This is a genomic window from Fibrobacter sp. UWB2, from assembly GCF_002210425.1.
Lineage (GTDB): Bacteria > Fibrobacterota > Fibrobacteria > Fibrobacterales > Fibrobacteraceae > Fibrobacter > Fibrobacter elongatus.
In genome coordinates, this window is the sequence record NZ_MWQK01000001.1 from 285,951 (window position 1) to 747,323 (window position 461,373).

The following is a 461,373-nucleotide window of genomic DNA, read 5'->3' on the forward strand; positions in this document are numbered from 1 at the left end:
GCGGAGGTGGAGCGTGAGGGCGCGAGTATCAACGCCTGCAATGCCTGCCTTCTTCTGGGCGAGCATGTAATCATGAAGCGATTCTTCGTTCAGTTCCTTGGAAACCCAGTCGAGGGAGTTCACGACAATGCCGTTCAAGAAAACCTGGCGGGATTCGGACTTTTCGAAGTTCGTGGCGTAAGCGCCGACTTCGGCCGTGGTGAAAACGACGAACTGGCCAGCGTAAGACGGGTCGGTCAAAATCTGCTTGTAGCCCGCCATACCGGTGTTGAACACGGCTTCGCCTACAGTGTCTTTCTTTTCGCCAAAGGCGTAACCGTGGAACACGGCTCCGTCAGCCAAGGCGATGAACGCCTTGCGCTCGCGCTTTGCTTTCCATTGGAATTTTTCGTTCATGATTTACCTTACGTCACAATTGTTGGGGTAAAAAGAAAGGCAAAAGCTAAATGCCTTTGCCTTAAAATTAAAACTCTTAAAAAAATGAATAGTCTTGTCAAAAACTGAAACCCAACCGACCTTTTTGTGGGTCGAGGCTGCTTGCTTGAAGGCGAGCTCGAAGTCAACAAGTTCCATTCTTTTCATCGGGGGCAATTATAGTAAAAAGATGGGTTAATGACAATCCATATTTCAGAAAAATTTTTACGCTGTTTTAGACATTTTGTTTAGAAAATCAAGTGTTTTCACTAATTGTAAAAACAGACACGAAAAGGCTAGCAAAACTAAAATCAACAACCATTTTTTTCAAAATTTTAGAAATAGTTTGCTTTTTTGTGCAGTAAATGTTATATTTAGTGAACAAAAAGGCAAGTAAACAAGTGTGTCGTTAAAAATGATGGGCAAAAATGGATTTACGCGATAAACTGAACATTCTAGGCGATGCCGCCAAGTACGATGTTTCGTGCTCGTCGAGCGGTTCCAAGCGCAATTCGCCAAAAGGCGGGATGGGGTGCGGGCATAGCTCAGGCATTTGCCATACGTGGAGCGCCGATGGACGCTGCATTTCGCTTTTAAAAGTGCTGTTCAGTAACGCCTGCAAGTACGATTGCGCCTATTGCGTGAACCGACGCAGTAACGACATCCCGAGAGCAACTTTCACGCCCAAAGAACTCATCAACCTTACGTTGGAATTTTACCGCCGTAATTACATTGAAGGGCTTTTCTTGAGTTCGGCTGTGATTGGTACGCCTGATTACACAATGGAACTGTTAATTAAGGTGGCTAAGGAATTGCGATTGGTACACCATTTTGGCGGTTACATCCATTTAAAGGCGATTCCTGGCGCAAGTTCTAGGCTTTTGTTCGAGGCCGGGCTTTATGCCGACCGCAGCAGCGTGAATATCGAAATCCCTTCGGACAAGCAATTGCAATACCTTGCTCCCGAAAAGAATTTTGCATCCATTTACCGTCCGATGAATTTCTTGGCGGAACGCAAGCTTGAATACAAAACGGACAAGTCCAAGTACTCTCCGAAGTTCTTGCCGGCAGGGCAGAGCACACAGATGATTGTCGGAGCATCGGGGGAGACCGACTTCCAAATTTTGACGCTTTCGGCGGGCTTTTATAAGCAACAGCAAATGAAGCGTGTTTATTTCTCGGGGTATGTACCCATAAACGCGGACAAGCGCTTGCCTGTAATCACCACAAAACCGCCGCTTTTACGCGAACACCGGCTTTATCAGGCCGACTGGCTCATGCGCTTTTACAAGTTCGAGTACAACGAGATTCTCGACGAGAAGAATCCATTCCTAGACCCGGATTTAGATCCGAAAGTGATGTGGGCGCTTCGCCATCCGGAATGCTTCCCGGTCGATTTGCAAACTGCTGATTATGAGATGATTTTGCGCGTGCCAGGCATTGGCGTGAGGTCAGCACAGCTCATTGTCAGTGGAAGGCGTTATTCTAAAATCAGGCTCGAGCATTTAAAGAAGATGGGGGTGGTGCTTAAGCGCGCGAAATACTTCATCTACGATAGCGACGTACCGCGAGAACTCCACAAGCTTTATCCCGAGATGATCCGTCCCTTGCTCATTGCAGGCAAGCCCAAGAACGATCAACTAGATCTGTTCGACACCATGCCCGCCGCACTGCCACAGCCCAAAGCCGCACCATACACTAACGCTTTGTCAATCGCAAACAACTAATAACTAATGACCATTGACTAACTACAAAACAATGTCCCTCGCGATTCATTACGATTCTACTTTCGACGGCTTCTTGAGTGCCGTTTTCGAGATTTACCGCCAACATCTCGATGTTTCTTGCTTTGTTGCCGAACGCACATACGAAGCTGAACACGAAGCAGCGACAGACCTTTTCGCACTGCCCTTCCATGTCGAAACGTCCGAAGACTCCGCCAACCGCCTCAAGCGAGCCATTACCAATGCGGCAAGTAAAGACGTCTTGAATTTGCTCGAAACGTGTTTCCGTTCCGAAGACGCGAACATTGAGATGAACATTCTTGCGTACTTGCGCAAGCTTTTTGCGGGGCTAGACCCGAATTACGGTCGCAATCCGTCAAGTCTCGAAATGATTCCGCTCATTACCATTGCGCGTTCCGTGCGTCGCGAGATGGACAACATGTATGGAATGGTGCGTTTCAACAAAGCTCCCGATGGTATGTACATCGCCGAAATCGAGCCGAAGTATGACATTCTCGAAATGATTGTCGGGCATTTCCGATGCCGTTACCCCAACGGCTCATGGGCGATTATCGATGTCAAGCGAGGCTTTGGCGTCTATTACGAGAATTACCGAACACATTTTGTAACGGTTCCCGACCCGAGTTACATTTCAGCGCACGCCCCTCCAGATGAATTCACGCGCATGTGGAAGTCTTACTACGACACGATGGCTATCAAGGAGCGGCTCAACCCGCGCCTCCTTCGACGTTGCCTGCCGGTACGCTATTGGAAACACCTTCCAGAACGCTCGTTGTCTAATTACACGGCAAAATGCACCGGAAACATAGCGCCGTCACAACTCCCATCTGAAGTCGCGAAGTCAAACGCATCCGCATCCATAAGGCTCAAATAGCCGAGCTTACGCCTTGTGGCACATATTTTGCTTGAAAAATCCATGATTGAGCGCTGAATTTTTTATATATGCGAAAAATTTTTGGCTCTAAAAAACATTTAGTTGTATATTTATAATGGATTAATTGACCTTATGGAGAAAATTAAAGACATGAACGGCTCATCTGTGAAACCGGGCTTTTTCGTTCAAGATTCTTTTCTGTATAGCAAGGACAACGAAAAGGTTGTTCTTCGTGGTGTAAACCACATGTTTATTTGGACGGATCGTGAAGGCAAGACCATTCCCGAAATTGCAAAGACTGGCGCAAATTGTGTAAGAATTGTTTGGAATACTCGTGGCCGCATCAGCGACCTCGACAATATCATTTCGCTTTGTATTGCCAACGGCATGATTCCTATCCCGGAAATTCATGACACGACCGGTAACTGGGACCGCCTGAGCGACGCCCTTGAATTTTGGCTTCGCGAAGAAACACTCCAGATGATTTACAATCATCAGGAATACTTGATTTTGAACATCGGTAACGAACCGGGCGACAAAGCCCAAAGTGCCGATGAATTTTTCAATGCATACAACATCATCGTCACAAAGCTCCGCGCCTCTGGCGTGCGTGTGCCGATCATGATCGACGCCGATGAATGGGGCCAGAACGAAAAGAATTTGTTGAACGTGGGCCCGAAGCTTTTGCAGGCCGACCCTGAACACAACTTGATTTTCTCGATTCACATGTGGTGGCCGACCGAACGCCACAATCCAGTGGCTACAGGTTACGAAACTGTCAAGGACCGCATCAAGGGGACGCTCGAAGAATCCCTCAAGCGTAAGATTCCGCTGATTGTTGGCGAATTTGCTCCGGTGGCTGCTGGCGGCGTCCGTGAAATCCCGTACAAGTTTATCATGTCGGAATGCGAACGCTTGAACATCGGCTGGCTCGCATGGAGCTGGGGCCCGGGTAACTTCGACAGTCCAGAAATGGATATGACGGTTCACGGCTCCTACAACACGCTTATTGGCTGGGGCAAGGAAGTCGCTGTCGATAGCCCTCTTGGCATCCAGAACACAAGCGTGATTCCGAACTTTATCCAGAACAAGGATTTCACGACCGGTTCTCAGGGAACTGGCGCGAACATCATTGAAAACGGTGAATTCAACGCCGAAGATCCGCTTTCTGGCTGGACGACCGACTTCTGGGGTGGAAAGGGCGATGTCACCGTCAAGGATGGCGTCGTGCATTTCGACATCAAGAAGGGCGGCAAGGATTCCTGGAATCTCCAGTTCAAACAGCACTTTGCGCTCCACAAGGGCGTGACGTACATCTTCAGCATGCGCGCCAAGGCTGATAAGCCGCGTACGCTCAACGTGAACATCAAGAAGGACTGCGAAAGCTATACGCCGTATGCAAACGGCCGTATTCTTGACTTGAGCACGAGCTGGCAGAACTTCAGCTGGAAATTCACGATGAAGGAAGAGACCGACGTCGACGCCGTGCTCATCTTCGACATGGGCGGTGTTCCGATTTCCTGGAATCTCGCAGATGTTTCGCTTGTTCACGCCCGCAGCGTTGCCGACCGCTTGAACAGAACGTTCCAGCGCAACGTGCAAAAGAACTCCGGTTATTTCAATGCTCCGAACGGCCCGTGGGAATTGCATCTGTACTCCACAGATGGCAAGCTCCTCGAAATTCTCGACAAGGGCAAGGGCGGGGAAGGCATGCGTCAATACCCGAAGATCGAACGCAGCGGCATCATGGTCATCAAAGACCTCGGCTAAAACGTTACCTTCCGCGGTCCTTTTTGACTTTTCATCCTTAGAATTGTCATTCTCGACCCTGTCATCCTCGGAGCGTAGCGTAGGGGAACCATCATTTCTCGTATCTACGTTTGGGAGGGAATCCATTATTTCTTGAAACAAACGCAATCCTTCAAGGACTGCGTTTGTTTATTTGTAGAGTTTTTACTTAAGCTTTCGCGGACTTGGCGTTCAACTTTTGCATGAGCGGGATGAGCCCGCCGCCAATGGAATTGCCAATCGTAATCGCGACAAGCGCCTTGAGCATCGTCATTGAGAAATCGCCTGCAAGCGAAAAATAGAACATGTCGGCAATGCAGTGCTCGAAACCGCTCAAGATAAAGACCATCACCGGGAGGAACACGATAAGCACTTTCCCGACCTGGTGTTCCGCCGAGCGCAATGCACAAACCGGAGTAAATAGACTTGATAAAATTAATCATGGCGCCAAATTTAGTAAAAAAGCGCCGTTTATTACAGGTCCTCCATGTATATTCCTGTTTCCTCAATTTGGTCGCATATGGTCACTAAAGTTGCGGTAAAGACGGGGAGGGCATTCATATCCGTTCCTACTGTTACAGTTTCTGTAACAGCGTTGTCGGTGCAGGTGATAATTGCTCCTGTAGGGTCCTCTTCTTCTTCCTTTTTGGCTTCTTCACAAAGCTCTGTAATTACAGATTTTGGAACACTTTCGTCAAATTGCATAAATTCGGCAATATTTAAAATATCATTATGATGGCTTGCCGAAATATGGAGGATTATGGAGTCCGGCTTTACTATGGTAATGGCAAAGTCATTTTCTGTATCGACTTCGATTTTGCACGTCGCATCGTTTGGCTTTTGCTTGGTGCTTACAGGAATTTCAAATGATGAACTCGATAGGGGAGAGTAGGAACTAGAAGAGAACCCCATTGAACTCGATGAAGTCTTGTACAAGTCCATCACCATACAGAGTTTGTTTGCAGACTCAATAACGTCTTCAATAGTTTGGCCATTTGCAGAATCCTTGTACTTCACGGAAATGGAGCGACCTTCGCAAACGACACTTGCATTCAAAGTCATTGCGCCTTCCTTGCTTTCTGCACACAACTGGGCCACTTCGGCCTTCGGCACAGAAATATCAAAAGTAGTCAACAAATCCATTTCGACTTCATCGCCGACAAGAGTCATTTTCATCGTCGTTTTTTCAGAGTTTGCGACGGTAAAATCCATAACGACAACGTTGTCCGACAGCTTTTTTACGGAACATTCGTTCTGCGTAAACGACTGAAGCGAACCATTGTCCGAGCTAGACAAAACTACATCTGCAGATGAGGAGCTGATAACAGCAGATGATGAACTGAATCCCTGAGACGTTACCGAATTGGGGCTAGCTGGCGCAACCGGAGATGTTTCATCTGAAAAGCAGGCTGTAAGGGCGAGGGCGGCAACCGCTGAAATCGGCAATAATTTTTTTATCATAAAATTCCTTCTTGCGTTGTCTGGACAGACAAATGTTATTATAAAAATACAAATTTTTGTATATCCATCAATAAAATAAGTTTTTACGAAGGCCTTTATGCGTAAATTTGTATGGATTCTGTTGTTTTTTGTTGCAATATTATATATTTTGTTATAAACAAGAAGGTCAAAATTGAAAAAGTTTATTGCTATTCCTGTATCTCTCGCAGCGATTCTCTCTGCTTGTGACCCAGCAACAACAACTCCGGTTCTTGACAATGAATCATACGTTCATGGAACGCGACAGTATGAACGACATTTGGAGAAGAAAGTTGGTACCGCTAGATGTGAAGTCTATGCGACGGACCATAGCGTTTCCGTTGATTTGAAGGTGACTGTTTTGACGGACGATTCCTATATGAATCAGCAAATAGAAGCCGATTTCAACAACCCAACATCTTACAGAGGCAAAGTCGAGTTTTCCGGATTGTTTAAGGCACAGTCTGAACAACTCTGTGCTGAAATGAAGGAATCCGCGACTGGAATGGAAAATGGGCAATATTCTTGTTCAGGAGATGGCGCTCAAGTTTCGGCATCTTTCGGAGATCTCGACCCCTCGCGTAAATCGACCATAGTATCCCAAATGACCCTAAAAATGGATCAGTACTGTGACGAAGCCTATGATTATTTTTCGGAAACCTTGAATCGACTTGCCGAAGAAACTGGAATTGAGGATTCCAAGGTTCCTGGCCAATATGAAAAAGCGCAAGTTTGCGAATCCTTTAAAGTCGGGACTAGCGTTCAGACGCGAGTCGTCTACGCCGACAAGAATATGACCGAAACTATATCTTACCAAAATGGTAGCTACACTCTCTTTGAAGTGTACGAAGGCTTTGACGACGCGACTTTGGCAAGAGCATGTGATGGCTATAGAGCGCAGGATAAAGTGACTAATTTGGCTTGCGTTGGCAATACAATTCAATATGAGACGAACGTGTTGAACGGCGTTGATTTGGACAGCTATGTAAATGTCGTCAACGAAACAGTTTGCCCGATGCTGCGAGATGGCTCGATTGGATTCGAAGATCTCTGGTTCAAGAATTAAAAGAACAGGCCGAGCAAAAACTCGGCTTTCCTTTCAAATATTTTAGTTTACATAATCCGCATTATCGGTAATACAAATTTAGAAAGGGGAGTCTTGTTTGTTTCACATTAAAACAATTTTTGACGCTTTTTGTTGGCATGGTATTTGCTATCTTTGTGTCGAAATTGTAAAACAGATGTCCGCACAGACAATTTTTAAAGGAATATTGATATATCATGGCTGAAGAAAAGAATCCGGAACAGAATGTTGAACCGAACGATGCCGAACGTGCTCAATTTGAACAGGATGTGCTGAAAGCCACCCAGGACGCAATGAATCTCGAAGCTGAAGCCAATGCTTCGGCAGGCTCAGCAACCGACAATGCCAACGCCGAAAAGCCCGCTGACGTAGAAGGTCAAAATGCAGAAGCACCAAAGGCCGAAGAAAAAGCCGCCGAACAGCCCGCAGCACCTTCCGCCGAAGAAGTTTTGAAACAGCAGCTTGCCGATGCTAACGACCGTTTTGTGCGTCTGATGGCCGAATTCGAAAACTTCCGCCGCCGTAATGCCAAGGAACAGCTTGAACTCATCGAAACTGCGAACGGCAAGCTTCTCGAAAAGCTCTCTGAAGTCCAGGACAATTTCGAACGTGCTTTCGCCAGCGAAAACAAAGCCAAGGATCTCGAAGCCTTCGAAAAAGGCATGCAGATGATTTACAACCAGTTCGCCAAGGTTCTCACGGACGCAGGACTTGAACAGATTGACCCGACCGGCAAGGAATTCGACCCGAACCTCCACGAAGCTCTGATGCAGCAGCCCTCCGAAACTATCCCGGAAGGTCATGTTGTCACCGTATTCCAGAAGGGTTACAAGCTCAAGAACAAAATCTTGAAGACCGCAAAAGTCATCGTATCCTCCGGGAAATAACCCCCATATCCCCCGCCTTTATGCCCGCCACTCCCCCGTGAGCGGGCTTTTCTTATCTCCCCCCTTTTGATAAAATGACAATAGAGATTTGCGTGAGCGCTTATCCGCAAACATTTTCAGATATATCTTTATTATTGGGTGTAGGAATTAACAAGGAATGGAGATCAAGATGTTTGGTAAAAACCTAATTGTTTCTTCCGTATTGGCCTTGGCTTGTACGGGTTTCGCTCAGAAAATTGTAATCACGACGAACTATACGGCGGACCCGGCGCCCTATGTCCATGGGGATACGGTTTACCTGTACACGACCCACGACGAAGACAATGCCGACGGGTTCATGATGTACGACTGGCTGTTGCACACATCCACGGATATGGTCAACTGGACCAGTCACGGTGCCGTGGCGAGCCTGGGCGACATCAAGTGGACCTCTAAAACCAACGGGGCCTGGGCAGAACAGGTCATCGAGCGCGACGGCAAGTGGTTCATGTACGTCCCCATTCACGGCAACGGCATTTCCGTCTTGGTGGCGGACAACCCTTACGGCCCTTTCAAGGAACCTTTGAACAAGGCGCTGGTCTGGCAGCGCGAGCACTGGAACGATATCGACCCTACCGTCTGGATTGACGACGACGGACAGGCCTACATGTACTGGGGCAACCCCGAATTGTACATGATCAAGTTGAACAAGGACATGATTAGTACTCAGGGATCCATCGTCACCTACCCCAAGATCAAGGATTACCAGGAAGGCCCCTGGGTTTACAAGCACGGCAACAATTACTACATGACTTTCGCATCGACCTGCTGTGCGGAAGGTATCGGGTATGCCATGAGCGACAAGATTACGGGCCCCTGGACCTACAAGGGCGACATTATGCCGCATTCTTCGCGCAGTAACGGAAACCACCCGGGTATCATCGATTTCAAGGGAAAATCCTACGTTTTCGGCCTAAATTACGAACTTTGGCGTTACAAGTCCGAGAAGATGGGCCAGAAATTCCAACACAAGGAGCGCCGTTCTGTCGGCCTTTCCGAAATGAAGTACAACGCCGACGGCACTATTCAAAAGATTGACTTTTGGCCGGACAATGGCGTGGCCCAGCTGGAAGATTTTGACCCGTACAAGCGCGTGGAAGCGGAAACCATGTCCTGGGGCGAAGACGTGAGGGTTCGCAAGAGCGGCGCTGCCGGCAATACGGTCATCACCAACCTTTCCGAAGGAAAATACACCAAAATTAGCGGCGTGGAATTCGGCGATGCAGGCGCAGAAAGCTTCTCGGCGTCCGTTCTGAACGTCAAGAAGGCGTCGAGCATCACCGTCCGTCTGGACAAGGTGAACGGCGAAATTGTTGGCAAGGCGGAATTTAGCGCAGACGGCCTCGTGACGGTGCCGCTGACCGGTGCGGTCGGCAAGCACGACGTGTTCTTCGTGTTCGCGGGCGATTTCGAGGCGGACTACTGGGAATTCGAGGATAGCAAGACCGCTATTCCGCAAAGCCCGTTCTGCAAGGAAAAACTCAAAGATGCAGAAGCCAAGTGTGATGTACCAGCCGTAGGTGCAAGCGTTGAAGGCCCCGCAAACTTCATCGACTTTGAAAACTACGACGTGGGCGGTGCCGGCAAGGCCTACTACGACATGGACACCGAAAACCAAGGCAAGGAATATCGCGAAGACCGCGTGGACATCGTGAAGAACGGCGACGGATTTGCCGTGGGCTACACGCAGAAGGGTGAATGGCTGGAATACACCGTGAACGTCGAAACTAGCGGAACCCTCCCCTTCGAACTTTCTTACGCAACAGGCATGGAAAGCGCAAGCGTACGATTCTTCATGGACAATGAACCCATCACCGATACACTCTCGCTTTCTGGAACCGATGACTTCGATACATACGCTACGTACAAAGGCAAAACAACCAAGGAACTCACCAAAGGCGAACACGTGCTCAAAGTCCTAATAACAAGCGACTACGTAAACCTCGACTGGATTGCCTTCGGTAAAGTTGAAGGCGATATTATGGACAAGCGCAATGGCACCACGGGCATCAAATTTGCGAAAAAATCCGCTGGTGCGTTCGTCAAAACCGCCGGCGAATACAAAGTCTTTGACTTGATGGGCAATATGCTCGGCAAAATCCGCCTTAACGCAGGAGCTTCGCTGACAGATATCAAGACTGGTCTCAAAACTGCCGGCTTCGGGAGCGGAGTCTACGTGGTCCGCAACCCCGCCGGAAAGACCCTGAAACTGCAAGTCGGGGAATAAGCCCAACCTCCCCCACATTTAAAGTCCCCGACCTCACTCACGAGGCCGGGGATTTTTAGTGTCAAAGTTTAATGCAATTTCTGTGGCGAATTAACTACATGCACAGAATGTCCAACATCTGTCGCGGCGTGATGACAATCGGATTTGCAGGAAAATGCTTGACGTTCCCCGTTACAAGATGCGTTTCGGCGGTTTTGCCATGAGAAAGCGCAATGGAATAAAAGACAATGTCCTTGGGATCGGGCATGGCTTCTGCAACAGTTTCCAAAGCATTTTCCATAACACCCAAGGATTCTATCTGGGATATGGTTTCTGAAATCAACTCTGAAGAAAAACCGAATTTCGGCCTATTCAAAACATTGCGATACTCATTCAGAATTTCATCATTGTATACAGGAACAACAAATCCATTGAAAACTGCCTGCAATACGACTCTAGGAACAGAGTTCCATTTCAGCAAAGCGGAAACAATGACATTCGTGTCAATGACCGCATAAAACTTCATCGGCCGCTCCTGGCAGCATCAATTTCGGCATTGATTTCGTCTAGAGTCATATCGGCGGCCCCAGCTCTTTCTGCCTCGGCAGAAAGCTGGCGCATTACCATCGACATACGGCTCGCAACTGGACTTGCATTGTAGAAAACGCGCCTGTCGGCGGCATAGGCGGGAGCCTTTGTGGATGAAACCTCGAAGGGAATCCTCTTCTCGCGCACAACGGCACGAGCGAAGACATTTATCGCCGTGGTCATCGACATGCCAAACTCTTCACAAAGCTTGTCAAAGTCTTTTTTCAGGTTGTCATCCATTCTGATGCTAAAGGTGGTTTGCGACATAAAAGTAACCTCTTTTATCTAAATATATATAAAAATACACCGAAATGCAACCTGAATAATAAGCTCAAAGGATCCTCCCTCGTGGAGGATTTTTAATCAATTTATCTTAATTTTTTACTTGTAATTTTACTTAAAATTATATATTATTAAAATGGAGGTTGTTTATGCCCTGCATTTTACCAGTGTCTGATTTACGAAATTACAATGAAGTTCTTCAGAACGTGTCCGAAGAATCTCCCGTGTTCCTGACCAAGAATGGTCGGGGTTGCTATGTTGTCATAGACATCAAAGAATACGAACGGATGATAGCGGCTTTGAAGCTCCAGAAGGCTCTTACCGAGGGAGAACGATCTGCCGAACAGGGTGGCTGGCTTTCCGCTGCGGATGTGCGAAAGAAATACGAGGTGTAGATGCCCGTCATCATTTTTTCGCCAAAGGCCTCCGAGGATTTGGATTCAATCAAAGCGTATATAGAATCTGAATTGGGCAGTCCTCAAGCGGCATATTTGCCATTTTTCCTGAAATAGGTCCATCCTTAAAAGGCAATGTAGATTCGTTGAGTCGATATCGATGTTTATCAGTATCGAACTATATTGTTTTTTATCGAATTGAACTTGACAAGGTGCTTATTGTCCGCATTTTGAATAGTCGAATGAACTACTTGAACATTTTGGAATTGTAGCATCCTCCCCCGCGGAGGATTTTTTATACTTTCATCAGTTCACGACCGATTCGATGAAATTCTTCATCAATCTTTTTACGACGGGCTGCAGAAGGTTTCTTTGTTCCGTTCACATAGGCTGCAAATAGAGGTTGCGGAATTCCAAGTCTGCGGGCAAATGCAGCCGCATTTAGTTCAGGAAAGAGCCAGAAAACGCGACCAACGGGGTTCATTTTCTTTGGAGCGAAGAATCCGGAGAGAGCCAAACCCTCGTCTAGATCGTCAAACCAAACTCCATCGAGGTCTACAGCACATCTCTTGCAAATGAGATGGTACGAACACCTTTTTTTATACATTTATTCACAATGATTATGTTTCGGTTTTTGAATGAATAATTTCAGATTACCTCTACTAGCTATGGTATTTTCCCTTTTGTCGGGATGTAGCATAATCGCAAGGCCTCCATCTGCAGCGGCGTTTATGGGGTCATTCCGAGACAACTTTTCAACCAATACTCTTTAAAAAGTAGCCACCTCCTATCTATTTAATATATCACTGGCTCCTTCCTCCCAGCGGTCGTCAGGATGACGTCGTGGGGCGTTCTTTTTTGAAACAACCCTGTTTTCGCCCGATTTCCGCCTAAAAAACGTTTCAGAACGAAACGAAAAGGGCGCTTTTCGGGGTTGGCACGCCTTTTGCTAATGTATCGGCGTAAAAAACTCCCCACTCAAACAAAAACACTGGGGATCAAGAATTTAAAATAGGAGATAAAATCATGGGTAAGATTATTGGTATTGACTTGGGTACGACAAACAGCTGCGTTGCCGTGATGGAAGGTGGCAAGCCGGTCGTCATCGCCAATGCAGAAGGTTTCCGCACAACGCCGTCTATTGTCGCTTTCGGCAAGAACGGTGAACGTCTCGTGGGTCACGTTGCAAAGCGCCAGGCAATCACGAACCCGGAAAAGACGATTTATTCTATCAAGCGTTTCATGGGCCGTACGGCTGGCGAATGCTCCGCTGCCGAAAAGAACATGCCGTACAAGCTCGTCGGCTCGGGTTCTGATCCGGTCCGCGTGCAGATCGACGACAAGCAGTTTGCTCCTCCTGAGATTTCCGCTGCTGTTCTTCAGACCATGAAGAAGATTGCCGAAGATTACCTCGGTCAGTCCGTTTCTCAGGCTGTGATTACGGTCCCGGCTTACTTTAACGACTCTCAGCGTCAGGCAACAAAGGACGCTGGTAAGATTGCAGGCCTTGAAGTTCTCCGTATCGTGAACGAACCGACGGCTGCTGCTCTTGCTTACGGTCTTGACTCCAAGAAGAGTGAAAAGGTCGCTGTGTATGACCTCGGTGGTGGTACGTTCGATATCTCCATCCTCGAAATCGACGATGGTATGTTCAGCGTGAAGGCCACCAACGGCGATACGATGCTCGGCGGTGACAACTTCGACGAAGTCATCATTGACTGGATTAACGACGAATTCAAGAAGGACAATCCGGGCATCGACCTGAAGAAGGACAAGATGGCCCTGCAGCGTTTGAAGGACGCCGCTGAAAAGGCGAAGATCGACCTTTCTGCCACGACTTCGACCAACATCAACCTCCCGTTCATCACTGCCGACGCTACTGGCCCGAAACACTTGGACCTCACGCTCAGCCGTGCAAAGTTTGACCAGCTGACCGCCCACCTGGTGGAACGCTCCATGGAACCGTGCCGCAAGGCTATCAAGGACTCCGGTCTTTCTTTGAGCGAAATCGACGAGGTGATCCTGGTCGGTGGTTCTACCCGTATCCCGGCCGTGCAGGAAGCTGTGCGCAAGTTCTTCGGCAAGGAACCGAACAAGACTGTGAACCCGGACGAAGTGGTGGCTATCGGTGCCGCCATCCAGGGTGCCGTGCTTAGCGGCGACTCCTCCGTGAAGGACGTGTTGCTCCTCGACGTGACCCCGCTTTCTCTGGGTATCGAAACCCTCGGTGGCGTGATGACCAAGCTCATCGACCGTAACACCACGATTCCGACCAAGAAGAGCCAGGTGTTCTCTACCGCCGAAGACAACCAGCCGGCCGTGACGATTCACGTGCTGCAGGGCGAACGCGAATTTGCCCGCGACAACCGTACGCTCGGCAAGTTCGACCTGACCGACCTCCCGAAGAAGCCGCGTGGCGTGCCGCAGATCGAAGTGACCTTCGATATCGACGCGAACGGCATTGTGCACGTGTCCGCCAAGGACAAGGAAACCGGTAAGGAACAGTCCATCAAGATTACTTCTTCTAGCGGCTTGTCTGAAGACGAAATCAACAAGATGGTGAAGGATGCCGAAGCTAACGCTGCCAAGGACAAGGAACAGCGCGAACTTGTGGACATCAGGAACCAGGCCGAACAGATGGCTTACCAGGCTGAAGGTCAGCTCAAGGAATTTGGCGACAAGCTCCCGGCCGACACCAAGAGCCAGCTGCAAGCAGCCATCGACGACATCAAGGCCAAGAAGGACAACGGCACCAAGGAAGAGATCAAGGCCGCTATGGACAAGCTCCAGGGCATGATCAGCTCCATGGCCCAGGCCGCCGGTGCAAACCAGGCTCAGCCGGGTCCGCAGCCGGGCGCTTCTGAACAGCCGAAGAACGACAAGAAGGGCGACGGTCCGGAAGTCGTCGATGCTGAAGTGGTTGACTAATTTCAACCTTCAAAAAACAAATAGGATTCGCCTCTCAAAAGGGGGCAATCCTTTTGTTGTAAAATAACGATTTTTGATTTGTTATATGATGAGTTTGCCCGGAGGGCAAAATGGCTGAAAAACGAGATTATTACGAAGTTTTGGGCGTCGGCAAGGACGCGAGTGCTGACGAGATCAAGCACGCGTACAAGAAGCTTGCCATCAAGTACCACCCGGACAAGAATCCGGGCGACAAGGAAGCCGAAGAGAAGTTCAAGGAGGCTGCCGAGGCCTACGACGTGCTCAGCAACCCCGAAAAGCGTAAACAGTACGACCAGTTCGGCTTTAACGCCCCCGGTGGCGGTTTTGGTGGCGGCGGATTCGGCGGTCAGGGATTCAGTTTCGAGGATATTTTCTCGAACTTTGGCGATATTTTCGGTGGCGGATTCGGTGGTTTTGGCGGCAGCCGTCGTGGCGGTCGCAAGGCCGGGCCTCCGCGCGGAAACGATTTGCAGATCAAGGTGGCGCTCAGCTACAAGGAAATCTTCGAGGGCTGCACCAAGAAGGTTCGCCTGAAACGCTACACGCCGTGCACGGAATGTAACGGCAATGGCGGCCAGGACATCAAGGAATGCAGCACCTGCCATGGAACGGGTCGTGTGCGCCGCTCTACGGGCGGATTTTTCCAGATGATTACCGAGAGCGCCTGCCCCACCTGTAACGGCATGGGTGAAGTTATCGCGAAACCGTGTAGCAACTGCCATGGCGAAGGCCGTGTGCAGGAAACGGAAGAGATTTCCATCAAGATTCCGGCGGGCGTTGCCGAGGGCCAGTACCTGAACCTGCGCGGCGAAGGCAACTGCGGCCCCCGTGGCGGTGCCTGCGGCGACTTGCTGGTGGTGATTGCCGAAAAGCCCGATGACTTCTTCAGCCGCGAAGGCGACGACTTGCACTGCGAAGTCAAGGTGCCTATCCACAAACTGGTCCTTGGCGGGACTCAGCGCATTCCGACGCTTGACGGTAAAGAGGTGCAGATCAAGATTGCCGCTGGCACTCAGGCTGGCAGCGTTCTCCGTCTGCGCGATCAGGGCTTGTGGCCTCTCAAGAAACAGGGCGATCGCGGAAGCCTCTACGTGCAAATTGGCGTGGACATTCCGAAGGACATCTCCCGCGAAGAGAAAGAGCTTTACCAGAAGCTCGCTGAACTCCGCAAGGACAAGGAAACCGCCCAAGAAGAATCCTTCCTTGAAAAGATGAAGAATCTGTTCAAGTAAGGGCTTGTCATCCTGAGCGAAGTCGAAGGATCCAGTAATCTCCCGAACGTTCAAAAAAGCGTTCGGGATTTTTTATAGTAACACATTTCCGCTCCTTAGGTGTTTAATAAGTAAAAGCTTAGAAAGCACATGCAAAATATGTCATTGCGAACGTCGCAGAAGCGCGGCAATCTCGAATAGCTTTTATGAATTTATTAAGGAGTCCGAAATTGAAGTACGTTATTTTGAATGCAAGCCCTCGCCCGAATAGCAATATCAGCCAAATGCTTGGAATTGTTCGCAATGAACTGTTGGCCTGCGGCGACAGAGTCCTTTACATCGATGTTTGCAAATTGCAATTCCGCGCGTGCATCGGCTGTATGAAATGCCGTAGCACACATGACTGTGTTATGCCTAATGATGATGCCAAGCAAGTGCTACGACTCGTACAAGATTGCGATGCGCTAATTGTAGGTTCTCCGTGCTATTGGGGCAACATGACGGGGCAACTCAAAATGCTTTTTGACCGCTGGGTTTATGGCATGATGGACCATAGCGAAAGCGGCTATCCAATTCCGCTTCTCAAAGGCAAAAAGGCTGTCATTATCACCACCTGCTCTACCCCATGGCCGTTCAACATTTTATTCAAGCAATCTGCAGGTACTGTTCGTGCACTCAAGGAAGTTCTTTGCTGGAGCGGATTCAAGATTGCTGGCGTTCTGCAAAAAGGCGGCACACTCAAGAACAAAGAACTCACCTCACGTGAAATCGCCAAATGCCGTAGCTTTGCAAACAAGCTTCATCATAAGGAATCGTAAAGTTTAATGCAAAAAACAAATCCCCGCATTCGCGAGGATTTTTAAGTTAATTGAATTTTTTCTGATAAACGGTCTTCCCAGCGCTCTTGATTCGCACAATTAACGGCGTTTTCGCCAAGTGCGCGACAGGCACAACTGCAGAACCATCAATGGAGCGACGCATCAGGAGTACACCTTGCAAGTCGTGTATTGTGAGCTGTAGCGGCGCATTCACAGACAGCGAGGACATCCCAGACTTCCCGACATTCCACGCTGCATTCCCAGCGTTCACTAGCAGGTCTCCCCCGCTTCTCGTGACCGAAACTTTCGCAGCACTTTGCGCGACTCTCGAAGCAATTCGCGTTGTGCCAGGATTCGACTTTTCCGGTTCTACATACGGATGCTCCGGATCATCGACGATGACCTTGATGTCGACCGTACTTTCGCAGCCATACGGATTCACGTACGTTCCCGTGTAAATACCGCTACTTTGCCATTGCATATTCTTGAAGCGCACTTCACGACCCAAGTAATAGAAGTCATTCGGACCTTTCCACGTCCAGCGGCCGCCATCGTACGGATGCGGGCCAATCACAAGCGAATCGCCGGGATTCACCTTGACTTCGGTTGTCTCATTCCATCCGCCATCGTGAATCTTTGCATACGGAATAATTGAGCTAGCTTCGCATGCGCCGCCAGTTGCATTTTCAATGACCATAGTAACAATGGATTGCGCACCTGCAGTGACCGTAATTGCATTGTTCGTAACGTCAATATCAGAATCGGCTTTGAGCGCAGCCGGTAGCGTAAAGCGATGAACTTTAGCCTTCTTACCAATCGTCGTAAAATTGCTCAAGTCAAACGTGTATTTTGCATCGCTAGAGCCCGTATTCAGCACCACTAGCACAAGCGAGCTATCTTCGCGAATGGCGGCAAGTGTGTTGCTGTTGTCACTATCGATAAAGCGAGAACCCGGTCGAATTGCACGGCTAAACGCGGCGTGCATATAGAATCGCGGCGCATAAGAGAATGTCTGCTTCTTATGGTCAACAGCAATGGTGCGCCAGTTCTCGGCAGGGTCTGAAAGTTGCCAATCGACCCAAGCGCTCGCATGCATATCGCGGAGGTCATGCAATATCACATCCGCCATCCAAAGCGTAATATCGAGACTTCCACTGCGGTGGAGCGGTCCCGATTCGGATTGCCAAACGCGCTTGTCTGCGGCAAACGCTGCATTGTAAAGCTTTGCGCGGGAATCGTAACCGGAATAGCTATGCGTATTCACCTGGAACATGTAAGAACGTGCTTCGGCACTATAGCTATTGAAACGCGCCAAAGCGTCGCCAATGTTCGATTCGTCGGCCGCACTCACGGAAGTTGCAGGGAACAGACCTTTCGCTTTGAGAGCCTTGCCAAGCTCCACAATCATTTCAGATTGCTTGTTCTTGAAGCCGCAGCCTTCCTGATCGCCGTTAGCTTTCCACCAGCCTGCACTTGGCTCGTTGAACGGCTCAATCGTGCGGAATGTGATGCCCCATTCATCCTTGAAGTGCTTAGCGACTTCGGAGAGGTAATCGGCGAAATCGTCAAAGTAATCGGACTTGAGATTGTCGGCGCCATTGACACCGCCCGAAACACAACCGCTATTTGTCATCCACCACGGAGGGGAATTCGAGAACGCTTCGAAAATCGGGTCTTTCGCCATTTTTGCAAGAGCAAATGCGATGTTGCGCTGGTTCGGATCTGCCGTCCAGTCGTAATCGCCTTTTTCCGTTGGCTTGTAGCCGGGAACCGCGGCTCCCCCATCGCCCTTGGTCAAATGGTTATGACCGGGCTGATCGCCTCCACCGATGTTGTAGCGGAAAATATTGTAGCCAAGACCCGTGTCCGGATCGGCCACGGCACCCAAAAGTTTTGTGTAGTTCGCCTTGTCCCAACCACCGGCGAGTTCTGCCCACCAACAAAGACTTGTCCCCCAGCCTTCAAAAAGCTGGTATTTTTTGCCCGGATCCACAACGACCTTCGTCTGGGCCTGGGCGGCACCGCAAGCGAGTGCAGCAGCTGTTGCAACAAAAATCAATTTACTCTTCAATTTCTCAACCCCATGTCTCGGCGCATTTCAAAGTGCGTAGTTCATTACTCTCTAAAAATCCATTATTTTATGGAAAAACGGATACCCCAATACAAAAAATTATTGACTAATTGTCATTTTCCAGTCCACACGAAAAAAGAACCCGCTTCGCAAGGAGGCGGGCTCTCGATACACCATCTACAATTTTCACTAAAGAGATTATTCTTCTGCATCCTTGTCGATGACTTCGGCCGCAGAATCCCCGCGAAGGGCCACCAGGCGAATGCCGTCAAGCGTCAGGTAAGGATCGTAAGTATCGATAATCTTGGTATGGCTTGCAATCGTGCGACCCCAACCACCCGTTGCAAAAACAGGGATGTTCTTTTTGCCCATTTCCTGTTTAATTTTGGCAACTAGAGTTTCAAGTTCTGCCATGAAGCCGAACAAAAGACCTGCTCGGATAGCGTCATCGGTGTTATTGGCGATGAGGTGCTTTGGCCATTCAATGCTCACCGGTAAGAGTCTTGCCGCTTTTTGCGTAAGGACATCAAGGCTTGCGCTAATGCCCGGAATAATGATGCCGCCCGCAAAACCGCCATCTTTCATTACGTCAAACGTCGTTGCTGTACCCATGTCAATCACAATGGCATCTGTGTATCCGCGTTCCTTGAGGGCAATGACATTGCAAAGACGGTCGGCACCAAGCGTGCTCGGGTTCGGGTATGCAATCGGGCAATTGAGGCAGTTCGAAGAACTCACCACCTGCACCGGGCGCTTCAAAAGCGTCTGCAGGGCTTTGACCCACGGACGTTCAAGCGATGGCACCACAGTCGAAAGCCCAACGTGCGTTACGGATTCAAGCTTGATTTTCGAAAGATGAATGAGGCCTCCCACACGGTTCATCACTTCGTCAGAAGTCGTTTCTTTGCGGGTGGTAAGTCTCCAGTGATCGACAACTTTGTCGCCCTTGTAAATGCCGAGGACGGTGTGCGAGTTGCCTACATCGACTACAAACGACAAGGAGTGCTTTAAATTCTTTTTCATCGGGAATAAAAATAGCTATTTATTCAAATTCAAAAATGCGTCTTTCAGTTCACGCGTTGCTTTTTCTGGATCAGGCGCTTTCATAATGGCAGATACTGCGCAAATGCCCGAGATCCCAGAGTCCTTGAGAACATCGATATTATCCTTGTTGAGCCCGCCAATGGCGTTTACGTTGATTGGCACGGCCTTTACAATGGCCTTGAGCGTATCGACACTGGTGAGGATTGTTACCACCTTTGTCGTTGTCGGGTAAATTGCACCGACTCCCAAATAATCGGCGCCCTGTTCGTATGCTTCCAATGCCTGCGGAACAGTCTTTGTCGTCGCTCCAATTATCTTGTCTGCACCCATCAACTTACGTGCGATTTTTACCGGCATATCCGTCTGCCCGACATGCACTCCTTCTGCATCAATGGAGAGCGCCACATCGACACGGTCATCGATGATAAGCGGAATGTTGTAACGCTTTGTTACTTCGTGTGTAGCTTGCGCTAGTTCCATGTATTCGCGTGTGGAACGATTCTTTTCACGAAGCTGGATCAGCGTTGCTCCACCTTTGCAAGCCGCCTCTACAGTAGGCAAAAAACGTTCTGTGGGCACGCTAGTGCTATCCGTAATGAAATAGAGCGTAGTATCAAGATTTTTCATGTTTTTAAAGGTAGAAAAAAATGCTCTAGTTTGGAATAGAACACCTTAAAGCTTGAAATCTGTGCGATTTCTCACGTTTATTACATTTTTATCACAGAAATATGTCGCAGGTCGTTTTAGTTATCTATTTTTATAAAAAACCGGGACGAAAAGTCCTACAGACATATGGAGCGATACTATGAAACCGATGAATTCAAAGAGGGGTATTACCCTCATGGAGCTTATGGTGGTTATCGCAATTATGGGCATCCTCTCCACCGTAGCAGTACCTAAGCTCTTCGGGGCAGGCGAAAAGGCTCGCGAAAAAATTGACCTGATGAAGCTTTATGACCTCAGAAACGCTATCAACTTAGCGCTTATTGAGGATATTGGAGCTATGGAAACTTACGATCCTGTTTATGGCGTCGATAGAGCCAGTTTGTCAAACCGCCTTAATACGGCGCTTGCTTCTGATGCGGGTGCAACTTTATTTGTGATGGAATTGCACCAAAATTATTCAATGAACGTACAAGGAAGTCATGGTGAGGCTAATGACAAATACACATACAAAGATTCAAAAGGAAAAAGCTATACAATCAATCTTAACGTGTGCCAAATGATTGGTGATGCCGGTACATTCTATTCTGCACTTAAGCAGGCGAACTTTGATGGTGTTGCCGAAATTATTGCAGCAAGACTATCAAATAACGTTAATAACTACAAGAATGGAGGCGATACGTACACGGCTTATCAGTATAAAAGCTCTAGAGGTACTTTTTACCGCACGACGCCCAAAAAACAGCTATTCCAAAGTAAAGCTCTTAACATAGGACCGATTGACGACAACACTCGTTATACGTTGAATATTCGTTGGACGAGTCCTGATGATCCTTATTCTGTTGAAGTCTTTCTTAGTCCAAATAAAGGTACATGGGAAACGGCTTATATGTCAGACAACGGAACGTGTTTCTCGACCTATGGCAGCAGAGGATGTTCGAAGAAGAATTAATTAAGAAATGCCTCGGATAATTCCGAGGCATTTTTCTTTTTAATAGTTCGTTAAGAAAAGCGCCGACGATGCTTTACACGTACAAGTAATCGTTCAGCACGGGTTGCATACCTTCGCTGCTCATGTCGGCGTACATCTTGTCGATGCTGCGGCCGTCATTGATTTCGAACTGTTCGTCGCCGCCTTTCCCATCATCGTGACCACTGTATTTGCTTTCGTGGTCGCCGATGCCGGTAGAGACGCCTGCGGAAATCTTCGTGGCGGCAATTTTCACGATGCCATTGCGGAATTCCTTGCTTTCGCGGCTAGATACTGTGATGCCCACGAACGGGAGGAAGATGCGGTAGGCGCAAAGCACCTGGCAGAGTTCCTTTTCGTGAACGTCAAGCGGGCTGATTTTTTCGTTGTTCACAATCGGACGGAGACGCGGACAGCTGAGGCTCATTTCGGCATGCGGATACTTCTTTTGTAAGTAGTAAACGTGCAGGGCACTGGCGAGAGCGTCACGGCGGAAGTCCGAAAGTCCAAGAAGTGCCGAAAATCCGCAGCCGCGCATGCCACCCATGAGGGCGCGTTCCTGAGAATCAAAGCGGTACGGGAACACGCGCTTGTGACCAAGCAAGTGAAGTTGTTCGTAACGCTTGCGGTCATACGTTTCCTGGAATACCGTCACGTAATCGACACCGCATTCATGCAGATACTTGTATTCGTCGACATTTACCGGGTAAACTTCAACGCCTACGAGTTTGAAGTACTTGCGGGCAAGCTTGCAAGCTTCACCGATGTATTCGACACTGCTTTTGGCGCGGCTTTCGCCTGTGAGCAACAAGACTTCTTCCATGCCACTGTCGGCGATGACCTTCATCTCGTGCTCAATCTGTTCCATGTTCAACTGCATACGCTTGATGTGATTGTAGCAGTTGAAACCGCAATAGACGCAGTAGTTTTCGCAATAGTTCGCGATGTAGAGCGGCGTAAAGAGATAAACGTTGTTGCCGAAATGGCGGCCTGTCTCAATCTTAGCCTTGGCAGCCATCTGTTCGAGGAACGGAGCTGCAGCAGGAGAAAGCAAAGCCTTGAAATCTTCAATAGAGCAAGTGTCGTGCTGCAAGGCGAATTGCACATCGCGTGCGGTGTACTTGGAAGCATCATAGCTTTCAAATGCATCAAGAACCTTGTCGCGAATGTCGGAGTGAATCACTTCCATTCCCGGCAAGTATTCCATGATGTCCGTACGGACAGACGGATCCGTTTCAATTCTGTGCTTGCGTTCTAGAGCCGCCGGCGAGAGATTTCCAGAATCAAAAAAGTAATTGTTGTCTTTGCGTTCAGCCATCTTAATCCCTCAAGAATCCTGTAAGCGGATCGGATGCCGATGCACCACGGGAAAGCACTCGGCCAAGCCCGGCGAGGTAAGCCTTGCGGCCCGCTTCAATGGCGAGCTTGAATGCAGATGCCATCTGCGTAATGTCGCCCGCTGTTGCAAGAGCGGTATTTGCCATAATGGCGGCTGCGCCCATTTCCATGGCAGCACAAGCTTCGGACGGTTTACCGATGCCAGCATCCACGATAATCGGGAGTTCAATTTCGTCAATCAAAATTTGGATAAATTCTTTTGTGCAAAGTCCCTTGTTCGAACCAATCGGCGATGCAAGCGGCATCACGGCGGCAGCACCGGCATTCACGAGGTCGCGAGCCACGTTCAAATCCGGGTACATGTAAGGCATCACCACAAAGCCTTCCTTTGCAAGCGTTTCGGTGGCCTTGATCGTTTCGGCATTGTCCGGGAGCAAGTACTTGGTATCGCGCATGATTTCGATTTTCACGAAGTCGCCGCAACCGAGTTCACGGGAGAGTCTTGCGATGCGGACTGCTTCTTCGGCATTGCGGGCGCCCGATGTGTTCGGCAAAAGCGTGACGTTTTTCGGAATGTAGTCGAGGATGTTTTCGTGTTCCTTCGTGTTTGCACGGCGAACGGCAAGCGTTACAATTTGAGCGCCCGCATCCTTGACCGCAGCTTCAATGAGCTTGAGGGAATACTTTCCAGAACCGAGAATAAAACGAGAATCAAATTCATGACCGCCAATAACAAGTTTGTCAGAATTCATTTGCATGTCCTTTATGTTAAACTTCTAGACCGGCAATAATCCGGATAATCGTGAGCGCCTCATGCGCTGCGCAAATCTGCACGCGAGGAGCGAGGAGTGCAAGTCCTTGAGTCACGTCGCTCTTGCCATCGCCACAGAGGTAAAAATGTTTTGAAATCTTACGCGTCTTGATAGAATTCGCATCATCCGTGCCAGCCATTCCAGAGGCGGCAACGAGATACTTTTGCGGATACTTCTCAAGCACAGCGTTTACAAGCATCGACTTTGTTTCGGGATTGTCGAACGCTTCGCATACAACATCGGCATTTGCCACGAACTTGTCGATGTTTTCTTCCGTGATTTTTTCATCGTACGCTTCAAGCTTTGTGTAAGGTGCTATTTCTTTCAAATTTTCGACGAGTGCAAACGCTTTAGGCTCTCCGACTTGAGATGCCTTGTACTGCTGGCGTTGCAAGTTCGTCACGTCAACACGGTCAAAATCCACGAGAATGAGCTTCTTGATGCCTGCGCGAGCGAGATTGATGGCGACGTTTGAGCCGAGTCCACCTACACCACAGATGGCAACTGTGGCCTGTTCCAATTTTTGAACAATTTCTTCGCCTTGCTTTTGTACGAGTGCGCGTCGGAACTCTTCCCTGCTCGGGATTCGAACGCTTTCCATCACCCGCCTCCAACAAAGTTCACAACTTCGACGACATCCCCCGCTTCGAGGACGACCTCAGCATACTTTGATTTGGGGACGATTTCCAAATTGCGCTCAACGGCGATGCGCTTTGTATCGTAATTTGCGGACGCCAAATATTCGGCAATGGTCATGCCTGCCGCTGCGACGTTTTCACCGTTGATTTTGACTGGATTTGAGTTCAATGGAACCTCCCTACGTTGGCATTATCCAAATCAGGTTCGGTCGAAGTTTTCAACTTCCTCTCAGCCCGTTTTACGAGCTCCCGTAAGCGTCATAAAATTAACTATTGGAGATGTATTTGGCAACTAACTTGGGGCTTTGCCACGCTTTTTCTAAAAGCAAAAATGCTCCGCAAGCGCGGAGCATTTTCAAAAGATTTTGAGAAGTAAGATTACTTGTCCTTAGCAAATTTCTTAGAGGCGGCCTTGACCTTCGGATCGTTCTGAGCGTCCTTGATCTTCTGCTTGATACCATCTTCGATGGACTTCTTGAGCTTTGCAGCAAGGTTGGGGAAACGATCTTCCAGGGAATCACTAAAGACAGCCGGCTTCTTTGCAGCAGCAGGAGCACCACCCTTGCGCTTGCCGTTGAACGGGCGCTTTTTCTTGGACGGAGCCTTCTTTACTTGAGATTTTTCTTGGGATTTTGTTTCCTGAGGCTTAACTTCTTCTGTGGATTTGACTTCTGCTTCTTCTGCCATATATATACCTCTTGGAAAATTGTTTAAGTTGACGGGCGCAAAGATAGTAAAAAATCGGGAAAAAGCAAGTGAGGGCTAGTGATTCTCCAGCCAATGCGCGAGGACGGTGATGTCGGCGGGGCGCACTCCGGGCACGCGGCTAGCTTGCCCAAGCGTTAGCGGCTTGTGGGCGTTGAGGCGCTGGCGGCTTTCAATGCTGATAGCCGTAATGGACATGTAATCGAAGTCCGGCGAGAGCTTGACCTTTTCCATCTTCTTCTGGTCGTCAATTTCGCGTTCCTGGCGGTCAAAGAAACCGGCATAGAGCTCTTCGGCATACATGTACCACTGGTCACGGCGCGTGATTTTAGCATCCGGTGCAGCCACCTTGAAGAAGGTTTCGGGGTCGATTCCCGGACGGCGGAGCACGTTAATCCAGCGGGTGCGTTCGGAGGCAAGAGCCTGACCGCCCGCTTCAAGAATCGTATTCGCTTCTTCCGGCGTTGCAGATGTTTCCGTAAATTGCGTCTTGAGGCTTGCCATAAGGTCGCGGCGGCGAGTCCAGTCTTCCCAATCGCGGTCGCTGATCATGCCAATCTTGCGGGCCTTTTCCTTGAGGCGCATTTCGGCATTGTCACTGCGGAGGAACAGACGGTATTCGGCACGGCTAGTGAACATGCGGTACGGTTCATCGAGCAGAATATTCACGAGATCATCGACCATCACGCCGAGATAGCTTTCGGAGCGCCCGAGAATGAACGGTTCCTCGCCCTTGACCTTAAGCGCTGCGTTGATGCCGGCCATAAGGCCCTGCCCCGCAGCTTCTTCGTAACCGCTTGTGCCGCAGACCTGACCTGCAAAATAGAGTCCCGGAACATTTTTGCATTCGAACGTCGGGTAAAGTTGTGTGGCATCGACGGAATCGTATTCCACAGCGTAACCGATCTGGAGCACTTTCGCGCGGGTAAGGCCTGGAATCGTGTGGATGGCCGCAAGCTGGATGTCTGCCGGCAAGCTAGAGCTGAAACCGTTGATGTACACACGCCCGATGTCAGCCTGTTCCGGTTCGAGGAACAGCTGGTGCCCGTCGCGGTCGCCAAAACGGTTGATTTTATCTTCGATACTCGGGCAGTAGCGCGGGCCCTTGCCGTGGATACGGCCGCTGAACATCGGGCTATCCTTGAAGCCACTGCGCAGAATATCGTGCGTCTTGATGTTCGTGCGCGTAATCCAGCAGACGCAATCATTGCGGATAAACTTGTTAATCTGGTCACCCCAGAACTTATCAGGCGTTGCTCCGTCAAAATGGCGGTCGCTCATCGGCCACGGATGCTCGTCGCCGTGCTGCACGTCGCATTCGTTAAAGTCAATAGAATCTGGATCCAAGCGGCTCGGCGTGCCTGTTTTTAGGCGGCGCAGACGGATGCCGTTCTTGGCCAAACATTCCGAGAGTTTGTCTGCACTCGGCTCGCCCACTCGCCCACCAATGCTCGTTTCAAGCCCGGTGAACATCTTGGAGGCAAGGAACGTTCCGCTCGTCACCACAATCGCACGAGTGATATAGCGGTCGCCATTCAAAAGTATCAGTTCCAGGCGACCGTCGTTCATACGTTCAAACGATGCAAGTTCGCCTTGAATCAGCGTGAGTCCCGGCAAACTTTCCATCGTCTCGCGGGCAACTTCGCTGTAATACTTCATATCGCACTGTGCTCGCGGTCCCCAAACTGCAGGGCCCTTGCTCATGTTGAGCATGCGGAACTGGATGCCCGCCTTGTCGGTCAAAAGCCCCATGAGGCCGCCGAGAGCATCGATATCGCGAACAATTTGGCCTTTAGCAACGCCACCGACTGCCGGGTTGCACGACATTCTGCCAATTGCGTTCAAATCCATCGTAAGCATGGCGGTTTTGACACCAATCTTCCATGCTGCATGCGTGGCTTCAATACCGGCGTGACCGCCACCGACAACGACAACATCAAATTCTGCGATAATCATGCGCCAAATTTAAAAAATAACGGGCAATACGGCTATAGAAAAACGTACTATAAAAAGGAACACATCCCGCAATGCGAGATGTGTTCAAAGGCGATGCCGAAACAATGTCTGGCACAAGAAAATTTGGCTTACTTCTTGGCCTTAGCGGACTTGGCGTCCTTCTTGGCTTCCTGCTTTGCTTCAGTAGCCTTGACGGAATCAGCTGCCGGCTTCTTGACTTCGATCTTCCATTCAACGTTCTTGCCGTTGAGGAGTTCAGCGATTTCCTTCTTCAAGTCTTCCTTTTCCTTTTCGAAGGCGGCATACTGCTTGTAAGTGCCGTTCGGGTTCACGAGGTAGACCTTCGGAACGTAGCCATCGCTGTAGAGTTCACCGAACTGACGGGATTCGTCCCAAACAACGCTAATCGTTTCGTCGAACTTGGCGTCGTCGATAAAGCGACGGATACCCGGCTTGTTGTTGCCACCGCTAGCGATAGAAACAGTCGTGAGGCCCTTCTGTGCAAATTCCTTTGCAATTTCGAGAATCTGCGGAGCAGCGTGAGCGCAGTGACCGCAAGTTGCAGAGAAGTAGAACATGAGGAGCGGCTTACCAGCAAAATCGCTCAAGTCTTCGCTCTTCACCGTAATACCGGAAGCCTTTACCTTGAAGTTCATCTTGGCCGGCATACCGTTTGCAAGCGTATCGCCACGGAGAGAAGCGACCTCGGCCTTGAGCTTTTCTTCTTCGGCCTGCTGCTTCTTGGTCATTTCTTCACGAATCGTCTTCAATTTTTCGTTAAAGCGGTCACCAACGGCCTTGAGGGTATCTTCCGGGAGCGTCAAAGCAGACGTTGTATCGCGAAGCTTCTTACCGGCATCGCGAATGCCGAGCACAAAGTATTCGCCATCGAAATCGGTCTGGAACTGGCGACCAATGCTATAGAACTGGTTACCAAACTGGACACCGACGAGGTAGGAGAACTTCTGCTGTTCAGAAGCGTTGGCCTGGAGCGTGACCTTTTCATTTTTGACAGCCGGAGCTGCATTGATCGGCAAAGCCTTGCGGAGGGAATCAATAAGAGCGCGGCGCTGTTCGTCACTTAAATCCTTGGCGGTAGAATCCGGCTGCGTCTTGAAGTAACGTTCACGCATATTGCCCTGGATACGTCTGCTAACAGCGGCGAGAGTATCCTGCGGAAGCTGGAGCTTGGCGGTTGTGTCGTTCAAGTTAGCAAGAGCATCGCGGAAACCCTGGACTGTAGCATCTTCATCAATGCCTTCACCAGTTTGCCAAGGGAGATTCGAAAAGTTCTGGAGGCCGAACTGGGCACCAAGCATGTATGCAAATTTCTGGTCGTCTGCAGAATCCGGTGTGATAGCGGCAGATTTTGCAATCGGTTTCTGGGCTTCACCGCAAGCAACTAGGGCTAGGGCTGCAGCACCAAGAGCAATCTTTTTCAGTTTCATCTTTTTAGACTCCTAAGTCAAAAAAATCTTTAGGAATGCACCCATTCCTATTTTGCGTCTTAATATACATATTTTTAGCGTAGGGAATCACGGACAAAACCATTTTTAGGCATTCCTTCGAGCACTTTAAACGAAGTCGAGCCGATAACAGCCCCATCCTTATATGCTGTTTCTACGCGATAATCCCCCGTCGGTATATTTTTCTTTTTGGAATAGCTGCGATACCCAGCATCTCGCCCACCGCGAATGACCATCCTGCTTGACGAAATCTTGTCCGTCAATTTAAACTTTCCGGTGGAAGGTTCTTTGTAGTACCATCGGAATTCAACAGGAGCTTTGAGTTCTGCCGGTCCGTAAACAGAGGACATAAAGTAAATTTCATCCCCATCGTCTTTATGGATTGTAGCTTTGGAAAAACCATTTCGCTGCCAAAAACTGAGCCTATCCGCATCACACGAGTATGTTTCGTTGTCAAAATTTTTACACACAACCTGTTGTTTTACAATTAGGGGCACTGGAGGAATCCAGTTGGCGATATACGCAACGGATAAGATGACGCTTATGGATATAGGCGCAACTAGAGTCCTTTTATGGCGCTCTGATTTAAACCAAAGTAAATAACATATTCCTGCAGAAATGATTGTACTTAAAAAGAACCAGAACGCCCCCATCTCGTGAGCCAAGTGCGGAATTAAAAAGTTGAAGAACATTGTTCCGAGCAAACAAAAGAACGCAAGGCTGACTCCAAATTTTTCGTATTTCTGTTTCAGGAATTCATTGCCCACAAGGAGCGCAACTAGGAATAAGACGATGGTAAATGACGCTATGGAACCAGAACTTTTGAAATAGCAAATGACTAGCGCACTGTAAAGGTTCCCAAAGCAAAATTGCACGGCCCAGGTCAATCGGTCTATCCAAGACGAAGGCCATTCGCGATTTAAGACTCTGCTGAAAAAAGATGATTCGACTTCGGTTTTATCTTCTTCATGGACTACGCTTTTTGTCGCAATGAAAAATATCGAGACTAGAGCAACCAAATAATAAAATGACAATAGGATTAAGTCCCTTCCGTAAACTTTGTGTCCTATGGTCATCGAATCCCAGCTGAACCCGCCCAAAAAAGCAATCGCCGGGATGAACTTTTCGATTTTTTGCACTGCGGCTTTTTCCCGCAAATGGTTTAAAAATTCCATGACCGAAAAATACAAAAAATACGAGATTTAGCTAAATTTAAGCCGTAAAATTTTAAAAGGCAAAAACAATGAAACTCTCCAAGTACTTTTACGTCACGCTCCGCGAAACGCCGAGCGATGCCACCATGCCCTCCCACATCTTCCTTATGCGCGGCGGCTATATCAAGCCTGTTTCTACCGGTATCTATTCCATGATGCCGATTGGTTACCGCGTCATCCAGAAGATCGTAAATATCATCCGCGAAGAAATGAACAAGATTGGCGGTATCGAAGTGGACTTGCCGGTGGTGCAGACCGCTGAACTTTGGAGCGAATCTGGCCGTTACCAGGCTATTGGCGAAGAACTCCTCCGCTTCAAGGACCGCAACAACCACAACATGGTGCTCGCCATGACGCACGAAGAAGCCATGACCGACCTCGTGCGCTACGTGCTCAACAGCTACAAGCAGCTCCCGGTGATGCTCTACCAGTTCAAGACCAAGTACCGTGACGAAGCCCGTGCCCGTGGCGGTCTTATCCGCGTCCGCGAATTCTTGATGAAGGATGCCTACAGTTTCCACACCAGCCAGGAAGACCTCGACCGTCACTACCAGGAAGAATACGATGCCTACCTCCGCATCTACCGTCGCGTGGGCATTGAACCGGTGGTGGTGCAGAGCGATACGGGTATCATGGGCGGTAAGGTCGCTCACGAATTCATGCTCGATACTCCAAACGGCGAAGACTACTTGATTCTCTGCAAGAAGTGCGGCTACCAGGCCAACCGCGAAATCGCAAAGTTTCAGCGCGTGCCGTTCAAGGGCGACGAAAATGCCGCTCTCGAAAAGGTCGCTACTCCGAACAGCGAAAGCATCGAAGAAATCACCAAGTTCCTGAACGTTCCGGCAGAATCTACAGCCAAGTGCGTGTTCTTCGATTTCGAAGGCAAGCTCATCACGGTCGTGGTTCCGGGCAACCTCGACGTTTCCGAAATCAAGCTCCACAACCTCTTGAAGGCCAAGGAACTCTATCCGGCAGAAGACAGCCTCATCAAATCTTGCGGCATGGTTCCGGGCTTTGCATCTCCGATCAATTCTCACGACACCCGCATCATCGTGGACGAAGCCATCGCAGATTCCTTCGATCTCGTCACGGGCGCAAACGAAGAAGGCTTCCACTTCAAGCATTGCAACCCGAAGCGCGACTTCCCGAAATTCGAAGTGGCCGACATCGCCGAAGCTTCCGAAGTCTGCAAGTGCCCCTGCTGCGGTGAACTCCTCACCGAAACTCGCGGCATCGAAATGGGTAACATCTTCAAGCTCGGTACCAAGTTCTCTGAATCCATGGGCGCCAAGTTCCTCACCGCCGAAAAGACGACTGCTCCGGCGATCATGGGCTGCTACGGCATCGGCGTGGGCCGCTTGATGGCATCCGTCGTGGAAAACAGCCACGATGACTTCGGACCGATTTGGCCCAAGTCCATCGCTCCGTTCCAGGTGGAAATCGTACCGATCGGCAAGGAAGCAGAACTCATGGAACTTGCAGAAAAGTTCGAAAAGGAACTCGAAGCTGCCGGCATCGACGTGCTCGTCGACGATCGCGACGAACGTCCGGGCGTGAAGTTCAAGGACGCTGACCTCTGGGGTTCTCCGGTGCGTATCGCCATCGGCAAGAAGGGCCTCGCTAACGGCGAAGTTGAATGGAAGTTCCGCAACGAAAAGCAGTTCACCATGGTCAAGGTCGAAGACGTCATCGCCAAGGCCAAGGCATACTTCGCTGAGTAAACGTGTCATTCCCGCCTTGAGCGGGAATCTCCTTTTTTAAAAATTGCAAGCCTGCTTTACAAGCAGGCTTTTTTCTTTGCTCTATTGCCCCATCCCTGTAAAATTGATTATCTTATAAATATATGATGAACTCTATTGACTGGTCTGTGGGCTGGTGCTATGTCTGCACCGTGCTCTTGCTTTTTTTGATTGTCACCATTTTGCTGTTGCTCGACTACTGGAAAAGGCAAAAGCTTTATACGCTTTTCGCGGGCAACCTCGGTGAGTTCATCGTTGTGCTCTCGGACAAGTTTGAATTTATCAGTTCGCTTCCGCAGTTCATGTCGGACCCGCTCTTTGACAATTTGAGCAAGGACCGCTTGTTCCGAGATATTCTTCCGCCGAAGGACTGGGCTCGTCTCAAGCTTTACTTTGACGATATCGACAAGCACCCCGAAATGCCGTTCATGTTCTCGTACAAGCGTGATGACGGCACCATGCTCTGGTTCGAAATGCGCTGCCAGCACCAACGCCTTTCGATGGACGAGTCTCGTTACATCTGCTTGATTAAGAACATTTCTAACACGGTCGAAAACCAGCATCGTTTGGATGAAGCCGAAACAAAGCTCAAATCGCTCTTGCGCAACACGGGTGACTTCCTGTGGAAATTCGATTTCGAAAGCCGTCAGCTCTTTTTGCTCACGCCGATGATGGATGATGACTATCGCGACGTCCCGCGCTCTGGAGGTGTGATTGACATTGAATCGCTCATGCCAGAAGACGACTTCAAGTTGCTCGAACGCGTGATGAACGAATGCATGATGAAAGCCGGTGGCGAAGCCGCCTATGACGACAAAGGCCACTTGCTCGACGAACAGAGCCAGCTCAATCGCCTCGCCAATGAAAACGCACGTTTTGGAACGCTCAAGATTCGTTGCTGGAACAGCGAAAAGAACCTCGTGTGGTACGACTTCCGTGGACACCTCGCCCCCGATGACGAAGACCGCATCGTGATGATGGGTTCTGCACGCCGCGTTGAAACATCTCCTGAAATTCCGTTCCTCATGAAGAGCGGCGTCGAAGAATCTCTAATAAATTCATTTTTCAATTTTCCGAATATTGGTATTTTCTGGGTCGATCGCAACTTCACTATTCTCGGATGCAACAACGCTTTTGCAACAGACAGCGGTTTTGCAAGCACCGACGAAGTCGTCAATCAATCTTTGAAAGATGTCATCTCCGTCAAGTACCTCCCCTATTACGATTCCATGATCAAGGACGTATTTGACAACGGCTCCCCCAAAAGTTGGAAAGGCAAGTTTGACGATAGCGATTTGATTTGCACCATCAATGTCGTGCCGATGCTCAAGTCGCTCCTCAAGTCCGGCTATACCGTGAGCCGCGTACTGTGCATCTACATGCGAATCTCGGGATAAGACGTTATCTTATTTATACTCTGAAACATTTTTAAAGAATGTTATCGGGAATGTGACGACTTCGATTGATTTCAACTTCGGGAAATACCATCTGCATAAAGCTCTCTTGATCTCGTCATCAAAATCTTTATTGCCGGTGTTCGAGGATTGAATTTCAATTTTTTGAACAGAGCCATCTAAACCAATATTCAGCTGAAAAACTATAGTTCCGCTAAAATCAGGATCGACATCGTCTTGATTATTCTTTTGGCATGATATTGCGCGATTTCTGTTTAAATGTTTGTTATAAATGTGATGCAATCCAGGGGTCCGTATGCGAAAGACTTTTAAAATCGGAGCTTTATCATATATAACCCCATTAGATATTTTTAATTCGTCACCCGTCGGGGCGTTTACTGCACTATTCACTTTTGTTTTAAGCATTACTGGAGAGCCGTCAAGAATCCCAGCAAGTCTATCATGATAAAAGTCAAATGACAGCGAAACAATGTTTTTACCAACATCTTTAAAACGAGTCTGCATCAGATGTTCCGCAATTTTCTTTTTAAATGTTTTGCTGGCTTTATTATCAACCTTATCAAATTCTACCTTATCAACAAAACCGTTCTTATTTATGAAAATGTCTACAGTTAAAAAAAGATGATTCCATTGCTCGTGAACATCCTTCTTGTAAAATGAATCATAAGTTTCAAACAAAGCGTTTGATTTTTCACGAAGGATATCGGCAATTTTCTCTACATCATCGTTATAGACGCTGTCGTCAATTAGAACAGCTCTTGATACTTTTATTTCAACACCATTTGCACTAAATTGAGTTTGATCAAACCTGTAAATTGGATTTGAAACATTGTTGCTATTTGGAGTTTCGTTCTGCAGTTCTTTTACATTATCAATAACTTTTTGTTCTTCATACGAAGAAACACTAGGCTTGTCATCAACTATTGAGGATTTATCCGCATTCTTATCGGCGTCGCTGCAACTTGCCCACAACACCGATGTTGCTAGAATCGCAAACTTACGCAAATAATTTCTAAAAGACTTCGCCATAATTTATATATACAAAATCTATGGATCAAAAAAACACCAGCCTCGTAAGAGACTGGCGCTTTTGAAATGTTCAAGATTCTCCGAGAAGGAGGTGCCCGCTCGATGGCGGGCATGACACCGGGTAAATTAACCCAATGTCACTTCGACCTTGTGGATTCCCTTCGTAAAGATCGGAGCGACGTTGGAATCGATTTCCTGACCGTCGACAACCATCTTTGCGACGCCCTTGCAGACGTGATCCGGGTTCTTCACCGTGATCTGGTAAGTAGCACCGCGGAACTTACGGGTAGCTTCGAAGCCATTCCATGCGCTCGGAATGCAAGGATCGACAACGAGACCGTTGAAACTTGCGCGGATACCGAGGATGAACTGCGTTGCAGCCTGGTAAGTCCAAGTAGAAGTACCGGAGAGCCATGCGTTACGGCCCATACCGAACTGCTTGTGTTCGTCACCGAGGATGTTCTGCGGATAGCAGTACGGTTCAGATTCGAACACGTCGAGGATGCCGTTCTTGGAAGCCGGGTTGATCTGGTTGTAGTACTGGAATGCGTTGTCGCCACGGCCGAGGATCGTTTCGGCGATCATCACCCACGGGTTCGTGTGGAGGAAGATACCGCCGTTTTCCTTTGCTCCAGGAGGATAGGTGGAGATGCCTCCGACAGCCGGTTCAAAGCCACGGTAACCCGGAGTAGAGCTCTTCACACCGTACTTGGTGTTGAGAAGCTTGTTCAAGCTGTCCATGCCCTGCACTGCGCGGTCGCCGAAAGCGATGCCAGCGATGACCGGCCAGGACTGGCCGTTGCAGTAAATCTTGCCGTACTTGGCAGAAGAAACGCCGTAGCCGTTGCCGTCCTTGTCAAACCAACGAGTCCACCACTTGCCATCCCAAGCGCTGTCGTTGAATGCCTTCTTGACATCTTCGTACCAGCCCTTGTACATTTCAACGGCTTCCTTGTCGCCGAGAGCTTCTTCAATGCCCATCATTTCGAGCAAAGCCTTTGCGTACAAAGCTGTGTTGAACGTAGATTCTGCACCGAGCGGGAGGTTCATGCAGTCGTTCCAGTCGGCAAAGCCGAGGAGCGGGAGGTTGTGCTGACCGAGGTGTTCGCGAGTGAACTTGAGAGCGCGCTTCAAGTGTTCGAGGACAGTGCCCTTCGGACGTTCAGCATGCTTCTTGCCTGCAACGTAGAACGGAATTTCTTCGTTGAGGAGGTCCATCTTGCCGGTTTCCTTGAGGTAGGTAGCGACAGTGAGGACGATCCAGAGGTGGTCATCGCCGTACCAGTCAGCGTATGCCGGATTGCCGTTAGCGTCGAGAACGCCAGCCTTTTCGCGGGAGTCACCGGCGTTAGCTTCGTTACCCGTGTCTTCAGCAAGGGCGAGCGGAGCGTACTGGTGCATAGCGTTACCTTCCGGACGCTGCACGGAGATGAGGTTCTTGGTGAGAACGAGAGCTTCTTCAGGCATGTGGCTCATGACGCCCATGAGGTCCTGAGTAGAGTCACGGTAACCGATACCGCGGCTGGTGCCGTAGCCCAACTGATAGAGGGACAGGTAGCGGCTCCAGTTCTTGGTGGTGTGGCACTGACGCGGGTTGTGCACGTTCACCATCGTGTTGAAAGATGCATCCGGGGTCTTGACCTGGATCGTGGAGAGGTAGTTTTCCCAGAACTTTGCGAGTTCGTCGAAAGCCTTGTCGACGTTCTTCAAGTCACGGTACTTCTTGATAGCCTTGGCTGCAACCTTGAGGCTCTGTTCCTGACCGAGCTGGGTGCAGGTACGGAAAGTCTTCTTGGCAGCGATCTTGCCAGCGTGGATCATGAGAGCAGCGATGTTGTCGCCACGGTCGCATTCGCTATTAGCAAGTTCCTTGTTCTGGAGGCTGAGCGGATTTGCCCAGGAACCCATTTCGTTCTGGCCGAGGAATACGCGGCGGTCGCCATCGAAGGAACCAACCTTGCAGTCAGCAGTAACGTAGTTCACGGCGTAGTCGCGCTTCATGTAAGCGTACTGTTCCAAAACGACGTGGCCGTCCTTTTCCCAGTGGCCCTTGAGGGTCATGGTCTGCGGAACCCAGTCGGCGTTCGTGAGCTGCTTTTCAGCTTCGAAGTGGCTGAATTCATAAACCGGGATGATGTCCACTTCCTTAGCGCCACCGGCAATGTTCGTTACCTGGATGTCCTGGAGGAGAGTGTTGGAGCCCGTCGGGACGAAAATCGTGACCTGCACGCGGAGGCCGTAAACTTCGGCAATCCAGCGCATGTAGGAAAGACCCACGTGGCATTCCCACTTGTCGAGTTTGACGAGAGTCGGAACGTAGAACGGGGAGAAAATCTTGTAGTTCTTGCCATCCTTGATACGGATGTAAATAGTGCTGGCCTTGAAGTCAGAGCACGGCATCTGTGCAATGTACTTGGTGATACGGTTGAGTGCCGGGTCGCCTTTGCAAACGAGAGTGCCGCCGGTCGTATCGACGATACCGCCGAAGTTAAGAGTACCGACGTAGTTGCACCACTTGATCGGGGTAGCCGGGGTGGTGAGCACGTATTCTTTTGCAGCGTCATCAAAGTAGCCATATTTCGGGGCAGCGGCCTTTGCGGGCTTCTTTGCCGGGGCCTTCTTTGCAGCGCTCTTCTTCACTGTTTTTGTAGCCATTTTATCTCCGTTAGAGAGGGGGTGTTATAAAAAGTGATTAGTGGCTGGTGATTCACGGTTAGTAACCGTCATCAGAAACCGTTAAAACTTTTGCGGGGTAAATTTAGAAATTAGTTAGTAATAGCAAGTAGGAGATAGGAAGTGAAAAGACGAAAAACGTCTACTTCCTACCGTCTAGAGTTTACTAAAAAATTACTCATCAAACTTTTCGAAATCACGGTTACCGAAATTGATATAGAAGTATCCGCCGAGTTTCTTGCTGCGGACCGGGTCGCGCAAAATGCCGATAGCGGCACGCACGTACTTGAGTTCCACCAAGATGTGGTCACGGCTCATGCAGTTGAGGAACGGGCCTTCGGGGTAAAGCGTCGGGCGCGGTTCTTCGGCAATCATTTTTTCAAGATTTTCGATTTCCTGAACCAGTCTACGTTCATGTACTTCGAGCGTGCGGATAACTTCCTTGTTTTCGGCACCGTAAAGGAAAGCAAAACCAAGCGTACGAGGATCGTCGTTGAATCCGGTCAAATGCTTCAGGACTTCTTTGCGAAGGACTTCCCTACCCTTGTCCGTGATGTTAAACACCATGCGTTCCGGGCGGTTTCCGTCGCGTTCGGAATGACCGACAATGCATTCGTTCTTTTCAAGCGTTATCAGTCTGTTATAAACGGTCGAAGTGCTAATCTTCGCCCAGCGGTCAAGTTCTCTGTCACGAATTTCCGTGATGATATCGTACCCACTGCGTTCGTGCTCCAGAATGAGGCCGAGCAATACAAGATCGTAACGGTTCATTTATATTCCTTGATTTTGCTAGTATTCCAAATTGGAATAATTGACTTAACAGAAAACTACATTTTTTTCGCAAAAAAAATAGCCCGTTTTAAAAAAATCAGAAAAAAATTGATTTACATCCCAAAAAAGACATTTTTAGTCGCTATTTTCGTATGAGATTCGTCACTCAGAAGGGTGGATTGCCATTTTTTGCGCATTTACGTTCTCTATTTATTGTATTTGTTTATATTATTATTGATAAAAGTACGATTGGGGAGCAATGTGCAGAGTATCCAAAAAGTAAATAAGAAGAGCAATCGCCTTAAATATTCAATTATAAGGTTTGCGCCCCTTATCCTCGTTGTCTATTTGGTCATCGAGGCTTTTACTGCATTTCAGGAAGAAGATAAAAGAGCGGTCACGGCACGTAATAGGGATTACATCAAGGATATTACCCTAGCCATGGCCAACAAGCTAGACGACATTTTCACGAACTCGCTCAAGTCCATCGAAGCCCTCACAAAAATCAGTTCTGACAATATCAAAAATGACGAAATAGATGTCGTTTATCTTGCCGAACTCGAAAAGATGGGACAGTTCGACCACCTGCGGTTCACGAATACGCAAGGCATAACGCAAAACTCATCTGGCGAGAAGATTTATTCTGGCGACAAGTGGTACTTTACCGAGGGCATGAAGGGCACAAGCGGCATATTTGTCTTAATGCCGACGAACTCTTCCATGGCGTTTATCGTCTTCTATGCGCCCGTATTCCAGAACGGCAAAATTGTCGGCATCCTCTCCTCGTCGTATGACGAAAACACCATCAAGAGATTTCTGGACTACAAGGTCTACGGCGCACACGCCTCTGCTGGCATCGTGAACACCGACGGCGTCAGCCTTATCGCCTTGGAGTCCATGAAAATCCAGCTAACTTCGATCCAAGGTCTCCCCCGTTACAATTTCAAAAGCTTCCTCTACACTTCGCAGTTTGATGAAGTAAACCGCAATAGAATCATCCGCGCCTACACGATGCGAATGCCGTCGGACTACGAATTTCAAGGAGAAACAGATGACATTCAAGGCTACATCGCTCCGCTCCACACGATTCCTTTGAGCGTCTATTCGAACTTTCCGACCGAAGCGGCCAATAGCCTTTATTCCATGGGATTAAAGGCCGGTCGAATGTTGCAGTTTCTGCTCGTTATCATATTTGCGGGCTACATTATCTACTTGTTGATTGTCCAACTCATCATCAGACGTCACGAAGCGCGCCTAAACCGTTTGGCCAATTACATCGCTAAAGCAGAAAACGCCATCGCAAGGGCGATGATTTTTGTCGATGCCGAAAAAGGAACTTTTGAAGACCTCTCTTCTATGCCGATGCCGTTCCCGAAAAAAGGAATCTTGGACAATCTCGTTGAAGGATTTATCCAGTTCAACGACGACATGCAGAACGGCGATGACTTTAGAATGTTTTTCAACGTCACCATAAAGGAACGTAAGGTTTTGAACTACATTCCCAGTGTTGTTTTCTGTAGCACAAAACCTGATGGGAAGAAAGAATACATAGCAATGGTCTACATTCCTGTTGACGTTAAGAAAAATGTTGTCTACAAAGGAATTATTTTATTCAGAAACATCACGACTGAAAAATCGAAGGAGCTCGAGGCAAACCGCAAGCTTTCGCAAGCCTTGGCCACCGCCCGCGAAGCAAGCAACGCGAAGACGACATTCCTGTTCAACATGTCCCACGACATTCGCACTCCGATGAATGCGGTCACAGGCTTTACGGCTATGGCCAAAAAGCACATCGATGAACCAGAAATGGTCAAGGAATATCTTGAAAAAATTGACATCGCCGGAAAGCAGCTTTTGTCGCTTGTGAACCAGGTGCTCGAAATGTCGCGCATTGAATCTGGCAAGATTGTCCTGAAGGAACAGAAAAGCGATATCGGAAACGTGATTACGGCATTGATGACGACTTATGGCACTCATGCTGAATCCAAAGGAATCAAGTTTACCGCAACAATTGCAAATGTGGAGCACAGGTTTGTTTCTGTCGACAGCGACCGCATTAACCAGATTATGGCAAACATCATCGGGAACGCCATCAAGTACACGCTTGAAGGCGGAAGCATCGACTGCGTCGTGAACGAGCATATATGCGACCGGAAAGGCTATGGACTTTATACCATGGTCGTTGAAGATACGGGTATCGGCATGGCTCCCGAATTTTTGGAACACATTTACGATGAATTTGCTCGCGAAAGTTCTACCACGGTCAGCCATATTCAGGGGACCGGCCTCGGTATGACCATCGTCAAGAAGTTGACGGACCTGATGGGCGGTACGGTCAAGATCGAATCTGAAAAGGGCAAGGGCACTAAGATCACAGTTTCTATCCCCATGAAATGGTGCGAGGACATTGTTCCTGATGCAATCGACCAAAAAAACGTGGAGACCCATTCTCTCAAGGGCATGAAAGTACTTCTCGTCGAGGATAACGAGATGAATCGAGAAATTGCAGAAGAACTCCTGACTGAACAAGGGATAATTGTCGACATGGCCGAAGATGGCGACATCGCCGTTGATAAACTAAACAAGGCTGCCCCCGGTGATTATGACCTCATTTTGATGGATGTCCAGATGCCCCGCATGAACGGTTACGAGGCGACAAAGGCCATCCGCAAACTGGATAATCCGCAAAAAGCAAGCATTCCCATTATCGCCATGACGGCAAATGCTTTTGAAGAAGACAAGAAAAACGCTTTCGATGCAGGTATGAACGGGCACTTGGCAAAGCCGATTGACGCACAAAAGTTAATCCAAACGCTCACGAATTTCAGATTGAACTGACAAAGTATCAAAAAAATTATTATAATAAAGAAAAAAACAAGGAGATAAATATGAAAACCAAATTCTCACGCTTCGCAATATCGCTCGCTGTTGCGGGTGCATTCGCACTTGTAGCAACGACATTCACCGGCTGCTCGATCATCAAGAAGCTTCAGGCTGCTAAAGTCCTCATCCAGACCAAAATGGAGTATAAGGACCTCACCTTTGATAACGTCGATGTTTATGACGACGTTATGGAACTCGTGAATAACGGAATGGATGGATTCTTGCCGAACCCGAAGGCCGTTATGCTGGTCAAGGACTTGTCCCAGAACATCATCAACAAGAGCCTCGGTAATGCAAACTTTGACGTTTACCTGAACGCCAATAACACAACTAAGGACACCTTGTGGATCAACAAGCTCCAGATCGAAATCAAGTTCGATACGCTTGTTACGGTTCCGCTCACGCTCAAGGACACCATCAGACTTGCTCCGGGCGACAACGACTTGCACTTCAACGCCGCATTCCCGCTTGATGCAAACGTCTTTAAGATTAACCAAATCACGTACTACGGCATTGCTGGCTTTATCGACGTATCCCTCACCGAAGGCGGAGAACCGGTTTCTCAGGACTTCGAAATCAAGAGAGACGTGAAGCCCGAAGATGTCGAAAAGCTCCAGAACCTCGTCCGCGACAGATTGTTCGATCTTCTCGTGAACAAGTGGCTCGGAAAAATTATTAAATAATAACACATGAAAAAACGCAACTTTGTTCCGGATAATTTAAATCCGGATGACGAAAAAGAAATCTCTAGACTATATCGCGCTCTTTTGCAGCGCGATATTCCTGTAAACGTCGAAAAGCTCCGTCAATGGATTCTAGACTGGAGCGAACTGGAATCGGTTCTAGGCGAAGTGAGCTGTAGGCGCTATGTCGCCATGACTTGCGATACCCGCGACGAAAAGGCCGCCAAGGCTTATTCGGATTTTGTCGAAAACATTCAGCCAATCATGATTGAATACGACGACAAGCTGAATAGAAAGCTGATGGCCCACCCGTCCAAGGACGCCCTCAAAGGCGAATTTGGCGAATGGCTCAAGGGCGTTCAAGTTTCTCTAGACTTGTTCTCCCCCGATAACATTCCGCTTGAAACCGAAGAAAACAAGGCAATTCAGGCCTACCAGAAAATCACCGGTGGCATGAGCGTCGAGTTCGACGGCGAAGTCAAGACCATGCAACAGCTCGCTGCCTACATGGAAAAGACCGACCGTGACCTCCGCGAACGCGCCTGGCGAGCCATGTGGGAACGCCGCCTCCAGGACAAAGATGCGTTAGATCAGTCTTACTATAAGTTGTTTGAAATTCGCAAGCAGATTGCCAAGAATGCAAACTGCAAGGATTTCATCGACTACATCTTCCTCGCGAAGCATCGTTTTGACTACACTCCTGCCGATTGCGAAGCTTTCCACGAAAGCATCGAGAAGCTGGTGCTCCCGTTGCAGAAGGAAATGTACAAGCGTCGCGCCAAGAAGATGGGACTTGAACGTTTGCGCCCGTGGGACTTGGATGTCGACCCGCTGAGCAGGCCGCCTCTCAAGCCGTACCAGAGTGGTGACGAACTCATTGAAAAAGTCGATTCCATTTTCGAAAGCATCCATTCGCAAGCCGGCAAGTGGGCTCGTGAAATGCAGGCGAAAAAGCTTATCGATCCGGATTCCAGACTGGGCAAGGCTCCGGGCGGATACCAGATCGGTTTTGACGAAAGCCGTCTCCCCTTCATTTTCATGAACTCCGCGAATACGGACCGCGACATTTACACGCTGTTGCACGAATCCGGCCATTCGTTCCATCAGTTTGCTCTCGCAAACCAGCCGATTTTTGCCTACCGCGATGTTCCTGCTGAATTTGCCGAAGTCGCAAGCATGAGCATGGAACTCATCGGCATGTCGAATCTGAAGCCGTTCTACGGCGACAATCACGAAGCGATAGTCCGCAGCACTGAAGGCGAACTCGCCGATGTGATTTGGCTGTTCCCGTGGGTCGCAAGCATCGACAGTTTCCAGCATCGTCTGTACAACTTCCCGACTCATACCGCCGAAGATCGCAGCGATATCTGGAGCGAAATTATGGACCGCTACGATGCCGGTGTGGATTACAGTGGACTTGAAGCCGTTCGCCGCAACTTGTGGCAAAAGCAACTTCATTTGTTCGAATGCCCGTTCTATTATATCGAATATGGCATCGCACAGATTGGCGCTTTGCAGGTCTGGGCAAACTTCAAGAAGGATCCGCAGAAGGCAATCGACGATTTGTTCAAGGCCGAAAGTCTGGGTAGCAGCCGTCCGATTCCAGAGCTCTTCGCAACAGCAAACATCAAGTTCGATTTCACGCCGAAAACGCTGGAACCCTTGATGCAAGTTGTATGGGATGAGCTGAGCAAGTTGTAGGGCGTAAACTCAGCTTCTTCGCCTACTGTCATGCCCGCCATAGTGCGGGCATCTCCTTTTTTAGCTCTTAATTACAATTTTTTTTGATAAATTTCAAAAAAAATGAAAAAAATGCGCCGTAAGACTTGACAAACGAAAAAATAAAAGTTATTATTGGCGCACCTCCTCAATGGAGGTCATCCTAACGGAGGGATGGCCGAGTGGTTGAAGGCGCACGCTTGGAAAGCGTGTTTACCTTACGGTAACGAGGGTTCGAATCCCTCTCCCTCTTCTAAAAATTTTTCGAGGTACCTAATGGCTGAATCTCAAAGAGTTTATCTTGATGATATCTATGCTAGTGAAGAATGTCAGGGTTCGGTTTTCCGTGCTGTTGTCATGATGGCTCACGAAGCCCGCTTCATTAACAATCAGGCCAAACAGGGTTACATTCAGCTCACTCAAAAGCCGACAACGATTGCTATGAACCGTTTCAAGGAACATAAGCTTACGATGATCGAAAAAGGCGTTAATGACGTGACTGAAGAAGCAGTAAAGGCTTCCGCCGCAGAAGTTGCTCCGACTGCCGAAGCTGTTGCTGAAGCAAGCGATGCAGCTGCAGATGCATTCTAATCTTCGAAAAATAAGAATTCAAAAAAGACCGCTTTCGAGCGGTCTTTTTTTTGCTTCATCGTCATACTGAGTGGCGAACAGCCGCGAAGTATCCAAAGCTGAACAATGTCATGCCCGGCACGGACCGGGCATCTCCCATTTATTAACGAGAAGGAGATTCCCGCTTTCGCGGGAATGACAAAAAAACGACTCCGGAGAGTAGGGATTTTTAGATTACAGGCATCACCCTTTCAATTAATTGCTTTTCAAAAGTTTCGACGTTACACCGCGACGAATCTTGCTAGCGGCACGCCCGAGAGCGTCAAACAATCGTTCTGGCATAGATTCTTCCAAATTCTTGTTTGGAATTCGGCGCTTTGAAATGGATACAGGCTTATCCGCAGTATCGGCTCGCTGTTCTTCAATCTTCCAGATGAAATCATCGGAGCGCGATGGCATGGGGTTCTGCACGACATTTTTACCGACCGCCTGCAAATAAAGCCCACTCTTGTAATTCTTGAGAAGGAAAGCATTTGGAGTGTTCACTCCGGCATCTTCGAGCTGGTATTTTTGGTGCGCACCGCCATTGTAGCCGTATGTCGAAGCGGTTACACCCGCAGCGGTAGACTCATTTGGGATATCGACCACTCGGTTGCCAAGCTGGAAACGGTAAGTAACGGGCTTGTCGCCCATCGAATAAATCTTCACAAATGTCGCCGTATCGGCGCAATCCATAAGTTCAAGCGTATTCGAGGATGTTATCCCCATGCATTTCTTCTCGGATAGGGACTTGATCCTCCCCTGCTTGAAGAACGCTTCCTTAAAGATGTCTTGGTACATGGCGTTCACGATTTTCACGTGATTGATCAAGTCCTGTTCGGAATGGACTTCGCTCTTGTAATTGATGCCATATGGCCAAAAATGCTGGCTATCGCCCTTGAGCACGGCATCTGGACCATCAATTTCCTTGATGAGCGCCTGGGCTTTTTCGCCTTGAAACACGCCGTCCTTAAACATGGCCTTGTATTCCGAAGTCGTGCCCATGCCCATGGTATGGGCCATTTCGTGCATGGCGGTGCCCACGTACATATAATTGCGGTCCTTGCCAAAGCGTAGGTCGCCATTGCTGCTTGCCTCAGCCGTCGGGACTCCCGTACTGTAGTAAACTTCGATATGCTTCGAAAGGTCGGAATACTTGTTGTATAGGAAAACCGCCGAATCCATCGCCGCCGTAATGAGCTCATAAGCGTCAAGTTCATCTTGGGTCGGATTGGCAGTTTTATTCAAATGGTATTCAACGTTGCCAGCAAAAGCGCTTGACAACGGAAGCAGGAAGGAGAAAATTCCTATAAAACTTGATTTTTTTAGAAAATGATTCATAAAAAACCTTCCTATACACAATTTTAATTTACACTATTCCATATATATAAGCAAGTAAAAAAGTTTTTTTGAGGATGCAAGAACTTTTTAATAAACCAAAATGTAATTTTACCGCGGAATATCAATCATAGGAGAAGCCCCAATGAAGGCTAAAATATTCGCATGTTGTTCTGCCATCGCTCTTGCTGCCCTGACAGGCTGTTCGGGAAGCCAGAGCGGAATCAACCGTTCCCTTGGACAAGCCGATGCAACGCGCTCGCTCGTCAACGAAAACAAGCTCGATGCAAGCATGACGTCGGATTCATACGCTAAGCTTGTTGCCGCCAAAGCCTTGAAAGAAGATGGTAAAATCGAAGAAGCCCAGGCTCTTGCAGAACAGAGCGAACTCGAAATGCGACTCGCCATAGCCAAGTCTGAAAATGAAAAGGTCAAGAACGAAGACAAGAAACTCGAAGAATCTCTCCGTGCTGATGAAGAACGCAAGGTCTTGTACCAGAGCATTCTCGAAAAGGAAACCAAGAAGTAAGGAGCCGCAAAGATGAAGACGATTAAGATTTTGACTCTCGGCGCGCTCGCCGTTTCCATGAGCTTTGCAGCAGAAGCATCCTCCGTCACCCCTGTTGACCAGTGCAGACTCGCTCTCGACAACGCCAAAACAAATTTGCCATCCAATGCTTACGCCGCAAAGCTTACGCTTGCCGAAGGCTATGGCACTCTCAATGCTCTTGAAACAATTTATGCTGACGACGACGATTCCAAGTTGATTCCGACATTCTTGGGAAACTGCAAAAAATACGCAGAAATCGCCAAACTCCAGAGCGAAACTCAGGCAATCCAGAACCACATTGCTGAAAACTGGGAAAAGCGAGCCGCCACAAACCGCACCATCGAAGCCATCCAGGAACAGATTGGCGAAGCCCGTAGCGGTAAGGTCTCTGACCTCGAAGCCGAAAAGCAGGCTATCAAGGCCCAGAAGGACAAGCTCGAAGCCAGCAAGAACGAAGCTATGGACAAGTTAAACGCCCTCCAGTCCCAGATGATTCAGGTGACGAAGGACGCTCGCGGTATCATCCTCTCGATGTCCGACATTTTGTTCGACGTGGGCCGTGCCACCTTGAAGACCGACCTCATGACAAGCCTTGCCAAGATTGCCGGTATCCTCTCCGTTTACCAGCAGTTTGACGTGTCCATCGAAGGTAACACCGACAATACCGGTTCCGAAGAATTCAACATGACGCTTTCTCAGCAGCGTGCTGAAAACGTGATGAAATTCCTCGTGGAACAGGGTATCGCAGAAACCCGCCTCACCGCTAAGGGCCTTGGCATGACTATGCCGATTGCGGACAACTCCACCAAGGAAGGTCGCCAGAAGAACCGTCGCGTGGACCTCGTTATCACGGACCGTACGCAGAAGGTGAAGTAGTTCAAGATTAAGAACTATTTTTGTTGTCATCCCCGCCTTGTGCGGGGATCTCCTTTTATATACGAGAAGGAGGAGCCCGATTAAATCGGGCATGACAAATGATCTAAAATTCATCAACTTTTTGATAGAAAAGCCTTTTAATCGAGCCTATTTTTTCTAGATTTAGGCATGTAACTTTTAAACCGGCGGCGCAAGTCGCCAATCAAAACAAGAGGTAAAACAAATGGCAGTTTCTTACAAGGAACTCGGCTTGGTTAACACCAAGGAAATGTTTGCTAAGGCAGTTAAGGGTGGCTATGCTATCCCGGCTTTCAACTTCAACACCATGGAACAGATGCAGGCTATCGTGCAGGCCGCCGTTGAAACCAAGTCTCCGGTGATCATGCAGGTCTCTAAGGGTGCTCGTAACTACGCTAACGGCACCATCCTCCGCTACATGGCTCAGGGTGCTGTTGAATACGCCAAGGAACTCGGCTGCGCAAATCCGCAGATCGTGCTCCACCTCGACCACGGTGACTCTTTCGAACTCTGCAAGGACTGCATCGACAACGGTTTCTCTTCCGTGATGATCGACGGTTCTGCTCTTCCGTACGAAGAAAACATCGCCCTCACCAAGAAGGTTGTTGAATACGCTCACGCTCACGACGTGACCGTCGAAGCTGAACTCGGCGTGCTCGCCGGTGTGGAAGACGAAGTCCAGGCTGAAGAATCCCACTACACCAAGCCGGAAGAAGTGATCGACTTCGCTACCCGTACGGGCTGCGACTCCCTCGCTATCTCCATCGGTACCAGCCACGGTGCATACAAGTTCAAGCCGGAACAGTGCACTCGCGACCCGAAGACTGGCAAGCTCGTTCCGCCTCCCCTGGCATTCGACGTGCTCCACGCCATCGAAAAGAAGCTCCCGGGCTTCCCGATCGTTCTCCACGGTTCTTCTTCTGTGCCGCAGGACGAAGTTGACACGATCAACGCTCATGGTGGTAAGCTCCCGGATGCAGTCGGTATTCCGGAAGAACAGCTCCGCGAAGCTTCTCGCTCTGCTGTCTGCAAGATCAACATCGACTCTGACAGCCGTCTCGCTATGACTGCCGCTATCCGTAAGTATTTCGACGAACATCCGGAACACTTCGACCCGCGCCAGTACCTCAAGCCGGCTCGTGAAAACATGAAGAAGATGTACATGCACAAGATCGTGGATGTGCTCGGCTCCAACGACAAGCTCTAATGAGACCGCTCGGCTCTATCGCAGATTAAAAATGTGATATCGCCTCGCTCTCGCAACCGCCCTCGGTTAATACCGAGGGCTTTGTTGCTCACAGGAGACCGTTCGCGCCTAGAATCCATAGAAATATGTGATAGCGTACACTCTCGCAAAAAGCTTTAAATTGTTCCAAGGCGAGTGCAGCGCTCAAGCTTGCTTGAGCATTGCCGAGCCACAGAACAAAGCAACGAAGTTGCAAAACCGCTGGGCAATCGCCTAGCGGTTTTATTTTATATATTAAAACTATGATTTGTCCTCATTGCGGCGCCGAATTGAAACAAGGCGCGACCTTCTGCCCCCACTGCGGGAGCGACAAGAATACCGGCTGGAAAGAAGGCGCTGAATACAGCGACCTCGACCTCCCCGACTACGATGAAATTGTCGAAAATGAATTCGGCGAAAAGAAGAAAAAGTCCAGCCCGCTCACGATTATCGCGGTAGTGATTGTCGCGCTTGCGTTTATGGCTGCGATGGTTCTTTAATCGTCTCTTCTAGACTCTTGAGGCTCGTTTCCGCTTCCGTGAAGTCGTAATCATCAATCTGGTTACGCAGTTTCTGCAAAAGCGTTTCCTGTTCCTGCGAGAACATGATTTCGTCAAGCGTATCGAGAATGCGCTTGCAGGCTGTAAGCGAGCAAGATTCCACAGCGGGCTTGAGTTCTTCAATCGCTTGAGTAAGCTTGCTTATCGCTTCAGGGTCCACGTGCTTGATGACAACGGCTGCATTCGACTGCTCGGATGCGATATTCTGTAACACTATCTTCAGGTCATCAATTAAATCTTCAAGAGCATCTATAAACGCATTGTATTCGCTGTAATTATGTTCTTTCTTGAGGAGCGAATTTTCAAGCATCACGCCTAGGGCCTGCACGTGATACGAACCAATGGTCCCGCAAAGTCCTTTAATCGTGTGTACAATTCGAGAGGATTCTTCGAAGTCTGCAGATTCAAATGCTTTCTTGAGCTTTAGCGTTTCTCCGCTATGATCACGGACAAATCCCTGGATAATCTTGAAGTAAAGATTCTTGTTTTCATTTGCATGATATAGCCCGGCAGCGGCATCGAAATTGCGCACCTTCTGGAACAAGGCGACAACACTATCATCCGCACTTACAGGTGCTGATTCCGTTTCACCAGCGCTTGATGCCATCGGCATTTTATCGGCAACTTGCAAATACTTGGCCAATTCAGCATAAAGCATCATCGGATCAATCGGCTTTGCGATGTACGAGTTCATGCCCGCCTTGAGGCAATCATCCTTGTCTTTTTGGAAGGCCTTTGCACTCATGGCAATAATCGGTACATTTCTAAAATACTCATCGGAGCGGTTGCGGATTGCACGCGTTGCATCCAGACCATTCATCACAGGCATCTGGATATCCATCAGCACTAGGTCAAATGCATTTTTCTTGAGCAGGTCAAGAGCAATCTTACCATCGGCGGCAACCATTGTCGTAAGGCCCACGCTATTCAATAGCGATACGGCGAGTTCCTGGTTCATCTCGTTGTCTTCGACAAGCAGGATCTTTGCTTCCTTGAAGTAAATCTTGTTCTTTTCGGTTTTGATAGCCTTCTGATACGTGAGTTTCTCGTTAAACGCTTCTTGCATCGCGCTAAGCAAAGAGCTTATCTGCAACGGCTTTGCCACACAGCTATCATAGCCAATTTCTTCGGCGAGGTGATAATTGCGTTCATCAAAGTGAATGGGGTGCATCAAGACTTTCGGGATTTTCTTCATGTTGACCGGGAGCCCCTGCACAAAGTCAAAACCGGTCATCAGCGGCATCTGGTAATCGACAATAAAGAGATCGTACGGCGTCTCCCCCGCTTCTTCGTGCGCCTGAATCAGGTCCAAAGCCTCATCGACTGATGCAGCCTCTTCTACAACGCAGCGCAGTTTTGTCAAATAATGCCTTAGCACATCGCGAAGTTTTTCGCAGTCATCCAAAAGCAAAACATTCTTATTTCTGAACGTCGAGACAGATTTCCATTTCGGCACGGTCGTCTGTGGCGCCATCGCAAGCGTAATCGTAAAGAAGAACCTAGAGCCCTTCCCGTATTCACTTTCGACCTGAAGCTCTCCACCCATAAGTTCCACAAGCGACTTAGAAATCACAAGTCCAAGCCCCGTGCCACCATACTTGCGCGTAATGGAACCGTCTGCCTGTGTGAACGCATTGAACAGGTGCTGCAGCTGTTCGCCCGTCATTCCAATACCGGTATCAATGACGCTGAACGAAAGCTTTACGTTATTTCCTATAACTTGTTCTTGCTTTATCTGGAGCGTTATGCTGCCGCTTTCTGTGAATTTGGTCGCATTGTTGATGAGGTTCGTAAAGATTTGCGAGAGGCGTAACGGGTCGCCCATCAGGACTTCTGGAATTTCCGGGTCGACATCGACAATGAGTTCAATCGGCCTACCAGCAATACGAACTTCGGCTAAAGCGGCCACCTCTCCAATGATATCTTGCAGTACAAGTTGCGTGATTTCCAAATCCTGCTTGTTGGCTTCAATCTTCGAGAAATCAAGAATGTTATTGATGATGCCCAAAAGCGATGTAGCCGCATGGCTAATGCGTTCGATAAAGCCTTGCTGGCGTTCGTCAAGTTGCGTTTCTTGCAGCAAGTGCGCCATACCGATAATAGCGTTCATCGGCGTGCGGATTTCGTGACTCATGTTTGCAAGGAATTCGCTCTTTGCCTGTGTAGCGTGTTCTGCAATTTCACGGGCGGCAACAACTTCAGAAATATCAATCATCGAGAGCATATAGCCGACGACCGATTCCTGGACTTTGAGTGTACAAGCTTCGCCACGGAACCACGTGTCGGTATGCGTATTAAGCGTCTGGAGCATGAACGTATCTTTCCACACGCCTTGCTCGTCAAAAGTTTTCTTGAGCGCTTCGACAACGTCTTCGGGCATTCCGCATTTGGGCAGGTTATCCAAAGACTGTCCAATGACATCTTTCCAGTCGGCGACAAGGTAATCCGCAAGCAGCTTGGACATGTACATGACTTTACGGTTCTTGTCAAAAATCACAAGGATGGAATTCCCTGCCGAGAGCATAATTGTATCGAGAATCGTATCTTTCTGGATGCCGCTCGTTTCATCGGAAATCAGGAACAGATAGCGGATCGAGCCATCGTCTTCGACAAGGAACTGGAAAATAACCTTCCACCAAGCGTCTTCACCAGTACAGCTACGAACAGGGATGATAATCTGGCGTTCGCTGGCGTGCATTTCGCCGCCTTTCGACACCTTATAGACAAATTTTTTAAACTGCTCCGAACGGAAGAACTTCCAGAGAATCTCACCGCGGATGTCATTACCTTTGTTGAAAAATTCTGCAATGTAGGCGCTCGCATGGAGGATGTCAAACGTATCGTTCGTGAGGACAATTCTAAAGTTGTCGCTTCCCAAAAGCGTTTCGAACATCGTACTCGAGCTGACGCTTTCATTCAGGTCTTTCTGGATGAAGAACTTGAAAAGGAATCGGACAATCAACCAGGTCAGGAATATCAGCGCCAAGACGATAAGCGCAACGACAAAGATGATGGCGTTCAGATTTTCTTGGACTTTGGCAACGACTTTGTTCTTCTGGACGACATGGACTACATAGAACGGCACGTCCTTTAACGGCATGACCATGAAAATCAATTTGCGATTTTCGACATCGGTCTTTTCGAATCGTGTCACGTTTTCGTGATCAAGATTTTCGAAGTTGATGTCGTCCTGCACCAAGTGCAAAAGTCCTGCAACCGTATCTACAACAATTTTATGGAGGCTCGTTTCATACGGGAAATACGTGAAAAGGCTATCGTTCTCGGAACCGACAAGCATCGTAATGCCGCCTTCGGTTTTTGCAAACTCGCCCATTAGCTGGCGAACTTTCTGCAAGTCGATATCTGTAGCAACGGCCCCTATGAACGAGTGATTTTTGTCCCACAGCGGATACGAATACGTAAGGACACGCTTTTTTGCCATCTCGTTGATTTCCGGACCTGTAATGGCAAGCCCCTTGTGTCGGGACGCTTCCAAATACCAAGTCCTGATGCGGAATTCCTTCTTGCCTTCGTCCAGCTTGAAATCCCTAGCCGAGATATACTTGCCGTTTCGGTTGCCATAATAGGCATCGACGATAAACGGCGAAGACTGCAAATGCTTCTTGAGCGTTTTCTTGATGTCGGATTCTTTTGTATGCTGGAGAATTTGAGGAAGAGGCTTAAACTGTTTTTCAAATTTGGAGAAAAAGAGCTCAAGGTCTTGAATCGTCTTGTCCTGAAATTTGGATTCGGACGAACTGTATGAAGACGTAATTAAAGTAGATTTTAAAAAATTGGAAAATACGACCACCAACACGATGGTGAAGACAAGCATCGGAATCGTATAAACGAGCGAAATGCGCCAACCGAGGTGGCGCTTTTTTTCATTTATTGGACTTGGTGTCAATCCCTACATTCCTCAGAAGAAGAAGTGTCCTTGAACCGTTCGTAAATTTCGGGAAGTTGGTCGGCTATGGCGAGGAACGCATCGACAACATCGGGGTCAAACTGCGTGCCGCGGCCCTTGATGATTTCGCTTACGGCAACCTGATGCGGATACGGTTCCTTGTACGGGCGTTTCGAGACAAGAGCGTCATAAACGTCGGCAACGGCCATGATACGTGCGCCGATTGGAATATCGTCGTGTTTCTTGTGGTTGGGGTATCCTTCCCCGTTCCAGTGCTCGTGGTGGCCAAGTGCCATCTCGGCTGCAATACGCACCATCGGGCTATCGTGCAGTTCCTTGGTCGCCTCTTGCAAGACATCGTAGCCCATTTGCGGGTGCTGCATCATAATCTTGCGTTCGTCTTGTGTGAGCGATCCTGGCTTTCGCAATATGCGGTCATGGATGCCGACTTTACCAATGTCATGGAGTGGCGCGGCTGTAGCGAGATTTTCGATATATTCCGGTGAAATCGTATCGGTATACTTCGGATTCTTACGGAGTTCCTCGGCAATGCGCTGGACAATAATCTGGGTGCGCTTGATATGTTCGCCCGTCTCCGGGTCGCGGTATTCTGCAAGCGAACCGAGGCTCATTAGCATGACCTTTAAGGTCTTTCGTAAATCCGCAGTCTTTTCATCGACAAGTTCGTGCAAATGGTCGCGCTGTTGCTTGAGCTGGAGCTGGTTCTTGATACGGAGCGTCACAAGTGCCGGGTTGAAAGGCTTTGTGATGTAATCGACTGCACCCAAATCAAGCCCAATCTGTTCGCTCTTGCTATCGGCCTTGGCGGTCAAGAAAATCACCGGAATACCCTGAAGGATATTCTTCTCGCGCATGATTCTCAATGTTTCGTAGCCGTCCATTTCAGGCATCATCACATCGAGCAAAATCAAGTCTGGGCGAATCTTTTCGGTGAGCTCAATAGCTTTTTTCCCGTTAAGTGCAACACAAACGTCATAGTCATTCGACAGAATACCTTCCAACACGTCAATATTCGTCTTGGTATCATCAACAACTAAAATTTTTAAACGCGACCGTTCCATATTCATACAATTATAATATACGTTTAAAATACCAAATATTACAACTCATTTTATTACACCATAGAACATAAAATAGACTTATTTTCGCTGTGGATTATTTTTCAAGAGTTCCAATACCCGGTTTTGTGACTTTTATCACGGGTGAAAGTATATTTAAAATGGTCATTAGTCAATAGTTTTTAGTCAATGGTCGTTATTCCTTGCTAAGGAGACTTTATGAAGAAATTTGTTTCGCTAGTAGCCCTGTTAGCTCTAGGAGCACAAGCGCAGGAGATTGTCGAAGTAACCCCATTCTATGCCGCATACGACAGCATTAAGCTAGGCAACCAAATAAACGACCTTTACGAAGACCTCAAGCTCCCTTCCTATGTAACAACGGACAAAAAATATCCGATTACCTGGACCAGTAGCGATACCCTTTTTTTAGGGCACGACGGGCATATCAATGGACGTTTTGTCGGAGAAAATAAGGTAGTGGACCTTACAGCAAGTATTACGGATGATTTGCATAACCGGACAGAGAAAAAACTGTTCAAAGTTTCCATCCACGGCTTTGAACCTTACTCCAACTACCTCTTTGCGTATTTCCCGGCAAACGACAACGAAAATATCTATTACGCCTTGAGCAATGACGGCTACAACTTTACACCCATGAATAACGGGAAACGCGTCGTGGCTGCCGATACGGTGAGTTACAAGAAAGGCCTCCGTGACCCGCATGTGCTGCGTGCACCTGATGGTTGGTTCTACATGGTGAATACCGACATGAAGAGTGCCGAAGGCTGGGCTAGCAACCGCGGTATGGTGCTGATGAAGTCCCGAGACCTTATCAACTGGAAGCACAGCACAGTACATTTCCCGGACAAGTACAAAGGCAAGAACTTTGCAAACGTCACGCGCGTGTGGGCGCCCGAAACCATCTGGGACGCAAATTATGTGAACAAGGACGGGAGCAAGGGCAGGCCACTTGTTTATTACTCGCTGTTGACCAATGACGGGACCATTCCTTACGACAAGGTGTTTTTCAATTACGCCAACGAAGACTTTACTGACCTTGAAGGCGACCCGATTCATTTCTTTGACCGTGGCAAATCGACCATTGACATGGATATTGTCTACAATCCTGTAGATAAGCTTTATCACGCGTTTTACAAAAACGAAGGGGACGGCGGCATCTGCAAGGTGCAGGCGCAGACATTAACCTCGGAAAACGGCACTAAAGCCCCGACCTGGTACAAGCGCAGTGGAGCATTGCAACAGACGACCGAAGCTGTCGAAGGTGCTGGCGTGTTCAAGCTCATCAACCAGAATTCCTGGGTGCTCATGTACGATTGCTATATGAATGGGCATTACCAGTTCACGAGCAGTACCGACCTCGAGAATTTCAAGTTCGTGCAAGATACAAAGACGAGCGGCGCGTTCACGCCACGCCACGGCACAATTCTCCCGATTACCGCTCAAGAAACGGCTGCACTCATGAAGGTCTTCCCCACGCCGGATTTCGAGCCAAAAGTGATTGAAATTCCAGATTCGATTGGCGTCTGCGATGGCAAAAAAGTTGTGGGTCCCTGCAGCCCGACAAAGATTATCCCGTACGTGAAAGTTGGCGATGAAGGTTGGAAAGAATCGACTGATTTGAAAGTCGCTAAAGGCGCTACAGTGCAACTTGGCCCGCACCCGTGGGATGGCAAAATTTGGAGCTGGGAAGGTCCGGACGGATTCAAGTCCACAACTCGTGAAAACACTCTTAAGAATTTGGATGGCACCAAGAGCGGCTACTACTCTGTGACGTACACAAACGAAACAGGCTGCAAGAGTGTTGCTAAAATCAAAATTGTCGTAGACGATCCAGACCATCCGTACGAAGAACAGCCTCCGGTAAGCATTGGTAATCGCGGAATGCGCGAAAGCCGCAAGGATTTACGTTTGAACCGCAACCCCGTTTATTTCGATTTGCTCGGCAACAGACTTTCTGGCAAGCCGCGTAACGGAATGTTCGTAGTAAAATAGTCGTTAGTCACTGGTTATTAGTCATTAGTTAAAGAATCACGGCAGAGTCGCCTAACAGAAACCAATGACCATTGACTAAATGCTATTGACCAATCTATTAAGCTTTATAAACGCATTCACGGGGTCTGCGTAATTCCAGACGCCACCAAGCGAAGCGACTCCGGCAGGCGATAACTTCTTAAAATCGTCAATCGTATCCGTATCGACGCCTCCCCATAAAATGAGGGAGGCTTTTGCGTTTATGCTTAAAGAAGTTCCAAGCGTTTCAGCAGGTTCAATCGCCGAAAGCGGTTGCATCATCGGGCCAACGAGAGCGCCCGTCACCCATTCCGGGAGCTTTTCGGCTTCTTCCGCATTTTTGCAAAGGGCTACACAGTTGATGCGTTTCCAGCTTTCAGGGACCTCGCCCATGAAACTTTGTGCATCGCAGACGCAACCGCGAACATCAAGCTCTTCGGCCATGTCTGGCGTTCCACGCACCCAAATGCGGTCGCGCAATTCCATCGGGAGACCTAGCAGCCAACGATCGTAATCGTTGAATGTCGCACGAGCATTCCCTCCTCGCCCACGCTTGTCGAGAATCAAACGGGTTAAACCACGGCGAAACATTTCTTCGATATCGTCATGTTCTGCAGCAAAATCATCAGGACAAGTAAAAAGCCAAAGTCGCATTTTTATTTCCTCACACATCTGACGGAGAGGGCAAATTCTTCGTAGGTTTCATCGTACGATACGCTGGAACGGCCTTTTTCGAGCATCACGGTGCGGGCATAATTTGCACGGACCTCATCGGTTGTCCAAAAGTAGGCGTATTCGTCAAAATAATTATAGTATTCCAAGAAATGGTAACCGCCACCGATTTCTGAAACAAAGTCCAATGACATCAATGAATCTGCGGCAAAATCAAAACCGCCTACAGTTTCAATCAAGTTGTCAAAATCTGCTTTTGATGGGATTTTCCAACCTTGCGGGCAAGCAACCATCGCTACATTCCAGGCGTAAAGTCTCCCCTGCTTCTCACAATATTCTGCGCTGTCGTTATAGCAAGACGTTCTTTTGTAAAGCGAGTCCGAAGCATCAAAATAATTCAAGTTTTGAGCCATCCAGACTAGGCCACCAATTTCAATGGTCTTGTAGCTTTGTAAGTCGCGAGCGTCAACGAAAATGCCTGTGCGGGAATCCTCGTCCGCAGAGCCCACCGAAGAATCCGAACACGCCCAAAACGCGATTGCAAAAAAGACAGAAACGAAAGCCCCTAAAAAATCTCTCATATTATCAAATATAATAAACGATTTTTTCGCACTACAAGATGGCGATTCCGGCTCGTCCCCGTCAAGCGAGGACAGGTAGGCCGGAATGACATGTCAAACCAAGATAATATTTCTATATTTGCGTGCGGATTGACGATTTGATGATCAAACCGCCACGGTTAATAACGAGGCACTCGATGGATTTGAAAATACTCCCTCAGCCAGACGATGTTACGTGCGGACCGACTAGCCTACACGCTGTTTACTCTTATCTTGGCTATAACATTCCCCTTAAAAAGCTCATTTCCGAAATTGAATTTTTGGAAGAAGGCGGCACGCTAGGTGTTTTCCTTGGTATTGACGCCCTCAAGCGCGGATTCAAGGCTACCATTTATTCTTACAATTTAAAGATTTTTGACCCGACGTGGAGCAAGCTCAAGATGCCCGAGCTCCGCGAAAAACTGGTCGCTTTGCATAAAACAAAACACGCCCCCAAACTCAAAAAGGCAATTGACGCCTATATCCGATTCATTGACCTTGGCGGAACCGTCGCTACGGCAGACCTTCGCGCAAGCATGTTCGAAAGTTATTTCAAGCGCAATATTCCGGTGCTTTGCGGCCTCAGCGCCACCTATCTTTATCGTTCCCCTCGCGAATACACAAACGAAAAAGACCAGTCCGTCTTTGATGATATCCACGGCGAGCCGATGGGGCATTTCGTAGTGCTTTACGGACTCGACGAAAAGAAGCAGTTCATGGTTGCAGATCCGGATTGTACAAACCCGATGGCAAACGGCCCTTATTACAAAGTAGACAAGTTCCGTCTAATCCACAGCATTTTGCTGGGTGTCATGACGTACGACGGAAATATTCTTGTTGTGGAGAAAAAGTAATGAAAGCTCCGGCACTGATGATTACCTGCGAACATGCGAGCAACGCTGTGCCGGCTTTCGTCCTGCGCGCATTCCGCGATTCCAAAATTCCCGATGACGTTCTCGCCTCCCATCGAGCTTACGACATTGGTGCATATAAAGTATTTTCAAATCTTGTAAAACGATTAAAGCCCGACTTCCATTGCTCTAGTCGGTTCTCGAGACTCGTGGTCGACATGAACCGCAGTGCGACCAACAAGACGTTCTTTTCGGAATTTACTGTTGGATTACCAAATACCGTAAAATCGCACATGATGAGTCTTTGGGAAAAGTATCGTGAGAAGATTGAAAACTTTGTTGCAGGCATAATTCCGCCAAACGCCCGCAAAAACGAGAAAAATGCACCGAAGGAAGCTCCGCTCAAGGTCATCCACCTCGGAATCCACAGCTTTACGCCTATATTAAATGGTGTCGAGCGCGACGCCGATGTCGGGATTCTTTATGACCCGAGCCGCCCTGCCGAAGTGAAAATTGCGCAAACGCTCATCCAGAACATCCACGAACGCGCCCCGAGGCTTAAAATCCGCAAGAATTACCCGTATTTGGGCAAGTCCGATGGCCTTACGACCACGCTTCGCCAAAAGTTCGGCCCAAGTTACGCGGGACTTGAAATCGAGATTAACCAAAAGCTACTTGATTTTTAAACTTTTTTCAAAAATTGGTTGTCCGTTTTGGATAATCTTATTTAATTTTAAGCTTGGATTTTTGCCCTTCTTGCGTGTATCGCACGCCGAAGGTGTATATGATCAGAATTTTTACGAAAAAACCTAAAAACGGAGATATCCATGGCAAAAAAGATGATTGCGTGTGACGGTAACGAAGCCACCGCTAGCGTTGCATTTGCGGTTAGCGAAGTCGCTGCAATTTACCCGATTACACCGTCTAGTCCTATGGCTGAGCACGCCGACAACTGGAGTGCTGCAGGCAAGAAGAATATTTGGGGACAGGTTCCCCGCGTGTTTGAAATGCAGTCCGAAGGTGGCGCTGCCGGTACCGTTCACGGTGCTTTGCAGGCCGGTGCTTTGACCACGACCTTCACCGCATCTCAGGGTCTTCTCTTGATGATCCCGAACATGTACAAGATTGCGGGCGAACTGACCCCCACGGTCTTCCACGTCACTGCACGTGCTCTTGCTATGCAGGGCCTTTCCATTTTCGGTGACCACTCCGACGTTATGGCTTGCCGCCAGACGGGTTTTGCAATGCTCGCCTCCAGCTGCGTACAGGAATGCCAGGACCTCGCTCTCGTGGCCCACGCTTCTACACTCGAAAGCCGCGTTCCGTTTATGCACTTCTTTGACGGCTTCCGCACTTCTCACGAAGTGATGAAGATTGAAGCTCTCGAAGACGGCGTTATCCGTAATGTCATCGACGAAAAGTATGTGAAGGCATGCCGTGAGCGCTGCCTCACACCGGACCGTCCGACCATGCGCGGTACCGCCCAGAACCCGGACGTTTACTTCCAGGGCCGCGAAACGGTGAACCCGTTCTACGCCAAGGTTCCGGAAATTGTCCAAAAGTACATGGACAAGGTTGCAAGCTACACTGGCCGTCAGTACCACATCGTGGACTACGTCGGTGCACCCGACGCCGAACGCGTGATCATTTCCATGGGTTCTTCGACCTGCACCATCGGTGACACCGTCAAGTACCTCAACGGGAAGGGCGAAAAGGTCGGTCTCGTCAACATCCGCCTTTACCGTCCGTTCCCGATGGAAGCTGTCGTTGCCGCTCTCCCGAAGACTGTCAAGAAGATTGCCGTCCTCGACCGCTGCAAGGAACCGGGTTCCGCAGGCGAACCGCTCTTCCAGGATGCCCTGACCGCTATTTCCGAAGCCGTGATGGCAGGCAAGATGGCTATGCCGAAGATGATCGGCGGCCGCTACGGTCTTTCCTCCAAGGAATTCACGCCGGCCATGGTCAAGGCCATCTACGACGAACTCGCCAAGGCCGACCCGAAGGCACGCTTCACCGTCGGTATCAACGATGACGTGTGCCACACGAGCCTCACCATCGACCCGAACTTCAAGCTCGAAAGCGACTTCTTCCAGGCTATGTTCTTCGGTCTCGGCTCTGACGGTACTGTCGGTGCAAACAAGAACTCCATCAAGATTATCGGTAACGAAACCGACAACTACGCTCAGGGCTACTTCGTTTACGACTCCAAGAAGTCTGGCTCCATGACCACCTCTCACCTCCGCTTTGGTAAGAGCATCATCGACGCCCCGTACCTCATTGGCGAAAACGAAGCTGACTTTGTCGCATGCCACCATACTCCGCACCTCGAATCTGTCGACATGCTCAAGTATGCCAAGGACGGCGCAACGTTCCTCGTGAACACCCCGCACTCCGCTGACACCGTTTGGGATACCTTCCCGCGTCCGGTTCAGGAAGCCATTATCAAGAAGCACCTCAAGGTGTTCGTCATCGACGCTTATGCTGTTGCTGCAAAGACCGGCATGGGCCGTCGCATCAACACTGTGATGCAGACCTGCTTCTTCTCTAAGCTCGGTAACGTTCTCGATGCAGAAACCGCTATCAAGTACATCAAGAAGTACGCCGAAAAGACCTACGCCAAGAAGGGTATGGAAGTCGTCCAGAAGAACTGGGACGCTATCGATGCTTCTCTTGCTAACCTCTTCGAAGTCAAGGTTCCGTCCGCTGTCACCAGCACGAAGGAATTCCGCGCTCCGATCCACGGCAACGCTCCGAAGTTCGTGAACGAAGTCACCGCAGAAATCATCAAGGGCAACGGCGAACAGCTCCCGGTCTCCAAGATGCCTTGCGACGGTGTGTTCCCGACCGGTACCACCAAGTACGAAAAGCGCGACCTCGCCCTCAACATCCCGTCCTGGAATCCGGACGCTTGCGTGCAGTGCGGCAAGTGCGCCATGGTCTGCCCGCATGCAGCCATCCGTATGAAGGTTGTGGACGAATCCGCCGTGAAGAACGCTCCGGAAGGCTTCAAGTACACCCCGGCCAAGGGCTTCAAGCTCGAAGGTTCCGAAAAGCCGGTATTTGCAATTTCCGTGTCCAGCTACGACTGTACGGGTTGCGGCGTTTGTACGCAGGCCTGTATCGGTAAGGACAAGACCGACGCTACCAAGAAGGCCATCAACATGGTGCCGCAGGAACCCATCAAGGTTCAGCAAGGCAAGTGCTGGGACTTCTTCGTCGACCTCCCGGAATTCGACCGTACCAAGGTCAACAAGAATCTCGTCAAGCAGGCAATGCTCCTCGAACCGTTGTTCGAATTCTCCGGCTCCTGCGCAGGCTGCGGCGAAACCGCTTACGTGCGTCTCGTTTCTCAGCTCTTCGGTGACCGCATGGTTGTCGCTAACGCTACGGGTTGCTCCTCCATTTACGGTGGTAACCTGCCGACCACACCGTGGGCAAAGAACAAGGAAGGCCGCGGTCCGGCTTGGGCAAACAGCTTGTTCGAAGACAACGCTGAATTCGGTCTCGGTATGCGCCTCGCTATCACGAAGCATGCCAAGCAGGCTTTGAGCCTCCTCGAAGCCGTGAACGTTCCTGCCGAACTCAAGGAAAAGCTCACGACCCAGAAGCAGGACGACGAAGCCGGCATCAAGGCCCAGCGTGAAAACGTTGCCGCCCTTAAGGCCGCTCTCGCCGGTGCAACCGACGAAGCTTCTGTCAGCCTCCGCGACGAATTCGCCGACTACCTCGTGAAGAAGTCCGTGTGGATCTTCGGTGGTGACGGTTGGGCATACGACATCGGTTACGGTGGTCTCGACCACGTGATGGCAACTGGTGAAAACGTGAACATCTGCGTCCTCGATACCGAAGTGTACTCCAACACCGGTGGACAGGCTTCCAAGGCCACGAACCGTGGCGCAGTCGCCCTCTTCGCCGCCGCTGGTAAGCGCGCTGGCAAGAAGGACCTCGGCCTTATCGCCATGAGCTACAAGAATGTGTACGTGGGCCGTATCGCCCTCGGTGCAAACGACGCTCAGGCCCTGAAGGTTCTTCAGGAAGCAGAAGCTCACAATGGTCCGTCGCTGATCATCTGCTACTGCCCCTGCATCAACCACGGTTTCGATCTCAACAGCCAGCTTCAGCACCAGAAGATGGCCGTGGATTCCGGTTACTGGACGCTCCTCCGTTACAACCCGGCCCTCGCTGCAGAAGGAAAGGCTCCGCTTATCCTCGACTCCAAGAAGCCGACAATCCCGGTTGCGGAATACATCTACACCGAAAACCGCTTCAAGGCCCTCACCCGCACCAATCCGGAAGTCGCCAAGGTACTCGCCGACGATCTCCAGAAGGAAGTGGACGCCCGCTACGCATTCTACGATGCAATGAGCAAGGATACGGAAGGGCTGATTAGCCTCTAATCGGAACATGTCATGCCCGACTTGATCGGGCATCTCCCTTTACAAAAACACCCCGTCACGATGAGTGGCGGGGTGTTTTGTTTTAAAAGCGGGCGTCCACCGCCAAGCGAAGGAGGCTACTATTAAGTAGCCTTCGTAGCGCGGAGCATTCAACGTCACAAGTTCTTGTATGCGATAGTTGAATGCGGAGTCTCATACGCGACAAGAGAAATCTTGCCGCTCGTTTTTTATTTCATCATGAAACACGTTACAAGGCCTTATCGTATCATAGCCGTATCATAGAAAATTAATTTATAAAAAAACATAATTTATTGCAAAAATTGCATTCAAAAGATGTATATTAACGTATACAGACCAAAACAAAGGAGGAAAAATGCGTAAGCATGTGGTTTTGGGAATGGTTGCATTGGGTACAGCTATAGCCACATCGGCATCAGAATCAACACCTTACGATTTAATTCGACCTGTCTATCCGCTCAAATGGGATAATGACGCGTTTGACAAGTTCGAACTAGCAAATACAGAAAACACGGGCTTATTGCCCAAGGAAAAAAAGCCTGAATCTTACAAGGCGAACGCCTTTATTCCAGATTCGCTAGACCAGGCTTATTACGATGCGCTAAACACGCATATTTCGCCTATCCGAGTCAATCAGGCGGGGTACCTGACATCGGACACGGAGCGGCAATTCTACTATATCGGCGAAGCCACTAAATTCGAAATTGTCGATGCAGATGGCAATTCGCTCTCCCCTGCTGTCTCAGGTGACTTAACGTCAAAGACAACAGAAGTCTCATCAGACTGGACAATTAAAGCTCAAACGAATGCTCTTACTTTAAGCCGCGATCGCTATACGGTTTCTTTTGCGGGGTCCACAGGCGTTCTCAAAGCGGGAAAAATACCACAAAGCGTCCCAACTGACAAACGCCTTCGCATTAAAATCGGCGATGAAATCTCGAGTACATTCATCGTAAGCGACAAAGTCTATTCCATGGTGCGTGACGCAAGCCTAAAATTCTTTGGCATCCAGCGTAGCGGGGAATCCGAATCCTGGTTCCACGACAAGAGCCACACCAAAGATGGCAGCGGTAAATTCACGTACGACGACGAGGAAGTTTCCGAGTTCACTCCGCAGGAAGGCGCTCTGCAAGGCGGCTGGTACGATTGCGGAGACCATCTCAAGGAATCGATGACCATGTCGTATGCGTTCATGAGTCTTGCCGTCATGGCCGCAACAAACGAATCCAAGGACAAAGACCATTACGCCTACAATCAAAGTGAAACCGTAAATACAGACGGCATTCCGGATATTCTACGCGAAGCAAAGCATGGTGCGGACTTCTTTATCCGATCCTACAACTTCGCCAACGGCATCATCGACAACATGGTCGTATCCGTCGGTAACTTCGGCGCTGATCATGGCTATTGGGGCAAGCCCGAAGAACAGGATACATTGTCCGCAATTCGTCGAGGAAATGCAAGCGAGCGCGATTTGCGCTTGGGAGAACTTGGTTCCAACATCTCTGGCATGATTGCAGCAGGCCTTGCCATTATGGGTAAGCAATACGCCGTTTACGACAAAGCTTACGCCGAAACCTGCTTAAAAATCGCCGAAGAAATGTACGACTTCGCAAAGTCCCTCGCCCAAGGAAAATCCTCTTACGGCGATGGCAAACTCTTCAAATACAATAAGCGCGCAGCAAGTTGGGCTACGCCTGCCTACAATGGCAACAATGAATTCTATGACGACTTAGCTCTCGCCTCTGTCGCGCTCCTGTACGCTACAGGCAAGACGGTCTATGCCGATGACGCACTCCGTTCCAAGGACTTGGTCAATGGGCAGACGTTCGGAGACGGCGCAGGCTTTTTTGAAGGAGGCTGGTTTGCTACAAATGACAAGGGATTCTTCAAAAATGCTAAAAATACAAGCTGGGCCAATTCCTACGCTTTTGCAACGTACGCCTTGTATAAACTGATTCTTGCCGATAAGACCAAAGCGACAACGGAATACGGACTTAGCGAAACGGAATGGCTCAACGCTATCGAAGACTGCATTACGGACATGATTGCAAATCTTGGCGATATATCGCAAGACGACGGAACCGCTTCTATCAGCCTGCTTTCCGACGCTATCGCCTGGAAACAGGGTATCGTTAAATACGATGCCAACTGGTTCAATATGCAAACGGATCTAGCCTGGCAGTATAACGCTTACCAAGCTGGCAATATTTTTGAAGTCCTTGCTTATGCCGATGTCGCCGCTGACCTCGAAAAGAAAAACTTAACACTCCCCAATTTGGGTGCTGTTTCGTGGAAATCGAGTGAAATGTGGCAGCTCGGAATTAACCAGTTGAACTACATGCTGGGAGTCAATCCCTGGGATATCTCGTTTGTCTACGGCGTAGGAGACAAGAACGACGCTCACCCGTTCCACCGAGCCTCGAACCCGGAAGGCCGAAACATGGAAAACACCAAGGATTACAAATACCGAGTCCCGGTCGGAGCGTTGTATGGCGGAACGGCCCCCCAAGCCAAGAGTGCTATCATACCGCAAAATACAAGTGTCGAAGACTACTACATTTCCGAAGCATGCCTTGCGGGTTCTGCAACACTAATGGCCGCAACAACCATAGTATCAAGCCCTGCTGAAGAAGGTTCCGGACCGACCGTTGGAATCAAGAAAACGACTAAGCCGCTCAAAAGCGCGACAATCGACCAGAATACCGTATCCCTCATGATCCATGCCCCAGGCAATGGCCAAAAGAGGGTCCAGGTATTCGACTTACTCGGCAATACAGTCTATAAAGCAAACTTCAATAGTGAAAACATAAATGTTCCGTTTAGCGCCATGCGCCACAAGGGAGCATTACAGGTTAGGGTCTTTAACGGGGGGAAAGTAGCGGCAGCAAAGACAATAATCCTAAAATAAAATCAATCCAACATACTCCTATGGGGCATACTCCGCCAAACACCTCGGCGGGGTATGTTTTTTTTAACAAAAAATCAAAAATTTAAGGTTTTTTGCAAAAAAAAAAGTATTTTATGGACGGCTATTACATAATTGAATTTACAGAGGAATTTCATGAGCTGGTCTTACTCAAGAGAGCATCAAAAGAATATTCTTTGCATGATCATGGCTGGTGGACAAGGGAGCCGTCTACAGCCCCTCACCCGCGACCGTGCAAAACCCGCCGTCCACTTTGGCGGAACTTACCGCATTATCGACTTCGTTCTCAACAATTTCATCAATTCCGGCATTTTCAAGATCAAGGTTTTGACGCAGTTCAAGAGCGATTCGTTGAACAAGCACATTTCTGCCGCCTGGAGCCTGAATGCAAGTTTGGACCAGTATGTGGACCTCGTGCCCGCCCAGATGCGTACGGGTGACGAATGGTACCGCGGTACTGCCGACGCCATTTTCCAGAACATCAACTTGATTACCGATGAACGCCCGGACCTCGTGGCAATTTTCGGTGGCGACCACATTTACAAGATGGACATCAACCAGATGATTGATTTCCACTTAAGCCGAGCAGCCCTCCTCACGATTGCTGCTATTCCGGTGCCGGTCGAAGAGGCTCGCGAATTCGGTATTATCGAAATTGACGCGGACAACCGCATGATTGGTTTCGAAGAAAAGCCGAAGGAACCGAAGCAGATGCCGAACCGTCCGGGTTGGTGCCTCGCCAGCATGGGTAACTACCTCTTCACGAGCAAGTTCCTCGTGCGCGAACTCTTGAAGGGCGCAAACGATGGTGCAACGGACTTTGGCAAACACATCATTCCGCGCTTGTACAAGGAATACCCGGTGTACGTTTACGACTTCAACACGAACATCGTGCGTGGCGAAAAGGCTTCTACAAAGGGCTACTGGCGCGACGTGGGTACGCTTGACGCCTTCTTCGAAGCAAACATGGACCTTTGCTCCGAAAATCCGCCGTTCGACCTTTATAACAACTACTGGCCGATCCGTACTTACAACTGGAACCAGCCGCCTGCACGTTTCTTTGCGGGCGACAATGAAAGCCATCAGGGCGCAGCCGTCGATTCCATCGTTTCTGCTGGCTGCATTATCGGTGGTGGTACGGTTGTGAAGAGCATTCTCTCGCCGGGAGTCACCATCCAGAAGGACGCTCTCGTCGAAGAATCCATCCTCTTCCCGAACGTGACGATTGGCCCGGGTGCCAAGGTGCGCCGCGCTATCGTTGAAAAGGGCTTGCATATTCCGGCCGGTTTCCAGATTGGTTACGACTTGGAACGCGACAAGCAGCTCTTCCACGTGACCGAATCCGGTATTGTCGTCCTCGCCAAGGATACGATTATCAAAGCCTAACAAGGCGAGCATACATAAAGTCTCGGAAGTGCCCGCCATAGCGCGGGCATTTCCTTTTTATGTTGAAAACCCTATATTTACGCTAGGTTTTGTAAAACCCTCCCCAAAAGCGCCATAAATTTCTAAATTAGCGCGCATGAACGAAGAACAAAGCGCTAAATTCTCTCAGAAGTTACAAGATATTGCAAAGGCTCCCAAGTACCGTGGGGCTATTTTCCAGATTGAAGCCGATGAAAAAGGCCTCGCCCTCGTTGATGTGAAGGAAGCAAGCCTCAAAGTCTACTTGATGATTGACCCGGAATGCGACAAGATTTTGGAAACGCGATTCTTTACGTACGGCGGGCCGCTCTTTACCGCCCTTGCCGATTCGTTCTGCCGCAAGATTCAGATGGCTACGGTTGATGACGCTTGCAAGATTACCGCCGAAAGCCTCGAAGAAGAACTGCGCGACACGCCGGACGTGCGTGCCATCCCGGAAGATGCTGTAGAAATCAAGCAGATGAATACGCTCATCTCAAAGATTTTGCTCGTCTACCCCGAAAAGAAGGCAACCGCAATTATCGTTCGCGAGAAGATGGAACGCATCAAGTACCGCACGCAGACCGCAGAAGGTCGTGCCGAAGCTGATGCCGAATGGAATGCGCTTACCAAAGTCCAGAAGATTGAAAAGATTGAAGCATGGCTGCACCAGACCGTCCGTGGAACGCTCCAGGGCGACGGTGGCGATGTGCAGATTCTCGACTTGACGGACGACAATCGCTTGCAAATCCGCTACCAGGGCGCTTGCGCCGGATGCGGCAGCGCTATGGGCGGCACGCTCTTCTACATCGAAGACGAACTCAAGAACAACGTCTATTACAACTTGATTGTTGAACCGGAAGACCCGCTTGCAAACCTCCCCCAGAATCCAGATTTGCCGGGCTTGGATGACAACAATCCGCCTGCAAGCTTATTCTAGTTATACAAAAGACCTCCTTCATCCGAAGGAGGCCTTTGTTTTTAGGCTCTAAAAATTAGTCTACGACGCAGCGAACGCTACCATAGATAGCGTCGTCAACACTTTTTACTCTATACAAGCCAGAGTTATCCCAATCCTTGAGGGCATATACGCCATTAGAGGCAATCAAGTGCGTTTGCAAGTTCACGTACTTCCAAGATTCCTCGGTACCGCATTGGGATTTAACGCAGTAGCCCGGATAAATAATGCTGAAGCCAACCGAATTCTCTGCGATATGGATTGAGCCCTTGTAATCATCTTCAGTGTATTCTGATACGAGGTCGTATTTCTTGTCGGCGTCAATAAGCTTGGCATATTCATTGTAAGTTGCCACGTGCGTTCCTTCGGGGCAAATGCCTTGAACTTTGTCACTAGGCACTTCTTCGGCTCCGGCCAAAGCCTGTTTATGTGTATAAAGCCTGCCGTAAAAGTCGCAGTGCATCGAGTTGAATTCGTGACAAATGGATCCTTCAGTTTCGTACTTAAGGTTTTCGGCAAACCAGGTTACACCATCGATTTGAATCGTCTTGTAATACTGGTTATCTCGTTTGTCCAAATACAGGCCATATTCCATATCGTCGTTAAGCGCAATCCATGCATACTTGTAATAGGAATTCGTAGCGCGGTCGTAGAGATTATTGTCCTTGCAGACATATTTTGTAGCGTCGTATTTGCGACCACGGCAGAGGTCATAAGCGGAACCGTCTTGACAGAACTGTTCCTTGTAGTTGATAGCCTTACCGCCACAATTGAGCAAGTCGCTCAGGCAGCGAACCGAAAGTCGTGTTTTGGGTTCGCCACTGACAAAGCATGTTCTGCTTGAGGAAGCGTCGTTTCGACCTTCGCAGAATGGGTAATAGAATCTTGCGTCCGTGTCGGGTTGCGGCAAATTGTCAAAGACTGTAGAGGTCGGGAACGGGTCAAACTTAAAGAAGTTTTCCGTTTCGTAATTGGTGTAGTTTCTATCGCGGCTCCAGAAGTTTTCGTCGGTGCCTGAACCGTTACCCAATGTAACCGGTTTTGCATTAAATCCATAATCGTCGGTACCATTCCAATCACCCAAAACTTCGTCATTGGGCCAACCTGTGGTACTTCTCAACTTTTTACCGGCAACATCAGAGCCACCCACGTATTCCACGAGCGTTTTAAATTCTTCGATGCTCGGCAAATGGAAGTCTTCGGGGCATGCCTTCAAGGCATCTTCGTAAACGTAGAGGCTGCTATCGCCAAGACTCATGTTTTCGGCCGTCCAAACTTGAGTTCCGATAGAAACGACCTTGTAGACCTTTCCATCACGGGAATCCGTAATAGAACCTGTTGGCACAGAAAGGCCTACGCTAGACGAAGATTCCGGTTCCTGAGAAGAGGAAGAGGCTAATTGCGAGCTAGAAGAGGACTGATTTGCAGATGAAGAAGAGGCATTCGAGGCTTCGGATTTTGCAGACGATGACGAAGCACTTTCGCCTGCGGCAGACATATCAGAGCTAGACGAAGAGGATTCTTCACCAATAACAGGGGCGCTCATTGTCGGGTTGGAATCGCCGCACCCCACAAATGTCAGTGGCAAAGCGGCGCTAATAGTCAATAGACTCGCAATTTTTTGGAAATTCATTTATTATTCTCCTTTTTCAGAACAAAATATACAAAAAAAACTTTGCAAAAAGAAGTGGGATACTCCGCAAAAAAGACGCATCGAAATTGATTTGCTTTAGGTGAGACGACTGCGCCATTAGCTCTAAAATGCTATATTTTTAACGGAAAAATCCACAAAGGAAATGATATGTCCGAAGAACTCGTTTTGAAATTCGTTGACCCGCAGCCGATGCGCTACGGTGAAAACTCCCACCAGTCCGCTGTATTCTACCGCGACCCGACCTGCACCGAAGCAAACCTCGCTTCTGCAAAGCAGCTTTGGGGCAAGGAACTTTCTTACAACAACATCGTCGATGCTGACGCCGCCCTCGAAATGGCTCGCGAATTCAGCGACGGCAATGCTGTCGTGATCGTAAAGCACATGAATCCGTGCGGTCTTGCTACGGGCGAAACGCTCCGCGAAGCTTTGGAAGCCGCTTGGGCAGGTGACCCGGTGTCCGCTTTCGGTTCTGTGATTGCAGTGACCCGCAAGGTCGATTTGAAGACTGCCGAATTCCTCAAGGGCAAGTTCGTTGAAATCTTGCTCGCTCCGGCTTTCGATGACGACGCTCTCGAATTCCTCAAGAACAAGTCCAAGGACATTCGCCTCCTCGAAGTGGGCGAAATCAAGAAGGCTACCGCTTGCAAGGTTTACAAGCACGTGATTGGCGGTATGCTCGTCCAGGACCGCGACATCGGTACTTGGGAAAAGTTTGAATGCGTGACGAAGGCTCAGTTCCCGAAGAACAAAGAAGACCTCGCCCGCTTCACTTGGCTCGTTACCAAGCATACAAAGTCTAACGCTATCGTGATGTGCTACGAATACAAGCCGGGTTACTTCCAGGTGATGGGTCTTGGCCCGGGTCAGCCGAACCGCATTGACTCGAACCTCCGCCTCTGCCAGCCGCGCGTCCGCGACAACGTCGCACGCCTTCCGGAAGCAAAGGAATTCTTCGACGAAAACGGCAAGCTCATCAATGAAGCTGGTCTCAAGGCTCTCGAAAAGAAGGTCTTCGGTGAAGTCGTTATGGGTTCTGACGCATTCTTCCCGTTCCCGGACAACGTCGAAGCCGCACACGATGCCGGCGTCCGTTACATTGTTCAGCCGGGTGGCTCCAAGAAGGATGACCTCTCCATCGAATCTGCAGACAAGTTCGGCATTGCGATGGTGTTTACCGGAATGCGCCATTTCCGCCACTAATTCATTATAAGGTAAGAATGATTCCAGTATCTCAAAAAGAATCAAACCAAAGGGAGAAGGACCTGTATTACGCAGTCCTCTCCTTCTTGAAGACTGTCCGCAAGGCCGGCAAAACGACCGCCAAGGAATGGAATGATTACCGTTCCAAGTTGAGCGGTATTGCGCCCTCGCCCGAAATGAGCAAGGCTACCGACATGTGGACTATGGATAACCTGGATCAGTTCCAGCCGGATAAGACGCAGCTCCCGCCGTTGAATGACATGGAGTCTGTCGCTAAGGTTTCGCCCGAGTTCTTGTCTCAATTGCTTGAGGCTTTGTACTACGGCATGCTGAACTTGACTCAGGCGAATCTTATTTCGGACGAAATTCAGGATGCGGACCCGGAATGCGTAAGTACGGCATCCCTCGAAGAATTGTTGGTCAAGCTCTGGATCGGTAACGCCAAGAGCTATAGAAAAATTGTTGTGAATTAAAATGAACGAACGAGTACGTGTTATTGGTGGCGGTCTTGCAGGCTGCGAAGCGGCTTTACAATTGGCAAGCCGTGGTTTTCAGGTAGATTTGTACGAAATGCGCCCCAACAGGCAGACGCCCGCCCACAGGGATGGACACCTCGCCCAACTCGTCTGTTCTAACAGTTTCAAGGCTTTAGGCATTACAAGCGCCCATGGCCTTTTAAAAGCGGAACTCACTCTGCTCGGAAGTTTCCTCCTGGATTGCGCGCGCGAAGCGGCAGTGCCTGCAGGCGATTCCTTGACGGTGAACCGCGACATTTTTAGTGAACTTGTCGAAAAGAAGATTGCAGAATTTCCGAACATCACGCTGCACCGCGAAGAAGTGACAAGCCTTGAAGGCGATTGCCCGACACTTGTTGCCGCAGGTCCTTTGGCAAGTGATGCTCTCGCCGACGATATTTTTAAACGCCTCGGCAGTAACCGTCTGCACTTTTTTGATGCGATTGCACCTGTCGTCGAGACAGACAGCATCGACTTTGACCATGCGTTCTACATGAACCGCTGGGAAAAGGGCGAAACGGCAGACTTTATCAACTGCCCGCTCGACAAAGAAACTTATACAGAATTTGTGAACAAGCTCTGCGAAGCAGAAGCGACTGAACCGCGTCCGTTCGAAAAACGCGAACTTTTTGAAGGCTGCCTGCCGGTCGAAGAAATGGCGCGTCGTGGCTACGAAACTCTCCGCCACGGGCCCATGCGCCCCATCGGGCTTGGGCTTGGAAACAACGGACATCTGTGGTATGCCGTAATCCAGCTCCGTGCCGAGAACAAGCAGAAGACTTTGTTCAATATGGTCGGTTTCCAGACGCGCCTCAAGTGGGGCACGCAAAAGGAAATCTTTACCATGGTGCCTGCCCTCCGTAATGCAAAATTTGCACGCCTCGGCTGCATGCATCGCAACACGTTTATCGAATCGCCGAAGTTCCTAGATAAGACGCTCCGCTTGCGTCCGGAACTCGATTGCGCCAAGGATATTCCGCCTACGTGGTTTGCAGGCCAGATTACGGGTTCTGAAGGCTACACCGAAGCGGTTGCAACTGGTTGGTACGCCGCTTGGAATATGGCGCAGACGATTTTGCACGGGCATTCTGACCCGCTCCCTGAAGAGAGCTGTATCGGCTCCTTGATGAACCGCCTTGTCGAAGAGAACGAGGATTTCCAGCCGATGAACTTCAACTTCGGCCTCCTCCCCCATCACGAGGGACTCAAGAAAAAGAACAAGAAAGAGATTCTTGCCGAACGTGCTGAACGCGCCGTTCGCGAATGGATTGCGGCCCGCAATATGGCATAAATTATGCGTGACGAGATCAAACAAGCGATTTTGCAGCAAGAGCTGAAAGACGGGGAAATGCTCCCGTCTGTACGCAAGCTGATGAAAACGTTTGGAGTTTCGTCGGGAACTATCCAGGGCGTACTCAAGCAGCTCTCCGAAGAAGGTCTCATTTACAGCATCCGCGGCAAGGGATTCTTCTGGGGCAAGGCTCCAGATGCCAATGATCTTGCGCAAATGCTCTCGAAGACAGTCCATCGCGAAACCGTGCTCGAACGCCTTGAACGAGAATTTTCAACGGACTGGGAAAAGGGATTCCTCGACCCAAATAGGAATTTGCCGCTTGCGAAGGAACTTTCCGACCGCTATAACGTGTCGCAGACGATTCTCCGCAAGTTCCTGATCCACAAAGTGAATCAGGGAATTCTCGTGCGACGCGGGCGCTTGTATGCATTCGCCTCCCCGCTCAAGACAAAGACGGTCAAGAATTTCAGCGAGATTTTGTTCGTTACGCGATGCAATTCGTGGGGCGGCTTTACCGCCGAAAGTGAACGCGAACTCGATTTTTTGCGCCTCGTTTACCAGACCGCCGGTGAACAACATTTCAAGCTCATTCTGCTCGGCATCAATGAAGAAAGCGGCAAGCTCATCGACCGCAGTGGAAAAGTCTGCCGCCTGACGGATTATCCGAATGCCATCGGTGCAGTGCTTTCGACACTCTTGGTGCAGAATCCGCACGCGCTTTTGCAGCTCTTTTACGGTGTGAAATACCCCGTCTCCGTGTGGTGGGAACACCCGTTGCAAAACATCCCGCCGAGATTCTTGAGCAAGAACAACTGGGCATTTTTTAACTCCACATTCGGAGAAATCCCGGGCCAGCAGCTCGGCAAATACCTTTTGCAGAAAGGCTTTAAGAAGGTCTGTTATTTCTCTCCGTACCATAACAGTTCCTGGTCCAAAGACCGCTTGACAGGCCTCATGAATTCGGGGCTAGAAGTCATTGCATTTACCGATGACGAATATGCAAGCCCGTGGGACTACAAGGAAATTGCAAGACAGAGAGTTTCGAGATTTTCCGTCGAATCGTACGCCCGCAACCTCGTGAAGAAAAAGCTTTTGCAGTTCGCCAAGAATGTTCCTGAGGATTGCAATTGCTGGGTCTGCGTAAACGACGAAGTTGCAGGTATCTTCTACGAAATGAGCGATGACGGCGATTGCACATTGCCGGGCGATAAGACCGACCCGAACGTGCTCGGATTCGACAACTCCGCCGAAAGCTACTTGTTGCGCATTGCGTCGTATGACTTCAACACGAGCGCACTCATCAAGCAGATTTTCTACTACATCGAAAATCCCGATGGCTTCGGGAATAAAAAACGCCTGCACCAGATTCTGGGGCAGGTCGTCGAAAAGTAGGTTGTGCGCCCAAAGGGCGCAGTCAACTAAACATTCTTATTCACGATAATGGTCTTAGCTTCGAAGGTTTCGCGGTCAATCCACTTGACCATCAAGGAAACCTTGTTGTCAGCGTTGAGAGCGTCCCAGTAAGCCTTGAGCGTTTCTTCAGCAGTGGCGAAAATCGGCATGAGCTTCGGGAAACCGTTGAAAGACGGAATCGGCTTGCCATCCGTTTCGTACGTGCTGATGAAGTGGCCAAGACCGTTCAAAGCCTTTTCGAATTCAAACGTCATGCGTTCGCAGCCAGCGTCTTCGCTATTGTTGCGGCTCTTGAGGATGGAGAGCTTGTAGATAGCCGGTTCAGCATTCTTGTAATGAATACCGGAAATACGCGGCGTGAAGTTCGGAGCATCGTCTTCGTACTGGCGAGTGCGGAGAGCGCTTTCGAACGTGCCACCGAGCTTGATAGCGTTGTAAATCGTGTCCGTCTGGTCACCGTTCGTGATAATCTGGACGTCCTTCGTGTGGCGAGCCGGATAGTAAATGATGAGGTGCGGGTCCGTGAGCTTGGATTCATCAAAAGCCTTGGTCTTCATAAAACCAGTGTCGGCTTCGATTTCAAACACGCGGTTGCGGCTGTTCACGCTACGGCCCATGATCCAGTAAACCTGCACGTAGGACTTGCCATCGGCGCTTGTGCCAAGCACAATGCCACGGCCCGGATACGGGTTCTTGGAGAGGTCGTTGAAATTCTGTTTTGCTTCTTCTGTGTAGTTCATATTGATTTCGGCGTGCCAGCGGCACTTTGTTGTAGGTTTAAACTTATCTCTTCGGGTTGTAATTGTTCATCAGGACCATTGCTAAGGCAACGCAGAACATCACTACGCTACCGACAACCACTTGCTGTTTGTGGTCGTACTCGCGCTTGACGTAAGTCGGATTTTCTTCGTTGAGTTCCTGGAGCGTCGGGCCTTTGGCGAGAGTCGAGGAATCTACGCCAAAAACCTTTTCCTTTTGTTCCTCGGTCATGTTCAACGTGCTGACGTAAGAGCTGTCCGAGCGATCCATCTTTGCAATGGCAGAGGACGGGAAAGAAAGAAAGAGTGCAAACAAAACCACGAGCAACAAACTGCCCTGGATTGCCATGCCCCTACGGGGCTCGTAATGACGATTTTTCGATTTCGAAAAAAACACTCTTTCGTCTCTCGTCTTATTACCCTTCCTTAGCGAGCTTGTCGAGAATCTGGTTCACGAGACCCGGGTTAGCTTTGCCACCGGACTTGCGCATCGTCATACCCACGAGGAAGCCCTTGAGAGCAACCTTACCAGCCTTGAATTCAGCGAACTGAGCGGCGTTAGCGGCGCAAACTTCGCGAACCACAGCTTCGATAGCGGCGGTGTCTGTCACCTGCACGAGGCCCTTTTCCTTAACGATTGCTTCAGGATCCTTGCCCGTTTCGAACATTTCGGCAAACACGGTCTTTGCAATCTTACCATTGATGGTGTTGTCTGCAATGAGGTTCACGAGTGTGCAAAGCTGTTCCGGCTTAATCTTGAGAGCGGAGAGACCGCCTTCCACGTCCTTGAGCTTGGCTAAGAGTTCCGTGATGACCCAGTTGGCGAGCACCTTGCCGTTCTTGCAGTTCTTGGCGGCGGCATCGTACCATTCGCTCACATCGCGGTCTTCGGTCAGCACCTGGGCGTCGTATTCAGAAACGCCGAAAGCGTTCATGAAGCGTTCGCGGCGTGCATCCGGCAGTTCCGGAAGGGTGCGGCGGATTTCTTCGACAAATGCAGGGTCGGTTACGAGGCGGACCATATCCGGTTCCGGGAAGTACTTGTAGTCGTGAGCGTCTTCCTTAGAGCGGATCACAATCGTCTTGTCCGCGTTGGGATCATAACGCTTGGTGCACTGTTCGACTTCCTTGCCTGCATCGAGCGTCGATGCCTGGAGGTTCATTTCGCAGTAGAGAGCCTTTTCGAGGTTCGTGAAGCTGTTCAAGTTCTTGATTTCGGCGCGGATACCGAACGGAGCGTCTTCGCTTGCGCGGAGGGAAATGTTACCATCGCAGCGCATGTTGCCGTTTTCCATGTTGGCGTTAGAAACGCGCGTGTATTCGAGCGTCTGCTTGATTTTCTTTAAGACAAGCACGGCTTCTTCCGGGCTACGGATGTCCGGTTCGGTCACGATTTCGCAAAGCGGAGTGCCGCAGCGGTTAGCGTCAAAATGGCTTTGGGACGGGCTCATGTCATGGATGAGCTTACCGGCGTCTTCTTCCATGTGAATACGGGTAATGCCCACGCGCTTTTTAGTGCCGTCAGCCTTCACAATTTCGAGCCAGCCGTTCTTGCAAATCGGATGGTCATACACCGGAAGTCCACCCGTCTGCGTGATCTGGTAACCCTTCGGAAGGTCCGGGTAGAAGTAGTTCTTACGAGTCCACATGGCGTTCAAATCAATTTCGCAGTTGAGAGCGAGACCCAAGCGAATAGCGTATTCCACAGCCTTCTTGTTCGGCACCGGCATTGCACCCGGCATACCGAGGCAAACAGGGCAAACGTGCTTGTTCGGGCTTGTGTTCACTTCAATTTCGCAGCCACAGAACATCTTTGTCTTAGTGGCGAGCTGGCAATGGATTTCGAGACCAATAACAGGACAGTAATTAGACATGTTAAACTCCAATAAATTTTACGCGGAAAAGATAGTATTTTAGAACTTAAAACTTAGAGCTTAGAACTTAGATATGCTTGTAAAACGCTCTAACCTCAAAGCGAAGCGTGCTCAAAGCACCAAAGGGGCGAGCCCATCCCCCAATAGCCTAAAGTTCGTCGAGCGTTACCACGAGCGCATCGGTATCATCGCGGAAGTTCGTGCATTCCGTGAGGATGCAGTCGGCACCGTTCACAAACGCAGTCGCCAAACGCAACGATTCTGCTTCGGTCAGCTTGTGATTCGTGCGGGCTGCAGCCGCGAAAAGTTCTGCCGCCTTGAGCGACACATCGGCATTGACTTCGCAAAGGCGCACATTCGAGGACTTCTCAAAGAATTCGCGGTACTGCCTAGCAAGCACGCCATCGTTTGCGCCATACGCCTTCTTGCAAATTTCGAACAAAGTTACAGAAGAAACCAAGACCTGCACGTTATTCTCGTACACGCCATCGAGCACACCCGATACAATCGGGTAATAATCCGGGTGCATTTGCAAAAGCCTTACAAGCGGCCCCGAATCCAAAAACAATATACGACTCTGTTCAATCGACTTAATCATCTTCTTTGACCGGTTCGTAGATTTCCATGTAAGCGGCATCATGGCGCTGTCCAGAGCGCATCATCTTGAAGCGCCCAGCACGCGGATAGAAATACCAGTTCATCCATTCGCCACTCATGTCCGTGCGCTTGGTCTTGATGGCAATCGGCTTTTCACCATTGTAGAAATCTCGTTTGTGCGGAATCACGCGTTCCATCGCACGGTAGGTATGCACCGTACTGCCCGCCTTGCGTTCAATCGTCCCGTGACCATCCTTACTCCAAGTGATGTGCACAATTCCATGTTCATCTTTTAGCGGCTCGCAAGTGTCAAAGCCGCTAGCGCACCACAGGTATTTCGGATAAGAGAAGCTATAAGAATCTAAATTAAACGTTTCTACAATGCGGTTATTGCCCTTGAATGTCGGGTAGTTACCGGCAAGCGTGTATCCGCCAACATTGTAGTCTTCGCAACCGCGCTGGGCTACGCGAACAACTCGGTTAAACACGTCCACGCCTACAGCGCAGCCATCTTCTTTGTAGACAAAGCGAGCATGACCATTGACATTTTTCTTTTCGAGATTGCCCATTTCGATTTCGGCAACGTTATCGTCCTTGCCATTCTGCACGATAATGTTAAAACGGTTGGCATTGCTCGGCGAGCTCTTGAGCACCACGCGCCCCGTTTCAGAGACGTATTCCCCACTCAAGTCTGCGTATTCCTGCATAAAGCGGTCCAACTCCGAGCGCTTGACCCATACGTCGCCAAACTTGCAATTCACCGGAACATAGCGCGGCGGAGCCTTCGGTTCCACTTCTTCGTACGTCACGACCCTTTGCTTTTTGGTGACCGTCTGGTATTTTCCATTCTTCCCACGAACCTTTTCCTGGACATCCACAAAACTTTCGTGTTCAATCCTGTCCTTGGGGATCGGGAGTTCCTTGATGGCATCCGAAGACATCAAATATCCAAGCGGGCGCCTTTCGTCTATCTCACCATTAATCTTCTTATAGACATCCAGTTTCATCTGGGCGAACGAACTTGCCGCAAAAACAGCCAACACAACCAACAAAATTTTTTTCAAAACAATCACCTCTTTTGGATATTTAAATTAGATTAATGGGGGCTTTATATGTAGTAAAAAAAAGATTAATATTTTTTTTCTAACATTTAAACGAGTATTTAAACATGGAATTACCCCAAGGAGACTAAAATGAAAAAAATGTTTCTTGCATCCTGCTTGTTGGCCGCATCCGTTTTTGCAGCTCCCGCAGCAGAAGATGTTAAGGCAGCCACCGAAAAGCCGGCAGTAGAAGCAAAAGCCGCCGTCACCAAGGCCAAGGCCGTAACAGCAAAGAAGGCCACAAAGGCCAAAGCCAAGGCTGAAACTGCAGTGAAGGACGCCAAGGCTACCGCAGCTGCTACCGACGCAAAGGCTCAGGAAGCCGCCAAGACAGCAACAGCAGATGCAAAAGCCGCTGTAACAGAAAAGGCCCCGGCAGCCGTCGAAGCTAAGGCAAAGGAAGAAGCAAAAGCTGTAGAAGCCAAGGCAGAAGCAGTCAAGGCTGATGCCGCTGCAGCCGTCGAAACTAAGGCTCCGGCAGAACCGATTATTCCGGCACTCGCTCCGACCCCGGAAGCCCCGAAGGCTGAACCTGCACCGGTTGCCGAAGTCAAGGCCCCGGCAGCTCCGGTCGCAGAAGCACCGGCACCTGTTGCAGCCCCCGCTCCGGCTGTTGAAGTCCCGGCTGCTGTAGAAGCACCGGCAGAAGTTGCCGCCGCAGAACCGGCCTCTACTGCAAGCCGCAAGAAAAAGAAGATGATCGAAAATGCAGTCTTCACCGTCAACGAAATTGACTTCGACATCAACGCTGACTTCGAACTCGAAGCAGGCAAGGTTTTCTGGACTTCTGAAGAAGACAGAAACTCTGACAACCTCGAAAAGTGGAGCGGTCAGGCTAACTTTGCTATCCTCGCCGAAACAAACAACTTCAAGGGTAAGATTGCTCTCGCCTTCTACCCCGGCGACTTGAAGACCGATAACATCAATGGTGAAACCGGCAGCGCCGAAGACTACTTCACTCTCGATGAAGCATGGGCATACCAGAGCAAGGGTAGCTTCAGCTTCAGAGTCGGTCGTTGGGACAACACCGACAAGAACGGCGACTACTTCGGTGGCTACATCGATGGTTACATGAACGGTTTTCTCTCCGAACAGGATCCGGAAAACCAGTTTGAATTCGGCTTCGCTCCGAACGAAAACATCGACCTCGCCTTCTCCTTCATCAGCAAGGCAACCCACCTCAACAAGGGTGATCTCCGCTTGGTGTTCAACTTCCACGAACTCCCGAGCCTCGAACTCTTCGACATCCAGCTCGGCTACCGCAGCAACATTTTCGACAAGGTTTACGATAGCGACGCCAAGGTTTCTCACAACGTTTCTTTGAAGGTTCGCGCACCGATTATCCCGGACTTCCTCACGCTCTTTGGCGAAGTTGCACTCATGGACCTCTCGGATGACCTCGTTGCCCCGCTCACCGGTGGTATCGAAATGAACTTCAAGACAGTTGACCGCGTGATTCTCGAAGCTGAATTCGTCAATGACCGTAAGAAGAACGGTTACTACGAAGGCAACCCGAAGCACGTGAAGGACGTCCTTGGCGCCCTCTACCTCGAAAAGGCTCTTACGGACCGCTTCTCGCTCTCCGCAGGCTTCCACAGCTTTGGTGCTACGAGAGACTTCATGCTCTCCGGCAACTTGGTGGGTAGAATAAATTAATATGACCGCTCGGTCCTTTTGCTAATCAAGATTCCGTCAGGACCTCGCTCTCGCCACCATGCCTCGTTTATACGAGGCACTTGTGGCTCACGGAAGACCGCTCGGTTTTACAAAAGCACCCTGCTTGGCAGGGTGTTTTTGTATAAACGAAAAATCCTGCGATGACCTCGCAGGATTTTTTGCAATTATAACCTAATGTTTACTGCCGACAGATAATGCGGCAAGTCCGCTAGAAGCCCTTGCGTTCCAGGTCGAGCAAAAGCGCTTGGAGGGATTCTTCGACCGAAGCGCGGAAGCTGTTCGATCCAAGACTGCAACTTGCAACGACTTCGTTACCAGAAGAAATTCGAATGACATCAAAGCCATTTTCGGATGTAAAGCAGACAGTCAAACCTTTATTCAGAGCTTTTTCGAGTAAATCGCGCATAGCGACTCCTTTAATGAGGTGATAAAAAACTTGGGTTGGCGCACCAACAAACTTAAACTAGGCTTTTTTACCCCAAAAAACAAGCAAATAATTTTGTTTTTCCATAAATTCTTTGTATTTTAAAGATATAGGGGGCTATTATGTTCGATTTTCACATTCATTTAGCACGATTACCCCAAAAAAAGCAGCTCACGCAGTTGCTTTTAGACCGCAATTATGACTTTATTGCGGTTTCTTGCGAACCCTGGGAATGGGAAGAAGTCTCGCAACTGAAAAAAGAGTTTTCAACCGAAATCAAGCCTTTTAGAGTGACCTACGGGATCCACCCGATGATAGCAACGCAGGCCACTCGCGAAACTTTGGACCAACTACGCACCCATCTAGAAGAGGATCCGCTTGCCATGGTCGGCGAAGCGGGTGTCGACAAACGCTATCCGGGTTACGACGACGGCTCCCAGGACCAGATTTTTTTGGCACAGGCAGGGCTTGCTTTAGAACTCAAGCGGGATTTGCAAATCCACTGCGTTGGGGACTATATGCACGTGCTGAAACTTCTGGAAGAGGCGGGGTTTGAGTCCGTGGCTCAAACCGATAGAGCCACAAGCGCGCCGTCTCGAGAAGCGCCGCGCCCGATTTTCCACCGCTTTGGCGGGGATGCGAATTTCGTGAAAAAAGCCCTCCCCTTTGGAGCGCTCTTTTCACTGCACGAGGATAGCTTCCGCAAGAAGTCGACCGCAGCAGCCATCAAACTCATTCCCGAAAGCAACGTGTTCTTCGAGACCGACGCCGATGAATCTTTCTTAGAGCCTGCGGAGCTTCTTGAAGAACTTGAAAGCCGCTTGGAATCAGTTCGGCTCGCCTACGCCAAGAGCCTTGAGTAAAGGATCCGCCGACCTGATGGTTGCCGCCTGAACTTGGATATTTGCAAACGCTCGGAACACTTCGAGCGTCTTTTTTGCCATTTCCACGGGAGTCCCGCGCCCGACCTCGAACACAGCCTGTAACGGCGACATTCCCAAATAACGCATACTGCATGTGCAGAGGCTGCTGATTTCGCCAAGCACGCGCGGGTCCGGCGACGGAGTTTCTGCAAATGTCGCAACAATGACACCCTTGCGAAGCGCTAGTCCTTGGATGCGCAAACGACCTGCCAAAAGCCCAAGTTCGGTCACAAGCAAAAGCATCTTCGCCGGTGTCGGCACAGGGCCAAAGCGGTCCTGCAATTCGCTTTCGATGTTCTGCACATCCGCCTGCGTCGTGATTCGAGCAATGCGCTGGTACAGCGAAATTCTCGTGAGACCGTCTTCCACGTAATCTTCGGGAAGGTATGCATCCACACCGATTTCCACACGCGGCTGTATTGGCTTTTCGAGAGCACCACCGCGCAGCATTTCAACCGCTTCACGCACCAAGCGCACATAAGTTTCAAAGCCGACTTCAGCAATAAAGCCGTGCTGTTCCTGACCGAGCAAGTTGCCCGCCCCGCGAATTTCGAGGTCGCGCATAGCGAGCTGGTAGCCGCTACCGAGGTCAGTAAACTGTTCCAACGCTTTGAGGCGGCGCATGGATTCTTGCGAGATTTCGCCACGCTGTGGAATGACGAGGAAAGCCTTTGCCAAGACGCTACTACGGCCCACGCGGCCTCGCATCTGGTAAAGTTGGCTAATGCCAAAGTGGTGCGCGTTCATGATGATAATCGTGTTCGCGTTTGGCACATCCAAGCCAGATTCAATAATGCTCGTGCTCACGAGAATATCGAATTTGCGCGAAAGGAATGCATCCATCACGCGTTCAAGCTCGTGGTCTTCCATTTGTCCATGAGCCACAGCGACTTTCGCTTCGGGCGCCATCGCTTCGATATCTTCGGTGAGCTTGTAAATTGTCTGCACGCGGTCATTCACCACGAACACCTGGCCGCCACGAGCGAGTTCATCGAGAATTGCATTCTTCAAGACTTCATCATCGCGCTGCATCAGCTTCGTTTCGACCGGCAAGCGGTTAATCGGCGGTGTATTGATAAGCGAAATATCGCGAACGCCCGTCATGCTCAAGTGCAACGAACGCGGAATCGGAGTTGCACTCATGCTGAGCGTATCAACAGCAAGGCGAAGCTGGCGCAATTTTTCCTTTTGCTTCACGCCAAACTTTTGCTCTTCGTCAATAATCAAAAGTCCGAGGTCTTTGAACTCGCTTTTGTTTGACAACAGCGCGTGCGTTCCGATGACGATGTTCACCGTACCAGCCGCGATTTCCTTGAAGATTTCCTTCTTTTCCTTGGCGCTCTTGTAGCGGTTCATGAGCGCAATCTTGACCGGGTAAGCGGCAAAGCGCTCGCAGAAGTTTTCGTAATGCTGAGCCGCAAGAATCGTGGTCGGCACGAGAATGGCGACCTGCTTATTCGACGCGACGCACTTGAACGCCGCTCGCATGGCAACTTCGGTCTTTCCAAAACCTACGTCACCGCAAATCAAGCGGTCCATCGGGCGACGGCTTTCCATATCGCGCTTGATGTCGGCCGTGGCACGGAGTTGGTCTGGCGTCGGATCGTATTCGAACGAATCCTCGAATTCCTTTTGCATGTTGCCATCAGGCGGGAAACCGAAACCTTCAACAAGTTCGCGCTTGGCATAAAGCTCCACGAGGTCACGCGCAATCTGGATAACCTTTTGCTTGACGCGCTTCTTGATGTTTTCCCAAGTTTTGCTGCCGAGACGGTCGAGCTTTGTTTCTACATTTTCCGAGCGGTCGAGGCGTTCAATCTTTTGCAGGTCCGACACGGGGAACTTTAGGCGATCTCCGCCATCGTATTCCAGCAACGCGCAGTCGACCATACCGCCATTGACTTCCACGCGGACAAGTCCCAAGTAACGACCAATGCCGTGGTCTTCGTGCGCCACGAGGTCACCGCGATTGAGCGATTCCACCATCAACGCATTCGTCACCGAGCCCGCAATCTTGTGCTTGCGAGCTTTATTCGCATGGCGGTTTAAAATTCTCGATTCCGTGAGGAACGCAACATTATCGTCTTCGAGCCAAAAGCCTTCGCTCAGATTTCCGATAAAATAATCTTCAACAGGTAGGCCGTCAAAAACTTCACGCAAGCGGTTCACACCGCCTATCGTCTGGGCCATCACGTAAACGCGACCGCCCTTGTCATAGAATTCTTCGATTTCTTTGGCGACTGCATCCGTACCGTTCGACGTAAAGTCTTGCGCGCGCATGTGCATCTCATGCCAGTTGCCGTCATCCACCTTGACACGAGTCATATCCAGCGACGCGCGGCCTACGAACAAACGCGAAAGTTCGCCAATTTTGAACCAAATATCCGCAGGAGCAGCTACCCCCGCATCAGCCACGCGAGCTTCATCATAAGCGCCACGGAACGCAGCATACATCTTGGATGCATTCTCAGAAAGCAACGAAAGCTCTTCAAAGACAAGCGACGCACGCGGCATGTAATCTAAGAGGCTTGCGACCAAGCGCTGGTGATTCGGACGGTGCCACCAAAGCGCTTCCGTAGAACATTCCTCGCCCGCCATCACCGATTCCGGCACCGTGAATTCCCCCATCGGGAAGAACTCGATATGCGTCATCTGCTCCAGCGAACGCTGCGTAAAAATGTCAAACGCACGAATGGATTCAATCTCGTCGCCATAAAATTCAATACGGATGGGGTGCGGATAAAGCAAGCAGTTCACATCGACGATGCATCCGCGAATGGAAAACTCGCCCACGCCGCTCACCATCGGCTGTTCCGTAAAGCCGTGATCAAGGAACCACGGACGTAAAGACGAAGGCTCCAGCTGGTCGCCAACGCGGAGCGTACGCACCTGACGCATAATTTCGCCAGGTTCTGGGAGTTTCATCAAAAACGCATCCAGCGGACAAACAACAACAAACGGCTTTTCGGTATGCGAAACATCTCGGAAGAACTTCAAGCGTTCTTCAAGCACGCCCTCAAACGGCACCTTGATTTCGTAAGGTTTCAAGCCGAGCGACGGGAAAAAGCGAACAAACTCCTCGCCCACCATGCTTTCGAGATTCTCGACCCAAACTTCGGCACTGCGGTAATCCTTTGCAATCACCAGAATGTTCTGCGGGCTTTTCAAGAAGCGGTTCGCCACCATCATCGATGCAAGCGGAACCGACGCGCCATTGACATGAATGGCCTCGTTATCAACATTTTCAAAAAGCGAAATCGCAGGGAACGAATTTTCTTGAAGGAATTCCGAAATGGTAAGCATAGAGGGAAATGTAGAAAAAATCTCCCTTTTCCTCGCCTTACTTTACATTTCTTGAAATATTGAGCTATCTTTATAGCGTCAAAAAGCAAAGAGGTTTTTGGCACGCTCGACGCAACTTCGCCATGAAGACGCCACACGTGCAAACATTATGAAAAAAATAATTGTCGTGAACACTCCAAAGAATTGGAAGTTCCACATTCCCGAAGCCGAAATTGTCTCGGCAAAAGACTACCTTACTAATCCAGAATTTACAACTCAGAAAAACGTTCGCGTTTTCAACTTGTGCAAAGACTACAGCTACCAGAGCAAGGGCTATTATGTAAGCCTGCTTGCCGAAGCGCGCGGTCACAAGGTCATCCCGAACGTCAAGAACATCCGCGACTTCAAAGCCCCGGCAGTCGTGAAAATCATCAGCGATGAAATCGATGAACTGATCCAGAAGAGCCTGCACAAGCTGACCGGCACAGAGTTTGTGCTCTCGATTTACTTTGGGCAAAACGTCAGTGCGCAATACCTAGAACTTTCGCAGGCACTTTACCGCGTTTTCCAGGCTCCGCTCCTGCGTGCAAAATTTGTCTTCAAGCAAAAATGGTTCATCCAGTCCATCCGCCCGATTAGCGTTGACGAAATTCCCGAAACGCATAAGGAAATGGTTGATCAGTTCGCCATTGAATACTTCCAGAAAGACCGCTACGTCTCCCCCAAGACGGAAGATTACGTGTACGACCTCGGCATTTTAACGAACCCCGATGAAGTGGAACCGCCGAGCAACAAGGAAGCCATCCAGCTCTTTATCGAAGCCGCACAAGATACGGGTTTCCGCGTGGAAATGATTACCAAGACGGACTACCACCGCGTCGGTGAATTTGATGCCATCTTCATTCGCGAAACGACAAACGTCAACCATCACACATACGCATTTGCACGCCGTGCCCAGAGCGAAGGCATCGCCGTCATTGATGATCCCGACAGTATTTTACGTTGTTCCAACAAAGTTTATTTGCAAGAACTGATGACGGTCGGCAAGATTCCCTCCCCGAAGACGATAATCGCCCACAGCGAAAACCGCCACACACTCGCGAAAGAAATCGGATTCCCGATGGTCATCAAGACGCCTGATTCCAGCTTCAGCATGGGCGTCAAAAAGGCAAACAACAAGGAAGAACTCGAAAAAATTCTCGACACGATGTTCGAGCACAGCGACTTGCTTATCGCTCAAGAATTCACGCCCACAGAATTTGACTGGAGAATCGGTATTCTCGACGGAAAGCCACTCTTTGCTTGCAAATATTACATGGCAAAGGACCATTGGCAAATTTACAACTGGGATAGCAAGGACAAAAACGCTGTTTGTGGCAAATGGGATTGCCTCCCGATTGAAAGCGTCCCGCACGGCATCGTGAAAACGGCCCTCCGCGTAGCAAGCCTTATCGGCAACGGCCTTTACGGCGTGGACCTCAAGGAAATCAACGGTCACCCGGTCGTGATTGAAGTGAACGACAACCCGAGTATTGACCACGGTATCGAAGACCAAGTTGGCAAAAAGAAGATTTATCTCGCCATCATGAGGAGTCTGCGCCACCGCATCGAAGACCGCCAAAACGCAGCACAGCAGAAAGTACTCCAACACGAAAGGGATATGTTTTTATAGGGGTCAATCATGAGCAATTACAAACTTTGGGAACGCTTCGGCGTTGAAATGGAATTCATGATTGTCGATCGCGACACGCTGAACGTGCTGCCGCGTGCCGATGTTCCCCTCGGAAAAGACAAAGACGGCAATCAACTCTCCGATGTAGAATACGACGACATCGGACTTTCGAACGAACTTGTAAGCCATGTGTTGGAATTCAAATGCGCTCATCCCAAGTCCACATTTGACGGACTTGGCAAGCGATTCTTCCACGAGATTCGCCGTGCAAACAAGAAGCTAGAAAAGATCAACGCGATGCTTTTGCCGAGCGCCTGCCACCCGTTCATGGACCCGGCAGAGATGCAACTCTGGCCGTACGATTGCCTCGACATTTACCAAACTTACGACCGCATTTTCAACTGCAAAGGCCACGGCTGGGCCAACTTGCAAAGCACGCACCTGAACCTTTCTTTTGACGGCGATGAAGAATTTGGCGAGCTTCACGCAGCAATTCGCTTGCTGCTCCCGCTAATTCCAGCCATTGCCGCCAGCAGCCCGTATCTCGACGGCAAATACACCGGCTATCGCGACGCCCGCATCGAAGTTTATCGCCACAATCAGGACAAAGTCCCTGAAATCACAGGCCAAGTCATCCCGGAACAGGCGTATAGCTACGATGAATACAACAAGATGATTTTTGACAAAGTTAAGAAGGCTATCGCCCCATACGATACCGAACACTTGCTCAATCATTTCTTCTTGAACAGCCGTGGTGCCATCGCTCGTTTTGATCGTGGAGCCATTGAAATACGCCTTGTCGATATTCAAGAATGCCCGAATGCCGACATCGCCATTGTAGAGCTTGAAATAGCAACACTCAAGGCGATTGTGAATGGCAAATTCGCGGCATCTCGCGAAAACGCATCCGCAGCAAATTCCGTGCCGCACACGCTCAAGGAATACCGCGACTTCTTGCGCAACTTCGACACAACTCGCCTTGCCGAACTCCTCGCCAAGACCACGAAGGACGCCGAAAACACCCAAATCGATTGGCAAGAATACCTCTCCGTATTTGGCATGAATCTCGCAGACGCTACCAAAAACGCCGCCGCAGTTACCGCCGGCGATATTTGGAAGCACATCTACAGCATCGTAAAAAACGACCTCACCGAAGTCTCGCAGAGCTTCATGGAAAAAATGCTCGAACGCGGAACGCTCTCCAGCGCCCTCTACAAAGCACTCGGCGACGCCCCCACCCACGAAGCATTTGTCACCGAATACAAAAAATTAGCCGATTGCCTTGCACACAACCGGCTCTATGGAATTAGCGAATAAAACCGCTTACAATCCCAAGTCTTTTCGAGCTACCTGGAAATTCATTTCCAGGTATTTTAAATTTGCATCTTCGGCCATCAAATGCTCAAAGTCGAGAATCGGGAACAGCACGTACGGTTTGACGCGAGCATCCACCGCCGCCAATTTCTCCGGAGTATCTGCACCAAAATAATACTTTGCAAAAACGTCCCAGCACTTGCGCATCATCGCCGCATTCATGTAATGAGTCGCCAGCAGAAAATCATCCGGCAAATAATGGCAGAAATAGAAATAACAACCTAAATCGAAAAGCGGGTTACCGCAGGCAAACTCGCCCAAATCGATAAAGTACGCGCCATTATCATTGACAATCAAGTTGCCCGTCTGCATATCGCCATGGACGCAACGAGAAACCTTTGGCGTTTCTTTAATGAGATTTCGAGCAAATTCCTTGACATTCTCAGGGAACATCTTCGATTCCTCAATCAAACGCGAATACTTTTCCTCCGCATCTTGGAACGTGCCAGGAATGCACGACGTAGAATGCAGCTTTTTGCAATGCTCTGCAAAAACCTTGATGTATTCCTCAAGATGTTCGGGATTTTCGCCCACACATTTCGAAATCGAGCGTTTCCCAACAATGCGTTCATAAATCAGACCCAAACGACCGTCCTGTTCGACAATATCGCCCACATGCGGCGTCGGGATTCCAAGTGAAACCACTTTCCGGCAAATATCCTGCTCGCGAAGCAATTCCTCCTTCGTCGAGCAAAAACCCGGAAAACCCAATTTCAGCATCCATTTGCCATCCGGACTATTGTAGTTCTCGGAATTGTGACGATTGCTGAACATCGTCCATTGTGATAAGTCAATTTTCTCCATAATGGTAAAATACACCATTTTATTGGAGAAATCACAAAAAAATTCACTTTTTTCAAAAGTGAACAAAATCACACCGTGATGGAATTCACATTAAAAAACACGCAAAACTAAATATATTTTCGACATCCAAAAAGGAAAGGAGGGTGTATATGGAACCGCATAATCGCAGTAACGAAGGCGATGATTATATTCCGCCATTCAAACCGTAACATCATTTAGTTACAATGCAAAAAACGAGCCCGCAAGGACTCGTTTTTTTTGCATAAATGAAGCCGTATCGCGACGGCAATAAGGCAAATTAAACCTTCAATTCACCAGCATCAATGGAATCCCATGCTGGGATTGCTTCGATAGCCGGGCGGACTTCTTCGGTCACGAACTTCACGACCTGACCAGGAGCGCGACCCACGAACTTGCGGAGGTCGAGGATTTCCTTGAGCTTTTCTTCGGTGATACCGAGCTTCTGGAACTTTTCGTTCTTCAGAACGCGTTCGAGCAAGTCATTGTCCTTACCCTGTTCCTTCACGACCTTGCCAGCTTCCATGGACATCACGCGGATTTCTTCGTGGAGTTCCTGACGGTCGCCGCCGTTCTTGACGCCTTCCATGATGATGTTTTCGGTAGCCATGAACGGGAGTTCAGCCATGATGCGCTTTTCGATGACCTTCGGATAAACGACGAGGCCGTTGGTGACGTTTTCAGCGATGATGAGCATGGCGTCCATAGCGAGGAATGCTTCAGGAATTGCCAAGCGCTTGTTCGCACTGTCATCAAGCGTACGTTCGAACCACTGCGTCGCCTGCGTAAAGGCGGTGCTGTTCACCAGGGCCATCACGAAACGAGCGAGAGAGCAAATGCGTTCGCTACGCATCGGGTTACGCTTGTAAGCCATTGCGCTGGAGCCGATCTGTGTCTTTTCGAACGGTTCTTCCACTTCCTTCACGCCCTGCATGAGGCGCATGTCAGTAGCGAACTTGTGCAAACTCTGAGCGATGGAGCTGAGCACCTGATTCACGCGGTTGTCCCACTTACGAGTGTAAGTCTGACCGGTGATGGTAAGCACGCGCTTGAAGCCCGCCTTGGCGGTCACGCGGCGGTCGAGTTCCATAATCTTTTCTTCGTCGCCGTTGAACAAGTCCATGAAGCTAGCCTGCGTACCGGTCGTGCCCTTCACGCCACGGAACGGGAGAACTTCGATGAGGAAGTTGAGTTCTTCGAGGTCGATGAGCATGTCCTGGAGCCAGAGGCAAGCGCGTTTGCCGACAGTCGTGAGCTGGGCAGCCTGGAAGTGCGTGGCGCCGAGCTGGGCCATGTCCTTGTATTCCATCGCAAACTTGGAAAGTTTGTCCATCACGCGGCAAAGACGCTTGCGCACGAGGATCATAGCCTGCTGCATCTGGATAAGGTCGGTGTTGTCTCCCACGAAAGCAGACGTTGCACCGAGGTGGATAATGCCCTTAGCCTTCGGGCACTGCACGCCGTAAGCGTAAACGTGGCTCATCACGTCGTGACGGCGGCGCTTTTCTTCTTCTTCGGCGACTTCGAAGTTGATGTCCTTCTCGTGGGCCTTCAGTTCGTCCACCTGTTCCTGCGTAATCGGAAGGCCGAGTTCCATTTCGGATTCGGCGAGGTAAATCCAGAGCCTCCGCCAAGTCTGAAACTTGTACTGCGGGCTGAAGATGAAACTCATTTCCTTGCTAGCATAACGCTTGATAAGCGGGCTTTCGAATTGATCACGCATGATTCTATCCTTTTTTAAGTTTTACAAAGGCAAAGATAAAAATTTGCAGAACACATTAAAAGGGGCATTTTTCTTACCGAACGTATTTCACCGCAATCCGCCCCTGTGGTTTTCGGTAAACTTCGGGGATTTCGTCGCCCAAGCTTTTCAAGAACTTCACCATCGCTTCATCATCGGTCATCACCTTATCCATAATGATTTCACTTTCGCGGAAGGCTGTAATTTCACCGCCTTCGTATGCCACATAAGATGACAATCCGACCGTATATAAAGCCTCCTCGTCAATAGCGACAAAGCCGTTTTCAGTCTCTACCTGCACATTTTCAATGCGTACTTGCGCAGCTCCGCCACCATTTTTCGTATCAACGACAGCCGTATAGCGGAGTCCCGAGACTTGCAAAAATCCGCCGGATTCTTCCAGCAATTTCGAAGCTCCTTGAGCAAGCGCCTCCTTGATCTGACGCCCGGTCGCGCGAATCAAGCACATTCCGTTCGCAAAAGGCATCACGTTCAGAACATCTTGATATTTCACATCGCCCGCAGGAATCGTCACGCGGACACTCCCGCCATTTTCAATTCCAATTTGCGCCCCTACTGAAAAGCGCATGGCATCCGCCGCCAAATCGCCCAAGTTCGTTTCGCCTTTGCGAACCAAGCGTTTCCCATCAGCGCCATTAATCGTCAATTCAAATTTCGTGTTCGAGACGACTTTTTGCAAATCTACTACGGCCAAAGCTCGCAAGCTATCGTGAACGGCAGCAACTTTACGGTTCACCACAACAACGCTATCCATCGGAATCAAGCGAGAGTGGAATTTCCCATTGCGAGTAATATCTAGCACCCCGACATTCTGGAATTTCGTTCCCGTCTGCGAAATAAGAACGCTATCGCCTTTAGAATTTAAAACAAATTCTTCATTAACAACGCTATGCGAATGTCCGTCCAGCACGGCGTCAATCCCCGTCGTTTTCTGAACAACCTCAACGGAACTCACCGGCGGCACAAGCCCCAAGTGCGAAAGCAAAATCACGTAATCTGCGCCTGCTTTACGCGCATCATCAACCGCCGACTGCACGAGATTGAAAATATCCTTTGCAGGAATGTCGTACAAAGTCTTTAGCGATTCATCCGTAAATGCGTAAGACTCCCCCACTAGAGTTTGCGGAGTCAGCACTCCGACAAAAGCAATTTTTTTGGAGCCAACCTGCCTTAAAATGTAAGGCTTGAACAGCGGCATCGATGTCCCTTTCTGCACAAGGTTTGCGCAGACAATTGCTGCGTTCAAGGAATCAGAAAGTTCCATCAAGCGCGGAATTTTATAATCAAATTCATGGTTACCAAGCGTCACGACATCGTAACCGACTGCATTCATGAGCGCTACAACATAGCCGCCACGAGAAATGCTCCCCATCGCACCGCCTTGCAAAAAATCGCCGGACGAGACCGTCAAGACATCCGCCGTATCCGCAATCGCATCGCGAATGCCTGCAAATTTTGCATAGCCATCCATTTGGCAATGAACATCGTTTTCGTAAACAACTACGATGCTCCGAGGCGAAGCCAAAGCATTCGAACGCCCTTCAACTTGAGGCTGTTTCCCCGAACAAGAAAACACGCCAAAAACAACCAAAGGCAACAAGTACTTTAGCTTATTCATAACCCCTCTATAATTGCAAATTTTTGCCCGTATTAAAGCTTTTCAGCAAATTCATTCATCGGCTTGCGCACGTCATGACGAGGTGACGGCACTCCGTTCTGCGGGTCGGCATAGCCAATGTCCAAAAGGCAAGCAAGCTTGATGTTTTCCGGGAAGCCGAATTCATGTTCAATGTGAGCAGCATTGAAACCGCGAGCCCAGAGCGTTGCAAGCCCAAGATCGGTTGCCTGCATCATCATCGAAGTCGCGACAATGCTAGAATCCATAATGCCGCTTTTGAAATTGTCCATGTAGGTCGTCGGAGTGTAGACCTTGTTGTCGTCGTAGCAGACCATCAGCACCACGGGAGCGTTGTACGCCATACGCGTGATGCCACGAATCTTCTTGAGCGCTTCGGGAGACTGGAGAACCTTGATAAACACCGGTTGACCGTTTACCGCCGTCGGAGCGATACGGCCCGCTTCGAGCACCTGCATCAGTTTTTCGGGTTCAACTTCCTGTTCGCTAAAAGCACGGCAACTGAAACGATTTCTAGCCAAATCAATAAATGACATATGTACCTCTTTTTTATGAAATATAAGCAATTTTACTATATTTGTAGTCATGAAAAAATTTTACGTCACCACTCCGATTTATTACGTCAATGATGCCCCGCATATCGGGCATTCCTACACGACCGTTCTCGCAGATATCCTTACCCGCTTCCACAAGATCATCGGCTACCAGACATTCTTCTTGACCGGTACCGACGAACACGGCCAAAAGGTGCAGCGCGCCGCCGCCAAGCGCAACGTGACTCCGCAGGAACACGTGGACGAATACTACCACCGCTTCGAAGACCTCTGGAAGAAGATGAACATCCAGAACGACTTCTTCATCCGCACGACGATGCCGGAACACAAGGCTTACGTGCAGGAATGCTTGCAGAAGCTCTGGGACAAGGGTGAAATTTACTCGAAGGAATACGAAGGTTGGTACTCTGTTGGCGAAGAACGCTTCTTCAGCGAAGACGAACTCGACGAAAACAAGTGCGATCCGATCAGCCACCGCCCGGTGGAATGGCTCAAGGAAAAGAACTACTTCTTCAAGATGGGTTCTTACCAGCAGAAGTTGATTGACTTCTTGGAAAGCCACAAGGACTGGATTGTGCCGGACTACCGCTGGAACGAAATCCGCGGATTCCTCCGCCAGCCGCTGAACGACCTCTGCATCAGCCGTCCGAAGATCCGCCTCAGCTGGGGCATTCCGCTGCCGTTCGACCCGGACTACGTGACTTACGTCTGGTTTGACGCCCTCCTCAACTACGTGAGCGCCTCCACCGCCTTCCACAAGACTTATGCAGACGGCACGCCGATTTGGCCTGCCTCTTACCACCTCATCGGTAAGGACATTTTGACAACTCATAGCGTCTATTGGCCGACCATGCTCATGGCTCTCGACATTCCGCTCCCGCAGCACATCCTCGCCCACGGCTGGTGGCTCGTAAATGGTGGCGAAAAGATGAGCAAGTCCGCAGGTAACGTTGTGAACCCGATGGACTACATGGAAAAGTACGGCATCGACGCTTTCCGCTACTTCCTCGCTCGTGAAATGGTCGTCGGTCAGGACGCGAACTTCACGCATGAAGGCTTTGTCCGCCGCATCAACAGCGACCTCGCCAACGACCTCGGTAACGTCTTGAACCGCGTCCACCGCTTGGTGCTTACGAACTTCGGAGGCGTACTCCCGGCTCCGAACGCTCTCGACGATGCAGCCAACGAAGTGATTACGATTGCCAACCGCGTCCGCACAAACGTGATGGAATGGGTTCCGCAGGTCAAGCTCTCCCAGGTCGTCGAAGAAATCATGACGCTCGTTCGCAGCATCAACCGCTACCTTGAAATCAAGGCTCCGTGGAAGCTCGCCAAGGACGAATCCAAGAAGGACGAACTCGCAACCGTGCTTTACATTTCTGCTGAAGCCGTGCGTCTCTCACTCAGCATGCTGTGGCCGGTCATCCCGGGCAAGAGTGAAGAAGGTCTTGCCATGATCGGTAGCAAGTTCACCGACCAGAACGACCTCGTGTGGGGCATCCTCAAGGGTGGTGAAAAGTTCGGCGAAGGCAAGCCGCTCTTCCCGCGCATTGAAGAAGAAGTCAAGAAGGCTGAACCGCAGCAGGCCAAGCCGAAGCAGAACAAGCCGCTTATGGCAGCAGACGTTCCGGCCGCTATGGACCTCCGTGTTGCACAAATTAAGGAAGTCGCCGACCACCCGGATGCAAGTAGCTTGTACGTACTCAAGGTCGATGCAGGCGAAGGTGAACTCCGCACAATTTGCAGCGGCCTTAAGAGCAGCTACCTGGCAAACGAACTTCAGGACCGCAAGATTCTCTTGTTCGCAAACTTGAAACCGAGCGCCCTCCGTGGCATCATGAGCCAGGGCATGCTCTTTGCAGGCGACCTCGAACCGGAAACGCACAAGTGCAGACTCGTGAGCGTCCCGGAAGACGCCAAGCCGGGTGACCGCGCTTTGTTCAAGGGTGTTGCTCCGAGCGAACCCCGCGAGCTCAAGGTCAAGGACTTCGAAAAGATAGCTCTCACCGCAAAGGGTGGCGCCGTGTTCTGTGATGCGCTCGCTCTCGAAGTGAACGGCAAGCCTGTGACCTGCGACGTCGCTGACGGTGCTGGAATTCACTAGTTAATAGAAAGAACGAAAGAGAGCCCGCCAAACGGTGGGTTCTTTTTTTGTATATTGAACTACATGAAAGAAAAAATTCAGAAGATTTATCAAGACGCTCTCGTCTACCTCAAATCCTTAAATTGGATTGTCCTACTCGGCATTGCCGCATTCAGCATCGCACTCGCCATCATCAACAACATCCGCGTCGATGACGCCAAATCCGTCGATTGGATTGGCACCCAAGATGTCCTCGAAAAGCCGGCAGACATTCTTTAAGGAGTTCCCATGATTGCATGTTTTGAAAAAGAAAATCTCAAGAAGACCATTATCGCGGGCGTTCTCCTTCTCGTGGCGACTTTCTTCGTGACTGTCGGCGTTGCCGAAATCAGCTTCCCCGAAACGATTTTCACATTCACTGACCAAGAATGGCTCCTCGACATTTGGCCGAAGGCATACCGCTACAACATCCACGTTGGCGTTGGCGCCATCGTTCTCGCTTGCGCACTCATCTTCCCGGCCATCAAGATTCAAAAGGACTTTGCCATCCGCGCTCTTGAAACGCTTTGCCGCATCGGCATTGGTGGCATGTTCATTTTCGCCTCCATTTTCAAGATCCAGGACCCGCACCAGTTCGCAACACTCGTTGCGCAGTACCAGTTTTTCTCGGCATTGCACCTCGACTTCGTGAACAACTTCTTTGCGCTCGTGTACCCGCAATTTGAATTCTGGTTCGGGCTTGCGATGATTGTATCGCCGTTCGTCCGCGAATCGGCATTTGCGATTTTCTGGATGTTTGTAAGCTTCATCATCGCACTCGCCTGGGCGCTGTGGAATGACCTCGGCATCACCTGCGGTTGCTTTGAACTCGAAGGCGCACAGGATAAGGCAGAAGCCTGGACTAGCCTCATCCGCGACCTCATCCTCATTTGGCCGACCCTCTGGCTCGCCTTCCGCAAGAACAAGAGCATCATCGGCGTCTGGAAAAAAGACAAGGAAGTGAAGTAATGCAATCGTGGCACAAGACCTCGTCTATCCTTAGCATTATCTTTGGAACCGCACTCGCCTGCTCGGCGCATCCGGTCGACATGCCACACCACATTTCCTTTGCCGATTCGGCGCATACCAAAGAGTTGAACATAAACGTCCAACTTCTGGATTCTCTCGCCATCACGAATCTCAGCAAAGCGAAAACGCATTACGACAATTCCATGTCCGTGCGTCTTTTCGCAAGCGGAAAATTCACCGACGCGTTCCTGTTTGATACCCGTGTCAAAGTCAACACGGACTACACAAACCGCTACATCAATTTCAATTACTACAATCCCGACGAAGGGCTCCCCTACAACAAGCAAAGCGAACACAAGCGCACTTGGGACCTCTTCGCCGCAAACGTGAGCTACAATCTTGAGCCGGTCAAGTTGCTCGCCGGATTTGACTTTCTGGAATGGGGCCCCGCCCGCCGTAACCACGTGATTTTACGCGGGGAACGCAATTTTTATCGTCCGTGGCAAGATAGCACCAGCCGCATTTCCGATGCAGCCCCGACTCCTTATTTTGGCTACCAGTTCACGCTTGGCCCTATTGAATACACGCAATACGCCGCCAAACTCTACGAAAAGAAGAACTTTGGCAAGTATTTCCATGCGCACCGCCTGAAGTTGAACCTCCCAAAAGAAATCACACTTGGAATTTCTGAAACATCGCTTTACGGCACCACCACCGAAGCGGCTGGTACAAATCCGAACCCCGATAGCGATAGCACGGGCCGCGAATTTGAATGGGCATACGTCCTCCCGTTCATCCCTTACGTTTTCCAAGAACACCTGCAAGGCGATCAGGACAACATCTCGCTTGCATTTGACTTGAGCGTGAAAACACTCCCGAATTGGGAATTTTACGCCGAACTTTTGTGGGACGATATGAAGTCCCCGACAAGCATGTTTGACGATAGTTGGTGGGGCAACAAGTGGGCTACAACGCTCGGCGTCGCCCGCGACAATATTGAAGTCGGCCCCGTGAATCTCGACTGGATGTTCGAATACACGCGCATCGAACCTTGGGTTTACACGCACCACAAAGGGAACGCCTACACGTACGCGAGCTACGCCCAAAGCCTCGGTAGCGACCTCGGCCCCAACAGCCAAGAAGTCCATACCGAAGTGACCGCCACATACAACTTCATCAAGGCTACGCTCTTCTTTGGCGCAGTCGCCAAAGACACCGCCTTCGGCGGGAACATCAAGGACCTGCACACGCCCGAAAGCGCCATGGACAAAAAGTTCCTGAACGAAGAAACGACGCTTCGCTACAAGGAACTTGGATTTACATTGAGCGTAACTCCGTGGGAATGGTTCAGCTTTAGAACAAGCTACACAAGATTCTTCGGAGACTTTAAAGGCTACCGCGCTTATGCCGTCGGTAGCGTACAATGGTGATGTTTTTGTCATGCCCGCCTTGAGCGGGCATCTCCATCTTAAAACATTTTTTTTAGCATTTCCTCGTCGGTGGCGGCGAGGACTTTTTCTTTCCATTCGGGGTCGAGCAAGCGCTTTGCCACATTCGCAATCGTAACCGTATGCGCCATTGCGGATTCCGCCGGAGAGAGAAGCACGCACATAAATTGCGCCTTCTCGTCATTACGAGTTTTAATCCCCGTAATGCCTTCACGAGCGACGACAAAAGCCATCAACGGTTCCTGCAAGCCAGAAACGCGCGTATGCGGGAGCAAGAGGCCTTGCCCCATATAAATGCCCTGAGCAACACGCTCAGAAAGCCCTTTCCATGTTGACATAGCGTCGAACGGATAAGGACCTTTCACAAGCGCGTCATAAGCGTAACCCAAAGCACGATTGAACTCCACAGGCTGCGCGTAAATACGCGTATAGATGAGAGCCATTACTGCAGCGCCCAATCCATAAACTTGAACACTTCAGGGTCTGTAGCCTTGGCAATCTGCTTGAATTCGCCAAACAGCACACGGAGCTGAGCCTTGCCCGGTTCAATGTACTGTTCGAACTTTTCAATCTTTTTCACCTTGGAGAGGAAGCAGTAAGCGCCGAGAGCCTGCATCAAGCGCTGCAAGCTAGCGTGCACAAAGCCTTCCCAGGCATCGTCCTTCGTATAAATTCTTGTACCGCGGTACTGGCTGCGCCAATATTCAAAGAAGTCCTTGATCATCGGAAGCGGGAGACTCACGTACGGGTCCCACAAGAGCGATGCGATATCATAGAACATGGAACCGCGACGAGCACCCTGGAAATCGACAAATGCGACTTCGGAATTCGGACGGATCATGATGTTCTGGCTCTGGAAATCGCGATGCATCAAGACCTTCGTCTGTGCTTCGACGGAGACAGCCACGAGCGAATAGAAATTGCGGACCGATTCCGGAATTTCCGTAATGCCCTTGTGGAGCTTGAGGTAATTCTCGGTAAAGTAATCGGATTCCCACTTGAGGGCGGCAAAGTCAAAGCGGCGGAGCCAGATTTCAGTGTGATGGCTGAACAGCTGATGGCTTGCATTCTGCCACTGGATAAGAGCATCAATCACTTCCGGGTACAGAATACGAGCGCTGCCAGAGAGCACCTTCGAATCATTCGGGAAAGCTTCGTCCAAGAGGCTGCGTTTGCCCAAGTCTTCTTGCAACACCTGGCAGGCATTCTCGTCAACGCAATAAACGCGCGGAACCGGCAAGCCGTATTCCCTGAACGTCTTGGAATACTCGACAAAGTGCTTGAAATCTTCATTCACTTCGGCACTCACCTGCAAGACGCTTTTACGTTCATCGCTAGCGATACGGAAATAACGCCTTCCAGAGCCTGCACCGGCAATGGGAGTCACAGTAAAGTTTTCAGTATAACCATGAGTCAAAAGAAACTCATGAATACTCGGAGAAATGTTAATAATATCGTTTTGCATACTTTTAATATACTTAAAGAAATATGAAAATGACAAATAAAATTAGCGATTTTGCGCTCCAATTCACAACAAAAAAAGACTGCCGCTAAGCAGTCTTCTTTTGTAATCAAAGATCCTTCGACTACGAGGCTCGTAGCTCCACTACGACACAAGCATCATCGAGAACACCATGACAAACAGTGCGACCGTTTCGCCGACACCGAGCACCATGAGGTAATTCACGAGGCCCTTGCCAGTTTCGCCAAGAGCGTTGCAAGCGTCAGCAGCGGACTTACCCACGTACCAGGCGCTAGCCATCATACCAATGCCACCGAAGATGCCTACGCCAAGGTAAGCAGCCCAGTTGCCCGGAGCAGCCTGCGACTTGTTCAAGATGTACATCATCAGGAGCATGCCGTAAATCGTCTGCGCAATCGGCGCACCCACGAAGATGAGCAGCGTAAAGAGCGCGTTCTTACCCTTGAGATACGCCTTTTTCCAGGCACCGATGGCCGCCATGCCGGCAGTCCCGCAGCCCAGCGCAGAACCCACTGCAGCAAGGCCAAGAGCCGCCACCGCACCGAGCTTTGCGAGCGTTAAAAGTTGTGATTGATCCATAAGTGCAACCTCTTTCGATTAAAGCACCATCATGGAGAACACGAGCACGAACAAAGCGACGGTTTCGACGATACCGAGAACCATCAAGTAGTTCACCATGCCCTTGCCGGTTTCACCGAGAGCATCGCAAGCCACTGCAGCAGACTTGCCCTGGTACCAAGCAGAAGCCATCATGCCGAGGCCACCGAAGATACCAGCACCGAGGCAGCCGCCCCAGTTCGTAAAGCCCTGTTCAGCAGCCTTGCTCAAGATGAAGTTCATGAGCAACATGCCGTAAATCGTCTGGGAAATCGGAGCACCGACGAACACGAGAAGCGTGAAGAGAGCAGACTTACCCTGAGCGTAAGCCTTCTTCCACATCGTGATAGCAGACATACCGGCCGTTCCGCAACCAAGGGCAGAGCCCATAGCCGCAATGCCAAGCGCAGCTGCAGCACCCATTTTAGCGAGAGTCACCATTGTATTCGGTTCCATTATATTATCCTCATTAAGTAGCGGGATTTAACCCTTGGTTTAATTTTTTTGCTTGGCGAAGGGGCTGAATGCAAATCCGCTCCATTCAAGACCAAGTCCATTTGAAAATTCGAGTGTGTTAAGACGTACGGCATGCACTGCAACGCCCATCACGGCAAGTGCAATGTTCAGGCCATGAACGCCCAAAAGAACTAGAGCTGCACCGGCAACACCCACGGCAGAGCCAAACAGCGGCGAGAGCATTCCATTGAACGCTTCGGCGATTGCGGCACCAGACATACCCACAGCAAAGAGACGGATATAGCTGATAACGTCGGTGAAGCTGTTCACGATGTCGAGCACGAGCATCGGGATGCTGATGAAGTCCTGCTTGAGGCGGCTAGGCGGCACCGTAAAGAGCACGAGAAGCACGACTTCCACGATAAACATCGGGATGACGAACTTCGGCATGTCGATTCCAAGCACCATGTTGCATGCGAGGAAGAACATGACCCAAGCGCCCATGAGCCAGCCCACCTGCGCCATGAACGTCGAAGACTTGCGCTTGAGGCGCACAACGACATTCCACGCATGAGCAATGCTCAGATGCACAACGGCAATGCAGAAGCAGAACAGCTGGATATGCTGCATCTGGGATGCCCCTGCGGCCTTCGGCACAAAGCTAGCGGGCAAGAACGTAAACGTCTCGCAGAACTGCTTGTATGCTTCGAAGCGCGTCGGATCCGTCGGAGCAGAGCTGCGAATCCAGTAGAGCACGTTGCGCACGCCTTCCGGGATAAAGTTGTAGTTAGCGATATCAAGGTAGTAGCTCCACCCTGCAAGTTCCGGCGTAAGGCCAAGGAAGTTTGCATTGATGGCGCCCCAGATGATAGTCGCCCAGCTCATCAAATACACAAAGCGGAATCCGGCACTGTTTGCCTTCGGCATTTTCGAGCGAGCAAAAATAGCAATACCGAGGAACAACAGGCCATAAGCCATATCGCCCACAATCATCGCAAAGAAAAGGCTAAAGAAGCAGAGGAACACGGAGCTCACGTCAACTTCGTTGTAGCCCGGCGAAATGCCAATGATGTCATAGAGGCACTGCATCGGGCGTGAAAGCTTGTTGTAGCCGAGAAGCGTCGGGATGCTATCTTCGTCCGTCGGATCTTCAACGCGGATGCCCCAGCCGTTTGCCTTGGCGGCCGCACTGATTTCTGCAACGCGCGGTTCCGGGCAGAATCCCTGAAGTGCAGCAAGTCCCTTGTTCTGGAGCATGCTTGCAGAAGCTTCCACGAGATTGTAACGGTCCGTCACTTCCAAAAGGCGGTCTTCGAGATCGTCCTTCACGGAAGCAAGCTGGGCAAAGCGTTCGTCCACAGCAGAAATCGTCGTGTTCGATTCCTCTTCAATCATTCGATATTCTTCGAGCGACTTGAGAGGCATGGCGAGTTCCGTAAACGCACCCTTCACAGATGCAGGAGCATCGCCCTTTGTGAACACGGCAATGTACGTGCCATTTTCATCCTTGCCAAAAACATGCTTGTAAGCGTTATCGCCTTCGACTTCAAAAGGATCCTTGGAAAGGTCGACGAGATAAAGGCGAACAAAGATGCCCTTTGCGGCAAGTTCCTTGACCGTACGCGGATCGAGATTTCCAAAAGCGTGGAGCTTTTCAAGTTCTTCCTTGGCTTGCTCCAGCTGGATTTCGGCATTTTTCTTGTCCGAAATGAGCGTCTGGATTTCTTCGACGAGCGTTACACCGCTTGCACCTTTTGCAGCAGGCGTCACACCCTTGCGAAGCTTATCCGGAACGACTTCCATAGCCTTCTGCACGCGGGCCACAGCACCCTTTGCACCGTTCACAGAAGCACCAACGGCATTCTGGAGCGGAGTCAAATGGATAATTTCCATTTCGCGCAGAGCCTTAAGGGTTTCTTCCTTATGGCTTGCAAGCGTAAGAATGGTCACCTTCTTCATAGGAGTAATCATGCGGCAACCTCCTTACTCTGGGCGTCAAGTGCAAGCGCCTTAGCCGTAGCCTTGCCCTTGGCAAGCTTACTACGGGCCACACCGCTTGTCTGCTGGTCACCCAAGAAGATATTGATTTTGCGGATGTTATCCTTAGACTCGGGAATTTTCACCTTTTCGAACAGGTTCACACGCTGGCTCGTGGTACGCAGTTCCTTCGAAAGGAGTTCGTACTGCTTTTCGAGCACGCGGCGTTCCAGGCGCAAGGAAATCAAACCTTGCAAACTGCGGATACCATCGTCGAGCCACACCGGAGTCGTAAAGAAGTCCGGAATGTTCACGTTGAATTCCACGCCGCTAAACGTCGGAATCTTCACGCCGGCAATGTTACCCTCGCCCTGTTCGACACTCTTCACCGAGAGATATTTTTTCCACTCAATGGGTTCGGCAAAAAGCGAAATCCACGAAGCCATACTCTTGCGGAGCTTATCCTCTTCTTCGCGTTTCGCCATCACCTTCTCCTGGAGCGTACGCATTTCCATCTGCAGCTGCTGCTTTTTCAGAAGCAACGTCGGCAGATAGCGCTGGAAGCGCTTCAGTGCGTCACGTTCCGCCTTGAGGGCGTTTTTAGTTAACTTGACCTTAGCCATATTACCACTTCTTCGGCCAGTACTGATTGATCATCTTGGTGGGGATACCGGTTTCTTCAGGAGTGAAGCAATCGGCGAGGATTTCCCATCCGAGATCCAAAGCCTTTTCAAGAGGGATGTTCACAGAAAGGTCCATCATTTCCTTTTCGAAGCGTACACCGTACTTCAACAGCTTCTGGTCCCAGTTGCTCATGTTGAAGCCCATGGATTGCTTTTCCAAGGTTTCCTTGTAGCTTGCGTACAGCTGAATCATGGTGTTCATGATGGTACGGTGGTCGCTACGGGTCTTGCCGTTCACCTGCTGCTTAAGGCGGCTCAAAGAACCGAACGGTTCGATACGGCCCTTGCGCAAGTAGAACTGACCTTCGGTAATGTAACCCGTGTTGTCCGGAACCGGGTGCGTCACGTCGTCGCCCGGCATGGTGGTCACAGCCAAAATCGTGATAGAACCAGCATCGCTAAAGTCCACAGCCTTTTCGTAACGGCTTGCGAGCTGAGAGTAAAGGTCGCCAGGATAACCACGGTTCGACGGAATCTGTTCCATCGTAATAGCAATTTCCTTCATGGCGTCGGCAAAGTTCGTCATGTCCGTGAGGAGCACGAGCACGTTCTTACCTTCGGTTGCAAACTTTTCAGCCACAGCCAAAGATGCATCCGGAACAAGCAAGCATTCCACAATCGGGTCAGATGCGGTATGCATGAACATCACCGTACGGGAAAGAGCACCGTTCTTTTCGAGGTAATCCTTGAGATAGAGGTAGTCATCGTGCTTGAGGCCCATGCCACCGAGAATAATCACGTCGACTTCAGCCTGCAAGGCGATACGTGCCAAAAGTTCGTTGTAGGGTTCACCTGCAATCGAGAAAATCGGGAGCTTCTGCGAAACGACGAGCGTGTTGAACACGTCAATCATCGGGATACCCGTACGCACCATCGTCTTCGGGATGATACGCTTAGCAGGGTTCACAGAAGGGCCGCCAATCGTGATGCGTTCGCCATCGACTTCCGGGCCGTTGTCACGCGGCTTGCCGGCACCGTTAAACACGCGGCCAAGCAAAGCTTCGCTGTACGGGACCTTCATCGGTTCACCAAGGAATCGCACTTCGGAATCCGTAGAAATACCACGAGCACCCGCAAAAACCTGCAAGTCCACGAGGTCACCGTCAATGCGGATCACACGGGCAAGAGAAGTACCGAAAGAGCTCGTTACCTGAGCCAGTTCCTGGTTTGCAACGCCTTCGGCTCTCAAAGTAATCACAGAACCGGCAATGCGTTCAATACGATGGTAAGCAACATTATGCATTAGCAGAAACCTCCTTTACGGAAGCAAAAATACTGGATTCGAGATCCTTGAATTCCTGAGAGTCAAACGCCACGCGGTTCCAGTCCTTGGTGGCCTGCGTGAGCTTGAGGAAGAACGTACGGGCGACATCCTTTTCGGTAAACGTCATCGGCGTCATGAGGATGGTGTAAATCTTGTCGAACACGTACTTCTGGCGTTCTGCAGAGCAAGCGGCGTCAATTTCGTTATAGGCGTCCTGCTGCAGATAAACGGCATCAAGATATTCAGATTTCAGATAAACAATGAAGTCTTCGATCGAAGTACCTTCTTCGCCCACAACCTTCATCATGTTGTTCACATCCACACCGTTAGCGAGGATAGAACGGGCCTGAGCGACCTTCTTGGAATCGATAATGCCTTTGTACTTAGACCAGGAATCGAGCGGATGGATTGCCGGGAAGCGGCGCTGGTCAGAACGTTCACGGGAAAGGCCAAGGAATGCACCCACCACCTTCAAGGTAGCCTGGGTCACCGGTTCTTCGAAGTTACCACCTGCCGGAGACACGGAACCGCAAATCGTCACGGAGCCGGTCGAACCGTCCTTGAGGCGGACAACGCCACCGCGTTCGTAGAAGGATGCAATCACCGATTCGAGGTAAGCCGGGAATGCTTCTTCGCCCGGAATTTCTTCCAAACGGCCACTCATTTCACGGAGAGCCTGAGCCCAACGAGAAGTAGAGTCTGCGAGGAGGAGCACGTTGAGGCCCATCTGACGGTAGTATTCAGCGAGCGTCACGCCGGTATAAACGGAAGCTTCACGAGCAGCCACCGGCATCGAAGACGTGTTACAAATGATAAGCGTACGTTCCATCAAGGACTTACCCGTACGCGGGTCAATCAATTCCGGGAATTCGCGAAGGGTTTCCACCACTTCACCAGCACGTTCACCGCAAGCGGCCAAAATCACGATGTCCACATCGGCATAACGGCTCATGAGCTGCTGGAGCACGGTCTTGCCGGCACCGAACGGGCCCGGCGTACAGAACGTACCGCCCTGCATCACAGGGAAGAACGTATCGATAATGCGCTGCTGCATAGTGAGCGGCTTGGACGGGCGGAGGCGTTCTTCAAATGCCTTGATCGGCATCTTGACCGGCCAGGTCTGCACCATCGTCACGTCAACAGATTCGCCCTTATCGTTCTTGAGCTTTGCGACAACATCTTCGACAACGCGGTCACCGGCAGTCGTAATGTAATCTACAGTCCACTTGCCGAGGAGCTTGAACGGCACCATGATGCGGTGCGAGAAAACACCTTCCGGAACCGTACCGAGCGTATCACCAGCGACAACAACATCGCCAGCCTTAGCGACCGGAGTAAAAGCCCACTTCTTGTCGCGCGGGAGAGCCTTCAAGTACTTACCGCGCTGGAGGAAGAAGCCGCATTCGTCAGCGAGCTTCGGCAGCGGGTTCTGAAGACCATCAAAAACTTGAGTAAGGAGACCCGGACCAAGTTCAACAGAAAGAAGTTCACCCGTAAATTCGACTTCGTCGCCAGCCTTGAGGCCAGTCGTATCTTCGAACACCTGGAGTTCAGCGTAATCACCACGGATACGAATCACTTCGCTCTTAAGGGGGATGATTTCTGTCTTACCTGCTTCGTTCTTCGAAATGAGCTTTGCATAAGCCACTTCGTTCTGGGAAACGGCGCTTTCAAACTTGACACGAATCAGGTTTCCGTTCACGCCGGTTATTTTTCCGATACTAGCCATTGAAAATGGACCTCCACTCATTCCTGCCTGTATGCAGGATCGTTTTCATTAATAATATTGATGACGGCCTTGTCGCCTGCGATATCGTTCAAACGAGCCCAACGCTCGCAGATTCTAAGCTTAATCGCATAGGCGTAGACGTGCTTGATGGTCCCCTCGCCTACACCGGCAAGGCTATCCACAAGCCAAAAACGGGCGCGGTCGATATCCTGTTCCTTTTCAAGCGGATTTGACTTCATGAACGCGTCCTGGATCATCTTCGCAAAGGTGACGTCATAACCAGAGAATGAACGTTCCGCAAAACGCACTTCAGGGCCCCACGCCTGGGCGCGGAGCCTTCCTGAAACATTTCTCATCTGGGTTTCGCGGGACTGGTATTCCCGAACAAATTCATCATCGCTCTCTTCGCCCGCTAAGAGGGCGTCGAGCGCTTCGAGTTCTGGGGCATCCAGCACACCTTCGCAACGGCCACGGAACTCGGCCATGCTAAGGGGCGGAACGTCGCCCAGTTCTAGCATCGGAAGCGATGCCATCAAATATGCTGGACTGCTCATTGGACCGCCTTATTTGCCCTGGGCGGCCTTGTTTACAATCTTTGCAAGTTGCGGTCTGAGCAAGGCAGAAAGAGATTCCGCCATTGCCTGTTCTGTAAATTCGTGGCTGACCTTGCCGCCATCAAGCTTAACGCGGAAACCAAACTTGACGCCCTTGTCGCTTTCGACCTTGACGCCAGCCTTGAGCTGCTTGGCAAACTCGCCCATCACAAAGCTCGTGAGGGCCTTGGCATCGGCTTCGGAGAAGTTGATTTCGATGTCGGAGGTGTAGCTCTTTGCAACCGTAAGGAGCATGTTCTTCACGGTCGATTCATCAAGTGACTTGTCAATCTGGAGGCTGAGAAGATCAAGAATCATCTTTTCGAGGTTCTTGCCCACCGAGAGGAGCAAATCGCGAGCGGACTGTTCCAAAGTGCGTTCGCTGCGTTCTGTAAATGCTTGTGCTTCCTTATCGGCGTTTTCGAGTTTTGCTTTGGCTTCGTCTTCGGCAGCCCTGACAATTTCGGCCGCCTTGTCCTTTGCCTTAGAAATAATATCTGCTGCTGCGAGTTCTGCCTTTTCGACAGCATCCTTCTGGATGCGTTCCATAAGGGCTTGCAAATCTTCTGCCATTTAAATCTCCAAATTGAACCAAAACACCCCTTTCAAGGGCATTTTTATTAAACACAGAAAAGAATATACTAGGAAAATTTGGAAAAAGACAAGAAAATCGACAAAAAATTGCGAAAATATTGTTTACTTACACAAATGGAGGATAAAAAGACCAAAAGGAGCGACAAAAGGCGTAAAACATCGACAGAAAATGGAAAGCGCTTTACAAAATTGGAAAGAAACGATAAATCTATTCAAAAAGACTTTTTCAAAAACAAGCAATTAACAACTAGGAAGTTTTTCTATATTTCACCGCGAAAAATTATCTTCAAGGATACAACCATGAAACGTACACATAACTGCGGCCAGCTTCGCAAGGAAGATGTTGGCCAGACCGTAACACTCGCCGGTTGGGTGGATCGCCGCCGTGACCATGGTGGTGTGATTTTCGTTGACCTCCGCGACAAGTATGGCAAGACCCAGATCGTTTTCAATCCGGATTACAATGCCGATGTTTTGAAGACTGCCGAACAGCTCCGTAACGAATACGTTATTTACGTGACTGGTAAGGTCTACGCCCGCGAAGAAGGCAACACGAACGAAAAGCTCGCTACGGGTGAAATCGAAGTCAAGGCCGACAAGCTCGAAATCTTGAACGCCGCCCTCACTTCTCCGCTCGCCATTAACGACCCGAACGAAGAATGCAAGGAAAACGACGACCTTCGCTTGCAGTACCGCTATTTGGACCTCCGCCGTCCGTGGATCCAGAAGAAGCTCCTCCTCAAGAGCCGCTTCCTCAAGGCCGTGTACGACTTCTTCTATTCTAACGGTTTTGAAAACATTGAAACTCCGTGCCTTTGCAAGTCCACTCCGGAAGGCGCACGTGACTACCTCGTGCCGTCCCGCGTGAACCCGGGCAAGTTCTACGCCCTTCCGCAGTCTCCGCAGCAGTACAAGCAGCTCTTGATGATTGCAGGCATGGACCGCTACTTCCAGATCGCCAAGTGCTTCCGCGACGAAGACCTCCGCGCTGACCGTCAGCCGGAATTCACACAGATCGACGTTGAAATGTCCTTCGTCAACCAGGACGAAGTCATGGAAATGTTCGACAAGTTCGTGACTGAAGTTTTGGGCAAGGTTTGGAACTTCGAGCCGCCGCGCCACATCCGCCGTATGAAGTGGGCAGAAGCTATGCTCAAGTACGGTTCCGACAAGCCGGACCTCCGCTTCGACCTCGAAATCCACGATGTGTCTGAAATCGGTGCAAAGTCCAACTTTGGCGTGTTCAAGAACTGCGTTGCCGCTGGTGGCAAGATCCGCGGTATCGCTGCTAAGGGTTGCGTTGACTTTACTCGTAAGCAGATTGACGAACTCACCGCTTACGTTGCCAAGTACGGTTCCAAGGGCCTCGTGTGGATGCGCGTCAAGGAAAATGACGAAGTTGAAACTCAGGTCGGCAAGTTCTTTACGACCGAACAACTTAACGAACTCCGCGACGCTGTTGGCGCCAAGTGCGGCGACATGATGTTCTTCATCGCCGGTCCGGAAAAGATTGCAGCTACGGCTATGGGTCAGCTCCGCTTGGAAGTTGCCCGTATCAAGGGTCTCCGCGATCCGAAGAAGCGTGAATTTGTGTGGATCACCGAATTCCCGATGTTCGAATACAGCGACACCGAAGGCCGCTACATGGCTATGCACCACCCGTTCACGAACCCGCTTCCGGAACATTTGGACATGATGCTCGGTGGCAACCTCAAGGATTGCAACGCTGAAGCTTATGACCTTGTTCTTAACGGTGTGGAAATCGGCGGTGGTTCTATCCGTATTCACAACCCGGAAGTTCAGGAAAAGGTGTTCCGCTTGCTCGGTCTCTCCGAAGAACAGGTGAAGACCAAGTTCGGCTTCTTCGTCGATGCATTCAAGTACGGCGCTCCTCCGCACGGTGGTCTCGCCTTCGGTCTCGACCGCGTTGTCGCTACCATGGAAGGTGAAGAATCTATCCGTGACTACATCGCGTTCCCGAAGAACACGAGCGCTTCTAGCCCGATGGACCAGTGCCCGAGTGAAGTGGACCTCCAGCAGTTGCAGGACATCCACATCTCCGTGCAGATGCCTAAGGGTGTAGATAAGAAGTAAAAGGTGATTCCCGGTCAAGCCGGGAATGACACGTTCGCGACTTTAAAAAGGACGGGTTGAAGCCCGTCCTTTTTTTATATACTGATTCCGGCACGGAGGCCGGAATGACAATGGCACAATGGCACTATGGCGGGAATGACATTTTACTTAGACTTTAAGACTGTCTTGTTGAAGGCTTCGGGGGTGGTGAATGTCGGCACGATTTTGTGCAATGCGGCAATGGCCTTCTGGTCGTCATTGGCCTGCGCGGCATTCTTGAGGTCCCACAGCTGGTTGATGAAAGAGCTCAAGTCAATCTGGATTTGCTTGCCGATGTAGATGAGCTTGTTCTTAGTCTTTTGCAAGCCTTCCTCGCCCATCAAAAGTTCCTCGAGCAGCTTTTCACCCGGGCGGAGCCCCGTAAACTTGATTTCGACATCCTTATACGGCACCTTGCCGTACATGCGGATGAGGTTTTCGGCCAAAGTAACAATCTTGACCGGCTGGCCCATGTCAAGCACAAAGATTTCACCGCCATGGGCAAAGCTTGCTGCCTCAAGCACAAGGTTCACCGCTTCCGGAATCGTCATGAAGTAGCGGATAATGTCCGGGTGCGTCACGGTCACGGGCTTGCCCTGTTCGATTTGGCGTTTGAACAGCGGAATCACGGAGCCATTTGAACCGAGGACATTACCAAAGCGCGTCGTTACAAATTCAGTCTTGCAATCCTTCTGTTGTGCAAAGAACTGCACAATCATTTCGCAGCAACGCTTTGATGCGCCCATGACGTTTGTCGGGTTCACAGCCTTGTCGGTACTGATCATCACGAACTTGTTCACTCCGTTAATAAGCGAAAGCGTTGCCATGTTGAACGTTCCGATGACGTTGTTCTTGATGGCTTCCATCGGGTTGCTTTCCATCAAGGGGACGTGCTTGTGCGCGGCAGCATGGAACACAACATTCGGCTTGTACTTCTTGAAAATCTGGTTCATGCGGAAGTAGTCACGAACGCTTGCAATAATCGTCACCAGATTCAGGTCCTTGCCGTACTCCATCACAAGTTCTTGCTGGATATCGTAGGCGTTGTTTTCGTAAATATCGACAATGATGACCTGGGCGGGCTTGTATTTTGCAATCTGGCGGACAAGTTCACTACCGATAGAGCCGCCACCACCCGAAACCAAGCAGACCTTATTTTCGATAAACTCACGAATTTCGGTGTTATCAAACTTGATCGGGTCACGGCCCAAAAGGTCTTCGACCTTAATGTCACGGATTTGCGAAATGTAGTTCGACTTCTGCGTTTCAGAGACATCTTGCAGGCTACCCACAAACGGCAAAACCTTCACCGGGAGCCGAGTCTTTCCGCACAGGTCAAGAATCGTCGCACGGTCTTTGGGCGGGCAACTCGGGATGGCAAAAATAATCTGCTCGATGCGTTCGAGGCGCGCAATTTTTTCGATATCGCTTGTACCGCCAGCGACAAGCACATCATGGAAATACTTGCCAATCTTGTAGCGGTCATCATCGATCAAGCAAACCGGGTAAATATTGAACGTTTCGGCAGCGCCAACGGCACCATGTTCTTTGGGGGACTGCAGGCGCTTAATTTCTTCGAGCAAAACGCGTGTAGCCTCGCCTGCGCCAATAATCATGGTACGGACCATTTTACCTTCACGGAGACCCGTATTCACAAGGGAGATAAACGTCCCCTTGAACAGGTAGCGGAACATGCACACGCCAATTACGGCCACCACAGCGGTCACAATGGTAAAGCCTATGTACAGGCTACCCTGGATGATGTAAAAGAGCCATGCCGCGATGATAAATCCACCAAGGACGCCCTTGATGCAGCACAGATAATCACGCACGTTAAAATAGCGCCACAGCTTATTGTACGCGCCAAAAAAGAGGAGGCTTGCAAAGCACGAAAAAGTGCTGAGTATCAAGAACGAAATCAGGACTCCCCTATCGATACGGTCTGCAAACACGGGCAACGGGACATTGACGATGAGCCCCGCCACAAAGACGATGAACGCGTCTACCAAAGCAAGCAAGCGCTTGCGGAGTCTAAAGTTGACAAACAGCTGTTTGTAGTTAACCATAATTCCACCCCTACATAACAAATGAAATCCGGACATTCGCATACGGATTGTCAAAGAACCCGTATTCACCCATGAATGCTACCCGTGAACCTCTATAACTGATTAGCAACGCCAAGGAGTACTGGAGAGGCGCTCCGTGAACGAATTTTTTGCGCACCGTCTTGTACGGATCATCGATGTCGCTACCTTTATCGATACCTTTCCAAAGCCACTTGTTGTGAATGCCCAGGAATATGTTGGACACCCCGCCCATATCGAGCTCGCCGTAAACCGTCCAGTCAATCGCTAGACTGTTCGGGCCGTTCGGATTGCCGAGAGGCTTGCCCAGGTGCGCCATCTGCGCCTGAGCGGTATCGTAATGGCAATAGGTATAAGGTTCCACGCGTGCAATTTCTGCGATGGAGCCCAGTTGCAACAGGCGCTTGCCGACGTACATATCGTAAGCGAACTGGGTACCAAACATGGCTGCCCAGCGGTTGTTGCTGTACTCGTTTTCGTAAACGGCCATTGGCGATTCCATATCGTCCAAGAAGAATTCGCCGTAAAAGCGCACCTTGCTAAACAGGCGGTAATTGAGGTCCAGCGCAAGAGCCCCGTTGTTGACGCGTTCGGAATAATTCCCCTTTTCAATAAACAGAGGCACAATAGGCGTAAAAAGCCAGGGTTTGTTCTCGTTATAAAGAATCTGGATTTCGCTCATGCCGATGGTCAAGTTCCCAAGAGCGAGCTCGTAGCGGTGAGCGTAAAGGTTTCTGTCGTTCAGGTTTTCCTTGCTGTAGCTCCAGCTGTTCACGCGCAAGTCCGCATAAGCGCTAAACACGCGGAACGGGCCAAAAGAGAACTCCAGATTGAGCATGTTGTAGGGCAAGGCAAACTGGTTTAGCGATAAGTTGTTGTAATAGCCCGGGCCCCAATGCAAAACATCACGGGCAAGAGAAAGACGCATCCAGGAATAATTAAAGCCGATATGCGCACGGTAACGGGCATAGCTGACGTAATCAGCACCGGCGTTGCCGCTTTCGGTCTGCACGTCAAAGACTTCACCGTCAAAGCTTTTGGGCTTCTTGGCCGAATGGCGTTCGGCGTAAATCCTAGCATCCAAATCAAAATCGACGGAATCGGCGTAACCGCGCAAATAAAGGCCACCATCAACGCCCGGCCAGATTGTATCGCCAAGAGCGCGACCTCCGCGGTAATCTAACCCAAGAACAATCGATGTCGCCAGAGCAAAACGATGGGCGTCTTTGCCCGAGCCAATAGAATCGGCGTAGTAAATAAGCGCATTACCTTCTTTATCCGCAAAATCACGAACAAAGTTGTAATTGCGGTGCGGGTAGGTAAAGAACTGACGATTTTCGCCAACCGTCTGACGGTGGTATTCCATCAACATCGGGGCGTAGTCCAGCTGGCGTAAGTTGCGGTTGCGTTCGGCGCCTACGACAGATTGAGCAAGCGCGGACTGCGCTACAACCAAAACCGCAAGCAAAGCCAAATACAAATACCGAACCATAAAACCAACTCACCCTTATTTGCTGTAGTAGCCCTTGCCGTAATAGCCACCACCATAGTATCCATAACCATAGTAATGACCCGGTTCATATTCGCAATGGTTCATTACAAATGCGCAAGGCTTATCGGCATAGCGGCGCAAGTTTGCGAGGCTTTCCTTGACCTGGGCGAGCGAGTCCGTACCGTAGTGGACCACCATCAAGGTAAAGTCGACCAGCGGGAATATCAGCTCGGCATCGGTCACCATGCTCACCGGAGGCGTATCCACCAGAATCATGTCGAATTCAGACTTCATCTCCTCGAGCAGGTTCTTGAAGGTGTCGCGGCGCAAAAGTTCACTCGGCGACATCAGGCGCTTGCCCCCGCCCATCACAAAAAGGTTCTGGCAGCGGTTGTCGGACACGGCTTCGTGCCAATCGACCTTCCCGGAAAGCACTTCCGTCAGCCCCACGTGCTTGGAACTGTGGATCACGCCCTTGCGCATGTCGGCGTCAATCAAGAGCACGCGCTTACCATTCATGGCATAAACGGCGGCAAGGTTCTTGGAAACAAAAGACTTGCCCACACCCGGCACAAGGCCGCAAATCATGATAACCTTCTGACCTTCGGAAAGCGAGAAGTCAATAGCCGTCTGCAACGTACGGAAGGCTTCGCTCGCGGGTTCGTTCGGGGACGATTCCACCAAGGTCATGGCGTTGTGCTTGTTACGCACCACCTTGTTCTTGGATACCGGGATTTTTGCAAAGACACTCACGTCGGTCGCGTGTTCGAGTTCCTGCGAGCTGCGGACACCGTTTTTCATCATGCGGAGCAAGAAGACGAGGAGCACGCCAAGCATAAAGGATGCCGCCATCGAGCAGATGAGGATGTTGAGCTTTTTCGGCTTGCTCTGGATAGGTTCGATCTGCGCAAAGTCGACAATGCGCACATTGCCCACCTCGCCCGCACGCACCACGCGCAACTGCTGGATGTTGTTGAGCATGCTTGTGTACTGCGCATTGTTCACGGCCACATCTTCTTGCAGGCGCAAGACCTCTTGCTGCGTAATCGGCATCGATTCCGCATTCTTCTTAAGGCGGGAAAGTTCCCTACGCAACTTGGCCTCTTGCTTTACAATCGTAACAACCGCCGGGTGCTCTTCTTTAAACAGGCGCGTTGCCTCCTGGCGCTGCTGTTCCAACTGGAGCAACTGGCGCTGCAAATCCATCTCTTTGCTCAAGTGGGCCTGCGTCTCCCCCGTCATGTCCACCGAACCAATTTGGTGGCGGTAATCGGCAAGGACCTTTTCGGCACTGTCGAGCTTGGACTTGACGCCCGGCAACTGCGATTCCAAAAACTCGAGAGTCTTTTCGGCCTCGGCGCTACGCATTTCTACATTCTGGCGCACGTAAGTATTGGCAATGGTGTTGAGGATGGAGGCTGCGCGATCTGCATAGCGGTGGGAATAGGACACACCTATAATGCCGGTCTGCTTGCCTTTTTCGGCCACCTTGAGCGCACTTGCTAGACCACGCACGGCAAGGAGCGTATTCGATTGACCAATTGCAAAGCGTTCGCCAACGGTAGCACGCATCAGGTTCACGCGGATGCACAAGGTATCACCCGCATAAGGGGCCTTGAGCAAGTCACCCACCTTACCACCGACAAGCTTGGTCTCTTCGGGAGTATAGACATCATAGGTATCCGCCCCCGTCACCACGGCAATCCAGCGTTCGGCACGGGCAAGTTCCGGGATTTCGAGGTAATCGATATCCATACGTCCTTCTTTGTGCAGAAGGCGGTTCATCGCGCTCAGCGGGGCTGCAGAATAGTCCAAGTGTTCCTGGGACACCACGTAACTCAGCACCATACGGCTCTTGATGAGTTCAATTTCGGCATCGGCTGGGCTTGCGACTTCCAAAAGGGCACCCATCTCGCCCATAGCCTTGCCTGCCTTGTTACCCTTGACATCGATCTGCAGCAAAGCATCGCTTGTAAACTGCGGACGGATCCACATACCAATCAAAACACCAACGATTGCACCAAAGGCAAGGAAAAGAAGCAGTAAAAAGCGCCTTTTCCACAGAATAAACAGAGCTTCTAGCAGCGTAATAGTATTTTCCGCCTGCATCTGCTGTGCCCCGACCACAATTGTCTGCTGTTCGCTTTCGGCCATGAATGTCTCCAAAAATTTGCAAAACCAATTTGTAAAAAAATATAGTAAAAATTATTTAAAACTTACGGAGAATGTAAGAAATGAGGATAATTGGGATAGTGTGGAGAAAAAAATGTCCTGCGGGTAGCAGGACATTTCACTTTCATTTTTCGCTTTTCAGAAACGATTCTAGAACTTTCGCCAGACCATCTTGTTGACGATGCCGGTGTAGCTCTCGCGGCACGAAGTTTTCACTTCTTTTCTTCAACCGCTTTCGCTTCATTCAGGAACTTGTCAAAATCGCTCTTGAACAGTTTGTCCTGGACAACGCGGTATTTTTCGAATTCACTTTCGGCAAAAGCCTTTGCAATTTCAGCCGACACCCGACCCTTGTCTGTCAGAATCTCCACCTCGTTGAAATCCAGGAACTTGTTGAGGCGAAGCGCCCAATCTTCCATCGTCATGGGAATCTGCCGTTTCGCCTGAAATTCCGCATAGTCAAGGTACATTGTCACGAATCGTTCCAGTTGATGCAATTCATCCTTTGAAAGGTTGTTCTTCGCAATGCTGACATCCGACTTCTCGATTTTCCCGTCAGGCGCCTTGCGCCAGGTCGTCAAGCCCATGTGCGTTTTTTTCGCATCGGCGCGTTCCATAATGAGTTCGGCAGCCGTATGCCGGTGGATAGCCCAGTGCAACTTGTTCTGCACATTTGCGAAAAAATCCCTTGTCGTGACGGCATCCCGGCTGTAATCGACACTCGTCGCGTAGATATCGGTAATCTTCTGGTAGAATTTCCGCTCCGACATCCGGATTTCCCGGATTTCTTCGAGCAGGTTTTCAAAGTATTCTTCGTCAAAAATCTGGCCGTTTTCCAGGCGTTGTTTGTCGAGAACATAACCCTTTATCGCGAAATTGCGCAAAACGTTGGTCGCCCATTGCCTGAATTGCGTTGCGCGGATAGAATTCACGCGGTATCCCACCGAAATTATCGCATCGAGATTGTAGAATTTGGTATTGTAAGTCTTGCCGTCGGCGGCAGTATGTGCAAATTTTGCACATACTGAAATTTCTTCCAACTCGTTGGTCTCAAAAACGTTCTTTAAGTGCTTGGTGACTACGGACCTATCGACATCGAACAGCCTTGAAATTCCGTCCTGCGTGAGCCACACATTTTCGTCCTGGACGCGCACTTCTATCGAATCCTGAGAATTCTGCTTGGTAAACACCAAGAAATCGATGGTACTATTGCGAATCTGCAACATTTTGCTCATTTCTACCTCAGAATTCAACACAACAGGCTCTTTTTTGTTCATTTTCAACTCCTTCCTTGCGGACAAGCAAAAACCGCAAGGCACAAAGATACACATTTGTTCACTATTAAATATACACAAACACGAGACAGTTGTCAATAGGTCCGCCCCGTTTTTTGCTGGAATTTTCTGTACCGCAGCGGTCATTACCACCGCAAGCTTCTGACTTCCGCCGGAGAGGTCGACCTGTCCGTACCCAAGCTGCGCCTGGCCCCGTTCGAGACCGCCATCATCGAGCGCTACCGACGCAGGGAATCGTCCGTGGAGGAGTCTCTCATCGAGATGTACCTGGCGGGGGTATCCGTGCGTCGCGTGGAGGACGTCACCGAGCTCCTGTGGGGCTCTCGCGTGAGTGCTTCGACGGTGAGCAACCTGAACCAGAAGGTATACGGCAAGATCGAGGAATGGCGAAACAGGGCCATAGGCGGGGAATACCCCTACGTGTTCGTTGACGGCATCTACCTGAAGCGCAGCTGGGGCGGCGAAATGACCAGCGTCTCGGTACTTGTCGCGATAGGGGTGTCCGAAGACGGCTACCGGGAAATACTCGGCGCAAGCGAGGGTGCAAGCGAAAGTAAGGAATGCTGGCGGAACTTCCTCGTAAGTCTCAGGGAACGCGGTCTGAAGGGCGTGAGGCTGTTCACTTCGGACAAGCACCTGGGCTTCCTGGAATCGGCCTCGGAAGTGTTCCCTGATGCGAAATGGCAACGCTGCACGGTTCATTTTTTCAGGAACCTGATGACAAAGATCCCACGCAACAAGCTTGCTTCGGCCATACCCCTGCTAAAGGCAACATACGCCCAGGAAGACAAGGAGGCAACGCTGAAAAAGGCAGCAGATGTAGAACAGAAACTGCGTGATATGGGGCTGAAGTCTGCCGCCGAGCTTTACCACAAGGGTGTGACGGAAACGCTGACTTATCTCGACTTCCCACATGAACACTGGCGTAGCATAAGGACGAACAACATCCTTGAACGCCTGAACCGGGAGATACGCAGAAGGACGAGGGTTGTGGGCTGTTTTCCTGATGGCGAATCGGCACTGATGCTTGTATGCGCTAGATTGAGATATGTAGCGACGAAGGAATGGGGTACCAAGAGGTACCTGAACATGAAGCACCTTTACGAGATGGAAAAGGAGAACGAGCTGAAACGGGAACAGGAAAAGGACGGAAATGTAGCCTAAATCTGGTGTTGGAACAAACTATTTTTGCGAAAAACCCTTGACACTACCACATCGAGTACATCGACAAGTCGGTTGACAAGTCCATGAGGGAAGTGTATGGGTTGAACCCTTCGGAAGCCCAGTAGGGCAAAAAACAGGTGGCTCCGTCAGGCCGGACTTGTGGCTCTCACTTCTCCGGACTGGCGGCTCCGCCGCTCCGGAATAATCAAAGGAAATAAAATTGTAAATGCAGGCTTATGCGTGGATGAAGTTGTAACTTAAATAAATATGGCTATGAAACTTTTTTTAATTTCTTAACGCAGCCAATTTTCTTTACATAAGGTGTTAAATACACAAACAAGCATCCTAGATAAATACAAAAGCCTATTTGTGGCTCAAAAAAGTTCGCACTTACTAAAAAAGCAACCACAAGAATAAATTCCTTTATAAAGAAACATGTCAACCTTTTATTTATCAATCTACCGACAATTACCTCAGAAACGATAGATCTCGTCGCGACAAAAAAAACGGCCAATAATAAGGTAAGTTTAAGATTGTTCAAAATAAAAGTTGATATTCCCACACAAATCATTGATAAAACAAGCATTGTTACATTGATAACTAGCAAATATTTTTCTTTTCTATAGGCTTTCAAATAGTTATTGGTTAGCAAAGTAACCTTCGAAGTATAAACGATTATAGGTAAAATTAGTGCCAAATATATGAGACTCGGCTCATATTTAGGAATCCATTTTTTTAATATAAAAAAGATTGGATAATAAAAAACTAAAGCAGAGAATAACACTGGCGAGAGATAATTCCGTATTTTTAAATACATATTCGGAAGTTCCGTAACAGCCATTCTTTTCAAAGATGGAAATAATACAATACTAACAGCTGTAACAAAACTTAAAAACAACGAAGTTAAACTAAACGCAAAAGAGATCTTTCCAAAGAGTATTTCATCCCAATTCTTTTGAATGAACATTTTTGTACTACCAAGCAGAAGCATAGAAGACCACGTCGCAATGAGTAAAATAAAGCCACAGGAAATATTCTCTTTAAATTCAGAGATGAAAACCTTAAAAGGAATAAATTTTCCAAAATATAAGCCTTTATTGTATTTACAAAAAACAAAACAGGAAAAGATGCCACAGAAAATGTCTATTAAGCACAAAAAAATATAATTGTTTACAGAAAGAAGTAGGAATAAAGCGGTCAACAACATACATATCAAATTACTTACAATTATAAAGGCCGCATATTTTTTTATTCGATTTGTTATTTGAAATATGTAAAAATTATACGTAAACAAATGTTTTGAGATAATAGAAATAGCAACTAATAATGCAATATATTTATACTCTCCCGAGAAACGGAGATAAGAAAAAACTGCAATAATAAAAGCAAAAAGTAAGTCTGCAAAGAACAATGCCTGATATTGTGATCTTACTAAAGGCTTGTCTAGTTGATCATAATCGAGCCCTGCATAACGAAGTCCGATTCCATCCAAAATACCAAAATGCAGTATTCCAACAAAACTTGAATATAGTATATATACTTGCCAATATGCATATTGAGTTTCATCAATAAACTTAGGTACAACTATATTCAAAAGAAAAGCTACACAAATGGTTATCACCTGAGCAACTATTGAATACGATATATTTCTTTTTATAGAATTAGACACTATACATTTAATCTTTTGTAGGTGTGATTAACAAAAATATTTTTGCAACAGTTAACATTATTATCAAAGTCCACAATTCACGACTGATATCACCTACGCGAACGATATCATAAATAAATGTTGCTAAAATCGTAAAAAATGTAACACTAGCAACATTTTTTGCTACAGAAAAAAAACTTTCCAAATACCTTAACATAAAGCCAAAGAAAATACTTCCGATTATTAAACCGATATATGAAAAATTCAAATAAAAACTACCAAACAAAGTCACTGGTATTCCGCCATGAAAAGCCTCATTAAAAACCAAACGAGTTAATTCGTGATCAAATGTGGGGATTGCTAAGCCTGGGATTGGCATTGTGAAAAAGGAAAGATAATTAAAGCCATAAAAATAATCCATCCCAAATTCTGAAAAAAACTTCAAAGAAACAACGAGCATATCAAACATACAAAACTCATTGAGTAATTCAAAAACAAATGAAAAAGAAGGGGTTCCACCAAGTAATGTAAGTCGAATTATGCCATATAACCAAACTACAATAAAAAGAACAGCAACCATCACCCCAATCTTCTTCATATTTTTTTTTCGATTAAACTCAACACTATATAGTGGGATTATGTAACAAATTAGCAAATTAGTTATATACTGTCTTTTACCAACGAAAGAAAAAAGATAAACACTTAATATAATTAAAAAATAAACAAACAAATTTGGTGTTTTTTTTTCATAAATAATATAAATAATAATGACGGAAAAAAGATACACCCATACAACATCAAACATATGAATTGGAAGGCCCCTCATTATCTGAGACGCATACGAAAAAATCGATAATAAAGACAAAAGAAAAACAAAAGTCAATATATATATTTGATTCTTTGTAAGACTCCTTGGGAAATAATCCTTGGAAATTTTTTTAAAAAAAAACGTATTGCGTATAGGAGAAAAAAGAAACGATAAGTTAAGAACACCTATTCCCAAAAGACCAATAAAAGAAGCCTTCGCAACAGGCATTTCTGAAAAGAAATACGATTGCGTGTATGTATTGTATAACCAAAACACATAAAAACTATTTTCTTGATTTTGTGTAAAAAAAATTTGAATTGGCCTTATAAAAAAAACAAAAAACAAAAAAAAGTCTGCAATATTTATCAAGGAAAAGAAATTTCTTTTATTTATATTATTTACAATCACACATGAAAGAATAACACCATTAAAAAGAACAAGCGCCCAGCTTAAAGATAAAGATGATTCGTCATTGAACGCTATATACAAAACAGCTCCAACAAGAAGTGATAAAATCACAACAATTTTACAAACATTATCATCAACAAGTACTTGTTTCATAAAAATCTATTTAAAATCTATTGAAAAGAATCATTATTATTAAACCAAAGTTTTCAACAAGCCCATACTGATAAATTTTTTTACTAAAAAGAAGTTTAATTTTAAACTTCAGCGATTTATCATAATTTGAGCAAAGCCATAAAAAAGAAAATTTTTCGGTAGCAATTGAATTCGAATATAATTCTAACAAATAGCAACAGCACCTACTTTTAGCTTTTGTTTTATTAAAAATATATCTTTTTATTCTATTTTTCATCAACTGTATTCTGCTACCTCCCGCCCCAACAACGTTTTTTGAATGCTGACGATAATATATCAGAGGTTTTTCAAAGAAAAAAACTTCACCATCTAAAGCATACGTCATACGGAGAACCCAACTATCATGCATTGGGAAAAATTTATACACAGATATCATCGACCAAATTTTCGCAGCCTGTTCTAGCACAACATAATTAAAAACCTGAGTACAACCTAATGAGTGTGGTGAGATAATATTTGCATACATGTTATTAACTACACGAATTGGGGATTTATCTTCTATTGGATTTAAATTTGAATCAACTATTTTAGCAGCAGAAAAAAACAACTGTGGCTTTTTCGATTCCGGTTTAAAAAACGAAATCGATTGTTCAAGTTTATTCTCATACCATACATCATCTTGATCACAAAAAGCATAAAAATCATACTTTGACATTTCGGATACAGCATAATCCATTAGTCGATAAAAACTTTTTGCTGCACCAATGTTTTTTTCTGTTAATATAGTCATGCCACCATATTGATTTTTATACTTGTTCAAAATAGATACAGTTTCGTCAGAAGAACCATCATCACGAGCAAGTATATGTACATTAACATTTTTTTGAGCAAACAAACTATCTAATTGTTGCGCTAAAAAAAGTTCGCCATTATAAGTGGAAAGCATAACTAATACGGAAGCCATAATAAAACCCTTAAGATTTCAACATATTTTAAACTAGAATCAAAAACGACATTTTACGTAGCCCCGTTACAACAATCTTTGTAAATTTGCTTCATCATACCACAGATTTTTTTTACATCGAAATTTTTTATTGTATTTTGATTTATCTTTCGCATTTCCGAGGAACTTTTTAACACAACATCCATTATTCCTCTGGCAAATCCATCAACATCCTGGCAGCCATATAAGAAGCCTCCTTTACCATGTTCAATCAAGTCAACATTACCTCTAATTTTACTGCAAACAATAGGTAGTCCTACAGCCATAGCTTCCATCAATGCAACAGGAAGTCCTTCATGCAGAGACGGAAGAACCGATATATCGGCCGATTTATTCAACGCAATGACATCGGTTCGAAAACCAAGTAAATGGAAATTAGATTCAATTCTTAATGACTTCGCTAGATACCTTAAATCATTTTCTAATTTTCCTGAACCGGCAACAGCATAATGGATTTTAGGATTATCTAATTTCGCTAAAGCACGCATTACAACTTGATGATTTTTTCTTACACTTAATTCCCCTACAGAGAGAAGCAAAATGCAATCTTCGGGAACCCCCATCGACAGTCGGACAACATTTCTGTCGCATTGTATATTCTGAATTTTAGAAAGGTCTATTCCGACTCCTGGCACATAGCAAATCTTCTTTGCAGGCATTTTATTCTGAGCCAAGGTAAAGTCTTCTTTATTGATGGTTATAAGGACATCTGTAAAATGGGCGCAAAACTTTTCGATTGGGTAATAAATAAACCAATTTTTAAGCGGGGCTCCCCTAAAAAAATGAAATCCGTGAGCTGTATAAATTACACGAGTTCCCTGTTTACGGACTCTACGGCATGCCAATCGCACAATCATAGATGCATTGGGTGTATGTGTATGCACAATGTCGTAATGCTCTGATTCGACAAGTTGTTTAAGCATTTTGTAAGCTATAAGATTATTCTTGCTGAATGGCGAACGAGAAAAAGGAATATCGTGAACTTTACAGCCGAGTGTGTTGTAAATCTCTGGCACAGGCTTTTCGCAATTTGTCGCAATTTCTACAGAATGACCTTCGCTCAAGAGCATTTTTACATGCTCTGGAAAAAAGCCCATCGTTGCAGAAATTGTTGTGACGTACAATACTTTCATATAAAATCACAATTAAAAATTTAAAAGATTCATTAGAGAACTTACCTTACTGTATAGCCACCATCAACAACTAAGTTCTGTCCAGTTACCCAGCGGCTTGCATCTGATAGCAAATAAATACACGCATTAGAGATATCCGAACATTGCCCAAGTCCAAGCAAAAAGCCATCAACACGTTTTTCGTATTGTTCTGGGGTAAGCTCACTTAAAAAGTTTTGCATCATAGGAGTAAGAATCGTTCCTGGAGAAACACAATTAATGCATATATTTCTTTTGGATAGCTCCATTGCCATGGGTCTAATTGCACTAACGACAGCCCCCTTAGAGGCTGAATATGCAGAAACCCCAATTCTGCCAATTATTGCTGTAATCGAAGCTATCAGGACAAAGTGCGCAGCATCATTTGAAATCTTTTTGCTACTCAGCTGACGAATAAATTCAAATCCACTCAAAGCATTTGTTTTCATTACTGATTCGTAATCGTCTGTAGAAATCAATTTCAAAGGTGCTGTTTTTTCGATTCCCGCCGAATGAACGAACCCATCGATCTTTCCATTTTCTTCTACAATTTTCTTCACCAAATCTGCAATGCCATCTGTATTCTGCAGGTCAAATACATAGTTTTTTTGCGATTCAGCTTTGTCACACAATTGAATTGTTTCATTCAAACGATCTTCATTACGAGCAATGGCAATAACTGTTGCACCCATTTTAGTGCAGTCAATCGCTATTTGACGACCTATTCCGCTAGAGGCTCCTGTTACGACAATAGTTTTATTTTCTAATGAAAAAGGATTAAAAGACATCAAGCCTCCAAAAAATCATTTGGGGAATTAATTATACCCTCTTCAAAAACATCATCACTTTCGATGACTGGGTAAATGTCGGATACATTGATACTTGCCGAGCAAACACCCCAAGAAAGCCCGACTCCAAATCCACACATCAAAAAATGAACAAGCCGCGATCCAGACTCTGAACCGTACTTGTCACATATTGTTAGAGGAATTGCAGGTGCGGAAGTGTTTCCGAATCTATCAAGGCATATCGGGAATTTTCCCATATCGACTTTCAATTTTTTTGCAAGCATTCCTGTAATAAACTTATTTGCCTGATGGAATGCAAAACATTCATAGTCATCAACGGTCGTTTCTGTTTTGGTCAAAAACTCCTTAATTGTCCGAGGCACCGCAGAAATTGTGAACGAGAAAACATTATCGCCTCGCATTACCGTATTATAAAGGTTACGAGTGTTTCCATCTTTCCAAACAAAATCTTCATGGGTGGCGTTCATATTACGATATCCACCCGCTGGAGCAATAATATCTTGATAACCGTTTCCATCTGTTTTTAAAACGCCCTGTATGCAAGAATTATCAGTAGATTTTTCAAGCAATACTGCAGAGCCTCCATCACCAAAAATCATAGAAACCGAAGAATCTTTCGGATTTGTCATTTTGGTCAGCGTTTCTCCAACAAGCAATAGAGCTTTATCAATGTCAGAATTCTGCATTAAAGAGCAAATTATTTGAAGTCCATACACAAAAGCAGAGCAACCTAAATTCACATCAAAAGAAACACAGTCTTTATTTAGCCCCAATCGTTTATGTAATACACACGCTGTTGCTGGACGACGATAATCTGTAGAATGAGCTACAAATATCAGAGCTTTTACTTCCGACCTATCAACATTTTTTTCAGTTAGTATTTTCTCTGCAGATGCAAAACATAAATCTGAAGCAGTCTGATGATCTCTTGTCTTTCTGTACTGTTTAACACCAGTAGACTCTTTAAACTTTTCAACATATTCTTTCCCAAATGATTCGGCAAAGGAATCTACATTTACGACTGTTTTGGGAACGCATGCTGCAACAGCAGATATTTTAATATTATTGAATTTAAAAAAAGCCATATACTGTATTTCCAAAAGATTTATGTAAGAGAGATTCCACCATCAACAACTAGAGAAGTCCCTGTAGTCCAAGACGATGCATCGGACAACAAATAAACGATTGCGTTTGCAATTTCTTCAGGTTCGCCAAAGCGTTTCAAAGGGTATTTGGCAGCATCTGCAGCTAGTTGTTCAGCCGTTAGTATATCAGGTGAATTAAATGGCGTTTTGACCATTCCCGGATTAACGCTGTTAACACGAATTTTCTTCGGAGCAAGTTCCAGCGCACAAAACTTCATCCAAGAATTTAGCGCAGCTTTAGAAGTTCCGTAGATACAATTCCCTTCTGTAATATCAAATACGCCACCAACAGAGGAAACGATAACGACAGAGCCCATTTTTTTTACTTTTTTCTTTTTAACAAGTTGCCTCAAAAATTCAACTGTTGCAAAGAAATTCAAGTTAAACACCCTGTCAAAATCCTCGCGAGAGCAAAAAAGCAGCGGTTTCATCGCCCCAATGCCTGCAGAAAAAACGACACCATCAAAATCAGGAAATTCTAATATCGCATCTTCTACACTTTTTTTATCAGTTATATCAAGTGATAAAAAGGAATGTGTATCGCCAAGCATTTCTTCTTGTGTGGCCTTGAGATGCTCTGCTCTCCGTCCAACAACATAACATGTTGCCTCCATTTGGGAACATAGACGAGAAGTCGCGCGTCCAATGCCAGAACTACCGCCAACAATGAGAATTCTTTTTCCCTGAAGTGAGAATGGATTCATCATTTAAGGATTACCCCACCATCAACAACTAGAGTGTGACCCGTAACCCAAGACGACGCATCAGATAACAAATAAATAATCGCATGAGCGATGTCTTCCGGCTTACCGAGCCTTCCCAATGGATACTTAGACACATTTTCTTTGAGTTGATCGTCAGAAATGGTTCCTGCAGCCAATATATTCGTGGACACAAGCCCCGGATTGACGCTATTCCCTCTTATCCCACTTTTTGCCATTTCAAGAGCGAACCCCTTCATAAAAGCGTTAAGGCCACCCTTAGAGATTCCATACATCGTATTACCGATTGTAGAAATCATCACTCCACCAATAGATGAAGTAAACACAACCGAACTTCCCTTTGAAAGTTTTTTCTTTTTCAAAAGTCGCTGAGTTAACAAAACCGGCCCGATCATATTTACATTTAAGACTTCCGATAAATCATCATTATTGATAAATTTCACAGGAAGAGTCTTTACAATGCCAGCATTAAGGGAAACGCCTTCCAGTGCGGGCAAAGCATCTACTAAAGCGGCAATACCATTCTCATTGGACAATTCAGCAAGGATCATCTGATGATCCTGAGCAAAAGAACGATCAAGAGAATCAAAAGTCTCTTTCAATCGAGCTTCATTACGAGCAGTAATATAAACAGTAGCACCCATTTTTGAGCACTCAATAGCCGTAGTACGCCCAATCCCAGACGACGCACCAGTAACAAGAATCTTCTTGCCCTCTAGTGAAAATGGATTATACGACATGTACCTTATCCACCTCCTCATCTGACACTTCTACAAGGTCTGATATTACAAGATTTTCAGTTTCAAAATAAGTTGTTCCCCAAGAAAGACCTACACCAAATCCGCAACAAAGGAATTTTGCCGGTTTATTTTCAGCTTTATTTTTAAGTTCTGCAACGATAGTCATTGGAATACTTGCGCCATTCGTATTGCCAAACTTATACATGCTAGAAGGAACTTTCTCCATTGGCAATTTCAACTTCTTTGCAATCATGTTATTCATCTTGGTATTTGCCTGATGGAATACAAACCAATCAGCTTGCAAATAATCAAAATTATAGTGAGCAGCAAGAGATTTAACAGACTTTGGAGCAGCGGTTATGCCAAAAGAGAATACATCCATCCCTTTCATACGAGATTGAAGCCTGTATGTTTCCTTTCCTTCAATAATTTCAGTATCAAAACTAGATGTAGTAACAGGGTTACGCGCACCGCCTTCTGGCGTAATAATAGCATCAAAGCCACTACCATCAGTCCCAAAATGGAACATGATTTCAGAATGACCTTCACAGAATTCCACTGCAGTAACAGTACCGCAGCAGCCAAATAAAGGATTTCTACGACGACGAGGCCCTCTAAACCTTGCTTTTGCTTCACCGCACATTACTAAAGCTTTTTTAATAGTCCCTCTGCCAAGAATCGATGCAGCGGAGCTTAAGCCATATACCCATCCAGAGCAGCCTAAAGAGATGTCTTCTGCAAAACATTCTTTAGATAAGCCCAAACGATCTTGTAAAATGCAAGCGGTAGCAGGCAAAATATAGTCCGGAGACTGAGAAACAAAGAATATCGCACCGACATCCTCTTTATTCCAGTTTAAATCGGCTATGAGTTTTTCTGCCGCCGCATAGCACAAATCTGACGTTGTTAAGGTGTAACTAACCCGACGTTCCTTTACACCCGTTGTTTTGACAAAGTCCTCGGGAGAATACTCCGTTGAGACTGCGTCATCTTCTGTGGGGTGCAGATTGTCGGCAATATTTTGGGGAACTCCGGCTGATATGCCGGCAATTCGAACATTCGGGAAAGATAAAAACGCCATTACTTTTTGCTCTTTACAGTGTTAAACAAATCTTCAATAGTTGCAGAGTTTTCAATATCAGCGCCCTTGAGCGTAATATCGTATTCTTCATCGACCATTGCAATGATGTTGAGAGCCATTAAAGAAGACCATTCGTCCAAGTCATGGAACTTGGTATCAGCCTTAAATTCGGCAGCATCAGTTTCTTCGAACTGCTCGGCAAAATGTTCAATGAATTCGTTGATATCCATGTTTATCTCCTATGTTTAGGGGTTTATTGTTAAATTTTTTCACGCTTGGCAGGGACGCCAATGTAAAGGCTATTTTCCTTTGGTTTTGTCATTAAAACACTGCCAGCAGCAAGTCTTACGCCATTCTTTATTTTCAACAATTGAAGTACAATGGAGTTGACTCCGAAAAAGTTGCAATCTCCCATTGTTACTTCACCAGATATACGAACAGCGGGCATAAAGGAATTGTAATCACCAATTTTAACATCGTGTCCAAGAACGACAGATCCGTTAAAAACATTGAAATTACCAATGGTCACATCACAAGAAAAAGCACAACCACCCTGAATTATGTTTCCCTTGCCTATAGTAAACGACTCCTTATCGGAGTAATAGGTATTAGGGTAAATCAGGTTCGGGAATTCAACATTCGCATTAGTAATCTTTTCGACTACTTTTTTGACTGTATTAGGGTTCCCAATGGCCACAATCACATTGATTTTACCTTGCCAAGCGTTCAATTCTTGCATGCCACCAAGGATAGGGCCAAAATGTGAGACCATCTTGCCTTTTTCCACGCCATCGTCAAAAAAACCGAGCAGATTCCATGTTGGTTCTTTTTCGTTAATCTTGTTGATGGAACATGCTACTTCGCGACCAAAGCCGCCTGCACCGTAAATTGCAATATTCTTAAGTTCAGCCATTTGCAACCTTCTGTTCTGGTTCCGGAGTTCCCATAAATGCGGTCATGGTAGCTTCACCATTGGCTCCGCTGATTCCTTCACGTTTTACAGCCTTTTTGAGCGTGGTGAGGATAATCTTTACATCGCCGAAGAAGGTCACGTTGTTCACGTATTCTACATCGTACTTAAATTTCTGTTCCCAGGTAATGGCGTTGCGACCGTTTACCTGCGCAAGGCCGCTGAGCCCCGGGCGCACATCATGGCGATGTTTTTGCTCGGAATTGTAACGCGGCAGGTATTCCACCAAAAGCGGTCTCGGCCCGATTACAGCCATGTCACCCTTGAGGATGTTGAATAGCTCCGGAAGTTCGTCGAGGCTTGTGCTGCGTAGGAACTTGCCGTAGGCATTCAGGCGAACATCGTCTGGGAGTAGGTTGCCGTTGGCGTCCTTTTCGTTCGTCATGGTGCGGAACTTGATGAGCTTGAAGATTTTTTCGTTAAGGCCCGGGCGCGGCTGCGTAAAGAACGGGTTGCCCTTCATCTTGATGGCGCCGAGAATCGTGAGTACGACGAGGACCGGGCTCAGGCAGATGATGGCAGCCAAAGCACAGAAGAAGTCGAGAGGGCGCTTGAAAAACCGGGCGTACATTACTCGAAGCATTCCTTGATGGTCTGGATGATGGCGTCCTGCTGTTCGGGGGTCATCTTGTTGTCGCTCGGGAGGCAGAGTCCGCGGGCAAAGATGTCGGCACCCACGTCTCGGGTTTCGCCGGCAATGTAGGCGTTCGTGCGGGCGCGTCCGTTGCCGTTCGCGGTGATGAAGGCGCGGCTCATGTACATGGGCTGCATGTGCATCGGTTTCCAGATGGGGCGGCCTTCGGCGTTCATGGCGGCGATGCGCTCGAGGATTTCCGTCGGGCAGCTCTTGCCTTTTTCGTGGATGTAAAGGGCCTCGGTTTCGCCGCGCACCTGCTTACACATGGCACTCTTGTCGATAATCAGGCAGCTGAGCCAAAAATTCGGTTCGCTGTTCTCTGCGTCGTAGGGGTTCATCTGCACCGGGAGTCCCTTCAGGCCTTCCTTGTAGCGCATGTAGATGGCCTTTTTCTGGGCGATGTGCTCTTCGAGATAGGGCATCTGGCCGCGCACCACGCCGGCGATCACATTGCTCATGCGGTAGTTGTAGCCGATTTCTTCGTGCTGGTACCACGGGGCAGCCTCGCGGCTCTGGGTGCTCCACTTGCGCACCTTCTCGGCGTCTTCCTTGCTGTCGGTAAGGAACATGCCGCCGCTAGAGCCGGTGATAATCTTGTTTCCGTTGAAGCTGATGGCGCTGTAGTCGCCGAAGTTGCCGGTCTGCTTGCCCTTGTAGCTTGCACCGAAGCTTTCGGCGGCGTCTTCGATGAGGAGGGCGTTGTGTTTTTGGCAGATGGCACGGATTTCGTCAACCCTGGCCGGGGTTCCGTAGAGGTGTACGAGTACCACCAGGCGCACGTCCGGGTAAATTTCAAAAGCCTTTTCGAGGGCGACCGGGTCCATGTTCCACGTCTTGTATTCGGTGTCGATGAACACTGCCTCGCCGTTCTCGTAGGCGATGGGGTTCACGGTGGCGTCGAACGTCATGTCGCTGCAGAACACCTTGTGGTTTTGGAGCGCCCCGGTGCCGGCCTTGGGCATGCCGTAAAGCGCTTCGCCAGCGAGCTTTGTGCAGAGGTGGAGTGCGGCCGTGCCTGCGGAGAGCGCGACGGCGTACTTGCAGCCGACCTTCTCGGCGGCGAGCCTTTCGAGCTCGTTGATGTTCGCGCCGACGGTGCTCATCCAGTTGGTTTCGTAAGCCTCGGTGACGTACTTGATTTCGTCGCCGTGCATCGTTGGGCTAGAGAGCCAGACCTTCTTCTCGAAACGCATCATGGATTACCGCAACCTCGGGGTTACTCCGGCGCATATAAGGTAAGGCGACCTCCGCCCCGACCTGCATTGCCGGATGTTAAACAATTCTTACCAAATATAAGTAATTAATCTTATTATTTGTAAGTTTTCTGCCCTTATAATGACAGAAAACTTACTTTTTTGAGTTGAGGATGGGCAAAAGAATCTTTTTGAGCTGCAGAAGTACTACTTCATAGCTAGCATAGCCGCAATCACACTATCCGGCACATTCTGCGAACGCAGAAAATCTGCACGTTTTGATGTCAGAACATCATTTTTCTTGCGCTCACTATCCCTGCCTCTAGCCTGGCCCTTAAGGAAGGCTTCTGCTTCAATTGCTTCATATTCATGATGGTCAAACATGTTAGCCTCCAATGCTTTCAAAAGTTCTGGTTTCATGCGGCTTATGCGCAAACGTTCACGAGCATTCACAAAAATCGGGTCTTCCGTTTCGGGAACCTGGAGCGGGCCTCGAGAAATAAGCCGGAGCCAAAAATCCTCGCGGGTTTTAACGCCCTTACGCAACCGCAAGAAGTTGGGCAAGTCAACTACAATATACCTATTTTTCCGCGAAATAGGGAGCGCATTCCCCGACTTGACCTCATATTCGCTATAAGTAGTCCAAACGTCCTTATAGATATCCTTTGATTGAAGAATCGAACTATTGCAGAGCCAAATAGACACCGTTTCCGGGAGCTCATAATAGCGATACTTTCGGTCCTGTTCCGACAGACCCTGAAAATATGGCGAACGATTGTATTCATACTTGCCACGCAGCGTGAGGTACGAATTATAAAGGTGCATGCGATCAAAGAAGAATGAGTGGACCTTGTTTTGCATTTCCACATTCAAATATCGGTTGTCCTTGGTTCGCACCCATACATCGAGACGCGCAGGGTCGTTTTCCGGCATAAAAATGTCGATGGGCTTTTCGAATTCGTATTCGAGGTCTACTATTCCGTGGTCGGGATCCAGTTGAAGCAAGCTATTGAGGACGTCGCGAATGGTGTCCTTGTCGTCCATCAGTATGCGAAAAATCGCCGCGTATTTGGGCAGCAAGAATTCCTCGCCTTGTTCATCCCTGACAATGTACGTTTTTGTTGATTGATTATCGTTACTAGACATATATTCCGGGCTTACGCTTGCGTAATTTTGGACCATACATGCTAATAATCGCCGCAAAAAAGCGCACATCTATAGCAGCCGTCCTCAGTGAACTCACCCAAAATAAAGAATCCTAATCCAGGAGGCATCAATGAGCAACGATTCCCTGATGCTTTATCATGGAACGTAAACTAGAAAAGAGCCGTCGGTATTGCTACCGGCGGTTCTTTGATTGTTGGATGGAGGAGGAGTCTTTTTTATAAGCTTTTATATTTTCAAGTTCTTCAGGTATTGCGAAAGTTCCATGTTCGCGGAGTAGTCCACCGGGCACTCGATGATGCTCGGCACGTCTTGGCGGAAAGCTTCGCGCAAGGTGCTCGGCAAGTCTTCGGTGCGTTCAATGCGGTAGCCCTTCAGATGCAAGGATTCGGCGTACTTGACGTAATCCGGATTCGTGAATTCGACCGCATAGCTGTCGCCATAGCGTTCTTCCTGTTTCCACTTGATGAGGCCGTAGCCGCCATCGGTAAAAATCAGCGTCACGAACGGGATGTGTTCGCGGTAAGCCGTCTCGAGTTCCTGGCTGTTCATCATAAAGCCGCCATCACCTGTGACCGCCAAGACCTTTTTCTTGGGGTTCAAAAGCTTTGCCGCAATCGCGCCAGGCACCGCAATACCCATGGTCGCAAAACCGTTAGAAATAATGCAGGTGTTCGGGTGGTCGCAATTGTACTGGCGGGCAATCCACATCTTGTGCGCACCCACGTCCGAAATCAGGATGTCTTCTTCATCCAGAACGAGGCGGATGTCGTGCAGCACCTTCTGCGGTGTCGGCGGGAAGCTCGTGTCGTGATCGTAACGCGAATGCTCGGCCACCATCATCGCACGGATTTGCATAGCCCATTCCGGTTCCCAGGAGTTTGGACAAACGCTGCAGAGCGCGTCGAGAGATGCGGAGATGTCGCCAATGATTTCTTCGTCGGGCTGATAGAATTTGTTCACATGGTTCGGCGTTTCGTCGATGTGAATAATCATCTTGTCGCCATTCGGGTTCCACTTGGCAGGCGCATATTCCACGACATCATAGCCCACGGCAATCACGAGGTCCGCCTGTTCCATGACAATGTTCGGATAATCCCTTTGCGGTAGTCCGATGCAGCCCATGAAATACTTTTCGCAAGTCGGGATCACACCCTTTGCCATCATGGTGCAGACCACGGGAATCTTGGACGAGGACACAAACGCACGCAATGCCTCGGAAGCGTGGTTACGCACTGCGGAATGGCCCACAAGAACCACCGGGCGCTTTGCATTCGCAAATACCCCTCCCGCCGCAAGAATCGCATCGGTGCTTGCGTACACGGTATTTTCGCGATGGTGCTTCAGCGGAGTTTGAGCGACCTCGCCTTCCACTTCCATAGCGGCAATGTTGCACGGCAAGTCGATGTGGCATGCACCGGGCTTTTCCATTTCGGCATACTTGAACGCAATACGGACAATCTCGTTCACCGTGTCCGGACGAACAACCTGCTTACTGCGCTTGGTAATCGGCGTAAACATGTTCACCAAGTCCAAATATTGATGGCTCGTCAAGTGCATACGCTCTGTACCCACCTGCCCCGTAATGGCAATCAGCGGAGCGCCATCGGAGTTTGCGTCGGCAACGCCCGTAACAAGGTTTGTAGCGCCAGGGCCAAGGGTCGAAAGGCAGACGCCCGCCTTCCCTGTCAAACGGCCGTAGACATCGGCCATAAAAGCGGCACCCTGTTCGTGACGCACCGTAATGAACTTGATGGACGACTTCTTAATCGCTTCCATCAGTTCGAGAGTTTCTTCACCAGGGATTCCAAAAATGTACTTGACGCCTTCACTTTCTAAGGACTTAATCAAAACTTCAGCAGTGTTCATAATTCTAAAGGTCTTTTAAATGTCTCCGCGGAGTGTTTTGCAAAAATCGTGCCAAAATGCGAAATTGCGGTAAAAAACGGGGAAATGCGCCGGTTTTAGGGGGAATTCGGTGAAATGCGGTGAAATGTGTTGAAATGCGGTGAAATGCGCCGCTCCTTTACACAACAAAATCTGTAAAAAATTCAATAAATGTAAAATACGGATTATAAAAATACGCGATTTTAAGCCATATAAGCCTTGGCACATTTTTTGCGACAAAACGAGCATGGAATGTGTAGAGACAGAAGATACTTTTATCCGGTCCATTTCGGCATTGTCGAAAGTGGAATTCGAGCACCGCTGCAGGCGTTTGCATAACGTTCTTGACGAGAACGATCTTTCGTCGAGTATGGGAGGCAACCACAAGGGCACAGACCCCATCCCTCTCGTGATTACGGCCGAAGAATGGAAAACGCTAGAAGCGGGCGTTGCGCAAAGGGCTAGGCTTTTTAACGCGCTCGCGAAAGACGTTTATGGCGAACAAAGTCTTTGGAAAAAAGGCAAGTTGCCCGCCGCGCTGTTGTTTGCGAACCCGGATTTTTTGCAGGTTGTATGGAAAGTGCACCCGGTTGGCGATGTTTTTGTGAACTTGACATCCACCGATGTGGCAAGACTCAAAGACGGAACTTTCGTGGCGGTATCGGACCATTTGCAAGTACCCGATGGATTGGGGCGTGCACTGGAGAACCGCATTGGCGTGAGCCGTGCATTCCCGGAACTTTTCCGCAGCATGCAAACGGAACGATTGGCAGGATTTTTCAAGAAGCTGATGAATGGCCTAGACGCCATGCACAAGAACATAGGAGGTGAAGGTGAAACCAGCAAGGTGGTACTTTTGGCATCGAGTCCGGACAATCCGCGGCGAGCAGAAGACGCCGTAATTGCCCGTTACCTCGGGATCCCACTTGTCGAAAACGATGACCTCGCGATTCGCAATATGCAAGTGTACATGAAGACGCTTATGGGGCTCAAGAAGATTGGGACCATATTCCGCCGAGTGGAAGACGGCATGTGCGACCCGCTGGAATTGCGAATTGACAGCGGCGAAGGAGCTGTTGGCTTAATCAGTTCCGTCCGTGCAGGGAATGTCGCAATAGCAAACTTTCTCGGGACTGGCGTTCTGGAGACGCCCGTATTCAAGCCGTTTTTGCCTGAGATTTGCCGCGAGCTTTTGAGCGAAGAACTGCTGTTGCGCGATGTGGAAACGCTTTGGCTCGGGAATGCAGATGATACGGAACGCGTTTTGGCAGAGCCCGAAAAATGGATTTTCAAGAAAGCTTTCCGCGACGAAGGAAGCTTCAAGGAGGCAGAACCCAAGACTTATGCGACCATGACAACAACGGCACAGCTTGCGTTGTTGCAAGCGGTCGAAAATGCACCCGAGCAATGGGTGGCCGAAAGATCGATGGAGATTTCGACGGTTTACGCTTACCGAGGAGAATTCACGCTGACGGTTTCGCTGATGCGATTCTTTGCGGTGAATACCGCGAACGGAACTTCGGTAATGCCGGGCGGCCTCGGGATTTTGGACAATGGACTTGGAGAAAAAGACATTTGGGTGCTTTCGGAAAATCCTGTGGCGAACTTTTCTTTGCTCGCTCCAGCAAGTCAGGCAATTACGCCGTCGAGAGCTGGAGGCGACCTGCCTAGCCGTGCGGCCGAGAACTTGTTCCGGCTGGGGCGAGCATTGTCGGCTTCGAACATGATGGCCCGTATTGCAAGAGGAATCGCGGTGAGGCTCTCGGACGAATCCTGGATGGACATGCCGGAACTGCCGTGGATACTGAAGGCAGGGCTTACAGACGAATCGCAGTCGAGGCTCGCGCAAGATCCCGAAAACGCACTCCGTTACTTTATTTTGCGCAAAGACAACAAGAACGGCATGCAATGCGTGCTGACGGAAATTCGAGAACTCGGCATGCAGTTGCGAGACCGCATTTCGGAGGATTTATGGCTTTACTTGAACGGATTTGGCATTGCAGAAGTGCCGGCAGGCACAGGTGCGGCAGCGCTGTTGCCATACCTAAAGGAGGTCCTGTCGGACAGCGCTGCAGTGGCCGGGCTAGCGGCAGATTCCATGACACGCGGCCACGAATGGCGCTTTTTGGAACTCGGTCGTGAAATCGAGTGCGCCATCCGCACCTTGCAACTTGTCAAAAGTCTGTTGTACACCGCCCCCACTGACGAGATGACGAACTTGCGCTTGTTGCAAGCGGTTCTTGAAATCGGCGACGGACTCATGACTTACCACCGCCGCTACGGAGGCCGTTTGCAAGTTGTCCCCGTCATCGACTTGCTATTGTCGGACGAATCCAACCCGCGAAGTGTCGCCTACCAGGTGGCAAAACTGCGGAAAGCGGCAAAGCACTTGCCCGGGAATGACCAGAGCGAAGCAACATTCTCGCCACTGGACCGCGAACTGATGCGCGTGCTCGCCGAGCTCCGCCTCGCAAACATTGAACAACTTGCAGAAACAGTTGATAACAAAAGGGAGAACCTCATAAAACTCGTAGAAACACAGATAAATTCTATTGAACGGATTGCCGAAATCGTAAACAGGCTCTACTTAAGCCACGCACCGCGCGCCGATGTTTTCCATGCGACAACTACTGACGTATCGGAGGTTTAAGATGCCCATTTATCAAGTTGATCACGAGACCGTCTACGACTACCGACTCCCCGTTCTTTACAGTAACCACCTCGCCCACATGCTCCCGCGAGAAGTCCGCCGACAAAACTGGATTAGCCACAGCATCGAAGTGGAACCAAACCCGACAATTCGGCAGGAACGCATCGACATTTTCGGGAACAAAGTGTTGGCATTCAGCATCGAGCAGGAACACACGCACTTTAGATTCAAGACAACCGGCATCGTAGATGTTCAGGGAGAAGAACCGCCAAAACAAGGTGAAACAATGAAATGGGAAGATGCCACAAAGCTTTTGGAACGCCCGACAAGCGACGAGACGTTAGACGCCGCGATGTACGCCTACGCCTCCCCTTTCGCCAAGTTTGACGAATCCGTCCGCAATTACGCGCTCGAAAGCTTTGAGCCAGGCCGCCCCATTTTTGATGCCGCCTACGAGCTCATGAAGCGAATCTACACGGATTGCAAGTACACGCCGGGAGCCACAAGAATCGGGGCGCAGCCGCAAGAAATCTTGCGCGGGCGAAAAGGCGTCTGCCAAGACTTTGCGCACTTGATGATAGGCTGCTTGCGTTCACTGCATTTGCCCTGCCGTTACGTGAGCGGCTACCTCCGCACGCACCCCTGCGAAGGGCAACCTAAACTTGTCGGAGCCGACGCGACCCACGCCTGGGTCAGCACCTACATTCCCGGCCACGGCTGGGTAGAACTGGACCCCACCAACAATGTGCTTGGAGGTAACGAGCACATTATACTCGCCTGGGGCAGAGACTTCGGAGATGTGAGCCCGTTAAAGGGAGTCATCACCGGAGGTGGCGAGCATACCTTGAAAGTGTCCGTGAACGTGGACATGAAGGAATAAGTGAGACTACAAGAAACAATGGATCCTATCGTCAAATGCTATTCAAGAAATAATGGTTTCTATCGGCACTCCGTGCCTCCAGAATGACAGGTTCCAGGATGACTGTAAAGGAACATTTAACATAAAAGCATAAGGAAACAAAACATGCGATTTGGAAATTACGATACCGAAGGCTTTTACGATGAGCTTTGCTTACCGGATGGGACTCCCCGCCCGGCCGCAGAGCCGTTGTTTACGAAAATCAACGAGCTTCCCGAAGGAGAACTGCAACGCCGCCAAACCATTGCAGAATCCGCATTTTACGATAACGGAATTACATTCGCGGTTTACGGCAACAAGGACGGCAAGGACAAAATCATCCCCTTTGACGTCATCCCGCGTATTGTAAGCGCAGCCGACTGGAAGCACCTCGAAGCGGGCCTCAAACAGCGTACAGAAGCGCTGAACTGCTTTTTGACGGACATCTACAACGACCGCAAGATTTTGCGTGACAAGGTCGTCCCCGAAAGCCTCATCAACACCTGCACCGCTTACAGAGCGCAGATGGAAGGCTTTGTGCCGCCCAAGGGAATCTGGGCGCACATTACAGGCACGGACCTTGTGCGCGATACCGACGGTACATTCTATGTACTTGAAGACAACATGCGTTGCCCGAGTGGAGTCTCGTACGTGTTGCAGAACCGCCAGATTCTCAAGAGGACCTTCCCGCAGGTATTCTCCAACTGTTCCATTCGCCCCGTAGACGAATACTGCACCCGTCTGCGCCACGCCCTGGAATACTTGGCAGATTCTACAGCATCGCCTAAGGTCGTGGTGTTGACTCCCGGCATCTACAATTCGGCGTACTACGAACATTCCTATTTGGCACAGCAGATGGGCGTGGACCTCGTGACTGGCGATGACCTCGTTGTGCAAGACAAGAAAGTCTACGCACGCACAACGCGCGGCCTCAAGCAGGTTCATGTGATTTACCGCCGTGTCGATGACGAATTCTTGGATCCGAAGGTTTTCCGCCCGGATTCTTGTCTCGGCGTGCCTGGACTGATTGAAGCCTACAAGGCGGGGAACGTAGCGCTTGCGAATGCGCCCGGTTGCGGTGTTGCCGACGACAAGGCGATTTACACCTACGTACCGCAGATTATCAAGTACTACCTCGGCGAAGAGGCGATCATCCCGAACGTGCCGACATTTGTCTGCGAGAACCCGAAGCACATGCAGCATGTGTTGGACCACATCGAAAATATGGTCGTTAAGGCCGCCAGCGAATCCGGAGGCTACGGCATGCTCGTGGGTCCAAAATCTACCAAGGAGGAATGCGAAGCGTTTAAGAGCAAGATCATCGCAAACCCGCGTAACTACATTGCGCAGCCCATGATTTCGCTCAGCCGCGTGCCATGCATTGTCGACGGCGGTTTCGAAGGTCGCCATGTGGATTTGCGCCCCTACATTGTGCAAGGGCGAGAGACTTACATCCTCCCCGGCGGCCTCACTCGTGTGGCGCTCCGCAAGGGTTCCATCGTGGTGAACAGTTCGCAGGGCGGCGGATGCAAGGACACTTGGGTCATCGCCGAAAACGAGAAAGCCCCCGAACTTGGCCAAGCTAAACTTTGGATGGAACAGCAGCAACAACAATAGGAATTTAGAAGTAGGTAGTGTATTATGTTAAGTAGAGTCGCAAATTCCATTTATTGGCTCGCCCGCTATATTGAACGCGCCGAGAACGTCGCGCGAAGCATCGACGTGAACCTCCAACTTCAATTGGACTTGCCTGGCGAAGAACGCCCTTGGGAACCGGTGATTCAAATTGCCGGCAATGCCGATGACTTCTTCAAAAAATACGCGCACGTTTCCATTGAAAACGCGCTCATGTTCCTGACGTTCGATAAGGAAAATCCGAACAGCATCATTTCGTGCGTCGGGGCCGCCCGTGAAAACGCCCGCTGCGTCCGCGAAAGAATTTCTTCGGAACTGTGGATTGCCATCAACCAGTTTTACTTGAAACTAAACGACCCCGAAATGCCGAAGGAAGCGTTGGCAGGTCCACACGCCTTTTACAACAGCGTCAAGGAATTCAGCCAGCTCACCGCAGGCATCATCCAGGGCACGATGAACCACGATGTCGCTTGGAACTTCACGCATCTCGGCACATTGCTCGAACGCGCCGACCAGACTTCGCGTATTTTGGATGTCAAGTACTACATCTTGCTTCCGGATGTGAGCATGGTGGGCATGGCGCTCGATACCGTGCAGTGGAACGCCGTTCTCAAGAGCGTCGGTGCATACGAAATGTTCCATCGTCGCAATTCGAATGTGACACCGCACAACGTCGCGGAATTTCTTCTGCTTTCCGAAGACTTTCCGCGTTCCTTGCGCTACTGCTTGGAAAAAGCGGAGCAGTGCCTTAAGAACATCGCCTACCCTGTCAAGAGCAAGGCGGAATCCATCCGCCTCTTGGGAAAGCTGCGTTCCGACATCGCGTTCACGACCATCGAAGAAATCATCGACGAAGGGCTTCACGAACAAATTGAAAAAGTCCAGATTCGCCTAAACGAACTCGGCAATCAAATCTGGAAAGATTTCTTCTGCTAAAAGCACCTTCACGCCATTTCTTTTGTATATTAAGATTGCATTTACAAAGCGAGCCACCGAGCTCGCTTTTGGAGCTTTTATGAAAACTTGCAGAATTTGTGGCGAAACATCCGAAGCGAAATCATACTTTGCAAAGGAAATGATGTACTTAAACGCAGGGCATTTTGAATACTTTGAATGCCCGCACTGCAAGTGTTTGCAAATCGATAGCGTTCCCGAAAACTTGAGCGAATACTACGGCCCCAATTACTACAGTTACAACAAGCCCGCCGACACCGTCACCCGCGCAAAGACGCAGTACAACAAACGCGTACTCGACGTGGGTTGTGGCGCAGGCGCATTGCTCTGTAGCATGGCGGCAACATCAGGCATCGAGAGCCTTACCGGTTGCGACCCGTTCATCGAGAAAGATATCTCGTACGAAAACGGCGTTCAAATTTTCAAGAAGACAGTCCACGAAATGACGGGCGAATTCGACGTCATCATGCTCAACGATTCGTTCGAACACATGACCGACCCGCACGAGACCATGGACAGCCTCAAGCGCCTTTTGGCAAATGGCGGAACCATCAAGATGACACTCCCCATCTACCCGAACATTGCGTTTGAAAAATACAAAGAGAACTGGTACCAGCTCGACGCCCCGCGCCATATCATTTTGCACTCCATCAACAGCCTAAAACTACTCGCCAACCAGCACGGCTTCAAGATTGTGCAGATGATTTTCGACTCCAACAACTCTGCCATTTTGAGGAGCTACCTGTACACCAAGGGCATCACGTTCTGGAAGCAGGACCCGAAGGAAATTTTCAAGTATTTCACTAAAAGCGAAATCATCGACATCGATAAAAAAATGGCTGAAGCAAATAAGAAAGGTTACGGCGACCACGCCACAGTCTTCTTCATGCATAAGTAATTGACAGAAAAATAACAGCACAAATTAGTCACAAATTCCTTTTTTTTGTGCCATTTCACCCCATTCCCCTAAAAAACTTCTCAACGTTTACAACAGTAAATAAAAAAAACAAATAAAAGCGGTCTATTATATAGAAAACCGCTATATATTCCATTATAGAACGTGTGGGTTTAGTTTTTTCAAGGGATGAGATAATAATGAAAAAACTGTTGGTTTGGTCACTCGCTATTGCGGGTACATGTTTTTATGGGTGTGCAGACGACAATTCGGCTGCATTTGATTCTATTGCGCCTGAAATCGGCGAAGAAGAGTCTTCTACGGAAGAGTCTTCTTCATCTGTCGAGTCTGAAGAATCTTCTTCATCTGCAAAACAAGAAGCGCCCGCTTCGGGCAGCGCGGATTCCAATGCGAATTCTAGCGCGGACAAAGCCGCAAATTCGAGTGCCGACACGAGCGCAGACTCCAACACAGGCGATTCCGAAAGTTCCTCCTCGCCCGCTCCGCTTTCGAGCTCTGCGGTAGCACCGGCAAGCAGTTCGACACCTGCCCAAATTCCGACACTTTCATCGAGCGCTATCGCTATTTCGAGCTCCACCATCTCGACAAGTTTTTCTTCGTCTAGCGGGCTTGCTGAATACGATGACAACCACAAGGCAAAAGCCACATTCCTCCCGAAAGCGGGCTTCTACAGAAGTTTAACGATTGAACCGCTCACACCGCAAAAAGGTGGTGAAATCCGTTGCACATTTGACGGATCTTTCCCGACGGCAACATCCGAACAAATCACAGTGGCAAAGCAAATCACCGAGAACTCGGTTGTACGTTGTTCTGAATTTGTAAACGGAGTCGCCGCAGATACGACAACGCAAACGTATTTCATCAATGAAAGTGTTTCGATGCCGGTGGTAGCCCTCACGGTAAATCACCACGATATGTTCGATTCTACCGATGGTCTCTACGCTACCGGAAACCTCACTGGCGGTGGCATGGGTGGCGGCATGTGGGACTTTGGCGGCGGCGCAAACGTTACCGACAACAACAACCCGAAATGCACCGAGCCTTGCAAGCAGGCGAATTTTTGGAAAGATACAGAGCTCCCCGTCCATGTGGAATACTTCGAAAAAGGAAGTTCCACCACAGAAAAGACTTGGGAAATCGATGCAGGCATTTCGATTATCGGTAATTACAGCCGTTACAAGCCCAAGAAGAGCGTTGCCATCAAGATGGACAACGACAATTACGGCGACAAGACTCTCAAATATTCTTTGTTCAAAACGCGCCCCGAAGCCAAGAAATTCAAGAGCTTCAACTTGCGCAACAACGGAAACCGTTTCTGGACGGACTATGTTGGCGATGCCATGATGACAGCACTCATGGAAGGCACAGAAGTCGATTACCAGCGCAGCCGCCAGGTCGTCGTGTTCTACAACGGCGAATACTTCGGCATCCACGATATGCGCGAACGCTTGAACAGGAGCTATGTCGAAACGAATTACGGCATTGATTCCAAGTCCATCAACATGATTAAAATCACCGGTTCCAGCTACGAAGCTAGCGGTACAAACGGCGCATCGACGGAAGATTACAAACAACTTGTAAATAGCATTTCTAGCGCCAATTTTGCAGGCGAAAACAACGCACAGTACGAACAGATTAAGAGCAAAATCAACGTCAACAGTTTTGCGCAATACATGTTCGCCGAAATGTACTACCACAATGGCGACTGGCCGAACAACAACGTGCGCGCCTGGGGCGGTAACGGCCATCCGTTCAAGTTTGTCGCATTCGATACCGACCACGGCTTTGGATTCACGCCGGGCATCAGCGGCTTTGACGAAGAAAATGAAAACATGTTCACCTGGGTGCTTGGCGCAAAGCAGACGAGCAATCAGGGCGGAAACAATGGTGGCATGTGGGGCGGCTTCGGCGGAGGCTTTGGAGGCGGTTTTGGCGGAACTTCTGTTGACAGCAGGGCTCCGGGCGGAATGCTCAAGAAACTCCTCGAAAATCCGGACTTCAAGCGACTCTTCATCAACAACGCTTGCATTCTCCTCAACAGCTACTTGACCTACGAAAAGGTACAGAGCACGGTCCAGTCTATGATGGCAACGATTCCGTCTTCGGAACAGCAGCGCGACGAACAGCGTTGGCCGCGCAACCAGAGTAACTTTAAATGGGATCCGACCGGTAACACGCTTATCGCTTTCGCCAAGAATCGCGGCGAAAAGCTCAAACAAGAAATGGTCGAACGCTTTGACCTCGAAAACGAAGTCTCTGTGACCATCGGCGCAAGCGGAAACGGTTCTGTTCAGGTTGACGGCATGAAGCTCCCAAGCAACAACTACCAGTGCAAATTCTTCACGAACAACGAATTGCAATTGACGGCAGTCGCTAGCGCAGGCGCGGTATTCACGGGATGGTCCGACGGTTCGACCGAAAACCCGCACAAGGTTACGCCGACAGCGGGTATGACCATCACGGCGCAGTTCAGATAAACACTTTTTATTCTAGTCTCCTTTCCCCGCGGATAACGCGGGGATTTTTTATATTGGGACTATGTCCAGAGCAGCCAAAAGACGCAGAAAACTCATGATGATGGAGAGCCAAATGATGGAGAATCAACCTCTCCCACCCTCCAATGTCAAGCTGACAAGTTCTACTAAAAAGCTGTCACCAAGAAATAAGATTCTAATTATTTTATTCGTACTAGAAGTATGTTTCACTGCAATATTTTTCCTTCTAAGAGCAAAAACACATTCGTTTGATCTCGGCTATATCATCGACGATACTTTTTTGAACAAACTCGCCGAACGTGAGCTATACAGAACATTGCTTAGAATTTCATTAGCGTTCTTTATAAGCTTTGGTTTGGGCATTATTTTACATATCTTTAAAGTCTTGCCTCCAAGAAAAGACAACAAAGAACCATCTACAAAAAATTTTATTACTGAATTCATCCTTCTGCTAATACTCGCCATTGGCGTTTCAATTTCAGAAGTTATCGAGCTTCCTGCAAGGTTCACAAAAAAGCCAATACTCAAAAAAGAAATCCTTATTAATAAAGATACCTGGACAACGAAATCAGGGATGCATTACGACCTTATATTCAGTAGCAAATCGAGCATAACGGTTAGCAAGCGCACTTATTTAGCAATGGATATCGGAACTGAATATTATACAGTTTATCAAGGGTCGTTTCTTATTGATTTTTTCCCGATGGATAAATATTTTTTGAGAAAGTAATAAAGAAACGAGACAAATACAATCAATACAGTTATATCATTTGGTGAAGTAAAAAGTAATATTATAAAGGGGTTGAATAGTTATATTAGGGACATCCCCCAAACAACAAAATCTACGTAGCTATTGGCTGCGTAGATTTTTTTTATGCTGAAATGCGCGGGATGCTAGGGTAGCCAGATGGGCTGCGCTCTGTCATTTCAGCCTCATCACTGTCATTCCCGCCTCCGAGCGGGAATCTCCCTTGAAATCGGGGCAGCCAGATTGCTCTCGCCCCTATTCGGCTACGCCGATGCTTACGCATCGCGGGGTAGCCAGATTGGCTGCGCTGGCTTCCCGATTGAGCATCGGGGTAGCCAGATTGCCAAAACACTCATTTCATTTCGTGTTTTGCCCTCCGGGCTTGCTTGAGCTACGCTCAAGTCAAGGCTTAAAACCGGCTGTGTTCGCTACGCTCTCGCCGGTTTTAATCGAACTGACTTCGTCAGTTCTCACTTGGCTCCGTTGATATATGCAAAACGACCCCACAAGGGGGTCGTTTTGCATATCGGGGTAGCCAGATTCGAACTGACGACATTCTGCTCCCAAAGCAGACGCTCTACCAGGCTGAGCTACACCCCGAAGTGCTCCAAATATAGCAAAGATTAGTGCGGAATTTGCTTGAAAACGCTAAAAATTTTCATCTATAACAAATTTTTTCATAAAAAAAGCACTTTTGTGCACTGAAAATATTGACAATTGCCCAGTTGTGCATTATATTTATATTGTATAAATTCCAGCACCCTTTATGACGAGAGGCATACCATGGAAATCAATAACGAAAAACGCAAAGAAATGACGGCAAGGCAAGAAGAAATCTACGAATACATCAAGAAGTATTCCAAGGAAAACCACATGCCGCCAACCGTTCGCGAAATCGGTAACCACTTCGACATTTCTTCTACGAACGGCGTGCGTTCTATCCTCGCCGCCCTCATCAAGAAAGGCTACATCAACCGCTCTCCGCGCCTCAGCCGCGGCATCGAAATCTTGAGCGACGACAAAGAATCCAACAAGGAAGTTGCAAGCAACACCATAGAAATTCCTATTGTCGGCCGCGTTGCCGCTGGTACACCGATTCTCGCCGTGCAGAACCTCGAAGGCACCGTCACCATCGACAGAGACTTCCTCGCCTGCCGTAGCGATGTGTTTGCTCTCCGCGTCAAGGGCGATTCCATGATCAACGCAGGCATTTTCGATGGCGACTTGATTTTCGCTCGTCAGCAAAAGACGGCCGACCTCGGCGAAATCGTCGTTGCACAAATCGACAACGAAGCAACGGTCAAGTACTACCACCCGAGCGCAGACCATGTGGAACTCCGCCCGGCAAACCCGAAGTACAAGCCGATTATTGTGAACAACAGAAAAGACTTCTCGATTGCAGGCCGCGTCATCGGCGTCATGAGAAAAGTCAATTAATTTATTTTCAAGACAAAACAAAAAACCGAGGTTCAACGCCTCGGCTTTTTTTCAATTTAATGGATCCTATCGCTTCGCTCCAGGATGACATTATTAGTCGCTCCAGGATGACATTATTCGTCGGTCGAGGATGACAATTTCATCGACAAATTAATCGTCGAAATCGGCGAGTTCTTCTTCAGCTTCCTTGAGGTCTGCTGCGTCCGGTCCTTCGATATCATCGTCCTCCACTTCGTCCAGAGAGTCACCCCCCATGGCGCCCAGCTGGTATTCCACCTTGCGGGCTTCCTTGGACTGACCCAAGTGCAAAATAGCGGCACATTCTTCGCAGTAACCGAGGTGCTTGTCGACCCAGAATTCCGGAGAAACAAGATTCTTGTTGCAGCGCGTGCAAATCTGCGTTGCGGCTTCACGCGTGAAGGCGGCGTTCTGTTCTTCGAGTTCCTTCAAAATGCGTTCCGTCAATTCTTCCTGTGTTTCTTCAGCAAGAGAAATCTTGTGGCGTATTGCAGAAGTCGGCTTCTTTTCGAGGTTCTTCATTTCAGAAGTCACCTTCTTCTTGTTGGCGCGTTCTTCCTGCTCGTCAATTTCGACAAACATAATGAACTTGCAAGGCTTCTTGCCGCCTTCAAGCAAAACAGCATACGGATAATCAGACTTCACGGTAGACTTTTTCGATTCAGATTTTTCAACGACTTCGACTTTTTCGGCAGGCTTTTCAGCGGCCTTTTCAACAACCTTTTCAGGAGCCTTGGCGGCAACTTCCTTGGCCGGTTCCTTTACAGCCTTCTTTTCGACTTCCTTTTCAACTTCTTTTTCGGAAGCCTTTTTTGCAGGAGCCTTGGCCACGACTGCCGGTTCAACCTTCTTAGCCGGAGTGGGCTTCTTGGCCTGTACCGGAGCGGCCTTTACGGACTTGGCTGGTTCCTTCTTTGCTGGTTCTTCTTTTTTGGCGACAGGCTTCTTAGCCGGAGCGGGCTTTGCAGCTGCCTTAGCAGGAGCGACCTTCTTTGCAGGTGCCGGAGCAACCTTTGCAGCAGGCTTCTTGGCCGGAGCGGGCTTTGCTGCAGCCTTGGCAGGAGCGGCCTTCTTTGCAGGTGCCGGAGCAGCCTTTGCGGCGGGCTTTTTGGCCGGTGCCGGTTTTGCAGATTTCTTTTCAGAAGTACTAGCCTTTGCAGGCGCCTTAGATGTCGTTTTTTTGGAACTCATATTTACTTCTTTTCCACAATTTTAATGTTCAAAATCGGATCGTTCGGGTCGATGCGGCACACGACGTCGTGTCCTTCGATGACCTTGCCAAACACCGTATGCTTGCCATCCAAGTGCGGTTGCGGAAGGTGCGTAATGAAGAACTGCGAGCCACCCGTATTCGGGCCTCTGTTCGCCATAGAAATCACGCCCGTCTCATGCTTGAGGTCGTTCGGCTCGTCATCGATGGTGTAACCGGGACCACCTGTTCCATCGCCATTCGGGTCGCCACCCTGGATCATGAAGCCGGGGATAACGCGATGAAAGAGAAGTCCATTGTAGAACCCAGAATTTGCGAGCTCGACAAAGTTCGCAACCGTATTCGGGGCAGCCTTGAAGTTCAAGTCCACAACGATTTTCCCCTCGTGGGTGTTTATCTCGGCAAGAATCTGGGTCGTTCCCGTGTAATCCTTGTTAAAAACTTTTCCTGCGGCAAAGACGTTTGCGGCAAGGCAGAAGGCACTGCAAAAAATAAGCTTTTTAAACAAATCGTAACTTCCGTAGTTATATCGTTCTCAAAGAATATATCGTTCCTAAAGAACAAATTGTTCACCTAGAATATAGTTTTTTTTTAAAGGGTTCACAGCGAATACCAATAAACAGGCACAAGATTTCTATATTTACGCAAAAACTCTTCAACATCTTAATATGCCGCAAAACAACAATATCCGCAATTTCAGCATTATCGCCCACATCGATCACGGCAAATCCACCTTGGCCGACAGAATGATTGAACTGACCAAGACCGTTTCCAAGAACGAAATGATGAACCAGCTCCTGGACGACATGGACCTGGAACGCGAACGCGGCATTACGATCAAGGCTCACGCCATCCGCATGGTCTACGAAAAAGACGGTGAAGAATACATTTTGAACATGATCGACACCCCGGGGCACGTGGACTTCACTTACGAAGTCAGCCGTTCCCTCGCCGCTTGCGAAGGAGCCATCCTCGTCGTGGATGCAAGCCAGGGCATCGAAGCCCAGACGCTTTCGAACCTCTACCTTGCGATTGAAAACGACCTGACCATCATCCCGGTTTTGAACAAAGTAGACCTTCCGGGTGCACAGCCCGATCACGTGGCACAGCTCGTCGGTGACTTGCTCGGTTACGATCCGGACAAGATTCCTCGCATTTCGGCCAAGACCGGCCTCAACGTGGAACAGGTGCTCGACAAGATTGTCGACGAAATCCCGGCCCCGAAGGGTGATGCAGGCAAGCCGCTCAAGGCCCTCATTTTTGACTCCGTTTACGATTCTTACCGCGGCGTGATCAACTACATCCGCATTGTCGAAGGCACGCTCAAGGCGGGCATGAAAATCCGCATGATGAAGACGGGCGGTGAATACGTGGTGACCGAAGTCGGTACGTTCAGCATGCGCCGCGACCCGCGCCCGGAACTCACCGAAGGCATGGTCGGTTACGTGCTCGCGAACGTCAAGACGATTAGCGATGTGAAAATCGGTGACACGCTTACCGATGCCGCCAATCCGGCAGAAGAACCGCTCCCGGGCTACAAGGACGTGCTCCCGATGATTTACTCGGGTATCTACCCCATCGATCCGGAAGACTACAAGGATTTGCGCGAAGCCCTCGAAAAGCTCCGCCTCAACGACTCCGCCCTTTGCTGGGAACCGGAAACTTCCGAAGCGCTCGGCTTTGGTTTCCGCACGGGCTTCCTCGGACTTTTGCACATGGAAATCGTGCAGGAACGCCTGGACCGCGAATTCAACGTGGACATCATCACGACCGTGCCGAACGTGGAATACCACGTTTACATGAGCGACGGCTCCATGGTGAAAATCGAAAGCCCGTCCAAGCTCCCCGACGCTAGCCGCTACGACTACATCGAAGAGCCGTACGTGAAGGCACAGATTTTTACGCCTAAGGAATACGTGGGCGCCATGATGACGCTTTGCGAAGAAAAGCGCGGCACGTTCGAAACGATGGAATACATCGACGAGACGAAGGTCATTCTCAAGTACGACCTTCCGCTTGCCGAAATCATGTTCGACTTCTACGACCGTCTCAAATCCCTGAGCCGCGGTTATGCCGGCCTCGACTACACACCGAGCGAATACAAGCGCAACAACCTCGTCAAACTCGACATTCTCTTGAATGGCGACCCGGTCGACGCCTTCTCCGTGATTATCCACCGCGACAAGGCCAACACCTACGCTAACGCCATCTGCGTCAAACTCAAGGACCTCATTCCGCGCCAGCAGTTCGACGTCGCCATCCAGGGCGCTATCGGCGGAAAGATTATCAGCCGCTCTACCGTGAAGGCCGTGCGTAAGGACGTGCTTGCCAAATGCTACGGCGGTGACATCACCCGTAAGCGTAAGCTCCTCGAAAAGCAGAAGGAAGGTAAGAAGCGCATGAAGAGCATCGGCTCTGTGGAAGTGCCGCAGAAGGCATTCCTTGCGGTGCTCTCGCTCAGCGACGATTCTACCGGCGGCAACGATTAATTGTAGTTTATAGGCAATGTCAGCACTCGATCGTAAAGTCAGGTCATTACAACGGCGCCATTCCAGGACGCATGTGTTTTTCCTCGTCTTTATATTGGGTGTTGTGCTAGCCATCATGATTGGCGTCCGCTATTACGTGCTCGAACCGGTGCGCATGCAGGACAACTCGCTCCACCCCAGATTCAAGAAGAACAGCATCCTTTGGATGTGCAAGCTCCCCCGCTGCACCGAAAGCATTGTAGATGGGGACTTTGTCTGGGGCATCATGCGCAACCAGGACAACATGGTTCGCAGGGTTCTCGGCGTCCCGGGCGATTCCATCACGATTACAAACAACGGAAAGGTCTACACGCAGCACCGCAATTTCAAGTGGAACGGCGAAGACGCCTTTATCGAGACCCGCAGCTTTTATGTACCGCGCAAGGGCGACACGCTCCATTTCGACAAGCTTAACGATGTGGAACAGGACTACCTGATTTCGCTCATGCACGAACAGAACGAAAAGTTCTACGTCAAGTCGAGCCTCTGGCAAGGCAAGCGCGAAATGCCTCTGGAACGCATCGGCTCTACAAAGCTCGGGAACCGCCTTGTGAGCTTGCAAGAAATCGACTACATGCCCTGGCAGGACAGATTCCTGGTCGAGCTCCAGATTTTCCTTGCAGAGCCGGGCAACACGCCTATCCACATCAAGCGTGAACTTTACAGCGCGAAGGATTCCTCTAAAATTTCTTATTACGTTGTTCCGGAAGACTGCTACTACCTGATTTGCGAAAAGTCAAATCACTGCGCCGACTCTAGAGAAATCGGTTACTTTACCAAGAATCGACTCCTCGGGCGCGCCAACAAGGCTGCAAACAAGATTCAAAAGCAAATTGACGACCGCATTTCCCGCGCCCAGAACGCCATAAAAAAGCTTTTGAAAGGGACACTGCAAAAAGCAGACAAAAAGCCATCCAAGAAGCCCCAACGGGGCAGATCCAAAAAAGAAACTACCAAAACTTAAAGTTTCGGAGTTTCCATAAAGCAGCCAAACGCAATAGACACAATAATTTTATCCATTTTACCCGTCGTTTTTGCTCCATTTACCACACATCCATAACAAAAACACACCAACGTGGCATAATTTAAAAATCTAGTTCTTGAAAAACGGACGGGAGCTTGATTTGGCAAACTACCGTTTGCAAAATCACAAAAAAGAAAGGTTTGCGAAAGAAACCAGCCTACAGACAAAAAAAGCCCCCGGCTTTTGACCGGAGACTTTTTTAATGTTTTTCGCAATTAGCATTTAGCCATTGGAAAAGGAGGGTCTTAGGGAGGGCGAAGCCTTCCCTAGTCTAAAAGCGAGGACTTACGTTAAGTAAGCCCGAGCAATTAAACCGCACCCTGCCACTTCATGGCATCGGCAACCTTGAGGAAGCCGGCGATGTTTGCACCCATCACGAGGTTGCCCTTCTGGCCGTACTTGACAGCAGCAGAGGAAGCAGCGGCGTAGATGCTCTTCATGATGCCTTCGAGCTTCTTGTCCACTTCTTCGAAGGTCCAGGAGAGACGTTCGGAGTTCTGAGACATTTCGAGGCCGGAGGTAGCAACGCCACCAGCGTTAGCAGCCTTAGCCGGTCCAAAGAGAACGCCAGCCTTCTGGAAAGCTTCGATAGCTTCCGGAGTAGACGGCATGTTAGCACCTTCAGCAACAGCCTTCACGCCGTTAGCGATAAGAGCCTTTGCACCTTCGAGGTCGAGTTCGTTCTGAGTTGCGCACGGAAGAGCGATGTCGCACTTGACCGTCCAAACACCCTTAGAACCTTCGTGGTATTCAGAACCCGGAACGAGCTTGGCGTATTCGCTAATGCGGGCACGCTTCACGTTCTTGAGTTCGAGAACGACGTCGAGGTTGATGCCGTTCGGGTCGTAGATGTAGCCGTTGGAGTCGGACATGGTCACAACCTTAGCGCCGAGCTGCGTTGCCTTCTGGCAAGCGAACTGAGCAACGTTACCAGAACCAGAAATCACGACGGTCTTGCCCTGGAAGGAGTCGTTAGCGAGGTCCTTGAGCATTTCGCGAGTGAAGTAGCAGAGGCCGTAACCGGTAGCTTCGGTACGAGCGAGAGAACCACCGTAGGAGAGGCCCTTACCCGTGAGAACGCCCACAAATTCGTTGCGGATGCGCTTGTACTGACCGAACATGTAACCGATTTCGCGAGCGCCAGTACCCTGGTCACCAGCCGGAACGTCCGTGTCAGCACCAACGTGCTTGCAGAGTTCAGTCATGAAAGACTGGCAGAAACGCATGACTTCGTTGTCGCTCTTGCCCTTAGGATCGAAGTCGGAACCGCCCTTGCCACCACCCATCGGGAGCGTGGTCAAGCTGTTCTTGAAGATCTGTTCGAAGCCGAGGAACTTGAGCATGGAAAGCGTCACTTCGTTACGGAGACGGATACCGCCCTTGTACGGGCCGATAGCAGAGTTGAACTGAACACGGTAGCCACGGTTGACCTGAACGTTACCCTTGTCATCGAGCCAAGGTACGCGGAAGGTAATCACGCGTTCCGGTTCGACGAGGCGGTCGATCACGCCGTTAGTTTCCCAAGACTTGTCCTGTTCGAGGACCGGGTCGAGGGATTCGAGGAATTCACGGACAGCCTGGTGGAAGAGGGCCTGATCCGGATCGCGTGCGACGACCTTTTCATAAACCTTCTGAAGGTAAGCATTCTTAATTGCCATTTTTTGTATCTCCGTTGAGAATTAGATTGTTAGTGTTTTAACGGTTGTAAAGATAGTAAAGGGTGTTAGGAAAAAGTGAAAAAGGAGTAAAAATCTTCAATTTCTTACATTTTTGTAAGTTAGTTTTTCAGCAGTTTTACCGATTGCTTTTTTTCGCTAAAAATCGAGGGTCAAGAGAGCAAACACTTACATTTTTGTAAGTTGCAACATCTCCTAAAAGTTTGTAAGGAAAATTTTACATTCAATGCAATGTTTTTTCTTTTTACGAGAAGGCGGTGCCCGCTCGGAGGCGGGCATGACATAGCAAAAAAGTCCGCGCGGAGGCGGACATGACAAGGTAAAAAATAATGGATCCTATCGCTGCGCTCCAGGATGACAGCAAAAAAATTGCCCGGCACGGTGGCCGGGGTGACAATGTGAAACTAGATTTCCATGAAGGCTTTGAGGTCGCCCATGCGGCGCTTGGCGTATTCAAGCCCCATGTTGTAGGATTCGTCGAGCTCGTTACGATCCGTTGCAAAGAGGTCGCAGACTTCTTTTTCCGGGCGGAAAATCAAGAGCTTGCCTGATTTTTCGAGCTTTTCCATCTCAGCAAACATCTTCTCGTAACGCTTGTAACGCAACATGAGCGCACGGAAGAAATCCGGATACTTGCGCTTGAACATCGGATTCAAAATCACGCGATACTTGCGGAAGTCCGTCACGATTTCGCCAGGGTAATGCGTCGAAACTACAACGACCTTGTCGCAGCCCTTCTCGAATGCACGCTGGTACGGAATCGGAGAGGTCACGCAGCCGTCTGCATAATGCTTGCCGTCAATCTGCGCAATCGGGAATAACATCGGGAGGGCACTGCTCGCGTTCACGATATCGAGCAAACGCTTTTCGCTCATGTATTCCTGGAAGAATTCCGAGCGACCCGTTTCGAGGCACGTCAGGCCAAATTCGCATTCCACGCCCGAACCAAAGAACAGGTGGAAATCGAACGGCATATCGCCATACGCAGCATTGTAATGGAGCGCATAGCATTCCTTCTGGATTCCATCAAAAATGCGGTGAGCCTTATCCCTACCCTGCTGGATTTTGGTCGGCTGGATAATGTAGCGGAAACGGCCGCGCTGGCGCGTGACAAAGTTCATGGCCGCATGGCAACCGGCGCTTACGCCCGAAATATACGGGAAATAAACACCTTCATCGAGCCAAGCGTCCAATACGCCTGCCGAGAAAATCGTCTGACGCGAACCGCCTTCTAGAGCCAAGCCAATCTTCATTACTTGCTCTCCTCAGGCAAAACTTCAGCAGGAGTTTCGGCGGCAACAGGGAGAATAGCCCCCGTCTGGCCCAAAGCGCGCTGCTTGAGTTCCCAGACCTTCTGGCGGAAATATTCGCTGCGTTCTGCAAGATGCTTGGAAGACGGAATTCCCTTGACGCGTTCAATCTTTTCGGGTTCGTCCACCACAATCTGCGTGCGGTGACCCATCTTGTAAATGCCGTCAATGCCGACAGAAAGGACCGGATAACCCGTACTGCGAGCGAGGAATGCAAAACCCGTCTTGAACTCGTTCAAGAGGCCATCGTAACGGCACTTGCCTTCCGGGAAAATAATGACGGAATTGCCCTTTTCAAGTTCCTTCTTGGCAAGGAGCGCCCATTCGGTATCGAGGTTAAAGCGGTCGCAAGGAATCACGTTCTTGAAACGCTTCAAGGCCCAGCTGAAATGCGGGTCTTCGACCTGGTCCTTAGCCACAACGATACTGCGCTTATGGAAGAACAGAGACTGCACCATCAAGGGATCGAGCATGCTCGTGTGGTTAGCAATAATAATCATCGGTTCCTTAAGGTCAGTCGACTTGACAGACCCTAAGAACGTCATCTTGGGACGATAAACGACTAACAAGTAAGTGCGCACCCCGTAAACAACGAGGAAGAGCACAAACTTCCAGAACAAACCAGCAATTATATTTTTCGCTTTCTCAATCATCCGCAAACGTATTTTTCTATTTGGAGATTCCGTCCCGGAACAAGTCCGGGATGACAGGCCGGAATGACAGATCGTCATAGTTCAGCACACTAGGCCGGAATGACACAAAGGACAATTAATTTATTTGCCCAAGGATTCCTTGGGGATGCTCGTAAACGTCAACGAGCCCTTGGCGTGGACATTGCCGTTCACCTTGACAACGCAGTCAAAGCCGACGATGACTCCACCACCCTTCGTCTTGTTGACGGAGATTTCGAGCTGGTCGCCCGGAATCACAGGCTTCACGAACTTGAAACCGTCAATCTTCAAAAGAACGTACAAGTTCTTTTCGAGGTCTTCGGCCGGCTTCTCGATAACGAGCGAGCAGAGCTGGGCGCAGGCTTCGCAAATGAGGACGCCCGGCATAATCGGGGTGCCCGGGAAGTGGCCCATGAAGTACGGTTCGTTTACAGAGACATTCTTGATGCCCGTTGCAGATTCGTTCGGAACGAGTTCCGTGACCTTTTCGATCATCTGGAACGGCGGACGCTGGGCAATCTTTTCGCTGATCTGGTAAATGTTCATCACAGGGAAAGGCCTCCATCCAAAACGATGACCTGACCCGTCACATAGGCGAACTGGTCAGAAGCGAGAGCAGAAACGACGTTTGCGACTTCGTCAGCAGAGGCAAAGCGCTTGAGCGGCACCTTTTCGAGGTAGCCCTTGCGGGTTTCTTCCGGGATGGCTTCGATCATTTCTGTAGCGACAAAGCCCGGAGCGACTGCGTTCACGCGGATGCCGTAACCGCCAAGTTCCTTGGCGAGCGTCTGCGTAAAGGAGTTCACGGCGCCCTTCGTAGCGCTGTAAACAGCCTGGCCTGCGAGAGCGAACTTGGAAGAAACAGAAGACATGTTGATGATAACGCCAGACTTCTGCTTGTACATCTTGACAGCGACCTGCTGTGCGCAGTAGAAGTAGCCCTTCACGTTCAAGTCAAAGCACTTGTCGAGCGTATCCGGGTTCATCATCAAAAGATATTCGTCACGGACGATACCGGCGTTGTTCACGAGCACGTCGATACGGCCATAAGCCTTGAACACATCGCGCACCATCTGCTTGACTTCGGCAAGAACAGCGACGTTAGCCTTGTAGACCATGCCATCGCCACCTTCAGCCTTAATTTGTTCAAGCGTCTGGAGTGCAGCTTCATCAGAGCTGGAGTAGTTTACGACGACTGTGTAGCCGTCACGAGCGAGGCGGAGGGCACAAGCCTTGCCAATCCCCTTAGAAGAACCAGTAACGATTGCAACTTTCATTATAAATTCTCCTTCAAAAAATTATTTACCGAGCACGACGGCGCTGTAAGAACCGCCCGTAGCAAAGGACGTGACCAAGATTTTCTTGAAGCCCGCAGTTGCGACCTTCTTCTTAGAAACTTCGCCATTTGCGATAAAGTAGGCGTTTTCTTCAGCAAGTTCACCACCGAGCATGAGAGCGGCTTCGGCAGCGGCGAGTGTCGCAGAAGCGGCACGGCCTTCGCCCACGCGTTCCTTCACCTGGAAGAGCGGGAGGCTTGCAAGCTTGTCGCCAAACACGCGTGCGTATGCACCCTTTTCGATATCGTCAATCTTCTTGAAGCCGTTTGCAAAACCGCAGACAGCGTCAATTTCGTCAATGCTCACGCCTGCATCGTTGAGAGCATCCTTGATAGCAAGGTCAAGAGCTTCGTCAGAACCGGAGATGTGGCCGAACTTCACGTTCTTGCGGCCGTTGCCGTAACCGAGGGCGTAGCAGTAAACCTTTGCACCACGGGACTTGGCGTAGTCTTCGGTTTCCATGATGATAGAAACAGAGCCATCGCCCACCACAAAGCCATTGGAGTTGGAATACGGTTCCACCACCTTGTCGGCGGCGACGTTCATCTTCTGGCAGAGTTCGGTGATGATCGGGAGGTTTTCGTCCGTACCCGTAGCCATCATAGCCTCTTCCTGACCGTCGTGGATGACGTTCATGGAGTAGCCGATGCTATCGAGACCGGAGAGCGGACCCGTCGTGATGGTGACGCCGTAGCCCTTAATTCCAGAGAGAATCGAGAGGTAACCACCGGCGGCATTATAAACTGTGTGAGGGAACTTGAAGGCGCTACCGCCAGCATTACCAGCTTCGGCAATGAGTTCCTCGAAATCGTAAGTGGCACCGAGGCCGCCTTCGCTAGTACCCACGATGATACCAATCTGCTTGGCGTTGTCTTCAGTGACCGTAAAGTTTGCATCCTTGAGGGCGCGCATGCCGGACACGGTCTGGAGCTGGCCCAGATTGTCGAGCTTGCGGTAGAAGGCCATCTTGATGCCGAGTTCCTTGTAGTCGTCGTTCGTAACGGTCGAGCAAATGGAAGCGGATTCCGGGAGCTTACCGTTCTTGACGGCGTCAAGGTAAATTTCCTTGCTGTTACCGATCGGGCTTACAATGCCAATACCTGTCACAGCAATCTTCTTATCCTTAGCGACCTGGCTCTGCACATCGCCCGGCTTCTTGCTGAACACGATACTTGCGTTCGTGCCGCCGAAAGCGACGTTGTTGCTCATGACGCATTCGAGTTCCTTGGCACGCGGGGTGTTCTGCACGTAGTCCATCGAGCCGACCTTAGCCTTGAGGGCTTCGGAATCTTCGGCAGTGTAATGGAGTGTCGGGAGCACAGTGTTCGTCGTGAGAGCCTTGATGCTGAACACGGCTTCGATTGCACCGGCGGCGCCGAGGCAGTGGCCCGTCATTACCTTGGTCGAACTGACACTCAAGGTCGGATTTTCTTCGTCGAAGAACTTGTGGAATGCATTGATTTCTGCATTGTCGTTCTTGCCCGTACCCGTACCATGAGCGTTCAGATAACCGATGTCAGACTTCTTGATGCCAGAATTCTTGACAGCGCGGTCCATCGCTTCGAGGAGGCAGACGCCATCTTCGCGAGGAGCCGTAATGTGGTGAGCGTCGCTTGTGACACCTGCGCCGAGAACTTCGCAATAACGTTTGGCGTTACGCTTTTCGGCATGTTCCAGAGATTCGACAATCACGATGCCAGCGCCTTCACCGAGGGTGATGCCGTTGCAGTGGTTGAACGGAGAGCAACCGTTTTCGTCCAAGGCATGGAGAGATAGGAAGCCAGAGTACGGAACAGAAGCAAAGGAGTCGGAGCCACCGGCGATCACGACATCAGCCTTGCCTGCGCGGATAAGGTCGCAAGCAAGAGCAATGGAAATCGTACCGGCAGCGCAAGCGTTGCCCACGTTTGTGACAATGCCGCCCGCATGGCAAGCTTCGGCCACCTGGGAGGCGATTGCGGCAATGGGCATCTTCGGAATTTCGTTGACGTTCTTACCGTGGCGGTGGTACTGTTCAATGCTGAGGACTCCACCCACGCAGCTACCGATGATGACGCTTACGCGGCTGCTATCGGCAAAGTCACCGAGACCAGCATCATTCAGGGCTTCTTTCATAGCCTTGATGCAGAGCTTGGAGGCGCGGTCCTTTTCGTCCGGGCATTCGATATCGTCCAGCGTATCACAGTTCACTTCGGCAGCGAGGTCTGCATAGCAGTTCTTGGTATCGAGCGAAGTAGTCTTGTGAATACCGGAGACGGAATTCAGGGCGTTTTTCCAGGTTTCTTCAACATTGTTGCCTACGGCGCAGATAACGCCAAGGCCAGAAACAACACAGCGACGATTATTAGAAGTCATAGAAATTCCAAACAATACTCAAATAAAAAGGCTTGATTAAGCCTTGTTCTTTTCGATGAAAGCGGCGATGGTGTCGATGCTCTGGAAGTTTTCCTTAGCAACGCCAGTCATAGAAACGCCGAAGTTGTCATCGACGAAGGAGATGATTTCAAGGGAGTCCACGGAGTCAAGACCGATTTCTTCGCCGAAAAGCGGAGTATCGTAATTCAGGACATCGCCATCTACGCCGAGATCGGACATAAAGAATGCCTTGAGTTTGCTCTTGATTTCTTCGTTTGCCATATTTTTGTATCCTCTTTTGATAAAATTTTAGTGCAAAGATAGAAAAATATTCTTTCGTAAATTGCAGTTTTCACAAAAAACGTACAAAATGCAGTTTTCGAGGATAAATGGTAAATACGCATCACACCTATATTAGTTAGTGTGTTTAGGGCAAAATGCGTATTGTAAACTTTTTTAAAAAGTATGTTTTCTGTAATATATAAATACCATTTACAGTAATATTATTTACTAAATTTGAGCCATGATTTCATACGTATTTCCCGGTCAGGGTTCTCAGTTCCCAGGAATGGGCAAAGATTTATTCGAATCGAACGCCGACGTAAAGTCGATGTTCCTCAAGGCAAACGAAATTCTCGGCTTCAACATCACTGACGTGATGTTCAATGGCACCGCAGAAGACCTCAAGCAGACGAAAGTCACGCAGCCGGCAGTGTTCCTGCTCTCTGTTGCTATGGCAAAGGTCCAGGGTGGTAAGCCGGATATGGCCGCAGGTCACTCGCTCGGCGAATTCTCTGCACTCACGGCCACGGGCGCCATCACTTTTGAAGCAGGCCTCAAGCTCGTTGCAAAGCGTGCCGAAGCCATGCAGAAGGCTTGCGAACTCCGCCCGGGCACGATGGCCGCTGTTCTCGGCGGTTCTGATGAACTCGTCGAAGAAGCTTGCGCACAGGTCAAAGACGCAGCCGTTGTTCCGGCAAACTTCAACAGCCCGGGACAGGTCGTGATTTCTGGCGAAAAGGCCGGCATCGACGCTGTTGCAGCATACCTCACCGGCAAGGTGAAGCGCGTCGTTCCGCTGCAGGTCGGTGGTGCATTCCACTCCCCGCTCATGGAAAGCGCCCGTGCAGAACTTGCAAAGGCTATCGAAGAAACTGAATTTTCGACTCCGGTCTGCCCAGTCTACCAGAACGTAGACGCCAAGCCGCACACAGACCCGAACGAAATTAAGGCAAACCTTCTCACTCAGCTCACCTCCCCCGTCCGTTGGACACAGACGGTCAAGAACATGATTGCAGACGGTGCCACGGAATTTAAGGAACTTGGCCCCGGCGAAGTCCTTACCAACCTTATCAAGCGCATTCAGAAGTAAGCGCAAACACACAGGAATACTATGTGGGATAAATCGTATTTAGAAAAGTTGAGCGAACGCAACGCCAAGGCACAGGCCGGTGGTGGCGCCGCTCGTGTAGAAAAGCAGCATTCCCAGGGCAAGCTCACCGCTCGCGAACGCCTTGAGATCCTTTTTGACAAGGGAACATTCAAGGAAATCGGTGCCATGCGCCTTTCCCAGAGCATCGAGCTCCCGGAATCCAAGCGCATTTACGGTGACGGTGTCGTGACGGGTTACGGCAAGATCAATGGCCGCCCGGTTTACGCCTGCTCCCAGGACTTCACGGTGAGCGGCGGTTCTCTCGGTTCCGCACACGCGAAGAAGATTTGCCACGTGATGGACCTCGCCCTTGATTCCATGGTGCCGTTTATCAGCATCAACGATGGCGGTGGTGCCCGTATCGAAGAAGGCGTTAGCTCCCTCGACGGTTACAGTGGCATTTTTGCCCGTAACACTTGGGCAAGCGGCGTGATTCCGCAGATTTCCGTGATTCTCGGACCGTGCGCAGGTGGTGCTTGCTACTCCCCGGCTATTACAGACTTTATCTTCATGACCGAAAAGACGAGCCAGATGTTCATCACGGGCCCGGCCGTCGTGAAGGCTGTGACTGCTGAAGTCGTGACCCCGGACCAGCTCGGTGGCGCAGGCGTTCATTCTTCCAAGTCCGGCGTTGCACACTTCGTGTACAAGGACGACAAGGAATGCCTCGAAGGCGTGCGTAACTTGCTCAAGTACCTCCCGCAGAGCAACACAGACAAGTCTGTCGCTCAGGCCGGTACGATCGTGGACAAGTCCGCCGACATCGAAGAAATCATTCCGGACAACTTCAAGCGCGCTTACGATGTCCGTGACGTGCTCAACTGCTTTGCCGATAAGGATTCCTTCCTCGAAATCCAGCCGGAATTTGCAAAAAACGTTGTCATCGGCTTTATCCGCCTCGACGGTAACGTGATTGGCGTTGTCGCTAACCAGCCGAAGTACCTCGCCGGTTCTTTGGACGTGGACGCTAGCGATAAGGCTGCACGCTTTGTCCGCTTCTGCGATAGCTTCAACATTCCTATCCTTACGCTCGAAGACGTTCCGGGTTACATGCCGGGTACGAAGCAGGAACACAACGGCATTATCCGCCACGGTGCAAAGCTCCTCTTTGCATACGCCGAAGCAACAGTGCCGCGCGTGACGCTCATCCTCCGCAAGGCTTACGGTGGCGCATACATCGCCATGAACAGCAAGAACCTCGGTGCAGACTGCGTGTTCGCTCTCCCGATCGCTCAGATCGCCGTTATGGGTGCTGAAGGCGCTGTCGACATTCTCCGCAGAAAGGAAATCGCCGCTTCTGCTGAACCGGCCAAGCTCCGCGAACAGTACATCAACGAATACGAAGAAAAGTACTTGAACCCGTACATTGCCGCTGGCAACGGATTCATTGACGAAGTCATTGAACCGAAGAGCGTTCGTGACCGCCTTGTTTCTGCGTTCGAAAACTTGAAGAACAAGAAGAAGGCTGTGCTTTGGAAGAAGCACGGAAATATTCCGCTGTAATTCAGTTTATTGCGAAATTAAAAGTCCCGATTCGAAAGAATCGGGATTTTTTTGTTATACGAGAAATTATGGGTCCTATCGGCACTTCGTGCCTCCAGGATGACAACGCGTTTTAAGCGAGGGTTTTCACGAGGGTGTCGTGCAAGAGGCCGTTGGTAAAGATGACTTGTTCGGCGTCGACGAACTGCATGGGAGAGCCATCGATGTGTGTGGACTTGCCACCCGCTTCTTCGACGAGGAGCGCAATTGCCGCGATGTCCCACGGATAGCTCATGGTCATCACAAAGCAATCAATGCGGCCGCAGGCCGTGAAGCAGCCTTCAATCACTGCAGAGCCCAGGCACTTCACGCGTTCGAACGTTTCGGCTTCACGGGCAAAATTGTGCGAATTCTGCGCATTGATTTTTGCGGCATCGCCCACGTTAAAGTCTCCGTTCGAAACAATTGCATGAGTCGGATTCGATTCGCGGCTCACGTGAATTTGTTTGCCATTCATGAATGCGCCCATGCCTTTTGCGGCTGTGTAGAGTTCACCGAGTTTGGGCAAATTAACAACCGCCACCAGCGGTTTGCCTTCGAAATGGAGCGCAATAGAAATTCCCCACAGCGGAATACCACGGCTAAAGTTCACCGTGCCATCGACCGGGTCGATAATCCAGCGGTAGCGCGGGTCGGAGCCTTCGATAATGCCCGCTTCTTCGGTGCGGATGGAGTGCGTCGGGAAAGCAGCACGAAGCCCTTCGACAATAAGCTTTTCACTAGAGACATCGGCAATGGTCACAACGTCTTTGGCAGTCTTGTAGCGGACATTGCCAAGGTTATTTTGGAGTTCAAGGCAAAGGTCGCCTGCTTTAAGAGCTAGTTCCTTTGCGACATTCAAAAAGTCTTCTGTATTCATTTCTTTTTATTTCTTGTACGCGCAGCAGCGGAAGCCGATCGTCGAGGACTTGTAGAACGAGGCGGCAGCACGGTAATAAAGCTTTTCACCTGTGAGGAATACAGCTTCCTTGGTTGTCGGCTTGTATGTGAGCCCGTTTGCAAGAGAATCAAGCCAGGCATCGCCACCCTTCTTGTACTCGGAATAAAGCGAGAAGTCCTTCCCTATCACCTTTCCATTGGCATCTACAACATCATAGAACTGGAGCGTGTCCTTGAAGTCCTTTGTTGTCAATTTTTGGTACAAAGTTCTAGTCGTATCGGCAGCATAGACCGTATCGACCTTTGTGCCTTCGCGGTAGAGATAAACAGTATCTTGCGTATAGCCCGGACGCGTGTAATACGGGAAAGCGCGGTTGGTGCAATAGGCAATCGATTCACGGTCAAGGCCTTCATAAATCATATAGCTAGAACCCTTCACCACGGCGACAGAATCTTCAGAACGGCCCATCACCCATTCCTGGAACTGGCCGGGCAAGTCCCTCACGCCCATCGGATTCATGCACTGGGGGTCGCGCTTCGCGATATCTTCTGCAATTGCGGCATTCCCTGTGCTCACATTGCAATACCTGAAGAGATAATCCGAAGACTTGTCATCTTCTTCAATCACGCCGTACGGGAGCGAACCGCCCGAGAGACAAGTCAGTTCCCAGTCGCGTTCCTTGCAAAGAGAAACTTCAAAACCGCTTGCAGAAATTGCTTCGCAAGCTGCAACCGCTTCGGAATGCAGAACATTCGTCATGAACTTTCCATCGGCACTGCGGTGTTCATACCGCTCCATGCAGAACGATGTCGTATCAGACGTCGAGACGGCGACAAAGCCTTCCGGGCATTTCAATTCATCACCGAGCTTACCCGGCGAAACAAAAACCGTATCCTGCAAGACACCGGACTTGTAGCCCGAGCTGTCGACAGAATTGAGGCGCAAGATTATCGTATCACCAGGAGCGACTCTACGGATCGTATAAGAGATAAAGCTTGCGGTATCCAAGGCGTCATACTCGAAACCGCCCTTTCCGTCTCTGCGGTAGCGGGAATAGATACCATCCTTATCCGCATCTGCATACAGGTTCCAGGACTTGTCTAGTTTGTTGTAATATCTAACTGTATACTTCGAGACATCTTCATAGCATTCCTGGATATTGCACCCTCTCGGAATCACGAGTTCGGAATCCACAGAAATCCCATGCTTAAACTTGAGCGGGTCCACGCTGCGGTTCCAATAGATACGGACATGGTTATTGCTATCCAGCTTGGCAAATCCTGGGAAGAGAGAATCTTCTTCGAAGAAAACCTTTTTCGGCATCAACGGAGCGATGGAGTCCGTCGTCATGAATCCGCGCCAGTCCTTAGGATCGACCTGAGGGTCGCCCTGGGAACCGCTTCGATTGCCGACTTCGTCCCAAGCCGAGAATCCAATCTTGTATTCATAGTCTTCGGTATTGGAGCGCGTGCGAAGCCCTTCGATAATAAGCCTGAAATTGTTCTTTGCGGGGTCTTGCGTATTGTAGCCTTCCCCATCAAAAATGACGAGGCGAAGGTAGTTTTTCACCTTGTCGCTGCGTTCCACATTCTGGACATAGAAGGAATCAACCGAGCGTACAATCTGGGCATCGCGCTTGAAATACTTATCCCCTGTGTAATCCGTCCCCTTCGGCGTCTGAACGGAGACCTTGAGATCGCGGATATCTTCGTCCGGGCGGTCGATGGCGTAAATGACGACGTTATAGCCAAAAATTTTTCCGTCATTCACCCCTTGCTTATGGAAGCTCGTCTGGTCCGTCGGACGGTCCCAAGAAATCAGCACACCCTTAGACCAAACGGAATCCTCGGGCACGACATTTGAAGGAGCGATATTATCCTTAAAACGAAGGACGGTACGCTGCACGGCCCCCGGATCCCTGCCATCGGAATATTCGCAGAAGAGGGCGACCTGAAGCGAGTCATAACCGTCATCGATAAACTGGGCGACCCTGTCCGTCAAATCGAGCGTATCGTAGTAACGTCCATTCGTCTTGTATTCAAAGAAAAAGGCTTCTTTATTCGACGAATCATGCGCCTGCGCAATCTGCTTATTGTTCACAGCCTTCGACGTATCGTCGACAATGAACCTATCGAGCCAAACGCACAAACCGGAATAATCATCGAGGTGGTAAGGGTATCGATAGCGAATTTTATAGCAAGGGCGACCGTCGGCAGTGTCCGCACCGCAATCTTCAAGGACTGAAATTTCAGAAATTTCCCTATCAAAAGAGAACTCCGGACCTTCATCATCGTCGGAGCAGGCCAAGAGGAACAGAGCAAAAACAGATAAGAGATAAAGTTTTAAAAAGCGCATAGAATTCACGCTATTAATTTAGAAAAAATGCTGAATAAAAACAAAAACCGGGCGCTTTCGCGTCCGGCTTTTAAAAGCTAACCAAAGTTATTAGGCTTCTTCAGGATAGACAGAGACCTTCTGGCGCTTTGCATCGAGGCGTTCGAACTTCACAGTGCCATCAACGAGGGAGAACAAGGTAAAGTCCTTGCCCATACCGACATTGTTGCCCTTGTGGAAGTGAGAACCGCGCTGACGAACGATGATGTTGCCAGCCTTGACGGTTTCGCCCGCATACTTCTTAACACCAAGGTACTTGGCGTTACTGTCGCGGCCGTTACGTACTGAACCTTGACCTTTCTTATGTGCCATGGATTAAGCCTCCTTAGCCTTACGCAAAGAGTTCTTCTTGACCTTAGCCGGCTTCGGAAGTCCCTGAGCGATCTTTTCCTTGCGAGTGAGCGGCTTGTTCTGAGCCTTCTGCTTAGCAAGGGCAGCCACGCGAGCGCGGTTGCGGGTAATAACTTGAGGGTCTACGACTGCAGATTCAGCGCCAGAGCGGAGTTCCGTGACGAGCACCTCGGTATAGCCCTGACGATGACCGTTACGACGTTCGTAACGAGTACGACGCTTCTTCTTGAACACGATGATCGTGTCTTCCTTGCCATGGGCGAGAATTTCGACCTTGACAGAAGCATCATTCAGGACAGGGGTGCCGACTTGCACTTCTTTTCCGGAGAAAAGAAGGACGGACTTGAGCTCCAGTTCAGAACCAACAGCGGCGTCGATCAACGGGAGCTTGTAGGCCTTGCCGAGCTCGACTTTATACTGGAAACCACCTGCTTCAACAATAGAATACATTTTGTAATCCTTTTTAGTTTGCTATTGGGACCACAAATTTAGTAATAGTGCACAGAAAATCAAAGGGGCACAGGAGTGAAAAATGATAAAAAAATGAATTTTCGAGAAATAAGCAGCTCGTTTAAGCCTATTCTCTCGTCTCTCATCACTCGTCTCACATCTCTTTTTGCTAAATTGTCTTCGGAATTTTATAAAGGATCCCCTAATGAGCAAAATTATCAGCCTTGATGGCGATTGGCAGATGATCTGGGACACGGAAGACACCGGCATCTCCAATCGTTGGTATGCAACGTATCCTGAAAAAACACAGACTGTTAGCGTTCCCCACATCTGGGAAAGAGCTTTTGACAAGCTTTTGATGGCCCAGGACTGCGCATTCTATTTCAAGAGATTCACGATTGACGACGAAAAGCAAGTCACAAAGCGCATTTTCCTCCGCTTTGAAAAGATCGCAACACACGCCACCATCTGGCTTAACGGTAAGCTTTTGGGCGACCACTTTGGCGCCTACACGTCCTTTGTCATTGAAACGCAGAAGGCTATCAAGCTCGGCGAAGAAAACATCCTTTGCATCCGCGTTGCAAACATGGGTGCAACAAATAGCCGCATCGACTTCGGTCGCGAAAGCAAGGAAGGCGCAAATGACCGCTATGCCCACCCGGGCGAAATGCCGGTTGGCCTCCCCTGGTCGCAGTATCCGTATGGCGGTATCTGCGGTCACGTGGACTTGATTCTCGGCAACGCCGCATTCATTTCTGACATTCACGTCGAACCGGACATGGACCAGGAACGCGTTTCTGTCGAAGCATTCTTCAACAACCCGCGCGGTTACCAGTCCCGCCTCCGCATCCTCATGAAGAACCCGAACGGCGACGTTTACGAATTCTTCAAGGACATCAAGCTCGAAAAGGAAAACGCCACGCAGAAGTTCTTGCTTGGCATCAAGGACTGGAAGAAGGACAAGTGCGTCTGGAGTCCGGAACGTCCGAACCTGTTTGCCATCGAAATGCAGCTCGAAATCAAGGGCGCCAAGGGCAAGGCTCCGGAATACACCTTCCCTGTCGTGAAGACGTTCGGTTTCCGCAAGTTCGACTGCCTCAAGGGTGACTACTACATCAACGACTCCATCGTGAAGCTCATGGGCGTGAGCTACAACCAGCAGTGGAGCGAAGGCGGCCTCTGGACCGACCAGAACCCGGCTCTCGAAAAAGACTTGAACGCCGTGAAGGCAGCAGGCTTCAACGTCATCCGTTCTTGCGGCGCTCCGCTCAGCAGCACGGCTCTCGACATCTGCGACAAGATTGGTTTGTTCGTGTTCCAGGAATTCCCAATCCACACGATGCGTTCTACCGCACAGGGCCTCGAAATCACGAAGAAGCTCATCAACGACATGGTGCGCGACCAACACAACCATCCGTGTATCGCAGCCTGGATTCTTGGTTCCGAAAACGGAACATTCATGCTCCAGAACGGTAACAAGCTTTTGAACGCTATTAGCCCGATCGACACCTGCCGCCCGGCGATTAGCAACTTCAACAGTATCTACCTCGACAACGAAGCAAACTTCCACAAGGATACGGGTAAGATTATCCCGGTCTCCATCGACCGCATTTCGCAGTACGCTACGATGCGCGTGAACCCGCGTTTAAACCCGAGTGCCGCTTACACGCACTACCTCGCCCACATGCTGGACAAGGAAGACGAAGAGCTCATGGTGCCGGATACGGGTCTTGGCGACAGCCACTTCCAGGATGAAGAAGAACCGATTTTGAACGACATCGAGAACAAGGTCTTGGTGACGCTCAAGAACAATACGCTCTTCCCGAAACGCGCGACCACCATTGCCGGTCCTCGCAGCGTCAAGAGCCAGAAGGCTATCAAGAACGAATTCAAGTCTGTGGAAACGTTCGTCGACGATAGCAAGCTCTCCATTTGGCCGAACTTCGAATCGTTCAACGCCGATGTTTACCGCATTGCGCTCAAGAGCAAGTACGACCAGATTACGGCTTTCCAGAGCAACCCGCAGATTTCCGGATTCTTCCTCGACCAGTGGGCCGACAACGGCACCGACTTCAGCGGTCTTAACGACGAAAACAGAAAGTCCAAGGGCGTCCAGAATTTCGCTCGCGAAATCACAACTCCGAGCCGCGTGCTCATCAGCGAACTTGAACACGTCGCCACACCGCAGAGCGAAGTCAGCTTCCAGCTCACGCTTTTGAACAACAGCCGTTTGGAAGATGTGGAAATCGAAGTTTCGCTCCTCGACGCTAAGGACAAAGTCCTCAACACGCAAAAGGTCATGCCGGAAGAACCTGCAGAAAAGAAGACTCTTACGCAGCTTGGCATTTGCACGTTGATGGCTCCGCGCGCAACCGGCATGTACAAGATTAAGCTCACGCTCAAGGATTGCGGCAAGGAAATCCATTCCAGCTACGAAGACTTGATCGTGATTGAACAGGCCGACGTGAAGGACGCCATGAGCAAGGTCTGCTTCTTGGATAACTATGACGAATCGAGCGATGTGCTCGCCGCTCTCGACGGTTCCGAACAAATTATCTTCACTGCAAACTTGAGTTCTTGGCCAGATGAAATCTTGGAAAAGATTATCGATGTCACGAAGAACGGCGGCAAGACTTTGTTGCTCTCCGATATGACGACTGAAGATATCGACCTCTTGAACCAGAGCCACAACTTTGAAAACAAGATTGAAGCACACTGGACAACGGGTGCAAACGAATTCAGCTTGCACTACTTGCCGAAGGATTCTCCGCTCCTCGCTGTGTTCGGTGGCAACGGCGTTCTCGACCACAACTCTGCATCGGCCATGCCGGGCATTTCGTTGAACGAGCTCGCTGGCGCTAAGGTTTACGCACGTTCCGTGACACTCAAGGATGGCGAAATCAAGACGGGTGTGGACTTGCAGCTCGTGCCGTTTGGCAAGGGTCAGATCATGTTCAACCAGTTCAGCGTGATTGAAGGCTTGGAAACGAACGCCCTTTCGGATGCTCTGTTCACGGCAATCGTGAACTTGCTGTAATCCAGAATCGGCATAGTTCAAACGCAATTACAAGAGTCCCGCCCTGGTGCGGGACTTTTTCGTTAAAAAGGAGGTGCCCGCTCGGAGCGGAGGCGGGCATGACAAAGCACGCAAACCGTCATCCTGAGGGCGACAGCCCGAAGGATCCAGTGCAGAACTTATTAAATTTCTATATTACTCAATATGACACAGAATAACATTAATTTGGAAAAATACTCTGACGAGCTCGCCAACAAAGCAAAGAACGCGAGCAAGAAAATTCGTACATTGAGCGCCGAAAAGCGCGCAGCCGTGCTCGCACGTGTTGCAGAAATCCTCCGTGCAAAGAAGCCGGAAATTCTCGCCGCCAACAAGCTTGACCTCGAAGCTGCCGCCGGCAAGCTCGACGATTCCAAGATGGATCGCCTGACGTTGAACGATGCCCGCATCGAATCCATGGCCAAGGGCGCCGAAGAAATCGCCGCATTTACCGACCCGCTCGGTCGTGTTCTTGAATCTCGTGAACTCAAGAACGGCATCAAGATTAGCCGTGTCGCGGTGCCGATAGGTTCTGTGTTCTTTATTTTTGAAAGCCGCCCGAACGTGACGATTGACGGCGCTTGCCTTTGCTTTAAGGCGGGCAATGCCGTGATTCTCCGTGGCGGTAAGGAATCGCTAAACTCTGCTAAGTGCCTCGCCGGAATTTTCCACCAGGCTCTTGAAGAAAACGGCGTCGACAAGGATGCCGTGCAGCTCGTGACCGAAACGAGCCATGACCTCGTGGGCATGCTCTTGCAGCGCAACGATTGCCTCGACCTCGTAATTCCTCGCGGTGGCGAACGCTTGATCCGCGCCGTCGTGGAACAGAGCAAGATTCCTGTCATCAAGCACTTCAACGGCATCTGCCATGTGTACGTGGACAAGTCCGCCGACATGGAAAAGGCAGTGAACATTCTCATCAACGCGAAGACTCAGCGCACGGGCGTGTGCAACGCCATGGAATGCGTGATTATCGACCGCCATATCGACGATGCCAACGTGAAAAAGCTCATTGATTGCCTCGCCGACCGTGGCGTGGAACTCTTTGGCAACAAAGATGCTCAAAGTCACGACAGCCGCATCAAGGACATCGGTGACGACAGCAACTACCATCACGAATACCTCGCCCTCAAGGCTAGCGTCAAGTTCGTCGATAACGTCGAAGAAGCCTGCGACCACATCGAAAAGAACAGCAGCCGCCACACGGAAGCTGTCGTTGCAGAAGACGCAAGCGTTCAAGATTACTTCGTCGCAAACGTCGATAGCAGCAGCGTGATGGTGAACGCCAGCACACGCTTTGCAGACGGTGGCGAATACGGTCTCGGTGCCGAAGTGGGAATTTCTACGGACAAGCTCCATGCACGCGGCCCAATGGGCGTCGAAAGCCTCTGCAGCTACAAGTGGATTTTGCGCGGTAACGGACAGGTTAGAGGTTAATCATGAAGTTTGAAGACTTAATCAAAGAAGTAAAGTTCGAAGTGGAATTCGGTGGCGTGAAGCTCGCACCGGCAATCGTTCAGGACGCCGACAAGGGCGATGTGCTGATGATGGCATGGATGAACGAAGAAGCACTCCGCCGCACGCACGAATGTGGCGAAATGGTTTTCTGGAGCCGTAGCCGCAAAGAATACTGGCACAAGGGCGACACAAGCGGAAACGTGATGACGGTAGTCGAATGGGCCGCTGACTGCGACTCCGATGCGCTGCTTTTCAAAGTGCGAATGCAAGGGCCGCAAGTCGCTTGCCACACAGGCGCTCGCAGCTGTTTCTTCAAAACTTGCGATAAGTAAAAATTTAGCTCGGCCAAATGCCGAGCTTTTTTTAATTACCAAAGATTCACGCCGAGCGAAACTCCAAACATGTGATAGACTGCGCCAAAGGATTTTGGATAATCGCTATTCCTAGAACCCTCAGGTTCTGCAGTACCAAACATCACTTTATACTTAATTCTTAATAGAAAAGCAACTGATAACGAGCCAACGCGTTCAGGCTTGGTCGCAAAAAAGCGGACATCCACATTCGTGCCGAGCACCCAATGCGGAACAATATAATAGTCTTCGAGCGCCCCCATATGCGTTTGCGCAATACCTACAAAAGGTTCAACACGCAATGCATGCGAGTCATAGGCATTGAAGCCAAGCGTCAAGCCCTCCGTTCCATCACGATTCGAACTTTCATTACCAGGCTCATCCCATTTCGGCTGATTATTCAAGCCAAATTCCATAAAAAATGACAGCGCAAAACGCTTGTATCGCAATTGGGCTTCTAGCTGGAACGCCCCTGCCATTTTATCTTTGACATAGTCTGTAATCTCGCCACTGACAAAGCCACTCCATGTACCGATGTAAAGGTCTAGACCTCCAGTATAGAATTTATGCGCAATCGGGTCTTTCTGGAACAAGCGCTGTTGAGCCATATACTTTTCAACAAAAGGAATGATCTGTTCCTTCAAGTATCGCGCGTGTTCATCGTGAGAATATTCTTCTACATATTGCTTTGCATTCTTCAGGAAGTCTTCTGCCGCAGTCGTATCTGCAATCTCTTTAAAAAAGTATCCGCCTTCGCCACCAAAGGAATAGCCCCTTAAAATAATAACGATATCCGCATAGACAAGAGCCTTAAAAAGCGCCTTATTTTGTTGTTTGGCATCAGAACTATCCACCAATGCAATCAGGGAATCGGCCTTCGGCTTTGTAAACGAAGTAAAATTGCGGAAAAGGTAAAAACGCAAAATATCATCCCCCGCATCGACAAGCCTATCGTTTCGAGGGGAATACGTAGAATCGAGCACAAGTCGGCGCGTATCGGCGTAAATGGGAATAGCCTCATCGTACTCCCCCATTTCCATCAAGGCCAAATACTCTTCAAAATACGACAATGGAGCACCCTCGGCAAGATTTTGCTTCAGGTAATCAATAGCGAGCCTAGAGCGAGCAAAGTCCTTTGATTCAAGCGATGTTTTCAAAGCGTCGCGGGCACGCGAAAACAGTTCCTTTTTCGAAGGAGTGGCAAAAGACACCACAACAGAAATCAGCAGGACAAGAACAAATAAAGTTTTCCTCATTTGCTTTACCAAAAATACAAGCCCAAGCCAAGAGCAAAGAACACATCATGACCATTCCCGCGCGTGACAGGGAATCCCTTTTTCATATCCAGTTGAGATACCCCGAATTTACTCACAACCGCAACAGACCAAACTCCATAACTATCTATGCTCCTAAAAGATGTGGCAAATTTTAAGTCGACATTCACGCCCAGTGTTAAGGCGGATCCAAAAAACTCCGTATCTTCACTGCCCCAATCATCAAAACTATAATATGAATAATCTTTACCATTGTGGACGGAATCAAAATAAGGTTTCACAGGATCGGCGTTAAATAGGCACTTGCTAAAGCCCACATACGGGCGAATTTTCCAATAACGGCTATCATACGCCACAAATCCAAAGGACATACCCAAATTTATAACACCTTTATGCCCCGCATTTATCAGTTCTCCCGAAACAGAAAGGCGGCTTAATTGCAAATAAACTTCACCATTTACAGGATAGCTTGATGGTTTTGCAAGATCCTTACGGTAATGGCCACTGTAACCAAAGCCACCACCCAAAAAATAAACATTAAAGCCAATTCCGCCCGTATAGAACCGACTGGCAATAATTTCTTCTGAGCGGGCATTGCGGTCTTTGAGGAACTCCACTCTAAAAGAAGCTCGTTCCAAGGGTTCCAAAACACATGTCCGCACCCACTCCGCATCAGGATGGTCGCTATAATTTTCAACAAAGTATGACGCAAGCGTTCTGACTTTTTCAATGTTATCACGACTGTCATACGCCATTGGCAAATACAGCATCAGCCTCAGTTCGTGAATTTCGGCTTCCGTCAAGTCTGATTCGGTATCGAGATAACGTTCAATGCCTTCATAGAGGCTTTTCGAAGCAAATTTGTTAATATAGTCCTCTGCATAAGCCATCAAGCCATCATTTCCGACATAAGCTTCGTTTTGCAAGCTGGTAGAATCGTACGCATTCTGAAGACGTTGCACAAGCATCTTAAGCATGGCTCGATACATTTTCAAGTCGTTGTACGCCGCAAACTTTTCACCCGCATGAATCGTTTTTACAGGGTACGACTGCATATTTTCCAGTTCTTCAATTTTTTGAGAAACAGCGGCAGTATCCTTGTTACGAATGGCATCAAGCAGCTCTTCACGGGCTTTGTAGACGGGCTCTAACTCAGAGCCTTCCTGATTCAAAAGAGACTGTTCAAATTCATTTTGCGACGTTTGAACATCCATCAATGAACGTTCAAAATCACTCAGTGCCGATGAATCTGCAGCGTACAAAGTCTTTAGGAATACGCAAACGAAAATAGCAAGTACACTCCGTTTCATTTTGCACCTCCAAAATCGACGCGATAAAAATCAGCCGTCGCAATTATACAGGGAGGTACGAAAAAACGGCTCATCGTGGGGATTTCATTTGGAATCGTAAATCCTTTTATGAAAACAAAATTTGCACCGACAGAACGAGCAGCGTCAATCAGCACTTTTTCGGGATGACCTTCTGGGCAGTTTCCGGAACCATCCGTTTCAGCAATTCCCAAATACGTGCTATTTTGCGGTATCACAGGGATATCGGAGGCGTAAACCACACGCACTGTAGCATTTGAATCCAGCGGAGATTCTTGATTTCGAGATTTCACAAGAGAATACGGCGCTGAAGTGCACGAAGCGAGCACATATAGGCAAGTAGCAATAACAAAATAAAATACAGGTTTCATGGTCAGCCTATTGTTGACTTCTTAAATACACCCAAGCATGGTCAGCACATACATATATATCGTTTTTAAATCCACCATGGGAGCGACGATCGTACAAAGCCACCTGACCTTCTCTTTGAGAATTGCATTCAGGCCATTTTTTAAATTCCTCAACAGTACGATTTATAAATTGCTTATCTTGATACTGTTCTGAAGGGTTGACGCCATTGTCCGCATAGCAGCCAACCAAAACAAGCCCGACAATCGAAAAAAGGATACTTTTTACCATAAATAAACACCTAAACCTAAAGCCATGAAGACATCCAAGCCCTTGCCTCTCGTCACTGGATAATCTTCTTCCAAATTCATGTACGACATGCCAAATTTACCCACGATTGAAAAAGAAGAAAGATATCTGTTTGAAGAAAAGAGGTACAACGTGGCAAACTTATAATCAATGTTTACACCCAAAGTATAAGCGGTACCCCATTCAGGGCTTTCGTATCTATAGCCTTGAGGGACTCCCTCAAAAATCATGTGGTCATAATCATCACGTCCGGTGCTAAAACTTTTGACTTTTGTATTTCCGCCAAAGATGCAACCACTAATTTCTATATACGGGCGAATTTTAAGATAACGGCTATCATGCACGACGTAGCCCAGCGCAGCCCCTAAATCAAGCACGCCCTTATGACCAGAATTAACAAATTCTCCTGAAATAGAGAACCGCTTTATTTGCAGATAAATTTCTCCCGTTACAGGATAGTTATCCGGTTTAATCCAATCTTTGCGGTAGTAATTCTTGAAGCCGCCACCAGTACTCAGAAGATAGATGTTTACGCCAAGACCTCCTGTATACAAGCTATTTTGGATAACATGTTCCTTGCGGTTTGCACGGTCCTTATAGAACATTTCGATAAAGTCCATGCGATCTAGCGGAGCCATGATACTTTTACGTACCCATTCAGCATCGGGATGGTCACCATCATTCGAGAGAAAAACCTGAGCCCGTCTTTTCACCTTTTCGAGATACTCATTATCGTAATAAGTCAGCGGCAAATACAGCATCAAGCGCATTTCACGTATTTCGGTCTCATCCAAATCAGAGTCGGCCAATTCGCGCTCAATTTCTTCATGAATCTTTTTTGAACGAGACATCTCAAAATACATTTGAGTAAATGTCGTAAGGCCGTCGTTTCCGGCATATCTCGTATTTTTGGCCTTCTTAACATACGCATTTTTGTGGTATTGCACTAAGAACTTGAGCATTGCACGGTACATTTTCAATTCATTGTAAATGCCAAATTTTTCGGCATCATGAATCGTTATGAGAGAATCAGTCTGCATCGCTTCAAGTTCAGCTAATTTTTGAGAAACCGTCGCTGTATCCCTATCACGGGCGGCATCAAGCAATTCACCACGGACTCTGTAAACGGGGCCCAATTCAGGGTCACTCAGATCAAATGTCGTAAATACATCAGCGGCAAATAGCGTTGCTGAGAAAAGGCACATCACAAACATCAAAATTTTGATTTTCATTCTGCGCCTCCAAAATCAACATACAGCAAATCCGCCGTTACAATGTCACAACGAGTAGGAGAAAAAATGCCGTCAGAATAGCGGCTATCGCGTTCAGAGAACTTTTTAATGTAAATAAGATTCGCACCTACAGATTGAGCAACATCCAACAGCACTTGTGCAGAATTTTCAAGAGAGCAAGCGCCATCATTCGTCTGAACCGTTCCCAAATACGTATTGTTTTCAGGAATCACGGGGATTTCAGCGGCATCGACAACACGTACGACAGCGCCTGGCTGAAGCGGAGTCGGATTTTTAGGAGCGTTTACAAGAACATACGGAATCTGACTGCACGATGTTAGCGCCATTAAGCAAAAGCAAGCCAATAGAATTAAAATTTTCACCTTCATAAGCTATACGTTATAATAATTTTTATAAACAATATAGCATTATTATTTCAAACAAAAAAAGAACCCGCAAGCGGATTCTTTTTTAAGCTTATTTTGGAGGCTGATTAGCAACCGAGCTTTTCGAAGAGGTAAGCTTCGAGCTTGTCGATTGCGACGAGTTCCTGCTTCATGGAGTCGCGTTCGCGAACAGTCACGTAGCCAAGCTTTGCCGGATCGGATTCACCCTCGCCAACGGTGTCGAAGTCGACAGTCACGCAGAACGGCGTGCCGAGTTCGTCCTGACGGCGGTAGCGCTTACCGATGGACTGCGTTTCGTCGTATTCAACGTTCCAGCGGTTGAGGAGCTTCTGGTAAAGTTCTTCGGCCTTTTCCTTGACCTTGCCCTTCTTCACGAGCGGGAGCACGGCAACCTTGACCGGAGCGACCTTCGGATCGAAGTGGAGCACGGTACGTTCGTCGTTTTCGAGCTTTTCGACTTCGTAAGCGTTGCAGAGAAGCACGAGGAGCAAACGTTCCACACCGAGAGACGGTTCGACAACGTACGGGATGTAGCGCTTGTTCTGGACCGGGTCAATGTATTCCTGCTTGACCTTGGATTCGTTCTGGTGCTGCGTGAGGTCGTAGTTCGTACGAGAAGCGATACCCCAGAGTTCGCCCCAACCGAACGGGAATTCGTATTCGACGTCGGTGGTGCCGTTACTGTAGTGAGAAAGTTCTTCCTTGGCATGTTCGCGGAGGCGGAGCTTTTCACGCTTCACACCGAGATCGTTCACGAGCCATTCGAAGCAGTACTTACGCCAGAAGTTGTACCAATCGAGTTCAGTACCCGGTTCGCAGAAGAACTCAAGTTCCATCTGTTCGAATTCGCGAGTACGGAAGATGAAGTTACCCGGAGTAATTTCGTTACGGAAAGACTTACCGATCTGACCGACACCGAACGGGATGCGCGGACGGACGTTGTCAACGATGTTGCGGAAGTCCACGAAGATACCCTGAGCGGTTTCCGGACGGAGATAAACCTTGTTGCCTTCGCCTTCAATCACGCCGATTTCAGTCTGGAACATGAGGTTGAAAGCACGCGGCTTTGTCCAATCGGTCTTGCCGCAAGTCGGGCATTCGATCTTGTTGTCCACCATCATCTGGTGAACTTCGTCAAAATTCTTACCAGCGCAGCAGCCTTCACCGAGCTTTTCTTCGAGGAGCTGGTCAGCGCGGAAACGTTCGTGGCAAGCGAGGCAGTCCACGAGCGGGTCAGAGAAGTTGCCCACGTGGCCAGAAGCCTTCCAAACGCGGGGGTTCAAAAGAATAGAGCTATCGAGACCAAGCACATCGTGGCGGGAAGTCACGAACTTCTTCCACCAGAGATTCTTGATGTTGCGCTTGAGTTCCACGCCATACGGACCGTAGTCCCAAGTATTGGCGAGGCCATCGTAAATTTCGGAGCCGGGGAAAATGAAGCCGCGGCGTTTGCAGAGGGAGATGATGTCCTTGAGGGCATCCTGAACTTTCTTTGCCATTATATATCCTTTATCGGCCGTGCCCAAGGGGCGTGTTTTGGCCGGACTAGGAACCTACCTGGATGATAGGCCCTGACGGGAGCAAATATAGAAATTAGACGAGAGACGTGGAAAATTTTAACGCAAAAAAGACCCCACTTGCGCAGGGTCTAGTTTACTCAGGGAGTCTTAAATCTCTATTTTCTTATCGGACGTTTACAATTCTCTGTTGAGCCCCAATGCGAAGCACGTAGGACCCGCTACGAGGAGCATTCATCGAGAAGTTCGCATCATTCGCGCGACCGTTGTAAATCACACGACCCTGCATATCGAGCAAATTAACATTAGCACCGATTTTAGCGCCTGAAATCTGGAGACTGCGGCCGTTTAAAGTTGCAGAGAATTTTGCGACAGTTCTAAGATTTGCAATTTTCATACCAGGGTTAAACTTTGTCCAAACTCTAGACTTGCAAACGAATACCGTCTTGAGTTCTGTAACATAGAACGTCATATTTTCACGTTTTACAGTACAGCTCGGCATATCTTCTTCAGTACCGACAGCTTCGACAACGATATCCTGGATGGCGCTAGAGCTAGAAGATTCAACCTTAACGCTGGAGCTAGAAGCAGGTTCTACGCTACTTGAAGATGCAGGGGCTTCACTGCTAGAAGAAACAAATTCCTCGCTGCTAGAACTTACATCTTCTCCGAGAGAACTCGAAGATTCTACGCTCTCGCTAGAACTTGAAGCGACATCGGCACTGGAGCTAGACTGCACTTCGCTAGAGCTAGAAGCGACATCGGCACTGCTTGAAGATGCAAGAATCTCGCTGCTAGAGCTTACCTCGTCATTGCGAGAACTCGAAGAGTTCGATGCAATCTCCGCACTGCTCGAAGATTCAAGCAATACGCTGCTAGAACTGACGTTTCCATCGCTGGAAGACTCGAGAATCACACTCGAGCTAGACAAAATATTTTCTGAGCTCGACGAAGACAAATCCACAGAAGTCGAAACAAAGACCGCGCTTACTTCAACATCGAAATTCGGCATATCAAAGGCACAGCTACCTTCGGCGGCAGAGCCACCCATCCCCCACATGCCAGGCGTCGACGAACCAGTTTCTGCCTTTGTGCAAGGCACGACTGTATTAGCATCAAGGGCCCGGACAACGCTAACAGAGGCCACTTTGTAGCCGTTTGACGCATTCGGATTCACGGTCACCTTTACACCCGGCTTTGTGCGGTCTCGATAGCGGTCATTAAACGAAAGCGAAATTCTTCCGTTATCCGTATTTTTTACAGTAAGGTAATAACGTAAGGATTCAAAAGATGCCGTTACAAAGACGTCATGGTCCGGCATCACGAACTGCGAATCATTCTTTTCTGTAGTCGAAACCTTACGCTGTTCGCGAGAATCGCCGTATTCATCATAAACAGTAAAGCCTTTAAAGACCTTACCTTCAGGCGTATTCGGAGTCACGCTAAGCCATGATCCCGCCACAGTTTCTTCGACAAGATTTTGTTCAAACAAGACGTTAAACGATTTTTCTTCATCGTTTCCGACTTTGTTAATTTTGTAGTTTTGTGCATAAGCACTTACGGCGAACGCAAGCGTCGCCCTCAATCCAAGGCAGATATTTTTCCTCATACAAATCCCTAACTTTTGTATTCTAAAATTTAGTATAAGTTTTTTCATCTGCAATGCATGACAACAAACAAAATATTACAAATAAGAAATTTATATGCAAATAAAAATTGTTAAAACGTTTAAAATAACGCATCACATCCACATTGAGAATACCGCAACGGATTTGCACTATTAGCAATCTTTTTACTGATTTCAAAGGAACAAAAAAGCCCGTCCTTTACAATCGCGATTAAAAGACTTTTTATTTTTTTGATATATTTCAATCGTTATTTAAGCAAGTAGAGAATATGGAAGAACCAAAGAAAAAAGGCGTAAAACCGGTCGAGCACAAGAAAGAACAGGAACGATGCATTCTCGTAGGCATCGCAACCCCTAAAGTTCGTCCGTGGCTTGCAGGCGAACAACTCGCAGAACTCGGCCGCCTCGCCGAAACCGCGGGTGCATTCGTCACACGCAGCTTTTTGCAGCGCGTGCAAAACTTCAGCCCGGCAACGCTCATTGGCGAAGGCAAGGTTGGCGAAGTCAAGCGTGCTCTCGAAGAAGACAACGCCAAGATGGTCGTTTTTGACGATGACCTCTCGGGTTCACAAGTGCGTAATCTCGAAGAACGCATGCCCGGCATCAAGGTTCTCGACCGCACAGGACTTATTCTCGATATTTTCGCAAAGCACGCCGTCACGGCAGAAAGCCGCCTGATGGTCGAAGTGGCGCAATTGCAGTACATGATGCCGCGTCTCACCGGTGCGTGGACGCACCTTTGCCGCCAACACAATGGCGGCATCGGCACCAAGGGGCCGGGTGAGACGCAGCTCGAAACGGACCGCCGTATGATCCGCAAGCGCATCCAGGAACTCAAGAAAAAGCTTGAGAAAATCGAGGATGCGCGCGAGCAGCAAGCAGATAAACGAAATGATATTTTCCAGGTTGGCATCGTCGGTTACACAAACGCGGGCAAGTCCACGCTCACAAACCGCTTGACCGGCGCCGACGTTTACGTTGAAGACAAACTCTTTGCAACGCTCGACAGCACCACGCGAAAGCTATTCCTCGATGGCGAAAATATCATCTTGAGCGACACGGTCGGGTTCATTCGCAAGCTCCCCCACAACTTGATTGAAACGTTCAAGAGCACGCTCGGCGTGGCCGCACATGCGGACTGCATCTTGGAAGTCGTTGACGGGAGCGCCCCGGACTACCGCGACCACTTGGAAGTCACGCACAAGACACTCGAAAGCATTATCGACAAAGGTACTCCGAGACTCCGCGTTTTCAACAAAGTCGAAGTCGCAAGCGAAGCGCGCCGCACGGAACTTTTGCAAAACTACCCGGACGCCATCCAAATCAGCGCCAAGGAAAACATCGGCATGGAACGATTGCGTGCCGCCTTCAAGGAACAGCTCGAACGCTGGCACGAGAAGCGCGCCGCCGCAGAAGCCAAAGAAAAAGAAATTGCAGAAGCCCCATGGCCGCCGGAAGACAATTCGTAATCGAAAAAAAATTGTCATGCCCAATTTAATCGGGCATCTCCCTTCTCAAAAAAATCGAAAGGAGATTCCCGCTCGGTGGCGGGAATGACAAATAAACAAAAAAAAACTTAACTGGATGCTTCGTTTCACTCAGCATGACGTTAAAAAAGGAATGAGTTTTGAATGAACAAACAAGAACTTAAAGAAAAGTATGGCAAGAAGCGCGTTCCGCATGAATGGCGCAAGACAGACAAGATTTCTACGCTGATTACGACGTTTTTCGGCTCGGGAATGAGCCCGAAGGCGCCCGGTACTATGGGAAGTCTCGCCGCGGCAATCGTTGCCTACCCCTTGGCCATGTTAAGTTACGCCTACCCCATCGTCATCAACGACAACGCATTCAACACAAAAGATGCAAATGCACTTGAATCATTAGCCGCCATTTTCCTCGCGGTTCCCAAAAACTTTATGATTGCAGCGCTGCTCGTTTTTTTTGCAGCCATCCCGTTTGTGAAAAAAGCGATGAGGGATACCGGCACAGAAGACCCCGGCTGGATTGTGATTGACGAAGTCTGCGGGATTTTCATGACATTCGCCTTCATCCGCCCCGAATGGATTCTGAACGCCCCCTGGATCCTAATCATCGGCTTTGCGCTATTCCGCTTTTTCGATATTCTCAAACCGCTCGGCATCCATAAAATGGAAAAACTCCCCGGAGCTTGGGGAGTTATGGCCGATGACTTGCTCGGCGGAATCTATGCCGGGTTAGTACTCACCATTGGCCTTGTTTTACCCGCCGTATTTTTGATGTAAGGCTATTTATCACAGCGGGTTAAACGTCACGCCAGCCTTGATAGCGACCGAAGACCAATCGGCCAAACCATCAGCAAAGTGATCGTTGAACTTGTGATAGAACTTGGCATCCAAAAGCAGGTCTAAATAGATTCGTTCATTGACGCGGAAACCCACGCCCAAAAGCACACTAAATTCCATAGACGAGTCCAGTTCCCTATCGCGTGCACCATCTAACTCCAAATTATCGAAAAGCGGTATGGAAATCTGAGGGCCAAATTCGAACGATACAAAGCTAGACCGCGGCTTGACTGCAAAAAGAATCGGGAACGCAATCCGCCCCTGCGACAGGCCTCCTCCAGTAACACGCTTGTCTTCCCCATTACCATCTTCAATGTATAGAGGTTCCGACAAAAACAACGGAGCATATTCAAACAGCACGCCAAGCCTTACCGCCAAATGGTATTGCAGCAAAGGCCATTGAACAGACGCTCCCGCCTGAAAAAAAGTGCCCTCAAAAAAGACAATCCGTTCAATCTTTTCGTAATGGTTCAACTGCGTCTCGTTATTTATAACTTTAAAACCCATATTAATCGTCATTCCGACTAAGAAATCGAACGGGACCGAATTTTTCTGAATCCGTTCCGCATTCCTGACGCTATCGCGGTGTGCCTTCGCTTGCATCCAACGGTCATAATCACTAACGCTTTCGTCTTGGGCGAAAGTAAAAGCAGCAAGCAACAGAACAAGTCCAAAAACGCGAAACATACCACAGCCCTCGATAAATGCAATTCAACAACGAACCGTCTTTAATCTATACAAAACTTTGTATAAAAAGTGATGTTCTTATAAACATCCCGACCAAAAGCAATAAGGCCGTACAGGCGGTAAAAAGGTGATGCCCGCTCGGAGGCGGGCATGACAAACTATCGGCTAAAAAATTATTCAAATATCTTGTTGTACAAGCTCGGAGCGAACTTCTGCATGTACCCGAGCACGAAAATCACGGAAATGATAATCGGCAAGCCCCACTTGAAGTAGAGATGCAAAATCTTTAACTTCGGGAACTTCATGCCAACGCCCAAATTCGCTTCAGAGATAAACTTGAACTGTCCCCAGCCATAGCGGGAGTTGCAGAACAGCACAAAGATAAGCGAACCCAGCGGCAAAAGCGTATTCGAGACCAAGAAGTCTTCCAAGTCCAGAACGCAACTTCCCGGACCAAACGGTTCAAAGCTCGAAAGCACGTTAAAGCCGAGCGCGCACGGGAGCGACAAAATCGTAATTGCGACAAAGTTCCACTTCACCGCCTTCTTGCGTTCTACATTGCGCACGTCCATCCAATAAGCAACAATGTTTTCGAACACGGCCACAAGCGTCGAGAGCGCCGCAAAAGACATAAAGAGGAAGAACGCGGCACCGCAAATACGGCCTGCTGGCATCTGCGCAAACACGTTCGGGAGCGTTGCAAAAATAAGCCCCGGACCAGCATCCGGCTTGAGTCCAAACGCAAAGCACGCCGGAATAATGATAAGACCAGCAATCAAGGCAACGCCCGTATCGAGCACACAAATGTGAGCCGCTTCGGTCAAAAGCGAATGCTGTTTCTTGATGTAGCTACCGAAAATGCTCATGGAGCCAATGCCAATGCTAAGCGTAAAGAACGACTGGCCAAGAGCCGCAAACACGACCTCGCCAATACCTGCTTCCTTGAGCTTTGCAAAGTCCGGCAACAAGTAGAACTTAAGACCTTCGCCTGCACCCGGGAGCGTGAGCACGCGGACCATCAAGATGAGCATAATGATAAGGAGCGCAGACATCATCGTCTTCGTGATGCGTTCCACACCGCGCTGGAGCCCAAGTGCCACAATCGAAAGGCCCGCGAAAGTTGCGACCACCATCCAGAACGAGAGCAAGGGGCCATTGCCGAGCATATTCGTAAATTCAGCACCGACTTCAGCAGGAGACAAATGCATGAGGTCGCCCATCGTCACCATGCGGTAGAAGTAATAGAGCATCCACCCCGTCACTGTCGTATAGAACATCATGAGAAGGTAGTTACCCGCAATCATCGGAACACCTGCATAATGCCACTTTTGCCCCGGCTTTTCAAGGATGGCAAACGAACGGCCCACGCCACGCTTGGACGAGCGGCCAACAGCAAATTCCATCACGAGAATCGGGAAACCGAAAATCAACAAGAAGAAGAGGTAAATCAGCACAAAGGCGGCACCGCCATACTGCCCCGTGATAAACGGGAAACGCCAAACGTTGCCAAGCCCAATGGCGCAACCAGCAGCAATCAAGATAAAACCAAGACGGGATTTAAAGTTTTCTCTTTCTGTCATCATTTACCTCATGCACAAATCTAGAACTTGATCGGGTACAGCAAGTACCAATGGAACTCCGGATACACCTGAATCGTAGGTGCCGGGAGCTTAAAGTAGTTCAACGCCTTGACAATCGTGCGCGCCAAACGGCTCTGCGGACGGAACGCCTCCAAATCATAATCGAGAGCGATATAGACTTCACGATGCGGATGCGGTTCCTTGGTAAATACCCTGTCGTCAATACTCAGGCCAACGGCAATGGCAAGCCAACTCGGATAATACTTGCGGGCCGCTTCCGGCAACATCCTATAGGGCTTCAGCGAAAGCCAGAAAGTCTGGTTCACATAGTCATCCGTGAAAACCCCGCCAGAAGCATCATGCTCCTGATCATAATAGGCATTGGAATTGATCCAGTAGCTCCACTTGAGGTCAATATACTTGAATACGGGAACATAGCGTTCCGCCATCGGCAAGAATCCGCCAAGGCCGCCCGAAAGCACATCAAAAATGCTAAAGCCCCACTTAGGAGCAAAGCCATCCTTGATATCAATCGCAATATGGGTCGCCAAGGCCGTAAAGCCTGCAAACAAATAAGACTGGAACTCGCTTGCGCCCGCCCAGCGGTAGCCTTCGTAAAAGGCCTCGCCAATGACGACGCCCGCCGCAAAATGCCCAAACTTGTCCAGGTTCAAGGCGTAATCAAAATCGTTCTCGAAATGAAAACCACGGCCACCGTTATCGTCCCACCAGCCTTTTTCAAAGACAAAGCCATAGGCCGCGCCATAGGCAATCAAGGTGAGGGATGCCACGCCAAAAAGCTTAGCGGGTTCAATTTCGGGTTTAACATCCGTTGGATCTTCACTTCGATAATCCCAGGTCGAATCGCGCCACGTGAGCGAATCCCCTGGAGACGACAAAGCTGCCGCCGGGAACACCAGCGACAGCATAAGCACAAACGCGAGTAAGCCAATAGCAGAACTGTTGGCCTTACGCATTAATTCCTCGCGAAAATGATAACTCCATTTTGGCCTCCGAAGCCAAAGCCGTTGCTCATAGCGTAGTCAATCTTCTGGTTGACAGCACCATTTGCGCAGACATCGAGATGAATTTCCGGATCCTGTTCGAACACGTTGAGTGTACCATGAATCTTCTGGTTCATCACAGACATGATGGTCACGACGGATTCGAGAGCACCTGCAGCACCCAGGCAGTGGCCGATCATAGACTTGGACGAATTGACCTTAAGGTTTTCGAGAGCCGATGCAGAGGACTGCTTGAAGAGCGTTTCGATGGCAGAGCATTCTGCAATGTCACCGAGCGGTGTGGATGTACCGTGAGTGTTAATATAGCTAATATCCTTAGCTTCGATGCCAGCTTCCTTCATGGCGTTGGCCATTGCGAGCATCACACCCTTGCCATCCGGACGCGGAGCGGAGATGTGGTGAGCGTCAGAGCTTGCACCGACACCAGCGATACGGGCGAGAATATTTGCACCACGAGCCTTAGCGTGAGATTCGCTTTCGAGCACGAGGACTGCAGCGCCTTCACCGATCACGAAGCCATCGCGATCCTTATCGAACGGGCGGGAAGCCTGTTCCGGAGCGTCATTGCGCTTGCTGACGGCCTTCATGCTGGTAAAGCCAGCAAGGCTGAGCGGGTTCACCGTTTCGTCGGCACCACCAGCGAGCATCACATCGCAGCGGCCGAGACGAATCATGTCATAGGCATTGGCGATGGAGTGGTTGGAAGTTGCGCAAGCGGAAGTGACCGTGTAGGACGGGCCCATCCAGCCAGTCTTGTTGCAAACTTCACCTGCCGGCATATTCACGATGGCCATCGGAATATAGAACGGGGAAACGCGGGACGGACCACGATTGCTGAGAGCCACAGCGGCATCATAGCAATACTGCAAACCACCGATACTGCTACCAATGATAGCGCCGCAACGTTCCGGATTTTCGTTTTCCGGAGAGATGCCAGCCATCTTCAAGGCCTGGAATGCCGAGTAAACGGCATACTGGATGCAGCGGGAGAACCTAGACTGGTCTCTGGTGCTGTAGATTTCCGAAGCGTCGAACTCACGGATTTCGCTAGCCATGCGAGATGTGTAAGCCGAAGCGTCGAAACGCTGAATGGGAGCAATGCCAGACTTGCCCTGGAGCAAGTTCTGCCACAATAATTCGGGGGAGTTTCCGAGAGAGGAAACGCAGCCCATACCTGTAATAACAACATTTTCCATAATGCGCCAAATATAATAAAAAAAACGGTAACATTTTCGTAAGCGACGCAAGAAAAAGACAATTTGTAACAAAAAATTACAATTTCGAAAATATTTTTATAATTTCGAGAGAATTTGTCCATATATATAGGTTTATCTTTTATTTTCATTACGCAATACTTACAGCAATTCTGTGTGCAGTTAAATGTTTGGAGTTTTCAAAGTCATCCTGGATGGAGCGCAAGCGACTGACGGGATCCATCAAATTATTATGCAAGAAAAGGAGATTCCCGCTCAGTGGCGGGAATGACAAGTCAAGAAGCGGGAATGACAGAAACGAGGCGGGAACGACGAATCAAAAAAAATGCTATTATTCGCGCGTATGCCAAAGAGTTCTCGAAATTTAGTGTGGATGGACCTGGAAATGTCCGGTCTCTATCCTGAAAAAGATGTCATTCTCGAAATTGCGACCATTGTTACCGACGCCAATTTGAACATTCTCGCCGAAGGCCCCGTCATTGCTATTCACCAGCCCGAAAACGTTTTCGAAAGCATGGACGAATGGAACACTCGGCACCACAACCAGAGCGGACTCGTAGACCGTTGTCGCCGTTCACAGTATTCCCTCAAGGATGCCGAACTCGAAACACTCCGATTCATCAAGCCGTTTACCGAAAAAGGCAAGAACCTCCTCTGCGGAAATTCCATCACGCAGGACAGGCGCTTTTTGTACAAGTACATGCCCGAAATTTCGGAATGGCTCTGCTACCGCAATGTCGACGTGAGCTCCATCAAGGAACTCAGTTACCGCTGGTACCCGAACCTCGAAGATTTCCAGAAAGAAAAACGCCACGAAGCTTTAAACGACATCCGCGAAAGCATCGCCGAACTCGCCTACTACCGAAAGACCATCTTCAAGTAATTTTATGGAAAGACTCCCCTACGCCCAGAGAATGCGCAACCGCTGCATTGCGATTACCATCCTCGTTACGATTATTGTTGCCATTGTTCACTGTTCCACCAAAGACGATCCTGAAGAATCCGCTAAACAGCTAAGCGAGCAGCAAACCGCAATAACAGCAGACACGCTCGCCCAAGCCATCGCTCCAAGCGACACCAACCCCTTCGACGAACCGATTACCGCTGACACCTCAGCAAAAGAAAACCCGAATGGTCTCGCCGCCCTGAAAGGCATCGAAGATGAAGACTTCGAAAACTCGGGCAACACCGCCGCCGGAAATGCAGCAAGCGCCACAAACGCAACAGTCGAAAGCACAGACAACGTCCGCGACACCGTTCACATCAAGTCACAAAAGGATCCAATTCTCGCCGATAAAATCGACATTCTCCTCCGCCGCTACCGCCCGGATTTGGGAGTCATCCTTGTCGTGAATACCAGGACAAACGAAATCATCGCCTGGGGCGAACGCCGAGATGGCAAGGTGCAGAACAAGCCAGACTGGATTGGACGCCCCACCTTCCCCGCCGCCTCGCTAGCCAAGCTCGTGACGATTGCCGCCGCCATGGAAAGCAACCGTTACTCGCTCAACACGCCCATCCCGATGATCGGCCGCCACCACACGCTTTACCTGAACCAGCTCCGCGTCCCCGAAAAATACAACGGCCCCACGATGGATCTTTCCGAAGCGTTCGCCCGCTCTGCAAACCCGCCGATGGCTATCGTCGGGAAAACCATCGGTGCAAAGCGCCTCAACGCAGCCGCCGCAAAGCTCGGCTACAACAAGCGATTCCCCGGGAATGCCCCAAACGCGTCAAGTTACACAGCCCCGGACACGGGTTACGGCCTTGCCGAAGTTGCCTGCGGTTTTACAACCTCGACAACCCTTACGCCGCTTCTCGCCGCGGCGCAAGTCCGCGCCATTCTCACCAAGAAGCCTCTTGAAATTCCATGGGCTCGTGACATGGCTCCGTTCGCCCCGCAAAAGCCCCTCGCCCTCGACGTCGGAAAGTTCAGCGAAAACACGTACTACGGCCTTCGCGAATCCATGCTCCGCTCCGTGACGCAGGGAACCGCCCACAAGCACATGTCCACAAAGAACATGGCCCGCAAGAATTTTGAAGCGCTCCGCCTCGGCGGAAAGACCGGCTCTCTCGACGGTACAGACCCCGCCGGCCGTTACGACTGGTTCATGGGATTTGCCGAAGCGAAAAACGACCCGAGCAAGTCCATCGTCGTCATCGTGATGCAGATGCACAAGGAAATTCGTTCGCAACCGGCAACGCAAGTGGCCGCCACCGTCATCAATTACTGGGCGCACCAAAACTTGGATTTGAAAAAATAATTTAGATTTAAGCACAAAAGAAGAAGGATTATCATGGAATTATCTTGGTGGAACTTAATACCGACTTATTTTGATGGAACCGCATTCCAGCTCGGAAGTTTTCCGGTGCGCTGGTACGGTATCATGTACATTTTTGCGTTCGTGACCGCCTACATCACCATGTGGAAAATCAGCCAGAAAGAAAAGCTCGGCTACACCAAGGACCAGCTCGACAACTTCTTCACCTGGATTATCGCAGGCATCCTGCTCGGCGCACGCCTCGGTTACGTGTTCTTCTACAAGGCAAGCTATTACCTTGCGAATCCGACCGAAATTATTTTCCCGATGATTCATGACGATCTCGGTTACCACTTTGTCGGAATTTCCGGAATGTCGTACCATGGCGGTCTCATCGTCGGATTCATCTTCATGTACATCGGAGCCAAGCGCAACAAGCTCGACGTTTGGAAAACCATCAACCTCGCCTTTTTGGTCACGCCACTCGCCTACACCTGGGGACGCTGGGGCAACTTCATCAACGGTGAACTTTTTGGAGAAGCTACGACAAGCGCTATCGGCATGTGGTTCCCGCTTGCCCACGACAGCACGCTTGCAAACCCGATTCTCCACCACCCGAGCCAGCTTTACGAAATGGTCTTTGAAGGCATCGTGCTTTTCGTTCTTTTGTACAACCTTCGCAAGATTCCGAAACTCCACGATAAAATGCCTTGCCTCTATTTGATGGGTTACGGCCTGTTCCGCTTCTTCATCGAATTTTTCCGCAAGCCGGATGCACACCTCGGACGCGTCGACCTCTTTGGCATGAGCCGTGGACAGACGCTTTGCTCGGCAATGATTATTGCCGGTCTCGTGTGGATGATTTATTTATTCTATCGCGAAAAGAAAAAAGCTAATAACCCTTAAACAGGTTTTCCCAGAGGCTTCGTTCTTCTTCGAACTTCTGGGCAAATAGCTTGCTCACCTTCTTATAAACAGCCTTGATGTGCGTAGCCAATTCATCGGTCACGTACTTTTCGGTCTTGCCGTCATCAGTACCCGCCTCGTTCATGAGCTTGAGCCACTGGCTTTCCTGATTTTTGCTGCCAAGCGTCGAAGACAGCGACGTATCTTCGAAACACTTGTTCTTCATGTAATCTTTCCAGACCGACTGCGGAATCTTTTCCAGGAACTTCTTAATGAACGGTTCCGCATTTGTCGAGTAGCCGTAAGAGTTACCAATCAGGCAAATAAGCGGCACGTTGATGACACGCCCCACATTGACGCGGCTCCACAATTCGTCCGTCATTTCAATCGTGGCGTTATACAAATCTTCAGCGGGCTTGGGTTCATTATAGAAATTGTCGATTCCCAAGTGGGCATCGCGCAAGCGATTGAGGTAGTCTGTCAAAGGCAAGTTATCATCCGCAGACGCCGTTTCTGTAACGCTAGCGTTGACAGCAGATGCAAGCGATGCAGCCTTGCCGTCTACAAATTCCATGGGCTTAATTTTGACGTTTTCAGATTCGCTGGCGGCATCGCACTGGTCCATCACGGTCGAATCAAACGATGGAGAAACTCGGAACTTGTAATAGAAACGGACGTTGCCTTCTTGTGACTGGAAGTACAAAGCCTTGTAGCATTCGTTGTCTTTAAACAAATTAGCAAGAGCCCTGTAAGCGCGGTGTCTTGCGCCACCTGACGTAAACTTACCACGGTGGATAGAGACAAAGCAATGGAACGCGCGTACGCAGCCATTCGTGTCAATCACCGTAATGCCGTCGTAGTTCAGCATCGAAATGAACATCTTGCGGATAAAATTCTGTTCGTACAGGTCACGGAACGTCTGCGTTTCAAGCATGGAATCCGGCTTGATTTGCATTTCCTTGTAGTCGTCAAAGACGATTTTACCACTGTCAAAGTTTTCGTCTTCGTTACCGTTCCAGGACGGATCGACAAAGAGGCAAATGGTACCGTGAACCTCTCTCTTGATTTGCGAAAAAAGTCCCGCCCAGAATCCACTCGGGTAAGAATCCAAATCCTTGTCTTCGAGATTATCGGAAAATTCGTTTTCGTCGAGGTCAAAGCGGATTAGCAAGGGATCACTCACGCCCGACGATGTATGCGAGTTGATGCAAATCTTGGAACGGTTGACGCATTCAATCAGTAAAAAGCCTTTTTCGAGAAGGGCGCGTTCTGTTTCGCCGGCATTTCCAAGGTCCGACTGGAACACCCCCACCTCAATCGATGATTCCGATTTTTCACGACCCGAGAGTTGCTGGATAATCAAGTCGCAGCCGCTCTTGCAAAAGTGGATAACGTCCTTCAAGCAAGCCTTGACGCGTTCCTTGAACAAGTTTTCAAGAGCATCGCCCGAAAATTCATAGATGCGGCGATTCCAGCCCATCGGCGGGTTGCCGTTTCCCATGATAATTCTAAAAGTAAAGTGGTCGTTCTCTTCTTGATAATGAGGAACGCTCGGCAACATTTCGATAATAGCATCAATAACAGCTTCCTTCATTTCTGGAAGCTTACGCAAAAAGAAATCCTTGATTTTCTTGCGGTCGAGCCCAATGACGCTCGAAGGATTTTCGTTTTCTCCACTCATATACGCCCAATAGGTTTCTTATTATTAATATACATTGCTATAGAGGTATTTGGGGAAACACCCCCTATTTTTTTGGTCCAAATTGCGGTATTTTTGCAAAGAAACACAAAAAAGACTATCTTTTGCTTGGATTTTAGCAGGAGTTTTAAAATGGCAGGAATTACTTACGAAGTTGACGACAAGAATATTGTTGAACAGATCAAGTCTGATGCCATAAACGTCGCGGCAGAGCTTGTCGAAGTGGCGAAACTCAAAAAAGGCGACATCGTCGTTGTCGGTTGCAGCACCAGCGAGACTTTGGGAAACCAGGTCGGGAGCCACTCCGTCCCAGAAGTCGGCAAGGCCATTTACGACGGTCTCCAGAGAGTCTTTGGCGCAAAGGGCATCTACATTGCGGCCCAGTGCTGCGAGCACCTGAACCGCGCCATCATCATCGAGCACGAAGCCGTCCCGAATGCTGAAATCGTAAATGTCGTGCCACAGCCGAAAGCAGGCGGCTCCTTCGCTACCGCTTGCTACGCAAGCTTCAAGGCTCCCGTAGCGCTCGAGCATATCAAGGCAAACGCAGGGATAGATATTGGCGGGACCCTTATCGGTATGCACCTCCGCGAAGTCGCCGTCCCCGTCCGCTTAAAGCAGAACCACATCGGCAAGGCTATCATCATTGCCGCCCGCACCCGCCCCAAGTTCATCGGCGGCGAACGAGCCCACTACAATGATGCACTCAAGGACGGATACCCCGAGTTTTAGCAACTTTTCTGTTGCATTTTGATTTTTTTTTCTTACATTTAGCGTATATGAGAAAACGAGTTGCTTTACTTTTCGTTGTTTTCGGTGTATTCTTAGCGATCTGCACCGGTTGTAATGGATTTTCCGAAGAGCCCCCCGCACAAGCCTCTAAAGCCAATTCGTCCAAATACAAAATCGGCGTCGAAGAAAAATCAAGTATATCAGAAGGGGTTGCAAGCCAGCTCCCTAAAGCACAAATCAAGCATTATCCCGACTTAATAACCGCCTATTTTGCCCTTCAGGTTGGCGATATCGATATTTTGGCTTATGACGAGAACGTCCTCACGCATACATTCAACGACAGCATGAGCGGTCTCACATACATCGAAAACGATATCGACGTTCCAAACGAATTCGTTATCGCCATGAACAAGCACAGTTCCATTCCTGACTTAAAAGGAATCATCAACCGCCTCATCGATAGCTTGAACGCTGCAGGCACACTCACCGAGCTCAACGAGCACTGGAACAAGAACTTAAAGACTAATCCACTGATTAGCACCAAGGAAAGTGACTCTGAACAAATCTTGAGGATCGCCACTTCAGCAGATGTTCCTCCGTTCTCTTTCATGAGCGGGAACCAGATCGTAGGCCTTGACGTAGACATTGCAAAGCTCCTCGAAGAAAAGCTGAACATCAAGACTTCTATTATCAAGATGGACCGCAATAAACTTGTCACGGCCCTCAAGAACAACGATGCAGACCTTATCATTTCGGCATTTACCATCTGCGAATGCCTACGACACGAAATCGATTATTCAAAGCCCTACTTCATCGGAAAAACGACATTCGCCATCCGCAACGACTTTGATAAAGAAGCGACACTCAGCAAAGTTCCCAAGATGACATACCTCGAACCGAAGAAGCCCGACGAAATCTACAAGTTAGCAGACCTTTCCGGGAAATCTATCGGAGTCCAGAGTGGCACAACACTTGACGAACAAGTGCAACAGCTTATCAAGCTCCCACGCATCCAGTATTTCGCAAACATCCCCGAAATGACGTCAGCCCTGGAACAAAGAGACCTGGACGGCATCGCCGTGGACTACTCGGTTGCAGAATCCATCCTCATGCACCACTCAGATTTTTCAATCTTGAAAGAACGCCTGAACAAGGATGAATTTGGCATTGCCATGGGCAAGAACAGCCCGCTCAAGTCAAGCATCGATTCCTGCATCAGCATTCTGCAAAAGAAAGGCGAAATCCAGAAAATCAAGGATAAGTGGTCCAAGAACAAGTCTGCCGTCAGAGCCATGAAGCAAGACTGGGTCGGTACAGACACACTCGTCGTTGGCACCGAAGCACTTTACGCTCCATACGAATTCTACCAGTGGGGCGAACTTTCGGGCATCGACATCGATATCATGTACACCATCGGCAAGATGCTGAACAAGAACATCAAGTTTGCGGATATGAACTTTGACGTGCTCATCCCGTCTCTTGTGAACGAGAAGACGGACCTTTGCATTGCCGCCATGAGCATCACCGAAGAGCGCAGCAACTTCATTGACTTTTCGATTCCTTACGACAAGAACGAGTCCGTGATTGTCGTACACACGCCGCAACACGCGCTCGAAAAAATCGGTGACTCGACCGGCGTCTTAAGCCATATTTTCCAGAAAATACAAGACTTGTTTGATTAAGTTGGCAGAACTTAGTCGGCAGAACTTAGAGATCTGAGCATTGTTCTAAGCTCTAAGTTCTAAGAGCGAAGCGAGCTAAGTTCTAAATAGCCTTGTGATGCCGCATAGCGCGGATGTTGCGCGGCAAGACTTCCTTGTGCCACTTAATCCATTCATCGTAATAGATGTAGCGTTTTTCGCGCTGGCGGAACTCGCGTCCATGCACAATGCGGCGTCCTTCACGTTCTTCGACAGGAATCACGATATGCAGGCACTCGTGATAGACGACACCTGCAATTGCATACAAAGGACAATTAGCAGCATCGTAGCCTCGGCTGATGCTAATCAAGTGGAAGCTTTCGCCCGTCACAGGATCCTTGCGCACAGAATGGAAACTCAAGCCGCCCACGCGGTTGCTCCACGTGATTCTACAAGTGAGCGTACCGTCAAAATACGTGTCGTTAATTGCGGCTAGCACATCTGTCAAGTTGTGGTGTACACCCTGCGGACGGATTGGCGGCAAGCGCCCCTTGCTCGCTAGCGGAGCTTCACCTTTGTCTGTAAAAATCTGATCGACCGTCTGCCAAAAACGGTTTACCAAGTCCTTGATAATTGCCTTGTTCTTTTGCGTTTTACGGCGTACCGCATGTTCAGCCCATTCCGCCGCTAGTTCACGGGCGTCGGCAAATTCGGGAGCCTTCATGTACGCAGGCAACAGAACTTCCGGGTGACCAAAGAGGAACCCGCCCTTGCAGCGGATGCTCTTTTTCATGAGCGGATTGTACTTGAAGTGCACAAGGCCATTCGCCGAGCAGTCCGGCGACGGGACCTTGACTTCGGGCTCCTTCGGGGGCGCTACAAAGCCGAACAAGTCTAACTGTCCGTCGTTCACGCGCCAAGAACTCCTTCATAGCCATTCAGCGCCAACAGTCCACCAAAAAAGCTTTCTGGCAAATCGAGCGCTGCGTAATGTTCCGAGATTCCGTACACGGCATCTTCGACAACATCTGGCATATAAACTATATAGCTATCGTTCTTTTCGGTCTGAAGCATATCAGGCGTGCAATACTTCGGGTCCGTCTCGCTAAAGTACATACGGCAAGAGACGGTTCGCAGCGGGTAGACGGTGCAGTCCCCCACCCCGTTCGAGAACGGGCACGAGCGCCACCAGGCAAAGTAATCGTGCAAAGCCTTATCTTCGGCATCGTCTTCGGAAAGCCCCTCATCCTTGCGCGACTCGAACAACGTTTCAAACTTGTCCGAACGCATCTGGCAGGCTTCCATCAACGAGAGGAGGTCGTCCCTCTTGCGCAGTTCGCTGTACATGAAAATCAGTTCGAAAGGTTCCACCGACATCGGGTAGTGGTGGCAGCAGTTTCCGCAGGCGGGCCTGCACTGTATGGGTCTCGGCTGTTGTACGAGCACTGCCTTCAGGTACTGGTCGTAAGCGGCATGATAAGCTTCAGTAAACTTGAGTATTTCGGGCAACTGCTCCCGCAGATTGTCGGGACCAATGGCCGATTCGCGACCTAAGGACGTAGCAATTGCATCTAGGCGATCTCTCTCGACCCGGAGCAGGGTTGAAAGTCGCATCTCGGCAATACGGTAGGCCTTCGTCGGAAAATACTCTTTATAAGCATTCATTGAGCGCAAATATATTTTTTTACGGGAATACCGTAAAAACGGGCATTAAAAAAAAGCAAATTATTCATTTTTGTAAGAATGAAGTTATTTTATTGTACGGAGTAATGGAATAAAATTTTCAGGACTGGCTTTATGAGAAAAAAACTGCAAGGCAAATGGATGTGGTCTCTCACAATCGCGTTGTCGCTTGGCTTCGCCGGTTGCAACCTGTTCCACCCAACGGGTAGTCGCGACGCCGACAATGACGATGCAGCCGCACTGACTCATGACGGTTACCTAGAGTATCAAAAGGCAAACTACGACGCCGCCCGTAATTTTTTCAGCAAGGCCATCCGAGCCGATTCCGGCTATTCCGAAGCATGGATTGGCCTCACCAAGACAGTCCTTAAAGCGCAAGAAGGTATCGATGCATTTGAGCTCGCCTCTTACGCCCAAAGCTATGAAGACGCTAACGGCAAGAAGACCAACGGGTTCCTCGTCATGAGCGACGAAAAAGCGGACTCCATCTCGCGGGGTATCGATTCTGTCATGTTCTACCTGAACCAGTTTGTCGCCCGCGACACAACCGACAGGACAGACAAGAAAGTTCGATTCAGCAACATCGCCGATAGCTACACTATACTCCAGCTCACCAAGGCGGCTCTCCGCGTCAGGGCCGTAAACACGCAGCTTTCAAACGTTGTCTCCGCCAACAGCTCCGGCATGATGATGGACCTCAACGTGCTGAACGATTTAGGCGATAGTCTCAAGCCGTTCCTCAATGACATGGCCGCAGCAGCCGAAGCCATCAAGGTTGCACCAGAAGCCGCTGCCGAAATCATCAAGGCCTACCTGCCCGACTCCACCCGCCAGGATTTTGAAGATGACGATTACGCCGAAATCTCGGTCGGACTTGCCAATACGGTCATCCAGATGAACGACAGAGCACAAACCGTTCCTGAGGATCGTGAAGACGTATTCTTCAACTTTGGAAACGGTCGCGACGACGATGGCGACGGATGCGTTGACGAAGAAGCGCTTGACAATTACGACAACGATGGTGACGGCGAAATCGATGAAGACGTCCGTGATAGCCGTTCGATTGTCCTCGTCAAGAAGAGACCGACAAACTACCAAGAGCTCAAGGATCTTGGCCAAGATCCGACAACATACGATTTGACGAAGGCCCAGCTCGACTCCCTCAGCGTCCTCGAAAAGTACAACATCATCGATATCGACATGGACGGAAAGACGACCAAGGATGACTTGGACGAATGGGAATTCATTTACCGCGACCCCAACGAGCGCGATGAAAAGAAGAACCACAGGCTCAAGTTCACGACGACGATCAACTTCATGTACGCCGATGGTGGTATGTTCCCAGAAGACCAGGACGACAAAATTACTGAAAAGGTCAATTCCCTCATTGAAAAGAAGGAACTTATCCGTAAGGATAAAGACATCAACAACATCAAGTACGACTGGAGAAAGCGTGCAGAGATGGTCGGCGGATGCTGGACAAATTACGATGACGAAAAGTTCCTCAAGTGGTTTGAAGGGAGAATCGTAAAATGAATAAACTAACAATACTTGCCATTCTCGCCTGCGCTTTTGGAATTGTCTCTGCTAAGTCACCAACGCATTTTTCGCTCCGTGCAGAATCTATGGGTGGCGCCCACGTCGCCGTTGTCGACGACAAGGAAGCTTTGCATTACAACTATGCAGGTTTGAGCCAGATTAACAGACTCGGCAACTTTGAAAAACGCCCAGAACAGGGTTACTACCCGCGTAACTGGATTGGCGACATGCGGCTCACCTTCGGCGGTGCAGGCGACATTTTCAAGTTCCTCACGACTTACAGCGATGTGAAGGATGTTCAGGATTTGTTCCGTGCGGCACAGAACGATGCTGACCGCATAACCGCAGATCATCCGATGCCATCTAGCAGAACTGGCGCTATTCTCGATTCCCTTATTGCAAATCCCAAATACGTCAAGACGATTAACTCTTACGACCACAAGACGATGGAAGCAAGAGTCAAGTTCGATGCGGAATTAGCGTTCCACAACTTCGGTGCCGCCTTCTGGATGAACGGAAGCGTTGCACCTTACGTTGATGCAGGTATCATCCTCCCCTACGTCGTTGTAGATACATTCATCATTGATGCTGTTGCGCAGATGGGTGGCGCCTACGAAATCATCCCGAATCAACTTTCTGTCGGTTTGGGCGGTAAAATCGTCAAGCGCCACAAGACCAACATGGTGACCGTTGGTCTTGCCAATTACAGTTCAATTGTAGACACCCTTAAAGATCAAGCGGGCGATGCGACTGACAACTTCTTTGATTCCAAGACATTCTCGTTTGGCATCGACTTGGGCGTACTTTACCAGTTCAACCGCGAAATTCGCTTTGGTGCATCGCTCAGAGACATTTACTTCAAGCAGCTCGCCGGCGAAACGCTGATTCCGAATTTCACCATCGGTGCAAATTACAGCCCGAAATTCATGAACAGCAATACAGGCTTTGGCCGCAAATTTAACGTGGCCGTAGACTTTGCCGACATGTTCAATGCCGATAGGAATTACAAGTTCTTTACGCACTTGAACTTCGGTTTTGAACTGGAACAGACACTCGCCGCAATTCCAGGCCTCAATAATGAAATTCGCTTTATCACCCTCAGGCTTGCAGGCGGTTTCAGAGGCGGTTACCCCTCTGCAGGTGTCGGGCTAGAAATACTACGCTTCTTCACGGTCGAAGCGGCCACCTGGGGCGAAGAACGCGGCTACTACACTGGCCAGGACGAGAACCGAATCTACATGGTCCAGGCAAGCATCGGATTCTAAGTTAGACAAAGGTCGCGCATTGAAAAGCGCGACTTTTTTTATGACGAGAAAAGGCGGAGTTCAGCTCCGCCTTTGATGTATGAGGTTAGGGATGACTTATTTCTTAACTTTCACGACTCTTGCCTGCGGGTTCTGCTTGCCGAGCAAGTCGTAAGTGCGGGAGGTGCGCAAGCTGCGGGACTGCACCGGACGATTACGCTTGAAAATGGAAATCGTTCCATCGTCGGTCTTGAAGTTTTCCACATGCGTAATGCCGTTGTTCACGTAATCCGCAAGGCCATAAGCGTGACGCATGATGTTCAGGATATCCATATCAAATACGGAGCCATCCGGATCTGTTTGGCGGCGGATAATGGTCATATTGTTTTCGCCTTCGTGACCGGTATCCCAAGCAATCGGCACGACCTTGTTTTGTTTTGCAAGTTTCATCACGGCTTCGTAATAAGCGAGGCGGCCCTTGCGGTGTTTCGCATAATTGTCACCCGTCAACACGCCCACGCGGTCATTCGCACCGAACTCGCCGATAATCACAGGCACGCCCTTATCGACAAAGTTCTTTTTCATCTTGCCAAACTGGTCCTGAATTTGTGCGCTGGTGCACTTGTCGCCCATAGCTCCCGCCCAGGCGTTGTAGCCACAGTTATGCACGATATCCGCACCTGTCGCGAGGTCATCGCCCCAGTAGTACTGCGGGTAAACCTGCGCGCCCCAATCAACAACGTCATTCAATAGCGTGTAGGTATAAGGGTCATAGAAATGCACTTCGACCATCAGGCGGTTTGCAATCACATCCTTCGGGAGCTTGCTCACAGGCATCACTTCGCAACTGCGGTCCACACTCGTCGAAGGTCCCTGAATCACGAGCGTACGGCTAGCGTTATTGCCACCCGTTGCACGCACGGCGTCCACAAACGACTGGTGGTACGTCATCAGGATTTCGGTTTCATGCTTGTAATTGTCGTCCGTTGTCGCAGGCTCGTTTGCACTGGCGAAAAGCAAGTTTTCGTTGTAATTCTTGAAGCGGTTTGCAATCTGCGTCCAGAAATCCTTCTGGCGGGCATTCACCTTGTCCTTTTCCTGATCGTTCAGATTGCCTTCGAGCCAGCCGTTATCCCAATGGATGTTCAAAATCGTCACAAGGCCTGCGCGCATGCAGTAATCCACTACAGTCTGCACCGAATCCATCCAGCTAGACGCAATTTCGTTCGGGCCAGCGCCCGGAACAATGTCCGCCCTGCTAGAATCGCGAGACAAGGCGTTCGAATGGCTGTACCACGCGCACGGAATGCGAATCGTGCTGAAGCCCGCCGCCTTGACCGAATCAATGTACGCCTCAGTCGGGAACTTGTTACCCCACCATGTCGGATTCTGAGGAACTTCCATCGTGTTCCCGATATTTATGCCAAAGCCCATCTTGGCAAACATTTCGTTTGCCGTCGGCAAATCTGCCGCGAAGGAATTTGACGCCAATGCAAAAGAGAACGCGCTGCAAAGAGCAGCAACGCGAATGTGCTGTTTCAACATAGTTAATCCTTTGGTTCTATGCCATTCGCGTTTTATCCCCAAACAACGAAAGATCATACACCAAACCTAAATATACATCTATGCTCAGCAAAAGCCCAAGATTTGCCGTTAAAAGCATTGACGATTTGTCAAATGAGGTGTTAGCTAAGGCTCAAAGCAGGCCGGAATTTTGAGGGTTACGACTTGATTTAAAGAAAGGTCTTCTTTGGCGTACATCGCATGGTACCTATCAAAAAGGGTCGAAGCTTTCGCAGGTTTAACCGGCTTTTTGGGGAACAGCGGATCTCTTTTAGCCTTCCCTTGTATGCATCGTAAATAATTTATCCCACCTGTAGCGAGGTCTTTGGAAAATCGAATTTCATCACAGTGTTCTTTGATGACGTCAGAATAGCCGACAATCTCAATGGAATCTTTTTCACTTTCCTCGCCATTACATTCTTGGAAATATTCTCTAGAAAACGAAAGATGGACCTTTTCTGACTTGACAATTTCTTGTGCTGCGATCTTGCCAAAAATACGCCGAGAACGCAATTCAGGAGGAAGGTATTCGGTAAATATAGGACACGTTTGACGAACAACAAGCTGCGTTCGCACTTCTGGCGGCATCCATGCATAATATAGAATGGATTTGACTTCTTCCAAGAAATCTTTATACTCAGGATGATCAGTATCCATTGAAACATTCGTAACACGGCCACTATCGCCAAATGTAATCGTAGCATCAACAGAAAGATTAAAGCCCTCTTTATAATATCGTTTGAAAGTTCTGTCAAGAAGCCAACGACAAGGCCTTTTCACACTATTAACAAGTCCCGTTTCAAATTCGCGTGGTGGCATCGTATCACTAAGAAATTTTCCTTCTTTTAATTCAAATGTATCAACATATATATTCACTTTCAATGCTGGTAGATTCGGTCGTGTTTTGAATTCTGCCGTTTTGCCCTCTGTAGAAACATTTCGATCTTTGAAAAAAGTATAAATAGGGGCCAGTTTTTTCATTCTGCCGTAGCCTTGCAGCGAATACACAATTCCTTCAAACAGGGTATCCCAAGAATAAGAATTTTCATAGTAGAACAAATAATCAATCAGTTTCCCTTTTTGAAATAAGCTAACAGACAAATTCGCTTCATCCAGATAAACGTCTTTAAGATTTCTTTCAAATTCAACATATTCTTCATCAAGCACTGCAGCCTTGGCAAATTTTTTTATTTCCTTCAAACTATTCGTTGTGTAGGCCAAGCCCTGCGCGTTATAAACAACCATAGAATCCGCAAGCGCTAAAGATTCTTGCAAAAGTCGCGGTTTTCCAGGAATAAAATCCACAGAAACTTCATCGCGTTTCTGTTCGCAGGAGAGCAGAACGCATGCAGCGAGGACGAGGAAAAAGAATTTGTAAAAGCGATGCATAATTTATTTTTCTTCCACAAAGCAAGGCGGAATTTTGAGTTTTATAACCTGCGACAACGGAAAATTGCGAAAATTCACTGCGTAAGACAGATCAAAACTATAATTAGTAAAAACAGGAATGATTTTATTTTTTAATCGTCGAAATCCCTTATTAAACTCATTACATCTATAATAATTTACACCACCTGTGGCAAGATCTTTTGTAAAGATAATCTCACTGCAAAGGTTCTTTTGTGCATTTGAATAACCCACAAACTCAACAGAATCTTTTGCGGGTTGTCCATTCTGCTTACAGGCCATGCGGTATTTTCTTGAAAAGGATAAATGCAATTTCATTGATTTTATAATAAAATCGCCAACTCCGTCATTATCTATTTTGGGACTATCCCATACGTAATAAAGAGCGTCCTTAACATCTTCTAAAAAAGCTTTGTACTTAGGACGCTTTGTATTCATAATAACATTTACAACTTGCCCATTTTCGCCATACACAAGTTTTGCATCAACCGATAAATTAAAATCTTTTTTATAGTGCTTATAAAAGGCCTTTTTCAACAACCAAACGAAAGTCCCATCGAAATCCGGTCTTTTAAACTTGTAATAAAATTCTCCACCAATAACGTCACCATCTTTATGTTCAAAAGAATCAACAAAGACCTCTACATCTAATTTGGGAATACTCTTATCATTTGTAAATTCATTAAACTCATCCCCCAAGGAAACAAGGCGTTCCTTAAGAAAAGTTTCCAAAGACAGAGAATCATTCAGAACCCCGATATTCTGTAAAAGAACAACATATTTTTTATTCAGCTGCTTATACAGGCTCAAATGTTCTATAATTTTTCCACTTTTATATAAGTTAATTACACAAATCGGTTCGGAGTCAGCAATTTTTTCTCTAATTTCATAAGTATCGTATGATTCATCCGTTTCTTTTTTGAACGATGATGCAACGGCAAAGTTTTCAATTTCCTTCGGATTGTTTGTCGCATAAGCCAATCCCTGCGCATTATAGACATCAATAGAATCCGAGATTGCCAAAGACTCGTGTAATCGCAGCGGTTTTCCAGGAATATATTTGATATTCTTTGCAATAGATTTCATATCGCACCAACCGCAATAAGACATGAGTGCGTATCCACGAGAAGCTTTCAGCATATTTCTTGTTGTGTCGACCTGAATCCCGACGAAACCCGTATAAATTTTCAAAGGAATTTTCTTACCATAATAAATCCAATTAACGTCAACATCCGTCAACCCCATCGGGACATCATAATAATCAACGCCTTCATTCCAATCCGTACGACGTTCTAGGTTATCACGGCCTATATAAGGATAAAATTTGGTAATCCAACCATTAACCGGATCTGTTCCGCAATCATCAGATTCAACATACTTATAGATATTTTTCCAATGGCTTAAATTGATTTTTCCATCAAAAATATTGATAAACTCATCCAGAACAGGATTCAACTCTTTCGCCCACCATTCCAAATCCAATCGTGAAGCAAGTTTGTTAAAAGAATCCTTAAGCAAGCTCCAATCCAATTTCGTACCATTCACCTTAATTTTCGGAATTCCACAAGATTCAATCAAGGTATAAGTGTAATATTCCGACGCTACCGCCATCACCATAGAACGAGATACGTTGTAATCAATTGGATTCGTCGTCGAGAATTTAATATTCAGCGGTTCTCCAGTTTCTACAGGCATTTTCATTTGCAGAGAATCAAACAAATCCGCAATAACGCCATGCCATTTTTCATACGTAGTATCCCACGAAAGGGAGTTATTCACGATTGCAATGGCAGTATCTGTCCCCGGTGACACAAAGCGTTCTTTCAACGAATCACGGTTGCTTTTTACATGGAGTCGAATGCCATCCAAAATTGTAAGCCATATATCGTCAGGATTTATTTCTATGGAATTATGATCAGCATACGCACGTTCCACCACATTTATAAAGGCCATTTCCATAGAAGACGACTCCCTAATAAAAGGACTTGTGGAATCCGAATACGCATAAAACATCTTTTTCGCATTCGTTCCTTCTTGCGAATAGCCTTTAAAATATTCAGTAAAACCACCTTGATTTACTGGAATCAATTCGCCATTGATGGCACTGTCGTGAACGGCTGTATCTACAACCATCACGTACGCACTCGTATCACGGACAAAGCTCGCATTTTCTTTTACGAGTCTCGACGAATTTTCGGGAACATTATCACGTTTCTGTTCGCAGGAGAACAGAACGCATGCGGCAAGGACGAGGAGAAGGTATTTAGAAACGGAAATCTTCATTGTATTTTTTTTCTTCATTGAGTTTTTCTTCTACAAAGCATGGCGGAATTTTAAGTTTTACGACTTGCGATATCGAAAGGCGACCATCATACACAGCGTCATACTTGTTAAAGCGGACGTTTGTATGTCTCGGTTCGATTTCTTCAGAGCGTTCCCCGTACTTCACTTTTTTATTGTATTCTATACATTCATAGCGGACAACACCGCCAGTCGCAAGGTCTTTCGAGAACGTAATCTCGTTACAAAGATCTTTCTTTACATCTGGTCCGACAATATCGACAGAATCTTTAGCATTTCGCCCATTCTCCTTACAAACCATGCGGTAATCCCTTGTAAAAGTAAGATGAATTAAGACATAGTCGATAATATCTTGAGCGATTTCTTCATTGCCTATATCCGTATGAACTTTCGGCGGCATCCATCCGTAATACAAAATGTCACGAAGCTCTTTATCAAAAGCCTTATTTTTCCATCCGTAATACAAAATATCACGAAGTTCTTTATCAAAAGCCTTATTTTTACTCGTACTCGCGGACGGTAAAAATACAGAACCATCATCCTTATACGACAATGAGGCAAGACCAGATAAATTAAAATCTTCCTTATAATAGCGATACAACAACCTTTTGAGTCGCCAACCCATAGAATTATTCATCGCTCGGACAATTCCTGTTTTAAAAGCACGCATTTCTAGACCATCTCTAAGAGATTTTCCACTCTTAAGGAAAACTGAATCCACAAAAATTTCGACATTCAATTTCGGGAGAGATTTTTCATTTTCAAATTCATTGACAGTCCCGCTTATAGGAATATCGCGTTCCTTAAAAAAATTCTTGATTGCAGCAGGCTTTTTCCATCGCCCAACGCCCTGCAACGAAAGCATAGCGCCATCATAATCCGAAGTCAAAAAATCGAGTACGCGCTCCTTGAATGTTTCCTTTCGAGGTTTCGCATAATAAAGCAAATGATCCACTAGCTTGCCATCTCGGTACAAATTGATAGATAGATTGGGTTCACCAACCCCGACCATTTCCCTACGCCACGATTCGGTTTCAGGATATTCTTCATCAAAGGAAGAAAATTCAGCAAATTCCTCTATTTCGTCAGCGTTATTAGTTGCATAAACCAAGCCTTTTTCCCCATAAATATTCATGGAATCCGAAAGGGCCAAAGATTCCACCAAACGATATGCTTTTCCAGGAATATACTTTGTATTCCGAGCAACATTTTTTAACTTTTGCATTCCATAAGAGACAAGAGCATAACCTCTAGAAGCCTTCAACATATTATTTGTGGTATCCACCTGCATACCGATAAAACCGGTATAAAGTTTCAATGGAATTATCTCCTGAAAGTATTCCCATCGGATATCTATAAAAGTAATTCCCCTAGGAACTTGTTTAAAATCTAATTTTTTATTCCAATCATTGCGTTTGATATATTTTTCCGTATCAGAATACAAATCTTTTGTATAAGGAAACAATCTTGAAATCCAGCCACTAAAATCAGGAGCACCACAACCTTCGGGTTCGTAATACTTATAAATATTTTTCCAATGTTTTAGATTTATTTTGCCATCATAAATATTGATAAACTCATCTAAAATAGGATTAAGTCCATCCGCCCACCATTTCATATCCAACTGTGAAGCTAGTCTGTTAAAGGAATCCTTGAGTAAAGTCCAGTCCTCTTTTGTACCATTCACTTTTATTTTCGGAATTCCACAAAGCGTTGTAACCCTATACGAATAATATTCCGATGCCACAGCCATCGTCATCGTACGAGAAATATTTGCATCCACAGGGCTTGTCGTCGAAAATTTCGTTCGCAACGGAGCGCCCGTTTCTAGAGGCAACTTCGCCTGCAATGAATCAAACAGTTCCGAGAGCGTATAGAACCATTCCTTGTGCGTAGATTCTAGAGTCAACGAATTATCCATAACCGAGACAACAGTATCAGTACCCGGAGCTACAAAGCGGTCCTTGAGGGCTTTGCGATTATTCTTGACATGTAGACGGAAGCCGTCCAAAATCATAAGCCAGATATCATCTGGATTTATTTCCATAGCATAATGCTTGGCGTATGCAAGGGCGACAAGATTAATGAAAGAAGGTTCTTCAGAATAACCTTTAACAAACGGATTCACGGAATCGGAATACGTATAGAAAATTTTTTGCCCGTTCGTTCCTAAATTCTCCGCTTCGTTTGCAAAATACTCTACGAAGCCGCCTCTTTTTACATGGACGATTTTTCCATTGAATACGCTATCACGAACGGTCGTATCGATGACCATTGCATAAGCACTTGTGTCGCGAACAAAGCCTTCAAAACTCTCGGTCGGTTTCGAAGAAATCTCAATCACCGGCTCATCACGTTTCTGTTCGCAAGAAGAGAGAACACATGCGGCAAGGAAGAGGAAAAGGAATTTGTAAAGGCTATGCATAATCTATCATTCTTCCACGAAACAAGCTGGAATTTTAAGCTTTACGACTTGCGATATCGGGAGGTTATAACGAGTATCATATACGTCGTTACGCTTGTTAAAATACGCATTTGTATAAGTGGAACGAATTCTTTCACGAGGTTCCCCATACAAAGCGTTGAACCTAGCCATAAGAGAGTCTGCAAGTGTAGAATCTTTAGAGTTCAACATCTTTTCTCGTTTCTTAGGCACTATTATTTTATTGTATTCTATACATTCATAGCGGACAACGCCGCCTGTTGCAAGGTCTTTAGAGAACTTAATTTCACTGCAAAGGCTCTTTTTTGCAGACGGAGCTCCAATGATATCGACAGAATCTTTGGCATCTTGCCCATTCTGCTTGCAAACCATGCGGTATTCCCTTGTAAACGCAAGATGGATTTTAACGAAATCAACAATTTCTTGTGCGATTTCATTATTGCCAACATCCGTATGAACTTTCAGAGGCATATAACCGTAATGTAACACATCCCTCAATTCCTCTTTGAATTCTTTATTGGAATCAGGCTCCAAGGATAAGGATACATGCTCATCTACACGACCATTTTCTTTATACTTCATTGACGCTACTGCGGATAAATTAAAATCATCATTATAATAGCGATACAACAATCTCTTGAGGCGCCAGCCCATTGAGTTTTTGAAGGCTTGGATTATCCCTGTTTTAAATGCACTCATTTCTAGATTTTCTCTAAGAGATTTACCTTCTCTAAGGGCCACCGAATCCACAAAGATTTCAACGTCTAATTTCGGGAGGGATTGTTCATTTTCAAAATCCTTAACCACGCCATCAATAGCGATATTTCGCTCCTTAAAGAAGGATTCAATACGTTCCTTGTCATTTATTGCAACCACGCCCTGAAGGGTAAGAATCCCGCCAGCATTCTCTTCAGGCACAACGAAATATTGCAAGTGATCTAAGAGTTTTCCATCTTTGAACAGGTTGACCGACAAAATCGATTTATACTTTTTTTCTATTCTGGACCGTATAGATGGTTCCATATATTCGTCTTTGTAGTTCGAAGCCTTTATAAAATTCTCAATTTCTTTGCGGTCGTGTGTCGCAAAAGAGAGGCCGTTCTTATCATAGATATTCATTGAATCCGAGATGGCCAACATCTCTAGCATACGATGCGGTTTCCCAGGAATGTAAGTCAATGTATCCGCAACATTCTTTATATTGCACCAGCCACATTGCGAGCGCAAAGCGTACCCTCTAGCAGCCTTCAGCATTTTCGAAGCCGTATCCACCTGAACTCCGACAAATCCTGTATAAAGTTTCAAAGGAACTTCTTGACCCAAATAGTTCCATTTAACATCAACAGACGTAAGAGCATTCGGCAGGGTTTCGAAATCGACATCATGTTCCCAATCTGTACGTTTTACAAACTCCATTTTATCAGAATATCCCATCAAGTACGGATAGAACTTGGAGAACCAGCCATTGAATTTAGGATTTCCACATCCTTTGGGTTCGTATAGCTTATATATATTTTTCCAAAAAGCGATAGAACTATTTCCATCGAAAGCTTTAACAAATTCATCAAGAATCGGATTTAACTGTTGTGACCACCATTCCATATCAAGGCGAGTTGCAAGCTTATTAAAAGAATCCTTCAACAAGCTCCAATCCTCTTTTGTGCCATTAATCCTTATTTGGGGAATACCGCAAAAAGTATAGGCAAAATATGTATAATATTCAGACGCTATGGCCATAACCATGGAACGTGAAATATTGTAATCGACCGGGCTTGTGGTCGAAAATTTCGTCCGCAACGGAGCACCCGTTTCTGGCGGCAACTTTTCTTGAAGATTATCGAAAAAATCTGCAATGACGCCAAACCATTCTTCGTGCGTAGATTCCATAGTCAGATGATTCGCAAAGACCTTAATGTCCGTATCGACATCCGGGCCAACAAAAAGGTCTTTCAAAGAATCACTATTGCTCTTTACATGTAATCGAAATCCATCTAAAATCAACAGCCAAATATCATCTGGACTTATTTCCATGGCATAGTGTCTAGCATAGGCCAAAGCGACCAAATCTATAAAAGCCGATTTTTGGGAACGTCCCTTTACAAATGGACTTATAGAATCCGAATAGGCATAGAAGATTTTAGTTTCAGGGGAACCCTTTTGGTGAAAACTTGAAAAATACTCCGCAAAGCCCCCTTTCTCTACAGGGACAGTTTCTTCGCGGAAAGCGCTATCGTGAACGGACGTATCGACGACCATCGCGTAAGCACTCGTATCACGGACAAAGCCGTAAATCTTGTGTGAAGAATCCGGCGAAACATCAATAGGCTTATTCACTTGCTTGCGTTCGCAAGAGAGCAGAACGCTTGTAGCAAGGAGGAGGTAAAAGAATTTGTAAAAGCTATGCATACTAACAATATAAAAACATAGCTTTGCAGAAATTTTATAATAAAAAGTAAAATAATGTAGATACAAGAAATAATGGATCCTATCGCCTTCGGCTCCAGGATGACATGGTCGAAAAGGGATTACTTACCGCTCATAATGGCGGCGAGGTCGGCTCCACTCAAATTCGTTTTTTCGCTTAAGGCGGCGACGATTGCGGTGAGCGACTTTTGGCAAGCCATCATGAGATTGTAAACTTGTTCGACAACGTTTGTTTCGGCAAGCTGGTAGTAATAGCAAGCAGCCTGGAAACTCTGGTAATCAGGGTCACTCCTGTAAAGCTCCATCGGGAGTTCTTTCATAACAGTGTCGAAATCGCAAGCAAAATTTTTACGGATTAAAAAGTCCGACATGTGGCCTGCAATAGCGATGTGAGCGGCACCATCGAGCGAGTTTCCAGGCATACGCGTAGCACTTGGCTTTTCCTTGGAATTATTGATTCTGACGTAATCAATCTGGCGTTTGAACAGGAATGCGATTAGAGCGTGGCCCGCCTCGTGGCGGCAGAGTTTTTCATATTCTTGTTCACCGAAAAATTCAATTAAGTTTTCGCGAGTTAATGTTTGTTCTGACATTTTTCAATCCACCTGTCTAAAAAATCCATCTGTTCGTCGGTATGGAACCAATGTTCACCGCCTTGCATAATCGTGAGCGACGCATCCACCTTTTGAGCAAATTCGCGCATCGTTTCAAGATCGGTCAAATTGTCATTGGAGCCGTACAAAATATGCGTCGGGACATTCCATTTGATGGGATTCTCTCGCACGTAGCAAAGGTATTTCCAGGAAAGCGTCTCGCCGAATGCAGTCGCGATTTCGCCTTTTTCGCGGAGTTCATCTTCGGAGACGTTCGCCCAAAGCATCATATTGCAAATGAGCTTTTCCAAGTTCACCATCGGCGAAATGAAGAGCGCTTGTTTGATGCATTTTTCGCCCAAAGCATTCATCGAGAAGAACGCGCCAATGCTATTCGCGATAAGCACGACTTCGTCGTAGTTTGCAGCAACCGAGTCAAAATACGCCGAAAATTCCTGCTTGGCATCCCACGGAGTTTCAGCCTTGTAATCAAAGCCGACGACATCAAAATCCGGGAAAAGGGGCTTGTAATGATTTGCTTCGTCGGCATTGCCGCCTTTCCCATGAACGTAAATAACGAGCTTTTTCATTTCTTTTTCGCTTTTTTAAATAAAGAATCTGCAAGTGCGTTGATTTTGCGAGCATTCTTTAACTTGAAAACCATGTCTAAACTACTGGTAAACTGATTGCAAATTTCGGGCATACCTTTATTTCCGTAGAATTTTTCTATGGGATTTTTTTTGTCATAGAAAGAAAAAAACAATTGATCTTCACCGAAACAATCGCAAAGGCATGCTCCAAAAGGGGCCAAATAAACACTATCTACATCTTGAAGAATCGAATCAAGCACAGAACGAGACATCATTAATTCAACCTTTTCATCATCATTCGAATCAATGACATACAGGACTTTGACACTATCTGTTTCAAGAGGAACAGATTTTGCAGCAAAGGTAAATACGCTCGATAAAGCAACCAATGTACAAACTAAGCCAAACTTGATTAAATTAAACATATTCTGAAAACAGCCCCATTTACTACAGCATTAAATATACAATTTCATAGATGCAAAAATCCGCCCCTGCGGTAAAGCAAGAAGCGGATTTTTCAAGCGTGTAAGGCGCGGTTATTACCCTACGAAGATACGGCCGTTGCGGAAGAGCTGCATCCACGGGCCATCTTCACCCCATTCTGCCGGGTGCCAAGAGTATTGGCAGGTGCGGAACACGCGTTCCGGGTGCGGCATCATCACGAGGGCGCGGCCATCTTCAGAGCAGAGGCCGTTGATGCCAAACGGAGAACCGTTCGGGTTGAGCGGGTAGCGTTCGGTGTATTCGTGCTTGCCGTCGACATAGCGGAGAGCCACGAGACCCGTCTTGAGGCAAGCTTCGGCAGCTTCGCGGCTTGCGAATTCAGCACGGCCTTCACCGTGAGCAACAGCGATTGGGAGGACAGAACCAGCCATACCCTTGAGGAGCACAGCCGGCGTATCTTCGACCTTCAAAGAGCAGTAACGAGCTTCGAAGCGTTCGGAGATGTTCTGCACAAAGCGCGGCCAGTGTTTGGCACCCGGAATCAAATCCTTGAGGTTCGAGACCATCTGGCAGCCGTTGCAAACGCCGAGCGTGAAGGTATCCTTGCGGTTGAAGTAAGCTTCGAATTCAGCGCGAGCCTTCGGGTTGAACAAGATGCTCTTGGCCCAGCCTTCGCCTGCACCGAGAACGTCACCGTAGCTAAAGCCACCGCAAGCAACGAGACCGTTGAAGTCCTTGAGGCTTACGCGACCAGAGAGGATGTCCGTCATGTGAACGTCGATGGATTCGAAGCCAGCCTTTGCAAATGCAGCAGCCATTTCGAGTTCGCCGTTGACGCCCTGTTCACGGAGAATAGCCATCTTCGGGCGGCTTGCGTAATCCTTGATGACCTTGGCGCTAGCAGCGAGATCGAACGTGACCTTCGGCGTGATACCCGGATCGTCCTGTTCGAGCTTAAGCTTGTATTCGCTTTCGGCACATTCCGGATTGTCGCGGAGGGCGGCAATGCGGCGAGTCGTATCGCTCCAGATGGCACGAAGGTCAGAGAGGCCTTCGGCGTAGTCGCCAATCACAATGTTATACGTATCGTTGAGCTTACCGATTTCAGAAACGGTATCGCCGAGACCGACAGCTTCGAAAGCTGCCTTCACAGCAGCGAGGTCTGCGTTTGCGACCTGGAGGACTGCACCGAGTTCTTCGTTAAACAAAGCGTCAATCACATTGCCCTTGAGAGCAGTAGCGTCGAGCGTCACACCCACGTGACCGGCAAATGCCATTTCGACAACCGTCGTGAAGAGGCCGCCATCGCTCTTGTCGTGGTAAGCCATAATCTTGCCATCGGCATTGAGCTTCTGGATCGTTTCGAAGAAGGCGCGGAGTTCCTTAGCGGAATCGACATCCGGAGCCTTGTCACCGAGGAGGTTGTAAACCTGAGCGGCAATGGATGCGCCCATGCGGTTCTTGCCACGAGCGAGGTCCACGAGCACAAGCGTCGTGTCCTTCTTCTGCAAGAGCTGCGGCGTGAGCGTCTTGCGAACGTCAGCGCACGGAGCAAAGGCACTAATCACAAGAGAAATCGGAGCAGTCACGCGGTGGCTACCCTTTTCGTCCTGCCACACGGTGCTCATGCTCATGGAGTCCTTACCGACCGGAATCGTAATGCCAAGTTCCGGGCAGAGTTCCATACCGATGGACTTCACAGCTTCGTAAAGGTCTGCGCCATCGCCTTCGTAGTTCGGCGTAGCCATCCAGTTTGCGGACAAGTTTACGCGACCCATATCCGGGACGCAAGCGGCAGCCATGTTCGTGAGAGATTCTGCAACCGTCATGCGAGCTGCAGCGGCCGGAGAAATGAGAGCAATCGGAGCGCGTTCGCCCATACTCATGACTTCGCCTTCGTACGTGTCGAGCGTTGCACTCGTCACGGCGCAGTCAGCAACCGGCACCTGCCACGGACCAACCATCTGGTCACGGCAAATCATACCCGTCACGGAACGGTCACCAATGGAAATCAAGAACGTCTTATCTGCAACAGTCGGGTTAGCAAGCACGCGATGTGCAAGGTCCTTCACCGTCACGCCAGCCGGCACCACCTGAGAAGAGAGCGGGCGCTTCTGGGACTTTTCATTGCGGATCATGCGAGGCGGCTTGCCGAGGAGAACGCCAAGCGGCATGTCGATCGGAGTCGTACCGAAGTGCTTGTCCGTAAGGGTCAAGTGCTTTTCTGGGATAGCCTCGCCCACCACTGCGTACGGGCAGCGTTCACGCTTACAGATAGCGTCGAACACATCGAGCTTGTCACCAGCAATTGCGATAACATAACGTTCCTGGGATTCGTTACTCCAGATTTCGAACGGGCTCATGCCCGGTTCGTCGTTCGGCACGTTGCGGAGTTCAAACTTACCACCGAGGCCGCCATCGTTCACGAGTTCCGGGAAGGCGTTCGAAAGTCCACCTGCACCCACGTCATGAATAAATGTAATCGGGTTTTCTTCGTTCATCGCCCAGCAGCGGTCGATGACTTCCTGGCAGCGGCGTTCCATTTCCGGGTTTTCACGCTGCACAGAAGCAAAGTCGAGAGATTCATTACCGGCACCGTTAGCAACAGAGCTCGCAGCACCGCCACCAAGACCGATCAACATGGCCGGACCACCAAGAACGATCAAGTGGTCACCCGGGTCGATGTGGCCCTTTTCAATGTGCTGGTGCTTGATGTTACCGAGACCGCCAGCAAGCATAATCGGCTTGTGGTAACCACGAACTTCGGTACCCTTTTCAGAAGAAACTTCCTGTTCGAACGTACGGAAGTAACCGAGGATGTTCGGACGACCGTATTCGTTGTTGAATGCGGCACCACCGAGCGGACCGTCAATCATAATGTCGAGAGCGGATGCAATGCGGGACGGGCTACCAAAGTCTTTTTCCCACGGCTGAACTGCACCCGGAAGCTTGAGGTTCGAAACGCTGAAGCCCGTAAGGCCGGCCTTCGGCTTGGAACCTTTACCCGTAGCACCTTCGTCACGGATTTCACCACCACTACCCGTAGCGGCACCCGGGAACGGAGAAATAGCCGTCGGATGGTTGTGGGTTTCGACCTTCATGAGGATGTCGACTTCTTCGTTGTGGAAGTCGTACTTGTTGTTACGCGGGTCAGCGTAGAAGCGGCCAGCCGTAGCCCCCTTCATCACAGCAGCGTTATCCTTGTAAGCGCTGAAGATGTTGGAATTGTGGAGCTGGTAGGTATTCTTGATCATCTGGAACAAGGACTTGTCCTGCTTCACGCCGTCAATGGTCCATTCGGCACCGAACACCTTGTGGCGGCAGTGTTCCGAGTTGGCCTGAGCGAACATGTAAAGTTCAACGTCGGTCGGGTTGCGCTTGAGTTCGGTGAAGTTCTTGACGAGATAATCGATTTCGTCGGCGGAAAGGGCAAGGCCCATTTCCTTGTCAGCCTTCACGAGAGCGTTGCGGCCTTCGGTAAGGACCGGAATCACATTGAGCGGACGCGGTTCTTCCTTGCTGAAGAGAACTTCGAGAGCGGCAGTATCAGCAAACACGGCCTGCGTCATGCGGTCGTGAATCTTGGCCGTAATCTTTTCGCGGGCACCGGCGGGAGCGGCACCTTCAAACTTCACGTAGTAAGCAACGGCGCGTTCGATGCGCTTGATTGATGGGAGGCCGCAAATGTGAGCGATATCGGTTGCCTTCGAGCTCCACGGGCTAATCGTACCCGGACGCGGGCAGACCACAAAGAGTTCACCTTCGAGCGCCTTGACTTCGCGCATCGGGCCGTAATGAAGGACCTTTTCGAGCGTTTCCTTTTCGGAAGCGGTCAGGTCGGCGGACAGATCCACCACATGGAGGAATTCGGCATACACAGATGCAACCGGAATCCCAGCGGCCTTAAAATCAGATGAAAGCTTTTGCAGACGGAAATCCGACAGAGCCGGAGTACCACGAAGAATGAGCATTTTGACCTCTTTTAGCCTAAATATTTACCGCCCCAAATATAGCAATTTGAGGATATTTTCAAACGGGAAAAGCTCCGCAAAATGCGGAGCCGTTTCATAAAATGAAAATAGAACTGTGTAAGGCGATTCCGTCATACTTCGACTGCGCTCAGCACAAGCTCCGGCCGGAATGACAATTCACAATTACAGTCTCTTGAGGACTGCGGCGGCGTGGTGGATGAAGCCTTCTTCATTAGCCACGACAGCGATTGCCTTCGCATTCTTCTTGATAGCCTTTTCGCTATACTTGATGATGCTCATACGCTTGAGGAAGTCGTAGACGCCCAGCGGGCTGAAAAAGCGACCTGTGCCGTTCGTGGGGAGAACGTGGTTCGGGCCTGCAAAGTAGTCACCCACCGGTTCAGAAGACCACGGACCGATAAACACGGCGCCCGCATTTTCGATTTGGGCTGCCATCGATTCAGCTTCGTCCGTCATAATTTCCATGTGTTCCGGAGCAATGGCGTTCGCAATCGCTACACCGTCGAACCAGTCCTTCACAACGAGGATGCGACCGAAGTTGTCGAGCACCTTCGTCAAGAGTTCCTTCTTCGGGGAATTTTCGACCTGGATGTCCACACATTCGCTAATCATCTGTGCGGTTTCCATGTTGTCCGTAATGCAGATGGCGGCTTCGAAACCGGAACCGTGTTCTGCCTGGCTCAAAAGGTCGGCAGCGACAAAGTCCGGATCGCAGGTATTGTCTGCAAGCACGAGCACTTCGGACGGGCCTGCCACCATGTCGATATCGACAATGCCAAAGACTTCCTTCTTCGCGACAGCGGCAAAGACGTTACCTGGGCCCACAATTTTATCGACGCGTTCCACGACAACCTTGCCCTTGCCATCCTTGGCACCATAAGCGAGCATGCCGATAGCCTGAGCGCCACCAATGTGGTAAACTTCGGTAATGCCGAGTTCGCAAAGCACAAAAGCTACAGCGCGGTTGATTTCGCCCTTGATCGGAGTCACAACGACGATGTCCTTGACGCCAGCGACAATGGCCGGAACCGCATTCATAATGACCGTGCTCGGATAAATTCCAGCACCGCCCGGAACGTAAAGGCCCACGCGCTTCATGGGGCGGATACGCTGGCCGAGAACCACGCCGTCCTTCCCTTCCATGAGCCAGGAATCTTCCATCTGGTTCACGTGGAAATCGCGAACATTCTTGATAGCCTGCTTGAGCGCACGCTGCATTTCGGGCGGGCACTTGGCGGCAGACTTCTTGATTTCGGCTTCGGACACGCGGAGGTTCTTACCCTTGAGGCCATCGAACTTCTGAGCGTATTCAACAGCCTTGGCATAACCGCCGTTCTTGATGTCGGCGAGAATGTCCATGACCTTGTCGTGAATTTCCTTGCTCGGAGCAACTTCACGACCACAAATTCTGTCAATCTCTTGAGACTTCGGAGTGACTTTTACGATTTTCATTTTAACAGACCTTCTATTTTTTAAACTCTTAAAACCGGCGCGGTTTGGCAAATTGTCGCGGTTCAGCGAATTTACACGGACGCCACATCCAAATGCTTGTATGCATTCGGGATAACGTTGTCTTCAAGCAAAATCTTGTACGTAAGGCCATCGACAAAAGCAGTCCAGCAGGCCTCAATGATGTTGCTCGAAACGCCGACCATGTTCCAGTAGCCGTGTTCATCGCCAAACGTCGTCCACACGCGAACCGTTGCATCGGATGCCACATTGGAACCGAGCACGCGAACCTTAAAGTCGTCCAGGCGCACACTTTCCATGCACGGGAAGAACGGCAATAGAGCCTTACGGAGTGCGGCATCGAGTGCGTTCACCGGACCATCGCCCTCGCTCACCTGGTGGCTAATCTTATCGCCCACCTGGAGCTTGACCGTAGCCTGCGACACAGAAACACCCTGCGGAGTCTTGTCTTCAATCACGCGGTAGTTGAGCACCTTGAACGGTTCCTTGACCATTCCCAAGTGGCGATAGACCAAGAGCTTGAAGCTTGCTTCGGCAGAGTCGAAATGCCAGCCCGCATTTTCACGTTCCTTGATTTCCTTGAGGAGGCTTGCCACCACCGGATCCTTCTTGTCGATGCCCGGCTTAATCGCCTTGAGCTTTTCGACAACGAGAGAACCACCGGCCTGGTCGCTTGTCACGAACACGCGGTCATTACCCACCGTATGCGGGTCGATATGTTCAAAGCTGCGAGAAACCTTCATGACGCCATCGATATGAGCACCGCCCTTATGGGCAAATGCGGCATCGCCCACGTACGGGGCATGCACGTCGCTCGGCAAGTTCACAATCTGGTCGATATTGCTGCTCAACTGGCGTAGGTGAGAGAGCTTCTTTGCAGCTGTAAAATCGCAGTCCATCTTGAACTTCAAATCGGCAGCAATCGTCGTGAGGTTTGCGTTACCGCAGCGTTCGCCGTAGCCATTCACCACGCCCTGCACCATCACGCAGCCCGCCTTCACAGCGTAAATCGAGTTTGCCACGGCAAGTCCACTGTCATTATGCACGTGGATGCCAAGCGGCGTAGAAATCTTTTCCTGAACCTTCTTTACGATTTCTTCGATTTCCCACGGCATCGTTCCGCCGTTCGTATCACAAAGCACGATGCAATCGGCATGGCCAAGTTCGGCCGCCTTGAGAGTTTCAAGCGCGTATTCCGGATTCGCCTTGTAGCCATCAAAGAAATGTTCCGCATCATAAATCACCTCTTCGGAATGTTCCTTGAGGTAAGCGACAGAAGACTCGATCATGTCGAGATTTTCTTCGAGAGTCGTGCGGATAACGTCCGTCACATGCAAATCCCAGCTCTTGCCGAAAATCGTCTTGACCGGAGCTTCGGACTTGATGAGCGCCTGCAAAAGCGGGTCGTTCTCGGGCAAAATACCCGGACGGCGCGTAGAGCCAAATGCGGCAATCTTTGCATGCTTGAGCTTTACGTCCTTGATGAGCTTGAAAAATTCCTCATCGGTCGGATTGCTGGGGTTCGGCCAACCGCCTTCAATATAGTCAAATCCAAAGTGGTCCAAAATTCGAGCGATCTGGACTTTATCAGCTAAGGAGAGACTTATTTTACGGTCTTGGTTACCGTCACGGAGCGTTGTATCGTATAAAAGGACTTTCATGTGGGTAAAAATAGAAATTTATAAAAATGGCGATGCCGGAATAAATCCGGCATGACAGCATAATGAGCTATGTCAGAACAGATCCGGCGTGACAGCTTAATACGCGAAAAGCGACAAGTAGTCGTTATTCGCGATCGTCGAGGGGTTCGGCGTCTTCGGGTTCTTCAACAGTCCATTCGCGGATGTGCTTTGCAAGTTCAGTTGCTCCAGCGCGTTCCACCTCATCCGAAATCGCATTCAGCTCAGACGCCTCAAGGCCCGGCAAATCGCGTTCGTAATGATTGACGTAGCTTTCGAGCAATTCAAACTTCTTGAGATTTGCAAGGAGCATCATCAAGCTCGTATCGCACTTGCCGCTATCGCGGTACTTGATGTGATCGAACAAAAGCTTGTCGACGCCAGCATCGTCCTTGAGCATGCAGAGTCTCGAAAGGTTCATGACCTTCGGATAGCATTCGTACAAACGCGTGGCGTACTTGAGGCAATCCGTCTTGCGGCCTTCGCGGTCAGCAATGGCGGCCTGCAAATCGAGGAACGCTTCTTCGTCTTCGGCACCCGGATCTTTCACATCACCGAGCCACTGCTTTGCCATGGAAATGTTGCCAGCAACAAAGTAAGAGTTTGCAATATCGATGAGCGTTGCATTGCTCTTGTCCGGGTCCTTGTAAAGCGAAGCCTTCGCAAAGTTTTCGGTATCCTTGATAGCATCGGCCATATCGCAAATGGCATCGAGAACGTCTTCGCGATTTTCAAGTTCCGTCGCATCAATCACGCCCAGAAGCTCTTCAATCAAGGCCTTGGCGCGCTGCACCGGCATCACGTCTTCAATCGAGAGGAACACGACTTCGCGGCCTTCCCCACCCACGTGGCGCACAGCCAAATCGTGAATCAGGTCCGCAATGTAATCCTTGTCGTCATAAGTCTTGGCAACTTCAATAAAGAACGTTCCGGCATCGTAGAACAAATCATTCCACGTATCCATTTCTTCGTCATCAGCCTTGAACGCCAAGAAATCGCAACGAAGCGTCCAAGCCAAAAGTTCAAGCTGGAGCTTCACATCCTTGATTTTTTCAATATCGTCAAGACCGTTCGCAATAGCCTCGTACAGTTCGTCCGGGCGGTGCAACAAACGGCTTTGTCCGTTCACAATTTCGCAAAGAGTCTTGCGAAGACGGTCTTCTTTACCACGAAAAGCCGCCTCTGCAGAAGGCGACTTCCAAAATTTTTTCTTTTTAGCCATGTTCTAAATGTAGAAATTACTCAGTCCAAGTAAAAGCCGGATAGCCACCAAACGTAGCCGAACCCGCCTTCCAAGCGCTGCCGGTTCCGTTCAAAGTGGCGATGAACGTTGCCGCCTTCATTTCATCAGTCGTAAAGCCTGTCGGGAGTTCCATGTTCATCTGGCTTGCTACAACGAGGCACGTTCCACCGACAGTCTTGTCATAATAGACATTCGACACGGTTACCGTCGAAGAAGCCTTACCTGCAACAGTACCCGAGACGTTGTTGTCCGGAACCTCGCCGGCATTGTAGCTTGATTGGAGCGTTGTTTCACCATCGATAAAGCCTACAAGTCCACCCATATTGTTGGCAATGCCCGAGACTTTACCAAGGTTGAACATATTCGTACCGGTTACAGACTTCATGCTACCGATGACACCGCCAGCAATCATGACTCTCCTTACCGAGACCGTAGCGGTATTAAAGACTTCGTTGATAACGGACTTGCTCGAAGCAACGGCAATGACGCCACCGACATTGCTCATTTGGCTTGAATCCGCAACCACGGCCCCGCTATTACCGGAACGTTCCAACTTGGTTGCAGAAAGCATTGCCACAACGCCAGCTACATCCTTCGTGCCCTTCACGGTGCCATAGTTCATAGCGGCACTAATCACGCCTTCGCTTGCCACACTGGCAAATGAACCGACAACACCAGCAACAGTCGTAGTACCTGTGACATTAGCCCTGTTCGTCACATTTTCAAGAGAACCATCCTGCATACGGCCAACGACACCGCCCACAGAATTGACGCCCTCGACAGAACCCGTCACAGAGATATTCTTCGCCTGGACATGGGTCGCTTCGCCCACCAAGCCACCGACGCGGTCGGCACCCTTGATTTCGACATCTTCAAACGAGCAATTTTCGATGGTAGTCGAATCCATCTTACCCGCAAGGACACCGGCATAAGAACCAACATCCAACTTTGCGCCCTTAATAACAACGTTACTGACCTGTGCGCCGCGGACAAGTCCAAACAGACCGGTATAGCTAGCCGTATCGGTAATGCTCAAACCAGTAATCGTCTTGAGACCACCGTCATAGATACCGCTAAAAGGTCTATTCCCATAGCCATAAACGTTCTTGCCAAAAACGCCGATCGGGCTCCAAGTCCCAGAAAGTGCGATATCGGCAGTCTGCTTGAAATACGCACCTCTAAAAGTCATCGAGGAGTCGTTTACATAGAAAGCAAGCGAGGCAAGGTCCTGTTCGCTCGCAATCTGGTACGGATTTTCAGCAGTACCCTCGCCCTGCCAAACTAGCGAATAGTCTCTGGTGATGGGCTTAAATTCTTCATCGGGAATATTAGGAGGAGGTTCAACCTTCGACGTATCCTGCGGAGTTTCTCCTTCAGGATTATTGATTTTAAGCGAAGAATTGTCATCGCTACAAGCGACCATGAATATCGGCAATGCAGCTACAGATAGAACTTTTGCAAAACGCATATCCAACCTCTTTGGAAAATATTCCACACTCCTCCGTTCTAAATTAAATAAAAAAAGACCGGAACGTACAACCGGTTCCAGTCTTTTTTCAAATTTTTTGAGCGTTATCCGAGGACTTGACTCAAAGATTACTTTCCATGGTGTTTGTCATGGTTGGGGCAGCCGCAACCGCCGTTACCATCGCAATTTTCCTTGTGGCCGTGATGACCTTCGCCATGACCGCCACATTCGCATTCGTGGCCTTCTTCACCGCACTTGCATTCATGGTCCTCTCCGTCATGGCCACCGCAGCAGCAGTGGTGTTCAAACGGCTTGAGGTCTTCTTCGGTAGCTTCGCGAACGGAGACAACTTCAATGGCGAAGTTGAGGTTCTTGCCAGCGAGTTCGTGGTTGGCATCGATGATCGCGGTCTTTTCGTCAACGGACTTGATGCGGATCGGCATCGGGCCATTCGGAGTCTGGGCATAGAACATCATGCCTGCTTCGACGTGATCAACACCCTGGAATACGTTCAGCGGAACTTCCTGGGTCATACGTTCGTCGTATTCGCCGTAGCCTTCAGCCGGGATAACGACAACGTCAAACTTGTCGCCAACATCGTGACCGACCATAGCCTTTTCGAGGCCCGGGACGATCATGTGCATGCCCTGGATGTACTGGAGCGGTTCGCGACCTGCGGAAGAATCGACGACGGCACCTTCATCAGAGGTCAGGGTGTAGTGCATCTGGACGACTGTTTTTTCTGCAATTTTCATAAATATCCTTTAGAATCGCGAGCGAACCCGCGGTTGAATCTTGAAGCACAAATGTAGAAAATAGTTACTAGTTCTAAGTTACTAGTTACTAGCAACTCACCTGGCTTTCGCGGTATTCACCGCCAAAGGCGTGCCCACTTACAGAGAGTATCGGCGGGAACTGGATGCGCTTAGCCAAGGCAAGTCCCTTGAACCTACGGTACCAGAAGCGCATATCCTCAAGAACAGCCTCAGTCGTCGGCAAATGAGCCTTAAAGTAGGCGGCATCCACACCGAGCGTTTCGCAGAGAGTCCCTTCCATCGCAAGCCTTTCGGTATGCGCAAGGCTCACGCCCTTCTCGACCCACATGGCAAAGAGTTTGTCGTGGTATGGGTAAAGGATCGGATCGCCCTTGCCTTCATCGACGTTCATCGCTTCGGAGAGTTCCGCACTCGCCGGGATGTCAATCGACGCCTTCGGGATAATCTCTTTATCGCGGTTGATGTAACGGGCAAGCGCATAGACCTGAGTTTTCCACAAGTCTCCAAGAGCGCACATCACGCCGCAAGTGTCGCCGTACAACGTGCAGTAACCGACCATCGCTTCGCTCTTGTTGCCGTTGCAAGTCACACCAGCGCCAACAACAGAAGCCACCGTCGAAAGAATCGAAGCCGAGCGCGTCCTCGCCTGCAAGTTCTCGTGATTGATACCAGCAACCTTCATCACCGTATCGTTACGCACAAAAGAGCAACGTTCCAGCGTATGGCAAACAGATTCGATAATATCCGAAATCGGGGCGACCATGTACGGCGTTCCAAGGTTCTCGGCCAAGTCACGAGCCGCATTCTTTGTCGTATCCGAATTGAAGCGCGTCGGCATGTTCACGAGATACACGTTCTGCGGTCCAATCGCTTCGGCATAAAGAGCGGCAGAAACGGCGCTATCGATACCGCCACTTGCCCCAATGACCATGCGCGAGATATGGAACATCTTCAAGTTCTCGCGAATCATGAACACGAGCGCATCGTGAATCTCGGCAATTTCACTTGTGTAAGGCTTTGAGGATTCCGCATAGACCTGCACCTGGCCATCGACAAATTCAATAACGGCCTCCGCTTCGCTAAATAGCGGCATTTCAAAAACAATTTTTCCATCGCAGTCAAACACGCGGCTACCGCCCGAAAGCGCATAGATGTTCTTTCCGGTATTGTCAGTCCCGACGCCATTGAGGCAAACGACCGGCATGGCACAATCCTGTGCCAAGTGCGAAAGTTCCTTGTTTTCGACTTCGCGGCGACCGGCCACATAAAAATCACTGCCATGAGTCACATGCGCCACATTCAAAAGCGGCGTGTCATCGAGCACGTCCCCGCACAAGAAGAACGGCATGTTGCCCGCATACTTGCGGATTTCGGCCCAGTCTACAGGGAGAGCCTTATTCGAAGGGCCCGTCAAAGCATTTCGTGGAAACACAACGCAATCTACATCGGCAGCCTTAGCGCGATCAAAAGCGGCCTTCATCGTTTGCATATTTGCCGAGACATTGCCCGGCAAAATTTTCATCTGTACCACATAAAGTTTCATTTTATAATCCTCTGCGCTAGAAAATAAAAAAATGCACCGCCCACGAGCGATGCATTTTCTTAAAGACGTGTCCTAAACCCTATTCGTACTGCGGAGCATCGAAAGAGGTCGGGATCTTCGGCGTATCCGGGTCACTATGGATGAAAGAGAAACCGCTAATCTTGTTGGTTGCTTTATCAATCGGTCCCGTCTGGAGCTGTCCATGGATGCTCGACGTACACTTGTCCGGATGCAAGCATCCCTTATTGTGCATCATCAATTGATAACCATAGATTTCCCAGGAGCCACTCTTGCGCTCAACATTAGATCCGACATTATTATTGCCTTCGAAAGCGAGAAGTTCATAAGTACCATCAGCCTTGAGCGTAAATTTCCACTCAACGCCATCTTTCTGAGCTTGCCATTCACCGACGAAATCGCTAGCCTTTTCGTATTCATATTCGCTAGCTTCGACCTTGCAGTTCATCGTCGTTGTCGTTTCGCCATTAGAAGACGAAATAGTATTGTCCGAACCGACAGAATAGGCGTACATCGAATAAACAGGCTTGTTATAGTATGCCGGGCGCATCAACAACGTGCTACGCTGGATGTCATAATGCCCGCCGATCCAGTAAGCCACCTTTCCGCCAGCTGCATTTTCAACGATATACGAATTGTCAAAGAACGTAAATGTTCTCGTCGTATCGCCATCGGTGCATTCGAAAATTTTGTTCTGAATGTCGGCAGCCTTGGAAATTTTGCCCTTTGTCACAGCGACGCTAGCCTTCACCGCTTCGCTATATTCCTTCGAGCCATTGACTGCGTACTTGACGACGTTATCCTTATCGACAATGAACGAAAGCGTGAAACCATCCTTGGCCTTGAGCTGTTCCAGAATCTTTTTAACACCATCCGTTTCTGCATACTGCTTGCCAACATTGCCATCGACGAATTTCACTTCGCCATTTGCAAAATCCGTATAGGTCACAAGCCACAATTCATCCTGGATGCGGAGTGCCACAAGACCCTGCTTGCTGCCGGTAGAAAGGTAAACCGTCTGGTCAAAAATCTTGAGTTCATAGTTCTTTTCGAGGTCTGCAAGCTTTGCAGCATGAGCACCCGCAGGAACGTCAACAGAAGAAGAAGACTTCGGAGCGTCTGCACTCGAAGAGGACTTTGCCTCATCCTTAGTGGAAGAAGAGGAGTTCGATTCAGATTTAGAATCGGAAGACTTATTATCCTTGGAGTCCGAAGACTTCTTGTCGTCATCTTTTGAATCCGACGACTTCTTATCTTCTGTTTTGGAAGATGAAGACTTCACTTCGCATTCATCGGAATCGCAATCGTCTTCTTCGGAAGAAGACGAAATTTCAGTTTCGTTATTGTTTGGAGAAATCGGATCATCCTCATTGCATCCCACAAAAAGGAACGCCGAGGACACTAAAAAGGCTAGCAATTTTTTCTTATTCATAATCATTAATATAATTTATTTAATCCAATTTAGACCAATATATATTTACTATTTACACGGGTAAAATGCCCAAAAGCGCCAAATTTTCGAGAAAATGTATTATATAGAGAACGGGCAACCCGGATGGTAGTCGAGGTCTCGTTCGGCATCTTCGATGGACGGGGCGGCATCGTACAGAAAACCCGCCAAAGCCTGCTCGGCAGACACGCGCTTGCCACCAATCCAGTTTTTCAGGACGGCAAGGCGTTTCGAGATCCACCACGGGAGCGGAACCATCAAGTGGTGCATCCCCGCGTCGGTCAGCACATGCTTAGCCATTTCCGCCATCGTCATGACCGTCGAACCCGCAAGGGCGTAGGTCTTCCCCACCGCACTCGTCATAAGCCCCGCCACAGCAATTCCCTTGACCAAGTCCACACTGCGGACCGGGCGTTTGAGGCATTTGCCAGCCCTCGGCATAAAATAGACCGGGAATCGCTTCACGTAATCGCGGAACATGTTGAACTCGACACCGCCCCCACCGCCAATCACAAGCGTCGGGCGCACAATCGTCCAGTCAAGTTCGGAGGCTTGTACAAGAGCCTCGCCCTTCTTTTTGCTTTCGCCATACGGCGTGAGTATCGGGTACGTCACCGAAATGCTTGAAACGTAGAGGAAACGGCGAACGCCTGCAAGCTTACTTGCTTCGAGCACATTTCGCGTGCCGTCCGTATTCACGTGCTCAAAAGCACCGCGTTTTGTAGATAAAAGAATTGCCGCCAAGTGATAGACGACATCGACGTTTTCAAACGCCCCTCGGATAGAATCAAAATCGGTGACATCGCCGTAACGGACATCCACCTCGCTCGGTAAGGACTTCGCCAAAGAATCGCCCGGAAGCGTCAAGACGCGGACACACACTCCCCGTGCTATTAGTTCCCGGCACAACGCCTTCCCTACGACGCCGGCGCCACCCGTTAAAAGAGCAATCATGCTAGGCTTCCAGCATATAACGGATATCTTGAACGCGCCTTGCGAGGGACGCATCCGTTTCCATCTGCTTTTTCAGGGAATTAATGGCGGCGATTACAGTGGCATAGTCCCTGCAGAACATCGCGCCGATATTCTGGAGAGAATCGGTCGTGAGTTCGCGACAAAGGAACATCGCCACCTTGCGGGGCATAGAAATCGCGGCTGCCTGGCGCTTGGACGAGAGTTCACAAACCTCGACACGGTAATCCATAGCGACCGCTTCAATAATGTTCTTGGCAGTGAGTTCCACATGGCCGCCATGTTCCGACGGTGCCACAAGGCGCTTCACGCCATTCAAGTTCAAATCGGCCTTGCAGAACATGTTCATCGCACCGAGGAAGTTCAAGAGACCTTCAATCAGGCGCACGTTCTTGCGCGGCGGCATCGAAAGGTAACGGCAAATTTCTTCGCGGTCAGCCTTTGCAAACGGCAAATCTTCGGACTTCTTGCTAATCAAGTTCATACGGGTCGCAAGGTCCGGTTCATCAATGCCCACAGCCACACAGGAGGCGAGCGGAGCAAGGAGCTTCTTGGAAATGCTCGGGATCGAAGACCTCGAAGAACCACGGGATTCATTATCCGTATCGACAACCTTAAACAGGTTCGGATGGCGGTCGCAAGAAATCACGACCTGCTTGCCTTCGGCGCGCAAATGCTTAATCAAAATAGCAAGGCGGTCCTGCGTCCAGAGGCCTTTTTCCAAGAGCTGCACATCGTCGAGCAAAAGCACATCGCAAAGTTCATAGCGTTCGCGGAACTTCTGCGCAAGCTCGCGCACATTGCCCGTCTTGTTGTGGAGTGCAGACGCCATAGCCGTTGCATCACGCAAAAAGTCATAAGCGTGGCAATAGACAATGGATGCTTCCGGACGGCTCTTCTGGATTTTAGCAGCAATGGACTGCAACAAGTGCGTCTTGCCAAGGCCGCTTTCGCCATAGACAAAAAGCGGATTCAAAGCCGGGTCACCCGGATTCTCGGCCACCGCCTGGCAAGCGCGGAAAGCCGTAGAATTGCACTCCCCTTCGACAAAGTTTTCAAAAGTATAGCGGGCATAAAGAGCCAAAGGCTGCTTCGGGCGCTTAACCTCGGCCTTCTTTTTCTCGGGACGCGGAATAACAGGCATCGTGAGCTTGATTTCGGGAATCGGGTCCGAAGGAGCAATCTGACGGATGCGATAATCAACAAATTCACTACCAAATACAGCCGTAAAGGACTTGCGCAACAAATCGCCATAATGGGAATTCACCCAGTTCTCGCGAAGCTCGTCAGGAACAGTAAGCAAGGCATAGCCATTGCACATTCCCTCATAACCAAGAGCGTCGAGAATCACGGCACCAAAAAAGTCCTTGCATTCCGAACGCACGCGGTCGAGCACCTGTTGCCAGGGCGACTCTGCAATATCCAACAAAGAAACAGTATTTTCCACGATCTAAAAAACCAATCCAAAGTATAAAAGAGCAAGCAAAAAATAAGAAAGGAAATCCGAACCACAAGCACCCCAACTATTTTTTTTTCGAAATCCCTATTTTTCGCTCAAAAATGGCAAAAAATTTTTAGAAACATTTTTTATCACGCTTTTTCCAGTTTACACCACCCTTACGAACGTATGTGTAACAAAATTATCACTTACTATTAGCACAAGTTATCAACAGGTATTTTTTCAAACATCCCTTGACAAGATTTTTCTTATTTTAAGCATACAAAATATTATACAAATGGCGAAATTCGCTCAAAAACGCCACTTTTTTGTATTATAAAAAATGTAACTTGGTGAAAATCAACAAGTTACATACATCATTCGTTTGTGAAATTTTAGGGATTTTGAGGCGGTGGCGGTTGGTTATTTTGTCCGCCATTTTCACCGAGCTTTTCTTGCAGGTGGTCAATCCTATTTTCGAGCAGCTTTTCGATTTCAGGGAGCAAGCGGTCCTTCACGCGATCAAGATACAAGCACTGCAGCTGGATCATACGATTGCGATGGCGACCGGCAAATTCCTGAATCCAGTGGCTCACGGCCTGCTGGCGGTCCTGAATCTTGTCATGCAAGGAACGCTGGATGAAAGTTCTCTGAACTTCCATATAGCGCTGCATATTGAACGGCATGCGGTAAGTACGAATAAACTGCTTTAGCAACACCAGCAAGCAAAGATGATCTTTGCATTGATGATCGTGAATGAACTGCCGTAACTCTTCCAGATGTTTCTGGAAGAACGGAACAATAGCTTTATCATCAATCTGATAAAGTTCAAGTTCATCCTGTTCTTTTGTCGCTTTATCGACAGCCATATTCCAAATCTATTTTTTTACCGTATCTTAAACTTTTGCTCGTTTCACAAGGAAGCCGAATTTGGCATTTTTTTCGCTATTTAAGGTACTTTTTCCTAGGAAGACGCGTCCTTCCGTTCCCGGATTCAACCGATCTGCGGCAGCGCCGCGGAAATCTAGCATTTCCTCGACTTCGCACTTCTGCATGCCATCGGGCGTCATCAGTTCCAGCGTATCGTCCATGGAGAACGGGTTCTTCACGTTCACAAGGCAGGCACCCGTAGCATCGTCGTAGTCCTTAATCTGGGCGGCAACGCAGCCACCAGCGGCATCCACATGCGTCGCTTCGTAGTTCTGCGGTAACGGTCCGCGCAGGAATCCCGGCATAAAGCCTCGCCCATCGACAAAGGTAATCGCGCGACGGCTTTCTTCGGGCACGGGATTACCTTCAGCCACTGCGTCAATCGCCATGCGGTAAGCGCGCACGACCTGACTCAAGTAGTACACAGAGCGAGTGCGGCCTTCAATCTTGAAGGAATCAAGCCCACCCGCCACGAGTTCCGGAATCACGTCCAAGGCGCAAAGATCGCGGCTACTCATAAAGTAAGTGCCCCACGTATCTTCATCGAGCGCAATCGGGTCAAGTTCCGGGCGGTCGGTACGCTGGAGCGCAAACGAGCCCTCATGTTCGCGATAGTCCTCGACCTGCGGACCGGAGTTCGCGTACAAGCGATACGGCATGCGGCAGCTGTTGTCGCAGGCGCCCTGGTTTGCATCGCGGTGCGTCACCCAGTTCGAAAGCATGCAACGGCCAGACATGGCCATACAAACGGCGCCATGAACGAACACTTCAAGTTCAAGGTCTGGAACTTGTTTCTTTATCTCTAAAATTTCGGACAGGCGAAGTTCACGGCTCAAGATAATGCGGCGGACGCCCAAGTTCTTCCAGAACGAGGCTGCAAGATAGTTTGTCGTATTCGCCTGCACGGACAAGTGAACTTCCGTTTCGGGATGTTCCTTCAAAAGCCAGCCCACAAAGCCCGGATCCGCGACAATCAAGGCATCCGGCTTAAGTTCAAGTGCAGCATTCAAAGCCTTCTGGAACGATTCCACCTTCACATTACGCGGAATCACGTTACTCGTGAGGTAGAACTTCTTGCCATGCTCATGCGCATACGCAATGCCTTCGGCAAGGTCATCGAGATTCTTGAAACCGTTTTCGCGAGCGCGCAACGAGAACGCCGGCTGTCCGGCATAAACGGCATCTGCCCCATAGGCAAATGCATACTTCATTCGTACAAGGTCACCCGCAGGTGCTAAAAGTTCAGGCTTTTTCATACATTCTACCACTTGAATCCCGCGCGGATATACGCTTTTTTATCATCAATTAACGTCAGTTCGCCCAAGAACGAGAAACGCTGGCCTTCGTAACTAATCGCAGGCGTAAGCATGTACTGAAGCTTAGCACCTTTCAAATAATGCTTAGGGAGTTTCATATGGTTCGATCCCGGAGTCGTATCGTTCACGGCACTACCGTAATCCGTCCCTTTCCAGAACCACGTCTGGCGAACAGAAGCAAAGATATGACCATCCAAGCGAGCAAAGACATTCCAGTCAATCGTACGGCTGTTCGGACCGCCCTGATTGCCCAACGGGAAACCAAGATGCGCTATCTGCGCCGTATTCTTTTCAAAGTGGGAATAAACGTACGGTTCTACACGGGCGTATTCAAAAATCGTACCCGCCTCAATCTTGTGACCCTTGTAATAAAAATCATGACCTGCCTGAAAACCCGCCATCCAAGCCCACTTGGCTTCGATATTGTCATTCTTGATTAGGCTAATCGGGGATTCCATATCGTCCAGGAAAAATTCCGTATAAAGACGAACCGTATTGAACAAGCGATAGTTAAAGTCAAAGGACAACGAACCGTTGTTACTGCTTTCGGAGTAATTCCCTTTTTCCATGAACAAAGGCGCCGTCGGCACAAAGAGCCAAGGTTTCATGTTCTTATAAAGAATCTGGAGTTCACTAATACCGAACGTTGCGTTCCCCACAGCCAGTTCATAACGGTGGCCAAAGAGGTTACGCGTTTCGTCCCTGTTCTTCATGTCAAAGCTACCATAGATGCGCAAGTCCCCATAAAAGCTCATCACGCGGAGGGGGCCAATCATCATGTCGAGGCTCAACATGTTGTATGGAACCGCAAATTGGTTCAAGGACAAGTTATTGTAGTAGCCCGGGCCCCAGTGCATCACATCGCGACCAAAGTCTAAACGCAACCAGTCGTAGTTGAATGCAAAGTGTGTGCGATAACGGGCATAGCTTGTATATTCTACGCCAGAATTATTTTCTTCACGCTGGACTTCGAGGAATTCCCCATCATAAGATCTCGGATTCTTGGCAGAATGCCCCTCATCGTAAATGCGGGCGTCCAAGACAAAGTCCACAGAATCGATAAAGCCGCGCAAGTAAATACCGCCATCTATCCCCGGCCAAATGGTATCAGCAATCGACTTTTTCTCGTAACGATAATCGCGCCCTGTCCAAACCTGGTCCCCAACAGATTCACCACCGCGATAGTCAATGCCACCGATAATGCTAGCGGCAATACCAAAACGCGGATTTACAGAATCAGGAGAGCCAAGTCCATTCCCCAAAACGCCAGCGCCACGAACGTTATCGTAGTAAAGGAGGGCGTCACCTTCCGTTTTTGCAAAGTTCTTGCGGAAAGTCGTGTCCCTGCGCGGGTAAGTAAAGTACTGGCGTTCATTGCCCGTCGTCTGGCGATGGTATTCAAACAGCATCGGAGCCGTTTCCAAAGTACGCAAATTGCGAGTCCGTTCAGGTTCAATAACCGGCGATGCGGCCAAAGATTCGCTTACGCCTGCAACCAGTAAAAAGGAAGACAAAAAGGGGAATATTTTCTTCAAAAGCATTTTCCAAATTTAGCATTTTCGTTCGCTGCATTCGCGAAAAATGGAAAATTTGAGCCCTTTCGTTCCGTACGGAACTTTTTGTTCCGCTTAAAATTTCAATGTCCGTAAAAAAGAACAATTCAACCATTTCAAACATATTTGAAGAAATATACGTTTTAAGAAAATTGTTGAATGGGAGATATAATCATGAAAATAAAGCTTCTGACAATGAGTTGCATTTCTGGCCTTTCTTTGGCCATGCTCGCTGGCTGTTCGGATTCGAACCCGGCCATGAGTGATTTTTACAACGCAGGCGAAGGAATCGCAAGCAGCGATAGCGAAAACCTAGCTATTCCGACATCAAATACATCGGGTTCTAGCGACTCGGGCTCCGTCGACTCGGGCTCCAGCATTTCTTCAAATTCGAATGTCGCCAATTCTAGCGATTCAGGCCTCAACGCATCCTCGAATTCCAACGTCTCCGTTTCGAGCAGCTCCGCCAACACTCCGGCAAGCAGCGCAGGCTATGGTACAAGCAGTGCAAGCAATGGCACGAGCAGCGCCGTTACCGCATCTTCAAGCAGCGTTGCCCCAATCGTCAATTCGAGCAGCTCGACGATACCGACCGTACAGAGTTCCTCCAGCGTTCCGGCCACACAGAGTTCTTCGAGCACTCCTACTCAGCAAGTGATCAGCAACGGCGAAACTCCGGTCATCACCTACGCTGCAAGCGGTGCAACTGTCGCAAACACCAACAACTGCGTCACCGTTACAGGCGGTACAGTTACCATTACTTGCGGTGGCGAATACGACTTTAACGGTTCTTACAGCGGTAGCGACGCCCAGATTCTCGTGAATACCGCCAAGACGGACACTTCCGTTTACCTGAACATGAAGGGTCTCACGCTTACGAACACCGCTGACGCCCCGATTTACGTGCAGAAGGCAAGCAAGGCATTCGTCGTTGCTAAAAACGGCACGACAAACACGTTCACGGACGGCGCATCGAGAACAAAGAAATACACTTACACAAACGACTCCGGCGAAGCCAAGACCGATACGACGGGCGCTTGCATTTACGCCAAGGACGACCTCACCATCAAGGGTGAAGGTACCCTCATCGTCAAGGCCAATTACAACAACGGTATCCATACCAGCAACGACTTGAAGGTGAAAAACGGCCTCATCACCGTGAATGCCAAGAATAACGGTCTCAAGGGTAAAGGCTCCGTTGAAATCAGCGGCGGTACCATCAATATCACCACGACCGAAGGCGACGGCATCAAGAGCGATACCGAGGACGCAACTGATTTGGCAAACGGCAAGGGTTCTATCGAAATCACGGGCGGTACAATCACCGTAACGTCTGCATTTGACGGCATCACGGCAGCAAACGCAGTTGTCGTTGCCAATGGCGAATCCAAGAGCCCGACCATCAAGATTACAACAGGCGGCGGACAATCCTGCCTCAGCTTAAACACCAGTAGCAGCGGCGGATTCGGCGGTGGCGGATTCCCAGGCGGCATGGGTGGCGGAAGCTCCTGCTCCCCGAGCGAAAGCATGAAGGGCATCAAGGGCGATTCAAGCATAACCATCAGCGGTGGCGTTATCGACATCAACAGCCGTGATGATGGTCTCCACAGCAGTGGCACGATTACTCTCAGCGACGGCACAATGACTATCGCAACAGACGATGACGGCGTCCACGCCGACAAGGCCCTCTACGTCAAGGAAAACGCCAACGTGAGCGTGACCATCGCCTACGAAGGTATGGAATCTCCGGACATGAACTTTGAAGGCGGCATCACAAGCGTCATCACTACAGACGATGGCTGGAATGCAGCTGGCGGCACAAGCACGACCTCCACAGGCAACACAGGTCGCGGCGGCTGGGGCGGAGCAGGCGGAGGCATGGGCGGTAGCACCGGGAATCTCAAGGTCTCTGGCGGTTACCACTACGTTTACGTGGGCACAGGCGACACAGACGGCATTGACAGCAATGGCGGCATCAGCATCACCGGAGGCGTCATCATCGTGGAATGCCGCATGAACGGCGGTATGGGCGGCATGGTCGATTCCGACGGAACAACCTCCATCTCCGGCAACGCAAAGCTCCTCGGATTCGGCACGAACAATTCCGAAGAAGGCACGCAGTACAGCGTAAGCTTCGACACCAACAGCTATTACGGCACATCGGATATCGCATTCAAGCCGAGCTTCTCGGGTAGCAAGATGGTCTCTAGCGTAGGTAAGCCGGGCGTCGTGAGCAGCGTGAGCGGCATGACCAAGACTTGCTTCGGGAACAGCACCGACCGCTGCGTTTATACGAAGTAGTGCGGCAAGCCGCAGTTACTAGTTAATAGTCTTTAGTTACTAGAAAGGCGAGCATTTTTGCTCGCCTCTTTCTTATTCTTAATTTCGAATTAATTACATCCAGCCACGATCAGATGTACCAGAAATACCACGAATCTTAAGGTCAAAGTCATCGCGGTTCGTAGCAGCATTCATTGCCGTTTCAAGCGAAATCTGCTCATTCTGATAAAGTTCCAGAAGCGCCTGGTCGAACGTTTGGCTATGGTATTGGATGTGGCCTTCGGCAACAGCCTGTTCCACCATGTCAATCTTGTTCTTGTCCTGGATGTATTCCTTGATGGCACCCGTATTCACGAGAATTTCGGCAGCAGGGACTCGACCCTTGCCATCCTTCGTCGGCAAAAGACGGAGCGAAATGATACCCACCAAGACTTCGGCAAGCAACAGACGAATTTCGTCATGCTGGTGCGGCGGATACATCGAAAGGATACGGTGGATCGTTTCTACGGCGTTCGTCGTATGGATAGTCGCAAAGACCATATGACCCGTATCGGCAGCGGTAAGCGCAATCTGCATCGTTTCAAGGTCACGAATTTCGCCCACGAGGAGCACGTCCGGGTCCTGACGGAGAGCGGCACGAAGCGCATTTGCATAAGAAAGCGTATCCACACCGATTTCACGCTGCGAGATAATTGCCACGTTATCGCGATAAAGGTATTCAATCGGGTCTTCGACTGTAATGACGTTCACAGATTCTTTCTGATTGATGTAGTCAATCATCGAAGCAAGCGTTGTCGACTTCCCCGAACCCGTCGTACCCGTCACAAGCACAAGACCGCGCCTGGTCAAAGCCAAATCACGAATGATTTCGGGCAAATGCAGTTCTTCGAACGGCGGAATCACAGCCTTGATATGACGAATCACGACGGCGATTGTACCACGCTGGCGAAACACGTTCACACGGAAACGGCCCATATCGCGGGCGCCCACAGCAAAGTCGCATTCCTTGTTTGCCTCAAAGCGCTGTTTCTGGTCGCGATTCATAATGTCATCCAAGAAGGAATCCATCATGGCGCTATCGATGCGCACGTCAAAAAGTCTTTGTAAGACGCCATTGATACGGTAAACCGGTGGAACGCCAACTCGTAAATGCAAGTCAGACGCCTTGCGGTTCACCATCTCACGCAAGAGCTGTTCGATGCGAAGTTCAGCCATATTAGACTTCTCCAAACTTTTCGCGGTAGAGTTTCTTTACTTCTTCCAGACGGGATTTGATTTTTTCATTATCCGGATTCTTCTTTGCAAGATCCGTATAAATATCAAGAGCCTTGTCGTAAACACCCTGTTCCATATAAATGTCCGCAAGCGTACGCGTATTCAGGCTATCGTCCAAATCCGTAGCGCCACGGGAAAGCGGAGCATCTGCATTTTCAACGAGACTTGCAGCCACTTCGTCATCGGAATCGCCGGACATTAGGTAATCCACGCCGTTGTTGTTCGGTTCATCCGATTCCGGAAGGGAATCGTCTTCGTCAAAGAGGCCCTTGAATGCGTTAGAAACTTCGGAGTCGATGGAATCGAGTTCTGCAGACGGAGCTTCTTCAGCGACCGGTTCAGCTGTTTCGGCAACAGGTTCTTCGAGCTGTTCTGTGGCGGGCTCTTCAAGAGTTACATCAGACGGTTCTTCAAGAGAATCAATCGGAGCAGAGAAAACGCTTGTCGGTTCTTCGGCAGGAGCTTCTTCGATCTTTTCAGCAGGAGCTTCGGCAACTTCGGATTTTTCTTCCGGAAGGTCGTCGGCATCTGCACCGAAGATGCTATCAAAGGATTCATCGACGCTCTTTTCAACGTCTTCTTTGACCGCTTCTTCTTCAAATTCTGCGCTTGTCGCTTCCTGGCTCAAAGGCTCTTCAACGCTTTCGGTAGTTTCGCTTGCCGGAGCGTCAACAGGAGCGGATTCAGTCGGCATGGAATCATCTTCGCCGAACATGGAGGCAAACGCACCGCCCATTTCCTTCGCCAGGTCTTCATCCTTCGGAGATTCTTCGACAGGCTGTTCTTCAACATTCGATTCAGCAACAGGCTGTTCAATAGCGGGCTGTTCTTCTACAGGAGTTTCAGCAGTAGCCTCTGCCGGAGCTTCATCATCGTCACCGAAGAGGGCGTCAAAGGCGCCATCGACTTCTTCAGCAGCAGATTCATCGTCAGCAGTTGCCACATTTTCTAAAGACTCCGCAGGAGCTTCGACAACTTCTTCGGCAACGTTTTCCGCAATTTCTTCAGCCGGCTTTTCAATGTCGGCAGGCTGTTCTTCCAAAGTTTCTTCAGCCGGTTCTTCAAGCGATTCCGAAACCTGCGTTTCGGCAGCATTTTCTGCAACCGGAGTTTCAGATTCCGTCGGAAGTTCTTCATCCAGGTTCAGAACAAAATCATCGTCTGCCTTTGGAATGTCTTCATCGTCCGAGAAATCCATATGGGATGTCGGAACAAGACCTTCTGCCGGTGCGACATTTTCAGCAGATTCATTCGGAACAAATTCTGGAGCCTTTTCAAGAGCATCTACAGCAGGAGCATCGTTGTCCAAGCTAAAGTCGGCATCGGCAGACTTTTCGAACAAGCTACTAAAGGAATCTTCAGCGGATTCTTCTTCGGGCTTTTCAACAGATTCTTCGAGAGGCTTTTCTGCGGTTTCTTCAGCGGCAGGAGCTTCGCTATCCAGGCTAAAATCAGCATCCGCAGACTTTTCGAACAAGCTACCGAAGGAATCTTCTACGGATTCCTCGAGAGGCTTTTCAACGTCAGCCTGTTCTTCAGACTGTGTTTCAAGAGCGGGTTCTGCGACTTCCTCAGCAGATTCAGCAGCATTAACCGGTTCTTCGGACGGCGTTGAATCTTTTTCTTCCGGAAGTTCGTCATCTCCAAGGAGCGACGAGAAAGCATCATCGACATTCGTTTCAGCCTCTTCGGCTTTGCTTTCCGCCTTGGCCGGTTCGTCTAGGTCAAAGACATCATCTGCAACGCCAACGTCTTCATCGTCAGAGAAGTCCATGTGCATTGCAGGAACGTTATTCATTCCGGCAAGATTTTCCGCATCAGTCGGTTCTTCTTCAGGAGCACCGAGATTTTCAGCAACAGGTTCAGTAGCCTGTTCTGCGGGCTGTTCTTCTGCGGATTGTTCCACAGGCTGTTCTGCAGACGGAGCTTCTTCCGGGAGTTCATCATCGCCAAGGAGCGAAGAGAATGCGTCATCGACGTTGGTAGACTTTTCATCCGCATCTAGCGGTTCGTCCAAACTGTCGAGGCTAAATTCAGCGTCATCAGACTTTTCTTCCGTGACTTCTTCGGACTTCGGTTCTTCGATAGCATCAATCTTTTCTTCTTCATCCGAGAAGTGCGAGAAGAGCGAAGACGTTGCAGGTTCCTCTGCAGCAGGTTCATTCTTTTCCGAAGAATCCACCACTTCAAGATCGTCATCGCCACCCAAAATGTCAGAAATTGCAGACGACACTTCGGAAGAATTCAAGGCATGACCTTCGAAGCTTGCATCCTGGGCCGCATCGCCATTCTGGGCAATTTCATCCGATGCAAAGTTCAAGGAATTGCGCAAAGCCTCCATCGAGGTATTGTCTTCTTCGTCTGTATTCGGGAGTGATGCAGCCAAATTTGCAAAGATATTGTCTTCGCCGGCTTCTGCATTTTCAGTATCGTCAGAAACATCCATGGTGAACGAGCTGTCGTCCATCACCGGAGGTACAAGAGTCTCTTCTTCTGGCAGAACATCGTATTCATCCTTCCAGAACGGGTCCAACGGGTCCATATCGTGGACACGGCGGAAACAGGCATTGCGCTCGGCTTCCTTGCCAAGCTTATCGTAAGATTCCCCCATCCGCTTATGGGCAGAAAGGCAGAACGGGTCTTTGGCGAGCACCTTCTTGTATTCCGTAATGCTACCGGCAAAATCCTGCTGGCCAGCCAAAATCTTTGCACGGACCAACATCGCCGGAACATCGGACGGAGATGCGGCAAGAGCGGCATCCACTGTTTTCAAGGCGGCTTCGTAATCACCCGCAGCACGTTCCATATCGGCAAGCCAGGCCAAAGCCTGAGAACGCCCCTTATTCTTTTTTACAGCCTTTCTGAGAGAATCCAACGATACAGCCATCATTACTCCAATGGAAGAAGAACAGCTTCATCCGCCAAAAGTACAGGTATACCGTCGCGAATCGGATAGACGCGAGAACCATCAGGTGTCGTAAGCGCTTCGGTCAGGGGTTCAGTAATAGCTTCGCCAGCAACATTCTTGAGCGTACCAGCCTTAATCGCATTGTTCAAAAGAGCGATGCAATCCTCGCCTGCCTGCGAAAGAGGTTGACGAGTTTCCGGGCAGCAAAGAATACTTAACAATTTAGAATCGAGCATAAGACCTTTTATATGTGTTATTTCATCAAAAAAATAACACAATTTTTACAAAAAAGGGCGATTTTAACGAAGATATTTGAGGTTTACGAGGGCAAAATTGCCGTTTTTGCCATTTCCAATGAGCAAATACACGCACATGCCCAGTTTATCGAGCCAATTCATATTGAATTCTTCGCGGTAGCCCGAGAAATTTGAGACCACCAGGAGCTCGCGGCAGCCCGTGCGGTTGCGAATGGACTCCATATCCGAAAGCGGTCCAAGGAGATGCTTGCGGTTTTCTTCGCTCAACATTTCGGGTTCAGAGCTCACGCAACCGAGAATTTCAATGCCCGGAATCACGTTGTAGCTATCAAACCAGTTGTTGAGGGAATCTTCGCGGCCACCCAGCAAGATGGAGCGGTGGCGCTTTTTCGCAAAGATGCGGTAGAAATAGTTTATCCAAAATGCAATACGACGCCAAGCGAGGAGCGCAAGCGGAATAAAGAGGCTAGAAGCGACCGCCAGCGTAATCCAATGGGAATCGTATGGCAAATAGGTCGTTGCATCATTGATGACTGGAGTCTGGGTGAAGTAGCGGAATGCAGAATACCCACCGACAATAAGCAAGTTCAGCGGAATCAAATAACGCAAGAACTTCTCGCCCTTGAGACTTGAAACCGTATATTCCCCACGGAACATGAGGAACACGATGTTCAAAACAATGGCTAAAATCGCAAGGATCCAGTCTTCTGAACCAGAATGGATGATGACATCGCCTTTTCCGGCACAATCAAAGCATGTCGAGAACACGCCTGTTTCATAGCAAAGAATGAAAAATGCCCAGATAGCAACTACGCCCAAATCGAGGAACATCTTCCAGAACTTCGGAATCAGGCGCGAGAACATACCCACGAATGCGGCAAACAAGATACCGAAGGACACGAGGAAGTTCGGGACAAAGTAGAGATCCTTGTGCTTTTTCACAAAGATAAGCATCGCCTTGTAGAAGTCTACATACGAGCCCCAACGGCGTGTACGGCAGCTCTGCCCCTTAAAGTGCAGAATGTTCGTGACCGGCGTGTAATAGTTGTGGAGCCCCATTTTCTTGGTACGGAAACAGAGGTCCAGGTCTTCACCATACATGAAGAAGTCTTCGTCAAAGCCGTTCAGCTTTTCATAGACATCGCGACGGATGCAGAAGAACGAACCACTAATGGCATCGACTTCAATCATCTCGTCTGGGTCCGCATACGACATGTTGTAGCTTGCAAGCGTCTTATTCTTCGGGAAGAGAGCCGCAAGGCCAATCGTCTTGGAAACAGCAGAAACAATCGTCGGGAAAGAACGGCGGCAAGCCCACTGGAGCGTTCCATCTTCGTTCAGAATGCGGCAACCGACCGTGCCCGCTTCCGGGTGCTCTTCCATGAACTTGAGCATTTCGCGGAAGGCGTTCTTCGAGATAATCGTATCCGGGTTGATAAAAAACAGATACGGCTTGGTCGCATGCTTTTCGGCGAGGTTACAGCCCTTGCCAAAGCCCAGGTTTTCCTTGGAGTCAATCCATTCCACTTCCGGGAAGAAGTTCTTGATTTCGGGAATGATCGGTTCGGTGGAACCGTTATCCAAAACGATAATCTGCGAATCGATTCCTTCACAAGCATCGCGCACAGACTTGAGGCATGCCGGAATGAAGTCGCAAGAGTTATAAGCAATGATAATGACAGAACAAGAAAGCATAGGCTAGTTGGTAAAACTTAGTAGGAAGAGTGCGTTAAGCCAAGCCCAAACGAAGCTTGAGCACGAGGAAGAACGCTTCGGAGATGATTCCGCCGCTCATCTTGGAGGTGCCACGGGTGCGGTCCGTAAAGATGATGGGGATTTCCTTCACGCGGAGGCCCTTCTTCCAAATTTTGAAAGTCGTTTCGATCTGGAAGCAGTAACCGTCACTCTTCATCTTGTCGAGGTTCAAAGCCTGCAGCGCTTCGCGGCGGAAGCACTTGAAGCCGCCCGTTGCATCGCTAATCGGGAGGCCCGTCACAATGCGGGTATAGACATTTGCACCATAGCTCAAAATCAAGCGGCGCAAGTCCCAGTTCACCACGCTGATGCGGTGGTCCTGATAGCGGCTACCTAGCACGAGGTCGGCATCTTCGGCAGTTTCCAGGAAGCGGTTCAAGTCCGTCGGAGAATGGCTAAAGTCGGCATCCATTTCGAACACGCGTTCGTAATCGCGTTCAAGCGCCCACTTGAATCCAGTCACATAAGCGGAGCCAAGGCCCATTTTGCCCTTACGGCGAATCAAATGAATTCGAGAATTCTTGTCCGCTTCGGCCTGAACGAGATCGCCCGTACCGTCCGGAGAGCCATCGTCCACCACCAAAATTTCAAGACATTCATTCTGTTCCAAAATTGCCGACATGATGAGGAGAATATTCTCCTTCTCATTGTAAGTCGGAATGATTACCAAACTCTTAGGAAACGCCATTAAATACCTCTCTAAACACAAATCTATACAAAATTAAAGTTGGCCAATGACATCGGAAACCGGATAAGTGCGTTTTTTATTGCCATTCATCATTTCGCCAAGGAGCCCAAGCGAGAAGAACTGGACGCTCATCACGAGTGAGAAGGCGCCAGCCAACAAGAGCGGGCGCACATGCATAGCCCCCGTCTGTATCCATTCATAGCCAAAATAACCGCAAATGCCAAGGCCAAAAACGAGCAACAACAGCCCGAAGAGACCAAAGAAATGAAGCGGCTTCGAAGAGAAACTACGCATGAACATGAGGGAGACCAGGTCAAGGAACCCGCTCACCAGGCGAGAAACGCCGTACTTCGAGACACCATGAACACGGGCACGGTGAGCCACCGGCATTTCGGTAATGCGGAAGCCCTGCCACTTGGCCATCACCGGAATAAAGCGGTGGTAGTCGCCATAAAGCTGGATAAAGCGCACCACGGAGCTGCGGTATGCCTTGATGCCGCAGTTGAAATCGTGAAGGCGCTTGCCGCAGACAATCGACACGGTCAAGTTGAAAAGCTTGGAAGGCATCGTCTTGTGCCACGGATCGAGGCGGCGAATCTTCCAGCCGGAGACGAGGTCGTAACCGGATTCGAGAATCTTGATCATCTTCGGGATTTCGAGCGGGTCATCCTGCAAGTCGCCATCGAGCGTTGCGACGTACTTGCCGCGAGCCTTGGAAAAACCAAGGGCGAGCGCCGCGGCCTTGCCGCAGTTGAACTGGAAACGGAATGCGCTTACCGAAGAACCCGGCATAGCGTTGTATTCCTTGGCCAAACCCTCCACCACTTCCCAGGTATTGTCTCGGCTACCGTCATCGATAACGATAACCTCGAATTCCATACCCGTCGGTTGAATGGCGGCCCAAATTTCCTTAAACAACTCAGGAAGGTTTTCACTTTCTTCCTTAACAGGGATAACCAAGCTCAAATCCATGACAATACCTCGAAACTATTTTGCAGAGTCTGCAGCCGGCGTTACTGCCGGTACATCATCGACCTTAAGCGATTCATCGGAAAGCGCCTGCATCTGCTGGAGGCTTATAGCAAGGCGGCTCTGACCCGGAGCATCGTACGAAGGAATGTTCTTGAGACCGCGTTCGATAACTTCAATAGCCTTAGACTTCATGCCTGCAGAGGCATAAACATAAGAAGCAGCCCAGTAATTACGCCATTCTCTCGGGAACTGGTAGATGCCGAGTTCGAGGTACTTGGTCGCGCTATTGGCGATGTTTTCCACTTCGATCTTGTCAGCGAGAGTAAACGGCTTCTTGGTGATGAGGGCAGCAATCTTTTCGCGAGCGTCAAACGAAATCTGCAAGTAGAGCGAGACATAGCTGCTGAGCAAGCGTTCCGTTTCGGAATTGATGTATGCAGAACCGTCACCGAGACCGCGGAACTTGTAAACGGTGTCGATCATGGCGGCCGTAGCCTTGGCATCAAATGCGTTTTGCTTCGGCGTGAGGTCGCCCTTCACAAAGTTGTAGACCATGCCTTCCTGGACCATGTACTTTTCGAGGCCCATGAAGTTAGACGTTCCGACCGTCGTCGAGATTTCAATCGGGCGGTCCATATTCTGGAGTGCAAGGTCGATTACGAGCTTATGCTGCGTGAGCATCATGCTGGAGCGGTTTCTCTTGGCCCAATCCAAGAATGCATCCCAGACCTGGTAGTTCACCTTGAACTGGAGAAGCTTAGCGGAATCAGCGTCAGAAAGGTAACCCTTGGCTTCCAACTGTTCAATACGTTCCTTGAGCTTCGGCTTGAGCGTTTCGGCACGGCGAACCCAAGTAGACACCTGGTGGTTCGGGTTGTTGGCGCTGTTATTGTCAAGGACCATGTCGCTATCGATCGTTTCCTTGTTGTAAGAGAGCTTGAGAATCGGTTCGTTGACAAGCATCTGCTTGATGTACCAGTCGGTGTTACCCAAGGAAAGGTTCACCACGCGAACATCCTTACGGACACCGGCAACTTCCTGAGCAAACCACAGCGGGAACGTATCGTTATCGCCATTCGTGAAAAGAATAGCGTTCGGACGGCAGCTGTTGAGGAGGTTGTAGGCGTAATCCCAAGGAACCCAGAGGCCGGAACGGTCATGTTCCTTGTAGTTAGAGAAGCACGGAACGAGGAGCGAAACAAGCACGAGAGCGGCGGCAATCGGCGTAGCGAAGGCGGCCGTTGTTGTCGTTGTTGCGGCAAGGAGCACCAGGATACCCGCACCGATACCGTAAATCATGCTCATGAAGATGAATGCCGGCGTATAGAAGTAGTCACGTTCGCGGACTTCCATGTGGACCGCTTCCGGGAACGGAGCGCGCTGGCCAAAGCGGGCAAAGCTTTCTTCGATTTTCTGCCAATTTCTCCAGGCAGACGTATTTTCGGCATCGCTAATCTTCTTTTCGTATTCGGCAATTCGAGATGCCGGAGCGTTATTCAAGCGGAGGCGTTCAATCGCATACCTGGAATGTTCGATAGTCTGGCGAAGGTCGATGAGTTCGTTCGGGTCCGGGAGGGACGAGATGCCTGCACCGGCATTGTTCAAGTCGGCCACATTGCGGGTCATGGCGCTCACCCAGTAATCACGGTCGCGCTGTTCCATGCGGCTGCCATCGGCAAAGTTGATGTAGAACAGAAGGCCGAGAGAGCAAAGGGCATAAAGCGTCGAAACAAAGATACCCACATGCTTATTGCGCTTGTAGACATACACGCACACCGCAATGAGCAACCCGTTAAAGATCAAGAAGTAGAAGAGCTGCCAGCCGATATTGTCGCCCATGAACGACATCTGGGTCGGGAACTTGAAGCCCAGTCGTTCGACCGGTTCATTTTCGGCAGCGTCAAAGACATAGACGCCATTGGAGTAATTCACCCCACCCACCTTGAACGGCAGGTACTGGGCCATCTGGTAGCCACCATAGCTCATGCTCGGGAAGGAGAGCACCTGGTGAGCCAAGCGGGAACGGCGGTAGAAAGCACGGGTAATCATGCTTTCGGAACCATACTGCTTACGTTCAATGAACGCATTGAAGGCGTCCCAGTTCTTGGATTCGAAAAGGTTACCGAGCTGGAGGTTGCCCTGTTCGTCACGGATATTGAGTTCCGGGTCGTTTTCGTCAATCGTCGGGTTGAGTTCCGAACGGATCGGGATGTAAAGGTGCGTGCTGTAGCCGACCAATGCAAAGAACGCAAAAGCAAGAGAAAGAATGAAGCTACGCTTAAAGCCAGCTTCCCTAGTTCTGAAAACTTGCAAAGCAATTGCGGCATAGCTTAAACCGCCCGCAATCAACGTACCAGCAATCGTAATAAACCAGCTATCCGTAATCATGGACAAGGCGACTGCGACCAAGAGAGTCAAGCCAGCCAAGGCCGTATGCAGGAACGGGAACTTTTTGCTGAGCAAAAGGACACCGCCCAAGACGAGAAGGCAAATCAGGGAAATTTCAATGAAAGCGGACACCATGTAAATCACGGAGCAAAGGAGCGTACCCGTAATCCAGATAGGGATGCGTTCAACAATCTTTTTCGGCTGAGCCACGAGAAGCAAGGCAAACACAGCCGGGACAGTGAGCATCGTATAAAGGTGAGCGCCAACGCCAAGGAATGCGATATAGCAAATGAAGATGAGGATGCGGTCGCTACCCGATTCTTCGCGCTTGTTGTACCACACGAGACCGAGGTAAGAGACGAGCATCAAGATGAACATGGCAACGCCATAGACTTCGGCTTCGACCGCGTTGAACCAGAACGTATCGGAGAACGTGAGGAGGAAACCAGCGACGAGAGCGGCAGTGCCGAGCACAAATGTGCGCATTTTTGCAGAAATCTTTTCAGCAAGGGAGTCCGTCTTGAGGACCGTTGCCAAAAGTTCCCAGGCAAAGAGGGCTGTCACATAGACCGTTGCGGCAGAACTCACCACAGAGATGTAGTTCACGCGCTTTGCGATTTCACCCACGAACGGCAAAAGGAGAATAACCGCACGGGCAAAGAACACGAAGAACGGCGTTCCAGGAGGATGCGGAATGCCAAGTGTGTTAGCGCAAGCGACGAATTCACCGCAGTCCCAGAAAGAGACCGTCGGGGCCATCGTCATCATGTAAACGATCAAAGCAATAAAGCCAGCGATACCGGCAAAAATGTGCTTATGCCACTTCTCGTTAATCTTCATAAAAATTAAGCATCCTTCTTAGTATTGTTTGCAACCATGCCACGCTTCTGCAAGAATCCAGCGAGGAGTCCGTTCACGAACGTGCCCGAAGAATCCGTGCTGAACTTGGCAGCTACCTGAACGGCTTCAGAGATGACCACCTTCATCGGGATTTCAGGAACATACAAAAGTTCGACCATCGCGATGCGCAGCACAATCCTGTCGAGAGTCGCCATGCGCTCAATTCCCCAATGAGCGGAGCAGGCTTCGATTTCGGAATCGAGTTCGGCCTTGTGAGCAAGGACCAAGTCGACAAGCTTCATGCCGTACTTTTTCATGTTGTCCTGGAGCGGCTGGGCTTCCAAAACGCCCGGGAGAGCATCTGCAACCGTACCGCCAGAAATTTCCATTGCGTAAAGCAACTGCATCGCAAAGACGCGAGCAGGTCTAAAACTTACTTGTGCCATAATTATTTTCCAATCTGCTTGTAAAGATTTACCATTTCAACGGCAGTTCTTGCCCAGTTGCAACCGAGGTTGCCGGCCTTGAGGCCTGCGCGGTTCATCGCCTGGTCGACCGTGTCGGTCGTCAAGATTCCGAGAATCACCGGAACCTTGCCTTCGGCAGCGAGCGATGCGATACCGCCCGTAGAATTGTTCACAACCACGTCGTAATGCCCTGTTTCGCCACGGATAACGGCACCGAGAGCAATCACGGCATCGTACTTGCCAGAATCCACAAATCTGCGGCAGAGGCCCGGCAGTTCAAAAGCACCCGGCACATGAGCCACAGCGATATTATCGCTATCGACGCCGAGCGTTTCGAGTTCGCGTACAGCGCCTTCGAGGAGGCGGTCAGTCACCACTTCATTGAAGCGGGCTACGGCAATCGCGACCTTCAAACCAGAACCATTGAGGGAATTTTTGAATTCTTTCATCTTATTTTCCTTCATCTAAAACTTCGGCTGCGCCATGATCTGCATTGTCGAGATGGAGCTCGTGGCCCATCTTTTCTTTCTTGGTGCGCAGGTAAAAACGGTTGATGTTGTTGGGCTTGATTTCGATAGGCACGCGTTCCACGATCTTGAGACCGTAGGCGGAAATACCAGAAATCTTGCTCGGATTGTTCGTGAGGAGTCGCATTTCCTTCACGCCGAGGTCTGCCAAAATCTGGGCGCCCGTACCGTACTGACGCAAGTCGGACTTGAACCCAAGGTGGAGGTTCGCCTCGACCGTGTCCATCCCCTTTTCTTGCAATTCGTATGCACGGAGCTTATTGCAAAGACCAATGCCACGGCCTTCCTGACCGCGCATGTAGAGGAACACGCCGCCATGTTCGCCAATGAACTTCATAGCTGCGGCAAGCTGGTCGCCGCAATCGCAACGGAGGCTACCAAAGATATCGCCCGTGAGGCATTCGCTGTGGACGCGCACATAAACCGGCTTACTGAAGTCCGGATTACCGGCAACCCAGGCCACATGTTCGACGCCATCGGTCTTGCTGCGGTAGGCATAAGCCGTGAAATCGCCGTACTTGGTCGAAACGTGCGGAGCGGCCACGCGCTGCACAAGCTTTTCCGTTTTCAGGCGGTAGTCAATCAAGTCGCGGATCGAGATAATCTTGAGGTCGAACTTCTTGGCGACTTCCTGAAGCTGCGGCATACGGGCCATCGTGCCGTCTTCGTTCATGATTTCGATGAGGGCGGCAGCCGGGCGGAGACCGGCGAGCTTGGCGAGGTCCACAGCGGCTTCGGTGTGGCCTGCACGGCGCAAAACGCCTTCTTCCTGGGCGTAAAGCGGAGAAATGTGACCCGGACGGCCAAAGTCCGAAGGCTTGGAATTCGGGTCGGCTAATGCCTGAATCGTCGCTGCACGGTCGTGGGCGGAAACACCCGTGGTGCAGCCCTCAAGCTTATCGACCATAACGGTGAACGGAGTGCCAAGCATGGAAGTGTTTTCGGCAGTCTGACGCGTGAGATTCAATTCGCGGCAGCGAGAAATCGGAAGCGGGCAGCAAAGCACGCCACGCCCCTCGTGGAGCATGAAGTTCACCTTTTCCGGTGTAATCTTTTCGGCGGCGATAATGAAATCGCCCTCATTTTCACGGTCTTCGTCATCAACCACGACCAAGAACTTGCCGTTCTTGAAATCTTCAATGGCCTCTTCAATCGTATTAAGCAAGGTCACGTTCCTTTAGATAGTTTTCAATATATTTGCCGAGCATATCGACTTCTACATTCACCACGGTGCCAGGCACCCAGTTTCTGAGATTCGTGCGGGCTAAGGTCTCGGGGATAATGCAGACGCGGATGTAATCCTCCCCTTTTTCGGCCACCGTAAGGCTAATACCGTTCAAGGTGATGGATCCACGACGGATGACATAGCGACGCAAGTCAGCTGGCAGAGCCAAATCGACTTCCACGCCCGTTTCGCGCGGAGTGACGCGCAAGACTTCGGTGGTACAGTCCACATGCCCCATCACAAAGTGACCGCCCATAAAGCTATCGGCGCGGCAAGGATACTCGAGATTCACGAGATCCCCGACTTTTGCCTGCTGGAAGGACGTATTCACGACAGTCTGGTGCATGAGACAGAACGTTGCTTCGTCATCGGTACAGTTTTCAACGGAGAGACACACGCCGTTATTGGCAATGCTGTCGCCCAGTTTGCTGTTTTTGAAGAATCCCGGCGACTTCATGCGCATGGTAAGCGCGTCTCCCCTGTTTTCGAGGGAAATGATTTCGCCGGTTGCTTGAATTATACCCGTAAACATACGAGCATAAATGTAGAAAAAATGGAGTTAGTTATTAGTTATTAGTTACTAGTTACTAGGGGGAAAAGGCGGATTAGTTTTCGCCTATCCCGGATAATACACCGTCAGGACATCGGGGCCGATGACAGCAGATTCTTTGGCGACGATGTTGGCAGGCAATTCGGGGTATTCGAGGCCCGCCTTGACGGCGCCAGACTCGATGAGATTTTCAAGGGATATATCGATAGAAGAATCGGTGGAACGCCAAAGATCGAGGCGGTTCCATAAAGGCTGCGCATTTTGCGTTTGCGAGAGATTGCGAGATTCGCCGTTGAACAGTTCGCGAGCAAGACGAGCACCGGGTTCCACCATCAAGCGGTGCATTCCGCGAGCAGACAAATCATCAACCATCGCACGCCAGTTTTCGGCAAAAGAATCGTTTAAGAGTATAACGCACTCCGCAACGTTCAGCAATTTCGGTTGCGCCACGCACGAAAACACGATTGGCTTTGCATCGCTCGCACTGAAAATTTTCAAACGTGAAATTTCATCAGCGCTAAATTCGTGATGCCCCGCCCAAACAATTTTCACAGGATTGTTGCCTGCGGCATAACGCACGTCTAGGCTCGGGTTATCGGCAAGGAGCGTCCCTGCACCAACGAGAATAGCATCGCTCATCGCACGGAGTTCATGATTCCAGCAATTAGCGCCTTGCTTTGTAATCGCAAGCGGCAAATGTTTGCCAGAAGCATCAACGCAACCCATAAATCCGTCTTGTGAAATGGCAGACTTAATTTCTATAAAAGTACGCTTACTGCGCACAAAATAATCATACGCTTCAAAATAGCGTTCGACTTCGGCAAAGACCGCTCGACCTTCAGCTTCACGAGAAGCTTTATCCAACGGCAACGAGCTCGTAAATTCAAAGACGCGGCATTCCGTACAAGATTCACCGTTCGAGCAATCCTCGACGCAAGCAAGAGTGCAAGCTTCCTCGCCCTCATGGACTTCAATACCCGCTTCTTCGAGAATCTTACGAGATTTTCCATGCACCACAGGATTCGGGTCGGAATGTGCAAAATAGACTTTCTGGATTCCGGCTTCAATAATTGCCTTGGTGCAAGGCGGCGTGCGCCCGTAATGGCAGCACGGCTCGAGCGTCACAAAAATAGAGGCTCCGCGAGCGAGTTCACCCGCATCGCGTAATGCCATGACTTCAGCATGAGCACTCCCGGGGCGCTGCGTACGCCCCTTCCCCACGACAATCCCGTCCTTCACAACCACGGCACCAACCGCCGGATTTGGGCGGCTTTCGCCTATCGCAAAAAACGCCTGCTCTAAGGCAAACTGCATGAAGTTTGTGATTTCTTGGGGCATTCCTAAATTAGTTCTGCGGCGGGAAAGCGAGGATACCACCTTCAACGTTGAACACGCGGGTGAAACCCTTTTCAACGAGGAACTTCGAAGCGGCCATACTGCGCTTGCCACTGCGGCAGTAAATCAGCAAGTCCTTATCCTTCGGGAATTCACCCAAACGCTGCGGCATTTCCTGAAGCGGAATGTTGATGGCGGCAGCAGATGCCATGCCCTTAGCCACTTCAGCCGGGGTACGCACGTCAATAAGAACGGCACCAGCCTTGTTCATTTCAAAAGCCTTGTTCCAGTCAACCGTCGTAATCGTAGCCACATTCTGTTCAACAACAGCTGCGGCCGGCTGAACTGCCTCGACCTTTTTAGCAACAGCCTGCGGCTTCGGTTCTTCAGAAGAATTGCAAGCCGTCGCAAGCAACATTGCACAGAAAGAAATAGCCAATAACTTATTCATTTAAAAACTCCTTGAAAATACAAAGTAAAAGATAACTTATTTCACGTGGGAATCGATAAAGCTAAACGTTTCTTGATATGCCTTGTCGCGAACATCCTTGCGAGAAAGGAACAAATCGTGCAGGCCATCGGGGATTGTACGCGTTGTCACCTTTTCGCCCAAATTCGGTGCCCATTCCTGAATGTGATCCACATTTAACACACCATCGCAATGCGTGTAATCTTCGGACCATTCCTCGCCATCTGCAGAGCAATCGCCATGCATCACAAGCACCGGAGACTTAATATCAAGCTTGGAATGGACTCTCTTTTGACCATTCATAATCGCACGGAGCCAGCCCAAAAATTGTTCCGGGCGAGATTCACTTTTTAAATTTTCGTTGTATTCCCATTCGCCCTTTTCATGTTTCAAAAGGGAATAGGCATAATTCGGGTCGCCCGTCGAGCCCACCGAGAAGTCCGGCATGAATATCGACAAATCGGCAAGAATCGGAAGTCCAATCTTACGCAGGAACCAGTTGAAATTCATGTCCAGGAACGGGCTATTGAGCACTAGCGCTGCAAAATGTTCATCACTGCGGTCGTTCACGTAAAGCGACGAAATCAAGCCGCCCTGGGAATGAGCCACAATCACAAACGGAACACGTTCCGCTTCCTCATAATCGTCCACAGCAATTTTCTTGCTGAGTTCTACAGCGACATCAAGTTCGGCGTAAAACTCCTTGATATTACGCATGTCACCACGCGGGTCGCCATCCACATACGAGCGTCCGCAATAATGCAAATCAATCGCAAAGAATGCAAAGCCCGCAGAATCCGCCTTTTCGGCCAGTTCCTTCTGGAAGAAGTAATCGTTGTATCCATGCACATACAAGATGATACCGCGCAAGCTCACGTTGTTCTGCGAATCCGCACGCGGAGAACTCCCAAATGGATACTCAATCAACGTCGAGCGGAAAACTTCCTCGCTATCGGGGCTCGTCTCTATCGGGTAGACCTTGAAAGGCTCGCCGAGTTCCATGTCCACCTGCACTTTAGACAGGGACTTTTCAATAATATCGGGATCCACGTCAATCTTGGACGTGCTATCCAGCATCACATCGTGCAACGCTTCGGCATTCGCAAAATACACGTAAACCGCCGATGCAATAAAGAAAAGCACCAGCGGAATAATCATGACGATTATTTTAGCTTTTTTCATGAGCTACATAATACTAAAATTAGCGACGCTCGGTCATTACGATAGGAGTTGCATCACGTCTTTTGCGACCTGCGACGGATTCAAGTGATTTTTCTCACAGAGATCCGCAAAGCTCACCTTGTCGTAGAACTCCTTGGAAAGTCCGCGCACGAGCACCTTCGCACTTGTATCGCCAAGAGAGGTCGCCACCTTCTGGCCAAAACCACCCTCGATCACGCCATTTTCGAGCGTGACAAACACATCGTGAGTCTTTGCAAGTTCCAAAAGCAAGTCCTTATCGACCCCGCTTGCATATCGCGGGTTCACAAGCGTTGCATCAATGCCTTCGCGACGCAGTTCAAGCGCCACAGCCGCAGCACGCTGGTAGAAATCGCCAAGACCAATAAGCGCCACGCGTTCGCCACGATGCACAACCTTAAACTTGTTGAGATTGGAGTAATCCTTCTCGAAAATATCACTTCGATGATGCACTGCATTCGGAATGCGAATCGCCACCGGATGTTCCGTCTGGTCAATCGCCCAGTCCGCCATCGTCTTGAATTCCTCAACGCAGGTCGGGCAAAGATAAACCAAGTTCGGAATATTCGAAAGCATCGGGATATCGAAAATGCAAAGGTGCGTCGTATCGTTCATGCCATCGGCACCTGACATCGTCACCAAAATTGTCGCCGGATTGTTGTTTGCGCACAAGTCCTGAGATAGCTGATCGTAAGTGCGCTGGAGGAATGTTCCGTGCGTACTGTAAATCGGCTTCGCGCCACCCTTTGCAAGTCCGGATGCAAGAGCTACCGCATGCTCTTCGGCAATGCCTACGTCAATATACTGCTTACCCGCCTCTTTACGACGAGCTTCATAGAAGCCTATTCCCGCCGGAACGGCAGAATGGATCACGACAACCTTCGGATCGCTCTTGATTTTTGCCATCAAGTAGAGGCCGAGAATTTCACCGTAATTTTCGCCACTGCCCCAGTTGATTTCGCCCGTTTCGATGTTGAACGGAGCCGCCCAATGCCAGCCTTCGCGGTTCTGTTCGGCATAGGAATAGCCACGGCCTTTTTGCGTATGCAGATGCACCACGACCGGGCGCGTCGAATTTTTCACGGACTTGAAAATTTCAATGAGCGAAGCGATATCATTACCTTGTTCAAGATACTTGTAATCAAAGCCAAGCGACTTAAAGTAATTGTTTTCAGACTTGCCCGCAGTCGCGCGAAGTTCTGCCAGGGACTTGTAAAGCCCGCCGTGGTTTTCGGCAATGGACATTTCGTTATCGTTCACCACAACAATAAAATTCGTAGCGTATTCGCCAGCATTATCAAGACCTTCAAACGCTTCGCCACCGCTCAAGGAACCGTCACCAATTACAGCAATCACATTGCCCGATTCACGCAGCACATCGCGAGCGGTCGCAAGGCCAAGCGCAAGGCTCACCGACGTAGAGGTATGCCCCACCATAAAGAAATCGTGTTCGCTTTCGGTCGGTTCGCTATAGCCCGTCACATCGCCGTAATGCGATTCGTCCAAGAACGCCTGGGCGCGGCCCGTGAGCATCTTGTGGCTGTAGCTCTGGTGGCTCACGTCATAGACAATCTTGTCCCTCGGAGAATCAAAAACGTAGTGGAGCGCAATCGTCCCTTCTACAAATCCGAGGTTAGGCGCCACGTGACCGCCACGCTTAGAAAGCTTTTTAAGGAGTGCTGTGCGCATTTCGGCGGCAAGCTGTTCGAGACTCTTGATGTCCAACGCTTTCACGTCGGCAGGGGACTTGATTTTTTCTAGGAACATGAAACCTCATGATGCCCGTCAAGCGGGGATAATACATTGCGGTAGAAAAACTTTTAAAATAATATATACAAAAAACGCCCGCAAAAATTGAGATTTCCGCGGGATTTTGTTACATAAGTATACTGGAGCTACAGCACGTAAAGCGCAAGAACAACAACGAGTGCAATAAACGGGAGCGCAAAAAGCGAGAGGAATCGCAAGCAATAGAGCGCAACTTTCACATTCCAGAAGAAAAGCCGCCACCTTCCCTGCTTAGTCTTGCGGATTTCGGCCTGACAATCGGGGCAAATACTGCCGATTTTATTGCGATAACGGATGGCAAGGTTACTTTCCATCGGGGACATCCCCACCTTGTCATTAAATTCCTTTTTGCAAATTGAACATGTACTTAGCATGTTGCTAATATAACAATCTAAATTCCCTTAAAGAGCGTAGTTATTTCCAGGGAGCCACTATTTCCTTTAAAAGAATGTCCATTATAATAACTGTATTTCAATTTCCATGTAATCAAAGTGTCCTTTTCCAAAGGCGATTCAAGATTATTCCAAAGATAGAATGGCTTTTTGTTGTATAACGTGGGATAAGTCGTAAGCATTGATATTGGACGAAGTTCGATTTCTTTATAAATGCAAACACGTTTAGAATCTTCCGTCGTTGTGCACTTGGTAGTATTCGAAGCCCAGTCCGGCAATCCTTCCACAGAAACAGAATATCCTGTGAACAACGTATCCATTCCAAAAATTTCTTTTTGCGTATCAAGCGTATCCAGCGCATTGCGGAACGCAGCCGTATCAAATGCGGGCGCATTGATGGCAGGAACATAATCCGTCCAAGCATTTACACCATAATTCAGGAACGTTGTGTCAAGAGCAATGGTTCGATATGTCGTATGGAAAGCATCATGGAAAACAGTATCACGCACACAGCGGAACCCCGGTTCAGAGCACACAGACTTACTCACTACTATTACAGTTGAGTCATAATACATATCCGGCAAACTAACAACAACAGTCTTAGCAGAACTTGCATCAAGATCATACATATAACAAACGCTAGCTTGTGTGCAACTAAAGGTCTTTTGCGTATCCGAGGAATCTAGATTACAATAAATAGGCACGCTACCGCACGGACCTGAATCGCCACTTTTTTCAGCTGTAGGTTGGGTAAGCGTATCATTTTTTTCTGTATACCGGTCAAAGTAAATAAAACTGGTGTACTTTTTATTGACTGTAATTACGGTATCATCGTAAACTGTGTCCTTATAAATATTCACGACACTACGGACAAAAATAGTATCGCAAAAAGCACGCAACGAGTCCAACTGTTCTTGCGTTTTAGTGTCCGACCATCCAATCGTACATTTGCCATCCGGAGTGTAACTTATCGGTTCCCGAAATGATTCCGGACCAGATGTTGAGCTATTGCACGATGCGAACAACGCCGCCACCGAAGAAAACAAAAGAGTTTGGACTAAATTTTTCATGTAAATAAAACTATAAATCTGTTTACAGAAAAACGAGAGCAAAAATGCAGGAAAAACGGGAGTGGATGCGAGAAACCACGCAAAAAAAAAGTCAGAATGTATTATATAGAATATTCAGCTACTTCTTCACAGCTATGAGCACAACAGAGCCGAGGATCAAGATGATCCCTGCGATGAGGCGGGTGGTGATCGTTTCGCCGAATACAGTCACGCCAATGGTCACGGCGGTCACGGGTTCAAGCGCCCCGAGAATTGCCGTAGGCGTAGAGCCAATAATTTTCACGGCCTTGACCATAAAAATAAGTGAAAGCACCGTCGGCACAAAGCCAAGCATAAAGCCCCAACCCCACGAACTTGCCTGCGTAAAGAGCGGCGGGAGGCCAGCGCCAAGTGTCACTGAATAAAGCAGCAAAAAACATAGGCAAAAACAGATGGCGTAAAAAGTCATTTTCACGGAGCCCATCTGTAGGTTGATGCGGTTTGCCATCACCATGTAAATCGCATAGCTTATGGATGACAAGAACACCAGCAGGCACCCCACTGAGCTTAGCGTCGAGCCATCGCCGCCGCGATACAAGAGCGCCACGCCCACCATCGAGACCGCGATAGAAGCGATTGTCCAAGCCTTTATACGTTCCTTGAAGAAAATGGCCATGAGCACCGAGACTTCGAGCGGATAAAGGAACAATAGCGTGGATGCAAGCCCTGCGTCCATGTACTTGAAGGATGCGTAATACGTAAGCGAACTTACCGCAAAGAGGAATCCGAACGCGACAAGCGCAAGGAACTCGCGAAACGAGATTTTAAAATGCGAGCCTTTCGCGAGAATTACCGCAAAAAGGAGAATTGCCGCCGTAAAAAAGCGGTAAAACAGAACCGTTTCAGGCGAGTAATTCTGAGCGTACAAATGCAACGCACCCAGCGGATTCGTGCCGTAGCAAATGGCGGACGCAGCCGCGAGAGCGAAACCTAAACCTGTTTTTTTCACGCACGAAAATATAGGAAATCTTATTTAATCGTAGCCGGACTTTCAGTAAAACCGAATTTTTGGCGAGCCCAAGTTTCCATATAGGGCAGAATTTCCTTGTAAGGTACCACAATCATCACACTACCGTGGGTATGCCAGCCGATGTCGAAAGACAAACCGTCAAAACCGATACCGTCCTTCAAAAAAGAAGGCTCTAGCTGGAAATCCATGCCGATGGCTTCGGCCCTGGCGTCGTATTTTTCCGCATATTTGCGAAGAAGCAATACAATCGCTTTCTTTTCATTTGGGTTGAAAATAGTGGAATCAACCAACGACCCGTCTTTCTTCGAGAAGGTCCGATGATACTCGTAATTGTATCCTCCGGCAGCACCGGCATCGTACCCGGCGTTCGAAATATAATAAGTCGTCCACAGCTGTGAATTGAACGCGACATCTATACTGTCCTGGCGTTCGTATTTGAGAGTGGCGGCGACTTCCGTCCGGGTGCTGTCATAGTACCAGTCATCGGGATAATTCCTGAGTTCGGATTCAATGGACCGCTTGTATGCTTCCACCTGACGGTAAAGGGCTCTTTTATGAATTTTTTCTAAATGTCTGGCGTCAAGGACCGTGTCGGCATCGGTCAAGTCATCGCCCAGCAGCCCCTTGATGATTTTCCGGTAGACCCATTTAGGATAAACCTGGAATCTCGGCAACTCCCAGTGCAAGGAAACCCTGTAAAACCTGTTGCTGTCGCTCATCGTCCCATAATTGGAGAATTCCATACAGCCCTTCTCTTTTGTGGGGTCGCATTCAATCAATTCGTCGTCATGTATGGCGATCTCCGCCTTGACCCGTTCCAGATCGCTTTTTCCAATCAGGCTGTATTCCGTTTTCATGTCGGTAAGCATGGAATAGACTTTATCCACCTTCTCTTCCAGAACGGACAAGTCCTTGTCATCCCGAGCCTGCAATGCAACTGTCGGTTCCTTTTTGAGGGCATCTTCCGGTTCTTTGGAACCGCTTTGGAAAAAAGTAAGCGAGCAGATAACTACCGCGACAAGGTATGCTACCGATAAAATCGAGCTTACGATTTTTTTTGCTTTGGAAACCGTTGGGCTCGGCCTGTTCATAATGGCGAGCACGAACGCCACTACAGCAAGCGGAAGCAAGAAAAGGTACATTCCTCCCCGCGACGTAAGACCCACGAGAATCCCGGTCAAGATAAAAAGCGTTTCAAAAACTGCCATATTCTACTCCATAGTAGTGAAAAGAATTACACAAAAAATTAGATAAAAATTTTCACACCTCATTTCAGTCTTATAACTCGTTCCGAGGGTGTTCGCGAGCCTGGGAGCAATTTAGGGCGGAGCCTTAGCCGTTATTTTTCAAGCAGAACTTTCAACCAGGCACTATTTTGACACCGTCTTCTAGAACGCCATCGGTAAAATAAGCTAAGGATTCCGGAGACAATGAACATAACTCTTGTGATCCTTTTGGGAGTCCCAGAACGAACTGAAGCCCATATCATCCAAGAACATGTTGTAGGCTCTGTTGCCATCATTCTCTGTGGCAGTCCAGTAATCACAATCCACAGGAAGAACAGAAAAACCGTATCGGTCTTTGTCCCTAGCTAGGAAGTATCCCCCCCATCTTAGATCCAATTCATATTTTTCTTCTAGGTCCCTATATATTTTTTCTATTGTTTCTTTTTCTTGTTTTTCTACGTAGCCTAATAGGGTTTCATATTCTTCTTTGGCGGGAAGATGCCAACCAACTGGGCATGCATTCAATGCAGATTCCCAAATGTAAAGCCGTCCGTACTTAGCGCATTTTTCTGGATCATCCTTATAGCAATAGCTGCCGTTTGTTTCATAATTCAGGTTTTCGGCCATCCACACTTGGTTGCCTAATTTCACGGTTTTGTAGGTTTTTCCATCGCGAGAATCCATGATGTAATTATGATTTCCCTGTGCGGATTGGTTGGGTTTGTACTCACCCTCGTTTGTTTTCTGATAGGGTTCTTCTTGCGTTTCGCGGGTTGGCGTGTTTGTTTCGCTTGTGTTAAAATGAGTGCGCTTATTTTCGGGGAGAGATCGTTTGTATTCTGTAGTTACGGGAATATCATTACTAGGGGCATAGGATGAGTCTCTCGCAGATTTTTGGTTAATGATAAGTGCCAAAATGGCTACCACTATGAAGCACATGATTAGAAACAGCGATAAAGGACTCTTGATAGTGTCGATAATGGTGCGGGCAGTGAACATGGTGAATCGGACACCAATATTGACAAACAATATTACGCCAACGACAATCAGTAAAATTACGAGAAAGATGATTAATACAGTGATCATAAAGTATCCTTTTTCTATAGTACCCTGTCAAAATCCGTTAATTTAAATAGAACCTCAAATAATGATTTTCCCATCAAAAATGTAGCAAAAGCCACAACAAAGGTGTCCTTAAAGTTCGCATAATTAAAAAATTTTCCATATTGGGCAAAATTTCCTTGTAAGGCGCCACAAGACATTTTTCGGTATAATTTAATTAAAATCCCTTGGCAACTTTTATTATTTGATACGCTTCCTGAATTTTAGCGAAACGCTCTTTTGCTGATTTTTTGTCCCATTTAGGAGAATCAGATTCCTTAATTATTTTTCCATAAGCAGACTGTATTTCTTTTTCAGAAGCATTAGGCGTGCAACCGAAAATAGCGTAATATTCGTCCATTAAACTTTCATCATCAAAACTGGATTCAAAGTTGTTATCTTCAGATTGTTGCTGCGAATCTGATATTGTCCCAGAATCCGTGATACGATATAATTCATTCTTCTTTTTATTTTTTACGCCCTCGTTGACCTTTCTCAAAAAATCTTCCGAATGCGCAGCAACATTCATATCTAACTTAATTAATTTTTGAGCAAAGGGTTCCACGATGCAATAGTATTCATCTTTTGTCAAGTCGAACATCCCGGCAACTTTGGACAGAATCTTTTCAATACCTGTATAGTCGTTTTGGTTTTTTATCGGTCGATGAATAGGTTCTATAAGTCGAAAAAGCGATGTTACAAAATTTATCGCATCTGCCTTGTCGTAACGCACAAGAGCTTCTTTCAAATACGACGAGGCTTGAACAATTGACACTCCATCGTCGATAGCGTCGTTACACCTATCAATCATCAAACCCTGCTTAAAGCCTTGACGCTCATAAAAAAGGCGGGATGACAATCCCGCCTACAGTCTACTTTCTACTGCCTAAATGTTTAATTAAATCGCGAACTTAGTTGCGTCGGCGAGCTGTACGCTAGCGATGCGGGAAATACCCTTGATTTCCTGCGTCACACCGTAGAGCATATCGGCTTCGGCCATGGTACGCTTGTTATGCGTCACGACGATGAACAAGGTCTGCTTACTGAATTCACGGAGGAGCGCCATAAAGCGACCGACGTTAGCGTCATCAAGCGGACCATCAACTTCGTCCAGCACGCAGTACGGAGACGGCTTTTCCATGTAAATAGCGAACAAAAGCGCCGTTGCCGTAAGCGCGTGTTCACCACCGGAAAGCGCCTTGATACCGCGCATTTTCTTACCGGTCGGGCGGACGTTGATTTCGATGTCGGCATCGAGAATGTCCATCGGCTTGCCCATTTCGTCCACGCGTTCCACGAGGTTCATCTTCGTTTCGCCATTGAGGAACAGCTTACTGAACACGAACTGGAAGTTCTTCTGGATGCGTGCAAACGTATCCAGGTAGCGCTGGCGGGCAATGTCGTCAAGCTTTGTGATGGTGCGGTCGAGCGATGCACGGGCGCGATCGAGGTCGTCGAACTGTTTTTCGACTTCTTCGAGGCGCTTCTTTTCGTCTTCGTAATCTTCCATCACGTTGATGTTAATCGGGCCAAGCTCTTTGATCTTGCCGCGGAGTTCACGAATCTCGCGGTCGGCTTCGGGCTGCGTGTATTCCACACGTTCAACGTTCTCGGGATTGTCCAAATCGACAGTCCATTCGTTCGTGATGCGTTCGCGGAGGCGGTCGAGATTGTTCTGAAGGGATTCCTGACGACGGCCGACGTCATTCAGTTCCTTCATCTTTTCAATCATGTCATCGCGGAGGCGGTTGACTTCATCACGCCATCCTTCAAGATCGCCGCTCACGAGGTCGTAGCGTTCACGTGCAAGGTCGCGGTTGCGTTCCAGTTCACGGAGCGCATTATCCTTCACTTGCGCTTCGTCAGCGAGCTTGTTGCAATCCGTCTCGAACTTTTCAATCGAAACCGTGTTCTTTTCGATTTCTTCACGGCGGTTGCGAATCGTATTGTCCAAAAATTCCATCTGGTCAGCAATGGCGACCACACGGTTCTGGTTCTGCTTGAGGCGAGAAGTCTTGTCTTGCGCACTGCGTTCGAGTTCGCGGACATCTTCTTCTTTTTCGCGGAGCATCGTCTCGTTTTCACCGAGTTGATCCGAAATCGTCTGGTAACGTTCTTCGACCTTTTCGACTTCAGCTTCGGCTTCGGCAAGTTCAGCATCGCTGTTCTTGGACTGCGTCGCCGCATCAATTCTGTTCTGCGCGTTCGTCACTTCGCCATTCAACTGGTTCAAGCGACGGGTGCAGTTTTCAACCGTATTTCGGTGAATGCGGATAGAAGCATCGCCACCACGCAGAGAATCGCGCTTTTCACGGATTTCATCAACCAAAGACGAAAGCATCTGAGCATCTTCTTCAGTCAGTTCACGCAATCGGTCCACATTTTCTTCACCGGCAGAAATATCGCCAAGGACCTTTTCCAAAAGCGCTTCGGCATCTGCAATTTCGTTCTTGCGGGAGAGCGCTCCCGACGTCGAAACGCCAAACGACACAAGGCCACTTGTACGCACAATTGTATCGGCGGTGACAAAATTCAAGTTTTCGCCACGGTATTCCTTCGCCAAATTCAGTGCGGTCTGCAAAGAATCTACAACAAAATAGCGAGAGAGAATTCCCGAGAGCCACGGAGAAACTTCGTCATCCGTCTTGACAAAATCCTTGAGCGAACCTATGACACCCGGATTGTTCACCGGCTTGTCGTAAGCGGGAGCGGCACTCGAAACAAGCGACATGAGCACCTTGCCCACGTTTTCGCTCTTGAGCGCATCCACAATTTCGTTCACGGCACTATCGCCATTCACGACTACAGAATCAAGAATTTCACCGAGAGCGGCTTCGACGCTCGATGCGTATTCCGGCGTAGCCTCGATGCGTTCCGAAACAAGACCTCCAATGAGGTTCGCCTTGTTTTCCTTGAGGTAACGGTTGGCATCAGAGCCTTCGTTCATCACGCTTTGGAGCACATCAATTCTAGACTGCAAACGGGCTTCTTCATTCTTCAATCCCTGCAATTTCTGTTGCGCTTCGGTGAGTTCGGCACGTTCGGATTCCAAGCGTTCTTCACGCGTGGCACGCTGTTCTTCGAGATTTTCGATTTCGCGATTCGTGTCTTCGATACCCGCCTGGATTTCGGCGATGTTTGCTTCAGCATCGGACTTCTGCTTGTCGAGACCTTCAATTTCGGTCTGCCACTTCGCGATGTTCGACTGGAGCATGTTGACTTCGGCATCCATGCGTTCGAAGCGGCCGCGAAGGGAGTTCACGCGGTTCGTCGCCTGCAAGCGTTCGTTCGAAAGTTCACGGGACTGCGTACGCAAGTCATCGACCTTGTCGCGCATGACCTGGAGCGTTTCACGTTCGCGTTCCAAAAGCGCATTCAGCTCGTCCATGTCGTTTTCGCTACCGAGAACGGCAATTTCTTCTTCGAGGCGAGCCTTTTCTTCGGAGAGTTCCTGCGACTTCTGTTCGCTGCGTTCAATTTCGCCCTGAGCCTTTTCGTTCGAAGATTCAAGAGCGGCCATGGAATCGCGCAAACGCATGATGTTGTTGTTCAGGTCGTTTAAGGCAATCGTTGCCGCCTGGACATTGCGTTCCAAATCGCGGTAAGTATTTTCGTCCTCGCTAATTGCAAGCTTCTTTTCTTCAATCTTAGCCTGCAATTCCGTCGCCTGCGTCTTAGAAGATTCCACTTCGTGGTTCATGCGCTTGGTCGTTGAATCTAGCGTGGCCAAACCTTCTTTATAATCTTCAAACTTATCGAGACTTACAGACAAATCGAGTTCGCGGAGGCGTGTATTTAATTTCTTGTAAGCATTGACCTTTTCGGCCTGAGTTTCATAGAGACGGACAGAACGGCGCACACTGCGCAAGTTGTCTTCGACACGTTCCATGTCCATCTGCACACGTTCGAGCTGGCGGCGCGTTTCCTTGCGCTGCTGTTTGTACTTGCTCACGCCTGCGGCTTCTTCAAAGAGCACTCGGCGGTCATCTGCCTTATCCGAAAGAACCGCCTTGATCATGTCGGCGTTCATCTGCGAATACGTGCTGGAACCAAGACCCGAGTCAAAGAGCAAGGCGTGAACGTCACGCAGACGGCATTCTTGGTTATTGATGAGGTATTCGCCCGAACCATCGCGGTGCACACGGCGCGTCACAATGACTTCGGAATAATCAGAAGCAAGCGTACCATCGCTATTATCAATGACGATAGAAACTTCGGCAAGACTCATGGCGGCACGTTCTTCGGTACCGCTAAAGATAACGTCTTGCATTTTACCCATACGCAAAGCGGCGGCTTTCTGTTCGCCAAGCACCCAGCGGATGGCGTCCGTAATATTGGACTTGCCACAGCCGTTCGGCCCAACAACAGCCGTAAGACCCTTCGTCGGGAAGTTAATTTCCGTTCTCTGCGCGAAGGATTTAAAACCAAAAATCTTTAACTTAGTTATCTGCACTGTAGCAAAATGTAGTAAAAAAGTAGGAAGTAGTCGGTAGGCCCTACTTCAACTTAAATGCCACGTTTCCGTCTTCGTCTTGCGAGACAATGAGGTGCAGGCTGCCGCCTTCAAAGTCAAGGGTTGTTTCAGAATATACCATATGAACATGCCCTTCCTGACTGCAACCATTATCATCTATTTCAAATACGTTCGGTTCGCCTTGTTTGGCTAAAGCATACACTCTAACGGGAGTGCTATAAGTTGCACAAAACTTACCTACACTTGCAAGCAACTTAGCATTCCACTTGTCAAAGCGAACTCTAACCTTAAACGTTCCGACCCAGTCTTCTTCGACGACGCGGCTCTTTTCGCCCGGTTCAACCGCATCGCGAATCCATGTATACACAGACTTTCCATCTTCAGAAATAATATCGACTCCAAGAATCGTAACATCGGTCTTGTTTTCGACCTGGAGCCTCGTCGTCGTATCCGTAAACACATGGCTCATGCAAGCCGTCAGAGAGATTGCAACCAGACAAAGGAATAAACGTAAATACTTCATTAGTTGCCTCCCTGAGTTGCAGAACCATCGACCTTTTCGTAGCGAATACCCTTCGCCTCAATCACCTTATTGCCCTGAGCATCAATCGACGTGCTACCCAAATTTTGCTGTTCAGCACGAGCCTTCAAGATTTTTTTCAAATCAGGCTTGTGTTCAGTTGTTACCATCGGAGCAGGTTGAGAGGCTCCGCGCCCAAAATGGTCTCTACCGATTTTACCCATGCTCACCTTGATTTCTGCAATTAACGTGCCCTTGGCATGGAACATGTTCTCGTAGTCAAACACGGTATTGTAGCCCAAGCGGAGGAAGAACAAATCTATAGCGCCACCCCAGAGCAAATCCTTGGCGCCAGAACGTTCTTGACGGCGCAAGCAAGAAGCCTCAATACCTAACAAACGAGATGGAACCGGATAAAATTTCAATGCTGCAGAACGGAAACCATCATCCGGAAAATCGAACGACACATCCGCATACAAAACTTGTTCATAAAGATTTTGTTCCCAATTCAAACGTACAAAGTTATCGTCATCGCCATTCGTCTTGCGTCTGTAAATTGTGGCGCTCAAATTCGGCAAGAAAGTCTTGTAACCGCTAGAAACACCGCCATAAAGCGAGCGAGATTCCAAGTCAAGCGAGAGGCGGATCGTCTGGAACGTATTGCGATAGAAGCTCGCCTGCAAGCTCACGTTTTTGTAACGCGCATGAGCCCAGTAGAACAGCAAGGAATCCGACTCGTTCGGATAAACTTTATGGCTCGCCAGTTCAAGATTCTGGTGCTGCAAGCCGAGCGCTGCCGTAACATCATATTTCGTATTCGTGTACGAAAAGCCCCACGTAAATGATGATGAAATATGCGCGAAATCGCCATAATGCGGGAAGAAGAAAAAGTCCTGCGCATCCCAACCCACGCGGTCAAACCAAGTGAGGAATCCCAAATGAGATACAGAATCCAGCGCCCAGCTCCCGAAAATGCCATAATGATGCCTAAACGCAAAACCATCATGAACACCATACTTGCTCTTTAACTGCAACTGTTCGGACGAAGGCGTGTAGGTGTAGCCGATATCGACAAAGCCACCTCGCCCACCACGCATCACAAGACCGATATCACGAAGTTGACGGTCACGCATCACAAGTCCACTCTGAGTCAGCGCCTCTGTCGGAATCGGATCTGCAAAGGCAACACCCGCCACCATAGCGAGCAAGAGAAGTATTTTACCGATTTTCATAACTAGAACTGGAAATAAAGGAACGGATTGTAGCTCTGGGTAAAGAGCGCAAGCGTTGCAAGGATGAAAAGCCCAAGCACGACAAGCGATTTTTTGAACGAGACGTCAACGCACCAATCGTAGCTGCGGAACTTCCAGAACGAGAAGAGCCCTGCAAGCAGCATGAAAGTGACGCATGTCGGCGTGAAAATTTCAGTAGACAAAATCACGTCGGAAGCAGCCGTTGCGCCAAGCCCAAGCATATTCTTCCACATGCGGACGGCATCGCCAATAGAATCCGCACGGAAAAGCACCCAGCCAAAGAGCACAATCACCTGAGTCAAAAGGATTTGCACCACGCGAGGAGCCTTGTAGTACCAAGCGTTCTTGTTGTTCGCACGTTCGACAATCATGAAGAAGGCGTGATAAAGGCCCCAGCACACAAACGTCCAGTTTGCACCATGCCAAACGCCACTCACGAACATCACGAGGAAAAGGTTGAAGTACATGCGACCCGTCGGCACGCGGTTACCGCCCAGCGGAATGTACAGGTAATCGCGGAACCAGCTCGTGAGGGAAATGTGCCAGCGTTTCCAGAAGTCCGTAATGCTAATCGAGCGGTACGGGCCGTTGAAGTTGCGCGGGAAATGGAACCCGAGCATAAGGCCAAGACCAATCGCCATATTAGAATAGGCCGAGAAGTCAAAGTAAATCTGGAACATGTAGGCAAGCGAGCCCCACCAGCTATTGATGACGCCTGGAGCATCGGCCGCAAAAACGCGGTCAGCGATAATGCCCACTTGGTTTGCAAGGAAGATTTTTTCGGCAAAACCAAAGCAGAAGAACAAAATACCGCGCACAAAGTTTTCGAGCGTATGCGTGCGGGTTTCAAGTTCTTCGGCAACCGTATTGTAACGCACAATCGGGCCCGCCACAAGCTGCGGGAAAAGCGCCACGTAGCATGCGAATGTCGCAAAGTTCTTGACCGGAGGTGCCGTACCGCGCCACACGTCAATCGCGTAACTCATGGACTGGAACGAGTAGAACGAAATACCCACCGGCAAAAGGACCGTCATAATAGAGAACGGTTCACAGCCGAGCATGGTCGCAAAATCGTTCACGATTCCCATGCCGAACATGTAATACTTGAAGAATCCAAGTGCACCGAGATTTACCGCAATCGCCGTACCGAGCGCAAAATTCCGCTGGAACTTGCTTGCGTCAGGCGCCGAGATGAACCGCCCCGCCACGTACACCACGAGCGTACAGCCGAACATGAGGAACACGAGCCACGGTTCGAGCCAACCATAAAAGATATAGCTGAAGATGGTGATGAACAAATTCAAGAACGAGTGTTTGGCCCCGAGCTTGAAGAGAACAAAGTAGCCGACCAAGAACGTCGGCAAGAAATAGAAAAGGAAAATCTGGGAAGAGAAGACCATTAATTACTCATTCACTTCAATTGCGAGGTAGCGCGGAGATTCGTCGTCAAAGTATTCATCTTCAACAGCGCCGTCCCAGTTGCCTTCGAGCGGAATGAGCTTGAGCGTGTATTTGGACTTGGCCTTGAATTCGCCAACGTTGCCCTTGGACTTGTCGGCCATCTTGTCCTTGACCTTGCCACGGGCGATGAGCGGGTTATAAACGCCCACGAGAACTTCCTTGGCGTCGAGCTTGCCCGAAACGACCTTTTGGACCTTGTACTTAAATACGTAGACATAGCTGTACAGGTCATTGCTCGGCATTTTGCCCGGAATTTCGGTCAAACGCCCTTCAATGGTGATCGGGTCGGCGGCGAACACGAAGGCGGCCGCGAGGAACAGAGAAAGTATGATTTTCTTAAGCATAAGATTAAAATAGTAAAAAAAACGCGGGATGCCCACAAAACGAGAGGGAGATTCCCGCTTTCGCGGGAATGACAAAGCCAGCAAGTGCAATTAGGCAAATTACAAATATTTTCACAGCAACGTCTTACAAAAACCAATTTTACACCAAATTTTATTAGTTTTTACTTTATTCAAAGTGTAATTTTTCAAAATTTAACGAAAAATTTTCAATTTTCACACCAAAACAGGTCGTTTCAAAATAAAATTTCACTAAAAATTTCAAAAATTTTAGTAAAAGTCGGGTTTTACCTCTTGCCACCCTCAAAAATTACTCCTATATTTCAGCCCATCTAAATTTTCATCTACTCTTTAAAAGACAGGATAAATTATGGCAAATAAGACCTTAAGTGGTGCCGAAGTGATTATCGAATGCCTCAAGCGTGAAGGCGTTGATACAATTTTCGGCTATCCCGGTGGATCGGCCATTCCGATGTTCGATGCCATCCTCGACTCCAGCATCAAAGTTGTGCTCAGCCGTCATGAACAGGGCGCAACCCACATGGCTGACGGTTATGCCCGCCAGACCGGTAAGGTCGGTGTAGCTCTTGTCACTAGCGGTCCGGGTGCAACGAACACGTTTACAGGTATTTATACAGCTCTCATGGATTCTAGCCCGATCGTCGTGCTCACGGCACAGACGACGACTCCGAACTTGGGCAAGGACGCTTTCCAGGAATGCGATACTAGCGGTATGACTTTTGCAACCGTGAAGCATTCTTACTTGGTGAAGGACACGAACGACCTCCCGCGCGTGATGAAGGAAGCTTTCCACATTGCACGTTCTGGCCGTCCGGGCCCGGTGCTTATCGACCTCCCGAAGGACGTGACTGCAGGCCCCTGCACCGCTCCGTTCACGGACCAGATGGACCTTCCGGGTTACAAGATCCCGACCTACGCTTCTACTGAAAGCGTCGAAAAGGCCGCGGAATACCTCAAGAATTCTAAGAAGCCGCTTTTGCTCGTGGGCCATGGTGCCATGATTTCTGGCGCACACCGCCAGGTGAAGGAACTCGCCGAAAAGCTCGGCGCTCCGGTTTGCTGCACAATGCTTGGCCTCGGTGCATTCCCGACCGACCACGAACTTTCTCTCGGCATGCTCGGCATGCACGGTACAATTTACGCCAACAAGGCTGTCCTCGAATGCGACTTGATCCTTTCGATCGGTAGCCGTTGGGACGACCGCATTACCGGTAAGCTCAGCGAATTCTGCAAGAACGCCGTGAAGATGCACATCGACATCGACCCTGCCGAAGAAGGCAAGGTGTTGCAGCCGGATGTGTTCATGTGCGGTGACGCGAAGCTCGTCCTGGAACAGCTCCTCCCGATGGTGAACAAGCTTGATACCGCTGACTGGATCAAGACTTGCCAGACTTGGAAGAAGCGCTACCCGCTTACCTACGCCAAGCAGGGCGGCCTCCGTATGCAGCACATCGTTGCTACCGTGAGCGAACTTACGCAGGGCAAGGCTATTGTTACTACAGACGTGGGCCAGCACCAGATGTGGGTTGCTCAGTTCTTCCACATCAACTATCCGCGTCAGCTCCACTCCAGCGGTGGCGCAGGCACGATGGGCTTTGGCTTCCCGGCTGCTATCGGTGCCGCATTCGGCAACGAAACCGGCTGGCCGGTTTGCAGCTTCAGCGGTGACGGTGGTTTCCAGATGACCGAAGCAGAACTTGCAACGGCAGCCATCCACAAGCTCCCCATCAAGATTTTCGTGATGGACAACAAGTACCTCGGCATGGTGCGCCAGTGGCAGGAACTCTTCTATGACCACCGCTACTCCAGCGTTGACATGAGAGGCAACCCGGACTTCGTGAAGCTCGCTGAAGCTTACGGCATCCCGGGTCTGCGTATCAAGCGCCCGGCCGATGCTGAGCGCGTGATCCAGAAGGCTTTGGACTACAACGACGGCCCGATTCTCATCCACTGCGAATGCGAAAAGGAAGACAACGTGTTCCCGATGATTCCGGCAGGCGCTCCGATCACAAGCATGATCACCGAACAGCCGAAGACGCAGCTCGAAAAACCCACCGGATCGACGTAATAGGAGAATTTGAAAATGAAAGATATTGCACATTCTATTAGCTTGTTAGTAGCAAACCGCCCGGGCGTGCTCGTGCGTATTGCACTCGTGTTCTCCCGCCGTGGCTACAACATCGATTCTCTCGTCGTCTCCCCCACGCTCGACCCGAACTTCAGCCGCATGAACATCATCGCTCACGGCAATCCCGAAATCTTGATGCAAATCATCAAGCAGCTCGAAAAGCTCGTGGACGTGGTTCAGGCAAAGGACCATACCGGTACGGACGCTGTGGAAAAGGAACTCGCCCTCATCAAGGTTCGTTGCACTGCAGAACAGCGCACCGAAATCTTGCAGCTTTGCGACCATTTCCATGCCAACACGGTAGATATGACGATGACTTCCATGATTATCCAGATTACGGGCAACAGCCAGAAGGTCGATACCCTCAAGAGCTTGTTGCAGAAGTTCGAAATCGTGGAATACATCCGCACGGGCAAGGTCATCATGCTCCGCGGTGAAGACAAGACCTAAGCGACCGCTCGGCTCTAAACGCAGAAATAAACCTCCGTCAGAGCCTCGCTCTCGCAAAAGCGTGCAAAACGAGTGTCGCAAAATTATGCTTGCATAATTTTATGACCGAGTAAAGCCGCGGACGCCAAAGGCGTCAACCGCCCTCGGTTAATACCGAGGGCTTTGTTGCTCACGGACGAAAGCATTACATTCGCAGAAGTTAGTAGTTTAGCTTAAAGACGCTCGGGAAACCGGGCGTTTTTTCGTTTGCCCCCTCTATATGCAACGGATGCAACAAAAACGTTCAGTGCCGATCACAAAAAAGGCCCCAAATTACACTTTATATTCCAAAACAAACTATATTAAGATGGTGTAAGGATGTAAGGAGGAAAATTTTTATGAAAATCGAGAAAAAGAAAGTTACCGGTAATTCACGTTTATCGAGCGCCACCAAAGCTGGGGTCGCCTCGTTGCTTGGCATGTCCGCCGTTTTGATGAGCGGTTGTTTAGGCGACGCCGAAAGCGGTCAAGTCATCGGCCCAGTTGAACCAGATAACAATAATCCGAACAGCAGCGACGCTTCCGAGACCCCGGAAATACAGTCTAGTTCTTCTATAGTCGATATTCCGCTGAGCCACGAACGCCTCAGCAGCGAAGCCGTCGAAACACTTTCGTCTTCATCTGTACAATCGCCGAGCAGTTCTTCTGTTGCGCCAATTCAAAGCAGTTCCTCAGAAAAGACGGTCAGCAGCTCGTCCGAAAGCTCCAGCAGCACATTTGTGGAAAAGCCCCGCAGTTCATCGAGTGTTAAGGAAGAATCCAGCAGCTCCACAGAAGTCGTCCCACCATGGGTCGGTCCAGGACGCAATTGCAATTATATTGACTCCATGGGCGTCAACGTCATTATGTGCCATGACGACGATGATTTCCCGCTAGTGAGCATGGTTTCGACTTACGAGATGTTCGACAACGCATAAAATTTGCAAGCGCTAGGTGTAACCATGAAAATTGAGAAGAAGAAAGTCGTCAAGAACTCAAAATTGAGCCGTTTCACCAAAAGCGCGGTCGCGGCCGCACTCGGAATTGCGGCATCCTTCGGGACCATAGCCTGCGATGACAGCGTTTCTGCAACGGGCGGAGACCACCCCAAGCAGCCGCCAGAAACCGAACCGACATGCGGACAGGCTGCATGCGGAGAACAATACAGCAGTTCAAGCTACACCGACATTTCTTCTAGCGGGGAGCGCCTCAGCAGCGAAGCCATCGAAGCACTTTCATCCGCAAAACAGCCGTTGAGCAGTAGTTCCATGGTGTTTCCACCACCGGAATCGGGCTCCCCGATGGCGGATTCGGAATCCTCGATGTCTTCCGAACGTCTCAGCAGTTCGTCTTACGAGCCACCTCCAGAAGCAGGCATTCTTCCGCCATACGAAGAATCCTCGTCAAGCGTAGCGCCATCAAGCAGCTCCATGGAAATACTCGAACCTCTCGCTGGCGATCCGATTGTCACAGAAAGCAGCTCGAGCGAAAGTACGCCTGGAATACAGTCCAGTAGTAGCGATATCAAAGTCCCTGTCCCACAGATTACACCTGTCATAGACACTCTCACCCCCCGTATCCACCTGTGCGAAGACCCAAACAATCCAGGTTGCCTTATAGAAAGCATGGTAACAACGTTTGAGCAGGACGACATTCAAGCATGAACTTAGTCCTTTGCCTTACAGAGCAATGTAATTTACGTTGTACCTACTGCTATTACAAGGAATCGCAAGCAGACCGCAAAACGGTCATGGACGATGCAACCCTCGAGCAGGCCATCAAAATTGCACTTGACCGCACGATTTTCTTTAGGCAGTCGTACTTGAACATCACGTTCTTTGGAGGGGAGCCGCTTTTGCGAAGAGATGCCATTTATAAAGGTGTCGAATTCGCAAAGGCGATTGTCGATGACGCGATGGACAAAGGCAAAATTTCAAAAAATTTTAAGTTGCAATTTGCGGTCAACACAAACGGCACGCTTTTTGACGATGAATTCTTTGATTTTTGCGAAAAGGAACATTTCCGCATTTATCTTTCCCTTGACGGGCCGGAACACCACCACGACATCGCCCGACGCACCGTCAACAACACGGGAAGCTTCAAGGCCATCGAAAAGCATATTCCGCGATTCGTGAAACTCGGCGCAGTCGCGTTAAGCACAGTCACACGAGCGCACGTCAGCACGCTTTTCGAAAGCGTCAAGTGGCTGCACGAACAGGGATTTCAAAGCCTCACCACAAGCGTCGATTTTGATGGCAAATGGAGCGGCGAAGACTTTGACAAGCTCGCCTTGCAATATCAGAAAATGGCAGATTACTGGAGAGAATGCCGCGAAAAAGGCGACAAGTTCTTCCTCGGCACAATCCACGACAAAGTAAAAATAAGACTTATTAATTCGCGATACAGACTTTATTCGTGCCATGTGTACAATGGAGCAATCGGTGTTGCGACAAACGGGAATATGTTCCCTTGCACACGGTTTATTACTTCTAACCCAGACACCCACTATGTGCAGGGGAACGTCTTTACCGGCTTTGATGAAGCGGCATGCGACAAGATTCGTGAATTTTTGGACAACGACAAAAAAGAATGCGAGGGGTGCGACATCCGCTACCGTTGCTGCGCACACGAGTGCGCCTGCACGAGCTATTACACGACGGGGACAATAGAAGGAGTGTCACCCGAAGTGTGCACACACGAAAGAATGCTCGCAGAAATCTGCGATACATTGCTTGAGAAAATGGCGTAATATAGAAGGGAGATTCCCTCCCGGAACGGGGTCCGGGATGACAAAGGTGGCGGGAATGACAAGGCTAAAATCCGAGGACAGCTTCGGAGATTTCGTTCGCTTCGTCGGAACCGTCATCGGCGCGGTCGGCATTGAACTCGCCCCAACCTTCGCTGGTACCGCAGCCTACCCCAACATCCATCGTAGACCACTTGAACACGGCATACACGCGCTCAAAGCGTTCTAGGATTTCGGTCAGGACATCCTCGGGAGGTTCGCCTTCGACTAGGAAAGTTCCATCGATTGCATACAGCTCGGACTCCGGCAATTCCTCGAAGCGACATTCGTATTCATCAGTCATATAATCTTCGACGGAATACCATTCTCCGGAATCGATGCTCGGCAGTTCAGCCTCCGGGAAATGTTCCATAAATGCGCTCCACAACGCATCAAGATCCTCTTGGACTCCAATGAAACGGACTAAGATTCTGCAATCCATACAACCTCCTTTTGAATTTAATTTAGAAAGATTTTTTGAAATTTACTTCTGTGAGCGATAAGCGACCCGTATTAACGGGTCGTGTTCGCGAAAGCGAGGCGAAGATGGATTTTTCCAATTGCACAAGAGCCGAGCGGTTCTTATAAAACAGAAAAGAAAAGGGCTCTCCATGAGAGCCCTTTTCTTTTCTGGAGGTGAGGGGAGTCGAACCCCTGTCCAAAATCACGTCCATGTACGTTCCTACAAGTGTTCCCTTCGTATTTAAGATCTCGTCTTATCCACGCCCAAGAAGGTCGGCGCGGAGTTTGACCAGCCTAGTAAATCTCGGGAGATGCCCCCAGGCATGACACTACCCTATCCCATATTGCGTCCGGACGTACACCCCGATGGGAGCGGAATGAGGCCCGGCGTTGCCGTTAATTAGGCAGCGAGTGCGTAGTTTTCGTCAGCACTTATTTTTTTTCAGACTTTTTAACGAGTTGCCCTCGTCTGAGACCTCGACTTGCAACTAACACTTCGGTAACCCTGTCGAAACCAAAGCACCCCCGGTGAGTGTCGCGACGGCAAGCTTGCTTGCCGGCATGACCGAGCCGGAGTGATTCTGCTCGAAGAGCAGAAAGCACCCCCGGTTAACTGAGGTATGTGCAAATATATAAAGTTCAAAGGAATTTGTAAAGTAACCCGCGAACTTACACATCCCCACAGCAATCAAAAACGAACCGTTCTTTTAGGATTCTAATCAAAAGGTCCTGAAGCCAAAGGCCTCAGAACCCATTTGAGGTGTATAGGATAGCCTTTTTCGGCTCATTGAGCCAAACAAATCCATTCGCTTTTTTAAGCATTACACGAGTCAAGAATATAGTTAATATTCTACAAATTAAGTATGAAAAAATCTATTTTATAGTAATTTTTATGATTAACACACGCACTAGCATCCGAACAAAATTACTTTTTTCTCACAAGTTTTCGATTAACTTGACAACACTTTAAAGCAATTTTATATTTAATGAAATTGATATAGACAAATTAACAAAATTTATTTTTTAAGTAATTCTAAAACTTGACTTTATAGATTTGCGGCCAGAGTTTCCCGGTAATCCAGAAGTTTTTGCCATCGTAGGCGATACCGTTCAAGACATCGACACCGGGGAATTTTTCGCGAATCTCCCCCGCTTTTTTCGCAAAGTCAATATAGCGGAGCACCTTACCGCTTGGGAGTTCAATTTCGGCAATCAAGTCGGTCTGCCAGATATTTGCGTATAAAATATTCCCGACAACTTCAAGTTCGTTCAAAAGCTTTATGGAATAGCGACCATCAGTTACTTTAATGATTCCCGATATACCAAAGCCGCCCGGCGCAATTTGCAGAAGTTCATCGGAGCCGTTGCTCATCAAAAGCTGGTCGCGCCAAAGCGTAAGGCCCCAGCCTTCCGTCGGAATACGGAACTCATCCTTCTTTTTAAACGGCTTGCGCGAGTAGATAAAGGCCTTGTGCGATTTCCAAGTGAGGTAATAAACTTCATCGCCAAGCACTACGGAACCTTCGCCAAAATAGCGCTCCTCGATGCGGGCAGAATCCAAAATTTTTCCGTCGAGCGTTCGGCGGTACAGTCCAGATTTTCCGTACAGCCCTGTCGTTTCAATCATGTCCTTGCCGTCAAACGAGAGTCCCTGCGTAAAATGCGACTGTTCATGCGGAACAGAATCGAGAATCGTAGGCTCAACGCGAGGAGCTTCGGCGTAAGCAGACGAGAGAACAAAGACGAGAAAAGCACAAAAAGATAAACTTCTAAACATATCGTAAAATTACTAAATTTGCGTCCTTCGGACGCATTTAGTACGGCTCGGCCATGTCAAAACATAAATGTTTTGCCGCGTCACTCGCCTTTTACTAAATTTGCGCGCATGGGTGAAATCAGAACTCCTGCCAAAGTGAAAATCATCGTCGGCATTCTTGCCAAAGATGCCAAGTCCGTAGAGGCGGTCCGCGGAGTGCTCAAGTCGCGTTTCGGCGAAGAAGACCTGAACCTGGAACCGTTCCCGTTCACGTTCACCAACTACTACAAAGAAGAAATTGGCGAAACACCGGTACGCGCGTTCTTTAGCTACGAGAATCTCGTGGACCGCGAAACGATTGTCGACATCAAGCTTTGGACAAACGATATTGAACTCGAAATTGCAAAGGAAAACGGGACTCCGGGGCTGCGCCCTGTAAATCTCGATCCGGGCTACATGACGCTTGGGCAGTTCTTTTTGGCAACGACCAAGGACCAGCGCCAGCGCGTTTATATGCAGCGCGGGATTTTCGTGGAGCCAACGTTATACTTCCAGGATGGGCATTTCCACGCTTTTGACTGGACGTATCGCGACTACCAGAGTGAAAATTACATCAAGTATCTCGAAGGGGTGCGCAAGCGCCTCGCCTACCAAATGACGACGGGAAAACCGTATAGTCAAAGAAACAAGAAATAAATTATGAAAGCTGGTATTTTTACAATTCTTCTTCTCTGCTGTTCCAATATCTTTATGACGTTCGCTTGGTACGGCAACCTCAAGCTCAAAGAAATGCACATCAGCACCGACTGGCCGCTGATTCTCGTGATTCTCGCCTCGTGGGGCATTGCGCTCCTAGAGTACAGTTTCATGATTCCCGCGAACAACATCGGGAGCCGCATCAACGGCGGGCCATTCAGCCTGATGCAGTTGAAAATCATCCAGGAAGCGATTTCCTTGACGGTGTTCACGACGATTGCAGTGACCGTATTCCACACGGAAACGCTCCAGTGGAATCACATTGTCGCGTTCTTGCTCATTATCGCGGCTGTATTTTTTGCGTTTCTGAAATAAAAAAAGGAGATGCCCTCCCGGAACGGGTCCGGGATGACAGCTTAGCATGTATGATAAGAAAAAAGTCCGCGCATCTCGAAGATGGCGGACTTTTTTGTGTTCTTTGTAGAGTTCTTTATTCAGCGGAGCTGGAAGAAGATTCGTCCTTGTAGACGTACGGGCAGAGACCTTCCTGATCAGTCAAGCCAGAGCTATACGCCGTTCGCGTACCCTTACGCACAGACCAATCCGTTTCATCAGAGCTTCCGTAGTTGTCCGTCCAAATAACCTTCACACGGCCATAAGAGTTGCAGAGAGCTTCGACACTCTTAAACTTCATCACCACGGAAGATTCCTGATAAGCGTCAATGATAGTGTCCTTGACATCACCCGTGCCATAGGCAAGCTGGAATGCAAAATCCACCGCCTTGGTGTCACCCGAATTCAACACGTTTTTATTCGGAGTATCCGTAGTCACAGTAAGCTGCATTTCATAACCATCAGGTGCTGAATAGACACGTGCAGAAATTTCCGGCTTTGTGAAATTATATACAGACTCGTACGAAATATGCGAGCTCACCTTGATTTGGTCCGTCCAATCCGATTTCTTATCGCCGTTGAGAGCGGCAACACGGTAGAACTTTTCACGGAACTTATCGCCCTTCAACTTATAGTTAACCACGTCTTCAGCCGTTTTTGCGACATCCTTCCATGTAGGATTATCGGCATCAATATCAAGCGACTGCACGATAAACCCTGTTTCAGCACAGTTACTAGCTTCCTTGTACGTCCATCCAAGCTGCCATACACTAGGCGCGATTCGAGTCACAGTAATTGCCGTCGGAGCGGCAGGCTTGCAACTGCTCTTGGAGGCTGTCGAAGTTGTACCCGTAGAAGTCGACTTCACGACGGCATCCGGCATCTTGATTTTATCGGAATACGTAGAGACCTTACCTTCGTAAACGGCGGCCACGCGAATGTACTTGCCCGCAGCGGCAGTATCAATAACCGTTTCGAGAGCGGTTCTATCGTCGATGGTCAAGAACTTTTCCCAAGCGTTCTTGGATTCGATAAAGCGCTGCAACACATAGCTGTCCTTATCGCCAGAATAGGTCCAAGAGACAAGCCAGAGGTTTTCGCCAAGCGTATCGGTGATGGCGAAGTTGGTCGGAACGCCGAGATCTGCATCAGTAGCCGTAGACACGGACGTCGAACCGTTCTCGTTAATCTGCAAACGGTTGCTGCCGTCAGACTTGCCACAGTCGTCAATTGCGACCACGCGATAATACTTACCGACCTTGCTCTTGCCCTGGAGCTTGTACAAAGTCACTTCGGCATTTGTAGTACCTTCGCTCTTCCAGTCCGTATTCGTTGCATCAAGATCCAAGTATTCAATCCTAAAGCCCGTTTCAGGACGATCAGAATTTCGGGTATATTCCCACGAGAAAGTCCAAGACGAATCGCTATCGTTAGCGACGTTAAACTTTGTCGGGGTTGCAAGCGATTCCTTCACCGTTTTGCAAGCACTGACATCCACGGACGAAGACGAACTATCCCCTTTCGATGAACTCGTGAATTCAAAAAAATCATCTTCCGGCGAGGAAGAATTGGTGCAAGCGCCCATAGTTGCGGCAAGCGCCATCGATGCTGTCAATTTGAAAAGTCTCACATTTTTCATAAGACACTCCATCTGGAAAATTTCTTTTTACATATAAATATATTTAATTTCTGTCGAAAAGCATACGAAAACCGCATTTTTATGTAAAATGCGGCATGAAATGTGCGAAAAAACACGCAAAAAAAGGGGATTTTTAGAGGTGTCGGCTCTAAGCCGCGCCCCTTAGAACATCACGCGATACGGAATCTGCTTGTTGAAACGGCGACCCTTAAGGTCGTGATAGCCCTTTTGGGGCATTTCACCACTGCGAAGAATGCGATTTGCGCCGGAATTCGGCCGAAGGACACCGGGAATCGACACCTTCGTCGTGTCCGCAACCTCGCCAAATTTGATGTTCCCGATAAGCGTTTCGCCACCGAGGCCTTCTGCCGTGAGGTAAAAGTCCTGAACGCCCTTCAGTTTCGGCAAGTTCGAACATTGCACGTCAGTCCACTTGGAATCGCCTGCAGTGGGCAATTCGCATTTAGAAATCACATCGCCTTTTTTGCTTTCGGTGCGGAGCGATAGAGTACCACCGGCGCTGTTTTTCACCTGAACGGTTACGCCTACGCCAACAATGGAGTCGGTAATCACATTCTCGAAAATCGCATAGCCACCGTCCTTGATGACAAATTCATCGTTATCCGTGAGGCGCACGCGGATGCCGTTATCAAAGCCATTTGCCGGAATCGTATCGCGGATGATGCGCAAGAAATCGAGACGGTCGAGTTCTGCGTAATGTTTGCCCTTCGTGATTTCAATGAAGTTTGAGCCGCGCTTGAGCTTTGTCGGGATGTACACCACCGACTTTTCAGGGAATTCACTCCAGGCACCAGTCAACGGCAACTGCACTTCTTGCGTTTTGCCGTTGATGTCCACAAAATGCGAGCTGCCGTTTGCGCCGTTATCGGTCCAATTATTGTCGTAACGATAACGGATAAGGTAATCACCCGCCTGCGGGATAATCATCGGCAAGCGAATCTTGCTGTCATCGTAGTTGATGTAAGCGACAAATTCACCGTTCGAAGCCTTGGAACTGCTCGAGATATCCACATGCGTGAGGATGCCGTGTTCCGCCTCGGCACTCAGATAACGTCCCATAAACGGTTGACCAAGTTCGGGCCAGTTATCTTCGGTCCACACGATATCACGCACTTGTATGTAAGAATTACCGCCATCATTTTTATCGTAATAGTGATTCACAAAGCGTTGACGGTTCACGTCTTCGAATGCTTCACCGCCCGCGGGCCCGTAGTAGCGTCCGTAACGGCTGAGGAGAATCGTACCACCGCCATTCAAGAGAGCCTTGCCGCTGCGGTCTACATAGCCGCCATCAATGCGGTTAGAACGCCCGACCGTCGTCTTGTAAGAGTTGTTTTCGAGATCAGCGCCTTTTTTGCAGCAGTTGTCCCAAGCGGTAAAGAGGAAGTACTTTCCGTTGTGTTCAATGAGGCTTGCGCCTTCGACGCCAGCGCCACCGCGGTTCGCGATGTTCTGCATTTTTGCGCCGTCTTTCACCTTGCCCGTTTTTTCGTCCAGTTCGAGAATGTGGATGCCCGTCCCCCACGAACCAAACGCCATCCAGACTTTTCCGTCAAGATCTTTGAGCACCGCCGCGTCAATCGCGTTGTACGAATCACTCTTGACCGTGTGAATCACTTCGCCTTGGTCCGTCCAACCGTAGCCTGGCTTTGTCGGGTCGATTTCCTTACTCGACATGAAGCCCATGCCCGATGAGCGGATACCCATCTCGGAACCGCAATAGTACATGCGGTATTCCCCGCCGATATAGTGAATGTCGGGCGCCCAAATGTCAATCATGTTCGGGGCGTATTTATAAAGCCACTTCGAAAATTCAGGCATGGCGGGCTCGCCATTTTTCCAGTTCAGCGCGTCCTCGGAAAACTGCATGAGCATGTGGTTGTCCGTTGTCGCAAGCGCATAGCCATCCTCGTAGCGGATAATGTCGGGATCATGGCCCGCCCAACGGTGTTCTTTGGCGTACCAATCGGCAGCAAAAGCAGTCTCAATCGAGAGGCCAACGAGAACAAATGCAATGGTGGAAATTTTAGAACAACGAATCATACGACTCCTTTAACCACACACCAGCATACACTATTTAATTTAAATTCCGAAAGGATTTTTCGGTACAATTTATTTGCAAAAAATCACTTCACTTTTACAACGTATCGGCCTTTGGGAAGGTTATTAAATTCGATATCGGTACCGTAAGTTTTTTTATGGGAGACAATTTGTCCCATCGGATTCAAGAGGTAAGCTTGATGAACGCCAGCATTATCGAAGTGTACGCGGTAACCGTTAGGAATTTGTGTCACCGAGTAGTTCAATGTCGGACGGACAGCCGGGAGCGCCACGGAGGATTCGCTCGAACTGCTCACGACAATTTCGCTGGAGCTCGATTCCGCAACAGCACTGCTAGAACTTGATTCCGGCAAGGGGGCACTCTTGAAGAGAATGTTTCCGACAATCGCTTCGCCAGAGACGCCCGAAGCAGTCAAATAAAAGTCCTTGATGCCCGTTTTGCTTTTGAGAGTTCCGCAGTTTGCCTCAGACCAGCCGTTTGCAGCAGCCTTAGCCGTTGAAAGGTCGCACTCAGCAAGGACGGTTCCGTTCTTTGCACCATCACGAATGGCGAGCTTGCCTGCGGTTGCATTTTTCACTTGGATAGAAACTTCGTCACTCTTGATGGAATCGGCAACAACGTTTTCGAAGATCGCGTAGCCGCCATCCTTGATAGCAAATTCATCCTTGTCCGTGAGGCGCACGCGGATACCATTATCAAAGCCGTTTGCCGGAATCGTATCGCGAATCACACGCAAAAAATCGATGCGGTCGAGTTCCGAGAAGAATCCGTTCGGTTGCGGTTCAATTTCGATGAAGTTGCCACCGCGTTTGAGCGTTGCCGGAATCATCACGATAGACTTCTCCGGGAACGTGCCCCAAGAACCTGTCGGCGGGAGCGTCACGGTTTGCGACTTGCCATTGACGGTGACTTTGTGTGTAGCATCGCCTTCGCCGCCGTTTGCATAGCGGTAACGCAACAGATATTCGCCCGCTTGCATGATGTTCATTGGCAAACGAATCTTGGAGCCGGCCGTGTTGATGTAAGCAAGGTATTCACCGTTCGAAGCGGTATTGCTACGAGTAATCGCAAGGTCGCCCGACACCGCGCGCGTCAAGACACCGTGTTCAACTTCGGCACTCAAATAACGTCCGAGGAAGGGCTGTCCCATCTCAGCCCAGTTATCCTCGGTAAACACAACATCGCGAATATGAATATGATTGAACTTGTCGCCGTTAAGATCGTAATAGTGATGCACAAAACGCACGCGGTTCAAGTCTTGGAAAGCTTCGCCGCCGCCCGGGCCGACGTATCGACCATAGCGTTCCATAAGGATTGTGCCACCGCCATTCGCCATATCGTAGCCTGCACGATCTTTGTACGGACCGGTTACTTTATCAGCACGACCATAAGCAGTTTTGTAAGTTGTCTTTTCAATATCGTTGCCCTGCTGGCAGCAGATATCCCATGCGGTAAACAAGAAATACTGACCGCCATGTTCAATCAAGCTCGGACCTTCTTCGGCACCGTTACTTGCCTTACTCGTGCGGCGAGCAATGTTATAGACAGTCTTGTCGTCACTGGCCTGATAGCCCGTCTTTGCATCCAACTTAATCAACTGGATTCCAAGACCGAACGAACCAAACGCCATCCAATAATTGCCTTCGGTATCACGAACGACATCGGCATCAATCGCATTGTACTTGTCCGATGCCACCGTATGGAAAACGTGGCCATGATCCGTCCAGCCGTAGCCCGTTGTGCCAGGCATAATCGACTTTGTGGACTGATAGCCAATCGCAGATGTGCGCTTGCCAAAAACAGAGACGCAGTAATACACGCGATATTCGCCGTTCATGTAATAAATGTCAGGCGCCCAGATACCTTCGGTTGTAGGCGCATACGTGTAAGCCCACTGCGGGATTTTGCTCACCGTTGACTTGTGGTTTTGCCATGTGTAAGCATCTTCGGATGTCCACAGTTGCAAATTATTGTTCGTGCTCATGAGGGCGTAACCGTCTTCAAAGCGCACCATGCTCGGGTCATGACCCGGCTGCAAGTTGTCCTTGGCGTACCAACCGGCAGCCGACACAGCGGAGACGCCAAAAGCGCCAATCGTTGCGAGAGTCGCGCTGTTCACAAGATTCGCAAAATTCAAAACCTTCATTTCCATACTCCTTAAAATTATTTCACCAAAACCTTTGCTGTAGTACGGACTGCGCGAACAAAGTACATTCCCGAACGAACGAAACGCACTTGGATTTCACGACCATAGCCACGACGCACAACAACACCATTCACATCAAGCAAAGCCCAAGACGCTTCTATGCCCAAACGAATCACGCGAGCACTCGCATCGTAGTGAACCTGTTGCAAAGTAGGCGCATTCAAAGTACCGCGTGCAATCCCCGTCGTCCCACCATTGCCGGAGTCCGTCGGCGGTTCAACTTTCGGCAATTCAGCTTTTGCAAATTGCACTTTTTGATTATCCGTTCCTGTGCGAACCCATGTGATGACCGGCATCCCGACTTCCTTCGAAATGTTCAGCACATCGCCGAGGTAATCGCTATCGTAATCCGCAAACAAGAAGTAACCCTTCTTTGCAGATGCATTTTCAATGCGGATTTCACAAGATGTTTCAGAAGTTTTCACCGTATCCAACAACGTCTTGGGCGGGCAATAGTAGCGGCCCGTTGCAAAATTCTTGAGCGTGTAATAACGCGCCGAATCGCCATGCGCAAGCACCCAAAGTTGCGCTTCGTTCTTTTCATCCGCAGCTTGCTGCACCACAATGCCATCGCTATCTTCAAGAGCCAAATTGCTATGCGAAACCGTCAAGCGGTAACCGCCCTCTTCGATAAGCGCATTGTTGACTGGATCCACGCCATCCGTATGCTTGATTTTCTGGATTAAGCCATCGCGGTCGTAATAGAGGTAATCGATATTCACGGAACGGCGGTACGTCCAACCACCCGGAGAATTCGCTCCGTGGTACATGAAATACCAATGTCCGAGATACTTGAAAATCGCCTGATGGTTCGTCTCGGAATTGTCCATTTTATCGTTGATGACGCCTTTTTGCGTCCACGGTCCGTTCAGGCTCGGTGCCATGGAATAATTCGTCGTCGAGGGGTACCCCGAAGCATAGCTGAAGTAGTAATTGCCACGGAAATAGTGCATCCACGAGGCTTCGAAAAAGTCCTTGATCTTGATATCTTCGGGCGTGCTTGCAAGTTCAATCATGTTTTCTTTGAGCTTCACGCGGCGGCCCGCATTCCACGAGCCCCAATACATCCAGATATCGTCACCATCGTAGAAAATCGCAGGGTCGATGTTCAATTTTACATCATTTGGCGTATTGTCCGTGATGAGCGCCTGCCCAATCGCGTCTTTCCACGGTCCGGACGGATGGTCCGCAACGGCAACGCCAATCGCAAATCCTTCACTTCCATTTTCCTTGATGGTCCCGTGATGGACGGCCACATACCAGTAAAACTTGCCATTTCTGTATTCGCAATGGCCCGCAAAAGCGCTTGCATTCGCCCATTTGAACGTCTTGACGCTCAAAACCGCCCCGTAATCGTGATAATGTTCCATATCGTCGGTCACGAGCACGTGCCAGTCGTTCATGATGAAAGCTTTATTGTTATTGCCCTGCGGCCCCTGTTCGTCGTGACCCGCAAAGATAAAGAGCGAGTCGTTATGCACGAGGGCTGCGGCATCCGCAGAATAAAAGTCCATCGTCAACGGATTTGCGGCAAAAGCCGATTGCGCCCCCAAAACGCCAAATAGGCAAAAGAGGCCAAAAAAGGCCCATTCCAACGTCGTAAAAAATCCAGAACCCCTAGTCCTCATAAACATCTCCGTATCCACACCAACAACTTTCTTAAATATATATCAAAAATTATAAAAAGTCCACATATTTATTTATGACATCGCGTATTTTTAGAGTAAAAACAGAAAATAATCTACATTTCTATAAATTAAAAGTCAACAGTTTAAGCAATCAGCAACAGCCATATAATACAAAGCGTATCATTTAGGTTTTACGCAGTTTATTCTCGTGAAATTATTCATTTATTTGAAACATTTTTCTAATATAAAACGCACCCAAATTAATTATATTTTATGTTGGGTAAGTTTGATTAGGAGAGTGGATTATGAAAAGATCTTTGTTGGTCGCACTTTGCGCAACGTCAGTCGTTTACGCAGGTTCATTCAAAACCTGGGATGTAGCCAAAATTTTTGAAGAATTCTATCTAGACTTTCAAATCCATACAGGTCTTGGCAATGGACTCGAAACAGAAGGCTACTGGTATTCTTACAACGATAACAACAACTTGGGAACATCTAAAATCGCTTGGCCTGTATCGACAGATTTGTTTTACTCAAATCAATCTTTAGAGCCCGTCATCGAGGAATGCAAAGGCCTTGCTGGCACAGCGTTTCTAGACAAAGGATCTTATGAACACGATCCGTATGTCGGTGTGGGCTTCAATGTTGTCGGCGAAACCTCAGAAACAAACCCAGCGCCAGATATTGGTGATGCATCAGCCTGGGGCGGGCTCTGCGTGACCTACATGTCAGACACAGATATAGCCTTGGAACTCGGTCTTGGTGAAACCGTCGATTCAACAATCAATTACGCAAATCCAACAGTAACACTTCCCGCGGCAAAAGCTCCAAACATTCTATCGCCCAACGGAAAATACGGAAACAAAGTCGTCGTCAACTGGTCCGACTTTAAACAGCCTTCATGGTACGATGGAGCCGTTAAAATCGACGGCGAGACGGCAGCAAAACAGCTTGCCGCCGTACACTTTAAAATTCAGGCGGAACCAGGCGAATACAATTTCAACATCTGTGCCATCGGCCCGAAAGACGGGACATGCCCAGAACAATGCGGAACACCAAGTGCAGGGATTCAAATTGCTCGCGGGACATCCGCAGTCAAAGCAATTTTGAACGGGCGCACGCTTGGATTCACGGGAATCAAGTCCACAGCCACCGTCGAGGTTTTGAATTCTCTTGGACAAGTCGTGATGAAAGGCGCCATTAACAACGCCACGAATAACGCGGCAACGCTTAACCTCGCCGCGCTCAATGCGGGAATTTATATGGTGCGTGTGAGCGGGAAAAACGTGAATTTTGCAAAGAAAATAGTACTGAGGTAACGCAAAATATGAAAAAAATTACGTTAGCTGCACTTTGTGCTGCAACATCAACTTTTGCAGGGCCGTTTATCACATGGAACGGAGCCGATGAATATGCTAACGACCAAGTTCAAACAGGACTTGGCAACGAAACAGAAACGAGCGGATTCTGGTTCTCCTACGGAGACGATGGTGATGGAGGCGCGTCAGCAGTCCGTTGGGACGTCTATACAGATCCTCTACCACCACATGTACTCGAACCCATCGTCTTGGAGTGCAAAGGGCTGTGCGGAACAGCTATGCTCAGCAAAGGCACATTAACCTACACACCTTTCATAGGTTTAGGCTTCAGTGTTGTCGGACAAATTTCATATGAAGATTTTTCCTATGCCACAGGCGACGCCTCTTCTTGGGGCGGACTCTGCGTAACTTACACTTCCGACGCAGACATACAACTTGAACTCGGCCTTGGTAAAGCAACCGATTCCACAATCAATTACGCAAATCCGGCTGTCAATCTCCCCGCCTCCAAGGCTAGCAACAGAATGGTTTTCAGTTGGTCCGATTTTAAGCAACCTTCGTCATACGACGGGGCCGTCAAAATCGAAGGTGAAGCCGCAGCAAAGCAACTCGCCATGGTCAAATTCAAGATACAGGCAGAGGACGGCGATTACCATTTTAACATTTGCGCGGTCGGCCCCAAAGACGGCACATGCCCAGAAAAATGCGGAACGCCAAGTGCAGGGATTCAAATTGCTCGTGGGACATCCGCAGTCAAAGCAATTTTGAACGGGCGCACGCTTGGATTCACGGGAATCAAGTCCACAGCCACCGTCGAGGTTTTGAATTCTCTTGGACAAGTCGTGATGAAAGGCGCCATTAACAACGCCACGAATAACGCGGCAACGCTTAACCTCGCCGCGCTCAATGCGGGAATTTATATGGTGCGTGTGAGCGGGAAAAACGTGAATTTTGCAAAGAAAATAGTACTGAGGTAAAGCTATACGAGATGGAGATTCCCGGTCATCCCCGTCAAGCGAGGACAGGCGCCGGGAATGACATGCAAGGGTATCAAGCGAGAGGTCACTTGTGAACTCGCATTTGATACCCGCAGCAGTCAAGCCACGAAGTGGAATGACATGAAAGGTTAGACAGTCCGGGGTGACTTAGGAGTCGATGATGAAAAAGTTTTTATTGACAGCACTTTGCGCAGCAACATCAACTTTTGCAGGGTCGTTTATCACATGGAACGGTGCAGACGAAAACGCTTACAATATCTGCCGAGTTGAAACCGGGCTTCTCAACGAAACAGAAATGAGCGGATTCTGGTTCACCTATGAAGATGACGGTGAGGGAGGCGCGTCCAAAGTCTATTGGGATCTCGATCCATGCCGAGATTGTTCAATATACTGGCTTGAACCCATCATCGATGATTGCAAAGGGATGTGCGGGACAGCTATTCTCAACAAATGGAATTCACCCCATACAGCATTTACGGGTATAGGTTTCAATGTCGTCGGACAACTTTCAGAAAAAGATTGGACACTAGTCACAGGCGATGCCTCTTCTTGGGGCGGACTCTGCGTGACTTACACTTCCGACGCAGACATACAACTTGAACTCGGCCTTGGCGAAGTTACCGATTCCATAATCAATTACGCAAATCCGGCAGTCAATCTCCCCGCCTCCAAGACTAGCAATAGAATGGTTTTCAGTTGGTCCGATTTTAAGCAACCTTCGTCGTACAACGGAGATGTCAAAATTGACGGTGAAACCGCAGCAAAGCAACTCGCTACGGTCAGGTTCAAGATACAAGCAGAAGACGGCGATTACCGTTTTAACATTTGCGCAGTCGGCCCCAAAGACGGCACATGCCCAGAACAATGCGGAATGCCAAGTGCAGGGATTCAAATTGCTCGCGGGACTTCCGCTGTCAATGCAATTTTGAACGGGCGCACGCTCGGATTCACGGGAATCAAGTCCACTGCAACAGCTGAAGTGATGAATTCTCTTGGGCAAGTCGTGATGAAGGGCGCCATTAACAACGCCACGAATAACGCGGCAACGCTTAACCTCGCCGCGCTCAATGCGGGAATTTATATGGTGCGCGTGAGCGGGAAAAACGTGAATTTCGCCAAGAAAATAGTACTGAGGTAACGCAAATACGAGAAGGTGATTCCCGGTCATCCCCGTCAAGCGAGGACAGGCGCCGGGAATGACAGAGGAGCCGAGCGATGCAGAAACATGTTTGCATGTTTCTATATCCGAGGCGAACAAGTCAAGCATCGAAGAGGAATGACATGCAAGGGTATCAAGCGAGAGGTCACTTGTGAACTCGCATTTGATACCCGCAGCAGTCAAGCCACGAAGTGGAATGACATGAAAGGTTAGACAGTCCGGGGTGACTTAGGAGGCTACGATGAAAAAGATTACGTTAGCAGCACTTTGCGCTGCGTCAGCCATTTACGCAGGCACATTCGAAACATGGAACGGAGCCGACGGAGTCCCCGCTGTAGAAACCGGACTAGGCAACGAAACCAATACTTACGGAATATGGTACGATTTTAATGATTCCTTCAATGGCGGTGAATCAAAAATCGTTTATCCAGTTCAACCATGTCACGAATATTATTCATGCGAACCTCACTATATGGATGCGGTTATTGAGCATTGTGAAGGAGTATGCGGGACAGCCACTCTCTATAGCGGCACATCGACTCAAAAACCGTTCTCCGGCATGGGATTCAACATCGTCGGAGAAGCATCCTCCACCGACAAAACATTAGTCGCAGGTGACGCCTCTGCTTGGGAAGGTCTCTGCGTGACCTACACATCGGATACAGACATATCCTTAGAACTCGGTCTTGGCGATACCATCGATTCAACGATGAATTATGCAAACCCAGCAGTAAACCTTCCGGCATCAAAAACCGACAAGAAAATTGAAGTGTCGTGGTCCGACTTTAAGCAACCTTCATGGTACGACGGATCAGTCAAATTTGACGGAGAAACAGCAGCAAAGCAACTTGTCGGAATTCATTTTAAGATTCAGGCAGAACCAGGTGATTACGAATTCAGAATTTGCGCCGTCGGGCCTAAAGATGGAACATGCCCGGAAAGATGCGGAATCCCCACACCACCGGACGATATCAAGGTCGCTCGCAGGGTTTCCGCAGTCAATGCAATTCTGAACGGGCGCACGCTCGGATTCACGGGAATCAAGTCCACTGCAACTGCCGAGGTTTTGAATTCCCTTGGGCAAGTCGTGATGAAGGGCGCCATTAACAACGCAACAAATAACGCCGCAAAGCTTAACCTAGCCACGCTTAACGCAGGAATTTATATGGTGCGCGTGAGCGGGAAAAACGTGAATTTCGCAAAGAAGATTGTGCTGAAGTAACGCAACACGGGATATAATGGATCCCGTCGCTTCGCTCCAGGATGACAGAAACCGAGAGTGGCGGGCATGACAAATGCGCTATATAGCACACAACGTATCATAAACAGACTTTGTTATACATATGATACGTATCATAAGAATACAATTCGTAATAAATTCATACTTTTTCATTTTATCTGATATTTCCTCAGAACATTTATACAAAACGAGTATATCTTATTTATAGTTCCACTATTGGACTAGGGAGGAAAATCATGAAACACGCAATCACGCTGGCAACAGCCATTTTTGCTGTATCCGCAGCATACGCCGGAACATTTCAACCATGGGACGGCGAAGAAGGAATATCTCAGGTCAATACCGGACTTGACAACGGTTCCGAAACTTCAGGTTATTGGTTCAGTTATGCCGATGACGGAGACGGAGGTGAATCGAAAGTCAATTGGCCTGCAGATACAAGAACCGAAACCGGGACATCACTAGACTCAGTCATTACACACTGCAAAGGAGTCTGTGGCGTCGCATCGCTATCTAAGGGCACATTAAAATACAACCCCTTTGTTGGCATCGGTTTTAACATTGTCGGAGAAGGTCTTGACGGAGACCCCGAAGCCGGAGATGCTACGGATTGGGGCGGGCTCTGCATCACATACACGTCAGACATAGCGCCAGACCTCGAGCTTGGTCTCGGAGCATTCGACGCCACTATCGAATATGCAAACCCGGTATTCAAACTTCCTAAAGCAACCTCAACCCCTGTAACCAAAGCCATACCTTGGTCTAAATTCACGCAACCTAGTTGGTATACAGGCGCCACAAAGATTTCCGGTCCAGAAGCAGCTAAGCAATTGGTTGCAGTCAAATTCAAGATTCAAGCCGTCAATGGCGACTACAACTTCAACATCAAAAAAATCGCACCATTTACAGCCTGCGATCCAGAAGGAAGCAATGCCATCAAGAGTATTCGCAATGCGTCATCTGTCAAGGCAACCCTTGCGGGCCGCACTCTAAACTTTATGGGAATCAAATCCAAAGCGGCAGTCGATATCATTAACACTCAAGGTCAAACTGTCGTCAGGGGAACAATCGATATCACAACAGCTTCGCTCGACCTAGCTTCACTCGACGCAGGGGTCTACATGATTCACGTCAACGGGAAAAACGTCAATTTCGCAAAGAAGATTATATTGAAGTAAAACAATACATGATAGCAGCCCCATAATAGCGTCTGGGGTAAAAGAAAACGCCCACGGGTTTACTACCCGTGGGCTGTTTTGCTAAGAAGGAGATTCCCGCTCGGAGGCGGGAATGACATACAAGGTTAGACAGCACGAACGCTTGCGTTCGTATTGGATAACCGCAGAGTCAAGCCTCGAAGAGGAATGACATTTCTTAAATTACGTGTGAGCATCCACCCATTCAGCGTTCTTCTTGCAAGCTTCGACAGACTTGTCGAAAGCAGCCTTTTCTTCGGCGCTCATCTTGACTTCGAGAATCTTTTCAACACCGTTTGCACCAACGACAACCGGCACGCCGCAGTAGAGGCCGTTCACGCCGTATTCGCCATTGAGCTTGGCAGCGCAGGAGAACACGCTCTTCTTGTCGAGGAGGTAAGCTTCAGCCATGTGGATTGCAGAGGTAGCCGGGCTGTAGAAAGCAGAACCGCGACCGAGGAGGTTCACGATTTCGCCACCTGCACCAGCGGTACGCTTTGCAAGTTCAGCAAACTTTTCCTTGCTCATGAGCTGAGAAACCGGGATACCGCCGACAGAGACGCATTCCATGATGGAGACCATCGTGTCGCCGTGGCCACCCATAACGAGAGCCTTGACGTCTTCGACGGAAACGCCGAGTTCGTCAGCAACGAAGCAAGCGAGACGAGCGGAGTCGAGCACGCCAGCCATACCGATGACCTTGTTGGCCGGGAGACCAGACTGCTTCTGCATGTTGTAGACCATGGCGTCGAGCGGGTTCGTAATAACGATTACGAATGCATCCGGAGCATTTTCCTTGATGGCTTCAGCAACAGTCTTGATAACGCCGCAGTTCTTGTCGAGGAGGTCGTCACGGCTCATGCCCGGCATACGCGGGAAACCAGCGGTAACGATAACAACGTCAGCACCCTTAATAGCGGAGTAATCAGTAGAACCCTGAAGATCAACGGACGAATTGATGACGGAGCGGCCTTCCATAATGTCGAGAGCCTTACCCTTCGGCATGCCCTGAGTCATCGGGATGTCGATAAGTACGACGTCGCCGAGGTTCTTCTGTGCAAGCACGAGAGCCATTGTACCACCAATTTGACCAGCACCAACGAGTGCAATCTTCTTTCTAGCCATGATTAACCTTCCTTTTAAGGTATTTAAAATTTTACGTGTCAAATATAGCAAAACAAATGTAAAACCGGCAACGTTACAATGTTATTTCTTTATCATCGAAGATGGAGACAACCACATCGTAACCCGTCATTTTTATAGTAACTAGTAACTACTAACTAGTAACTTTTCTATCTTTGCTCGCACTATGAGTATTGCAATTCCTCAACTGCCCAAGGGCACACGTGATTTTTACCCGGAAGCCGAACGCATCCAGAACTATATTTTTGACACTTGGCGCAAGGTCGCCGAAAGCTTCGCCTACGAAGAATACGAAGGTCCGATGTTTGAACATCTGGAACTTTACACCGGCAAGTCCGGCGAAGAAATCGTAAGCCAGCTTTATAACTTCAAGGACAAGGGCGACCGCGAAATTGCTCTCCGCCCCGAAATGACGCCGACACTCGCCCGCCTCGTGATCCAGAAGGCCCGCGAACTCAAGAAGCCGTTCAAGTGGTTCTCCATGCCGCGCCTGTTCCGTTACGAAAAGGCTCAGAAGGGCCGTCTCCGCGAATTCTTCCAGCTGAACATGGACATCATCGGCACTGAAAGCATCTACGCCGAAGCTGATTTGCTCGCTTCTATCGCTACAATGCTCCGCAAATTCGGCCTCAAGGACGCGGACTTTGCCATTGGCGTTTCGAGCCGCAAGCTCCTTGCCACCTACCTCGAAGAAATTGGCGCCCCGAACCCGGCTCTCGTTTACCCGGTTCTTGACCGTCGCTTGAAAATCGGTCCGGAAGCTTTCGCCAAGGCTCTTACCGAAGCTGGACTTTCCGAAGCACAGATTAAGCAGCTCGACGATTTCATGAGCTGCAAGTCTATCGAAGAAGTGCGCGCCGCCGTGAAGAGCGAAAACGCAACCGCAGCCCTCAAGGAAATCGAAGACCTCTTTGCTACGCTTGCGGCCGCAGGCTTTAGCGAATGCGTGAACCTCGACCTTTCCATTGTGCGTGGCCTCGCCTACTACACCGGCATCGTGTTCGAAGTCTTTGACAAGGGTAAATCCATGCGCGCTATCGCAGGCGGTGGACGTTATGACAGCCTCACCGAAAAGCTCGGTGGCGACCGCATCCCGGGCGTTGGCTTTGGCATGGGCGACGTCGTGCTCGCCGACCTCCTCCGCGAACGTGGACTTTTGCCGAGCCCGAAGCAGCATGTGGACTTCTACATCGCAAGCTTCACGAACGACATGAAGAAGATTTTCGAAACGGCCCAGGTGTTCCGCGCAAACGGCAACTCTGTTTCTCACCCGCTCGCCACCATGAAGATGGGCAAGCAGCTGGAACAGGCCAACTACCAGGGCGCAAGCATCGTCGTTTATGTCGATGGTGACAAGGCCCAAGCCGGTCAGTTCGAATTCAAGGACCTCCGTGACGGCACCATGCACGTGGGCGACACTGCCGCAATCATCGAACGCAGCAAACAGAACATCGAATCGAAAAAATCATAAAGGAGATCCCCGGTCAAGCCGGGGATGACATCTCTGCATGACTCCAGTAAAAGTATTACTCAGCATCATTTCTCTGTTCCTCGTCCTCGGGGTGATGGCGCTTGCCTACCCTGAAGACGGAATCCATGTTGGCGATACGACGCTCCGCTACCCGAAGCTCTCCCAGGTTTTCGAGAAGGCCGAAACAACGACGGACTCCGCCGGAAACAAGGTGAAAGTCGAACAGGTCGACCCGGAAGACGCCATCCGCCAGATGATGGAAGAGACCAAGGCAAAGCAATTTGCGGCGTTCTCGGACTCGCTCAAGTACTACGAAGACTTCTTTAGAGAAGGCCGTACGCGCTTTGACCTGCCGAACAACGACCTCACGTGGTTTGACCGCTTCTTCACGAGCCTCCAGAATGCGCAGAAGGATTCGAGCGTTGTCCACGTCATCCATTACGGTGACTCGCAGCTCGAAGAAGACCGCATCTCGTCGACAATCCGCGAAGACTTGCAGACCGAATTTGGCGGTAACGGACCGGGTATGCTCCCCGCCGTGATGCACATTCCGTCGCAGTCGACCTCGCAGTGGAACAACGGCGACTTGCAGCGCTACATCATCTTTGGACCCAAGGAAGAACACGCCACGCACAACCGCTATGGACCATTGGCCCAGGTGGGTGAACTCAACGGTTCTGCCGTTATCGGCGTCAAGAAGCGCGAAGGCCGCAAGGATATGTTCCCGCACGTTGGTGGCTACTCCACCATCAAGGTTCTCTCAAGCAACAAGGGAAGCTTAAAGCTCCGCCTCACCTACGAACATGAGGTCATGGAACAGGTTGGAACAAACGCTGACGGTTCTCCGAAGATCAAGACAAAGAACAAGAAAGAAACTGCAGCCGCTCCAGTTGTTGAAAAGTTCACGAAGCTGAACGTTTATACGTGGAAACTCCCGGACACGACTTCGAATATCAAGCTCTACCTGAGCGGTCGTACAGAAATCTATGCTATTTCTGTGGACGGTTCTTACGGTGTCGCTGTGGATAACGTTGCCATGCGCGGAAGCTCGGGTACGGTATTCCACAAAATCGATAGCCAGCTCCTCGCCGAATCTTACAAGGCCATGAACGCCAAACTCATCATCATGGAATACGGCGGAAACATGGTTCCGAGCATGACTCCCAAGAATCTTGACTGGAGCAAGAAGCTCATTACCAGACAAATTCAATCCGTCAAGAAAGCCAATCCGGATGCAGACATTTTGTTCATCGGTCCAGCCGACATGGCAAAACAAATTAACGGAAGATGGCAAACATACCCGGGACTTGGCATCACCATCAAGATGCTTCGTGAAGTGGCTCTTGAAAACGGCCTTGCCTACTGGGATATGCACCGCGTGATGGGTGGCGAAAACGCCATGATCAAGTGGGTCAAGAAGTCCCCGCCGCTTGGCTTTACGGACCACGTGCACTTTACGCGCAAAGGCGCCTCTTACATGGGCGACCTCTTCTGCTCTTCACTCCATATGTACTACGATTACTTCCAGTTCCGCGACAGGCACCACCTGAACGATTCGAAACTTAAGGACATCCGCAAGTTCTCGGACAACAAGCAGGCAAATGCCGACACGACCAAAGTAATCGACTTGAACAAAGAAAAGCTAAATCCTTAAATACCGGAGGGGGTGTTAAGTGAAGAAAAAGCTTGCCGTCATTGCTGCCATACTTGGCATTGTTAGCATGGGCTCCATGGTTTCTGCAAAGGACATGGAAATCACCCCGGGCTACTATGACGTTGACTTTACGAAATACGATTTTATCGATACGTCTTTGAATACCATCCAGTTCCCGCAAGGGAGCGCTAGTTTCGAGCCGTTCTTCAAGAAGCTCGACACGCTCGTTTTCGAGAACAGGGGCAAGGTGCGCATCCTCCACATTGGCGGTTCGCACTTGCAGGCAGACGTCATCTCGGGCCGCATCCGCGAACACCTGGTAAAGGAATATCCGGGTGCATCGGCAGGCCGCGGTTTCGTATTCCCGTATTCGGCAGCTAGGACAAACACCCCTGCAAGTTACGCTAGCTATTATAAAGGCATCTGGGACAAGAACAAGAACGTCCAGCACGAAATCACTAAACCGCTCGGACTCCTTGGCATTGCCATCAGCACTCGCGACCCGCGTGCCGAAATTACGCTCCTTTTGGACAAGTACAATACCGAACCGATTTGGGGCGAAACGAGCTTTAGAGTTTTCGGCTATAGCGACAGCAACGACGTCGAACCGGTGCTCCGCATCGATTCCATGGACGTCTTTGGAACGTTCGATGCCTCTAGCCAGAGCTACGTTTTCACGAGCCCGCGCCCGATTGACACCATCCAGATTGCGTTCCGCTGGGCAGATACGACCAAGCAGGCCGAAGTCGCCGCATTCATCACGGACTCGCTCTACAAGGATTCCGTCGCCCGCGCAGACTCGCTCGCCCGCGTCGCCGATTCACTCCGCATGGATTCGCTCGGCATTACGCCTCCAGCCGCACAGCAAATGGCACAGGCCGTTGCCGCAGACTCGATGTTCCAGGGCGACTGCGAAGACGTTCTCGACACGAACTGCCTGAACCGCGACGAAGACATGCAAGCCGCACTAGATTCCGTTGCCGCAGATACGGTTCCGCCTCGCCCGCACTTTACGCTCACGGGCATCTTGGCAGAGAACAATGCGCCCGGCATCACGTACACAAACGTCGGCATCAACGGCGCCAAGGTTTCGAACTACTTTGAAGAAACATGCCCGCTCTTTGAAAAGGAAATGTCCTATTACAAACCGGACCTCGTGATTTTCGCCATCGGCATCAACGATGCGAACGTCGAAGTCTTTAATGACAAGGTGTTCCGCGAAGATTACGACATGCTCATCAAGCGCATCCGCAAGGTAAGCCCCAAAACGGCATTCATTTTCGAGACAAACAACGATTCCTACCGCAAGGTCCGCAAGAAAAAATACGTGCAGCACCCGAACGGTGAAGTCGCACGCAAGGCATTCTTTATGCTCGCGGACAAGCACAAGGCAGGTGTCTGGGACAAGTTCTCCATCATGGGTGGCTTAGGTTCCATGGCCAAGTGGGAAAAGGCAGACCTAGCCAAGAAAGACAAGGTCCACTTCAAAACCGCTGGCTACCAGCTGCTCGGCGATATGTTCTACAAGGCTTTGATGCAGGCCTACTTCGATCACATTGCAAGCCTCCCCGCCGAAGCTCCGGTCGTTGCACAGGCTAAACCCGCAGCAGCCCCGGCTCCCGCTCCGGCACCAAAGACAATTCCGGCTGCATCGAGTGTAGCCCCGAAGGCGCAAGCCCCAACGGTAAAGACGGCTTCGAGTACAGCCACAACGGCTACCGCTACAGCACAAGCTCCGAGAGTTCCGGCAAATGCAAAGACCGCAGCCACGATTCAAGCGAAAGTCGCCGCCCCCGCACCCGCAAATGCTCCTGCGACAACGCCAGCCAAAACGGTTGTCCCTCCGCAAATGCCAAAGATTGCCGCCGCAGCCCATAAAGATGTCCCCATGCCTGAAGTCGTAAAACAGACAGCGCAACCCGCACAGCCTCAAATTCAAGTTCCGCTGAAACCCGAAGCCCAGGACAAGAAATAAATTTTCTAATTTACAAGCCCAAAAATCATGCTTGACTATATCATCCCCTACCTGACCCGCACATTCGCGTTTGACCCGAACTCCCCACTACTCTTCACCCAGTTCTATTTCTGGGGTTTCTTCGCGGTCGTCTTCGCCATCTTCTCGCTAGTCCACAGCAAGCTTTTGCTCCGCAACGCGTTCCTGTTTGCGACGAGCTTGTTCTTCTACTACAAGACGAGTGGCAGCTACGTGTGCATCCTCATCTTCTGCGTGATAGCAAACTTCTTCATCGGCAAGTGGATTGAGAAAGCTGAAGAAAAGTGGAAAAAGAAACTTTTGATGATTATAGTCGTGATTATCGACTTGTTGGTGCTCTGCTATTATAAATACTCTTACTTCTTCCTGGACGCACTTTACGACTTTACCGGCATTGAGCTCCACGTTTACAACTTCTTTGCCGCCGCAAGCAACGCGATGTTCAACACGCACTCGCTCGTCGATACGATTATCCTCCCGGTCGGTATTTCGTTCTTCACGTTCCAGGCGATGAGCTACTGCATCGACATTTACCGCGGTAAAATCAAGGCTGTAGACAACATTTTGAACTTCGGCTTTTACCTTTCGTTCTTCCCGCAGCTCGTGGCAGGCCCGATTGTGCGAGCAGACAAGTTTGTGCCGCAGCTTTACAAGCCGTATTTCCTCCCCCGTCGCGCCTTCGGCATGGCAGTGTTCTGGATTTTGAACGGTCTTGCCAAAAAGATCATCTTGAGCGACTACCTCGCCACAAACTTTGTGGACCGCGTTTTCGACACGCCGCTCCTCTTTACCGGCCTTGAAAACCTGATTGCCCTTTTCGCTTATTCGTTACAGGTTTACGCCGACTTCTCGGGTTACACGGATATCGCGATCGGCGTTGCCCTCCTCATGGGCTTCCGCCTGCCGCAAAACTTCAACAGCCCGTACAAGGCCAAGAGCCCGACCGAATTCTGGCGTCGTTGGCACATCTCGCTTTCTAGCTGGTGGCGCGATTACTTGTACATCCCCCTTGGCGGTAACAGGAACGCAACCGTCGGCACGTTCTTCTGGATGGGATTCTTGAGCCTTGTGGCCATTCTCCTTTCTGGCAGCATGTGGGTCGGCATCGCTCTTGGCGTGTTCTTCCTCTACATTGCGATTTTCGCCTACTTCAAGCCGGAATCCCGCAAGACGATTACCACGAACATGAACGCTATGGCAACGCAGATTGTCGGCGGTTGGTGGCATGGCGCTAGCTGGAACTTCATCATCTGGGGCGGTTTGAACGGCTTTGGCCAGGTGTTCAACAAGCTCTGGGTCAAGCGCAGCGCAACCGTCCGCGCCTCGATTGCTCTTGGATTCTTTGCTCTGAGCGCGATTCTCTACAAGCACTACACAATTCCTATATGCGCCATTACGGCCGTGTGGTTCGGCGTGCTTTTCGTGGGCATCTACTCGACCATCATTTATCATTTGTTCTGCCAAAAACAATTGCCGTGGCTCACGACCGCATGGAATGTGACGCTCACGTTTGTGTTCATCACGTTCACGCGTCTCTTCTTCCGCGCAGGCTCGAACCTCGACCCGGCAGAAGCAAACGAAGTCGCATGGAACACGGCAAAGAACATGGTGCACCAGATGGGTACCGCCTGGCGCTGGGACACGATTCTCCCGATTGCATGGGAACACATCAATATCATCCTCGTGTTCATCGCTGGTATGCTTATCCACTGGATTCCGAAGCGCGTGAAGTCTCGTTACCGCATCACGTTTGCATCGCTCCCGATTCCGGGAATGGTGGCGGCGACGGCGTTCATCATCTTTGTGATTTATCAGTTCATGAGCGCAGACAGTTGTCCGTTCATTTACTTCCAGTTCTAAATCAGACAGAAAGGGCGTGCCAAGCACGCCTTTTTTTACAGACAAGCCTCATCAATTAGATTGTTCTATATAATACATTTATCCAAATAAACACAGAACAACGCTCAAAAAACTGTGCTTTTGAGGTCAATTCTTACATATCTTTACATCCCATTAATTTATTTTGTATAGTAAATAATTAGGAGGAAATTTGATGCTCAAAAAAATTCATAACATTCTGGGGAAATTGTTCCTTTCAGGAGCATCGTTCTTTTGGGCTAGCTGCGATTCGGCTACGTCAGCCGACAAGCCTTCTGCATTTATAGACATTGACCAAGAGCTTGCCAAATTAACAACAACGGATACCACCGGACTCAGAGGAAAATGTGTCCCCTCGTATCGATATTGCGATGTTATTAATGGCGACAACAACTATTATGACGCACAAGCTCACGCGGCATCAATTGCCATCAAAAAGCTCGAGGAACAGCACAAGGATGTTCCAGACTATTGGTACGGCTATAACGGTTGTTACAGGGATCTCTTAGGGCATCTAGGAAACGCCCCTGTATATGGTGTTCCCGAATGCCCCACTGATTTGACTCCTTGCGAAACAGACGGATCGACCTACAGCGTTTATAACCAAGTCCGCATCGACGACGCCTACATTGAGGCCCTCCTACACAACGAAAAGTCTTATCAAGAAACCTTCAAAAACACTCTCGAAGAAATCAACGAAGGCATGGAAAAATGCGAAGCGCAATAGCGACTTTTTGACCATTTTTATCGAATTTTGCACATCCAAGGGTTTTCATAAGTTTACAAGAATACTACACAAAGTTTTCTTGTTAATATCCCGTGAAAAAATATCCTAAACATAGTGACAAAACCCTAAAATTTGAGTATTTTTGAGCCCATATATATAGATTGCGTATTTTATATGAAGATTAAAACTATACTCATTGCAGGAGTCCTGCCAATCGCCCTTTTTGCAAAAGATGACGACATGGCCGGAAAAATTGTTCCTCGCTTGGTTGACTCCAGAAACACGGAATTGAACCAGACTATCGACGGCATTAACGACTTTGCGCCAGAAGCTGAAGCCCCGACCGTCGGAAAATTTTTCATCAACGAAAGCAATTTTACCCAGAAAAAATCTAAGGCCCGCAAGGCTAAGGCTGCAGCAAAGCCGAAGGTCGAAACTGTAGCCAAGTTTGATGCGCCCCAAGATTCTATCACAAGCGATCTCGGAACCGAAGAAGGCATCAACAGCGATAGCCTCGATACCGAAGAAGCCGCACGCGAATACGCCGAAGCCGATGCCGATATCAAGGCAACGACGGACTCCGCCTCCACAGGAGCTCCGGCCAAGCTCTTTGTCCTCGACATGACGACATCCATCATCCCGACGGAAAGCCGCCGCATCGCAGGCCACTACGGCCCGCGCAAGCACCGCATGCACCGCGGTGTTGACCTCGGTCTCTGCCACGGTGAAGACCGTACGATTGTCGCCGCATTCGCAGGCAAGGTCGTCAAGGTCCGCAACCAGGGCCGCCGCAAGGGTTATGGTCGCTACGTGATTTTGGACCACGGCAATGGCCTCACCACGCTTTACGCCCACCTCGAACGCTGGAAGGTCAAGGTCGGCGATGAACTCCAGGCCGGCGATACGATTGGCGTTGGAGGCAACTCGGGCCGCTCGTTCGGTGCCCACCTGCACTTTGAAATGCGCTACAACGGCGTGTACATCAACCCGGAAACAGTCTATGACTTTGCAGAAGGCACGTTCAGGGACATCTCCGTCACGCTCGATACAGACAAGTTGCAAGAAGCCGAAGCCGCCTACCAGAAGGAAATCGGCAAGAGCAAGTTCTACAAGGTCCGCCCCGGCGACTGCCTCGGAAAGATTGCCCACAAGTACGGCACGTCTGTCGAACGCATCAAGCGTTTGAACAACCTCAAGTCCGAAAAGATCCGCCCGGGTCAAATACTCCGCTGCTCATAAAGCCGTAGAAAGCAAACGGCAGGATGAGAAATGCCTGCCTAGAAATTTGTCATGCCCGCCTCCGAGCGGGCATCTCCTTTTTATAACAAAATTGCAACTCTAGTAACAAACAACAAGAAACCCGCCGGGCGGGCAACGATGTCGAGAGCACTACTCTTTAGCGATTTTATCGTATGCCTGGATGAGTTCGCGGTCCATATCACGGCGATGCGCCGGAGACGCAAACTTGTTGAGCACCTGACTCTTATAAATCGTCCAGTTGCGCGAGAAAGCCATGTGCATCACGGCCGCAATCAAGAGGCCCGGCAAAAGGCTATAGCCGCCAGTCATTTCGCAGACCATCACGACACCCGCAATCGGAGCCTTCGCAGCGCCAGCAAAGAACGCGGCCATTCCGACGAGAATGAACATCTCGGGCATGCGGATAAATCCCGGGAACGCAAGTTCGCATATTCCAGCAAACATGGCGCCAATAACCCCACCAATAAATAGCGATGGTCCAAAGACACCCCCAGAACCGCCCGAACCGACCGTAAGCGCTGTCGCCACAATCTTAGCAAGCACGATGCCGAGCAAGAGGAGCACGCCCCACACGGTATGCGGCACAAGCCCCGTCATCAGGTTATCGATAAATTCAAAGCCGCCGCCCGAGACCTCCGGGAAGGCAAGCACCAAGAACGAAATGAACGCACCACCCATCGCAGGCTTGAGCCACACGGGAATCGCCCACTTGCTAAAGCGCCGTTCCGAAGCGTAATAGCAACGCACATACATGTACGAGAACGGGAAGCACAAAATTCCGAGCAGCGCGCACGCCAAAAGCTCGACGCCGTTCGTAAACGGGAAATCCATCGTGCAGCCAATCACTGGTGCGGAACCAACAAATGCAATATAAACCGTAAACGCCACCACCGACGAGATAATCGAAGTCGCAAAGGCGTTCGACTCAAAGTCCTCGCGATAAAGCATCTCGACCGATGTGAGCGCCCCCGCAAGCGGAGCCTTGAAAATGGCGCCAAGCCCTGCCGCCGTGCCCGCCAGCATAAACTGCCCGCGCATCATTCGCGGCATCTTGAAAAACTTACAAATCGTCGATGCAATACCTGAGCCAATCTGCGAAATCGGCCCCTCGTAACCTGCCGAGCCGCCCGTCGCAAGCGTCATGATGCTCGCCACAAACTTCACCGGCGCCACGCGCGCCCGCACATTCCCGCCCTGGTGATGGAACGAATAAATCATCTTGTCGGTGCCCTGCCCCGCCGTCTCCGGCGCACGCGCCACTTTGTGGATGAAAAGCCCGACAACAAGCCCGCCAATCGCAGGCACCGCGGCAAAAGCGTACCACGGCAAAAGCCCAAGCGTCCACGGCTTACGCACCCATTCAATCGCCGTGCCAAGCCCAAAATGGAAAGCAACCGCGACAAGCCCCGTCACGCAACCGATTACCGCAGCAAGCCCAAGCTTCGGCAAGTAACCATTCACTACGAGAAGTTTCGCAATCGTCCGATGAATACGCTTCACAGGCCGCAAGATAGAAATTTTGGGGTTCCCTTCACACTCATTTTTTATATATTTCCAATCCAAAAAGCGAAATAGCAAAAAATTATGCGACTCGAAGTACATCCAGATAATCCGCAGCCTCGCATCGTGAAGCAGGCCGCCGAAATCCTCGAAGACGACGGACTCGTCCTCTACCCCACCGAATCTGGCTACGCCATCGGCTGCAACGCCGAATCCTCCAAGGCCATCCACAAGCTTTACGCCCTCAAGAAACCCATGAAAAAATTCTTCATGGCGCTCATCGTCCCAGACATCCGCTTTGCCACCGGCTACGCCCACGTGAGCAATTTTGCGTTCAACATCATCAAGCAGCGAGTGCCCGGCCCGTACACATTCATTTTGCCCGCCGACCCGCACATTGCACGCAAGCTCGACGTGAAACGCCCGGAAATCGGCATCCGCATCCCGACGCACCCGTTTTTCAAGGAACTCTTCCAGCACTTTGACAAGCCCATCCTCAGCACGGCAGCCAAGCTCAGCGAAGAGGACATGTACGAGACAGACGACATCTGGAAAACGTTCCAGCATTCCGTAGACATGATGGTCGACTGCGGCAACATCGAAATCAACCCGACGAACATCGTGAGCCTCATCGGAGACAGCGTAGAAGTCATCCGCGGGGAACTGGTGTAAGAAACTTTCACGTAAGAGAAAAGGGCCGCTGAAAAGCGACCCTTTTGCTATACCCGGTTCGCGAGTCGAACGCGAGTTTAATCCTTAGGAGGGACTCGTTCTATCCATCTGAACTAACCAGGCGAGTAAGCGCAGACGAATATAGTAAATAATCCGGAAGTTATCAACCAAAAGCGTCCACCTTTAATGCCTGATGCACCCAAGATGTCAAAAAAGAACGCCCGTCACCGTTTTCACGATGGCGGACGCATTATCAACAACTAACAAAAAATCGAAAGAAAAAATTACTTTTTCTTTGCAACCTTATTTGCGTTTCCTACGAACGGAATACCAAAGATGAGCTTCGGATCGTCCAAGAACTTGACCATCTTAGCCACGCTAGCTCTCAATTCCTTGAGGTTTGCCTTATACTTAGTTCTAACAGGGATACCCTTGATAAGAACCGGGTCAAAGACCTTAAACTTTTCATCAACCTGTTTTGCAAGCTTCAGCAAGGCGGAAGCTTCCTTAGTCGCCTTAACGGTCACCTTCGGGTCGAGTTCTTCAACAGCGGTGGTTTTGGATGTAGTTTTTTTCGTGGTTTTGGTAGCCATTTTATCCTCTTTGTTTAGGTTTGTGGTTAGTTATAACAAGCTTTCCATCTTGTCATTCCTATACAACTTCATTGCATATTCATCACAGATGGCACATAAGATTCTTTCATGCGTACAAACTTCGGCAGAAACACCTTCCAGGCTGCCGGTTGTATAAAAAGATGTGCAGCCGCATTCATGCGCAAGACAGCGATAACGGATAGCACATTCTTTGCATTGCTTTTTATCATTATTGATAAAGCGTTCTACAGCCTTTGGCAAAATATTCTTATAAATACCGCTTTGTTCATCAAGAACATTACCTAAAGAATAAGGAGCTTTAGGCTGACTTGATATAAAGCGCGAACAAGGGAACACATTGCCATTCGTCGCAACAACAAAGGCTTCTGAAGATATAAAGCAAGTATATTCTTTTTGGCGTTTGCCCAGCAGCTCCATCGAAACTTTATCTTGAATAGTGCTTAAATAAAAATCTTTTTTCTGTCTTTTACTTTTATACCAAAATCTTGCCAGCTTTTCGTATTCAACAATCAAAGCATCAAAATCTTCACTCGTCCATTTTCCATTGAAATCAGGAGATGTTCCCACATTGGTAAAGCCTTGTTTGAAAACCCACTTTACCGCATCAGAAAAACCGTGAACATGTTTTGGAGTAATTACCATCAAAACAACAGCGTTCAAATCGACCAAAGCAGGGATATAAGGAGCTATATATTTAAAGCTTCCTCGCCCATCAACAGTTTTCCTAGACAAATTCTGCTTATTTTTCGGGCCATCCAATGAAAGCGCTACAGAAAAGCCTTCTTTTTTAAGATAGCCGATAACATCGTCATTCAGCAAAGTTCCATTTGTGTTGACCGTAAAAAGCAACTTAAATTTCTTAGGCAACTCGCTCCTACGAGACTTCACCAATTTTCTGGCAAACGTAACCGTTTTACGAATAATATCCATTCGCAAAAGAGGTTCACCGCCAAAAAAAGTAATATTCAAAAAATTATGATTCAGTTCAGCAGCTTTTCGAAGCGCAAGAGAGACAGCCTTTTCCATAACCTCGTCGGACATTACAGCCTTACGGGCCGCATGGCTATCCCTATAATAGCAGTAATCACACCGAAGATTACACTGTTCTGTTATACTTAATTCTAAATTCACTTACCCTTCCCAATTATCAACAATATAACACCAAAATATCTATAAAGTATTAAAATGTTAATTTGCAAACATTTTTATACAATTAAAATAAAAACGGAGGCTCCGCATTAAGCAGAACCCCTGTTTTTTTTATTCGCTAACAAAACTTAGATTTTGCGGTAATGCTTGAAATAGAAGTCGTCATCACCCCTACCAGCATTATCAAGCATAATAGCATGGAGCTGGCCCTTAATATTCGGAGATTTGCCATTATCCAAATCCCAATAGGTTATACCTTCCGGCTCCTCGCCATAGGTATTAAATTGGAATCTAAAGTGATGGCTTTGATTGGAACGAGCCCTAATTCTTGCGTAATTAACCTTATTGGGATTATACGAAAGTTCAGGAATTTCATATACGGTAATTCCGCCCTTTCTATTACTATGTTCATTTTTGTAATACCCATTACAGAGATGCAAATTATTGCTCTTATCAAAGCACCCACCCTGCATGCATTCTCTCTCCACAAATTCATCACCTTCTTCATCAAGAAGATTGACCTGTGTATAAATTTTCAAGAAATCACCCCTACCGGCACGAATTGCATTAAAGTCAATCGAATAAACATATATCGGATTATTTTTTAGGATATAACCATTCGATGTAAACAGCAAACCATTATTCGGATTAATCGCAAGCCAGCCAATATCGTCGAAATAGCATCCATTAGGAAGCTTCATTTCATTTACCGCAAGCGGTTTATGGATATTATCCGTGTCAAAAGCAACAATATACGGCCGACCGTTTTTCGTAACAGGCACAAACAAAATTTTATTATAGCAGTCGATATCACCAAGATGATAGCCATAATGATACTTGTAGATCTTACGCGACGGATCCTCACCACCGCAAGACAACTTCAAGTCATGATCTACCGGGAATTTCCAAATATTGCCATTTTGAGTAAAATACCAGTTCGAATCATCATGGCAAACGCCATTCATTTCTTCGCTCCAGCCATTTTCACGATTTTCAGGATACTGTCCAAGATAGCTATAGTGAGGCATATCCTTTCCCGCATAAACAGTTTTTTCAAGCTGAGCACCAACTTTATCCTTGGCGAGCCAACTATACACAGGGAAGCTCCAGACCTTACCCGTTCTGAGATTTTGGATTTTCACGCCATCCACAAACCATGCGGCGTCTTTCTTAGCATTATTATGACCAATGGTAATCCTTCCAATATCGCCAATGTCTAATCCACAAGTATAGGTTACAGAATTCACTTCACCAGCTTCGCAATCGTCACTATCATTCGGATCGTTAAAATCACTCAAGTAAAAACTACCATTCGTGCCAAATGCACGAAGATAAACTGTAGCGTCAGTACCAGCCCCGTTCGCTGCCTCACCGGTGAAAATGGTAATTCGATAATCAGTTACCTGCGTTACGCTACTCGGAGTAAAGGTCGCATAAAGCTTGCGATCAGCTTCATCCTTGGCAAGCCAACGATTGGTAAGGAACGTCCACATCTTGCCAGTTGCAACATTGGTGATCGAGACAGAACTCACGAACCAACCGGCATGACCATTTTTGTTATCATGACCAATGGTAATTCTCTTGATATCCCCAAGATCATAATTAGCAGACACATCAATGGTGTTTACATCACCCTTTTCAAAATCATCTTTATCATTTTTATCGTCAAGATTATTCCACGTACACGACCCATTCGTACCTTCAGCGGTAAGAAACACGTGAGCGTCTGTGCCAGCGTCCTTCATGGAGCCCGTAACGATTCTAATTCTATAAGGTGTAGCCATATTTTATTCCTTTTATTTTTGTTGTTAACACACAAGCAATACCATTTTCTTTCAATAGTATTACCAAAGCATTACGAATATACGTCAAAGAAGATGTTGATAGATTTTTTCGCACGTAAACTTTCAAACTCCAATTCCAGGCACCACAAGCAAAAATCAAAACACGAAATCAATTCAAAGCAACAATTAATTTATTTAAATAAACAAAATAATATAAAATTTATTAACAGCCACAAATCTTTTTCAAAAGCGTATAAGATCAAGGATTCTACAAAAATTTCATAGATTCTATTCACATTTTAAAATCAAGAAAAAGAAGATCGAATATATTTCCAGTCTTTAAAAAGCGAAAAATGAAAAAAGTAATTTACTGCTCACATTTTACAATTTCATATTTTTTTCTTTTTTGCGTACTCAAATAGCGAATAAAATAGTCAAGTCATTTTCTTTAAAATTTCAGCAAATAATTTAATTTTTATTACTCAATCAAAGATTCAATTACAAAATTTATCAACGTAAACAAGCAAGCAAATTAAAAATCGACTTTTCACCCGAAACATTTTACAATAGAAACAAAGTAATTCCAAGAAAACAAAAATCAAAAATAATCAGCAAATTCTTTTATTTTAGATTCATTTTCACAAAGAATTCCATTGAAAAAAGTATTTTACACGTATTTTCATTACTAACAGCAATTTCAAACATTTTTTGTTCTCAATTTTTATTCAAAGCAAACAAACGAAATCAGTATATACAAGCAAATACAAACAATATTTGTTCTCAAAAAATTTATATAAAACAACTTATCCGTAAACAGATTAAGGTATCACCAGTACATTTTGTAAAGAAAAAGTTATTCTAAAGATGTATCATACTTGTATCATATCGATTTATATTGCATACAAAACTGTTTTTCGTAACAAGAAAAACAGAATCCCGATACACCCAAAAACTTTTAAAGAAGGACAAAATAATGGCTGAAGATCAAAAGCTCTCTCAGAACCAAGACCAATTTGCAGCGACTTTTTATGACGAAGTCAACAAAGTCATCGGCGGAACAAACCCCAACGAAAAGCTCTGCTTGCTTTTGCCCGGCATCACGCTTTTAAAAAGTGATTTTTCGTACGATTACCAAAACAACGCCCCAAAGGGCCCCGTAATTGAAGCAAACGAATCACGTTTGGCAAACAAGCTTTATGATCCGTTTGACATGGTTCTTTCTGACAACGGTAAAACTTTAGAGCACCAATACAAATCAGCTCTTGACGCACTCACCCCAAGATTGAACCCAATCATTGCCAAAGCAAAGAATCAGCTTAGAGATCTTTTGCTCAAGAATTATCCTTACAAGTTCGAAGGCGATGAACCCGGAAAAAAATACACATTCCAGGAAGTGTTCTTCCGCCTTTACGACAAGTATGTTGAAAAGCTCAGCGCATGGTCTCGCGACTGTCAAAATGAACGTGACAACATAACCAATAGGATTAAAAACGAAGCCGGGCTTTCGCTCGCCGAAAAGAACCAGAAAATCGAAAACGAATACCTCATTTGGTACGAGAACAATGCAAACGCTAGACTCACAGAAATCAACGAAAAGATGTCTGCAGTTTTGTCCGTATTCTCCGCAAACGATATGAAAATCATCGAAGGCATTCTTGATAGCGGATCTGGTGCAGAACTTCAAGAAGCCCGCCAAACGATGAACAACTTCCGTAAGCTCAGTCCCAACGGCGGCTACATTTACCCGGTAAAGTTTAATCCTACAAATTGGTTCGATTATCTCGACACATCCTTTACACCCGTAGATCTTTTAAGTTCTCCGGCAACATTGCTCGACGAATTGGAACTGTACTACACAAGAAGAAGTTCCTTGCAAGCAAAAATTGAAGCTTTAGGCAAATCCATTCCGACAAAGGATGCGTTAACAGAACAACAAAACAAAGTCAATAGCACAAAAGAAGCTTTTGACACAGCCGACAAGAATTTACAGGATTCCATGGACAACGGATTCTCGGACTTTGCCAAATTCGTTGCCAAGGCCGTTTGCGCAGCCTGCGTTCCGACAGATGCCGCAACAGGAACCGTCGACACCAGCAACGACGAAAACGCAAAGAAAGTCCTTGGAAAAGCACTCAACGACACAGCCAATAAAGAAGACGAAAATGGAGATAGCTCCAAAAAATCTGCACCTGGAGTCAACATTGGTGAACTTGTAGAGCAAGGCATTGACACAATTTTCAGCGCAGGTACAAAGGTCAACGCAGCTCAATCGGCCTACTTGAATGCGATGGAATCTTACATGTCCGCATTGGGCACATTCATCAAGTCCAAGAACCTCACACAGCAACAGGCTTTGCTCGACGCTCTGCAAAATCAATACAATGAAATCAATAGAAAAATAGACCTTTTAAACACAAAGTTGAACCTCGCAGGATCCATCGAAGGTTCTGAGACTTCTTCTACAACTCCTCCAACGGTTCCTGACGGATTTACACAGCTCACGATTATCCACAACGTATCAAAGAGCTCCACATCAACACATCAGGAAACCCAAGTCAAGACAAAGACTACAACAAAGGGCTTCTGGATTTTCAAGAAAAAGCAAAAGAAGACTACAGCAACTTCATCTTTTGAAGAAGTTTGCGAATCCTCGGGTACCGAAATCCGAATCGGCATGAATATCGCCAAAGTCACCATTGAACGCGAATGGTTCAATCCAGGCGTATTCGCATTGACTGGCGAAATGTACAATGTCGCAACAAAGAACACAGGAACAGGAACTCTTTGCATCGCTCACGGCCCTGACAGCGCCCCAGAAGAGATGAACGAAGATATCTTCCCGTGCTACCCGACAGCATTTGTTATCGCACGTGACGTGACCATCAAGATTACGACAACTTCTTCGACCACGTCTACCAAGATGTCATCAGCATCAAGCGAAGCTTCTAAATCAAAGGGATTCTTCGTATTCAACGCGGGCAACGGAAACAGCTCTTCTTCATCCGACAGCTCCACGTCGACCATGTCTGACGACAAGTCCATTACGATGCGATTCGCAAATCCGCAAATCATCGGTATTTGCCAGCACTACCTGCCGAAGGACGAAAGTACAGCATATCCTGCTACCGAAAGCGGCGACGATACGATTATCGCTTTCGTTAACGCCTACAAGGAACTAATCGACCAGAAGCTCAAAGAAGAAGCCTAATCATCGTAAGCGCAAAAATAAAACACAAGGAGAAACGGGGAAATCCCGTTTTTCCTTGTGTCCATTTAAATTATGAGATTTGACATGGCTGCTAAGACTAAGAAAAAGCAAAAAAAGAAAACTCAGAAAATAAAAATAACAAAACAAGTAACGCCACTAGTTAAGGCCGAGGAACCCGTACAAACCAACGGTAACGACAATTCCTTTGCCACGATGATATACAACGAAATATCATCAGCCATCGGCGGGCACAACGAAAATCAATTTTTGTGTTTACAAATTCCAGGTACAACCATTGTTGCAAACGATTACAAATACAACTACGATAACGGCGAACCCAAGCCACCAATGGTCGAAGCAAACGAATCACGTCTTGCAAACAAGATGTTCGATCCTTGCAGAATAACGGGAACCGACAACGGGTTCTCGCTGCCATATCAATACAAATCGGCACTAGACATGCTAACGCCAAAGCTCAACAAGAGCATTGCCGATTACAAGAACAAATTACGAGAACTTTTGCTTAGCGAATACCCTTACGATTTCGGGAAAGGCATCGAAAAGGGGTACACTCTACAAGAAGTTTATTTCAAGCTTTTTGAGGACTATATTGCAGAACTCGAAGCTTGGGCTAATTTAAAGAATCAAAAGAAAATAGAATTTAAGGGCCGCTTGTCAGAGAAAGACCGTGGCAAGAGCGCCTATTTGGAATGGTACGAAAACGAAGCCGAAAAGCATTTAAACATCATCAACGAAAAGAAAGCCAAGATATTGTCGGTTTTATCTCCAAACGACATGAAAATTTTGGAAGGCGTTCTAGATAGTGGAACAGGAGCTGAATTACAAGAAGCCCGTCAAGCCTTAAACGGGGTCAGAAAAATCACTCCAAATGGTTCTTACGTTTATCCCGTACGTTTAAATCCGCCAAATTGGTTTGAAATGCTCGGGACATCATTTACACCATCAGACATGGCAAGGAGCACAGAGGCAATAGCATCTGAAATACAGACTTACTCTATTCGCAGGATGCAATTGTACTCCTATATCGAGGATATTGCAGCTCTGATTTCTAGCGACCAAATCAAGCCGTATCTAAAAAAAGTCGATACGGTAAAGAAGCAAATGGAACGTTCTTTAACCCAGGCATCTACTGTGTATGGTGATCAGGTACGTGATTTCGCCGTAAAGTCACCATTTGCCGATATCAAGCCGTACTTAAAGCGAAGCGTTTCTATGCAGCTAGTGCAGAGACTTTCGCAAAACGCAAGATTACAAGAACAAAGTAAATTAAGCGATGCCCAGCTCGCTGTAAAGATCAACAGAGATATAACAACAAACATCAACCAAAGAAACAGATACGTTGCCGCCATTAAAGAACTGGAAAAAAGCATCAGAACCGAAATTAAAGAAAAGAAATTAGACCATATTCAAAATCATCTAGATCCTATTACAGATCAAATTAAGATTTTCGACGAGAAAATCACTGAGCTACAAAAGCAGTTGTCGCTTTCATCAAGCATTGAATCCAATACCAGGAATTTGCCACTATCCACCTCGGTTGTCCCCAAAGGATTCACAAACATCGTCATAGATTCTAGTATGGAATCCCTAGAACAGCAAACATCATACACCGTATCAAACAGCACGTACAAGCAGGGCTCCCAATATCTATTCAACAACATTTCCTCGACAAGCAGTTCTAGCGCTTTCAGCAGCGAACTTTTCAAGAAATGCAAAATCCATATTGGAATGAACATCGCGAAAATCGGCATTGAGCGAGAATGGTTCAACCCAGGCGTATTCGCATTGACAAAGGATATGCTCAAGTTGGGATCTGCAATGATTTCCCCAAAATCCGACAACTACGACGGCATCACGGAAGAGCGCTTAAAAGATATGAGAAATTGCATTTTCCCGTGCTATCCAGTTGCCATGGTGATTGCCCGCGATATTACAATCACATTTGAATTCACAGGCAAAGAAAAGAAGGACATCATGGATGAATATCGCGCCATCGAAAAGCAAGCCTCTTCGGGACGCGGGTTCCTGATTTTCCAAAACGCATCAGAGAATTCTTTCTCGCAGCAAACAAACACAAGCACCTGGATTCACGAAAATACGGTCACAGTAAGAATTGATTCCACGCAATTGATTGGCTACTTCCTTGAAGCAACACGTGCCGACCAGAGCGAGCCTTTTGAATCCATGTCCGAAGAAACACGCAATGCTCAGCAGGTATCTTCCATTTCTGAATTTGTAGAGGCATACAAGGCAATCCTTAAAGAAAAGGCAAAATACTTAGAAAATGTAGAACGCCCTTACGAAAGCGAGCCCACTCCCACCGAAGATGTTTCTCAAACAGAAGAAATTACACAAGAAGATGTTTCTACAGAAACAGAAGAAAATACCACCGAACCATTAGTTTAATTCTCTCCTTTCCATTAACACGCAAAACAAACATCCAAAACATAAGCCTAGTCCCGCAAGGGGCTAGGCTTTCTAGATTCCGAGATGGAGAAGCCCTCCCGGAACAGAGTCCGGGATGACAAAGTGGCGGGCATGACAATCTATACAGGTTTCGCGGCACCCGGCGCGGCATTTTCCGTTGCTTTTTCTGCAGCCACGGCACCCATCGCATTTTCAGCAGTCTCGCCCGCTTCCAGCGTGACTCTTGTGCGGGCGTCGTACAAAGCTTTGGAAATGTGCGTGAAGGCTTCGACGACGACTGGGTCAAAGTGTTTGCCCGCCCCTTCGGTGATAATCGACATCGCCTTTTCGTACGGGAATCCCTTTTTGTACACGCGTTCGGCGATGAGGGCGTCAAAGACGTCGGCAACGGCCATGATTCGCGCAGAGAGCGGGATTTCTTCGCCCTTGAGGTGTTCGGGGTAGCCCGAGCCATCCCATTTTTCGTGGTGGTAGCTAGCCATTTCAATAGATTCGTTGAGGTAGCCCGCATCGAACGTGTCACCAGCATCGTGCACGATTTTCTTGAGGATTCGGCCACCTTCTGTCGTGTGGCTCTTCATGATGGCAAATTCTTCGTCGGTAAGCTTGCCGTTCTTGTTCAAAATCAAGTCCGAAACCGCAATTTTACCGATGTCATGAAGCGGAGCTGCCTGCTTGAGTTTACTGATGTAGCCATCATTCAACACACCCTTGAACTTGCCTTCGGCACGCAATTCTTTCGCAATCGCTTCGACGTATTCTGCAGTCTTTTTGATGTGGTCGCCAGTGTTCTTGTCGCGCGCTTCAACGAGTTCCGCGAATTCCGTAATCATCACGTTCTGCATTTTCTGAATTCTAAGAACCTGGTCGCGCACCTGTTCAATAAAGCTCTGGGTGTCCTCGGTCATCGAATTGAAATGGTCGTACAATTGGCCGATTTCATCACTTGTATTAATCTTGAGGTCCTTCACATAAGCAACTGCATTTTGAATCAGCGAAAGATCGAGCTTGCCCATTTCAAACGCCATCGCCGTACGCATCGTAGCCCCGGAAATTTTCATGGCGGCATGAGACATCTTATTCACAGGCACCACAAAGCCGTGCTTCATCACCTCAATAATCACCATCATAATAATCAGCGAGAGACCAAAGAAGAGCGACAACAGCTTGATAAAGAACATGGCCTCGTCGCGCACAATGGATTCCATCGAGATATCAGCTGCCACGTAGGCAACGGTGTTCCCCGCTGCATTTTTTATCGGCCTGTAAACGGTGAGGAGCCAGCCAAACTGGTCATCAGAAATAATCGGCTCGATTTCCTCGCCCGCCAAAAGCTTCGGCAAATAGGGTTCAAACGAGGGGTCAAATTCCACCAAGGAGCCCGGAGCGCCACCCGGTATGCCATCCGTATCGAGGTCAAATACCACGTGACAACCATCCGGCAAAATCTTGTACACATACACGTACTTTGTCTGCGGGAAGCTTTCACGAATACCTCCAAGCACATCACGGGTATGAGCATAGCCTTCGACCTCATAACCCTGCGCTATGTAATTGTCCACCTTTTCGGCATCAATTGCAATAGACGCCGCTTCGGTCACACCCCTTGCGATACTGACAAAATTATTGATGCAGTTGTCACGATACAAGAAGAACCCGATCATGCTCGCAAGCCCGCCCAAAAGGACTTCGGCGACAATCACCATGATCACGACCTTGTTCAGCAAGGAATGGCGAATTGTTTTTTTATCCGAAGAAAAACCCTTGTCGGCATTCTTATGATGGAACAGCTGGACATCTTTAAGTTCGTCCTTGACATGACGCGGGATAAAGCGAAAAATAAGAGCAGACAAAAGAACAATGGCACTCTTGTCAAAAACGTCAATTACGATATCAGCAAAGAGTTGCGAATAAAAACGGTTCCAGTGCAAAACGTCGTGGAACGCAATCGCGAACGGCGCCGAGATGCCCTCGCCAAAATTGAACCCGTACAAAGCATATGTAAAGACGGAACCGATACCACCGCCAATCAACGCAAAGAGCAATATGACTATGAGCAGTTTCCAGATATGATGGAAGAATCCTCGACGAAAAAGGAATGTCGCAAGCGTCGCAATTAAAATGCTCAGGACGCCATAGTAAGTCGCGACCGGCTCCGAAATTCCGTTGATGGCGTTCACGCTAAAGCCGACGATAACCGCAGGCAGGTAACCGCCGAGCATGGCCGTAAGCACGGTGCCCAAGCAGTCCAAGAAGAGAGGTATTCCAAAGAAAATAGCAAGCTTGGCGGGGATGACGTTCAGGAGCAGGCCCACGAGCATCAGCAAGAGGATGTTCCTCGACCGCGAGAAAAAGCCCTCGACGGATGCCCATATCGCTTTCAGTTTTAATTTAAATTTCAAAACATACTTTCTCATACCCAAATTCTTCCTTTTAGCTTACATAAAATAAATAAAAAAATGGGAGCCTTACACGAACTTGCCGTAAAAAACATCATATAAAAGGAGATGCCCGCTCGGAAGCGGGCATGACAAGATAAGCTCGTGATTCTTTTTAATTAGCGGTATTCGAACTTGGCCTTGAACAAGTGCTTGCAATTGTTGGAGTCGTTACCCCAGTGGTCGTTCGAGCCCGCAAAAACGTGGATACCGAAGTCGGCAGCACCTGCAACCAGGCGGCACATGCCCGCGATTCGCCAGATGCCACGAAGAATGTCGTCGCATTCCTCGCGAGTGAGGTCTGCACCATCGACAACGCCCTTGCACATATAAAGTCCATCGTGAATGAACGGGGCCGAGTTGTAGACATCGTTACCCTTCTTGATATCCGGAACGATGAACTGCGCAAAAGTCGGAGTCGACGCGCCATCGGACATGAAGCCCTTCTTGAAAAGGCAAGTCAGCAAAAAGTCGCGAGTCTTACCATCGGCCTTGGTGTAGCGCGTACCCTTGACGTACACGTAACGGTCGAGCTTGAAGAAATACATCTTGCCGTTGCCATCGAACATAAGCGGGAAATCGATCGTGACATCGTCCACGGTAATGGAATTGCGTTCTTTTTCGAGGTAGGTTCTGCTCTTTACCTTGTCGATATACATTTTTAAGTTAGCCATAAACTCCTTCACGGTGCAACGCTATTGTGCACACGAAGTAAAAGATATAAAATTTATTGGGATTGTCATCCAAACAAACTGTCTTTTACCTTTCAGAAACAAATAAACCATGAATTTGAGAATTATCTTTATCAAAGCAATCCTTAATAATAGAATAATAAGAGTCGTCGCCATGTTCAAAATATCGATATAGCGAAAAAGCCACCAAATCAGCAATTTGAATAGACCGCGATATCGAAGAATCAAGAAACAAAGGTACTTCTGCAAAATTATTTAACTTTTCGTTCCATCGGTTTCCTAGAGTTTGATAAATCCGAGACCAATTCTGATATTGATTTTCCATCTTGGATTTGTCAAAAATGCAAAGACCTCTAGCGGAATCCCCATGTTTTATAAATTTTCTTTTTAAAAACTTATCAAACCGGCTTGTCAATTGAGAAAATAATTCTTCAGATACGCTTTCATTTTTATTGCTCACAACAGAGCCAAATAAAATAAACTGACGGGGATAATTCATCTTAATACAAGCAAGACAATCTTTCAACAAGCAATCTCTCGTTTGCTTAGGAACGCTCCGCCAATAACCTTTACCACTCCTTATCGGACTCGCATGCAATTCAACATCTGTTCTCCCAAGATATTTTTCCATAACAGCGTCAACAGCCTTTTGAATCCAATATGTTTGGTTTTCAAAAGTTGCGAAACCAGCTAACACGCTGTATTTAGCATTAGGATCAGAGGCGACTCCAGAGTCATCTGCATACAACAGATACATCACCCCTCCAAAATAAAAAAGAGAGCCAAGCAGGATAACCTGACGCACCGCATAAAGGCAGCACTCTTGACTCTAATATCTTTAAAATAACAAATAGCTTCATCATCGTCAACAATTGCAAAATTCATGCCAATGCAAAAACCGATGAATTTAAGTCAAAAAAGGAATATTTATCCAAAAAAGAAAAGTGATTAATCGATTAAATCACTGATTAATCACTTTTTTTAGTACTTTATAACACATGAAATTCGCAAAAAAAAATATTCCTACAGATATCGCCACAATCTCGCAATGGGATGAAGCCAAAGGACACGGTGTTGCCTCAATCGACGGTCTCAACTATTTCGTGAAGCAATCGGCCTTGCGCAATTTGTACAACACGCCCAAAGTCGGTGACAAGATAATCGTCTACAAATACAACAAAACAGAAAACGGCGGACGCATCGCAGACGGAAAACTCGAATGCGTCACCGTTGTCTCAGGCGGAGCAAGCCTCCGCGCCTCGAAAACCGTCGGCTGCAAAGTGAACGTTTCCCCTCGAGTCATCCTCCTGGTGTTGGGGGTGATTATTGCTGAGGTTGCGGGGATTGGGGTTGCGATGGCGAGGGGGTGAGAGAATGAAAGATAATACTTTTAGCTCTTATGCAGCACCATGGTTTAGGATAGGAGATTAACTCAAATATAATTTACACATTGAAAGGAGGTTCAATAAGAAAATGTACATCTTCACCACCGATATTAGTATATTCTTTTTCTAGACAATAAAAAGAACCATTTGCATATTGAAAAATTTTCAATGATACCGCATGACAATGAGCTGGATTTTCTTTTATTATAATACCATCAGTCGTCTTTTTTATCACTGATACATTATTATGTCCCTCATGATATACATATCCTTTAGCCTCCACTTCAATGCCTATACAACTTTGTTTCGGAGGCTTCTTCTTTGGGAGAGCCCAATACAATTTCATTGTACCATTTTCTAAATTAAATTCATGTGAATGCAATTTATCAACATTTTTAACACCGGCTCGACCTAGAGCGTTTTGTTTTGCAAATTCTACACCTTTGCACAATTCATTATTTCCGCATAAAAGATTCGAATACACACATCCAATCTCTGGTATTTCTTCTTTTCTAGACTCAACAGATTTTCCTGTAGGTAAAAACTTTGTAGGCCAATTTTTAGGAAAATCACCTGTTCTAAGATTATATTTTTGACATTGAACTACATTTTCAAATACGTTTTTAGAAAACATTAAAGAACTATTTTTCTTACATTGTACTGCATTCTCCCCCATGACATCAGCTTCGTGCTCTAGCGCAGCATTATCATTAACCGGCATGCCGTTGATGTTTGTTGTAGGTGAAACGCGGCCGGCCATTTGCTGAGCGACATGCCATGCTTCGTGCGGGAGGCATTTTTCTTGACCGGGAGCAACATGAATATCCGTACCCTGCGTGTACGCAAGCGCCTGCACAGTCGCAGGTTTGGAACTGTTGTAATGCACACGCACATTGTCCATCGAGAATCCTGAAAGGCTCTCGATTCCCGCCTTCAAATTATCCGGCATTCCCGTATTATTCGGTCGCGGAGCCTCCGCATGCTGAGTAGCGTTATTTGCCATATCAGCTTTGCGCTGGAGGGATTCGTTTTGTGCTGACGAATCTAGGACTGCGGCGGCGTTTGAAGAAGTCTTCTTTTGATTAAATGTTATTTTTTTTGCGTACACAACAGACAAATTCATACTTTAATTATTTTTCTAAAAATGATATATCATCAACTATTCATTTCTATCTTAAACCATGGATTTTTTAAAGTATCCTTCTCTCCTTCACCCGTTTTATCAAGCACCTCATATTTTTTGCCCGTAACTTTCCAAAAAGAATAATGAGTCAGTGTTAAATACATATATCCATGAACATAATCCAAAACAATTTTACAATTATCTCTATCGTCACCCATTCCCGTTCCCGTATATTCAGCATACCCCACAGGTCTAGATATAGATTTACCCTTAGGGCCTCCTCCTTCACCATCATATGGATTTTGTGAGGTTTGATCATAGTGATTATGTAATTGACTATCGAACGTTTCCGGCATGGTCAAACCAGGCAAAGAGCCATTTCCATTTGCATGCCAACTTCTTAAGGCCCCTGGTGTATTACAATTTTTTTCTTTTCTAGCTTGTTCATCTTGCGTTCGTTCATCCATAACTCGTCCATAATACCATTCGATATAGATATCCCGCATCAATCTCACCAAAGATGTAGGGAATTCACATTTTGCAACAGACCATGGAATTACAGGAATGTTAGCCATATCATGCCCTTGGGGGGGGACAAATTCAGATTTCGGAATTCCATTCACAGCAGCAAGAGCGCTTTCACATGTTGACCAATCAGGATTTTCCACTTTTCGAACACCATCTTGAAAACCAAAGATATATCTACTATTAAGGCTCTTTTTAAGAGCCGGATTTTCATCAAATAATTTTTTCAAACCTTCATTTAAATTTTCAACAAACTTATCCACGTTTTTCTTAAAGTCACCATCAACAGGAGCATTTTTCTTTTTTAGTTCTTCTTTTATTTGTTTCACTTTTTCATTCATTTTTTCATTAACTTTTTTATAGCTACAATAAGATTCGAAATATTCAACCATCAAATCTATTTCTTGTTCATTCCAATAATCATTCAAATGCCCCAAAGTAATAGATTCAACAACAGCTTTTCGAATGAGATATTCAGAAAAAGATTCTTTTATAAACACCCCTTGAACAACTCCTTTCAAAGAGGCTCTCTTTGTTTGAAAAGATACATTTGGAGATAAACTTACGTTTCTACAAACTGAATCAGAACAAAATCTGTTATCAAAACAGTACTGCACGGCTTGCGCCCCCATCACATCGGCTTCATGCTCTAGCGCAGCATTATCATTCACAGGCATGCCGTTGATATTCGTAGTGGGAGAAACGCGGCCGGCCATTTGCTGAGCTACATGCCACGCTTCGTGCGGGAGGCATTTTTCTTGACCGGGGGCAACATGAATATCGGTCCCTTGCGTGTAGGCAAGAGCCTGCACAGTCGCAGGTTTGGGACTATTATAATGCACACGCACATCGTCCATCGAGAATCCTGAGAGGCTCTCGATTCCGGCCTTCAAATTGTCAGGCATACCCGTGTTATTCGGTCGAGGGACTTCTGCACGCTGGGCTGCGTTATTCGCCATATCTGCTTTGCGCTGGAGGGATTCGCCTTGCGCAGACGAATCAAAAATAGAGGAACCGCCAATATTTGTATTTTTTTGCCCAATTTTTTCTTTCTTTGTACTACAATAAAACATAGTTCTCCCCTAAAACTCAATAAGGCTTTACCAAATAGTGTTTTGTAGTACCTAATTGATCATAAGTAGCACTTTTTTTTTCAAATTCACCAGAATTTCTAATCAACTCCCGTTTTATAGCATGATAATGACGAACTATTGCAGGAGCAAGATTTCCTCGACACATCATATTAGTAGAATCCATCGAATGATACGCAAATCCATATCCAACATACTTATAATCAGGTTGACCCCTTTCATTTAGATATTTATACATCGTAACCTCTAACGTTTCAGGCCCTGATACAGGATTATTATCTTTATCTTCTAGTTTGATATTCCATTTTATTCTATCAACTTCATCAATATCAGCTTTTTCAAGTGGTTCATTTCGAGATGCTTCTTTTGCCACCATTTTAGCAGCATTCTTTGCTTCGACATCCGTATTATATAGTTTATTATTACCATCACTAGCAAGAGTAGAATAATAAACATTATTATCAACCTCATCTCCTTCTACAGTGGGCGCTCCAACGCAAGCATTTGAATTCTGAAAACAACTTTTATAAATATTTGTATCTAGAGCAACCCTCTGCACAACTCGCTGGGCAGCGTTAGCCATATCAGCCTTGCGCTGAAGAGATTCGCCTTGTGCGGACGAATCAAGGACAGAGGCGGCTTTGGTGTCAGCGGCCTTTTGGACGGTAGAGGACTTTTGTGCGTATGTAGAGTTCATAGGGATGTCCTTTTATACGAGAAGGAGGTTCCCGCTCGGAGGCGGGAATGACAATGCGGAGTGAGTTCTTCCAATTCGAGGATTGCTTCGCGCTAGATGAACTAGCCCTGAGCTGGGCATTCTTCCTCTTCGAGGGACGCGCGTTGGATGAACTTGCCTTGGACGGGTTCTTCCTCTTCTTCGAGGGATGCGCATTGGATTGCGCCACCCATCATATCGGCTTTGCGCTGGAGGCTTGCGCCCTGTGCAGAGGAGTCAATGACGCTTGCGGCGTTGTGGGAGGCCATGCGCTGGAGGGCATCGGATTTTTGAGTGTATGTAGAGGTCATATTTTTTCCTTTTTTGTTTAAAACGAGAGGGTGATTCCCGCTCGGAGGCGGGAATGACAATTCAATTGCAGTTGGTTTTATTTTTTGCGGCGTTTGGGGAGATCGTTTTTCCTGTAGACTTGCAGCAAGATGATGGCAATCACCGTCACAAGCAAGAGGAGTATGGGGATAAGCCCGAAGGTACCGCGGTAGGCCGCAACGGAGGGGTCAAAGCGAGAGATTATCGTCATCATCACGGCGGAGGGAGCAACAACAATTCCGAGCAATAGCGCCAAGTTGCTGTTGAAGAAATCCGAGACGTGGAACGAGGTAAAGTAAGCCACGAGAACCCCAATCGCGATGAGGAATGTGATGATGTTCAAGAAGCGGAACACCCAGCGGTGCGTGCAGAAGAAAGACGCGACAGCGCCCTGGCGCAAGCCATCCCCATCTTCGTTCTCGAAATGCTTGAGCATGCAGGCACCCAAATTGCCTGAAGTGGCACAGGTTTCTTCGGCATTGAGATCAGTTGCATACGGCCCAACACCCAAATTGTAATACGTGTCGTTATAATACAGGGCATCCTTGCCAAACTGGCTCCACCCGATATTATCAAACCAAACAACAGGGACCAAGGAATGCAACATATTGCGACGATCAAGGCTATCAATCTGCAAATTCAAATCGTTCAAAAGAATCTGCTTATTACGAGATGCCGGTTCGTCCAGCACAACGAACAAGTAATTTTTCACTTCTTCACGAATCTGCTTACGGCTAATCTTTCTTTCGTTTTTATCGGACTGGAGCAGGCTCAAGAAATTGCTATAACTATAGATTCCACTATGAGATTCCTGTTTCACAGTATCGGCAAATAACTGGTGCTTATCGATTGCCAAATCAGAGCGTTCCATCATCAAATTCACATGCACATACTCATTTTTATCGGCAAGCGTTCCTTTCAATCCCTTAAAGAAATCATTGAACCGTGACGTACTTTTATTATCCTTTGGATAATTCTTAAAGAACAAAGTCACGCCATCTCCGCGATTTTCATATTCATCGGTATAGAACGTGAAGGTATTCACAAAGCGCTGGAAATAAGAATTAACCTTCGTGTTCAAAAGAGAATCAATTTCAACAGTCAAATTTTTAAAGAATTTCTCTAAATCAACATTTTTCCAATCGTCTCTGACAACAACCCAATCTAGCTTTACATTATGGCGATGAGCTTCATTGACAAATTCATAATTTTCTTTTTTACAAAAATACGTCAAAGCAGATGCACCCGACGCCGTATGGAGATTGCCATCATTATCGATTTTCAGGCCATAATAGGCAAGTCGAGTAATGCCTTCAAAGTCAACCCATTTTGTCGTATCACCAGCATACCAATACGGATAAAATCCAACAACACCGCCATTCAGCTCTTCTTTATGGCTGCATCCGCACGTTTTACCTTTTAAATTTATCGGGACTTCTTCATAATCATTGATTTTAACAAGCGAAGAATCTACAACTTCCTTAAAGTAAAGGGAATAAAGAGAATCAAGCCTATCAAAAGACTTTTTCCAAAGGTCATCTGAGCAGATTCGGCCACTATATCTATCGATAAATTTCTTTTCACGTTGAATATCAGATATTAATTTTTTCCCAACATTGCTATATATCTGACGCATATTACATTTTCTTTCCATACATGCGCCATATTTTTCCCTTTTCCTAAGCTCCTGATTCTTACATATTTCACTATAGGCTTCTCTTGTAGAATCCACAAGATTCTTTCTCTTCTTAGCAAAAAAAGATTCAAGAGCAGCATCAATATACTCACTCTGATTATGCACATGCCCGCTACAAAGTTTAAAACTCGAAGCCAGAAGATTTTTTGCGTAACGATCGAGCTGTATAGAATCCAAAAAATCTACGTTTCGCATTTTCAAAACAAAATCATACGCTTGTTGAGAAAACACCATCTGTTGTTTTGCATCATCAATAATATACCATTTTAATGAATCAATAGCATAATCATCCAAATAGGTCGGCGTATTGAGCATTCCCATCGCGTCTGTAGCAGTATCCTCTCGAACAGTCCACGATGTCTGAATGAAATTATTAACAATTTTTTGATGCTGAGGATACTCCTTAAACAGCTCCTTAAATTTTTCATTCATCTGCGAACGGCTTTCATACTTAAAGGCCTTCTGTTCTTCAAGAATTTTAAACACCTTAGCGGAGTCTTTTAGCAAATCCTGTTTTGCATACGCTTCCACTTTTTCAGGCGAAATCGTATAGTAGCTCAGCGAATTATCATCCGCAAACGAAAGGATGGCAGATAAAGCCACAATGAGTGATATAAGGAGGTATTTTATCTTCATAGAATTTTTCCTTCTTTGTGTAATTCCTTGGCCAAGGACCTAACGATGTCTTCATTACAAATTTTCTTGCGATTCTGTTGAGCAGCGCAAAGCGCTGCATAACGCGCTACGTTTGTTAGCGCTCCCCCTGCGAGTTCATACTTTTCGGCAAATTTGTTCAAATCGACATCGTCTTCAAGTATAGCTTTTTTCGAGAAGATGTTAGACCAAAGTCTCATACGTTCTTCGGGTTCCGGGAGCGGGAAGTAAATGGCGTTCTGGAAACGGCGCGAAAAAGCCTCGTCAATGTTCGATTTTAAGTTACTTGCAAGGATAACGATACCCGGGAAATCTTCGACACGTTGTAAGAGATACGAGATTTCCTGGTTCGCGGCACGGTCATTCGAGCTATTCGTCTGTGTGCGGGCTCCAAATAGCGAGTCCGCCTCGTCAAAAAAGAGAATCCAATTGCGGTGTTCCGCCTGATCAAAGATGTTCGAGAGGTTTTTCTCGGTTTCGCCGATGTACTTCGAAATCACCTGCGACAAGTCTACACGATAAACATCCATACCGACTTTTGAGCCAATGAGCGTTGCGGTGAGTGTCTTGCCGGTGCCCGGAGGGCCGTAAAACAGCGCACGGTAACCGCGTTTGAGGTTCTTGCGGAGCCCAAAATCGTCGAGCACGACTTCGCTTTTTTCAATCCATGCCAAAAGTTGGTTGATGTCATCAAGCGTCTCTTCGCTAAGCACAAGGTCTTCCCACTGCAAATTCGTCGTGATCAGTTTTGCCGGGAAATGCATGCTAAAATCGGGCTTGTTTTTAACGCCGGTCGTAAAGTACTGCAAGTATTCCGAAGACACACGGAGCGCCGCCGAATTCGCGGGTTCACCGGGTTCGCCGTATTCGAGTTGCAAAATGCGTTCCGCAAAAAGCATAGAAGAAGTATCGAACAGCGCCATCATCTGCAAGCGCTTTTCGATATCGTTCCCAGCAAGCAAAAACATAGCCGTTTCGCACGTGGGCAAGAATCCCGAATGGCTCTTGCTACGCCAGCCGCCAAATTCCGTGTACGGGCGGCCAAGCGTACGGTTGTTCAACAAGAACGAATCGAGCGCCTGCGGGCAAAGGTGCGGGAGCAGAGCAAGCGCAATAATCAAGCGTTCGTAAAAGCCAAATTCAAAATCGAAGACAACTTGCCCATATGGGGAATTTTCATCGAGTTCGGGCGGCGGGAGCATTTCAATCTGGAGCTTTTTATCTTCGGAATCGTCTGCTGAAAAATACTGCGAAAAACGCAGGTCAATCACCGACTTGCACCATTCAATTTCATTTGTCAAATCAAGACTCATCAGAACTCCAATCACACATTACAATCTGTCATGCCCGCCTCCGAGCGGGCACCACCCTTTTCACAATGGTTAAGGAGATTCCCGGTCAAGCCGGGAATGACATTTTTATTACCGCCACTTAACATTTAAAACCTTTTTCATCCACGAGTGCTTTATCATGGAATAGCCCCACGGGAGCTTATCGAGCAAGATGTCGAATGTTTTCGTTTCGACTGTCAGCATATCCGAGGCCCCCGCCGTTTCAAGAGTTCCGTTTCGCACAAAGTACGTACCGCGCAACCCATCGGGAGACATATGGCCCACGGCTTTCCAGTTTGCAATCACCGCATTGAGGAGCGAATCGATAAGCTCCTTTTCGCTATCCGAGACTTTCGGGAGCTCATCAGCATAGAGCACGGGCGACACGGGCATATTGCAAATGAGGTTCATCAAGGCCGCATCTTTAGGCGGTTCCGCATAGTTGCCATAAGCGGCGTACTTGAGCACCGCAAGGGCCTTGCGCTGAGATTCTTCGTTTGCAAAAACGCCTTTTTCGATGCACCCCGTGCGTTCGAAAAGCGCGGGCAAATACGGAGCAAGCAGCACCAGGCCAGAATCCATAATCTCGTAAGCTGTTTTTGCCAAGTCCTGTTCGGAATTGCGCGAATTTTTATCGGGAGTGCGCACAGTTTTTGCGTTTTTCATCTGCAAAATACGCTGGTAAACCACATACGCAATCTGCTGTATATCCATTTGCGGGTTTTCGGCCTGCATTTTCTTGATTACAGATTCCGAGAACGCCAGCGGATTGAACTTTTGGCCCTGATGTTCCGCTTCCCAGCTTTCGGCAAGCGCATCAAAGCGGTGTTCGAGAACGCTCGATTTATCAATCGGCATATGCTGGCGATAAACATCAGCAAGCATCGTCGTCACGGGCTTGCTCTGCGCCTTGAATACGGCCGAGCCGAGTTTCGATTTCAGCGCATCACGCAACGCATCTGCAATTTGGCGGAATACGTCACCTTGGGCATCGACGTTCAAATCAATCGTCAAAGAATCAAGCGTTACATCACCGTCCACATTCACTTCGGCAAGAGACTTGTCAAGCGTTTCAATCAACGCTCCATGCGCAAAGCTGTACAGTTCACGCTCTGTAGCAACCGGCAAAGAGGAATCTTCGACGGAAATGTTCAAGTTCAAATTTTCAACGATGTTCAGCGATTCACTCATAGCCAAACCTTCTTTGAAATGAACTGTTTATGAGCCAGGAGCCAATCCACCATGCGCGGCGACATCGTAAGTTTCATCGGACCATCGAATTTCCAGTCCTTATAGAGTTCTGCAAAGGCGTGACTTTCGCGCTTGGGCACCCAGTAAATCAGAGGGAGCAAATGGGCAGGGATTTCATTGCAAATAAATTGTTCAACATCGTCAAGCGTTTCGCGAGTTAAATCATCATCTGCAAACATCACGATATGAACGCGCCCGACCTTTTCGTCTACGAGCAATCCATCGACATTGAAAATCTCAATTTTATCTAAGCGGTCACGGAGAATTCCGAGCATCAGCTCCACGCGTCGACGCCATGCGTAGCCAACGCGGTGCAACAAGAGTTCCGGGAGATTCCGCAAGAACGCGACCTTGCAACTCACGAGGCGCGGTAACGCAAGAAAACTAAACTTCGGGAAATGTACGCCGTACATGGCTAGCATCTGGTCGAGCGCACGATTGTAACGTTCCAAATTTTCAATAACCTTCGCCGAGCGTTCCCCGCGAATCGAGAAAAGTTCCGGGAAATGGTCCAAAACATCCAAGAACTTTTTAAATACAAACTCAATCGGGGCAAGATAATTCTTTAGCGGTTCCGCCCCCTCCCCTTCCCTATAAATCGTCGGGAAAAGTTCGATTATCGGCGCAAAATCGGTCACATCGTGATGCGTTCCGGTCGGCAGAATTTCACCAAGTTCATCATCTTCGTCGTCAACTGAGCGAACGTTTGCACGGACACCATAGTCCACAAATTCAGGCTCTCCGCCCATCCACTTGATACGCAAATCCGAGACGTAATCGCCCATGCAGCGCCACTTGCGCCAGAGCCTCCAAAAGCGCTCAAAGATTTCACCGCTCACCCAGTCATTGGCGCTCCCCGCCATATAGATTTCAACTCGATAGCACCCGTTTTCGTCCGTTGCAAAACGAATTTTTTGCGGATAACAGCGCAATTTGGTGATACGCCTTTCGCAATAAATACGCGACTTGAAGAATGATGCATATTCATCCAGAGTGACCGGAAATTCCTGCATCACAAGCGTAGGCGCATAAAGAGCCTGCGATTCATAATCGATATTCCCGTCAAACGAAGCGAGATAATCTTCGACATCGAAACCCGTCTTGTAGCCAAGTTCCGTAAGCGCAAAGACCATCTGTTCCAAAATTGTAACGCCCGGATCGTGGACGTTATAGTCGGTCCAGATTTTTCCGCTCAATTTCTGTGCAAGCCCTATGGCCTCTTGCCGCAGGGTCGCATAATCGAACGTTCGAACCTCTTGACGAGATATCGTTATGGAGTTGAATTCACTCATTTAGTAATCGATCCAATCATTTGCGTATCGTACCAGAGCTTGGTAATGCGGTAACGCACCTTGATTTTCCCTTCGTCATCGTACTTGTGGTGCACACGCATCTGGAGCGTGAAATCAAACTTGTTCGTAGCAGTTTTCCAGCGGAAATCGATTTTGGAGCCTCGCCCACCACTATACGACTGCGTCAAATTGATAGACGGATTTTTATTGAACGTATTGACAGCAATCGCATGCGCAAGCGCAAACTTGCCATCGCCTTCATTGCCGCCCACACCCGCAACAACTTCAAAGCACTGGCAACCAGTCAAGACTTCGGTCACATCGTGCCATTCGCCATCGGCAACGACTTCGAGATTTTCATTTTCATAACCGAGACGGCCCTTCGATGCAATCGCACCATCAACGTCAAGTTCACATTGCGGCGCGACACAGCCAACGCCCATGCGAACTTCAGAACCGCCATCAGGATTTTCGGCCGAGCGTTTACCCAAGAGAGTCACGGCCGTCTCATTTTCTTTCATTTCGGGCGTCTTGATATTTAAACTCGTCTCGCCTTGTTCACTGTTCTTGCGGACACTTGCAAACCACTCCGGCTTGCGTTCTGCCAAATTCGCAAAAAAGCTCGCCAAGCGGCTGTTATCTCTTCTCTGCTTAATTTCAAGGCCGTTTTCTTCAGAGACTCTAAAGCCATCGTCCACAGCGTTCACCATGGAATCGATTAGACTCATAAAGTCTTCTTCTGTCGGCATGCGCCCGGCCGTAAAGCGATATTTCAACTCGTTTCGGTTAAGCCCGATGTATTCCATTACTTTCTCCTTATGATAAATGTTTGACCGATTTCAAGGCCACCATATCCGTTGTTGACACGGCGTGAACCCAAATTATTCGCAGAATCAATATCGTTAATGAAGTGCTTGCGCATTGGAACCGCAATACTCCATGGGAATGAGCCATGCAACAAGCGCTCTTCAGACTGCTCAAATAAATTCACCAAGAATCTTTGTTCGTCCGTAGAAGCAATTTTCATGATGGTGAAATCATCCATCACCTGATCCACGTAATCAAGGCTTTCGATATAGGACTTGAGTTCCATTTTATCGAGTTTCCAGCCAAAATGCTTGGTAATTCCGCCCACCTGCGGGAACCACGGCGATAAATAGCGATTAATTTTTTCGTTCAAGTCCAAAAGAATTTCGCCTTCGTTTTCGCGATGCTTAAGCTTGACATTGCAACGGACTTGCAACTTATCGAAAAACGGATTGACCACCCGCACATTCGCAATTCGTGAAACTTTACTTTTCAAATAATCTCGGATTTTCAAAAGCACCGAGCCGTTCACGCACGGGTCCCACTGGAATGTTCCATCGCAGAACATCGGCGAAACCGGCACGACAAGCAAGTGGCCCGGGCAAGCGCAATCATAACGGCCCGTAGATTCATCAATGCGCACATGCGGGAAGCACTTGACTTTAAGCACTTCAGGGAAATGTTCAAGAATTAATCGCTCGTAATCTTCCGTGCAAACGCCACGATTCCTGTGGTACAGATACTCTGCCACGCGCATACGCATCTTGTTATCGGTTTCGCGCACCTTGCCGCCAAACGATTCTTCGAACTGGTAAACGCTCGAAATACCGGCAACGCTCTTCGTGAGTTCCTTAATGCTTTTCGGTTTGCAATGATCCTGAATAAGGCCATCTTCAAAACCACAAACGCGCTTGACTTCGAGCGATTGCGTAAAGGCCGTCAAAAATCTTGAACATTCACGCCAGAAATCCCCCTTCGGGCTTATGCGAATCCAATAATAGCCACTCGGCATCAATTCACTTTCGCTCGAAATATCACTCGGCAAATCAAGCGTTACAAGGCCTGACGATGTAAAATGCGATGTCGTATCGGCAAGTCGATTTTCATCAGGCAAATTTTTCCAGCCAAGCGGCCCCATGTAAGACCAACTGCACTTTCCTTTTTCAAGGCTACGCGCTGCAGAGTCGCGATTGAGTACAAAATAGAGGTTTACTTTTTTCGGCTTACCCGCAAATTGGAGCCCTAAGAAAAGCTCACCATTACGCACAAAATACGGTTCTTTTTCGCTAAAGCCAAACGGGTGCACAAACACAATGTTTTCTGACTTATGCGAATCATTCGTCGAAAGCGTCACTTCGGCAAACGACGTGTAATTGACGTACAAGTCTTCAATGCTCGGCGTGTACGGCTGATTCGGCATTTCTTCGGCGGTCTTTTTCTTGAGAACCTGCGTCAAGAACGAATTGCAGACCGCACGCGACATTTCCTGGTGCATAAACGCCTTGGAGGGCGCGATGAGTTTTATTTTGAAGAACCCATCCTTCATCATCGGTGAATACATGAAGTTCTCGTCATCAGGAATCAATTCGCTTATACGCGAACAGACAATATTGCTGAACGACATTTTAAATTCATCGTCCATTGCATTAAACAGCGGGCTTGTCACGCGATTTTCATCGGACGGGAGCCAAGTTCCGCCATACAGGCCGCTCAACGAGACTGTAAAATCAGACGTTTTAGGAGGATTGTCGTATTGCGAATACCATTCCGAAAAATCCTTACAGTTCGGGAGGCCGCACCATTTGCCATGAACATCAAAAGAGTCCAGTTTTTTGCCGCAAATTTCCTTACAGCCCACAATGAACGAACTTCCGACACTCGGGACGGCGCCAAAAGGCTGCACCGGGAGCATTGTCGATGCTGGGCCATATTCATTCGAGACCGCAATATCGCGACACTTCGAGACATCGACCGCAATGCGCACGCTCTGTAAATGCATCCTCATCAAAGCAAACCAGAGCGCACGCGACTTGCGGGGAGAGACTAAAAGCCGAAGCATCGGATTTTTCGAACGATAGCGTTCACCGTGAATTTCAGGATTGTAATTGACAATCGCTGGGTCCGTATCCTTCAGCGTAAATTCTAAAGAAAGTTCATTCTCAGGGCATTCCGAATTCAGAATGCTACAACCGATTTTGTAATCATCAACATCAAGCCAGCCATTTTCCGTAGTGAGCGAAAGCTTGAACGCATTCAAGAACGCCGCCGAAAATTCGCTCGCCGAACCATGGTTGATATCAGCCACCGTGCGGCGCAAAGAATCACGTGTAAAAACAAAATTCAGTTTGACGTTTCGCACGCCACTCGACATGTAAAAAATGCGATTCGAAACGCAAAGTCCCACCTGCGAGAAAGCCGTCCCTTCGGGCACTTCATTTGAACGAGTCAGTCCAAATAAAGGATACGGTTGCATTTTCTGTTCACTAACGTCCTTGGGCGTGTAAACAGGAATTTCAGCCTGCGCAATCGGGTAACCCTTCACGCACGAAACCGTCAATATTTTGGCAACCTTTACATTGTTAATCGGCGAATCACAAACAGATTCAAACTCGATATTTTCACCCTTGCTATTTTCGCCAGCGCTAAAGCGGGTCCCCTTCGGGAGCATATACGAGACATCGTCATTATCGACATCTACGGTGACAAATGCGCGGTCGCCTTCGGCTTCGCGATTTTGTTGCTTGAGAATTTTGCGATAATAAAAATCAATGCGCCTGTCAGGGAATGTGTTGAGCGATTGTTGCACGTGCCCCATGAGTTTTGCGCAAACCGCATACAGAGCGGCAGCCGGGTCCGTTTTTCCGTCGGCTTCGCCCTCCATCATCGCCACAACTTTCGATAAATTTATATCATCGAAGAAATGCGGATTGCCATGTTCTTTGGCATACTCTTTCATCAAATACAAAATGGATTCTGTAGACGTAGAATCTACAGCAAAAAAGCCCGTCGCAAGCTCCGGGAACTCGCGAGCGCGCTGGCTCAATCCATCTTGTATTTGAAACCTATCCGCCATAAAACCAGTCAATCATCTATACGCTAGCATCCGTCGCTTCGTTCAAGTAGAACGGGAAAACAATGTTCCTACGGCTATTCGTCGAGCGTACAACATAAACGACGTTGATTCTCAGGACGCCCACTTTTTCGGTCTGTTCAACGACAATCGCCTCAACATCTACACGTGGCTCATTCAGCAAAATAGACTTGCGAATTTCGGCCTTGATAAGTGTTTCCGTCCTTAACGAAAACGATTCAAAGCAATAGTCCCTCAAGCGCGTTCCAAATTCCGGTTGCATCGTACGCTCGCCAGGGTACGTATTCAAGAGAATGCGCAAGCTTTCTTCGATGTCATCTTCGTGTTCCGACATTTTAGCATGTCCAGATTTCGAAAACGAGACCGGGAAAGACCACCCGCGACCTAAAAAAGAAGTATCCAGCAAATTATCCCCCTATCATCACTGTTGGACATCCCAAAACAATCGAGCCGCCATGAGCTGTAGAATCGCCCATGCGCGCCGCCGGTTTTCCGCAAATCATGACCGTCGCAGAGCCTTTGATTATGGAATCTGGCGGTCCGACGCATACGCAAGAATCCCCCATCACAGCAGCAGGCAGCCCGCCAATCAAAACCGTCGGCGCGCCCGGCCCCACAACGGGGCCGCCCACATGTGGGATGGGCGATGGCCATGCAGGAGTCTGCATGGGGCATGTATGCATATCAGTAAGTCTTGCGGCACACGGCATAAAAACTCCTAGTTGATCATCACCATAGCGCCCTTAATGACCGTCTGCCCAGAAGCAGAAACTTCGGCCTTCGCGCTACCTTTACCGGTGAATCCCACCTTACCATTAAATTCCACATTCAGCCCTTCGCCCTTGAGGTCTCCCTTTGAGGTCAAGGCAATTCCACCCACAGACGAGACATTAAACTTGCCCTTGGTATCGAAAGTAATGTCCTTTTTCGATTCCACCTTGATACCGCTATCGGACATTTCGAGCTTGTTGCCCGACGAGTCTTCGACCGTAATCTTTTTGCCATCATCATCCAAGACAAACTTGCGCTTGCCCGGAGTCATTACCGTGATGGACTTCTTTTCTTCATTGAATTCGACGCTCAGTTTTTCGCGCGTCAGAATCTGCTTGATGTTATTCTTTTGTTCAAGCGCCTGCGGGGTTGCGTGCTTGCCGCTATAAAGGCTTCCGAGAATCACGGGGCTCGACGGGTCTCCGCCAAAGAATCCGAGAATCACCTCGTCGCCCACTTCCGGGAAAAACATACAACCAAATTTATTCGAAGCGTAAACGCCACCGAGACGCGCCCAGACATCTTCTTTTTCGTTCTGCATCAGCGGAATTTTCACCTTAACGCGATTCAGCTTTTCCGGGTCTTCGTGAATTTGCATCACGACACCCGTCATGAGCCCGTGTACACCGCAGTTGATTCCCGACGCAATCGGCGAAGAGACTTCAAACTTTTCCGAGAACCATTCCTTGGACATGCCAAACGTGAATTCCGTTGTCCACAGCCCATCGCTAATATGATGGTGGATTCCAGAAACAAGCGCCCCGCCCTTAAATCGGTCGCCAACATTCTTTAGGCCCACAAGTCCGCCGAGTTTCGCCTTTGTTGTGCCAAGGCAAACGACAGAACCGCAAATTCTCGAAAGTTCATTTTTCAACTGTTCCGCTTCGGCCCAAGATGTAAGCATTCCCTTAGAAACTTGAGAATTGCTCTGCAACGTGTTCGAAGAAACTTTCAAAACGCCCTGAAGCTTACTATTGCCAAGATTCGTTTGGCCGCCAAGCGATTTCATTCCAGATTTTCCTGAAATCACCTGCTGCTTTGTGATGTCCCAAGATTTGGCTTCGACATTCTTGACTTGGAAAAGCGCATTTGCCTCAGCCTTGAATTCGATAATGTCCGTGCCCCAAGTGAGCTCCACCTCGGCACTGCCTTTAGCAGCAATTTTTTCGATAGACATTCCCTTGTCATCGGCAATGAGCCAGCAGCCATTCGCCTCGGCACGAGTCATGATAAAGTCCCAATCGGTGCAATAATACTGCAAAATTTCCTTATGCGCTTCGCCGCCCATGCTAGACTTTATCGAGACTCCGTAATCGCCCGCCAACTTCTTGACGATGGCATCATCCGTCTTTTCCAGATAATTCGCATTCTTGCGAGCACAAGTCATCGCAATTGCCTTGTCGCGGCACTCGATTTTAACGCAACTACGCCCACGCTTAGAAATCGAAACGCCATGGCGAACCACCACGCCCTTGAAAATCGGTGAAGAATTTGCGGCATAACCCGCCTTGATTGTCACTTCAGAACCGGGCTCCAATTCCGAGCCATCACTCAGCGGGAACTTGCCTTTGTTCATTTCGCCATCTTCAATCACGACCACCGCTTTCGGGATCGTGTTGATGCCGTAATAAACGTCGACAGAAACAATCGGGAGAACAGACGAGAGCGCTTTTCCGTTCCCCTGAATAACGCATTCTAACGGGCCTTCATCTTTGAATATGGGCGACTTATCTGACATTCAAGCCTCAATCGACAAGTGGCGGGAACACAAGACGCGTCCCCGGCTTTAAGCGACAAAAACTGGAGAGACCGTTAATTCGGGCCACCTGCATGTAATACGACGGATCGTTATAAACTTTGTTGCAAAGGTTCGGGAGTGTATCGCCGGATTTGACTTCGATAATGTGCGTGAGGTCCGGAGAGTGCTTATTTGCCTTTGCCTCAATTTCTTTGAGTGTCAAGAACTCGGAAAACTCAAGTTCAATTTCAGCTCGGAGTGGTGCACCATGAACATCGAATAAAGTATATTTCGAGTTCATCTTATTCAGGCGTACATCGCCCACATAAGAACCCCAACTTAACGTTACAATTGGAGGTTCATGCTTATTACCATCAAATGTGTAAACAACCTTTCTTAGCTGTTCCACCATATTCTCTATGGTCCCATCCATTGGCCATAGATCTTTAGGGATAGCCCCCGTCGTATCCAAGATAATCTTTGGAAGACTGATTACTTTTCTTTCATATTGATTAAATTTTAGGTTTTTCTTACTGCGAGTTAAAGAATAATTAATACCATCCGTTTGAGAAAACGATTCTGGATTCAGCATGACAGCAAATTCGCCACCACTCGATTTCAATTTAAGCTTTTCTAATCCCATTTACCGTTCTCTCATTTTTTCAACAGATTCACTAATCATCTCTCGACATTCATCCAATATTTCAGAACGAAGAGCCTCCAAGTCTTCTTTTTTTCCCTCTTTAGAAGATCCTGTCACGTGGATATTTACAACAAAATTTTTTATTTCCAGCGACATTCTACCCCTGCTGAATAAAGAAAGAATTGTATTTTATATGAACTGTTTCTACGACAACTTCATTTTTCATGGCACCAAAATCACTCAAGCTCCACTTTACAGGATACGCTTGTTTAAAAATCCAAGTTTTTATCGGTTGACCATTTTCATCTAGTAATGCAACAAGTAGATTTTTCAACTTTATGTAATCCTTTTTGGGCGGACTACTAAGTGTTTCATTACACCATTTAAAAAATTCATCACCCGTTTTTAGGATTCCACGAGATAAAACTAAATCGTTATATTTTTTCCCTTTCGGAAGATAATACTTTGCAAAACTGTCGCCTCCTGAACTTACAGGATCCGTTTCCAGCTCAAAATCAATCCCTTTAACTTCGCTAAAGGAAACCGATTTTTTTTCAATCGTTACAGAAAAGTGAAACGCAACAGGAATAGACCATTCTACCGGATCAGGAGGCGCCATGATTCTACCTACTAGCCGTTCGTGATTTCGAGACCTTCGTGAACAACAACGATTGTCTCAATAGCGACTTCATTACCTTCAGACTTGAGATCTGTTGCGGTAACCTTGGAAGGCCAAGCATTCTTGAGCGTCCAAGTCATCGTCGGATTGTCCGTTTCATCAAGAAGGCTAATCGTAACGGTAATACGTTCGATAGTATTCATCTTGATTTTCTTGAACCAGTCCCAGAACTTGTTGTCGCCCTTGAACACACCCTTCTTCATCGTCACATCACCGTACTTGACAATGCCAGGCATTTTCACAGAAGAGAAGATGCTGCTATCACCAGAGCGGTACGAAATAGGGTCCGTAGAAGCTTCCATACCAGAAACTTCCTGGAAGGACATCTGAACATCGCCCCACTTCACGAGGAAGTGGAATTTCGGCATGGGCCAAATGCTTGCACTTTGTGCTGCGCCATTTTCATCAGCCATATTGTTTTACCTCCTATTACGACTTCTGCTGTTGCTGCTGGAATGTGAGTTCGATAAATTCTGCCGGGCGAATCAAAGCCACCTTCACGGTCACTCTCAAAATGCCTTCAAGAATATCTTCCGGAGTCATGGTATCGCCAAGGCCCACATGCACTTCGTAAGCATCTTCCGGAGTCGTGCCTGCAAGGCCACCGCGCTTCCAGACGCTATTGAGGAAGTTGCCAATCATGTTCTTCATCGTAAGCCAAGTCGTAGACGTGTTAGCGTCGAACACATAAGCCTTAGATGCCTGCTTGATAGATTCTTCGAGCATGATCATCGTGCGGCGAACGTTCACATAGCGCCAATCGAGGCTGTTACCGTCGAGCGTACGAGCGCCCCAGACCTTGATGCCATCGCCAACAAAGTAGCGGATTGCGTTCACAGCCTTACCGTTCAGCGGAACGTTCAAGTCTTCCTGTTCGTCATTCGTGAGGTTCACAGCCGGGGAGACAACGCCATTCACGCCCACGTTAGCCGGAGCCTTCCACACGCCTTCGTTATTATCGACGCGAGTGTAAATGCCGGCCATAGCTGCAGAAGGCGGCATCAAGTTGAGCTTTTCGCTCATGGTGTTCATCAAAGCAGCATACTTCGGGCAGACAACCGTAAGCGTGTTGTGCAAAGCGGTTGCATCGTCCTTCTTGGCGTCAAAATCACGCAAGCTCTTGAAGAAGCTGACGAGTTCCAATTCGCGCTTGGAATGCGTTTCAGGATCAACGTTGTCGAGGTCTTCGACATCCGGCACCACAGACTTTGCAAGGTCAAGTGCGAGAGTCTTGTAACCACCTTCGGCTTCCGGCTCGATATTCGTAAACGAGACTTCACTCGAAGCGACAACGCTCGTATTGATCCACGGATAGTAAGCGGCACCATACTTGAGGAAATCCGTCACCTTTTCGCGGAAGGTGTTGATGCATTCCAGCGGTTCCTTGTAGCCATCGAAAACATCAAGGATGGCGAAACGGTTCTGCATCTTGTTGCAATGTGCAAGCAATTCATTCTGGATATCGGCACATTCCTGAGCATTGCCAAGCGAAACAGCATCCGGAACGAGCATAATCGTCGGTTCCTGTTCCTTCACGAACGGAGCAATGCCATTGAACAACGGGGCCTTTTCAATCTTCTTGTCGTAACCGCCCACAGAGCAGATATAGCAAGCGGCACCGCCATTCTGGAAGAAGATGCGCATAGAATCGTAGAGACGGAACATCGGCTTCGTCTGGAGAACAGCCTTCTGTTCACCGTTCTTTGCGTCAGCGGATTCTTCTGCATTTTCGGAATCTTCCGAGGCAGCCGGAGCCTCAGCAGATGCAGCACCGTATGTAAAGCGCACGGTCGGAGCACCGCCGAAAATGTTCAGATACTCAGCAAAGGAAGTGATGCGGAAAGGCTTATTCGTCAAGTCCTTTCCATTGTATTCTGCCTTTTCGGTGTAACCGATAAATGCAGGAATAGCAGTTGCAACTTCCACCACCGAGCCCGGGAAAGCGTCTTTCTCAACGAGATAGACGCCTGGGGTTTTGTATGATGTAGGCATTTATGATTCTCCTATTTTTATGGATTAACAAAACATTCTGCGACGATGGTTCTCGTCCCATCATCTAAACTCGCCTTGGCTATAGACCTAGCGTTTGCATTCGGAAGGCTTTTCACAAGTACCTTCGAAGTCGCACTATCCATCAGCTGAAAACGTGGAGGCGCACCGCTTACAATCGGGAGTTCGGTCCTCGAAATGTAAAGCGATACACGTTGTGATTTTTCCACGCAGTCAAACTGGACCGGATCATCAGTCCTCAGCGAATCATTTATTTGCAAATCACGTTCAGCATAAATGCCCGAAACGCAATAGCACCACCTCAATTTTTTTGTCGGGACTTTTACCGTACAAACAAGCGGTATCTTCGGCGTAATATGGAGTTCAAGCGCGAACACCACCCCGAACATACGTTGCAATTCCGGCATGGAATCCTTTTTACGACCCTCAAAACAAATCTTATTTTCGCCAGACACCACAGCAACAGGGAACTCGTCATGTGCGATACCATCAAAGTTCGTGACGTTCCAAATTTCTGCAATAGAGGCCTTGACGTAAAAGAAAAGCGTCGTTTCTTCGGCAAACGAGCCCGCAGGCGACATCAGTCGCACTTTTCCATCGTAAATACGGCAAAGCGCATCCTCTCTCTTCAGAATATCAGCCGTTTCTGGCGAGGGTACAACCTTAAAGCCACAAGAACTCCCATTGTAGTACTCATGGCAAAGCGATACATCTACAATTCTTGCGTATTCCATCAAATTAACCCCAGTTCAGAGTTTTCAGGAAGCCGAATTACGTACGGCTGATAATACGAGTAGTTACCGCCAAGAGCCACAGTCTTCAACCGGTAAACTACCGACGGGACGTATTTTGCCCCGATCGTCCCCCACAAATTGTTCAGTTCTTGCATGTTCATATTTTCCATATCAACAGCAATTTTTTCTAGCCCCTCGGGCATATCAGGCGAATTCGACCGGTCAAAAAAGGAGTGGTCCATAAAAAAGGCGACAGCCTTGGACAAGTACCGCAAGGAATCCACGTAATTTCCGCCTTTAAAATTCGCCGCAATAACAAAGTAAAGATTTAGGTAGACCATTTTTTGCGGAACCACAGCACGGTCACCACGATACTCCGGAGTCGCATAGTTTTGCACCATACTATCGCGTTCCATATTCACAAGGAATATGTTCAATTTATTTGTAGCCCCTTCATACTCTTTTCCGTCATTTTCCAGCATTCTAGATACAACAACAAGATCTTCACGTACCGACATCGTGCGTCGCAAGTGAAGATTCAGCTGCATCGCCAAGAATTGCAACGAGGCTCCAATCATATTCTATACAACATCCATTTATATTCGTTTACTTACGTTTATTTGTCTGTATTTTTTAGTTAGTGTATACAACATTCATCGCGGCAATATAATTATTGCTTCAGCATTTTGTAAATTGTAAAATTAATTTTTCTAAACTTCAGTTGTTTTCAAAGATAAAAGATTGTAATAGAGCATACAAAATAGACATATATTTTGTTTATAACTTTACACATCAAGAACAAACTTTCACAAATAAAGCAAATTTTTGTAAATAAAGATTATCAGGCAAGTAAATTTGGGCACAAATTCATCACATTTTCGCAAGAATTTACACAAAAAAGCACTATACGTATCATATTATGATACACCTTTATAATACACATCATGTAAAAAAAGGCTCCAAAGCGACCAAAAAACGTAATTTTTCAGCGAAAATCGCAATAAAAAACATAATTTTCACCAAAATAACCGATAAAATCAAGCGAAAAACCCATAAGAGCACTTGTTATTTATTAAATTGTTGCCATGTTTGAGAGAAATAGTCAGCCTGAGTTAACCTCACGCCAAAAAGAAATATTGTCCTTACTGCGTAAGGGCCTTACGAATAATGAGATATGCAAGACGCTGAAAATTTCAGCGAATACCGTCAAAGCACATCTCGCAAAGATCTATAAAATTCTTGAAGTCACCAACAGAACCGAAGCCGTCACCACAAAAATTGACGAAGAGCCCAATATAGGCGACCTCAAAAAAGACCTCAACATCATTTTTCTCAAGCAAAGAGACCTTTCTGCTCACCCGAAAGTGAATAGCCTGTACTATTCACTTGTAGAAGCCATTCACCAGTACCGCATTTTCCGCATCACGGATACAGTCGAAGACTCTGTCGAGCCCGCATTTTCAATCGACGTTTCAGCATCAACAGACAATGACGAAGCTTTGTTCTTATCAATAAGACTCGGCTCATCGCACGAGATGCTTTGGGCAACATCAATCAAGATCGATTCTGACAACATTTCGGAGATTGCCCAGAAAGCGGCAATGCTTTTGTTCCGAAACATCGTTCTTGCGACAGACAAGATAAACTATACACCTGAAAGTCCAATTCCGTACTGGTGGTACATCACCGCCCACTGCAACCTAAAATTCGAGAGCCGTAGCAAAGACGCGTTCAACTACTGCAAGGACTTGCTCTCTCCGCTAGCTACCGGAGAGGTCTATAGCGAACACGCCGTTTACACGCTCTCCCTCGTCTACTATATCGCCATCCTCGACAACTGGGGCGATACGGAAGAATACACCAAGCAGCTTGCGGAGTTTGCACGCAAGACCATGTTCAATGCGCCCTATTCCATTTACTCCCAAATGATTATGGCGTTCTACAACATCATCATAGGCAACAAAAGCGAAGCTATCTCGTACTTCAAGCAAGTCATCGAAGCAAACCCGCAAACGATTACCGCTCGTACAATCCTCGCCCAGATTTACATGTTGACCGGCCTCAACGACAAGGCGCTCGAGCTCATCGAGGAATGCGAACGGCTGATTCCAGAGAATGCTATGCAGACATCCATTAAGCACGGTAAGGCGTTCTTGCTCTTATTGCAAGGCAAGTACGAAGAATGCATCAAGCTCTGTAGCCAAATTTTGCTCTACACCCCCAAGGCGACCATCCACCACCTGTTCATCATCTACTGCAACAACCAGCTTGGCCGCAAAGCCGAAAGCGAGGCGCAAATCAAGGAGCTCTACAAACAGCACCCGGACTTCGGCAGGCCATACGTTGAACAAATAATGAAGGGCGTCTGCCCTGAAATGCAAAAGAAATTCATGGACCACCTCCAGAATCTCTTCGTCTAAAAAATAACCCTAAGAACTACCCAAATGGGCTATTGCAAATAGCCCATGTTCAATGTATTTTTGGGCTGAGAAAAAGAGAGTTTACACCTCAAACATAGTGCTGCAAGAACCAGAAAAAGGATCCACCTCCCCAATTCAGGGCTCTTGCAGCATTTTTTTGCGCTAACGCCATTCACGCTAGCGCAAGAAATTACGACTTGATTTTTTCGCACTTGAACGAGAGCTTGCCGTCTTCGACGCCCACGTAAATCGTGGAGAAGTCCGTCATAGTCCCGAGCAAAAGGCCTTCGGCGATTTCGTCTTCCACCAAATTCTGGATGGAGCGGCGGATCGGACGAGCACCCAGCGAAGCATCGTAATTGTGATTTACGACAAATTCCTTTGCTTCCTGGCTCATTTCCAAGAGGATACCGCGATCGGAAAGGTTCTTCTGCAAGAATCCCATCTGGATGTCCACGACAGAAACGAGGTCCTTCTTCGAGAGGGCTCGGAACACAATCTGTTCGTCCACGCGGTTCAGAAATTCCGGAGAGAACACGCGCTTGACTTCTTCGCGAATGGCGGTTTCCATACGTTCGTAATCGTCCGTTTCGCCCATCTTGGTAAAGCCCATGCCACTGCTATGGCGGACTTCACGGGCACCGGCGTTACTCGTCATGATGATAATCGTATTCTTGAAGTTGATCTTGCGTCCATAGCTATCGGTCAAGATGCCATCGTCCAAAATCTGGAGAAGCAAGTTGTAAATGTCCGGGTGCGCCTTTTCGATTTCGTCGAGCAGCACCACAGAATACGGATGCTTGCGCACCTTTTCGCTCAGCTGGCCACCGCCATCTTCAAAGCCCACATATCCCGGAGGAGCGCCAATCAAGCGGCTCACGCTATGCTTTTCCATATATTCGCTCATGTCAATACGCACAAGCGAATCTTCACTACCGAAAAGTTCCTTGCAAAGCACCTTCGCGAGTTCCGTCTTACCGACACCCGTCGGACCAAGGAACAAGAAGCTACCCATCGGGCGCTTGTTGTTGCGAATGCCTGCACGGCTACGGCGGATAGACTTCACAATCGCATCGACAGCCTGGTCTTGGCCAATCACGCGCTGCTTGATTTCATCGCCGAGGTGGATGAGCTTCTGAGCTTCTTCGCCACCGAGCCTACGCACCGGGATTCCCGTCATCTTGCTGATGACGTCACGGATAACGTTTTCATCGACAATCGGCGTTTCGGATTCTTCGCTCTGCAACTGCTTTTTGCGTTCGGCAATGCTATTCTGCAATTCTTCTTCGCGAGCGCGGAGCGCTGCAGCCGAAGTGTAATCCTGGTTAGCGACAGCCTCTTCCTTTTTCTGGAGGCATTCGCCAAGCTCGTCTTCCATGTTCTGCAAGTCCTGCGGAATCTTGATGGAATTCAAGCGCACGCGAGCGCCCGCTTCATCGAGCACGTCAATGGCCTTATCCGGCAAGAAGCGTTCGCTGATATAGCGTTCACCAAGTTCAACGGCCGCACGCACGGCATCCGGCGTGTAATGGACATTGTGATGTTGTTCGTACTTCGGGCGGAGTCCTTCGAGAATCTGGATAGAATCTTCGACCGTCGGCGGATTCACAATAATCGTCTGGAAGCGGCGTTCAAGAGCCGGGTCCTTTTCGATGTACTTGCGGTATTCATCAAAAGTCGTAGCACCAATGCACTGGAGTTCGCCACGTGCAAGGGCGGGCTTAAAGATGTTCGATGCATCGAGGCTGCCTTCGGAGCCGCCTGCACCCACAATTGTGTGGAGTTCATCGATAAAGAGAATCACGGAATTGCCCACGCGCTGGAGTTCCATGATGAGGCCCTTCACGCGTTCTTCGAACTGGCCACGATACTTTGTACCGGCCACCATGGCAGCAACGTCAAGCGTCACAACGCGCTTGTTCGCAAGCAAATCCGGAATCTTGCGCTGTACAATCTTGAGAGCCAAGCCTTCGATAATCGCAGTCTTGCCCACGCCCGGTTCGCCAATGAGCGCCGGATTGTTCTTTTTGCGACGGCAAAGAATCTGGATCAAACGTTCAATTTCAGCTTCACGGCCGATAATCGGGTCAAGCTTGCCTGCACGAGCCATCGCCGTGAGGTCACGACCGAAGTGTTCGAGAATCGGAGTCTTGGAACGGGACTGCGGAGCCGCCTGGCGCGTTTGCGTATAACGTTCACGCGGTTCATCATCAGGTTGCTGACCGTCATCCATCGGCTGTCCGTCAGCCTCGCGCTTGATTTGCATCAGCATTTCCTGATAGTTTTCAAACGTCACGTTGTACGTCGAGAGCGTTGCCGCCGCCGGAGAATCGGTCTGCTGCAAAATGGCAAGCATCAAGTGTTCGGGGCCAATAAACTGGACGCCCTCTTCCTTAGCAATCTTCGCGGCATTGTAAAGCACCGCCTTGCACTGCCCCGTAAATGTCAAAAGACCGCCATGAGAATCGCCACCGACCGTCATGAGGCCACCGTTCGTACTCAGCGCACGCTGGATGGTTTCACTGAGTTCCGTCAGGTTGACTTTCAAAGCCTTGAGCGTTTCCGAGGCAACACCAGAATCCTCGCGAACAAGACCAAACAAAAGGTGTTCAACCGTTACGCAGTCGCTCCCTAAATTGCGGGCTGCAATACGTGCCGCCTGCAGCGCTGCTTTTGCCTTAGCTGAAAAAATACCGTTAATATCTGCCATAAATTTCCTTCCACCTACTCCGCATTCTGAATAACACCATTATGCATAATCACACGGCGCTTTGCAAACTGCGCAAGTTTTTCATCGTGCGTCACAATCAAGAACGCCTGATGGAACTTTTCATTGAGTTCGCCAAAGAGCTCGTTCAATTTCGCCGAATTCGCTTCGTCCAGGTTACCGCTCGGTTCATCTGCAAAAACAAGAGACGGATTGTTCATGAGCGCACGCGCAATTGCAATTCGCTGGCGTTCACCGCCCGAAAGTTCTCGCGGCAAATGCTTGAGGCGTTCCTTGAGGCCAACCGTTTCCAAAAGCATTTCAGCACGTTCACGGCATTCCTTTTCGGGAGTCCCGAGAATGCGACCCGGCACGCAAACATTTTCGAGTGCCGTAAATTCCGTGAGCAAATGATGGAACTGGAACACAAACCCCACATGCGAACGGTGGTACATATCGCGTTCTTCGCTATTGAACTTGCTAAGCGGCTTGCCCTTGAACAAAATCTCGCCCGAAGTCGGCGTGTCGAGCATTCCAACCAAATTCAAAAACGTCGATTTACCGGAACCCGACGAACCCGTGAGCGCCACAAGTTCGCCAGCATCCATCGAAAAATTCACGCCTTTGAGGATTTCAAGTTTTTCACCAGTCTCGGAGAAAACTCTGCGAAGGTCGACTGTTTGCAATAAACTACTCATGTCTAATCGCCCCCACAGGATCCAAACGGCTAGCCTTCCATGCCGGCAAAAGCGTCGCGGACACGCACAAAACAATACCAATCACAAAAATCAAAACAACATCAATCAAGTGCACCGAAATCGGGAAATACGGAATCACGTACACATCGCCCGGGAGCTTAATGAAGTGGTAAGCCTCTTGCAACTTGCAGAGCACAAGTCCAACAGTTCCACCCACAACGGTACCGCCCACGCCAATGAAACTTCCCATCAGCATGAACACGCGCATCACGCCCGCCTTGCTAAAGCCCATGCTACGCAAGATGCCAATTTCCTTTGTCTTGTCAATCACGACCATGATAAGCGAGCTGATGATGTTAAACGCAGCGACCAAAATAATCAAACAAATCACCGCCGCCACAATGAACTTTTCGTAGTTCATCCACTTGAGGAGCGTGATGTTCTTGGACTTCCAATCCATCCCGTAGTACGGATATGAGAGCCAAGTCGCCATGCTATCGACCGCCTCGCCCGCTTTCCAGTGATCCTTGATGCGGAACTGGATACCGGTCACGGTGTTTCCCATGCCAAGCAACTTCTGCAAATCCGAAATGCCGACATACGCAAGGTTTCCATCGTATTCGTAAGTACCCGTTTCAAAGATGCCGCTCACCACGCACATCATCATCTTCGGGCCACCAGTGCTCATCGCCTCGTCTGGACTCTGGAACGTCTGCAACACGAGCTTGTCTCCAACGACAACGCGCAAGCGCGCCGCAAGCCCAGTCCCGAGAATAATTCCCGGACGGAGTTTGCCACCCATGTCCTGCAAACTATCGACAGAGTATTCTCCCCACTTGATGAACTTGTGGATGTCCGTCACTCCCTTGGCTGTAGCTGGGTCAATGCCGTAAATGACAATGCCATCGTTCACCTTCTTGGAGCTGATGCCCACCTTGTAAACGATAAACGGCGACGAAGCGACTACGTCAGGCACGCGCTTTTGCACTTCCTGCGTGAGGCTATCGTACGGCCCAATCGGATTGCCATTATACGCCATCAGTTCAAAGTGAGCGTCCTTCCCAATCATCTGGGCCGTGACCTCTTCTTCGAAACCATTGACCGCCGCAAGCGCCACCACTAGCGCAAACACGCCAATGGAAACGCCGAGCATACTGAAAATACCAATAAGCGAAACAAAGAGACTCTTGCGTTGAGCCCCCAAGTAACGCCAAGCAATGAGGAGTTCGAGTTTGTTCATCTTAGGCGAGAAATAAACGAGATGCTACACTTCCGGCTTCATGAGCGGGAAGAGCTGCACGTCGCGGATGGTCTGCTGGTTCGTGAGGAGCATGACCATGCGGTCGATGCCAAAGCCCACGCCGCCCGTCGGCGGAAGACCGCTTTCCACAGCATGCATGAAGTTTTCGTCCATCGGATGGGTTTCACCTTCACCACCACGGCCACGACGCACCTGGTCTTCCAAGAGTTCGCGCTGACGGATCGGGTCGTTAAGTTCGGTATAAGCGTTACCGAGTTCCCAGCCGTTGGCATACGGTTCGAACTGTTCGATGAGGCCAGCGATCGTGCGGTGCTTCTTGCAGAGCGGCGTGCTTTCGGTCGGCATATCCTTGATGATCGTCGGCTGGATGAGCTTGCCTTCCACCGTGAGGTCGAAGAGTTCCAAGATGCCACGGCCACGAGTAAATTCACCATCGAGGTGACCACCGAGTTCTTCCATCTTGGCCTTGATTTCGTCGTCGCTCATGTCGCCCACCTTGATGCCACCGAACTTTTCAATGGCTTCAATCATGCTGTAGCGCGGCCACGGAGCCTTGAAGTCGATTTCCTTGCCCTGGTAGTTGATCTTGGTCGTACCGTTAGCGGCAATGCAAGCGCGTTCGTAAATGTTTTCGAAGTGCACCATCATGTCGTTGTAGTCGGCGTAGGCTTCGTAGAATTCGAGGCCGGTGAATTCCGGGCTATGCGTACGGTCCATGCCTTCGTTGCGGAAGTTCTTGCAGAACTCGAAAACCTTTTCCATACCGCCGATGATGCAGCGTTTGAGGTAAAGTTCCGGAGCCACGCGCAAGTAAAGCGTCATGTCGCAAGCATTGTGGTGCGTCGTAAACGGACGGGCGTTTGCACCACCATAAATCGGCTGGAGCGTCGGGGTTTCGACTTCGATGAATCCCTTTTCAATGAGGTATTCGCGGATAGCCTGCATGATCTTGGAACGCTTGATGAAGACTTCCTTCACGTCGTCGTTCAAAGCCATGTCGATATAACGCTGGCGGTAGCGGGTATCCACATCGGCAAATTCGTTGAACACGACCTTGTTGCCGTTTTCGTCGACCTTTTCCTTGGCGACCGGGAGCGGACGCACAGCCTTCGAAAGCATCGTGACCTTTTCGGCACGCACAGAGTATTCACCGCTCTGCGTTTCGAACATCGTACCGTTCACACCGATGAAGTCACCGAGGTCCGTCATCTTCACGATTTCGTAGTTTTCTTCGCCCACTTCGTCACGGGCAACCACAACCTGCAAGCGACCGTAGCGGTCCTTGAGGTGCATAAAGCACATTTTACCCTTGCGATTGAAACGCACAACGCGGCCGGCAAATGCAACCGGTTCCTTGGTCACCATCAAGGCTTCCTTGTTTTCCTTCAAAACCTTGGAATCATGGGTCCTGTTAAACTTGTGCGGATAAGCATCCACACCCATTTCCTTGAACTTGTCGAGCTTAGCCAAGCGAGCCATCACCTGGTCATTCATGTCTTGCATTGCCATATTATTTTACCTCGTGAATATATCACGTCTTAAATTTGAACGGGATAAAATTTAGAAAAATAGATGGCTGCTATTTATGCTTCTTCATAAAATACCACGCAATCAAACCCGATATACTCAAAGTATGCGGGACACTAAGCCAAAGTTCGTTCAATGGCACAGGACGCGTCGGAATTTTCACCCCCAAATGCAGCGATAAAAGTAAGCCTATGGTAAAAACAATCGTAAAAGCAAGCCACTCGATAAAATACGCAGTCGGCTTTTTAGACATATAAAGTAACAAAGAAGCAAAAGCAACTAAAAAAGACGATTCCAAACCCTGCCTTACATTCCAAATAAAGCTAGTTATAATAAAAAATAGAATACAAATTAACAGCGTCCAAAAGAACCACTTCATATTTTTCAATATACAAAAAACGACAACTTAACTAAAAGTTGCCGTTAAAAGAAATCACTGGATTCTATCGGCCCGTCGGACCTCCAGAATGACAAGAATAAACTACCCTTGCGAGGTTTCAGCGAAGCTCAAGCGTTCGTAGTTTTTGAGCGCAAGGTTCAGGCGGTACTCATTCGGGAAGAGGCACACGAGATTGCGTTCCTTATCCATCATGCAATCGCCGGCGTATTCTTCAGCGAACTTGCCAACATCGGCTTCAGGGCCTTTCACCCAGCGGATGCAATGGGCGGGCACGCGGTCGAGCTGCACGTCGGCACCGTATTCGCTCTGCAAACGGAACTTGAGCACGTCGAACTGGAGTTCACCCACAACGCCCACGACAGGCACAGCGGACTTGAGCGGTTCATAAAGCTGCGTTGCACCTTCTTCCGAAAGTTCGGCAAGGCCCTTCGCCATCTGCTTGGACTTGAGCGGGTTCAAGAGCGTCACGCGGGCAAAGTGTTCCGGAGCAAAGTCCGGGATGCCCGTGAAGTTCATCTTTTCGCCGTCCGTGAGCGTATCGCCAATGCGGAAAAGTCCCGGGTCGTTAATACCCACAATATCGCCCGCCCAGGCGTGGTCAATGACTTCCTTGTCCTTCGCGAGGAATGCGGTCGGAGCTGCCAAGCGGATGTCACGACCCGTACGCACGTGGAAAACCTTTTCGCCACGGGTAAAGCTGCCCGAGCAAATGCGGAGGAATGCCGTGCGGTCGCGGTGTTTCGGGTCCATGTTGGCCTGAATCTTGAAGACAAATGCGCTGAAAGCGTCTTCGTCCGGCTTGACCGGGCGCTTGTCGGTGTCGCGGATCATCGGCGGCGGAGCGAGTTTTGCAAAAGCGTTCAAAAGCTGACGCACACCGAAGTTGTTCACTGCAGAACCGAAGAACACCGGGCACATTTCGCCCTTCAGGAACTTTTCGTGGTCGAACGGATCCATACCGCCCGTGACCATTTCGTATTCTTCCTTAAACTGGTTCACCCAGTTTTCACCACAAAGTTCAACGAGACGCGGATCGTCCGGGCCTTCCATCTGGATAATCTCTTGCTTGCCATCGTCCGGGTTGAACGTGTGGAACGTATTTTCGGCGATGGAATAGACGCCCTTAAAAAGCTTACCGACGCCAATCGGGAGCGTAAACGGAGCGGTCTTAATCTGCAAAACGCTTTCAATCTGGTCGAGCAAGTCAAGCACATGACGGCCATCCAAGTCCATCTTGTTGATGAACGTGATAATCGGCGTATGGCGCATGCGGCAGACATTCATCAAGCGAATCGTCTGCTTTTCAACACCATTCACGCTATCGATAAGCACGAGAGCAGCATCGACAGCGGTAAGCGCACGGTACGTGTCTTCGCAGAAGTCCTGATGCCCCGGGGTATCGACGAGGTTGAACATGCAACCTTCAAACGGGAAGTTCAGCACGGAACTCGAAACAGAAATACCACGCTGCTGTTCAATCTTCATCCAGTCACTAACAGTGTAGCTCTTGTTGGCCTTCGCGCGCACGTGACCAGCCTCGCGAATCACATTCCCGTACCACAGGAATTTTTCGGTGATGGTGGTTTTACCGGCGTCAGGGTGGCTGACAATAGCGAAAGTGCGGCGTTTTTCAATTTCTGGATTCATGGCGCCAAATATAGTAACTTTAGGGGTTAAGTTCAATGATGGGGTCATCCTGAGCGAGAGCCTCGAAATATCTTTTTATTTTTAAGGATATGGCAACAAAGAAGTCGCAAACTAAAACCGCAAAGAATACGAGGACTCGGGTAACGCATGAGTTCCCTGCGCTATTTGACGCAAATTCGGAGGTTCTTTTGCTCGGTTCCATCCCCTCGCCCAAATCGCGCGAACAGGGCTTCTATTACGGGCATCCGCAAAACCGTTTCTGGAAAGTTCTCGCAAGCGTCTTGAACGAGCCTCTCCCCGCAACCATCGATGAGAAAAAATCGATGCTTTTAAAGCACCACATCGCCCTTTGGGACGTTCTCGACAGTTGCACCATCATCGGGGCAAGTGACACGAGCATCGAAGATGTCGTGCCCAACGACATCACCTCGCTCCTCGCCCAAACGAAAATCAAACGCATCTTTTGCACAGGCGCCACCGCCCACAAGCTCTACGAAAAGTACTGCGAAAAATCGACCGGAATCAAGGCTGTAAAGCTACCTTCCACCTCCCCCGCCAACTGCGCCGTCAAATTCGAGAAGCTCGTGGAAGCGTACCGAGTAATAACTAACAACTAAAGGAGATTCCCGCTCGGTGGCGGGAATGACAAATGCAAAAACGCCCCGCGGCTTTAACCACGAGGCGCTCTTTATTTTACAAGGAAATCCTTATTTCTTTTTCTTGTTAGCGTTATTTCCGCGGACATCCTTCGGCTTGAACTGGACGCTGATTTCCACGTTCGTCACCTTGGAACCGAGTCCAGACGGGTCGTACACCTTGTACGTAAATTCATCAATTCCAGAGAAGCCCTTATTCGGGGTGTATTCGAAGGAACCGTTCTTTTCGTTCAAGACGATTCGACCATTGCGCGGCTTCATCACCGTCTTCACGGATTCGAGCTTGTCGCCATCCGGATCCTTAGCGGCAGACATGAGGCCTGTTGCAGCCGGAACCTTGAGCGTTTCGCCTTCGCGAGTCTGGTAAGAGAGCGGCTTCGTTTCCGGAGCGTTGTTCACAGCAATCACCGTGAATGTAGCGGTCTTGTGAGCCGTTGCACCTTCCGGGTCAGTGACCGTGAACGTGATGCGTTCCGGCTTGCCCTTCCAGTGAGAGTACGGCTGAGCCACAATCACAGTTTTCTTGGACTTGTCGTAAGTCACCTGCAACTGCTTCTGACCCGTGAATTTCCACTTGAGGTCGTCGAAGTTGTGGTCCTTATCGCGAGCATACTGGTCAAGCTTAATCGTTGCAATCACGCCTTCATTCTGATTTTCCCTGATGGTGTAATCAGGAATGTCACGCATCACCGGAGCGGCATTCACATGCTTCACGATGAACTTCACGACAGACTTGTCAGAAGCGCCAGCCGGGTCCGTTGCGGTAAAGATAATCGTTTCGTCACCGAACCAGTTATCCCTTCTCGGCTTGATTTCAGCAACGTGGTTAGCATTGATTCTCACGTCGATATTCTTAGCACCAGAAACACTCCATCTGATTTCGTTCTTCTTGTGGTCCGGGTCGCTAACATATTCATCCAGGTTGATGGACTTGAAAGCCTTGCCTTCAAGCGTCGTCTGGCCTGGGATTTCCTTCACGACCGGAGCGTCGTTCACGGACTTCACCGTAAAGCGCACGTCGATAGAAGCCTTTTCCTTGCTCGGGTCGAACACGTTGATAGTCACCGTTTCGGTACCGTTCCAGTACTTGTTCGGGATTTCAACAGTGAGGATACCCTTTTCGCTGATGTTGTACTTCAGCTCATGCTTAGCAAACGTCGGAGCCGGAGCTTCTTCCTGCTTCTTGGCCTTCTTTTTCTTCTTGTCCTTCTTGTTGTGCTTAGCCTTTGCAGGTGCAGCCACAGCAAACGGATTTTCACCATCGATAGACCACTTGAGTTCATCGACGCTGTTATCCGGGTCCGTCACGAACTTCGTCAAGTCAATTGCCGGGAAGGTCTTCTTTTCGTCAATGACCTGCGGCGGAATCGTCTTGAACTTCGGAGGATCGTTCACCGGAATCACTTCGAAAGTAGCCTTGGCAGACTGCTTATCGCCAGCCGGGTCCATCACCGTGAACGTGAGAGTTTCCTTGCCAAACCAGTTCGGGTTCGGAGTCGTCACTGTTGCACGGCCGTTCTTGATATCCACAACAAGCTGGTTGTTGCCAGAAACAGACCACTTGAGTTCATTCGGCTTGTTATCCGGGTCGTGAACGATTCTTGCGAGGTCCACCGGAGTAAACCTTTCCTTTTCCTTGATCTTCTGGTTGCCAATTTCCTTGGTAATCACAGGCGGGTCGTTCACCGGAGTCACGTCAAAGTCAATCTGCTGAGAAGCTCTTGCACCTTCCGGGTCCGTCACATCGAGGCGGATCTTTTCAGAACCGTTCCAGTACTTGTCCGGAGTCGTCACAACCAACTGCTTCTTGGCATTGATTGTAGCCTTGAGAGCGCGGGTCGGAGCCACTTCGATCTTGAGAGAACTCGTCGGATGATCCGGGTCAGAGATGAACTTGGTCAAATCAATCGGTTCAAAATGTTCCTTTTCCTTGATGGTCTGGGCGAGAATCGGTCTGATGACCGGAGCATCGTTCACGGATTCCACGACAAAGTTTACAGTCTTGGAATCAGTTGCACCATCCGGGTCCTTCACGGTGAACACGACATTGCGTTCGCCATGCCAGTACTGGTCTGCAATATTGATGTGAGCGAGGCCGCCCTTATAAATCACGACACTGAACGGATCCTTGACGACTTCTTCTTCCTCGTCATCATCATCCTTCTTGCCCTTCTTACCCTTCTTGCTCTTCTTAGGCTGTTCGGATTCTGGCTTCTTAACCTTGACCGACCAAGAGAGCTGTTCCATGGTGTTATCCGGGTCGCGGACAAACTTGCTCAAGTCGATATCCTTGAACGTACCCTTTTCACGAATCTTCTGCGGCGGAATATCCCTCAAGACCGGAGGATCGTTCACAGAGACAATTTCGAACGTAATCGTCTGAGAAGTCTTTGCACCATCCGGGTCGCTCACTTCGAGCATCATGAGTTCAGGAGCGCACCAGAAATCCTTGTTCGGAGCCGTCACCGTAAGCACACGGCTCGGAGAGATTTCGGCCTTGAGCTGCTTAGCACCCGTGATTCTCCAGCGGAGTTCGTTCGGCTTGTTATCCGGGTCCTTCACGAATTCGTCAAGCTTGATCTGCTTGAAGGTTTCCTTTTCCTTGATCTTCTGGTCCGGAATTCTCTTCACGAACGTCGGAGGATCGTTCACGCGGGTCACTTCAAAGACCATCTTGTGGCGAGCATAAGCACCTTCCGGGTCGGTCACGGAGAACGTGAGGTTTTCCTTGCCGCTCCACTGCTTATCAGGAACAGAAACGATCACGGTGTTGTCCTTGCGGATATCCACCTTGAGGTCGCGGTTGCCAGTAACTTCCCACTTCAAGGAAGATGCCGGATGGTCCGGGTCTTCGGCGAGAGTCGAGAGGTCGATAGTCTTGAAACGGCCACCTTCGAGAATCGTTTCACCCGTCGGAGCGCTTGCAGAAATCACCGGAGCATCGTTCACGGAGCGAACTTCAAAGCGAGCAGTCTTGCTTGCAGAAGCGCCTTCCGGGTCCGTTGCGGTAAACGTGATGTTTGCTGCACCGTGCCAGTACTTGTTCGGGATAACAATGTTAGCCACCTGGTCTGCACCCACCTGGACGCGGAGCGTTTCACCAGCAGGTTCATCACCGCCCTTCTTCTTGGAAGAAGAACCCTGGTTAATCGGGTTAACCTTGAAGGTCCACTTAAGTTCGCTAATCTTGTGGTCCGGATCCTTGACAAAATCAGCAAGCTTGATCGGCTGGAACTGCTTCTTTTCGTCAATCGTCTGGTCACGAAGGTCACGGACAAATTCCGGAGCATCGTTCACGGACTGAACCGTAAATGTAACTTCCTTGCTGTCGCTTGCGCCATCCGGGTCGGTCACGGTAAAGCGAATCTTTTCGGAACCGTTCCAGTTCGGATTCGGCGGAGTCACCGTCACCTTATGCGTCGGGTCCATAGCCACGCGGAGTTCCTTCTGGCCTTCGATCTTCCACTTGAGGCGGTTCTTCGGATGGTCAAGGTCTTCAACAAAGTTGTCAAGTTCAATCGGCTTGAACGATTCCTTTTCCTTGACAGTCTGGCTTGCAATTTCCTTCATGACCGGCGGGTCATTCACAGAAACAACCGTAAACGTTGCCGTCGTACGGGCCTTGGCACCAGACGGGTCGGTCACAGTGAAGGTCACCTTTTCAGAACCGTTCCACATCTTGTTCGGGGTCTTCACAGTCACAATGCCCGCCTTGGACATATCGACCTTGAGGTCCTTATTGCCAGTGAAGTCAATCTTCAAGCTTTCAAAACGGTCATCCGGGTCAGACACGAGTTCAGATACGTTGAATGGAGTGAATTCGCCCTTTTCCTGAATGGTCTGGTCGGCCACCTGCTTGATTTCCGGGAGGTCGTTCACAGATTCCACCGTAAAGAGTGCAGAAGAAGAAGCCTTTGCGCCTTCCGGGTCTGTTACGGTAAACGTGATTTCTTCGGCACCGTTCCAGTACTTGTTCGGAATGACAATCGTTGCAACCTTATTGGCATCAATATTGACCTTGAGTTCAGAATCCTTCTTCTTAGAGCCGGCTGCCGGCTTGCTAGAGACAGAGAACGAGAGGTCAGAGAGCTTGTTATCCAAGTCCTTCACCATGTCAGCAAGCTTGATCGGCTGGAACTGGCCCTTTTCGCGAATCGTCTGCGGCATAATCTGCTTCACGAACATCGGAACGTCGTTCACGGATTCCACCGTGAAGTTCGCCGTGCGTTCGTCGCAAGCGTTATCCGGGTCGCAAACCTTGAACGTCAGAGCTTCGGCACCATGCCACTGCGGAGACGGCGGAGTGATACGCACGACATGAGCACCATCCATGGCAACCTTGAGTTCCTTGTTGCCCGTAATCGTCCACTTGAGGCGATTCTTGGCGTGGTCAAGGTCTTCGACAAAGTTGTCGAGTTCGATCGGCTGGAATTCACCCTTTTCCTTGATGGTCTGTTCGCGGATATCCTTCATGACCGGCGGGTCGTTGATAGCCTTGACCGTGAACTTAGCAGAAGTCGATGCACGAGCGCCTTCCGGGTCCGTTGCAGTAAACATGAGAGTTTCCGTACCGTTCCACTGGTCGTGCGGAATCTTCACGAAGACTTCATGAGACCTGTTATCGATATTGACCTTGAGGTCCTTATTGCCAGTGATTTCAATCTTGAGCTTCGAGAAATCGTGGTCGGCATCGCTCAAGTAGTCATCCATGATAAACGAAGTAAATTCGTTCTTTTCGTCAATAGCCTGGTCCGGAATTTTCTTGAATACCGGCGGGTCGTTCACAGAACGCACGTTAAGAGCGACATCCTGCTTAGCAGAACCGCCTTCCGGGTCCGTCACGGTGAATGTAGCAATCGTGTTACCAAACCAGCTCGGGTCCGGAATTTCAACAGTTGCGACATGTTGGTCGTCAATATTCACGTTGAGCGTACCGAGTTCCGGCATCTGGCCCTGGTGCTTGACTTCGACATCCCAGGAGAGTTCGGAATTCTTGTGGTCTTCGTCCTTGACGAAGTCATCAAGCTTGATCTTGGTGAACTGCTGCTTTTCGTTGATGTTCTGGTTCGGAATCGGGCGAATGAACTTCGGCAAGTCGTTCACGGAGTTGACCGTAAACACAGCTTCGCAATCAGCAGAAGCGCCTTCCGGGTCCGTAGCCTTGAACTTGATGGATTCAGAGCCGTTCCACATCTTGTTCGGGATGCGGATTGTAGCCACACCGCCAGAAACAGAGACCTTCAAATCCTTGGCGCCCGAAACAGCCCACTTGAGCATTTCGATGCGGTGGTCCGGATCCTTCACGTATTGGCCAAGCTGGATCGGAGCGAATTCCTGCTTTTCATCAATCGTCTGGTCCGGAATGTTTTGAACAAATTCAGGAGCATCGTTCTGAGAATTGACCTTGAACAAAACGTCCTGCTTTGCAGAAGCGCCAGCGGCGTCCGTCACGGTAAATGTCACGCGTTCCTGGCCATTCCAGAATTCATTCGGGATGGTTGCAATTGCAGAACCGTACTTGTCGATTTCAATCTTCAAGTCCTTGTTGCCCGAAACGGTCCACTTGAGTTTCATGACATCGTCATCAGGATCTTCGACATAATCGGCAAGCGGAATCATGTCAAACTGATTCTTTTCATCGATAATCTGATCCGGAATCTTCTTCGTGATTTTCGGGGGGTCGTTCACCGGCGTCACCGTGAATGCAGCGGTCTTGTTGTCGCTACCGTAATCCGGGTCATTTGCGATGAACTTGATTCTTGCGGCACCAAACCAGTGCTTGTCGGGAACCACAATCGTTGCGACGCGGTTACCGTCAATCGTTACAGACAAATCACCATCGGCCTGAGCACCGCCAGCCGGGACTACTTCGGTATCCCATGTAATCTGGTCTTTCTTGTGGTCCGGGTCGTTCACAAAGTCATCCAAGCGGATCTTTGTAAACTGCTGGCCTTCCGTGATGACCTGGCTTGGAATCTGGGTCACCGCCGGCGGATTGTTCACAGACTCGACAGCGAAGTTCACCGTTTCAGACGCACTGGCACCCTTGGAGTCCGTTGCCGTGAAAGTAATGTCTTCGGAGCCGTTCCAAAGCGGGCCCGGCGTTGCAATTTCAACCGTGTGGTCCGGAGCGATCGTCACCTTCAAGTTCTTGTTGCCGCTCACCTTCCAGCGGATCTGCGAGGGCTGGTCCGTGTCGTCAGTGACAAAATTATCGAGCTTAATTTTCGAGAAAGTCCCGCCTTCCAAAATAGATTCGCCAGGAATTCCACCCACCTGTGGCGGTTCGTTCGCCGGAGCAGGTTCAGGGGCAGGTTCATTCACAGGGGCGGCAGCCGGTGCGGGGGCCGCCTGTGGAGCCTGGTCCGCAGGCGCAGGATTTTGCGCAAACGATGATGTTGCAATAACACTAGCAGAAGCTATCAAGGTCGCCATGGACCTCTTCAGTTTATTCATTGTCGATCTCCGATACCATACACGCAATCAAAATTTCATTGTGAAATTTCTCACACGTCCTTAAAAAACGTTTCTAAATATAATGCTTTTCCCTCAAAACTTTTCACCCTGCAGGAATCTTTTTCCTTAACAAAAATTGCCTTTTTTGTCTAATCCGCTTTTCAATTTTACGTAAGTATTTGAGTATCAACGAGTTACAGAAAAAGCTCCCCCAAATGGCAAAAAATCAGGAAAAATGCGTTTTCAAGCCCATTTCGACGCGAAGCTGCCGGTTATAGGCACTTTCTATTGTAAATTTTTTGTAAAACTAGGGGGATTTTGGGTATCAAGCCCCGACAAGGCCCCTCAAAAAATGACAAAATCGGCCAAAAATAGCTATTTTATGAAAATAAACCATTAAATCTAACCAGGAAAAACAATGAAATTCGTATTTCTCTGCGACGCCAACTACCTCAAGGGCGACATGGTCAACTTCCAGAACAACTTCCCGACCAATCACGAACTCGTGACGATGACCTCTGAAGACCTTCTCCAGAGCAAGTCCATCATCGAAGGGACCTTCGCTATCTTGGCAGAACGCACCACTTGGCAGAAGAACTTCAGCCTTTTCCGCTACTTCGGCTTGCTCCCGCTTCTCGAAGTGCTCCCGCTCGGCATCGTGAGCCGTGGCCGCCGCAACGAACCCATCAAGGGCCGCAGCCAGAACAGAAACCAGGAAATCTTCTTCAATCCGGCCGCATCCGCTGAAGAACTCTACCTCCAGGTCGACAAGTTCGTCGCCGCTCCTCCTTCTGGCTACTCCTATCCGCGCGGTGCCGCCAAGTAAGGCATGCAGAGAAAGGTCCTAGAAAGCCTTTACAACCATGGCGGGCTTACGCTTTTCGCCATTTCTGACGAAGAAGCGTTGCCCACAGAAGCCTTGCACAAGTTCGCACTGGCACTTAACGCCGGTGCGCGTTTTGTTGTAATTGACTTTACCGGAAAGCGCCCTTTTGAAGGGAAAGCGCCGTTCCAGACTTCGGACCTTTCACAAAAACTCCTTTCCACCGAGGATATCGAACAGATTACAGCCTCCGCCGCAGATGACGGATGCATCTCGTTCACGGGCGTCAAGCCCCTCCCCACCTCGGACACCGAATTCCGCACGCTCTACCACAATATCAGAAGCCTCGAAACGATTGCCCCGCAAGTTATCGGCATCATTTCGACAGAGCAGGTAGAAAACGTCGGGAACCTGGTCTCCATGGCCCGCCTCCTGATAATGCACGTGACCCCGCTTTCCATGAAATCGGCAGCATCGTTTATCGAAGATGTCAAGGAGGCTCAAAAAATCGAAATTTTGTGGCTTTCCAAGGAACGCCCCACAGGGCGCGCCTACCCCAAGGCTCGCAAGGCCATCCGCAAAAACGCCTGCGCCACCAAGGAAGCGTTCACCCTGGATTTCAAGAAAAATCCGGAAGAGCTCGCGAAAGTCATCAAGAAGCTTCACAAGATTTCCATTCTCACTAAGAACCCGCTTGACGGATTCCCGAGACTTGTCCGCAACCTGTTCCCGCTGCTCCTCCTTGCGGTAATCATTGCGCCGTTCCTCTTTGTCACCGACATCGACAGGAGCGATTCCAACCTCCGCGACCGCATCCAGGAACGAAACCAGCTCTCCGTAGCGCCTTCGTTCGAATACACCTTCGACGGAAGCGAAAGCATGCAACGCATCGCGCGCTACGCCATTGGCAGATTCGACGCCATCATCACCAACGAAAAGATGATCAAGAACTATGTAGCGAAAACGCTCGAAGATAACGGCTTTAGCGTCGTCGCATGGGAAAAGAACAACTTGAACATTCCGCCCAAGGGCACGGTCATGCGATTCTCGCGACCAGACGAAATTAAGCGCCCCGCCTCTGCAGATACCATTGGCGCCGCCTGGAAATTCTGGACATCCGTCATTTCGGACAGCATCGCCTACCTCACGGAATTTTATCATGAAACAGCGACCGCCACGCAGAGAAAGCACAACGGCATCGACGTCGCAAGCCGCCAGGGAGCCCGCATCCTAGCGCCGTTTGGAGCCAAGGCCTGGACTAGCCGAGACGAACGCGGAGGCGTCATTATCGCACTTGTCCGTAAAGAAGATGTTATCTTGTTTATGCACTGCGACAAGCTCCTTTATCTGAACGGTCAAGAAGTCATGCCGGGCGACCCAATCGCCACCGTTGGCACTACCGGGCACACAACTGGACCCCACGCCCACATCGTTACAGGCCTCGTCAGCAAGAAGGGAAAAAAGAGAATCGGGAACGTTCGTTACGATGTTATTGACCCCATAAAGTGGTTTTACAGGTTCAAGCCGACCTCCAAATAAAAAAATTGGTGTTTTACGTCACACGTAACGTAAAAATACGTGAAAAACGGGCTTTCGTAACAGTAAATTTACACCCATACTATCGCAAATTAATCCACAATTAAGTAACTTTGGTACACGGGATTGATGTAGTTAAAAAACAATGTCAAAACAAAAGGATTAGGACATGAAACATTCAATCATTTGGGCTTCTCTCGCACTCGCTGCAGCACTCGTTTCCGGTTGCTCTGGAGTCGTAACCCCAAAGGCCGAACTTGCCACCCATAACGACGCAGTTCACGATATTCCTGCCATTGACAGCCTCATCGTCAGCATGAAGCAAGACTACATCAAGCAGTGCTATATGCCGGTTGCAAGCCACTTGCCGCCTGAAAATTCCTGCCAGTCCGACTTGTTCCAGATGGTCGAACGCCGCTACCACATGGAATACAACCAGAACCACGTTGCCGCCGCTAGCAACGAACTCTTCTTCAAGGACGTCGTTCCGGAAATCAACAAGAAGGTCAAGAGAGAACCGGCCCTCCGCGATCCGCTGCGCCGCGCATTCTCCAACAGCAACGAAATGCTCGCCTACTACAAGGACAAGTATAAGTTCAATACCCAGATTGAACAGTTCTAATTCTAAAGCATGATTTTTGACGAGAGCGCGGCCGCGAGCTGCGCTTTTTTCTATATTTGACCCGCAATAAAACAAACCTAAAAGAGACAAATCTATGGGAAAATCACTCTATCAGAAAATTTTCGAAAGCCACACGGTAGCTAAGCTCCCGAGCGGCCAGTGCCAGCTCTTTATCGGGCTTCACCTCTGCCACGAAGTGACGAGTCCGCAGGCCTTCGCCCAGCTCCGCGAAGAAGGCCAGAAGGTGCTGTTCCCGGAACGCACTTTTGCCACGGTCGACCACATTATCCCGACCACTTTCCCGGAACGCAACCGCCCGCTCCAGGACGGCATTTCCGAAGAGATGTTCTCCCATATCGAAAACAACACCAAGAATAACGGCATCAAGTTCTTTGGCCCCAGCACCTGCGAACAGGGCGTTATCCACATCGTGGGCCCGGAAGAAGGCGTGACGCAGCCGGGTATGACCGTTGCTTGCGGTGACTCTCACACGGCAACGCACGGTGCATTCGGTGCTATCGCATTCGGTATCGGCACAAGCCAGGTGGCAGACGTTCTCGCCACCCAGACGCTCGCCATGAGCCCCCTCAAGACTCGCCGCATCAAGTTCACCGGCAAGCTCAAGCCGGGTGTGACCGCCAAGGACGTTGCCCTTGCTTACATCGCTAAGCTCGGCGTGAACGGTGGCGTTGGCTACGCTTACGAATTTGCCGGTCCGGTCATCGAAGAAATGGGCATGGAAGGCCGTATGACGGTCTGCAACATGGCTATCGAAGGTGGCGCCCGCGTCGGTTACTGCAACCCCGACGAAAAGACTTTTGAATACCTCAAGGGCCGTCCGTACGCCCCGAAGGCAGACAAGTGGGACGAAGCCGTTGCTTACTGGAAGTCTGTGGCTACCGACGCCGACGCCCAGTTTGACGACGAAGTCGAAATCAACTGCGACAACCTCGAACCGATGGTTACCTGGGGTATCACTCCGGCTCAAGCCATCCCGCTCAACGGCAACATGCCGAAGATCGACGAATTCGAAGGCAGCGAAAAGAAGGTCATTTCCGAAGCTTATGAATACATGGGCTGGGAAGAAGGTTCCAAGATGATTGGCCGCCCGATCGACATCGCATTCGTGGGTAGCTGCACTAACGGCCGCCTCTCCGACTTGCAGGCCGCCGCCGAAATCATCAAGGGCCACAAGGTTGCCCCGACCGTCAAGATGTGGGTCGTTCCGGGCTCCATGAAGATCAAGGTGGAAGCCGAACAGCTCGGTCTCGACAAGATCTTTAAGGAAGCCGGTGCCGAATGGCGCGAAGCAGGCTGCTCGCTCTGCCTCGCCATGAACCCGGATAAGCTCAAGGGTCGCCAGGTCAGCGCAAGCTCCAGCAACCGTAACTTCAAGGGCCGCCAGGGCAGCCCGACGGGCCGCACCATCCTCATGAGCCCCGCCATGGTGGCTGCCGCCGCCATCGAAGGCAAGATCACCGACGTCCGCAAGTACATCAAGTAACGCAAGGAGATTTAAAAAATGAATTCTATCGACATTGTTAAAGGTTCCGGCGTTCCTGTACGCGGCAACGACATCGACACAGACCGTATCATCCCGGCACGTTTCCTCAAGTGCGTGACTTTCGAAGGCCTCGGCGCAAACGCCTTTGCCGACGATATCGCTGGCCTCGCCGCTCAGGGCAAGGTCCACCCGTTCCGCGATCCGGCCTACAAGAACGGTTCCATCCTCGTTTCGAACCAGAACTTCGGTTGCGGTTCCAGCCGTGAACACGCTCCGCAGGCACTCAAGCGCTGGGGCATCCGCGCCATCATCGCCGAAAGCTACTCCGAAATCTTCTTCGGTAACTGTGTGGCCATTGGCGTGCCTTGCTACAAGGTAAGCCACGAAGTTGCAGACAAGATCCTCTCCTGGATTGAAGCACACCCGAGCGAAGAACTCGTCACCAGCACCGAAAGCCGTACGCTCAAGATGGGTGACGAAACCATCGAGCTCACGCTTGCCGACGGCCCCCGCGGCCAGTTCCTCGACGGCTCCTGGCACGCACGTTCCGCCCTCATGGCCAACGCCGACAAGGTGCAGGAACTTGCAAGCAAGCTGCCGTATATGCAGTTCCTTAAGTAATTGCAAGATGTCATGCCCGCCTCTGAGCGGGCACCCCCCTTTCAAAAACGTCCAGGTTAAAAGCCTGGGCGTTTTTTTCAAGCAAAAACCAAACATAAAAAAGATATATTTAAATAAGAAAATTAAAAAAGGAACATGTTATGCAATATTTTCTTGAATACATGAAAGAGATCTTTATCGGCAACACGCCTCTAATTTTACTCTGTTTTCTTCCATTATTACCTTATTTGGGAACATTCGCTATACTTTATATGATTGCGACGATGACTGCTACAGGAACTCGCTTTGCGAACTGGTTGATTCAAAAACTAGGACCATTCCAAAAAGTTGGTTTCGCTTTGCTTATCACATTCGTTTATTTTATTTTCAAAAATTTTCTATACTCACATATAGATAATTACACTGATGAAATAAAAATTTTTGATGATGAAAGCGATTTTTTTGCAACATGCTTTGGGTGCACCCTTCTATTTATAAATTCGCTATTGTTACTTTACGCCAAAAACATTTTCACAATACTCCAATGGAAAAAATGGATATTCATCCCTCTTTTTATTGTTGCTCAACTAATAACACTCTTCTTTGCCTCAGCATCTCTCAATTGGACAACCGATTTTAAATATGGAGACATCCAGACGACGCTTCTTGACGATAGATTAAGATCAATGGAAAAATACTATGACTACGAAATTATCATCAACAAAGAAGACATCCTTATTGCATTGAAAGGACCATCATTTATAAAACAGACATCTATAAACCTGCGTGTATACGGAGACTCAATTTGTCTTGTAGGACAAGAAATTCTACAAGATCTTTATTCAAGCAAGGAAACAACACCGTCAATACTAAACTCTAAGACCTGCAGATGGATTGTCGATGAAGCCCAAAACGAGGAAAGTGCAAAGAATTTGGCCCAAAGTATTCGATCTTACCATCAAGAATATTTCATCGGGTGGGAACCGACATCTGGCACATCTACTGAAATAATTCTTCTCGATTACAAGAAATTTAGGCAAAAAAAGTTATTCTTCACTTTTGCAGACGAGCGCATTCCCAAAGCCACGAAAATTTTAAATGCAGTTAATTTCTATCTCGATTATTGGGAAAAGTTTAAGCCACAAAATGTTGACAGCGAACAAACTGACAAGTAGAACCCTCAAAACATTAAAAAACGTCCAAGTTAAAAGCCTGGGCGTCTTTTTGCAAGACGAATAAAAAGGACAAAATAATAGTCATTTATTCAACATTTCCATTTTTCCAAGTCCAAGGCCCCGCAATTTCGCATAAATAAAGGTATATTTAGGCTGTTTTATAGGAATTCATTGAGAGACAAAACAAACAAAAAAAATATGGCATAAATACATATGTTATGGATAATTTTAATCTGCTTAATCATTGTCGGTGTTATTACCAATAATTATACACCATTAAAAGTTTTTGGTAAAATCGTGGCTTGGTTCTTTGGAATTGTATTGGCTTTATGCTTAATTTTATTATTGATAGCTGCTATTGCTACAAGAATTGAAGAAGCCGACAAAAAGAAAGAACAAGAAGCTTATTGGGAAAAGGTTAAGCAAACGCCGTTAATTCAATGGGCATGTGATTCTGATGGCTACCAATTATATTTAGCGGAACGTCCTGAATACGTTTATCAATGCACAACCGGAAAATTAATCGCCACTTTGTATTCAAACGGTTATACATGCAGACCATCATATAAGACAGTAAACCATTGGAAGTATTGTGAGCATACAAATCAAGCAAAGAACTCAAAATACAACCATTTATTGAAAAAATAGGTTTGGCCGAAGTTCTCATTTTATCGAGGCGCTTTACGAGCAAAGGGTTTTAGGGCGTCGCCCTAGGCGAACCCCATTCAAAAACGTTCAGGTTAAAAGCTTGAGCATTTTTTATAACTCATTTAACATTTTGTATATTACAAAATATTTAACGCACAACATTTCAAAAGCTTCTGATGAAAATATCACGAACACCTCTCCTACTTTTACTAACATTTCTTTTGTTCTCTTGCTCTTCAGAAAAGGAATCTCCTAAAGTCATGATTACCTCGCCCATTGACAACATTCTCGTAGAAAAGGCTAACCACAAAATGTATTTGCTCAAGGGCGATGTCGTTGTGAAGTCATACAGAATTTCATTGGGCAAGAATCCAGTTGGAGCGAAGGTCAAGTCCGGCGACAACAAGACTCCCGAAGGCAACTACACCATCGAAAGGCACAACCCCAAAAGCATTTTTCATTTATCGCTGAAGGTTTCGTACCCGAACGCAGAGCAAATCAAGGCCGCGAAAGATGGTAACTACGAGCCAGGCGGAGACATCATGATCCACGGCTATCCGAACAAGATTCCCGCATTTCTCTTTAAATTCTGGCATAAATGGAAAGATTGGACAGCCGGCTGCATCGCGGTCACAAACGACGAAATCGAAGAAATCTATGACGCCGTCAAAGACGGAACTCCGATAACAATTCTGCCTTAATATAAACTATATTGTTTTTTATGAAAAAGATTTTAATTACCCTATTCACAATTTGCATTGCACAAACTTTCGCCGCTAAAGCCACGCCCGAGCAATGGATCGCAAAAGCCAACGGAGTACTGAAAGAACAGCCTCGCATTTCTTCTAAGTATATTTACCCAGGCCTTGAACCGAGTAGCGTATTTGAGGCATCGGCAATACTGGACTCCGCAACCAAGGAATACCCTTACCGAATCGATATGTGGCTTGGGCAAGTTCAGTTATTCGGCGAAATAAACGAATGTGGTATGCAGTCTAAATTTTTTGACAAAATTAACACTTTGTTGAAAAAGAAAAAAGATAAATGCGAACTTGCCGGCGGGAAAAAAATCGACGACGCCGAAAAGTTGCTTGAAAAAGAATTTACCCTTGTCATACGGAAATACTTTGAACTAGAGTACGACTCCTGTTTCGAGATCATGTCCCGCCAGATGTACAAGTACCTCCCCAATAGCGTCGAAGCATTGAATTTCTTGAGCATCCACTATATGCTTCAGAAAAACGACAGCGCGCTAGCACTTCTTGAACGAGCCCACAAAATCGCCCCTACCGATTGCATTGTACTATCAAACCTTGCGCTATATTACAAACGAAAAGGCGATACGAAAAAAGAAGACGAATACAAGAAGAAACAAGATCTATTCTGCAAAGAAAAATAATTTCCATGAGTTTCATAAAAATTTCCTTAATTTTACTGGTGGCCGCAACAGCATTTTCCTGTAGCGACAAACAAGAATCAAGCAGCAACAACGTAGACACCAAAGCCATAGAAAAAATCCAAACTTTCTATACCAATTACATTTTCGGAGACGAGTTCGCGAACGATTCCGTCATTGCGAAGTATTGCACAAAGAATCTCGCCCAGGAGCTTTCAAAAGCTTACGACGCCGAGTTCAGCGATGGTGGTGGCTACGCGGTCTGGAAATTCCGCAGCGACGCGCAAGATGGCGAAGACATTCACGAAATCGAAAAAATCGAACCTCTCGGCAATGGCAAATACATCGTCCATTACAACGACATGGGCAACAAAGGAACACACTCCATCACCATCATCCAGCAAGACGGCGATATTTTCTTCGACAAACTTGATTAAAAGGCAACCCAATGGATATTAAAGTTCTCCGTGCAACAGAAGAATGGCAGCGCGCAGGCGCGTACAGCGTGCGCATCCAGGCAATGAATCGGGCGTACCACATTTCACTTCGAGATGAGTTTGACGAGCACGATTGCGACGGTACGAAGTTCATCGTTTTACTTGACGATGAATATCCTGTTGCGACGTGCAGATTCTACGAAATTGATGCAGAAACAGCAACAATCGGACGCGTGGTCGTGATGCCGGAATATCGCGGTCAAAAGCTTGGCGCCATGGCGGTCCGTGAAGCCGAAAAATGGATTGCCGAATGCGGTTACAAACAGATAATCATCGACAGCCGTTTGGAAGCCACGGGCTTTTACGAGAAGCTTGGGTACAAGCTCATCGGAGATCAGCCACACCGCTGTGGCATCTTTGACTGCACCCGCATGAAAAAAATTCTCTAGAACTTGATTGTCACATCGACTCGCGTGGCATCAGGATCTCGTGCTATACGAATTATGCCCCAAGTAGTGAAACCAACAAATCCAGCAAGTGACGCCCAGCCCACATGTTTCCAGTTATAGCCGCCCATAAAGAATGACACTGGTATTTCTGCAACCATCGATATAAGAGCCACATTTATCGCGCCATAAAGCCCCGTAAAAAAGCCCCAACCTACACCAATTTCGGTATCTTGATACATGTGAACTGATTTCACGTCATCAAGTTTATAGTTTAAATCTCTCTGTATTTGCAATTTTTTCAGAGGAGTCCAATAATCAAGATTTTGCTGATTCTTCTTCGATTTATCGCAAATATCTTCTGGAGCATTATTTTTCTTTTCGGATTTTTGCGTATACTCCCATAACGACACTTGTCTAGTTTTAGAAAATTGATTACGCTCAAGCGAAGTACAATATTCCTTCTTGAGATTTTCAACAACTTGTAATAACTCCCCTTCTCTGCAATTATCGGTCTGATTTCCAAAACAAGTTTTTTCATGATGCGTATTGATTTCGCTAGTCATGATGGGTTCGCCCCTTTCATCTAAAAATTCGATTTTGCAACGAGGAGAATCATCACGGTTAGACCAACACCAGTAAAAATTTAGGATTGTCTCTATAGGCGCATTTTCGGCTTGTTCTGCATCTAACAAAAAAGCACTCGTTCTAACAGAACGATTGAAATCAAGAAACGCATCCTGCGAAGATTGAAATTCGTACTGTTTAACCTCACGTTTTTCGTCATCACTAGCAAAAGAAAATGAAGCCGTTAAAAACAACAAGCAACAAATTAAATACCGCAAATTCACTTACCCATTCCTTAATTATTGATTTTTATTACCCACGATACTTTGTATTGTACCCGTGATTTTCACGAGGACGCAAGTCATTCGGATACATCACATCGGCATACACATCCTGCTGGAGCTTTTTCACGATGTTGTAGACTTCGATGTAATTGGAAATACTATCGATAGAAATACCCGCATTCGTAGAAGTCGTCCTTCCGTTCCGTGTTACAGGATTTGCCTGGGCTGACGTCGTAATAACATCCCCTACGCCAAACCATTGGTCAAAAATGCCGCGGTGCAAATCCACGTGCGAAAGTTCCGCAAACGGTTTTGAATTGTAGCGTTTGCTGAAAACTCCTCCAGACGCATATATAGCTTTGTCCGTAATGATATAGTTCGTATTCTGGTAACGCCTAAACGACAGGAGCGCACCGCCGAGGTAAATCCAGACCGGCATCAGGTGGAGCAACATAAACGGGACCAAGAAAAAGCCAATGTGTTCATCTTTGGACGAGAACGAAGCGCCAATAAATCCAAAGTCAATGATACCCCAAATCAGCGCAAACGGGAGCAGTGGATTAAAGATGCTTTCGAAGATGAAGCACTTTTTGTTGGGCTTCCCCGCATAAATGATTTTTTCGTCTTTACCAATTAACAGTTTAAGTTCGTTGTCCATAAAAATTGCTCCAAAATGACGAACCCTAATAAATTACAATTTTTTATTGGAATTTTGACAAATTACGTTTGTTTTTGTTTACAATTTTATCAAAAATTATGATATATTATAGAAACGGCTCCTTAAGGAGATGCATTCCCCATTCGCGGATCATGCTCACATAAGTGCTAAAGCACTAAGTGAGCAAAGAGATCACGTCGGGCATGACAACCAAAACGGAGAAAATCAATTTTTAGGGTATGGAGAATAAAATGGAAGAACAGAACATCCCTTCGGCAGAAGTACAAAAGCAAATGAGAAAGGTGGGGCTGAAAATTGCGTTTATCATGGCGCTTTTGATGAGCTTCGGACTTTCGCTCACCGGCCAGCTGATGGCAGAACACCCGCCTGAGATGCCGACAATCGCAATTGTCATCGGTTTCTTGAAATGTTTCGCCTTGAGCTTTGTCATTAGCTTTGCAATTGGCTTTTTCGTACCGATTCCCAAAGTGAACGCCGCCCTCGCCCGCAAGTTCCACCTGCAGCCACGCACGCCAAAGGCTCATTTCGTGGAATCGCTTGCTTCGAACTTGATTTACACGCCACTAATCACGACGGCCATGGTCTGCTTCGTGTACTTCACAATGATGCCCGAAGGCCACAAGCCGCCGTTCCTTGCGATGTTCATCTTTTCGCAGGTCGTTTGCCTTGTCGTAGCACAAGTGCTGATTATGGTGTTCGTGCCGATTATCATGAAGCTCGTGCTGCCGAAAATGCCACCGCGACCATAGCAAAAACGCACGGGATGACCCGTGCGATTTTTGTTGTTGAGAAATGGTTTTAGCCGAGGCGTTCGTTCACGACATCCCAGTTGACGATGCTCCACAACGACTTCAGGTAATCCGGACGGCGGTTACGGTAGTCTATGTAGTAGGCATGTTCCCACACATCGAACGTGAGGAGCGGCTTGAGATCCTTGGTAATCGGGTTCTGCGCATTACCTTCCTGCGTGATGACCAAACGGCCCTTATCAGTCACAGAAAGCCACACCCAGCCAGAACCAAAAAGTCCAGCCCCTTTCGCCTGAAATTCTTCTTGGAATTTTTCAAAAGATCCAAATTCGCTAGTAATCAACGTTGCGATTTCACCCGTCGGGACATTGCTCATCGTCGGAGCCTTGAACTGCAAAAAGTACATAGCATGGTTCAAAATCTGCCCTGCGTTATTGAACACGCCACCTTCGGACGTCTTTACGATTTCTTCAAGGGACTTGCCTTCGAAAGCGCTCCCCGGAAGTGCGGCATTGAGATTATTCACATAAGTCTGCAAGTGCTTGCCAAAATGGAACAGCATCGTTTCTTGGCTTAATGCAGGAGCCAAATCAGCCATCCCGTACGGAAGCACTGGCATTTCAAATTTTCCATTGACTGGTTCAAACATGAAGAACCCTCCTTTTTTGGATAGTTTTTATCATTGCTCTAAATAAATATATACTAACCTAGCGCACTATCGTATCAAAAAAGTAAGAAATGATTATTCCATATTATAGGAGAATGCTCTATTAAACAGGAGATGCCCGCTTACTTCGACTGCGCTCAGCACAGGCTCCGGCGGGCATGACAATATTAGCACTGGGGCCGGGATGACTGCATAAAAGGAAATGCCCGCCGATGGCGGGCATAACTCGAGGATGACTAAAGACGATTATTCTTCGTCGCCCTCGTCGGAACCTTCATCGCTAGCAGCTGCTGCGGCGGCATAGTTGCCGAGCAAGATGCTCACGTCCACGGACTGGAGGTCTGCAAGGCTCTTCACGCCCGTCTTCTTGTCTTCTTCGACCTTGCCGAAGTTAGCGACAATGACGTTTGCAGAACTGGCTTCAAAGCGGCGAGTCTTATTGGCGAGGCTCATGTTGCCCTTTGTTGCCGGGAAGAACTTGGCTTCGAGTCTAGCCATGTCCTGGGAGGTTCTAACAGTCTGGAGAGCTCCGCAAGCAATGGCCCAAGTGGACTTGTTCATTTCGATGCCGTTGTTCACCAAATCAAGCACCATGGAGTTACCCTTGAAGGACTTGTTTGTCGTGGCTTCGTAATGTTCCCTAGCCTGGTTGACATAGTTACCCTTCTGCATGAAGAGCATGGCGATAACGCCAAAAACGAGAACGGTAAGAGCAATGGAAATATTCTTTAAATTCATGACGTTCTCCCTTATTCAAAATGGTATTCAGCCGGCTTTTCAATCTTGAGGCTGTTTGCAAGGTTATACTGGACCAATGCGCTGTAATCAACGTTCTTGAGCTTGCCCTTGGCATAGCTGAACTTCACAACGCAATTCTTACCGCAAGCGACTTCCTTAGAACCCTTTTCGTTCTTGAGGAGAATCGTGCCTTCGGCAAGGCCAGCCTTCTGGAAAATGCCGTTCTGCACAGCGTCGTTAATACCTGCGCCCGTGTAAAGGTGAGAAATCTGCTTGAAGCGAGCTTCCTTGTCGGATTCGATAGCAGTAAGAGCGCTCTTGAATGCGGCTTCGCTCTTAGCACCGGAAAGCACCGTGTAAACAAGCTTCCAAGCCATGCTGTACTGGTCCACAGAACGCCACTGTTCCACGAGAACCTGAGTATTCTTTTCCAAATAAGCCGATTCCTGTTCGTTTGCAGTACGCTTTGCCTGTTCCTCATAGCCGCCCTTGAGCGTCATCAGGATAATGATGAGAGCGACGAGGATGACAACGTCAGCCACGACGAGGATCTTCATTTTCTTTTTATCCATAGTATTCCTTTAGAAAAAGTCGTTTCAGAAACAATCTAAACTTTAATTTAAAAAAATCAAGCAAATTTAAAGTAAAAATAGAGAACTTACGCGCCTATTTTTTATATTCTTCTCGTATGAGCGAAGATATTTCCCAATTACCCTCCCAGATTATCTACAATAACCTCAAGGAAATGATGCGTGCCAAGAATACCGCGCACGAATCCATTTTCAAGTTCCACTGGAAAAAGATGTGGCCGTTCAGCCTTATTTGGCCGCAGGTGGATTTTGTCCGTATTGTAAGGCTCATGGACGAACTGCGCAAGAACGTCGTTTCACAAAAAGCGCTCGTCAAGGAAGCTAAGAAAAAAGCCAAGCCGTACGAAGAAACGTTCCTCGGAACCATTCCGCCTTATCTAGAATGTCTTGACGTTTCTTGCAAGTGCCTCGCCGATGTCGCCCAGTGGAAGCAGGACATGCTCGAAAAGAAGCTTCACCACGATGTGAAGATGATACGCGACGTTTCGGAATACAACAACATTCTCAAGGCATACGAGAAGGCGCAAAACGACCTCGTCAAGGCAGGCGAATTTGTCAGACTGGGCTGGGTGGAAATGCTTAAGGGTTACGTAAACGAAGTCGAAGGCAAATAATGCCAGCTATAAGCGTCATCATCCCAATGTACAACACCGAGGCATACATCAATGACTGCCTCGACAGTCTCGTTGCACAGACTTTTACGGATTTTGAAGCTATCATTATCGACGACGGTTCGACCGACGAAAGCGCTCGAATTGCCGCCGGCTACGCCTCATCCGACGCCCGTTTCAGGCTTATTGGACAACCGAACAAAGGACCGTCTGAAGCCCGCAATACAGGACTCAAGATTATGCGAGGGGAATACGTTACGTTTATCGATAGCGATGACTGCGTAGCCCCGAACTTTCTGGAAACGTTATTTTTCATAGCGCAGTTGCATAAGGCCGATGTCGCCTGCTGTTCCATCAAGAATATCGATGAAGCGTACAAGTGCGACGGCACAACGCCCAACACATCTATTTCGGCAAGCCTAACGCCAGAAGAAGCGGCCAGAATTTCGCTTTACCAGGACTCATTGCCGGATTACTCCGCCTGGAATAAGCTATACAAGGCCGACTTGTGGAAAGGGAAGTTTTTCCCGGCAAATACGATTTACGAAGATCTCGCCGTCGTTCCAGAAATTTTGCTTGGAGCAAACAAAGTAGTAACGACAAAGTCACACCTCTACTTTTACCGCAAGCGCGCCGGAAGCGAACTCGCCACGCAGACCGGCAGCACAAAAATCATCCTTTTGCTAGACATTGCCGAAGACGTTTTCGAAAAGATGAAGCATATTTCGAAGCCGCTTTACAAAGCTGCCCGCAGTATGCTCGTGAGCGCAAGCTTCAGCATATTGATGCGCACTAGTGACGATGAAAAATTTGCAGAAAGCCGCAAAAGAGCGATTGCGCACATCCGTAAATATCGTTTTGGCACGTTCTTTGATTTGAGAATTCGCATGCGCAACCGCATGGCCATTTTGCTTTCGTACCTCCCCCGTTCAATCTTTTTGAAGATTCTTAAGAAAGGTCTTTCGTGATTCCCTTAACGTTCAAAGAAGTCGTTATCCGCATGGCGCGGCGCATCCTTGGAGAGGAGCGCGTACACGACCGTTTGATTGAACGAGGGATTAAGTTAAGGCATTTACAGGACGGGTACTCAAGAAATGGCGAGATTCTCGAAAGTTGCGACGGAGGCGAGAGTCGCCAGACGCTCATATTCATGGCTGACGGCAAGTGGATGCACGGCGGGCTCACGGACCGCTTGCGCGGAATGGCAAGTGCGTACAAGTTTGCTACCGAGCGCAATCTTGACTTCAAGATTTTCCACACTTCGCCGTTTTTGCTTCAAGAAATTTTGCAGCCGAATAAAGTCGACTGGATTATTGACGAACACGAAATAAGCCACAATTGCGAAATTGCCAAGCCCGTATTGCTTTACCGCGAGGATTTCAACAATGATTCTGCGCTAGAAAGGCAGCTGGATTCTAGGCACAAGCAGTTCCATCTTTATTCGTGCGTAGACACTGTCGGCGAAGAGTTCCCTAAATACTTTAACGAGCTTTTCAAGCCTTCCCCGCTGTTAGAAAATGAACTTACGCATTACAGCGAACTGCTAGGCGAAAGCTACACTGCTATTTCGTTCCGATTCCAGAACAAGCTCGGGGATTTTAAGGAATTCACGTTCAAGGAATTGTCAGAGAAGGGCAAGCGGAAACTGTTGAGTGCGGCGATAAATGTTTTGAAGAAGGAGATGCCCCATCAAGTGGGGCATGACAATTCAGATACAGCATTGTCATGCCCGCCAGTGAGCGGGCATCACCATCTCGTCAATGAAACAAGTAAAATACTTGTAACAGCGGATAGTCCGACGTTCCTTGCAGAAGCGGAGAAATTGCCAAACGTTGTTACGGTCAAGGGCAAAAGCCTCCACATCGACTTCAACAGTTCCAAGAACGCTACAGATTATCTGAAAGCGTTCACAGAATTTTTCTTGATTTCAAAGGCTTCCAAAGCAATCCTTTACCGCAATCGCAAATACAAGACGTATCCGTCAAACTTCCCAAAGTACGCGGCGATGCTTGGGCATGTGCCATACAAGATTGCGGAAGAATAACCAAGTCTCAAAAAATGATAGCCGGAGTTTATTCCGGCTTCACGAAACTAATACTTCAAAAGCTTTCGTGGAATAAAAAGTTTTGGAAGTCTAAGCCAAAACCGGGGCGAAAGCGAAATCACCTTCGGAATCAGGCGGAGCGCCTTGAGCTTGCTCTGGGCTGCAACGGCAGAAAACCAGTTCGCCTTCCAGCAACGGACCGCCTTTTTATACAACGGGTGCTTGCTGTAGTTTTCGGCTAAGATACGCAAAATTTCGCTAAAAATGCGGTCATTGTCCACATGCAGATTATCGCCATGTTCCCGGTAATAGCAACACACGAAATCCTTCGAGACCGGTTGCGGGCCATAGTGGTAAAGAATGCTCAGATAAAGCGGATAGTCTTCAAAATAATACCGCTTATCGTAGCCACCGATTGCGAGAATTTTTTCGCGCACAAACATTTCGGCACAGCCGTGCAAGGCTTTCTGCCCTAGGAAGGACTCTTCAAAAGAAATCCGAGGGACACTCCGCAAGTAGCGAACGTCCATTTCGGAGCCAATCTTATCACCTTCGTATAGCGGGACGATTTGCCCAAAACAGGATGCGGCTTCTGGGTGTGCATCCAAAAAATCGCTCTGTTTTTTAAGGCGATCCGGCGGCATGATGTCATCGGACGAAAACGAACAGACATAGCGCCCACGAGCTAGAGAAAGTGCTTCTATAAGCGTCGGTACAACGCCCTTGTTCGGCCGATGGATGTACGTGAATTTCAGTTCATCAGCCAAGCGCTTTAGAATTTCAGGGGTACGGTCCTTGCTTCCGTCGTCGATGACAATCAGTTCAAAATCGACACCGGACTGCAACATTACAGAACGCACAGCCGCTTCGACATACTGCTCATGGTTATAACTTGGCAAGATTACAGAAACTTTTGGAGTCATTTTTCACCCCACTTTAAGCGGCAGACGAGAACAAATGAAGCAACAAGCGTAAGGAAATTTTCTAGCGCATACGCCATCATCGGGCCATTGAACTCATAAAGTTTTACAAAGGCATAAGTCGATAGCGCCAAGACAAGTTCCGAACAAATTTCAAGCGTCAGGAATTTCTTTGTTTCACGGCGCACTATTAACACAAGCCCAAGCGCCCAGCCGCCCACGCGGAAAAAGTCACCAAGCAACTGAACCGGGAGATAATCGGCGGCCCCCGCATACGATGAAGAAAGCATCACTGCAACAAGGAGCGAACGGCCAAAGTAAAGAATCAATACAGCCACTAGCGCAAGCAACATCGTCTTAAGGAATATCGGGCGGAACATTCCCCAGAATTCCGATTTCGTCATTTTCGCAGAGACTCGAGGCAAGATGATAACGCCGAGGATGGCTGAGAAAAACGCCGTCAAGAAATCCGATATTTTCCAGATTCCCTGCCAAATGCCGGCGGCATCCCACCCTAGATTATCGCCAACAGTCTGTCGCATAAACGTGAGCACCACAGGCGACAAGAGCATAGGGACAATTCCCATCAACGCATACGAGAGCCACGGCGCACGGATGTCAAGCGCGCTCTTGCGGATTTCACGCAGGCTAAAGCCAGCACGTGACGCTATTTGCGCCGCAAAAATCCCTGCAACTACAGACTGCGTTGCCACAATCGAAAGTACGCTCAGGCGCCCCGAATAAAGGAAAAACGCGACCCACAACATTTGCCATAGCGAGGACACCATGTTGATGAGCGCCCAACGGCGGTAATGCCCAAGCCCGTTCATCACAGATGCAGTAATCGTAATGATGTTTGTCGCAAAGACGCCCGGCAAGGCAAAGATAATCGCCGCCTGCACAAGACGCGGGTGGATGCCCGGGAAAAACGATTCGAGCGGGACCGTAAAGCAGAGAACGAGTGCTACAGCAAACGTGAAAATACTAGCAAACGTGGTCAAGCGAAAACCGCCTCGCCACACGCCTTTCAGTTGTTCCAAATCATTTTTATTCTGAGCGCTAAGGCTGACCCAGCCATTCTGGAGCGCCAACGAAGACGTTGCCTGCCCCATCGTCATAAAGTTCATGAACTGGCCAACACATGCAAAAGCACTCGGCGGCAAGAACACCGCCAAAAGCTTGTTCACTACAAAAACGCGCAAGGCGTTGAGGAACGTCACCATTCCAGAACCCATAAACGCCTTCCAAAAATTCACAGGCTGAGGATTTGTCTTATTTTCCCTAGAACTCATTAATGGCTCCAATCACTTCGGAGACTTCATCATCGGTCATCACGGGACTCATGGGAATGCTGAGAATCATTTTCGCCATCGCTTCTGCAACCGGATACTCGCCGCTAAACTCGTGGACATAAGCCTCTTGCAAATGCGGCGGAATCGGGTAATGGATGAGCGTTTCAATTCCGCGGGCAGCCAAGAATTTTTGCATTTCGTTGCGAGATTCTTCATTCTTTAAGCGGATCACGAACACATGGTAAACATGTTCCGAAGGCGTTGCAGGAATCTCGGGCAAAAGGACTTTCGGATTCTTGATTTCGGCGCAATAACGAGAAGCGATTTCACGACGGCGTTCATTGGAAGCGTCCAAATGCGGAAGCTTCGCGAGCAAAAGCGCCGCTTGCATTTCGTCTAGGCGAGAGTTTACCCCCTTATACTTGTTCACGTACTTGCGCTCGGAGCCGTAATTGCCAAGAGCACGCACCATGTTCGCGACATCGGCATCGTTCGTAAGAACCATTCCCGCATCGCCAAGCGCCCCCAGATTCTTTGTCGGGTAAAAACTGAAAGCCGCTGCAGAACCAAACGTTCCCGCACCACGGCCATCACTCATTCGCGCGCCATGAGCTTGAGCACAGTCTTCAAAAAGCAACAAGTCATGTTCATTGGCAAACGCACAAATTTCATCCATGGCGCAGAGGCGCCCGTACAAATGAACGACCAAAATAGCACGAGTCCGAGCCCCGTAGGCATCCTTCAAGCGTTTAGGATTCATGTCATAGCTATTTTCGGCAGGTTCCACAAGTACCGGCTTGAGTCCAACAGCGCTAACGGCAAGGACAGTCGCGATATACGTATTCGCCGGCACCAAGATTTCATCGCCCTCGTGCAAGCGACCCAGTTCCATTGAGGCCCGCAGCATAAGCGAAAGGGCATCCAGGCCATTCCCGACACCTACGGCATACTTGACTCCGCAGTATTCCGCAAAAGCATTTTCAAAGCGTTCGCAATAATGCCCCCGAATATACCAGCCAGATTCCACGACGGAACACGCAGCATTTTTGAGATCATCCATGAAGGGAGCATTTAAGCTTTTGAGATCAAGAAAGGGAACTTTTGTCATAAACTCCAATATAAAAAAAATCGGCTCCGATAAACGGAACCGATTACTGAGCTACGAAGGGCTCGAACCTTCGACCCACGCCTTAAAAGGGCGTTGCTCTACCAACTGAGCTAGTAGCCCGAGCACGAGCAAATATATAAAAACATTTTTGTATTGTAAAGGTGTCGAAAACCCCAATAAACAAAAAAAATCACGCTTATGGGACGTTTAGTGCAAAATATTTGTTCGACTTTTTATAAATTTACATCATGGATTTCTTGAAAAAACTCTCAGCAATAGCGGTTATCGCAGTCGCATGTCCGGCATCAGATTTAGGCTACTTTTCAAAGCACGATGCAGGCCAAGAAGTTTTTTCGTTCCTTTCTACTTTTGATAGCCCGCGCAATGCGGCTCTCGAAAAATCCGCATCGGCACTCAACTCCACGGACCCGACCATTGTGCAGTTGAACCCAGGCGCCATCCTCATGACCGAAGGAAAAAAGCGCGTCGCCGAAGCCCATTGGCAGACAGGCGAATTCGCCGCAAACCAGGGAACTCTCTCATACACAACGCAGTATGAAAAGTTTATCTTCCAGGCCTCGTACAACTGGATTTCTTACGGGACCATTGTCGGTTACGATGAATACGGCGAGAAAAACGGAAGCGAATACAAGCCGTTCAGCCAGCTTGCTACAGCGACCGTAGCCTACCCGATGAAGCACATCCACGTTGGTGCAACTCTCAAGTTTGCCTCCGACAAGCTCACCGGCGATGCCACAGACCAGACTGCAATGGCGGTCGCTTTTGACTGGGGCCTGACCTGGCAATCTTCAAGCAACAACTACGGTTTTTCGTTTGTTGCAAGAGATTTTGGCGCCATGATCCGTGGCTATGTCAAGGAAGACGCAGACGACTCCTACCCCTTGTCGCAGACGTTTGCCATTGGCGGATTTTTCAGGCCTAGCCGTGTACCACGCTTAACCTTGTTTGCCGAAACAGACTTTCCGCGCTATGCAGAACCGGACCTGAACCTCGGTGCAGAATACGCTCTCGGCGAATTTTTCCGCATCCGCGCAGGCTTCACGCGCACCTGGCTCGACATCTCCCGCGATATCAAGGAACTGGCATCTTCGTCTAGCAGACCGGACGAGACAAACGAAGCACGAGTGCTCAGCCTTGGCCTTGGATACTCATCCGATTTGTTCGCCTTTGACTACGCCATCTCTTACCTTGCAGAAGACTTGGGCTTTGAGCACAGACTCGGCCTCCGCGTTGAATTTTAAAAGTTTTTGAGACAAACGATGCGACAGTTTGACGTTTTTGTTTTTGACGAAAACTACGACGAAGCACAAGGCAAGCTCCCCCAACCGCCATTCACGGACCCTGAACTTGGCTGGTTTTACACCAACGACTGGAACAGGCATCTCGACGAAATTGAAGGCGAATGGGTTGTTTTTGCGCACCCGAGCATCAAGATCGATCGCAACTTTTTGAACAACGTTGCCGAAGTCACAGACGGATTCCCGATGGTCGATGCCTTTGCCCCACGCATCCGTACAGACAAAGGAAATTTTTTAGGTGGATATTTGCTAAAACCCGCATCTAAGGGTTCTGGCTTTGTCGAAATTGACGAGAACGCACCGCTGCGCTATGTAGCCGCACCGCACCCTTATTTGGGAATTTTCTCGAGGCGCATCATCCAACGTACCGGCGGGTTCGACACGACACTCCCGGAGAGCGCAAGGCTTGCAGACTTTACGCTCCGCATGATGCACGCCGGCGGCAAGATGTTCTCCGTGCCGTATCTCGTGGCTCAAGCAACAGGCGACGAAGCTGAGGCAGTCACAGGAAACGATTGCAAAGAAAATGCGCACAATCTCGCAGGAATGCGCGCGGGAATGCGCGACCTCAAGTCAATCGCTATTATCTTGTCTAAAGCATTCGGTGCTGAAGCATCCGTGCCATTTGCACTCCACCATCCAAGCGTCATTCCGACGCTACTCCGCAATCACAAACAGCGCAAAGAAAAGCGCAAAGCGGCAACACTCCTTTCCAAGCTCAAAGCAGACTTTCTAAAAGAAGTGATTAGCCATTAACGAGAGGGCGATGTCCGATCGGAGTCGGGCATGACAAACAAAAACAATCGTATACTGCGCCTCCGGCGCATAAAAAAAGAACCCCGCCGAGTGGCGAGGTCCAAAAGCTTTTTTAGCGGAGGTGTGGGAATCAATTTGCTTAGAGCGTTACGCCCACACCACTAACACTAGTTAAACTTTAATTAGCCCTTGTAGTTGGTGATAACGCGAGCCATTTCGCAAACCTTGTTGCTGTAGCCCCATTCGTTATCGTACCAAGAGCAAACCTTCACGAAGGTCGGGTCGAGCTGGATGCCGGCCTTAGCGTCGAAGATAGAAGTGCAGGAGTTGTTGCGGAAGTCGGTAGAAACAACAGCGTCTTCGGTGTAACCGAGGATGCCCTTGAGTTCGCCTTCAGAAGCTTCCTTCATAGCAGCGCAGATTGCTGCGTATGCTGCGTCCTTGTCAGCAGCCGGAGCGTTCTTGAGTTCAGCAGTGAGGTCAACGAAGGAAACGTCGGAAGTCGGCACGCGGAGAGACATACCAGTGAGCTTGCCGTTGAGTTCCGGAAGAACCTTACCCACAGCCTTAGCAGCACCCGTAGAAGACGGGATGATGTTTTCGAGGATGCCACGGCCACCGCGCCAGTCCTTCTTGGACGGGCCGTCAACGGTCTTCTGAGTAGCAGTTGCAGCGTGAACGGTGGTCATGAGGCCACGGACGATGCCGAACTTTTCGTTGAGGACCTTGGAGATCGGAGCGAGGCAGTTGGTGGTGCAGGAAGCGTTGGAGATGATCTTCTGACCAGCATAGGTCTTGTCGTTCACGCCGTACACGAACATCGGAGTGGAGTCCTTAGACGGAGCAGACATGATGACCTTCTTAGCACCAGCCTTGAGGTGGGCTTCAGCAAGTTCTGCAGTGAGGAAGAAACCAGTGGATTCAACAACGACGTCTACATCGAGAGCGCCCCAAGTGATGTTGGTCGGATCCTTTTCAGCGAAGATCTGGATCTTGTTGCCGTCGACAATGAGGAAGTTGCCTTCGACCTTGATGTCGTGGTTGAACTGACCGTGGACGGAGTCATACTTGAGCATGTATGCGAGGTAGTCAGCGTCGAGAAGGTCGTTGATACCGACAACAGTGATGTCCTTGGAGAAGTTTTCCACAGCAGCGCGGAAGACCATACGGCCGATACGACCGAAACCATTAATACCGAGTTTGAGAGCCATTATTGGATCCTTTTTTTATTGTTGAAATTGCTACCCACCTACACGGTGGAGCTTTGCTGGCTGGAAAGATACAAAAAATCGAGATGTTTGTGTAGTAATAATCTCAAAAAAAGAGAGTAAAACGACCAAAGACCGCCAAGTGAGGTCTTACCGCATCTACCACCACTATTTTTCCAGGACTTCGAGGACGAGCTTTTCGAGCATTTCGAAACTCGGGGCCCCGCTCCAGACGCGCTTGATGTAGCCATTCGAGTCTAGGAGCATGAGCGTCGGGACCGCATGAATCCCGTAACGGCGCCAGAGTCCCTGGTCGGCATCGCGGTAAAGCGGATACGGAGACGCATGTTGCTTCTTGTAGAAAGCGAGGAGCGGCTTGGTCTGTTCAGAGGAGATTCCAATGACCTCTAGCCCCTGGCTAGAATACTTGTTGTAGATTTTTTCGAGCACGGGGAGCGTCTGGCGGCAAGGTCCGCACCAGGTCGCCCAGAAGTCGAGAAGTGTAGCCTTCGGAGCATCCTTTCTCTTTTCGCCGTTCTTGTAGAAGTTCTTGCCGAATTCAGCCATCTTGCTTCCAATGGCAGAACCAGTGAGGCTAGAAATATCGTCCGGGCGTTCCGTCAGCGTCACCGTCAGCGGGATGCGCTTGCCATCGCGGAAAATATCGATGGAAACCTTAGAGCCCACCTTTGCCGATTTCAGGACATTCTGGATTTGAGCCACATTGACCAAGTCCTTGCCATCAAAGCCCACAACCAGGTCTCCCGAGACTATCCCCGCCGAGAGGCACCCCGATTCCGGATGCACCCCAGAGACACGGAGCGCTAAGTGATTTTGATAGAGATTCTTCTTATAAATAAGTCCAAGCCACGGCCCTGCAAACGCCGAAACCGAGAAAAGGGCAAGAACGCAAATGGCACGAACAATTCTAGACATTTAATCCATCCTATATATAATTGCTATTTAAAACAGGTAAAAACCGATATTCAAAGCGGCCGAAAAATGAGCTTCGCGACTGAACAAGTCATCGCTCTTGTCCAAGAGCGCCTTGCCCATGATGTAGCTTGCATCCAGTTCTATACGGCATAAAAAGCTCGTGTTCTTGAAGAACGTGATATCGCGGCCGTAACCAAGTGTTGCTCGTGGCTGGAAATAGTTTTTGCCGTAGCGGTCGAAGGAAATCATCGAAAAGCCGAGGCGAACAAAGTCATCTTCACGCGTGCCACGGAAAAAGAACCGCCAATCCGAGCCAACTTCAAAGTAGTCGTTCGAAAAGAGGAGCGCCATAAAAAGGTCTGCCGAATGGTGGTTATGGAAGCGGTATTCGCTGCTCAGCAAAATTCCCGGATGCACAGAGCTCAAATAATAGACAAGTTGCAGCTCGCCACCAAACGAGAACGCCGAAAGCGAATCTGACGCCGGAGCGTCTTCGTAGGGTTGCTCGATAAAGTATCCAGCGAAAGACTGGACACAACTGAGCAAAAGCGCCACGAGGAATATTTTAACGCACCGGGCCATCAGCTTTCTTTAGCCCTTCGGATTCTTGGCGTCGTAATCGGCGAGAGTCTTGAAGCCGTCTTTCGAAAGAGCCTCTTCAAGTTCCTTGCGCATCGCATGGGCAGCCATCCAGCGGAAAGCCACTACAGAATAGCACTGCACAGCATCGACACCGAGCTTGATGAGGTCGTAAATCTTGTAACCGTGGTCAATGCCACCGCAGGCGATCACGCTCATCTGCGGGTAATGTTCACGAATAAACTTGACATTGCGCACCGTATTTTCGTAAAGAGGGCGGCCAGACATGCCACCGCGATCGCCATCGGCACGGAGCGGAGTCAAATCGTCGTACTTCACATGAACCGGGAGGTCCGTAACTTTCTTTGTCGGGTACGTGTTGCCCATGACAACGCCGTTCACGCCCACCTTCACCAACATATCCATGATGGTCGCCGTGTGATTTTCGGGCATATCCGGGCTGAGTTTTGCATAAATGGCCTTGCGGACCGGCTGTTTATTGCGATAATCCGTGATAGCGGTAAAGATTTTGTTGACAAGCGTCATGTCCAAATCGAGGCGATTCTCCCCCGTATTCGGGCAGCTCAGGTTGATTTCGACGTAGTCCGCCACGCGGTAAGCGATGGAGAAACTTTCAACGATGTCCTGAAGCTTTTCGTTTTCGTCCGAGAGACCCGGCGTTTCGGCAACAGAGATGCCCACGCACATTTGAACCCTGTGAGCTGCGGTAATTTGGGTATCCACGCGACGGGTCACTGCGTCGACGCCATCGTTGTTGAGACCCATGCTATTATGAATTGCACGGTCATTCTCGATAAAACCGATACGCGGTCTGTGCGTATTTCCTTCACGGACATGACGGGTTGCAGTCCCGACAGAGATGCCACCAAAGCCCATGTTGGCAAAATCGCAAATGCGTTTTGCCGTCTTGTTTGCACCAGCCGCGAGCATAATCGGGCAACCGAAATGGAGCGGATTCGAGCCATCCGCAAATGTCACCACGCGATTCAAAGTCTTGCTCAAGTCCGGGCGACCACCCATAAACGGGATAACCGGGGCAAAGCGGGCCACATGCTTCAGGGAATCATGGCGAAATTCCGGATTATTGTGGAAAATACGGCGAATAAGTGCCAAAATGCGGTCACTCACGCGCATATAGTATTCGTGGTTGATGCAATTATTGTTCATGAGTAGTAAAATAGAAAAATCTGATACCAAAGACAGCCTAGCTAGACTTATAGAACCAACAAACCACCTATTGCCATGATACGAAAAATTTTATAATTCTTACTAGACAAGAGAGTAAATTATGCAAAATCAAATCAAGAAAGATATTCACGAAAACATGCCGCGCTATATCGACATGCTTTCGAGCCTGGTAGCCATTCCGTCCATCAGTTTTGACAATTTCGATCAAAAGTACGTTTTGGATAGCGCGAACGCCGTCAAGGCGATGTTTGAAAAAGCGGGACTCACGAACATCCAGTTTTTGATGCCGCCAAGCGGGCGTCCGAGCGTTTATGCCGAAAGCCTCACCAGCCCAGACAAGCCGACCATCCTTTTGTACGCTCATCACGACGTGCAGCCACCGATGCGAGAAGCTTTGTGGGACACGCCGCCGTTTACCGCTACACAGAAAGGCGACCGTCTCTTTGGACGCGGCACCGCTGACGACAAGGCCGGCATCATCACGCATCTCGCAGCCCTTGAACAGGTTCGCCGCGAGCTCAAGGGCAACGGTCCGAACCTCAAGTTTATCATTGAAGGTGAAGAAGAATCCGGAAGCGCAGGCTTCGAGAAGATTCTCACAGAACATGCGGAACTATTGAAGAGCGACGCCGTCATTATCGCAGACCTCGGAAACTTCGCGAAGGGAACGCCCTCCATCACAACGACGCTCCGCGGCATGAGCGCCATCAACGTGACGCTCCGCGCGACAAAGGCTCCGCTCCATTCCGGCTCTTGGTCCGGCCCGATTCCCGACCCCGCCCAGGCTCTTTGCCGCATGATTGCAAGCCTCACCGACAAGGACGGCAAGATTCTCATCCCGCATTACGAAGACGACATTATCCCGCCGACAAAGGAAGAGCTCGAATCATACAAGTCGCTCGGCATGACCGAAGAAATTTTCCGCAACGACGGCGGTGTTCTTGAACAAGTAAAGTTGAACGTGCCCGAAGACGAAATTCTGCTTTCACTGTGGCGCCGCCCGAGCATCATCGTGAGCACGATTGAATCCGGCTCCCGCGTGAACGCCGGTAACGTATTGCAAGACAGCGCCTATGCCCGAATCGGCATCCGCCTTGCACCCGGCATGGACGCCGTGAAATGCACCGACATGCTCGCCGACTTCCTCAAGGCACAAGTTCCGAACCACATGGAAATCACCATCGACAAGGAAGACGGTGCCAATCCGTTCACGACCGACACGAATCACCCGTTCTTCAAAAAGATGAGTGAAGCCATGGCGGACGCTTACGCCTCCCCCACCAAGTTCATTGGCTGCGGAGCAAGCATCCCGGGCGCAGAACTTTTCCGCAACACGCTCGGAAACATCCCGATTTTGCTCACGGGCCTCGAAGACCCGGAATGCAACGCCCATGGCGAAAACGAAAGCCTTTACCTGCCCGATTTCGAAAGCGGAATCGTTGCAGAAGCGCTTTTCTTTGCATCCATTTCGTAAGGAGGATCTATGAAACGTAAAAGACTCGTCGTACTGACAGGCGCTGGAATCAGCGCGGAATCTGGCCTCCGCACATTCCGCGGAAACGACGGTATGTGGGAACACGAAAACATCGAAGACGTCTGCACACCAGACGCCCTCCGTCGTGACCCGAAGCGCGTCAAAGACTTTTACAACTTCTTGCGAAAGGGGCTCCCCGAGCATGAGCCGAATGTGGCGCACATCGCGCTTGCGAAGCTCGAAGAGCGCCTCGGCGACGAATTCTTGCTCGTGACGCAGAACGTCGACGACCTCCACGAACGTGGAGGAAGCAAGCGCGTTTTGCACATGCACGGCGACTTGATGAAACTCCGTTGCACTAAAAACGAGCACGAATTTGAATTCACGGGTGAAGAAACTTTGGACACAAAATGCCCGATTTGCGGAAGCCCCGTGCGCCCGGACATTGTGTTCTTTGGCGAAACGCCTTTATATATGGACGAGATTCAAGAAGCACTCATGAACTGCGACGAATTCGCCTACATTGGCACAAGCAGTGTCGTGTATCCAGCAGCAGGGTTCAAGAGTTTCGCGAAATCTTACGGCGCAAAAGTCACTTGCTTAAATCTAGAAGCACCCTATGGCGACCCGTACACAGACGTCGTCATTCAAGGCAAGGCGACCGAAGTCGTACCCAAGTGGTGCGAAGAATTCAAGTGAGTTACTAGTTATTAGTTACTAGAATGGAAGTAGACAGTAGGCTGTGGTTAGTAAAAAGCGCGGGGTTCAATCTGAACTGCCCGCGCATTTTTTTACTTCTTTTCCGGTATTTTGGTTTCCGCCGTATCGTCCTTAATCAAGCGCACATACGATTGCGAATGTGTACTGAAAGTCACGCGGCCGGGGAAAATTTCAAAGCAGAACTTGTCTTCGGAGGTCCAGAAATGACTAAAGAAGTTATTGCTGATACCGGTGCTACATTTGACCGGAGTCGCTTCAAATCCCAAGTTATCGGTCGGGGTCACATTACACTTTTCCCAGCCCTTGCGAGACATGAGTACGCTCGACGGGTCACCAAGCCCTAAACCAGCAGCAGTCTTGATCAATGTTTCAAAGTCCTTTTTGCTCGGAACGCGCCAGCCCCTTACGGCACAATACTTGTTCACCGAGCTCCATTCGTACAAGCCCTCGCCCGTATAACCCACGCACTTGTACTTTAAGGGTTCCTTCATCCACACTTGTTCGCCAATCCTTACGGTCTTGTAAACCTGACCATCGCGAGGGTCGACAAACTGCGATTCAAAAAGATTCGGGGAAAGCGAAAACCTTTTTTGCCAAATGTATTCCTGCAAGATATCGAGCATTTGCGCGCACGGTTCAAAAGAGAGTCCCAAATCCACGCAAAGTCGTCTTTGGCAAGCCTCCAAAACTTCTTGCTGTTCGCCATCCGAAAAACTTCTGACCTCATACATGCTTGACGGAATTTGCTTTAAGACAAGCAGGAACAAACGGTCCTTGGCATCTGCAAATTCGGGAGCATTCAAATCACGCAGTTCTTTTTCCAAAGTCGATTCGTTTGCGAAAATGGAATCACCAACTTTTTGTACAAGAGCTTCACACAATGCATTGACATCTTTTTGCGCCACCTTGACCGCTGGGCGCACCAATTTGGCGCCGCAGAACGGGCAATTTTCCATTTTATCGATTAAAGCATCAAAATCTTTTAGATTTTTATGACACTCTTTACAGAACATAGCGTTTTCCCCGAAAAGATTCTCGTATTTTCAATCTTAATATTAAAAAACAAGAATGAAAGGGATGTAAAACTTATGCAAAAAACGATTGCAAGGATTAATTACTTGGCACAAAAGCAATAGGCAAAATGATCCGCTTCGGCAATTTTCGTCGGGAGTTCGGCGGAAAGACATTTTTCACGAACTTCGGCAGAAGCCTGTGCGCATTTACAGCAGCGATCGGCAAAGCGGCAACCCTTGGCAAAATCCTTTGGATGCGGCACAGACCCCGGAATGGACGCAAGCGTGTGCAAGTCGCTATGGCTTTCAGGAATCGCAGCCAAGAGTCCTTGCGTGTACGGGTGCATCGGATGGTTGATGACTTCGCGGACAGGACCTTCTTCGACAATGCGGCCAGCGTACATCACGGCCACGCGATGGGCGTACTGCGAAACAATACCCATATTGTGCGTAATGAGGAGAACGGCAGTTCCCGTTTTCTCGGCCATTTCTTTAAGCACAGCAAGAACTTGAGCCTGAACAGTCACATCCAAAGCAGTCGTCGGTTCATCAGCAATGATCAATTTGGGCTTTGGCAAAAGCGCCATCACGATGCAAACACGCTGGAGCATGCCGCCCGAAAGTTCGTGCGGATAGGAATTCAAAACGCGGTCTGGATCGGTGAAACCGGCCAAGCGGAGCTGTTCGCGGACAAGGTCTAAAGGAGATTCCCGATCAAGTCGGGAATGACAATCCTTTTGGGACTGCGAGGAATCTTGTTTGGACTGCGCACTTTTCGAGACTGCGCCGAACTTGAAAACTTCGAGAAGTTGCTTTTTGATAGTGACGACAGGGTTCAGCGCCTGCATTGGTTCCTGGAAAATGCACGCAATTTCAGAACCGCGAACAGATTGCAAATCCTTGAGCGGGAGTGTCGCCAGGTCGCAAGCATTACCATCGTCAGCATTACGCGAATCTTGAGCCATCGCATCGAACAAAATCTCGCCGTTCACAATCTTTGCACTTGGCCACGGCAACAAGCGCAAAATACTCATCGCAGTCACGCTCTTTCCGCAACCGGACTCGCCCACCAACGCAAAAAATTCGCCCGGGAAAATGTCAAACGAGACTCGGTCCGTCACTTGCAACGGTTTCCTGCCGTCACGCGAGTTATCGTTCTTGTCGAACCCGAACGCCACAGAAACTTCTTTAACGCTTAAAACTGGAGAACGATTAGACATACCTATCCCCCCGATTTCGGGTCGGTTGACGACTCCGCAATCGACTTAAAAACGCTATCAGAACATCTGAAGTCAATTGCTCCGCGCTCCCACGGCTCGTCAATACGAGCCGTTCCCGCTTGGCATGGACCACTCAGTCGTATTGCATTAAACATAGCGATCTCCCGACTTCGGGTCCATGGCATCCCTCACGCCTTCGCCAACAAATGTCGTGAGCAAAAGCGTTACGAAGAGCGCAGCAACAGTGCTCACGGAAATCCACGGAGCATAGAGGTTGTTAAGTCCTTGGCTCATGAGTTCGCCCCAACTCGGCGTCGGCGGCTGGAGTCCAAAGCCCAAGAAGTCAAGCGACGTAAGGCTTCCGATTCCACCGATAAGCGTGAACGGGAAAAGCGTCACCACGGGAGTCATTGCATTCGGCAAGATTTCCTTGAAAAAGATATGGCGATGGCCAAGCCCAAGGACCTTTGCGGACATAACGTAAGTCATGCTGCGGAGCTTCAAGAATTCCGCACGCATGTAATAGCTGAGCGAAAGCCAGTTAAACGCCGCCATAATCAAAATCAAAAGCCAGAAACTGCGGCCGTAAATACTACCGATGAGAATCACCACGTAAAGCATCGGGAGCGACGACCAAATTTCGATCATACGCTGCATGCCCGTATCCCAGAACTTCCCGAGATAGCCCTGGATACCACCAATGACAATGCCGAGGAACGTTCCAAGCACGGTCAAGAGCAAACTAAAGCTGATGCAAATGCGGAACCCGTGAATGAGGCGGCTCAAAACATCGCGCCCATTGCTATCGGTCCCGAGCCAGTGCTTTGCGCTCGGCGCAAACGGAGGGGTTCCCTCCTCACTCAGATCCGCCTTCAGCGGATCGTGCGGCACTGGCGGCATGAGCGTCCACATCTCGGGGCAGCCTCCAGCACGTGGGAATCCGTCTTCTTCATCCTGCTTACATTCTTCGACATCCGCAAAAAGCTTTGCGTAATCCTGTTCCGTCTTGTATTCGCCACCAAAGTCAGCTTCGCTGTAACGCGCAAACGCTGGGAAATAGCTTTTGCCGTTGTAACGCAAATAGAACGGCTCGTCATTCACCGTCCACGGGCTCGTGAGCGAAAGCAAGTACGCCACAACCAGAATCACAAGCGACCAAAAGGCGCGCTTGTTCTTGCGGAAGCGCTTCAGGCGGTTCAAAGTTTCTGTCGAAAGTCTAAGTTTCATAGATTAAACAAGGTTCGGCACATTTTTTGCGGCAGTCCCTACAAGCATTAAATACTCGACTCGATAAATTCCTTGCGGAACGTCCCGTTGCCAAGCAAAATATCAATCGGCAGCTTGTGGAATTCATACTCGTACGGAGGCTGCTTCCACGCAAAGTCCTTCGGGTATTCGTTGAAAATGTACTGCAACAACTTCACCGCCATTTCAAAACTGCGGAACTTGTTACGGTCCGTCACGTGAATCTGCGCACCGCCACAAATCTGCCCTGCACCCTTGTGGAATGTCGGCTGGAAGTAGTTTTCGCGGAAATACACGCCCGGAAGCTTAAGCCCGTTCATGTACTTGCAAAGCTTGACCGCATCGATAAACGGAGCGCCAAAGATTTCAAACGGACGCGTCGTGCCACGGCCTTCGCTCACGTTGGTCGCCTCAAACAAACACATACCCGGATACACAATTGCAGTATCAAGCGTCGGCATGTTCGGGCTCGGCAAAATCCACGGGAGTCCCGTTTCATCGAACCACATGCGCTTATCGTAGCCGTCCATGTGCATCACATAAAGTTCGCACTTCGGGAATCGTTCGGCCTTGAACTGTTCGGCAAGTTCGCCAATCGTCTTGGCATGGCGCGTACGAATGCTATGAAGCCCAACAAAGCTCGTGTAATTGAGGTCGAGCACCGGACCTTCCTCGTCCACGCAGTTAATCGGATTCGGGCGATCCACCACGACCACCGGGATTCCCGCCTTTTCACAGGCCTTCATGCAGAGGAAGAGCGTCCAGATGAACGTGTAGTAACGCGCACCCACATCCTGCAAATCGACAAGCATAGCATCCACGTGCGAAAGCATTTCTGCGGTCGGTTCGCGATGTTCACCGTAAAGGCTGTAAACCGGAATATGCAATTCCGGGTCTTCGTAGCCTTCCCATTCAATCATGTTGTCTTGCGTATGCCCCTTGATGCCGTGCTGCGGGCCAAACAAAGCCGAAAGCTTAAAGAGCTTGCCATCCAAATCCTTGAGCAAGTCAAGCGTATAACTCAAATCGGCACAGACCGAAGCCGGATGGAGAACCGCACCCAGGCGCTTACCACGAAGCGCTGCCGGAAAACTTTTTTCAAAATGAGAAAGAGCTAACGTAACCATGTTTTTAAAGGTAGTAAAACCACCTTTAAACGCCAGCCGCTTCAAGCCGTTTCACATGGCAATATGCAAGTTCTTTTGTCCGCTCGTCACGCAAATGCAGGCTGGAGCCCTCGCAATAGCGCCAATACTTGCAAGTTTTACAGTCACCAATTTTCGCCCAGCTGCGGTCACGCATCACCTGATAGCGGTTCTGCCATACATCCCACAAGTCATCCTTGTAGATATTCCCTTGAATGTAATCCCCACGCAAGCTCGGGCATGCCGAAATACTTCCGTCACACAACACCGACGCAATATTGACGCCCGCCCAGCAAAAGAACGGATTATCGCGAACGGCCTTTTCGTAACTGCCGAGAAATCCTTCGCAATCGTAGTTCACATTCATGAGATTTTGCTTCTTGGCTTCACGAATAAATTCAAATACTTGACGAAATTCTTGATTCGTAAGTTGGAACAGCGGATTGTCTTTTGCACGGCCTTTCGCAAAGACATTCGAAACACGCCAACGCTTGACGCCCAAATTTAAAAGCAAGTTATAAATCTTGGGCAATTCCTTAAGGTTCTTACGATTCACGCAAGTCATCACGTCAAACGTAATGCCGTCCGTATGTGAGGCCATGTTGATGGCACGCACCGCACGTTCGAAGCTGTGCACATTGCCGCGGAAATGGTTATGATTATCTTCAAGGCCATCAAGGCTAATCGTCAACGCACGCAACCCTGCATTCATGAGTTTCGTATAACGTTCTGGATTTAAAGCCATTCCATTCGTCACCATGCCCCAAGGGTATCCACGCGACTTGATTTCTTTGCCGATTTCTTCGAGATCGGCGCGCATCAACGGTTCACCGCCAGTAATCACCACGATAAAATTGTTAGGATCGACATGGGGCGAAACGCCATCCAAGACCCGCATAAAATCTTCGCGAGGCATGTCCGGAATCGCATCGGCAACACAGTCGCTCCCGCAATGCAGGCAATGCAAATTGCAACGCAACGTACATTCCCAAAAGAGGTACGTCAGCGGATGCGCCTTAATCTGGCTATGACGATAAAGGCGATGCGCTTCGAGCGCAAGAAACTTTTTAAAACCGAGATGCATACGGAGTCAATTCCGAATTATTTATCTTCTCCGCAAGAGCCGTCAAACGCGCAAGGAGGGCCGTAAAGAACAACGGTCTCATCAATGATAATGGTATTATAATTCGCCCGGAATTCAGCTTCGTTGTAGACCTTGCCATCGCTGCATGTATAAACTTTATCCTTCACATAAACAACGCCATACTTGGCCGTAACTTCGGGCTTGTAAACAACACCATATTTTGCGGTCACTTCTGTCGGATCACGCGTTACAGGAGCCTGCTCTTCATCAGCCGTAGATTCAACGCAAGTCACCCCATCGGTACATTCATAAACATTGTCACCTTGATGAGTCGTGCAAGTTTCCTTATCCATATAAACACCGTACAAGGGTACGACTTCTATTCCGCCACTAGAGCTTTCTGCAATCGGAGAAGAACTTGAGGATTCTACGGAACTAGACGATTCTGCAGACGAACTCGACTGAACATCCGAAGAACTTGAAGACTGAGTTTCGACAGTCGAACTGGAACTTGAATTTTCTACGGACGAACTCGAATTTTGTCCATTCGTTGTACTTGAACTGGAATCCGGAAAGACAGGAGCCGTAGGTGAAGCTCCATTATCGCAGGCATTCCATAAGAATGTCGTCAGTGCAAGAAGAAATTTTTTCCAGTGTTTATACATTTTACAGACTCCTTCAAAACCCATTCAACCACATCCTTAATATAACCAAACGATTGGGCATTTTCAATTGCAGAAAGCCCCCTTCACAACGCTTTTTTATCAAAAAACGCCCCCAAAAAAGCCAAATCTTTCTGCTAATGTATTATATAAAGTTTTTTCTACTTGAATTCCGGAGCAATCGTCAATACAAGGCTCAAGCCATGCCAACTATGGAAAGCAAACTGCACGCGGAACAGATACATATCCGGCTTGCGGACGCGAACGCCGAATCCCCACGAATTGTAGAGACGGTCCTTTGACCAGCCGGTAATCTTGTCACTAATCATCGCGTATTCGTTAAATACGACGCCATCAACAAGGCGGTCCACCGGCCAGCGGTATTCCGCCGAAAGACCGAGCAAGAACGGAGCCACCCAAGCATCCGTGTAGCCACGCAACGGGAATCTCGCATTCAAAGCCGGGAAAGCTGAATTCGGGGCGCCGCCCTTTTCCATTTCCCAAATTCCTTGGAATCGCAACTGGAATGCCAGCACGCGATGTTCAAAAAGCGTTTCTACAAGATTTTCAGGACGCCACACACGCAACGCTTCATTCAAAGAGAAGTCCGTATAGAATTTTCTCGTCTTGCGGCCTTCTTTTGCCGACAATACATATTGATCCGCACGACCGATAAAGAAATAAATCTGGTAAAAAGCATCGACACTCACATAATCATGATTCTTTCCGCCATCGCGCAAATCGTCAGGACGGCTCAAGCCCGCTAATTCAAGGTCTTTGTGCGTGATTCCACCATATTTACCCGTCAACACATACGAAGCCTTCAGGCTCAGGCGCTGGCCTCTCGATGGAGCGAACGGGAAATCCAAATTATCAAACACCAGGTTTGCATAAATCGGAATTTCATAGTGTTTTTGGTAAAGGCCACGGTCTTCAATCGGATATTTCGGGTCATCCAGCACGGTATCCTTCGTGTCCGTGAAATCAGCCTTATGATAAACTAATTCCGTACCGACGCTAAAGTTCAAATTTCGCGATTCTGTAATCGGAAATCCCAGCTGGGCGCCCAAATTAATCGTCGTATCGGCCTGTTCAAACGATTCCTTTGTCCCTGGCAAAATAAATCCGTTATCGCGGTCCATGTAAAGGTTCGCGTTTACCGCGCCATACAGTTTTTTTCCAAAAAGCGACTGCTTAGAATAACGCAATTTTACATCGATATCGCTATTGGCATAGTAATGACCTTCAAAAACAGCATAGTCGCCCTCCTTTATCAAGTTTCGGTGACGGTAACATAAACCAATCATCGTGGAACTCCCCGGCTTCAAGTTGAACACCGGGTAAATGAGGACGTTACGTTTTTCACCGAACGTAATGAGGTCTACAGCCTTGTCGGCAACACCATTTTCAATCGCATAATGTAGCGGAGCCGCGATCGGGTAGACTAGCGAGCTAAAAACCGGCTGAATAATGTGGAGGAACGGCCACGCAATGACTTCGGTAAACGACATTGAACCCGAAGAAGTATCTTGCACAGCTTCGCCAGACTTCTTCGCATGTGCAGGCAAACTCAACACGCCCACAAGCACCAGTAATGTCACCAAACGCATCATTTTCCTTTTAATATATAGTTATATTGAGTATGATGTTTTCTCTTTTTGCAAAAATTATCAAAAAATTAGCGACTTATCCGAAGATTATCCTTACGGTTTTCCTCGCGATAGGCATTCTCAGCATTTACCCCATCATGCACTTGCGATGGGATTTGCAGCTGCAAGATACCATTACAAGCGCTCGCGAGCCAAGCAACGTCCAAAAGATTGAAGACGAATTCGGGGGGCTCGGAAGCCTTATTGTCATCTTGCAATCGGAAGATTCAAGCGCAAACTATCGCATTGCAAAAGACCTCGCACAAAAGATGCAGCAGAGTCCGGCCGTCCATTTTGCAGACTTCGAGACAGACATCGATTACTACAAGAAAAACAAATTCTTGTACGCCAGTGAAAACGACATCGACATCATGGTGCATCGCATTGAGAAGCTCAAGCACGACTACATCATGAAGAACAATCCGCTGTTCATCGACCTCAAAAGCGCGATCGATTCCATCACGCAGACGACCTCGGAACAGCGCGAGCAGCTATTGAGCGACCTCGAGCAGAAGTATTTTGACAAGCTCGCCGTGAGCCATTCCAACAAAACCGGAACGATTCGAATCGTCGAAATCTATCCGACGCATTCCATCTCGGATTTGCAGGCAAACAGGAACCTTTTCTACGAAGTTTCGACGCAATTGAAACTTGAAGAAACTCCTAGCGATTTTCGGGTGCATTTTGCAGGAAAGGTCTACGAATCCATCCAGACCGGCAAGCGCCTTTTGCCCGAAGCAAAGATGGTGGGCTGCGTTACGGCAGGGCTGATTATTCTGCTCTTGATTCTCAACTTCTTTAGGCAACCGCAATTGATTTTTATTTCGGCACTGCCGATTGCAACGCCGATTATCACAACGATGGCATGTTCGTACATGTTTTACGGACGCATCAACCTGTTTACGCTTTTGCTTGCGATTGTGCTCCCGGGGCAGGCGTTGCAGATTATCAACCACGTTCTGAACAGATACTTCTTGGAACGCGAACAAAACCTGAGCCCGCAACTTTGCATAGAAAGCGCGCTGCTCGGCATTGGCCCCTCCACAGCCGTTTCGAGTTTCGCATTTGCCACGCTATTTGCAAGCCTCATCTTTATTCCGCTGCCGGGCCTCCAGGAACTTGGCGTGCTAGGTTCGACGGGTTGCATTTTGAACTGGGCCATCACGCTCCTTTTCTCGACCGCCCTTTTGCAGGTGGCACAGCGCAAGAAGCCGTTTTCCATCAGGCATTCGCAAATCCACCCAGAGTGCAAGATTTCGATGCTTTCGAACCGTTTAAACTGGACAATTTTCTCGATTATCATCGCAGCAAGCCTTGTCGGGCTTTACATCGGCGGAACGCGTCTTCACATCCGCAACGATTTTTCGGCTACAGAAATCAACTACAAGGACGCAACGATTGATTCCCTGATTGCCGAGACGGGATTCATGAACAAGACGCCCGTGGTCGTCATGCTCCCGGAAAGTGCCGAAAGCGAAAACCTGCTGGAACGATTCACCGAGCTCAAGAACAACGGCGAACTTTCGACCGTCAATTCACTGTTTACGCTTGCACAGTTCTCCCCCAACTTGCAACAGAAAAAAATGGAAAAGCTCCGCCAGTTGCACAGCTTGGTCACTAAGGAATTCCGCGAAGCGCTCTCCAAGAGCGAACTTGAAAATCTTGAGAAGGTGGAACAGGCTCTGGAATTCGACGAATCCGACGATTTTGAACCGCCTGAGTACATCGCCAAAAAATTCCGCGACAAGCACGGCAAGCAAGGACGTTTTGCGTTCATCTTTACCGACATCAAGGAAAACTACGGTAGTGAATGCGTCAAGCTGTACAAAGAACTCCACCAGATTGAAGGAATCGATAGCGGTAAATACCTGGTCGCAGGCATCCCGATTACACGCGCTATTTTCTTGGACAGGATTACAAACCATATCAGTAGGCCCTTGCAAGTGGGTGGTATTTTGGTTTTCCTGTTCATGCTCGTTTACTACAACCGCTTTAGCCGCGCCTTGTTTACCGCACTCCCGTCTGTATTTGCCGCAAGCTGGTTCTTGGCCGCCCTTAACGCTTTTGACGTGAAGATTTCGGCATATAGCGCACTCGCCTTCCCGATTTTGATTGGCGCAAGCGTCGATGGTTCCCTCCAGTTCTTCACGGCTTATTACGAGAAGCAAACTGGGACCGCGCTCACCATCCTTAGGGATAAGTTCTTTACGATTTTTCTCTCGCAGATGGCCGCATTCATCGGTACTTACGGCATGCTCGTTTCGTCCCACCCGGGGTTGCGTAGCATGGGTTATGTCTCGTTGACAGGCCTTATCTGCATATTCATTTCTCAATTCACCATCTTCCCCCTCATTGCAGGATCGCTCGACCAATACCGTCTGAGACAGAAAAGGAAAAAGGAAGCTAAAAATGAAAACGCTTTCTGATAGAACGCAAAATATTGCAGCATCGCTCACCGTCGCCATCGACACGATGGCAAAACAGATGATCGCAGACGGCAAGGACGTCGTGAGTCTCGGCGCAGGCGAACCCGACTTTGGAACGCCCACTCCCATTCAAGATGCGGCAATTGAAGCCATCCGCGCAGGCAAGACGCGCTATACTGCACCTGTCGGGATTCTCGATGTACGCAAGGCCGTAGCAAAGAAATTGGAAGAAGAAAACGGACTCCATTACGATGCATCGCAAATCATCATGACGAGCGGTGCAAAGCACGCCGTGTTCAACGCACTCGCCGCCTTGATTAATCCGGGTGACGAAGTGATTATCCCCGCCCCGTACTGGGTCACGTATCCGGAACTCGTGAAGTGGCTCGGCGGTACGCCGGTGTTTGTTGAAGCGGGCATTGAAAAGAACTTCAAGATTGACGCCGAAGATTTACGCAAGGCATGCACGCCGCGCACGAAGGCAATTCTCCTGAACAACCCGTGCAACCCGACTGGCGCCGTTTACAGCAAGAGTGAACTTGAAGCTCTCGCCAAAGAAATTGTCGCACAGGACATCTACTGCATCTCGGACGAAGTTTACGAATACTTTGTCTACGATACAGAATTTACAAGTGCCGCAGTGTTCCCGGGAATGGCAGAACGCACAATTGTAATTAACGGTTTCTCGAAATCTCACTGCATGACCGGTTGGAGAATCGGTTATGACGCCGCCCCCGCTCCGATTGCAAAGATCATCGGCAAAATCCAGGGGCAGGCCACGCACCACCCGAGCAATGTCGCACAGTACGCCGCCCTCGGTGCACTCAACATGGACAAGAGCAACGTGCACGCCATGCAGGCAGCCTTCCGCAAGCGCAGAGCCTACATGCTGGAACGCACCTCGTTCTTACAAACAAAGCCGCGCGCACCCGAAGGCGCGTTCTACCTTTTTGCTCCGGTAAGCGATTACTACGGCAAAAAAACTCCGGACGGCAAGGTGATTGCAGGCTCCATTGATTTTTGCAGCGCACTTTTGGAAAGCAAGGGACTTGCGATTGTGCCAGGCGCCGCCTTTGGCGACGACACTTGCGTTCGATTCTCGTACGCCGCAAGCGATGAAAATCTCGCGAAGGCTTGCGACCGCTTTGAAGCATTCGTGAAAGAACTCTCGTAATAAGGAATTGCGATGTTCCCATTCCGCCTCGTCAATCCAGACCCATCGAAACCGTTTACCATCGGGCGCAAATCGGATAACGTTTTGCAATTCGACAACCTGATGGTTTCGAGGTATCATGCGGTTCTGAATTTTACGGACGGCAAATGGATTTTGCAAAGCTTGACCCAGAACAGCATCACAATGCTGAATGGGAAAGACGTGACGACCGCCGTTTTGAATGATGGCGACGTGATTCTCATTGGGCCAAGGCAGTTGCGAGCAACGCTCCGTGGCGCCGATTTGACGCTTTTGATTATGGAGCGCGAAACGGAAAGCGATATGCAGACCGTAACGCTCTCGACGGAATGGAGAGATATTGAAATTCCGGGAATCGGGAAAGCGAAGTGCCGCAGGATTGCGAGCCGAGATGCGCGCAGTTCTAGGAATACCGAGTGCCGCGAAAATCGTGCCGAGTTCAAGTTCGCGAAAGCGATTGTGGACGAGAGCGGCAAGCGCACACGCACGATTACAGTTGCAAGTGGTGACGCCTGTCGTTTTGAATCCGCCGTGGTCGGTTTCCGCAATAACGATTTACTGATTGAAGCGCAAAATTCAGGCTTTGACGTTTTTGCGCAGAACGTGAATGTCTTTGCCGGCAAAAAGCAATTATTAAAAGGGATTGATTTCGAACTCCCCGCCGGCGAGATTCTCGCAATTATCGGACGTTCTGGACAAGGTAAATCATCTCTCCTGAAGATGATTCAGGGAATTAACAGTTGCGACAAGCAAAGCATTGTACGCATCGGCGGTGTCGATTACCGCAAAAACGAGATTCGCAGGCGCATTGCAATATTGCCGCAAGACCCGCCGCTCCGCCCGGAGCTGACCGTCGAAGAAACTATTCTCGACGGAGCGCGTTCGTCGATGGACGTGCAGAACTTCAAGCAAGATGCACTCGCGCGACTCGAAAAGTTCTGCGAACTTTTCGGGCTGAGCGGACGCAAGCATAACCTCGTGAAGACGCTCAGCGGCGGCGAAATGCGCCGCGTCGCGCTCGCACGCGAGCTCATGGGCAATCCGGGCCTCGTGATTCTCGACGAACCGCTCTCGGGTCTTGACCCGTACAATTCGAGAATCCTTTGCACGCACTTGAAGCAGCTAGCGTTCCTCGGTCATACGATTATCCTCACGACTCACAGCTACGAAGCTTTGCAAATTGCAAATAAAGTTCTCGTACTGCACCAGGGCGAAGAAGCGTTCTTCGGGACTGTTCAGGCCGCATACGCGCACTTCAACACGAACGATCCGCAAGCACTCCTCACGAGCATCACGCAAAGCATGGCTGCCGAATTTCACGAGAGCTACAAGCACGAGCAAAAAGTACGCGACAGCAAGTATTACTTTGAACGCACCAAGCTCCCCCGCAATTTTGCCTACACCGTGCGCATCACGGCCAAGCAGTGGTTCCGCGACAAAGGCCGCATTGCCGCACTTTTTGTGCAGCCCGCGATTATCGGATTTTTGCTCTCGCAAATATTCTCCGACCAAAGTTCGCTCTGGACCGTCGCCTTTGCGATTATCCTTTGTGCAAACTGGTTTGCGCTCTCGCTTTCTATCCGTGAAATCGTGCAGGAGAAAGACATTCTCCGCGACAAGTTCCGCCGAGGCGTTTCTGCAATCTCGACGCTGACCGCAAAATGCACGCTCCCCATCATTTTCACGATGATGCAGACGGCAATCGTCTATGCGTTTATCAGTACCCGCATTACCCCCCACCCCCAAATTGCGCTTATCGCCTGCGTTTTCGCCTGCATCGCTGTCCCCGCAACTACCGTCGGGCTATTTACGAGTACGCTTTCCAAGAACACGAGCCAGGCAAACGCCTTCTTGCCGCTCCTCATCATCCCGCAAGTCGCCCTCGCAGGCGCCCTCGTGCCGCTTGACCAAATGCAGCCCATTGGCCGCGCGCTTTCGAGCGTCATCTGGTCGCGCTACAACCAAGCTTCGCTCCTCAACATTTTGCTGGAACGAAAAGACGACATTTTCAATGCGATTTTTGCCATCGCTATCGCACTTAGTTTCTATATTGTAACTGCAATTTTACTACACAAATTAAAGAAGCCAAGATGATACGTCCAGAACAACCGCTAAATTTTCCGTACCCCTTTAACGAAAACTACGAACTATTGGGAACGCTCGGCAAAGGTGGAATGGGCTATGTCTACAAGGCTCTCGATAAAAGGCTAAACCGCGAAGTCGCCTTCAAGATTCTCGACTCGACCTCCGATGTCGAAGCTATCAAGCGTTTCTATCTCGAAGCGCAGGCCATGAAGGAACTCGACCACCAGAACATTGTTCACGTGTTCGACTTTGGACAGCAAGGGAACCAGCTTTTTATCTCGATGACTTACGTGCAAGGTATTTCACTTGCCGAAATTTTGCAGAACAAGAGCAAGCTTTCGTTCGAGGCGATTGAAGTCATCATCAAGCAAATTGCACGCGGTCTCCTTTACGCGCACAGCAAGGGCATCGTCCACCGCGACGTGAAGCCCTCGAACATCATGCTCACGCGCGACAACCGCGTCTACATCATGGACTTTGGCATTTCGTACATCCAGGAGATGGAAAAGGAACGCCTCACCCGCACCGGCATGACGATGGGTACGCCCGAATACATGTCGCCCGAACAGTGCCACGGTGACGAAGTCACGCTCCAGTCCGACATTTACAGCATGGGCGTGATCCTTTACGAAATGACTTGCGGACGTTTGCCGTTCGAAGGCAGCCGCCCTGTAGAAATTGCACTCAAGCACGTGCAGGAACCGCCTCCGGCTCCGGAACTTTTCCGCGAAGATATCCCGGATGGACTTTCGGCGCTAATCCTCAAGTGCCTCAAGAAAAAACTGAACGAACGCTTCCACGACATGCAGGAATTCTTGGACGAATGCGACCAGGTGTTTCCGCAGCACGACACACCGCACCAGAATTCGTCTCTCGGCCGCAAGACCGGGAGCCACCGCAACGTGCCCTCGATTGCAGAAGCCGCCAAGCGATTCAGCAGCAACATGACTCCGCACAAGCTCATGATTGTGGCGTTCTCGGTGCTGTTCCCGCTCATTGTGATTTTGCTCATGCTTCTCATGTTCACGCACAAGCCGCAGAACATGCTGCACGAAATCGAATGGAACGAAGTCATTGCAAACTACGAGACAAGAGCTATCGAACCCGAAATGAAAAAGGGATACCCGATTGCAAACTTGACCGATGGCGACCTTACGACTGCATGGCTCAACAAGATGCCGCTCAAGCCGCTGAACCCCGTGCTCGCCATGTACTTCGACCAGAACACGCTCATCACGAACATCGGTATTGCTGTTGGATACCAGAAGTCCGTGGATGACGCCTTCGGCGACCGCTTCCGCATTTTCAAGAAGCCGCGCACGCTCACCATCGAGACGAAGGACGGTTTCAAACAAAGGATTCACCTCGAGAATATCAAGGGGATGCAATACCCGAACATCCAAGCGGTAGAAACGACTGAACTCCGCTTCTACCTCGAAGACGTTCACCCCGCCGACAACGACGACTACGCTATCTCCGAGATTCGCCTGCTCGGGATTGAACTAGAATAACATCGTCGTAATAAAAAAAAGGGGAGCGAATGATTTCGAAGAAATCACAGAACAGGTCGAAGGGAAATTTTATCGAGACTCAGGCGGTCGCGTTCCTGATGCGCGAAGGCTACCAAGTTGTAGCCCGCAATTATGCTTACCATGGCGGAGAGCTTGACATTGTCGCCCGCGATAACGGGACTCTCGTTTTTGTCGAAGTCAAGTCCGTCTGGAACAACCAAGAAGGGAACCCCGCCGCCCGCGTGAACGCTTTCAAGCAAAAGAAAATTTGGCAAACCGCTTGCCACTTTTTGTCCACTCAAAAAGCAATCGCCCCCAAGGGCTTTGACACTCCGTGCCGTTTCGACGTGTTAAGCACCCGCGCCTACCAGGAACCGCTCCAGTTTGCGCACTTCAAGAACGCATTCGAAGGCCGCGAAGTCATTCCCAATATTTAATCCGGCGACAATTACACATAACATTTCGCATTCTTTGTAAACACAGAGTTACAAAGCAACAGATAAAACGTTTCACTTCAGGAATCGTCTTAATTGGACTATCGTAATTTATCTAAATTGCATAAGTTGAGTACTCTTTTTAAAAACAATTTTGTTTTTTATAAATATGAATTTGAAAACAGTTAAAATATCTCGCTCTTGCCTTTGCGCCTCCCTGTTTGGGTTGTTTTTCCTTGTGTCCTGTGCCGGTAACACTCCCGACGTGAATACCGAGCCATCGCAAGAAGTTTCTGAATCCACAGATGCTTATTACGATGACGAATCCTCTGCGGATTACGTTACCGAAGAAGCGCCCGCCACTGTAGCAACTGGCGGAACTATCGAAACGAGCGGTTACACGTTTACCGCACCCGACAACGGATGGACAATCATCGGTGGCGAAGACAACGCCCCCTACGAATTTTACAATCCGAAAACCGGTCGCCGCGCCGTCCTCGTCGAAGTGACTCTCCCCGAAGGCGAACCGCTCCGTCTTATGGACCGCGCCCAGATCGAAATGCAGTCGTTCGAATCGAGCGGCAAAAAAGCATCTCTCGCAGAGACTTACCCAGAAGAAGCATTCGGTACAACTGGCGCATTCTTTGATATCGCCGGCAAGCGTTACGACACGCCATACGAAGCCGTCGGCTTAGTCACGAATGCAGGCAACCGAGTCTTCACGCTTACGTTAGCAGCAACAGACGCCCAGCTCCCTGCAGGCGCCCTCAAGCAAGAATGGAAAGACTTCTTTGCCACATTCAAATTAAAGGAAGTTGTCCAGGAAGCCGTTTCTGAGCTTTCCGAAGAACGCATCATGCAGTATTCCAGCGCAGACCTCGGCTACTCCTGGAACACGAGCGACACGCTTTGGCACAACTGGACAGGCGTTGCCCGCCAAAATGAAGATCCGGATTTGGTGCTCAGCAACAAGAAAGAAGATATTTCACTTTTCGTGTATGGCGCTATCGTCCCGAGCGAAGAAGTCAGCCAGCAAGACATGTTCAAGGTACTCCTCAGCCGCCTCGGACTTTCTATGAACGAACCGAGCTTTGAAGTCCAGCGCATTAAGGTCGGCGACCGCTACGCCCAGGAATTCACGCTCACCCACGTCGTCAACAAATTCGACTTCTATTATACAGGCCGATTCTATTACGATAACGGACGCGGCATCTTGATTGCCACCTGGACTCAGGGCATCAACAAGAAGAAATACGCCTCCGTGATGAAAAATGCGGTCAACGGCCTCAAGGTCGGTGCAATGCCGAAAATGGCAAGCGACGAAGAAGCCCGCAAAAAGCAGAACAAGTTCAACGCCGCCGTCATGAGCCAGGTCGGCATCCTCCGCTTGCTCGAAGACCAGCCGTTTGTCGCCCTCAGCTACTTTGAACGCGCCAACAAGATGGACCCGGAAGAACCGCTTTATCTCATCAACTGCGGTTTCGTTTACCAGATGAAGGAACTTTACGGCCCAGGCATCAGCTATTTCACAAGCCAGATGGATCTTGTCCGCAAGAACGGCAAGTTGCTCTCAATTCTCGGCGAAATGTACGAAGCCCTCTTCGACTACGGACACGCTCGTGAATGCGCCGAAGCAGCCCTCCGCTACACCCCGAACAATCCGGAATACGTCATCAACTTGAGCGATGCCCTCTGGGGCCTGGGACAGCGCCACCAGTCTCTCATCGTGGTGCAGCGCCTCTATGACACGCAGCCGAGCTCCCGTCTGGGAGTTTACCTCGCAAAAACCTACATGGGTCTTGACCAGTACGCCGAAGCCGTCGATATCTTGTACGCTATCCGTGGCCGCTTTGGCATGAGCAAGGAACTCGGTGAAACCCTTATGGACGCACTCATGTTCCTCGGCCGTTACGAAGAAGCACGCGCCATCAGCGAAGAAACTCTCGCCAAGGCCAAGAACGATTATAAAGTCTGGACGATGCACGGCAAGATTTTGTTCTACAGCCGCAACTACCGCGATGCCGAAAAGGCACTCACCAAGGCACTCGCCCTCCGCCCAGATAATGAAGACGCCAAAAGTTTCCTCTCCGCCACAAAGGCATACCTCGGCAAAGCAGACAACCGTACGCTACAAAAGCCGATTACCCCGGTTGAAGACCGCACGGCAGACTTGAAGACGCTCCTCCGCCCGCAGGCAAAACAGAACGCCATCGATGGCGACTTCCCTGCCGTCATCCATTACCAGAAGGAAACCCTCAAGGCCGAAAAGAGCGCCAACTGGGTCCGCAGCGAAGAAATGCTCCTCGAAGTTTTGGACCAGCGCGGTGCAGCCATTTATCGTGAATTCACGTTCGACTTTTTGCCGGGCTACGACCGCATTTTCTTGAACGCCCTCGAAGTCTACGATAGCAACTGGAAGCTCAAGCAAAAGGCAACGCTCAACGGCGCCTATATTACATACGCAACAGAAATTGGCGGCGGTAACGAAAGCCAGACAGCACACTTCCCGCTTTCGGAACTTGCTCCGGGTGACTTTATCTACATGCAGTTCAGCCGCACGAACCTCGAAAACAAGGGCATGATTCCGTACACGAACTACGAAAGCAGCCGCGATGTACCGGTCGGAGAATCTGTCTTCCGCATTTACGCCGATACGACCCGCTTTGTCACTGAAGAATACGGTCCGCTCGAAAAGTCCCCGATCAAGGGCGGTATCGAATGGAAGATTGAAAACCCGGTCATTGTCCGCAAGGAACTTTATATGCCGGTGTACCGCGACTTCGGTGCAGGTCTCATCCTCACAGGCAAGCAGGAATGGCGCGATGTCGGTGATGACTACCAGAACCTCATCAGCCACCAGTTCAAGAAGGCCGTCAAGGTCCGCGAACAGGCTTTTGAAGTGCGCGGCAACAAGATTGGCGATGAAGCGGTCAAGGCTATTATCAACTTTGTCCGTCAGGACATCCGCTACCGCGACGTGCGATTCGGTGGCCACAGCCTGATTCCGCAAACCGCAGAAGTGACGCTCAAGGAACACCGCGGCGACTGCAAGGACATGGCACTCTTGCTCAAGGATATGCTCGAAGCGATTGGCGTCAAGAGCTACCTCACCGCTATCCACCTCACGGAAGAAGGTTTTTCGCACTTGCCGACCATCCAGCAGTTCAACCACATGATTCTCTACATCCCGAAGCAAGGGAAGATTAGCGAACGCTGGGTCGACGCCACCGACAAGACGGGCAACGATCGCCCGGTACCGCTCGACATGGAAGGCAAGGTCGCCCTCGTGATTGACGGAGACCAGAGCCACGTGGTCACGACTCCGATTCTCGAAGACAACCAGGAACACCAAATTGCCATCCAGCACGATTTGTACATCGGCGTGAACGGCGAATGCGAATTCCGCGATTCCGTACAGCTCCAGGGCAAGTTCGCAAGCGCCATCCGCAACAAGTTCTTTGGCCGTGATGTCAAGGACCAGGAAAAGCTCTTGGAACAGTTCCTCGCCGCAGGCGTGCCGGACGTGAGCATCGGCAACATCCGCATCGAGAATCTCGACCAGTTCAACAAGCCGCTCATCATCGTGAACACTTACGCCTCGAAGGGTTACTTTGGTCAGGGCGGTTCCGAGCTCAAGGGAAGATTCCCGAACGTCTGGGAACGTAGCCTCTTCAAGCTCCCGAAGGTCGCGAAGCGCCACCACCCCATCCGCATGCCGCACGAAACGCAGTTCAGCTTCAAGTTGAACATCAAGACGGCTAGCGGCCACACGGTAACGCTCACCGAAGCAAAGCCGCTTAACCGCGCCCCGGATTACGTGAGCTTCGAAAAGCAGCCGAAGTCCAAGACTTCTAGCGGCATCAAGTGGACCACGTTTGCACTCTACGCCGATCCGAGCGAATACGACAAGATCCGCGAAGAATGGAACTACCTCTTGAGCGAAACGAGCCCGATGATCACGGTGAAGTAGGAGATACAATGCGCTCATTAATACTCTCCGACATTCATGGTTCTGCTTTGGCGGCAAGGCAGGCGCTCACGTTCTTTGAAAAGTTCAACTGCGACAAAATTTTCTTGCTGGGAGACACGCTCTATCACGGCCCGCGAAACCCGCTCCCGGCAGGGCACGGCCCCATGCAAGTCGTCGAAGCGCTAGCCCCGTACAAAGACCGCATTGTCGCCGTCCGCGGCAACTGCGATGCCGATGTCGACTTGATGATGCTCGACTTCCCTATCGAAAACGAATACAAGGTTGTCGCAGATTGCGGGTTCAACTTGTTCATGAGCCATGGGCACATTTTTATGCCGGAATGTTTCCCGAAAGATGCGCTAAACGCCATCGAATCTACGGGGGCGTCGCAATCCTCAGCGCAGTCTCAAGCAAGCGCTCCGCAAAAGCCGCAAATCGACGTTTACCTGTACGGTCACACGCACATCTGGAAACTCGAAAAGAACTTCCGCGATGTGCTTCTCGTGAATCCGGGTTCCACGAGCCTCCCGAAAGGCGGTAACCCGCCGACATTCGGATTCTACGAGAGCACGCCCGCAACTGCAAGCGAGCCCGCGCATGCCAAATTCAGTATCCACACGCTAGAAGATGGCACGGAAATTGCAACAGTCACTATATAACAATACGAGATGGAGATGCCCTCCCCATACGCGGATCATGCTCACATAAGTGCTAAAGCACTAAGTGATCAAAGAGCTCGGAGGCGGGCATGACAATTCACCTGCTATTTTTTTCTTACATTTGAGCCATGGTTTTAAACGTAATCTGGCTCGTGTTTTTCTTCGGTGCATTTATCGCATGCATCGTCCAATGGCTTGCTTTCGGCGATACCGGCATTTTTAACAAGGCAATTCTTGGCGCTTTCGACATGTCCAAAACGGCATTCGAAATCGCCCTCGGCCTCACAGGCATTTTGAGCCTGTGGCTCGGCATCTTGAAAATCGGAGAAAAGGCAGGCGCCATCCAGATTTTGGCAAAAATCGTGCAGCCGCTGTTCTCGAGACTCTTCCCTGAAATTCCAAAGGGCCATCCGGTCGTGGGCACCATGCTCATGAACATCAGCGCAAACATGCTCGGTCTCGACAATGCGGCAACCCCGATGGGCCTCAAGGCCATGAAGCAGCTCCAAGACCTGAATCCGAACGACGACAAGACAGTCGCAAGCGATTCGCAAATTATGTTCCTCGTTTTAAACGCAAGCGGACTTACGCTAATTCCTGTTAGCATAATGACTTACCGCGCACAGCTCGGCGCCGCAAACCCGAGCGACGTGTTCCTCCCGCTCCTCCTCTCGACGTTTTTCAGCACCATCGCAGGCATCTTTGCACTCAGCTTTTTCCAGAAAATCAAGCTCAAGGACCCTGTAACCGTCATGTGGCTCGGCGGCATCAGCGCCTGCGTTATCGCCGTGATGTTCTACTTTAGCCACCTCACTGCCGAAGCTCTCGGCACCACAAGCCTTTTCATCAGTGGTCTTGTGCTGTTCGGTGTCATCGTTGCATTCCTTGGCCTCGCCTGCTATAAGAAAGTCCAGGCATACGAAGCATTTGTAGAGGGCGCCAAGGAAGGTTTCAACACCGCTGTGATGATTATCCCGAACCTCGTCGCAATTCTCGTGGGTGTCGCCGTGTTCCGCGCAAGCGGAGCCATGGACTTAGTGATGAACGGCATCTCAGCTTTGCTCGGCCTTATCGGCGTCGGAAACGACGTCGTCCCTGCACTCCCCACCGCCCTTATGAAGCCCCTTAGCGGTAGCGGTGCACGCGGCATGATGATCGACGCCATGAAGAATCTTGGCCCGGATAGCTTTGCAGGCCGCCTCAGTTGCATGTTCCAAGGAGCAGCCGACACGACGTTCTACATCATCGCCGTATATTTCGGCTCCGTGGGCGTCAAAAAGACCCGCCACGCCGTCACCTGCGCCCTCATTGCAGACGCCGTTGGCGTTATCGCAGCCATCATCATCGCCTACATTTTCTTCCCACCTATCCACTAGTATTGTGATGATACACACGCGTTCTAAGATGGAATAAAAATATTGTGTTATATTAAATATTTTTTAACCTTTCTAAAAATTTTTATTTACATTTAGAACGCTAATTTGGTGTATAATGTGTGGACTTTAAGGGGTGAAAATGGACTACGTCATTTTCAGTAGTGTTTATAAAGACTTTAGGGATGCGATTTTAGATAATATTCCTGATATGACAGCGATGAGCAAACGAGTCAGCGCTGCCATTCCTCCTATATGTAATATTTTAAACATTGGCTTTATAAAAATTAAACTTATTGCCCCTAGTTCCATCATTGCGCGTAACGGTCTAAACCAAGAACAAGTCATGTACGAAGACCCGAACGGTTTTGAGTCAATGCCGATTATCCAAACCTACAGAACAGGCGAAAACGGCATGGCCACCATCGAAATCCGCGCCAAAAAGAGCCACAAGTTTACACCCCCTGAACTGCAAGCCGCAAAACTCATCAGCGATGACATATTCATCATTCTCGGACGTTCCCGCCTGATGAGCGCAATCCACTACGCAAGCCAAACCGATACAATGACAGGCGCACCGAACACGGCACAACTAGTCCATCACAGTATCGAACTCAAGGCCAAAAACAAGCTGCAGAACTTCAGCGGGCTTTTCCTGAACCTCAAAAACTACAAGTACATCAACCAGTCCAAATCCCCCGCTATCGGCGACATGGGAATTACCTGCTTTACACGTTCCGTCATGGCTATGTGTCACGATGACGAAATGATAGCAAGACTTGGCGGCGACAACTTCTTTGTGCTTGTGAAAAAGGAAAACAGGGACATATTCGTCAAGGCGCTCTCCTCCATGAACGTCTCCGTGACCGTTCCACACGGCCCGACCATCCCGCTGACCATCCAAAGCCGCATCGGTGTCTACGACATCCAGCCGCAAGATTCGATGAACGAGATTATGCACTGCAGCTCGGTCGCCCTGAACGAATCTAGACTCCATCCGGGCAACGACATCGTCTATTTCACCAAGAAGATGCTCGAAGACGCCTATCACGAAAAAGAGATTTCTTCCCTTTTCCGCGAAGCATTGCGCCGCAAGGAATTTATCGTCTACTACCAGCCCAAGGTCTCCGTCAAGGACCAGAAACTTTGTGGCTGCGAAGCCCTCGTGCGCTGGAACCGCAATGGACAGGTCATCCCGCCAAGCGAATTTTTGCCCATTCTCGAAAAAGAAGCCTCCATTTGCCTTCTCGATTTTTACGTATTCCGCAAGGTCTGCGAAGATATCCGTAATTGGCTGGACGCAGGTATTGAACCGGTCCGCGTGTCCTCCAACTTTTCAAGGCACCACCTCGGCAACCCGCATTTGACTGAAGATATCCTTGCCATCATGAAGGAATACAATATCGATAGCAAGTTTATCGAAATTGAGCTCACGGAATCCTCCAATTTTGAAGACAAAATCGCCATGCAGAAGTTCGTGAACGGACTCCGCCAACATGGTATTTCCGTCTCTATCGATGACTTTGGTACAGGCTACTCCACTTTCGCCGCCATCAAAGACTTGAATGTCAACGTCATCAAGCTCGACAAGTCGCTCCTCGACCACATCGGTGACGAAAAGTACCACGATGAAGTTGTCATCAAGAACATGGTGAACATGATCAACGAGCTCCATCTCGAAGTCGTGGCAGAAGGTGTCGAAAACACTAAGCAGCTCGACTTCTTGCAGAACGCCAAGTGCTCGATTATTCAGGGATTCCTATTCGACAAGCCGCTGACTAAGGAAGATTTCGAAAAGCGACTTTCGAACGAAGTCACTTATACGCACATCTCTTAAAAGAACATCCAGACCGCCATCCACAGGACGATGAGTCCAAACTCGATTTCCCTTGAAATTCGAGCCATAAAACTACAGCCAAGCGCAATCCCGGCTATAGCGGCAAGACGTATCCACGGAGCCTCCGCCCCCATCTGGTAAAGCGAAGCATTCCCAACAAGTTCCACCCAAAGCCAAAACGTCTGGGCAAGCACCATAAAGCGCCTACGGTTTTCGCGCAAACCGGTCGTAAACACACATAGCGCAAGCGCCACCATACGGAACGGATAGTTTTCTAGAATCGGGTCGCCAAAGTTACCGACAAACGCCGTATACAAGCAGCTCGTCATGACGATAAGGAACATCACGAGCGTGATGCGGAACATCCCCTTTATTTTCCAGAGGAACGCCGCAAAAACAAGGCACAAAAGGCAAGCCACCGCATTTGCAAACATGCTCATTTGCAGCCCCCTTTGCGTTTCTTCGAAAAGCCAAGATGAGCCAATGGTTGCAGACAGACTAACAGACTACTCACGTATGCGCCGAACGGCCCCGCCAAATTAATCCAGTCCGAAGTGAGGTAGCCATACACCACCGCGGCAAGCACGCCACACAGCACAGGCAACCGCACCACCTTGAATTCTGGAGCCGAGAACGGCGAATAATACTTTTGTCCATCGGTATCGCTAACTTCACCATCTGAACTATCGCTTTCCTCGCCCATCAGGATTTCATCGTTTTCAAAGAATCGCGAAAGCAAAAAGCGCACGCCAAAGAAGAGCGCGACAAACAACGCGCCACCTGCAAACATCAAGCTTGCGTTCGCAAATGTAGCGTTTGAAAAGAAATGATAGTCGTTATGGTTTACAACAAAGTCACATTTAAGCAACACACCAAACAAAATGCTCGAAACGACAAGCAAACGGCCCCAGAGATTTTCGCGGACCACCTCAAAGAACAACAGCTGCGGGAGCACACACGCAAAGACAAAAGCGGTATAGCTCCCCACACCCTTCAAAAGTATAAGCCAAAGGAACAACAAAGACACAAACCAGCTACAAAGCATCAAGAAGCGTTCTATAAGGCGGTTGTAGTAGTTTTCAAACGAAAGCAAGGCTATCGAATTTGAGAGTCCCGTATAAAAGACAATCGAAACCACGTATAAAGGAAAGAACGCGCCCTGCCACATGGAATTTTCAATTTTTGCGTAATCCAGCGCAAACTCCGAGACCACCCAAAATACCGTCGGGAGGAGAATCCACGCAAGCGGTCGCCGGATTTTTGCAAGTTCCTTACAAAGCGAAGCATCCTCGGCGCTGTCCGCCGCCACAAGATGCGTCACGAAAAACAGGAGCGAAATAAAGCCGACTATGCCGATGCCATAAACGTCGCTATGGACATCGCTATTCATCTTTACGGAACCAGAATACAGCGCGGCAAAAGCAACAGCAACCACCAGACTGCAAAGCGAACTGAGTTCGAGCAAAAGCGATGTGCGGCGGTGGATTTTCACCTTCATAACAAGCAAGAACGCCGAAAGCAGAACGCCCGCCTGCGACATGCCAACCCAGAAGATAAAAAGTGTCCTCGGGAATTTCCAGTTACCGCCATTGTGCAAAAGAAGATCGAAGGAGCCATCCCAAAACGAGCCCCCTACCGAAAGCAGGAGCAACAAGCACAACCCAATAAAAACGATAGTAACGACTTTGTTGTTCATAGTACGGCTTCGCCGCTAGCCCAACCTCCCCCTACAATATATTTTTTATTTTTGTGGGCGTTTTTCGCATTTTATAAAAAACGGCTTTTCATGAGTACTATAGAGATTATCGTTATCGCAATTGTCGAGGCAATGGACTGCTTTGCGGTCGCTATTTCGACCGGACTTTGCAAATCGAGCATCAAGCGTTCGCGCGCCGTGCTCCAAGCCGTTTCGTTTGGCGTTTTTCAGGGTGGCATGACTCTTCTCGGGTATTTTCTGGGTAGTTTTGCCGAGCGCTGGTTCAACGCCGTCGGAACGCCGATTGCGTGTGCCATTCTCTGCATTTTGGGATTCCGCATGATCTGGGGCGCCATTCGCGGTGGTGAAGCGACAGCCTCCTGTGCGCACTTGAGCCTCATGAACATTCTGCTTTTGTCGATTGCGACTAGCATTGACGCATTCGCTGTTGGAATTTCGTTTGCATTTTTGAACGCCAACATGGTTTTTGCAACCTCAGCCATTGCGATTGCTAGCTTTGTGATGGGCGTTCTCGGCTTTGAAATCGGGCGCCATGCCTCCAAGCGGTTCAAGACAAAAATCCCGGAGATTATCGCCGGGATTATCTTGATTACGATTGGCGTGAAGATGTTTATTTAGCGCCTTCGGTGCGCCGACCTCAAACTCTTTCTATATTGCTTACCATGAGTGAGCAGAAAGATATTGACCGTACCCGCTATTTTGAATTAAAGAAACAACTGGAAGAAGCTAGCCGTCTTTATTACAAGGACGGAGTCTCCCCCATGAGCGACCAGGATTTTGACTTTGGGCTCAAGGAGATGGAAGCGCTCGAGGCGAAGTATCCGGAATTGCGCGGGAAGGGTTCGCTCACGCAGAAGGTCGGTAGCGACCTCACGAATGATTTTGCGAAGGTAGCGCACGCCGTGCCGATGCTCAGCATTGCAAACGTGTACAGCGAAGAAGAAATGCGCGAATTTGTGAAGGCCGCGGAAGAAGGAATTGCAGCTCTTCAAAGTGAAAGGGAGATTCCCGGTCATCCCCGTCAAGCGAGGACAGGCGCCGGGAATGACAAGAATGCCGAGAATGACGAGAAGCGCGCGACGTGGATATGCGAGAGGAAAATCGACGGGGTCAGCCTTTCGGTGATTTACGAGAATGGCCGCTTGAAGCAGGCGGCAACGCGTGGCGATGGCGCCCAAGGCGATGACGTGACGAACAATGCGCTCACAATTGCAGACATTCCTGAATATTTTGACGCGAAGAAATTGAAGATTGACCCGAGCGAGATTCCGCAGGGAACGTTCGAAGTCCGCGGTGAAGTCTACATGGAACGCGAAGCGTTTGAACGTTTGAACGAGCAGTTCATCTTGGAAAACAAGAAGACCTTCCAGAACTGCCGCAATACGGTTTCGGGCTCGCTCAAGCTCAAGAGCGTTGCCGAATGCAAGACGCGCCCGATGCGCTTTTTTGCATACCACATTCCGCAGAGCAACAACAAAACTCACGAAGAGAACTTGAAGCAGCTCAAGCGTCTCGGTTTCCATACGAACGATTACTGGACCGCCGATACGGTCGATGAAATCATGGCGATTTCGGAGAAGATTGGTGCGAGCCGCGACAGCCTCCCGTTCGATATTGACGGCATGGTCGTGAAGCTGAACGATTTGCAACAGCAGCGAGAACTCGGCAGCACAAGCAAGAGCCCGCGCTGGGCCATCGCTTACAAGTTCAAGGCGGAACGCGCTTACACGCCGCTTTTGTCTGTAGAATTCCAGGTCGGTCGCACCGGTGCCGTGACGCCAGTGGCAAATCTCGCACCCGTGCGCCTCGCAGGGACAACCGTGAAGCGCGCCACCCTCCACAACTTCGACGAAGTGGCAAGGCTTGACTTGCACTACGGCGACACAGTCGGCGTAGAGAAGGGTGGCGAAATCATCCCGAAAATCACCGATGTCAAACGCGAGCTGCGCCCCGCCGGAGCCTCCCCCGTCGTGGCACCCGAAAAATGCCCCGTGTGCGGAGAGCAACTCACACACATCGACGGAGAAGTGATTCTCCGTTGCGAAAACATGCACTGCCAAGCACAAGTGCAATGTCTGTTCGAGCATTTCGTAAGCCGTGAAGCGATGAACATCGAAAATCTCGGGCCCGCGCTTATCGCAAGCCTCCTCGCCACTGGCAAAATCAAGCGCATTCCAGACCTTTACCGCCTCACGCTCGAAGACCTGGAATCGCAGGAACGCATGGCGAAGAAGAGCGCGAAAAACGTCTTTGATGCCATCCAAGCATCAAAACAGCGCAGCCTCGAAAATCTGTTGCACGGTCTTGGCATCCGCTTTGTCGGCCGCACCAGTGCCCGTAACATCGCAAAGCATTTCCGCACGCTCGAAAAAATCCGCACAGCGACTGTCGAAGAATTGCAAAACGTGACTGACGTCGGTGAACGCATCGGAAAATCCGTTTACGAATTTTTCCACACGCCGCTTTACACGAACGAAATTGACGAACTCGTAGCACTCGGACTCCCGACGGAATTCAAGGGCGTTGTCAAGACTTTATTCCAAGGTCAAACTGCAGTCATCACAGGAACGCTCCCGAACATGGACCGCGATGAAGCGCGCAAGCTCATCGAAGAGAACGGCGGCAAGGTCTCCGGCTCCGTGAGCAAAAAGACGAGCTGGGTTTTGGCAGGCGAAGCGGCAGGTTCCAAGCTCACAAAAGCAAACGAGCTCGGGATTCCCGTGCACGACGAAGCATGGCTTATGGCTCAAATTGCAAACGCCGATGAATCCGGCGACGCCACAAATGAAAATGCGGGCAGTTCCGCGGGCAATTTTGCAAACGAAAAAGCGAGCGTTTCAACAACGCCCGCAGAAGATCAAATGTCGCTAAATCTCTAGTCTTTGACGCAGCGGACGTTGCAATTCGAAGTCGTTTTCTGCGCGTACTTGGTCAAATCAAATTCATCTTGGCGAAGCATATAAATGTATGCAGAGCCTTCTTCATTCATGTCTGCGCTACAGAAATATGCCGAAGTCAATCGACCTGTAAAGAATCCATTTGCAGTTCGGTGTCCCGCATAGATTCCCGTAAAGCCAACAAGATCATCACCGACATGGACTATGTTATCAAATTCCTTGGGATCACTACTTAAAAGAACTTTTCTCGCCGAATAAGAATTACCGTGGAACCATAAATTGACAAAAGCATTGAGTTCATCCCATTCTTTATTAGACGGGACATGGAATCCTTCCGGGCATACATTTTCCACCTTGGCGCTAGCCCCAAGAATACCATCCCATTGATAAAGTCGCCCATACTTTTCGCAATATTCAAGAGAGTCGCCATAGCACCAGCTCGGTTCCACTTCATAGTTCAAGTTCTCGGCCATCCACACTTGATTACCGATGCCAATCGTCTTGTATTCCGAATTGTCTCGGCTATCCACCAGAACGCCCTTTACAAGTGAATCAGTCGCATATTTCCATGTGAATTTGTTGCAATAATAAATGGAATTTTGATACTGGTGATACCCCACATGATTAGCATTGCAACCATAGCCCAAAGTATATTCCATTTCGTTCGAATAGCCCATTTCTCCATTATTGCAATAGAAATAGAGCGTAGAATCCGTTTTACCACGGCGAACTTCTTCCTTTTCACCACACGGATTTGCAATTTTTTCCAGCTCCAGTACAGAACCCGTTTTATCAATATCCGTTGCCTTGCGGAATTTACCATCAACACACACAACTTCGATAGTCGAATCATTGGGTAGTTTTTGAACAATGCCTAACTCACATTTTAGATTACGAGACCAATATGCAATATAATCTTCCTCCGTACCCGTAGCAGCCCAATGCAGATAATCAGGAGCATTATCTTCCGCCTTGCATACGAGATACGAAGGCTTCCCCATGGACTCCGAAGCGAGAACCATACCAAACTTTGAAGAAACACATGCAATACCTTGTTCAACGTGAGCACTGACCCATTTGCCCTGAATAGAATCATAGGCATAGAGGAATGACGTAAAATTCGCTTTTATCACTTCACCATCATGACCTTTTTCAATGCCATACAATTCCTGAAAAGTACCGTTCGGACAAATCCAGCCCGTATCTTTAGAGCACATGTAAGGTCTTTCAACATAGCGGCTCAAAGGATTTGTAACCTTCTTTACTTCCCCATCGTTCTTGTCGGAACATTCTCCAAGACCATTTGTCTGTCCGAACACATAGCCACTCAGCTTAGTAACAAGGTAATCTGTTTTAGGAATAGACTTTACCCATAAATTTCCTTCTATCATATCAGCATATTTCGTTTTAAACGTATCGATTTTTGCCGAATCCGTTTCAAGCATCCAGAACACAGCCGTATCAGAACTCAACTGGCTAGAAAGCCTTGTATAGGGGATACGCGAAAGCATTTGCCATACGGCTTGAAGTTCCGCATCTTTTTCGTTCCCTTCAATTTGATTAGACAGTTTAATATCAAGTGAAGTGGACAACATATACTCCATAATTTCATGCTGAGCGGTTCTTTCAGCAGAATCAGAAGGTATTCCCTTTTTCATCAAGTAGAGAATCCTGTTGTACTCCATATTTGTCATAAAATTCACATAGACAGAATCCACCCTGCTCAAGTCTGCAAAGCTCCAATATCCGCTTCTCGACATTTTATTCCTAACACACATTACAATATTAGACGATTGTAATTTGAGATTTTCAAATTTGAAGACATTCGGATACGTCACATATGTTGTAAATTCGCGACCGGTCCAAGAAGCACTAGAATCCAGTTCATACAAAGTCACTTCGTACTTGGTGCCACCCCTATCAATAGAATTATAATCTTCACTTGAAATAAAAGACGCAACTCCAACTAATTTGTTTAATTCATATTCAGGAGCGTTATCTTCGCTTTCGATATTAACACCTTTAGATACTTCACTACAGCCCATCAAAGCAAGCAAACAAAGCACTATTCCTAAAACATTCAGTTTCATATTCATCTCCCCTACTTCAATGGTTCCTGCTTTGGAAGGTTTTCATCGCATTCACTCATATCAACATCAGGCAAATAATATCCATAAGAATATTCGCAACGGTAGCACTTGCGTCCACTCTTTCCATAGCGATTCAACGTTTCTTTCGTACAAGCAAAACCGACACCACTTTCGGCGGCACTAGCCTTAGTCCATCCAACAGAGCCGTCGTACATGCGCCCCCACTTGTAATAATCATCCGTACAATATGTTCCTTTAGTCAAGTGGCCCGGAAGCGTATCGCCCACAGAAGAGTTCAGAACAATCATGTCCAAATCATAGCATCCATTTCTAGGAAGGGTCCACCCTAACGTATCGCAATACAAGAACTGCGTCTTATTAGATTCGGTAGCCTTGATTTCATGATAGTTTTCCGCAGAGCAGTTTCCGAGATTATACTTTTTTTGCCAGATGTTATTCAAGTATTCCTTAACTTTGTATGCATCGGTTTTATAGCCAAATCCAGGCACGAAATCATCGAACTTATCGCAACTTGAATTATGATTAAAATAATACGCATAGCTCCAATAAGTCGAGAACAGCGAATCCGTCAAAACATCTTCTTTCAACAAGTCGTCAAGTCCACCCGACCTCCACACATAAGTCTCGTCAAGAACATTCACACCCAACAAGTAGTAATTGTAGTCCCGCAACGTCGAAAGATTCATCTTGCTAAAGTCTTCGTGCAAAGAATCGAGCAGGAACAAATCCGAAATTTCTTTTTGCAGCAAAGCCATCGACGAATCAAACGAAAGTCCACGATCAATATAGCGCTTTAAGCGTTTCGCCTGCATATGCGTCAAGATATTCACGCTTATCGAATCGCCTTTACGAACATCCGCATAAGCTTCTAGAACCTTCCAGCTAGTCATAGGTTCTGTTTCATTATTGTCATAGCAATTGGAATAGAAATAGCCATTCACTTCAAGGTAAACATAGGGCTGTGTAAGTTTGACATTCTCAAGGGAAAAATGCCCAGAATAATCATCCACAAAACCATGGTACGCCACACCTGTTTGCGAAAGCGTGCTATCGACTTCACGCAAAACAACCTCAGTCATAGAATAACCACGCGTTCGATCAACATAACCGACGATGTTATGCGTCGTTTCCTTGGAATTTTCAATTTGCGGGAAATTACTCGAAGTTAAATTATCATCGGAGCAAGAGCATAACAAAGCGCTCACGCCAAAAACAGATACAATTATGGGGATTAATTTATTTTTTGCAGAAAAAATCATATTTCCAACTCACTTCTTATAAAATCAATAATAAAAAATTTGGTATTAAAAACAAGATAAAAAGTGCATAAAAAGAAAGGCGCCCCGAAGGACGCCCAGAACTGTTTTAGTTAAAAGATTTAGCACAGCGAAGCTACAATCTGCAACCCTCAAGGAAGGGTAGTAAACCAAAGCAGCTCGTTTCGGAATAAAACTCGGCTCAAAAGCCCTCGCTTCAATCCCTAAAAACAAATGTATTAAAAATTTAAGAAAATGGCAAGATGTTTGATAGTACAACTTGGAATGGTGCCAGAACCTGTAATCGGGGTCACATTGCCTAAAATTCCATTTTTTAGTAAATTTTAGCGCATGAAATCAGTACCTATAACGCTCCTGACCGGTTACCTGGGAGCCGGCAAAACAACTCTCCTCAACTACGTTCTCAACAATCAGCAGGGCTACCACGTCGCCGTCATCGTAAATGACATTGGCGAAGTGAACATCGACCAGACTTTAATTGAAAAGGGCGGAAACATCACGAAGGAAGATTCGGGCAAGGTTGTCCCGCTTTCGAACGGTTGCATCTGCTGCTCGCTCAAGACCGACTTGATCGAACAAATCGCCGAACTTTTGGAAATGGGCAAGTTCGACTACATCCTCATCGAAGCTAGCGGTATCTGCGAGCCGATTCCTATAGCCCAGACCATTAGCTTTGCAGGTAGCCAGCTCCGCAGCAAAGACGGCAGACCTCTCCCCTGCCATTTGGACAACATCGTGGCAGTCGTTGACGTGCTCCGCCTCGCAGACGAATTTGCCGGTGGCGAAAAGCTCCTCGAAGAAGACCTCGAAGAAGAAGATATCGCAAACTTGCTCATCCAGCAGATTGAATTCTGCAACACGATTATCATGAACAAGGTCGACGCTCTCAGCAAGCACGACTTGGAACACGTGAAGGCCGTCGTGAAGGCTTTGCAGCCGACAGCCAAGATGATCGAGACGAACTACGGCAAGGTCGACATGAAGGACATTCTCGACACGAAGCAGTTCGACTTCAACAAGGTCGCCGAATCGAGCACTTGGGCAATCAAGCTCAACGAAGAAGGTCACGACAACGATGACGATGATGATGACGATCATGACGAACATGAACATCACCACCACGACCATGACGATGACCACGATGAGCACGAGCATCATCATCACGACCATGATGAACACGAGCATCACCATGACCACGACGATGAAGACCACAGCCATTGCGACCATGAACATGGCGTTTGCCACTGCGGCCACCACCACGACAAGGACCATCCGCATGGTGACGAATACGGCATCAGCACGTTCGTGTTCGAAGACCATCGCCCGCTGAACCGCGAAAAGTTCGAAGCATTCCTCGATGACTATCCGACGAGCATTATCCGCACGAAGGGTCTCCTCTGGTTCAGCGACGAACGCAGCGAAAGCTACTTGTTCGAACAGGCAGGCAAGCAGGCCTCCGCCCAGAATTTTGGACGCTGGTTCGCCGCCGAAAGCAAGGCCGAACAGCAGCGCATTCTCGCCGAAAATCCGCAGCTCCAGAAAATCTGGGACGAAAAGTACGGCGACCGCATCATCCGCCTGGTATTCATTGGCCAGCACATGGACAAGAAGAAGATCATCCAGGTGATGAAGGACTGCTTGGACGACTAATTATTGGTCAATAGTCATTGGTCATTAGTTATTAGAATGTAAGACGAGAATCCCCGCGACCGAAGTCGCGGGGATTTTTTCACCAACGGAGTTAAGCAGTTACTTTTCTTCGATTTCTTGCATTTCGATAGCATCGACGTCTGGCGGGAGCGGATTTCTAGAATCTTGTTTTGCTCCAAGACGTTCCAGTTTGCGGCAAGATTGCACTATGCTTGCACCCTTATCATCGAGTTTTGCCATTCCCTTATTGTAAGCATCCTGAGCTTTACCGAGGGCGCTGCCAATATCTTCCATATTTTTCACGAACATGCCCACGCGCTTGAGCACTTCGTTCGCAAGTTCAAAGACCTTTTGCTGGTTTTGAGCCTGTTGCACTTGGCGCCAGGTCATTTTCACCATACGGAGCATCGCGTAAAGGGATTGTTCATCGGCGATGTAGACATTTTTTTCAAAAGCATCACGCCATAACGCATGATCTTCGGCAAGAGCCGTCCAAAGGGCTGCCGCTCGCGGCACAAACATCACGACAAAGTCCATTGTCTTCTTGGGAGCCTTGACATAGCTCGAATAATCCTTTACCGAGAGTTCATTTACGTGTTTGCGGAGGCTTTCGATATGCTTTTTCAAGAGAACTTTGCGCTCGTCAGGATTTTCTGCCTGCATATAGTCCATAAATGCAGCCATAGAAACTTTTGAATCAACGATAACTTCTTTGTACGGGTCCAAATGCACAATCACATCCGGGCGCAACATTGCATTATTCCCTTCAGCACGCACAACGTTACCGTTGGCATCACGGAGTGTTGCCTGCACATCAAAATGTTTCCCTTCCTCAAGACCAAGTGATTCCAGGACTTCTTCAAGAACGCGTTCTCCCCAATCGCCCTGAATTTTGCTATCGTGCTTAAACGCACGCACAAGTTCATTAGCAGCATTCTTGGTTTTGTCATTGGCATCAATGGACTGTTTCAAGACTTCCTTGAGTGAAGAATTCGCTTCGGTCTGTGCGCGGGTCGTGTCGTTCATGGTCTTTTCCATCTTGGCGATGGTTTCCTTGAGCGGGCTTACAAGCTGTTCCATGGTCGCATGACCGGATTCCGAGATCTGCTTTTCGCGCTGTTTAAGCATTTCTTCAGTAGAGTTCTTTACTTGGGCATATAAGCGCTGCGACATTTCCGTAAAACGAGCATTTTGCTCATTTAGCGAAGATTGATGCACTCGTTCCATATCCAGCTTCATACTTTCTAGGCGCTTGGCACTCGCCTCTTTTTCATCGGCTAGAGACTTGGCAGCGGCGGCGCGCTCGTCAGCAATCCGCTTTTCAGCATCGGCTTTTACCATTTCAAGCTGTTTTTCGGTATTTTCTTTAAGTTCTGCGTTTTTAACAGTTTCTGTCGCGAGCTGGCTACGCAGCACAGCGACTTCCTTTTCCATTTCAACATTCGCCTGACGCGCAGCGGCTTCGCGCTGCGAGTTTCCATTACGGGCAAACAAGACGCCGATTACAATTCCGAGGACAGCGCAAATAATGGCTACGGCTATGGTCATGAACATACTCCTTTTAACGTTCTATCAATATATCGCTATTTAAATGCAAAATGTTTAATAAAATTCTAAAAAAATCAACTGGCGAGATCCTTAACCTTGTCCCAGAGCTTGGCGCCAGCATTTTTCACAGACTTGAGACTTTTGCGGGCCTTTCCAAAAAAGCTGTAATTATCAAGTTCGTCTTGCGCGGATTCATTGCCGACGTTTTCAGCGACATTCACAGGCTTATCGCCTTCGTTGTTCTCAACGGACGGATCAGCGCCGGCATCAACAAGCATTTTGACGATACGACCATTCGCATAACGCGCCGCAATATGGAGCGGACGGTTTCCATAAGCATCAACTCGGTTGACATTCGCATTTTTCTTGATCAAGAAAGCCACCAAATCCGTTCTGTTCCGCTGGATGGCGTAAGCAAGCGGTGTTCCGCCCGCATTGTCCATCGCATCGACTTTTGCTCCATGCGAAAGGAGAACGTTCATCCACATCGCCCCATTCTGCATGCTCAAGGCGCGATGCATCAGCGTTTTTCCATTTGCAAAGACTCGATTCGCCGAGCCCACATCGTTTGCAAGCAAGAACTGCAACGATTCCTTTTTCTGACCCATAAGCGCCTTTTCAACAGGCGCCATGCTTTTATACGACAGCATCATATTGGCGCCCTTCGACTTCAGGAATTTCAGGGAGGACACGTCATTATTTTCTACAGCATAATGAATCGCTGCACAACCAGTGTATTTCGACACATAATTGATATTCGCGCCCAACTGCAAATAGGACTTTGCCTGGTCCAAATTACGATGTTTTACAGCAGCCACAAAAAGGCTATCCCTATAGGTATAGTCAAACAGGTATTTCGAGGTTTTGTTGTGGACAAAGGTCATGGGAGTCTGAGCTGAAGAGTTCTTATCATACACGGAAAGGCCAAACGACATCAGCTTTTGAGCGATCGCAAGATCGTTCTTCTTGACAGCCACGAAAAGTGCTGTTTCGCCCAAACGGTTCCTGGCGTGAATATCCGCACCCAATTTCTGCAATTCCGTAAACATCGTAAGATTGCGTGCAACCGCATAATGAATAAGCGGGACGCCATTTTCGTCCTTATCATTGACGCTTGCGCCATACCCAACAACTTCTTTCAGCAAATCAATATTACCCTTCTTGACAGCATCGAAAATCAACTGATTTTTGAGCCTGTAATGGTTCAAGAACTTTTTGTTCACCGCATTCTTCGTCATTTTTTCAGCAAGCACACCTGCTTTATCCGGAGTATTCACGTCAAGACCAAGCGCAATGAGGTGTTTGAGCACAGGCACATTTCCGTTCACAGCTGCATAATGGAGCAAAGTATTGCCTTTTTCATCCGTGTAATGCAAGTCTGCGCCATTTCTATACGCAAGCTTTGCATCAAGCGCAGCAATATTCCCCGCCTTGATGGCGTTCTGGATTTGCTCCACCTTGGTATACGCATCCTGAAGCACAAGCAAACTCTGCTGCGTCTTGGCATAATTCTTCAAATGCTCATAGTTTTCCTGAATCCATTCATGCGGACGCGCCTGGACAAAAGGTTTCGCATAATAAGAGCATCCCGATTCAAGCGCAAGCTCCAACGGGGTACGCCCCATATTATCGGTCAACCGCTCATCAGCGCCATGATGCAACAACGTATCAATCAGCTCCGCAGAGCCAATCCTTACTGCATAATGCAAAGGCGCATCACCAACTGAGTCCTTGCTATTGACAAAGACTCCGTTATTCAACAAATCCGCAACGTACTTGGCGTCGCCCACGGCACAAGCGGAGAATAGCTTTTCCATTTTACGCTTAGGGTCTTTCGGAATGTAGCCGTTATCGTACAAGACAAAATAAGCCACAGAAATCAAAAGCGCAGCACCAATCAACGTAAAAAGCAAGCCCCAAAGTCTTACTCGACGGGCTTTTACCAAAGCAACCTGCGAATACATCGCTGTTTCACGCGCTCTCTGTTGCGTTGAATCGCGCTCACGCTGCAGAGTTGTAATCTGCTGAGTCAACCCGACAAGAGTCCCCTCCAAAGTCGGCACAACAACATTCTTGACAAGCCCCAATGCATACGCATACGAGTCAATCACATAATCGCTCATCACGCGATCAAGCCTGGAATTTTCGGCAAAAAACTGTTTCTGCTTGCGAATGCAGAGGTTCAGGTCACTGCGATTGCTTGCAAAACCGAGCATGGAACTCCCCACGCCCAGCTGCTCCGCAAGCACAATCGACGAACGGTATTCATAAAACGACTCGCCGAGTTCATCGGCAAGCAACCCCCGCAATCTATGATCGCAGACAATGCCGTTACCATAAGTATCGACAAGCTGACGCATGATAATATGTAAGGGGCGCTTATTCATTTACTGTTCGTTTCCTTTTTTGTTGATTATCCCGGCAAGGCTCATGTCGTCCTTGCTGCCGTGCAAGCTCATATCGCTGAAGCCTTCGTCCATACGGGCGACCGCCTGCTCTTTACCGATATCCAGATACATTTGCAAAAGCCGCATATAGAACCGGTTCAGACATTCAGGAGCTACATCGTAATCGCCTACAGAATCCTCGATTCCATCGCTACACGCAAACACCGCAAACGGGAAATGCCCTGTACCGTCAAATGCGTAGCGGAACGAGTCCGCGGGATTCTTATCGCAAAGCGATGTCGTGTAGTTCAAGAAACACGTTGAATCCCACGGCACTGGCGGAGTCCAGTTTTCATAAGGCTCGGCGCTATCGTTCAAGCAAAGCAGTCTGCCATCGCCCACGTGAATCGCAAGCCAGCCCCACCGCGTCTGCACATAAGCCATCAGCGTCGAGCCATAAGCCTTCACCAAGTCGTTTTTGCCCAAGAGTTCCTTCTCAGCATCGGTCAGCGGGTTTTCTTGGGCGTCCTGCTGGATGGCGGCAACCCACTTTTCGCAAATTCGACGGCACACGTCGCGGATTAGATTTTCTTGCGGCTGGATATTCCCAATCTGTTGCTGATACAGCATTGCTTGCTCTTCGCGAAGCTTCGCTGTTTCGGATTTTTCCTCCGATTTTTCAGACCAACAGGAATCCCCCACATCCGTGCGGGCTGTCACCGCCCCCGTCCGATTTCCAAGGAACTTGCGGGCATCTTCGGATTGCATAAACTGCATAAGTTCATCCTTTGCAATTCCTGCCGCAAGCCTTGCCCCAACATCACTCCGGACGTAAGACGATGAACCATGCCCATCGCATACCACGATCAACTGGATTTCGCCATCATTATATTCTAGCGAGAAATCCTGGCACGGGATATTTGCAGGCAAATGCTTCGCCCCGACTTTGCTCACCGCAAACGTTTCAGCATTTTGCATACACATTTCAGACTCCCTAGTTCCAGCCGGACCAGTCATTGGAACCGGAATTGGCCGTACTTGAACCCACATCGACTCCTGAAAGCGATGCATCGTTTGCAACCGTATTCGAAATTGACTGTGCGACAAGCTGGTTCTGCGTTACCATTGCGGCGCCGACAGATGCACTTTGGCTTGCCACCGTTGTCGCAGACACGCTGACCGTATGAATCATCTTCTTGAGCTGATCCACATTGTGAACCGTGATGACCGATTCCGAACTGCCCGTAAATTCCCGGAGCACATCATTATTGGCGTCGTCACCGATGGCGATAGCCACCTTCACACCAGCCTTGAACCAGCGATTCCCCTTGAGCTTTTCCAACTTACGGACATAGCCATCCGTCGGAGCGCCGTCCGAAAGGAGGACAATGGCAGGTGCGCGGCACCCTGTTTTTTCGCCCATAAATCCATTAGACCTGGAAAGTTTAGCGTCCAATTCTGCACAGGCACTACCAAACGATGTCGTACCACTTGCACTCAAATCCTGCCACTGGAACTTTTCGGCTTCAATCGGCTGTTCGTACATCCAGTTGACAGCGCTACTGAACTCAAGCACGGCAATCTTGATTTGCGAATCGCCGCAATTCTTGGAGATGTCGCCCACATCGTCAAGAGCGTCACGAACCGCCGTATTGAGCGATGCAATCTTTGAACCGGACATACTGCCCGACGTATCCACCATAAAAATCAGATGCGTGACACGACGCGGGATCGGTTCCAACGCAAACGGGTCTTTTGTAGCCATATTCTATTCTCCTTTTATTCAATAACGGCAGTTTCGCCTTGATTTCCAAACTTGATCTTGTAACCTTTGCGGGCAGGCATGCCCTGACCATCCGCAACGACTCGCTGAGTGCCGTCCAAACACGTCACCGTCCAGGATTCGCCAGAATTATTGCAAAGCCCCACCTCATTGTTCTTGATGACGGTTCTGCCAACGACCTTGTCGTAATCGGTCGAGCCGTGGACTAGACATTCATGGAGCTTCTGCTCCATCATCAGCGGAATTTTAAACTTGCCTACGCGCAACATTCTATAATCTCCAAATGACTTATCGCAGTAAGCACACTTTTTGTCAACACAATCCGGGTCCGCAAATGAAAATTTTCCGCATTTCGGGCATTTGACAAAATCCGCACGCACCTGCAGCAAAATATCGCGCCATTCCTTATCCTTCACGCGGAGGTCTCCGTTTTGCAGAGCAGCCTTGCTGAACGTCTTGCAGAAAGCATCGCGCAACACCTTCGGATAGATATCCCAACGGCGCATCACATTCTTATGCAGGCTCGGATCCGGCGCATTGCTCTTGTCGTTTGGATCCATAATAAATACGGCGTTATACCCCAAAAGTTGCCTTGCCATTTCCGGGTCGTTATCACACGGGCAAGAGAGATAACGCCTGCCTTCAAACGGACGGTTCATATAAATCAAAATGAAAAGGCAAACCGCAAGCGAATGGTAATCCGTCACTTTGCGCGGTCGGGACTGTCCTTCGACAATTTCGGGTGCCATATACCCCGCCTTGCCAAGAATGCCGAGGTCGTCGGTGCCATCGGGAGCCACGTTATCGTTATCGCAAATTAGCACATCACCCGTTTTGGGGTTAATAAAGAAGTTGCCATCGTTCATGTCCTGGTAGCTATAACCGTCGCGATGCAGGTCCAAAAATGCCTTCACGAGTTGCATACAGGCGTTCAGCTGGGCATTCACATCGGCAAAACGAGCGGTCACCAAAATGAACTTGCTCATGTCCACATAGCCTGCGGGGCGGATTTTCATCAAATAGCCAAAACCACCATTGGGGTCTTCGGCGACAGCCATCGGCCAAATAAAGTGTTCGTTCGGCGTCTGGCGATTCGCATTGCGCTTCAGATTTTCACGGAAACGCTCACTCACCTTTTGCGTGTACCATTTTAACGCATACTCACTACCATTATAATTGACAGCGTAAACGATTCCCTGACCGCCGCGCCCCAATTCACGGACAACTTGACAAGTGTCACCGCCAGCGAGCGCGACCACATCCCCTTTTTTCAATTCAGACATAAAGCCTCCCAAAAATTTCTTCATCATTTCTATCGATTCGAGGGGGTAAAATGTCAAGTGTTTTTCAAGAAATAATAGGTCCTTCCGCCTTCGGCGTCAGGATGACGAGATGCGGGTGTCAGGATGACGAGAGGCGGAGCCTCTGGATGACGAGAAGCGAGTGTCAAGATGACGCGAAACGCGAGTTTTTAAAATTTTTCAAGAATTTTTAGAACTACCCCTTGCCATGTGCAATTTGGATTGATATTTTTGTGTCATGATGAATTTCGTAACAAGTGCAACTATGAACCGTCGTTGGTGGCGCGGACTCTAACATAGAGCCCGGTATTTGTTACAAATCACCCAAGATTTTTAGGCAAAGGCTTCCGGACTCACGGAGGCCTTCCTTTTTACCGAAAATTGACGAAATCCTCCGGGAAATAAAGCCTTTGCAAAAGCAAACGAGTTTTAAAACTAGAGGATTAAAATGACTAAGATTACTCACATCACCGAACGCCCGGGTTACGCTCCGCGTACTGACAGCATTTACGTTGCACTCCCCGGTGAACGTTACACCCCGTTTTCACTCGCCAAGAAGCTCGGCGCAAAGGCCATCTTCGAATCGGCAAGCTTCGACCACGGTCGCAGCCGTTATTCGACCTTGATGGTGGACGAAGGGTTTCGCCTGCGCCAGAACGACAAGAACGTGAGCATTGTCGTGGACGGCAAGGAAAGCGAATTTTTGGCTGAAGGTGATGGCGATATTCTCGACGCCTTGCTCAAGATTTCTGCCGAAAATACGGTGCCGCCCAACCAAATTCCTATTCCGTCTTCGGGCGTGGGCTACCTCGGCTACGAATTCTGCGCCCGCTGCGATACGATCCGCCTTGCACCGCAAGTTGACGAACTCAACATCCCCGAAGCGGAATTTTTGGTCGGCCACATTTACATTGTGTTTGACCACTTCACCGAAAAGCTTCACTTGTTCGCCCTGAACTACGAAGAACACCAGATTGACCTGAAAGCCGCAATTGAAAAGGTGAAAGCCCGCCTTGCAGACCTTGACTTTAGCTACCTCGCTCCGGAAAAGCAGTACAGCAAAGGCATTACCATGACCGACCTCGAACAGTCCCGCAAGGAATACGTGGAAAAGGTCGCCGCTTTGCAGAAGCACATCGTGGCAGGCAACATCGTTCAGGCTGTGCCATCCCGCCGCATCCAGTTCGCAAGCGATATCGAAGCCCTCGACATTTACCGCCGCCTCCGTACGGTGAACCCGTCTCCGTACATGTTCTTCTTGGATTACGGCACGCACCAGTTCATCGGCGCATCTCCGGAAAGCTTGATCCGCGTACGTGAAGGCATCGCCACCATCCACCCGATTGCAGGTACCCGCCGCCGCGGTAAGGACGACGCAGAAGACGAAGCATTGATGAAGAATTTGAAGGGCGATCCGAAGGAACGCGCAGAACACTTGATGCTCGTAGACCTCGCCCGCAACGACCTCGGCCGCGTTTGCGATGCCGGTACGGTCGAAACGACCAAGTACATGGAATGCGAAAAGTTCAGCCACGTGATCCACTTGGTCTCTGACGTGCAAGGTAAAGTTTCCAAGAACAAGAAGGCAATTGAAGTGCTACGTTCCAGCTTCCCGGCAGGTACGGTGAGCGGCGCTCCGAAAATCAGCGCCATTGAAATTCTTTCTGGTCTCGAAAAAATCAAGCGTCGCTTCTATGCTGGCGCCGTGGGTTACATTGAATCGGACGGAGACTTGGATTTCTGCATCGCTATCCGTTGCTGCTTAAAGCAGGGCAAGACCATCAGTCTGCAGGCCGGTGGTGGCATTGTCGCGGCCTCGAACGCCGACCGCGAATTTGAAGAAACGAACGAAAAGCTCGGAGCAATCAGGGCTGTACTGGAGGGTGACAACTAGATTGCTTCGGCTTTCAGCCTCGCAATGACGAAACACCCCAAAACTTTAAAAAAGAGATTACAACCATGATTATCATTATTGACAACTACGATTCTTTTACTTATAACGTTTATCAGGCTTTGGCCAAGATTACCACCGAAGAAATCCGCGTGCTCCGTAGCCGCGAATGCACCATTGCAGACATTGAAAAGTTGAACCCGAGCCGCCTCATTGTGAGCCCGGGCCCGGGCCGCCCCGAAGATGCCGGCATTTCCGTAGAAGCCATTAAGCACTTTGCAGGCAAGCTCCCGATTTTGGGCGTGTGCCTCGGCCACCAGGCTATCGGTTACGCCTTTGGCGCAAAGATTGTTCAAGCCAAGTTCATCAAGCACGGCATCGCCGAAGAAATCGACCTCGACGGCAAGGGACTTTTCCGCACCATCGGCAAGAAGAACATCTTTACGCGTTACCACAGCTTGGTCATCGACGAATCTACGCTCCCGGGCGATTTCGAAGTGACCGCCCGCGCAACAGACGGCGACATCATGGGCATTCGCCACAAGACGCTCCCCATTGAAGGCGTGCAGTTCCACCCGGAATCCATCGCTAGCGGCCGCGCCGACGAATTCTTCAAGGCTTTCCTCAACTACCGTCGCGAACCGCTCGATATCCGCGGAATCCTGAACACGCTTACTGCAGGCAAGGATTTGACTCGCGAAACCGCCGAAATGTTCATGGAAGACTTGACGGACGGTATCATGGACGAACGCCAGATGGCAGCAATCCTTACCGCACTTTCCAGCAAGGGCCCCGTGACCGAAGAAATTGCAGGCTGCGCCAAGGTTTTGAGTAGCAAGAAGCGCAAGTTCCCGTACAGCGGCGACGAACTCACAGACATCGTGGGTACCGGTGGCGACGGCAAGGGAAGCTTCAACGTGAGCTCTCTCTCCGGCCTTATCGCAGCAAGCTGTGGCGCCAAGATCGCCAAGCACGGCAATCGCGCGGTTTCGAGCAAGTCCGGTGCCGCTGACTTCTATACCGCAGCCGGCTTCAAGCTCGACATGACTCCGGAAAAAGCAGCAAGCGTCATCGACAAGACGAACTTCGTGTTCCTCATGGCTCCGGTTTACCACAGCGCTATGCGTTTTGCAGGCCCGGTTCGTGGCGCACTCGGCGTGAAGACCATCATGAATTTGCTCGGCCCCCTCACGAACCCGGCCGAAGCCAAGTACCTCATGCTCGGCGTTTACAGCAAGTCGATTCTCGAACCGTTCACGAAGGCTGCAAAGACCCTCGGTGCCAAGCGCGTGATGGTCGCTATCTCTGATGACGGCTACGACGAAATCTCTCCGTGCGTCCCGACGACCATTGCCGAAATCTTGGAAGACGGCGAGTATCGCGAATACCGCATTGACCCGAAGGAATTCGGCGTCCCGGCTGTGGACCCGGAAGACCTCGCAGGCGGTACGGGCGTGGACAATTTCAACCTCGCTCTCGACGTGCTGAACGGCAAAGGCCGTCCGGGCATCAAGTACGCTTGCGCATTGAACGCCGGCGCCGCTCTCTACATCAGCAAGAAGGCAGCCAGCATCAAGGAAGGCTTCGACAAGGCGATTAAGGCTATGGAAGACGGCTCTGTGCTGAAGAAGATCGAAGAAGTCAAAGTCGCTACAAACGCGTAATGAGGTCCGCCGCGCTTGCTACCTTTGGGTACGAGCGCAGGCAACGTCCTTTGTGATAAGCGCTCCGAGAAATCGGGGCTCTTTTTTTTTCAATAACACATTTTGACATTCATTTTTGTACCTTAAAATGCGTCGGATAAAATTACTAATAAAATAATTCTATAAGTAGTGATATTTTTTTAGTATTGGACAAAGGGTTTTGAGTTCTCTATATTTGTCTCTCAAAAATGGGAGACATTCTATGGCAGTTGATTATTCTACTCTTAAAAAGGGCGGCTGGATGCGCCAGAAGCAGAAGAACAATTTCTCGTTGCGCGTTCGCGTTGTTGGTGGGAACCTCACAGCAACACAGCTTGCCAAAATCGCCGAAGTCGCTGAAAAATATGGCGAAGGTTACGCTCACCTAACTTCGAGACAGAGCGTCGAGATTCCGTTTATCAAGCTTGAAAATATTGACGATGTGAAAAACGCACTTGCCGAGGGTGGTGTTGAACCAGGCGTTTGCGGGGCTCGCGTGCGTACCATTACGGCATGCCAGGGTGAAGCCGTTTGCCCGAGCGGTTGCATTGATACTTATGCAATCGCGAAAGAGCTTGACGATCGTTACTTTGCACGAGAACTTCCGCACAAGTTCAAATTCGGTGTGACGGGTTGCCAAAACAACTGTCTCAAGGCCGAAGAAAACGACGTGGGCATCAAGGGCGCCATCAAGGTGGATTGGCTCGAAGACAAGTGCATCGGTTGCGGGCTTTGCGCAAAGGTTTGCCGCAAAGAGGCCATCAAGATCGAAAACAAGAAGGTCATTTTCGACAAGGAAAAATGCAATTACTGCGGCCGTTGCTACAAGTCCTGCCCCACTGACGCCTGGAGCCACATTCACGGCTACATCGTATCGTTTGGCGGGCTTTTCGGCAACAACATCAACAAGGGCGAAACGATTATTCCGTTTGTAGAAGACAAGCAGAAACTCTTGGACATTTGCGATGCTGCGATTCAATTCTTTGCAGACAACGGAAAGAGCGGTGAACGTTTCAAGTACACGATCGACCGCGTCGGCCGCGATGTATTCGCAAAGAAAATCCAGGACGTATACAACGGTTAAGCGTTGACATAACAAGCCAGTATTCTAGCCACTTATTAACAAATGAAGATTGAAAAAATTAAGACAGACCTGCTGATAATTGGCGGCGGAACCGCTGGCTGTTATGCAGCCATTACCGCAAGTACTTTAGGTGCAGCGAAAGATGTCGCAGACATCAAGATATTGGTTGTCGAAAAAGCGAACATCAAGCGGAGCGGTTGCCTCGCTGCTGGCGTAAACGCGCTGAACGCCTACATTACCGAAGGCCGTACGCCCAAGGATTATGTGGAGTACGCCAAGAAAGACGCCGACGGAATCGTTCGCGAAGACTTGCTGTACAGCATTTCCGAGAGGTTCAACGAAATCACCGCGCATTTGGAAAAGCTGGGCCTTGTCATTTTGAAGGACAAGGATGGAAAGTATGTGACCCGCGGGAATCGTAATATCAAAATCAACGGCGAAAACATAAAGCCAATTTTGGCGGCGGCTGTCGCAAAGGCTCCGAACGTTCAGGTGCTAAACCACGTGAACATTTTTGATTACTCTGTTCACAACAACAGGATTGACGGAGCTTTCGGTTTCGGAATCGAGAACGATACTTTTTACGCCATCGAGGCGCGTGCTGTGATTATCGCGACGGGCGGTGCCGCCGGGCTTTATCGCCCGAACAATCCGGGATTTTCCCGCCATAAAATGTGGTACCCGCCGTTCAACACGGGCGCGGGCTATGCAATGGGAATCCGTCACGGTGCCGAGATGACGACTTTCGAGATGCGTTTTATTGCGCTTCGTTGCAAGGACACCATCGCCCCGACAGGTACGCTTGCGCAGGGCGTAGGTGCAAAGCAGATAAATTCGCTTGGTGAAGTTTATGAGACAAAGTACGGCATTTCAACTTCGGAACGCGTGTACGGAACAGTGGCAGAAAACCTGGAAGGCCGCGGGCCGTGCTATTTGCGCACCGTCGGGATTACACCCGCACAGGAAGACTCGCTTTTAAAGGCATACCTGAACATGGCCCCGTCGCAGACCATCCGCTGGATTGAAAACGGCACGCCATCAAAAGCGAATGTGGAAATCGAAGGAACGGAACCCTACATCGTGGGCGGACACACCGCAAGCGGTTACTGGGTCGATACCAAGCGTGCAACGACAATTGACGGGCTTTACGCTGCAGGCGATGTTGCCGGTGGAGCCCCGCAAAAATACGTGACGGGCGCGCTTGCCGAAGGCGAGATTGCGGCGAAGAGTGCAGTGGAATATATCAATGCGGTAGATTGCCGCACCCCCTTACAGGGGGCTCGCAATGACGTAGATGCAGATCCTCGCGAAGACGTAGACGCCAAAGCAACCATCAAGGAAGCAGAAATCGCCCGACATGTCGCAGAAATCGAAACATATCTATCACAGAAAAATTCGCTGTACACGACAGAGCAACTTGAAGAAGCCATGCAAATAGCCATGGACGAATATGCAGGCGGAATCAAGACGGGCTATGGCTACAGCGAAAAGCATCTCAATATTGCCAAAGAAAAAATTGACGAAATTGAAAGCCTTACAGACAAGCTTAGCGCAGCCGATTTGCAAGAAGTGATGTACATCTACGAACTCAAGGAACGTCTAACAGTTTGCAAGAGCGTGATAGCCCACCTCAAGGCACGTCACGAAACACGTTGGCATAGTTTTGCAGAAAACCTGGACTACCCCGAAAAGGACAACGCAAACTTCCACAAATACGTCAATTCAAAACTCGAAAACGGCGAAATCAAAATCATCTTGCGCGACCTCACCGCAGAAGGGCAAAAGAACTATGAGCATCAGCATTGATCAAAGCAAATGTATCGGCTGCAGGAGATGCCACGACGTATGCCCCGGCACGCTAATCAAGATAAATGAAGACAAAAAAGCGTTTATCAAGTACCCCAAGGATTGCTGGGGTTGCACCTCGTGCATCAAGGAATGCCCGGTTCACGCCATCAGCTTCTTTCTCGGTGAAGACATCGGCGGCAAGGGTTGTAAGGTGCATACCGAAAAAGTCAAGGGCGAAAAAAACGATATCGTGCGCTGGATATTTGAACTGAACGATGGAAGCGTCAAGACTATCGATATCGATCCCAAGGAATCTAACAAATACTAGGAGTTTTACAGTGAGCGAATTTTCCCACCTCGACGAGCTGGAAGCCGAAGCCATCTACATCATTCGCGAAGTCGCAGCCGAATGCGAAAAGCCGGTTATGCTGTACTCGATTGGCAAGGACAGTTCCGTCATGTTGCATTTGGCCATGAAGGCCTTCTATCCCGAAAAGCCGCCTTTCCCGTTCTTGCATGTGAATACCACATGGAAGTTCAAGGAAATGATCAAGTTTCGCGACGAAACCGCCAAGAAACTCGGTATCGAAATGCTGGAATACGTCAACCAGGATGGCGTCAAGCAGGGCATTAATCCGTTTGACCACGGTGCCGCTTATACCGACATCATGAAGACACAGGCTCTAAAGCAGGCACTAAACAAGTACGGTTTTACCGCCGCATTTGGCGGCGGCCGCCGCGACGAAGAAAAGTCCCGCGCCAAGGAACGCATTTTCTCGTTCCGCAATTCAGCACACGCTTGGGACCCGAAAAACCAGCGTCCGGAAATGTGGAAGCTTTACAACACCAAGATTAACAAGGGCGAAAGCATCCGCGTTTTTCCGATTTCGAACTGGACCGAAAAGGACATCTGGCAGTACATCAAACGCGAAAAGATTGATATCGTACCGCTTTATTTTGCGGCACCGCGCCCGGTTGTGGTGCGCGACGGCAACATCATCATGGTGGACGACGAACGTTTCCCGCTGCGCGAAGGCGAAACGCCCGAAATCAAGTCGGTGCGCTTCCGCACGCTCGGTTGCTACCCGCTCACGGGAGGTATTGAATCGACCGCCACGACGCTTGATGAAATCATTGACGAAACCTTGAGCGCGGTTTCTTCGGAACGCACTTCCCGCGTGATTGACAACGAAGCCGCGGGCAGCATGGAACGTCGCAAGAGGGAGGGATATTTCTAATGAAAGGCTTATTGAAGTTTATTACATGCGGTAGCGTTGATGACGGAAAGTCGACGCTCATCGGACACATCCTCTACGATTCCAAGTTGCTCTATGCCGACCAGGAAAAGGCTCTGGAATTGGACAGTAAAGTCGGTAGCCGCAGCGGAAAAATTGACTATTCGCTTTTGCTCGACGGCCTTATGGCCGAACGCGAGCAGGGCATTACCATCGATGTCGCGTACCGCTATTTCACGACGGATCACCGCAGCTTTATCGTTGCTGACACTCCGGGGCATGAAGAATACACGCGCAACATGGCCGTGGGCGCATCTTTTGCCGACCTCGCCGTAATTCTCGTGGACGCTTCGCAGGGCGTTCTCGTGCAGACGCGCAGACACGCTCGTATTTGCAGACTGATGGGCATCCGCCACTTCGTCTTTGCCGTGAACAAGATGGATCTTGTGGGTTACAGCGAAGAGGTATTCAACAAAATCAAGGTACAAATCGCAGAACTTGCACAGACTCATTCCCTGAGCAACATACAAGTTATTCCGCTTTCGGCAACAGAAGGCGACAACGTTACCATCAAATCGAAAAACATTGCATGGTATCAAGGTCCTGCATTACTTGAATACCTTGAAAATGTCGATACATCAAGCTCTGCACTAGAAAAGGGATTTTACATGCCCGTGCAGCGCGTGAGCCGCCCCGACCGTACATTCCGCGGATTCCAAGGACAAATTGAATCTGGAACGATTCGCGTCGGAGACGTCATCAAATCCCTCCCGAGCTACGAAAAAGCATCCGTCAAAAGCATTCTCTACACAAACAGGAATGTCGAAGAAGCCCACGCTGGCGAACCGGTCACAATTACGCTAGACCGTGAAGTTGACGTATCGAGAGGTTGCGTGCTCGCTAGAGATGCAAGCATCGGTAGCTACAAGAAAATCAAGGCGTCACTTTTGTGGATGGATGACGAGCCGCTTTCGCTAGGCAAAGACTACCTCGTCAAAATCGGGACAAAGATTATTCCTGGAACACTCACGAAAATCGACTATGCCATTGACGTGAACACAGGCGCACACTTAGAAACAGAAAGCATTTCCAAAAACGGGATTGCCGTCTGCGAACTTGTTTTCGCCGAAGCCATTGTCGTTGATCTTTTTGAAAAGCACAAAACGCTTGGCGAGCTCATTCTCATTGACATCGTAACGCATGCAACAGCCGCTTGCGGCGTTGTTGAAGGGCTCTACGAAAAGCAACTTCAATCCAACGAAAAGGCAGCCTTTGTGCAAGGCGAGCGCCATGGCCGTGGAGAAATCTTCGAAGAATTCTTCTACGATACAGCTACACTTTCCGTAGTAAAGCAGCAGCCCATCAAGCAGCACTACACTGTAGGCGACGAAATCCCGACTGCTGGCGAAAGCTACCACTATCCCGACGATTTCGACATCATCATCTTGCGCGATAGTATCGCTGTCAAGGTGCGTGGCAAACGCATCGCCGAAATCACGGCCGCGGACCAGTACCATTACGGAAACGTTCCGGTCATCAACGGTCGCGGTTTTGAAATCAAGGTCCATTCCGACGAAGATGTTGCAAACTTGCTCCGTGAATACGATGATGCAGGAGAATCCGGCCGCGAGGAATTTTTCCGCAAGTGGGCCGCATTTGATACATACCGCAAGGTCGTAATAAAGTAACTGCAACCATAATCAAACATTACAGCTCCCGATTGGACATCGGGAGCTTTTTTCACGTACTCATACATTTACTTTATATTTATAAATAAATACAAATTCACATAACAATACATATAAAATTTCTATAGCAAAAATTAATAACTCCGCATAAAAATTTAGTATTGGACAAAACAAAAAACGCCTTCTATATTTGAGCGCACAAAAAAAAACAAGGAAACAAACAACAAGGAGTTTAGAATGAATCAGAACTTTTCAAGACTTGCCGCCGCTGCGGTTTTAACCACTTCCCTTTTTGCCACGTCTGTTTTCGCTGACGAAGCAAAGAAGGCTGAAGAAAGCTCTTTCAAGCTCACCGGAAACGTCCAGGCTCAGGCAATCAAGTCGCTGTATGACAACGATGCAGACAACACGCTTGACAATTCCTTCTTGCGCGCAAACGTTGGCGGAAAGTTTTCTTCTGAAAGCTTTGACGCTGTAATCAACTTGCGCATTTTCAGCCCCGGTTTCGGCAACACCATTGAGGGCAAGAATTACGATAAGATTCTCGCCGACACCTACTACGCCAATTACAAGTGGGATACCGAATATGGCAAATTTAACTTCCAGTTCGGTCGTTTCCGTACTGATTGGAGTGTCGCAGGAAACTTCGGTACTTACGTAGATGTACACCTGAATAAACGCGGATTCCTTTCTCGCGATTACCAGCACGACGCTTTCGCTTTCGGCTTTGAAAAAGGCATTTCTACATTTAACGCCTTGCTCGGCACATACGATGCAAAGTTCAACACGGGCTACATCCGTTTCGAAGAAACGCTCAAGTTCGGTGATGCCAAGGTCAGCGCAGCTTACCGCGTAAACGCCCTTGACGTCATTCAGCACACGGCACAACTCACCCACCGCGCCGCTGCTCGCGCAAGCTACTACTTCCAGAAGAATTTCGGCCTCTACGGTGAAGTCGCACTCATCGCAACTGGTGACGGCGAAAACCTCAAGGTAGCTAATGCCATCAAGCCCGAATATGCACAAGACACGCAATATGTTCCGTTCTTCATCGGTGTAGAAATTCCTACAGCTGGCATTTTCAACAATGTTTACGCAGAACTTGAATACGTCTCCCATCGCGACGAATTAAACGCTGGAGCTGATGAACTCGCCTGGACCGTGAGCTTGATCAAGAAAATCGGTTCCCATTCCAAGATCCAGCTGACAGCATTCAGCGAAAAGAAAGCCTCTGACGTAGCCCTTGCAGCTCGTTTCACGGCAACAATCAAATAACCTAAGCACACCCGAGCGCCCTCAGCACAGCTCACGCTTCTTTGATCCATCATTGCTGGGGGCGTTTCTTTAAAAACGAAACACCAAACATCAAAAATTTAAACAAAGAGGTACATAACATGAATTTCAAGAAAATCACAATTGCATCCATCGCACTCCTCACCCTCGCTTTCACCGCCTGCTCTTCTTCCGAAGAAAAGCAAGAACAAAGCAAGCAGACCCTCACCAACGTGTCTTACGACCCGACGCGTGAGCTCTACGCCAACTACAACCAGGTCTTTGCTAAGCACTGGAAGGAAAAGACCGGCAAGGATGTGGAAATCACGCAGTCCCACGGCGGTTCCGGCAAGCAGGCTTTGGAAGTCGCCAACGGCCTCGAAGCTGACGTTGTAACGCTCGCCCTCGAATACGACGTGAACGCTGTGCGCGATGCAGGCCTTATCGAAGATGGCTGGGTCAAGGAATTTCCGCTAAACAGCGCTCCTTACACCTCCACCATCGTCTTCCTCGTTCGCAAGGGTAACCCGAAGAATCTCAAGGACTGGGGCGACCTCGTCAAAGACGGCATCGGAGTCATCACGCCGAACCCGAAAACTTCTGGCGGCGCACGCTGGAACTATCTCGCCGCTTGGGCATGGGCCGAAAAGCAGTACAATGGCGACGAAGCCAAGGTCAAGGAATTCGTGAAGAAGCTCTACAAGAACGTGCTCGTACTCGCTTCTGGCGCTCGCGGCTCTACGACGACATTCATCGAAAACGGCCAGGGCGATGTTTTGCTCGCTTGGGAAAACGAAGCATTCCTCTCGCTCAAGGATTACCCCAAGGACTACGAAATCGTCATCCCCAGCGTGAGCATTTTGGCTGAACCGTCTGTTGCAATTGTAGACAAGGTTGTTGACAAGCGCGGCACCCGCGAACTTGCCACCGAATACCTGAACTTCCTCTACAGCGACGAAGGCCAGCACATTGCAGCTAAGAACCACTACCGTCCTTCCAACAAGGCCATTCTTGACCAGTACAAGGAATTTGACCAAAACGTGAACCTGATTGACATCAGCTACTTCGGCGGTTGGGACAAGGCTCAAAAAACGCACTTCTCCAACGGTGGCATTTTCGACCAGATTTACGAAAAGAAGTAATCTATCTCCATAGAAACAGTCCTCGCTCACAAACAGGCGAGGATTTTTCATATAATCAAGCAATTACTTTATCTATTATAAAAAAAATTAATAACAGACGCTAGAAATAAAATATTGGACAGGCTGAAAAGTACGTTCTATATTTGAGCCCAATTATGAAAAGAACAAATAGAAGTGTTATACCAGGTTTCGGCCTTACTACAGGCATCACGCTCGCCATTTTGAGCGTTGTCGTGCTCATTCCGCTTGCATCGCTTGTGGTGTTTACGGCGCAAATGAGTTTTGACGAAATTATAGAGACCATTACGCGCGACCGAGTGCTCTCAAGCTTTCGTGTGAGTTTTACAACTGCATTTATCGCATCGTTCATCAATGCAGTAATGGGCATCGTTCTTGCGTGGGTTCTTGTAAAATACACATTTCCACTCAAACGATTGATTGACGGGATGATCGAACTTCCTTTCGCCTTGCCGACAGCTGTGGCGGGCATCGCTCTCACGGCACTCACAGCAGATACAGGCCTTGTGGGCGGATTCTTTGCAAAATTCGGCATCAAAATTGCCTTTACGCAAATCGGCATTACGGTTGCGCTCGTGTTTATCGGCATTCCATTTGTAGTACGTGCAGTGCAGCCCGTACTCGAGAAACTGGACCCTGCATACGAAGAAGCCGCAGGCGTGCTAGGCGCATCACGGAGCCGCATTTTCTGGAAAGTGATTTTCCCAGAGATCGTGCCAGCCGCATTGACGGGATTCGGGCTTGCGTTCGGGCGTTGCCTCGGTGAATATGGCAGCGTCGTTTTCATCGCAGGCAACAAGCCATTCGAAACAGAAATTGCACCGCTAATTATCATGTCAGAACTGCAGGAATACGATTACGCGAGTGCGACGACAATTGCGCTTGTCATGCTCGTAGCCTCGTTTGTAACGCTTTTCCTCGTGAACTTAATACAAACAAGAAATACCAAAATTCTGAAAGGAGGCGCTTAATGTACAAAGAAACGACTTCTTCAAAGATTGTCAAATGGTCCTTGATTGGCATAAGCATCGCCTTTGTGATTCTCATGCTTTTGCTCCCGCTGATTACCGTTATCGCCGAAGCGTTCAAGCAGGGTTTCGACATTTACGCAAAGGCCGTGAGCGACAACTACACCATCAAAGCCATTTGGCTCACCCTCGAAGCGACTTTACTTGCGGTCATCATCAACACCGTTTTCGGCTTGAGCGCAGCATGGTCACTCACCAAGTTCCATTTCAAAGGCAAAAAAATCCTTACGACATTGATAGACTTGCCGGTAACGGTTTCACCGATTATCGCAGGCCTTATCTTCTTGCTCACGTTCGGACGCCAAAGCCCCATTTACCCGCTATTGCAAAGTTGGGACATCAAGATAGTCTTTGCCGTACCTGGCATTGTTCTTGCAACGATTTTCGTCACATTTCCATTCATTTCGCGTGAATTGATTCCCGTTCTGGAAGCTCGCGGAAACGACGAAGAAGAGGCCGCCGCGCTGATGGGCGCTAAAGGCTGGACCATTTTCCGCAAGATTACATTTCCGCACATCAAGTGGGCATTTCTGTACGGCGTGGTGCTCTGCGCCGCCCGTGCCATGGGTGAATTCGGTGCTGTATCCGTGATTTCAGGGCATTTGCGCGGAAAGACAAATACGCTCCCCTTGCATGTAGAAATTCTCTTCAACGAATTCCAATACGTGCCCGCTTTTGCAGTTTCGTCAATTCTTGTGATGCTAGCCATCGCCATTTTGATTGCACGAAGCGCGATTGAATACAGAGGTCGAAAGAAAATATAATAGGAGTTTTTATGTACGTAGAATTAAAAAACATCAACAAGCATTTTGGCAATTTCAAGGCATCAGACAACGTTTCTTTCGGCATCGAAAAAGGCAAACTCATCGGCCTCCTGGGTCCGAGCGGTTCCGGAAAGACGACCATACTCCGCATGATTGCAGGACTTGAAAATCCCGATAGCGGCGAAATCATCATCGACGGGAAAGTCATCAACAACGTCCCCGCCAGTAAGCGTGGCATCGGCTTTGTGTTCCAAAGCTATGCGCTATTCCGCTACATGACCGTTTTCGAAAACATTGCATTTGGCCTTCGCGTGCTCAAGAAATCCGAAAACGAAATCAAGGAACGTGTCGCCGAACTGGTAAAGCTCATCGGCCTTGAAGGTCTCGAAAACCGCTACCCGAGCCAACTTTCGGGCGGCCAGCGCCAACGTGTCGCATTTGCACGCGCACTCGCGCCAAATCCACAGTTACTTTTGCTTGACGAGCCATTCGCCGCCATTGACGCAAAAGTCCGCCAAGAACTGCGCCACTGGCTCAAGGAGATGATTGCAAAGCTCGGTGTCACAAGTATTTTCGTGACCCATGACCAGGACGAAGCCATCGAAGTCGCCGACGAAATCATCATCACAAACAAAGGACGCATCGATCAAATTGGCAAGCCACTAGAAGTTTACAGCAAGCCCAAAACCGCTTTTGTAGCCTCGTTCTTTGGACAACCAAGCATTTTTAAAGATTACAACAAGTTCCAAAGCTTTGACACAATCCCGAATGTTGACCAAGCGATAGTCCGCCCTGAATTTGTCAAGGTCACCAAGAAAAACGAAGTTCAAAAATTCAAGAATTCTGCCGAAGAAGGTGTCGTGACAGACGTCGCATTCCGCGGGAGTGGCATCGAAATCACAGTACTCGTCAACGGAGAAACTCTTACCGCGCGCCGCTCTTTCGACGAGCCTAGTATTTCCGTCGGCGAAAAAGTTGATGTATTCATTTACCGTCTCTTTGTGACCGTAGGCAACTACGCGTTCTTACTCGAAAACAAATCTATTCGCGAACCAATCGTCGTCATTTAGCAATCCAAAACAACCAAAAACACAAGACGCTCCGATTTTTTTCGGAGCGTTACTTGCCAAGACTTTTCAGTACAGCGGGCTTTCCATTTTGGGCGTTGAAGGCGTAAAAAGGCTCAAGAATTTTTTCAAGAAAAAGTCCGCCGCCTAAATCACGGCGTAAAAATCACGGTCTGAAAGTCTTCAGCGCAGCAATCGTGCGGGAGATGAGGTCATTCAGTTCCCAGCCAAGCAGATTTGCACCACGTTCAATCACTTCGCGAGAGCAGCCTGCCGCAAATTTCGGGGACTTGTACTTTTTCAAGACCGATTTCAGTTCCAAATCCTGCACACTCTTGGACGGACGCATCAAAACGACTGCACCAATCAAGCCCGTGAGTTCGTCAACGGCATATAGGACTTTTTCCATTTCGTGTTCCGGCTTAACATCCACCGTGATAGACCAGCCATGGCTCGTTGTCGCGTGAATCAGCTCTTCCGAAAGGCCCGCCTCTTGCATCAATTCGCGTTCCTTGATGCAATGCTGTTCCGGCCACAATTCAAAATCAAGGTCGTGCAAGAGACCGACAATTCCCCAGAATTCTTCGTCTTCGCCGTAACCTAGTTCACGAGCAAAGTAACGCATCGTATTTTCTACGATTTCGCCATGTTCAAGGTGGAACGGATCCTTATTGTATTTCTTAAGGAGTTCAAGCGCTCCTTCGCGTGTAATATTTGCTGATAATGCCATGGTTCGAAATATAAGAATTTTATGGGGATAATTGACAGCATTCGCACACGGATTTTTGCGCTTTGAAACGCAATATGCGGCGAGCTATAAATTTTTCTAATTGCTGACAATTGCTTATTTCGATAGACACCCCGCGTACACTAAATTACTAATAAATTAATTCTATAATACACAATATTAATTAAGTATTGGACAAGGTAATAGTTGTGTTCTATATTTTCGCCGTACAAATAGAATTATTCAAGAGCAAATCTTTTGCTAAAGAGGAGTTTTTAATATGACAAAGAATACATCAAAAAAGAAAATTGAATCTGCAAAGAATACCGCTAACGTTACCGATCCGAGCACATGGAATTTTGCAACAAAGTGTTTACAGGCAGGATGGAAACCCAAAATTGGCGAGCCGCGCGTGCTCCCGATTTTCCAGTCCACGACTTACAAGTACGAAGACGTCGATGAAGTGGAACGCCTCTTTGCGCTCAAGCAATCAGGCAACAAATACACCCGCACAGGGAACCCGACCGTAGCGGCATTCGAAAGCAAGATTACGGAACTCGAAGGCGGCGTGGGTGCCGTTGCAACCGCATCGGGGCAAGCCGCAGTCCTCCTTGCGATTTCGAACCTCGTGAAAGCAGGCGACCACATCGTTGCAAGCAAGACCATTTACGGCGGCAGCTACACATTACTCAGCGTAAGACTTTCCAAGCTCGGCATTGAAACGACATTCATCGACCCGGAAGATTCCATAGCAGAACTCCGCAAAGCATTCCGCCCCAACACCAAGCTCATTTTCGGCGAAACGATTGGCAACCCCGCCTTGGGCATTTTGGACTTTGAAAAGTTCTCCAAACTCGCCAAGGAATTTGACGTTCCCTTCCTCGTTGATAACACGCTCGCAACGCCATTCCTCGTGAAGCCTTTAAAACTCGGCGCAAACGTTGTCATCCATTCCGCCACAAAGTACATCGACGGTCACGCCGTTGCGCTCGGCGGTGTCGTCATTGACGGAGGCAATTACAACTGGGAAAACGGTAAGTTCCCAGACCTCGTGGAACCGGATGCGCAATACGCAAACACCTCCTATACTCAAAAATTTGGACGTGCAGCATTTATCGCAAAGGCTCGTGCTCAATTCTTGCGCGATTACGGTGCCGCATTAAGTCCGTTCAACGCATTCCTTTTGAATTTGGGCCTTGAAACGCTCCATTTGCGAATGCCACAGCACAGTAACAACGCACTCGCATTGGCAGAATTTTTGTCCAAGCATCCGGCCGTGAATTGGGTCAGCTATCCGGGACTCAAATCTAGCCCATATTTTAAGCGCATCCGCAAATACTTTGATTACCAAGGCGGCAGCGGTGTGCTCACCTTCGGTCTCAAGGGTGGCAGAGCTGCCATCCGCTCCTTCGTCAAAGCATTGAAAGTTGCCGCCCTCGTAGTTCACGTTGGCGACGCCCGCACAAGCGTTTTGCACCCGGCAACAAGCACACATTCGCAGCTTTCGCCTAAAGACAGACTCGCCGCAGGCATCCCCGAAGATATGATTCGCGTATCCGTTGGCATCGAAGACCCGCGCGACATCATCGCTGACTTTGAACAAGCTATTGCAGCAAGCACCAAAGGCGGTAAGTAATGAGTATCGTTGTAGATGTCAATAAATACCTTGCATTAAATGGTGCGACAAAGCGCATCAAAGATTACCTCTCTATTAAAGTTGCCGATCACGCCTACCTGCCGAAAACTGAAGACATTAAAAGCGACTGGGTCGCCTACATTGCAGCCCCCGCATTCAAGCTGATTCGCGAAAAATTGGGTCACGACATTGATTCATTCGTTTCCATCGGCACAGGTTCCGGCATTGACGTGTTGACCGGCATTGAACTTTTGGGAGCAAAGCGCGTAGGCTTCACGGATTTGCAAAGAAGCGTTGTCGCCGCCGCTGCACAGAACGTTCGAAGCAATATCAAAGAGACCTCCAAAATCGAATTTGAATTCGGCAACGGCGACCTTTTGCAACCGCTCCAAAACGGCAAGCGAAATTACGACGTGATTTACGAGAACCTCCCCAACGTGCCACTTGCAAGCAATACAAAAATTGAAGACAAGCGCAATAGCGGGCATTACTTGGAAAAACGCGAAGAGGCTATTCCCGAATTTGTGCATGAACAAATGCTTGACTTGCATTACTTGGCACTCAAGCAAGCACGCGATTACTTGGCCGAAAACGGAGCCGTCTATTCAACGCTTGGTGGGCGCGTTCCGCTCAATGCGTTCATCAAGCTTGGCGAACTCGCCGGACTCCGTTCTGAAATTTTCACGTATTCCTGGAAAGTCCAAGCCGAGCCGGAAGATGTGATTTCGGGATACGCCGCGCAAGAAAAAGCTGGCCTCGGCCCGTTCAGATTCTACCGCGCTGAAGACTTGCAAAAAGCATTCGCAAACATTTCTGTCAAGGATTCCGGCAAACGGGCTTTTGAAATTGAAAAAACTCTCGATTCCGTAAAGCTTACCGCAACCGCCGCATACGAAGCGTTCAAAAAAGGCGAAGTCATCGGTCATACCGTCGCCGTGTTAAAATCTAGCGTGGAATAGGGATGCTATGAAAAAAGTTATTCAAAATTTAATTGAAGAATCCCAAAAGTTCCTTTTCAAGAGAGCCAAAATCGACGACAAAATCGGGCTTGAAGCCGCCAATTTTGCAGTCCGAGACATTCCAAAGCCCATTGGAAAATTTGAAAAAAGCGACTCGCCGCTAATCCGCTACATTGGAGAAGCCATCAAGCACGGGAACCCTGAAACAGCGGATTTGTTAAAAGCTTTGGAGCCCGCTCTCCCCTATTTGCCGTGGAAATACAATTACGAGCCGCGCCCCGACATGCCTGATTTGGCCGATCAAATGGGATGGGGAGAAATTCTCGGTCCAGAAGCGCCCTATCACGACGAGCATTTTTGTTTCGGTTTTACGCTCCTAGGCAAAAACACCTTTTACCCCTCCCACTTGCACCCCGCCACAGAACTGTACGTCATTTTGTCCGGACACGCCATCTGGACATTAGACGGAATCTCAAAAGTACGCGGTCCTGGAGAGTTTGTACTGCACCCGTCCAATCACATTCATTCCATGCAAACCGAACACGAACCCATGCTCGCGCTCTACACGTGGAGCGGTAAAGACGTCAAAACGCTTTCAAAATATGTGTAAAAAAATTACACTTTTTCTTAGCGCTAGATATCAAAATTTTCAATAACACTTTTGATAATTTCTTTTTGTACATTGCTTTACGAGATGGAGAATAAGTCAAACCCATAACAAAAAGGATACAACATGTACTCTACTCACTATATGGATCTGCTGATGCAGAATTCTCCCTGGAACCTGATTCTCTTCATGGCAATCCCCGTCATTCTCGCAGAGACCATCGCCATCACGGAATTGTTCCTGCTCAAATCGCCAAATGCGCACCCGACACTCTCCAAAGTGAATCGCACCGCGGGGATTCTTGCAGGGTTCGCATTCTTTGGAATCATAATCTATTTCATTCCGAACGTCATTATACCGCTAGCATCTGCTGGTGAATTCAGAACATGGATTGACGTCGTAGCCATATTCTCTTATATCCTTGCGGGCATTCCGATGATATTGCTTGCACTTTTGAACTTGAAACTTTTATTCCGCAAAGTTGTTGAGCAGAAAAAAACGACATACGCTATTCTTCTACTCGCCGCATTTCTCGTGCTTTCTCACATTGCCATGATCTTCGGGATGGTTGACCCGGGAATTGCAGGCTACAAGCCCAAGGCGAAGGCAGTTTCCGAGGTTCAACCCCCTGCACACCACATGGATTCAATGCACGAAGGTCACCACTATCACCATTGAGCATTCAATTTCTTGAATAACGCCCCTACAAGCCATAGCTTTTTTGTATTAGCCAAGCATTAACTTGGCTTTTATATTTGTCACCAAAATTCAACAAGTTCAATGACGGTAGTTTAAGAATGACAATTACAGATTATTTGACGAAAGATTGGGACGAAAGCAAAACCCTTACCCGCGAAGAATGTTTGCAAATTTTAAATTTTCCGGATAATCAACTTGACTTGCTAATTGAAGCAGCATTCAAATTACGCACGAAATACAAAGGCAACCGTGTCAACATCCAGCTTTTGACGAATGTCCGTAGCGGCAACTGCACTCAAAATTGCGCCTATTGCGCCCAATCTCGCGATTCCCAAGCGCCCATTGAAAAATACAAAAGCGTTTCGGACGACAAGCTCTACGGCGATAATAATCTTGTTGATGAATTTCACCTGTCTCGGCATTGCATCGGGCTTTCGGGCATGGGTTTCACAGACAAAGAAATTGAAGAACTCGCCGAACGCATTGCGCACATGAAGAAATCGGGGACGCACATTTGTTGTTCCATCGGATTCTTGACCGAGCACCAAGCCCGCATTTTAAAGGCGGCAGGCCTTGACCGCATCAACCACAACCTGAATACGAGCCGCCGTTTTTACCCCGAAATTTGCAGCACCCACACATACGAGCGACGCATCCAAAACATTCGCATGTTGCAGAGCATCGGCTTTGAAATATGCTGTGGCGGAATCATTGGCATGGGCGAATCAAAAGAAGACGTGGTCGATATGCTTTTTGACTTGGTCGCCATCCATCCAGAATCCGTCCCCATAAACTTTTTGTTGCCGGTCAAAGGCACACGCCTCGCCAACCGCGACATTTCCGGGCTCACATTCGAATACGGCATCAAAATTCTTTGCCTAGCCCGCTTGTTGCTCCCGAAATCGGACATCCGCTGCGCCGCCGGTCGCGAAATCTATTTCAAAGGACACGAAAAGGAACTCTTCAAAGTCGCCGATTCCATTTTCGCTTCGGGTTACCTCACCGAAGGCGGTCAAAGCTTGGAAGCCACATTCCGCCAAATCGAAAACGCAGGCTTCACGTGGGCTATAGAAAGCAAAGACGAATAACCACTGAACAGGTCGCTTAGTGTCATTAGAAGTAGCACTTTCTCTTTTACTATACGCATTCGTCTCAGGAATTACACCGGGACCCGCGAACCTCTGTTCACTCTCAGTAGCGATGGGGAGCGGGAAAAGCGTCGCCATAAAGCAGTGGTACGGACTTTTCACCGGATACACAATCGTCTCGCTAGTATCTGTTTTTATAGTTTATTTTATCAGTAGTGCTTTTGAAAATTTCATCCGGGTATTTGCTTTCGTCGGAGCAATTTACATTGCATATTTGGCAATCAGCCTTTTAATTCAAGCGTTCAAGCCACTCGAAGAAATCCGCAACAGCCGCACAACCGGTAGCTTCAGCACAGGTCTTTTCGTGCAACTCACGAACGTTAAAATCATGGTGTTCTGCCTCACGGCAATCACAACCTACATCCTCCCCTACCACCAAGATTTTCCGCACCTGCTGCTGTTCGGCATACTATTGCCGCTTACAGGCCCCATCTGCAATTTGGCGTGGCTTTTCACAGGCGTTTTACTGCAAGGGCTTTTCAAAAAGCACCACAGAATATTCTATACACTTATGGGACTCTCGCTACTGTATTGTGCGGTTGGGATTGTGAAGTGAGGGAAATTCTATACCGACACAACAAATGCTAACAGCACTATAATAAATCGAATGTATGCATCCAAACAAGAATATGAGTATCAACCAATATTCTCATTTATACCCCAAAAGCATCTGCAATTTCATCATCATGCAAATTGATATCATCAGGGTATTTCCACTTTCCCTTCGCAAGTCCTAGAATTGGGCGTCCCTTATTTTCCTTTTTTACCGTAGAATCCTTGGATAAAGTCAAAATAATTTGTCTTTTAACAAAAAATAAAACAGACGCTAACACGCGACTGATTCCTTCACTAAGAGAAACCTGAGGTTTCCATCCAAGATGCTCTATGGCAGTCGTATCTAAAGCCGTGCGGCGATAGGCGCAGTAGCCTTTCTGTTCGCCTTTATTTATCACCACCTGAATAGACTTATCACTTCTTGAACTGGCCAACATTTGAGCTAAATCCTTAACACTGATTGGCTCGGATTCATTCGCCAAATTATAGGCCGCACAAGCATTCCCCTTAAAAAGTACCGTAAACATACCCAAGACTGCATCAGTCACATAAAGGAATGCGCGAACAGCATCACCACTGCTTTTCAAAACAATATCCCTGCCCGCCACGACATCGCCCAACAGGTCCGCCATCACTCTTCCATCATTTTCCAACTTCATCGTCGGGCCATACGAGTGCGCAATACGAACGACGTTATAAGGGACACCATATTGCAGAAAATAGCTTCTCAGCAAAGTTTCTGCAGCACGCTTGCATTCAGGATAGCACGACCTGTCATCTAGAGGATCAAGCGTTCCATAAGCATGCTCATCCAACAGCTCGGTGTCTTCGTTCTTTCCATAGACCTCACGTGTGGAGGCAAAGATGACCTTTGCGACTTTCGATTCACGAGCCCAATCAAGCACATTCATCGTCCCTAGCAAATTACACTTCATGATTCCAACAGGATCAGAATTGATGAAATGCGGGCTTGCATTCCCCGCCAAATGGAATACGTAGTCTACCCTTTCCTTATAAACGATAGGCTCACAAACATCCTGAATCAACAAATTGAAATAAGGCTTATCAAAATACGAGCCAAAATACAGCTCTGCGCTTTGGCGATTCCGGCAAAGAGCTACTACAGAAACATTGATGCCCACATGCTCATGCAAATAAAGCAGCAGCCAAGTCACATACGAGGCCAACATACCTGTTGCACCAGTAACGAGAACCGTTTTTCCGTCAAGTTCACGCCAAGGCAACCCAGCCTCACACATCCCCTGCAAATCATTTATGACAATTTCGTCTTTCACCATACACCTTTTTAAAGACCAAATACAGCTCCCTCTTCCCTCGCCTCTATAATAGATTTAAACATAAAAAAGTCAGCAGGCGTCGTAATCTTGATATTCTCGGCCGTTCCAAGAATCGTATTCAACTCATAACCATAATGTTTCATCATCGAAAAAGTATCTACGAAATCATGCAAGCCATCAGCCAAAGCCTTTTGGTGAGCCTTCAGCACATTTTTCAGTACAAAACATTGTGGAGCCCGAACCATCAGAACAGAGTCTCGCTCAGGTTCCTCCAGCGAGCCATCATTCTTCTTAATTACGATAGTCTCTGTCGATGGCACACAAACAATGCTGTTACCTTTCTCCTTGGCAACTTCTATACATTCAATAATCGTTTTCTCCATCGCTAAAGGACGCACACCGTCATGTATCAGCACCAATGAATCCTCAGGGAAATGCTGTTTGACGCACTGCAGTCCATTATAAATGGAATCCTGTCCTTTCTGGCCTCCAGGTACGACATCTATAACTTTAGTCAATCCATATTTTTCCACCTGACTACGCAGATAAGGGATCCAGTCTTCCAGACAGACCACCACAATGGCATCAACTTCCTGAATATGCTGAAACACCTCGATGGTATAAACCACGATAGATTTTCCACGATACTCAAAAAACTGCTTGGGGCGACTATGATTATAAAGTCTGTGTCCTTGCCCACCTGCAAATATTACTGCTATGTTCATATCGATTACGTTATTTGTATTGAATAATCATTTTGCCATTCTACGGTCTTGCCATCCAGAAAATCTGCCATTTTCTCTGCGATGTCCTTAGCCGAATGGCCAGTCTCGTTAAGTCCCATTCTCACAGCAAAGGCGTCCCACTTTTTCAGATAGCCATCCATGTCGAAAGCCTTCACATTTTGTACCATCTCGTCATTATTCTTGGCGTATGGAAACGGAAGTTCATCCATTTCGTAATACACGCCGCGTTCTTCATTCTTATACTGTTCGAAGTCTGTTGCGTATGCAAAGCAGGGAATCCGCCTCAAGGCAGCATCAAAAATACAGCTCGAATAGTCACTTACCATCACGTCCGTTGCCATCAGCAGACGTTGCATATCTTGATAGTCCGTTACATCGATCACATCAGGATACTTTTCCATACAGCCCTTGGCACACAGTCTCAAATCGGCATGGAACCGGACAAGCATCGTCCATTCTCCCCCGAACTTTTCTGTCAGCACTCGTTTCAACCGCGGCATATCCAAGTCATAGACTTTCATATCGATATACTGCCCCTCTTTGAATCGAAGTCGCCATGTCGGCGCATAGAGCAGCACCTTGTGGTTCATCGGAATACCAAGCTCCCTACGAGCCCGCGCACCATCCTCCGGATTATTCTGCACAAGAATATCGTTCTTCGGATAGCCGCATTTCCAGATAGGCCCATGAAACTTGAATGCCCTGCGATAGATAATCGAGATATGGTCAGAATTCGAGATATACACGTCAGCCAAAGATGTCCCTTTTAGGTATCTGCGGTCGTTCCTGATCTTAGCCAACGCACCAACACCATCCATCGCCACTTTCTTGATTCCTAGCCCACCATGCCAGGTTTCTATATACATCTGTCCCTTACGCTTAACAAAATAGTCAGGCAATGTACAATTATCAATCCAAATCTTTGCGGTCACATATTCATACAGCCATTTCCAACTGCGCCAATTTACGGACCTCATCCACGAAGGCAACTCGTAATTATAACGAGGCCTTCTCACCCAAACAACATCCATATCAGGCCGAAGCTTATGCAACTCCTCCATAATGAATTTTTGGTTGTCGTCATAGCGTTTACCCTCATAAACACTTACCAACACCTTGTTATTCTTTATAGGGAACATGCGTAGCAAATAGAAGAGGATCTGCACGCCCTTCGCCAACACAGGCCTGACCACAGGCTTTGCTATTTTCCACAACTTTGAATTCATTTGAAATGTTTACGTTATGTATTTGTAATACAATTATAACAAATAACTAAAATGCAATGCTCCAAAAATGGAAATAATGTTATTTTTTGAAAAAATCTTTACCCGCTGTTCCTTGTCGAGTCCATAATATAAGGTATATGCACCATCCCAGCCATTTTTTTAAGTCACGCAAAAACATAGATGGATGTTCCAGCCTCATCCAAACCTTCCGTAGATTCCACACAGTTTTAACAGCCCAAGGAGATGACACACTTAACAACCATCTGTCCATGGGCCTCCATACACCTGACTCATCCATATAGCGCTTTATATCTTTGACAAACGGATGGTGGGAGTCGCTGTGATATCGAACATCTTTCAGAGTCAGATTAAAGAACACCATTCGTTGTTTCATTTGCAACAATGGAAACCTATTTCCCCAAACTCCCATTACCATATTATCAGCTAAACCACATATCTTTTGACAATAGTCAAAGGTTAGAGAATTTATGTGCATAGTTGATAGGGGGTTGTATCTTCTATAATACATTGACTGTTTATATACTCTTATATCTTCCTTATTATCTATTGCGATTTGTAAATTCATTAAATAATCCTCTCCAAGGACATAGTAACGGGGAAACGCTAAAGTTCTTTCATTAAATAATGATTTGTGAAACAGGCGACCAAATGGTGCCACATAAATGTCCCTTGTATAAATCATTTTTAAATACTCATCTTTACTTATTATATCTGGAAGCTTTTGGATTAAATTGATGTTATGTGTATGTCCACTAAGAACAATGTTCGTTTTTTCAGATAGTTCAACCATATACTCTAATCCGTTATCCAAAAGTATATCATCAGAATCCACGAACATAATCCACTCACCATGAGATTCTTCTACACCCCGTCTTCTTGCTGCTGTAGTTCCAAGGTTATCTTGCTCAATGTATATCACATTGGGACGATTCTCATACTTCTTGCAAATATCACCAGAGCCATCTGTACTTCCATCATTCACAAGAATCAGCTCAATATTCTTGTATGATTGCGACAGAACAGACTGAACACATTCTTCAACGTATTCTGCCGTGTTATATACAGGGACTATTATACTGACTAACGAATTATCCATAACCAGAAAAAGTATATGTATAATAGCACTTGATATATGATAGAATGCCCTTTACGCAGGTCATTTAGTGCTTTCAATTTTGAAGGATATATTTCGTCAAGCTTATAAAAATAATATTTGAACAACCTTCGATCCTGTTTTAACATCCTCCATAGATAAGGCTTTAACCTACGTTCTCTATCATATTTATTTCGTATCAAAAATCTGTCAGCCATAAAAGCCACCTCCGCCCTTATCTCTAACTCTCTAGGCTTAGAACAAAAATCATCTGCTAATGAATTAGGGCGGGAAGTACTAACATAAAGGATTTCATTGATAACTTTAATGCTTTTAGCATAATAACCAGATTGCATAGAAAATATTATATCATTACCATACATTACTTCGTCAAATCGAATATTGTATTTGTTTATCAAATCCCTTTTCATCATTTTGCCCCATGGAACATCCAGCCTAACTCTTATATACCATTCATCACCATCCGAAAGATATTGATCAATTCTCCTATTTATATGAGGATCCCTAACTGTTTCTATATTAACATTATCAGAAAGAACCGACTTCTTTTTGAAGAAAATGATATCTGCTTCTGAATCAATATCGGATAATATCAAATCATACATATCTTCAACAAAAAAGTCATCTGCATCTGCAAACAGGAGCCATTTTCCTTTTGCATGATCTAAACCGATATTCCTGGCATAACCAGCCCCTCCATTTTTAGGTGCACGAATAAATTCGAGGAAAGGACGGGAAAGTTCTGGATATCTTTCCAAATATGTGTCTGCATCTAGGCTATCATCATCCACTACGATCACCTGAATGTCTTCAGACACAGGGATGGATTTCAGACAGCGCATCAGCAAGTCTGGAATATCGTAATGAGGAATTATGATACTAAACAGCGGCTTATCCATATTTTAAACGAATAAAAATACAATTTGATTTTGAATCTACAAGAACAACCTTTAGTGATGTCTTTGAGCGCGGCTATCTTTGATGTATAGATTTCGTCCAATCTTATGAAGTAGTACTTAAATAAATTCCTGTCCTGGCTTAACATCCTTTTTATGTAAGATACAATTTCTCTTCCTTGGCTCATATTGTGTTGAAATAAAAAAGAATCATATCTGAATGCAGCTCCTGCTCTAATTCTTAATTCATCAGGTTTTTTACAAAATTCATAAGTCGCTGAACCTTCATGATATGTCACGACATATAGAACAGTATCAATGGCTTCGATCTTCTTTGCTAAACAACCTACATGTACGGAAAAAAGAATGTCATTAGAATACTTGATTTTTTCAAAACAAATGTGATGATTCTCTACCAGACTTTTCTTAATCATTTTACCCCATGGTACATTATATCTGGTTCTTACTGGCACCTCATCACCCGTTTTGAGATAAATATCCATTATTTTATCAATATAGCCACTTCTGGATGATTTGCAGTTCAGATTATCAGAATAAACTGCCCGTTTCTGGAAATAGATAACATCGGCGTCAGATTCTACATGCGTATTAATAATATCATACATATTGCCCACAAAGAAGTCATCTGCATCTGCAAACAACAGCCATTTCCCTTTTGCATGATCTAATCCGATATTTCGGGCATATCCAGCCCCTCCATTCTTAGAAGCACGAATAAACTCTAAGTATGGACGAGACAGCTCTGGATATCTTTCCAAATAGGTATCTGCATCAGGGCTGTTATCATCCACTACAATCACCTGAATATCTTCAGATACAGGTATTGACTTCAGACAGCGCATCAGCAAGTCCGGAATATCGTAGTGAGGTATGATGATACTAAACGTAGGACACATAGATTTTATATTTGCCATAATACTTACAGGAGTCTTGTCCATACCAATAATGAATATAAATAGAATTTAATCTTGAATCTTCGGGGACTATTCTTGCAAATATCCCGTAATGCCGATAACTTTGACGGATAGATTTCTTCCAACTTGAAGAAGTAGTACTTGAACAACCTCCTGTCATGCGTTAACATCTTAACTAAAAAAAATTTCAATCGATGCTCTCTACAAAAATCATTTTGCAGCATAAATTTGTCCATCCGAAAGGCTGCCTCTGCTCTAAGTTTCAACTCATTGGGCTTTAAACAAAAATCTGACATCTGGGAATCAGGACGAGAAGTGACAACGTAAAGGACCCTATTAACAACCTGAATTGTCCTTGCGTAATAGCCTATCTGTAAAGAACAGTAAGCATCATCAGCATACATTACTTCGTCAAAACGGATGTCGTGTTTGACCATCACATCTCTTTTAACCATTTTACCCCATGGTACATACATTTGTGCTCTAATAGGCCACTCGTCACCGTCTATCAGGTATTGATTAATTATTTTGTTTACATGAGCATTCCGTTTTGCTTCTCTATTTATATCTGCTGAAAGAACCGAATTAGATTTAAAGTATATAACATCTGTTTCTGAATCAACGTATGAGCAGATGATATCATACATGTCTTCAACAAAGAAGTCATCCGAATCAGCAAACAATATCCATTTCCCTTTAGCATGGTCTAATCCTACATTCCTGGCATAGCCTGCACCTCCACCTTTTGTCGTTCTGATAAACTCCAGATAGGGGCGTGACAGTTCCGGATACCTCTCCAAGTAGGTGTCAGCATCTGCACTATTGTCGTCTACCACAATCACTTGAATGTCCTCAGATACAGGGATTGACTGTAAGCACCGCATTAGAAGATCCGGTATCTCTTTATGAGGAATGATAATACTAAATGTAGGATGCATTGTTTTCATGTTTGTTGAATATTCACAGAATCCTTGCCCATATCAGCAATGAATATATATACAACTTGATTTTAATAAACAGAGATGTACCTTTGCTAATATCAAGCAATGCCAATAGTTTTGATGGATATAATTCGTCTAATTTATAAAAGTAATATTTGAATAAAGAATGGTCTTTCTTCAACATTATCAATAAATATTTTCTCATAGACCTAACTCTACAGATATTATGCCTAATCAAGAATTTTTCTTCTCGGAAAAACACTTCTGCCCTTGTTTTCAATTCACCTGGCTTGGTGCAAAATTCTGCACTTAATGATTTGGGACGAAAAGTCACGACATATAGGGTTATATTTGCAACCTTGATGATTCCTGCATGATAACCAACAAGCATGGAAAAATATACATCAGCCGAATACACTACTTCGTCAAATCGGATATTGTATTTAACAACTAAATCCCTTTTTACCATCTTGGCCCATGGAACAAACAACTTAAATCTTACAGGCCATTCATCACCATCTTTCAAACACTGATCAATCTTTCTATTCATCCAAGAACATCGATTTGATTCTATGTTTATATTCTCCGAAAGAACCGCCTTGTTTTTGAAGTATATGACATCTGCTTCCGAATCAACGTATGAGCTGATGATGTCATGCATATCTTCAACAAAGAAGTCATCCGCATCGGCAAACAGCAGCCATTTGCCTTTAGCATGCTCCAGTCCTACATTCCTGGCATAGCCAGTTCCTCCGCCCTTAGTCGTTCTGACAAACTCCAGATAAGGGCGTGACAGCTCTGAGTATCTTTCCAAATAGGTGTCAGCACCCACACTGTTGTCATCCACCACAATCACCTGGATATCCTCAGATACAGGTATTGACCTCAAGCATCGCATCAGCAAATCCGGAATGCCTTTATGGGGTATGATGATACTATACGTTGGAGTCATCGTTTTAATATTTGCGACAATACTTACAGAATCCTTGTCCATACTAAAAATGAATATAAATAGAATTTAATCTTGAATCTTAGGGGTTTGTTCTTGCAAAAATCCCGCAGTGCCGATAACTTTGACGGATAAATCTCATCAAGTTTAAAGAAGTAGTATTTGAACAGTTTCCGGTCATTATTGAACATGAGTAACAAATATTTTTTCATGGACCTTTCCTTACACATTTGATGCTGATGCAAAAACAGATCAGAACGATAATGCACTTCTGCCCTTATTCTTAACTCATTTGGTTTAGAACAATAATTAGCCACTAACGAATCGGGGCGGGAAGTCAAGACATAAAGGACTTTATTAACTACCTCAATAGTTTCAGCATGATATCCTACAAACAAAGAGAAAAACGCATCATTTGAGTATCTTATTTCTTCAAAGCGGATGTTAAATTTATTAATCAAATCTCTTTTGATCATCTTACCCCATATAGGACAATACATAAATCTTAAAGGCCATTCGTCGCCATTCGCATAATAATTATTAATCATTCTATCAATATAAACATCCCTATCAATCTTTATTTTTATATTTTCAGAAAGAACAGATTCTTTCTTGTAATAAATGACATCAGCTTCCGAGTCTGCATTTGAAGAAATGATATCATACATATCTTCCACATAAAAATCATCGGCATCAGCAAACAGTAGCCATTCACCCTTTGCATGATCCAATCCTATATTGCGAGCATAGCCAGCGCCTCCACCTTTTGTCGTTCTGATAAACTCCAAATAAGGACGCGACAGTTCAGGATACCTCTCTAAATATGTATCGGCATCTGGACTGTTATCATCCACCACAATCACCTGAATATCCTCAGATACAGGTATCGACTTCAGACAGCGCATCAGCAAGTCTGGAATATCGTAATGAGGTATTATGATGCTAAATAACATCTTACTCATTTATAGGTAGACTTATTTATATAGTTTATCTAGGGAAGACCGAAAAGATTTCATCTTTCTTCTTTTCAACAACAGAAGGCTCTATGCAATAATCATCTATAATAGACTGAATAGTTGGCCAAGTGGTTGTCGTCACATCTATAGGGTTGTCTTTCAATCCATATGATGAATAATAGTCGGCAAACTTAAATCCGTCACCCAACATTCTCTCTCCATAAGGATACAAGAGTATATGCTTATTGGGGATATGAAAACTATCTGCTACTATCAATCCATGCAAACTACTTGACAATATGGTTTCACATGATGCTATTTCCTTGACCACATCTATTGGCTTCTTTCCCAAATCAATGATTACTGAATCAGAATATTTTTTCTTCATTTCACCAACAAATGGCGAATCCTTTTCTTTGTAATGAGGAATAATTCCTAAACGATATTTCTTTGGCGGTTTTTCACCAATCCATCTGTCAACAAGCAATCCTCCATCACCTGTAGGTATATTAAGATCTTCTCCTAAAACTCTCTCAACTCTATTTTTAGAAAGATTTCCTCTCAATGATAAAAACTTAAGATTTCTAAATTGAACTATATTCTCTTCTTTAGTATTATAATCCATGAAACCAGTTCCCCAAATATAAAAAGGATCAATATTGAATAATTTTATTATTACTTGTTTTATTTGTCTTTTAAAATTGACTGAATACAGCGCACGAAGTCGAAGTGCAGATGATAAAGAACTGCCAATGGCAAATATATTACTTTCTTTTTTACTTACTCTTTGAACTTTAATTTGAAATAAAGACTCAAGCATGTCTTTATTAAGCAAATCACCCATGTTTGGTATTTGAGGATAGTAAATTCTATATTCCATCACTAATGTCTATCAAATTATTAATTATACTGATTCCAGGCCCCAAAAACCATCCCTTGAAAGGTTGATTGGGTGCGCAAATTGGTCATAAAAACCTTCAACACGGATGGTCTGGCAATTGGGCGCTTTAAAAAACACCTGACAATTGGGTTCGTATAAAGCCATGTCTATGGTATAAGCGCCATCAGCCATGTATTTGGGAAGACGAATGTGGCGCTCAATGGCAAATTCACTAGGTGGAATATCGTTAAGATGCCCTTTATAACGACCTTCCATATAACATGCCATTGGAGTTCCATCCAACTTTTTTATGACCAACTTGATGTCACACCTCATGGGTTCACTGGTATTACCCTTGACAAGCACATCAAATACTTCCTGACCATGGTTGAGGGATGTGAAGTTATATGGCGTGTTGTTTATCTGGATTTCGCTAATTTTCAAGAAACTCTTGCATTCTTGGATGCAATCGGTCATCAGTTTCTGTTCCTCCGCTTGAGAGGTAGATGATTCCTTATAATGATTGACGGCTTCATCGACTGTGCCGATGAAAGCCGTCATGCCATCGCGAAGGACGACACCCTTCTGACAGAGACTACGGACTGCAGCCATATTATGACTTACAAAAAGAACAGTCCTTCCTTGCCCTTTCGACACATCCTGCATCTTGCCGATAGCTTTCTTCTGAAATTCGGCATCGCCTACGGCCAGTACCTCATCAACTACCAGAATCTCTGGCTCCAAATGAGCGGCAACAGCAAACCCTAAGCGCACCTTCATACCCGACGAATAGCGCTTGACGGGGGTGTCGATATAACGCTCGCAACCAGAGAAATCAACGATTTCGTCGAGTTTGCGGGTAATCTCTGCCTTGGTCATGCCCATGATGGCACCATTCATATAGATGTTCTCACGACCTGTCATCTCTGGGTGGAAGCCTGTACCTACTTCAAGCAGTGAGGCAATACGACCGCAGACGTTAATCTCGCCAACGGTTGGAGCAGTCACACGAGAGAGTAATTTCAGCAAGGTACTCTTACCTGCGCCATTCTTGCCAATGATGCCTACTACATCGCCTTGCTCCACACTGAAATTGATATCCTTCAGCGCCCATACAAAATCGCTGTCGCCCTTCGTGGAACGTATGTTGGTATCGCCAATCTTCAGGAAGGGATCTTCCTTGCCCAAGACATTCATGGCCCACCAACGACTCAAGTCATTTTTGAAGGTACCTGTGGATACCAGCCCCAAGCGATATTGCTTGCCTACATGATTAAACTCAATAGCCTTCATACAGTATCCATAAAATTACGTTGTACCTTATTAAATATAACGACGCTGAATAGCAGCAGTACACTCATAAACAAGAAACTATAGCCTAAGGCGAACCATGAGAAATAGCCCTGTCCCAACGTGGCATACTTGAAAGCCTCGATAATGGAGGTCATCGGGTTGGCCATAATCAGTGTGCGTAGGGGCCCTTCTTCCACCATGCTGAGTGGATAGACAATAGGCGTAGCATACATCCAGAGTTGGACGATAAAGGTGAAGAGAATCGTGAAGTCGCGATACTTCGTGGTAAGCGAGGAGATCAGAATTCCAAAGCCAAGACCAAGGCCAGCCAGCATCATGACCAAGAGGGGAGTAAGCAGAATAGTCCAATTAGGGGCAATCGGAGCACCCTTCACAAAGAAATAGAGATAGAGCACCACAAAGAGTCCTACCTGAATGACAAATCGCAACAGATTGGATATCACCACAGCGATGGGCACCACCAAACGGGGAAAATAGACCTTGCCGAACATATTCTGGTTGGCTACGAAAGTGTTTGACGACTGGTTCAGACAGTTAGAGAAATAGAACCAGCAGATGTTGCCAGCCATATAAAACAAGGCCTGGGGCATCCCGTCGGTACTCATCTTAGCAATATTTCCAAACACCACCATATTCATGATAACGGTCAAAATGGGTTGTATCAGATACCAAAGCGGCCCCAGTATGGTCTGCTTATACTGCACCACGATATTGCGCCTGACGAACAGTTCTATCAGGTCGCGGTAATGCCAGATTTCCTTGAAATCAATATGCCACAGTTTTTCATGTGGCTTAATTTTCATTGTCCAGTATTGTTTTTGCTCTGTTTCAGACATAATTGGATTACAATAAAAATAAGAAAATAATACACATTTTGTTACCATGCGCAAGAAAAACAAACATATTGGGAATAAAATATTACTATCATTCTCAATAAGAAGGAATTTCACTATGAATCTGCATTTTTTCAAGACGGTTTTTGCGGTGGCGCTGGTGGCGGGCGCGGGTTGTTTTTTCGGTTGCAGTTCGGAAAAGGCTCCCGAGATTGAGAACAACACGCTTGTCAACGTGTCTTACGACCCGACGCGTGAATTCTATTCCAATTACAATCATATTTTTATGAAGCATTGGAAAGAGGCGACCGGCAAGGATGTGAAAATTACGCAGTTCCATGGCGGTTCGGGCAAGCAGGCGCTTGAGGTGGTGAACGGGCTTGAAGCGGATGTGGTCACGCTCGCGCTGGAATACGACGTGAACATTGTCCGTGACGCAGGGCTTATTGAAAACGGCTGGGTCAAGGAATTTCCGCACAACAGCGCTCCTTACACTTCGACTATCGTGTTCCTCGTGCGCAAGGGGAATCCCAAGAAAATCAGGGACTGGAACGATCTCGTCAAGGACGGCATCGGCATCATCACGCCAGATCCCAAAACTTCAGGCGGCGCGCGCTGGAATTATCTCGCGGCTTGGGCTTATGCAGAAAAGCAGTTCAACGGAGATGAGGAGCAAGTCAAAGATTTCATGAAAAAGCTTTACCAAAATGTTCTTGACCTCGCTTCGGGTGCTCGCGGTTCCACGAATACGTTCATTGAAGAACGCAAGGGCGATGTGCTGCTTTCTTGGGAAAACGAGGCGTTCCTTTCGCTCAAGGACTACCCCAAGGATTACGAAATCGTGATGCCGAGTGTGAGCGTTTTGGCAGAGCCTTCTGTCGCGATTGTAGATAAGATTGTAGACAAGCGCAACACGCGTAAACTTGCGACGGAATACCTGAATTATCTATACTCCGATGAAGCGCAGCATGTTGCGGCAAAGCATCATTACCGTCCGACAAACAAGGCGATTCTTGACGAGTACAAAGAATTCGATCAGAATGTCAATCTGATTACGATTGAGCATTTTGGCGGTTGGGATAAAGCACAAGCCAAGCACTTTGCCGACGGCGCCATTTTTGACCAGATTTACGAGAAAAATTAAGCATTTCAAAGTGCAAATAAAGTAACGAAATCCTAGTTATAGAAGGACCTCGTTCAATAGCTGAGTGAGTTTTTTTATAGCAACCAAAAACCTCTTTCCTATAGAAAATACCTATTAAAAGCCATATAAAATTAGTATTGGACAATTACACATTTGCGTTCTATATTTACCCACAAAATTTATAGGATTATGTACGGAGAATGTTGAATGGATTTTAATACGACTTTATTGCATCATAATTTTGAAAGTGAACGAAGTACCGGCTCTACGCTTACCCCTATTTATCAAGTCAGTGCATTTTCGCAAGAATCCGCAGAGAAACTCGAAGCTGTTTTTAACAATAGGGCTCCGGGTTTTGCATATACGCGCATTGGAAACCCCACGACAGATTCTTTCGAAAGGCGCATTGCATCTCTTGAAAAGGGCATTGGCGCCATAGCCTGCTCGTCGGGCATGGCTGCCGTGACGATGTCGCTCTTGAACATTTTGCAGTCCGGCGACGAAGTTATTGCAAGTACGGCATTGTTTGGCGGCACGATCGACTTGTTCCACGATTTGGAAGCATTCGGCATTAAAACCCGTTACGTCACAGAAGTTACCGCTGAGAGCGTTCGTTCGCAATTGAGCGATAAGACCAAGGCAGTTTTTACAGAACTTATCGGCAACCCGAAACTCAATGTCGTTGATATTCAAAGCGTTGCAGATGTCGCACACGAAGCAGGCGTCCCGCTGATTGTCGACAGCACGACGGCAACTCCTTACCTTGTTCATCCTTTTGACTTTGGCGCAGATATCGTTGTCCACTCCTCTTCCAAGTACATCAACGGAAACGGCAGTGCCATCAGCGGCATCATCGTCGATAGCGGAAAATTCAAGTGGGATTACACCAAATACAAGGGCTTGGAAGAATACAAGCGCTTTAGCAAGTTTGCGTACCTCGCAAAGCTCCGCAACGGCGTCTGGCGCAATATTGGTTGTTGTCTCGCACCCGCGACCGCATTCCTGAACTCGCTCGGGCTTGAAACTCTCGGACTCCGCATGGAACGCCTTTGCGATAACGCACTGCAGCTCGCTGAATTTTTGCAGGGTTTCGAAGGCATCAAGGTCAACTACCCCGCATTGAAGGGCAATCCCTATTACGATCTCGTTCAAAAGCAGTTTAACGGCAAGGGCGGCGCCATCATCTCGATTGACGCAGGCTCCAAGGAAAAGGCTTTCAAGCTCATCAACAACTTGAAATACGCTACAATTGCCACCAACATTGGCGACTTGCGCACACTCGTCATCCACCCGGATAGCACGATTTTCACGCACAGTACCAAACTGCAAAAAAAAAACGCAGGCGTTTTCGAAGGTTCCATCCGCATCAGCGTAGGTATTGAAGATATTGCCGATCTCAAGGAAGATTTTGAACAAGCTATAAAGCAAATTTCGTAGAAGGACAGCCCCCAAAAGGTGTCATTCTGAGCGAAGCGCAGCGTAGTCGAAGAATCCGCGAGTAACCTATAAAAAATTTTAATAACTCAGCATAAAAATTAAGTATTGGACAAGTTAAAAAACGCGTTCTATATTTAGCATCAAAATTAAAGTACGGAGATAAAAAATGTCAGAAGAAATTAAAGTAGACGATACCGTCGACGTCACCGACGTCAAATGCCCCACTACATTTGTCAAGGCTAAAGTCGCTATCGAAGAACTTGACGAAGGTCAGATTCTCGCGATCCGCCTGAACGACGGCGAACCGGTGCAGAATGTGCCGCGCAGCCTCAAGGAAGAAGGTCACGAAATTCTCAAGCTCAACGACAATCAGGACGGAACCTTTACGCTCTTTGTGAAAAAAGTCGGGGATTAAGGAGATTCCCGCTCGGAGGCGGGAATGACAAAATCAAAAAAATTTCAACCCATAAGGAATTTCAAACATGATTATTACCGTAGCTGGAAACAAGAAAGAAGTTAAAGACGGCCTCACCGTCGCAGAACTCATTGAACAAGAAAAGGTCGAAACGCCGCAGTATGTGACCGTTTCCCTGAACGATGAATTTGTCGAAAACGACAATTTCGCAACGACTGCTCTCAAGGACGGCGACAACGTCGAATTCCTCTACTTCATGGGAGGTGGTCAGTAATGGCTTTTACTAACGAACAACTCGAACGCTATTCCCGCCACATCATCCTCAAGGAAGTGGGCGCAAAGGGCCAGAAGAAGCTTTTGAACGCCAAGGTGCTTGTCATTGGCGCAGGTGGCCTCGGTGCTCCTGTCGCTATGTACCTCGCCGCCGCAGGCGTTGGCACCATCGGCATTGCCGATGCAGACGTCGTTGACCTTTCCAATTTGCAGCGCCAAATTATCCACGCGACAAAGGACGTGGGCAAGCCCAAGGTGCAGTCTGCCAAGGAAACGATGGAAGCGATGAACCCGGATGTCAAGGTGATTACGTACCACACGTTCGTCACTAGCGAAAACATCATGGACCTCATCAAGGATTACGATTTTATCATTGATGGAACCGACAACTTCCCGGCAAAGTTCCTCATCAACGACGCTTGCGTCATGGCAAAAAAGCCGTTCTCTCACGCGGGCATTATCCGCTTCCAGGGGCAGCTCATGACGTACGTTCCAGGTCAAGGTCCGTGCTACCGCTGCGTCTTCAAGGACCCCCCTCCGAAAGATGCCGTGCCGACTTGCAAGCAAGCAGGCGTGATCGGCGCTATGGGCGGTGTGATTGGTAGCCTCCAGGCAATGGAAGCCGTCAAGTACATTCTCGGTGTCGGCAATTTGCTCACGGGCTACTTGCTCACCTACAATGCGCTCACGATGGAATTCCGCAAGATCAAGCTCCCGACGCATACGAAGGATTGCGCAGTCTGCGGTGACCACCCGACGATCGACCATCTGATCGACTACGAACAAGCCGTCTGCGAGATGAAGCACTAAGCGAGTCGGAAGTAGGAAGTAGACGGTAGGAAGTGTCATGCCCGATTTAATCGGGCATCTCCCTTTCAACACAAGAAGGAGATTCCCGGTCGGAGCCGGGAATGACAAACAAGGCGAATGTTGCGACAAAACGCTTGAGTTTTGGCATAGCTGAGCCGCAAAATCAAGCCACGAAGTGGAATGACAAGCAACAAAAAAAGGAATTTCAATGATTACAATTTCAAAAGATGATTATCAAAAAATCCTGGAGCATGCCCAGAAGAACCTCCCCGAAGAGGCTTGCGGGCTGATAGCCGGGAAAATTGAGGGGAACGACAAGCATATTGAAAAGGTTTACCTGCTCACGAACATAGACCATTCCAATGAGCACTTTTCGCTTGACCCCAAAGAACACTTAGCCGCCATCAAGGACATGCGCCAAAACGGCCTATCCCCGCTTGGCAACTGGCATTCCCACCCCGAGTCCCCGTCGCGCCCGTCGCAAGAAGACAAGCGCCTCGCTTTCGACAGCAAGGCTAGCTACTTGATTCTTTCGCTGATGGATCGTGAAAATCCGGTGCTCAATTCGTTCCATATCGAAGGCGACAATGCCTCGAACGAAGGCTTGGTAATCGGGTAAAGGTCTCCGTACAAACGGCGCCCCTGGGATCCTTCTGAAATTCCGATTCCGGGGGCGCTTTTTTATAGGGGAAATTTTAATGATGGCCAAATATAGTAAAAACATTTATGAACAAATGGTTTTAGCAGCCAAAAAAGCATATCCGAACGAATGCTGTGGCATTTTGGTGGGTAAAAAGTCCGAACAGAGCGAAACCGAAGTGACCGAAATTCGCGAAGCCGAGAACCAGTTTCAAGGGCAAAAAGCAGTCCACTTCAAAATAGACCCGCTATATCTTTACCACTTGGAACAAGAACTTGATCCGCGCGGTCTTGAAATTGTCGGCATTTACCATTCGCACCCCGACTGCCCCGCCATTCTCTCCAAAGAAGACGAAAAATACATGGTCCCCGGCCTCGAATACGTCATCATGTCCGTACAAAACGGCGAAGTCGTGGATGTGAAAAGCTACAAGAAGGCGATGCCGCCACTCAATAGGAATAACTAATGACTATTGACCAATGACTAATAACCATAAACTATTGACCACAGACCAACAGCTATCTGTTATAGAAAAAATCAATAAGTCCGCATAAAAATTAAGTATTGGACAAACGCGTTTTTACGTTCTATATTTCAGCACGAAAAAATCCTACAACTATTGTGGGAAAATTTGTACGGAACAACCACTTTTTAATGTACGGAGAAAAAAGTGAGAATTTATATATCAGCAACCCTTAGGAATTTCTTCGGGAAAAACGCGCAAGTCAGCGTCCCCGAAAACACGGTTAGAAAGGCTCTCGCCAATTTAATAAGTACTTATCCAGAAGGAGAAAAAGTCCTTTTTGATGAAAACAACAAGCTCAGAAGTTTCATCAAGATCTACCTCAACGGCAAGAATTTAAACGTCGAAACACTCTGGGACGCCACACTTGAAGACGATTCCGAGATTCTGCTTTTGCCCGCCATCGCAGGTGGCGCACCGATTGAAGAATCGCAAAGCAAACACGTCGAAAGCTTGATTTCTGACGAAAGACGCAAGGAAGTCGCTTTTGACGATAGCGAAATTGAACGCTTCGGCAAGCACCTGATGCTCAAAGACATCGGCGTCAAGGGCCAAAAGCGCATCAAGGCCGCAAAAGTCGTCGTCATTGGCGTTGGCGCACTCGGCTCTCCGGTGATCCAGTATCTCGCCGCCGCAGGCGTTGGCACCATCAAGGCCATCGACTTCGACGAAGTCTCGCTCGAAAACTTGCAAAGCCAGGTATTGCACGGCACACGCGACATCAAGCGTCCGAAGGTCGCCTCAGCAAAGGACAAAGTCAAAAACATCAACAAGAATATCGTCTTTGAAGCCGTCAAGGAACAGCTCGACGCATCGAACATCGAAGCCGAAATTGAAGGCTACGATCTCGTTATTGACTGCACGGACAACTACAAGGCTCGCTACCTGATCAACGACGCTTGCGCTCTGCACGGCATTCCGCTTGTGTTCGGCGCGATTTACCAGTTCGAAGGCCAAGTCGGCATTTTCAACTTGGATGGCGGTCCATGCTTGCGTTGCCAATACCCATCCCCTCCGCCGGCAGGGCTCATCCCCTCCTGTGCCGAAGGCGGTGCCATCAGCCCGCTCCCGGGAATCATCGGCAGCATCCAAGCAAACGAAGCGCTCAAGCTCATCTTGGGAATCGGTGAACACCTGAACGGCAAAATTCTCCACGTGGATAGTTTGTACTTATCTTCGAGAATTTTCAAGGTCGAACGCGATTGCCATTGCCCGATTTGCGGAATCAATCCGACAATCACAAACGTCGAAGATATCGACTACGAAGACCTTTGCGGATTGAAGACCACAAACGAAACGCCTGTGGAAGGATTCACGCCCGAAGAACTAGCCAAGCGCATCGACAACGGCGACGACATCACAATTGTTGACGTCCGCGAACCGCACGAACGCGCCATTTTGCGATTCCCGAACGCCATCGTGATTCCTATCGGACAGCTCGTTCGCAGACAAAAGGAACTCGATCCAAATAAGGATACGATTTTCATTTGTAAACAAGGCAAGCGTAGCGAACTTGCCATCAACACCTTGCGCGAAGCGGGTTACACCGGTCCTTTGTACAACTTAAAGGGCGGTATTGATGCGATGAAGGACATTATGTTCTCACACGAAGGCGCTTGGTTATAACGTAGGGCATTAAATAGGGGAAAGCTATGTCAAAAAAATTTTTCGTCAAGGGCAGATTCTCGTAACAACAAAATAAGCTTATTATTTTCTAACATTCACACATAAATACTAGGAAAATAGTTTTAAACACAACTAACAATAAGAGGTAAACCATTATGGCAAATGAAGCAGAAAAGAACACGGGCCTTAACGCCCTCGGCGCCAAGGCCGCTTACAACCTGGCGAACGTCACCAAGACCAAGCCGCAATTTGGCGCGCTCACGCCCAAGTGGCTCACCAAGTTCCTTGAATTCAAGGGTCTCGAAACAGGTCTTTTCCGTGTGAACAAGGTCGTCGAAGGCCAGACACCGCTCGACGTTCTTTGCAGCGCTACCAAGAAGTCCGATATCATCCCGGAAGGCTACGTCGAATACGAAACCGAACCGCGCGAATACAAGCTCAATTCCATCTCCACGATCATCAACGTCAACACCGCTATCGAAGACGTTTACAGCTCCCCGTATGATCAGGTTCAGGAACAGCTCGGTCTCGCTATCGAATCTCTCCGCGAACGTCAGGAAAGCCAGCTCATCAACAACGATGACTACGGCCTCTTGAAAAACATCGCTGACTCTCAGCGCATCCAGCCGCTCCGTGCCGATGGCCGCCCGACTCCGGACGATCTCGATGAACTCATTTCGAAGGTTTGGAAGGAACCGTCCTTCTTCCTCGCCCACCCGCGTGCTATTGCCGCTTTCGCCCGTGAATGCACCCGCCGTGGCGTGCCGCCTGTCGTTGTAGACCTCGCCGGTAGCAGATTCCTCACCTGGCGCGGCATTCCTCTCGTTCCGACCGACAAGCTCCTTGTCGATGGCGTGAAGAACCCGAAGTCTCAGGGTGGCAAGACCAACATTCTCCTCGTCCGTACTGGCGAAGCCAAGCGCGGCGTTATCGGTCTCTTCCAGGCCGGTCTCAAGAACGAACACTCCCGTGGCCTCTCTGTGCGTTTCCGCGGTATCGACAACAAGGGCGTTGCATCTTACCTCTTGTCTCTGTACTGCTCTGCCGCAATTCTCGCAGACGACGCTATCGCCGTGTTAGAAGATGTCGAGGTTGGCGAATACTATGACTACGAATAATCCAGAAACCAGATCGCTGGAAGAACTCGCCGGAGTTCCCAATGCGGCTGAACTGGAGCAATTGGCAAATGCGTATTTTCCGGATTTGACGGATAGCGCATATGCAGCAACCCCCGCCGCTCCCGAAGCGCAGAATGCATCTGCCGCTCAGGGCGTCAGTGCAGCTCAGGGTGCCGCAGCCATCAGCCAGACTCCAGCCTTCGACTGGGAACACCCCTTTGCGACCTATGGCGACCAGCCGACATCCTCGGCTCCGTTTGCCTATGGCGGAAGTTCTACAGACACCTGGCTCAACACGGTTGAAGCTCCTGCGGTTCCCGAATCGCAGTTTGCATCGCAGCTGAGCGATATTCCGACAGCCCCCGCACCGGCTCAGGGTTACTCCCCGAAGGTCGTGTCCAAGACGCAGGCTGCCGAAGCTAGCCGCCAGATCGATGCACCGACTTCTCTCGGTGGCGATTCCGTGAAGACGGGTTCTGCAAACAGCGGCGCAAATTCTCGCAACGATTCCATCCGCATCGGTTCCAAGACGCTTGCCCAGATCCGTTCTGACTTCCCGATTCTTTCGAAGCAGATCAACGGCCATCCGCTCGTTTGGCTCGATAACGGTGCAACGACGCAGCGCCCGCAGGTCGTCATTGACCGCCTCAAGTACTACTACGAAAACGAAAACTCCAACGTGCACCGTGGCGCACACACACTCGCGGCCGCATCGACTGACGCCTACGAAAACGCACGCAACATTGTTCGTGACTTTATCGGCGCTCCGTCTTCTCAGGAAGTTGTTTTCGTTCGCGGTACGACCGAAGCCATTAACTTGGTTGCAAACGCCTACGTGAAGCCGACGCTCCAGCCGGGTGACGAAATCATCGTCTCCATTTTGGAACACCACGCCAACATCGTGCCGTGGCAGCTCATTGCCGAAGAAACTGGCGCGATTATCAAGGTGATTCCGTGCGATTCTACCGGTCAGCTCAAGCTCCATGATTACGAAGCTTTGTTCACGAAGCGCACCAAGTTCGTTTCCGTGACGCATGTTTCAAACGTGCTCGGCACTGTGACCCCGATTGAAGAACTCATTGCCATTGCTCATAGACACGGCGTGAGAATCCTCATTGACGGTGCTCAGTCCATCGCTCACATCCCGGTAAACGTTGCAGCCCTCGACGCAGACTTCTTCGTGTTCTCTGGACACAAGGTGTTCGCTCCGACCGGCATCGGCGTTGTCTATGGCAAGAAGGAATTGCTCGAAGCGGCAAGACCTTACCATGGCGGCGGCAACATGATTGCGGACGTAACGTTTGAACGCACAATTTACAACGGAATTCCGAACAAGTTCGAAGCTGGTACCGGAAGCATCGCCGACGCTGTTGGCTTGGGTGCAGCTCTCCAGTACCTCTCCGAAATCGGGATGCCGTGCGTATTCCGCTGGGAACATGAACTGTTGCAGTACGGCCTCAAGGAATTGAAGACTGTCAAGGGAATTCACCTTGTAGGAACCGCACTCAACAAGGCTTCTGCGCTTGCCTTCAAGCTCGACGGTTATTCCGACGAAGAAGTGGGCAAGAGACTCGACGCATACGGCGTTGCCGTTCGCACCGGGCATCACTGCGCTCAGCCAATTCTCCGCCATTTCGGCTACGAAAGTACCGTGCGACCCACTCTCGCATTGTACAACTCACCGGATGACATCGACGCCCTCGTAAGAGCGTTGAAGACATTCGCGTAAAACATAAAGTGGTTGGCGGCATCGTGTGCTCGCCGCCAGCCACTTATTTCTTTAATAATCAAACACCCTTATGCACGAATTAATCCAAGAATCTGAAGTTGAAAAAGCCGTACAAATTATTTTTGACGATTACAATCGCGGCAAGCATATCGACAATATCGATATTTACAATCGACCCGACCAAGCCGAGATCCAGACGATTTTGCAAAATCTGATTCGAGTCGTTTACCCCGGACACTTCAGAGATCGTTCGCATAAGATTTACAACCCTAAAAATAGCTTTGCAGTTCTTATCGAAGATACGTTTTACCACCTCCACAAACAGGTGGCAATTGCGCTAGATTACTGCAAATTGCGCGGTTCCATGACCTCGGACGAGCGCAAAATCGAAAGCTATAGAATCTGTAAGGAATTTTTCGCCAAGATTCCGCAAATCCGCGAATTCCTGGAAACCGATTTACACGCCGCTTATGACGGCGATCCCGCTGCCGGTTGCCTTGACGAGATTATCCTCGCCTACCCCGGCCTCATGGCGACAACCATTTACCGTATCGCCCACGAACTTTATCTTTTGCACGTTCCGGTTCTCCCGCGACTCATGACCGAATATGCCCATTCCAAAACGGGCATCGACATCCATCCGGGTGCAACCATCGGCAAATACTTCTTTATCGATCACGGCACAGGCATCGTGATTGGCGAAACCGCAGTCATCGGCAAGAACGTCAAGATTTACCAAGGCGTCACGCTCGGCGCACTTTCAACTCGCGGCGGACAAAAGCTCTCCGGCAAAAAGCGTCACCCCACCATTCAAGACAACGTCACTATTTACGCGGGAGCCTCCATTCTCGGCGGAGATACCGTTGTTGGCGAAAACGCAATTATCGGCGGCAACGCCTTCATCACGCGATCCATCGAGGCCAACACTCGCGTCAGCCTCAAGAATCTTGAAATGGATTACGTTTCAACCACCAATAGCAAGCACAAGACAGAAGAACTCCAGCAAAGCGACGAGTGGTATTACATTATTTAGTAGGAAGTAGGCGGTAGGAAGTAGGAAGTGGTTTGTAGGAAGTAAAAAGGACAAAACCCGCACTCGGACGAGCACGGGTTTTCAATTTATTTTAAGATAAGATTATCGAACAGTTATGCGTCGCGTTTCATGACCGACTCGCAAGAGGTACATGCCCGCACGAGGAACGGTTATCAAGCTTTCGCGACCCAAGGACTGAACTTTTGTAATCAGCCTGCCCTGGGCATCCAGGAGATACGCCGCCTGCGTAGCTCCTTGCACGGTAAGCACACGACCGTCGACAGTGACATTGAAATGCGGAGCAACCGTAGCGACATTCAGCGAAGTCGTGCCCTGCTCCGAGCTAGAGCTCGAATCAACTTTGCTAGAACTTGATTCAACAGAACTAGAGCTAGACTCTGCAACCGCTCCATTTGCACCAACAACCATAATAGTTCCGTTCTTGGTCGCATTTGTCGTAGCCCCAGTTGTCGTTACGGTAAAGTTGTACGCCCCCACAGCAGCATTTTGAGCGACCGTACCTGAGATGTAAAAATCAGTTCCCTTCATTGTTCCAACAACACCATCAGGCAGTCCCGTAACAGTCGCACCCGTGGCGCCAGCGACAGTAAAGTAGAATTCTTCGATAGATTCACCTTGCTTGACTTCTTGCTTGGCGCTACCCGAGCCGTGCTTAGTAAGCGTCGCCGTTCCAGAAACAACCTCCCCCTGCGAGGAACTAGATACAGCCTGCGAGGAGCTGGACTGCGCGACACTGCTGCTGGACTTTGCGACGCTGGAGCTAGACACCGCGACACTTGAACTAGACACAGCCACGCTGGAACTAGACGCTGCTTCGCTTGAAGAAGATGCGGGCGTTACCGTTTGAGATTTTCCCGGATCAGGGAGCGTTGCACCTGCATACAGCTTAATAGAATCACGAAGGGCATAAGCCTTTGCCTGCGTACTCACATCGGTCAGGCTCATGGAATAGCTCGGCTTGAACGCCGTACCCGTACCGTCCTGCTTCTTCTTCACGTTCTCTTCGTAATTTTCAATCATTTGCGCCGCCGTAATGGTACCATCGCTCGTGTAAAGGTCAAGCGCCTTCTGCACACCGATAAACACGTTCCTTTCAATGCGGATATCAGCCTCGACTGCTGCACGCACGCAATAGCTCGCATTCTTGCTATCGAAGAGGTTGTTCGCCACATGTACCTTGCCAAAACGCACACGCGGCATGCGTTCCACCACGCCGTCAGCCCACCACGTATGGTGAATCGTGACATTTAGGTGCCCACGGTCGCTCGTCTTTGTCTTGCTGTTGCCAATCAAGTTGCTGAACTGGTGACCTGTCGATGCAGAGGTATAGCTGAACTTGGTCCAAGAAATCGTCACGTAGTCCGAAGCATTGGTAATGTCCAGGTTACCGTCGTGACCGTCATACACGTCGACATGGTCAATCCACACATTCTTGGATTCGTGATTCACTTGGAGACAATCTTCATCATCGTCATCGTGCGCACCCACACCCTTGAATTTCAGGTTGCGGATGATGACGTTCTTCGAGCCGCTCAGTTTCATGGCGCTACCCGAAGCGGGCTGCGCAATGATGGCGCCCTGGTAGCCGTAAATCGTCACGTTGCTACCGACTTCCACCGGACCCATGTACGTACCCGGCTTCACGTAGATAATCTTGTTGCCCGCCTTGGCGTAGCTCTTGAGGTCGTTCACGTTGTCGACCGTAACCTCGGAGTAGCCCTTGCCGCCCGTAGTGCCACCATTCTGCGTGGCAAAACCCGCCATCGGAAAATCAGGCGATGTCACCGCAAACGCAGGAACAGCAGCCGTTGTGACAGCCAAAGCCGCAAAAGTAGCGGCAACACCAATCGATTTAGAGAACAAATAATTCATAAAACATCCCTTTTTTTCCTTAAATTTATGCCGAAAGACAAGGGAAAACATCAAAAAAGAGGACCTCCCAACTCAAAGTGTCCTCTATAGACAACTCCGTTTTAACCGAAAAATCAATTACGATCCACTCCTTGCACGAAAAGGCTTGCCCCCCTAAGGAGCAAGCCTTTAGTGTTTAGGAGGAAATTCAAGGGAAAGGCTATTTTTCGTAGTAGGTCATGCCATTCGGGAGGGTAACTTCGGTCATGCCGCTCACATCTACCTGGGACACAGAGCTGACTTCGCCACCGTAAATAATCATGCTACCAGAAGAGCTAGGCTTGAAAGCGGCTTTGCTAGAACCATACGCCGTACCAGCCGTGTAGCTTGTAGCAGTGCAATAAGGATACTCTTCGGTTTGACTTCCGAAACCAAGCAACACGCCACCATTGATGCTAAATCCATTATCCGTGTCAATAAGTCCGCCAGCCGTATTCGTGGAGCAAGAGCTAGAGCCGCCCCAGCTTCCGCCCTGATTACCGCCCTGATTTCCTGGAGCAAACATTGCGCTAGACCTTCCACTAGAACCGATTTCAAGGAGCAAAACGCCTCCGCTCATTGTTGCCGTTCCATTGGCATCAAGCACATCAATATCGTTACCCGCCGCATAGAGGTAATGGTAACCGCCACTGATAATGATATAACCCTTGGAGCCGCTCATCATGCCAGTCGGGCCGCCGCGGCCACCCCACTGAGAACCACTCGATGAGTTGGCATCAGCCGAGCCTCCCGCCGCATTCCAAGCATCATCGCTTGCAACCGTCGCCGTCTTTCCGCCTTCTGCCCTGATGTAGAACGCTTCAATACCTTCGACAGCCTTGGTGATGTTGATGGAACCATCAGAGATGCGCAATGTTGAATCGGCATGGATGCCGTCATCGCCCGCAGAAATCGTTGTGCGTCCACCGTTAAAATAAATGTTCATGTTGGAATGGAGCCCATCATCGCCGGATGTCACGCTTGTTACGCCACCATTGATGTAAAGACGATTATCCGTAGCAATACCTTTTCCCTTGCTGTTTACGGTAATAAGCGGTGTCGAGGTAGAATCCGCAATCAAGATGTAGTTGTAAGCCAGGATGCCATCATCGCCTGCATTGATGTTGAACTCACCACCAGTAATAATCACAATTCCCTTTTCTTCCGTGACTACACCTTCGTCGTCGCCCTCGTCGCTCTTGATTCCGTCGCCATTTGTTGCAGTCAGTTCAAAATAACCGCCCTCAATATTTACAGAGCCCTTGCCCTTGATGGCGTGATTTTTGGCTTTGACTGTAATTTCGGGCAAGTCACGAATGCGCAAATCGTTGCTGCAATGAATTCCGTTGTTGTAGTTTCCGGTTACGGTCAACGCGCCGCTACCCTTAATCGTCAAGTCATCCTTGGCATAGATAGTCGCATTTGTCGTGTCGCTGGAACCGTTAGACTTTGTATAAGATTTCGTGCGGGTAGAAGCATCTTCAAGAGTATTCTTTGTCCCATCCACCAACAATAAAAATACCTTGTTCGCATTTTGAACATAAATTGGAGCGTCAGAGGCGCTTGCAAGTTGCAAACCATTCAAGTACAGATAAACATTGTCTGTACTCCCAGCGTTAACGATTATTTGGTTGTCGTTCGAACTGCCGGTAAGCTGGTAATTTCCTTGGCAGCTGATGGTAATGGTCTTTTCATTTTGAGCAATGCAACCATTGTCATTCGAGACCGAAACGGATGCGTTGGTAAAAGTAATAACCGGATCACCAGAAATTTCGGAAACCATTACAGGATCCGAAGCCACTTGTTCAACAACGACTTCTTCGGTCGTAGAGCTTTGACTAGCCGAAGATGATTCCGGATTAGAGACCACCGTAGTTTCACCGGCAGAATCTGATTCAGCAGCATTCGGGGCAACAACACCCGTAGAATCTACGCTGCTATCACCACAAGCGCAAAGCGTTAGAGCAGCGCACCAAACGATGTTTGATAATTTCAATGTTTTCATATATCACCCCATTTTTTCTATAAAAGTAGCTCCGGCACAATCGTAAAAAAAGTGATACAAACATATTTTTGAAATACGCGCAATTTTCTTTTGGGACGAAAAGTTCCATACGGAACAAAACACCCCAACAACAATTACTCCAACTAAGACCAACTTTCTTTTGAACGTGCCTTAAATTTTTCTACAATTGGCGTAGAGGAATTATGAGCGAAGATATTTTGCAAAAAATCGTGCGGATGCGCCGCAAAGACATCGATAGACTTGGACTGAATTTCAACATTGATATTCCCGAGGCGCGTCGCGTTGGTCATACTGAATTTTTGGGTAACGCAGGAGCCATCCTTGAGGTCAAGAGGGCTTCGCCATCCAAGGGAGACATCGCACCGGACTTGAATCCGGTGGAACTCGCCACGACTTACGCCGAAGCACACGCTCAAGCCGTTTCCGTGCTGACCGAAATGAACTTTTTCAAGGGCTCGCTCCGAGACCTGATTGCCGTTGCAGACTTGATGGAACGCCGCCGTCAGCAGGGCTTGCACACTTGCGCTGTCCTCCGCAAAGATTTCCTTTTATTTGAAGACGAAATTGACATCGCTTATCGCTGTGGCGCCGATGCCGTACTACTCATCGCCCGCATCCTCGACGACGAACAGCTCGTGAAAATGGCACAGCGCGCGCAGAAGTTCGGCATTCAGGCATTCGTTGAAGTCCGCGAAGCTGATGATTTCCGCAAGCTCTCCGTTGTGACAGCCGCTCTCGGTGATGCAGCCGCCAAGACGATC

376 protein-coding genes, 4 tRNA genes, 1 other RNA gene, 3 pseudogenes and 1 riboswitch (2 of these 385 running past the window's edge) are annotated in these 461,373 nt (G+C 48.6%); of the genes and pseudogenes, 154 read left to right on the forward strand and 230 right to left on the reverse strand.

Translation table 11 applies throughout. The features are described 5' to 3' along the window. Nucleotides 1-396 carry the start of a glutamine-hydrolyzing carbamoyl-phosphate synthase small subunit gene (gene carA, locus B7982_RS01305; protein WP_088659223.1) on the reverse strand. 735 nt of this gene lie to the left of the window's left edge, so the window shows 396 of its 1,131 coding nt (coding positions 1-396); it begins with the start codon at nucleotides 394-396; its stop codon lies beyond the left edge, outside the window. 446 nt (nucleotides 397-842) lie between these two features. On the opposite strand from carA, the gene B7982_RS01310 reads away from it, so the two are divergent. From B7982_RS01310 to B7982_RS01320, 3 genes are all read left to right on the forward strand, one after another. Continuing rightward, complete coding sequence (locus B7982_RS01310; RefSeq protein WP_088659224.1) at nucleotides 843-2,141, forward strand: putative DNA modification/repair radical SAM protein; 1,299 nt, start codon at nucleotides 843-845, stop codon at nucleotides 2,139-2,141. 31 nt (nucleotides 2,142-2,172) lie between these two features. Continuing rightward, the gene (locus B7982_RS01315) at nucleotides 2,173-3,033 is read left to right on the forward strand and encodes a TIGR03915 family putative DNA repair protein (protein WP_088659225.1); all 861 of its coding nucleotides are present in this window, start codon (nucleotides 2,173-2,175) and stop codon (nucleotides 3,031-3,033) included. A gap of 132 nt (nucleotides 3,034-3,165) precedes the next feature. Then, nucleotides 3,166-4,803 (forward strand): cellulase family glycosylhydrolase, encoded by a 1,638-nt coding sequence (locus B7982_RS01320; RefSeq protein ID WP_088629720.1) that lies wholly within the window; start codon nucleotides 3,166-3,168, stop codon nucleotides 4,801-4,803. Nucleotides 4,804-4,990: 187 nt separating this feature from the next. On the opposite strand, the gene B7982_RS01325 is transcribed toward B7982_RS01320, so the two are convergent. Together B7982_RS01325 and B7982_RS01330 are read right to left on the reverse strand one after the other, a co-directional pair. After that, nucleotides 4,991-5,224, reverse strand: coding sequence for a formate/nitrite transporter family protein (locus B7982_RS01325; RefSeq protein WP_233138306.1), 234 nt, complete (start codon nucleotides 5,222-5,224; stop codon nucleotides 4,991-4,993). Between the two features lie 71 nt (nucleotides 5,225-5,295). Next, on the reverse strand, nucleotides 5,296-6,282 hold the full coding sequence (locus tag B7982_RS01330; RefSeq protein ID WP_088659226.1) for a hypothetical protein: 987 nt from the start codon (nucleotides 6,280-6,282) through the stop codon (nucleotides 5,296-5,298). Between the two features lie 172 nt (nucleotides 6,283-6,454). Between B7982_RS01330 and B7982_RS01335 the strand changes: the two genes are divergently transcribed. The 3 genes from B7982_RS01335 to B7982_RS01345 all read left to right on the forward strand — a co-directional run bounded on the left by B7982_RS01335 (nucleotide 6,455) and on the right by B7982_RS01345 (nucleotide 10,537). Then, the gene (locus B7982_RS01335) at nucleotides 6,455-7,366 is read left to right on the forward strand and encodes a hypothetical protein (RefSeq protein WP_088659227.1); all 912 of its coding nucleotides are present in this window, start codon (nucleotides 6,455-6,457) and stop codon (nucleotides 7,364-7,366) included. Nucleotides 7,367-7,581: 215 nt separating this feature from the next. Next, nucleotides 7,582-8,271, forward strand: a complete 690-nt coding sequence (gene grpE / locus B7982_RS01340) for a nucleotide exchange factor GrpE (protein WP_088659228.1) — start codon at nucleotides 7,582-7,584, stop codon at nucleotides 8,269-8,271. Between the two features lie 169 nt (nucleotides 8,272-8,440). Then, nucleotides 8,441-10,537, forward strand: a complete 2,097-nt coding sequence (locus B7982_RS01345; protein WP_088659229.1) for a family 43 glycosylhydrolase — start codon at nucleotides 8,441-8,443, stop codon at nucleotides 10,535-10,537. Nucleotides 10,538-10,631: 94 nt separating this feature from the next. Here B7982_RS01345 and B7982_RS01350 read toward each other — a convergent pair whose 3' ends face one another. Both B7982_RS01350 and B7982_RS01355 read right to left on the reverse strand, forming a co-directional pair. Beyond that, nucleotides 10,632-11,042, reverse strand: coding sequence for a putative toxin-antitoxin system toxin component, PIN family (locus tag B7982_RS01350; protein WP_088659230.1), 411 nt, complete (start codon nucleotides 11,040-11,042; stop codon nucleotides 10,632-10,634). Beyond that, nucleotides 11,039-11,371, reverse strand: a complete 333-nt coding sequence (locus tag B7982_RS01355; protein WP_014545034.1) for a type II toxin-antitoxin system RelB/DinJ family antitoxin — start codon at nucleotides 11,369-11,371, stop codon at nucleotides 11,039-11,041. Before B7982_RS01355 ends, B7982_RS01350 begins: the two co-directional genes overlap by 4 nt. 164 nt (nucleotides 11,372-11,535) lie before the next feature. Here B7982_RS01355 and B7982_RS01360 point away from each other — a divergent pair, with 164 nt between their 5' ends. Next, nucleotides 11,536-11,781 carry a type II toxin-antitoxin system prevent-host-death family antitoxin gene (locus tag B7982_RS01360; RefSeq protein ID WP_088659231.1) on the forward strand — a complete coding sequence of 82 codons (246 nt, stop codon included), beginning with the start codon at nucleotides 11,536-11,538 and terminating at the stop codon, nucleotides 11,779-11,781. A gap of 113 nt (nucleotides 11,782-11,894) precedes the next feature. Continuing rightward, the gene (locus B7982_RS15190) at nucleotides 11,895-12,053 is read left to right on the forward strand and encodes a type II toxin-antitoxin system RelE/ParE family toxin (protein WP_369833063.1); all 159 of its coding nucleotides are present in this window, start codon (nucleotides 11,895-11,897) and stop codon (nucleotides 12,051-12,053) included. Between the two features lie 23 nt (nucleotides 12,054-12,076). On the opposite strand, the gene B7982_RS01370 is transcribed toward B7982_RS15190, so the two are convergent. Continuing rightward, nucleotides 12,077-12,388 (reverse strand): helix-turn-helix transcriptional regulator, encoded by a 312-nt coding sequence (locus tag B7982_RS01370; RefSeq protein ID WP_088659233.1) that lies wholly within the window; start codon nucleotides 12,386-12,388, stop codon nucleotides 12,077-12,079. 419 nt (nucleotides 12,389-12,807) lie between these two features. Between B7982_RS01370 and dnaK the strand changes: the two genes are divergently transcribed. The 3 genes from dnaK (at nucleotide 12,808) to B7982_RS01385 (ending at nucleotide 16,759) form a co-directional block, all read left to right on the forward strand. Next, the gene (gene dnaK, locus B7982_RS01375; protein WP_088659234.1) at nucleotides 12,808-14,709 is read left to right on the forward strand and encodes a molecular chaperone DnaK; all 1,902 of its coding nucleotides are present in this window, start codon (nucleotides 12,808-12,810) and stop codon (nucleotides 14,707-14,709) included. Nucleotides 14,710-14,819: 110 nt separating this feature from the next. Next, complete coding sequence (dnaJ, locus tag B7982_RS01380; protein WP_088659235.1) at nucleotides 14,820-15,962, forward strand: molecular chaperone DnaJ; 1,143 nt, start codon at nucleotides 14,820-14,822, stop codon at nucleotides 15,960-15,962. Between the two features lie 209 nt (nucleotides 15,963-16,171). After that, the gene (locus tag B7982_RS01385; protein ID WP_088659236.1) at nucleotides 16,172-16,759 is read left to right on the forward strand and encodes a flavodoxin family protein; all 588 of its coding nucleotides are present in this window, start codon (nucleotides 16,172-16,174) and stop codon (nucleotides 16,757-16,759) included. Between the two features lie 46 nt (nucleotides 16,760-16,805). Here the strand turns inward: B7982_RS01385 and B7982_RS01390 are convergent, their stop codons facing one another. From B7982_RS01390 to thiE, 3 genes are all read right to left on the reverse strand, one after another. Continuing rightward, nucleotides 16,806-18,830: a glycoside hydrolase gene (locus tag B7982_RS01390; RefSeq protein WP_088659237.1), complete on the reverse strand. Its 2,025-nt coding sequence runs from the start codon at nucleotides 18,828-18,830 to the stop codon at nucleotides 16,806-16,808. A 198-nt stretch (nucleotides 18,831-19,028) separates the two neighbouring features. Further along, nucleotides 19,029-19,853: a type III pantothenate kinase gene (locus B7982_RS01395; protein WP_088659238.1), complete on the reverse strand. Its 825-nt coding sequence runs from the start codon at nucleotides 19,851-19,853 to the stop codon at nucleotides 19,029-19,031. 15 nt (nucleotides 19,854-19,868) lie between these two features. Then, nucleotides 19,869-20,501, reverse strand: coding sequence for a thiamine phosphate synthase (gene thiE, locus B7982_RS01400; protein WP_088659239.1), 633 nt, complete (start codon nucleotides 20,499-20,501; stop codon nucleotides 19,869-19,871). Between the two features lie 178 nt (nucleotides 20,502-20,679). Between thiE and B7982_RS01405 the strand changes: the two genes are divergently transcribed. Then, the gene (locus B7982_RS01405; protein WP_088659240.1) at nucleotides 20,680-21,489 is read left to right on the forward strand and encodes a type II secretion system protein; all 810 of its coding nucleotides are present in this window, start codon (nucleotides 20,680-20,682) and stop codon (nucleotides 21,487-21,489) included. A 73-nt stretch (nucleotides 21,490-21,562) separates the two neighbouring features. Here the strand turns inward: B7982_RS01405 and thiH are convergent, their stop codons facing one another. The 8 genes from thiH to B7982_RS01445 all read right to left on the reverse strand — a co-directional run bounded on the left by thiH (nucleotide 21,563) and on the right by B7982_RS01445 (nucleotide 29,597). Further along, nucleotides 21,563-22,825 carry a 2-iminoacetate synthase ThiH gene (gene thiH, locus B7982_RS01410; RefSeq protein WP_088659241.1) on the reverse strand — a complete coding sequence of 421 codons (1,263 nt, stop codon included), beginning with the start codon at nucleotides 22,823-22,825 and terminating at the stop codon, nucleotides 21,563-21,565. Nucleotide 22,826: 1 nt separating this feature from the next. After that, nucleotides 22,827-23,597, reverse strand: a complete 771-nt coding sequence (locus B7982_RS01415; protein ID WP_088659242.1) for a thiazole synthase — start codon at nucleotides 23,595-23,597, stop codon at nucleotides 22,827-22,829. Between the two features lie 16 nt (nucleotides 23,598-23,613). Further along, nucleotides 23,614-24,258 (reverse strand): thiamine biosynthesis protein ThiF, encoded by a 645-nt coding sequence (gene thiF / locus B7982_RS01420; RefSeq protein WP_088659243.1) that lies wholly within the window; start codon nucleotides 24,256-24,258, stop codon nucleotides 23,614-23,616. Beyond that, entirely contained in the window at nucleotides 24,258-24,464 is a 207-nt protein-coding gene (gene thiS / locus B7982_RS01425; RefSeq protein WP_014545015.1) for a sulfur carrier protein ThiS, read from the reverse strand. The genes thiF (B7982_RS01420) and thiS (B7982_RS01425) overlap by 1 nt, the downstream gene beginning before the upstream one ends. Next, nucleotides 24,455-24,558, reverse strand: a riboswitch (TPP riboswitch). Its footprint overlaps the gene before it by 10 nt. Nucleotides 24,559-24,673: 115 nt before the next feature. Next, nucleotides 24,674-24,982, reverse strand: coding sequence for a hypothetical protein (locus tag B7982_RS01430; protein WP_014545014.1), 309 nt, complete (start codon nucleotides 24,980-24,982; stop codon nucleotides 24,674-24,676). Between the two features lie 75 nt (nucleotides 24,983-25,057). After that, nucleotides 25,058-26,956 (reverse strand): tRNA uridine-5-carboxymethylaminomethyl(34) synthesis enzyme MnmG, encoded by a 1,899-nt coding sequence (mnmG, locus tag B7982_RS01435; protein ID WP_088659244.1) that lies wholly within the window; start codon nucleotides 26,954-26,956, stop codon nucleotides 25,058-25,060. Between the two features lie 128 nt (nucleotides 26,957-27,084). Then, nucleotides 27,085-28,404, reverse strand: coding sequence for an FKBP-type peptidyl-prolyl cis-trans isomerase N-terminal domain-containing protein (locus tag B7982_RS01440; protein WP_088659245.1), 1,320 nt, complete (start codon nucleotides 28,402-28,404; stop codon nucleotides 27,085-27,087). Between the two features lie 74 nt (nucleotides 28,405-28,478). Beyond that, nucleotides 28,479-29,597, reverse strand: coding sequence for a DUF2914 domain-containing protein (locus B7982_RS01445; protein WP_088659537.1), 1,119 nt, complete (start codon nucleotides 29,595-29,597; stop codon nucleotides 28,479-28,481). 68 nt (nucleotides 29,598-29,665) lie between these two features. Here B7982_RS01445 and B7982_RS01450 point away from each other — a divergent pair, with 68 nt between their 5' ends. Further along, complete coding sequence (locus B7982_RS01450) at nucleotides 29,666-31,360, forward strand: proline--tRNA ligase (RefSeq protein ID WP_088659246.1); 1,695 nt, start codon at nucleotides 29,666-29,668, stop codon at nucleotides 31,358-31,360. 122 nt (nucleotides 31,361-31,482) lie between these two features. Next, nucleotides 31,483-32,775 carry a PAS domain-containing protein gene (locus B7982_RS01455; RefSeq protein ID WP_088659247.1) on the forward strand — a complete coding sequence of 431 codons (1,293 nt, stop codon included), beginning with the start codon at nucleotides 31,483-31,485 and terminating at the stop codon, nucleotides 32,773-32,775. Nucleotides 32,776-32,784: 9 nt separating this feature from the next. On the opposite strand, the gene B7982_RS01460 is transcribed toward B7982_RS01455, so the two are convergent. The 3 genes from B7982_RS01460 to B7982_RS01470 form a co-directional block, all read right to left on the reverse strand. After that, nucleotides 32,785-33,822, reverse strand: a complete 1,038-nt coding sequence (locus B7982_RS01460) for an AgmX/PglI C-terminal domain-containing protein (protein ID WP_144065903.1) — start codon at nucleotides 33,820-33,822, stop codon at nucleotides 32,785-32,787. Between the two features lie 126 nt (nucleotides 33,823-33,948). After that, nucleotides 33,949-36,477, reverse strand: coding sequence for a GH36-type glycosyl hydrolase domain-containing protein (locus B7982_RS01465; protein ID WP_088659249.1), 2,529 nt, complete (start codon nucleotides 36,475-36,477; stop codon nucleotides 33,949-33,951). Between the two features lie 192 nt (nucleotides 36,478-36,669). Then, nucleotides 36,670-37,266, reverse strand: a complete 597-nt coding sequence (locus B7982_RS01470; protein ID WP_014545006.1) for a PadR family transcriptional regulator — start codon at nucleotides 37,264-37,266, stop codon at nucleotides 36,670-36,672. 261 nt (nucleotides 37,267-37,527) lie between these two features. On the opposite strand from B7982_RS01470, the gene B7982_RS01475 reads away from it, so the two are divergent. From B7982_RS01475 to B7982_RS01495, 5 genes are all read left to right on the forward strand, one after another. Beyond that, complete coding sequence (locus tag B7982_RS01475; RefSeq protein ID WP_144065904.1) at nucleotides 37,528-40,104, forward strand: response regulator; 2,577 nt, start codon at nucleotides 37,528-37,530, stop codon at nucleotides 40,102-40,104. A 50-nt stretch (nucleotides 40,105-40,154) separates the two neighbouring features. After that, the gene (locus B7982_RS01480; RefSeq protein ID WP_088659251.1) at nucleotides 40,155-40,832 is read left to right on the forward strand and encodes a hypothetical protein; all 678 of its coding nucleotides are present in this window, start codon (nucleotides 40,155-40,157) and stop codon (nucleotides 40,830-40,832) included. Between the two features lie 6 nt (nucleotides 40,833-40,838). Next, a complete protein-coding gene (locus tag B7982_RS01485; protein ID WP_088659252.1) occupies nucleotides 40,839-42,533 on the forward strand; it encodes a M3 family oligoendopeptidase in 1,695 nt (564 codons plus the stop codon). Nucleotides 42,534-42,719: 186 nt separating this feature from the next. Continuing rightward, a tRNA-Ser gene (locus tag B7982_RS01490) sits at nucleotides 42,720-42,804 on the forward strand. Between the two features lie 23 nt (nucleotides 42,805-42,827). Beyond that, complete coding sequence (locus tag B7982_RS01495; protein ID WP_088659253.1) at nucleotides 42,828-43,142, forward strand: hypothetical protein; 315 nt, start codon at nucleotides 42,828-42,830, stop codon at nucleotides 43,140-43,142. A 234-nt stretch (nucleotides 43,143-43,376) separates the two neighbouring features. On the opposite strand, the gene B7982_RS01500 is transcribed toward B7982_RS01495, so the two are convergent. After that, the gene (locus B7982_RS01500) at nucleotides 43,377-44,501 is read right to left on the reverse strand and encodes an RICIN domain-containing protein (RefSeq protein WP_233138307.1); all 1,125 of its coding nucleotides are present in this window, start codon (nucleotides 44,499-44,501) and stop codon (nucleotides 43,377-43,379) included. 142 nt (nucleotides 44,502-44,643) lie between these two features. Between B7982_RS01500 and B7982_RS01505 the strand changes: the two genes are divergently transcribed. The 4 genes from B7982_RS01505 to B7982_RS01520 all read left to right on the forward strand — a co-directional run bounded on the left by B7982_RS01505 (nucleotide 44,644) and on the right by B7982_RS01520 (nucleotide 47,667). Next, on the forward strand, nucleotides 44,644-45,027 hold the full coding sequence (locus B7982_RS01505) for a hypothetical protein (RefSeq protein WP_088659254.1): 384 nt from the start codon (nucleotides 44,644-44,646) through the stop codon (nucleotides 45,025-45,027). 12 nt (nucleotides 45,028-45,039) lie between these two features. Next, nucleotides 45,040-45,924, forward strand: a complete 885-nt coding sequence (locus tag B7982_RS01510) for an OmpA family protein (RefSeq protein ID WP_233138308.1) — start codon at nucleotides 45,040-45,042, stop codon at nucleotides 45,922-45,924. Nucleotides 45,925-46,147: 223 nt separating this feature from the next. After that, on the forward strand, nucleotides 46,148-47,149 hold the full coding sequence (locus tag B7982_RS01515) for a class II fructose-bisphosphate aldolase (RefSeq protein WP_072828454.1): 1,002 nt from the start codon (nucleotides 46,148-46,150) through the stop codon (nucleotides 47,147-47,149). Nucleotides 47,150-47,430: 281 nt separating this feature from the next. Then, on the forward strand, nucleotides 47,431-47,667 hold the full coding sequence (locus B7982_RS01520) for a zinc-ribbon domain-containing protein (RefSeq protein WP_088659255.1): 237 nt from the start codon (nucleotides 47,431-47,433) through the stop codon (nucleotides 47,665-47,667). Here B7982_RS01520 and B7982_RS01525 read toward each other — a convergent pair. Then, nucleotides 47,645-51,634 (reverse strand): response regulator, encoded by a 3,990-nt coding sequence (locus B7982_RS01525; protein ID WP_088659256.1) that lies wholly within the window; start codon nucleotides 51,632-51,634, stop codon nucleotides 47,645-47,647. The genes B7982_RS01520 and B7982_RS01525 overlap by 23 nt on opposite strands. Further along, nucleotides 51,631-52,716: an HD domain-containing phosphohydrolase gene (locus B7982_RS01530; RefSeq protein ID WP_233138309.1), complete on the reverse strand. Its 1,086-nt coding sequence runs from the start codon at nucleotides 52,714-52,716 to the stop codon at nucleotides 51,631-51,633. The genes B7982_RS01525 and B7982_RS01530 overlap by 4 nt, the downstream gene beginning before the upstream one ends. Before the next feature lie 216 nt (nucleotides 52,717-52,932). Here B7982_RS01530 and B7982_RS01535 point away from each other — a divergent pair, with 216 nt between their 5' ends. Continuing rightward, a complete protein-coding gene (locus B7982_RS01535) occupies nucleotides 52,933-54,726 on the forward strand; it encodes a glycoside hydrolase family 43 protein (RefSeq protein WP_233138310.1) in 1,794 nt (597 codons plus the stop codon). Nucleotides 54,727-54,801: 75 nt separating this feature from the next. On the opposite strand, the gene B7982_RS01540 is transcribed toward B7982_RS01535, so the two are convergent. After that, complete coding sequence (locus tag B7982_RS01540; RefSeq protein ID WP_088659258.1) at nucleotides 54,802-55,398, reverse strand: hypothetical protein; 597 nt, start codon at nucleotides 55,396-55,398, stop codon at nucleotides 54,802-54,804. 2 nt (nucleotides 55,399-55,400) lie between these two features. Further along, the gene (locus B7982_RS01545; protein WP_088659259.1) at nucleotides 55,401-55,997 is read right to left on the reverse strand and encodes an FISUMP domain-containing protein; all 597 of its coding nucleotides are present in this window, start codon (nucleotides 55,995-55,997) and stop codon (nucleotides 55,401-55,403) included. A gap of 176 nt (nucleotides 55,998-56,173) precedes the next feature. On the opposite strand from B7982_RS01545, the gene B7982_RS01550 reads away from it, so the two are divergent. The 6 genes from B7982_RS01550 to B7982_RS01575 all read left to right on the forward strand — a co-directional run bounded on the left by B7982_RS01550 (nucleotide 56,174) and on the right by B7982_RS01575 (nucleotide 66,554). After that, nucleotides 56,174-56,869 (forward strand): peptidase-C39 like family protein, encoded by a 696-nt coding sequence (locus B7982_RS01550; protein ID WP_088659260.1) that lies wholly within the window; start codon nucleotides 56,174-56,176, stop codon nucleotides 56,867-56,869. Then, a complete protein-coding gene (locus tag B7982_RS01555; RefSeq protein ID WP_088659261.1) occupies nucleotides 56,869-57,552 on the forward strand; it encodes an N-formylglutamate amidohydrolase in 684 nt (227 codons plus the stop codon). The genes B7982_RS01550 and B7982_RS01555 overlap by 1 nt, the downstream gene beginning before the upstream one ends. Before the next feature lie 141 nt (nucleotides 57,553-57,693). After that, nucleotides 57,694-61,263: a pyruvate:ferredoxin (flavodoxin) oxidoreductase gene (nifJ, locus tag B7982_RS01560; RefSeq protein WP_088659262.1), complete on the forward strand. Its 3,570-nt coding sequence runs from the start codon at nucleotides 57,694-57,696 to the stop codon at nucleotides 61,261-61,263. Nucleotides 61,264-61,636: 373 nt separating this feature from the next. Continuing rightward, nucleotides 61,637-64,192, forward strand: a complete 2,556-nt coding sequence (locus B7982_RS01565; RefSeq protein WP_088659263.1) for a glycoside hydrolase family 9 protein — start codon at nucleotides 61,637-61,639, stop codon at nucleotides 64,190-64,192. A 153-nt stretch (nucleotides 64,193-64,345) separates the two neighbouring features. Beyond that, nucleotides 64,346-65,596 (forward strand): glucose-1-phosphate adenylyltransferase, encoded by a 1,251-nt coding sequence (gene glgC, locus B7982_RS01570; RefSeq protein ID WP_014544985.1) that lies wholly within the window; start codon nucleotides 64,346-64,348, stop codon nucleotides 65,594-65,596. A gap of 136 nt (nucleotides 65,597-65,732) precedes the next feature. After that, nucleotides 65,733-66,554 carry a NifU family protein gene (locus tag B7982_RS01575; RefSeq protein WP_085490322.1) on the forward strand — a complete coding sequence of 274 codons (822 nt, stop codon included), beginning with the start codon at nucleotides 65,733-65,735 and terminating at the stop codon, nucleotides 66,552-66,554. A 55-nt stretch (nucleotides 66,555-66,609) separates the two neighbouring features. Here B7982_RS01575 and B7982_RS01580 read toward each other — a convergent pair whose 3' ends face one another. After that, nucleotides 66,610-68,205 carry an FISUMP domain-containing protein gene (locus tag B7982_RS01580; protein ID WP_088659264.1) on the reverse strand — a complete coding sequence of 532 codons (1,596 nt, stop codon included), beginning with the start codon at nucleotides 68,203-68,205 and terminating at the stop codon, nucleotides 66,610-66,612. A gap of 168 nt (nucleotides 68,206-68,373) precedes the next feature. Between B7982_RS01580 and B7982_RS01585 the strand changes: the two genes are divergently transcribed. The 4 genes from B7982_RS01585 to B7982_RS01600 are packed head-to-tail and all read left to right on the forward strand — an operon-like array spanning nucleotide 68,374 to nucleotide 72,627. Next, nucleotides 68,374-69,426, forward strand: coding sequence for an IMP cyclohydrolase (locus B7982_RS01585; RefSeq protein WP_088659265.1), 1,053 nt, complete (start codon nucleotides 68,374-68,376; stop codon nucleotides 69,424-69,426). A gap of 17 nt (nucleotides 69,427-69,443) precedes the next feature. Next, complete coding sequence (locus B7982_RS01590; RefSeq protein WP_088659266.1) at nucleotides 69,444-69,899, forward strand: hypothetical protein; 456 nt, start codon at nucleotides 69,444-69,446, stop codon at nucleotides 69,897-69,899. A gap of 1 nt (nucleotide 69,900) precedes the next feature. Further along, on the forward strand, nucleotides 69,901-71,232 hold the full coding sequence (gene trmFO, locus B7982_RS01595; RefSeq protein ID WP_088659267.1) for a methylenetetrahydrofolate--tRNA-(uracil(54)-C(5))-methyltransferase (FADH(2)-oxidizing) TrmFO: 1,332 nt from the start codon (nucleotides 69,901-69,903) through the stop codon (nucleotides 71,230-71,232). A gap of 3 nt (nucleotides 71,233-71,235) precedes the next feature. Then, nucleotides 71,236-72,627 (forward strand): GntR family transcriptional regulator, encoded by a 1,392-nt coding sequence (locus B7982_RS01600; protein ID WP_088659268.1) that lies wholly within the window; start codon nucleotides 71,236-71,238, stop codon nucleotides 72,625-72,627. A 26-nt stretch (nucleotides 72,628-72,653) separates the two neighbouring features. Here B7982_RS01600 and B7982_RS01605 read toward each other — a convergent pair whose 3' ends face one another. The 5 genes from B7982_RS01605 to B7982_RS01625 all read right to left on the reverse strand — a co-directional run bounded on the left by B7982_RS01605 (nucleotide 72,654) and on the right by B7982_RS01625 (nucleotide 76,941). Continuing rightward, the gene (locus tag B7982_RS01605; RefSeq protein ID WP_088659269.1) at nucleotides 72,654-73,388 is read right to left on the reverse strand and encodes an IMP cyclohydrolase; all 735 of its coding nucleotides are present in this window, start codon (nucleotides 73,386-73,388) and stop codon (nucleotides 72,654-72,656) included. Nucleotides 73,389-73,431: 43 nt separating this feature from the next. Continuing rightward, nucleotides 73,432-73,803, reverse strand: coding sequence for a hypothetical protein (locus B7982_RS01610; RefSeq protein WP_233138311.1), 372 nt, complete (start codon nucleotides 73,801-73,803; stop codon nucleotides 73,432-73,434). A gap of 19 nt (nucleotides 73,804-73,822) precedes the next feature. Continuing rightward, nucleotides 73,823-75,280 carry an Asp-tRNA(Asn)/Glu-tRNA(Gln) amidotransferase subunit GatB gene (gatB, locus tag B7982_RS01615; RefSeq protein ID WP_088659270.1) on the reverse strand — a complete coding sequence of 486 codons (1,458 nt, stop codon included), beginning with the start codon at nucleotides 75,278-75,280 and terminating at the stop codon, nucleotides 73,823-73,825. Between the two features lie 148 nt (nucleotides 75,281-75,428). Beyond that, nucleotides 75,429-75,878: a hypothetical protein gene (locus B7982_RS01620; RefSeq protein ID WP_088659271.1), complete on the reverse strand. Its 450-nt coding sequence runs from the start codon at nucleotides 75,876-75,878 to the stop codon at nucleotides 75,429-75,431. After that, nucleotides 75,871-76,941 carry a hypothetical protein gene (locus B7982_RS01625; RefSeq protein WP_088659272.1) on the reverse strand — a complete coding sequence of 357 codons (1,071 nt, stop codon included), beginning with the start codon at nucleotides 76,939-76,941 and terminating at the stop codon, nucleotides 75,871-75,873. Before B7982_RS01625 ends, B7982_RS01620 begins: the two co-directional genes overlap by 8 nt. Nucleotides 76,942-77,070: 129 nt before the next feature. On the opposite strand from B7982_RS01625, the gene B7982_RS01630 reads away from it, so the two are divergent. Beyond that, nucleotides 77,071-78,636, forward strand: a complete 1,566-nt coding sequence (locus B7982_RS01630) for a hypothetical protein (protein WP_088659273.1) — start codon at nucleotides 77,071-77,073, stop codon at nucleotides 78,634-78,636. Between the two features lie 229 nt (nucleotides 78,637-78,865). Here the strand turns inward: B7982_RS01630 and B7982_RS01635 are convergent, their stop codons facing one another. Continuing rightward, nucleotides 78,866-79,063, reverse strand: coding sequence for a hypothetical protein (locus tag B7982_RS01635; RefSeq protein WP_014544972.1), 198 nt, complete (start codon nucleotides 79,061-79,063; stop codon nucleotides 78,866-78,868). Between the two features lie 140 nt (nucleotides 79,064-79,203). On the opposite strand from B7982_RS01635, the gene B7982_RS01640 reads away from it, so the two are divergent. Further along, entirely contained in the window at nucleotides 79,204-79,944 is a 741-nt protein-coding gene (locus B7982_RS01640; protein ID WP_088659274.1) for a TatD family hydrolase, read from the forward strand. On the opposite strand, the gene mfd is transcribed toward B7982_RS01640, so the two are convergent. Beyond that, a complete protein-coding gene (gene mfd, locus B7982_RS01645) occupies nucleotides 79,909-83,307 on the reverse strand; it encodes a transcription-repair coupling factor (protein ID WP_088659275.1) in 3,399 nt (1,132 codons plus the stop codon). The genes B7982_RS01640 and mfd overlap by 36 nt on opposite strands. Before the next feature lie 148 nt (nucleotides 83,308-83,455). Here mfd and B7982_RS01650 point away from each other — a divergent pair, with 148 nt between their 5' ends. Both B7982_RS01650 and B7982_RS01655 read left to right on the forward strand, forming a co-directional pair. Further along, on the forward strand, nucleotides 83,456-84,958 hold the full coding sequence (locus B7982_RS01650) for a RimK family protein (protein ID WP_073424699.1): 1,503 nt from the start codon (nucleotides 83,456-83,458) through the stop codon (nucleotides 84,956-84,958). 9 nt (nucleotides 84,959-84,967) lie between these two features. After that, entirely contained in the window at nucleotides 84,968-86,275 is a 1,308-nt protein-coding gene (locus tag B7982_RS01655; RefSeq protein WP_088659276.1) for a glutamate-cysteine ligase family protein, read from the forward strand. Nucleotides 86,276-86,281: 6 nt separating this feature from the next. On the opposite strand, the gene B7982_RS01660 is transcribed toward B7982_RS01655, so the two are convergent. From B7982_RS01660 to B7982_RS01675, 4 genes are all read right to left on the reverse strand, one after another. Next, on the reverse strand, nucleotides 86,282-87,136 hold the full coding sequence (locus B7982_RS01660; RefSeq protein WP_233138312.1) for a TIGR02172 family protein: 855 nt from the start codon (nucleotides 87,134-87,136) through the stop codon (nucleotides 86,282-86,284). Between the two features lie 298 nt (nucleotides 87,137-87,434). Continuing rightward, nucleotides 87,435-88,877 (reverse strand): adenylosuccinate lyase, encoded by a 1,443-nt coding sequence (gene purB, locus B7982_RS01665; protein WP_088659278.1) that lies wholly within the window; start codon nucleotides 88,875-88,877, stop codon nucleotides 87,435-87,437. 73 nt (nucleotides 88,878-88,950) lie between these two features. Continuing rightward, nucleotides 88,951-90,534, reverse strand: a complete 1,584-nt coding sequence (locus B7982_RS01670; protein ID WP_088659279.1) for a bifunctional UDP-sugar hydrolase/5'-nucleotidase — start codon at nucleotides 90,532-90,534, stop codon at nucleotides 88,951-88,953. Between the two features lie 32 nt (nucleotides 90,535-90,566). Then, the gene (locus tag B7982_RS01675) at nucleotides 90,567-91,088 is read right to left on the reverse strand and encodes a nitroreductase family protein (RefSeq protein WP_088659280.1); all 522 of its coding nucleotides are present in this window, start codon (nucleotides 91,086-91,088) and stop codon (nucleotides 90,567-90,569) included. A 49-nt stretch (nucleotides 91,089-91,137) separates the two neighbouring features. Here B7982_RS01675 and metG point away from each other — a divergent pair, with 49 nt between their 5' ends. The 4 genes from metG to B7982_RS01695 all read left to right on the forward strand — a co-directional run bounded on the left by metG (nucleotide 91,138) and on the right by B7982_RS01695 (nucleotide 95,627). Continuing rightward, on the forward strand, nucleotides 91,138-93,210 hold the full coding sequence (gene metG / locus B7982_RS01680) for a methionine--tRNA ligase (protein ID WP_088659281.1): 2,073 nt from the start codon (nucleotides 91,138-91,140) through the stop codon (nucleotides 93,208-93,210). Nucleotides 93,211-93,273: 63 nt separating this feature from the next. Continuing rightward, on the forward strand, nucleotides 93,274-93,468 hold the full coding sequence (locus B7982_RS01685; RefSeq protein ID WP_139829238.1) for a hypothetical protein: 195 nt from the start codon (nucleotides 93,274-93,276) through the stop codon (nucleotides 93,466-93,468). Between the two features lie 9 nt (nucleotides 93,469-93,477). Next, on the forward strand, nucleotides 93,478-94,197 hold the full coding sequence (locus B7982_RS01690) for a MauE/DoxX family redox-associated membrane protein (RefSeq protein ID WP_088659283.1): 720 nt from the start codon (nucleotides 93,478-93,480) through the stop codon (nucleotides 94,195-94,197). Next, nucleotides 94,197-95,627: a hypothetical protein gene (locus tag B7982_RS01695; RefSeq protein ID WP_088659284.1), complete on the forward strand. Its 1,431-nt coding sequence runs from the start codon at nucleotides 94,197-94,199 to the stop codon at nucleotides 95,625-95,627. The genes B7982_RS01690 and B7982_RS01695 overlap by 1 nt, the downstream gene beginning before the upstream one ends. A gap of 38 nt (nucleotides 95,628-95,665) precedes the next feature. Here B7982_RS01695 and B7982_RS01700 read toward each other — a convergent pair whose 3' ends face one another. The 10 genes from B7982_RS01700 to B7982_RS01745 form a co-directional block, all read right to left on the reverse strand. Then, the gene (locus B7982_RS01700) at nucleotides 95,666-96,088 is read right to left on the reverse strand and encodes a PTS sugar transporter subunit IIA (RefSeq protein WP_088659285.1); all 423 of its coding nucleotides are present in this window, start codon (nucleotides 96,086-96,088) and stop codon (nucleotides 95,666-95,668) included. Next, nucleotides 96,088-97,110, reverse strand: coding sequence for an aminoglycoside phosphotransferase family protein (locus B7982_RS01705; protein WP_088659286.1), 1,023 nt, complete (start codon nucleotides 97,108-97,110; stop codon nucleotides 96,088-96,090). Before B7982_RS01705 ends, B7982_RS01700 begins: the two co-directional genes overlap by 1 nt. 141 nt (nucleotides 97,111-97,251) lie before the next feature. Next, nucleotides 97,252-97,707, reverse strand: coding sequence for an ATP synthase subunit K (locus tag B7982_RS01710; protein WP_014544954.1), 456 nt, complete (start codon nucleotides 97,705-97,707; stop codon nucleotides 97,252-97,254). A gap of 18 nt (nucleotides 97,708-97,725) precedes the next feature. After that, nucleotides 97,726-98,181, reverse strand: a complete 456-nt coding sequence (locus tag B7982_RS01715) for an ATP synthase subunit K (protein WP_015732433.1) — start codon at nucleotides 98,179-98,181, stop codon at nucleotides 97,726-97,728. A 39-nt stretch (nucleotides 98,182-98,220) separates the two neighbouring features. Then, nucleotides 98,221-100,152 carry a V-type ATP synthase subunit I gene (locus B7982_RS01720; RefSeq protein WP_088659287.1) on the reverse strand — a complete coding sequence of 644 codons (1,932 nt, stop codon included), beginning with the start codon at nucleotides 100,150-100,152 and terminating at the stop codon, nucleotides 98,221-98,223. After that, the gene (locus B7982_RS01725) at nucleotides 100,149-100,781 is read right to left on the reverse strand and encodes a V-type ATP synthase subunit D (RefSeq protein WP_085490495.1); all 633 of its coding nucleotides are present in this window, start codon (nucleotides 100,779-100,781) and stop codon (nucleotides 100,149-100,151) included. Before B7982_RS01725 ends, B7982_RS01720 begins: the two co-directional genes overlap by 4 nt. Before the next feature lies 1 nt (nucleotide 100,782). Beyond that, nucleotides 100,783-102,084: a V-type ATP synthase subunit B gene (locus B7982_RS01730; protein ID WP_014544950.1), complete on the reverse strand. Its 1,302-nt coding sequence runs from the start codon at nucleotides 102,082-102,084 to the stop codon at nucleotides 100,783-100,785. Then, nucleotides 102,077-103,834 (reverse strand): V-type ATP synthase subunit A, encoded by a 1,758-nt coding sequence (locus B7982_RS01735; protein ID WP_088659288.1) that lies wholly within the window; start codon nucleotides 103,832-103,834, stop codon nucleotides 102,077-102,079. The genes B7982_RS01730 and B7982_RS01735 overlap by 8 nt, the downstream gene beginning before the upstream one ends. Nucleotides 103,835-103,851: 17 nt before the next feature. Then, complete coding sequence (locus B7982_RS01740) at nucleotides 103,852-104,388, reverse strand: hypothetical protein (protein ID WP_014544948.1); 537 nt, start codon at nucleotides 104,386-104,388, stop codon at nucleotides 103,852-103,854. 9 nt (nucleotides 104,389-104,397) lie between these two features. Beyond that, a complete protein-coding gene (locus B7982_RS01745) occupies nucleotides 104,398-105,000 on the reverse strand; it encodes an ATPase (protein WP_014544947.1) in 603 nt (200 codons plus the stop codon). A gap of 321 nt (nucleotides 105,001-105,321) precedes the next feature. Between B7982_RS01745 and aspS the strand changes: the two genes are divergently transcribed. After that, entirely contained in the window at nucleotides 105,322-107,115 is a 1,794-nt protein-coding gene (aspS, locus tag B7982_RS01750; RefSeq protein ID WP_088659540.1) for an aspartate--tRNA ligase, read from the forward strand. A 143-nt stretch (nucleotides 107,116-107,258) separates the two neighbouring features. Here the strand turns inward: aspS and B7982_RS01755 are convergent, their stop codons facing one another. From B7982_RS01755 to B7982_RS01770, 4 genes are all read right to left on the reverse strand, one after another. Further along, nucleotides 107,259-109,199, reverse strand: coding sequence for a nucleoside-diphosphate sugar epimerase/dehydratase (locus B7982_RS01755; protein ID WP_233138313.1), 1,941 nt, complete (start codon nucleotides 109,197-109,199; stop codon nucleotides 107,259-107,261). Nucleotides 109,200-109,209: 10 nt separating this feature from the next. Further along, on the reverse strand, nucleotides 109,210-110,709 hold the full coding sequence (locus B7982_RS01760; RefSeq protein WP_233138314.1) for a hypothetical protein: 1,500 nt from the start codon (nucleotides 110,707-110,709) through the stop codon (nucleotides 109,210-109,212). Nucleotides 110,710-110,724: 15 nt separating this feature from the next. After that, a complete protein-coding gene (locus B7982_RS01765) occupies nucleotides 110,725-112,863 on the reverse strand; it encodes a polysaccharide biosynthesis tyrosine autokinase (RefSeq protein ID WP_088659289.1) in 2,139 nt (712 codons plus the stop codon). 230 nt (nucleotides 112,864-113,093) lie between these two features. Next, entirely contained in the window at nucleotides 113,094-114,116 is a 1,023-nt protein-coding gene (locus B7982_RS01770; protein WP_088659543.1) for a virulence RhuM family protein, read from the reverse strand. A gap of 171 nt (nucleotides 114,117-114,287) precedes the next feature. Here B7982_RS01770 and B7982_RS01775 point away from each other — a divergent pair. Continuing rightward, a pseudogene (locus B7982_RS01775) lies at nucleotides 114,288-115,340 on the forward strand (IS256 family transposase); the annotation flags it as partial. A 271-nt stretch (nucleotides 115,341-115,611) separates the two neighbouring features. Here B7982_RS01775 and B7982_RS01780 read toward each other — a convergent pair. The 15 genes from B7982_RS01780 to B7982_RS01850 all read right to left on the reverse strand — a co-directional run bounded on the left by B7982_RS01780 (nucleotide 115,612) and on the right by B7982_RS01850 (nucleotide 130,820). After that, entirely contained in the window at nucleotides 115,612-116,934 is a 1,323-nt protein-coding gene (locus B7982_RS01780; protein ID WP_144065905.1) for a hypothetical protein, read from the reverse strand. An 82-nt stretch (nucleotides 116,935-117,016) separates the two neighbouring features. Beyond that, nucleotides 117,017-118,357 carry an O-antigen polymerase gene (locus tag B7982_RS01785; RefSeq protein WP_088659292.1) on the reverse strand — a complete coding sequence of 447 codons (1,341 nt, stop codon included), beginning with the start codon at nucleotides 118,355-118,357 and terminating at the stop codon, nucleotides 117,017-117,019. A 10-nt stretch (nucleotides 118,358-118,367) separates the two neighbouring features. Then, nucleotides 118,368-119,300 carry a glycosyltransferase gene (locus B7982_RS01790; RefSeq protein WP_088659293.1) on the reverse strand — a complete coding sequence of 311 codons (933 nt, stop codon included), beginning with the start codon at nucleotides 119,298-119,300 and terminating at the stop codon, nucleotides 118,368-118,370. 53 nt (nucleotides 119,301-119,353) lie between these two features. Next, nucleotides 119,354-120,472 carry a glycosyltransferase family 4 protein gene (locus tag B7982_RS01795; RefSeq protein ID WP_088659294.1) on the reverse strand — a complete coding sequence of 373 codons (1,119 nt, stop codon included), beginning with the start codon at nucleotides 120,470-120,472 and terminating at the stop codon, nucleotides 119,354-119,356. A gap of 41 nt (nucleotides 120,473-120,513) precedes the next feature. Beyond that, complete coding sequence (locus B7982_RS01800) at nucleotides 120,514-121,278, reverse strand: SDR family NAD(P)-dependent oxidoreductase (RefSeq protein ID WP_088659295.1); 765 nt, start codon at nucleotides 121,276-121,278, stop codon at nucleotides 120,514-120,516. Continuing rightward, complete coding sequence (locus B7982_RS01805) at nucleotides 121,278-122,384, reverse strand: 3-oxoacyl-ACP synthase III family protein (protein ID WP_088659296.1); 1,107 nt, start codon at nucleotides 122,382-122,384, stop codon at nucleotides 121,278-121,280. The genes B7982_RS01800 and B7982_RS01805 overlap by 1 nt, the downstream gene beginning before the upstream one ends. Nucleotides 122,385-122,404: 20 nt before the next feature. Further along, nucleotides 122,405-123,151 (reverse strand): SDR family NAD(P)-dependent oxidoreductase, encoded by a 747-nt coding sequence (locus B7982_RS01810; RefSeq protein WP_088659297.1) that lies wholly within the window; start codon nucleotides 123,149-123,151, stop codon nucleotides 122,405-122,407. Next, nucleotides 123,148-123,906, reverse strand: coding sequence for an SDR family NAD(P)-dependent oxidoreductase (locus B7982_RS01815; protein WP_088659298.1), 759 nt, complete (start codon nucleotides 123,904-123,906; stop codon nucleotides 123,148-123,150). Before B7982_RS01815 ends, B7982_RS01810 begins: the two co-directional genes overlap by 4 nt. Next, nucleotides 123,896-124,987: a ketoacyl-ACP synthase III gene (locus B7982_RS01820; RefSeq protein WP_088659299.1), complete on the reverse strand. Its 1,092-nt coding sequence runs from the start codon at nucleotides 124,985-124,987 to the stop codon at nucleotides 123,896-123,898. Before B7982_RS01820 ends, B7982_RS01815 begins: the two co-directional genes overlap by 11 nt. Further along, nucleotides 124,987-125,217 (reverse strand): acyl carrier protein, encoded by a 231-nt coding sequence (locus B7982_RS01825; RefSeq protein ID WP_088659300.1) that lies wholly within the window; start codon nucleotides 125,215-125,217, stop codon nucleotides 124,987-124,989. Before B7982_RS01825 ends, B7982_RS01820 begins: the two co-directional genes overlap by 1 nt. 29 nt (nucleotides 125,218-125,246) lie before the next feature. Further along, nucleotides 125,247-125,900, reverse strand: a complete 654-nt coding sequence (locus B7982_RS01830; protein ID WP_088659301.1) for an acetyltransferase — start codon at nucleotides 125,898-125,900, stop codon at nucleotides 125,247-125,249. Next, a complete protein-coding gene (locus B7982_RS01835; protein WP_088659302.1) occupies nucleotides 125,893-126,528 on the reverse strand; it encodes a sugar transferase in 636 nt (211 codons plus the stop codon). The genes B7982_RS01830 and B7982_RS01835 overlap by 8 nt, the downstream gene beginning before the upstream one ends. Then, nucleotides 126,528-127,790, reverse strand: a complete 1,263-nt coding sequence (locus B7982_RS01840) for a DegT/DnrJ/EryC1/StrS aminotransferase family protein (RefSeq protein ID WP_088659303.1) — start codon at nucleotides 127,788-127,790, stop codon at nucleotides 126,528-126,530. The genes B7982_RS01835 and B7982_RS01840 overlap by 1 nt, the downstream gene beginning before the upstream one ends. 204 nt (nucleotides 127,791-127,994) lie before the next feature. Then, nucleotides 127,995-128,969, reverse strand: a complete 975-nt coding sequence (locus B7982_RS01845) for an Rpn family recombination-promoting nuclease/putative transposase (RefSeq protein ID WP_233138315.1) — start codon at nucleotides 128,967-128,969, stop codon at nucleotides 127,995-127,997. A gap of 210 nt (nucleotides 128,970-129,179) precedes the next feature. Continuing rightward, nucleotides 129,180-130,820 carry an acetolactate synthase large subunit gene (locus B7982_RS01850; RefSeq protein WP_015732429.1) on the reverse strand — a complete coding sequence of 547 codons (1,641 nt, stop codon included), beginning with the start codon at nucleotides 130,818-130,820 and terminating at the stop codon, nucleotides 129,180-129,182. Nucleotides 130,821-131,085: 265 nt separating this feature from the next. Here B7982_RS01850 and B7982_RS01855 point away from each other — a divergent pair, with 265 nt between their 5' ends. The 7 genes from B7982_RS01855 to B7982_RS01885 all read left to right on the forward strand — a co-directional run bounded on the left by B7982_RS01855 (nucleotide 131,086) and on the right by B7982_RS01885 (nucleotide 141,116). After that, nucleotides 131,086-133,488, forward strand: coding sequence for a circularly permuted type 2 ATP-grasp protein (locus B7982_RS01855; RefSeq protein WP_088659304.1), 2,403 nt, complete (start codon nucleotides 131,086-131,088; stop codon nucleotides 133,486-133,488). A gap of 1 nt (nucleotide 133,489) precedes the next feature. Continuing rightward, the gene (locus B7982_RS01860) at nucleotides 133,490-134,368 is read left to right on the forward strand and encodes a transglutaminase family protein (RefSeq protein ID WP_088659305.1); all 879 of its coding nucleotides are present in this window, start codon (nucleotides 133,490-133,492) and stop codon (nucleotides 134,366-134,368) included. Between the two features lie 144 nt (nucleotides 134,369-134,512). Then, entirely contained in the window at nucleotides 134,513-136,003 is a 1,491-nt protein-coding gene (locus B7982_RS01865) for a circularly permuted type 2 ATP-grasp protein (protein WP_088659306.1), read from the forward strand. A gap of 24 nt (nucleotides 136,004-136,027) precedes the next feature. Next, nucleotides 136,028-136,957 carry an alpha-E domain-containing protein gene (locus B7982_RS01870; protein ID WP_085490501.1) on the forward strand — a complete coding sequence of 310 codons (930 nt, stop codon included), beginning with the start codon at nucleotides 136,028-136,030 and terminating at the stop codon, nucleotides 136,955-136,957. Between the two features lie 79 nt (nucleotides 136,958-137,036). Continuing rightward, complete coding sequence (locus B7982_RS01875) at nucleotides 137,037-137,873, forward strand: class I SAM-dependent methyltransferase (RefSeq protein WP_088659307.1); 837 nt, start codon at nucleotides 137,037-137,039, stop codon at nucleotides 137,871-137,873. 197 nt (nucleotides 137,874-138,070) lie between these two features. Beyond that, nucleotides 138,071-140,368 carry a CotH kinase family protein gene (locus tag B7982_RS01880; protein WP_088659308.1) on the forward strand — a complete coding sequence of 766 codons (2,298 nt, stop codon included), beginning with the start codon at nucleotides 138,071-138,073 and terminating at the stop codon, nucleotides 140,366-140,368. 61 nt (nucleotides 140,369-140,429) lie between these two features. Continuing rightward, nucleotides 140,430-141,116, forward strand: coding sequence for a hypothetical protein (locus B7982_RS01885; RefSeq protein ID WP_088659309.1), 687 nt, complete (start codon nucleotides 140,430-140,432; stop codon nucleotides 141,114-141,116). A 544-nt stretch (nucleotides 141,117-141,660) separates the two neighbouring features. Here B7982_RS01885 and B7982_RS01890 read toward each other — a convergent pair. After that, nucleotides 141,661-141,734: transfer RNA gene (locus tag B7982_RS01890), tRNA-Pro, on the reverse strand. 183 nt (nucleotides 141,735-141,917) lie between these two features. On the opposite strand from B7982_RS01890, the gene lexA reads away from it, so the two are divergent. Next, nucleotides 141,918-142,571 carry a transcriptional repressor LexA gene (lexA, locus tag B7982_RS01895; protein ID WP_088659310.1) on the forward strand — a complete coding sequence of 218 codons (654 nt, stop codon included), beginning with the start codon at nucleotides 141,918-141,920 and terminating at the stop codon, nucleotides 142,569-142,571. Between the two features lie 150 nt (nucleotides 142,572-142,721). Here lexA and B7982_RS14990 read toward each other — a convergent pair whose 3' ends face one another. Together B7982_RS14990 and B7982_RS01905 are read right to left on the reverse strand one after the other, a co-directional pair. After that, entirely contained in the window at nucleotides 142,722-143,780 is a 1,059-nt protein-coding gene (locus tag B7982_RS14990; protein WP_198953173.1) for a hypothetical protein, read from the reverse strand. Between the two features lie 2 nt (nucleotides 143,781-143,782). Further along, the gene (locus tag B7982_RS01905; RefSeq protein ID WP_181369061.1) at nucleotides 143,783-144,208 is read right to left on the reverse strand and encodes a peptidylprolyl isomerase; all 426 of its coding nucleotides are present in this window, start codon (nucleotides 144,206-144,208) and stop codon (nucleotides 143,783-143,785) included. 259 nt (nucleotides 144,209-144,467) lie between these two features. Between B7982_RS01905 and lepA the strand changes: the two genes are divergently transcribed. Next, complete coding sequence (gene lepA / locus B7982_RS01910) at nucleotides 144,468-146,288, forward strand: translation elongation factor 4 (protein ID WP_088629084.1); 1,821 nt, start codon at nucleotides 144,468-144,470, stop codon at nucleotides 146,286-146,288. Between the two features lie 94 nt (nucleotides 146,289-146,382). Continuing rightward, nucleotides 146,383-147,291 carry a S26 family signal peptidase gene (locus B7982_RS01915; RefSeq protein ID WP_369833039.1) on the forward strand — a complete coding sequence of 303 codons (909 nt, stop codon included), beginning with the start codon at nucleotides 146,383-146,385 and terminating at the stop codon, nucleotides 147,289-147,291. Here B7982_RS01915 and B7982_RS14845 read toward each other — a convergent pair. The 8 genes from B7982_RS14845 to B7982_RS01950 all read right to left on the reverse strand — a co-directional run bounded on the left by B7982_RS14845 (nucleotide 147,288) and on the right by B7982_RS01950 (nucleotide 154,982). Continuing rightward, nucleotides 147,288-147,566 carry a hypothetical protein gene (locus B7982_RS14845; RefSeq protein WP_158212949.1) on the reverse strand — a complete coding sequence of 93 codons (279 nt, stop codon included), beginning with the start codon at nucleotides 147,564-147,566 and terminating at the stop codon, nucleotides 147,288-147,290. The two genes, B7982_RS01915 and B7982_RS14845, sit on opposite strands and share 4 nt — an antisense overlap. A 93-nt stretch (nucleotides 147,567-147,659) precedes the next feature. Continuing rightward, nucleotides 147,660-149,009: an NADP-specific glutamate dehydrogenase gene (gene gdhA / locus B7982_RS01920; RefSeq protein WP_088659313.1), complete on the reverse strand. Its 1,350-nt coding sequence runs from the start codon at nucleotides 149,007-149,009 to the stop codon at nucleotides 147,660-147,662. 422 nt (nucleotides 149,010-149,431) lie between these two features. Beyond that, nucleotides 149,432-150,280: a patatin family protein gene (locus B7982_RS01925; protein ID WP_014544926.1), complete on the reverse strand. Its 849-nt coding sequence runs from the start codon at nucleotides 150,278-150,280 to the stop codon at nucleotides 149,432-149,434. Beyond that, nucleotides 150,280-150,957, reverse strand: a complete 678-nt coding sequence (locus B7982_RS01930) for a lysophospholipid acyltransferase family protein (RefSeq protein WP_233138316.1) — start codon at nucleotides 150,955-150,957, stop codon at nucleotides 150,280-150,282. The genes B7982_RS01925 and B7982_RS01930 overlap by 1 nt, the downstream gene beginning before the upstream one ends. A 153-nt stretch (nucleotides 150,958-151,110) precedes the next feature. Then, complete coding sequence (gene fabZ, locus B7982_RS01935; protein WP_015732419.1) at nucleotides 151,111-151,554, reverse strand: 3-hydroxyacyl-ACP dehydratase FabZ; 444 nt, start codon at nucleotides 151,552-151,554, stop codon at nucleotides 151,111-151,113. Then, nucleotides 151,554-152,285: an SDR family NAD(P)-dependent oxidoreductase gene (locus tag B7982_RS01940; RefSeq protein WP_014544923.1), complete on the reverse strand. Its 732-nt coding sequence runs from the start codon at nucleotides 152,283-152,285 to the stop codon at nucleotides 151,554-151,556. The genes fabZ and B7982_RS01940 overlap by 1 nt, the downstream gene beginning before the upstream one ends. 21 nt (nucleotides 152,286-152,306) lie before the next feature. After that, complete coding sequence (locus B7982_RS01945; protein WP_088659545.1) at nucleotides 152,307-154,700, reverse strand: beta-ketoacyl-[acyl-carrier-protein] synthase family protein; 2,394 nt, start codon at nucleotides 154,698-154,700, stop codon at nucleotides 152,307-152,309. A 36-nt stretch (nucleotides 154,701-154,736) separates the two neighbouring features. Next, entirely contained in the window at nucleotides 154,737-154,982 is a 246-nt protein-coding gene (locus tag B7982_RS01950) for an acyl carrier protein (protein ID WP_014544921.1), read from the reverse strand. 241 nt (nucleotides 154,983-155,223) lie between these two features. Between B7982_RS01950 and fabD the strand changes: the two genes are divergently transcribed. Together fabD and B7982_RS01960 are read left to right on the forward strand one after the other, a co-directional pair. Continuing rightward, nucleotides 155,224-156,072: an ACP S-malonyltransferase gene (gene fabD, locus B7982_RS01955; RefSeq protein ID WP_088659315.1), complete on the forward strand. Its 849-nt coding sequence runs from the start codon at nucleotides 155,224-155,226 to the stop codon at nucleotides 156,070-156,072. A 21-nt stretch (nucleotides 156,073-156,093) separates the two neighbouring features. Beyond that, a complete protein-coding gene (locus tag B7982_RS01960) occupies nucleotides 156,094-157,635 on the forward strand; it encodes an acyl-CoA carboxylase subunit beta (RefSeq protein ID WP_073424024.1) in 1,542 nt (513 codons plus the stop codon). A 112-nt stretch (nucleotides 157,636-157,747) separates the two neighbouring features. Here the strand turns inward: B7982_RS01960 and B7982_RS01965 are convergent, their stop codons facing one another. The 4 genes from B7982_RS01965 to rplU form a co-directional block, all read right to left on the reverse strand. Continuing rightward, nucleotides 157,748-158,533, reverse strand: coding sequence for an inositol monophosphatase family protein (locus B7982_RS01965; protein WP_088659316.1), 786 nt, complete (start codon nucleotides 158,531-158,533; stop codon nucleotides 157,748-157,750). A gap of 6 nt (nucleotides 158,534-158,539) precedes the next feature. Further along, on the reverse strand, nucleotides 158,540-160,909 hold the full coding sequence (locus B7982_RS01970; RefSeq protein ID WP_233138317.1) for a hypothetical protein: 2,370 nt from the start codon (nucleotides 160,907-160,909) through the stop codon (nucleotides 158,540-158,542). Nucleotides 160,910-160,999: 90 nt separating this feature from the next. Then, a complete protein-coding gene (gene rpmA, locus B7982_RS01975) occupies nucleotides 161,000-161,260 on the reverse strand; it encodes a 50S ribosomal protein L27 (RefSeq protein ID WP_014545145.1) in 261 nt (86 codons plus the stop codon). Nucleotides 161,261-161,263: 3 nt separating this feature from the next. Further along, nucleotides 161,264-161,749 (reverse strand): 50S ribosomal protein L21, encoded by a 486-nt coding sequence (rplU, locus tag B7982_RS01980; RefSeq protein ID WP_072828036.1) that lies wholly within the window; start codon nucleotides 161,747-161,749, stop codon nucleotides 161,264-161,266. A gap of 205 nt (nucleotides 161,750-161,954) precedes the next feature. On the opposite strand from rplU, the gene B7982_RS01985 reads away from it, so the two are divergent. The 3 genes from B7982_RS01985 (at nucleotide 161,955) to hisI (ending at nucleotide 166,594) form a co-directional block, all read left to right on the forward strand. Next, nucleotides 161,955-164,786 (forward strand): glycoside hydrolase family 2 protein, encoded by a 2,832-nt coding sequence (locus tag B7982_RS01985; protein ID WP_088659318.1) that lies wholly within the window; start codon nucleotides 161,955-161,957, stop codon nucleotides 164,784-164,786. Between the two features lie 183 nt (nucleotides 164,787-164,969). Further along, nucleotides 164,970-166,241 (forward strand): glutamate-5-semialdehyde dehydrogenase, encoded by a 1,272-nt coding sequence (locus B7982_RS01990; protein WP_088659319.1) that lies wholly within the window; start codon nucleotides 164,970-164,972, stop codon nucleotides 166,239-166,241. 2 nt (nucleotides 166,242-166,243) lie between these two features. After that, nucleotides 166,244-166,594: a phosphoribosyl-AMP cyclohydrolase gene (gene hisI, locus B7982_RS01995; protein WP_088659320.1), complete on the forward strand. Its 351-nt coding sequence runs from the start codon at nucleotides 166,244-166,246 to the stop codon at nucleotides 166,592-166,594. Nucleotides 166,595-166,629: 35 nt separating this feature from the next. Here the strand turns inward: hisI and B7982_RS02000 are convergent, their stop codons facing one another. The 8 genes from B7982_RS02000 to B7982_RS02030 form a co-directional block, all read right to left on the reverse strand. Continuing rightward, nucleotides 166,630-167,868: a hypothetical protein gene (locus tag B7982_RS02000; protein ID WP_088659321.1), complete on the reverse strand. Its 1,239-nt coding sequence runs from the start codon at nucleotides 167,866-167,868 to the stop codon at nucleotides 166,630-166,632. A 5-nt stretch (nucleotides 167,869-167,873) separates the two neighbouring features. Continuing rightward, nucleotides 167,874-169,196 (reverse strand): hypothetical protein, encoded by a 1,323-nt coding sequence (locus tag B7982_RS02005; RefSeq protein ID WP_088659322.1) that lies wholly within the window; start codon nucleotides 169,194-169,196, stop codon nucleotides 167,874-167,876. Continuing rightward, complete coding sequence (locus B7982_RS02010; protein ID WP_088659323.1) at nucleotides 169,193-169,585, reverse strand: hypothetical protein; 393 nt, start codon at nucleotides 169,583-169,585, stop codon at nucleotides 169,193-169,195. Before B7982_RS02010 ends, B7982_RS02005 begins: the two co-directional genes overlap by 4 nt. Before the next feature lie 7 nt (nucleotides 169,586-169,592). Beyond that, nucleotides 169,593-169,853, reverse strand: coding sequence for a hypothetical protein (locus B7982_RS14745; protein WP_144065906.1), 261 nt, complete (start codon nucleotides 169,851-169,853; stop codon nucleotides 169,593-169,595). Further along, nucleotides 169,847-171,103: a hypothetical protein gene (locus B7982_RS02015; protein ID WP_088659324.1), complete on the reverse strand. Its 1,257-nt coding sequence runs from the start codon at nucleotides 171,101-171,103 to the stop codon at nucleotides 169,847-169,849. Before B7982_RS02015 ends, B7982_RS14745 begins: the two co-directional genes overlap by 7 nt. Further along, entirely contained in the window at nucleotides 171,100-171,450 is a 351-nt protein-coding gene (locus B7982_RS02020) for a hypothetical protein (RefSeq protein WP_088659325.1), read from the reverse strand. Before B7982_RS02020 ends, B7982_RS02015 begins: the two co-directional genes overlap by 4 nt. Before the next feature lie 146 nt (nucleotides 171,451-171,596). Beyond that, nucleotides 171,597-173,009: a glycine--tRNA ligase gene (locus B7982_RS02025; RefSeq protein ID WP_014545160.1), complete on the reverse strand. Its 1,413-nt coding sequence runs from the start codon at nucleotides 173,007-173,009 to the stop codon at nucleotides 171,597-171,599. 184 nt (nucleotides 173,010-173,193) lie between these two features. After that, on the reverse strand, nucleotides 173,194-174,636 hold the full coding sequence (locus B7982_RS02030) for a hypothetical protein (RefSeq protein WP_088659326.1): 1,443 nt from the start codon (nucleotides 174,634-174,636) through the stop codon (nucleotides 173,194-173,196). Between the two features lie 287 nt (nucleotides 174,637-174,923). Here B7982_RS02030 and hflX point away from each other — a divergent pair, with 287 nt between their 5' ends. Further along, nucleotides 174,924-176,123, forward strand: a complete 1,200-nt coding sequence (gene hflX, locus B7982_RS02035) for a GTPase HflX (protein WP_088659327.1) — start codon at nucleotides 174,924-174,926, stop codon at nucleotides 176,121-176,123. 162 nt (nucleotides 176,124-176,285) lie between these two features. Then, the gene (locus B7982_RS02040) at nucleotides 176,286-176,915 is read left to right on the forward strand and encodes a phosphatidylglycerophosphatase A (protein ID WP_088659328.1); all 630 of its coding nucleotides are present in this window, start codon (nucleotides 176,286-176,288) and stop codon (nucleotides 176,913-176,915) included. 9 nt (nucleotides 176,916-176,924) lie between these two features. Here B7982_RS02040 and B7982_RS02045 read toward each other — a convergent pair whose 3' ends face one another. The 4 genes from B7982_RS02045 to fabF all read right to left on the reverse strand — a co-directional run bounded on the left by B7982_RS02045 (nucleotide 176,925) and on the right by fabF (nucleotide 181,463). After that, a complete protein-coding gene (locus tag B7982_RS02045) occupies nucleotides 176,925-177,662 on the reverse strand; it encodes a hypothetical protein (protein ID WP_088659329.1) in 738 nt (245 codons plus the stop codon). Between the two features lie 173 nt (nucleotides 177,663-177,835). Next, a complete protein-coding gene (locus B7982_RS02050) occupies nucleotides 177,836-179,242 on the reverse strand; it encodes a sodium-dependent transporter (RefSeq protein ID WP_088659330.1) in 1,407 nt (468 codons plus the stop codon). A 20-nt stretch (nucleotides 179,243-179,262) separates the two neighbouring features. After that, nucleotides 179,263-180,219: a hypothetical protein gene (locus tag B7982_RS02055; protein WP_088659331.1), complete on the reverse strand. Its 957-nt coding sequence runs from the start codon at nucleotides 180,217-180,219 to the stop codon at nucleotides 179,263-179,265. Continuing rightward, a complete protein-coding gene (fabF, locus tag B7982_RS02060) occupies nucleotides 180,219-181,463 on the reverse strand; it encodes a beta-ketoacyl-ACP synthase II (protein WP_014545168.1) in 1,245 nt (414 codons plus the stop codon). The genes B7982_RS02055 and fabF overlap by 1 nt, the downstream gene beginning before the upstream one ends. A gap of 361 nt (nucleotides 181,464-181,824) precedes the next feature. Here fabF and orn point away from each other — a divergent pair, with 361 nt between their 5' ends. From orn to lgt, 3 genes are read left to right on the forward strand one after another with little or no spacing between them, the layout of a single operon-like run. Further along, nucleotides 181,825-182,364 (forward strand): oligoribonuclease, encoded by a 540-nt coding sequence (gene orn, locus B7982_RS02065; RefSeq protein WP_088659332.1) that lies wholly within the window; start codon nucleotides 181,825-181,827, stop codon nucleotides 182,362-182,364. 4 nt (nucleotides 182,365-182,368) lie between these two features. Next, complete coding sequence (locus B7982_RS02070; protein ID WP_088659333.1) at nucleotides 182,369-183,745, forward strand: penicillin-binding transpeptidase domain-containing protein; 1,377 nt, start codon at nucleotides 182,369-182,371, stop codon at nucleotides 183,743-183,745. Nucleotides 183,746-183,778: 33 nt separating this feature from the next. Further along, nucleotides 183,779-184,648 (forward strand): prolipoprotein diacylglyceryl transferase, encoded by an 870-nt coding sequence (gene lgt / locus B7982_RS02075; RefSeq protein WP_088659334.1) that lies wholly within the window; start codon nucleotides 183,779-183,781, stop codon nucleotides 184,646-184,648. Here the strand turns inward: lgt and B7982_RS02080 are convergent. Continuing rightward, nucleotides 184,635-186,329 carry a hypothetical protein gene (locus B7982_RS02080; RefSeq protein WP_088659335.1) on the reverse strand — a complete coding sequence of 565 codons (1,695 nt, stop codon included), beginning with the start codon at nucleotides 186,327-186,329 and terminating at the stop codon, nucleotides 184,635-184,637. The two genes, lgt and B7982_RS02080, sit on opposite strands and share 14 nt — an antisense overlap. 150 nt (nucleotides 186,330-186,479) lie before the next feature. On the opposite strand from B7982_RS02080, the gene B7982_RS02085 reads away from it, so the two are divergent. Both B7982_RS02085 and B7982_RS02090 read left to right on the forward strand, forming a co-directional pair. After that, nucleotides 186,480-187,079 carry a TIGR01440 family protein gene (locus B7982_RS02085; RefSeq protein WP_088659336.1) on the forward strand — a complete coding sequence of 200 codons (600 nt, stop codon included), beginning with the start codon at nucleotides 186,480-186,482 and terminating at the stop codon, nucleotides 187,077-187,079. 47 nt (nucleotides 187,080-187,126) lie between these two features. Then, nucleotides 187,127-188,761: a transporter substrate-binding domain-containing protein gene (locus tag B7982_RS02090; RefSeq protein ID WP_088659337.1), complete on the forward strand. Its 1,635-nt coding sequence runs from the start codon at nucleotides 187,127-187,129 to the stop codon at nucleotides 188,759-188,761. Between the two features lie 82 nt (nucleotides 188,762-188,843). Here B7982_RS02090 and B7982_RS02095 read toward each other — a convergent pair whose 3' ends face one another. Both B7982_RS02095 and B7982_RS02100 read right to left on the reverse strand, forming a co-directional pair. Beyond that, nucleotides 188,844-189,632: a hypothetical protein gene (locus B7982_RS02095; RefSeq protein WP_088659338.1), complete on the reverse strand. Its 789-nt coding sequence runs from the start codon at nucleotides 189,630-189,632 to the stop codon at nucleotides 188,844-188,846. Then, on the reverse strand, nucleotides 189,629-190,384 hold the full coding sequence (locus B7982_RS02100; RefSeq protein ID WP_088659339.1) for a YkgJ family cysteine cluster protein: 756 nt from the start codon (nucleotides 190,382-190,384) through the stop codon (nucleotides 189,629-189,631). Before B7982_RS02100 ends, B7982_RS02095 begins: the two co-directional genes overlap by 4 nt. 132 nt (nucleotides 190,385-190,516) lie before the next feature. On the opposite strand from B7982_RS02100, the gene B7982_RS02105 reads away from it, so the two are divergent. Both B7982_RS02105 and B7982_RS02110 read left to right on the forward strand, forming a co-directional pair. Next, nucleotides 190,517-191,938, forward strand: coding sequence for a hypothetical protein (locus B7982_RS02105; protein WP_088659340.1), 1,422 nt, complete (start codon nucleotides 190,517-190,519; stop codon nucleotides 191,936-191,938). Beyond that, nucleotides 191,935-193,206 (forward strand): hypothetical protein, encoded by a 1,272-nt coding sequence (locus B7982_RS02110; protein WP_088659341.1) that lies wholly within the window; start codon nucleotides 191,935-191,937, stop codon nucleotides 193,204-193,206. Before B7982_RS02105 ends, B7982_RS02110 begins: the two co-directional genes overlap by 4 nt. A gap of 96 nt (nucleotides 193,207-193,302) precedes the next feature. Here the strand turns inward: B7982_RS02110 and B7982_RS02115 are convergent, their stop codons facing one another. The 21 genes from B7982_RS02115 to B7982_RS02215 form a co-directional block, all read right to left on the reverse strand. Continuing rightward, nucleotides 193,303-194,730 (reverse strand): glycoside hydrolase family 5 protein, encoded by a 1,428-nt coding sequence (locus B7982_RS02115; protein ID WP_088659342.1) that lies wholly within the window; start codon nucleotides 194,728-194,730, stop codon nucleotides 193,303-193,305. A gap of 144 nt (nucleotides 194,731-194,874) precedes the next feature. Beyond that, nucleotides 194,875-196,137, reverse strand: coding sequence for a hypothetical protein (locus tag B7982_RS02120; RefSeq protein ID WP_088659343.1), 1,263 nt, complete (start codon nucleotides 196,135-196,137; stop codon nucleotides 194,875-194,877). A gap of 3 nt (nucleotides 196,138-196,140) precedes the next feature. Beyond that, the gene (locus B7982_RS02125; RefSeq protein ID WP_088659344.1) at nucleotides 196,141-198,456 is read right to left on the reverse strand and encodes a DUF4419 domain-containing protein; all 2,316 of its coding nucleotides are present in this window, start codon (nucleotides 198,454-198,456) and stop codon (nucleotides 196,141-196,143) included. Then, a complete protein-coding gene (locus tag B7982_RS02130) occupies nucleotides 198,419-200,881 on the reverse strand; it encodes a DUF4419 domain-containing protein (protein ID WP_088659345.1) in 2,463 nt (820 codons plus the stop codon). The genes B7982_RS02125 and B7982_RS02130 overlap by 38 nt, the downstream gene beginning before the upstream one ends. 6 nt (nucleotides 200,882-200,887) lie before the next feature. Then, entirely contained in the window at nucleotides 200,888-203,233 is a 2,346-nt protein-coding gene (locus B7982_RS02135) for a DUF4419 domain-containing protein (protein ID WP_233138318.1), read from the reverse strand. Nucleotides 203,234-203,424: 191 nt separating this feature from the next. Then, nucleotides 203,425-203,916, reverse strand: coding sequence for a hypothetical protein (locus tag B7982_RS02140; protein WP_088659347.1), 492 nt, complete (start codon nucleotides 203,914-203,916; stop codon nucleotides 203,425-203,427). Further along, entirely contained in the window at nucleotides 203,898-204,506 is a 609-nt protein-coding gene (locus B7982_RS02145) for a carboxylesterase (RefSeq protein WP_088659348.1), read from the reverse strand. The genes B7982_RS02140 and B7982_RS02145 overlap by 19 nt, the downstream gene beginning before the upstream one ends. Next, nucleotides 204,503-204,931, reverse strand: coding sequence for a hypothetical protein (locus B7982_RS02150; RefSeq protein ID WP_088659349.1), 429 nt, complete (start codon nucleotides 204,929-204,931; stop codon nucleotides 204,503-204,505). The genes B7982_RS02145 and B7982_RS02150 overlap by 4 nt, the downstream gene beginning before the upstream one ends. A 114-nt stretch (nucleotides 204,932-205,045) precedes the next feature. Beyond that, on the reverse strand, nucleotides 205,046-208,921 hold the full coding sequence (gene purL / locus B7982_RS02155) for a phosphoribosylformylglycinamidine synthase (RefSeq protein WP_088659350.1): 3,876 nt from the start codon (nucleotides 208,919-208,921) through the stop codon (nucleotides 205,046-205,048). Between the two features lie 183 nt (nucleotides 208,922-209,104). Continuing rightward, nucleotides 209,105-210,394, reverse strand: coding sequence for a histidinol dehydrogenase (gene hisD, locus B7982_RS02160; RefSeq protein ID WP_073424135.1), 1,290 nt, complete (start codon nucleotides 210,392-210,394; stop codon nucleotides 209,105-209,107). Nucleotides 210,395-210,465: 71 nt separating this feature from the next. Next, a complete protein-coding gene (gene cimA / locus B7982_RS02165; RefSeq protein WP_073424134.1) occupies nucleotides 210,466-212,073 on the reverse strand; it encodes a citramalate synthase in 1,608 nt (535 codons plus the stop codon). Between the two features lie 124 nt (nucleotides 212,074-212,197). Then, nucleotides 212,198-213,313 (reverse strand): hypothetical protein, encoded by a 1,116-nt coding sequence (locus tag B7982_RS02170; RefSeq protein ID WP_014544875.1) that lies wholly within the window; start codon nucleotides 213,311-213,313, stop codon nucleotides 212,198-212,200. A 16-nt stretch (nucleotides 213,314-213,329) separates the two neighbouring features. Further along, nucleotides 213,330-214,802 (reverse strand): hypothetical protein, encoded by a 1,473-nt coding sequence (locus B7982_RS02175; protein ID WP_088659351.1) that lies wholly within the window; start codon nucleotides 214,800-214,802, stop codon nucleotides 213,330-213,332. 128 nt (nucleotides 214,803-214,930) lie between these two features. Beyond that, a complete protein-coding gene (slyD, locus tag B7982_RS02180) occupies nucleotides 214,931-215,557 on the reverse strand; it encodes a peptidylprolyl isomerase (RefSeq protein WP_088659352.1) in 627 nt (208 codons plus the stop codon). Between the two features lie 88 nt (nucleotides 215,558-215,645). Further along, nucleotides 215,646-217,121: an NAD(+) synthase gene (nadE, locus tag B7982_RS02185; RefSeq protein ID WP_088659353.1), complete on the reverse strand. Its 1,476-nt coding sequence runs from the start codon at nucleotides 217,119-217,121 to the stop codon at nucleotides 215,646-215,648. Between the two features lie 79 nt (nucleotides 217,122-217,200). Next, nucleotides 217,201-218,571, reverse strand: coding sequence for a hypothetical protein (locus tag B7982_RS02190; RefSeq protein ID WP_233138319.1), 1,371 nt, complete (start codon nucleotides 218,569-218,571; stop codon nucleotides 217,201-217,203). A 99-nt stretch (nucleotides 218,572-218,670) separates the two neighbouring features. Then, nucleotides 218,671-219,543 carry an NAD(P)H-binding protein gene (locus B7982_RS02195; RefSeq protein ID WP_158212950.1) on the reverse strand — a complete coding sequence of 291 codons (873 nt, stop codon included), beginning with the start codon at nucleotides 219,541-219,543 and terminating at the stop codon, nucleotides 218,671-218,673. A 1-nt stretch (nucleotide 219,544) separates the two neighbouring features. Beyond that, nucleotides 219,545-221,008, reverse strand: a complete 1,464-nt coding sequence (locus B7982_RS02200) for a DnaA ATPase domain-containing protein (RefSeq protein WP_088659356.1) — start codon at nucleotides 221,006-221,008, stop codon at nucleotides 219,545-219,547. A 386-nt stretch (nucleotides 221,009-221,394) separates the two neighbouring features. Further along, nucleotides 221,395-221,868 (reverse strand): hypothetical protein, encoded by a 474-nt coding sequence (locus B7982_RS02205; protein ID WP_088659357.1) that lies wholly within the window; start codon nucleotides 221,866-221,868, stop codon nucleotides 221,395-221,397. Between the two features lie 27 nt (nucleotides 221,869-221,895). Further along, nucleotides 221,896-223,185 (reverse strand): U32 family peptidase C-terminal domain-containing protein, encoded by a 1,290-nt coding sequence (locus B7982_RS02210; RefSeq protein WP_088659358.1) that lies wholly within the window; start codon nucleotides 223,183-223,185, stop codon nucleotides 221,896-221,898. A gap of 5 nt (nucleotides 223,186-223,190) precedes the next feature. Further along, nucleotides 223,191-224,759: a capsule assembly Wzi family protein gene (locus B7982_RS02215; RefSeq protein ID WP_233138320.1), complete on the reverse strand. Its 1,569-nt coding sequence runs from the start codon at nucleotides 224,757-224,759 to the stop codon at nucleotides 223,191-223,193. A gap of 213 nt (nucleotides 224,760-224,972) precedes the next feature. Here B7982_RS02215 and B7982_RS02220 point away from each other — a divergent pair, with 213 nt between their 5' ends. After that, complete coding sequence (locus B7982_RS02220; RefSeq protein ID WP_088659546.1) at nucleotides 224,973-227,099, forward strand: carbohydrate-binding domain-containing protein; 2,127 nt, start codon at nucleotides 224,973-224,975, stop codon at nucleotides 227,097-227,099. A 93-nt stretch (nucleotides 227,100-227,192) separates the two neighbouring features. On the opposite strand, the gene B7982_RS02225 is transcribed toward B7982_RS02220, so the two are convergent. The 26 genes from B7982_RS02225 to B7982_RS02350 all read right to left on the reverse strand — a co-directional run bounded on the left by B7982_RS02225 (nucleotide 227,193) and on the right by B7982_RS02350 (nucleotide 258,572). Continuing rightward, on the reverse strand, nucleotides 227,193-228,293 hold the full coding sequence (locus tag B7982_RS02225) for a type IV pilus twitching motility protein PilT (protein WP_088659360.1): 1,101 nt from the start codon (nucleotides 228,291-228,293) through the stop codon (nucleotides 227,193-227,195). Between the two features lies 1 nt (nucleotide 228,294). Next, nucleotides 228,295-231,240, reverse strand: coding sequence for a tetratricopeptide repeat protein (locus tag B7982_RS02230; RefSeq protein ID WP_233138321.1), 2,946 nt, complete (start codon nucleotides 231,238-231,240; stop codon nucleotides 228,295-228,297). Nucleotides 231,241-231,242: 2 nt separating this feature from the next. Then, nucleotides 231,243-231,497, reverse strand: coding sequence for a Trm112 family protein (locus B7982_RS02235; RefSeq protein WP_088659362.1), 255 nt, complete (start codon nucleotides 231,495-231,497; stop codon nucleotides 231,243-231,245). A gap of 63 nt (nucleotides 231,498-231,560) precedes the next feature. Next, nucleotides 231,561-233,213 carry a glycosyltransferase family 2 protein gene (locus B7982_RS02240; protein ID WP_088659363.1) on the reverse strand — a complete coding sequence of 551 codons (1,653 nt, stop codon included), beginning with the start codon at nucleotides 233,211-233,213 and terminating at the stop codon, nucleotides 231,561-231,563. 34 nt (nucleotides 233,214-233,247) lie between these two features. Further along, nucleotides 233,248-233,961, reverse strand: a complete 714-nt coding sequence (locus tag B7982_RS02245; RefSeq protein ID WP_088659364.1) for a polyprenol monophosphomannose synthase — start codon at nucleotides 233,959-233,961, stop codon at nucleotides 233,248-233,250. Between the two features lie 33 nt (nucleotides 233,962-233,994). Further along, a complete protein-coding gene (locus B7982_RS02250; protein WP_014547331.1) occupies nucleotides 233,995-234,933 on the reverse strand; it encodes a glycosyltransferase family 2 protein in 939 nt (312 codons plus the stop codon). Nucleotides 234,934-234,948: 15 nt separating this feature from the next. Beyond that, nucleotides 234,949-238,161, reverse strand: coding sequence for a DUF2723 domain-containing protein (locus tag B7982_RS02255; RefSeq protein WP_088659365.1), 3,213 nt, complete (start codon nucleotides 238,159-238,161; stop codon nucleotides 234,949-234,951). Nucleotides 238,162-238,166: 5 nt separating this feature from the next. After that, on the reverse strand, nucleotides 238,167-238,607 hold the full coding sequence (gene nusB, locus B7982_RS02260; RefSeq protein WP_014547329.1) for a transcription antitermination factor NusB: 441 nt from the start codon (nucleotides 238,605-238,607) through the stop codon (nucleotides 238,167-238,169). Between the two features lie 2 nt (nucleotides 238,608-238,609). Next, nucleotides 238,610-239,077 carry a 6,7-dimethyl-8-ribityllumazine synthase gene (gene ribH / locus B7982_RS02265; RefSeq protein ID WP_088659547.1) on the reverse strand — a complete coding sequence of 156 codons (468 nt, stop codon included), beginning with the start codon at nucleotides 239,075-239,077 and terminating at the stop codon, nucleotides 238,610-238,612. A gap of 1 nt (nucleotide 239,078) precedes the next feature. After that, nucleotides 239,079-240,326: a bifunctional 3,4-dihydroxy-2-butanone-4-phosphate synthase/GTP cyclohydrolase II gene (locus B7982_RS02270; RefSeq protein WP_014547327.1), complete on the reverse strand. Its 1,248-nt coding sequence runs from the start codon at nucleotides 240,324-240,326 to the stop codon at nucleotides 239,079-239,081. After that, the gene (locus B7982_RS02275) at nucleotides 240,313-240,912 is read right to left on the reverse strand and encodes a riboflavin synthase (RefSeq protein WP_014547326.1); all 600 of its coding nucleotides are present in this window, start codon (nucleotides 240,910-240,912) and stop codon (nucleotides 240,313-240,315) included. The genes B7982_RS02270 and B7982_RS02275 overlap by 14 nt, the downstream gene beginning before the upstream one ends. Nucleotides 240,913-240,996: 84 nt before the next feature. Continuing rightward, on the reverse strand, nucleotides 240,997-242,268 hold the full coding sequence (gene ribD / locus B7982_RS02280; protein ID WP_088659366.1) for a bifunctional diaminohydroxyphosphoribosylaminopyrimidine deaminase/5-amino-6-(5-phosphoribosylamino)uracil reductase RibD: 1,272 nt from the start codon (nucleotides 242,266-242,268) through the stop codon (nucleotides 240,997-240,999). 7 nt (nucleotides 242,269-242,275) lie between these two features. Beyond that, nucleotides 242,276-242,716: a rhodanese-like domain-containing protein gene (locus B7982_RS02285; RefSeq protein WP_088659367.1), complete on the reverse strand. Its 441-nt coding sequence runs from the start codon at nucleotides 242,714-242,716 to the stop codon at nucleotides 242,276-242,278. 36 nt (nucleotides 242,717-242,752) lie between these two features. Further along, nucleotides 242,753-243,916 (reverse strand): alpha/beta hydrolase, encoded by a 1,164-nt coding sequence (locus B7982_RS02290; protein WP_233138322.1) that lies wholly within the window; start codon nucleotides 243,914-243,916, stop codon nucleotides 242,753-242,755. Nucleotides 243,917-243,952: 36 nt separating this feature from the next. After that, nucleotides 243,953-245,701 carry a 1-deoxy-D-xylulose-5-phosphate synthase gene (locus B7982_RS02295; RefSeq protein WP_088659368.1) on the reverse strand — a complete coding sequence of 583 codons (1,749 nt, stop codon included), beginning with the start codon at nucleotides 245,699-245,701 and terminating at the stop codon, nucleotides 243,953-243,955. A gap of 128 nt (nucleotides 245,702-245,829) precedes the next feature. Continuing rightward, nucleotides 245,830-246,096: a hypothetical protein gene (locus B7982_RS02300; protein WP_158212951.1), complete on the reverse strand. Its 267-nt coding sequence runs from the start codon at nucleotides 246,094-246,096 to the stop codon at nucleotides 245,830-245,832. 17 nt (nucleotides 246,097-246,113) lie between these two features. Then, nucleotides 246,114-247,184, reverse strand: coding sequence for a hypothetical protein (locus B7982_RS02305; RefSeq protein ID WP_088659370.1), 1,071 nt, complete (start codon nucleotides 247,182-247,184; stop codon nucleotides 246,114-246,116). Nucleotides 247,185-247,302: 118 nt separating this feature from the next. Then, entirely contained in the window at nucleotides 247,303-248,172 is an 870-nt protein-coding gene (locus B7982_RS02310; RefSeq protein WP_233138323.1) for a DMT family transporter, read from the reverse strand. Nucleotides 248,173-248,192: 20 nt separating this feature from the next. Next, complete coding sequence (locus tag B7982_RS02315) at nucleotides 248,193-249,401, reverse strand: hypothetical protein (protein WP_088659372.1); 1,209 nt, start codon at nucleotides 249,399-249,401, stop codon at nucleotides 248,193-248,195. A 204-nt stretch (nucleotides 249,402-249,605) separates the two neighbouring features. After that, nucleotides 249,606-250,505 (reverse strand): FISUMP domain-containing protein, encoded by a 900-nt coding sequence (locus B7982_RS02320; RefSeq protein WP_088659373.1) that lies wholly within the window; start codon nucleotides 250,503-250,505, stop codon nucleotides 249,606-249,608. Between the two features lie 193 nt (nucleotides 250,506-250,698). After that, entirely contained in the window at nucleotides 250,699-251,268 is a 570-nt protein-coding gene (locus tag B7982_RS02325; protein ID WP_158212952.1) for a DnaJ domain-containing protein, read from the reverse strand. A gap of 150 nt (nucleotides 251,269-251,418) precedes the next feature. Next, the gene (smc, locus tag B7982_RS02330; RefSeq protein ID WP_088659375.1) at nucleotides 251,419-254,973 is read right to left on the reverse strand and encodes a chromosome segregation protein SMC; all 3,555 of its coding nucleotides are present in this window, start codon (nucleotides 254,971-254,973) and stop codon (nucleotides 251,419-251,421) included. Nucleotides 254,974-255,016: 43 nt separating this feature from the next. After that, nucleotides 255,017-255,517 (reverse strand): hypothetical protein, encoded by a 501-nt coding sequence (locus B7982_RS02335; RefSeq protein ID WP_088659376.1) that lies wholly within the window; start codon nucleotides 255,515-255,517, stop codon nucleotides 255,017-255,019. After that, a complete protein-coding gene (locus tag B7982_RS02340) occupies nucleotides 255,517-256,746 on the reverse strand; it encodes a hypothetical protein (protein ID WP_088659377.1) in 1,230 nt (409 codons plus the stop codon). Before B7982_RS02340 ends, B7982_RS02335 begins: the two co-directional genes overlap by 1 nt. A 2-nt stretch (nucleotides 256,747-256,748) precedes the next feature. Then, complete coding sequence (locus B7982_RS02345; RefSeq protein ID WP_088659378.1) at nucleotides 256,749-258,167, reverse strand: MBOAT family protein; 1,419 nt, start codon at nucleotides 258,165-258,167, stop codon at nucleotides 256,749-256,751. Nucleotides 258,168-258,170: 3 nt separating this feature from the next. Then, complete coding sequence (locus B7982_RS02350) at nucleotides 258,171-258,572, reverse strand: hypothetical protein (RefSeq protein ID WP_015732392.1); 402 nt, start codon at nucleotides 258,570-258,572, stop codon at nucleotides 258,171-258,173. Between the two features lie 367 nt (nucleotides 258,573-258,939). Between B7982_RS02350 and ilvB the strand changes: the two genes are divergently transcribed. From ilvB to B7982_RS02375, 5 genes are all read left to right on the forward strand, one after another. Beyond that, nucleotides 258,940-260,658: a biosynthetic-type acetolactate synthase large subunit gene (ilvB, locus tag B7982_RS02355; protein ID WP_014547308.1), complete on the forward strand. Its 1,719-nt coding sequence runs from the start codon at nucleotides 258,940-258,942 to the stop codon at nucleotides 260,656-260,658. Between the two features lie 15 nt (nucleotides 260,659-260,673). Beyond that, entirely contained in the window at nucleotides 260,674-261,168 is a 495-nt protein-coding gene (gene ilvN, locus B7982_RS02360; RefSeq protein ID WP_014547307.1) for an acetolactate synthase small subunit, read from the forward strand. A gap of 377 nt (nucleotides 261,169-261,545) precedes the next feature. After that, on the forward strand, nucleotides 261,546-262,124 hold the full coding sequence (locus tag B7982_RS02365) for a hypothetical protein (protein WP_088659379.1): 579 nt from the start codon (nucleotides 261,546-261,548) through the stop codon (nucleotides 262,122-262,124). Between the two features lie 24 nt (nucleotides 262,125-262,148). Beyond that, nucleotides 262,149-262,850 (forward strand): hypothetical protein, encoded by a 702-nt coding sequence (locus tag B7982_RS02370; RefSeq protein WP_088659380.1) that lies wholly within the window; start codon nucleotides 262,149-262,151, stop codon nucleotides 262,848-262,850. Continuing rightward, nucleotides 262,847-263,935: a radical SAM protein gene (locus B7982_RS02375; RefSeq protein WP_088659381.1), complete on the forward strand. Its 1,089-nt coding sequence runs from the start codon at nucleotides 262,847-262,849 to the stop codon at nucleotides 263,933-263,935. The genes B7982_RS02370 and B7982_RS02375 overlap by 4 nt, the downstream gene beginning before the upstream one ends. A gap of 64 nt (nucleotides 263,936-263,999) precedes the next feature. Here B7982_RS02375 and B7982_RS02380 read toward each other — a convergent pair whose 3' ends face one another. The 3 genes from B7982_RS02380 to B7982_RS02390 all read right to left on the reverse strand — a co-directional run bounded on the left by B7982_RS02380 (nucleotide 264,000) and on the right by B7982_RS02390 (nucleotide 266,210). Next, nucleotides 264,000-264,413, reverse strand: coding sequence for a hypothetical protein (locus B7982_RS02380; RefSeq protein ID WP_088659382.1), 414 nt, complete (start codon nucleotides 264,411-264,413; stop codon nucleotides 264,000-264,002). A gap of 186 nt (nucleotides 264,414-264,599) precedes the next feature. Further along, nucleotides 264,600-264,960, reverse strand: a transfer-messenger RNA (tmRNA) gene (ssrA, locus tag B7982_RS02385). A 506-nt stretch (nucleotides 264,961-265,466) separates the two neighbouring features. After that, nucleotides 265,467-266,210, reverse strand: a complete 744-nt coding sequence (locus B7982_RS02390) for a glutaminyl-peptide cyclotransferase (RefSeq protein WP_233138324.1) — start codon at nucleotides 266,208-266,210, stop codon at nucleotides 265,467-265,469. A 108-nt stretch (nucleotides 266,211-266,318) separates the two neighbouring features. On the opposite strand from B7982_RS02390, the gene B7982_RS02395 reads away from it, so the two are divergent. Both B7982_RS02395 and B7982_RS02400 read left to right on the forward strand, forming a co-directional pair. Then, complete coding sequence (locus tag B7982_RS02395) at nucleotides 266,319-266,885, forward strand: DUF4416 family protein (protein ID WP_088659383.1); 567 nt, start codon at nucleotides 266,319-266,321, stop codon at nucleotides 266,883-266,885. A 3-nt stretch (nucleotides 266,886-266,888) separates the two neighbouring features. Beyond that, entirely contained in the window at nucleotides 266,889-267,260 is a 372-nt protein-coding gene (locus B7982_RS02400) for a DMT family protein (RefSeq protein ID WP_088659384.1), read from the forward strand. Nucleotides 267,261-267,375: 115 nt separating this feature from the next. Here the strand turns inward: B7982_RS02400 and B7982_RS02405 are convergent, their stop codons facing one another. The 4 genes from B7982_RS02405 to B7982_RS02420 form a co-directional block, all read right to left on the reverse strand. Further along, the gene (locus B7982_RS02405; protein WP_088659385.1) at nucleotides 267,376-268,917 is read right to left on the reverse strand and encodes a fibronectin type III domain-containing protein; all 1,542 of its coding nucleotides are present in this window, start codon (nucleotides 268,915-268,917) and stop codon (nucleotides 267,376-267,378) included. A gap of 162 nt (nucleotides 268,918-269,079) precedes the next feature. Further along, nucleotides 269,080-270,981, reverse strand: a complete 1,902-nt coding sequence (locus B7982_RS02410) for a family 43 glycosylhydrolase (RefSeq protein ID WP_233138325.1) — start codon at nucleotides 270,979-270,981, stop codon at nucleotides 269,080-269,082. Nucleotides 270,982-271,064: 83 nt separating this feature from the next. Continuing rightward, nucleotides 271,065-273,146: a family 43 glycosylhydrolase gene (locus tag B7982_RS02415; protein ID WP_088659549.1), complete on the reverse strand. Its 2,082-nt coding sequence runs from the start codon at nucleotides 273,144-273,146 to the stop codon at nucleotides 271,065-271,067. A 17-nt stretch (nucleotides 273,147-273,163) separates the two neighbouring features. Further along, nucleotides 273,164-274,834, reverse strand: coding sequence for a family 43 glycosylhydrolase (locus B7982_RS02420; protein WP_088659386.1), 1,671 nt, complete (start codon nucleotides 274,832-274,834; stop codon nucleotides 273,164-273,166). Between the two features lie 305 nt (nucleotides 274,835-275,139). Between B7982_RS02420 and B7982_RS02425 the strand changes: the two genes are divergently transcribed. The 5 genes from B7982_RS02425 (at nucleotide 275,140) to B7982_RS02445 (ending at nucleotide 280,728) form a co-directional block, all read left to right on the forward strand. Continuing rightward, nucleotides 275,140-276,153, forward strand: a complete 1,014-nt coding sequence (locus tag B7982_RS02425; protein ID WP_088659387.1) for a T9SS type A sorting domain-containing protein — start codon at nucleotides 275,140-275,142, stop codon at nucleotides 276,151-276,153. 8 nt (nucleotides 276,154-276,161) lie between these two features. Beyond that, nucleotides 276,162-277,130, forward strand: coding sequence for a T9SS type A sorting domain-containing protein (locus tag B7982_RS02430; protein ID WP_088659388.1), 969 nt, complete (start codon nucleotides 276,162-276,164; stop codon nucleotides 277,128-277,130). 181 nt (nucleotides 277,131-277,311) lie between these two features. Beyond that, nucleotides 277,312-278,289, forward strand: coding sequence for a T9SS type A sorting domain-containing protein (locus B7982_RS02435; RefSeq protein ID WP_088659389.1), 978 nt, complete (start codon nucleotides 277,312-277,314; stop codon nucleotides 278,287-278,289). Between the two features lie 262 nt (nucleotides 278,290-278,551). Continuing rightward, a complete protein-coding gene (locus B7982_RS02440; protein WP_088659390.1) occupies nucleotides 278,552-279,532 on the forward strand; it encodes a T9SS type A sorting domain-containing protein in 981 nt (326 codons plus the stop codon). Nucleotides 279,533-279,786: 254 nt separating this feature from the next. Then, nucleotides 279,787-280,728, forward strand: a complete 942-nt coding sequence (locus B7982_RS02445; protein WP_088659391.1) for a T9SS type A sorting domain-containing protein — start codon at nucleotides 279,787-279,789, stop codon at nucleotides 280,726-280,728. 201 nt (nucleotides 280,729-280,929) lie between these two features. On the opposite strand, the gene mdh is transcribed toward B7982_RS02445, so the two are convergent. Continuing rightward, nucleotides 280,930-281,871: a malate dehydrogenase gene (gene mdh / locus B7982_RS02450; RefSeq protein ID WP_014547218.1), complete on the reverse strand. Its 942-nt coding sequence runs from the start codon at nucleotides 281,869-281,871 to the stop codon at nucleotides 280,930-280,932. A gap of 184 nt (nucleotides 281,872-282,055) precedes the next feature. On the opposite strand from mdh, the gene hisS reads away from it, so the two are divergent. From hisS to B7982_RS02480, 6 genes are all read left to right on the forward strand, one after another. After that, a complete protein-coding gene (gene hisS, locus B7982_RS02455; protein ID WP_088659392.1) occupies nucleotides 282,056-283,360 on the forward strand; it encodes a histidine--tRNA ligase in 1,305 nt (434 codons plus the stop codon). 37 nt (nucleotides 283,361-283,397) lie between these two features. Next, the gene (locus B7982_RS02460; RefSeq protein WP_088659393.1) at nucleotides 283,398-285,014 is read left to right on the forward strand and encodes a hypothetical protein; all 1,617 of its coding nucleotides are present in this window, start codon (nucleotides 283,398-283,400) and stop codon (nucleotides 285,012-285,014) included. 19 nt (nucleotides 285,015-285,033) lie between these two features. After that, nucleotides 285,034-286,989 carry a GDSL-type esterase/lipase family protein gene (locus B7982_RS02465; protein WP_088659394.1) on the forward strand — a complete coding sequence of 652 codons (1,956 nt, stop codon included), beginning with the start codon at nucleotides 285,034-285,036 and terminating at the stop codon, nucleotides 286,987-286,989. 27 nt (nucleotides 286,990-287,016) lie between these two features. Continuing rightward, on the forward strand, nucleotides 287,017-288,867 hold the full coding sequence (locus B7982_RS02470; protein WP_085490479.1) for an MBOAT family protein: 1,851 nt from the start codon (nucleotides 287,017-287,019) through the stop codon (nucleotides 288,865-288,867). Between the two features lie 193 nt (nucleotides 288,868-289,060). Continuing rightward, on the forward strand, nucleotides 289,061-289,612 hold the full coding sequence (locus tag B7982_RS02475) for a hypothetical protein (protein ID WP_088659395.1): 552 nt from the start codon (nucleotides 289,061-289,063) through the stop codon (nucleotides 289,610-289,612). Between the two features lie 174 nt (nucleotides 289,613-289,786). Beyond that, nucleotides 289,787-290,851: a peptidoglycan DD-metalloendopeptidase family protein gene (locus tag B7982_RS02480; RefSeq protein ID WP_233138326.1), complete on the forward strand. Its 1,065-nt coding sequence runs from the start codon at nucleotides 289,787-289,789 to the stop codon at nucleotides 290,849-290,851. 150 nt (nucleotides 290,852-291,001) lie between these two features. Here the strand turns inward: B7982_RS02480 and B7982_RS02485 are convergent, their stop codons facing one another. Beyond that, nucleotides 291,002-292,372 carry a chloride channel protein gene (locus B7982_RS02485; RefSeq protein ID WP_088659396.1) on the reverse strand — a complete coding sequence of 457 codons (1,371 nt, stop codon included), beginning with the start codon at nucleotides 292,370-292,372 and terminating at the stop codon, nucleotides 291,002-291,004. An 84-nt stretch (nucleotides 292,373-292,456) separates the two neighbouring features. On the opposite strand from B7982_RS02485, the gene B7982_RS02490 reads away from it, so the two are divergent. Then, the gene (locus B7982_RS02490; RefSeq protein ID WP_088659397.1) at nucleotides 292,457-293,044 is read left to right on the forward strand and encodes an L-threonylcarbamoyladenylate synthase; all 588 of its coding nucleotides are present in this window, start codon (nucleotides 292,457-292,459) and stop codon (nucleotides 293,042-293,044) included. 50 nt (nucleotides 293,045-293,094) lie between these two features. Here B7982_RS02490 and B7982_RS02495 read toward each other — a convergent pair. From B7982_RS02495 to B7982_RS02510, 4 genes are all read right to left on the reverse strand, one after another. Further along, nucleotides 293,095-293,167 (reverse strand) — tRNA-Arg (locus B7982_RS02495). A 161-nt stretch (nucleotides 293,168-293,328) separates the two neighbouring features. After that, nucleotides 293,329-293,637: a hypothetical protein gene (locus tag B7982_RS02500; protein ID WP_088659398.1), complete on the reverse strand. Its 309-nt coding sequence runs from the start codon at nucleotides 293,635-293,637 to the stop codon at nucleotides 293,329-293,331. A 30-nt stretch (nucleotides 293,638-293,667) separates the two neighbouring features. Continuing rightward, nucleotides 293,668-294,789, reverse strand: coding sequence for a radical SAM protein (locus B7982_RS02505; RefSeq protein ID WP_088659399.1), 1,122 nt, complete (start codon nucleotides 294,787-294,789; stop codon nucleotides 293,668-293,670). A gap of 146 nt (nucleotides 294,790-294,935) precedes the next feature. Then, complete coding sequence (locus B7982_RS02510; RefSeq protein ID WP_088659400.1) at nucleotides 294,936-296,591, reverse strand: PLAT/LH2 domain-containing protein; 1,656 nt, start codon at nucleotides 296,589-296,591, stop codon at nucleotides 294,936-294,938. A 973-nt stretch (nucleotides 296,592-297,564) separates the two neighbouring features. On the opposite strand from B7982_RS02510, the gene B7982_RS02515 reads away from it, so the two are divergent. Next, a complete protein-coding gene (locus B7982_RS02515) occupies nucleotides 297,565-299,799 on the forward strand; it encodes a hypothetical protein (RefSeq protein ID WP_088659401.1) in 2,235 nt (744 codons plus the stop codon). Between the two features lie 84 nt (nucleotides 299,800-299,883). Beyond that, on the forward strand, nucleotides 299,884-302,226 hold the full coding sequence (locus B7982_RS02520; protein ID WP_088659402.1) for a hypothetical protein: 2,343 nt from the start codon (nucleotides 299,884-299,886) through the stop codon (nucleotides 302,224-302,226). A gap of 140 nt (nucleotides 302,227-302,366) precedes the next feature. Here the strand turns inward: B7982_RS02520 and B7982_RS02525 are convergent, their stop codons facing one another. The 3 genes from B7982_RS02525 to B7982_RS02535 all read right to left on the reverse strand — a co-directional run bounded on the left by B7982_RS02525 (nucleotide 302,367) and on the right by B7982_RS02535 (nucleotide 306,182). After that, nucleotides 302,367-304,664 carry an HD domain-containing phosphohydrolase gene (locus B7982_RS02525; RefSeq protein WP_088659403.1) on the reverse strand — a complete coding sequence of 766 codons (2,298 nt, stop codon included), beginning with the start codon at nucleotides 304,662-304,664 and terminating at the stop codon, nucleotides 302,367-302,369. Between the two features lie 140 nt (nucleotides 304,665-304,804). Then, nucleotides 304,805-305,359 (reverse strand): DUF1353 domain-containing protein, encoded by a 555-nt coding sequence (locus B7982_RS02530; protein ID WP_088659404.1) that lies wholly within the window; start codon nucleotides 305,357-305,359, stop codon nucleotides 304,805-304,807. Between the two features lie 85 nt (nucleotides 305,360-305,444). Further along, nucleotides 305,445-306,182: a DUF3800 domain-containing protein gene (locus tag B7982_RS02535; protein WP_144065907.1), complete on the reverse strand. Its 738-nt coding sequence runs from the start codon at nucleotides 306,180-306,182 to the stop codon at nucleotides 305,445-305,447. A gap of 193 nt (nucleotides 306,183-306,375) precedes the next feature. Here B7982_RS02535 and B7982_RS02540 point away from each other — a divergent pair, with 193 nt between their 5' ends. Then, the gene (locus B7982_RS02540; protein ID WP_088659406.1) at nucleotides 306,376-306,747 is read left to right on the forward strand and encodes a hypothetical protein; all 372 of its coding nucleotides are present in this window, start codon (nucleotides 306,376-306,378) and stop codon (nucleotides 306,745-306,747) included. Nucleotides 306,748-307,423: 676 nt separating this feature from the next. Here the strand turns inward: B7982_RS02540 and B7982_RS15195 are convergent. The 20 genes and pseudogenes from B7982_RS15195 to B7982_RS02635 form a co-directional block, all read right to left on the reverse strand. Beyond that, a pseudogene (locus tag B7982_RS15195) lies at nucleotides 307,424-307,885 on the reverse strand (DUF4157 domain-containing protein); the annotation flags it as partial. 1,142 nt (nucleotides 307,886-309,027) lie between these two features. Then, nucleotides 309,028-309,327 (reverse strand): annotated as a pseudogene (locus tag B7982_RS15200) (DUF4157 domain-containing protein); the annotation flags it as partial. A gap of 172 nt (nucleotides 309,328-309,499) precedes the next feature. Beyond that, nucleotides 309,500-310,198, reverse strand: coding sequence for a hypothetical protein (locus B7982_RS02555; RefSeq protein WP_088659407.1), 699 nt, complete (start codon nucleotides 310,196-310,198; stop codon nucleotides 309,500-309,502). A gap of 101 nt (nucleotides 310,199-310,299) precedes the next feature. Continuing rightward, nucleotides 310,300-310,527, reverse strand: a complete 228-nt coding sequence (locus B7982_RS02560; protein ID WP_088659408.1) for a hypothetical protein — start codon at nucleotides 310,525-310,527, stop codon at nucleotides 310,300-310,302. A 77-nt stretch (nucleotides 310,528-310,604) separates the two neighbouring features. Next, nucleotides 310,605-312,878, reverse strand: a complete 2,274-nt coding sequence (locus B7982_RS02565; RefSeq protein WP_233138327.1) for a hypothetical protein — start codon at nucleotides 312,876-312,878, stop codon at nucleotides 310,605-310,607. Beyond that, on the reverse strand, nucleotides 312,875-314,209 hold the full coding sequence (locus B7982_RS02570) for an ATP-binding protein (RefSeq protein ID WP_088659409.1): 1,335 nt from the start codon (nucleotides 314,207-314,209) through the stop codon (nucleotides 312,875-312,877). The genes B7982_RS02565 and B7982_RS02570 overlap by 4 nt, the downstream gene beginning before the upstream one ends. A 108-nt stretch (nucleotides 314,210-314,317) precedes the next feature. Beyond that, complete coding sequence (locus tag B7982_RS02575) at nucleotides 314,318-315,418, reverse strand: contractile injection system tape measure protein (RefSeq protein ID WP_088659410.1); 1,101 nt, start codon at nucleotides 315,416-315,418, stop codon at nucleotides 314,318-314,320. Next, complete coding sequence (locus B7982_RS02580; RefSeq protein ID WP_144065908.1) at nucleotides 315,415-316,770, reverse strand: hypothetical protein; 1,356 nt, start codon at nucleotides 316,768-316,770, stop codon at nucleotides 315,415-315,417. Before B7982_RS02580 ends, B7982_RS02575 begins: the two co-directional genes overlap by 4 nt. Further along, complete coding sequence (locus tag B7982_RS02585) at nucleotides 316,767-317,576, reverse strand: hypothetical protein (protein WP_088659412.1); 810 nt, start codon at nucleotides 317,574-317,576, stop codon at nucleotides 316,767-316,769. The genes B7982_RS02580 and B7982_RS02585 overlap by 4 nt, the downstream gene beginning before the upstream one ends. Beyond that, nucleotides 317,576-320,650 (reverse strand): baseplate J/gp47 family protein, encoded by a 3,075-nt coding sequence (locus B7982_RS02590; protein ID WP_144065909.1) that lies wholly within the window; start codon nucleotides 320,648-320,650, stop codon nucleotides 317,576-317,578. The genes B7982_RS02585 and B7982_RS02590 overlap by 1 nt, the downstream gene beginning before the upstream one ends. Before the next feature lie 16 nt (nucleotides 320,651-320,666). After that, the gene (locus tag B7982_RS02595; protein WP_088659551.1) at nucleotides 320,667-321,002 is read right to left on the reverse strand and encodes a GPW/gp25 family protein; all 336 of its coding nucleotides are present in this window, start codon (nucleotides 321,000-321,002) and stop codon (nucleotides 320,667-320,669) included. A 73-nt stretch (nucleotides 321,003-321,075) separates the two neighbouring features. Continuing rightward, on the reverse strand, nucleotides 321,076-321,378 hold the full coding sequence (locus B7982_RS02600; protein WP_088629211.1) for a PAAR domain-containing protein: 303 nt from the start codon (nucleotides 321,376-321,378) through the stop codon (nucleotides 321,076-321,078). Between the two features lie 8 nt (nucleotides 321,379-321,386). Then, nucleotides 321,387-323,177 (reverse strand): type VI secretion system tip protein VgrG, encoded by a 1,791-nt coding sequence (vgrG, locus tag B7982_RS02605; RefSeq protein WP_088659414.1) that lies wholly within the window; start codon nucleotides 323,175-323,177, stop codon nucleotides 321,387-321,389. A 7-nt stretch (nucleotides 323,178-323,184) separates the two neighbouring features. After that, on the reverse strand, nucleotides 323,185-323,820 hold the full coding sequence (locus B7982_RS02610) for a peptidoglycan-binding protein (protein WP_088659415.1): 636 nt from the start codon (nucleotides 323,818-323,820) through the stop codon (nucleotides 323,185-323,187). Continuing rightward, nucleotides 323,821-323,976 (reverse strand): hypothetical protein, encoded by a 156-nt coding sequence (locus tag B7982_RS14850; RefSeq protein WP_158212953.1) that lies wholly within the window; start codon nucleotides 323,974-323,976, stop codon nucleotides 323,821-323,823. A 1-nt stretch (nucleotide 323,977) separates the two neighbouring features. After that, a complete protein-coding gene (locus B7982_RS02615; RefSeq protein WP_088659416.1) occupies nucleotides 323,978-324,439 on the reverse strand; it encodes a phage tail protein in 462 nt (153 codons plus the stop codon). An 11-nt stretch (nucleotides 324,440-324,450) separates the two neighbouring features. Next, nucleotides 324,451-324,912: a phage tail protein gene (locus B7982_RS02620; protein WP_072828181.1), complete on the reverse strand. Its 462-nt coding sequence runs from the start codon at nucleotides 324,910-324,912 to the stop codon at nucleotides 324,451-324,453. Nucleotides 324,913-324,928: 16 nt separating this feature from the next. Continuing rightward, a complete protein-coding gene (locus tag B7982_RS02625; RefSeq protein WP_088659417.1) occupies nucleotides 324,929-326,491 on the reverse strand; it encodes a phage tail sheath subtilisin-like domain-containing protein in 1,563 nt (520 codons plus the stop codon). A 17-nt stretch (nucleotides 326,492-326,508) separates the two neighbouring features. Continuing rightward, nucleotides 326,509-327,243, reverse strand: a complete 735-nt coding sequence (locus tag B7982_RS02630) for a hypothetical protein (RefSeq protein WP_088659418.1) — start codon at nucleotides 327,241-327,243, stop codon at nucleotides 326,509-326,511. Continuing rightward, nucleotides 327,243-327,821, reverse strand: coding sequence for a DUF4255 domain-containing protein (locus tag B7982_RS02635; protein WP_088659419.1), 579 nt, complete (start codon nucleotides 327,819-327,821; stop codon nucleotides 327,243-327,245). The genes B7982_RS02630 and B7982_RS02635 overlap by 1 nt, the downstream gene beginning before the upstream one ends. 507 nt (nucleotides 327,822-328,328) lie before the next feature. Between B7982_RS02635 and B7982_RS02640 the strand changes: the two genes are divergently transcribed. After that, nucleotides 328,329-329,663: a LuxR C-terminal-related transcriptional regulator gene (locus B7982_RS02640; RefSeq protein WP_088659420.1), complete on the forward strand. Its 1,335-nt coding sequence runs from the start codon at nucleotides 328,329-328,331 to the stop codon at nucleotides 329,661-329,663. A gap of 190 nt (nucleotides 329,664-329,853) precedes the next feature. Here the strand turns inward: B7982_RS02640 and B7982_RS02645 are convergent, their stop codons facing one another. The 6 genes from B7982_RS02645 to B7982_RS02670 all read right to left on the reverse strand — a co-directional run bounded on the left by B7982_RS02645 (nucleotide 329,854) and on the right by B7982_RS02670 (nucleotide 337,903). Further along, nucleotides 329,854-332,373, reverse strand: coding sequence for an ATP-dependent Clp protease ATP-binding subunit (locus B7982_RS02645; RefSeq protein WP_088659421.1), 2,520 nt, complete (start codon nucleotides 332,371-332,373; stop codon nucleotides 329,854-329,856). Nucleotides 332,374-332,387: 14 nt separating this feature from the next. Next, nucleotides 332,388-333,068 (reverse strand): ABC transporter ATP-binding protein, encoded by a 681-nt coding sequence (locus B7982_RS02650; RefSeq protein WP_072828139.1) that lies wholly within the window; start codon nucleotides 333,066-333,068, stop codon nucleotides 332,388-332,390. Further along, on the reverse strand, nucleotides 333,061-334,308 hold the full coding sequence (locus tag B7982_RS02655; RefSeq protein ID WP_088659422.1) for an FtsX-like permease family protein: 1,248 nt from the start codon (nucleotides 334,306-334,308) through the stop codon (nucleotides 333,061-333,063). Before B7982_RS02655 ends, B7982_RS02650 begins: the two co-directional genes overlap by 8 nt. A gap of 24 nt (nucleotides 334,309-334,332) precedes the next feature. Further along, nucleotides 334,333-335,838: a lysine--tRNA ligase gene (lysS, locus tag B7982_RS02660; protein ID WP_088659423.1), complete on the reverse strand. Its 1,506-nt coding sequence runs from the start codon at nucleotides 335,836-335,838 to the stop codon at nucleotides 334,333-334,335. A gap of 70 nt (nucleotides 335,839-335,908) precedes the next feature. Beyond that, complete coding sequence (locus tag B7982_RS14855; protein ID WP_088659424.1) at nucleotides 335,909-336,235, reverse strand: hypothetical protein; 327 nt, start codon at nucleotides 336,233-336,235, stop codon at nucleotides 335,909-335,911. Nucleotides 336,236-336,337: 102 nt separating this feature from the next. Further along, entirely contained in the window at nucleotides 336,338-337,903 is a 1,566-nt protein-coding gene (locus tag B7982_RS02670; protein ID WP_014547303.1) for a peptide chain release factor 3, read from the reverse strand. 89 nt (nucleotides 337,904-337,992) lie between these two features. Between B7982_RS02670 and B7982_RS02675 the strand changes: the two genes are divergently transcribed. Then, nucleotides 337,993-338,520, forward strand: a complete 528-nt coding sequence (locus tag B7982_RS02675; protein WP_088659425.1) for a DNA-deoxyinosine glycosylase — start codon at nucleotides 337,993-337,995, stop codon at nucleotides 338,518-338,520. Between the two features lie 90 nt (nucleotides 338,521-338,610). Here B7982_RS02675 and B7982_RS02680 read toward each other — a convergent pair whose 3' ends face one another. Continuing rightward, nucleotides 338,611-345,015, reverse strand: a complete 6,405-nt coding sequence (locus B7982_RS02680) for an Ig-like domain-containing protein (protein WP_088659426.1) — start codon at nucleotides 345,013-345,015, stop codon at nucleotides 338,611-338,613. 418 nt (nucleotides 345,016-345,433) lie between these two features. Between B7982_RS02680 and B7982_RS02685 the strand changes: the two genes are divergently transcribed. The 11 genes from B7982_RS02685 (at nucleotide 345,434) to B7982_RS02735 (ending at nucleotide 354,205) form a co-directional block, all read left to right on the forward strand. Beyond that, complete coding sequence (locus B7982_RS02685) at nucleotides 345,434-345,841, forward strand: hypothetical protein (protein ID WP_072828146.1); 408 nt, start codon at nucleotides 345,434-345,436, stop codon at nucleotides 345,839-345,841. 3 nt (nucleotides 345,842-345,844) lie between these two features. Then, nucleotides 345,845-347,377 carry a M23 family metallopeptidase gene (locus tag B7982_RS02690; RefSeq protein WP_088659427.1) on the forward strand — a complete coding sequence of 511 codons (1,533 nt, stop codon included), beginning with the start codon at nucleotides 345,845-345,847 and terminating at the stop codon, nucleotides 347,375-347,377. A gap of 166 nt (nucleotides 347,378-347,543) precedes the next feature. Next, nucleotides 347,544-347,996 carry a hypothetical protein gene (locus tag B7982_RS02695; RefSeq protein WP_088659428.1) on the forward strand — a complete coding sequence of 151 codons (453 nt, stop codon included), beginning with the start codon at nucleotides 347,544-347,546 and terminating at the stop codon, nucleotides 347,994-347,996. 94 nt (nucleotides 347,997-348,090) lie between these two features. Further along, complete coding sequence (gene leuC, locus B7982_RS02700; protein ID WP_012819912.1) at nucleotides 348,091-349,500, forward strand: 3-isopropylmalate dehydratase large subunit; 1,410 nt, start codon at nucleotides 348,091-348,093, stop codon at nucleotides 349,498-349,500. A gap of 18 nt (nucleotides 349,501-349,518) precedes the next feature. Further along, entirely contained in the window at nucleotides 349,519-350,121 is a 603-nt protein-coding gene (locus B7982_RS02705; protein WP_088659429.1) for a 3-isopropylmalate dehydratase small subunit 2, read from the forward strand. Nucleotides 350,122-350,261: 140 nt separating this feature from the next. Beyond that, a complete protein-coding gene (locus B7982_RS02710) occupies nucleotides 350,262-351,275 on the forward strand; it encodes a hypothetical protein (protein ID WP_088659430.1) in 1,014 nt (337 codons plus the stop codon). A 213-nt stretch (nucleotides 351,276-351,488) separates the two neighbouring features. Further along, nucleotides 351,489-351,923, forward strand: coding sequence for a hypothetical protein (locus B7982_RS02715; RefSeq protein WP_088659431.1), 435 nt, complete (start codon nucleotides 351,489-351,491; stop codon nucleotides 351,921-351,923). 260 nt (nucleotides 351,924-352,183) lie between these two features. Continuing rightward, nucleotides 352,184-352,624: a murein L,D-transpeptidase family protein gene (locus tag B7982_RS02720; protein WP_233138329.1), complete on the forward strand. Its 441-nt coding sequence runs from the start codon at nucleotides 352,184-352,186 to the stop codon at nucleotides 352,622-352,624. A gap of 20 nt (nucleotides 352,625-352,644) precedes the next feature. Continuing rightward, nucleotides 352,645-353,322 (forward strand): tetratricopeptide repeat protein, encoded by a 678-nt coding sequence (locus tag B7982_RS02725; protein ID WP_088659433.1) that lies wholly within the window; start codon nucleotides 352,645-352,647, stop codon nucleotides 353,320-353,322. 38 nt (nucleotides 353,323-353,360) lie between these two features. Further along, nucleotides 353,361-353,756: a hypothetical protein gene (locus B7982_RS02730; protein WP_233138330.1), complete on the forward strand. Its 396-nt coding sequence runs from the start codon at nucleotides 353,361-353,363 to the stop codon at nucleotides 353,754-353,756. Nucleotides 353,757-353,767: 11 nt separating this feature from the next. Continuing rightward, nucleotides 353,768-354,205, forward strand: a complete 438-nt coding sequence (locus B7982_RS02735) for a GNAT family N-acetyltransferase (RefSeq protein ID WP_088659435.1) — start codon at nucleotides 353,768-353,770, stop codon at nucleotides 354,203-354,205. Here B7982_RS02735 and B7982_RS02740 read toward each other — a convergent pair. Then, the gene (locus B7982_RS02740) at nucleotides 354,202-355,053 is read right to left on the reverse strand and encodes a hypothetical protein (protein WP_088659436.1); all 852 of its coding nucleotides are present in this window, start codon (nucleotides 355,051-355,053) and stop codon (nucleotides 354,202-354,204) included. The genes B7982_RS02735 and B7982_RS02740 overlap by 4 nt on opposite strands. A gap of 28 nt (nucleotides 355,054-355,081) precedes the next feature. Continuing rightward, nucleotides 355,082-355,711 (reverse strand): PH domain-containing protein, encoded by a 630-nt coding sequence (locus B7982_RS02745; RefSeq protein ID WP_088659437.1) that lies wholly within the window; start codon nucleotides 355,709-355,711, stop codon nucleotides 355,082-355,084. Between the two features lie 251 nt (nucleotides 355,712-355,962). On the opposite strand from B7982_RS02745, the gene B7982_RS02750 reads away from it, so the two are divergent. Further along, nucleotides 355,963-356,481: a hypothetical protein gene (locus tag B7982_RS02750; protein WP_088659438.1), complete on the forward strand. Its 519-nt coding sequence runs from the start codon at nucleotides 355,963-355,965 to the stop codon at nucleotides 356,479-356,481. Nucleotides 356,482-356,530: 49 nt separating this feature from the next. Here the strand turns inward: B7982_RS02750 and B7982_RS02755 are convergent, their stop codons facing one another. The 3 genes from B7982_RS02755 to B7982_RS02765 all read right to left on the reverse strand — a co-directional run bounded on the left by B7982_RS02755 (nucleotide 356,531) and on the right by B7982_RS02765 (nucleotide 358,458). Then, entirely contained in the window at nucleotides 356,531-357,130 is a 600-nt protein-coding gene (locus tag B7982_RS02755; protein ID WP_088659439.1) for a superoxide dismutase, read from the reverse strand. 264 nt (nucleotides 357,131-357,394) lie between these two features. After that, nucleotides 357,395-357,886, reverse strand: coding sequence for a hypothetical protein (locus B7982_RS02760; RefSeq protein ID WP_012819925.1), 492 nt, complete (start codon nucleotides 357,884-357,886; stop codon nucleotides 357,395-357,397). A gap of 11 nt (nucleotides 357,887-357,897) precedes the next feature. Beyond that, nucleotides 357,898-358,458, reverse strand: a complete 561-nt coding sequence (locus B7982_RS02765; protein WP_088659440.1) for a hypothetical protein — start codon at nucleotides 358,456-358,458, stop codon at nucleotides 357,898-357,900. A 116-nt stretch (nucleotides 358,459-358,574) separates the two neighbouring features. Here B7982_RS02765 and B7982_RS02770 point away from each other — a divergent pair, with 116 nt between their 5' ends. The 3 genes from B7982_RS02770 to B7982_RS02780 are packed head-to-tail and all read left to right on the forward strand — an operon-like array spanning nucleotide 358,575 to nucleotide 361,131. Next, a complete protein-coding gene (locus B7982_RS02770) occupies nucleotides 358,575-359,090 on the forward strand; it encodes a hypothetical protein (protein ID WP_088659441.1) in 516 nt (171 codons plus the stop codon). Further along, nucleotides 359,090-360,055: a glycosyltransferase gene (locus tag B7982_RS02775; RefSeq protein ID WP_088659442.1), complete on the forward strand. Its 966-nt coding sequence runs from the start codon at nucleotides 359,090-359,092 to the stop codon at nucleotides 360,053-360,055. Before B7982_RS02770 ends, B7982_RS02775 begins: the two co-directional genes overlap by 1 nt. Further along, nucleotides 360,052-361,131 (forward strand): hypothetical protein, encoded by a 1,080-nt coding sequence (locus B7982_RS02780; RefSeq protein ID WP_088659443.1) that lies wholly within the window; start codon nucleotides 360,052-360,054, stop codon nucleotides 361,129-361,131. Before B7982_RS02775 ends, B7982_RS02780 begins: the two co-directional genes overlap by 4 nt. A gap of 47 nt (nucleotides 361,132-361,178) precedes the next feature. Here the strand turns inward: B7982_RS02780 and B7982_RS02785 are convergent, their stop codons facing one another. From B7982_RS02785 to B7982_RS02800, 4 genes are all read right to left on the reverse strand, one after another. Continuing rightward, nucleotides 361,179-362,054, reverse strand: a complete 876-nt coding sequence (locus tag B7982_RS02785) for a glycosyltransferase family 2 protein (RefSeq protein WP_088659444.1) — start codon at nucleotides 362,052-362,054, stop codon at nucleotides 361,179-361,181. Further along, on the reverse strand, nucleotides 362,051-363,343 hold the full coding sequence (locus B7982_RS02790; RefSeq protein WP_088659445.1) for an O-antigen translocase: 1,293 nt from the start codon (nucleotides 363,341-363,343) through the stop codon (nucleotides 362,051-362,053). Before B7982_RS02790 ends, B7982_RS02785 begins: the two co-directional genes overlap by 4 nt. Further along, entirely contained in the window at nucleotides 363,333-364,451 is a 1,119-nt protein-coding gene (locus B7982_RS02795) for a DegT/DnrJ/EryC1/StrS aminotransferase family protein (RefSeq protein WP_088659446.1), read from the reverse strand. Before B7982_RS02795 ends, B7982_RS02790 begins: the two co-directional genes overlap by 11 nt. Before the next feature lie 47 nt (nucleotides 364,452-364,498). After that, a tRNA-Lys gene (locus tag B7982_RS02800) sits at nucleotides 364,499-364,571 on the reverse strand. A gap of 128 nt (nucleotides 364,572-364,699) precedes the next feature. Between B7982_RS02800 and B7982_RS02805 the strand changes: the two genes are divergently transcribed. Then, nucleotides 364,700-365,713 (forward strand): hypothetical protein, encoded by a 1,014-nt coding sequence (locus B7982_RS02805; RefSeq protein WP_088659447.1) that lies wholly within the window; start codon nucleotides 364,700-364,702, stop codon nucleotides 365,711-365,713. Between the two features lie 18 nt (nucleotides 365,714-365,731). After that, nucleotides 365,732-366,526 carry a hypothetical protein gene (locus B7982_RS02810; protein WP_088659448.1) on the forward strand — a complete coding sequence of 265 codons (795 nt, stop codon included), beginning with the start codon at nucleotides 365,732-365,734 and terminating at the stop codon, nucleotides 366,524-366,526. A gap of 182 nt (nucleotides 366,527-366,708) precedes the next feature. On the opposite strand, the gene gap is transcribed toward B7982_RS02810, so the two are convergent. The 4 genes from gap to B7982_RS02830 all read right to left on the reverse strand — a co-directional run bounded on the left by gap (nucleotide 366,709) and on the right by B7982_RS02830 (nucleotide 370,437). Beyond that, on the reverse strand, nucleotides 366,709-367,737 hold the full coding sequence (gene gap, locus B7982_RS02815) for a type I glyceraldehyde-3-phosphate dehydrogenase (RefSeq protein WP_012819946.1): 1,029 nt from the start codon (nucleotides 367,735-367,737) through the stop codon (nucleotides 366,709-366,711). Nucleotides 367,738-367,902: 165 nt separating this feature from the next. Further along, nucleotides 367,903-368,670, reverse strand: coding sequence for a thioredoxin-like domain-containing protein (locus B7982_RS02820; RefSeq protein ID WP_088659449.1), 768 nt, complete (start codon nucleotides 368,668-368,670; stop codon nucleotides 367,903-367,905). Nucleotides 368,671-368,697: 27 nt separating this feature from the next. After that, a complete protein-coding gene (locus B7982_RS02825; RefSeq protein ID WP_088659450.1) occupies nucleotides 368,698-369,252 on the reverse strand; it encodes a hypothetical protein in 555 nt (184 codons plus the stop codon). A gap of 9 nt (nucleotides 369,253-369,261) precedes the next feature. Then, nucleotides 369,262-370,437, reverse strand: coding sequence for a dihydroorotate oxidase (locus B7982_RS02830; RefSeq protein ID WP_088659451.1), 1,176 nt, complete (start codon nucleotides 370,435-370,437; stop codon nucleotides 369,262-369,264). A gap of 121 nt (nucleotides 370,438-370,558) precedes the next feature. Here B7982_RS02830 and B7982_RS02835 point away from each other — a divergent pair, with 121 nt between their 5' ends. Beyond that, nucleotides 370,559-371,932 (forward strand): M20/M25/M40 family metallo-hydrolase, encoded by a 1,374-nt coding sequence (locus B7982_RS02835; RefSeq protein ID WP_088659452.1) that lies wholly within the window; start codon nucleotides 370,559-370,561, stop codon nucleotides 371,930-371,932. A gap of 9 nt (nucleotides 371,933-371,941) precedes the next feature. Next, nucleotides 371,942-372,631 (forward strand): NAD-dependent deacylase, encoded by a 690-nt coding sequence (locus tag B7982_RS02840; protein ID WP_088659453.1) that lies wholly within the window; start codon nucleotides 371,942-371,944, stop codon nucleotides 372,629-372,631. Nucleotides 372,632-372,723: 92 nt separating this feature from the next. Here B7982_RS02840 and B7982_RS02845 read toward each other — a convergent pair whose 3' ends face one another. The 7 genes from B7982_RS02845 to B7982_RS02875 form a co-directional block, all read right to left on the reverse strand. Beyond that, nucleotides 372,724-373,665, reverse strand: coding sequence for an FISUMP domain-containing protein (locus B7982_RS02845; RefSeq protein WP_088659454.1), 942 nt, complete (start codon nucleotides 373,663-373,665; stop codon nucleotides 372,724-372,726). A 101-nt stretch (nucleotides 373,666-373,766) separates the two neighbouring features. Continuing rightward, the gene (locus B7982_RS02850) at nucleotides 373,767-374,885 is read right to left on the reverse strand and encodes an ABC transporter ATP-binding protein (RefSeq protein ID WP_233138332.1); all 1,119 of its coding nucleotides are present in this window, start codon (nucleotides 374,883-374,885) and stop codon (nucleotides 373,767-373,769) included. A 147-nt stretch (nucleotides 374,886-375,032) separates the two neighbouring features. Beyond that, nucleotides 375,033-376,112, reverse strand: coding sequence for an ABC transporter permease (locus B7982_RS02855; protein ID WP_088659455.1), 1,080 nt, complete (start codon nucleotides 376,110-376,112; stop codon nucleotides 375,033-375,035). 47 nt (nucleotides 376,113-376,159) lie between these two features. Further along, complete coding sequence (locus B7982_RS02860) at nucleotides 376,160-377,257, reverse strand: exo-beta-N-acetylmuramidase NamZ domain-containing protein (protein ID WP_073424074.1); 1,098 nt, start codon at nucleotides 377,255-377,257, stop codon at nucleotides 376,160-376,162. 25 nt (nucleotides 377,258-377,282) lie between these two features. Further along, nucleotides 377,283-378,359, reverse strand: coding sequence for a TIGR04133 family radical SAM/SPASM protein (locus B7982_RS02865; RefSeq protein ID WP_088659456.1), 1,077 nt, complete (start codon nucleotides 378,357-378,359; stop codon nucleotides 377,283-377,285). A gap of 17 nt (nucleotides 378,360-378,376) precedes the next feature. Then, complete coding sequence (locus B7982_RS02870; RefSeq protein WP_088659457.1) at nucleotides 378,377-379,024, reverse strand: hypothetical protein; 648 nt, start codon at nucleotides 379,022-379,024, stop codon at nucleotides 378,377-378,379. Between the two features lie 158 nt (nucleotides 379,025-379,182). Further along, nucleotides 379,183-380,634, reverse strand: coding sequence for a BamA/TamA family outer membrane protein (locus B7982_RS02875; protein ID WP_088659458.1), 1,452 nt, complete (start codon nucleotides 380,632-380,634; stop codon nucleotides 379,183-379,185). A 29-nt stretch (nucleotides 380,635-380,663) separates the two neighbouring features. Here B7982_RS02875 and B7982_RS02880 point away from each other — a divergent pair, with 29 nt between their 5' ends. The 9 genes from B7982_RS02880 to B7982_RS02920 all read left to right on the forward strand — a co-directional run bounded on the left by B7982_RS02880 (nucleotide 380,664) and on the right by B7982_RS02920 (nucleotide 396,157). Further along, a complete protein-coding gene (locus B7982_RS02880) occupies nucleotides 380,664-383,096 on the forward strand; it encodes an RND transporter (protein WP_088659459.1) in 2,433 nt (810 codons plus the stop codon). Continuing rightward, entirely contained in the window at nucleotides 383,080-384,270 is a 1,191-nt protein-coding gene (locus tag B7982_RS02885) for a pyridoxal phosphate-dependent aminotransferase (RefSeq protein WP_088659460.1), read from the forward strand. Before B7982_RS02880 ends, B7982_RS02885 begins: the two co-directional genes overlap by 17 nt. A gap of 12 nt (nucleotides 384,271-384,282) precedes the next feature. Continuing rightward, nucleotides 384,283-386,382, forward strand: a complete 2,100-nt coding sequence (locus B7982_RS02890; protein ID WP_088659461.1) for an ATP-binding cassette domain-containing protein — start codon at nucleotides 384,283-384,285, stop codon at nucleotides 386,380-386,382. Further along, nucleotides 386,379-387,884 (forward strand): serine/threonine-protein kinase, encoded by a 1,506-nt coding sequence (locus B7982_RS02895; RefSeq protein WP_088659462.1) that lies wholly within the window; start codon nucleotides 386,379-386,381, stop codon nucleotides 387,882-387,884. The genes B7982_RS02890 and B7982_RS02895 overlap by 4 nt, the downstream gene beginning before the upstream one ends. A 29-nt stretch (nucleotides 387,885-387,913) precedes the next feature. Continuing rightward, the gene (locus tag B7982_RS02900; RefSeq protein WP_088659463.1) at nucleotides 387,914-388,321 is read left to right on the forward strand and encodes a YraN family protein; all 408 of its coding nucleotides are present in this window, start codon (nucleotides 387,914-387,916) and stop codon (nucleotides 388,319-388,321) included. 235 nt (nucleotides 388,322-388,556) lie between these two features. Next, the gene (locus B7982_RS02905) at nucleotides 388,557-392,288 is read left to right on the forward strand and encodes a tetratricopeptide repeat protein (protein ID WP_233138333.1); all 3,732 of its coding nucleotides are present in this window, start codon (nucleotides 388,557-388,559) and stop codon (nucleotides 392,286-392,288) included. Between the two features lie 8 nt (nucleotides 392,289-392,296). Further along, nucleotides 392,297-392,947: a phosphodiesterase gene (gene yfcE, locus B7982_RS02910; protein WP_088659465.1), complete on the forward strand. Its 651-nt coding sequence runs from the start codon at nucleotides 392,297-392,299 to the stop codon at nucleotides 392,945-392,947. 128 nt (nucleotides 392,948-393,075) lie between these two features. Continuing rightward, nucleotides 393,076-394,323 (forward strand): nucleoside recognition domain-containing protein, encoded by a 1,248-nt coding sequence (locus tag B7982_RS02915; RefSeq protein ID WP_088659466.1) that lies wholly within the window; start codon nucleotides 393,076-393,078, stop codon nucleotides 394,321-394,323. A gap of 139 nt (nucleotides 394,324-394,462) precedes the next feature. Then, a complete protein-coding gene (locus tag B7982_RS02920) occupies nucleotides 394,463-396,157 on the forward strand; it encodes a bifunctional diguanylate cyclase/phosphodiesterase (RefSeq protein ID WP_088659467.1) in 1,695 nt (564 codons plus the stop codon). Here the strand turns inward: B7982_RS02920 and B7982_RS02925 are convergent. Together B7982_RS02925 and B7982_RS02930 are read right to left on the reverse strand one after the other, a co-directional pair. After that, nucleotides 396,154-396,597 (reverse strand): hypothetical protein, encoded by a 444-nt coding sequence (locus tag B7982_RS02925; RefSeq protein ID WP_088659468.1) that lies wholly within the window; start codon nucleotides 396,595-396,597, stop codon nucleotides 396,154-396,156. The two genes, B7982_RS02920 and B7982_RS02925, sit on opposite strands and share 4 nt — an antisense overlap. Beyond that, nucleotides 396,594-397,853 (reverse strand): hypothetical protein, encoded by a 1,260-nt coding sequence (locus B7982_RS02930; RefSeq protein WP_088659469.1) that lies wholly within the window; start codon nucleotides 397,851-397,853, stop codon nucleotides 396,594-396,596. Before B7982_RS02930 ends, B7982_RS02925 begins: the two co-directional genes overlap by 4 nt. A gap of 90 nt (nucleotides 397,854-397,943) precedes the next feature. On the opposite strand from B7982_RS02930, the gene B7982_RS02935 reads away from it, so the two are divergent. Together B7982_RS02935 and ligA are read left to right on the forward strand one after the other, a co-directional pair. Next, nucleotides 397,944-398,492, forward strand: coding sequence for a manganese efflux pump MntP family protein (locus B7982_RS02935; protein ID WP_088659470.1), 549 nt, complete (start codon nucleotides 397,944-397,946; stop codon nucleotides 398,490-398,492). A gap of 44 nt (nucleotides 398,493-398,536) precedes the next feature. Beyond that, nucleotides 398,537-400,753 carry an NAD-dependent DNA ligase LigA gene (gene ligA, locus B7982_RS02940; RefSeq protein ID WP_088659552.1) on the forward strand — a complete coding sequence of 739 codons (2,217 nt, stop codon included), beginning with the start codon at nucleotides 398,537-398,539 and terminating at the stop codon, nucleotides 400,751-400,753. Here ligA and B7982_RS02945 read toward each other — a convergent pair. Both B7982_RS02945 and B7982_RS02950 read right to left on the reverse strand, forming a co-directional pair. Then, nucleotides 400,750-402,861: a fibrobacter succinogenes major paralogous domain-containing protein gene (locus B7982_RS02945; protein WP_158212954.1), complete on the reverse strand. Its 2,112-nt coding sequence runs from the start codon at nucleotides 402,859-402,861 to the stop codon at nucleotides 400,750-400,752. The genes ligA and B7982_RS02945 overlap by 4 nt on opposite strands. Nucleotides 402,862-402,872: 11 nt before the next feature. Next, nucleotides 402,873-404,087 carry a hypothetical protein gene (locus B7982_RS02950; protein WP_233138334.1) on the reverse strand — a complete coding sequence of 405 codons (1,215 nt, stop codon included), beginning with the start codon at nucleotides 404,085-404,087 and terminating at the stop codon, nucleotides 402,873-402,875. Nucleotides 404,088-404,489: 402 nt separating this feature from the next. Between B7982_RS02950 and B7982_RS02955 the strand changes: the two genes are divergently transcribed. Beyond that, nucleotides 404,490-405,809, forward strand: a complete 1,320-nt coding sequence (locus B7982_RS02955) for a GTP-binding protein (protein WP_088659472.1) — start codon at nucleotides 404,490-404,492, stop codon at nucleotides 405,807-405,809. 99 nt (nucleotides 405,810-405,908) lie between these two features. On the opposite strand, the gene rmuC is transcribed toward B7982_RS02955, so the two are convergent. The 5 genes from rmuC to B7982_RS02980 form a co-directional block, all read right to left on the reverse strand. Continuing rightward, complete coding sequence (gene rmuC / locus B7982_RS02960; RefSeq protein WP_088659554.1) at nucleotides 405,909-407,357, reverse strand: DNA recombination protein RmuC; 1,449 nt, start codon at nucleotides 407,355-407,357, stop codon at nucleotides 405,909-405,911. A gap of 74 nt (nucleotides 407,358-407,431) precedes the next feature. After that, nucleotides 407,432-409,744, reverse strand: a complete 2,313-nt coding sequence (locus B7982_RS02965; protein WP_088659473.1) for an ankyrin repeat domain-containing protein — start codon at nucleotides 409,742-409,744, stop codon at nucleotides 407,432-407,434. Continuing rightward, nucleotides 409,745-410,722, reverse strand: coding sequence for a protein phosphatase 2C domain-containing protein (locus tag B7982_RS02970; RefSeq protein ID WP_158212955.1), 978 nt, complete (start codon nucleotides 410,720-410,722; stop codon nucleotides 409,745-409,747). Between the two features lie 16 nt (nucleotides 410,723-410,738). Then, entirely contained in the window at nucleotides 410,739-411,509 is a 771-nt protein-coding gene (locus B7982_RS02975; RefSeq protein WP_088659475.1) for a VWA domain-containing protein, read from the reverse strand. Between the two features lie 14 nt (nucleotides 411,510-411,523). Then, nucleotides 411,524-412,810: a serine/threonine protein kinase gene (locus B7982_RS02980; protein ID WP_233138335.1), complete on the reverse strand. Its 1,287-nt coding sequence runs from the start codon at nucleotides 412,808-412,810 to the stop codon at nucleotides 411,524-411,526. A 466-nt stretch (nucleotides 412,811-413,276) separates the two neighbouring features. Here B7982_RS02980 and B7982_RS02985 point away from each other — a divergent pair, with 466 nt between their 5' ends. The 12 genes from B7982_RS02985 to B7982_RS03040 all read left to right on the forward strand — a co-directional run bounded on the left by B7982_RS02985 (nucleotide 413,277) and on the right by B7982_RS03040 (nucleotide 427,490). Beyond that, nucleotides 413,277-414,722 carry an anthranilate synthase component I family protein gene (locus tag B7982_RS02985; RefSeq protein WP_073424412.1) on the forward strand — a complete coding sequence of 482 codons (1,446 nt, stop codon included), beginning with the start codon at nucleotides 413,277-413,279 and terminating at the stop codon, nucleotides 414,720-414,722. A 65-nt stretch (nucleotides 414,723-414,787) separates the two neighbouring features. Continuing rightward, nucleotides 414,788-416,383, forward strand: a complete 1,596-nt coding sequence (locus B7982_RS02990) for a bifunctional anthranilate synthase component II/anthranilate phosphoribosyltransferase (RefSeq protein ID WP_088659476.1) — start codon at nucleotides 414,788-414,790, stop codon at nucleotides 416,381-416,383. 241 nt (nucleotides 416,384-416,624) lie between these two features. After that, nucleotides 416,625-417,485, forward strand: coding sequence for a 4Fe-4S binding protein (locus tag B7982_RS02995; RefSeq protein WP_012819987.1), 861 nt, complete (start codon nucleotides 416,625-416,627; stop codon nucleotides 417,483-417,485). Nucleotides 417,486-417,527: 42 nt separating this feature from the next. After that, the gene (locus B7982_RS03000) at nucleotides 417,528-419,291 is read left to right on the forward strand and encodes an adenylyl-sulfate reductase subunit alpha (protein ID WP_088659477.1); all 1,764 of its coding nucleotides are present in this window, start codon (nucleotides 417,528-417,530) and stop codon (nucleotides 419,289-419,291) included. After that, nucleotides 419,275-419,601 (forward strand): ferredoxin family protein, encoded by a 327-nt coding sequence (locus B7982_RS03005; RefSeq protein ID WP_088659478.1) that lies wholly within the window; start codon nucleotides 419,275-419,277, stop codon nucleotides 419,599-419,601. Before B7982_RS03000 ends, B7982_RS03005 begins: the two co-directional genes overlap by 17 nt. Before the next feature lie 10 nt (nucleotides 419,602-419,611). Further along, on the forward strand, nucleotides 419,612-420,511 hold the full coding sequence (gene cysD / locus B7982_RS03010) for a sulfate adenylyltransferase subunit CysD (protein WP_088659479.1): 900 nt from the start codon (nucleotides 419,612-419,614) through the stop codon (nucleotides 420,509-420,511). Continuing rightward, nucleotides 420,511-422,196 (forward strand): sulfate adenylyltransferase subunit 1, encoded by a 1,686-nt coding sequence (locus B7982_RS03015; protein WP_088659480.1) that lies wholly within the window; start codon nucleotides 420,511-420,513, stop codon nucleotides 422,194-422,196. The genes cysD and B7982_RS03015 overlap by 1 nt, the downstream gene beginning before the upstream one ends. Before the next feature lie 237 nt (nucleotides 422,197-422,433). Continuing rightward, entirely contained in the window at nucleotides 422,434-423,471 is a 1,038-nt protein-coding gene (locus B7982_RS03020) for a hypothetical protein (RefSeq protein ID WP_088659481.1), read from the forward strand. Between the two features lie 119 nt (nucleotides 423,472-423,590). Then, the gene (locus B7982_RS03025; protein WP_088659482.1) at nucleotides 423,591-424,610 is read left to right on the forward strand and encodes a sulfate ABC transporter substrate-binding protein; all 1,020 of its coding nucleotides are present in this window, start codon (nucleotides 423,591-423,593) and stop codon (nucleotides 424,608-424,610) included. Nucleotides 424,611-424,765: 155 nt separating this feature from the next. Next, a complete protein-coding gene (gene cysT / locus B7982_RS03030; protein WP_088659483.1) occupies nucleotides 424,766-425,599 on the forward strand; it encodes a sulfate ABC transporter permease subunit CysT in 834 nt (277 codons plus the stop codon). After that, the gene (gene cysW / locus B7982_RS03035; RefSeq protein ID WP_088659484.1) at nucleotides 425,599-426,420 is read left to right on the forward strand and encodes a sulfate ABC transporter permease subunit CysW; all 822 of its coding nucleotides are present in this window, start codon (nucleotides 425,599-425,601) and stop codon (nucleotides 426,418-426,420) included. The genes cysT and cysW overlap by 1 nt, the downstream gene beginning before the upstream one ends. Before the next feature lie 11 nt (nucleotides 426,421-426,431). Beyond that, the gene (locus B7982_RS03040) at nucleotides 426,432-427,490 is read left to right on the forward strand and encodes an ABC transporter ATP-binding protein (RefSeq protein WP_085490189.1); all 1,059 of its coding nucleotides are present in this window, start codon (nucleotides 426,432-426,434) and stop codon (nucleotides 427,488-427,490) included. 163 nt (nucleotides 427,491-427,653) lie between these two features. Here the strand turns inward: B7982_RS03040 and B7982_RS03045 are convergent, their stop codons facing one another. Next, entirely contained in the window at nucleotides 427,654-428,217 is a 564-nt protein-coding gene (locus B7982_RS03045) for a hydrolase (RefSeq protein WP_085490188.1), read from the reverse strand. A 277-nt stretch (nucleotides 428,218-428,494) separates the two neighbouring features. On the opposite strand from B7982_RS03045, the gene B7982_RS03050 reads away from it, so the two are divergent. The 6 genes from B7982_RS03050 to B7982_RS03075 all read left to right on the forward strand — a co-directional run bounded on the left by B7982_RS03050 (nucleotide 428,495) and on the right by B7982_RS03075 (nucleotide 433,819). Continuing rightward, nucleotides 428,495-429,850: an O-acetylhomoserine aminocarboxypropyltransferase/cysteine synthase family protein gene (locus tag B7982_RS03050; protein WP_088659485.1), complete on the forward strand. Its 1,356-nt coding sequence runs from the start codon at nucleotides 428,495-428,497 to the stop codon at nucleotides 429,848-429,850. Beyond that, nucleotides 429,850-430,809: a 50S ribosomal protein L11 methyltransferase gene (locus B7982_RS03055; RefSeq protein WP_088659486.1), complete on the forward strand. Its 960-nt coding sequence runs from the start codon at nucleotides 429,850-429,852 to the stop codon at nucleotides 430,807-430,809. Before B7982_RS03050 ends, B7982_RS03055 begins: the two co-directional genes overlap by 1 nt. Nucleotides 430,810-430,816: 7 nt before the next feature. Continuing rightward, a complete protein-coding gene (locus B7982_RS03060) occupies nucleotides 430,817-431,419 on the forward strand; it encodes a dimethylsulfonioproprionate lyase family protein (RefSeq protein WP_088659487.1) in 603 nt (200 codons plus the stop codon). Between the two features lie 123 nt (nucleotides 431,420-431,542). Beyond that, the gene (locus tag B7982_RS03065) at nucleotides 431,543-432,094 is read left to right on the forward strand and encodes a DUF6803 family protein (protein WP_012820002.1); all 552 of its coding nucleotides are present in this window, start codon (nucleotides 431,543-431,545) and stop codon (nucleotides 432,092-432,094) included. A 119-nt stretch (nucleotides 432,095-432,213) separates the two neighbouring features. After that, nucleotides 432,214-433,203, forward strand: coding sequence for a biotin synthase BioB (gene bioB, locus B7982_RS03070; RefSeq protein WP_012820003.1), 990 nt, complete (start codon nucleotides 432,214-432,216; stop codon nucleotides 433,201-433,203). Nucleotides 433,204-433,222: 19 nt separating this feature from the next. Further along, on the forward strand, nucleotides 433,223-433,819 hold the full coding sequence (locus tag B7982_RS03075) for a LysE family translocator (RefSeq protein WP_088659488.1): 597 nt from the start codon (nucleotides 433,223-433,225) through the stop codon (nucleotides 433,817-433,819). Between the two features lie 97 nt (nucleotides 433,820-433,916). On the opposite strand, the gene B7982_RS03080 is transcribed toward B7982_RS03075, so the two are convergent. From B7982_RS03080 to B7982_RS03135, 12 genes are all read right to left on the reverse strand, one after another. Continuing rightward, nucleotides 433,917-435,116, reverse strand: coding sequence for an NAD(P)-dependent oxidoreductase (locus B7982_RS03080; RefSeq protein WP_088659489.1), 1,200 nt, complete (start codon nucleotides 435,114-435,116; stop codon nucleotides 433,917-433,919). Nucleotides 435,117-435,124: 8 nt separating this feature from the next. Beyond that, entirely contained in the window at nucleotides 435,125-435,841 is a 717-nt protein-coding gene (locus B7982_RS03085; RefSeq protein WP_088659490.1) for a 2-C-methyl-D-erythritol 4-phosphate cytidylyltransferase, read from the reverse strand. A gap of 5 nt (nucleotides 435,842-435,846) precedes the next feature. Beyond that, nucleotides 435,847-437,088 (reverse strand): CDP-glycerol glycerophosphotransferase family protein, encoded by a 1,242-nt coding sequence (locus tag B7982_RS03090; protein ID WP_083555670.1) that lies wholly within the window; start codon nucleotides 437,086-437,088, stop codon nucleotides 435,847-435,849. A gap of 79 nt (nucleotides 437,089-437,167) precedes the next feature. Beyond that, on the reverse strand, nucleotides 437,168-438,205 hold the full coding sequence (locus tag B7982_RS03095) for a glycosyltransferase family A protein (protein ID WP_073424432.1): 1,038 nt from the start codon (nucleotides 438,203-438,205) through the stop codon (nucleotides 437,168-437,170). Then, nucleotides 438,190-439,122, reverse strand: a complete 933-nt coding sequence (locus B7982_RS03100) for a glycosyltransferase family 2 protein (RefSeq protein ID WP_073424433.1) — start codon at nucleotides 439,120-439,122, stop codon at nucleotides 438,190-438,192. The genes B7982_RS03095 and B7982_RS03100 overlap by 16 nt, the downstream gene beginning before the upstream one ends. Beyond that, entirely contained in the window at nucleotides 439,095-440,078 is a 984-nt protein-coding gene (locus B7982_RS03105; RefSeq protein WP_088659491.1) for a glycosyltransferase family 2 protein, read from the reverse strand. Before B7982_RS03105 ends, B7982_RS03100 begins: the two co-directional genes overlap by 28 nt. Further along, complete coding sequence (locus B7982_RS03110; RefSeq protein WP_073424435.1) at nucleotides 440,060-441,001, reverse strand: glycosyltransferase family A protein; 942 nt, start codon at nucleotides 440,999-441,001, stop codon at nucleotides 440,060-440,062. The genes B7982_RS03105 and B7982_RS03110 overlap by 19 nt, the downstream gene beginning before the upstream one ends. A gap of 13 nt (nucleotides 441,002-441,014) precedes the next feature. Continuing rightward, nucleotides 441,015-441,989 carry a glycosyltransferase family 2 protein gene (locus B7982_RS03115; RefSeq protein WP_088659492.1) on the reverse strand — a complete coding sequence of 325 codons (975 nt, stop codon included), beginning with the start codon at nucleotides 441,987-441,989 and terminating at the stop codon, nucleotides 441,015-441,017. Next, a complete protein-coding gene (locus B7982_RS03120) occupies nucleotides 441,971-442,906 on the reverse strand; it encodes a glycosyltransferase family A protein (protein WP_088659493.1) in 936 nt (311 codons plus the stop codon). Before B7982_RS03120 ends, B7982_RS03115 begins: the two co-directional genes overlap by 19 nt. A gap of 25 nt (nucleotides 442,907-442,931) precedes the next feature. Beyond that, nucleotides 442,932-443,744: a polysaccharide pyruvyl transferase family protein gene (locus tag B7982_RS03125; protein ID WP_073424438.1), complete on the reverse strand. Its 813-nt coding sequence runs from the start codon at nucleotides 443,742-443,744 to the stop codon at nucleotides 442,932-442,934. A gap of 60 nt (nucleotides 443,745-443,804) precedes the next feature. Beyond that, nucleotides 443,805-445,073: an ABC transporter ATP-binding protein gene (locus B7982_RS03130; RefSeq protein WP_088659494.1), complete on the reverse strand. Its 1,269-nt coding sequence runs from the start codon at nucleotides 445,071-445,073 to the stop codon at nucleotides 443,805-443,807. Beyond that, the gene (locus B7982_RS03135) at nucleotides 445,070-445,930 is read right to left on the reverse strand and encodes an ABC transporter permease (protein WP_073424706.1); all 861 of its coding nucleotides are present in this window, start codon (nucleotides 445,928-445,930) and stop codon (nucleotides 445,070-445,072) included. Before B7982_RS03135 ends, B7982_RS03130 begins: the two co-directional genes overlap by 4 nt. Nucleotides 445,931-446,045: 115 nt before the next feature. Between B7982_RS03135 and B7982_RS03140 the strand changes: the two genes are divergently transcribed. The 11 genes from B7982_RS03140 (at nucleotide 446,046) to epsC (ending at nucleotide 456,675) form a co-directional block, all read left to right on the forward strand. Beyond that, nucleotides 446,046-447,071 (forward strand): sulfate ABC transporter substrate-binding protein, encoded by a 1,026-nt coding sequence (locus B7982_RS03140; protein WP_088659495.1) that lies wholly within the window; start codon nucleotides 446,046-446,048, stop codon nucleotides 447,069-447,071. A 207-nt stretch (nucleotides 447,072-447,278) separates the two neighbouring features. After that, nucleotides 447,279-448,508, forward strand: coding sequence for an O-acetylhomoserine aminocarboxypropyltransferase/cysteine synthase family protein (locus B7982_RS03145; RefSeq protein ID WP_088659496.1), 1,230 nt, complete (start codon nucleotides 447,279-447,281; stop codon nucleotides 448,506-448,508). Nucleotides 448,509-448,674: 166 nt separating this feature from the next. Continuing rightward, on the forward strand, nucleotides 448,675-448,923 hold the full coding sequence (locus B7982_RS03150; RefSeq protein WP_012820007.1) for a sulfurtransferase TusA family protein: 249 nt from the start codon (nucleotides 448,675-448,677) through the stop codon (nucleotides 448,921-448,923). Nucleotides 448,924-448,990: 67 nt separating this feature from the next. Next, on the forward strand, nucleotides 448,991-449,197 hold the full coding sequence (gene thiS, locus B7982_RS03155; RefSeq protein ID WP_085490177.1) for a sulfur carrier protein ThiS: 207 nt from the start codon (nucleotides 448,991-448,993) through the stop codon (nucleotides 449,195-449,197). After that, entirely contained in the window at nucleotides 449,197-450,006 is an 810-nt protein-coding gene (gene thiF, locus B7982_RS03160; protein WP_088659497.1) for a thiazole biosynthesis adenylyltransferase ThiF, read from the forward strand. The genes thiS (B7982_RS03155) and thiF (B7982_RS03160) overlap by 1 nt, the downstream gene beginning before the upstream one ends. A 208-nt stretch (nucleotides 450,007-450,214) precedes the next feature. Continuing rightward, complete coding sequence (locus B7982_RS03165; protein ID WP_088659498.1) at nucleotides 450,215-450,625, forward strand: M67 family metallopeptidase; 411 nt, start codon at nucleotides 450,215-450,217, stop codon at nucleotides 450,623-450,625. Nucleotides 450,626-450,707: 82 nt separating this feature from the next. Further along, nucleotides 450,708-451,112, forward strand: coding sequence for a Mov34/MPN/PAD-1 family protein (locus tag B7982_RS03170; RefSeq protein WP_255396725.1), 405 nt, complete (start codon nucleotides 450,708-450,710; stop codon nucleotides 451,110-451,112). Between the two features lie 204 nt (nucleotides 451,113-451,316). Beyond that, on the forward strand, nucleotides 451,317-452,795 hold the full coding sequence (gene thiF, locus B7982_RS03175) for a thiazole biosynthesis adenylyltransferase ThiF (RefSeq protein ID WP_088659500.1): 1,479 nt from the start codon (nucleotides 451,317-451,319) through the stop codon (nucleotides 452,793-452,795). Nucleotides 452,796-452,950: 155 nt separating this feature from the next. Next, nucleotides 452,951-453,913: a family 2A encapsulin nanocompartment shell protein gene (locus B7982_RS03180; RefSeq protein WP_088659501.1), complete on the forward strand. Its 963-nt coding sequence runs from the start codon at nucleotides 452,951-452,953 to the stop codon at nucleotides 453,911-453,913. Beyond that, on the forward strand, nucleotides 453,900-455,642 hold the full coding sequence (locus B7982_RS03185; RefSeq protein WP_088659502.1) for a cysteine desulfurase: 1,743 nt from the start codon (nucleotides 453,900-453,902) through the stop codon (nucleotides 455,640-455,642). Before B7982_RS03180 ends, B7982_RS03185 begins: the two co-directional genes overlap by 14 nt. 70 nt (nucleotides 455,643-455,712) lie before the next feature. Further along, complete coding sequence (gene epsC / locus B7982_RS03190; protein WP_073424450.1) at nucleotides 455,713-456,675, forward strand: serine O-acetyltransferase EpsC; 963 nt, start codon at nucleotides 455,713-455,715, stop codon at nucleotides 456,673-456,675. 102 nt (nucleotides 456,676-456,777) lie between these two features. On the opposite strand, the gene B7982_RS03195 is transcribed toward epsC, so the two are convergent. Beyond that, nucleotides 456,778-458,568, reverse strand: a complete 1,791-nt coding sequence (locus tag B7982_RS03195) for a polysaccharide lyase family 1 protein (RefSeq protein WP_088659503.1) — start codon at nucleotides 458,566-458,568, stop codon at nucleotides 456,778-456,780. 199 nt (nucleotides 458,569-458,767) lie between these two features. Continuing rightward, nucleotides 458,768-460,591: a carbohydrate-binding domain-containing protein gene (locus tag B7982_RS03200; RefSeq protein WP_088659504.1), complete on the reverse strand. Its 1,824-nt coding sequence runs from the start codon at nucleotides 460,589-460,591 to the stop codon at nucleotides 458,768-458,770. A 203-nt stretch (nucleotides 460,592-460,794) separates the two neighbouring features. On the opposite strand from B7982_RS03200, the gene B7982_RS03205 reads away from it, so the two are divergent. Further along, nucleotides 460,795-461,373, forward strand: the 5' end (the start) of a protein-coding gene (locus B7982_RS03205; RefSeq protein ID WP_088659505.1) for a bifunctional indole-3-glycerol phosphate synthase/phosphoribosylanthranilate isomerase. It continues 972 nt past the right edge of the window; only the first 579 of its 1,551 coding nucleotides appear in the window; the start codon lies at nucleotides 460,795-460,797; its stop codon lies beyond the right edge, outside the window.

Coding starts and splice junctions, on each gene's coding strand:
- B7982_RS01310 (WP_088659224.1), top strand. CDS start 843: ATGGATTTACGCGATAAACTGAACATTCTAGGCGATGCCGCCAAGTAC.
- B7982_RS01315 (WP_088659225.1), top strand. CDS start 2,173: ATGTCCCTCGCGATTCATTACGATTCTACTTTCGACGGCTTCTTGAGT.
- B7982_RS01320 (WP_088629720.1), top strand. CDS start 3,166: ATGGAGAAAATTAAAGACATGAACGGCTCATCTGTGAAACCGGGCTTT.
- B7982_RS01330 (WP_088659226.1), bottom strand. CDS start 6,282: ATGATAAAAAAATTATTGCCGATTTCAGCGGTTGCCGCCCTCGCCCTT.
- grpE (WP_088659228.1), top strand. CDS start 7,582: ATGGCTGAAGAAAAGAATCCGGAACAGAATGTTGAACCGAACGATGCC.
- B7982_RS01345 (WP_088659229.1), top strand. CDS start 8,441: ATGTTTGGTAAAAACCTAATTGTTTCTTCCGTATTGGCCTTGGCTTGT.
- B7982_RS01350 (WP_088659230.1), bottom strand. CDS start 11,042: ATGAAGTTTTATGCGGTCATTGACACGAATGTCATTGTTTCCGCTTTG.
- B7982_RS01355 (WP_014545034.1), bottom strand. CDS start 11,371: ATGTCGCAAACCACCTTTAGCATCAGAATGGATGACAACCTGAAAAAA.
- B7982_RS01360 (WP_088659231.1), top strand. CDS start 11,536: ATGCCCTGCATTTTACCAGTGTCTGATTTACGAAATTACAATGAAGTT.
- B7982_RS01370 (WP_088659233.1), bottom strand. CDS start 12,388: ATGTATAAAAAAAGGTGTTCGTACCATCTCATTTGCAAGAGATGTGCT.
- dnaK (WP_088659234.1), top strand. CDS start 12,808: ATGGGTAAGATTATTGGTATTGACTTGGGTACGACAAACAGCTGCGTT.
- dnaJ (WP_088659235.1), top strand. CDS start 14,820: ATGGCTGAAAAACGAGATTATTACGAAGTTTTGGGCGTCGGCAAGGAC.
- B7982_RS01395 (WP_088659238.1), bottom strand. CDS start 19,853: ATGAAAAAGAATTTAAAGCACTCCTTGTCGTTTGTAGTCGATGTAGGC.
- thiE (WP_088659239.1), bottom strand. CDS start 20,501: ATGAAAAATCTTGATACTACGCTCTATTTCATTACGGATAGCACTAGC.
- B7982_RS01405 (WP_088659240.1), top strand. CDS start 20,680: ATGAAACCGATGAATTCAAAGAGGGGTATTACCCTCATGGAGCTTATG.
- thiH (WP_088659241.1), bottom strand. CDS start 22,825: ATGGCTGAACGCAAAGACAACAATTACTTTTTTGATTCTGGAAATCTC.
- B7982_RS01415 (WP_088659242.1), bottom strand. CDS start 23,597: ATGAATTCTGACAAACTTGTTATTGGCGGTCATGAATTTGATTCTCGT.
- thiF (WP_088659243.1), bottom strand. CDS start 24,258: ATGGAAAGCGTTCGAATCCCGAGCAGGGAAGAGTTCCGACGCGCACTC.
- B7982_RS01430 (WP_014545014.1), bottom strand. CDS start 24,982: ATGGCAGAAGAAGCAGAAGTCAAATCCACAGAAGAAGTTAAGCCTCAG.
- mnmG (WP_088659244.1), bottom strand. CDS start 26,956: ATGATTATCGCAGAATTTGATGTTGTCGTTGTCGGTGGCGGTCACGCC.
- B7982_RS01440 (WP_088659245.1), bottom strand. CDS start 28,404: ATGAAACTGAAAAAGATTGCTCTTGGTGCTGCAGCCCTAGCCCTAGTT.
- B7982_RS01445 (WP_088659537.1), bottom strand. CDS start 29,597: ATGGAATTTTTAAACCATTTGCGGGAAAAAGCCGCAGTGCAAAAAATC.
- B7982_RS01450 (WP_088659246.1), top strand. CDS start 29,666: ATGAAACTCTCCAAGTACTTTTACGTCACGCTCCGCGAAACGCCGAGC.
- B7982_RS01455 (WP_088659247.1), top strand. CDS start 31,483: ATGATGAACTCTATTGACTGGTCTGTGGGCTGGTGCTATGTCTGCACC.
- B7982_RS01460 (WP_144065903.1), bottom strand. CDS start 33,822: ATGGCGAAGTCTTTTAGAAATTATTTGCGTAAGTTTGCGATTCTAGCA.
- B7982_RS01465 (WP_088659249.1), bottom strand. CDS start 36,477: ATGGCTACAAAAACAGTGAAGAAGAGCGCTGCAAAGAAGGCCCCGGCA.
- B7982_RS01470 (WP_014545006.1), bottom strand. CDS start 37,266: ATGAACCGTTACGATCTTGTATTGCTCGGCCTCATTCTGGAGCACGAA.
- B7982_RS01480 (WP_088659251.1), top strand. CDS start 40,155: ATGAAAACCAAATTCTCACGCTTCGCAATATCGCTCGCTGTTGCGGGT.
- B7982_RS01485 (WP_088659252.1), top strand. CDS start 40,839: ATGAAAAAACGCAACTTTGTTCCGGATAATTTAAATCCGGATGACGAA.
- B7982_RS01495 (WP_088659253.1), top strand. CDS start 42,828: ATGGCTGAATCTCAAAGAGTTTATCTTGATGATATCTATGCTAGTGAA.
- B7982_RS01500 (WP_233138307.1), bottom strand. CDS start 44,501: ATGAATCATTTTCTAAAAAAATCAAGTTTTATAGGAATTTTCTCCTTC.
- B7982_RS01505 (WP_088659254.1), top strand. CDS start 44,644: ATGAAGGCTAAAATATTCGCATGTTGTTCTGCCATCGCTCTTGCTGCC.
- B7982_RS01510 (WP_233138308.1), top strand. CDS start 45,040: ATGAAGACGATTAAGATTTTGACTCTCGGCGCGCTCGCCGTTTCCATG.
- B7982_RS01515 (WP_072828454.1), top strand. CDS start 46,148: ATGGCAGTTTCTTACAAGGAACTCGGCTTGGTTAACACCAAGGAAATG.
- B7982_RS01520 (WP_088659255.1), top strand. CDS start 47,431: ATGATTTGTCCTCATTGCGGCGCCGAATTGAAACAAGGCGCGACCTTC.
- B7982_RS01530 (WP_233138309.1), bottom strand. CDS start 52,716: ATGGAACGGTCGCGTTTAAAAATTTTAGTTGTTGATGATACCAAGACG.
- B7982_RS01535 (WP_233138310.1), top strand. CDS start 52,933: ATGAAGAAATTTGTTTCGCTAGTAGCCCTGTTAGCTCTAGGAGCACAA.
- B7982_RS01540 (WP_088659258.1), bottom strand. CDS start 55,398: ATGCGACTTTGGCTTTTTACTTGTCCTGATGATTTTGCTGCAGAACAT.
- B7982_RS01545 (WP_088659259.1), bottom strand. CDS start 55,997: ATGAGAGATTTTTTAGGGGCTTTCGTTTCTGTCTTTTTTGCAATCGCG.
- B7982_RS01550 (WP_088659260.1), top strand. CDS start 56,174: ATGGATTTGAAAATACTCCCTCAGCCAGACGATGTTACGTGCGGACCG.
- B7982_RS01555 (WP_088659261.1), top strand. CDS start 56,869: ATGAAAGCTCCGGCACTGATGATTACCTGCGAACATGCGAGCAACGCT.
- nifJ (WP_088659262.1), top strand. CDS start 57,694: ATGGCAAAAAAGATGATTGCGTGTGACGGTAACGAAGCCACCGCTAGC.
- B7982_RS01565 (WP_088659263.1), top strand. CDS start 61,637: ATGCGTAAGCATGTGGTTTTGGGAATGGTTGCATTGGGTACAGCTATA.
- glgC (WP_014544985.1), top strand. CDS start 64,346: ATGAGCTGGTCTTACTCAAGAGAGCATCAAAAGAATATTCTTTGCATG.
- B7982_RS01575 (WP_085490322.1), top strand. CDS start 65,733: ATGAACGAAGAACAAAGCGCTAAATTCTCTCAGAAGTTACAAGATATT.
- B7982_RS01580 (WP_088659264.1), bottom strand. CDS start 68,205: ATGAATTTCCAAAAAATTGCGAGTCTATTGACTATTAGCGCCGCTTTG.
- B7982_RS01585 (WP_088659265.1), top strand. CDS start 68,374: ATGTCCGAAGAACTCGTTTTGAAATTCGTTGACCCGCAGCCGATGCGC.
- B7982_RS01590 (WP_088659266.1), top strand. CDS start 69,444: ATGATTCCAGTATCTCAAAAAGAATCAAACCAAAGGGAGAAGGACCTG.
- trmFO (WP_088659267.1), top strand. CDS start 69,901: ATGAACGAACGAGTACGTGTTATTGGTGGCGGTCTTGCAGGCTGCGAA.
- B7982_RS01600 (WP_088659268.1), top strand. CDS start 71,236: ATGCGTGACGAGATCAAACAAGCGATTTTGCAGCAAGAGCTGAAAGAC.
- B7982_RS01605 (WP_088659269.1), bottom strand. CDS start 73,388: ATGAACTACACAGAAGAAGCAAAACAGAATTTCAACGACCTCTCCAAG.
- gatB (WP_088659270.1), bottom strand. CDS start 75,280: ATGTCTAATTACTGTCCTGTTATTGGTCTCGAAATCCATTGCCAGCTC.
- B7982_RS01620 (WP_088659271.1), bottom strand. CDS start 75,878: ATGATTAAGTCGATTGAACAGAGTCGTATATTGTTTTTGGATTCGGGG.
- B7982_RS01630 (WP_088659273.1), top strand. CDS start 77,071: ATGAAAAAAATGTTTCTTGCATCCTGCTTGTTGGCCGCATCCGTTTTT.
- B7982_RS01635 (WP_014544972.1), bottom strand. CDS start 79,063: ATGCGCGATTTACTCGAAAAAGCTCTGAATAAAGGTTTGACTGTCTGC.
- B7982_RS01640 (WP_088659274.1), top strand. CDS start 79,204: ATGTTCGATTTTCACATTCATTTAGCACGATTACCCCAAAAAAAGCAG.
- mfd (WP_088659275.1), bottom strand. CDS start 83,307: ATGCTTACCATTTCGGAATTCCTTCAAGAAAATTCGTTCCCTGCGATT.
- B7982_RS01650 (WP_073424699.1), top strand. CDS start 83,456: ATGAAAAAAATAATTGTCGTGAACACTCCAAAGAATTGGAAGTTCCAC.
- B7982_RS01655 (WP_088659276.1), top strand. CDS start 84,968: ATGAGCAATTACAAACTTTGGGAACGCTTCGGCGTTGAAATGGAATTC.
- B7982_RS01660 (WP_233138312.1), bottom strand. CDS start 87,136: ATGGAGAAAATTGACTTATCACAATGGACGATGTTCAGCAATCGTCAC.
- purB (WP_088659278.1), bottom strand. CDS start 88,877: ATGCGTGATCAATTCGAAAGCCCGCTTATCAAGCGTTATGCTAGCAAG.
- B7982_RS01670 (WP_088659279.1), bottom strand. CDS start 90,534: ATGAATAAGCTAAAGTACTTGTTGCCTTTGGTTGTTTTTGGCGTGTTT.
- B7982_RS01675 (WP_088659280.1), bottom strand. CDS start 91,088: ATGTCATTTATTGATTTGGCTAGAAATCGTTTCAGTTGCCGTGCTTTT.
- metG (WP_088659281.1), top strand. CDS start 91,138: ATGAAAAAATTTTACGTCACCACTCCGATTTATTACGTCAATGATGCC.
- B7982_RS01685 (WP_139829238.1), top strand. CDS start 93,274: ATGAAAGAAAAAATTCAGAAGATTTATCAAGACGCTCTCGTCTACCTC.
- B7982_RS01690 (WP_088659283.1), top strand. CDS start 93,478: ATGATTGCATGTTTTGAAAAAGAAAATCTCAAGAAGACCATTATCGCG.
- B7982_RS01695 (WP_088659284.1), top strand. CDS start 94,197: ATGCAATCGTGGCACAAGACCTCGTCTATCCTTAGCATTATCTTTGGA.
- B7982_RS01700 (WP_088659285.1), bottom strand. CDS start 96,088: ATGGCTCTCATCTATACGCGTATTTACGCGCAGCCTGTGGAGTTCAAT.
- B7982_RS01705 (WP_088659286.1), bottom strand. CDS start 97,110: ATGCAAAACGATATTATTAACATTTCTCCGAGTATTCATGAGTTTCTT.
- B7982_RS01710 (WP_014544954.1), bottom strand. CDS start 97,707: ATGGATCAATCACAACTTTTAACGCTCGCAAAGCTCGGTGCGGTGGCG.
- B7982_RS01715 (WP_015732433.1), bottom strand. CDS start 98,181: ATGGAACCGAATACAATGGTGACTCTCGCTAAAATGGGTGCTGCAGCT.
- B7982_RS01720 (WP_088659287.1), bottom strand. CDS start 100,152: ATGATTACTCCTATGAAGAAGGTGACCATTCTTACGCTTGCAAGCCAT.
- B7982_RS01725 (WP_085490495.1), bottom strand. CDS start 100,781: ATGGCTAAGGTCAAGTTAACTAAAAACGCCCTCAAGGCGGAACGTGAC.
- B7982_RS01730 (WP_014544950.1), bottom strand. CDS start 102,084: ATGCATAATGTTGCTTACCATCGTATTGAACGCATTGCCGGTTCTGTG.
- B7982_RS01735 (WP_088659288.1), bottom strand. CDS start 103,834: ATGGCTAGTATCGGAAAAATAACCGGCGTGAACGGAAACCTGATTCGT.
- B7982_RS01740 (WP_014544948.1), bottom strand. CDS start 104,388: ATGAGCAGTCCAGCATATTTGATGGCATCGCTTCCGATGCTAGAACTG.
- B7982_RS01745 (WP_014544947.1), bottom strand. CDS start 105,000: ATGGCAGAAGATTTGCAAGCCCTTATGGAACGCATCCAGAAGGATGCT.
- aspS (WP_088659540.1), top strand. CDS start 105,322: ATGAAACGTACACATAACTGCGGCCAGCTTCGCAAGGAAGATGTTGGC.
- B7982_RS01755 (WP_233138313.1), bottom strand. CDS start 109,199: ATGGTTAACTACAAACAGCTGTTTGTCAACTTTAGACTCCGCAAGCGC.
- B7982_RS01760 (WP_233138314.1), bottom strand. CDS start 110,709: ATGGTTCGGTATTTGTATTTGGCTTTGCTTGCGGTTTTGGTTGTAGCG.
- B7982_RS01765 (WP_088659289.1), bottom strand. CDS start 112,863: ATGGCCGAAAGCGAACAGCAGACAATTGTGGTCGGGGCACAGCAGATG.
- B7982_RS01770 (WP_088659543.1), bottom strand. CDS start 114,116: ATGAGCAAAATGTTGCAGATTCGCAATAGTACCATCGATTTCTTGGTG.
- B7982_RS01785 (WP_088659292.1), bottom strand. CDS start 118,357: ATGAAACAAGTACTTGTTGATGATAATGTTTGTAAAATTGTTGTGATT.
- B7982_RS01790 (WP_088659293.1), bottom strand. CDS start 119,300: ATGGCTTCCGTATTAGTTATGCTTTCCACTTATAATGGCGAACTTTTT.
- B7982_RS01795 (WP_088659294.1), bottom strand. CDS start 120,472: ATGAAAGTATTGTACGTCACAACAATTTCTGCAACGATGGGCTTTTTT.
- B7982_RS01800 (WP_088659295.1), bottom strand. CDS start 121,278: ATGTCTTTTAATCCTTTTTCATTAGAAAATAAAACTATTGTCGTAACA.
- B7982_RS01805 (WP_088659296.1), bottom strand. CDS start 122,384: ATGGCTTTTTTTAAATTCAATAATATTAAAATATCTGCTGTTGCAGCA.
- B7982_RS01810 (WP_088659297.1), bottom strand. CDS start 123,151: ATGATGAATCCATTCTCACTTCAGGGAAAAAGAATTCTCATTGTTGGC.
- B7982_RS01815 (WP_088659298.1), bottom strand. CDS start 123,906: ATGTCGTATAATCCATTTTCACTAGAGGGCAAGAAGATTCTTGTTACT.
- B7982_RS01820 (WP_088659299.1), bottom strand. CDS start 124,987: ATGGCGTTTTTATCTTTCCCGAATGTTCGAATTGCCGGCATATCAGCC.
- B7982_RS01825 (WP_088659300.1), bottom strand. CDS start 125,217: ATGGATATCAACGAATTCATTGAACATTTTGCCGAGCAGTTCGAAGAA.
- B7982_RS01830 (WP_088659301.1), bottom strand. CDS start 125,900: ATGGCTGAACTTAAGAATATTGCAATTTACGGTGCAGGCGGCTTTGGT.
- B7982_RS01835 (WP_088659302.1), bottom strand. CDS start 126,528: ATGTACGCCCGGTTTTTCAAGCGCCCTCTCGACTTCTTCTGTGCTTTG.
- B7982_RS01840 (WP_088659303.1), bottom strand. CDS start 127,790: ATGATGCGTTTCGAGAAGAAGGTCTGGCTCTCTAGCCCAACGATGCAC.
- B7982_RS01845 (WP_233138315.1), bottom strand. CDS start 128,969: ATGGTCCAAAATTACGCAAGCGTAAGCCCGGAATATATGTCTAGTAAC.
- B7982_RS01850 (WP_015732429.1), bottom strand. CDS start 130,820: ATGAACACTGCTGAAGTTTTGATTAAGTCCTTAGAAAGTGAAGGCGTC.
- B7982_RS01855 (WP_088659304.1), top strand. CDS start 131,086: ATGGAATGTGTAGAGACAGAAGATACTTTTATCCGGTCCATTTCGGCA.
- B7982_RS01860 (WP_088659305.1), top strand. CDS start 133,490: ATGCCCATTTATCAAGTTGATCACGAGACCGTCTACGACTACCGACTC.
- B7982_RS01865 (WP_088659306.1), top strand. CDS start 134,513: ATGCGATTTGGAAATTACGATACCGAAGGCTTTTACGATGAGCTTTGC.
- B7982_RS01870 (WP_085490501.1), top strand. CDS start 136,028: ATGTTAAGTAGAGTCGCAAATTCCATTTATTGGCTCGCCCGCTATATT.
- B7982_RS01875 (WP_088659307.1), top strand. CDS start 137,037: ATGAAAACTTGCAGAATTTGTGGCGAAACATCCGAAGCGAAATCATAC.
- B7982_RS01880 (WP_088659308.1), top strand. CDS start 138,071: ATGAAAAAACTGTTGGTTTGGTCACTCGCTATTGCGGGTACATGTTTT.
- B7982_RS01885 (WP_088659309.1), top strand. CDS start 140,430: ATGTCCAGAGCAGCCAAAAGACGCAGAAAACTCATGATGATGGAGAGC.
- lexA (WP_088659310.1), top strand. CDS start 141,918: ATGGAAATCAATAACGAAAAACGCAAAGAAATGACGGCAAGGCAAGAA.
- B7982_RS14990 (WP_198953173.1), bottom strand. CDS start 143,780: ATGAGTTCCAAAAAAACGACATCTAAGGCGCCTGCAAAGGCTAGTACT.
- lepA (WP_088629084.1), top strand. CDS start 144,468: ATGCCGCAAAACAACAATATCCGCAATTTCAGCATTATCGCCCACATC.
- gdhA (WP_088659313.1), bottom strand. CDS start 149,009: ATGGCAATTAAGAATGCTTACCTTCAGAAGGTTTATGAAAAGGTCGTC.
- B7982_RS01925 (WP_014544926.1), bottom strand. CDS start 150,280: ATGAAGATTGGCTTGGCTCTAGAAGGCGGTTCGCGTCAGACGATTTTC.
- fabZ (WP_015732419.1), bottom strand. CDS start 151,554: ATGAACATTTACCAGATCAGCGAAAAGATTGCCCAGCGTCCGCCGTTC.
- B7982_RS01940 (WP_014544923.1), bottom strand. CDS start 152,285: ATGAAAGTTGCAATCGTTACTGGTTCTTCTAAGGGGATTGGCAAGGCT.
- B7982_RS01945 (WP_088659545.1), bottom strand. CDS start 154,700: ATGACTTCTAATAATCGTCGCTGTGTTGTTTCTGGCCTTGGCGTTATC.
- B7982_RS01950 (WP_014544921.1), bottom strand. CDS start 154,982: ATGGCAAACGAAGAAATCAAGAGCAAACTCAAGGCATTCTTTATGTCC.
- fabD (WP_088659315.1), top strand. CDS start 155,224: ATGATTTCATACGTATTTCCCGGTCAGGGTTCTCAGTTCCCAGGAATG.
- B7982_RS01960 (WP_073424024.1), top strand. CDS start 156,094: ATGTGGGATAAATCGTATTTAGAAAAGTTGAGCGAACGCAACGCCAAG.
- B7982_RS01965 (WP_088659316.1), bottom strand. CDS start 158,533: ATGAATACAGAAGACTTTTTGAATGTCGCAAAGGAACTAGCTCTTAAA.
- B7982_RS01970 (WP_233138317.1), bottom strand. CDS start 160,909: ATGCGCTTTTTAAAACTTTATCTCTTATCTGTTTTTGCTCTGTTCCTC.
- rpmA (WP_014545145.1), bottom strand. CDS start 161,260: ATGGCACATAAGAAAGGTCAAGGTTCAGTACGTAACGGCCGCGACAGT.
- rplU (WP_072828036.1), bottom strand. CDS start 161,749: ATGTATTCTATTGTTGAAGCAGGTGGTTTCCAGTATAAAGTCGAGCTC.
- B7982_RS01985 (WP_088659318.1), top strand. CDS start 161,955: ATGAGCAAAATTATCAGCCTTGATGGCGATTGGCAGATGATCTGGGAC.
- B7982_RS01990 (WP_088659319.1), top strand. CDS start 164,970: ATGACACAGAATAACATTAATTTGGAAAAATACTCTGACGAGCTCGCC.
- hisI (WP_088659320.1), top strand. CDS start 166,244: ATGAAGTTTGAAGACTTAATCAAAGAAGTAAAGTTCGAAGTGGAATTC.
- B7982_RS02000 (WP_088659321.1), bottom strand. CDS start 167,868: ATGAGGAAAACTTTATTTGTTCTTGTCCTGCTGATTTCTGTTGTGGTG.
- B7982_RS02005 (WP_088659322.1), bottom strand. CDS start 169,196: ATGAAACGGAGTGTACTTGCTATTTTCGTTTGCGTATTCCTAAAGACT.
- B7982_RS02010 (WP_088659323.1), bottom strand. CDS start 169,585: ATGAAACCTGTATTTTATTTTGTTATTGCTACTTGCCTATATGTGCTC.
- B7982_RS14745 (WP_144065906.1), bottom strand. CDS start 169,853: ATGGTAAAAAGTATCCTTTTTTCGATTGTCGGGCTTGTTTTGGTTGGC.
- B7982_RS02015 (WP_088659324.1), bottom strand. CDS start 171,103: ATGAAAATCAAAATTTTGATGTTTGTGATGTGCCTTTTCTCAGCAACG.
- B7982_RS02020 (WP_088659325.1), bottom strand. CDS start 171,450: ATGGCGCTAACATCGTGCAGTCAGATTCCGTATGTTCTTGTAAACGCT.
- B7982_RS02025 (WP_014545160.1), bottom strand. CDS start 173,009: ATGGCAAAGAAAGTTCAGGATGCCCTCAAGGACATCATCTCCCTCTGC.
- B7982_RS02030 (WP_088659326.1), bottom strand. CDS start 174,636: ATGAGGAAAAATATCTGCCTTGGATTGAGGGCGACGCTTGCGTTCGCC.
- hflX (WP_088659327.1), top strand. CDS start 174,924: ATGGAAGAACCAAAGAAAAAAGGCGTAAAACCGGTCGAGCACAAGAAA.
- B7982_RS02040 (WP_088659328.1), top strand. CDS start 176,286: ATGAACAAACAAGAACTTAAAGAAAAGTATGGCAAGAAGCGCGTTCCG.
- B7982_RS02045 (WP_088659329.1), bottom strand. CDS start 177,662: ATGTTTCGCGTTTTTGGACTTGTTCTGTTGCTTGCTGCTTTTACTTTC.
- B7982_RS02050 (WP_088659330.1), bottom strand. CDS start 179,242: ATGACAGAAAGAGAAAACTTTAAATCCCGTCTTGGTTTTATCTTGATT.
- B7982_RS02055 (WP_088659331.1), bottom strand. CDS start 180,219: ATGCGTAAGGCCAACAGTTCTGCTATTGGCTTACTCGCGTTTGTGCTT.
- fabF (WP_014545168.1), bottom strand. CDS start 181,463: ATGGAAAATGTTGTTATTACAGGTATGGGCTGCGTTTCCTCTCTCGGA.
- orn (WP_088659332.1), top strand. CDS start 181,825: ATGCCAAAGAGTTCTCGAAATTTAGTGTGGATGGACCTGGAAATGTCC.
- B7982_RS02070 (WP_088659333.1), top strand. CDS start 182,369: ATGGAAAGACTCCCCTACGCCCAGAGAATGCGCAACCGCTGCATTGCG.
- lgt (WP_088659334.1), top strand. CDS start 183,779: ATGGAATTATCTTGGTGGAACTTAATACCGACTTATTTTGATGGAACC.
- B7982_RS02080 (WP_088659335.1), bottom strand. CDS start 186,329: ATGAGTGGAGAAAACGAAAATCCTTCGAGCGTCATTGGGCTCGACCGC.
- B7982_RS02085 (WP_088659336.1), top strand. CDS start 186,480: ATGGCAGGAATTACTTACGAAGTTGACGACAAGAATATTGTTGAACAG.
- B7982_RS02090 (WP_088659337.1), top strand. CDS start 187,127: ATGAGAAAACGAGTTGCTTTACTTTTCGTTGTTTTCGGTGTATTCTTA.
- B7982_RS02100 (WP_088659339.1), bottom strand. CDS start 190,384: ATGAATGCTTATAAAGAGTATTTTCCGACGAAGGCCTACCGTATTGCC.
- B7982_RS02105 (WP_088659340.1), top strand. CDS start 190,517: ATGAGAAAAAAACTGCAAGGCAAATGGATGTGGTCTCTCACAATCGCG.
- B7982_RS02110 (WP_088659341.1), top strand. CDS start 191,935: ATGAATAAACTAACAATACTTGCCATTCTCGCCTGCGCTTTTGGAATT.
- B7982_RS02115 (WP_088659342.1), bottom strand. CDS start 194,730: ATGTTGAAACAGCACATTCGCGTTGCTGCTCTTTGCAGCGCGTTCTCT.
- B7982_RS02120 (WP_088659343.1), bottom strand. CDS start 196,137: ATGCATCGCTTTTACAAATTCTTTTTCCTCGTCCTCGCTGCATGCGTT.
- B7982_RS02125 (WP_088659344.1), bottom strand. CDS start 198,456: ATGAAGAAAAAAAATACAATGAAGATTTCCGTTTCTAAATACCTTCTC.
- B7982_RS02130 (WP_088659345.1), bottom strand. CDS start 200,881: ATGCATAGCCTTTACAAATTCCTTTTCCTCTTCCTTGCCGCATGTGTT.
- B7982_RS02140 (WP_088659347.1), bottom strand. CDS start 203,916: ATGTCAGAACAAACATTAACTCGCGAAAACTTAATTGAATTTTTCGGT.
- B7982_RS02145 (WP_088659348.1), bottom strand. CDS start 204,506: ATGAAAAAGCTCGTTATTTACGTTCATGGGAAAGGCGGCAATGCCGAC.
- B7982_RS02150 (WP_088659349.1), bottom strand. CDS start 204,931: ATGTTTAATTTAATCAAGTTTGGCTTAGTTTGTACATTGGTTGCTTTA.
- purL (WP_088659350.1), bottom strand. CDS start 208,921: ATGCTCATTCTTCGTGGTACTCCGGCTCTGTCGGATTTCCGTCTGCAA.
- hisD (WP_073424135.1), bottom strand. CDS start 210,394: ATGAAAATCGTAAAAGTCACTCCGAAGTCTCAAGAGATTGACAGAATT.
- cimA (WP_073424134.1), bottom strand. CDS start 212,073: ATGAAAGTCCTTTTATACGATACAACGCTCCGTGACGGTAACCAAGAC.
- B7982_RS02170 (WP_014544875.1), bottom strand. CDS start 213,313: ATGGCTAAAAAGAAAAAATTTTGGAAGTCGCCTTCTGCAGAGGCGGCT.
- B7982_RS02175 (WP_088659351.1), bottom strand. CDS start 214,802: ATGCGTTTTGCAAAAGTTCTATCTGTAGCTGCATTGCCGATATTCATG.
- slyD (WP_088659352.1), bottom strand. CDS start 215,557: ATGAAAATTGCAGAAAAAACAGTCGTCCAGATGCACTACACCCTGACC.
- nadE (WP_088659353.1), bottom strand. CDS start 217,121: ATGAAACTTTATGTGGTACAGATGAAAATTTTGCCGGGCAATGTCTCG.
- B7982_RS02190 (WP_233138319.1), bottom strand. CDS start 218,571: ATGAATAAGAAAAAATTGCTAGCCTTTTTAGTGTCCTCGGCGTTCCTT.
- B7982_RS02195 (WP_158212950.1), bottom strand. CDS start 219,543: ATGATTGCTCTTTTAACGGGTGGCGCCGGCGTCGTAGGGAAGGCGTTG.
- B7982_RS02205 (WP_088659357.1), bottom strand. CDS start 221,868: ATGGCTGTCGATAAAGCGACAAAAGAACAGGATGAACTTGAACTTTAT.
- B7982_RS02210 (WP_088659358.1), bottom strand. CDS start 223,185: ATGAAAAAGCCTGAACTTTTAGCACCTGCGGGTGACCTTGTACGAATG.
- B7982_RS02220 (WP_088659546.1), top strand. CDS start 224,973: ATGAAAATAAAGCTTCTGACAATGAGTTGCATTTCTGGCCTTTCTTTG.
- B7982_RS02225 (WP_088659360.1), bottom strand. CDS start 228,293: ATGGCTGAACTTCGCATCGAACAGCTCTTGCGTGAGATGGTGAACCGC.
- B7982_RS02230 (WP_233138321.1), bottom strand. CDS start 231,240: ATGGCTGTATCGTTGGATTCTCTCAGAAAGGCTGTAAAAAAGAATAAG.
- B7982_RS02235 (WP_088659362.1), bottom strand. CDS start 231,497: ATGCTCGATTCTAAATTGTTAAGTATTCTTTGCTGCCCGGAAACTCGT.
- B7982_RS02240 (WP_088659363.1), bottom strand. CDS start 233,213: ATGCTTTCTTGTTCTGTCATTATCATTGCTTATAACTCTTGCGACTTC.
- B7982_RS02245 (WP_088659364.1), bottom strand. CDS start 233,961: ATGGCGTTTCCTAAGAGTTTGGTAATCATTCCGACTTACAATGAGAAG.
- B7982_RS02250 (WP_014547331.1), bottom strand. CDS start 234,933: ATGGATTTGAGCTTGGTTATCCCTGTTAAGGAAGAAAGTGAAAACCTT.
- B7982_RS02255 (WP_088659365.1), bottom strand. CDS start 238,161: ATGAAGATTAACGAGAAGTGGCATAAGCACATTTTTGCCGGTATCGCT.
- nusB (WP_014547329.1), bottom strand. CDS start 238,607: ATGGCACAAGTAAGTTTTAGACCTGCTCGCGTCTTTGCGATGCAGTTG.
- ribH (WP_088659547.1), bottom strand. CDS start 239,077: ATGAAAGAATTCAAAAATTCCCTCAATGGTTCTGGTTTGAAGGTCGCG.
- B7982_RS02275 (WP_014547326.1), bottom strand. CDS start 240,912: ATGTTTACGGGTATAATTCAAGCAACCGGCGAAATCATTTCCCTCGAA.
- ribD (WP_088659366.1), bottom strand. CDS start 242,268: ATGCCCCAAGAAATCACAAACTTCATGCAGTTTGCCTTAGAGCAGGCG.
- B7982_RS02285 (WP_088659367.1), bottom strand. CDS start 242,716: ATGAATAAGTTATTGGCTATTTCTTTCTGTGCAATGTTGCTTGCGACG.
- B7982_RS02290 (WP_233138322.1), bottom strand. CDS start 243,916: ATGAAAAAAGCTAAAATAATCGTCATGATTATTCCGCTGGTGCTTTTC.
- B7982_RS02295 (WP_088659368.1), bottom strand. CDS start 245,701: ATGTTCCTAGAAAAAATCAAGTCCCCTGCCGACGTGAAAGCGTTGGAC.
- B7982_RS02300 (WP_158212951.1), bottom strand. CDS start 246,096: ATGCTAAGTACATGTTCAATTTGCAAAAAGGAATTTAATGACAAGGTG.
- B7982_RS02305 (WP_088659370.1), bottom strand. CDS start 247,184: ATGAAAAATTTAGTCCAAACTCTTTTGTTTTCTTCGGTGGCGGCGTTG.
- B7982_RS02315 (WP_088659372.1), bottom strand. CDS start 249,401: ATGGCAGTTTTTGAAACGCTTTTTATCTTGACCGGGATTCTCGTGGGT.
- B7982_RS02320 (WP_088659373.1), bottom strand. CDS start 250,505: ATGATCACTGTATTAATCATCTTTCTCGTAATTTTACTGATTGTCGTT.
- B7982_RS02335 (WP_088659376.1), bottom strand. CDS start 255,517: ATGAAGTATTTACGTTTATTCCTTTGTCTGGTTGCAATCTCTCTGACG.
- B7982_RS02340 (WP_088659377.1), bottom strand. CDS start 256,746: ATGAAAATCGGTAAAATACTTCTCTTGCTCGCTATGGTGGCGGGTGTT.
- B7982_RS02345 (WP_088659378.1), bottom strand. CDS start 258,167: ATGGTCTTCTCTTCCCAGATTTTCCTTTTCTATTTCTTGCCGACGTTC.
- B7982_RS02350 (WP_015732392.1), bottom strand. CDS start 258,572: ATGCTTAAGAAAATCATACTTTCTCTGTTCCTCGCGGCCGCCTTCGTG.
- ilvB (WP_014547308.1), top strand. CDS start 258,940: ATGGCAAATAAGACCTTAAGTGGTGCCGAAGTGATTATCGAATGCCTC.
- ilvN (WP_014547307.1), top strand. CDS start 260,674: ATGAAAGATATTGCACATTCTATTAGCTTGTTAGTAGCAAACCGCCCG.
- B7982_RS02365 (WP_088659379.1), top strand. CDS start 261,546: ATGAAAATCGAGAAAAAGAAAGTTACCGGTAATTCACGTTTATCGAGC.
- B7982_RS02370 (WP_088659380.1), top strand. CDS start 262,149: ATGAAAATTGAGAAGAAGAAAGTCGTCAAGAACTCAAAATTGAGCCGT.
- B7982_RS02375 (WP_088659381.1), top strand. CDS start 262,847: ATGAACTTAGTCCTTTGCCTTACAGAGCAATGTAATTTACGTTGTACC.
- B7982_RS02380 (WP_088659382.1), bottom strand. CDS start 264,413: ATGGATTGCAGAATCTTAGTCCGTTTCATTGGAGTCCAAGAGGATCTT.
- B7982_RS02390 (WP_233138324.1), bottom strand. CDS start 266,210: ATGTTTAGAAGTTTATCTTTTTGTGCTTTTCTCGTCTTTGTTCTCTCG.
- B7982_RS02395 (WP_088659383.1), top strand. CDS start 266,319: ATGGGTGAAATCAGAACTCCTGCCAAAGTGAAAATCATCGTCGGCATT.
- B7982_RS02400 (WP_088659384.1), top strand. CDS start 266,889: ATGAAAGCTGGTATTTTTACAATTCTTCTTCTCTGCTGTTCCAATATC.
- B7982_RS02405 (WP_088659385.1), bottom strand. CDS start 268,917: ATGAAAAATGTGAGACTTTTCAAATTGACAGCATCGATGGCGCTTGCC.
- B7982_RS02410 (WP_233138325.1), bottom strand. CDS start 270,981: ATGATTCGTTGTTCTAAAATTTCCACCATTGCATTTGTTCTCGTTGGC.
- B7982_RS02415 (WP_088659549.1), bottom strand. CDS start 273,146: ATGAAGGTTTTGAATTTTGCGAATCTTGTGAACAGCGCGACTCTCGCA.
- B7982_RS02420 (WP_088659386.1), bottom strand. CDS start 274,834: ATGAGGACTAGGGGTTCTGGATTTTTTACGACGTTGGAATGGGCCTTT.
- B7982_RS02425 (WP_088659387.1), top strand. CDS start 275,140: ATGAAAAGATCTTTGTTGGTCGCACTTTGCGCAACGTCAGTCGTTTAC.
- B7982_RS02430 (WP_088659388.1), top strand. CDS start 276,162: ATGAAAAAAATTACGTTAGCTGCACTTTGTGCTGCAACATCAACTTTT.
- B7982_RS02435 (WP_088659389.1), top strand. CDS start 277,312: ATGAAAAAGTTTTTATTGACAGCACTTTGCGCAGCAACATCAACTTTT.
- B7982_RS02440 (WP_088659390.1), top strand. CDS start 278,552: ATGAAAAAGATTACGTTAGCAGCACTTTGCGCTGCGTCAGCCATTTAC.
- B7982_RS02445 (WP_088659391.1), top strand. CDS start 279,787: ATGAAACACGCAATCACGCTGGCAACAGCCATTTTTGCTGTATCCGCA.
- mdh (WP_014547218.1), bottom strand. CDS start 281,871: ATGGCTAGAAAGAAGATTGCACTCGTTGGTGCTGGTCAAATTGGTGGT.
- hisS (WP_088659392.1), top strand. CDS start 282,056: ATGAGTATTGCAATTCCTCAACTGCCCAAGGGCACACGTGATTTTTAC.
- B7982_RS02460 (WP_088659393.1), top strand. CDS start 283,398: ATGACTCCAGTAAAAGTATTACTCAGCATCATTTCTCTGTTCCTCGTC.
- B7982_RS02470 (WP_085490479.1), top strand. CDS start 287,017: ATGCTTGACTATATCATCCCCTACCTGACCCGCACATTCGCGTTTGAC.
- B7982_RS02475 (WP_088659395.1), top strand. CDS start 289,061: ATGCTCAAAAAAATTCATAACATTCTGGGGAAATTGTTCCTTTCAGGA.
- B7982_RS02480 (WP_233138326.1), top strand. CDS start 289,787: ATGAAGATTAAAACTATACTCATTGCAGGAGTCCTGCCAATCGCCCTT.
- B7982_RS02490 (WP_088659397.1), top strand. CDS start 292,457: ATGCGACTCGAAGTACATCCAGATAATCCGCAGCCTCGCATCGTGAAG.
- B7982_RS02500 (WP_088659398.1), bottom strand. CDS start 293,637: ATGGCTACCAAAACCACGAAAAAAACTACATCCAAAACCACCGCTGTT.
- B7982_RS02510 (WP_088659400.1), bottom strand. CDS start 296,591: ATGGCTACACCTTATAGAATTAGAATCGTTACGGGCTCCATGAAGGAC.
- B7982_RS02515 (WP_088659401.1), top strand. CDS start 297,565: ATGGCTGAAGATCAAAAGCTCTCTCAGAACCAAGACCAATTTGCAGCG.
- B7982_RS02520 (WP_088659402.1), top strand. CDS start 299,884: ATGGCTGCTAAGACTAAGAAAAAGCAAAAAAAGAAAACTCAGAAAATA.
- B7982_RS02525 (WP_088659403.1), bottom strand. CDS start 304,664: ATGAGAAAGTATGTTTTGAAATTTAAATTAAAACTGAAAGCGATATGG.
- B7982_RS02530 (WP_088659404.1), bottom strand. CDS start 305,359: ATGGCTAACTTAAAAATGTATATCGACAAGGTAAAGAGCAGAACCTAC.
- B7982_RS02540 (WP_088659406.1), top strand. CDS start 306,376: ATGAAATTCGCAAAAAAAAATATTCCTACAGATATCGCCACAATCTCG.
- B7982_RS02555 (WP_088659407.1), bottom strand. CDS start 310,198: ATGAACTCTACATACGCACAAAAGTCCTCTACCGTCCAAAAGGCCGCT.
- B7982_RS02560 (WP_088659408.1), bottom strand. CDS start 310,527: ATGACCTCTACATACACTCAAAAATCCGATGCCCTCCAGCGCATGGCC.
- B7982_RS02565 (WP_233138327.1), bottom strand. CDS start 312,878: ATGAAGATAAAATACCTCCTTATATCACTCATTGTGGCTTTATCTGCC.
- B7982_RS02570 (WP_088659409.1), bottom strand. CDS start 314,209: ATGAGTCTTGATTTGACAAATGAAATTGAATGGTGCAAGTCGGTGATT.
- B7982_RS02575 (WP_088659410.1), bottom strand. CDS start 315,418: ATGAGTGAATCGCTGAACATCGTTGAAAATTTGAACTTGAACATTTCC.
- B7982_RS02580 (WP_144065908.1), bottom strand. CDS start 316,770: ATGAGTGAATTCAACTCCATAACGATATCTCGTCAAGAGGTTCGAACG.
- B7982_RS02585 (WP_088659412.1), bottom strand. CDS start 317,576: ATGGAATACATCGGGCTTAACCGAAACGAGTTGAAATATCGCTTTACG.
- B7982_RS02590 (WP_144065909.1), bottom strand. CDS start 320,650: ATGGCGGATAGGTTTCAAATACAAGATGGATTGAGCCAGCGCGCTCGC.
- B7982_RS02595 (WP_088659551.1), bottom strand. CDS start 321,002: ATGTCGGAACACGAAGATGACATCGAAGAAAGCTTGCGCATTCTCTTG.
- B7982_RS02600 (WP_088629211.1), bottom strand. CDS start 321,378: ATGCCGTGTGCCGCAAGACTTACTGATATGCATACATGCCCCATGCAG.
- vgrG (WP_088659414.1), bottom strand. CDS start 323,177: ATGTCAGATAAGTCGCCCATATTCAAAGATGAAGGCCCGTTAGAATGC.
- B7982_RS02610 (WP_088659415.1), bottom strand. CDS start 323,820: ATGGGATTAGAAAAGCTTAAATTGAAATCGAGTGGTGGCGAATTTGCT.
- B7982_RS14850 (WP_158212953.1), bottom strand. CDS start 323,976: ATGTCGCTGGAAATAAAAAATTTTGTTGTAAATATCCACGTGACAGGA.
- B7982_RS02615 (WP_088659416.1), bottom strand. CDS start 324,439: ATGGCGCCTCCTGATCCGGTAGAATGGTCTATTCCTGTTGCGTTTCAC.
- B7982_RS02620 (WP_072828181.1), bottom strand. CDS start 324,912: ATGGCTGATGAAAATGGCGCAGCACAAAGTGCAAGCATTTGGCCCATG.
- B7982_RS02625 (WP_088659417.1), bottom strand. CDS start 326,491: ATGCCTACATCATACAAAACCCCAGGCGTCTATCTCGTTGAGAAAGAC.
- B7982_RS02630 (WP_088659418.1), bottom strand. CDS start 327,243: ATGGAATACGCAAGAATTGTAGATGTATCGCTTTGCCATGAGTACTAC.
- B7982_RS02635 (WP_088659419.1), bottom strand. CDS start 327,821: ATGATTGGAGCCTCGTTGCAATTCTTGGCGATGCAGCTGAATCTTCAC.
- B7982_RS02640 (WP_088659420.1), top strand. CDS start 328,329: ATGTTTGAGAGAAATAGTCAGCCTGAGTTAACCTCACGCCAAAAAGAA.
- B7982_RS02645 (WP_088659421.1), bottom strand. CDS start 332,373: ATGGCAGATATTAACGGTATTTTTTCAGCTAAGGCAAAAGCAGCGCTG.
- B7982_RS02650 (WP_072828139.1), bottom strand. CDS start 333,068: ATGAGTAGTTTATTGCAAACAGTCGACCTTCGCAGAGTTTTCTCCGAG.
- B7982_RS02655 (WP_088659422.1), bottom strand. CDS start 334,308: ATGAACAAACTCGAACTCCTCATTGCTTGGCGTTACTTGGGGGCTCAA.
- lysS (WP_088659423.1), bottom strand. CDS start 335,838: ATGGCAATGCAAGACATGAATGACCAGGTGATGGCTCGCTTGGCTAAG.
- B7982_RS14855 (WP_088659424.1), bottom strand. CDS start 336,235: ATGAAGTGGTTCTTTTGGACGCTGTTAATTTGTATTCTATTTTTTATT.
- B7982_RS02670 (WP_014547303.1), bottom strand. CDS start 337,903: ATGAATCCAGAAATTGAAAAACGCCGCACTTTCGCTATTGTCAGCCAC.
- B7982_RS02675 (WP_088659425.1), top strand. CDS start 337,993: ATGGCAACAAAGAAGTCGCAAACTAAAACCGCAAAGAATACGAGGACT.
- B7982_RS02680 (WP_088659426.1), bottom strand. CDS start 345,015: ATGAATAAACTGAAGAGGTCCATGGCGACCTTGATAGCTTCTGCTAGT.
- B7982_RS02685 (WP_072828146.1), top strand. CDS start 345,434: ATGAAATTCGTATTTCTCTGCGACGCCAACTACCTCAAGGGCGACATG.
- B7982_RS02690 (WP_088659427.1), top strand. CDS start 345,845: ATGCAGAGAAAGGTCCTAGAAAGCCTTTACAACCATGGCGGGCTTACG.
- B7982_RS02695 (WP_088659428.1), top strand. CDS start 347,544: ATGAAACATTCAATCATTTGGGCTTCTCTCGCACTCGCTGCAGCACTC.
- leuC (WP_012819912.1), top strand. CDS start 348,091: ATGGGAAAATCACTCTATCAGAAAATTTTCGAAAGCCACACGGTAGCT.
- B7982_RS02705 (WP_088659429.1), top strand. CDS start 349,519: ATGAATTCTATCGACATTGTTAAAGGTTCCGGCGTTCCTGTACGCGGC.
- B7982_RS02710 (WP_088659430.1), top strand. CDS start 350,262: ATGCAATATTTTCTTGAATACATGAAAGAGATCTTTATCGGCAACACG.
- B7982_RS02715 (WP_088659431.1), top strand. CDS start 351,489: ATGTTATGGATAATTTTAATCTGCTTAATCATTGTCGGTGTTATTACC.
- B7982_RS02720 (WP_233138329.1), top strand. CDS start 352,184: ATGATTACCTCGCCCATTGACAACATTCTCGTAGAAAAGGCTAACCAC.
- B7982_RS02725 (WP_088659433.1), top strand. CDS start 352,645: ATGAAAAAGATTTTAATTACCCTATTCACAATTTGCATTGCACAAACT.
- B7982_RS02735 (WP_088659435.1), top strand. CDS start 353,768: ATGGATATTAAAGTTCTCCGTGCAACAGAAGAATGGCAGCGCGCAGGC.
- B7982_RS02745 (WP_088659437.1), bottom strand. CDS start 355,711: ATGGACAACGAACTTAAACTGTTAATTGGTAAAGACGAAAAAATCATT.
- B7982_RS02750 (WP_088659438.1), top strand. CDS start 355,963: ATGGAAGAACAGAACATCCCTTCGGCAGAAGTACAAAAGCAAATGAGA.
- B7982_RS02755 (WP_088659439.1), bottom strand. CDS start 357,130: ATGTTTGAACCAGTCAATGGAAAATTTGAAATGCCAGTGCTTCCGTAC.
- B7982_RS02760 (WP_012819925.1), bottom strand. CDS start 357,886: ATGAATTTAAAGAATATTTCCATTGCTCTTACCGTTCTCGTTTTTGGC.
- B7982_RS02765 (WP_088659440.1), bottom strand. CDS start 358,458: ATGGATAAAAAGAAAATGAAGATCCTCGTCGTGGCTGACGTTGTCATC.
- B7982_RS02770 (WP_088659441.1), top strand. CDS start 358,575: ATGAGCGAAGATATTTCCCAATTACCCTCCCAGATTATCTACAATAAC.
- B7982_RS02775 (WP_088659442.1), top strand. CDS start 359,090: ATGCCAGCTATAAGCGTCATCATCCCAATGTACAACACCGAGGCATAC.
- B7982_RS02785 (WP_088659444.1), bottom strand. CDS start 362,054: ATGACTCCAAAAGTTTCTGTAATCTTGCCAAGTTATAACCATGAGCAG.
- B7982_RS02790 (WP_088659445.1), bottom strand. CDS start 363,343: ATGAGTTCTAGGGAAAATAAGACAAATCCTCAGCCTGTGAATTTTTGG.
- B7982_RS02795 (WP_088659446.1), bottom strand. CDS start 364,451: ATGACAAAAGTTCCCTTTCTTGATCTCAAAAGCTTAAATGCTCCCTTC.
- B7982_RS02805 (WP_088659447.1), top strand. CDS start 364,700: ATGGATTTCTTGAAAAAACTCTCAGCAATAGCGGTTATCGCAGTCGCA.
- B7982_RS02810 (WP_088659448.1), top strand. CDS start 365,732: ATGCGACAGTTTGACGTTTTTGTTTTTGACGAAAACTACGACGAAGCA.
- gap (WP_012819946.1), bottom strand. CDS start 367,737: ATGGCTCTCAAACTCGGTATTAATGGTTTCGGTCGTATCGGCCGTATG.
- B7982_RS02820 (WP_088659449.1), bottom strand. CDS start 368,670: ATGTCTAGAATTGTTCGTGCCATTTGCGTTCTTGCCCTTTTCTCGGTT.
- B7982_RS02825 (WP_088659450.1), bottom strand. CDS start 369,252: ATGGCCCGGTGCGTTAAAATATTCCTCGTGGCGCTTTTGCTCAGTTGT.
- B7982_RS02830 (WP_088659451.1), bottom strand. CDS start 370,437: ATGAACAATAATTGCATCAACCACGAATACTATATGCGCGTGAGTGAC.
- B7982_RS02835 (WP_088659452.1), top strand. CDS start 370,559: ATGCAAAATCAAATCAAGAAAGATATTCACGAAAACATGCCGCGCTAT.
- B7982_RS02840 (WP_088659453.1), top strand. CDS start 371,942: ATGAAACGTAAAAGACTCGTCGTACTGACAGGCGCTGGAATCAGCGCG.
- B7982_RS02845 (WP_088659454.1), bottom strand. CDS start 373,665: ATGTTCTGTAAAGAGTGTCATAAAAATCTAAAAGATTTTGATGCTTTA.
- B7982_RS02850 (WP_233138332.1), bottom strand. CDS start 374,885: ATGTCTAATCGTTCTCCAGTTTTAAGCGTTAAAGAAGTTTCTGTGGCG.
- B7982_RS02855 (WP_088659455.1), bottom strand. CDS start 376,112: ATGAAACTTAGACTTTCGACAGAAACTTTGAACCGCCTGAAGCGCTTC.
- B7982_RS02860 (WP_073424074.1), bottom strand. CDS start 377,257: ATGGTTACGTTAGCTCTTTCTCATTTTGAAAAAAGTTTTCCGGCAGCG.
- B7982_RS02865 (WP_088659456.1), bottom strand. CDS start 378,359: ATGCATCTCGGTTTTAAAAAGTTTCTTGCGCTCGAAGCGCATCGCCTT.
- B7982_RS02870 (WP_088659457.1), bottom strand. CDS start 379,024: ATGTATAAACACTGGAAAAAATTTCTTCTTGCACTGACGACATTCTTA.
- B7982_RS02875 (WP_088659458.1), bottom strand. CDS start 380,634: ATGATGCGTTTGGTGACATTACTGGTGCTTGTGGGCGTGTTGAGTTTG.
- B7982_RS02880 (WP_088659459.1), top strand. CDS start 380,664: ATGATGTTTTCTCTTTTTGCAAAAATTATCAAAAAATTAGCGACTTAT.
- B7982_RS02885 (WP_088659460.1), top strand. CDS start 383,080: ATGAAAACGCTTTCTGATAGAACGCAAAATATTGCAGCATCGCTCACC.
- B7982_RS02890 (WP_088659461.1), top strand. CDS start 384,283: ATGTTCCCATTCCGCCTCGTCAATCCAGACCCATCGAAACCGTTTACC.
- B7982_RS02895 (WP_088659462.1), top strand. CDS start 386,379: ATGATACGTCCAGAACAACCGCTAAATTTTCCGTACCCCTTTAACGAA.
- B7982_RS02900 (WP_088659463.1), top strand. CDS start 387,914: ATGATTTCGAAGAAATCACAGAACAGGTCGAAGGGAAATTTTATCGAG.
- yfcE (WP_088659465.1), top strand. CDS start 392,297: ATGCGCTCATTAATACTCTCCGACATTCATGGTTCTGCTTTGGCGGCA.
- B7982_RS02915 (WP_088659466.1), top strand. CDS start 393,076: ATGGTTTTAAACGTAATCTGGCTCGTGTTTTTCTTCGGTGCATTTATC.
- B7982_RS02920 (WP_088659467.1), top strand. CDS start 394,463: ATGGACTACGTCATTTTCAGTAGTGTTTATAAAGACTTTAGGGATGCG.
- B7982_RS02925 (WP_088659468.1), bottom strand. CDS start 396,597: ATGAGCATGTTTGCAAATGCGGTGGCTTGCCTTTTGTGCCTTGTTTTT.
- B7982_RS02930 (WP_088659469.1), bottom strand. CDS start 397,853: ATGAACAACAAAGTCGTTACTATCGTTTTTATTGGGTTGTGCTTGTTG.
- B7982_RS02935 (WP_088659470.1), top strand. CDS start 397,944: ATGAGTACTATAGAGATTATCGTTATCGCAATTGTCGAGGCAATGGAC.
- ligA (WP_088659552.1), top strand. CDS start 398,537: ATGAGTGAGCAGAAAGATATTGACCGTACCCGCTATTTTGAATTAAAG.
- B7982_RS02945 (WP_158212954.1), bottom strand. CDS start 402,861: ATGAAACTGAATGTTTTAGGAATAGTGCTTTGTTTGCTTGCTTTGATG.
- B7982_RS02955 (WP_088659472.1), top strand. CDS start 404,490: ATGAAATCAGTACCTATAACGCTCCTGACCGGTTACCTGGGAGCCGGC.
- rmuC (WP_088659554.1), bottom strand. CDS start 407,357: ATGACCATAGCCGTAGCCATTATTTGCGCTGTCCTCGGAATTGTAATC.
- B7982_RS02965 (WP_088659473.1), bottom strand. CDS start 409,744: ATGAATAAGCGCCCCTTACATATTATCATGCGTCAGCTTGTCGATACT.
- B7982_RS02970 (WP_158212955.1), bottom strand. CDS start 410,722: ATGCAAAATGCTGAAACGTTTGCGGTGAGCAAAGTCGGGGCGAAGCAT.
- B7982_RS02975 (WP_088659475.1), bottom strand. CDS start 411,509: ATGGCTACAAAAGACCCGTTTGCGTTGGAACCGATCCCGCGTCGTGTC.
- B7982_RS02980 (WP_233138335.1), bottom strand. CDS start 412,810: ATGTCTGAATTGAAAAAAGGGGATGTGGTCGCGCTCGCTGGCGGTGAC.
- B7982_RS02985 (WP_073424412.1), top strand. CDS start 413,277: ATGACTAAGATTACTCACATCACCGAACGCCCGGGTTACGCTCCGCGT.
- B7982_RS02990 (WP_088659476.1), top strand. CDS start 414,788: ATGATTATCATTATTGACAACTACGATTCTTTTACTTATAACGTTTAT.
- B7982_RS02995 (WP_012819987.1), top strand. CDS start 416,625: ATGGCAGTTGATTATTCTACTCTTAAAAAGGGCGGCTGGATGCGCCAG.
- B7982_RS03000 (WP_088659477.1), top strand. CDS start 417,528: ATGAAGATTGAAAAAATTAAGACAGACCTGCTGATAATTGGCGGCGGA.
- B7982_RS03005 (WP_088659478.1), top strand. CDS start 419,275: ATGAGCATCAGCATTGATCAAAGCAAATGTATCGGCTGCAGGAGATGC.
- B7982_RS03015 (WP_088659480.1), top strand. CDS start 420,511: ATGAAAGGCTTATTGAAGTTTATTACATGCGGTAGCGTTGATGACGGA.
- B7982_RS03020 (WP_088659481.1), top strand. CDS start 422,434: ATGAATCAGAACTTTTCAAGACTTGCCGCCGCTGCGGTTTTAACCACT.
- B7982_RS03025 (WP_088659482.1), top strand. CDS start 423,591: ATGAATTTCAAGAAAATCACAATTGCATCCATCGCACTCCTCACCCTC.
- cysT (WP_088659483.1), top strand. CDS start 424,766: ATGAAAAGAACAAATAGAAGTGTTATACCAGGTTTCGGCCTTACTACA.
- cysW (WP_088659484.1), top strand. CDS start 425,599: ATGTACAAAGAAACGACTTCTTCAAAGATTGTCAAATGGTCCTTGATT.
- B7982_RS03040 (WP_085490189.1), top strand. CDS start 426,432: ATGTACGTAGAATTAAAAAACATCAACAAGCATTTTGGCAATTTCAAG.
- B7982_RS03045 (WP_085490188.1), bottom strand. CDS start 428,217: ATGGCATTATCAGCAAATATTACACGCGAAGGAGCGCTTGAACTCCTT.
- B7982_RS03050 (WP_088659485.1), top strand. CDS start 428,495: ATGACAAAGAATACATCAAAAAAGAAAATTGAATCTGCAAAGAATACC.
- B7982_RS03055 (WP_088659486.1), top strand. CDS start 429,850: ATGAGTATCGTTGTAGATGTCAATAAATACCTTGCATTAAATGGTGCG.
- B7982_RS03060 (WP_088659487.1), top strand. CDS start 430,817: ATGAAAAAAGTTATTCAAAATTTAATTGAAGAATCCCAAAAGTTCCTT.
- B7982_RS03065 (WP_012820002.1), top strand. CDS start 431,543: ATGTACTCTACTCACTATATGGATCTGCTGATGCAGAATTCTCCCTGG.
- bioB (WP_012820003.1), top strand. CDS start 432,214: ATGACAATTACAGATTATTTGACGAAAGATTGGGACGAAAGCAAAACC.
- B7982_RS03080 (WP_088659489.1), bottom strand. CDS start 435,116: ATGGTGAAAGACGAAATTGTCATAAATGATTTGCAGGGGATGTGTGAG.
- B7982_RS03085 (WP_088659490.1), bottom strand. CDS start 435,841: ATGAACATAGCAGTAATATTTGCAGGTGGGCAAGGACACAGACTTTAT.
- B7982_RS03090 (WP_083555670.1), bottom strand. CDS start 437,088: ATGAATTCAAAGTTGTGGAAAATAGCAAAGCCTGTGGTCAGGCCTGTG.
- B7982_RS03095 (WP_073424432.1), bottom strand. CDS start 438,205: ATGGATAATTCGTTAGTCAGTATAATAGTCCCTGTATATAACACGGCA.
- B7982_RS03100 (WP_073424433.1), bottom strand. CDS start 439,122: ATGGATAAGCCGCTGTTTAGTATCATAATTCCTCATTACGATATTCCA.
- B7982_RS03105 (WP_088659491.1), bottom strand. CDS start 440,078: ATGGACAAGACTCCTGTAAGTATTATGGCAAATATAAAATCTATGTGT.
- B7982_RS03110 (WP_073424435.1), bottom strand. CDS start 441,001: ATGAAAACAATGCATCCTACATTTAGTATTATCATTCCTCATAAAGAG.
- B7982_RS03115 (WP_088659492.1), bottom strand. CDS start 441,989: ATGGACAAGGATTCTGTAAGTATTGTCGCAAATATTAAAACGATGACT.
- B7982_RS03120 (WP_088659493.1), bottom strand. CDS start 442,906: ATGAGTAAGATGTTATTTAGCATCATAATACCTCATTACGATATTCCA.
- B7982_RS03125 (WP_073424438.1), bottom strand. CDS start 443,744: ATGGGTGATTTGCTTAATAAAGACATGCTTGAGTCTTTATTTCAAATT.
- B7982_RS03130 (WP_088659494.1), bottom strand. CDS start 445,073: ATGAAGGCTATTGAGTTTAATCATGTAGGCAAGCAATATCGCTTGGGG.
- B7982_RS03135 (WP_073424706.1), bottom strand. CDS start 445,930: ATGTCTGAAACAGAGCAAAAACAATACTGGACAATGAAAATTAAGCCA.
- B7982_RS03140 (WP_088659495.1), top strand. CDS start 446,046: ATGAATCTGCATTTTTTCAAGACGGTTTTTGCGGTGGCGCTGGTGGCG.
- B7982_RS03145 (WP_088659496.1), top strand. CDS start 447,279: ATGGATTTTAATACGACTTTATTGCATCATAATTTTGAAAGTGAACGA.
- B7982_RS03150 (WP_012820007.1), top strand. CDS start 448,675: ATGTCAGAAGAAATTAAAGTAGACGATACCGTCGACGTCACCGACGTC.
- thiS (WP_085490177.1), top strand. CDS start 448,991: ATGATTATTACCGTAGCTGGAAACAAGAAAGAAGTTAAAGACGGCCTC.
- thiF (WP_088659497.1), top strand. CDS start 449,197: ATGGCTTTTACTAACGAACAACTCGAACGCTATTCCCGCCACATCATC.
- B7982_RS03165 (WP_088659498.1), top strand. CDS start 450,215: ATGATTACAATTTCAAAAGATGATTATCAAAAAATCCTGGAGCATGCC.
- B7982_RS03170 (WP_255396725.1), top strand. CDS start 450,708: ATGGCCAAATATAGTAAAAACATTTATGAACAAATGGTTTTAGCAGCC.
- B7982_RS03180 (WP_088659501.1), top strand. CDS start 452,951: ATGGCAAATGAAGCAGAAAAGAACACGGGCCTTAACGCCCTCGGCGCC.
- B7982_RS03185 (WP_088659502.1), top strand. CDS start 453,900: ATGACTACGAATAATCCAGAAACCAGATCGCTGGAAGAACTCGCCGGA.
- epsC (WP_073424450.1), top strand. CDS start 455,713: ATGCACGAATTAATCCAAGAATCTGAAGTTGAAAAAGCCGTACAAATT.
- B7982_RS03195 (WP_088659503.1), bottom strand. CDS start 458,568: ATGAATTATTTGTTCTCTAAATCGATTGGTGTTGCCGCTACTTTTGCG.
- B7982_RS03200 (WP_088659504.1), bottom strand. CDS start 460,591: ATGAAAACATTGAAATTATCAAACATCGTTTGGTGCGCTGCTCTAACG.